General features: G+C 62.6%; 408 protein-coding genes, 6 tRNA genes, 1 other RNA gene and 3 pseudogenes (1 of these 418 running past the window's edge). 223 read left to right on the top strand and 195 right to left on the bottom strand.

Features of this window, described 5'->3' with window-relative positions:
• Positions 1-6: 6 nt before the first annotated feature.
• The 6 genes from glnA (at position 7) to H2LOC_RS12655 (ending at position 9,355) form a co-directional block, all read left to right on the top strand.
• Complete coding sequence (gene glnA / locus H2LOC_RS12680; protein WP_136496714.1) at positions 7-1,416, top strand: type I glutamate--ammonia ligase; 1,410 nt, start codon at positions 7-9, stop codon at positions 1,414-1,416.
• A 125-nt stretch (positions 1,417-1,541) separates the two neighbouring features.
• Entirely contained in the window at positions 1,542-3,101 is a 1,560-nt protein-coding gene (locus tag H2LOC_RS12675) for a site-specific integrase (protein WP_136496713.1), read from the top strand.
• Between the two features lie 982 nt (positions 3,102-4,083).
• On the top strand, positions 4,084-4,320 hold the full coding sequence (locus tag H2LOC_RS12670; protein WP_136496712.1) for a hypothetical protein: 237 nt from the start codon (positions 4,084-4,086) through the stop codon (positions 4,318-4,320).
• A 294-nt stretch (positions 4,321-4,614) separates the two neighbouring features.
• Positions 4,615-6,333, top strand: a complete 1,719-nt coding sequence (locus H2LOC_RS12665; RefSeq protein ID WP_136496711.1) for a tape measure protein — start codon at positions 4,615-4,617, stop codon at positions 6,331-6,333.
• A gap of 58 nt (positions 6,334-6,391) precedes the next feature.
• Positions 6,392-7,545, top strand: a protein-coding gene (locus H2LOC_RS12660; RefSeq protein WP_136495120.1) for an IS3 family transposase whose coding sequence is annotated in 2 segments (ribosomal slippage) — positions 6,392-6,641 and positions 6,641-7,545 — 1,155 coding nt in all. Because the reading frame shifts where the segments join, the coding sequence is not laid out codon by codon here.
• Between the two features lie 163 nt (positions 7,546-7,708).
• Entirely contained in the window at positions 7,709-9,355 is a 1,647-nt protein-coding gene (locus H2LOC_RS12655; RefSeq protein ID WP_136496710.1) for a primase-helicase family protein, read from the top strand.
• A 114-nt stretch (positions 9,356-9,469) separates the two neighbouring features.
• Here the strand turns inward: H2LOC_RS12655 and tnpC are convergent, their stop codons facing one another.
• The 3 genes from tnpC to H2LOC_RS12640 form a co-directional block, all read right to left on the bottom strand.
• Complete coding sequence (gene tnpC, locus H2LOC_RS12650) at positions 9,470-11,056, bottom strand: IS66 family transposase (RefSeq protein WP_246206786.1); 1,587 nt, start codon at positions 11,054-11,056, stop codon at positions 9,470-9,472.
• Positions 11,057-11,134: 78 nt separating this feature from the next.
• Positions 11,135-11,479, bottom strand: a complete 345-nt coding sequence (gene tnpB / locus H2LOC_RS12645) for an IS66 family insertion sequence element accessory protein TnpB (protein ID WP_136495377.1) — start codon at positions 11,477-11,479, stop codon at positions 11,135-11,137.
• On the bottom strand, positions 11,476-11,865 hold the full coding sequence (locus tag H2LOC_RS12640; protein WP_136495378.1) for a transposase: 390 nt from the start codon (positions 11,863-11,865) through the stop codon (positions 11,476-11,478). Before H2LOC_RS12640 ends, tnpB begins: the two co-directional genes overlap by 4 nt.
• A 548-nt stretch (positions 11,866-12,413) precedes the next feature.
• Here H2LOC_RS12640 and H2LOC_RS12635 point away from each other — a divergent pair.
• The 6 genes from H2LOC_RS12635 (at position 12,414) to H2LOC_RS12610 (ending at position 20,301) form a co-directional block, all read left to right on the top strand.
• Positions 12,414-13,301 carry a hypothetical protein gene (locus tag H2LOC_RS12635; protein WP_136496709.1) on the top strand — a complete coding sequence of 296 codons (888 nt, stop codon included), beginning with the start codon at positions 12,414-12,416 and terminating at the stop codon, positions 13,299-13,301.
• A gap of 884 nt (positions 13,302-14,185) precedes the next feature.
• The gene (locus H2LOC_RS12630) at positions 14,186-14,815 is read left to right on the top strand and encodes a recombinase family protein (protein WP_136496708.1); all 630 of its coding nucleotides are present in this window, start codon (positions 14,186-14,188) and stop codon (positions 14,813-14,815) included.
• A 758-nt stretch (positions 14,816-15,573) separates the two neighbouring features.
• Positions 15,574-17,664 (top strand): family 8 glycosyl hydrolase, encoded by a 2,091-nt coding sequence (locus H2LOC_RS12625; protein ID WP_136496707.1) that lies wholly within the window; start codon positions 15,574-15,576, stop codon positions 17,662-17,664.
• A 216-nt stretch (positions 17,665-17,880) separates the two neighbouring features.
• Entirely contained in the window at positions 17,881-18,867 is a 987-nt protein-coding gene (locus tag H2LOC_RS12620; RefSeq protein WP_136496706.1) for an ABC transporter substrate-binding protein, read from the top strand.
• Positions 18,864-19,607: an ABC transporter permease gene (locus H2LOC_RS12615; RefSeq protein WP_136496705.1), complete on the top strand. Its 744-nt coding sequence runs from the start codon at positions 18,864-18,866 to the stop codon at positions 19,605-19,607. Before H2LOC_RS12620 ends, H2LOC_RS12615 begins: the two co-directional genes overlap by 4 nt.
• The gene (locus H2LOC_RS12610) at positions 19,570-20,301 is read left to right on the top strand and encodes an ABC transporter ATP-binding protein (protein ID WP_136496704.1); all 732 of its coding nucleotides are present in this window, start codon (positions 19,570-19,572) and stop codon (positions 20,299-20,301) included. Before H2LOC_RS12615 ends, H2LOC_RS12610 begins: the two co-directional genes overlap by 38 nt.
• Here H2LOC_RS12610 and H2LOC_RS12605 read toward each other — a convergent pair whose 3' ends face one another.
• The 3 genes from H2LOC_RS12605 to H2LOC_RS12595 all read right to left on the bottom strand — a co-directional run bounded on the left by H2LOC_RS12605 (position 20,302) and on the right by H2LOC_RS12595 (position 21,743).
• Positions 20,302-20,994, bottom strand: a complete 693-nt coding sequence (locus H2LOC_RS12605) for an SDR family oxidoreductase (protein WP_136496703.1) — start codon at positions 20,992-20,994, stop codon at positions 20,302-20,304.
• A 90-nt stretch (positions 20,995-21,084) separates the two neighbouring features.
• Positions 21,085-21,456, bottom strand: coding sequence for a HepT-like ribonuclease domain-containing protein (locus tag H2LOC_RS12600; RefSeq protein WP_136496702.1), 372 nt, complete (start codon positions 21,454-21,456; stop codon positions 21,085-21,087).
• Complete coding sequence (locus H2LOC_RS12595) at positions 21,453-21,743, bottom strand: nucleotidyltransferase family protein (protein ID WP_136496701.1); 291 nt, start codon at positions 21,741-21,743, stop codon at positions 21,453-21,455. The genes H2LOC_RS12600 and H2LOC_RS12595 overlap by 4 nt, the downstream gene beginning before the upstream one ends.
• 112 nt (positions 21,744-21,855) lie before the next feature.
• On the opposite strand from H2LOC_RS12595, the gene H2LOC_RS12590 reads away from it, so the two are divergent.
• A complete protein-coding gene (locus tag H2LOC_RS12590; protein ID WP_136496700.1) occupies positions 21,856-23,259 on the top strand; it encodes an amino acid permease in 1,404 nt (467 codons plus the stop codon).
• Between the two features lie 21 nt (positions 23,260-23,280).
• Here the strand turns inward: H2LOC_RS12590 and H2LOC_RS12585 are convergent, their stop codons facing one another.
• Positions 23,281-24,129 (bottom strand): NADPH-dependent oxidoreductase, encoded by an 849-nt coding sequence (locus H2LOC_RS12585; protein ID WP_136496699.1) that lies wholly within the window; start codon positions 24,127-24,129, stop codon positions 23,281-23,283.
• Positions 24,130-24,353: 224 nt separating this feature from the next.
• Between H2LOC_RS12585 and H2LOC_RS12580 the strand changes: the two genes are divergently transcribed.
• A complete protein-coding gene (locus tag H2LOC_RS12580; protein ID WP_136496698.1) occupies positions 24,354-24,770 on the top strand; it encodes a DUF2267 domain-containing protein in 417 nt (138 codons plus the stop codon).
• A gap of 61 nt (positions 24,771-24,831) precedes the next feature.
• Here the strand turns inward: H2LOC_RS12580 and H2LOC_RS12575 are convergent, their stop codons facing one another.
• Positions 24,832-25,215: a YraN family protein gene (locus tag H2LOC_RS12575; protein ID WP_136496697.1), complete on the bottom strand. Its 384-nt coding sequence runs from the start codon at positions 25,213-25,215 to the stop codon at positions 24,832-24,834.
• Positions 25,212-26,126 carry a 16S rRNA (cytidine(1402)-2'-O)-methyltransferase gene (gene rsmI, locus H2LOC_RS12570; protein ID WP_136496696.1) on the bottom strand — a complete coding sequence of 305 codons (915 nt, stop codon included), beginning with the start codon at positions 26,124-26,126 and terminating at the stop codon, positions 25,212-25,214. The genes H2LOC_RS12575 and rsmI overlap by 4 nt, the downstream gene beginning before the upstream one ends.
• A gap of 211 nt (positions 26,127-26,337) precedes the next feature.
• Between rsmI and H2LOC_RS12565 the strand changes: the two genes are divergently transcribed.
• Complete coding sequence (locus tag H2LOC_RS12565) at positions 26,338-27,576, top strand: penicillin-binding protein activator (RefSeq protein ID WP_136496695.1); 1,239 nt, start codon at positions 26,338-26,340, stop codon at positions 27,574-27,576.
• A 120-nt stretch (positions 27,577-27,696) separates the two neighbouring features.
• On the opposite strand, the gene H2LOC_RS12560 is transcribed toward H2LOC_RS12565, so the two are convergent.
• From H2LOC_RS12560 to carB, 7 genes are all read right to left on the bottom strand, one after another.
• Positions 27,697-28,686: an amidohydrolase family protein gene (locus H2LOC_RS12560; RefSeq protein ID WP_136497105.1), complete on the bottom strand. Its 990-nt coding sequence runs from the start codon at positions 28,684-28,686 to the stop codon at positions 27,697-27,699.
• 107 nt (positions 28,687-28,793) lie between these two features.
• Positions 28,794-30,956: a glycine--tRNA ligase subunit beta gene (gene glyS, locus H2LOC_RS12555; protein WP_136496694.1), complete on the bottom strand. Its 2,163-nt coding sequence runs from the start codon at positions 30,954-30,956 to the stop codon at positions 28,794-28,796.
• A gap of 250 nt (positions 30,957-31,206) precedes the next feature.
• Entirely contained in the window at positions 31,207-31,446 is a 240-nt protein-coding gene (locus H2LOC_RS12550; RefSeq protein ID WP_136496693.1) for a CDGSH iron-sulfur domain-containing protein, read from the bottom strand.
• A gap of 23 nt (positions 31,447-31,469) precedes the next feature.
• Complete coding sequence (gene trxB / locus H2LOC_RS12545) at positions 31,470-32,426, bottom strand: thioredoxin-disulfide reductase (RefSeq protein ID WP_136496692.1); 957 nt, start codon at positions 32,424-32,426, stop codon at positions 31,470-31,472.
• Positions 32,427-32,492: 66 nt separating this feature from the next.
• Positions 32,493-33,590 (bottom strand): mitochondrial fission ELM1 family protein, encoded by a 1,098-nt coding sequence (locus H2LOC_RS12540; protein ID WP_154331658.1) that lies wholly within the window; start codon positions 33,588-33,590, stop codon positions 32,493-32,495.
• Entirely contained in the window at positions 33,587-34,063 is a 477-nt protein-coding gene (gene greA / locus H2LOC_RS12535; RefSeq protein WP_136496691.1) for a transcription elongation factor GreA, read from the bottom strand. The genes H2LOC_RS12540 and greA overlap by 4 nt, the downstream gene beginning before the upstream one ends.
• A 234-nt stretch (positions 34,064-34,297) precedes the next feature.
• Entirely contained in the window at positions 34,298-37,621 is a 3,324-nt protein-coding gene (carB, locus tag H2LOC_RS12530; RefSeq protein WP_154331657.1) for a carbamoyl-phosphate synthase large subunit, read from the bottom strand.
• A gap of 350 nt (positions 37,622-37,971) precedes the next feature.
• On the opposite strand from carB, the gene H2LOC_RS12525 reads away from it, so the two are divergent.
• The 3 genes from H2LOC_RS12525 to H2LOC_RS12515 all read left to right on the top strand — a co-directional run bounded on the left by H2LOC_RS12525 (position 37,972) and on the right by H2LOC_RS12515 (position 39,300).
• Positions 37,972-38,274, top strand: a complete 303-nt coding sequence (locus H2LOC_RS12525; protein WP_246206823.1) for a c-type cytochrome — start codon at positions 37,972-37,974, stop codon at positions 38,272-38,274.
• A gap of 77 nt (positions 38,275-38,351) precedes the next feature.
• Positions 38,352-38,540 (top strand): hypothetical protein, encoded by a 189-nt coding sequence (locus H2LOC_RS12520; protein WP_136496690.1) that lies wholly within the window; start codon positions 38,352-38,354, stop codon positions 38,538-38,540.
• 385 nt (positions 38,541-38,925) lie between these two features.
• Positions 38,926-39,300, top strand: coding sequence for a GtrA family protein (locus H2LOC_RS12515; protein ID WP_136496689.1), 375 nt, complete (start codon positions 38,926-38,928; stop codon positions 39,298-39,300).
• A 28-nt stretch (positions 39,301-39,328) separates the two neighbouring features.
• Here the strand turns inward: H2LOC_RS12515 and hemF are convergent, their stop codons facing one another.
• Together hemF and H2LOC_RS12505 are read right to left on the bottom strand one after the other, a co-directional pair.
• Positions 39,329-40,228 carry an oxygen-dependent coproporphyrinogen oxidase gene (hemF, locus tag H2LOC_RS12510; protein ID WP_136496688.1) on the bottom strand — a complete coding sequence of 300 codons (900 nt, stop codon included), beginning with the start codon at positions 40,226-40,228 and terminating at the stop codon, positions 39,329-39,331.
• Between the two features lie 56 nt (positions 40,229-40,284).
• Positions 40,285-40,746 (bottom strand): tRNA (cytidine(34)-2'-O)-methyltransferase, encoded by a 462-nt coding sequence (locus H2LOC_RS12505; RefSeq protein ID WP_154331750.1) that lies wholly within the window; start codon positions 40,744-40,746, stop codon positions 40,285-40,287.
• Between the two features lie 363 nt (positions 40,747-41,109).
• On the opposite strand from H2LOC_RS12505, the gene petA reads away from it, so the two are divergent.
• The 3 genes from petA to H2LOC_RS12490 are packed head-to-tail and all read left to right on the top strand — an operon-like array spanning position 41,110 to position 43,846.
• The gene (gene petA / locus H2LOC_RS12500) at positions 41,110-41,628 is read left to right on the top strand and encodes a ubiquinol-cytochrome c reductase iron-sulfur subunit (RefSeq protein ID WP_136496687.1); all 519 of its coding nucleotides are present in this window, start codon (positions 41,110-41,112) and stop codon (positions 41,626-41,628) included.
• 57 nt (positions 41,629-41,685) lie between these two features.
• Complete coding sequence (locus H2LOC_RS12495) at positions 41,686-42,939, top strand: cytochrome b (protein ID WP_136496686.1); 1,254 nt, start codon at positions 41,686-41,688, stop codon at positions 42,937-42,939.
• A 55-nt stretch (positions 42,940-42,994) separates the two neighbouring features.
• Positions 42,995-43,846 carry a cytochrome c1 gene (locus tag H2LOC_RS12490; protein ID WP_136497103.1) on the top strand — a complete coding sequence of 284 codons (852 nt, stop codon included), beginning with the start codon at positions 42,995-42,997 and terminating at the stop codon, positions 43,844-43,846.
• Positions 43,847-43,937: 91 nt separating this feature from the next.
• Here the strand turns inward: H2LOC_RS12490 and H2LOC_RS12485 are convergent, their stop codons facing one another.
• Positions 43,938-44,567, bottom strand: coding sequence for a MarC family protein (locus H2LOC_RS12485; protein WP_136496685.1), 630 nt, complete (start codon positions 44,565-44,567; stop codon positions 43,938-43,940).
• Positions 44,568-44,738: 171 nt separating this feature from the next.
• Positions 44,739-45,230 carry a hypothetical protein gene (locus tag H2LOC_RS12480; RefSeq protein WP_246206822.1) on the bottom strand — a complete coding sequence of 164 codons (492 nt, stop codon included), beginning with the start codon at positions 45,228-45,230 and terminating at the stop codon, positions 44,739-44,741.
• A gap of 161 nt (positions 45,231-45,391) precedes the next feature.
• On the opposite strand from H2LOC_RS12480, the gene H2LOC_RS12475 reads away from it, so the two are divergent.
• From H2LOC_RS12475 to H2LOC_RS12465, 3 genes are read left to right on the top strand one after another with little or no spacing between them, the layout of a single operon-like run.
• Entirely contained in the window at positions 45,392-45,694 is a 303-nt protein-coding gene (locus H2LOC_RS12475; RefSeq protein WP_136496684.1) for a (2Fe-2S) ferredoxin domain-containing protein, read from the top strand.
• Between the two features lie 36 nt (positions 45,695-45,730).
• A complete protein-coding gene (locus H2LOC_RS12470) occupies positions 45,731-46,909 on the top strand; it encodes a lytic murein transglycosylase (RefSeq protein ID WP_136496683.1) in 1,179 nt (392 codons plus the stop codon).
• Between the two features lie 60 nt (positions 46,910-46,969).
• Entirely contained in the window at positions 46,970-48,499 is a 1,530-nt protein-coding gene (locus tag H2LOC_RS12465; RefSeq protein ID WP_136496682.1) for a TldD/PmbA family protein, read from the top strand.
• Positions 48,500-48,532: 33 nt separating this feature from the next.
• Here H2LOC_RS12465 and cckA read toward each other — a convergent pair whose 3' ends face one another.
• On the bottom strand, positions 48,533-51,061 hold the full coding sequence (gene cckA, locus H2LOC_RS12460; protein WP_136496681.1) for a cell cycle histidine kinase CckA: 2,529 nt from the start codon (positions 51,059-51,061) through the stop codon (positions 48,533-48,535).
• 229 nt (positions 51,062-51,290) lie between these two features.
• On the opposite strand from cckA, the gene H2LOC_RS12455 reads away from it, so the two are divergent.
• A complete protein-coding gene (locus H2LOC_RS12455; RefSeq protein WP_136496680.1) occupies positions 51,291-52,385 on the top strand; it encodes a hypothetical protein in 1,095 nt (364 codons plus the stop codon).
• A 205-nt stretch (positions 52,386-52,590) separates the two neighbouring features.
• Here the strand turns inward: H2LOC_RS12455 and dksA are convergent, their stop codons facing one another.
• Both dksA and H2LOC_RS12445 read right to left on the bottom strand, forming a co-directional pair.
• Positions 52,591-53,007: an RNA polymerase-binding protein DksA gene (dksA, locus tag H2LOC_RS12450; protein ID WP_136496679.1), complete on the bottom strand. Its 417-nt coding sequence runs from the start codon at positions 53,005-53,007 to the stop codon at positions 52,591-52,593.
• Between the two features lie 172 nt (positions 53,008-53,179).
• Complete coding sequence (locus H2LOC_RS12445; protein ID WP_136496678.1) at positions 53,180-54,514, bottom strand: TldD/PmbA family protein; 1,335 nt, start codon at positions 54,512-54,514, stop codon at positions 53,180-53,182.
• Between the two features lie 265 nt (positions 54,515-54,779).
• Here H2LOC_RS12445 and H2LOC_RS12440 point away from each other — a divergent pair, with 265 nt between their 5' ends.
• Positions 54,780-55,172 carry a DUF4383 domain-containing protein gene (locus H2LOC_RS12440; protein WP_136496677.1) on the top strand — a complete coding sequence of 131 codons (393 nt, stop codon included), beginning with the start codon at positions 54,780-54,782 and terminating at the stop codon, positions 55,170-55,172.
• A 74-nt stretch (positions 55,173-55,246) separates the two neighbouring features.
• Here the strand turns inward: H2LOC_RS12440 and bfr are convergent, their stop codons facing one another.
• Entirely contained in the window at positions 55,247-55,726 is a 480-nt protein-coding gene (gene bfr / locus H2LOC_RS12435; protein ID WP_136496676.1) for a bacterioferritin, read from the bottom strand.
• A gap of 107 nt (positions 55,727-55,833) precedes the next feature.
• Positions 55,834-56,115: a (2Fe-2S)-binding protein gene (locus H2LOC_RS12430; protein WP_246206821.1), complete on the bottom strand. Its 282-nt coding sequence runs from the start codon at positions 56,113-56,115 to the stop codon at positions 55,834-55,836.
• Between the two features lie 159 nt (positions 56,116-56,274).
• On the opposite strand from H2LOC_RS12430, the gene H2LOC_RS12425 reads away from it, so the two are divergent.
• The gene (locus tag H2LOC_RS12425; RefSeq protein ID WP_136496675.1) at positions 56,275-56,814 is read left to right on the top strand and encodes a methylated-DNA--[protein]-cysteine S-methyltransferase; all 540 of its coding nucleotides are present in this window, start codon (positions 56,275-56,277) and stop codon (positions 56,812-56,814) included.
• A 78-nt stretch (positions 56,815-56,892) separates the two neighbouring features.
• Here H2LOC_RS12425 and H2LOC_RS12420 read toward each other — a convergent pair whose 3' ends face one another.
• The 3 genes from H2LOC_RS12420 to H2LOC_RS12410 form a co-directional block, all read right to left on the bottom strand.
• Positions 56,893-57,399, bottom strand: a complete 507-nt coding sequence (locus tag H2LOC_RS12420; protein ID WP_136496674.1) for a GNAT family N-acetyltransferase — start codon at positions 57,397-57,399, stop codon at positions 56,893-56,895.
• Positions 57,400-57,402: 3 nt separating this feature from the next.
• Positions 57,403-57,681, bottom strand: coding sequence for a type II toxin-antitoxin system TacA family antitoxin (locus H2LOC_RS12415; RefSeq protein ID WP_136496673.1), 279 nt, complete (start codon positions 57,679-57,681; stop codon positions 57,403-57,405).
• Positions 57,682-57,880: 199 nt separating this feature from the next.
• Positions 57,881-58,483: a DUF721 domain-containing protein gene (locus tag H2LOC_RS12410; RefSeq protein WP_136496672.1), complete on the bottom strand. Its 603-nt coding sequence runs from the start codon at positions 58,481-58,483 to the stop codon at positions 57,881-57,883.
• 223 nt (positions 58,484-58,706) lie between these two features.
• On the opposite strand from H2LOC_RS12410, the gene mutY reads away from it, so the two are divergent.
• From mutY to H2LOC_RS12375, 7 genes are all read left to right on the top strand, one after another.
• Positions 58,707-59,795 (top strand): A/G-specific adenine glycosylase, encoded by a 1,089-nt coding sequence (gene mutY, locus H2LOC_RS12405; protein ID WP_136496671.1) that lies wholly within the window; start codon positions 58,707-58,709, stop codon positions 59,793-59,795.
• A 26-nt stretch (positions 59,796-59,821) separates the two neighbouring features.
• Positions 59,822-60,088: an Imm74 family immunity protein gene (locus tag H2LOC_RS12400; protein WP_136496670.1), complete on the top strand. Its 267-nt coding sequence runs from the start codon at positions 59,822-59,824 to the stop codon at positions 60,086-60,088.
• Positions 60,089-60,167: 79 nt separating this feature from the next.
• Entirely contained in the window at positions 60,168-61,418 is a 1,251-nt protein-coding gene (locus tag H2LOC_RS12395) for a glycosyltransferase family 4 protein (protein WP_136496669.1), read from the top strand.
• A 54-nt stretch (positions 61,419-61,472) separates the two neighbouring features.
• A tRNA-Glu gene (locus H2LOC_RS12390) sits at positions 61,473-61,548 on the top strand.
• Positions 61,549-62,559: 1,011 nt separating this feature from the next.
• Positions 62,560-64,815: a tellurite resistance TerB family protein gene (locus H2LOC_RS12385; RefSeq protein WP_162009760.1), complete on the top strand. Its 2,256-nt coding sequence runs from the start codon at positions 62,560-62,562 to the stop codon at positions 64,813-64,815.
• Positions 64,812-66,137, top strand: a complete 1,326-nt coding sequence (locus H2LOC_RS12380) for an ATP-binding protein (protein ID WP_136496667.1) — start codon at positions 64,812-64,814, stop codon at positions 66,135-66,137. The genes H2LOC_RS12385 and H2LOC_RS12380 overlap by 4 nt, the downstream gene beginning before the upstream one ends.
• On the top strand, positions 66,094-68,391 hold the full coding sequence (locus H2LOC_RS12375) for a DEAD/DEAH box helicase (protein ID WP_246206820.1): 2,298 nt from the start codon (positions 66,094-66,096) through the stop codon (positions 68,389-68,391). Before H2LOC_RS12380 ends, H2LOC_RS12375 begins: the two co-directional genes overlap by 44 nt.
• Positions 68,392-68,620: 229 nt before the next feature.
• Here the strand turns inward: H2LOC_RS12375 and H2LOC_RS12370 are convergent, their stop codons facing one another.
• Entirely contained in the window at positions 68,621-68,836 is a 216-nt protein-coding gene (locus H2LOC_RS12370) for a hypothetical protein (protein WP_136496666.1), read from the bottom strand.
• A gap of 54 nt (positions 68,837-68,890) precedes the next feature.
• Positions 68,891-71,452, bottom strand: a complete 2,562-nt coding sequence (locus H2LOC_RS12365; RefSeq protein WP_136496665.1) for a TonB-dependent receptor — start codon at positions 71,450-71,452, stop codon at positions 68,891-68,893.
• 386 nt (positions 71,453-71,838) lie between these two features.
• On the opposite strand from H2LOC_RS12365, the gene H2LOC_RS12360 reads away from it, so the two are divergent.
• The 3 genes from H2LOC_RS12360 (at position 71,839) to H2LOC_RS12350 (ending at position 77,610) form a co-directional block, all read left to right on the top strand.
• On the top strand, positions 71,839-74,151 hold the full coding sequence (locus H2LOC_RS12360) for a DUF1549 and DUF1553 domain-containing protein (RefSeq protein WP_136496664.1): 2,313 nt from the start codon (positions 71,839-71,841) through the stop codon (positions 74,149-74,151).
• Positions 74,152-74,181: 30 nt separating this feature from the next.
• Positions 74,182-75,636, top strand: a complete 1,455-nt coding sequence (locus H2LOC_RS12355) for a DUF1501 domain-containing protein (RefSeq protein WP_136496663.1) — start codon at positions 74,182-74,184, stop codon at positions 75,634-75,636.
• 573 nt (positions 75,637-76,209) lie between these two features.
• Positions 76,210-77,610 (top strand): MBL fold metallo-hydrolase, encoded by a 1,401-nt coding sequence (locus tag H2LOC_RS12350; RefSeq protein ID WP_246206819.1) that lies wholly within the window; start codon positions 76,210-76,212, stop codon positions 77,608-77,610.
• A gap of 190 nt (positions 77,611-77,800) precedes the next feature.
• Here H2LOC_RS12350 and H2LOC_RS12345 read toward each other — a convergent pair whose 3' ends face one another.
• The 3 genes from H2LOC_RS12345 to H2LOC_RS12335 form a co-directional block, all read right to left on the bottom strand.
• The gene (locus tag H2LOC_RS12345; protein ID WP_136496661.1) at positions 77,801-79,216 is read right to left on the bottom strand and encodes an ABC transporter substrate-binding protein; all 1,416 of its coding nucleotides are present in this window, start codon (positions 79,214-79,216) and stop codon (positions 77,801-77,803) included.
• Complete coding sequence (locus tag H2LOC_RS12340) at positions 79,213-79,914, bottom strand: ABC transporter permease (RefSeq protein ID WP_343040020.1); 702 nt, start codon at positions 79,912-79,914, stop codon at positions 79,213-79,215. The genes H2LOC_RS12345 and H2LOC_RS12340 overlap by 4 nt, the downstream gene beginning before the upstream one ends.
• 155 nt (positions 79,915-80,069) lie before the next feature.
• Positions 80,070-81,008, bottom strand: coding sequence for an ABC transporter ATP-binding protein (locus tag H2LOC_RS12335; RefSeq protein ID WP_246206817.1), 939 nt, complete (start codon positions 81,006-81,008; stop codon positions 80,070-80,072).
• Here H2LOC_RS12335 and H2LOC_RS12330 point away from each other — a divergent pair, their 5' ends adjacent.
• From H2LOC_RS12330 to H2LOC_RS12320, 3 genes are read left to right on the top strand one after another with little or no spacing between them, the layout of a single operon-like run.
• Positions 81,009-82,745 carry a fumarate reductase/succinate dehydrogenase flavoprotein subunit gene (locus tag H2LOC_RS12330; RefSeq protein WP_136496660.1) on the top strand — a complete coding sequence of 579 codons (1,737 nt, stop codon included), beginning with the start codon at positions 81,009-81,011 and terminating at the stop codon, positions 82,743-82,745. It begins immediately after the preceding gene.
• A 7-nt stretch (positions 82,746-82,752) separates the two neighbouring features.
• The gene (locus H2LOC_RS12325; protein ID WP_136496659.1) at positions 82,753-82,986 is read left to right on the top strand and encodes a 4Fe-4S dicluster domain-containing protein; all 234 of its coding nucleotides are present in this window, start codon (positions 82,753-82,755) and stop codon (positions 82,984-82,986) included.
• A gap of 5 nt (positions 82,987-82,991) precedes the next feature.
• Positions 82,992-83,960 carry a HEAT repeat domain-containing protein gene (locus H2LOC_RS12320; protein WP_136496658.1) on the top strand — a complete coding sequence of 323 codons (969 nt, stop codon included), beginning with the start codon at positions 82,992-82,994 and terminating at the stop codon, positions 83,958-83,960.
• A gap of 63 nt (positions 83,961-84,023) precedes the next feature.
• On the opposite strand, the gene H2LOC_RS12315 is transcribed toward H2LOC_RS12320, so the two are convergent.
• Positions 84,024-85,394: an amidase gene (locus H2LOC_RS12315; protein ID WP_136496657.1), complete on the bottom strand. Its 1,371-nt coding sequence runs from the start codon at positions 85,392-85,394 to the stop codon at positions 84,024-84,026.
• Between the two features lie 53 nt (positions 85,395-85,447).
• Positions 85,448-87,766, bottom strand: coding sequence for an arylsulfatase (locus tag H2LOC_RS12310; RefSeq protein ID WP_136496656.1), 2,319 nt, complete (start codon positions 87,764-87,766; stop codon positions 85,448-85,450).
• A 203-nt stretch (positions 87,767-87,969) separates the two neighbouring features.
• Between H2LOC_RS12310 and H2LOC_RS12305 the strand changes: the two genes are divergently transcribed.
• Complete coding sequence (locus H2LOC_RS12305) at positions 87,970-88,641, top strand: hypothetical protein (protein WP_154331656.1); 672 nt, start codon at positions 87,970-87,972, stop codon at positions 88,639-88,641.
• Here H2LOC_RS12305 and H2LOC_RS12300 read toward each other — a convergent pair.
• From H2LOC_RS12300 to mdoH, 4 genes are all read right to left on the bottom strand, one after another.
• Positions 88,590-89,816 carry a DUF3047 domain-containing protein gene (locus tag H2LOC_RS12300; protein WP_136496655.1) on the bottom strand — a complete coding sequence of 409 codons (1,227 nt, stop codon included), beginning with the start codon at positions 89,814-89,816 and terminating at the stop codon, positions 88,590-88,592. The genes H2LOC_RS12305 and H2LOC_RS12300 overlap by 52 nt on opposite strands.
• Before the next feature lie 430 nt (positions 89,817-90,246).
• Entirely contained in the window at positions 90,247-90,984 is a 738-nt protein-coding gene (locus tag H2LOC_RS12290; RefSeq protein WP_136496654.1) for a hypothetical protein, read from the bottom strand.
• Between the two features lie 88 nt (positions 90,985-91,072).
• Positions 91,073-91,426: a hypothetical protein gene (locus tag H2LOC_RS12285; RefSeq protein WP_136496653.1), complete on the bottom strand. Its 354-nt coding sequence runs from the start codon at positions 91,424-91,426 to the stop codon at positions 91,073-91,075.
• 409 nt (positions 91,427-91,835) lie between these two features.
• Positions 91,836-93,578, bottom strand: a complete 1,743-nt coding sequence (mdoH, locus tag H2LOC_RS12280; protein WP_136496652.1) for a glucans biosynthesis glucosyltransferase MdoH — start codon at positions 93,576-93,578, stop codon at positions 91,836-91,838.
• Between the two features lie 78 nt (positions 93,579-93,656).
• Between mdoH and H2LOC_RS12275 the strand changes: the two genes are divergently transcribed.
• Genes H2LOC_RS12275 through H2LOC_RS12260 form a run of 4 tightly spaced genes read left to right on the top strand, consistent with a single transcriptional unit; the run spans position 93,657 to position 97,000 of the window.
• A complete protein-coding gene (locus H2LOC_RS12275) occupies positions 93,657-94,676 on the top strand; it encodes a zinc-dependent alcohol dehydrogenase (RefSeq protein ID WP_425487299.1) in 1,020 nt (339 codons plus the stop codon).
• Positions 94,677-94,698: 22 nt separating this feature from the next.
• On the top strand, positions 94,699-95,103 hold the full coding sequence (locus tag H2LOC_RS12270; RefSeq protein WP_154331654.1) for a 6-pyruvoyl trahydropterin synthase family protein: 405 nt from the start codon (positions 94,699-94,701) through the stop codon (positions 95,101-95,103).
• Positions 95,100-96,158, top strand: a complete 1,059-nt coding sequence (locus H2LOC_RS12265; RefSeq protein ID WP_136496651.1) for a glycosyltransferase family 4 protein — start codon at positions 95,100-95,102, stop codon at positions 96,156-96,158. The genes H2LOC_RS12270 and H2LOC_RS12265 overlap by 4 nt, the downstream gene beginning before the upstream one ends.
• Positions 96,155-97,000 (top strand): class I SAM-dependent methyltransferase, encoded by an 846-nt coding sequence (locus H2LOC_RS12260; protein WP_136496650.1) that lies wholly within the window; start codon positions 96,155-96,157, stop codon positions 96,998-97,000. The genes H2LOC_RS12265 and H2LOC_RS12260 overlap by 4 nt, the downstream gene beginning before the upstream one ends.
• A gap of 27 nt (positions 97,001-97,027) precedes the next feature.
• Here H2LOC_RS12260 and H2LOC_RS12255 read toward each other — a convergent pair whose 3' ends face one another.
• A complete protein-coding gene (locus tag H2LOC_RS12255; protein WP_246206816.1) occupies positions 97,028-97,663 on the bottom strand; it encodes a RibD family protein in 636 nt (211 codons plus the stop codon).
• Positions 97,664-97,883: 220 nt separating this feature from the next.
• Between H2LOC_RS12255 and ribA the strand changes: the two genes are divergently transcribed.
• From ribA to H2LOC_RS12210, 9 genes are all read left to right on the top strand, one after another.
• A complete protein-coding gene (gene ribA, locus H2LOC_RS12250) occupies positions 97,884-98,969 on the top strand; it encodes a GTP cyclohydrolase II RibA (RefSeq protein WP_246206815.1) in 1,086 nt (361 codons plus the stop codon).
• 494 nt (positions 98,970-99,463) lie between these two features.
• On the top strand, positions 99,464-100,552 hold the full coding sequence (locus tag H2LOC_RS12245; protein WP_136496647.1) for an ATP-binding protein: 1,089 nt from the start codon (positions 99,464-99,466) through the stop codon (positions 100,550-100,552).
• A 16-nt stretch (positions 100,553-100,568) separates the two neighbouring features.
• Complete coding sequence (locus tag H2LOC_RS12240) at positions 100,569-102,842, top strand: DUF5682 family protein (protein ID WP_136496646.1); 2,274 nt, start codon at positions 100,569-100,571, stop codon at positions 102,840-102,842.
• Between the two features lie 20 nt (positions 102,843-102,862).
• A complete protein-coding gene (locus tag H2LOC_RS12235) occupies positions 102,863-106,771 on the top strand; it encodes a WGR and DUF4132 domain-containing protein (RefSeq protein WP_136496645.1) in 3,909 nt (1,302 codons plus the stop codon).
• On the top strand, positions 106,768-107,886 hold the full coding sequence (locus H2LOC_RS12230; RefSeq protein ID WP_136496644.1) for a VWA domain-containing protein: 1,119 nt from the start codon (positions 106,768-106,770) through the stop codon (positions 107,884-107,886). The genes H2LOC_RS12235 and H2LOC_RS12230 overlap by 4 nt, the downstream gene beginning before the upstream one ends.
• Positions 107,883-109,757: an SWIM zinc finger family protein gene (locus H2LOC_RS12225; RefSeq protein WP_136496643.1), complete on the top strand. Its 1,875-nt coding sequence runs from the start codon at positions 107,883-107,885 to the stop codon at positions 109,755-109,757. Before H2LOC_RS12230 ends, H2LOC_RS12225 begins: the two co-directional genes overlap by 4 nt.
• A 305-nt stretch (positions 109,758-110,062) precedes the next feature.
• Entirely contained in the window at positions 110,063-112,210 is a 2,148-nt protein-coding gene (locus tag H2LOC_RS12220; RefSeq protein WP_136496642.1) for a carbohydrate porin, read from the top strand.
• A gap of 122 nt (positions 112,211-112,332) precedes the next feature.
• A complete protein-coding gene (locus H2LOC_RS12215; RefSeq protein WP_136496641.1) occupies positions 112,333-113,115 on the top strand; it encodes a 3-hydroxybutyrate dehydrogenase in 783 nt (260 codons plus the stop codon).
• Positions 113,116-113,189: 74 nt separating this feature from the next.
• A complete protein-coding gene (locus H2LOC_RS12210; RefSeq protein ID WP_154331653.1) occupies positions 113,190-114,374 on the top strand; it encodes an acetate/propionate family kinase in 1,185 nt (394 codons plus the stop codon).
• A 33-nt stretch (positions 114,375-114,407) separates the two neighbouring features.
• On the opposite strand, the gene H2LOC_RS12205 is transcribed toward H2LOC_RS12210, so the two are convergent.
• From H2LOC_RS12205 to H2LOC_RS12195, 3 genes are all read right to left on the bottom strand, one after another.
• On the bottom strand, positions 114,408-114,647 hold the full coding sequence (locus H2LOC_RS12205) for a hypothetical protein (RefSeq protein WP_154331652.1): 240 nt from the start codon (positions 114,645-114,647) through the stop codon (positions 114,408-114,410).
• A 96-nt stretch (positions 114,648-114,743) separates the two neighbouring features.
• Positions 114,744-115,319 (bottom strand): DUF3618 domain-containing protein, encoded by a 576-nt coding sequence (locus H2LOC_RS12200; RefSeq protein ID WP_154331651.1) that lies wholly within the window; start codon positions 115,317-115,319, stop codon positions 114,744-114,746.
• Complete coding sequence (locus tag H2LOC_RS12195) at positions 115,294-115,713, bottom strand: phage holin family protein (RefSeq protein ID WP_162009759.1); 420 nt, start codon at positions 115,711-115,713, stop codon at positions 115,294-115,296. The genes H2LOC_RS12200 and H2LOC_RS12195 overlap by 26 nt, the downstream gene beginning before the upstream one ends.
• Before the next feature lie 108 nt (positions 115,714-115,821).
• Between H2LOC_RS12195 and H2LOC_RS21945 the strand changes: the two genes are divergently transcribed.
• From H2LOC_RS21945 to H2LOC_RS12160, 8 genes are all read left to right on the top strand, one after another.
• Entirely contained in the window at positions 115,822-115,950 is a 129-nt protein-coding gene (locus H2LOC_RS21945) for a hypothetical protein (RefSeq protein WP_281350503.1), read from the top strand.
• Positions 115,951-115,999: 49 nt separating this feature from the next.
• The gene (locus H2LOC_RS12190; protein WP_136496638.1) at positions 116,000-116,485 is read left to right on the top strand and encodes a hypothetical protein; all 486 of its coding nucleotides are present in this window, start codon (positions 116,000-116,002) and stop codon (positions 116,483-116,485) included.
• A gap of 232 nt (positions 116,486-116,717) precedes the next feature.
• On the top strand, positions 116,718-117,104 hold the full coding sequence (locus tag H2LOC_RS12185) for a PRC-barrel domain-containing protein (RefSeq protein ID WP_136496637.1): 387 nt from the start codon (positions 116,718-116,720) through the stop codon (positions 117,102-117,104).
• Between the two features lie 826 nt (positions 117,105-117,930).
• Positions 117,931-119,241, top strand: coding sequence for a hypothetical protein (locus H2LOC_RS12180; protein WP_136496636.1), 1,311 nt, complete (start codon positions 117,931-117,933; stop codon positions 119,239-119,241).
• 208 nt (positions 119,242-119,449) lie between these two features.
• Entirely contained in the window at positions 119,450-120,868 is a 1,419-nt protein-coding gene (locus H2LOC_RS12175; RefSeq protein WP_136496635.1) for a hypothetical protein, read from the top strand.
• Between the two features lie 182 nt (positions 120,869-121,050).
• Positions 121,051-121,575 carry a Spy/CpxP family protein refolding chaperone gene (locus H2LOC_RS12170; RefSeq protein ID WP_246206814.1) on the top strand — a complete coding sequence of 175 codons (525 nt, stop codon included), beginning with the start codon at positions 121,051-121,053 and terminating at the stop codon, positions 121,573-121,575.
• Positions 121,576-121,899: 324 nt separating this feature from the next.
• Entirely contained in the window at positions 121,900-122,622 is a 723-nt protein-coding gene (locus H2LOC_RS12165; RefSeq protein WP_136496634.1) for a response regulator, read from the top strand.
• Positions 122,619-124,004: an ATP-binding protein gene (locus tag H2LOC_RS12160; RefSeq protein WP_136496633.1), complete on the top strand. Its 1,386-nt coding sequence runs from the start codon at positions 122,619-122,621 to the stop codon at positions 124,002-124,004. The genes H2LOC_RS12165 and H2LOC_RS12160 overlap by 4 nt, the downstream gene beginning before the upstream one ends.
• Positions 124,005-124,038: 34 nt before the next feature.
• Here the strand turns inward: H2LOC_RS12160 and H2LOC_RS12155 are convergent, their stop codons facing one another.
• From H2LOC_RS12155 to H2LOC_RS12145, 3 genes are all read right to left on the bottom strand, one after another.
• A complete protein-coding gene (locus H2LOC_RS12155) occupies positions 124,039-124,641 on the bottom strand; it encodes a DUF1254 domain-containing protein (RefSeq protein ID WP_246206813.1) in 603 nt (200 codons plus the stop codon).
• Positions 124,638-125,159 carry a DUF1214 domain-containing protein gene (locus H2LOC_RS12150; RefSeq protein WP_246206812.1) on the bottom strand — a complete coding sequence of 174 codons (522 nt, stop codon included), beginning with the start codon at positions 125,157-125,159 and terminating at the stop codon, positions 124,638-124,640. Before H2LOC_RS12150 ends, H2LOC_RS12155 begins: the two co-directional genes overlap by 4 nt.
• 182 nt (positions 125,160-125,341) lie before the next feature.
• The gene (locus tag H2LOC_RS12145) at positions 125,342-127,480 is read right to left on the bottom strand and encodes a transglycosylase domain-containing protein (RefSeq protein ID WP_136497093.1); all 2,139 of its coding nucleotides are present in this window, start codon (positions 127,478-127,480) and stop codon (positions 125,342-125,344) included.
• A gap of 292 nt (positions 127,481-127,772) precedes the next feature.
• On the opposite strand from H2LOC_RS12145, the gene H2LOC_RS12140 reads away from it, so the two are divergent.
• Complete coding sequence (locus H2LOC_RS12140; RefSeq protein ID WP_154331649.1) at positions 127,773-128,294, top strand: YcgN family cysteine cluster protein; 522 nt, start codon at positions 127,773-127,775, stop codon at positions 128,292-128,294.
• Positions 128,295-128,326: 32 nt separating this feature from the next.
• On the opposite strand, the gene H2LOC_RS12135 is transcribed toward H2LOC_RS12140, so the two are convergent.
• Positions 128,327-128,749: a hypothetical protein gene (locus tag H2LOC_RS12135; protein ID WP_154331648.1), complete on the bottom strand. Its 423-nt coding sequence runs from the start codon at positions 128,747-128,749 to the stop codon at positions 128,327-128,329.
• Between the two features lie 179 nt (positions 128,750-128,928).
• Here H2LOC_RS12135 and H2LOC_RS12130 point away from each other — a divergent pair, with 179 nt between their 5' ends.
• From H2LOC_RS12130 to H2LOC_RS12110, 5 genes are all read left to right on the top strand, one after another.
• A complete protein-coding gene (locus H2LOC_RS12130) occupies positions 128,929-129,321 on the top strand; it encodes a PepSY domain-containing protein (protein WP_154331647.1) in 393 nt (130 codons plus the stop codon).
• Between the two features lie 73 nt (positions 129,322-129,394).
• On the top strand, positions 129,395-130,117 hold the full coding sequence (locus tag H2LOC_RS12125) for a response regulator transcription factor (RefSeq protein WP_246206811.1): 723 nt from the start codon (positions 129,395-129,397) through the stop codon (positions 130,115-130,117).
• An 8-nt stretch (positions 130,118-130,125) separates the two neighbouring features.
• Complete coding sequence (locus H2LOC_RS12120; protein WP_136496630.1) at positions 130,126-131,514, top strand: sensor histidine kinase; 1,389 nt, start codon at positions 130,126-130,128, stop codon at positions 131,512-131,514.
• A 59-nt stretch (positions 131,515-131,573) separates the two neighbouring features.
• The gene (locus H2LOC_RS12115) at positions 131,574-132,005 is read left to right on the top strand and encodes a hypothetical protein (protein WP_246206810.1); all 432 of its coding nucleotides are present in this window, start codon (positions 131,574-131,576) and stop codon (positions 132,003-132,005) included.
• Between the two features lie 13 nt (positions 132,006-132,018).
• Complete coding sequence (locus H2LOC_RS12110) at positions 132,019-132,672, top strand: hypothetical protein (RefSeq protein ID WP_136496628.1); 654 nt, start codon at positions 132,019-132,021, stop codon at positions 132,670-132,672.
• On the opposite strand, the gene H2LOC_RS12105 is transcribed toward H2LOC_RS12110, so the two are convergent.
• A complete protein-coding gene (locus H2LOC_RS12105; RefSeq protein WP_136496627.1) occupies positions 132,666-133,061 on the bottom strand; it encodes a DUF3126 family protein in 396 nt (131 codons plus the stop codon). The genes H2LOC_RS12110 and H2LOC_RS12105 overlap by 7 nt on opposite strands.
• A 190-nt stretch (positions 133,062-133,251) precedes the next feature.
• Positions 133,252-133,791, bottom strand: coding sequence for a hypothetical protein (locus tag H2LOC_RS12100; protein WP_154331646.1), 540 nt, complete (start codon positions 133,789-133,791; stop codon positions 133,252-133,254).
• A gap of 222 nt (positions 133,792-134,013) precedes the next feature.
• Here H2LOC_RS12100 and H2LOC_RS12095 point away from each other — a divergent pair, with 222 nt between their 5' ends.
• On the top strand, positions 134,014-134,643 hold the full coding sequence (locus H2LOC_RS12095; protein ID WP_154331645.1) for a DNA-3-methyladenine glycosylase I: 630 nt from the start codon (positions 134,014-134,016) through the stop codon (positions 134,641-134,643).
• Between the two features lie 58 nt (positions 134,644-134,701).
• Positions 134,702-135,367, top strand: a complete 666-nt coding sequence (locus H2LOC_RS12090) for an O-methyltransferase (protein WP_136496624.1) — start codon at positions 134,702-134,704, stop codon at positions 135,365-135,367.
• A gap of 123 nt (positions 135,368-135,490) precedes the next feature.
• Here the strand turns inward: H2LOC_RS12090 and H2LOC_RS12085 are convergent, their stop codons facing one another.
• The 6 genes from H2LOC_RS12085 to rplU all read right to left on the bottom strand — a co-directional run bounded on the left by H2LOC_RS12085 (position 135,491) and on the right by rplU (position 139,170).
• Positions 135,491-135,808 (bottom strand): hypothetical protein, encoded by a 318-nt coding sequence (locus H2LOC_RS12085; RefSeq protein WP_246206809.1) that lies wholly within the window; start codon positions 135,806-135,808, stop codon positions 135,491-135,493.
• Between the two features lie 217 nt (positions 135,809-136,025).
• Positions 136,026-136,415, bottom strand: coding sequence for a DUF2946 family protein (locus H2LOC_RS12080; RefSeq protein ID WP_136496623.1), 390 nt, complete (start codon positions 136,413-136,415; stop codon positions 136,026-136,028).
• 56 nt (positions 136,416-136,471) lie between these two features.
• Positions 136,472-137,542, bottom strand: a complete 1,071-nt coding sequence (gene obgE / locus H2LOC_RS12075) for a GTPase ObgE (RefSeq protein WP_136496622.1) — start codon at positions 137,540-137,542, stop codon at positions 136,472-136,474.
• Positions 137,543-137,639: 97 nt separating this feature from the next.
• The gene (locus H2LOC_RS12070; RefSeq protein WP_136496621.1) at positions 137,640-138,281 is read right to left on the bottom strand and encodes a GNAT family N-acetyltransferase; all 642 of its coding nucleotides are present in this window, start codon (positions 138,279-138,281) and stop codon (positions 137,640-137,642) included.
• A gap of 191 nt (positions 138,282-138,472) precedes the next feature.
• Positions 138,473-138,736, bottom strand: coding sequence for a 50S ribosomal protein L27 (rpmA, locus tag H2LOC_RS12065; protein ID WP_136496620.1), 264 nt, complete (start codon positions 138,734-138,736; stop codon positions 138,473-138,475).
• Positions 138,737-138,858: 122 nt separating this feature from the next.
• Positions 138,859-139,170 carry a 50S ribosomal protein L21 gene (gene rplU, locus H2LOC_RS12060; protein ID WP_136496619.1) on the bottom strand — a complete coding sequence of 104 codons (312 nt, stop codon included), beginning with the start codon at positions 139,168-139,170 and terminating at the stop codon, positions 138,859-138,861.
• Positions 139,171-139,466: 296 nt separating this feature from the next.
• Between rplU and H2LOC_RS12055 the strand changes: the two genes are divergently transcribed.
• Positions 139,467-139,841 carry a Rieske (2Fe-2S) protein gene (locus tag H2LOC_RS12055; RefSeq protein ID WP_136496618.1) on the top strand — a complete coding sequence of 125 codons (375 nt, stop codon included), beginning with the start codon at positions 139,467-139,469 and terminating at the stop codon, positions 139,839-139,841.
• Here the strand turns inward: H2LOC_RS12055 and H2LOC_RS12050 are convergent, their stop codons facing one another.
• Positions 139,842-140,435, bottom strand: coding sequence for a gamma-glutamylcyclotransferase (locus H2LOC_RS12050; RefSeq protein WP_136497091.1), 594 nt, complete (start codon positions 140,433-140,435; stop codon positions 139,842-139,844).
• Positions 140,436-140,677: 242 nt separating this feature from the next.
• Between H2LOC_RS12050 and smc the strand changes: the two genes are divergently transcribed.
• Entirely contained in the window at positions 140,678-144,133 is a 3,456-nt protein-coding gene (gene smc, locus H2LOC_RS12045; protein WP_136496617.1) for a chromosome segregation protein SMC, read from the top strand.
• A gap of 10 nt (positions 144,134-144,143) precedes the next feature.
• Here smc and H2LOC_RS12040 read toward each other — a convergent pair whose 3' ends face one another.
• The gene (locus tag H2LOC_RS12040; protein ID WP_136496616.1) at positions 144,144-146,138 is read right to left on the bottom strand and encodes a tetratricopeptide repeat-containing sulfotransferase family protein; all 1,995 of its coding nucleotides are present in this window, start codon (positions 146,136-146,138) and stop codon (positions 144,144-144,146) included.
• A gap of 145 nt (positions 146,139-146,283) precedes the next feature.
• On the opposite strand from H2LOC_RS12040, the gene H2LOC_RS12035 reads away from it, so the two are divergent.
• Positions 146,284-148,599: a phosphocholine-specific phospholipase C gene (locus tag H2LOC_RS12035; protein WP_154331644.1), complete on the top strand. Its 2,316-nt coding sequence runs from the start codon at positions 146,284-146,286 to the stop codon at positions 148,597-148,599.
• A 134-nt stretch (positions 148,600-148,733) separates the two neighbouring features.
• Here H2LOC_RS12035 and H2LOC_RS12030 read toward each other — a convergent pair whose 3' ends face one another.
• On the bottom strand, positions 148,734-149,894 hold the full coding sequence (locus tag H2LOC_RS12030; RefSeq protein WP_162009758.1) for a metallophosphoesterase family protein: 1,161 nt from the start codon (positions 149,892-149,894) through the stop codon (positions 148,734-148,736).
• 374 nt (positions 149,895-150,268) lie between these two features.
• On the opposite strand from H2LOC_RS12030, the gene H2LOC_RS12025 reads away from it, so the two are divergent.
• Positions 150,269-151,102, top strand: coding sequence for a carbohydrate kinase family protein (locus H2LOC_RS12025; protein ID WP_136496614.1), 834 nt, complete (start codon positions 150,269-150,271; stop codon positions 151,100-151,102).
• Between the two features lie 206 nt (positions 151,103-151,308).
• Here H2LOC_RS12025 and H2LOC_RS12020 read toward each other — a convergent pair whose 3' ends face one another.
• Complete coding sequence (locus tag H2LOC_RS12020) at positions 151,309-151,836, bottom strand: hypothetical protein (protein WP_136496613.1); 528 nt, start codon at positions 151,834-151,836, stop codon at positions 151,309-151,311.
• 302 nt (positions 151,837-152,138) lie between these two features.
• Here H2LOC_RS12020 and H2LOC_RS12015 point away from each other — a divergent pair, with 302 nt between their 5' ends.
• The 3 genes from H2LOC_RS12015 (at position 152,139) to parE (ending at position 155,094) form a co-directional block, all read left to right on the top strand.
• On the top strand, positions 152,139-152,489 hold the full coding sequence (locus H2LOC_RS12015; RefSeq protein WP_154331643.1) for a hypothetical protein: 351 nt from the start codon (positions 152,139-152,141) through the stop codon (positions 152,487-152,489).
• Positions 152,490-152,740: 251 nt separating this feature from the next.
• Positions 152,741-152,914: a hypothetical protein gene (locus tag H2LOC_RS12010; RefSeq protein ID WP_154331642.1), complete on the top strand. Its 174-nt coding sequence runs from the start codon at positions 152,741-152,743 to the stop codon at positions 152,912-152,914.
• Between the two features lie 116 nt (positions 152,915-153,030).
• Positions 153,031-155,094, top strand: coding sequence for a DNA topoisomerase IV subunit B (gene parE / locus H2LOC_RS12005; protein ID WP_154331641.1), 2,064 nt, complete (start codon positions 153,031-153,033; stop codon positions 155,092-155,094).
• 122 nt (positions 155,095-155,216) lie between these two features.
• Here the strand turns inward: parE and H2LOC_RS12000 are convergent, their stop codons facing one another.
• The 3 genes from H2LOC_RS12000 to mdh all read right to left on the bottom strand — a co-directional run bounded on the left by H2LOC_RS12000 (position 155,217) and on the right by mdh (position 159,553).
• Positions 155,217-156,983, bottom strand: a complete 1,767-nt coding sequence (locus tag H2LOC_RS12000) for a tetratricopeptide repeat protein (protein WP_136496610.1) — start codon at positions 156,981-156,983, stop codon at positions 155,217-155,219.
• A 331-nt stretch (positions 156,984-157,314) separates the two neighbouring features.
• Positions 157,315-158,508, bottom strand: a complete 1,194-nt coding sequence (sucC, locus tag H2LOC_RS11995) for an ADP-forming succinate--CoA ligase subunit beta (RefSeq protein ID WP_136496609.1) — start codon at positions 158,506-158,508, stop codon at positions 157,315-157,317.
• A gap of 82 nt (positions 158,509-158,590) precedes the next feature.
• Complete coding sequence (mdh, locus tag H2LOC_RS11990) at positions 158,591-159,553, bottom strand: malate dehydrogenase (protein ID WP_136496608.1); 963 nt, start codon at positions 159,551-159,553, stop codon at positions 158,591-158,593.
• A gap of 307 nt (positions 159,554-159,860) precedes the next feature.
• Between mdh and H2LOC_RS11985 the strand changes: the two genes are divergently transcribed.
• Positions 159,861-159,936 (top strand) — tRNA-Lys (locus tag H2LOC_RS11985).
• 49 nt (positions 159,937-159,985) lie between these two features.
• Positions 159,986-160,062: transfer RNA gene (locus H2LOC_RS11980), tRNA-His, on the top strand.
• A 65-nt stretch (positions 160,063-160,127) separates the two neighbouring features.
• Here the strand turns inward: H2LOC_RS11980 and H2LOC_RS11975 are convergent.
• Positions 160,128-160,754 (bottom strand): FMN-binding negative transcriptional regulator, encoded by a 627-nt coding sequence (locus H2LOC_RS11975; protein ID WP_136496607.1) that lies wholly within the window; start codon positions 160,752-160,754, stop codon positions 160,128-160,130.
• Between the two features lie 126 nt (positions 160,755-160,880).
• Here H2LOC_RS11975 and H2LOC_RS11970 point away from each other — a divergent pair, with 126 nt between their 5' ends.
• Together H2LOC_RS11970 and H2LOC_RS11965 are read left to right on the top strand one after the other, a co-directional pair.
• On the top strand, positions 160,881-161,669 hold the full coding sequence (locus H2LOC_RS11970; RefSeq protein ID WP_246206808.1) for an SAM-dependent methyltransferase: 789 nt from the start codon (positions 160,881-160,883) through the stop codon (positions 161,667-161,669).
• Between the two features lie 104 nt (positions 161,670-161,773).
• On the top strand, positions 161,774-162,415 hold the full coding sequence (locus tag H2LOC_RS11965; protein ID WP_136496606.1) for a hypothetical protein: 642 nt from the start codon (positions 161,774-161,776) through the stop codon (positions 162,413-162,415).
• Positions 162,416-162,556: 141 nt separating this feature from the next.
• On the opposite strand, the gene H2LOC_RS11960 is transcribed toward H2LOC_RS11965, so the two are convergent.
• Together H2LOC_RS11960 and H2LOC_RS11955 are read right to left on the bottom strand one after the other, a co-directional pair.
• The gene (locus H2LOC_RS11960) at positions 162,557-164,053 is read right to left on the bottom strand and encodes an arylsulfatase (protein ID WP_136496605.1); all 1,497 of its coding nucleotides are present in this window, start codon (positions 164,051-164,053) and stop codon (positions 162,557-162,559) included.
• 343 nt (positions 164,054-164,396) lie between these two features.
• Positions 164,397-165,143, bottom strand: coding sequence for an SDR family oxidoreductase (locus H2LOC_RS11955; RefSeq protein WP_136496604.1), 747 nt, complete (start codon positions 165,141-165,143; stop codon positions 164,397-164,399).
• A gap of 220 nt (positions 165,144-165,363) precedes the next feature.
• On the opposite strand from H2LOC_RS11955, the gene H2LOC_RS11950 reads away from it, so the two are divergent.
• Positions 165,364-165,909 carry a hypothetical protein gene (locus H2LOC_RS11950; RefSeq protein WP_136496603.1) on the top strand — a complete coding sequence of 182 codons (546 nt, stop codon included), beginning with the start codon at positions 165,364-165,366 and terminating at the stop codon, positions 165,907-165,909.
• A 10-nt stretch (positions 165,910-165,919) separates the two neighbouring features.
• Here H2LOC_RS11950 and H2LOC_RS11945 read toward each other — a convergent pair whose 3' ends face one another.
• A complete protein-coding gene (locus H2LOC_RS11945) occupies positions 165,920-166,351 on the bottom strand; it encodes a hypothetical protein (RefSeq protein ID WP_136496602.1) in 432 nt (143 codons plus the stop codon).
• 410 nt (positions 166,352-166,761) lie between these two features.
• Here H2LOC_RS11945 and H2LOC_RS11940 point away from each other — a divergent pair, with 410 nt between their 5' ends.
• The 7 genes from H2LOC_RS11940 (at position 166,762) to H2LOC_RS11910 (ending at position 176,668) form a co-directional block, all read left to right on the top strand.
• Positions 166,762-168,189, top strand: a complete 1,428-nt coding sequence (locus H2LOC_RS11940; RefSeq protein WP_136496601.1) for a carbohydrate porin — start codon at positions 166,762-166,764, stop codon at positions 168,187-168,189.
• A gap of 246 nt (positions 168,190-168,435) precedes the next feature.
• Positions 168,436-168,963 (top strand): phage tail protein, encoded by a 528-nt coding sequence (locus H2LOC_RS11935; protein ID WP_136496600.1) that lies wholly within the window; start codon positions 168,436-168,438, stop codon positions 168,961-168,963.
• Between the two features lie 3 nt (positions 168,964-168,966).
• On the top strand, positions 168,967-169,710 hold the full coding sequence (locus tag H2LOC_RS11930; protein WP_136496599.1) for a GNAT family N-acetyltransferase: 744 nt from the start codon (positions 168,967-168,969) through the stop codon (positions 169,708-169,710).
• A complete protein-coding gene (locus H2LOC_RS11925) occupies positions 169,707-170,663 on the top strand; it encodes a sulfotransferase (RefSeq protein ID WP_136496598.1) in 957 nt (318 codons plus the stop codon). The genes H2LOC_RS11930 and H2LOC_RS11925 overlap by 4 nt, the downstream gene beginning before the upstream one ends.
• A 501-nt stretch (positions 170,664-171,164) precedes the next feature.
• Positions 171,165-172,286, top strand: a complete 1,122-nt coding sequence (locus H2LOC_RS11920; protein WP_136496597.1) for an efflux RND transporter periplasmic adaptor subunit — start codon at positions 171,165-171,167, stop codon at positions 172,284-172,286.
• Between the two features lie 9 nt (positions 172,287-172,295).
• Complete coding sequence (locus H2LOC_RS11915; RefSeq protein ID WP_136496596.1) at positions 172,296-175,403, top strand: efflux RND transporter permease subunit; 3,108 nt, start codon at positions 172,296-172,298, stop codon at positions 175,401-175,403.
• Positions 175,400-176,668 (top strand): TolC family protein, encoded by a 1,269-nt coding sequence (locus H2LOC_RS11910; protein WP_136496595.1) that lies wholly within the window; start codon positions 175,400-175,402, stop codon positions 176,666-176,668. The genes H2LOC_RS11915 and H2LOC_RS11910 overlap by 4 nt, the downstream gene beginning before the upstream one ends.
• 32 nt (positions 176,669-176,700) lie before the next feature.
• Here H2LOC_RS11910 and H2LOC_RS11905 read toward each other — a convergent pair whose 3' ends face one another.
• Entirely contained in the window at positions 176,701-177,090 is a 390-nt protein-coding gene (locus tag H2LOC_RS11905; RefSeq protein WP_136496594.1) for a hypothetical protein, read from the bottom strand.
• Positions 177,091-177,272: 182 nt separating this feature from the next.
• Here H2LOC_RS11905 and H2LOC_RS11900 point away from each other — a divergent pair, with 182 nt between their 5' ends.
• From H2LOC_RS11900 to H2LOC_RS11890, 4 genes are all read left to right on the top strand, one after another.
• Entirely contained in the window at positions 177,273-177,566 is a 294-nt protein-coding gene (locus tag H2LOC_RS11900; protein WP_136496593.1) for a hypothetical protein, read from the top strand.
• Between the two features lie 60 nt (positions 177,567-177,626).
• A complete protein-coding gene (locus tag H2LOC_RS11895; RefSeq protein WP_136496592.1) occupies positions 177,627-178,076 on the top strand; it encodes a hypothetical protein in 450 nt (149 codons plus the stop codon).
• A 722-nt stretch (positions 178,077-178,798) separates the two neighbouring features.
• Entirely contained in the window at positions 178,799-178,927 is a 129-nt protein-coding gene (locus H2LOC_RS21940) for a hypothetical protein (RefSeq protein WP_281350500.1), read from the top strand.
• A gap of 315 nt (positions 178,928-179,242) precedes the next feature.
• Positions 179,243-180,964, top strand: coding sequence for an OFA family MFS transporter (locus tag H2LOC_RS11890; RefSeq protein WP_136496591.1), 1,722 nt, complete (start codon positions 179,243-179,245; stop codon positions 180,962-180,964).
• 112 nt (positions 180,965-181,076) lie between these two features.
• Here H2LOC_RS11890 and H2LOC_RS11885 read toward each other — a convergent pair whose 3' ends face one another.
• Complete coding sequence (locus H2LOC_RS11885; RefSeq protein WP_136496590.1) at positions 181,077-182,618, bottom strand: CYTH and CHAD domain-containing protein; 1,542 nt, start codon at positions 182,616-182,618, stop codon at positions 181,077-181,079.
• 98 nt (positions 182,619-182,716) lie between these two features.
• Positions 182,717-182,956, bottom strand: coding sequence for a hypothetical protein (locus H2LOC_RS21390; RefSeq protein ID WP_162009757.1), 240 nt, complete (start codon positions 182,954-182,956; stop codon positions 182,717-182,719).
• Between the two features lie 336 nt (positions 182,957-183,292).
• Here H2LOC_RS21390 and H2LOC_RS11880 point away from each other — a divergent pair, with 336 nt between their 5' ends.
• The gene (locus H2LOC_RS11880; RefSeq protein WP_136496589.1) at positions 183,293-183,526 is read left to right on the top strand and encodes an HP1242/YdcH family protein; all 234 of its coding nucleotides are present in this window, start codon (positions 183,293-183,295) and stop codon (positions 183,524-183,526) included.
• Between the two features lie 138 nt (positions 183,527-183,664).
• Here H2LOC_RS11880 and H2LOC_RS11875 read toward each other — a convergent pair whose 3' ends face one another.
• Positions 183,665-184,420 carry a HugZ family pyridoxamine 5'-phosphate oxidase gene (locus H2LOC_RS11875; RefSeq protein WP_136496588.1) on the bottom strand — a complete coding sequence of 252 codons (756 nt, stop codon included), beginning with the start codon at positions 184,418-184,420 and terminating at the stop codon, positions 183,665-183,667.
• Positions 184,421-184,875: 455 nt separating this feature from the next.
• On the opposite strand from H2LOC_RS11875, the gene H2LOC_RS11870 reads away from it, so the two are divergent.
• From H2LOC_RS11870 to glcF, 20 genes are all read left to right on the top strand, one after another.
• On the top strand, positions 184,876-185,574 hold the full coding sequence (locus tag H2LOC_RS11870; RefSeq protein ID WP_136496587.1) for a response regulator transcription factor: 699 nt from the start codon (positions 184,876-184,878) through the stop codon (positions 185,572-185,574).
• A 33-nt stretch (positions 185,575-185,607) separates the two neighbouring features.
• Positions 185,608-187,485, top strand: a complete 1,878-nt coding sequence (locus H2LOC_RS11865) for a stimulus-sensing domain-containing protein (RefSeq protein WP_136496586.1) — start codon at positions 185,608-185,610, stop codon at positions 187,483-187,485.
• Entirely contained in the window at positions 187,482-187,946 is a 465-nt protein-coding gene (locus H2LOC_RS11860) for an HPr kinase/phosphorylase (RefSeq protein ID WP_136497089.1), read from the top strand. Before H2LOC_RS11865 ends, H2LOC_RS11860 begins: the two co-directional genes overlap by 4 nt.
• Positions 187,947-188,181: 235 nt before the next feature.
• Positions 188,182-188,622 carry a PTS sugar transporter subunit IIA gene (locus tag H2LOC_RS11855; RefSeq protein ID WP_154331640.1) on the top strand — a complete coding sequence of 147 codons (441 nt, stop codon included), beginning with the start codon at positions 188,182-188,184 and terminating at the stop codon, positions 188,620-188,622.
• Positions 188,622-188,927: an HPr family phosphocarrier protein gene (locus H2LOC_RS11850; protein ID WP_136496585.1), complete on the top strand. Its 306-nt coding sequence runs from the start codon at positions 188,622-188,624 to the stop codon at positions 188,925-188,927. The genes H2LOC_RS11855 and H2LOC_RS11850 overlap by 1 nt, the downstream gene beginning before the upstream one ends.
• A 685-nt stretch (positions 188,928-189,612) precedes the next feature.
• Complete coding sequence (locus H2LOC_RS11845) at positions 189,613-191,349, top strand: formate--tetrahydrofolate ligase (RefSeq protein WP_136496584.1); 1,737 nt, start codon at positions 189,613-189,615, stop codon at positions 191,347-191,349.
• A 114-nt stretch (positions 191,350-191,463) separates the two neighbouring features.
• On the top strand, positions 191,464-192,657 hold the full coding sequence (locus tag H2LOC_RS11840) for an aminotransferase class V-fold PLP-dependent enzyme (RefSeq protein ID WP_136496583.1): 1,194 nt from the start codon (positions 191,464-191,466) through the stop codon (positions 192,655-192,657).
• Between the two features lie 91 nt (positions 192,658-192,748).
• Entirely contained in the window at positions 192,749-193,690 is a 942-nt protein-coding gene (locus H2LOC_RS11835) for a D-2-hydroxyacid dehydrogenase (RefSeq protein ID WP_136496582.1), read from the top strand.
• 257 nt (positions 193,691-193,947) lie between these two features.
• Complete coding sequence (locus tag H2LOC_RS11830; protein WP_136496581.1) at positions 193,948-194,808, top strand: NAD(P)-dependent methylenetetrahydromethanopterin dehydrogenase; 861 nt, start codon at positions 193,948-193,950, stop codon at positions 194,806-194,808.
• 15 nt (positions 194,809-194,823) lie between these two features.
• Positions 194,824-195,453, top strand: a complete 630-nt coding sequence (gene fchA, locus H2LOC_RS11825) for a methenyltetrahydrofolate cyclohydrolase (protein ID WP_136496580.1) — start codon at positions 194,824-194,826, stop codon at positions 195,451-195,453.
• Between the two features lie 132 nt (positions 195,454-195,585).
• Positions 195,586-196,755: a malate--CoA ligase subunit beta gene (locus H2LOC_RS11820; RefSeq protein ID WP_136496579.1), complete on the top strand. Its 1,170-nt coding sequence runs from the start codon at positions 195,586-195,588 to the stop codon at positions 196,753-196,755.
• A gap of 84 nt (positions 196,756-196,839) precedes the next feature.
• Entirely contained in the window at positions 196,840-197,727 is an 888-nt protein-coding gene (sucD, locus tag H2LOC_RS11815) for a succinate--CoA ligase subunit alpha (RefSeq protein WP_136496578.1), read from the top strand.
• Between the two features lie 296 nt (positions 197,728-198,023).
• The gene (locus H2LOC_RS11810; RefSeq protein ID WP_136496577.1) at positions 198,024-200,765 is read left to right on the top strand and encodes a phosphoenolpyruvate carboxylase; all 2,742 of its coding nucleotides are present in this window, start codon (positions 198,024-198,026) and stop codon (positions 200,763-200,765) included.
• Between the two features lie 83 nt (positions 200,766-200,848).
• Entirely contained in the window at positions 200,849-201,823 is a 975-nt protein-coding gene (locus tag H2LOC_RS11805) for an HpcH/HpaI aldolase/citrate lyase family protein (protein WP_136496576.1), read from the top strand.
• Positions 201,824-201,919: 96 nt separating this feature from the next.
• Positions 201,920-204,052: a PA5441 family protein gene (locus tag H2LOC_RS11800; protein WP_136496575.1), complete on the top strand. Its 2,133-nt coding sequence runs from the start codon at positions 201,920-201,922 to the stop codon at positions 204,050-204,052.
• A gap of 1 nt (position 204,053) precedes the next feature.
• Complete coding sequence (locus H2LOC_RS11795) at positions 204,054-204,767, top strand: DUF3142 domain-containing protein (protein ID WP_136496574.1); 714 nt, start codon at positions 204,054-204,056, stop codon at positions 204,765-204,767.
• 278 nt (positions 204,768-205,045) lie between these two features.
• The gene (locus tag H2LOC_RS11790) at positions 205,046-206,320 is read left to right on the top strand and encodes a glycerate kinase type-2 family protein (protein ID WP_136496573.1); all 1,275 of its coding nucleotides are present in this window, start codon (positions 205,046-205,048) and stop codon (positions 206,318-206,320) included.
• A 260-nt stretch (positions 206,321-206,580) separates the two neighbouring features.
• On the top strand, positions 206,581-208,074 hold the full coding sequence (locus H2LOC_RS11785; protein WP_136496572.1) for an FAD-linked oxidase C-terminal domain-containing protein: 1,494 nt from the start codon (positions 206,581-206,583) through the stop codon (positions 208,072-208,074).
• Positions 208,074-209,273, top strand: a complete 1,200-nt coding sequence (glcE, locus tag H2LOC_RS11780; RefSeq protein ID WP_136496571.1) for a glycolate oxidase subunit GlcE — start codon at positions 208,074-208,076, stop codon at positions 209,271-209,273. Before H2LOC_RS11785 ends, glcE begins: the two co-directional genes overlap by 1 nt.
• Before the next feature lie 3 nt (positions 209,274-209,276).
• Positions 209,277-210,578 (top strand): glycolate oxidase subunit GlcF, encoded by a 1,302-nt coding sequence (gene glcF / locus H2LOC_RS11775; RefSeq protein WP_136496570.1) that lies wholly within the window; start codon positions 209,277-209,279, stop codon positions 210,576-210,578.
• A 126-nt stretch (positions 210,579-210,704) separates the two neighbouring features.
• Here the strand turns inward: glcF and trpS are convergent, their stop codons facing one another.
• The 3 genes from trpS to hslV form a co-directional block, all read right to left on the bottom strand.
• Complete coding sequence (gene trpS / locus H2LOC_RS11770) at positions 210,705-211,775, bottom strand: tryptophan--tRNA ligase (RefSeq protein WP_136496569.1); 1,071 nt, start codon at positions 211,773-211,775, stop codon at positions 210,705-210,707.
• 160 nt (positions 211,776-211,935) lie between these two features.
• Positions 211,936-213,240 carry an ATP-dependent protease ATPase subunit HslU gene (gene hslU, locus H2LOC_RS11765; protein WP_136496568.1) on the bottom strand — a complete coding sequence of 435 codons (1,305 nt, stop codon included), beginning with the start codon at positions 213,238-213,240 and terminating at the stop codon, positions 211,936-211,938.
• A gap of 51 nt (positions 213,241-213,291) precedes the next feature.
• Positions 213,292-213,858: an ATP-dependent protease subunit HslV gene (gene hslV / locus H2LOC_RS11760; RefSeq protein ID WP_136496567.1), complete on the bottom strand. Its 567-nt coding sequence runs from the start codon at positions 213,856-213,858 to the stop codon at positions 213,292-213,294.
• A gap of 243 nt (positions 213,859-214,101) precedes the next feature.
• Between hslV and H2LOC_RS11755 the strand changes: the two genes are divergently transcribed.
• Positions 214,102-214,776: a DUF6629 family protein gene (locus tag H2LOC_RS11755; protein ID WP_136496566.1), complete on the top strand. Its 675-nt coding sequence runs from the start codon at positions 214,102-214,104 to the stop codon at positions 214,774-214,776.
• Between the two features lie 68 nt (positions 214,777-214,844).
• On the opposite strand, the gene H2LOC_RS11750 is transcribed toward H2LOC_RS11755, so the two are convergent.
• On the bottom strand, positions 214,845-215,921 hold the full coding sequence (locus H2LOC_RS11750) for a choice-of-anchor tandem repeat GloVer-containing protein (protein ID WP_136496565.1): 1,077 nt from the start codon (positions 215,919-215,921) through the stop codon (positions 214,845-214,847).
• Positions 215,849-216,187 (bottom strand): hypothetical protein, encoded by a 339-nt coding sequence (locus H2LOC_RS11745; RefSeq protein WP_136496564.1) that lies wholly within the window; start codon positions 216,185-216,187, stop codon positions 215,849-215,851. Before H2LOC_RS11745 ends, H2LOC_RS11750 begins: the two co-directional genes overlap by 73 nt.
• Before the next feature lie 346 nt (positions 216,188-216,533).
• Between H2LOC_RS11745 and H2LOC_RS11740 the strand changes: the two genes are divergently transcribed.
• The 5 genes from H2LOC_RS11740 to H2LOC_RS11720 all read left to right on the top strand — a co-directional run bounded on the left by H2LOC_RS11740 (position 216,534) and on the right by H2LOC_RS11720 (position 220,828).
• Entirely contained in the window at positions 216,534-218,528 is a 1,995-nt protein-coding gene (locus tag H2LOC_RS11740) for a hypothetical protein (protein ID WP_136496563.1), read from the top strand.
• Positions 218,525-219,142, top strand: coding sequence for a hypothetical protein (locus H2LOC_RS11735; protein ID WP_246206807.1), 618 nt, complete (start codon positions 218,525-218,527; stop codon positions 219,140-219,142). The genes H2LOC_RS11740 and H2LOC_RS11735 overlap by 4 nt, the downstream gene beginning before the upstream one ends.
• A 60-nt stretch (positions 219,143-219,202) precedes the next feature.
• Positions 219,203-219,356, top strand: a non-coding RNA gene (ssrS, locus tag H2LOC_RS11730) — 6S RNA.
• A gap of 31 nt (positions 219,357-219,387) precedes the next feature.
• Positions 219,388-219,966, top strand: coding sequence for a 5-formyltetrahydrofolate cyclo-ligase (locus tag H2LOC_RS11725; protein WP_136496562.1), 579 nt, complete (start codon positions 219,388-219,390; stop codon positions 219,964-219,966).
• Between the two features lie 103 nt (positions 219,967-220,069).
• Positions 220,070-220,828, top strand: coding sequence for a hypothetical protein (locus H2LOC_RS11720; RefSeq protein ID WP_136496561.1), 759 nt, complete (start codon positions 220,070-220,072; stop codon positions 220,826-220,828).
• Between the two features lie 468 nt (positions 220,829-221,296).
• On the opposite strand, the gene cobT is transcribed toward H2LOC_RS11720, so the two are convergent.
• The 3 genes from cobT to H2LOC_RS11705 form a co-directional block, all read right to left on the bottom strand.
• Positions 221,297-222,316, bottom strand: coding sequence for a nicotinate-nucleotide--dimethylbenzimidazole phosphoribosyltransferase (cobT, locus tag H2LOC_RS11715; RefSeq protein ID WP_136496560.1), 1,020 nt, complete (start codon positions 222,314-222,316; stop codon positions 221,297-221,299).
• Between the two features lie 211 nt (positions 222,317-222,527).
• A complete protein-coding gene (locus tag H2LOC_RS11710) occupies positions 222,528-224,018 on the bottom strand; it encodes a YcjX family GTP-binding protein (protein ID WP_136496559.1) in 1,491 nt (496 codons plus the stop codon).
• Positions 224,019-224,148: 130 nt separating this feature from the next.
• Positions 224,149-225,615, bottom strand: a complete 1,467-nt coding sequence (locus H2LOC_RS11705; RefSeq protein WP_136496558.1) for an amino acid permease — start codon at positions 225,613-225,615, stop codon at positions 224,149-224,151.
• Between the two features lie 176 nt (positions 225,616-225,791).
• Between H2LOC_RS11705 and H2LOC_RS11700 the strand changes: the two genes are divergently transcribed.
• A complete protein-coding gene (locus H2LOC_RS11700; RefSeq protein ID WP_136496557.1) occupies positions 225,792-226,838 on the top strand; it encodes a glycoside hydrolase domain-containing protein in 1,047 nt (348 codons plus the stop codon).
• Here the strand turns inward: H2LOC_RS11700 and mnmA are convergent.
• A complete protein-coding gene (gene mnmA / locus H2LOC_RS11695) occupies positions 226,737-227,975 on the bottom strand; it encodes a tRNA 2-thiouridine(34) synthase MnmA (protein WP_136496556.1) in 1,239 nt (412 codons plus the stop codon). The genes H2LOC_RS11700 and mnmA overlap by 102 nt on opposite strands.
• 245 nt (positions 227,976-228,220) lie before the next feature.
• Between mnmA and H2LOC_RS11690 the strand changes: the two genes are divergently transcribed.
• Positions 228,221-229,153 carry a ribose-phosphate pyrophosphokinase gene (locus H2LOC_RS11690; protein WP_425487298.1) on the top strand — a complete coding sequence of 311 codons (933 nt, stop codon included), beginning with the start codon at positions 228,221-228,223 and terminating at the stop codon, positions 229,151-229,153.
• Positions 229,154-229,524: 371 nt separating this feature from the next.
• Entirely contained in the window at positions 229,525-231,036 is a 1,512-nt protein-coding gene (locus H2LOC_RS11685; protein WP_136496554.1) for an acetate--CoA ligase, read from the top strand.
• Positions 231,037-231,102: 66 nt separating this feature from the next.
• Here H2LOC_RS11685 and H2LOC_RS11680 read toward each other — a convergent pair whose 3' ends face one another.
• Positions 231,103-231,570: an HU family DNA-binding protein gene (locus tag H2LOC_RS11680; RefSeq protein ID WP_136496553.1), complete on the bottom strand. Its 468-nt coding sequence runs from the start codon at positions 231,568-231,570 to the stop codon at positions 231,103-231,105.
• Between the two features lie 613 nt (positions 231,571-232,183).
• Between H2LOC_RS11680 and H2LOC_RS11675 the strand changes: the two genes are divergently transcribed.
• The 4 genes from H2LOC_RS11675 (at position 232,184) to H2LOC_RS11660 (ending at position 236,153) form a co-directional block, all read left to right on the top strand.
• Positions 232,184-232,513, top strand: coding sequence for a hypothetical protein (locus H2LOC_RS11675; RefSeq protein ID WP_136496552.1), 330 nt, complete (start codon positions 232,184-232,186; stop codon positions 232,511-232,513).
• Position 232,514: 1 nt separating this feature from the next.
• On the top strand, positions 232,515-234,131 hold the full coding sequence (locus tag H2LOC_RS11670; protein ID WP_136496551.1) for an OmpA family protein: 1,617 nt from the start codon (positions 232,515-232,517) through the stop codon (positions 234,129-234,131).
• Between the two features lie 14 nt (positions 234,132-234,145).
• Complete coding sequence (locus H2LOC_RS11665; RefSeq protein ID WP_246206806.1) at positions 234,146-234,631, top strand: Rab family GTPase; 486 nt, start codon at positions 234,146-234,148, stop codon at positions 234,629-234,631.
• A gap of 334 nt (positions 234,632-234,965) precedes the next feature.
• Entirely contained in the window at positions 234,966-236,153 is a 1,188-nt protein-coding gene (locus tag H2LOC_RS11660) for a choice-of-anchor tandem repeat GloVer-containing protein (protein ID WP_154331639.1), read from the top strand.
• A gap of 61 nt (positions 236,154-236,214) precedes the next feature.
• Here the strand turns inward: H2LOC_RS11660 and H2LOC_RS11655 are convergent, their stop codons facing one another.
• Together H2LOC_RS11655 and H2LOC_RS11650 are read right to left on the bottom strand one after the other, a co-directional pair.
• Positions 236,215-236,871, bottom strand: a complete 657-nt coding sequence (locus H2LOC_RS11655; RefSeq protein ID WP_246206805.1) for a response regulator — start codon at positions 236,869-236,871, stop codon at positions 236,215-236,217.
• 293 nt (positions 236,872-237,164) lie between these two features.
• Complete coding sequence (locus H2LOC_RS11650; protein WP_154331638.1) at positions 237,165-237,467, bottom strand: AprI/Inh family metalloprotease inhibitor; 303 nt, start codon at positions 237,465-237,467, stop codon at positions 237,165-237,167.
• Between the two features lie 266 nt (positions 237,468-237,733).
• On the opposite strand from H2LOC_RS11650, the gene hemN reads away from it, so the two are divergent.
• The 7 genes from hemN (at position 237,734) to H2LOC_RS11615 (ending at position 249,148) form a co-directional block, all read left to right on the top strand.
• Positions 237,734-239,080 (top strand): oxygen-independent coproporphyrinogen III oxidase, encoded by a 1,347-nt coding sequence (gene hemN, locus H2LOC_RS11645; protein ID WP_154331637.1) that lies wholly within the window; start codon positions 237,734-237,736, stop codon positions 239,078-239,080.
• A 9-nt stretch (positions 239,081-239,089) separates the two neighbouring features.
• On the top strand, positions 239,090-239,482 hold the full coding sequence (locus H2LOC_RS11640; RefSeq protein ID WP_136496546.1) for a hypothetical protein: 393 nt from the start codon (positions 239,090-239,092) through the stop codon (positions 239,480-239,482).
• Between the two features lie 471 nt (positions 239,483-239,953).
• Positions 239,954-241,909 carry an outer membrane protein gene (locus H2LOC_RS11635; protein WP_154331636.1) on the top strand — a complete coding sequence of 652 codons (1,956 nt, stop codon included), beginning with the start codon at positions 239,954-239,956 and terminating at the stop codon, positions 241,907-241,909.
• A 1,344-nt stretch (positions 241,910-243,253) separates the two neighbouring features.
• Positions 243,254-244,027, top strand: coding sequence for a bacterial ammonia monooxygenase, subunit AmoC (amoC, locus tag H2LOC_RS11630; protein ID WP_136496544.1), 774 nt, complete (start codon positions 243,254-243,256; stop codon positions 244,025-244,027).
• Positions 244,028-244,394: 367 nt separating this feature from the next.
• Positions 244,395-245,165: a bacterial ammonia monooxygenase, subunit AmoA gene (gene amoA / locus H2LOC_RS11625; RefSeq protein WP_136496543.1), complete on the top strand. Its 771-nt coding sequence runs from the start codon at positions 244,395-244,397 to the stop codon at positions 245,163-245,165.
• 91 nt (positions 245,166-245,256) lie between these two features.
• A complete protein-coding gene (gene amoB / locus H2LOC_RS11620) occupies positions 245,257-246,543 on the top strand; it encodes a bacterial ammonia monooxygenase, subunit AmoB (RefSeq protein WP_425487297.1) in 1,287 nt (428 codons plus the stop codon).
• Between the two features lie 361 nt (positions 246,544-246,904).
• The gene (locus H2LOC_RS11615; protein ID WP_246206803.1) at positions 246,905-249,148 is read left to right on the top strand and encodes a DUF3141 domain-containing protein; all 2,244 of its coding nucleotides are present in this window, start codon (positions 246,905-246,907) and stop codon (positions 249,146-249,148) included.
• 201 nt (positions 249,149-249,349) lie between these two features.
• Here the strand turns inward: H2LOC_RS11615 and H2LOC_RS11610 are convergent.
• Positions 249,350-249,434, bottom strand: a tRNA-Leu gene (locus tag H2LOC_RS11610).
• Positions 249,435-249,701: 267 nt separating this feature from the next.
• Between H2LOC_RS11610 and H2LOC_RS11605 the strand changes: the two genes are divergently transcribed.
• Complete coding sequence (locus H2LOC_RS11605; protein WP_136496542.1) at positions 249,702-250,703, top strand: complex I NDUFA9 subunit family protein; 1,002 nt, start codon at positions 249,702-249,704, stop codon at positions 250,701-250,703.
• Between the two features lie 137 nt (positions 250,704-250,840).
• On the opposite strand, the gene H2LOC_RS11600 is transcribed toward H2LOC_RS11605, so the two are convergent.
• The gene (locus H2LOC_RS11600) at positions 250,841-251,512 is read right to left on the bottom strand and encodes a sulfate transporter family protein (protein ID WP_136496541.1); all 672 of its coding nucleotides are present in this window, start codon (positions 251,510-251,512) and stop codon (positions 250,841-250,843) included.
• Between the two features lie 128 nt (positions 251,513-251,640).
• Here H2LOC_RS11600 and H2LOC_RS11595 point away from each other — a divergent pair, with 128 nt between their 5' ends.
• Positions 251,641-252,135: a YqhG/Tai3 family protein gene (locus H2LOC_RS11595; RefSeq protein WP_136496540.1), complete on the top strand. Its 495-nt coding sequence runs from the start codon at positions 251,641-251,643 to the stop codon at positions 252,133-252,135.
• Between the two features lie 223 nt (positions 252,136-252,358).
• Here H2LOC_RS11595 and H2LOC_RS11590 read toward each other — a convergent pair whose 3' ends face one another.
• The 3 genes from H2LOC_RS11590 to H2LOC_RS11580 all read right to left on the bottom strand — a co-directional run bounded on the left by H2LOC_RS11590 (position 252,359) and on the right by H2LOC_RS11580 (position 255,613).
• Positions 252,359-252,853: a hypothetical protein gene (locus H2LOC_RS11590; protein ID WP_136496539.1), complete on the bottom strand. Its 495-nt coding sequence runs from the start codon at positions 252,851-252,853 to the stop codon at positions 252,359-252,361.
• Between the two features lie 265 nt (positions 252,854-253,118).
• Positions 253,119-254,771 (bottom strand): energy-dependent translational throttle protein EttA, encoded by a 1,653-nt coding sequence (gene ettA / locus H2LOC_RS11585; protein ID WP_136496538.1) that lies wholly within the window; start codon positions 254,769-254,771, stop codon positions 253,119-253,121.
• 104 nt (positions 254,772-254,875) lie between these two features.
• Positions 254,876-255,613 carry a carbonic anhydrase gene (locus H2LOC_RS11580; protein ID WP_136496537.1) on the bottom strand — a complete coding sequence of 246 codons (738 nt, stop codon included), beginning with the start codon at positions 255,611-255,613 and terminating at the stop codon, positions 254,876-254,878.
• A gap of 141 nt (positions 255,614-255,754) precedes the next feature.
• Here H2LOC_RS11580 and H2LOC_RS11575 point away from each other — a divergent pair, with 141 nt between their 5' ends.
• Positions 255,755-256,138: a YidH family protein gene (locus H2LOC_RS11575; RefSeq protein WP_136496536.1), complete on the top strand. Its 384-nt coding sequence runs from the start codon at positions 255,755-255,757 to the stop codon at positions 256,136-256,138.
• Positions 256,139-256,454: 316 nt separating this feature from the next.
• Positions 256,455-257,141, top strand: coding sequence for a type 1 glutamine amidotransferase domain-containing protein (locus tag H2LOC_RS11570; RefSeq protein WP_136496535.1), 687 nt, complete (start codon positions 256,455-256,457; stop codon positions 257,139-257,141).
• Between the two features lie 116 nt (positions 257,142-257,257).
• Here the strand turns inward: H2LOC_RS11570 and H2LOC_RS11565 are convergent, their stop codons facing one another.
• Positions 257,258-258,502, bottom strand: coding sequence for a S41 family peptidase (locus H2LOC_RS11565; protein ID WP_154331635.1), 1,245 nt, complete (start codon positions 258,500-258,502; stop codon positions 257,258-257,260).
• Positions 258,503-258,683: 181 nt separating this feature from the next.
• Between H2LOC_RS11565 and purD the strand changes: the two genes are divergently transcribed.
• Positions 258,684-259,961 carry a phosphoribosylamine--glycine ligase gene (gene purD / locus H2LOC_RS11560; protein ID WP_136496533.1) on the top strand — a complete coding sequence of 426 codons (1,278 nt, stop codon included), beginning with the start codon at positions 258,684-258,686 and terminating at the stop codon, positions 259,959-259,961.
• 361 nt (positions 259,962-260,322) lie between these two features.
• On the opposite strand, the gene H2LOC_RS11555 is transcribed toward purD, so the two are convergent.
• The 4 genes from H2LOC_RS11555 to H2LOC_RS11540 form a co-directional block, all read right to left on the bottom strand.
• On the bottom strand, positions 260,323-260,928 hold the full coding sequence (locus tag H2LOC_RS11555; protein ID WP_136496532.1) for a TPM domain-containing protein: 606 nt from the start codon (positions 260,926-260,928) through the stop codon (positions 260,323-260,325).
• Positions 260,929-261,756 carry a TPM domain-containing protein gene (locus H2LOC_RS11550; RefSeq protein ID WP_136497085.1) on the bottom strand — a complete coding sequence of 276 codons (828 nt, stop codon included), beginning with the start codon at positions 261,754-261,756 and terminating at the stop codon, positions 260,929-260,931. It lies immediately after the preceding gene.
• A 198-nt stretch (positions 261,757-261,954) separates the two neighbouring features.
• The gene (locus H2LOC_RS11545) at positions 261,955-262,404 is read right to left on the bottom strand and encodes a Fur family transcriptional regulator (RefSeq protein WP_136496531.1); all 450 of its coding nucleotides are present in this window, start codon (positions 262,402-262,404) and stop codon (positions 261,955-261,957) included.
• A gap of 84 nt (positions 262,405-262,488) precedes the next feature.
• Positions 262,489-262,947 carry a hypothetical protein gene (locus H2LOC_RS11540; protein ID WP_136496530.1) on the bottom strand — a complete coding sequence of 153 codons (459 nt, stop codon included), beginning with the start codon at positions 262,945-262,947 and terminating at the stop codon, positions 262,489-262,491.
• Positions 262,948-263,012: 65 nt separating this feature from the next.
• On the opposite strand from H2LOC_RS11540, the gene H2LOC_RS11535 reads away from it, so the two are divergent.
• Complete coding sequence (locus tag H2LOC_RS11535; protein ID WP_136496529.1) at positions 263,013-263,414, top strand: P-loop nucleotide/nucleoside kinase family protein; 402 nt, start codon at positions 263,013-263,015, stop codon at positions 263,412-263,414.
• A gap of 105 nt (positions 263,415-263,519) precedes the next feature.
• A complete protein-coding gene (locus tag H2LOC_RS11530; protein ID WP_136496528.1) occupies positions 263,520-263,753 on the top strand; it encodes a hypothetical protein in 234 nt (77 codons plus the stop codon).
• 442 nt (positions 263,754-264,195) lie between these two features.
• On the opposite strand, the gene H2LOC_RS11525 is transcribed toward H2LOC_RS11530, so the two are convergent.
• Positions 264,196-265,308, bottom strand: coding sequence for an ISAs1 family transposase (locus H2LOC_RS11525; protein ID WP_136494500.1), 1,113 nt, complete (start codon positions 265,306-265,308; stop codon positions 264,196-264,198).
• Between the two features lie 88 nt (positions 265,309-265,396).
• Between H2LOC_RS11525 and H2LOC_RS11520 the strand changes: the two genes are divergently transcribed.
• Together H2LOC_RS11520 and H2LOC_RS11515 are read left to right on the top strand one after the other, a co-directional pair.
• Positions 265,397-266,254 (top strand): D-amino-acid transaminase, encoded by an 858-nt coding sequence (locus H2LOC_RS11520; protein ID WP_136497084.1) that lies wholly within the window; start codon positions 265,397-265,399, stop codon positions 266,252-266,254.
• Between the two features lie 202 nt (positions 266,255-266,456).
• Positions 266,457-267,293 carry a hypothetical protein gene (locus H2LOC_RS11515; protein WP_136496527.1) on the top strand — a complete coding sequence of 279 codons (837 nt, stop codon included), beginning with the start codon at positions 266,457-266,459 and terminating at the stop codon, positions 267,291-267,293.
• 13 nt (positions 267,294-267,306) lie between these two features.
• On the opposite strand, the pseudogene H2LOC_RS11510 reads toward H2LOC_RS11515, so the two are convergent.
• Positions 267,307-267,453, bottom strand: a pseudogene (locus H2LOC_RS11510) (IS5/IS1182 family transposase); the annotation flags it as partial.
• Positions 267,454-267,537: 84 nt separating this feature from the next.
• On the opposite strand from H2LOC_RS11510, the gene H2LOC_RS11505 reads away from it, so the two are divergent.
• Together H2LOC_RS11505 and H2LOC_RS11500 are read left to right on the top strand one after the other, a co-directional pair.
• Entirely contained in the window at positions 267,538-268,206 is a 669-nt protein-coding gene (locus H2LOC_RS11505) for a hypothetical protein (protein WP_136496526.1), read from the top strand.
• 129 nt (positions 268,207-268,335) lie between these two features.
• On the top strand, positions 268,336-268,641 hold the full coding sequence (locus H2LOC_RS11500) for a hypothetical protein (protein ID WP_136496525.1): 306 nt from the start codon (positions 268,336-268,338) through the stop codon (positions 268,639-268,641).
• Positions 268,642-269,883: 1,242 nt separating this feature from the next.
• On the opposite strand, the gene H2LOC_RS11495 is transcribed toward H2LOC_RS11500, so the two are convergent.
• The 3 genes from H2LOC_RS11495 to H2LOC_RS11485 form a co-directional block, all read right to left on the bottom strand.
• Positions 269,884-270,150, bottom strand: coding sequence for a hypothetical protein (locus H2LOC_RS11495; protein ID WP_136496524.1), 267 nt, complete (start codon positions 270,148-270,150; stop codon positions 269,884-269,886).
• A 245-nt stretch (positions 270,151-270,395) separates the two neighbouring features.
• Positions 270,396-271,907 carry a glycerol kinase GlpK gene (gene glpK / locus H2LOC_RS11490; RefSeq protein ID WP_136496523.1) on the bottom strand — a complete coding sequence of 504 codons (1,512 nt, stop codon included), beginning with the start codon at positions 271,905-271,907 and terminating at the stop codon, positions 270,396-270,398.
• Between the two features lie 75 nt (positions 271,908-271,982).
• Positions 271,983-273,140, bottom strand: a complete 1,158-nt coding sequence (locus H2LOC_RS11485; RefSeq protein ID WP_136496522.1) for a sensor histidine kinase — start codon at positions 273,138-273,140, stop codon at positions 271,983-271,985.
• 111 nt (positions 273,141-273,251) lie between these two features.
• Between H2LOC_RS11485 and H2LOC_RS11480 the strand changes: the two genes are divergently transcribed.
• Positions 273,252-273,719 (top strand): response regulator, encoded by a 468-nt coding sequence (locus tag H2LOC_RS11480; RefSeq protein WP_136496521.1) that lies wholly within the window; start codon positions 273,252-273,254, stop codon positions 273,717-273,719.
• Positions 273,716-275,179, top strand: a complete 1,464-nt coding sequence (locus tag H2LOC_RS11475) for an MFS transporter (RefSeq protein WP_136496520.1) — start codon at positions 273,716-273,718, stop codon at positions 275,177-275,179. Before H2LOC_RS11480 ends, H2LOC_RS11475 begins: the two co-directional genes overlap by 4 nt.
• A gap of 32 nt (positions 275,180-275,211) precedes the next feature.
• Here the strand turns inward: H2LOC_RS11475 and H2LOC_RS11470 are convergent, their stop codons facing one another.
• From H2LOC_RS11470 to H2LOC_RS21780, 7 genes and pseudogenes are all read right to left on the bottom strand, one after another.
• The gene (locus H2LOC_RS11470; RefSeq protein ID WP_136496519.1) at positions 275,212-276,597 is read right to left on the bottom strand and encodes an alpha,alpha-trehalose-phosphate synthase (UDP-forming); all 1,386 of its coding nucleotides are present in this window, start codon (positions 276,595-276,597) and stop codon (positions 275,212-275,214) included.
• The gene (locus H2LOC_RS11465) at positions 276,594-278,378 is read right to left on the bottom strand and encodes a glycoside hydrolase family 15 protein (protein ID WP_136496518.1); all 1,785 of its coding nucleotides are present in this window, start codon (positions 278,376-278,378) and stop codon (positions 276,594-276,596) included. The genes H2LOC_RS11470 and H2LOC_RS11465 overlap by 4 nt, the downstream gene beginning before the upstream one ends.
• A complete protein-coding gene (otsB, locus tag H2LOC_RS11460; RefSeq protein ID WP_162009755.1) occupies positions 278,365-279,114 on the bottom strand; it encodes a trehalose-phosphatase in 750 nt (249 codons plus the stop codon). Before otsB ends, H2LOC_RS11465 begins: the two co-directional genes overlap by 14 nt.
• 509 nt (positions 279,115-279,623) lie before the next feature.
• Positions 279,624-280,292, bottom strand: a complete 669-nt coding sequence (fixJ, locus tag H2LOC_RS11455) for a response regulator FixJ (RefSeq protein ID WP_136496516.1) — start codon at positions 280,290-280,292, stop codon at positions 279,624-279,626.
• 306 nt (positions 280,293-280,598) lie between these two features.
• Complete coding sequence (locus H2LOC_RS11450) at positions 280,599-281,009, bottom strand: phasin family protein (protein WP_136496515.1); 411 nt, start codon at positions 281,007-281,009, stop codon at positions 280,599-280,601.
• A gap of 224 nt (positions 281,010-281,233) precedes the next feature.
• On the bottom strand, positions 281,234-281,584 hold the full coding sequence (locus H2LOC_RS11445; RefSeq protein WP_136496514.1) for an integration host factor subunit alpha: 351 nt from the start codon (positions 281,582-281,584) through the stop codon (positions 281,234-281,236).
• 319 nt (positions 281,585-281,903) lie between these two features.
• Positions 281,904-282,140: pseudogene (locus H2LOC_RS21780) on the bottom strand (transposase); the annotation flags it as partial.
• Between the two features lie 171 nt (positions 282,141-282,311).
• Between H2LOC_RS21780 and H2LOC_RS11435 the strand changes: the two are divergent.
• Positions 282,312-282,542, top strand: coding sequence for a hypothetical protein (locus H2LOC_RS11435; protein ID WP_154331634.1), 231 nt, complete (start codon positions 282,312-282,314; stop codon positions 282,540-282,542).
• A gap of 563 nt (positions 282,543-283,105) precedes the next feature.
• Positions 283,106-283,510 carry a hypothetical protein gene (locus H2LOC_RS11430; protein WP_136496511.1) on the top strand — a complete coding sequence of 135 codons (405 nt, stop codon included), beginning with the start codon at positions 283,106-283,108 and terminating at the stop codon, positions 283,508-283,510.
• Here H2LOC_RS11430 and H2LOC_RS11425 read toward each other — a convergent pair.
• A protein-coding gene (locus H2LOC_RS11425; RefSeq protein ID WP_425487296.1) for an IS5 family transposase occupies positions 283,494-284,251 on the bottom strand; the annotation gives its coding sequence in 2 pieces (ribosomal slippage) (positions 283,494-283,906 and positions 283,906-284,251; 759 coding nt in all). The genes H2LOC_RS11430 and H2LOC_RS11425 overlap by 17 nt on opposite strands.
• Before the next feature lie 791 nt (positions 284,252-285,042).
• On the opposite strand from H2LOC_RS11425, the gene H2LOC_RS11420 reads away from it, so the two are divergent.
• The 4 genes from H2LOC_RS11420 (at position 285,043) to H2LOC_RS11405 (ending at position 289,010) form a co-directional block, all read left to right on the top strand.
• Positions 285,043-285,615, top strand: a complete 573-nt coding sequence (locus tag H2LOC_RS11420) for an outer membrane protein (protein ID WP_136496509.1) — start codon at positions 285,043-285,045, stop codon at positions 285,613-285,615.
• Between the two features lie 64 nt (positions 285,616-285,679).
• Positions 285,680-286,939, top strand: a complete 1,260-nt coding sequence (locus H2LOC_RS11415) for a serine hydroxymethyltransferase (protein WP_136496508.1) — start codon at positions 285,680-285,682, stop codon at positions 286,937-286,939.
• A gap of 98 nt (positions 286,940-287,037) precedes the next feature.
• Positions 287,038-287,586, top strand: coding sequence for a thioredoxin family protein (locus H2LOC_RS11410; protein ID WP_136496507.1), 549 nt, complete (start codon positions 287,038-287,040; stop codon positions 287,584-287,586).
• 26 nt (positions 287,587-287,612) lie between these two features.
• Positions 287,613-289,010, top strand: a complete 1,398-nt coding sequence (locus H2LOC_RS11405; RefSeq protein WP_136496506.1) for a peptide MFS transporter — start codon at positions 287,613-287,615, stop codon at positions 289,008-289,010.
• A 34-nt stretch (positions 289,011-289,044) separates the two neighbouring features.
• Here the strand turns inward: H2LOC_RS11405 and H2LOC_RS11400 are convergent, their stop codons facing one another.
• Positions 289,045-289,671: a PilZ domain-containing protein gene (locus tag H2LOC_RS11400; RefSeq protein WP_136496505.1), complete on the bottom strand. Its 627-nt coding sequence runs from the start codon at positions 289,669-289,671 to the stop codon at positions 289,045-289,047.
• A gap of 339 nt (positions 289,672-290,010) precedes the next feature.
• Between H2LOC_RS11400 and H2LOC_RS11395 the strand changes: the two genes are divergently transcribed.
• Complete coding sequence (locus tag H2LOC_RS11395) at positions 290,011-290,511, top strand: YciE/YciF ferroxidase family protein (protein WP_136496504.1); 501 nt, start codon at positions 290,011-290,013, stop codon at positions 290,509-290,511.
• A 342-nt stretch (positions 290,512-290,853) separates the two neighbouring features.
• Positions 290,854-291,822 carry a glycosyltransferase family 2 protein gene (locus tag H2LOC_RS11390; RefSeq protein ID WP_162009753.1) on the top strand — a complete coding sequence of 323 codons (969 nt, stop codon included), beginning with the start codon at positions 290,854-290,856 and terminating at the stop codon, positions 291,820-291,822.
• A gap of 240 nt (positions 291,823-292,062) precedes the next feature.
• On the opposite strand, the gene H2LOC_RS11385 is transcribed toward H2LOC_RS11390, so the two are convergent.
• On the bottom strand, positions 292,063-292,557 hold the full coding sequence (locus H2LOC_RS11385) for an RrF2 family transcriptional regulator (RefSeq protein ID WP_136496502.1): 495 nt from the start codon (positions 292,555-292,557) through the stop codon (positions 292,063-292,065).
• Positions 292,558-292,667: 110 nt separating this feature from the next.
• Here H2LOC_RS11385 and H2LOC_RS11380 point away from each other — a divergent pair, with 110 nt between their 5' ends.
• Positions 292,668-293,120: a carboxymuconolactone decarboxylase family protein gene (locus tag H2LOC_RS11380; protein WP_136496501.1), complete on the top strand. Its 453-nt coding sequence runs from the start codon at positions 292,668-292,670 to the stop codon at positions 293,118-293,120.
• A 24-nt stretch (positions 293,121-293,144) separates the two neighbouring features.
• On the top strand, positions 293,145-293,588 hold the full coding sequence (locus tag H2LOC_RS11375; RefSeq protein WP_136496500.1) for a cupin domain-containing protein: 444 nt from the start codon (positions 293,145-293,147) through the stop codon (positions 293,586-293,588).
• A gap of 22 nt (positions 293,589-293,610) precedes the next feature.
• On the opposite strand, the gene H2LOC_RS11370 is transcribed toward H2LOC_RS11375, so the two are convergent.
• The 3 genes from H2LOC_RS11370 to H2LOC_RS11360 all read right to left on the bottom strand — a co-directional run bounded on the left by H2LOC_RS11370 (position 293,611) and on the right by H2LOC_RS11360 (position 295,506).
• Positions 293,611-294,009: a hypothetical protein gene (locus H2LOC_RS11370; RefSeq protein WP_136496499.1), complete on the bottom strand. Its 399-nt coding sequence runs from the start codon at positions 294,007-294,009 to the stop codon at positions 293,611-293,613.
• 204 nt (positions 294,010-294,213) lie between these two features.
• Positions 294,214-294,534 (bottom strand): hypothetical protein, encoded by a 321-nt coding sequence (locus H2LOC_RS21580; RefSeq protein WP_136496498.1) that lies wholly within the window; start codon positions 294,532-294,534, stop codon positions 294,214-294,216.
• A gap of 270 nt (positions 294,535-294,804) precedes the next feature.
• The gene (locus H2LOC_RS11360; protein WP_136496497.1) at positions 294,805-295,506 is read right to left on the bottom strand and encodes a DJ-1/PfpI family protein; all 702 of its coding nucleotides are present in this window, start codon (positions 295,504-295,506) and stop codon (positions 294,805-294,807) included.
• Positions 295,507-295,588: 82 nt separating this feature from the next.
• On the opposite strand from H2LOC_RS11360, the gene H2LOC_RS11355 reads away from it, so the two are divergent.
• Together H2LOC_RS11355 and H2LOC_RS11350 are read left to right on the top strand one after the other, a co-directional pair.
• Positions 295,589-295,903, top strand: coding sequence for a GNAT family N-acetyltransferase (locus H2LOC_RS11355; RefSeq protein ID WP_136496496.1), 315 nt, complete (start codon positions 295,589-295,591; stop codon positions 295,901-295,903).
• A gap of 79 nt (positions 295,904-295,982) precedes the next feature.
• Positions 295,983-296,291: a DUF4231 domain-containing protein gene (locus H2LOC_RS11350; protein WP_136496495.1), complete on the top strand. Its 309-nt coding sequence runs from the start codon at positions 295,983-295,985 to the stop codon at positions 296,289-296,291.
• A gap of 39 nt (positions 296,292-296,330) precedes the next feature.
• On the opposite strand, the gene H2LOC_RS11345 is transcribed toward H2LOC_RS11350, so the two are convergent.
• Positions 296,331-296,783, bottom strand: a complete 453-nt coding sequence (locus H2LOC_RS11345; RefSeq protein WP_136496494.1) for a MarR family winged helix-turn-helix transcriptional regulator — start codon at positions 296,781-296,783, stop codon at positions 296,331-296,333.
• A 129-nt stretch (positions 296,784-296,912) separates the two neighbouring features.
• Here H2LOC_RS11345 and H2LOC_RS11340 point away from each other — a divergent pair, with 129 nt between their 5' ends.
• The 7 genes from H2LOC_RS11340 (at position 296,913) to H2LOC_RS11310 (ending at position 304,275) form a co-directional block, all read left to right on the top strand.
• Entirely contained in the window at positions 296,913-297,359 is a 447-nt protein-coding gene (locus H2LOC_RS11340) for a cupin domain-containing protein (RefSeq protein WP_136496493.1), read from the top strand.
• Between the two features lie 414 nt (positions 297,360-297,773).
• Entirely contained in the window at positions 297,774-298,175 is a 402-nt protein-coding gene (locus H2LOC_RS11335) for a DUF1398 domain-containing protein (RefSeq protein WP_136496492.1), read from the top strand.
• 254 nt (positions 298,176-298,429) lie between these two features.
• On the top strand, positions 298,430-299,479 hold the full coding sequence (locus tag H2LOC_RS11330) for an NAD(P)H-dependent flavin oxidoreductase (protein ID WP_136496491.1): 1,050 nt from the start codon (positions 298,430-298,432) through the stop codon (positions 299,477-299,479).
• Between the two features lie 175 nt (positions 299,480-299,654).
• A complete protein-coding gene (locus tag H2LOC_RS11325) occupies positions 299,655-300,422 on the top strand; it encodes a right-handed parallel beta-helix repeat-containing protein (RefSeq protein ID WP_136496490.1) in 768 nt (255 codons plus the stop codon).
• A gap of 143 nt (positions 300,423-300,565) precedes the next feature.
• Entirely contained in the window at positions 300,566-302,110 is a 1,545-nt protein-coding gene (locus H2LOC_RS11320) for a helicase HerA domain-containing protein (protein ID WP_136496489.1), read from the top strand.
• Positions 302,111-302,434: 324 nt separating this feature from the next.
• A complete protein-coding gene (locus tag H2LOC_RS11315) occupies positions 302,435-303,307 on the top strand; it encodes a sterol desaturase family protein (RefSeq protein ID WP_246206800.1) in 873 nt (290 codons plus the stop codon).
• A gap of 89 nt (positions 303,308-303,396) precedes the next feature.
• Complete coding sequence (locus H2LOC_RS11310) at positions 303,397-304,275, top strand: DMT family transporter (protein WP_246207174.1); 879 nt, start codon at positions 303,397-303,399, stop codon at positions 304,273-304,275.
• A 212-nt stretch (positions 304,276-304,487) separates the two neighbouring features.
• Here the strand turns inward: H2LOC_RS11310 and H2LOC_RS11305 are convergent, their stop codons facing one another.
• The 4 genes from H2LOC_RS11305 to hemP all read right to left on the bottom strand — a co-directional run bounded on the left by H2LOC_RS11305 (position 304,488) and on the right by hemP (position 307,128).
• The gene (locus tag H2LOC_RS11305; RefSeq protein WP_281350499.1) at positions 304,488-304,769 is read right to left on the bottom strand and encodes a contact-dependent growth inhibition system immunity protein; all 282 of its coding nucleotides are present in this window, start codon (positions 304,767-304,769) and stop codon (positions 304,488-304,490) included.
• A 218-nt stretch (positions 304,770-304,987) separates the two neighbouring features.
• Positions 304,988-305,485, bottom strand: a complete 498-nt coding sequence (locus H2LOC_RS11300) for a contact-dependent growth inhibition system immunity protein (RefSeq protein ID WP_162009751.1) — start codon at positions 305,483-305,485, stop codon at positions 304,988-304,990.
• The gene (locus H2LOC_RS11295; protein ID WP_154331633.1) at positions 305,482-306,789 is read right to left on the bottom strand and encodes an endonuclease toxin domain-containing protein; all 1,308 of its coding nucleotides are present in this window, start codon (positions 306,787-306,789) and stop codon (positions 305,482-305,484) included. The genes H2LOC_RS11300 and H2LOC_RS11295 overlap by 4 nt, the downstream gene beginning before the upstream one ends.
• Positions 306,790-307,017: 228 nt before the next feature.
• Positions 307,018-307,128, bottom strand: a complete 111-nt coding sequence (gene hemP, locus H2LOC_RS21775) for a hemin uptake protein HemP (protein WP_281350566.1) — start codon at positions 307,126-307,128, stop codon at positions 307,018-307,020.
• Positions 307,129-307,548: 420 nt separating this feature from the next.
• Between hemP and H2LOC_RS11285 the strand changes: the two genes are divergently transcribed.
• The 8 genes from H2LOC_RS11285 to H2LOC_RS11250 all read left to right on the top strand — a co-directional run bounded on the left by H2LOC_RS11285 (position 307,549) and on the right by H2LOC_RS11250 (position 315,770).
• Positions 307,549-310,074 (top strand): TonB-dependent receptor, encoded by a 2,526-nt coding sequence (locus H2LOC_RS11285; protein WP_136496482.1) that lies wholly within the window; start codon positions 307,549-307,551, stop codon positions 310,072-310,074.
• Between the two features lie 10 nt (positions 310,075-310,084).
• Positions 310,085-310,765, top strand: coding sequence for a Fe2+-dependent dioxygenase (locus tag H2LOC_RS11280; RefSeq protein ID WP_136496481.1), 681 nt, complete (start codon positions 310,085-310,087; stop codon positions 310,763-310,765).
• Between the two features lie 3 nt (positions 310,766-310,768).
• Positions 310,769-311,452 carry a Fe2+-dependent dioxygenase gene (locus H2LOC_RS11275; RefSeq protein WP_136496480.1) on the top strand — a complete coding sequence of 228 codons (684 nt, stop codon included), beginning with the start codon at positions 310,769-310,771 and terminating at the stop codon, positions 311,450-311,452.
• A 29-nt stretch (positions 311,453-311,481) separates the two neighbouring features.
• Positions 311,482-312,261, top strand: coding sequence for a tonB-system energizer ExbB (gene exbB, locus H2LOC_RS11270; protein ID WP_425487342.1), 780 nt, complete (start codon positions 311,482-311,484; stop codon positions 312,259-312,261).
• A 5-nt stretch (positions 312,262-312,266) separates the two neighbouring features.
• Positions 312,267-312,698 (top strand): TonB system transport protein ExbD, encoded by a 432-nt coding sequence (exbD, locus tag H2LOC_RS11265; RefSeq protein ID WP_136496478.1) that lies wholly within the window; start codon positions 312,267-312,269, stop codon positions 312,696-312,698.
• Positions 312,695-313,486, top strand: coding sequence for a TonB family protein (locus H2LOC_RS11260; RefSeq protein ID WP_136496477.1), 792 nt, complete (start codon positions 312,695-312,697; stop codon positions 313,484-313,486). The genes exbD and H2LOC_RS11260 overlap by 4 nt, the downstream gene beginning before the upstream one ends.
• 62 nt (positions 313,487-313,548) lie before the next feature.
• Entirely contained in the window at positions 313,549-314,601 is a 1,053-nt protein-coding gene (gene dusA / locus H2LOC_RS11255) for a tRNA dihydrouridine(20/20a) synthase DusA (RefSeq protein WP_136496476.1), read from the top strand.
• A 242-nt stretch (positions 314,602-314,843) separates the two neighbouring features.
• Entirely contained in the window at positions 314,844-315,770 is a 927-nt protein-coding gene (locus H2LOC_RS11250; protein WP_136496475.1) for a hypothetical protein, read from the top strand.
• A 9-nt stretch (positions 315,771-315,779) separates the two neighbouring features.
• Here the strand turns inward: H2LOC_RS11250 and H2LOC_RS11245 are convergent, their stop codons facing one another.
• From H2LOC_RS11245 to H2LOC_RS11225, 5 genes and pseudogenes are all read right to left on the bottom strand, one after another.
• A complete protein-coding gene (locus H2LOC_RS11245) occupies positions 315,780-316,412 on the bottom strand; it encodes a hypothetical protein (RefSeq protein WP_136496474.1) in 633 nt (210 codons plus the stop codon).
• Between the two features lie 41 nt (positions 316,413-316,453).
• A pseudogene (locus tag H2LOC_RS11240) lies at positions 316,454-317,205 on the bottom strand (IS5 family transposase).
• Between the two features lie 287 nt (positions 317,206-317,492).
• Positions 317,493-318,269 carry an adenosylcobinamide-GDP ribazoletransferase gene (cobS, locus tag H2LOC_RS11235; protein ID WP_136496473.1) on the bottom strand — a complete coding sequence of 259 codons (777 nt, stop codon included), beginning with the start codon at positions 318,267-318,269 and terminating at the stop codon, positions 317,493-317,495.
• A 52-nt stretch (positions 318,270-318,321) separates the two neighbouring features.
• Positions 318,322-319,215 carry an anti-sigma factor family protein gene (locus tag H2LOC_RS11230; protein WP_154331632.1) on the bottom strand — a complete coding sequence of 298 codons (894 nt, stop codon included), beginning with the start codon at positions 319,213-319,215 and terminating at the stop codon, positions 318,322-318,324.
• Between the two features lie 7 nt (positions 319,216-319,222).
• A complete protein-coding gene (locus tag H2LOC_RS11225; RefSeq protein WP_154331631.1) occupies positions 319,223-319,726 on the bottom strand; it encodes an RNA polymerase subunit sigma-70 in 504 nt (167 codons plus the stop codon).
• A gap of 306 nt (positions 319,727-320,032) precedes the next feature.
• Between H2LOC_RS11225 and H2LOC_RS11220 the strand changes: the two genes are divergently transcribed.
• The 3 genes from H2LOC_RS11220 to H2LOC_RS11210 all read left to right on the top strand — a co-directional run bounded on the left by H2LOC_RS11220 (position 320,033) and on the right by H2LOC_RS11210 (position 322,468).
• Positions 320,033-320,108 (top strand) — tRNA-Lys (locus H2LOC_RS11220).
• Between the two features lie 686 nt (positions 320,109-320,794).
• Complete coding sequence (gene smbP / locus H2LOC_RS11215) at positions 320,795-321,133, top strand: small metal-binding protein SmbP (protein ID WP_136496472.1); 339 nt, start codon at positions 320,795-320,797, stop codon at positions 321,131-321,133.
• A 249-nt stretch (positions 321,134-321,382) separates the two neighbouring features.
• A complete protein-coding gene (locus H2LOC_RS11210; RefSeq protein ID WP_136496471.1) occupies positions 321,383-322,468 on the top strand; it encodes an LLM class flavin-dependent oxidoreductase in 1,086 nt (361 codons plus the stop codon).
• Here the strand turns inward: H2LOC_RS11210 and H2LOC_RS11205 are convergent.
• From H2LOC_RS11205 to H2LOC_RS11160, 10 genes are all read right to left on the bottom strand, one after another.
• Positions 322,440-323,222, bottom strand: a complete 783-nt coding sequence (locus H2LOC_RS11205) for an ABC transporter ATP-binding protein (protein ID WP_136496470.1) — start codon at positions 323,220-323,222, stop codon at positions 322,440-322,442. The two genes, H2LOC_RS11210 and H2LOC_RS11205, sit on opposite strands and share 29 nt — an antisense overlap.
• Positions 323,219-324,274 (bottom strand): FecCD family ABC transporter permease, encoded by a 1,056-nt coding sequence (locus H2LOC_RS11200; RefSeq protein WP_246206798.1) that lies wholly within the window; start codon positions 324,272-324,274, stop codon positions 323,219-323,221. The genes H2LOC_RS11205 and H2LOC_RS11200 overlap by 4 nt, the downstream gene beginning before the upstream one ends.
• Positions 324,231-325,229, bottom strand: coding sequence for an ABC transporter substrate-binding protein (locus H2LOC_RS11195; RefSeq protein WP_136496469.1), 999 nt, complete (start codon positions 325,227-325,229; stop codon positions 324,231-324,233). Before H2LOC_RS11195 ends, H2LOC_RS11200 begins: the two co-directional genes overlap by 44 nt.
• A 10-nt stretch (positions 325,230-325,239) precedes the next feature.
• On the bottom strand, positions 325,240-327,543 hold the full coding sequence (locus tag H2LOC_RS11190) for a TonB-dependent receptor (protein WP_136496468.1): 2,304 nt from the start codon (positions 327,541-327,543) through the stop codon (positions 325,240-325,242).
• A gap of 253 nt (positions 327,544-327,796) precedes the next feature.
• Positions 327,797-328,432, bottom strand: coding sequence for a prepilin-type N-terminal cleavage/methylation domain-containing protein (locus H2LOC_RS11185; protein WP_136496467.1), 636 nt, complete (start codon positions 328,430-328,432; stop codon positions 327,797-327,799).
• Positions 328,429-328,908 carry a type IV pilus modification PilV family protein gene (locus H2LOC_RS11180; RefSeq protein WP_162009750.1) on the bottom strand — a complete coding sequence of 160 codons (480 nt, stop codon included), beginning with the start codon at positions 328,906-328,908 and terminating at the stop codon, positions 328,429-328,431. The genes H2LOC_RS11185 and H2LOC_RS11180 overlap by 4 nt, the downstream gene beginning before the upstream one ends.
• Entirely contained in the window at positions 328,893-329,351 is a 459-nt protein-coding gene (locus H2LOC_RS11175; protein WP_136496465.1) for a GspH/FimT family pseudopilin, read from the bottom strand. The genes H2LOC_RS11180 and H2LOC_RS11175 overlap by 16 nt, the downstream gene beginning before the upstream one ends.
• Positions 329,348-330,571, bottom strand: coding sequence for a type II secretion system F family protein (locus H2LOC_RS11170; protein ID WP_136496464.1), 1,224 nt, complete (start codon positions 330,569-330,571; stop codon positions 329,348-329,350). The genes H2LOC_RS11175 and H2LOC_RS11170 overlap by 4 nt, the downstream gene beginning before the upstream one ends.
• 151 nt (positions 330,572-330,722) lie before the next feature.
• Entirely contained in the window at positions 330,723-332,471 is a 1,749-nt protein-coding gene (locus H2LOC_RS11165; RefSeq protein ID WP_246206797.1) for a GspE/PulE family protein, read from the bottom strand.
• 295 nt (positions 332,472-332,766) lie between these two features.
• Positions 332,767-333,663 (bottom strand): tetratricopeptide repeat protein, encoded by an 897-nt coding sequence (locus tag H2LOC_RS11160; protein WP_246206796.1) that lies wholly within the window; start codon positions 333,661-333,663, stop codon positions 332,767-332,769.
• 178 nt (positions 333,664-333,841) lie between these two features.
• On the opposite strand from H2LOC_RS11160, the gene H2LOC_RS11155 reads away from it, so the two are divergent.
• From H2LOC_RS11155 to H2LOC_RS11145, 3 genes are read left to right on the top strand one after another with little or no spacing between them, the layout of a single operon-like run.
• On the top strand, positions 333,842-335,263 hold the full coding sequence (locus H2LOC_RS11155; protein ID WP_136496463.1) for a leucyl aminopeptidase family protein: 1,422 nt from the start codon (positions 333,842-333,844) through the stop codon (positions 335,261-335,263).
• Positions 335,260-336,126, top strand: coding sequence for a C40 family peptidase (locus H2LOC_RS11150; RefSeq protein ID WP_202620454.1), 867 nt, complete (start codon positions 335,260-335,262; stop codon positions 336,124-336,126). The genes H2LOC_RS11155 and H2LOC_RS11150 overlap by 4 nt, the downstream gene beginning before the upstream one ends.
• A complete protein-coding gene (locus H2LOC_RS11145) occupies positions 336,123-336,593 on the top strand; it encodes a MaoC family dehydratase (RefSeq protein ID WP_136496461.1) in 471 nt (156 codons plus the stop codon). Before H2LOC_RS11150 ends, H2LOC_RS11145 begins: the two co-directional genes overlap by 4 nt.
• A 1-nt stretch (position 336,594) precedes the next feature.
• Here H2LOC_RS11145 and H2LOC_RS11140 read toward each other — a convergent pair whose 3' ends face one another.
• The 5 genes from H2LOC_RS11140 to H2LOC_RS11120 all read right to left on the bottom strand — a co-directional run bounded on the left by H2LOC_RS11140 (position 336,595) and on the right by H2LOC_RS11120 (position 343,403).
• The gene (locus H2LOC_RS11140) at positions 336,595-337,383 is read right to left on the bottom strand and encodes a phosphorylase family protein (RefSeq protein WP_136496460.1); all 789 of its coding nucleotides are present in this window, start codon (positions 337,381-337,383) and stop codon (positions 336,595-336,597) included.
• Positions 337,384-337,471: 88 nt separating this feature from the next.
• Complete coding sequence (locus H2LOC_RS11135) at positions 337,472-339,097, bottom strand: ABC transporter ATP-binding protein (protein WP_136496459.1); 1,626 nt, start codon at positions 339,095-339,097, stop codon at positions 337,472-337,474.
• Between the two features lie 136 nt (positions 339,098-339,233).
• Complete coding sequence (locus H2LOC_RS11130; RefSeq protein ID WP_136496458.1) at positions 339,234-340,397, bottom strand: ABC transporter permease; 1,164 nt, start codon at positions 340,395-340,397, stop codon at positions 339,234-339,236.
• Positions 340,398-340,399: 2 nt separating this feature from the next.
• Positions 340,400-341,509 (bottom strand): microcin C ABC transporter permease YejB, encoded by a 1,110-nt coding sequence (locus H2LOC_RS11125; RefSeq protein WP_136496457.1) that lies wholly within the window; start codon positions 341,507-341,509, stop codon positions 340,400-340,402.
• 13 nt (positions 341,510-341,522) lie between these two features.
• Positions 341,523-343,403 (bottom strand): extracellular solute-binding protein, encoded by a 1,881-nt coding sequence (locus tag H2LOC_RS11120; RefSeq protein WP_136496456.1) that lies wholly within the window; start codon positions 343,401-343,403, stop codon positions 341,523-341,525.
• Positions 343,404-343,688: 285 nt separating this feature from the next.
• On the opposite strand from H2LOC_RS11120, the gene H2LOC_RS11115 reads away from it, so the two are divergent.
• The gene (locus H2LOC_RS11115) at positions 343,689-345,143 is read left to right on the top strand and encodes an NAD-dependent succinate-semialdehyde dehydrogenase (RefSeq protein ID WP_136496455.1); all 1,455 of its coding nucleotides are present in this window, start codon (positions 343,689-343,691) and stop codon (positions 345,141-345,143) included.
• Between the two features lie 181 nt (positions 345,144-345,324).
• Here the strand turns inward: H2LOC_RS11115 and H2LOC_RS11110 are convergent, their stop codons facing one another.
• The 10 genes from H2LOC_RS11110 to lnt form a co-directional block, all read right to left on the bottom strand.
• Entirely contained in the window at positions 345,325-346,830 is a 1,506-nt protein-coding gene (locus tag H2LOC_RS11110; RefSeq protein WP_136496454.1) for an ammonium transporter, read from the bottom strand.
• 32 nt (positions 346,831-346,862) lie between these two features.
• Complete coding sequence (locus H2LOC_RS11105; RefSeq protein ID WP_136497080.1) at positions 346,863-347,201, bottom strand: P-II family nitrogen regulator; 339 nt, start codon at positions 347,199-347,201, stop codon at positions 346,863-346,865.
• A gap of 556 nt (positions 347,202-347,757) precedes the next feature.
• On the bottom strand, positions 347,758-348,618 hold the full coding sequence (locus H2LOC_RS11100) for an acyl-CoA thioesterase (RefSeq protein WP_136496453.1): 861 nt from the start codon (positions 348,616-348,618) through the stop codon (positions 347,758-347,760).
• 6 nt (positions 348,619-348,624) lie between these two features.
• Entirely contained in the window at positions 348,625-348,840 is a 216-nt protein-coding gene (locus tag H2LOC_RS11095; protein ID WP_136496452.1) for a Trm112 family protein, read from the bottom strand.
• A 78-nt stretch (positions 348,841-348,918) separates the two neighbouring features.
• Entirely contained in the window at positions 348,919-349,590 is a 672-nt protein-coding gene (locus H2LOC_RS11090; protein WP_136496451.1) for an LON peptidase substrate-binding domain-containing protein, read from the bottom strand.
• A 38-nt stretch (positions 349,591-349,628) separates the two neighbouring features.
• Entirely contained in the window at positions 349,629-350,537 is a 909-nt protein-coding gene (gene trxA, locus H2LOC_RS11085) for a thioredoxin (RefSeq protein ID WP_136496450.1), read from the bottom strand.
• A gap of 176 nt (positions 350,538-350,713) precedes the next feature.
• Positions 350,714-351,370, bottom strand: a complete 657-nt coding sequence (gene trmB, locus H2LOC_RS11080; protein WP_246206795.1) for a tRNA (guanosine(46)-N7)-methyltransferase TrmB — start codon at positions 351,368-351,370, stop codon at positions 350,714-350,716.
• Between the two features lie 62 nt (positions 351,371-351,432).
• Positions 351,433-352,623: a methionine adenosyltransferase gene (gene metK, locus H2LOC_RS11075; RefSeq protein WP_136496448.1), complete on the bottom strand. Its 1,191-nt coding sequence runs from the start codon at positions 352,621-352,623 to the stop codon at positions 351,433-351,435.
• A 263-nt stretch (positions 352,624-352,886) separates the two neighbouring features.
• Positions 352,887-353,321, bottom strand: a complete 435-nt coding sequence (locus tag H2LOC_RS11070) for a helix-turn-helix domain-containing protein (RefSeq protein ID WP_136496447.1) — start codon at positions 353,319-353,321, stop codon at positions 352,887-352,889.
• Positions 353,322-353,597: 276 nt separating this feature from the next.
• The gene (gene lnt / locus H2LOC_RS11065) at positions 353,598-355,226 is read right to left on the bottom strand and encodes an apolipoprotein N-acyltransferase (protein ID WP_154331630.1); all 1,629 of its coding nucleotides are present in this window, start codon (positions 355,224-355,226) and stop codon (positions 353,598-353,600) included.
• A 401-nt stretch (positions 355,227-355,627) separates the two neighbouring features.
• Here lnt and H2LOC_RS11060 point away from each other — a divergent pair, with 401 nt between their 5' ends.
• Both H2LOC_RS11060 and der read left to right on the top strand, forming a co-directional pair.
• The gene (locus H2LOC_RS11060) at positions 355,628-356,374 is read left to right on the top strand and encodes a tetratricopeptide repeat protein (protein WP_136496446.1); all 747 of its coding nucleotides are present in this window, start codon (positions 355,628-355,630) and stop codon (positions 356,372-356,374) included.
• Between the two features lie 210 nt (positions 356,375-356,584).
• Entirely contained in the window at positions 356,585-357,985 is a 1,401-nt protein-coding gene (gene der, locus H2LOC_RS11055; protein ID WP_136496445.1) for a ribosome biogenesis GTPase Der, read from the top strand.
• Positions 357,986-358,182: 197 nt separating this feature from the next.
• Here der and H2LOC_RS11050 read toward each other — a convergent pair whose 3' ends face one another.
• Positions 358,183-359,145, bottom strand: a complete 963-nt coding sequence (locus H2LOC_RS11050; RefSeq protein WP_136496444.1) for a cation diffusion facilitator family transporter — start codon at positions 359,143-359,145, stop codon at positions 358,183-358,185.
• Positions 359,146-359,167: 22 nt separating this feature from the next.
• Positions 359,168-360,055 (bottom strand): phytanoyl-CoA dioxygenase family protein, encoded by an 888-nt coding sequence (locus tag H2LOC_RS11045; RefSeq protein ID WP_136496443.1) that lies wholly within the window; start codon positions 360,053-360,055, stop codon positions 359,168-359,170.
• Positions 360,056-360,219: 164 nt separating this feature from the next.
• Between H2LOC_RS11045 and H2LOC_RS11040 the strand changes: the two genes are divergently transcribed.
• Both H2LOC_RS11040 and H2LOC_RS11035 read left to right on the top strand, forming a co-directional pair.
• Positions 360,220-361,434: an NADP-dependent isocitrate dehydrogenase gene (locus H2LOC_RS11040; RefSeq protein ID WP_136496442.1), complete on the top strand. Its 1,215-nt coding sequence runs from the start codon at positions 360,220-360,222 to the stop codon at positions 361,432-361,434.
• Positions 361,435-361,465: 31 nt separating this feature from the next.
• Positions 361,466-362,278 carry a bestrophin-like domain gene (locus H2LOC_RS11035; protein ID WP_136496441.1) on the top strand — a complete coding sequence of 271 codons (813 nt, stop codon included), beginning with the start codon at positions 361,466-361,468 and terminating at the stop codon, positions 362,276-362,278.
• Here the strand turns inward: H2LOC_RS11035 and H2LOC_RS11030 are convergent.
• From H2LOC_RS11030 to H2LOC_RS11015, 4 genes are all read right to left on the bottom strand, one after another.
• The gene (locus H2LOC_RS11030; protein ID WP_136496440.1) at positions 362,263-363,330 is read right to left on the bottom strand and encodes a linear amide C-N hydrolase; all 1,068 of its coding nucleotides are present in this window, start codon (positions 363,328-363,330) and stop codon (positions 362,263-362,265) included. The two genes, H2LOC_RS11035 and H2LOC_RS11030, sit on opposite strands and share 16 nt — an antisense overlap.
• Positions 363,331-363,466: 136 nt before the next feature.
• Positions 363,467-365,569, bottom strand: coding sequence for an ATP-dependent DNA helicase RecG (gene recG / locus H2LOC_RS11025; protein WP_136496439.1), 2,103 nt, complete (start codon positions 365,567-365,569; stop codon positions 363,467-363,469).
• A gap of 226 nt (positions 365,570-365,795) precedes the next feature.
• On the bottom strand, positions 365,796-367,526 hold the full coding sequence (locus H2LOC_RS11020) for a hypothetical protein (RefSeq protein ID WP_136496438.1): 1,731 nt from the start codon (positions 367,524-367,526) through the stop codon (positions 365,796-365,798).
• Between the two features lie 216 nt (positions 367,527-367,742).
• Positions 367,743-368,387, bottom strand: coding sequence for a prepilin peptidase (locus H2LOC_RS11015; protein ID WP_162009749.1), 645 nt, complete (start codon positions 368,385-368,387; stop codon positions 367,743-367,745).
• A gap of 247 nt (positions 368,388-368,634) precedes the next feature.
• On the opposite strand from H2LOC_RS11015, the gene gspG reads away from it, so the two are divergent.
• Positions 368,635-369,114 carry a type II secretion system major pseudopilin GspG gene (gene gspG, locus H2LOC_RS11010; protein ID WP_246206794.1) on the top strand — a complete coding sequence of 160 codons (480 nt, stop codon included), beginning with the start codon at positions 368,635-368,637 and terminating at the stop codon, positions 369,112-369,114.
• Positions 369,115-369,447: 333 nt separating this feature from the next.
• Here gspG and gspD read toward each other — a convergent pair whose 3' ends face one another.
• The 14 genes from gspD to H2LOC_RS10940 form a co-directional block, all read right to left on the bottom strand.
• Positions 369,448-371,727: a type II secretion system secretin GspD gene (gene gspD, locus H2LOC_RS11005; RefSeq protein WP_246206793.1), complete on the bottom strand. Its 2,280-nt coding sequence runs from the start codon at positions 371,725-371,727 to the stop codon at positions 369,448-369,450.
• 282 nt (positions 371,728-372,009) lie between these two features.
• Positions 372,010-372,552, bottom strand: coding sequence for a hypothetical protein (locus H2LOC_RS11000; protein ID WP_136496435.1), 543 nt, complete (start codon positions 372,550-372,552; stop codon positions 372,010-372,012).
• Positions 372,549-373,226: a type II secretion system protein GspM gene (gene gspM / locus H2LOC_RS10995; protein ID WP_246206792.1), complete on the bottom strand. Its 678-nt coding sequence runs from the start codon at positions 373,224-373,226 to the stop codon at positions 372,549-372,551. Before gspM ends, H2LOC_RS11000 begins: the two co-directional genes overlap by 4 nt.
• A complete protein-coding gene (locus H2LOC_RS10990) occupies positions 373,223-374,347 on the bottom strand; it encodes a PilN domain-containing protein (protein ID WP_136496434.1) in 1,125 nt (374 codons plus the stop codon). Before H2LOC_RS10990 ends, gspM begins: the two co-directional genes overlap by 4 nt.
• Positions 374,348-374,452: 105 nt before the next feature.
• A complete protein-coding gene (locus tag H2LOC_RS10985; protein ID WP_162009748.1) occupies positions 374,453-375,100 on the bottom strand; it encodes a DUF1190 domain-containing protein in 648 nt (215 codons plus the stop codon).
• A gap of 210 nt (positions 375,101-375,310) precedes the next feature.
• The gene (locus H2LOC_RS10980; protein ID WP_136496432.1) at positions 375,311-376,282 is read right to left on the bottom strand and encodes a type II secretion system F family protein; all 972 of its coding nucleotides are present in this window, start codon (positions 376,280-376,282) and stop codon (positions 375,311-375,313) included.
• 161 nt (positions 376,283-376,443) lie between these two features.
• Positions 376,444-377,427: a type II secretion system F family protein gene (locus tag H2LOC_RS10975; RefSeq protein WP_136496431.1), complete on the bottom strand. Its 984-nt coding sequence runs from the start codon at positions 377,425-377,427 to the stop codon at positions 376,444-376,446.
• 96 nt (positions 377,428-377,523) lie between these two features.
• Positions 377,524-378,969 (bottom strand): TadA family conjugal transfer-associated ATPase, encoded by a 1,446-nt coding sequence (locus H2LOC_RS10970; RefSeq protein ID WP_154331629.1) that lies wholly within the window; start codon positions 378,967-378,969, stop codon positions 377,524-377,526.
• A 39-nt stretch (positions 378,970-379,008) separates the two neighbouring features.
• The gene (locus H2LOC_RS10965; protein WP_136496429.1) at positions 379,009-380,271 is read right to left on the bottom strand and encodes a CpaE/TadZ family protein; all 1,263 of its coding nucleotides are present in this window, start codon (positions 380,269-380,271) and stop codon (positions 379,009-379,011) included.
• A complete protein-coding gene (locus H2LOC_RS10960) occupies positions 380,271-381,038 on the bottom strand; it encodes a CpaD family pilus assembly protein (RefSeq protein WP_136496428.1) in 768 nt (255 codons plus the stop codon). Before H2LOC_RS10960 ends, H2LOC_RS10965 begins: the two co-directional genes overlap by 1 nt.
• Positions 381,039-381,064: 26 nt before the next feature.
• Entirely contained in the window at positions 381,065-382,534 is a 1,470-nt protein-coding gene (locus H2LOC_RS10955; protein ID WP_136496427.1) for a type II and III secretion system protein family protein, read from the bottom strand.
• 69 nt (positions 382,535-382,603) lie between these two features.
• Positions 382,604-383,407: a Flp pilus assembly protein CpaB gene (gene cpaB, locus H2LOC_RS10950; RefSeq protein WP_136496426.1), complete on the bottom strand. Its 804-nt coding sequence runs from the start codon at positions 383,405-383,407 to the stop codon at positions 382,604-382,606.
• A gap of 351 nt (positions 383,408-383,758) precedes the next feature.
• Positions 383,759-384,265, bottom strand: a complete 507-nt coding sequence (locus H2LOC_RS10945) for an A24 family peptidase (protein WP_136496425.1) — start codon at positions 384,263-384,265, stop codon at positions 383,759-383,761.
• 190 nt (positions 384,266-384,455) lie between these two features.
• Positions 384,456-384,620, bottom strand: a complete 165-nt coding sequence (locus tag H2LOC_RS10940; RefSeq protein ID WP_136496424.1) for a Flp family type IVb pilin — start codon at positions 384,618-384,620, stop codon at positions 384,456-384,458.
• A 550-nt stretch (positions 384,621-385,170) separates the two neighbouring features.
• Between H2LOC_RS10940 and H2LOC_RS10935 the strand changes: the two genes are divergently transcribed.
• The 3 genes from H2LOC_RS10935 (at position 385,171) to H2LOC_RS10925 (ending at position 387,241) form a co-directional block, all read left to right on the top strand.
• Entirely contained in the window at positions 385,171-385,620 is a 450-nt protein-coding gene (locus H2LOC_RS10935; RefSeq protein WP_136497077.1) for a pilus assembly protein N-terminal domain-containing protein, read from the top strand.
• Between the two features lie 224 nt (positions 385,621-385,844).
• Positions 385,845-386,456 carry a TadE/TadG family type IV pilus assembly protein gene (locus tag H2LOC_RS10930; protein ID WP_136496423.1) on the top strand — a complete coding sequence of 204 codons (612 nt, stop codon included), beginning with the start codon at positions 385,845-385,847 and terminating at the stop codon, positions 386,454-386,456.
• 2 nt (positions 386,457-386,458) lie between these two features.
• Positions 386,459-387,241 carry a TadE/TadG family type IV pilus assembly protein gene (locus tag H2LOC_RS10925; RefSeq protein ID WP_136496422.1) on the top strand — a complete coding sequence of 261 codons (783 nt, stop codon included), beginning with the start codon at positions 386,459-386,461 and terminating at the stop codon, positions 387,239-387,241.
• A gap of 295 nt (positions 387,242-387,536) precedes the next feature.
• Here the strand turns inward: H2LOC_RS10925 and H2LOC_RS10920 are convergent, their stop codons facing one another.
• The 3 genes from H2LOC_RS10920 to H2LOC_RS10910 all read right to left on the bottom strand — a co-directional run bounded on the left by H2LOC_RS10920 (position 387,537) and on the right by H2LOC_RS10910 (position 391,296).
• Positions 387,537-388,103 (bottom strand): TIGR02281 family clan AA aspartic protease, encoded by a 567-nt coding sequence (locus H2LOC_RS10920; protein WP_136496421.1) that lies wholly within the window; start codon positions 388,101-388,103, stop codon positions 387,537-387,539.
• A gap of 175 nt (positions 388,104-388,278) precedes the next feature.
• Entirely contained in the window at positions 388,279-390,762 is a 2,484-nt protein-coding gene (gene hrpB / locus H2LOC_RS10915) for an ATP-dependent helicase HrpB (RefSeq protein WP_136496420.1), read from the bottom strand.
• A gap of 84 nt (positions 390,763-390,846) precedes the next feature.
• A complete protein-coding gene (locus H2LOC_RS10910; protein WP_136496419.1) occupies positions 390,847-391,296 on the bottom strand; it encodes a hypothetical protein in 450 nt (149 codons plus the stop codon).
• 368 nt (positions 391,297-391,664) lie between these two features.
• Here H2LOC_RS10910 and H2LOC_RS10905 point away from each other — a divergent pair, with 368 nt between their 5' ends.
• The 6 genes from H2LOC_RS10905 (at position 391,665) to H2LOC_RS10880 (ending at position 397,321) form a co-directional block, all read left to right on the top strand.
• On the top strand, positions 391,665-392,840 hold the full coding sequence (locus H2LOC_RS10905) for a polysaccharide biosynthesis/export family protein (protein ID WP_246206791.1): 1,176 nt from the start codon (positions 391,665-391,667) through the stop codon (positions 392,838-392,840).
• Between the two features lie 248 nt (positions 392,841-393,088).
• Positions 393,089-393,868, top strand: coding sequence for a CDP-alcohol phosphatidyltransferase family protein (locus tag H2LOC_RS10900; RefSeq protein WP_136496418.1), 780 nt, complete (start codon positions 393,089-393,091; stop codon positions 393,866-393,868).
• Positions 393,869-394,063: 195 nt separating this feature from the next.
• The gene (gene hpnA / locus H2LOC_RS10895; protein ID WP_246206790.1) at positions 394,064-395,122 is read left to right on the top strand and encodes a hopanoid-associated sugar epimerase; all 1,059 of its coding nucleotides are present in this window, start codon (positions 394,064-394,066) and stop codon (positions 395,120-395,122) included.
• Between the two features lie 57 nt (positions 395,123-395,179).
• Complete coding sequence (locus tag H2LOC_RS10890; RefSeq protein ID WP_136496416.1) at positions 395,180-396,049, top strand: 4-(cytidine 5'-diphospho)-2-C-methyl-D-erythritol kinase; 870 nt, start codon at positions 395,180-395,182, stop codon at positions 396,047-396,049.
• A gap of 249 nt (positions 396,050-396,298) precedes the next feature.
• Positions 396,299-397,162: a 23S rRNA (guanosine(2251)-2'-O)-methyltransferase RlmB gene (gene rlmB, locus H2LOC_RS10885; protein WP_136496415.1), complete on the top strand. Its 864-nt coding sequence runs from the start codon at positions 396,299-396,301 to the stop codon at positions 397,160-397,162.
• An 83-nt stretch (positions 397,163-397,245) separates the two neighbouring features.
• Positions 397,246-397,321: transfer RNA gene (locus H2LOC_RS10880), tRNA-Thr, on the top strand.
• 423 nt (positions 397,322-397,744) lie between these two features.
• On the opposite strand, the gene H2LOC_RS10875 is transcribed toward H2LOC_RS10880, so the two are convergent.
• The gene (locus H2LOC_RS10875) at positions 397,745-398,923 is read right to left on the bottom strand and encodes a hypothetical protein (protein ID WP_136496414.1); all 1,179 of its coding nucleotides are present in this window, start codon (positions 398,921-398,923) and stop codon (positions 397,745-397,747) included.
• A 2,055-nt stretch (positions 398,924-400,978) separates the two neighbouring features.
• Here H2LOC_RS10875 and H2LOC_RS21935 point away from each other — a divergent pair.
• From H2LOC_RS21935 to H2LOC_RS22095, 26 genes are all read left to right on the top strand, one after another.
• On the top strand, positions 400,979-402,163 hold the full coding sequence (locus tag H2LOC_RS21935) for a hypothetical protein (RefSeq protein ID WP_154331628.1): 1,185 nt from the start codon (positions 400,979-400,981) through the stop codon (positions 402,161-402,163).
• Between the two features lie 674 nt (positions 402,164-402,837).
• The gene (locus tag H2LOC_RS10865) at positions 402,838-403,374 is read left to right on the top strand and encodes a hypothetical protein (RefSeq protein WP_136496412.1); all 537 of its coding nucleotides are present in this window, start codon (positions 402,838-402,840) and stop codon (positions 403,372-403,374) included.
• Positions 403,325-403,687: a hypothetical protein gene (locus H2LOC_RS10860; RefSeq protein WP_136496411.1), complete on the top strand. Its 363-nt coding sequence runs from the start codon at positions 403,325-403,327 to the stop codon at positions 403,685-403,687. Before H2LOC_RS10865 ends, H2LOC_RS10860 begins: the two co-directional genes overlap by 50 nt.
• Positions 403,684-404,007: a hypothetical protein gene (locus H2LOC_RS10855; protein ID WP_136496410.1), complete on the top strand. Its 324-nt coding sequence runs from the start codon at positions 403,684-403,686 to the stop codon at positions 404,005-404,007. The genes H2LOC_RS10860 and H2LOC_RS10855 overlap by 4 nt, the downstream gene beginning before the upstream one ends.
• Positions 404,008-404,735: 728 nt before the next feature.
• Positions 404,736-405,200 (top strand): dATP/dGTP diphosphohydrolase domain-containing protein, encoded by a 465-nt coding sequence (locus H2LOC_RS10850; RefSeq protein ID WP_136496409.1) that lies wholly within the window; start codon positions 404,736-404,738, stop codon positions 405,198-405,200.
• A gap of 244 nt (positions 405,201-405,444) precedes the next feature.
• Positions 405,445-405,738 (top strand): hypothetical protein, encoded by a 294-nt coding sequence (locus tag H2LOC_RS10845; protein WP_136496408.1) that lies wholly within the window; start codon positions 405,445-405,447, stop codon positions 405,736-405,738.
• 419 nt (positions 405,739-406,157) lie between these two features.
• Positions 406,158-407,255, top strand: coding sequence for a P-loop NTPase family protein (locus H2LOC_RS10840; protein ID WP_136496407.1), 1,098 nt, complete (start codon positions 406,158-406,160; stop codon positions 407,253-407,255).
• Positions 407,256-407,400: 145 nt separating this feature from the next.
• The gene (locus tag H2LOC_RS10835; RefSeq protein WP_136496406.1) at positions 407,401-407,613 is read left to right on the top strand and encodes a hypothetical protein; all 213 of its coding nucleotides are present in this window, start codon (positions 407,401-407,403) and stop codon (positions 407,611-407,613) included.
• A gap of 61 nt (positions 407,614-407,674) precedes the next feature.
• A complete protein-coding gene (locus H2LOC_RS10830) occupies positions 407,675-409,045 on the top strand; it encodes a vWA domain-containing protein (RefSeq protein ID WP_136496405.1) in 1,371 nt (456 codons plus the stop codon).
• Between the two features lie 204 nt (positions 409,046-409,249).
• Complete coding sequence (locus H2LOC_RS10825; protein ID WP_136496404.1) at positions 409,250-409,465, top strand: hypothetical protein; 216 nt, start codon at positions 409,250-409,252, stop codon at positions 409,463-409,465.
• Between the two features lie 19 nt (positions 409,466-409,484).
• The gene (locus tag H2LOC_RS10820) at positions 409,485-409,700 is read left to right on the top strand and encodes a hypothetical protein (RefSeq protein WP_136496403.1); all 216 of its coding nucleotides are present in this window, start codon (positions 409,485-409,487) and stop codon (positions 409,698-409,700) included.
• Positions 409,701-409,930: 230 nt separating this feature from the next.
• Positions 409,931-410,710, top strand: a complete 780-nt coding sequence (locus tag H2LOC_RS10815; protein ID WP_136496402.1) for a hypothetical protein — start codon at positions 409,931-409,933, stop codon at positions 410,708-410,710.
• Between the two features lie 272 nt (positions 410,711-410,982).
• Positions 410,983-412,923, top strand: a complete 1,941-nt coding sequence (locus H2LOC_RS10810; RefSeq protein WP_162009747.1) for a DNA polymerase — start codon at positions 410,983-410,985, stop codon at positions 412,921-412,923.
• Between the two features lie 57 nt (positions 412,924-412,980).
• The gene (locus H2LOC_RS10805) at positions 412,981-413,286 is read left to right on the top strand and encodes a hypothetical protein (protein ID WP_136496400.1); all 306 of its coding nucleotides are present in this window, start codon (positions 412,981-412,983) and stop codon (positions 413,284-413,286) included.
• Positions 413,287-413,509: 223 nt separating this feature from the next.
• On the top strand, positions 413,510-413,734 hold the full coding sequence (locus H2LOC_RS10800) for a hypothetical protein (RefSeq protein ID WP_136496399.1): 225 nt from the start codon (positions 413,510-413,512) through the stop codon (positions 413,732-413,734).
• The gene (locus tag H2LOC_RS10795; RefSeq protein WP_136496398.1) at positions 413,731-414,435 is read left to right on the top strand and encodes a PD-(D/E)XK nuclease family protein; all 705 of its coding nucleotides are present in this window, start codon (positions 413,731-413,733) and stop codon (positions 414,433-414,435) included. Before H2LOC_RS10800 ends, H2LOC_RS10795 begins: the two co-directional genes overlap by 4 nt.
• Before the next feature lies 1 nt (position 414,436).
• Complete coding sequence (locus H2LOC_RS10790) at positions 414,437-414,844, top strand: hypothetical protein (RefSeq protein ID WP_136496397.1); 408 nt, start codon at positions 414,437-414,439, stop codon at positions 414,842-414,844.
• Between the two features lie 147 nt (positions 414,845-414,991).
• Positions 414,992-415,309, top strand: a complete 318-nt coding sequence (locus H2LOC_RS10785; protein ID WP_136496396.1) for a hypothetical protein — start codon at positions 414,992-414,994, stop codon at positions 415,307-415,309.
• Positions 415,310-415,469: 160 nt separating this feature from the next.
• Complete coding sequence (locus tag H2LOC_RS10780) at positions 415,470-417,029, top strand: SNF2-related protein (RefSeq protein WP_136496395.1); 1,560 nt, start codon at positions 415,470-415,472, stop codon at positions 417,027-417,029.
• A 76-nt stretch (positions 417,030-417,105) separates the two neighbouring features.
• Complete coding sequence (locus tag H2LOC_RS10775) at positions 417,106-417,243, top strand: hypothetical protein (RefSeq protein ID WP_154331627.1); 138 nt, start codon at positions 417,106-417,108, stop codon at positions 417,241-417,243.
• An 18-nt stretch (positions 417,244-417,261) separates the two neighbouring features.
• Positions 417,262-417,648 (top strand): hypothetical protein, encoded by a 387-nt coding sequence (locus H2LOC_RS10770; protein ID WP_136496394.1) that lies wholly within the window; start codon positions 417,262-417,264, stop codon positions 417,646-417,648.
• Between the two features lie 36 nt (positions 417,649-417,684).
• The gene (locus H2LOC_RS21575) at positions 417,685-418,866 is read left to right on the top strand and encodes a hypothetical protein (protein WP_202620453.1); all 1,182 of its coding nucleotides are present in this window, start codon (positions 417,685-417,687) and stop codon (positions 418,864-418,866) included.
• 66 nt (positions 418,867-418,932) lie between these two features.
• On the top strand, positions 418,933-421,923 hold the full coding sequence (locus H2LOC_RS10760) for a DUF927 domain-containing protein (RefSeq protein ID WP_136496393.1): 2,991 nt from the start codon (positions 418,933-418,935) through the stop codon (positions 421,921-421,923).
• Positions 421,924-421,931: 8 nt separating this feature from the next.
• Positions 421,932-422,792: an ATP-dependent DNA ligase gene (locus tag H2LOC_RS10755; protein ID WP_136496392.1), complete on the top strand. Its 861-nt coding sequence runs from the start codon at positions 421,932-421,934 to the stop codon at positions 422,790-422,792.
• Entirely contained in the window at positions 422,768-423,022 is a 255-nt protein-coding gene (locus H2LOC_RS22100) for a helix-turn-helix domain-containing protein (RefSeq protein ID WP_425487295.1), read from the top strand. Before H2LOC_RS10755 ends, H2LOC_RS22100 begins: the two co-directional genes overlap by 25 nt.
• Positions 423,022-423,282: a helix-turn-helix domain-containing protein gene (locus H2LOC_RS22095; RefSeq protein ID WP_425487294.1), complete on the top strand. Its 261-nt coding sequence runs from the start codon at positions 423,022-423,024 to the stop codon at positions 423,280-423,282. The genes H2LOC_RS22100 and H2LOC_RS22095 overlap by 1 nt, the downstream gene beginning before the upstream one ends.
• Before the next feature lie 104 nt (positions 423,283-423,386).
• Here H2LOC_RS22095 and H2LOC_RS10745 read toward each other — a convergent pair whose 3' ends face one another.
• The 26 genes from H2LOC_RS10745 to H2LOC_RS10620 all read right to left on the bottom strand — a co-directional run bounded on the left by H2LOC_RS10745 (position 423,387) and on the right by H2LOC_RS10620 (position 452,540).
• The gene (locus H2LOC_RS10745) at positions 423,387-423,647 is read right to left on the bottom strand and encodes an HNH endonuclease (protein ID WP_136496390.1); all 261 of its coding nucleotides are present in this window, start codon (positions 423,645-423,647) and stop codon (positions 423,387-423,389) included.
• Positions 423,648-423,788: 141 nt separating this feature from the next.
• The gene (locus tag H2LOC_RS10740) at positions 423,789-430,565 is read right to left on the bottom strand and encodes a PLxRFG domain-containing protein (protein WP_136496389.1); all 6,777 of its coding nucleotides are present in this window, start codon (positions 430,563-430,565) and stop codon (positions 423,789-423,791) included.
• A 9-nt stretch (positions 430,566-430,574) separates the two neighbouring features.
• Entirely contained in the window at positions 430,575-433,514 is a 2,940-nt protein-coding gene (locus tag H2LOC_RS10735) for a transglycosylase SLT domain-containing protein (RefSeq protein ID WP_136496388.1), read from the bottom strand.
• Between the two features lie 30 nt (positions 433,515-433,544).
• Complete coding sequence (locus H2LOC_RS10730; RefSeq protein WP_136496387.1) at positions 433,545-434,648, bottom strand: hypothetical protein; 1,104 nt, start codon at positions 434,646-434,648, stop codon at positions 433,545-433,547.
• 15 nt (positions 434,649-434,663) lie between these two features.
• A complete protein-coding gene (locus H2LOC_RS10725; RefSeq protein WP_136496386.1) occupies positions 434,664-435,074 on the bottom strand; it encodes a hypothetical protein in 411 nt (136 codons plus the stop codon).
• Entirely contained in the window at positions 435,071-435,832 is a 762-nt protein-coding gene (locus H2LOC_RS10720) for a hypothetical protein (RefSeq protein WP_136496385.1), read from the bottom strand. The genes H2LOC_RS10725 and H2LOC_RS10720 overlap by 4 nt, the downstream gene beginning before the upstream one ends.
• Positions 435,829-438,360, bottom strand: a complete 2,532-nt coding sequence (locus H2LOC_RS10715; protein ID WP_136496384.1) for an Ig domain-containing protein — start codon at positions 438,358-438,360, stop codon at positions 435,829-435,831. Before H2LOC_RS10715 ends, H2LOC_RS10720 begins: the two co-directional genes overlap by 4 nt.
• Before the next feature lie 18 nt (positions 438,361-438,378).
• Positions 438,379-438,951: a hypothetical protein gene (locus tag H2LOC_RS10710; protein WP_136496383.1), complete on the bottom strand. Its 573-nt coding sequence runs from the start codon at positions 438,949-438,951 to the stop codon at positions 438,379-438,381.
• The gene (locus tag H2LOC_RS10705) at positions 438,948-439,373 is read right to left on the bottom strand and encodes a hypothetical protein (protein ID WP_136496382.1); all 426 of its coding nucleotides are present in this window, start codon (positions 439,371-439,373) and stop codon (positions 438,948-438,950) included. Before H2LOC_RS10705 ends, H2LOC_RS10710 begins: the two co-directional genes overlap by 4 nt.
• Positions 439,370-440,185, bottom strand: a complete 816-nt coding sequence (locus tag H2LOC_RS10700) for a lysozyme (protein WP_136496381.1) — start codon at positions 440,183-440,185, stop codon at positions 439,370-439,372. The genes H2LOC_RS10705 and H2LOC_RS10700 overlap by 4 nt, the downstream gene beginning before the upstream one ends.
• A 1-nt stretch (position 440,186) precedes the next feature.
• Positions 440,187-440,498: a hypothetical protein gene (locus tag H2LOC_RS10695; RefSeq protein ID WP_136496380.1), complete on the bottom strand. Its 312-nt coding sequence runs from the start codon at positions 440,496-440,498 to the stop codon at positions 440,187-440,189.
• An 11-nt stretch (positions 440,499-440,509) separates the two neighbouring features.
• Positions 440,510-441,964 carry a phage fiber-tail adaptor protein gene (locus H2LOC_RS10690; RefSeq protein WP_136496379.1) on the bottom strand — a complete coding sequence of 485 codons (1,455 nt, stop codon included), beginning with the start codon at positions 441,962-441,964 and terminating at the stop codon, positions 440,510-440,512.
• 2 nt (positions 441,965-441,966) lie between these two features.
• On the bottom strand, positions 441,967-442,635 hold the full coding sequence (locus tag H2LOC_RS10685) for a hypothetical protein (protein WP_136496378.1): 669 nt from the start codon (positions 442,633-442,635) through the stop codon (positions 441,967-441,969).
• A complete protein-coding gene (locus tag H2LOC_RS10680) occupies positions 442,632-442,823 on the bottom strand; it encodes a hypothetical protein (RefSeq protein ID WP_136496377.1) in 192 nt (63 codons plus the stop codon). Before H2LOC_RS10680 ends, H2LOC_RS10685 begins: the two co-directional genes overlap by 4 nt.
• Positions 442,824-443,220: 397 nt before the next feature.
• The gene (locus tag H2LOC_RS10675) at positions 443,221-444,240 is read right to left on the bottom strand and encodes a phage major capsid protein (RefSeq protein WP_136496376.1); all 1,020 of its coding nucleotides are present in this window, start codon (positions 444,238-444,240) and stop codon (positions 443,221-443,223) included.
• A 34-nt stretch (positions 444,241-444,274) separates the two neighbouring features.
• Positions 444,275-445,324 carry a hypothetical protein gene (locus tag H2LOC_RS10670; RefSeq protein WP_154331624.1) on the bottom strand — a complete coding sequence of 350 codons (1,050 nt, stop codon included), beginning with the start codon at positions 445,322-445,324 and terminating at the stop codon, positions 444,275-444,277.
• Positions 445,325-445,354: 30 nt separating this feature from the next.
• Positions 445,355-445,585 (bottom strand): hypothetical protein, encoded by a 231-nt coding sequence (locus tag H2LOC_RS10665; protein ID WP_136496374.1) that lies wholly within the window; start codon positions 445,583-445,585, stop codon positions 445,355-445,357.
• A 35-nt stretch (positions 445,586-445,620) separates the two neighbouring features.
• The gene (locus H2LOC_RS10660; protein ID WP_136496373.1) at positions 445,621-445,923 is read right to left on the bottom strand and encodes a hypothetical protein; all 303 of its coding nucleotides are present in this window, start codon (positions 445,921-445,923) and stop codon (positions 445,621-445,623) included.
• 94 nt (positions 445,924-446,017) lie between these two features.
• Positions 446,018-446,530, bottom strand: a complete 513-nt coding sequence (locus H2LOC_RS10655; RefSeq protein WP_136496372.1) for an Ig domain-containing protein — start codon at positions 446,528-446,530, stop codon at positions 446,018-446,020.
• Positions 446,531-446,684: 154 nt separating this feature from the next.
• On the bottom strand, positions 446,685-447,950 hold the full coding sequence (locus tag H2LOC_RS10650) for a hypothetical protein (RefSeq protein ID WP_136496371.1): 1,266 nt from the start codon (positions 447,948-447,950) through the stop codon (positions 446,685-446,687).
• Between the two features lie 62 nt (positions 447,951-448,012).
• Positions 448,013-448,750, bottom strand: a complete 738-nt coding sequence (locus tag H2LOC_RS10645) for a hypothetical protein (RefSeq protein ID WP_136496370.1) — start codon at positions 448,748-448,750, stop codon at positions 448,013-448,015.
• 36 nt (positions 448,751-448,786) lie between these two features.
• A complete protein-coding gene (locus tag H2LOC_RS10640) occupies positions 448,787-449,245 on the bottom strand; it encodes a hypothetical protein (protein ID WP_136496369.1) in 459 nt (152 codons plus the stop codon).
• Between the two features lie 28 nt (positions 449,246-449,273).
• Positions 449,274-449,516 (bottom strand): hypothetical protein, encoded by a 243-nt coding sequence (locus H2LOC_RS10635; protein ID WP_136496368.1) that lies wholly within the window; start codon positions 449,514-449,516, stop codon positions 449,274-449,276.
• A gap of 24 nt (positions 449,517-449,540) precedes the next feature.
• Positions 449,541-449,771 carry a hypothetical protein gene (locus tag H2LOC_RS10630; protein ID WP_136496367.1) on the bottom strand — a complete coding sequence of 77 codons (231 nt, stop codon included), beginning with the start codon at positions 449,769-449,771 and terminating at the stop codon, positions 449,541-449,543.
• A 301-nt stretch (positions 449,772-450,072) separates the two neighbouring features.
• Positions 450,073-450,333, bottom strand: coding sequence for a hypothetical protein (locus H2LOC_RS10625; protein WP_136496366.1), 261 nt, complete (start codon positions 450,331-450,333; stop codon positions 450,073-450,075).
• Between the two features lie 83 nt (positions 450,334-450,416).
• Positions 450,417-452,540, bottom strand: coding sequence for a portal protein (locus H2LOC_RS10620; protein WP_136496365.1), 2,124 nt, complete (start codon positions 452,538-452,540; stop codon positions 450,417-450,419).
• Between the two features lie 152 nt (positions 452,541-452,692).
• Between H2LOC_RS10620 and H2LOC_RS10615 the strand changes: the two genes are divergently transcribed.
• Complete coding sequence (locus H2LOC_RS10615) at positions 452,693-453,115, top strand: hypothetical protein (RefSeq protein WP_136496364.1); 423 nt, start codon at positions 452,693-452,695, stop codon at positions 453,113-453,115.
• A gap of 41 nt (positions 453,116-453,156) precedes the next feature.
• On the top strand, positions 453,157-453,736 hold the 5' portion of the coding sequence (locus H2LOC_RS10610; protein WP_136496363.1) for a terminase. 806 nt of this gene lie beyond the right edge of the window; the window shows 580 of its 1,386 coding nt (coding positions 1-580); the start codon lies at positions 453,157-453,159; the stop codon falls past the right edge of the window.

Genomic DNA, 453,736 nt, shown 5'->3' with positions numbered 1-453,736 from the left:
AAGAACATGACGACGGCCAATGACGTAATTAAGAAGATCAAGGACAACGACATCAAGTATGTCGACTTCCGGTTCACCGATCCGCGCGGCAAGTGGCAGCATGTCACGTTCGACGTGTCGATCGTCGACGCCGACGCCCTCGTGGAAGGCATCGCCTTCGACGGATCGTCGATCGCCGGCTGGAAGGCGATCAACGAATCCGACATGCTCCTGATCCCCGATCTCGAGACCGTCACGATCGACCCGTTCTTCGCCGCTTCCACGCTGGTCATCGTCTGCGACGTGGTGGAGCCGACCACCGGCGCCCGCTATAACCGCGATCCGCGCGGCATCGCCAAGAAGGCCGAGGAGTATCTGAAGTCCACCGGCCTCGGCGACACCGCCTTCTTCGGCCCGGAAGCGGAATTCTTCGTCTTCGACGACGTTCGTTTCTCCGCCGAACCCTACAACACCAGCTTCTCGGTCGACAGCTCCGAACTGCCGAGCAACTCCGGCACCGCCTATGAGGGCGGCAACCTCGGCCACCGCGTCCGCACCAAGGGCGGCTATTTCCCGGTGCCGCCGGTCGACTCCGCGCAGGACATGCGCGGCGAGATGCTCGCCGCCATGGCGGCCATGGGCGTTGCGGTCGAAAAGCACCACCACGAAGTGGCTTCCGCTCAGCATGAGCTGGGTCTGAAGTTCCAGACTCTCGTGACCGTGGCCGATCACCTCCAGATCTACAAATACGCCATCCACCAGGTCGCCAATTCCTACGGCAAGTCCGCGACCTTCATGCCGAAGCCGGTCTATGGCGACAACGGCTCGGGCATGCATGTGCACCAGTCGATCTGGAAGGCCGGCCAGCCGGTTTTCGCGGGCGACAAATACGCCGGCCTGTCCCAGGAGTGCCTGTGGTACATCGGCGGCATCATCAAGCACGCCAAGGCCCTCAACGCTTTCACCAACCCGTCGACCAACTCCTACAAGCGTCTGGTCCCGGGCTTTGAGGCGCCGGTGCTGCTGGCCTATTCGTCGCGCAACCGTTCGGCTTCCTGCCGCATTCCTTACGTGACCAGCCCGAAGGCGAAGCGCATCGAGGTTCGCTTCCCCGATCCGACCGCCAATCCCTATCTCGCCTTCGCCGCCATGCTGATGGCCGGTCTCGACGGCATCGCCAACAAGATGGATCCGGGCGAGGCCGCCGATAAGGATCTCTACGATCTGCCCCCGGCCGAGCTGAAGGCCATCCCGACGGTTTGCGGCAGCCTCCGCGAAGCGCTCGACAGCCTCAAGGCCGACCACGCCTTCCTCACGGCCGGCAATGTGTTCAGCCCGGACTTCATCGAATCCTACATCGATCTGAAGTATCAGGACGTCTATCGCTTCGAGATGACGCCCCATCCGGTCGAATACGACATGTATTATAGCTACTAACTGCATAGGGTTCTGATTTCATTGAAAATCAAGTGAAATCAGACCCTTCCTGAGTGGCTTACTGGGTGGTCTACTGGGTGGTCCCGCCCTTTTCGGCCGGCCAAATTTGCGATAATTGAGGGGGCATGAAAGCCCCCTCTTACGTCGTCAAAGTTCCTGGGTCCGGTAACTGGCACTACAAGCGCGACGTGCCGCCTGACATCCGCGCGGCGTTAGGCGGGAAACCGGCGAGATGGCGTCATTCGCTGGGAACATCGGTTCTGAGAGAGGCCTCAATTGAGGCGGCGCGTCTCACTCATAAATACAATGAGTTAATCCGTGTCATCCGCGCCAAGGCTCAGCTTAGCCCAGAGGAACAGGCGCAGATTGAAGAGGCGGGAGGCGAGGGCGCATTCGTCGAGCAAGTCTCCGAACGCCTCAGGGCCGCTGAGGGAGCCGAAAGCGGTGCGCGCTACATCCACAGCATCGCCGAGCTAGACGGCCCAGTCACAGGCTCCGACCCGTTTGCAGTAGCCGCCCGTGAGCTTCTGGCCTCCACCCGTTCAGCCGCTCCCTCCCCCTCCGAAGCCCGCGCCAAAATCGCAGGCCTCCAAGCCGAAGCCGAAAGCTTGCGCGAGGAAATCGCCCAAGACGCGCCCTTGGTCGCCAAGCTGCAACCTGCTTCAGGGCTCACGACCAAGCTGGGCGATCTACCATCAACCACGCAGACGGCAACGCTGGGCTCCGTCCTGGCAGCATGGGAAAAGGTCAAGAAGCCTCGCAACTTCAACCAATACTCGGTGCCGATCCGTGAGTTTGAATCACTTCACGGGCGAAAGTTACTGACGCAGCTCAAGAAAGAACACGTCCGCCAGTTCCGCGACCATCTGGCAGCCAAGGGCCTCAAAGAATCGACGGCCTCGAAACATTTCAGGTGCCTGAAATCCATCTTCAGCTTTGCAGTAGAGGACGGCTATATTGACGCCTCTCCAGCCGCAGCCGTTCGCTGGATTTGGAAAAAGCGGAAGTTCAGTGAACTCAAAGAGGAGTCCCGCCGGACCCTCACTGTTGACGAACTAAACCGATTGCTCGGAGTCTGCGATACGCTCCCCAAAAACAATCACGCAAAGCAAGACGCCGCTTGGTTTATCAGGCTGGCGCTGTGGACTGGAGGACGTCCAGAGGAATTGTGCCAATTGACTCACGCCGATATCGCTAAAGTGAGCGGGGTTATGTGTGTCAGAATCCGTGACCTGCTTAAGTATCAAAAGATCAAGAATCAGTCGTCAATGCGCGACGTTCCGATTCACAAAGCTTTGATTGACATGGGTTTTATCCAGTTTGTCGAGGCCAGAAAGAATCAGCGATTGATTTTCTCCACCCTGAAGGCTGACGGGCGGGAGCGCCTATACAGTCGAATGCAGCGTCGATGCTCCCGATTGATGCGTAATCAAGCCAAGATCACGGACCCTAGAGTCGTGGTCTACTCGTTTCGACACATGTTCAAAGATTGCCTGCGTCGGATTGACGCACCACAATATATCGCTGATCGGCTGATGGGCCATACCTCGCCGGGCAGGCGAGTCGCTGACGGCTATGGTGGCGCTCAAGTTGAGAATCTCAATAAGTGGCTACAGCAAATCGACCTGTTCGATAAGGGGCGGACTGTCTCAGGCTTTAAGGACGAAGAAGCGCCGGCAGAATGAGTCTGGCCCCGACCCTCCCACTCCGGCGACCTCGCACGTCTGACAGCTAGTGAAGCGCGAGGTTTCGCTCCCCGAGGCTCTGGTGGCGGCGAGTGAAGCTGACCCAGAGAAAGATAAACTTGCCCAAGTTGGGCAGGTTTCTAAGCGCGGTATTGTGGAAGGGAGAGGCAATAAAGGTGGCGAAAGTGAAATAGCACGTCGCCTTGGTCGCCGTGCCGGCTCCCAGAGGCGGTCGCCCACGCTCGACTGTGCGTCGTGAACTGAAGGTTGGAGCGCTGTCCGACGACGCCAAAGAGAAAGCCACGGAATTGGGGCGGGAGAAATAGACGAGAGATTGTCGAGAACAGGTTGAGAGCAGACGAATATAGTTGAAATGGGCCGAAAAAGTAAATATTCTTGACTTTTATGCAGAAACATTTAAAATATGAGGATAGAAATTTTGGTTTGCAGACCGCTTCTACCGCCACGCTGTTTGCCAAGCGGCGGTTGGTATTAAGTAGAAAGCAACGACGACTCCATCGGTGGTGGATAGTTTCTCCCAAAAATCGTTCGGGCCTAGGCATTCCCAGACGATCAAGGCAGGCTTTTCTTACGGCGGATCACCCGCGTTTCTTTTGCAAAGTGATTCTCCTTTCGGGAGCGGGTTAACCGCGACCGAAAACAGGGCGCGACGTCATCCATTTTCATGATCGGATGACACCTCACGAGCGGATGACGCCGCGCCTCCCCCCGACGCAGAAATTTGAGTTTCGCACCTGCCTCGCCGGGCTCTTTTTCGGGAAGATCCCCGGTCCAGGTCAAACAAGGGCGAAAACCGGCGGCTGTAAGGCCGCTACGCGCCTCCAACGCGGGTTTGGTTCCTTCTCCCGCAACGCCGTCTTGACTTCTCCAAGGCACGAGTCGGCGGAGGCGCTACGCGCGGCGATTTGGTCCCTGGCACGCTGGATCGCCGCGCCTCCTATCACTTTTCGCAGAGTAGAAAATGAAGAACGTCAAAAACGACCTTGGTTGCAGAATGCTCAACATCGGCGATGTTTCAACAATTTTGGGAGTGAGCATCTATTCGATCAAGGCGGCTCTGGCCCGTGGTTCATTTCCGGAACCCGTTCAAGTCAACCTGTCGAAACGCTGGGCCGTGTCCACGATTCGTGATTTCGCAACGGGACAGTGGAGGCCGTCGAACCCGCTTGAGAATCTCGACGAAGGCGAGGCGGCTTGATCAATGATGGAATTCACGACAACGCAAATGGCTTATTGCATCGGACGAAGTTCCCACGCGTTCAGCCATTTACGCAACCGTTCAGTCGGATTTCCGAGGCCGCGAACTGAAGGCCACGCGCTCTTTTGGAATCCAATTTTGGTCAGGGAGTGGATTGTCCGCACCCCCGACGCGATGGTTTCGACCTCTTACAAACTCCCGCCGTTTTCGCTGGAGCGTTACGACGCGCGCGTCTCTGAAACCCTCGCAAAGCAGGAGGCAGCGACGGAATGAAACTTTTAGCGAGTAGTAATTATGACTGATGCACATACGATTTCTATCGCCGTCGACTCCAGCAAAGGCATTGCGGGACTCAACGCTTTACGCCAAGCCATCTCTGCAACGTCGCGTGAACTGTCCGCGTTTGGCGGCAACACGGCGGGCTTCTCCCAGCTTGCCGCACAGCTAAACGCCACTTCGTCAGCCTTTCAAAATTTGGCGAAGAGCATCGCCGCGCTGTCTGCTGCCTCTAGCCGACTCGGCTCTCTAAACGTCAACAGTTTTAGCAACCTGCAACGTGGTGCAACTCGCGCTGGCGTCGCGATCCATGCGCTTGGCGGTTCGTTCGGCTTAACGACTCAGGCCGCAGGACTCCTCGCCGCTGCCGTGGGCGGAATGTCACTCGCCAAATTTTCAGCCGACGTGCAATCCACGGGCAATAGCCTGTTGAGCTTCAAAATTGCAATCGACTCGGTAGCGACCTCTTCAAGAGAGTCAACCGACGCGCTGAAGTTCATACGCGAGACCGCTTCGACGATTGGAACGCCGCTAGACGCCGCTACCGAGTCTTTCAAGACTCTCTATTCATCGATGCGCGCCCTCGGGCGCAACCCTGATGAAATCATGAAAGTGTTTCGAGGGTTCAGCGTTGCGTTAGGCGCGTTGCACGTGAGCGCACAGGACCAGCGCATGGCATGGCGCGAAATCTCGGAAACATATTCTCAAAATATCATCCACACAAGGCAAGCCATCCTTTCGCTGGGCTCACACATTCCCGCCATGGCCGCTAACCTCCAGCAAGCGCTAGGCGTCACGGGTTCGAAACTACACGAGATGTTTAAGGCCGGTGGGCTGCCACTCGACACCTGGACGAAGGTCTCTAAAATCCTCGAAAAGCGTTACAGCAACGGGCTTGCCGAAGCGACGAATCATTCGACGCTTAATATCATCGCTCTTCAGAACGCGCTGACTCGCCTTCAGCAGACCGTATATGAAAACGGATTCGATTCTGGTTTCACTACCTTCCTGAAAACTCTTCAGGGTGGACTGAACGCCGTCGGAATCGACGACCTGGGAAAGAAAATCGGCGAGGCTTTCCGCATTGGGTTCACTGCCGCCAGTCTGTTCGCTCAGAAGGTCATCGAACTTCGTGAACCGATCGCAGCCGTCGCCAAGGGACTAGCTGGCTATGCGGTAGCCTCGCTTGGAATCCGCCTTGCCGCTGGCGCTCTAGCGCTGTTGACCTCACCACTAGGTGCAGCGGCTGCTTTCGCCGCCCTGCTCGCTTCGCAATGGGATATGCTTTCTTCCGTCTTCAGCGGCAGCGACTCAAGCTTCAACGCCGCTGCCGAAAATATCAAAAAACTAACAAACGGCTGGATTGACTTACATAAATCAATCAAGGGGGCTGTAGAAATTTGGGAGCTTGCCAAAGGCCTGTTCTCCGGCAAGAGCCTAGATGATTCCAAATCGCTCGCCGCACAGGCGGGCGCGGATTTTGACGCGGGTAAATACGGACAGCACAAAGGCCAGGACTTCGCCCAAGGATTCCTTGACAAGGCGTCCGAACTGTTCAGCAAGTTAGGCACTTCTTTCAAAATACCTTCGTTCGATATCGGCAGCTTGGGTAAGGACTGGGACAGACTCTATAAAGAATCAGCCCCGCGTGATTTTGCGTCCGGAGGCGACTACAAGGGCAACGCCGCGCGCTACGCTTCTCTCGCCGATAACGAGCTTTCTGAGTCGCTCAAGTGAGCTGCTGCCGGTTTGGTGGACACCGAGATAAGGTGTTTTACGGAACCGGAGGTGGAGCATGGAACGGCGTCAGTTCAGCCGGGAGTTCAAGGTCGAAGCGGTCCGTTTGGTGCGCGAGCGCGGCGTAAGCGTTGCGCAGGCGGCGCGGGATCTGGAACTGCACGAGAACATGCTGCGGCGTTGGGTGAAGGAATTGGCGGCTGATCCGGCCGCCGCCTTTCCTGGTCAGGGGCAGATGAAGCCCGAGCAGCTTGAAATCGAGCGCCTGCGGCGCGAAGTCACCAAGCTGCGGGCGGAGCGCGACATCCTAAAAAAGGCCGCGGCCTTCTTTGCGAGGGAAGCGAAATGAGGTTCGCTTTTATCGCAAAGCACCGTTCGATCTGGCCGGTGGCGTGGCTCTGCAAAGCGCTGGATGTCTCCCGGTCGGGTTTTCACGCCTGGCTCAAGCGCGGACCGAGCGCTCGCGACAAGCTTGATGAGGAGATGACGGCCTCCATCCGGGCGAGCTTTGTCGCCAGCGCCAGAACCTATGGCGCACGCCGGGTCTGGCGGGATGTTCTGGCTGACGGCTTTTGCTGCGGACTGCATAAGATCGAGCGCTTGATGCAGGAAAACGCCTTGCGGGCGCGGCCTCGCCGGCGTGGCTTGCCCAAAGACGGCGGTCAGCGGCTCGCCGACGCCGTGGCGCCGAATGTTCTGGACCGCCAGTTCGTCGCCGAGCGGCCGAACCAGAGGTGGATCGCCGACTTCACCTACATCTGGACGGCAGAGGGCTGGCTGTATGTCGCCGCTGTCATCGACTTGTTCTCGCGGCGTGTTGTCGGCTGGTCCATGAAGGCCGAGATGACCGCGCAATTGGTGGCGGACGCCCTGATCATGGCGATCTGGCGACGCGGCAGGCCAGACGCCTTGCTGCACCACTCCGACCAGGGCAGCCAATACACCAGCGACCACTTCCAGCGCCTGATGGCCGACAACGGCGTCACCTGTTCGATGAGCCGATCCGGCAACGTCTGGGACAATGCGGCGATGGAGTCGTTCTTCTCGTCGATGAAAACCGAGCGCGTCGCCAGGAAAATCTACCGGACGCGCGACGAGGCCAGGGCAGATGTGTTTGATTATATCGAGCGCTTCTACAACACCGTCCGCCGTCACTCGACCATCGGCTATCTCAGCCCGGTTGAGTTCGAGCGGAAGGTCGCATTAGCTTAACCAGCTGTCCACCAAACCGGCAGCAGCTCACTGTTCCTACTTTGCGCAGGAGGGCGTTGACGCGCCAAGCGAGTCCATTTTCGAAAAGCTTCGTAAGCGCATCTCGGAGGCGGAGCGCGATCCGAACAAGGCGCGCGAGCGCTATGACGACGATACTTGGCTTTTGAATCGCATCGAACAGGCGCGCGGCTATATCGAGTCGAGTCCGCCGACGCGCTCTAACAAGAGACATACCGTATTTGGCGACAAGGCCGAAGGCTTCCGCGTCCTTAATCAAAAGACTGCCATCGTGCATGTCGGCGGTAAGACTCGCTATCTGAAAGAAGGCAAGGACGGCAAGGTTGATTTCCAGAACCAAGCCGATGCGAGCCTAACTTATGCGCCTTACCAGTTGGCAGTTAAAAAGGGTGAGCACACCGAATACATGCCGCTCTTGCCGCTGTGGAAGAACGAGCGTTCGCGTCGCGAATATGCGGATGTGACCTTCGACCCTAGCGAAATGACGCCGCAGGACGGAAGCTCGCCGGATCACGTCTATAACCTTTGGAAGGGCTTTGCGATTGAGCCCGCCAAGCCCGGCGAAGGATCGTGGCGTTTGATGCAGCGCCATTGGTTCAACGTCATGTGCAACGGCGATGAAGAGCATTTCTTTTGGTGGTGCGGGTGGTGGGCGGACCTTCTGCAAACTCCGGCCCATAAGCCCGGTAGCTCCATCGTCGCAACCGGTAAGCACGGGACCGGCAAGTCGCTTGTCGCTTCCATGTTCGCGCGCGTCCTCGGCAAGCACTACACCTACATCGACGACGAAAATGGCCTAACCGGGCAGTTCAACGCGCACTTTGAAACGGCGCTATTGGTCGATGTGGCTGAGGCGTATTTCTCCGGGAATATGAAAATCATAGGCAAGGTAAAGAGCCTGATCACGGCTGAGGTAGCGCAATTCGAGCGCAAGGGAATCGACAAGGTTCAACTCCCCTCCTACTCGCGCTTTTATCAGACCGCCAACCCGAACAAGGAAAATAAGATCATCTTCGCGGAAGAAGGCGAACGCCGCTATTTCGTGACTGAGGTCGGCGACCAACACGCCAAGGAACCGAGCTATTTCGTCCCGTTGGTCGCGGAGACTAAGGGGGACGGCCCCGCTGCGATGATGCGTGATCTTCTGGCACTGGACATTAGCGACGTTGATCTGACCAATCCGCCGCTGACGGCTGCGTTCGGCGAACAGGTTGCTGTGAACATGTCGCAGAAAGAAAAATGGTGGCTGGCTGTCCTGGAAACCGGGGGCTTCCCCCAGCACGAATTTGTGAACCAGACAGGTCCGACGCTAGCCGAACTGGAAAAGTGGGAGACTGAAGGGCTGATCGTCGAAAAAAAGATTGTCTATGACTCCTTCAACTCCCGTGTCCGTCCGTATGGCGGCGGCGAGACCGACGAACGCACGATTGCGAAGGACTTGTATAAGATGGTTCCTGGTCTGACCGAATGCCGTCCAACGCGTCCGAATGGCGCGCGTCCGCGCTGCTTTTCCTTCCCGCCGCTTAAGCAGCTTCGTGACGACTTCACGGCAAGGACGCAAATCCGCCTCGGTGCCGATATGGACAAGGACGATGCGGCGCGGGTGGCGAAGGCCGATCTTCAGGACCCGTTCTTTGCGGCTGGATATGAGATGGTCGCGGACGCCGTGATTGAAGGAATTTTTGGAAGCCATCCTTTCCAGCACGATGGCGAGGACTCGGACGGCGACTACATCTATGCGCTGTTTTCGAAGGATGGCTATTGGACCGAAGTGGGCCAGCGCGGCGGGTAGTAGCTGGCGAAGGTCATAAGCAAGTCAAGGCAGGGACGGGAGCAGTCAGGACTGGTCTCGTCCTTTTCTCGTTTTTCAACGCCTTCTCAGTCGTAAGCGCAAAGCCGAGGCCGTTTAGGCGACGTAATTCCAGGGCATGAGAGCCTCGATGTCGCGGTTTGGCCAGCCGTTGGCGATGCGCTCGAGGGTTTGCTTGAGCCAGGCGAATGGATCGGCGCCGTTCATTTTCGCGGTGGTCAGCAGGGTCGCCAAAGTTGCCCACGTCCGGCCACCACCGTCGGAACCGGCGAAGAGCGCATTCTTTCTTGTAATGGTCTGGGGCCGGATCGCCCGCTCGACTACATTGGAGTCGATCTCGACGTGGCCGTCGGCGAGGAACAGTTCCAAGCTGGCTCGGCGCCCCAAAGCGTAGCGGATGTGTTCGGCGAGCTTGGATTTGCCCGAGATGAGCGCCAGCTCCCGTTCCCAGCGCGCAAACAATTCGGCGACGATCGGAGCCGAGGATTGGCGGCGCGCCGCCAACCTATCGTCCGGCATCAGATCGCGAACCTGGTCTTCCACCGACCAGAGATCCTTCATCCGCTCGACCGTAGCGGTGGCCAAGCTGGAGCTGCCGGCGACATGCAGTTCGTAAAATCTTCGGCGCAGATGCGCCCAGCAGCAGGCCAGGAGCAAAGCCTTCTCGCCGCGATCTGCCCCGGCCAGCCGCTGATAGGCGGCGTAGCCATCGACTTGCAGAATGCCGTAATACCCCTTCAGATGCCGCAAGGCGCAATCGCCGGAACGGCTGTCCTCGAAGCGGTAGGCGACCATCGGCGGATCGCCGCCGCCAAAGGGCCGATCGTCTCTCGCGTAGGCCCATAAATAGGCTTTCTTCGCCTTGCCGGCGCCGGGCTCCAGCGTCGGCAACGTCGTCTCGTCGGCAAAGACGCGCGGGCTCTGCTTGATCCGCCACAGCACATGGTCCGAAAGCGGCTCCAGTTCGAAGCCAAGCCGCCCCATCCATTGCGCCATCAGCGAACGATCAAGCTCGACCCCGTCGCGGGCGTAAATGCCTTCCTGCCTATAAAGCGGCAGGCCGTCGGCGTATTTGGAGACGGCGATCATCGCCAACAGGGCCTCGGTGGGAATGCCGCCCTCGATAATGCGCGCGGGAGCAGGCGCCTGGATGACGCCATCGACGTCGACGTCTTTGAAGGCGTATTTCGGGCGGCGGGTGACGATCACCCGGAAGCGCGGCGGCTCGACGTCCAAGCGTTCACAAACGTCCTCGCCGATCTTGATCTTCTCCTTGCCCAGATGTTCGGCGGGTACCTCGGGCTCGATCACCACCTCGACCCGTTCAAGATGAGAGGCGAACGCCTTACGCGGACGCGGCGCCCGCTTTTGTTTGGCCGAGCCGCCCGCTTTGTCCAGCCCCGCCTTGATTTCGGCGATGCCGGTCTGGATCTCCTCAAACACGAAGGCCTGCTGTTCGGCCGCGGCAGCCCCCAGCTTTTCCGAGCGCTTGCCGAAGCGGTTTCGCTCCAGCGCCTTGAGGATCGAAGTCAGCCGGGCGATGCGTTCGTCAGCTGCCGCATTGAGGACTTTGAGGTCGCGGATTTCGCTTTCGAGCGCCTCTGTGCGCGCCGCCTTTTCGGCCATGACGCGGACCAGCGCTTTCAGCGCGTCAACATCGTCAGGAAGCGGAAAATCGAGCATTTTCATTAGGATGATTAAAGCACAGATCCAGTGGAAACGCTCGTGTTTTCAACGTAATCATGCCGATTTTCCGACCGTTCAGCCGGCGCTGACCGGGCGTTTGAGGTCGACCGGACGCACCCGTTTCCAATCCAATCCGTCAACCAGCGCCATCAACTGGGCATGATTGAGTTGAACCTGGTTTGGCCCGATCCGCGGCCAGCAAAATTGCGATTCCTCCAATCGCTTCGAGAACAGGCACACGCCGGTCCCATCAAACCAAACGATCTTGATTCTATCGGCTCTCTTGGCCCGGAACACATAAAGCGCGCCGTTGAACGGGTCGGCGCCGACATCGCGCACCAGCGACAGCAAACCGTCCGGGCCTTTGCGAAAATCGACCGGTTGGCTGGCCAGATAGATTTTCACGCCCGACGCGATCATGCCGAGCGCACCGCGCGGATCACGCGACGCAGATCGGCTTCGCCAATGTCGGCGCTGACGCGGATCACTGTGGCGCCGACGGAGATTTCCACCGTTGGCGCAGACCTGCCCTCGACATCCGGCGGATTCGCGCAAGCGGTAGGCGAGGCCGTCACCGCACCTTCGCGCATCGCTTGCCGGCGCCAGCCAAAAAGCTGAGACGGCGAAATGCCCATCTCCCGCGCGGCCGCGGAAATATTCACGTCGGGATCCAGTGTCGCCGCAACAGCTCGTGCCTTGAACTCGTCAGACCACCGGCGACGGCGAGAAACCGGAGCGCCATCAAGACGATCAACCACGGCTTCGATCAGTTGGAAACTTCTATCACCAGGCATAGGCGCAGACATAGATGCTCACAGCAGTACAAATTGTGCTGCTATTGATAGCTGGGCCACCTATGCGCCGCCATCACGGGGCTGCCTTGGCGCTTACTCTCAGTCGCGGAGCGTGTGCAGTCCAATGCCGGTCCAATGCCTCCAGAACACTGGACGCCATAAGTCATTGTTTTTAAAGGGCGCGTCCAATGTGTCCACAATAACCGATGAATCGAGGGTCAATTGTTAGAATACGGTGGCAGGCGTGCACGGTGCTGCGGACTGTCGGCAGATGACTGTCTGTAAGGTGAATATTATTTTTTATATAGGACTCATTGGTCACATTGGACTCCTTCAATAAAAACAGTTAGTTATGAAAATTGATTATTGGACCGGCATTGGACCGGACAACCGGATGCGCGCAACGCAGGTAAAACAGACGCCCGCCGGACCAGCCGTCGAGACCAGGACGAGCGCAGAACCTGTGCCCTAGCGCCACGTGCTCTAAATGGGCGGTCTGGGCATGGAAGCCGCGCGTTGGTATCGTTCCGAAGGGTAATTACCGGACCACGGTGTTCAACATGATCGGCGCGATCTTATGCTCTGGGCGTCGCGCCGATATTATTCCAAAATGGCGGATCAAAATGACTGAAGAGAACCCTTTGGTAAAAATACTGTCTGATTTAAATAACAAAGCGTATAGCAGGTCAATGTATTTTTTCTCTAAAGACCTAACAGAAGCGCTGAATCTATTTTTGTTTACTGTCGATCTTGCTACTAGAGTAGATAAGAGTGTTGTTATTGGCTCAAAGGCTCTGATAAGTGGTTCCACTGGTGAAGATAGGGAGCGTCATTTAAGAAATATTGAAGCTATTGAGAAGGGTGGCGGTGCGTTTGGTAAACTGAAAGAATTCAACATAATAAACTCTAGGCATCTACTGACTACTTCGGTGGAGGCATTTGACTGTTATCTATCTCACATAATAAGGTGTGTTCTTCTAAAAAATCCACAGATGCTTCGTTCATCAGAGAAAATATCTATAGATGAATTATATGATTTCAAAAGTAAGAGGGAATTATCACACTATATCGCCGATCGTAAGGTGAGTGAACTGTCATATTCAGGCATAAGAGGTATTGAGAAATATTTAAAGGACGTATTTGGCGTTGATATGTTTGGAAACACCGACAGTAAAGACCTTCTGATTGTATTTATGGAGCTAAGAAATATCCATGTTCATAATAGGGGGTTTGTAAATCGTTTGTTTCTCAGTAAAGTAAAAAACCACTGTGGGTTTAAGTTCGAGTTTGACCGTCGTTACGTCGTGTATTCCGACGATCTAATGCGTCTAATGCGTAATCTTATCGATGTTGGACTCAGGATTGATCGAATCATTTCCGTGAAGTTCCATCTAGACAGAAAAAAGGGTGTGAATTGGAAAAAGTCTAAACCCAAATACGAATCTTAGAGAAGCGCGCTCGCCATCAAAGGGATTTGCCTGTTACCTCCCTGTTACCCACAACCTATTGAAAATACAATAGGTAACAGGCAAAACAGGGAAACAGGCAATTTTTGAAAAACCTCTGAGGGATTGCGTGCACTACCGCCTGCGTAGTGCATGATCACCACTCTGGTTTTTCTTCCCATATAACTTTTTCATTATTACCTGTTTTGCCTGTTACCCTGTTATCATCAAATAAAATCAAGTGGTTATGGGTAACAGGGAGGGTAACAGGGTAAACAGGCAAATTCATCGGGGCAGGTGCGCACGGTCACGCGGGAGACCAGATAGCCTACCATCAGGGGTCCAGACCAAACGCCTATACGAGTCCCATCTGGTGGAGCCCAGATCAACCCTCTGAAAAAGCCAGCTAGTGCATCTATATATGTCGTGCCGCCACCATCGCCGCTCCTTCCCGCCGGCAGGCTGCTCCCGCCAGTATGCAGAGTTGTGGCGATCTTCTTACGAAGGTTAAAAAAGTTAATGTTCGACCGTTAAGGTTAACAAAACATTAAGGTTAACCTTCCATTAAGATTAACAGATTCCGACCGACCCCTTATTCACAAATCTAGACCGTGGAATAGCCGCGCGCGTCTCTGGACCCGTCCTTCTCTCCGCCCGCCAAGCGCCGGTCCACCTCCCTCGCCAGCCGCCAAGCGTCCGCCCAGCACCAAGCGCAGCGCTTAGCGCGAGTTCACCCGCTTCCTCCAGCCGAATCGCCTCGTTTTCCTGGTTCAAATAGGGTGTGCTTCGAGCGACCACTATCTGAACTGGTCTGAAAATACCCATTTGACAACTCAAACCAGACTCCTTATAACTGAACCATCCTAAATGAACCAAGGCGCTTTCAAATGCTCATTCACGCTTACCTCCGCGCTTCAACCCAGGAGCAGGATGCAAACCGCGCCCGTGCGGCGCTCAAGGCCTTCGCCGATCAACGCGGACTACGCATCGCCGGCTACTACGCTGAGAACGAGTCTGGGGCTTCTCTGAAGCGTCCCGAGCTTTTCAAGCTCATTGACAATGCGGAACGCGGTGACGTGCTGCTCCTGGAGCAGGTCGACCGCTTGAGCCGACTCAATGCGGAAGATTGGGAAGCACTCAAAGCGACGATCAAGGCCAAAGGCGTTCGCATCGTCGCGCTGGACCTCCCCACGTCCTGGACGATGGCGACAACCACCGTGGACGCCTTCACGGCCCGCATGTTCGAGGCCATCAACGACATGATGCTGGACATGCTCGCCGCCATCGCCCGCAAGGATTACGAGGATCGCCGTCGCCGCCAAGCTGAGGGCATTGAGAAGGCCAAGGATGCTGGCCTCTACAAGGGCCGCCCAGAAGACGCCAAGCGCAACGCTGCCATCGCCACGCTGCTTCGCGAGGGCAAATCCTGGAGCCAGATTCAGGACCTGACGAAGTGTGCCAGAGCGACCGTCGCCGCCGTGTCGAAGAAGCTGAAGGAGGAAGCGAGCGCCGCCTAGCCGGCTGGCGAGGCTGGGAGGCGAGGGGGAATGCCAAGCAAGAGTGTGGAGTTCAGACGCGCAATGTTCATGCCAGACTAAGGTTTACGCGACGTTTATCCACAGAAAATAATTTTTAACGTTAACGGAGGGCCCCTTGGCCGTCCCACACCCCATGGCATGAAAATTGCGCATCGGGCGACCTCCGCATGTAAATTTACTGGTTAAGCGTTGTCGCCACCATCTTAAGCTGAGCTTTACTAGAGGGGGTCTGCTGGGTGGTCTACTGGGTGGCGGAATAATTTTTAGGCATCATAACTAATTGATTTTATAGGTATGTTAGCCCTGAGGCGCGATACGACATGTATTATTCCTACTGATCGGCTTCTCCCCTGCGGCGGCTTGCGCCTTCGCAGGGGGCTTTCCTCGCGGCCCGAAAGCGCTTCGCGGCGTTTCGGGCCGTTTTCTTTTCATCGCCGTTGCGCTTGAACGCGACGCGTGGGGTGAGGAAGCGTTCGGCTCTCGCGACAGGCGTTCCCCGGTCAAGTCCGGACCGCGAGATTTCCCCCGAGGCGGAACCAATCGGGCTTTCATTCATTTTTAGCAACGAAATAGTAGGGTCCTGAACCACGCGCGCCAAGATAGTTGTTTTCAATCAACGCCTACCTTTACCGCGCCTTAACGTGGATAGCGTTAACTATTAGGTATCCAGAAGCCGCATTCCAGCGGCCGCCCAAAGCCGTTCAATTGCTCTTTAGATCCTCTCACCGGGAACAAAAATGCCTTCCGGATCAAGCCGCTTGCTGGTGTTCGTGGCCCTTTGGCAGTGCCTGGCTATTCAGGCTTCACTGGGGCAGATCGGGGCGTCGCATCAGTTGACGCAGCTTCAGGCGCCGGCGCGTATCGGGGGCATTCTCCAAAACGGTCCCGATTGGTCCGCCTACAAGGCTCGATTCCTCGATCAGAGCGGGAGGATCGTGGACACCGGCAACGATCGCTGCAGCCATAGCGAGGGGCAGGGATATGGCATGATCCTCGCGGTGGCGGCGGGGGACCGCGAGGCGTTCAACGCAATCTGGTCCTGGACCAAATCCCATCTCCTGATCCGCAAGGACAATCTCGCCGCCTGGAAGTGGACCGGAAGTCCGGCGCAGGGGGTGGAAGTCAATAATGCGAGCGACGGCGACATTCTGATCGCCTGGGGGCTCGCCGAGGCGTCCGATTACTGGAGCGAGCCCGCCTTTCTCGAGGCGGCGCGCCGCATCACGGCCGACATCCTCATAAAGTCGGTTACTCCGAACAACAGCTTCGGGCCGGTCCTGAGCCCCGGGGCTCATGGTTTTTCGGAGGAGGAACGCGCCGACGGCCCGGTGATCAACCTGTCCTACTGGGTTTATCCGGCCTTTCGACGTCTTGCGCAGATCCAGCCGAAGTTTGACTGGAACAAGCTGGCTCAATCGGGACTGGCGCTGACCGAGAAGGCCCGCTTCGGGACCTCGCGTCTGCCGCTGGATTGGCTTGCGATCCTGGGCGACAAGCTCGCCCCCGCCGAAGGATTCAACGCCCGCTTCGGCTATGACGCCATCCGCATACCGCTTTATCTGTTCTGGGCCTCCGAGGCGACGCCGCAGCGGTTGAGCAGCTTCGTAAAGGCATGGCCCGTCGACGCGCCTCATATTCATCTGCTCGCCCTCGGCGGGGAAGGCGGCCAAAAGCCCGAGATCGCGCTCAGGGAACCCGGCTACCGGGCTCTGGCGGCCATCACCCATTGCGCCGCGATGCACATCCCTTATCCCGACGAATTCTACCATTTCAACGCCAACCAGAATTACTATCCGGCCACGCTGCATCTGCTGTCGGTGATCGCGGCGCAGATGCAGGGAGGGCCCTGCCTGAATGCGGTAAAAGCCCGGAACCTGATCTCCGACTCCTGGCGCCCGGAGCCGGCCTCTCTCGCCGCGGTCTTTCCGCAGGCCGACGAACTGCGCCCCGGCGACCAGAAGCTGGTCGAGGACGCCACGCTACTCGTGAACAGAAAGATTCCCCCGGACGACGGCGGCGAGGAGTTGCTGACGGTTCAGGACGAAATAGGCCCGGTGTATTATTTCCGGGTTGCGGCCGAAGTTATGATCGCCGTCGCCGCCTTCATCTGGATCATTCAGCGCAAGACCGCCCCCCCGCGGGAAACCCCCGTCGACGAAAAAGAAAAACGCGTCTCCGAGGCCGTGTCGGCGATCGGTCCCGCCCTCGAAGGCAAGCAATTGCCCCTGGTGCCGCGGACCCTCCCGCATAGTCCCTTCACCGCGACCAAGCATATTCCGACGCTCGCCCAGGAAATCGAGGTCGCGGCGGCCGCCTGCGTGCGTCTCAGCCGGACGATCGGCTTGATCTATATCGAGGTCCCCTCCTTCGAGGCGCTGGAAAAAGAAGTTGGGCCTGTCGAGGCCGACGCCAAGGTCGAGGCGCTGGCGGCCAGCCTTCGCAGCGCTCTGAGAGCGACCGATAACGTCGCGGTGCTCAACCGCAAGGAAATACTGGTTTGCATTTGCCTTTTGGCCAACGCCTCGGATTTGAAAAACATCGCCCCGCGCTTGTATGCGCGCGTGGAGCGCTCGGAACTCGCAGCCATGGGCGCGGTTTTCTCTCCGCCCGGCTTCGCCGTCTACCCTCTCAACGGTTATGAGGGAATGGCGCTCATCGATGCGGCGCGGGCGGATTTCCGCCGCAACAGGCCGAGCGAAGACGAACCCGCGGCAGAGACGAGCGGCCACCACACGTCGGAGGAAAAAACCCACTCCCACCCGTCGAGGTCGACCTATGCGTTTCGAAAGCGCAAGACCTACCACAAGCACATGCCCCCGCCGGAATAAGGCGAAAGCCCTTCGCTTTTTCGGGTTGCCCGAATTCTGATCGCACGAACGGTTTCGTTCGAGCGGAAAGCGCGCCGAGCGCATTCCGTAAAAGTTGACGACTTTTGCGACGAGAATGCGCTCCGCCGAGCAGGTTGCGCGAATTCTGATCGCACGAACGGTTTCGTTCGAGCGGAAAGCGCGCTAAGAGCGGGGCAGGACCTACCGGGATTTCCCATGCGCCGCAGCGTCTACGCTCTCGTTTGCCTTCCCTTTTTCGGCCTCTCGCTCGCCTTTTCGCCGCCCTGCCGCGCCGCGGACAAACTGCGGCTCGCGGTGCAGGCGACCGGGACCACGCTTTGGGATCTCGCGGTCGTTTCCGCCTTCAAGCTCGACAAGGATGCGGACCTCGAACTCGAGGTGGCCGAGCTTGCCTCGACCGACGCCGGCAAGATCGCCCTCCAGGGAGATTCCGCCGATCTCATCGTGTCGGACTGGCTGTGGGCTGCGCGCGAGCGCGCGGGCGGGGCGAAGCTTCTTTTCTATCCGACGTCGACGGGCATCGGCGCCGTCATGACCAAAGACCCTCATATTCGCAGTCCGAAGGATCTCGTCGGCAGAAAGCTCGGCGTGGCCGGCGGACCGCTGGATAAGAGCTGGCTTCTGCTAAAAGCCTTCGCCTTGAAGCAGGGCGTCGATCTGGAGAAGGGCGCGACCATTCTTTACGGAGCGCCGCCGCTTCTCGCCGAAAAAGCTCGCCAGGGCGAGATCGACGCCGTGCTGGAGTTCTGGAATTTCGCCGTCGATCTCGAAGCCCAGGGGTTTGCGCGGGCGATCGATATGACCGAGGTGGAGAAATCCCTCGGCGCGCAGGACGATCCGATCGTGACGGGATTCGTCTTCAAGGAGAGCTTCGCCGCCTCTCGCGGGGGCGCGCTGGCGCGCTTTTTCGCGATGATGAAAAAGGCGAGGGCGCTCATTGCTTCGGATGACGCAGCCTGGCAGGCGGCGGCCGCGCGCATCCGCACCAAGGATAAGTCGACGCTGGCGCTTTATCGCACGCGCTATGTCGAGGCGACGCCGAAGGGCGATCCCGCCCAGCAACGTCGTGATCTTACCGCGCTGTTCTCGGTGCTCGCCTCGATCGGGGGCGAGAAGCTTGTGGGACCGGCGAAATCGCTCGACTCCGCTGTTTTCTATGAGGAAACGAAGGGCAAGCCTTGATCCGCCTGGCGTCCTTCGCGGCGATGATTCTTCTGTGGCAGGCGGCGTCCCATTTCGCCGATCCCCGCAGCCTGCCGGGACCGGTTCCGGTCCTGGAGGCCATCATCGACGAAGCCAGATCGGGCGCCCTTTTCGTCAATCTCGGAGCTACGTTGGCGCGGGTTTTCGCGGCCTTTGCGCTCGCCATGAGTCTCGGCTCGGCGCTCGGCTACGCCATGGGCCGCAGCAGGCTGGCGGACAAATTGCTCGATCCATGGCTCGTGGCGCTGCTCAACCTGCCCGCGCTGGTGGTCATCATCCTCGCCTATATCTGGGTCGGGTTGAACGAGGCGGCCGCGATCGGCGCCGTGGCCGTCAACAAGCTGCCGGGCGCCGTCGTGACCATTCGCGAAGGCGCGCGGGCTCTCGACCCCATGCTCGACGAGATGGCGCAGGCCTTCCGCCTGCCGGCCGGCGTGCGGCTGCGTCATATCGTGCTGCCCCAGCTCGCGCCCTATCTCGCGGCGGCGACCCGGTCCGGACTCTCGCTGGTGTGGAAGTTGGCGCTCGTGGTAGAACTGCTCGGGCGCTCGAACGGCGTCGGCTTCGAGATCAACGTCGCCTTCCAGCTTTTCGACGTTCGCCTGCTGCTCGCCTATGCTTTGCCCTTCGTCGCGATCATGCTCGGAGTCGAGTCATTTCTGGTTCAGCCGCTTGAACGACATGTCTCCCGCTGGCGCAGCAACGCTGCTCGATATTGAAATCGCCTCGAAGGACTATGTTTCCGCGAGCGGGCGTCCCCAGCGCGCGCTCGAAGGTCTGCGCCTGACTCTCCGGCGCGGCGAGGCCGGCGCCGTGGTGGGGCCTTCCGGCTGCGGCAAGACCACTCTGTTGCGTATCGTCGCCGGGCTCGAGAAGGATTTTTCGGGGAGGGTGGGCCTGCCGGACCACGGGCGTCTCGGCGTGGTGTTTCAGGAGCCGCGGCTGCTGCCGTGGCGGACCGTCGCCGACAATCTGAAAATCGCCGCGCCCGAGGCCACGGACGCCGAAATCGACGCCTTGCTCGCTGCGCTGGGGCTCTCGAGCCATGCCGCGCATTTTCCGGGCGAGCTGTCGCTCGGCCTCGCGCGCCGCGTGTCGCTGGCGCGGGCGCTCGCGATCAAGCCCGATCTTCTGCTGCTGGACGAGCCGCTGGTCTCGTTGGACGCAGCCCTCGCGGTCGAACTGCGCGAGCGAATCTCGGCGCTGATCGACCAGACTCATGTGACGACGCTGATCGTCACCCATGATCTTGGCGAAGCCATCGCCCTCGCCGACAAGATTTTCATATTGTCGTCCCGCCCCGCGCAGGTTGCGGCCGAGCTCGTGGTCGAGACCCCGCGGCGGCGCATGACGCCGGAGGCGGCGCAGGCGCTGGAGCGGCGCGCCCGGTCGATCATAGCTTCGCTGAGGTGATCACCAGGGCACGGTCTCGCCGCGATAATTGAGGAACCCGCCGCTGTCATTCAGGCTGAGCCCGTCGATCGTCGCGAGCAGACCCGCCGCGCTCTCGGTAACGCCGAGCGGCGCATTGGGGCCACCCATATCGGTCTTGACCCAGCCGGGGTGCAGGGCGACCACCGTCACCCCCTGGGGGCTCAGCTCCTCGGCGAGACATTGCGCCAATTTGTTCAGCGCCGCCTTGGTGGCGGAATAGATCGCCGCCCCCGGATTCTTGTTGGCCATGGAGCCGAGCTCGCTGGACATCAGCGCGATCCGCGGATTGGCAGCGCCTTTCAGCCGGGGAAGAAATGCCTCCGCCACGCGCAAGGGGCCCAGAGTGTTGATGGAGAAGAGATCGAGCGCCGCGCCGAAGTCCATGTTCAGCACAGTTTGGGGCGACGGTCCAAAGGCGCCGGCGTTGGCGAAGACGACATCGAACCCTGCGCCGGCGGAGCGTGCGGCCTTCGAGACGGCTTCAAAATCCCTCGAATCGAAGACCAGGGTCTCCACCTCGGCGTGCTGGGGCGCGAGCTTTGCGGCGAGAGCCGCGCGCGCTTCGTCGTTGCGCACGCTCGCCGTCACGCGGTCCCCGCGGGCGATCAATTGCCGGACCAGCTCCAGCCCGATTCCCCTGTTCGCCCCCGCGATCAGCCAATGTTCGCTCATGTTTCTCTCCGCGCAGCAATCTCGATCCATATAACCCGACCCGCGAGATATTCGAGAGAGACCGTCTTGATCCGCCGCGGTGGAGGTTATTCACTCGTCGTATTTTAGGGCGCGCAGTATCTCCGCCATTTGCTGTTTCATGGTCGGCAAGTCGTTATGAATTGTGTTCCATACGGTCAACAGATTGACGGAATCATAGCCATGCGTCAGCGCGTTTCGCATGGCATAGGCGAGTTCGAGGCGAAGGTGCGCTTGCTGCTGCGCGAATTCGGGGGCGACGGTCCTGATTTTGTTCGCCGCCTCGCCTATGATCTCGAAATTGCGAATGACCGCATCTTGGACCAGGGAACTTTTGATAAAAGCCGCGCGATCAATTCCCTCGACATAGGATTCAATGCGCCCGATGGCGGCGACGATATGTTCTATGTAGTCGCGGACCCGTCGCGCCTTCATTGCCGTCATAGGGGTCTTGCTTCCGCGACGATCTTGCTGCGGAACTTCATCGGCAAATCTTCGGGAGTCCTGACATCGACCTTTGTATGTGTGAGGTTTTCGATCGCAACGGCGATCGCCGCCATGTCGAACAGGCTGAAGCCGTCCGCAGCGTCGATAAGCAAATCGAGGTCGCTGCTCTCCGTGTCCTGGCGATGGAGAACAGAACCGAAGACTCGCGGATTCAATCCCCGGTTCGCAGCGACGATCCGACGGATTTCTTCTCGATGAGCTTCAAGGGCGATTGATGGTCTCATGGGCAAAATCTAGGTCAAACCGGCCGATTCCCGCAAGGGGGAGGGAAGCGCGCTCCCCGCTGATCGCCGTCCCGTCTTGCGGGCGCGAGCCTCGCGGTTCATCTTGCGCGCCATGATCGGACGACAGCTCTTCCGCACCAAAAAACTCGAGACCCTGCAGACGGAAGCTCGCGGCGACGGCCAGTTGCGCCGGGTGCTGGGCCTGTGGCAACTGACCGCCATCGGCCTCGGCGGTCTCATCGGCGTCGGCATATTCGTGCTCACCGGCGTCGTCGCGGCGACCCAGGCCGGGCCGGCGGTGTCGCTTTCCTTTCTGATCGCGGGGGTAGCGAGCGCCGCCGCCGCCCTGTGCTACGCAGAATTCGCCTCGATGATCCCGGTGGCGGGAAGCGCCTATACCTATGCCTACGCCGTGCTCGGAGAGCTGGTCGCCTGGATCATCGGCTGGGACCTTCTGCTCGAATACGCCCTCGTCGTCGCGGTGGTCTCGATCGGATGGTCGGGCTATGTCGCCGCGCTGCTGGGGCAGTTCGGCGTCGAGCTGCCGCTTTGGGCGCGCGGGGCGCCGGGGGCGGGCGAGGGCTATGTCGTGGACCTCGTGGCCGTCGTCGGCAGTCTCGGGGTCGCGGGCCTGCTGACCTTGCGCACCGAATGGGGCGCGCGCTTCAACACCGGGATGGTGCTTCTCAAGCTCGGCGCCGTGCTGCTGGTCATCTTCGCCGCCGCGCCGCATATCGATCCGCAGAACTGGCGGCCTTTCATGCCTTTCGGCTTCGGCGGGGTGGTCGAAGGCGCGGCGGTCGTTTTCTTTGCGGTGTTCGGCTACGACACGCTGACCACCGCGGCGGAGGAATCCGAGCATCCCCAGCGCGATCTGCCCCGCGCCGTGCTGCTGTCGCTCGGGGTCTCGCTGGCGCTCTATGTGGCGATGTCCCTGGCCCTGACCGGGATCGTCCGCTACGACACGCTGAACAACGCCGCGCCGGCGGCCAGCGCCTTCGCCCGGCTCGGCATGGGCTGGGTCGCCGCGGTGGTCTCGGTGGCCGCCGTGGCCGGGCTTCTCAGCGTCATGCTGGCTTTTCTTCTCGCCTGCGCGCGCATCTGGTTTGCGATGAGCCGCGACGGCCTGCTGCCGGACTGGTTCGCCAAGCCCCATCCGGCCTTTGCGACCCCCTACCGCCCGACCCTCGTCGCGGGCGCCGTTTGCGCGGCTGTAGCGGGCTTCTTTCCCATTCGCGAGGTGGCGGAGCTGGTCAATATCGGCACGCTCTCCGCCTTCGTCGTCATCTGCTTCGCGGTGATCGCCCTGCGGCGCAGCCGGCCGGACGCGGAGCGCCGGTTCCGCACACCCTTCGTGCCCTTCACGCCATTGGTGGGGGTCGGCTTTTCGCTGTGGCTGCTCAGCAAGCTCCCGGGCGTCGCCTGGGAGCGCTTCGTGATCTGGCTGGCGCTGGGCCTGGCGGTCTACGCCTTCTACGGCCGTTTCCGCAGCCGTCTCGCAAATCCGGATCGGTGAGCGAGACGGCGCGCTGCGGCCCTACTTCAGTCCGATGCCCATCGACTCCAATATTTCCTTCAGCCGATGGCGGCCGCTCATGGCGTCGGGGCCGCGCACGCGCGAGAGCACCTGACGAATCCATCCCTGCTCGGGCAGGTTCTGCTCTTTTTGGAAATCGCGGAATTTTGCGTCGAGCGTATTGACGGCGTCGAGCTGGGCCTCGCCGAAGGAATATTGCTCATGGTGCAGGACGGCCGCCTGTCCGAGGCGCGGCTTGACCCCGGTTTCGACGGCGGGATCTGGATAGCCGACCGCCATGCCGAAAACCGCGAAGACGTTATGCGGCAGGGCGAGTTCCTTCGCCACTTCCTCCGGCTTGTTGCGCATGGCGCCGATATAGACCGAGCCGAGCCCGAGGGATTCGAGCGCCACCACGGCGTTCTGGGCCGCGAGCGCGGCGTCGACGACGCCGGTCATGAAGAGCTCGAGATAGGGGAGGGCCGCCGCCTCGCGGCCCCCGGCCTTGGCGAGCTGCTCGAGGCGGTGGAGATCGGAAAGCCACACCAGAAACACCGCGCAGTCGCGCACATGCTGCTGTCCGCCCGCGAGTTCGGCGAGGCGGTTCTTGCGTTCTTGATCGGTGACCGCCACGACGCTCCAGACCTGGAGATTGGACGAGGTCGAGGCCGACTGGGCCGCGGCGACGATCGTCTCCAGCGCGCCTTCGGGCAGTTTCTGCGGCAGGAAGGCGCGATGCGAACGATGCGCGAGCAAGAGCTCCAGCGTATCGTTCCATTGGGTCGGCTTCGGCGAGTCGTCGCGGCGATAGCGCGCGAACGTGGCGGCCGCGCCCTCGAGGGTTTTGGCGTCCTTAATCGGTTGGTTCATCTGGGCCTCGGCGATTGTGCAGCGCGAACGCCCCTCGACGACCGGCGGAGCCTCGGCTGGAAAATTTTTTAAACGCCTGCGGGCTTTCCCGCGGTCGAGGCTTTGTGCCCCGATAAGCCGCTCCTGTCCAGCCGGGCGCGGGCCCAGGCTGCTGCAAGGCTTTAGATTTCCTGCTGCGTCGCAATATGTGATAGGAGAGACCGAGCGCCGTCGGGAGTCGATAAATGGAAGAATGGCTGGGGCAAGTCGCCCAGAATCTGGGGGTTGACAAGGAACTCGTGAGACTGGCCGTGGGCCATGTGTTTGGATTTTTGCAGCAGCGCCATCCGCAGGGGCCGGCCGACGAGCTGATCTCCAATTTCCCGGGCGCGGAGGAAGCCGTCGCCGCGGCGGCTGCGGCTCCTCAAAAGGGCGTGAGCGGGATCATCGGCAAGATCGGCGGCACCGTCGGCGGAGCCAAGGGCGATCTCGTCGTTCTCACCACCCGCCTCGCCGGCATGGGGCTTTCGGCGGAACAACTGCAGAAGCTGGCACAGGCCATTTTCGGTCAGGCCGAGCTCGTCATCGGCCGGGGCAAGCTGCAGATCATGACCGACGAGATTCCTGGGCTTTCTTCGTTTTTATGGCCGCAGAAATCTTAAATCGCGAGCGGGGCGGACTCCCTTTCCCCGCCTGCGGGGAGAGGGGATACGCCGCGGCCCATCATCCGAGGCGCAGCTCGAAGGCGCAGATCACATGCTGCGGCGGGCGGCCCGGCGCGATGCATATGGCGTCGCCACGCAGGGCGTAATTCGCCGCCCAGGGGTTGGCCCCGAGCCAGCGGGCGGCGGCGATCGAAAGACGTCGCCGCTTCTGGGGCGTGATCGCGGTGAGCGCCTCCTCCATCTTCGGCCGCGTCTTGACCTCCACAAAGGCGATGGAGTCGCCGCGCTTTGCAATGATGTCCACTTCGCCGCCGTCGACCCGGTACCGGAGCGCCAGAATCTTATAAAGCTTGAGCCGCAGCCAAAAGGCGGCGACCCGCTCGGCGCGCAGGCCGGCGTCATGGGTGGCCCGGCGCCTGTCCTCGGCCGAGCCTTTCCTCATTTTTCTCGCCCGGCCGAAAGCTGCAGCGCGCGAGCGTAAACCTGCCTGCGGGGCTGGCCGGTCGCCGCCGAGACCACGCTGGCCGCATCCTTGACCGAGTGGAGCGCCAGCGCCTCCTCGATCCTGGCGTCGAGTTCCGCTTCTTCGAGCGCCGCGGCGTCGGCCTCGGGCGGTGCGATCAACAGCACGATCTCGCCCTTGGGCGGCTCCTCCTGCGCGAGTTCCGGCGCCAGTTGCGACAGGCGCCCTCTCCGCACGGTCTCGAAAAGCTTGGTCAGCTCGCGCGCTATGGCGGCGTCGCGGTCGCCGAGCGCAGCGAGGCAGTCCGCCAGCGTCTCGGCGACGCGTCTCGGGCTTTCAAAGAACACCAGCGTGCCGGGAATGCGGGAAAGTTCGGCGAGGCGCGCGCGTCTCGGCCCGCTTTTATGGGGCAGAAAACCCTCGAAGAAGAACCGGTCGGTCGGCAGGCCGGCGACGACCAGAGCGGCGAGGACGGCGGAGGGGCCGGGCACCGAGGTGACCTTGACGCCCGATTCCAGCGCCTCCTGAACCAGCTTGAAGCCGGGATCGGAGACCAGCGGCGTGCCGGCGTCGGACACCAGCGCCAGAGCCGCTCCCGCCTCGAGCCTCGCGATCAGATGCGGACGCATCACCTTGGCGTTGTGCTCGTGATAGGCGACGAGGGGAGTCGAAATGCCGTAATGGGCCAGAAGATTGCGCGTGACCCTGGTGTCCTCGGCGATCACGGCGTCGGCCGCCGCGAGCGTCGCCAGGGCGCGGAAGGAAATATCCTTCAGATTGCCGATCGGCGTCGCCACCACATGGAGACCGGGGGCGATCGGCTCAGCCTCCGCCCGAAGGCCGAAAGCGGCATAGCCCCCGCCCGGTCCGACGGTCGTTTCCTCTGCCATATGGCTTCCCCGCGGCGCGTTCGGTCTAATGTTCAATCGTTCTTTTTATAGAACGGAGAATATGCCGGCCGCAAGCCGCGACATCGCGACAAATTGCCGATTTTCACAGGTCTATTGACATTGACGCGCCTAAACGGGCCTATTCTGGGCCTTGAATCTATGTGGCGGGACAGGATCGGAGCATTCGCCGCCGTCCGGGGATCTTGAATTCATGCTCGAGACAAAGCGGGTGTCGTCCTGGGGCGCGGTTGGACCGCGCCTGCGTTCCGGCTTGAGCCTTTTCGCCGCCCTCCTTCTCTCCGCCTGCAACCCCGCCGCGGGGCCCGGCATTCCTGGGGGGCGCGACCTCAAGCTGAGCGCGCCCAATGTGGGTGCGCCGCCTGGGCCGGCTTCGGCCGAGGTGACGGAGCAGATCGGCAACGGCCCCATCAAGATCGCCCTGATCGCGCCTCTGACCCAGGCGTCGGGGCCTTCCGTGGTCGGCGCTTCGCTGCGCAACGCCGCCCAGCTCGCCTATATGGACGCCGGCGCCAATGACGCCAGCATATTGGTGAAGGACGACCACTCCTCCCCGGCGGGCGCTGCCGCCGCGGCGCAGGCCGCCGTCGACGGCGGCGCCGAGATCATTCTCGGCCCGGTCTCCGCCGCCAATGTGAAAGAAGCAAGCCGCGTCGCCCGCGCCGCAGGCAAGCCGCTGATCGCTTTCACGACCGACAGCTCCGCAGCGGCGCGGGGTTCCTATCTCGTGTCTTTCCTGGTGGAAAGCTATGTCGAGCGCATCATCGCCTTCGCCGCCGACCGCGGCAAGAAGTCGGTCGCGGCGCTGATCCCCGATACCGATTACGGCACCATTGCGCTGGCCCAGTTCCAGCAGAGCGCCGCCAATCACGGGCTTCGGGTGCTCACGATCGAGCGGTTCAAACCCGGCGCCGCCGGCGAGGCCATCCGGCGCATCGCTTCGGTCGCCGATCAGATCGACACGCTGTTCATCTTCGAACAGGCCGACGCCATGGGCCCGATCGCCCGCGATCTCACCGCGGCCAATCTCGATTCGAACCGGGTGCAGATTCTCGGCACCGGTCTTTGGAACGACCCGAGCGTGTTCAAGCTTCCCGCCATGCAGGGCGCCTGGTTCTCGGCGCCGGAAAACGGCGGCTTCAACGCCTTCGCCTCGCGCTACCGCGCGAAATTCAACACCGAGCCCGTGCGCATCGCCTCCCAGGCCTATGACGCGGTCTCGCTCGCCCTTGCGCTCTCCCGGGTCCAGGGCTCGCAGCGCTTCGCCGAAAGCGTGCTCACCAATCCGGAAGGCTTCAAGGGCGCCGACGGCTTGTTCCGCTTCCGCGCCGACGGAACCAATGAGCGCGGCCTTTCGGTGCTGGAGATCAGCGGCGGACAGGCGAAGGTGCTCGCCCCCGCGCCCAAGACGCTGGCCGGGAACGGGTCGTAGCTCTGGCGGCTCGGCCGGCCCAAGGCATGGCAGGGGGCGCCGGGCGATGGCCGCCGCCGCCGACAAGGGCGGCGCCCGATGTCAGAACCGTTCGGCGCGAGGGATGTTTTGGATCGGCGCTCACCGCGCGTCGCCGCCGAGCTTGAACAGTTTTTGCGCGTTGGTGCGGCCGATCTTGCGGCGGTCGGCTTCGCTCATGTCGACCGAATCGAACCAGAGCGCGGCCTGATCGATGTTTTCGAAAGGCCAATCGGTCGAGAACAGGATGTGGTCCGACCCCAGTTCAGCCATCGCGCACATCAACGACGGCGTGTGGAAATTGCCCGAAGTCGTGAGGTAGAAATTCTCCTGAAAATAGTCGCGCAGGCCGCGCTTCGCCTTATGCTTGGGCGGCGCCTTGGCCCAGGCGTTGTGATTGTCGACGCGCCAGATGCTGTAAGGCAGACCTTCGCCGAGATGCCCCATCAGGATGGCGAGGTTCGGGTGCTCGTCGAACAGGCCCGATCCCATCAGGCGCAGGGCGTGCGTCGCGGTTTCGCTGCCGAAAGCCCAGGTAGGCCCCATCAGCCATTCCTGGCCTTCGTAAACGCCGGCGTTGCGGGGCGAGGGATTGCGCGGATGGAGGTAGAACGGGACGCCGAGCCGCTCCATCAGCGCCCAGAACGGCCGATATCTGGGCAGATCGTAGTAGAGAGCCTCCCGGTTCTCGCCGAGCTCGGTAAAGCCGTTCACGAGGGCGCCGCGAAAGCCCAAGGTCCCGATGCAGCGTTCCAGCTCCAGACAGGCGGCGTCGGGGTCCTGCATCGGCAGCGCCGCGAAGCCCTGAAACCTGTCCGGTCGTTTGGCGATCTCTTCGGCCAGATAATCGTTCAATCGCCGCGCCGTTTCTATCGCCGTCGGGGCGTCGGGAATTTCCTGAATTCCGGGCGAGGTCAGCGACAGGATCATCATTTCCATGCCGAACGCGTCCATCAGGCGCAGACGGCGGTCATGGATGTCGAGGATCCTGCTTTTCAGCTCCGGCCAACGATCCGCGGGCACGACGCCTTCGGAGTCGTGAAGAAAATCCGCGACGCCGAAATGCTCCTCGAGCCCGATCTTGCCGTCCATCAAAAGCCCCTCGGGTTGCGGCGCGTCCACGCTGTAGACGCCGCCGCTTCTTGCCCCAATCTGGCTTTATTTCCGTAATCGGTCACCGCGGCATTTCGCGCCCTGTATTACGCCGCGCCTTCCCCCGCCACCTTGCCGAAATCGGCGACGCCGAGCATCGCCTTGCGCAATTCATTGAGCAGGCGCAGCCGGTTGAGACGCAGATCCTTGTTCTCGGCGTTGACGGTCACATCGTCGAAGAAGGCGTCGACCGGAGCGCGCAGCTTTGCCAGCATGCGCATGGCGCCCTCGAAATCTTCCCGATTCAGCCTTTCGGCGGTTTCCTCGCGCGCCCGCGCAACCGCCGCGGCGAGCGTATGCTCTTGAGGCTCGATGCGCAGATTGGGGGCGTGGGGCGCGTCATAGGCGCCGGCGCCGTCCTTCTTCTCCTCGATCTTCAAAATATTCACCGCGCGGCGGAAGCCCGCGAGCAGGTTTCTGCCGTCGTCGGTGTCGAGGAATTTGGAGAGAGCGTCGACCTTGCTTGTGATCATGACGAGATCGTCCTGTTCGCGCTGCTCGCCTTCGCCGGCGAGCTGCGCGCCGAGAGCCGCGTCTATCAGATCGTATCTCGCCCCCCGATCGCGCAAGTAGACCTTTAGGCGGTCGATGAAGAAAGAGAGGAGGTCGGGCGAGCGGTTATCCAGCGTTGGCCCGGTTTGCTTCCCTGCCTTTGCTATCGCGCTGTCTGCGAGCAGGAAAGCCCCGTCGAATTGCGGCAGAAGCCGCAATTGCAGCCTGTTCTCCAAAATCAACCGGATCACGCCCAGCGCCGCGCGGCGCAGCGCATAGGGGTCCTTGCTGCCGGTCGGCTTCTCGTCAATGGCCCAGAAGCCGACCAGTGTGTCGATCTTGTCGGCCAGCGCCACGGCGACCGAGACCGGATCGCTGGGAACCCGGTCGCTCGGCCCCACCGGCTTCCAATGTTCCTCGCAGGCGGCGGCGACGGAAGCGTCCTCGCCCTGGGCGCTGGCGTAATAGCGGCCCATCAGGCCTTGCAGCTCAGGGAATTCTCCGACCATTTCGGTCACGAGATCGGCCTTGGCGAGCTTCGCCGCGCGCGCCGCCTTTTCCGGGTCGGCTCCGACCAGAGGCGCGAGCTCCCGCGCCAGCGCTTCGACGCGATTTACCCTTTCGCTCTGAGTGCCGAGCTTCTCGTGGAACACGATTTTCTCGAGCTTGGGCAGCAGGTTTTCGAGCCGCGTCTTGAGGTCGGTCTCATAGAAGAATTTCGCGTCCGAGAGCCGCGCCGCGATCACGCGCTGATTGCCGGCGACGATGGTCTCGCCATGGTCGCTGGCCTCGATATTGGAGACCAGGATGAAGCGGTTGGCCAGCGTCCCGTCATGGCGCTTCAGCACGAAACACTTCTGGTTGACGCGGATGGTGGCGCGGATCACCTCGGGCGGAATCGACAGAAAGGCCTCGTCGAACGAGCCCATCAGCGCGACCGGCCATTCCACCAGCCCCGCCACTTCTTCCAGCAGAGCGGCGTCCTCGATCAGCTCCAGCCCCTGGGCGGTGGCGAGATTCCGCGCGTCATGCAGGATGATGTCGCGGCGGCGGGCGGCGTCGAGCACGACCTTCGCGCGCTCCAGCGCCGGCACATAATCGTCGAAGCGCCGGACCTCGATGGCTTGCGGGGCCATGAACCGATGGCCGAAGGTCTTGTTGCCGGATTCGATCCCGTCGACCGAAAAGCGCACGATCTCCGGGGTCTCGGTCTCCGGCCCGAAGGTCGCGAGGATGGAATGCAGCGGCCGCACCCAGCGCAGCGCGTCGGGGCGGGTCGAGCTTTCGCCCCAGCGCATGGATTTTGGCCAGGGGAAGCTGCGGATGGTTTCGGGGATGATCTCGCCGAGCAGATCTATGGTGTCGGCGCCGGGGCGTTCGATCACCGCGACATAGAATTCGCCCTTCTTGGGGTCTTTCTGGATCGTCGCTTCTTCCAGCGTCGCAAGACCGGCGCTTTTCAAAAAGCCCTGGATCGCGGCGTCGGGCGCGCCGACGCGCGGGCCTTTGCGCTCCTCGCGCAGGTCGGGCTGGCGCGGCGGCAGGCCGGCGATATGAAGCGCGAGACGGCGCGGCGTGGCGAAGCTCGCGGCGCCTTCATAGACCAGCCCTCGCTCCACCAGGGCGTTGGTGACGAGCCTGCGCAGGTCTTCCGCAGCCTGGCCTTGCATCCTGGCGGGAATCTCTTCGGAAAAAAGTTCAAGCAGAAGGTCGGGCATGGGCTCGCTTATTTCTTCGAAGGCGCTTCACCCTCCCCCCTCAAAGAGGAGTGTGGGGGCGCAGCATCCCCCGGGCGCCGGGCCAAACCCTCCCCCTCGAGGGGAGGGTCGGACTGCGAAGCAGTCCGGGGTGGGGTGAAACGATCTCCGCTCTGGAGACGCGCTTTCCTTAAGTAAACATCACGCCACCCCGCACCCTGCGGGTGCGACCCTCCCCCTTAAAGGGGAGGGTGGGGCGGCGTCTCGCGACTTACAAATTCTTGTGCGAACCGTCGCATAGCGGTTCCTTTTGCGTGGCCTTGCAGCCGCAAAAAAACGCCTTGCCGGTGGCCTCGGCTTTATAGGCGACGGGTTCGATGCCGGTTCCCTGATGCGCGCCGTCGCAGAAAGGCTGGGCGGCGCTGCGGCCGCAGGCGCACCAATAATAGGTCTTGCCCGCTTCGACTTCGACCGGCATGGCTTTCTTCATATAGACGACGCGTTCGGTCATAGGATTTTTAGTTCCCTTTAGGGTTAGACGCTCGCCGGGCCCAAAAGATAGCGTTCGACGTCGAGCGCGGCCATGCAGCCGAGGCCGGCCGCGGTCACTGCCTGGCGATAGGTCTCGTCGGCGACGTCTCCCGCCGCAAAAACCCCGGGGATATTGGTGCGGGTCGTTCCCGGCTCCACCGCGATATAACCCGAGGGCTTGAGGGTGAGCTGGCCCTTGAAGAGTTCCGACGCCGGACTGTGGCCGATGGCGACGAACACCCCGTCGACCGGAAGAGTCCTGGTCTCTCCGTTCTTTGCGTTCTTGGCCCGCACATGGGTGACCGAAAGCGGGTTTTCCTCGCCCAGAATCTCGTCGATCACATGGTCGAACAGGAAGTCCACATTGGGGCGCTGGCGCAGCCGCTCCTGCAGCACGCGCTCGCTGCGCAGCTCTTCGCGCCGGTGGACCAGGGTGACATGGGAGGCGATATTGGAGAGATAAATCGCCTCCTCGACGGCGGTGTTGCCGCCGCCGACGACGATCACCTTTTTGCCGCGAAAGAAAAAGCCGTCGCAGGTGGCGCAGGCGGAAACGCCGAAGCCCTTGAATTTCTCTTCGCTCGGGAGGCCGAGCCATCTCGCCTTTGCGCCGGTGGCGACGATGAGCGCGTCGCAGCTGTAGAGCTGTCCCGAGTCGCCGAGGAGCTCGAAGGGGCGTTTGCCGAGCCGCGCCTCGACGATATGGTCGGAGACGAGCGTCGCCCCCACATGCCCCGCCTGCATCCGCATCTGATCCATCAGCCAGGGGCCCTGGATCGGCTCGGCGAAGCCGGGGTAGTTTTCGACCTCGGTGGTGATCATGAGCTGGCCGCCCTGCTCGAAGCCGGCGATCAGCGCCGGCTCCAGCATGGCGCGGGCGGCGTAGATCGCCGCCGTATAGCCGGCGGGGCCCGAGCCCAGCACGATGACGCGGGAGTGCTTTGCGGCGGCAGACGGCATGGGACGGGAACTTCCGGTTGGAGAACGGGCCGGGCCTATCGGATGTCCGGTCGGGATAGCCGCAATCTAATCATTATGTCCGGCGTCGCAATCGTCATCTTCGCCATCTTCAACGTCTTCTTCGTCTTCGTCGTCCCGCATCGGCGGCAATGGCGGGGTCAGGCCGCGGAAGATCTCATAGGCCTTCAGTATCGAGGCGGCGATCGAATCGGTGGAATTGACGGGCTCATGGCGCCAGCTTTCGACCACGCCCCGCCATGGCCGCACCGCGCCGAGCCGCTCCAGTCTCGCGAGGTAATCGGCGATCTTCCGATGGCCGCCGATGGGGGCGAAGATATAAACCGGCGCGCCGGTCGCCGCCGCTTCGCCCACCATATTGACGCTGTCCGCGGTGACGACGACGACGTCGGCGCTGGCCAGCATGGAGAGATAGGGGTTTTCGCCCTCGCCGTCCCACAGCCAGCCGCCGCCCTCGCGCAAGGCGGCCTCCGCCGCCTCCGCCACGAAACGGGGCGTGCGCCGCGAGGCTGTCGCCATCACGCTGTAGCCTTGGGCGAAGAGGGCGCGCACGATGTCGGCGAGCGCCATGGCGTCGGGCGGCCTGAAGCGGAAATGCCGGTTGTCTCCCCCGATCAACAGGGCCGCCCGCGGCTTTTGCAGGGAGGCGACGCGGGGGTCGGGAGTGCGGCGGGCGCTCGCGAGCCGCTCCGCGGAGATGCGGTTCGGCGGCGTGAGCGGCGTCGCGACATTGCGGCCGAACAGCCCGTCGTGCATCGGCGCAATGATGAGATCCGCGGCGGTCCGGCCGTTGGCCGGCGCGTTGAAATAGACCGTAAAGACGCGGCGGCCGGATTCGCGCTTGAGCCTGCGCAGATAGGGCAGGGTTCTCCGCCCGGAGGCGAAGGCCATGTCGGGCCAGGGCGGCCCCACCGGGCTGCCGGGAAAGCGAGGCGATTCGCGGGGGTCGATCGGTCCGAAAGGCGCGAGCGCCGCGAATGGAAGCCGCGGGTTTACGCGCCGAATCTCGGGGACCAGCCCCAGCGCCTCGGCGACGCCCAGGGTCTGGGCCTCATGTCCGGCGAGGCCGTCGGAGAGGATGCGCAGCTTGATCGAAAGGGGCTGGACGGCAACAAGGGCGCCGCCGCCCGATCCCGGGCCGCTCAAACGAAGGCGACCGTCAGGACTTCATAGCTCTTGCCGCCGCCCGGCGTCTTGACCTCGACCGTGTCGCCGGCCTTCTTGCCGATCAGCGCCCGGGCGATCGGCGAGGTGATGGAGACGCGTCCGGTCTTCACGTCGGCTTCGGCCTCGCCGACGATCTGATAGCGCTTTTCCTCTTCGGTATCCTCGTCGAGCACGGTCACGGTCGCCCCGAATTTAATCGTGGAGCCGGAGAGCTTGGTCACGTCGATGACTTCGGCGCGGGACAGCTTGTCCTCGAGCTCGGCGATGCGCCCCTCGTTGAGGGATTGGGATTCCTTGGCCGCGTGATATTCGGCGTTTTCGGAAAGATCTCCATGCGCGCGGGCTTCCGCGATCTGCTGGATGATGCGCGGGCGCTCGATCTGCTGGCGGCGGCGCAATTCCTCCTCCAGGGCGGCGTGGCCGCCGACGGTCATGGGCACCTTTTCCACCATAGTTCCTGCTCTCTCATTCTGTCGTTCCCGGCCTTCGCTCCGGGAAAAAGGCTTTTACGGCTCCGCCCGGCGACGCTCCGGGGGAGGGCGAATCACTCATTGCTGGAACTCGAGCCTCAAGGCTCATACGCGGTTTTACCGCGCCGCCTCGGAAAGCCGGCCCCGACTCTGCGGGGAAGTCCGGCTTTCCCGCTGCTGCGGTCAAAAAGCGCCGTCAGGCTTTCCGCCTTCGAATCAGGCGAAATAGTCCTGAAGGGCGCGCACCTCGAGATCTCCCGACATATAGGCCCTGATTCCCTGAGTCGCGGCGATCGCCCCGGCCAGGGTCGTGTAGTAGGGAACCTTATGCAAGAGGGCCGCCTGACGCAAGGAGCGCGAGTCCGCCAGCGCCTGGGCCCCCTCGGTGGTATTGAAAACCAGCTGAATCGAGCCGTTCTTGATCGCGTCGACGATATGGGGGCGCCCCTCCGACACCTTGTTGATTTTTTGGGCGGGAATGCCGCGCTCGTTCAGGAAGCGCGCCGTGCCTCCGGTCGCCTGGACCTGAAACCCTAGCGTCCTGAGGATCTCGATCGGCGCCACCACCCGCTCCTTGTCGGCGTCGCGGACCGAAACGAAGACCGTTCCCCCCTTGGGCGCGCGGGCGCCCGAGCCGAGCTGGCTCTTGGCGAAAGCCGCGTCGAAAGAACGATCGAGGCCGATGACCTCGCCGGTCGAGCGCATTTCCGGACCGAGGACGGTGTCGACGCCCGGGAAGCGCGCGAAGGGAAAAACCGACTCCTTGACGCCGATATGGCCGAAATTGCGGGCCGGACGGGGGAATTTCGACAAGGGCTCCCCAGCCATGACCCGCGCGGCGATTTTCGCGATGGGATCGCCGACCACCTTGGCGACGAAAGGCACGGTGCGCGAGGCGCGGGGATTCACCTCCAGCACGTAGATTTCCCCGTCCTTGAGCGCAAACTGCACATTCATGAGGCCCACGACGCCGAGCGCTCGCGCGAGGCTCCTGGTCTGCTGCTCCAGCGCCTCGATGGTGGCGGGAGACAGCGAGCGCGGCGGCAGCGAGCAGGCCGAATCGCCCGAGTGAATGCCCGCCTCCTCGATATGCTCCATCACCCCCGCAATGACGGCCTCTTCTCCGTCGGACAGGCAGTCGACGTCGACCTCGATGGCGTCGGTCAGGTAACGGTCGAAGAGGAGCGGGTTCTTGCCGAGGACCGTGTTGATCTGACCGGTCTTGTCGTTGGGGTAGCGCGCCTTGACCTCGGCCGGGACGAGGCTCGGCAGCACGCCGAGCAGGTAGTCGTCGAGCGCATTGGCGTCGCGGATGATCGCCATGGCCCTGCCGCCGAGCACATAGGAGGGCCGCACCACCAGCGGCAGGCCCAGCTCCGCCGCGACGATGCGGGACTGCTCGACCGAATAGGCGATCCCGTTCTTGGGCTGCTTCAGCCTGAGCTTGTCGAGCAGGCGCTTGAAGCGGTCGCGATCCTCGGCGAGGTCGATCGAATCGACCGGCGTGCCGAGAATGGGCACGCCCGCTTGCGCCAGCCCGTGGGCGAGCTTCAGCGGGGTCTGGCCGCCATATTGGACGATGACGCCGACGAGCTTGCCCCGCGACCTTTCGACGTCCAGAATCTCGGCGACGTCCTCCGCCGTCAGGGGCTCGAAATAAAGCCGGTCGGAGGTGTCGTAGTCGGTCGAGACCGTCTCCGGGTTGCAGTTGATCATGATCGTCTCGTAGCCGGCGTCGGCCAGAGCGAAACAGGCGTGGCAGCAGCAGTAGTCGAATTCGATGCCCTGGCCGATGCGGTTGGGCCCGCCGCCGAGAATGACGATTTTCTCGCGTTCCGAAGGCTGAGCTTCGCTCGCCGGGGCTCCCGCGAAAGGCGCTTCGTAGGTCGAATACATATAGGCCGTGGGCGAAGCGAATTCGGCCGCGCAGGTGTCGATGCGCTTGAACACCGGGCGCACCGCGAGCCGGCGCCGGGCGTCGCGCACTTCTTCTTCGTCGCATTTCGCCAGAGTGGCGAGGCGGGCGTCGGAGAAGCCGGCGAATTTCAGCGAGCGCAGGTTTTCGGCGTCTTGCGGCAGGCCATAGACGCGGATCTTGTTCTCGAGCGCGACGATCTCGGCGATCCGCGCGATGAACCAGGGGTCGATCTTGCAGGCTTCGTGGATTTCCTCCTGGCTCATGCCGAGCCGCAGGGCCTGGCCGACGACGAGAAGGCGGTCGGGGGTGGGGGTGCCGAGGGCGGCCCGCAGGACGTTCATGTCGTCGCCCTGGCCGCAGCCCTCGATCTCGATTTCGTCGAGGCCGGAAAGTCCGGTCTCCAGCGAGCGCAGCGCCTTTTGCAGCGACTCGGCGAAATTGCGCCCGATCGCCATGGCTTCGCCCACGGATTTCATCGCAGTGGTCAGGATGGGCTCGGCGCCGGGGAATTTTTCAAAGGCGAAGCGCGGAACCTTGGTGACGACATAATCGATCGTCGGCTCGAAGGAGGCGGGCGTCGCCCCGCCGGTGATGTCGTTGGCGATCTCGTCGAGCGTGTAGCCCACCGCGAGCTTGGCAGCCACTTTGGCGATCGGGAAGCCGGTCGCTTTGGACGCGAGTGCCGAGGAGCGCGAAACGCGCGGGTTCATCTCGATGACGATCATGCGGCCGGTGGCCGGATCGACCGCGAACTGGACGTTGGAGCCGCCGGTCTCGACCCCGATCTCGCGCAGCACCGCCAGCGAGGCGTCGCGCATGATCTGATATTCCTTGTCGGTCAGGGTCAGCGCGGGCGCCACGGTGATGCTGTCGCCGGTGTGGACGCCCATCGGGTCGATATTCTCGATCGAGCAGACGATGATGCAGTTGTCCGCTTTGTCGCGGACCACCTCCATCTCATATTCCTTCCAGCCGAGCACGCTCTCTTCGATAAGCACTTCATTGGTCGGCGAAGCGTCGATGCCGCCCTTCACGATGTCGATGAACTCGGCCTCGTTATAGGCGATGCCGCCGCCGGTGCCACCGAGCGTAAACGAGGGCCGGATGATGGCGGGAAGGCCGATGTCCTCCAGCGCGGCGAGCGCGGCCGTGAGCGTCTTCACATGATGGGAACGGGGCGTATCGAGGCCGATCTTGGTCATCGCCTCGCGGAACAGTTCGCGGTCCTCGGCCTTGTCGATGGCGTGGGCCGAGGCGCCGATCATTTCGACCTCGAACTGCTTCAGCACGCCCATTTTTTCGAGCGAGAGCGCGCAGTTGAGCGCGGTCTGGCCGCCCATGGTGGGCAGAAGGGCAAAGCCGCCCGGCGCCCGGTAACGCTCTTTTTCGATGATCTTGGCGACGATCTCGGGCGTGATCGGCTCGACATAGGTGCGGTCGGCCATCTCCGGGTCGGTCATGATCGTCGCCGGATTCGAATTCACGAGGACGATCCGATAGCCCTCTTCGCGCAGCGCCTTGCAGGCCTGGGTGCCGGAATAGTCGAATTCGCAGGCCTGTCCGATGACGATGGGCCCAGCTCCGATGATCATGATGGTGGAGATGTCGGTTCTTTTGGGCATTGGCGTCCTTTGGGACGCCCGTCCGATAAGGGACGGGCAGGATTTCCGTTTCGCGGCCTCGCCGGAGGCGGCGCGCATAAAAAAAGGCCGCGTCGCCGGGCCTTTTGGACCGGAACGCGTCCCAATATGCCCGTGCGCGGGCGCGAGCGGGCGCGCCCGGCTCGAAAGTTGCGCTTTACCTAGACGAGATTGACGCTTGTGTGAAGGGGCGCGCCCGACGCCGCGTCAATATGATTGGGTTTTAGACAGGCCGGGGAGACGTTATGCTGGGTCGGCAGGGCCTGCGCCGTGCGCGCGCCTGCGAATTTGTGCGAATGCGATCGAGCGGCTCGTTTCGAGGGGTAGGCCAGTTGAAGACCTCAGCCTTGCTGATAATCGTCCTTGCGATGACCCCGGGAGCCGCAAGCGCTCTCGATAGTCTCGAGCTCCAGAATGTCATCGCCCAATGCGCCGCCTGCCACGGGGCGGAGGGGATAGCCAAAGACGTCGAGATCCCCAATCTCGCCGGCCAGCACGACCGCTATCTCGCCGAGCAGCTGCGGAATTTCCGCTCGGGCAAGCGGCCCCACAAGGAAATGCGCTATATGAGCCGCCATATCACCGACGAGGAAATCGAAGCCCTCGCGCAATATTACGCGAACATTCCGCATTAGGGGGTGGCTTGGACGACCAGCAAATTCATTGCTTTCCGAACGCATATACGGCGCTATTCATATCTCGCGGGGTCGAAATGAGCTTCAATATCTTCTTGATAAATTTTCATAACGGAGAGCCGTTCCCGTTTCCATTCTCTCTGTTCCAGAAAAGCTTCGGTTCTTACTGCAGCGATCAGACTGGAGATTGCTGGAGGCTCGATTATCCGGACGGCGGCTGGTGCGACATCGACGGCGAGCCTATGGACGGCTTCGGGGTCTCGTGACCGCCGCTCCATCCGGAATTTTGGCAGGGCCTTTTCGATCTGATGAAGGCGACGTCCAGTTACCTCTATTGGCCGGGCGACGGCGCCGTCATCGCCAACCCATCGGCTCGGGAGCATGTGCCGGAGAGATAATCGAATGCCTCGGCGAAGCGATTCTTGTCGAAAGGCCCGAGCAAATCCTCCAAGAGATCAGGAAAAGTTGACCTCTTGGGCGTTTGAGAACGCTCAGATGTTCATGGGCTGAGGGAGACACAGAAGCCCGCACGCGGGAAGGGGTCGCCAATTCCCTCTCCCCGCGCGCGGAAGCCCACAAGCTGGGAGTTGAATTTAAACCCTTAGCGATGCGAAATCGCGAGAGAAAAACGAGCCGAGAGCGCGATCCCTCATGACCCTTCCCCGTCAGCTTTCGACCTATGCGCTTGTCGGCGTCGCCGCCTCCCTCGCGCATTATTCCGTTCTCATCGCTCTGGTGGAGGGGGCCGTCCTGACCCCGGTGCCGGCGACCCTCGCGGGTTATATCGTCGGCGGGGTGACCTCCTATATGCTCAATCGCCGCCACACCTTCGACAGCGACCGCCCCCATGAGGAAGCGGGCTGGCGCTTCGCGCTGGTCGCTTCGCTGGGGTTCGGCCTGACCTTTTTGCTGATGAGCCTCTTCGTCGATCGCTTCGGTGCGCCCTATCTGCCCGCGCAACTCGTCACGACGGTCATGGTCATGTTCGTGACCTTCGGCATCAACCGGGCCTGGACCTTCGGCTGAAGGCGCAGGCGGGCGCTTGAACCCGAAGTTACGGCCATCTCACCAGCGGCGGCATGGAGGAGAGAATCGAATCCACATTGCCGCCGGTGCGCAGCCCGAAGATCGTGCCGCGGTCATAGAGCAGATTGAACTCCACATAGCGCCCGCGCCGAATGAGCTGTTCCTCCCGGTCGGTCCCGGTCCAGGGAGTGGCGTAATTTTTCCTCACCAGCGCTGGGTAGATGTCGAGAAAGGCTTCGCCCACATCCCGGGTGAAGGCGAAATCCTTGTCCCAGGCCGAGTTCTCCGGGTCGCCCGCGCTGTTGAGATAATCATAGAAAACGCCGCCGATTCCGCGTGGCTCGTTGCGGTGCTTGAGGAAGAAATAATCGTCGCACCATTTCTTCAGGCGGTCGTAATCGGCGATGTCCTCATGCGCCTCGCAGGGGCGTCGCATGGCGGCGTGAAAGGCGACGGCGTCGGGGTCTTCCTGATTGCGACGCCTGTCCAGCACGGGGGTGAGATCGGCCCCGCCGCCGAACCAGGCTTTCGTCGTCACGACGAAGCGGGTGTTCATATGGACGGCGGGAACATTCGGGTTCCAGGGATGGGCGATCAGCGAAATGCCGGTGGCGTAAAAGCGTGGGTCCTCGCTCGCCCCGGGGATCTGTGCGGCGAATTCCGGTGCGAAGCGTCCGAACACGGTCGAGACATGCACGCCGGCTTTTTCGAACACTCGGCCTTTGAGTATCCCCATGCGTCCACCGCCGCCGGGCTCGCCGCTGTGATCCGTCCGGCTCCAGGGCGAAGCCGCAAACCGCCCCGGCTCTTTCGCTTCAGGGAAAAACGGCCCCGGGGCTTCCTGCTCCAGGGCCTCGAAGGCGGCGAAGATGCGCTGCTGTAAGGATTCGAACCAGGTTCTGGCCAGGTCCTTGCGTTGCTCGAGCATTTTTCGCTTTCTCCATAAGCTGCCGGGCGTGTTTAGCGCCGCTCCGGGCGCCGCAGTCAAGCCTCGCTGCGCAACTGCCTGAGCGCCTCGCCGACGACCATGGCGGCGGCGACCGCGACGTTCAGCGAACGCATGGCGGGCTGCATGGGGACGGCGACCTGGAGATCGGCGCGGGCCACGACCTCTTGCGGAACGCCGGCCGACTCGCGCCCGACCATGAGAATGTCGCCGACTTGAAAGCGGCAATCCCAATAGGACGCCCTGGCCCTGGTGGTCAGGAGGACGAGGCGGCGAGGCGGCGATTGTGCAGCGCGCCACGCCTCGAAATCCGTAAATGAATTATGCCGCGCCAGCGAGACGTGATCGAGATAGTCCATGCCAGACCGGCGGAAGTGACGGTCCCCCGTCGGAAATCCGGCGGGCCCTATGATCGCGGCGTCGATCCCGAGACAGGCGCAAAGGCGCAGCATGGTTCCCGCGTTCTGGGGAATGTCGGGTTGATAGAGAGCGAGCGCCAGTTTTCTGTGCACTGCAGGAACGGATGTTTCCTCGGCCACCTTTTGTCTTACCTCCCTGCGGCGATTGGTCCCGCCCACCCGGCCGCGGAGCGCTTCGATCGCGCCCGCGAGGCGGTTTTGCTGCGATGCAGCGAGCCTGCTCCCTCGTCTTCGCCGCCGCGGGCGGGCCTGCGGGAGGAGGATGCGTCCAATTTTCCCTTGCGCGCCTTGTGGACAAGGTGGAATTTTGGCGCCACAACCCATGCCGCTGCCGGAAGAGCAATTGATCCGGCGGTCGCCTCGGCGCTGTTGTCGGCGCCGCGTCTAGGACGATACTATGGCGCAACGCGCGCAAATATCGCAAGAATCCGGAAAGGGTCCCGAGTGAGCGACGACACAATTGCCCAGCCGAACCGCCGCGACATTCTCTATATCGCTACGGGCGCTATGGCGACGGTCGCAGCAGCCGGCGCGGCTTGGCCTCTGTTGGACCAGATGAATCCCGACGCGTCGACCCTGGCGCTGGCCTCGACCGAAGTGGACCTGACCGCCATCGTTCCGGGGCAGATCATAACGGTCAAATGGCGCGGCAAGCCGGTCTTCGTCCGGCATCGCACCCCGGCGGAAATTTCCGAGGCGGAAAACACGCCGCTCGCGAGCCTCCCCGATCCGGAGGCGGACTCCAAGCGCGTCAAGAAACCCGAGTGGCTGGTCGTCATCGGGGTCTGCACCCATCTCGGCTGCATTCCTCTCGGCCATGAGGGCGAGTACGACGGGTGGTTCTGTCCCTGCCACGGCTCCACCTACGATACTTCGGGGCGCATCCGCAGCGGCCCCGCTCCCACCAATCTCGAGGTGCCGAACTACGTCTTCGTCAACGACACGAAGATCAAGATCGGCTAGCCGTCCCACCCGGTCCTCGCCCGCCTGCAACCCCCACCTGCGCCCGAGACGAGTTTGATGAGCGGACCTTCAAAGTTCACCCCCAAGAGCCCATTCGCGCGCTGGCTCGAGCGCCGGCTGCCCCTCCTCAGCTTCGTTTATGATTCTTTCGTCGCCTATCCGACGCCGAAAAATCTGAACTATCTTTGGACCTTCGGGGCGATCCTGTCGTTCATGCTGGTGGCGCAGATCCTCACCGGCGTGGTGCTGGCGATGCACTACACGCCGGAAACGACATTGGCCTTCGCCTCCATCGAGCACATCATGCGCGATGTGAACTGGGGCATGTTCCTGCGCTATGCGCACGCCAACGGCGCCTCGATGTTCTTCCTCGCGGTCTACATCCACATATTCCGCGGCATGTATTACGGCTCCTACAAGGAACCGCGGGAAGTGCTGTGGATCGCCGGCGTCGTGATCTTCCTGGTGATGATGGCGACGGGCTTCCTCGGCTATGTCTTGCCCTGGGGCCAGATGTCTTTCTGGGCGGCCACGGTCATCACCAATCTCTTCTCCGCGATCCCGGTGGTCGGCAATTCCATCACCGCCTGGCTCCTCGGCGGTTATTCGGTGGACAACGCCACGCTCAACCGTTTCTTCGCGCTCCATTACCTGCTGCCCTTCATTCTGGTCGCGGTGGTCGCGATTCACGTCTGGGCGCTGCATGTGACCGGGCAGAACAATCCAACGGGCGTCGAGGTCAAGGACATCGAAAAAGACACCGTTCCCTTCACGCCTTATGCGACCTTCAAGGACGCTTTCGGCATCGGCGCTTTTCTCGTCGTCTACGCATGGCTGACCTTCTTCGTCCCCAACTACACCGGCCATCCCGACAATTACATCGAGGCCAATCCGCTGGTGACGCCGGCCCATATTGTTCCGGAGTGGTATTTCCTGCCCTTCTATGCGGTGCTGCGCGCCATCCCCAACAAGCTGCTGGGCGTGATCGCGCTGTTCGCCGCGGTGCTGATCCCGGCGGCCTTGCCCTGGCTCGACACCTCCAAGGTGAGGTCGGCCCGCTACCGCCCGACCTTCCGCAAAGTGTATTGGGTGTTCGTCGCCGTCTGCCTCGGCCTCGGATATCTCGGCGCGCAGCCGGCCGAAGGCGTCTATCTCTGGTCGGCGCGAATCCTCTCGGCCTATTATTTCTTCCACTTCCTGGCGTTGCTGCCCTGGCTGGGGAAGCACGAGAAAACCAGGCCCGAGCCCGACTCCATCTCGGCTTCCGTCGCGGCGGCCAAGGCAGCGGTGGAGGACGCCGCCCATGTCTGAGCCGAACCGCATTTCACCGCAAAGCCCACGCAAGATCGAAAAGCGGAACCTGCCGATGAGAAGCTTTGGTTTTGGGGCGGCCATGCTGGCGGCTCTCGCTTTCGCGGCGCCGGGCTCCGCCGGCGCAAACGAAAACGAAGCCCGGCACGAGGAAAAGCCTCGCCATTTCAACTGGAGCTTCGCCGGAGCCTTCGGACGCTACGATCAGGCCCAGCTGCGCCGCGGCTTCAAGGTCTACAAGGAAGTCTGCTCGAGCTGCCACTCGATCAAATATCTCGCCTTCCGCAATCTCGGCGAACCAGGGGGTCCCGTTTTTTCGCAAGAAGAAGTCGCGGCGATCGCCGCCGGCTACAAGATCAAGGACGGCCCCAACGCCAACGGCGATTATTTCGAGCGCCCCGGCCGCGCCAGCGATCGTTTCCCGCCGCCTTTCGCCAATGAGCAGGCGGCGCGCGCCGCCCTCGGCGGCGCCTATCCGCCGGACATGTCGGTGCTGGCGAAAGCGCGCGGCCATTCGAGCGGCTTTCCGGGCTTCCTGCTCGACCCCCTTCCGGGTTTCACCTACCAGGAGGGCGGCGTCGATTACATCGCTTCGCTGCTGCAAGGTTATCGCGATGCGCCGGCCGACGTTAAGCTCCCCGACGGACAATATTACAATATCTACATGTCCGGGCGCCGCATCGGCATGATCCCTCCGCTGGTCGACGGCTCCGTCACCTATGACGACAAGGCTCCGCAGACCGTCGAGCAATATGCCCAGGACGTCGCGGCCTTCCTGATGTGGTCGGCCGAACCTCATCTCGACAAGCGCAAGAGCGTCGGGCTCGGGGTGCTGTCGTTCCTGATCGTCTTCGCCGCGATGCTCTATTTCGTGAAGCGCCGGATCTGGTCGCAGGTCGAGCACTGATATTTGGACAATGGCGGGCCCTCTGCGAGAGTGAGGGTCCGGCCGCGCATTTGATTGGCACCCGCTCCGCCGGGGCTCGGCCAACTCTTTCTCACTTCAAAAAAACCGCGCGCGCGCCGTCGATGACGAATTGCACGGCGAGGGCGGCCAGCAGCACCCCCAAAAGCTTCGCCAGCACCAGCGCGCCCGATTCTCCGAGCGCCGCTTCGATCCTCCCCGCCAGCAGGCAGGCGGCCCAGCACAGCAGAACCGCAGCCGCTATCGCGCCGATCAAGAGGCCCAGCAGCAGCGGCGCGCCATGGGCGCGCCCGCCGAGCAGAATGGCTGCGGCGATGGCTCCGGGGCCGGCGATGAGCGGGATGGCCAGTGGAAAAGCGGCCGGGTCGTCGACATTTTCCTGAAGCGCCTGGGCGGCGTCTCTCACCTCATGGGCGATGCGGAGCCCGAACACCATCTCGGAGGCGATGGAGAAAAGCAGCAGTCCGCCGGCGATGCGGAACGCCGCCATCGATATGCCGAGAGCGGAGAGAAGCGGGTCCCCGACCAGGGCTGCGCCGGCCAGGATCGAGAATGCATAGGCCGAAGCGCGCAGGGCGGTCCGCTGACGGTCCGGCGCCGTCATGGTTCTGGTCGCCGCCAGAAAGATCGGCGCGAGGCCGAAGGGCTCGACCACCACGACCAGAGTGATGAAAGCGGAGGCGGCAAAGTCGAGAGCGTTCACAGGTCCTCGATGGGCTCGCAGCGCTCAGCGCCGCGAGCGGGAGATCGCCTGTGTGCAATTTAGAGCGCTCCGCAAAAGTTGATATGCTTTTGCGATGAGAATGCGCTCCAAACCTGAAGCCAAGCGCGATTTCTCATCGCGCGAGCGGGCGCCGCAAAAATCCTGGGGCTCTTACTGCGGGTCGTAGACGACGCCGTCGGGCCCCTTCCAGGATTTTCCGGCTTCGTAGAACCGGAATTCCTCGTCGAACACGACCTTTTGGCCCGGCGCGACATATTGCTTGCCCTTGGGATCGACGTCGCGCGGCGCGGTCACGTAATTCTTGCTGGCGGAGCAGCCTTCGGGATATTTATTGGCGTCGTCGGGCTTGCACTCGAGATTGGCGCCCTCGGGAAAGACCACAGTGGCGTTGAAGAAATATTCAAATCCCTTTTCGCCGGTCGCGTGCATCTCGAGCCGCTCGGTCATTCTCGTTCTGAACTCCTCGACCTTGCCGGGCTTGTCGAAACGCTTCTTCAGCAGATTGTCGAACACGGCCTTGGCCTGGGCCTCGGTGACGTCGCAGCCGCCGAACAGGCAGAAAGCCGCCGCGCGTTGGGCGCCGACAGGGGAGGCCGCGAGCAGCGCAGCCAGCGCGAGCATCTTGATTTTCAAACTTGGCATGTCTTTTCCTTGTGACACGATCTGCGCGGGCGGACTTTGCGCGGTGTAGGTTTCATTGCGCAACGCCGCATCGGAACCGGCGCTGTGGCGGGCGCATCATAATAAAACCATTCGCGGCTGCTAGCTCCCGGACCCAAAATAAACTGCAGGCGGCTCCTTCCTTGACCCTCGATCCCAGCGCTCTCCCGACCCAGGATTATTGCAAGATCCTCATTTGCGTGGGGCCGCGCTGCGACGCCGAAGGAAAAGGCCGGGCGCTGTTCGAAGAAGTGAGAGCCGCTTTGGCGAAGGACTTCCCCGACGCCGCCCGCGCAGGGCGCTTGAGTTGCGATTCCCGCGACTGCCTGCGCCATTGCACCCGCGAGCCGATCGTGCGCCTCGAGCCCTCGGGCGAGGTCCTGTCCAATCCCGAGGCCGGGGCGTTGCTGCGTCTTTCCGCCCAAATGCTCTCCGATGAGAGCTGAGCGCCGCATTAACCATAACAGGCTAGCATCCGCCCCATGAAGACGAATCATCTGCTTGCGGCCTGCGCCGCGCTCAGCCTTCTCCTCTCCACGCCCGCGAGAGCCGATTGGGGCTCCTGCCTCTCGGGCCTGCGCCATGCCGCGGCCGGGGCCGGCGTGTCGCAGGAGACCATCGCCCGCGCGCTCGGCTCGCTGGAGCCGAACGACGCTGTGAGCTTCATGGACAAGCAGCCCGAATTCACGACGCCGGTCTGGGACTATATCTCGGGTCTGGTGGACGAAGAGCGGGTCGAGGAGGGCAGGGGGCTGATGCATCAGCACGCCCGCTCGCTGCAGGCCGCGGAGGCCCGCTACGGGGTCGATCCCGCCGCCATCGTCGCGGTTTGGGGCGTCGAATCGGACTTCGGCAAGAGCTTCGGCAAGCGTCCCGTGATTCAATCGCTCGCGACTCTGGCCTGCGAAGCGCCGCGCCGGAGCCAGTATTTCGAAAAAGAGCTGATGGCGGCGCTGAAAATCCTGGACCACGGCGACATCGCTTCGGAAGAATTCGTCGGCTCCTGGGCCGGCGCCTTCGGCCATACCCAGTTCATGCCCTCGACCTTCCTTTCCACCGCGGTCGACCTCGACGGAGACGGCCGCAGGAATATTGCGAGCTCAGCCGCCGACGCGCTCGGCAGCACGGCCAATTATCTGCACAAGAGCGGATGGAGCCATGGCCAGCCCTGGGGCTTCGAAGTGCGCCTGCCCGATGGCTATTCGGGTCCTTCGGGCCGCACCAACCGGCAGCCGATGTCGAGCTGGGGCGCGCGGGGCGTGAGACGGATCGACGGCGGTTCGCTGGGCGAGGGCAGGGCGGCGCTGCTGCTGCCCGCCGGTCGGGATGGGCCGGCTTTCCTTGTGACCCACAACTTCGACGCCATCTATGCGTATAATGCGGCTGAATCCTACGCTCTCGCCATCTGCATCCTCTCCGACAGGCTGCGCGGACGGCCTGGAATCCAAACGCCCTGGCCCACCGACGATCCCGGTTTGTCGCGCGCCGAGCGCCGGGAGTTGCAGGCCCTTCTGAACCAGCGCGGCTATGAGGTCGGCGAGCCGGACGGGGTGATCGGAACCAAGACGAAAGAGGCTATCGCCGATTTCGAGGGGCGGTCGGGCTTGAAACGCGACGGACGGGCCGGACTGAAGGTGCTGAACGCATTGCGCGGGCGTTGAGAGTCTCTTCCGCTCCGAAAGCGCAGAGACGCTCCGGCGCAATCGGCAGGGGGATGGACGATGGATGCGGCTTCGCGAAACAAATTTGACGACCGCGGCGCCCGGTCGTTTTCCCTCGATCGGCGGTTTCTCCACGACCTTGCCGACGCAGCGCTCGGCGCCGCGCGCCGGGCGGGGGCGGATTACGCCGACATCCGGCTTGGCGAAACCCGCTGGGAGCGCTTGTCTGCGCGAGACGATCGGCTCGAGAACCTGACCGAGAGCGCCCTGAGGGGCTTCGGGGTCCGCGTCCTGAAGGCGGGCTGCTGGGGGTTCTTCGGCTCGACGGGCCTCTCCCGCGAGGCCGTGATCGACGGCGTCGAAACCGCGCTGGCCAACGCAGGAGCGGTCGCGCCGATCCAGCCGCGGCCTATCGTGATCGAAGCTCTGCCGGGGATCGAGGCCGAATGGGCGATGCCGCTCGGCCTGGACCCTTTTGCGGTCGAGACCGGGACGAAGGCGGATTTCCTGTTTGCCGTAAACGCCGCTGCGCGTGACGCCGGAGCTGATTTCTGTTTCTCGGCCTACGCCGGGGCGAGAGAGGAGCGGCTTTTCGCCAGCTCCAACGGCAGCCGCATATTGCAGACGCGGACCCGGGTTCATCCCTGGTTCCAGGTCACCGCCGTCGACAAGAGCGCCGGGCGCTTTGCGACTCGTGACAGTCTCGTCCCCGCCCGAGGCGCGGGATGGGAATATGTGGAGGCTTGCGGCCTGGCCGAGGAGGCGAGGCGGGGATCGGCCGACGCGCGGCGCAAGCTCGGCGCGAAGCCGGCGCAGGCGCGGGTCTGCGATATCGTGCTCGATCCCAGCAATCTCTTCCTCACCATCCATGAAACCGTGGGCCATTCAACGGAACTCGACCGCGTCCTGGGCTGGGAGGCCAATTTCGCCGGCACCAGTTTCGTCAAGCCCCATATGCTGGGGGGACTGCGCTTCGGTTCCGAGCTGATGACCATCGTCGCCGACCGCACCCAGGAAGGCGGGCTTTCGACCGTCGCCTTCGACGACGACGGCGCGCCGGCGGCGGCCGCGGATTTTCCCATTGTGGAGAAGGGCCTGCTCAAGAACTTCCAGATGGCGCTGGGGCAAGCCCATCTCGTCGGCCTCGAGAGCTCCAACGGCTGCGCCTACGCCGATCTGCCTTGTTCCTTCCCGATCCAGCGCATGCCCAACATATCTCTTGCTCCCAACCCCGAGACCTGCACGCGCGAGGATCTCTTCGCCGATGTCGAGGACGGGATCTATGTCGTCGGCGCCGGCAGCTGGAGCATCGACCAGCAGCGCGACAATTTTCAGTTCGGCGGCCAGCTTTTCTACGAAATCAAGAACGGCGCGCTGGGAGAGATGGTTCAGGGCGCCGCCTATCAGGGCAGGACGCTGCAGTTCTGGAACGCTCTGGACGGTCTCGGCGACGCCTCGACCTATCAGCTCAACGGCACTTTCTTCTGCGGCAAGGCCGAGCCGATGCAGCTCGCGCCGGTCTCCCACGGCGCTCCGGCGGCGCGTTTCCGCAAGGTTCAGACGCTCAATACGGACGCGGGGGCGGCCTGATATCCCTTTTCTTTCGCCCCCCGCGCGCAGGCGTCAGGCCAGATGGGTTTTGACCGTTTCGATCAATTGCTTCAGCGTGAAGGGCTTGGGCAGGAAGCCGAAATCGCCGGCGGGAAGGTTCTTGGCGAAGGCTTCCTCGGCGTAGCCTGAGACGAAGATCACTTTCGCCTTCACGCCGCGTTTGCGCAGTTCCGCGAACATGGTGGGACCGTCCATTTCCGGCATCACGACGTCGGAGACGATGAGGTCGATCTTGCCCTGTTCCTTTTCCACGACTTCGAGCGCCTCCAGTCCGGAAGCGGCTTCGAGGACGGTGTAGCCGCGCGAGGTCAGCGCGCGGGCGCCGAAGGCGCGCACGGCGTCCTCGTCCTCGACGAGAAGGATGGTTCCCTGGCCGGTGTAGTCCGCCGCCGGCTTTGCGGCTTCGGCCTTGACGGCGACCTCGCCCTCTTCCGGAAGGTGGCGGGGGAGAAAGATCCGGAAGGTCGTCCCCTTGCCGAGCTCGCTGTCGACGAAGACGAAGCCGCCCGATTGCTTGAGGATTCCATAAACCATGGAAAGGCCGAGGCCGGTGCCCTTGCCGACTTCCTTGGTGGTGAAGAAGGGCTCGAAGATCTTCTCCTTGGCCTCGGGCGGAATGCCGCTGCCGTTGTCCTCCACCTCGATCAGGACGTAATCGGCCGGCGTCAGCACCGCCTCTTTGAAGTCGGCGCATTCGGCCGCCGGGACGTTGCGGGTGCGCAGCTGCACCTTGCCGCCGCTCTCGGGCATGGCGTCGCGCGCATTGACCACCAGATTGATGATGACCTGCTCGAACTGGTTGATATCGGCCTTGACCAGCCACAGATCCCGGCCGTGGCGCAGGTCCAGCTCCACTTTCTCGCCGACCAGCCTGCGCAGCAGAATTTGCAGCTCCGACAGAGCGTCGCCGAGCTGCAACACCTGCGGGCGCAGGGTCTGGCGCCGCGAGAAAGCCAGCAGTTGCCGCGTCAGGCCCGCCGCCCGATTCGCAGTCTGCTTGATCTGCATGATGTCCTGGAAGGAAGGATCGGTCGGGCGATGGCTCGCGAGCAGCAGGTCGGAATAGCCGATGATCGCCGTCAGCATGTTGTTGAAGTCGTGCGCGACGCCGCCGGCGAGCTGTCCGACCGCCTGCATCTTCTGCGACTGGGCGAATTCCTCCTGCAGTTTGCGCTGCTCGGTGGTGTCCAGCGCGTAGATCATCGCGGCTTTCCTGCCCGCGTCTTCATCCGGCGACACGAAGAAACGTGCGGAACGGACATTCGCGCCCGAGCCTTCCTCGAAGACGACGTCGACCGGCTTGAGATCGCTCCGGCTGTCGAGGGCGGCTTCTATCGCCTCCTTGAGGGAAGCGCGGTCTCTTTCGCTCATCCCCGTGAAAAGGGGCCAGGCGGCGGTTCCGTCTTCCGCGCCGGCGCCGGTTTTCTGCAGCGCCTGCGGCAGCAGGCGGGCGAAGGCGCCGTTGGAGCGCTGCACCCGTCCGTGTTCGTCCAGGATGGCGATCGCCATCGGGGTGGAGTTGAAGAACCGCGCGAATTTCACTTCCGCGGCGCGCAGATCGTCCTGCGGCTGCTCGCCCGTGGCACGGTTGAGCACGAGAGTGCGCGAGGCGCCCGGAGCTCCGTCCTGGCCGAATGCGACGCGGTGTTGCAGGCGCACGGGCAGCGAGCGGCCGTTGCGGCATTTGAAATCGAGGTCGATCTGCTGGGTGCGGACTTCTCCCGGTCCGCCCGTTCCCATGGCGAGCAGGGCGGCGCCGTTGTTGGCTACGATGTCGAACAGCGTGAGCCCTCCGGATCCGACCTGGGTGAGGTCGTAGCCGAGCCAGCCGGCGAGGGTCTTGTTCATATAGGGGATGTCGCCCCCCGGCGCCGACGAAAAGAAACCGGCGGGAGCGTGGTCCAGGAAGTCGATGGCGTGCTGGAGCTCGAGAAAAATATTTTCCTGGCGCTGCCGCTCGGCCGTGACGTCCGCGACGGTCCAGAGCATCGTCCTCGGACCGAGATGCGGCAGCGGGCGAACCTTGATTCGGTACCAGGCCGCGGCGCCGCGCCCGGTGAGCGGCGGCGCAAGCCGCAGATCTTCCACCTGTCTGTGGCCGGCCTTCGACGCTTGAACCAGCCGATAGATCGCGTCCGAGACTTCCGGCGGTCCGGAAAAAAGCCGTTCGACGGTCAGGATTCCGGAATGGTCCCGGGCGCCGCACAGTGCGAGATAGGCTTCGTTGGCGTAGATCGTCTGGACGTCGCCGACAGTCACCAGCAGCCCTTCGGTCGAAGTGTCGGCGAGCGATTTGGTGACGTCGTTGCGCGCCGCCCTCCCGGAGAACTGGAGCAGGCCGACCGCATAGGCGAAGAGAGAAAACACCCCGACCACGGCGCAGACCGCGAGCGCCAATATGGTGAAACGCGGCGCGATCGCGGGGGCGAAAAAAAACACCGCCATGACCCCGACCAGAGCGATGGCCAGGGCGAGCACGAGGCCCACATTGCCAGGGCTTTCTGTTCGGTCGTATGCTGACGGCGCGGGCTTGTCAGTCATGCTGAGCGTCTCGCGGGGGGCTCGCGGCGCGGCTCTCGGCCGCAGATAGAATCAATTTGAACAATGACGTCATGCGACGCGCAAAGCAATGTCGCGGCGACGATTCCGGGGCGGGGCCGGGGGCGTGAAAGAACCGTTAACCATTGATTAACCTTTTTGGAGGCGCTTGCTAAGAATGCTGGTAATTTGTCAATATCCGCTTGCCGTTCGAACGAGAGATTAGAGTTTCATGTTACAAAGCGTCACGCAGTCGCAGCTGCTCCCGATCATGCTGGCGGTCGCCGCCTTTTTGGTGGCCACGCTGTTGATTCTGTACATCATCCGGCTGCTGTTCGGACGCCGCATAAGGGCTCCCGGGGCCCGCAATCGGCCGCGCAGGCTCGATATCGTCGACGCCTTCGATCTCGACCGCGAGCGCCAGCTCATCATCGTTCGGCGCGACAATATCGAACATCTGCTGCTGATCGGCGGTCCCAACGATCTGCTCGTAGAGGGCGCGATCAATCGCGGGGAGGCCTCTTCCCGCGCCGAACCGAGAGAGCCGAGACCGGCGGTCGCTGCGCCGGGCTGGCCTCCGGCCCCCGCGCCGGCGCCTGTACCGGCGGAAGCCGCCGCGATGGTTCCGCCTCCGGTTCGCGAGTCCGCCCCGGCGGCGGCCGCTCCCTTCTCTCTCGAAAGCCTGAGACGCCGCGCTCCCGAGCCGCCGCGTCCGAAGGAAGCCGCGGTTCGCGCTCCGGAGCCTGGGCGCGCCCCGGAACCAGTGCGCGCTCCCGAGCCGCCGCGTGCGCCGGAGCCGGCGCGCCATCTGGAACCGGCGCGTGCGCCGGAGCCGCCGAAAGCGCCGCCGATGCCCGCGGATATGTTCTCTCCGCCTGCGCCGCCGCCTTCCGGCCGGCAGCAGCCTCCTGCGCCCCCCGCCGAGCCTTCTCCGGCCGCTCCCCCGTCCGCGCCTGCGGTAGGGGCCGCTCCCCGGATGGGCGGGCCCGTCTTCACGCCGCGCCCGACGGCGCCGCGGCCTCCTGCGCCGCCGTTCCTGTCCCGCGCGCAGCGCGTGGCTCCGCCGCAGCTCAAGAAGGATCTGGCTCCGCCGCCCGCCGCGCCCCAGGAGCCGGCCGCTCCGCCGGTCGAGGCCCAGACCAAGCATGGAGCCGAGCCGGCCCGCGAGCCCAGGCCCGAGGAAGCGCGGCGCGAACCCGCGCCGCCGAGGGAGCCTTCGCCGGCGGAGAAACCCAAAGACGCCGTTGCGCCGTCGTCGGAGCCTGCCGACGCGCTCGAGTCGCTGGAAGCCGAAATGGCCCGTTTGCTCGGCAGGCCGGAGGCCTGACAAAGAAAAAAGCCGCCGCGTTTCAGGAACGCGGCGGCTTTTTTGAACGGGTTCTCCAGGCGCTCATGCGCCCGGGACCCGCGATCGGATCTATGCGGTTACGCGAGTTCAATTCGCGATTCGCTGTAAGGATCGCCGCACCGTCCAACCCTATGAGCTGAAGCGATTCTATCGGCCGGACGGCGCCGTCCGGCCGAAAAACGCATCAATCGTCCCGGTACACTTTTTCCCTGCGCTCATGCCGCTCCTGCGCTTCTATCGACAGCGTGGCTATGGGTCGGGCGTCGAGGCGCTTCAGCGAAATAGGCTCCCCGGTTTCCTCGCAATAGCCGTACACCCCCTCCTCGATTCGGGTCAGAGCCGCCTCGATCTTGGAGATCAGCTTGCGCTGGCGGTCGCGCGAACGCAGTTCAATGGAGCGATCCGTCTCCGAAGAGGCGCGATCCGCGAGATCGGGGTGGTTTTCGTTATCGCTTTGCAGAGCGGCCAGAGTCTCCCGGCTTTCCTGCAAAATTTCTTCCTTCCAGGCCAGCAGCTTGCGCTTGAAATACTCGCGTTGCCGCTCGTTCATAAAGGGCTCGTCTTCAGTAGGCTTGTAACTACTATCCAGTTCGACCGCCATTGCCGCGCATCCCCTGTTGGGCCATAGGCGCCGCCTATATACCCGCCGCGCGTAGACCTTACAATTCCCTTGAGACAGCGCGACTTGCACTACAGCAGGGCGCAGCGGCGGTTCGGGCGCGGGCCCATGATTTCATGGGGGTTTTTTCTTTCGGGAAAGCATGGGCGGCGGGTCAAACGCCGCTGGATCTGGAGGAAAAACAGAATTTTTCGACCAGCATCGGCGGCGCTGCGGCCGCGCCTTCGTCGCGGATGGCGCTCCAGGTCCGCTCGGACGGCCCCAGAGCTTCGATTCTGGCGAACAAATGCGCCAGGCTCTGGTTGAAGCGCATGTTGCGCGCGGGTCCGGCCAGTTTTCCGTTTTCGATGAGAAAATTGCCGTCGCGGGTCAGTCCGGTGAGCAGCAGGCCGCGCGGATCGAGCATGTTGGAATACCACAGCCGCGTGACGAGAACGCCCCGGCGGACCGACCCGATCATATCCGCGAGAGAAGCCTGGCCGCCTTCCATGCGGAAGCTGCGGGGATGCGGGACGGCTTCGTCTCCGACGCGCTGCGCATAGGCTCTGGCGCGATAAAGCGAGGTCAGAGCGCCGCGGTCGATCCACAGCCGCGGCCTGTGCGGGACGCCTTCCTGGCCGATCGGGCTTTCGGGCGCGAGCGCGTCGCCCGGGTCCGAGCGGATGGTCAGTTTTTCGTCGAAGAGCCGCTCGAACAGCCGGGTTCCTCCTCCTTTGCCGGAAAAGAAGCTGCGGCCTTCGTCCGCGGCGCGGGCGTTGAGCGACGAGACCAGCCAGTGCGCCAGTTCGGCGACAGCAGCAGGCTCGAAAACCACCGTATATTCGCCGGGCTCCAGATCGCGCGGCGGCGCGGCCTGAGCCGCCTTTTCGCAGGCGCGTCGCGCCACTTCCGCGGCATCGAAGCGTGAAACGAAGAACTGGTTGTCTCCGGCCCAGCCCGACCAGCCGTCGGCCTTGTCGCGAGCGGTCGCCGACATTTCCGCTTCGCTGACGCGGTCATAGGCGAACAATCCTTCGCTCGTGGCGAGAGCGTGGAATCTCCTTCCGGCGGCGGCGCAGCCGAATGTCTCCACCGATCTTCTTTCTCCCTCCTCGATGACGAGGCGAGCCCAATCGGCGAGATCGTTCAGCCGCAGCGCCGCCGTGCCCTCGTCATAGCGGGAGGCGGCCGAATAATTTTGCGGACCTAGAGGCGCGACGTAATCGGGGTCCTGGGGCAGGGATCGGGCTATCGCTTCCGATCGCGACAAGGCGGCGAGGAGTTCGCTCTCCTCCAGCGAAGAGACGCTGACCGAGCCGATCCTGCGGTCGACATGCGATGAAATACGGAACGAGACGCGCGCCAGGGCAGCGTTGGTGGTGGCCTCTCCCCGGGCAAAGCGCAAATTCTGCTCGGCGCCGCCCGAGATTTCGATTTCGCAGCCGTCGGCGCGGGAGTTGGACAACAGCCGCTCGCAAATCGCTCTGGCGTCTTCTCTCGAGAGAAACATCTTTCGCCTTCCGCTCCAGCTTGCCGGGCTGCGCGCCTTATTCCACGCCGCCTTTCGCGCCATGCGGCGCCGATAAAAATTCGCAATCTTTCGAGGCCGCTCCAGATATCCGCCCGTGATCCGCGCGCTCGGCGCTCGGCCGTCGAGTGATCGGAGGAATCCGGAACTTGCGATCCCTTCAGCGACGCAGCCGTCACGATTCCAGGCAGACGGGCGAGGGCGAAGCGTTCAGCGGACCACGACGCTCGAGTGATGGAGACTTAACATGATCGAGAGGCACTGGAACGCCGATCTTCTGGCGAAAGTGTTCGGCGGCATCTTCATCGTCGTAGGCATTCTCGGCTTCTTCGACAACCCTGTGGTGTCGTCGACAGGGCTGTTCCATGTGAACGACGCGCACAACTGGCTGCATATAGTGACGGGCCTGCTGTTTCTGGCGGGCGCCTATATGAGAACTCCGGTCATGACGATCAGAGCCATCGCGGTGCTTTATGTCGTCATCACGATCATCGGCTTCGCCTGGCGCGGCCCGATGCTTTTCGACGCCATTGCGATGAACATGGCCGACAACTGGTTGCATGCGGCCGTCGCCGCGATCCTGCTTCTGGTCGGATTCCTTGCTCCGGCGGAGGAGCGGCTCGGCCACGCGCGAATGTGATCGGGAAAACCAGGCGGAGCCGGTGGCTCCGCCTTTCCCCGGGGGCTTCGTCCCAGAAATTTCCAGGCGGACGTCTATGATTTCATTTCTCCCATGCGTCCCTGCGAATAGAGCTGCACGCCGAGCTGTTTGATCAGTTCCTTCTGGGTCTCGAGGAAATCTATGTGCCGCTCTTCGCTGGCCGCGATCTCCTCGAAAAGCTGCTCCGAGACCCGATCGTTGATCGAGAGGCAATAGGCGGCGGCCTCGAGGTAGAGCGCCCGCGCCTCCATCTCGGTCGCGAGGTCGGCGTCGATGATCTCCTCGACGGTCTGGCCGATGCGCAAGGCGTCCAGCTTCTGCATATTGGGGAAGCCTTCGAGAAACAGGATGCGCTTCACGAATTTGTCGGCGTGGACCATTTCCTCGATCGATTCCTCGCGCCATTTCTTCGCGAGTTCTTCGAAGCCCCAATTGTCGAAAATCCTGTAATGCAGCCAGTACTGGTTGACCGCGGTGAGCTCGCTTCTCAAGCCGCGATTGAGATATTCAATGACCTTTTCATCCCCGCGCATAATATCGTCCTTTCTGTCTATGACGTAAGCATTCGAGCCGCGAAAGCCGCGCTACCCTATCGTCTTGAGCCGGTTTCTGCTCGACCGATTCCATCCGGTCGAAAACGCTAAGCCGCCAATTCGTCGGCGCGGCAGCTGTCGCAGGCGCCCTCGCCGGCGCATTCCCCCGCCGTCGCGCGATGTTGGTCTATCGTCGCCAGAATGTTGCGGATGCAGCGGCCGCATTTCGGCTCGCAGCCGAGCTGGCGGAACAGGGCGCCCGGGCTGCGCCGGGAGGGACTGTCGCCGAGCCGCTCGCGAATGTCTCGATCCGAGAGCACGTTGCAGGAACACAGGATCATGACGCTCCCTACTTTGGAAAGATTGTAAACAAGCTTGATTTTCAACATCTTACAGCATAATCTCGGACGGCGCTACTCCCTCGCTCCGATGTCGTCCGCAAAGCCCTGCGGAACGCCGCCCGGCGCCCTTTTAAAGAGTGGTCCAGAGTGCAAAATTAGAACACGATGGTTGGATCGCCAGATGTTTGAAGCGAGAGGGCCGGCGCCATGCTGAAAGTTCCCGACGGATCGAGGCAGCCGAGGCTGTCGATCGCCAGCGCGCTCTTCGAAACCTCGCTCGGCCTCGCATTGGCGGCCGGCGGGGACCAGGGCATATCGGCGATCTATCTCGCCGACGAGCCGGAACCGATGCTCCAGGCTTTGCAAATGCGTTTCTCTCCGCGCGAAATCACGCAAGGCGACGATCGCTTCCGCGGCTATGTCTGCGCTGTGGCGCGATTGATCGAGCAGCCGCAGTCGCCGCGAGAATTCCCCTTGGATATTGCAACGGGCACGCCGTTCCAGCGCCTTGTTTGGGATGCGCTCTGCGACATTCCCACGGGCGCGACCGCGAGCTACGCGGATGTCGCCCGCCGCATCGGCATGCCCAGAGCGGTGCGGGCCGTGGCTGCAGCCTGCGCGGCCAATAATATCGCGGTCGCCATTCCCTGCCATCGCGTGCTGCGCAGCGACGGCGCGATCTCGGGCTATTACTGGGGCGTGGAGCGCAAGCGCGAATTATTGAGGCGCGAGGGCGTCGCCGCGTAGAGCGTGTCGTTGCGCGGGGCAACCGACGAACGGAGCCTATGCGGCGATCATTCTTTGAGATTGGAAGGCGACGAAGGATCAGGCGTCAAAGGCGCGCTCCAAATCGACCATGCGCACCATCATTGCGCGCCGGGGATCGAAGGGCAGGTCTTGAAAGCCCCGGAGGGCATAAAAGGCGCGCACGCCTTCGTCGAGGGGATGCGTAATGACGCCAACGCTTCCGATGACTTGCGACGCGCTCATCGCTGTTTTGAGCGCGAACAGAAGCAGCGAGGCGGCATGGCCTTGCTCTTGGAAATCTTTGTCGACGGAAAGTTGACCGAGCAGCGTCGCGGGCAAGGGATCGGGACGGTTGCGCTGCTGCGGCTTGGGAAGGAAGGCGCGCTCGATTTGCGCGGCGCTAAGGGTGACAAAGCCGACGATCCTTCCCGAGTTCGCCTCCGTCATTACGTTGACCCGCGACGCGCCGCCGATCTGATTGGCCCAGGCGTGGCGACGGAACCAAGTGTTGAGCGAGTCTCGCCCGCAGTCGAATAATTCGCGGTTGTCGCTCGCGGCGAGCGGACGCGGCGGGCTGACCGCCACGCCCTATTGCTCCCATGTGGGGCGGCGGCGCGCCAGTGCGGCGAGCGCCGGGATCGTCTCGGCCGGGCGATTGATCCAGGCCTCGAAGGCTTCCCAATCCTTCGCCGGAATGGTGACGATCGGGCGGTTGAGCACTTCGGCCTCGGCCGACTCCAAAGCCTTGCGGCGCACGAATTCGCTCAGCGTCGTGTGGGCCTGTTCGGCGGCGGCCTCCAGGATCGCGCGCTCGTCGGGATTGACCCGGACGCTCAGGATCGAGGTGGATTGTGGAGTGTTCGCCATGCGTATGACATTAGCATACGCAAGGATGCTGTCAAAACGGTTTGTACAGCCTTTCACCCATCACGCGGCCGGCGTCATGCGCAATCGCCGCAGGGCGTCTGGAGCGCGTTCGGTTTAAACACAGTCGAACGCGCTCCAAATCTCATTGACGGAGCATGTTCCTTTCCAAAAACCGCTTCGCACTTTTTGGGAACATGCTCTACCGCCGCGTCTGCTTTGAAAGAACACGCTCCCCGAGCCGGACCAGCGCCTCTTTCAACGCCCCGTCGCCGAACCCTTCGGCTATTTCCGACGCCCGCTCTCGCGCCAGCGGATCCGGCGGCGGCGGTTCGCGACGCTTTTGGATCGCGCGCTGCAAGGGCTCCTGCTTGAAGGCGATGCGCCCGACGCAGCGCCAGCCCAGAAAGGTGTTCACGCGTTCCATGATCGCGGCGCCGGAATGCTGAATGTCGAGCCCGAAGCCCGGTTCGACCCGCAGCACCAGCGTCGCCGCGCCGGCTTCGCCTCGGCTGCGCTCGGCGCCGTCTCCAGGAGTCTTTGCGCCGCGAGCCTCCACGCCGCGGGCATCTCCCGCGCGCGACTTGCCGCGCGGGCGCGGCGGCCAGTTGAGCCGGATCGGCTGGCACAGGGCGCCGACGCGCGTTCCGACGATGGCGTCCCATCTCGTCAGCAGCGCGGTCTCGCTGAAGCCCTGCTTGGCGATCAGCGGATCGAGCGTGCGGTTGACGAGTTCGCCCAGCGGCTTCGAGGCCAGGCGCCGGGCGCGGGGCGGGGCGGTCGGGGGAAGGCTGGCGTTCCGCACTTTCGATTCTCTCTCGCGCGCTGGCGGAAAATAGCCGTTTCCATGATAAGAAACGCAAGCCCGCTATGCTTGGCGCGCTTTCCGATCCGACGGAAACGTCCGATCGACAAGAAATCGCGCCCATTCAAAAATTTGGAGCGAATTCTCATCGAAAAAGTCCGTCAGCTTTTTCGGAATTCGCTCCAGGATCAGGGAGCCCGCCATCCAGACTTCCGCCTCTCCTTTGGCTCCCGCCGATCGGCTTTCCGGAGCAGTCGCAGAAATAGAGCTGGGCGGCAAGCTCCTCGCATGGTGGGACGTCAGCCGGCGGGAATTGCCCTGGCGCGCGCTCGCCGGCCGCGCGCCCGACCCTTACGCGGTCTGGCTGTCGGAAATCATGCTCCAGCAGACCACGGTTGCGAGCGTCACGGGCTATTTCGGCAAATTCATGTCGCGCTGGCCCAATGTCGAGGCCCTGGCCCGCGCCCCGCTCGAAGACGTGCTCGCCGCTTGGGCCGGGCTCGGTTATTACGCCCGCGCACGCAACCTCCACGCCTGCGCCGGGGAGGTGGTTCGCCGCCATGGCGGGCGCTTTCCGCAAGAGCCGGAGGCGCTGCTGGGCTTGCCCGGCGTCGGGCCCTATACGGCCGCCGCCATAGCCGCCATTGCCTTCAACCGTCCTTGCGTGGCTCAGGACGGCAATGTCGAGCGGGTGGTTTCGCGGCTGTTCGCCGTCGAGGAGCCGCTCCCGGCGGCCAAGGGGCGCATCAAGGCCCATACCGAGAGCTTCCTTTCGCGCCAGCGGCCCGGCGATTTCGCCCAGGCGCTGATGGATCTCGGCGCCACCGTCTGCACTCCTCGCAGCCCGGATTGTTCGCGCTGCCCGCTGGCGGGGAATTGCCGGGCGCGGGCCGACGGCGCGCAAACGCGCTTTCCGGTCAAGGGCGAAAAGCCGGCGCGGCCTCACCGGCGCGGGGCGGCTTTCGTGCTGCTGCGGGGCGGAGAGGCATTGCTGCGGCGGCGGCCGGCCAAGGGACTGCTCGGCGGTATGAGCGAATTTCCGTCGACGCCCCTTTCCGCGGATTTTGGCCTCGCCGAGGCGATGGGTTACGCTCCCGCGGAAATCCGGTGGCGGCGACTCGAAGGACATGTGCGCCATGTGTTCACGCATTTTTCGCTGGAGCTGGCCGTGTTCCTGTCGCGCGAGGCGCCCGACCGGAATTTCGACGCTTGCGACGGCTATCGCTGGGCCGACGTGGCGCGCTTGCGCGAGGAAGGCTTGTCGAGCCTGATGCGAAAAGTCGCCGTTCACGCTGAACTGGCGGGCAAATAGTTTCCTTTTGGCGATTGGGGAGAAAAATGGCGCGTCGTGGCGTTGGAGTCGAAGTCGAAATCACCGAAGGGGCCATACGCGTTCGCAGCGCAGGCCGCGTGCTGACCATAGCCAACGCCCCGCCGCCGCCCGATGTCGAGGAGGACATCGACTTCTACGTCCTGCTCGATGAAATCGCGCATTGGGACGCCCCGGACGACGACCAGGAGATCGAGGTCGCCGAACTGCAGAAAATCCTGGAGGCGATCGAGCGTCAGGTGGAGAAACACGGCCTCAACATCGTGTTCGAATAAGCGGCGCAATCCAAAAGCGCTTTGTTAACGCGTGCGCGCTTCATTGCCCCCACGGCGTCGGGCCGGCGGGGGGGTGCGCATGGCGAACGAGTCTTTAACGGCAGTCATCTGCGCCGATCACGGCTCCGTCACCGGCGGGCAGGCCAAGGTCGCGATCGACAGCGCGCTCGGCCTGAAACAGGCCGGGGTCAGGGTAATTTTCTTCACCGCCGCGGCCCCCGTCGACGCGCGCCTGACGGAAGCCGGGATAGAAGTCGTCTGCCTCGGCCAGACCGATCTGCTGGGCGCTTCCTCGCGTCTCGCGGGCATGGCGCAGGGCACATGGAATCGTCTCGCCGCCAGCAGGCTCGCGGAAACTCTGGCCGCAGCGCCGAGGGGCCGGACCGTCGTCCATGTGCATGGCTGGGCGCGGGCGCTCTCGCCCTCGATCGCGCGGCCCATCGCGGCCAGCGGCCTTCCCGCCGTCTATACGGTTCACGAATATTTTCTGTTCTGCCCCAACGGCGGCTTCTACAATTACCAGAACAACCACATCTGCGGCCTTGCTCCATTGTCGCCGGCCTGCGTCGCGACCCATTGCGACCAGATTTCCTATGCCCGCAAGCTCTGGCGCAGCGCGCGGCTGGAATTGGCGCGGCGCTACGCCGGCCTGCCGCAGGTCTTCTCCGATTACATCTGCCTTTCCGCCTTCCAGCACGCCCTGGTCGCGCCCTATCTCCCGCGTGGCGCGCAGGTGAGCCTTATTTCCAACCCGATCGACGTTCCCGACCTCGGGCCGAGAACCGCCCCCGACGACGGCGCGTTTCTGTTCGTCGGGCGCCTGTCGCCCGAAAAAGGCGTGTTTCTGTTCGCCGAGGCCGCGGCCCGGCTGGGCGTTGCGGCCAATTTCATCGGCGACGGCCCGCTCGCCGGCGAATTGCGGTCGCGTTTTCCCGGCGCCTGCCTGCTCGGCTGGAAAAACAGCGAGGAGGTGAGGGCTGCGATGCGCCGGGCGCGGGCGCTGGCGTTCCCCTCGCTCTGGTACGAGGGCCAGCCTCTCACTGTGCTGGAGGCCAAGGCGCTCGGCCTGCCGGCCATAGTGGCGGACCGATGCGCCGGTCGAGAGGAAATCGAAAACGGAGTCGAGGGGCTGTGGTTCTCCTCCGGCGACGCCGCCTCCCTCGCCGAGGCGATGGGGCGCTTGCAGGATCGCGACCTCGCCGGGCGGATGTCGCGCGCCGCCTATGAAAACTATTGGCGGTCGCCTTCGACCCCGCAGCGCCATGTCGAGGCGCTGATCGGGCTGTATCGGGAGATGCTTTCCGTTCCGAGGCGCGAGAAAAACATCTAAAGAGAACACCGCTTGCGCCCGAAGCCTTCGCGGTCTATAGAACGATTCATTCCCGCTCCCTTCGTCTAGCGGTCTAGGACGTCGCCCTCTCACGGCGAAAACAGGGGTTCGAGTCCCCTAGGGAGCGCCAGGAATTTTAGAGTCAGCGTCAGCCACGCCCTCGATGGTCGCGACTAGGCATTTTCCAACGAAAAAGGCCTTTGATCAACCGGGTTTGTTTCCCGGGGTAGCCCCGTCGACGTTTCTCCAATACCGAGGGGCCCTCTCAGTGAACAACGTGCCGCAATACGGCCGTTTAATCCTCTCGCGCAAAAGTCGACGGGATTTCGGTCCGCGACGCTTGTCGGCTTCCTAAACTTGTGAAAAGTCAGATTTCGGCTGACAAGCGGGACTCTCCTAATCAAGATACGGAGTTTCGACTGCCTGGAATAGACGAGATTTGCTCATGCGCTTAACGCGAATTTGTTTCAGCATTGGGTTTGCCTTGGCCACTCCAGGATGGTCGAGCGCTCAAAGCGTCGGTGGCGTAGGAGCGCCACGCGCCCTGAAAGAACGTCCTTTTTACGCTGGCGCAGTTGATGCCGAGCAACGGCCAGAGTGGAACACGGCGTCGTGGGATTTGCAGCGTTGGGAGGGATTGCTCGAAAGGCGCAAACTCGACCATAAGATCCTGAGCCCAATCCTCCAGGCCTCGACGCTCCCTCCTGCGCCGCGGCTAAAGGTTTTGGCGCCGCTCCCAAACGTTTCGACGCTCCCCGCACCGCTACCGAAGGCTTCGGCGCCGCCCACGCCGCCGCCCGCTAAAACCACGCGGTCGCCTTCTACGCATCCCGCAATAATTCCGCCGATTCTCAAAACCACACCGCAATTCTCGCTCCCTGAAGTTCAAGTCCCCGTTCAAAAAGCGCTACAGCCAAGCGAAACGAGCAGATTGTGGATTGCGGCGTTTATTGTTTCCGCGCTCGCGATAGGGATTTGGCGTCGCTTTCGCGCGGCGCGGCAGCGGGTGTTGCGAGGCTCGTTGCCAGATGCGAGCAGCGCGCCATTGCAGAGTGCTGGAGCGCATAATCCTATTCGATCCTCGACGCGGGTTCCTCCTCAGGCAATAGGCAGGCCGCCAGAGAGGGAAAATGACGAGCTGTTGGAGCGGCGCCTGGACACCTATGAGGTGGCTCTTAAGGCGCTCACTGGCGGAGCCCTTTTCCATTCCTCTGAAGCAAATTCAGAAAAAATAGCGATCGAGAAAATTGAAGAGGATACAAAATCTAAAATATCTGTTGGCGGTGAAGATTGCTCCAGCAAAATCAATTCTGCTGAGAAACGAGGGGAATGGATTCCGTCAGGACAGTCCGTAAGTATCCAAAATCGGATCATCGAAGGTGGTTTATTTTACTATGGCGGAGTTTTACCTCGTCTAGGTGGAGGCGGTAATGAAAACTGCCTCATCAACCCAGACCTAAAAATTGAAGAACAGGGAGACGGCGCTACGCATTTAGACTATTGGCCGGACTATGCGCGGCTCTCACCAGCATCAAGAAAGGCATATCTGGACTGGCTCAGTGGGTCTCGTGATTATCAAAAAACAGACATTTGTTGCATATTTTTATATTTCTATGGGCTAGAGCGGAGATTGTTTTTAGATAATACGACATCTGGAGAAGTTGTTATCATTTTGAATGAAGTAAATAGACTTATCAATGTTTATAGACAGAACCAGTCTTTCCATAGATACGCTGCCGCATTATTGGAAGCAATGGATATCCGCTCGGGAGAAGCAAGCCTGGACCTGTCGATTGGCACCCTTTCCGATCTCGATAAGTTATCGAACTTCGGAGAAATACCGCTGGCGTTGCGCGTTGCTCTCGGTAGGAGGGCGCGCGACGGTCAAACCGTCGAACCTGACCTTCTGCTCGCATTTGTCCTGGCGCATCCGGAAACGCGCGTAAGGGCGCCAGCAAGGAAAGCGCTCCCGGAACTGCGTTTGTTGTTCGATGCCGCCGCTCGGCGGGCTTTCCCGAACGGAGCGCGATTCTCCCGCGCTGGGAGAGCGCGCCGCCTCGAACTGAATTACAGGGCGGCCAGCGGCTCGTTTGAAGCGCCGATTCTGTCAAAGGAACAGGGGCTTCCCGATGTCTGCGGCCTTGCCGAGCCCCTCACGACGGCCCGACGGTTGCTCGACGCATGCACTGATCAGCTCGATGCTTTCTCGCGTGAAATCGGGCGTTCGAAAGGACTGAAGCCGACGTTGGCTGCCGTGGCCAGGCTTCCTGCCGAAATAAGGTTTGAAGCCGCGCAAGCGCTTTCCTCCTCGCCGCTGGCGCGTCTCGCAGAGCTTGTCGAGAAAAGGGCTCCCGTCGATCCGAGGACCTTCGCAGAATGCCTCGATCTGCCCGAACCCGCTCGCGCGGATAGCGGACAGATTCGGGAATGGGCGCGGATTCTTGCGGCTTTCGGCTATGGAATAACTGCCGATCCGCAGTTTGCATTACGCCGCCGCAGGGAATGCGCAGCATTCGTCGTGTTCTTGCTCGATAAGCCCTTTGATGTTCTGGAACCGCCAACGGAAGCATTCCGGTCTACCCAGGCGGCCGTCGCGTTGGGGGTCGCCACTGCGCTTGCTGACGGTGATCTCGATGCGCGGGAGCGTGACATGCTATACAATTTCATTGACGCTGCCTCCGGACTCCGTGATGACGAAGGGTGTAGATTGCGAGCAGAAATAATAATGCAAACCGCTGATCCGTTTACTCTCAGTGAATTACGCTCTCGATTGAAGCAAACTACTTCTCGAACACGCTCCAAAATGGCGGATTACGTCATCAAGGTCGCCGCTGCCGATGGTAAGCTTGAACCGAGTGAAGTGACGTTTATCGAGAAGATGTTTCGGCTGCTTGATTTAGATGTGTCTGATCTTTACAGCCGCCTCAATACGACGATCACTGTATCGGATCGTTCCAAGACGACGAGTAGCCAGGAAAAACGGGAACTGCCGAGCAGCACCCCACTTGCCGCTTCGCCGGGAAGCCTTGACTCCGCGCGCCTTGCATCCATTCGCGCCGAAACCGCCGGCGCCGCTTCTTTGTTGGCTGCAATTTTTGCAGATGAAGACCCTGAGGCTTTGGTCGTCTCCCCAGACGCGGTTAGCCCCATCGTGAGCGACAGCGGACTCGACCCGCGCCATCATTCGCTTCTGCTCCAGTTGAAGGATCGAGAAGAATGGCCTCGTCGAGATTTCGAGAAAATGGCTCGCTCTGTCGATCTCATGCCGGGGGCCGTGCTTGAAACGCTCAACGAATGGGCGCTAGACCGCCATGACGAGATCCTATTGGAAGGTGACGACCCCATCGCCGTCAATCTGCACATTCTCTCAACTGAGGCGCAACAGGTTTCCGCATGAATACCGCTCCAACCATAAAACCGCGAGATCGTGACACTATTCTCAGCGCTCTCCGCGCCGGCGTCGTTCCTCGTATCGGCCTGCAGCATATTCAGGTCGGCCGACAGCGTGAACTCGAAGCATTAATCCAGGATGTTGACCGGATTGCCCAAGGAGGAGCAAGCCTTCGCTTCGTGATCGGCGACTATGGGGCGGGCAAGACTTTTTTTCTATTTCTGATCCGGCAGATCGCCCTTCAGCGCAAGCTCGTCGTGGTCCAAGCCGATTTGAGCCCAGACCGGCGTATCCACGCCACCGGAGGTCAAGCGCGAAACCTTTATGCGGAACTCGCCAAGAGCCTGTCGACCCGCACGTCTCCCGACGGCGGCGCGTTGAAGAACATCTTGGAGAGCTTCGTCCAGAAGACTAGCGAACGCGCCAAGGCAGACGGGACCGCGATCGAGACGGCGATTCACGCCGCGCTCGAAGATATCCGGGAAATGGTATGCGGCTATGATTTCGCAACGGTTGTGGCGGCCTATGCGCGTGGTTACGAAAACGGCGATGATGCGATTCAGAACGCGGCTCTGCGTTGGCTCAGAGGAGAATATTCAACGAAGACCGAGGCCCGGGGCGATCTCGGCGTTCGCACCATCATCGGCGATGACGGGTTATACGACGGGCTCAAACTGCTGGCCCGGTTCGCCCGTATTGCTGGCTTCGGAGGTCTGCTCGTATGTCTCGACGAACTCGTAAACATCTACAAATTGCAAAGTTCCAGGGCTCGCCAGCAAAATTACGAACAAATACTCCGAATTCTAAATGACGTCCTGCAGGGAATGACGGAGGGGATCGGATTTGCGCTCAGCGGCACTCCCGAATTTCTGTTCGACACACGTCGAGGCGTCTTCTCTTACGATGCGCTCCAATCCCGGCTTGCGGGCAATAGTTTTGCCGTCAACGGCCTTGCTGATTTCTCCGGGCCTGTGATCCGGCTGAATAATCTAACCCCAGAAGAGCTGTATCACCTGGTCGAACGTCTGCGCCATGTCCAGGCCGGAGGCGTCAAAGAACGCTATCTCATTCCCGACGAGGCGCTGGTGGCCTTCATGGAACATTGCGGCAAGCGCATTGGAGACGCCTATTTCCGGACGCCACGAAATACCGTGAAAGCATTTCTCGATCTTTTAGCTGTGCTGCAACAGAATCCAGGTTCCGATTGGCAGCCGCTCCTCGGTGCCGTCGAGGTTGCCGCCGACGCGGGCGCAACAGGCGATCTCATGACCGATGTTGGGGAGGATGATCCCGACGACGAGCTTGTGGGACTCGATCTCGGGGGGTGATGAAACCATGCAGGCCGTCGAACTTCTCGCTGAGCCGATTCGTCGATGGATGTTCGATCAGAACTGGTCGCATTTGCGAGAGGTGCAGGAAAAGGCGATCCCAAAAATTCTGGCAGGTGGAGATGTCGTCATTTCCGCGCGCACAGCAGCCGGAAAGACAGAAGCCGCGATGCTGCCGCTCCTGACACGACTGCTTGCCCGTCGTGCAGAGGCTGTCGATGGATTCGGAGTCGTATATGTGAGCCCGCTCAAAGCTCTGATCAACGACCAATACCGCCGGCTCGAAAGCCTTTGTAGGACATGCGAAGTAGCAGTTCATCGCTGGCACGGAGACGTATCGGCCGGCGACAAGAAGCGTGCACGCGATCGACCGTCAGGGATTCTGCTGATCACTCCTGAATCACTCGAAGCGACTCTCGTGCGGCGCGGACACGAAGTCGTTCCGTTGTTCGGTCTGGTCGAGGCGTTTATCATTGACGAATTGCACGCCTTCATCGGAACAGAACGCGGCATCCAGCTTCAATCGATACTTTCCCGTTTGGAAATCGCGACGGGAAAGCAAAGGATCGATCGCGTGGGTCTTTCGGCGACGCTCGGCGACATGCGCTTGGCGGCTGCGGCTTTGCGCCCCGGCGAAGCTTCGTCGGTCGAGATCGTGGAAGGCCGGGACGCAGGCTCCGCGCTCAAAGTGCAAATCCGAGGGTACGAGATTCCCCAGCAGGAAGCGCAAACAGCTTTATTCGTTGGCTCGAATGCCGCTGATGATGTCGAGGAAACGCCGTCCTTGGCGCCGAAACCCGTCGTCGACGATTTGCTTCGCCTGTTACGCGGACGCGTGAACCTGCTGTTCGCGGGTTCTCGAGCGAATGTGGAAATCTACGCGGACGCATTGCGCGCCGAAAGTGAGCGACTGGGCTTCCCGAACGAGTTCTTTCCTCATCACGGCAGCCTGTCGAAGCCGGAGCGGGAAGCAGTCGAGACACGGTTGCGCGATGATCCGCGCCCGACGACTGCCGTTGCAACCACGACGCTTGAACTCGGCATCGACATCGGCGACGTTGAGACTGTCGCCCAAATCGGTCCCGGAACTTCCGTTGCTTCACTACGCCAAAGGCTTGGAAGATCGGGCCGGCGCCCCGGAAAGCCAGCGATACTCAGAATTTTTGTCCTGGAGGATGAGGCGCCGCGAGGCGGCCATCCCCTAGACCGTTTGCGGCTCGGCTTGATTCAGTCGATAGCCATGATCGAGGCGTTACGCACAGGCTGGTGCGAACCGCCCGCGCCGCAGGGGCTGCACCTTTCTACGCTGATTCATCAAATTCTCGCGCTTATCCTGCAAACAGGCGGTATCTCAGCATCTGCGACGTATCGGCTACTGTGTGAGCGCGGTGCATTCCGCACGGTCGACAAGGCCCTGTTTGCAGATCTCTTACGAGCCTTGGCGGCGCCGGAACGTCGCCTAATCGAGCAGTCGCCCGATAAATTACTAATGATTGGCGCGGGCGGCGAGCGCCTCACCGAGTCACATGAATTTTATACGGTCTTTGTCACAGAGCAGGATTTCCGTGTAGTGCACGATGGTCGAAGCCTTGGGGTCTATCCAGCGAGTTCTCCGCTCACTCCTGGTCAGTCGCTCATCTTTGGCGGGCGCCGATGGCGGATTCTCGAAATCGACGTCCCCGCAAAAGTGATCTTGGTTAAACCCAATCCCTCTGGGCGGCCTCCGAAATTCGGTAGCGAATGGACGGGACTTCACGATCACATCGTTTCACTCATGTACGAGCTTCTGCTTTCCGACAAGGTGCCGCATTATCTCGACGCGGAAGCGAAACGCCTGCTTTCAGAAGCTCGCGATGCGGCGCGCGAGTTCTCGCTTGATACTCGATCGATAGTCCAGGTCGGCGAAGGTTCGTTACTCTTGCCTTGGGTCGGCACGAAGAAATTGTGTTCTCTCGCGCTCGCACTGAACGCGCGTGAGGTGGATGCCTCTACACTTGGTCACGCGATCGAATTGCCAAAAATCAATGTCGACGCTGCGCGGGTTCTGCTCGAGCGAGCCGCACAAGAAGACGCGCCTGCCGCACGCGTCCTTGCCGCACGCGTCGCAAAGCCCGCCCGCGCGAAGTTCGATGCCTATCTTCCTCCTGACCTGATGCAGCTCGTAACGGTAGTCGAGCGGCTCGATATCCCTTCGATCCCGATTACTGCTTCGGCGTTAGTCTCAAAGCGGCCATCTTCTCGGTTGATTACGTAGCACTTGCTTTCAAGCGGCTCTCAAGGTTTTCGATCAGGCCTATTTGAAGATGCTCGAAGAGACGCTTTGGAGATCAAAGTCCCTTTACCCCTTAGAGTCGCATGATCTCGTCCTCTCGACGCGATCAGCGGCGCCTCCCCGATGCGCTTCCAATACGATCCGCATGGGCGGCTCTTATCGTCGCGAAAGAGTGATCGCCGCTCTGAATGGGCCATCTGCGGCAAGCTATCTAATGGTGGTGTCCCCCACCGCCCCCGCCGCCGCCCGCGGCGTCGCCATAGCTCGGCGCTGCTTGCGGATCATTGGAATAGCCGACAATTTTTCTGCTTCCGGCGTTTGGGGCCGTCTGCGCGGCCGCGTTTGGATCGATCGCCGCCTTGGGCGAGTTGCATCCAACCAGCGCTGCTGCTCCGAAGAGTGCGACAATGAGGGAGATTGGTTTCATTGAATGTCCTTGGTCGATTGCGGCCGAGATCGGTTTGCCGTGAGGCGTGGCCGTTCAGAAAGTGACAGAAGACGTGAGGCCAAACAGGCGCGGGCCTTGCGTAGAGATGCCGACCGTCGTGGGCGCGGAGCTCGAGCCGGGAGACCATGAGGTCCAGGGTCTGTTGTTGAACAGATTCTTTGCCCACAGCGTGATCTGGAAACGTCGATCGTCGGTATGAAGCCCAAAGCCCGCGTCGAACATGACATAGGCCGGCTGCCAATATTGAATGAGCGAATAGGGGTTCGTGTATTGCTGCTTATTGAACCAGCTCGCATTGGTATAATGAAAGAAGGTGTAACTCTGCCCGCCGAGCCAGCCGCCCAAGGCTGCGAGCGCGCGCCCGACCGGCACATGGTAGGCGTAGCCGCCGTTGATCTGCCACCAGGGCAGGCCGGTGATGCGGGTGTTGCTGAGGGAGATTGTCGCGGCCGTGGCGGGAACGCCGGTGAAGGTCCAATCCGTTGGAGCGGGCGCGTCGGGATAGTTCACGTAGCGGGCTTCGGTGTAGGCGCCGTTCAGATTGAAGGTGAGATGCTCGATCGGCGACCACTGCTGCACGAATTCGATGCCGCGCAATCTCACATGCGGCGCATTGCCGAGATAAGACTGGGTGATGAGCAGCGGCGAGGTTTGAAGGGTCTTGGTCTGGCTGATCTGGAAATTATAGAGGTCGTTCCAATAAAGGTTGACGTTGGAAATCAGCTTGCCGTCGAACCAGTTGGTCTTGACGCCGAGCTCGTAATCCCATGATTTCTCGGACCCATCGAAGGGCTGGGAGAATGGCGCCACGCTGAACTGGCTGGTTGTTTTGTTGTAGCTGTAAACGCCGAGGGATTGCGTGTTCACGGACGGCGGCTTGTCGCCATGGCCGAGCAGAGCATAGAGCAGGATGTTTTCGTTGAGCTGGTATTTGGGATTCAAGATGCCCACCAGGCCGTTGTGGTAGCTGGTGAAGCCGCCCGAATCCGAGGGGAAATACCCGCCCGATCTCGCGAGCGCGTAATTCTGCGCGTTGGGCGTGATCGGCAGTCCATAGAGCCAGCCCGCGGCGAATTTGCTCGCGCTGTAGCGCACTTCGTAGCTGTCGCGTAGACCGAAGGTGATTTCCGCCTGTTCGGTCGCGTGCCAGGTGGCTTGTCCATAGGCGGCGGCCTGGAAGTCTCCGGCCTTGTTGAGCCACCAGGGGGTCAGGCCGGGAAGCGCGCCCTGATAACCGAGCCATGCAGCCGAATTATAGCCGAAATCCCAATGGTGCATCCGATCTTCGAGCGCCTCGTAAAAAGTGAAGAGGCCGGTCGTCCATTCGATCGGCTGATCTTTCGGGGAGGACAGCCTGAATTCCTGGGAGGTCTGCAACGCATAGGTGTCCATGCCGCCTGAGCCGAAGCCGAGCTGCAGCAGCTGGTTGTCGGAAAAGCCGTTGTTGCGCCAGGCGCCATAGCCGACGGCTGAGATCGACTTAAACGTATTTTCTCCGGCCTGCTTGTTGAAGGTGTTGGTCAGCATGAACACATTGGCGGGATCGCGCCCGTTGCGCGCGATGAAAGGCGTATTGGGGTCGGTCGTGAGCACAGGCCAGTTGAGCTTGTTCCGCATATTTTGGAAGAATGAGGTGGGGAAAGTGAAATTGGCGTATTCGAGGCTGGTGTCGCCGATGGTTCCGGTAAGATAGTCGTTGTGTTCGTTCGAGCCGTTGTAGTTGAAGCTCAGCCGGTCGCTCCAGTCGTCGCCGACGCCGAGAAGCTGGGCGTGAATCCCCGCGCGTGCGGTGTCCTGATAGGTGGAGCCGCTGTAACCGTCGCGAATCCAGCCATCGGCGTAGTCGAGATAGGCGGCGACGCGATAGGCGAGAGCGTCGTTGATCACCGTGCCGGTGGAATTGACCGTGTCTCGCGTGCGGTTGTAGTTGCCATAGCTCACGCTGATGGTCGTTTTGTCCTCGAACGACGGCAGCTGCGTGTGAAAAATGAGCGAACCCACATTGGTGTTCTTGTTTCCCGCCGTGCCGGTCGGCCCATAGAGCACTTCGACCGAACTCATGTCGACGAGATCGCCCCATTGCCAGCCGGCGAAGCTCCAATAGACGTCGTCCACGATGTAGCCCGTGTCCGAGGCCGATCCCGAGCCCCCGGACCCTGACGCCACGCCGACGCCGCGAATCGCCATGCGCGACTGACGCGGGGTGGAGATCAGCGGGCGGTAGCCCGCGACATAGTGGGAAACGTCCGTCAGATTGTCGATCTGTTGATCATTGATCGTGGTGTTTGTGATCACATTACCGGAGCGCGACGTCTTGGTGAGGACTTCGTCCTTCAGTTTCTCGCCCGGTCCGCCGCCATGCGAATGCCCCATGGTGACGTCGACATCGGCGACATTCGCAGAGGCTGGGCCTCCCTGATCCTGAGCGGCGTCGTGTTTTCCTTCCGCTTGGGCCGCCCCGTCATGCGAATGGCCTTCATGCGTGGATTGCGCGCCGGCGGGCGTGCACGGGAACCCTAAGGCGATGCCGCAGGCGAGCGCGGCGAAAGAGACTTTGGAGAGCTTTCGGCTTTTTATTGATTGCCGCCGGTTCATCGCTGGTTCCTTGATGGGGCTAGGGAAGATATTTAATCATATAATAGTACTAGAGTTATAACGTCAATCCGCAAGTGACGTCTTCTCGCGCGAAGGCGCAAAATCGCTAAAAAAACGATATATTTTAGATAGTTGACCGCCATTTTGGGGTGAGTCTCGGGGTTGATTCTGGTAGCTTGACTCTAGTACCATACTAGATATATAGATAAATAGCTCATTGGGCGCGCTCGGCGCCCCTTCGGGCATGTTCCGAAGTCCTCTCGATCAAAGCGGCGAAGCGCGCGTCGCGACGCGATCCAAAAAGGCGCCAGGTCAAGGAGCGCTGTTTAGACGCCCTGCCAGGCCTGCCGCGGCGCGCGCGATTATGACAATTGGAGCCTGAACCTATGAAACGATTCTCAAAAACAAAGCTCCTGGCTTTGTTCCTGAGCGCATCGACTTCGGCGATTGCAGTGGCGGCGGACACGAAAACTCTCGACGCGCCCCCATCCCAGGCCTCCGCAGCGCGTGCGCCTCATTGGGCCTATCAGCCCATTCGCAGCGACGCGGTTCCGCAGATCGCCGACCAGCGCTGGGTGCGCACTCCGATCGACGCTTTCGTTCTCTCGAAGATCGAAGCGGCAAAATTGAACGCTTCCCCCGACGCCGATCGCGCGACCTTCATCCGAAGGGCTACGCTCGATGTCCTCGGGCTAATTCCCCAGCCGGAAGAAGTCGCGGCGTTTGTGAACGACACGTCGCCGGATGCATATGAAAAGCTTGTCGACCGCTTGCTTGCTTCGCCGCAATATGGCGAGCGCCAAGCGCGTCGTTGGCTCGATCTCGCGCGCTATGCGGACAGCGTCGGATTCCAAAACGACGTCACCCGCCCCAATTTTTTTCGCTATCGCGATTATGTCGTTCAGGCCTTCAACGAAGACAAACCCTATTCGCGCTTCATTCAGGAGCAGATCGCGGGCGACGAGATCGCGCCGGGCGACCAGAAGGTCCTCGTCGCCACGGGTTTTCTGGCGGGATATCCGGACAATCCCAACGCCCGCGATCTCATCGGCCGCAAATATCAGATCACCACGGACATAGTGGACACCATCGGGACTGCGATTCTCGGCACGACCATCGGCTGCGCCCGATGCCACAATCACAAGTCCGACAAGATCACCCAGAAAGACTATTTCTCTCTCCAGGCCTTCTTCGCCAACACCGCCGTGAACGAGAAGCTTTCGGCGGAAAAAGGTCCTCAGGAGCTCGACTACGAAAAAGCCCAGGCAAATTACGAGGCCGCCGCCAGGGACATTCTGCCGAGGCAAAAGGCGATTATCGATTCGGTTCGCGAGAAGGCCACGCAATTTTACAACGAACGCTATAATCCCGACGCGCGGACCTCGATCTTCAAGCCGAAGAGCGAATGGAACGCTCTCGACCGCTGGGTGAACTATCGCGCCGAAACGGTTACCGATCAGCAGGCCTTGTCGAACTATATTCGCGACGTCGTCAATGACGAGAAAAACCCGGACCGCACGCCGGAGCTCATCGCTCAATGGCGTGAATATCAGAAGCTCGCCGAAGAGCTGAAGAAGTTCGAAAAGCTCAAGCCCACGCGGGGCGCCGACACATACACCGCCGCGACCGAGCTCGGCCATTCCGACGCGCCGCCGACCTATGTGTTTTTCGGCGGCAATCACGAACGCCCGCTCGATGAAGTTCAACCCGCATTCCCCGAGGCGATCAGCTCGGAGAAGCCCAATATCTCTCCGCTGCCGACATCTTCGGGACGTCGAACGGCGCTCGCCTCCTGGCTTACGAGCCCGAGCAATCCGTTGACCGCTCGGGTTTTCGTGAACCGGGTGTGGAACGAATATTTCGGCAAGGGCGTCGTGGGAACGGTCAGCGATTTCGGCAAAGCGGGCGACAAGCCGACCAATCCGGAGCTGCTCGATTATCTTGCCGACAGTTTCGTAAAAGACGGCTGGAGCGTCAAGAAGCTGCACCGGCAGATACTGCTGTCCAGCGTCTATCGTCAATCGTCGGCCTATCGGGAAGACGTCGCCGCCGCGGACCCCGAAAACAAGCTTCTTGCCGTTTTCCCGCGCAAGCGGCTCGACGCCGAGCAGATCCGCGACTCCTATCTCGTCGCCTCAGGCAAACTGGAACAGCAGCTCGGCGGCCCCGCGGTGTTCCCGCCGCTTCCCGCCAATCTGAACGTCGGCCCGGCTTGGGAAGCATCCGACGATCCTCGCCAGACCAACCGGCGGAGCCTCTATGTGTTCACGCGCCGCAGCGTGCCTTATCCGTTGCTGGAGACTTTCGACCTCGCCAACCCGCAACAGGCCCACAGCAAGCGCGACGTGACCACGACGCCCTTGCAGGCGTTGACGCTCATCAACAGCGATATCGTCTTCCAGTGGTCCCAGGCGCTCGCCGGACGCGTAATCCGCGAAAGCGGGGAGGACGAATCTGCGCGGATCGATCGCCTCTATCAGATCCTCTTTTCACGCAACCCGGACGCTTACGAAAAGAGCGTGTTGAAGGCCTTTCTCGACGAGCATGTGAGGATCGTCGCCGGCAAGGCGGCAAACGGAAAATTCTCCGTGGCGGAGCCGACGGGCGACGTGAAGGTGACCGATCCCGTCCGCGCATCGGCTTTCGTCGACCTCGTCCATACGGTCGCGAATTCAAACGAGTTCATCTACCGCTTCTAGAAGTGCAACCATTGTCGAAGGAATAGGCACATGAACAACAAGACGCGTCGTGATTGGCTGTTTTCCGCCGGATTCGGCGTAAGCGGCCTGGCTTTGAGCGGCTTTATGCCGGGGAGCGGAGTCTTTTCAGTTCCGCTCGCGCAGGCGGCGGCGGGCGGTTATGTCGATCCGCTCGCAAAAAGGGAGCCGCATTTTGCGTCAAAAGTGAAATCGGTGATCTGGCTCCATATGGATGGCGCCCCGAGCACGCTCGATCTCTTCGACTATAAGCCGGAACTTGTTCGGCTGGCGGGACAGGAGGTTCCGCAATCCTTTCTGAAGGGATTGCAGGTCACGACTTCGGGCGGCGCGGGAAAGCTCTTTGCTTCGAACAGGAGCTGGAAGCAATATGGCGAAAGCGGCGCGTGGTTTTCCGATCTGACGCCCAATCTGGCGCAGCACGCCGACAAGATCACCTTCATCAAGTCGAGCGTGACCGTCGGCGCAACGCATGACATTTCCATCCTCAAGCTCAATACCGGAGATGTGACCCCGGGCCGTCCTTCGCTCGGCGCCTGGGTCACTTATGCGCTCGGCTCGGCCAATCCCGACCTGCCGCCCTATGTCGTGCTCTATAGCGGCAAGCGCGAACCGCGCGGCGGTTCGGTGAATTGGAATTCCGGCTTCCTGCCCGCAGTCTATCAGGGAACGGCATTCCGCCCCGGCGCATCGCCGATTCTCAACCTCGACCGGCCTGAACTGATCACGACGGAGCAGCAGCGCGATAATCTCGATCTTCTTGCAACGCTCAACGCGCACAAGTCCGGCGCGTTTCCGACCGATACCGAACTTCAGGCGCGCAGCCGGTCTTATGAACTCGCGTATCGCATGGAATCCTCTGCGCCGGAGGCGGTCGACCTCAGCAAGGAGACGGCGGCGACCAAAGCGCTCTATGGGTTGAACGACGATGCGACCAAGGATTACGGCACCGTGCTCTTGCGCGCGCGTCGCTTGGTTGAACGCGGCGTGCGCTTCATTCAGGTAGTGTCAGGCCCGGTAGACAGCATCTCGGACGATAACAAGAACTGGGATGCTCATCGTAAACTCGAAGAAAACCACGGCGCACAGACGCGCGCCGTAGACAAGCCCATCGCCGGATTGCTCGCCGACCTCGCCGCCCGCGGGCTGCTCGACGAGACGCTCATCGTGTGGACCTCCGAATTCGGTCGCACCTCTTATGGCCAGAGCGGCGACGGCCGAGATCATAATCCCTGGGGATACACGCAATGGCTCGCCGGAGGCGGCCTCAAGCACGGATTCACCTACGGCGCGACCGACGAGATCGGCCTGAAGACGGTGGAAAATCCGGTCGACACTTACGATCTGCATGCGACCGTGCTGCAACTGCTCGGTCTCGATCATTTGAAGACGATCTATAAGCGGGCCGGGCGCGCCGAACGCCCGACGGTCGTTTACGGAAAGGTCGTAGCCGACATACTTGCTTAGCGGTATTGCGGCGAAGCCCTCGTTCTTTCCCTCATCGCAAAGGAGGATTCACATCGTTCGTCGTTCAATTTGAGCCTTACTCCTGAACTTGGCGCTCTTTGCTTCTGCAAAGGCGCCTTTTTTTCGTCGGCGGGCTCGACATCCCGCGCCGGTCTTTTAGCGCCTACGAACATTCGTCTCCCATTCCTGACCGTGGGAGTTCTGAGCTTCCCCTGCTCGCAGCTAAAACCCGACGACGCGAGGCGATTGGCGACCGCCTGGGATCCCGAAATCCGTTCACGACATGCTGCAAAAAATGGCCGCGGAAGAGCATAGTCTATTTACACCATCGAAAAAGTAGGATTAGCTCTATCCCAGAGCTTCGCTGGCGCGGACACAAAGCTGATGCTCATTCCGAAGCGTCTCTCACAAAGCGAAAGGATTTTGATCTCCCCCACACCGTCGCCGGCGCGGCCAAAATGCTCCTGGATAGTCGCTCAAAAGAACTTAGGAGGTACAATGTTAAAGAGAATAAGACCCTCTCTTCCTGTTCTCGCGCTGTGTGTGCCTTTAAGCGGCGCGCAGGCCGCATCTTTGCAGTCGGCCGCTGCGGCGCTTCACGCAGCCGACGCCAAGACGCTGGAGTTTGCCGGCTCGGGCCATTGGTATCAGTTCGGTCAGGCGCCGGTTCCCGGAGGAGCCTGGCCGCAATTCGACGTCAGCAGCTACGCCGCCGCGATCGACTTCCAGGCGCCGGCGGAGCGCGTCCAGCTCACGCGTATTCAAACGATCGAGCCCGGCCGCTCGCGTCCGGCTCCGACGGAACAAAAGCTCGATTGGTATGTCAGCGGCGACAAGGCCTGGAACGTCGCGCTTGCGCCCAATGCGCAGCCCGGCGCAGCTCCGTCGCCCACGCCGGCGCAGGCGACGCTCGAAGAGCGCACCGCTGAAATCTGGGGGACCCCGCAGGGCTTTCTTAAAGCCGCGCTCGCCAACGGCGCACAATCGCGGCCTGATGGCGACGGCGTAGAGGTGTCCTTCACGCTCGGCGGCAAATACCGCTATGTCGGCTGCATCGACGCCAATGATCGTGTGGACTGGATCAAGACCTGGATCGACTCTCCGGTGCTGGGCGACACGCTGGTCGAGACGCGGTTCAAGGACTACAAGGACTTCGCTGGCGTCGCATTCCCGGGCGAGATCACCCGTCTAGCGGGAGGCTATCCGGTCCTTCACTTGCATGTTTCGTCGGCCAAGCTCGACCAGCCGGTCGCGGTGGCGGTTCCGGCGAATATCGCGGAGGCGAAACCGCCGGCGGTCGTCGTCAAAGCCGATAAAATCGCGGATGGGGTGTACTACCTTACGGGCGGCACGCATCACAGCGTCGCCGTGGAGCAGCAGGATCATTGGGTGCTGGTCGAGGCGCCGCTCAATGAAGAGCGTTCGCTCGCATTGATCCAGAAACTCGGAGAACTCGCGCCCGCAAAGCCGATCAAATATGTGGTCGCGACCCATGTGCATTTCGATCATGCGGGCGGCCTGCGCACGCTGGTCGACGCCGGCGCCACGGTGGTCGCGCAAGACGCCGACAAGGCCTATTTCGAGAAGGCCTGGGCCGAACCGCGCACCATTCGGCCCGATAAGCTCTCCCAGTCCAAAAAGACACCGAAATTCGAAACTTGGCAGGATAAACATGTGCTTTCGGACGGGCGGCGCAGCATCGAATTCCACCGCCTGGCCGGCAATGGACACAGCGACGATCTCGGAGTGATCTATCTGCCGGCGGAGAAGGTTCTGATCGAGGCCGACGCTTTCACCCCCCTTGCCGCCGACGCGCCTCTGCCCAAGTCGCCTAATCCCTATTCGGTCAATCTCCTTGAAAACATCGGTAAACTGAAGCTCGACGTGAAGCAGATCGCGGCATTGCACGGTCCCCGTGTCACGACCCTGGACGATCTGCGTAGCGCGATCGGACAGCCGAGCTTGTCCCAGTAATCAGAAGTCTGGCCGGCGAAATAGCCACGCCGGCCCGACGCGACGAACCAAAAGGCGCCTGACGTCCGGCGGAATGCCGGGACGTCAGGCGCCTCCTTGTTGATGGCGAATTGACCGGGCGGAGCGACGGGTCTGCGCATAACTTCCCGGCATTGGAAACAGAGCGCGTCTATATTCGCGAATAACCGAGTCATCTTGGGTTCTGAGCGGGGCCGGCCTTGCTTAGAAGAACCCCGCCGAGACCCTCCACCTGTCCCCCGTAATTCGCCGCGAAAGCCTCTGCGTCGGATTTCGAAAGAAAAGCGTCGATTTGCCCTGACGGTTGGGCCACATACCATCCGCGATCTGCGAAAAGCTTGATGCCGTTGCGGTAGTCCTGCACATAGGCGGCGCGGATCTTCTTTCCCTGGGCTTCGAATTCGGCGAGGGTCGCCAAAGCCGCATCTGTCGATGCGAAATGGCGGACCCTGGACTCTCCTTCCAGCCACAGCTCTGCGGAACGGCTTGCATTGACCGCCGTGTCTTCCTTTGCGGAAAGTGTTGAGGGCGCGTGATCTGCAAGCTGCGTTTCGTAGTCGAGTCCGGACGCCTTGAAGGCGGCGCGCACAAATCGGTCGTCGATGAAGGTTTCGGCATCGAACCCGGGATCGGCGCGCTTCAGGAACCTGAGCGTTTCCACCGACGTCGCAATGTCTTGCCTGTATTCCTTCTTCCAGGTGAGGTCTCGCGTTTGAAGTCCCAGCGGACCAAGAAAGAGATAAACGACGGGGGCGTCGACTCCAGTGATTTTGGCGATCAGCTCGCTGTATTTTTCCGGCTCGTCGGCAAGCAACCTGTTGGCGTCGATGACGGCGCGGATATAGGCAACGACAATTTCAGGATATTTCTCGGCGTAACTCAAGTCGACGAGAGCGCCGTGGAAAGTCGGAACCCCAACTTGCGCCCCGTCGAGGATTTTGCGCGCGAAGCCTCGCGCGGGAAAAAGCTCGGCAAAAGGGGCAAAGTCGGCGTGCGCATCGATTTGTCCGCTCAGCAACGCTGAACCAGCGACCTCGGGCGCCTGAGCGATGATTTTCACGTCGCGCTCGGGGTCCCAACCAAGATTGGCGATCGCGCGCAGCAACATGCCGTGCGCGGTCGAAGCAAAGGGCACTGAGATCGTCTTGCCCTTCAATTCCCGAAGCGATTGCACTGGCGAAGCGATCGGCACGACGACGCCATTGCCGCTTCCGTTAACGCTGCCGGAAAGGACGGTGATAAACCGGCTGCTCTTGCCGGCCTTTTTGAAGGCCATGCCGTTTAGCGCGCCGGGGAAATCGGCCATAACGCCGATATCCAGCTTGCCCGCCACCATTTCATTGGTGATTGGAGCGCCGGTGGTGAAGTTTTTCCACTGGATATCGTAAGTCGCGTCCTTATACTTCCCATCATGCGGCAGATAACGCCGCAGGAGATCGAGTTCGCGAATCATCAATCCGCCGGCTGCGCAATTTATGGTCGTATCCTGCGCGCCAATGGCGATGCGGATCATCTCCGCACGCGGGGAGGTCATGCCCGCGAGCCAACACAGAGAACCGACGAGGGTGGCCCGCGCAGTAAATCTCATTGTGGATCGCGGCTTTTGTGTAGCATTGATTTTTTGGTCCGCCATGGCGTCAGGGCTGCTCCGATCCGCGCAATGGCGGCGCTGCTCAGAAAGCCGAGGGATCCTATGATGACCATCCCGGCGACGATGTCTGGATAGTTCTGAAGCGAGTACGATTCCCAGGTGAAATAGCCAATGCCGAACTGGCCCGAGATCATTTCAGCGGTAACCAGGCAAAACCAGCTGGTTCCCATGCCGATGGAAAGTCCTGTGAAAATGCTGGGAAGGGCGCCGGGGCCAATTATTTCGATTACGATAACCCTGCCGCTCGCGCCAAGCGTTCGCGCCGAGGCGATCAAACGTTCGTCGATATCGCGAACGCCCTGAATTGTGTTCAATAGAATGGGAAATAGGGCGCCGGCGCAGGTGATGAAAATCATGGACGCCTCAGATGACGGGAACATCAAGATCGCGAGCGGTATCCAGGCGACCGCCGGGATCGGCCGTAGCAGTTCGAGCGGAGTCAGCAGAAGATCCTCGAAGAAGCGGTTGCGGGCGATGACGCAACCGAGCGCAATCCCGATAATGACCGCGATCGCATAGCCCGCCAGCACGCGCATGAGGCTCGCCTCGACATGGGCAAGCAGCTTTCCTGAGCGGCCCAGTTCCATGAGCGAGTCGAATGCCTGTGACGGGGAGGGCGCCAGCGCGAATGTCATGAACGACAGGCGGGCCTTCGCATCCGATGCATATTGCCAGGCTACGAGGAGAACCGCGATAGAAAGAGCGCGGATGAGCCAGCGGAGCGGCCTATTGTTGAAGGCGACCGCCGCCGTTCTTATGCGCTCCCGGGCGGCAGGGCGCACGAGGGCGCCTATCGCGGAAAGCATTGCACGACTTCCGGCGCGTCGAAGGCCAACCGACTTTCCTGCCGGATCAATTTCAGGCAGGTCATTTTGGCGCAATTGAAGGCTTGATAAGCAAAAACGTCGGACGGCCGCGGTCGTGGCAGGCGTACCGGCAGATCGAGGAGGATGCGCCCCGGGGAAGCGCTCAGGACGATCACGCGATCGGCAAGAATTAGCGCTTCCTCGACGTCGTGCGTGACGAAAAAGACTGTGCAGCGAGAATTGCTCCAAAGGTCGAGCAGCAATTCCTGCATCAGCGCCCGGGTCTGCGCATCGAGCGCGCCGAAGGGCTCGTCCATCAACAATACGGCGGGCCGATTGATCAGCGCGCGCGCGATGGCCACTCGTTGCTGCATGCCTCCCGAAAGCGTTGCGGGAAAGCGGGAAGCGTAGGCGGACAGCCCCACCTTTTCGAGCCATACAAATGCGGCGCGGCGTGCTTCGGCGCGAGAGTTTCCCTGCATTCGCGGACCGAATGCAACATTGTCGAGCGCCGTTTTCCATGGAAAAAGAGAGTAGTTCTGGAAAACGACCCCGCGCTCTGCTCCAGGTTCGCGAACCGGCTCTCCACTGACCAGAACCTCGCCGGAAGCCGGGGTTAGCAAGCCCGCAATAAGGTTTAGAGCCGTCGATTTCCCGCTGCCTGAAGGCCCGATGACACAAACGAACTCACCCGCCTCGACGGTGAGGTCGACATTGCTCAGAACGGCCTCTGCGCCAAAGGCGACTGAGACCTTTCTTAGCTCGACACGCCCCGTGGCGGCGCCGGACCTGGGGCTGGAAAGCGTCGGTGTCGGAGACTTTACCATATAAAATATATAGACTAAGAGGTATGGTGAACGCAACAAGGTCGGGGGTCGCCCCGCCGCCACAGAACAACGCCGCCGCAGCGGCTGGAGCGCCATGTGACTGCGATCGAGGAGCAAGCAACCCTGTTCGAAGCCGACGTGCTGGTCATTGGCGGCGGAACGGCAGGACCTCTCGCCGCCTACAAGGCGAAACTCGCGAACCCTAATCTCAAAGTCGTTCTTCTCGAAAAGGCCAATGTCAAGCGCTCGGGCGCCATCGCTGTCGGGATGGACGGGCTGAACAATGCGGTCGTGCCGGGCTTTGCGACCCCCGAACAATATGTCCGCGAAATCACGATCGCCAATGATGGGATCGTGAATCAGAAGGCGCTCCTAGCTTATGCCGAGCGCTCTTTCGACATGATCCGTGAACTCGATGAGTGGGGCGTAAAATTCCTCAAGGACGAAAACGGCGACTATGATGTCAAAAAGGTGCATCACCTCGGGACTTATGTGCTGCCGATGCCGGAAGGGGCGTCGATAAAGAAGGCGCTCTATCGGCAATTGCGCAAGGCGCAGGTGCTTATTTCCAACCGCTTTATGGCGACGCGGCTTCTAACCGGCGTCGATAATCGTATCGCCGGGGCCATCGCGATCAACAGTCGGAACGCCCAAATTCTGGTCATTCGAGCCAAAGCGGTCGTTCTGGCGACCGGCGCGGCGGGACGCCTCGGCTTGCCGGCCTCGGGCTATTTATGGGGAACCTACGAGAATCCAGCTAATTCGGGCGACGGCTACTCCATGGCGTATCATGCCGGCGCGGAACTCGCCAATCTGGAATGCTTTCAGATCAATCCGTTGATAAAGGACTACAACGGCCCCGCCTGCGCCTATGTGGGCGGCCCATTCGGAGCCTATACGGCGAACAGCGGCGGCGCACGGTTTATCGAATGCGACTATTGGTCCGGTCAGATGATGCTGGAGTTTTATCGTGAGCTTCAGGGAGGAGGCGGACCGGTTTTTCTCAAATTCGACCACCTTGCTCCCGAGACCGTTTCTGAAGTCGAAAACATTCTCCACAAAGTCGAACGCCCGTCGCGAGGCCTGTTTCACGCGGGAAGAGGAACGGATTACCGCCGCGACATGGTGGAAATGCATATTTCGGAAATTGGGTTTTGTTCCGGTCATAGCGCGTCGGGGGTCTGGGTGGACGAATACGCGCGCACGACAGTTTCTGGCCTCTATGCGGCAGGAGACATGGCGAGCGTACCGCACAACTATATGCTCGGCGCATTCGTCAACGGCGCCATCGCGGGCGAGCATTCGGCCAGCTTCGCCGAGGAAGTCGATCTCGCCGAATTCGACGCCGATCAGGTCGAGTCCGAGCGCGCCCGCACGCGAGCCCCGCTGGCCAATGAAACCGGTCTGCCTCCCAACCAGGTCGAATACAAGATTCGCCGCTTCGTAAATGATTATCTCCAGCCGCCGAAAGTGACGCGAAAATACGAGATCGCGCAAAAGCGCTTTGCCGAGATTCGCGAAGATCTGCCCCGTCTTGTAGCTCGCGATCCGCACGAGTTGATGCGGGCGTTGGAGATCCATTCCATTCTCGACTGCGCCGACATGGCGGCTGCGGCCTCGCTCTATCGCACCGAGAGCCGATGGGGCCTCTATCACCTTCGTTCAGACTATCCCGAATCGAATGACGCGGAGTGGTTCTGCCATACGCAGCTCTACAAGGATGCGCGCGGAGCCATGGCCTGCCGCAAGCGGCCGGTGGATCCTTACATCGTTCCAGTGCAGGCGACCGAGCGGGACGCCTATCACCGCCTTCGCATTCCCGCACAAAACTGAGGCGCGCATGACCTTTGCGGAGAACCCTACCGAGTTTCCGGTCACGATCGACGCTGACAAGTGCATCGCCGACAAGGGCTGCACCGTCTGCATAGACGTCTGTCCGCTCGATGTTCTGCGGGTAGATCCGCAAACCGGCAAAGCGCATATGCGTTACGACGAATGCTGGTATTGCCTGCCCTGTGAACTCGATTGCCCGACCCAGGCGGTTCGAGTTTCAATTCCCTATCTCCTGCGGTGATTCCAATGACGAGAGAAGGTGTTTTCGAGGCGCAGGACGTGGATCTGAATAGTATCTCTGCCCGTTACGGAAGCGTGGACCCACACGAGCGCCGGATGGCGATCATCGCGCTGGCCGAAAGCGCTGACGCGAGCGGAGTGGAGCTTCTTATCCGAGCGCTCAGTGATCCCGACGCCGGCGTGCGCCGCGCTGCGGCGATGGGACTGGAGCAGTTCGACGGGCTTCGAGTCGCGCAGGCCCTCGCCAGCGCTCTTCTGGACGAAGACGAGTCTGTCGCCGTCGCCGCCGGAGCGAGCCTTTGCGAATTGCGTGCGCCTGAGGCGGCAAGCCCGCTTCTTGCGCTGGTTGGTCACGAACGCTCCGAAGTGCGCGCTGCGGCTTGGCGCGGCCTTCGCAATCTGCGTGTCGACTCGGTTCTCGAGAAAGCGACCGAAGCGCTCGCCGACCCGAATCCCCACGTTCGGCGAGAGTCGGTTGGCGTCCTGGCCTATTTCAAACGTGAAGAACTGCTTCCGGCGCTGATCGTCGCCACTCGCGACGATCACTTTGAGGTGAGGCGCGCGGCCATTTCGGCGCTCGCCTTCGCCACTCCAGAAGCCGTGATCGACGCCATTCTTTCAAGATTGGGGGACACGCACTGGCAAGTGCGGGAGGCTGCGGCGAACCTCGCCGCAAAAATCCGTGCCGACGCCGCCGAGCACGCACTGATACGGTCTCTTTCGGACGAGGCCTGGCAGGTCGCGCTCAAGGCGGCCCACGCGCTAGGCCGGCTTCCATCGGTGGAGGCGATTCCCGCGCTCGGAATGCTGCTCTCCCATCCCGTCAGCAATCTGCGCAAGGAGATCGCGGCCGCGCTCGGAGAAATTGGGCGACCCGAAGCATTGCCCTATCTTACCGGCGCGGTAGACGACCCTGATCCGGACGTGCGCAAGATCGCGCGCTGGTCGATTCATCTCATCAACAGCGCGCCCTGAGGACGAACTCGAGCGGCTTTCATTCATTCGTGCAGACGGACGCATGTTTCGTAGGGGACGACATTACAGCCGACCCAACGACTCGAGATGCGGCGTCGCAAACGGCTGTAGCTGCTCGAGCGCCCGTGCAAGACGAAGCACGGCAAGGTCGCCGTATTGCGGCCCAACCACATGCAGACCGACCGGCAGGCCGTTCACGTCGAATCCGGCGGGAATGGAAGCGGCTGGCTGCTGCGTGAGGTTGAAAGGGAATGCGAAGGGCGTCTGCGGCGGCGTTCCGAGACGCGGGACAGGCTGCGACTGCACGGGAGTTACGAGCAGATCGTATTTTTGGTGGAAGCGGCGCATCCGTATCGCGAGTTCGGTGCGGCGTTCATTGGCCTCCACGACTTCGGCCAGCGTATAACGCTCGAGCCGCTCGACGCGCCGCCGAATGTCCGGATCGATCAGTTCCAACCCCGCCGCGCCGATCTCGCTGCGCAGTCTTATGGCGCGTTCGGAATTGACGGCGTCGATGATCGGCGAGGGATCGTCGAACCCCGGGTCGGCGTCTTCCACGATAGCGCCCAATTCCGAGAGACGCGCAACCGCGCGATCGACGATCGCCACGACGCCGGGATCGACTTTCAAATATCCGAGCGTCCGGCTGTAGGCGATGCGGACTCCTTTGACGCCGCTGTCGAGATTTTCCTTCCAATCGCGAATATCGTTCGGCGGACTTTGCCAATCGCGCACGTCCGGTTGAGCGATGACGTCGAGGAGCAGAGCGGCGTCTGTAACCGTACGCGTGATGGGCCCGATATGAAACAGCGAGCCATTATGCGGGTATCCCGCCACACGTCCGAATGTCGGCTTGAACCCGAAGACGCCATTCACAGCGGCCGGGGCGCGGATCGAGCCGCCGCCGTCCGTGCCGATCTGCAATGGTCCGAGGCCGAGGGCGGCGGCTACCGCCGCGCCGCCGCTGCTGCCGCCGCTGACATATTGGCGGTCCCAGGCGTTGGGCGTCACGCCGGCGAGCCGGGTTTCGGTGAGGCCTTTCAGCCCAAATTCCGCGGTTTGCGTCTTGCCGAGAATGACGGCCCCCGCTTCACGCAAGCGCGCGGCGGGCGGCGAGTCGGCCTGTTGGACCGTATCCGGAGTCGCGAGGCTGCCTTTGCGCGTCGGGAAGCCCTGAACATGGAGCAGGTCCTTGAAGCCCGCGGGAACGCCATCGAGCAGTCCAAGCGGAGCGCCGCGCAACCAGCGCGCTTCGGACGCCTTCGCTTGAGCCAGCGCAGATTCGACGTCAACAGCGCGATAGACGTTGTAATGCGGCTGAAGCTCCCTGATGCGCTGCAACGTCGCCGTGGTCACTTCGACAGGGGAGAGAGCTGTCGTGCGATAGGCGGCGATGAGGTCGACCGCGGAGAGTTGTGTGAGATCCTGAGGCAAAATGTTCTCCACAGTGAGTCGTCATGCTGGGCGTTCGGCCGGGATCGCTTTTGTCACCGCAACTCCACGCGCACTTTATCGATCTGCCCGTTGAACGGGAAAGGCGAGGCGTAGTCCGGACTTACCGGCGCGCCGGAATCGAGGCCGACGTCGAGCGTCTCGTTATAAGAAAACTGCAGATTTTCGATCCGTCCCTGCGCTGCCTCGGCGCCATCGACGCTGAGGACGACTTTGCCGGCATAGACGACGCGCGGCTCGAAAGATGTGAGGACCGGCGGCGGATTCGTCGCATCGGGGATGAATTCGACGCCGATCCGCGCCGCGCCGCGCGAAAGCTTTTCGCGCGAGACGATTTTTCCCGTCACATTGCCCCAGGCCGTCGCGAGATAGACCAGCTTGCCGTCTTTCACATAGAGCGAGAAGCCGCCGTAATCGCCGCCGTCGGCGAAAATAACGCCCTCTGGAGCCTCCGGCAGCGTCACGTCGGCAACAATGCTGTGGGCGCGGCGGTTGAACTTCGGGCCGATGCGCTGGGGAATGTGATCGGCGCCCGGGCGATAGTCGAAGACGGTTCGTCCGTCGGCGGGCGAGGGCGGCTCCTTGCGCGCCGGGAGCAAAGGATAGATTTGCGTGCGCCTCGCCTCGCTGTCGAACAACGCGGTCAGTTCCCGCAATTTGTCGGGGCGATCTTTGGCGAGATCGCGCGCCTGCGAAAAATCCTGGTCGAGATTATAGAGTTCCCAAGGATTCTGGCCGATCGCAAGCTCGCCGCGACGCGCCGACCAGGGCGCCGCGTGACGCGCCCCGGCCCACCAGCCGCCCTGGTAGATGGCGCGATTGCCGGAAGTCTCGAAGACCTGCTGCTTGTGGCTGCTCGGCGCCGCGGCGTCAAAAAAGCTCGCGGCGAAACTTTTCCCTTCCAGCGGCGTCTGCGCGAAGCCGTCGACCTTATCGGGCGGGGTGATCCCCGCCAGTTCGTAGATCGTCGGCGCAATGTCCGTGACGTGCTGGAATTGCGTGCGCAATTCCCCGTGCGTTTTGATCTTCGCAGGCCAGGATACGATGAGAGGGTCTCGCGTCCCGCCGAGATGCGAAGCGACCTGTTTGGTCCATTGGAACGGCGTCGAACTCGCCCACGCCCAGGCCGCGGCGTAGTGATTATCGAAAATCTCCTCGCCGAATTCGTCGGCCCGCTGCAGTCGCGCTGCGGCCGGGGGGACTGTACCGTCGGCATTGATGACGTCGCGGCCATCGACGCCGCCTTCGCCTGATCCGCCGTTGTCGCCGGCGATGTAGAGCACCAGAGTGTTGTCGGCGAAGCCGTCCTTCTCGATGCTCTTCAGCAGACGTCCGATTTCGAAATCGGTCTGCTCCATGAAAGCGGCATAGACCTCCATCTGCCGGGCGAAGAGTTTCTTCTGGTCGTCGTTCAGAGAATCCCATGCGGGCAGCTCTGCGGGGCGCGGGGTCAGCGCCGCATTGGCGGGAATGACGCCCAAAGCCTTCTGCCGCGCGAAGGTTTCTTCGCGCAGTTTATCCCAGCCCTGATCGAATTTGCCGCGGTATTTCCTGATCCAGTCCTTCTGGACCTGATGTGGCCAATGAGTGGCGCCCGGCGCGAAATAGAGGAAGAACGGTTTTTGCGGGGCCACCGCCTCATGGGCGTGGAGCCACTTCACCGCGTCTTCAACAAGATCCGTGGTGAGATGATATCCGTCCTTTTCTGTGCGCGTTTGATCTACGGGCGTCGTGTTGCGATAAAGCCGCGGGGCGAACTGGCTGTCGTAGCCGGCGAGGAAGCCGTAAAAATATTCGAAGCCGAGTCCCGTCGGCCAGCGGTCGAAGGGACCGACCGGGGAGATTTCATCATAGGGCGTGTTGTGCCATTTGCCGAAGGCGGCGGTGCTGTAGCCGTTGTCGCGCAGCACGCGGGCAAGGCTGGCGGCGCTTTTCGGCCAATGGGCGTTGTAGCCTGGATAGCCCGTTGCGCCGTCGGCGACGGAGCCGAATCCGATCTGATGATCGGTGCGGCCCGACAAGAGCGCGGCTCGGGTCGGCGAGCACAGGGCGCTGACATGGAACGCGTTGTATTTCAATCCTCGTGCCGCGAGCCTATCCAGTTCCGGGGTTTTTGCCGGTCCGCCGAAGGTGGAGGCGGCGCCGAAGCCTGCGTCATCCAACAGCACCAGCACCACATTGGGGGCGCCCTCATTCGCTTTGACCGCTGTTGGCCAGGCGGCCGGCGTGGCGTCGCGCGAAGGATCGAGGATCGCGGCGGTTGCAGGTTCGGGTTTGGGCAAGGTTTCCTCGGCCTGAACGCGTGACGACAGGACAAGAGCTGCAGAGACGAAAAGAAGCGGAACGACGCGCATGGGGAGACCCTGACGATGCAAACGCCCGGACGGGGGGAGACACCATCCGGGCGCTTGTTTCCCGCCTCGCGTACATCCGGCGTGACAGGATATTACTTACATACTAAATGGGTAGTATTAAAGCGGCTCTTTTGTCAAGCGCTCGCGTCGGCGTTTGTTTTGCCGCCGCCCGCCGGAGCTGTGTTCATCGCACGGAGTCGTTCTTGATCGGCGCGAAGAGCGCGCCACGCGGCCCGGACGATCAGTATGGACGCCGCCAGGAAGCCGAGCGTGACGGCCGTAAAACTCAACGCTGCGGGGAGTGGGAAACTCGGCTCGGGCGTCGGGGCCGCGACATCCACGGGCGGCTTCGCGATGAACCCAGCCCTCATAAAGCCGAACGCGTTCAAGAAAGCGCCGTAACAGCACAACGCCAGCAGCCATCGCGGCGGCTCGATTGCATAGAGCCGGAACAGACCGGCGAAAATGAACAGGAACTGCGCCATCAGCAAAAGATCGATATGCCCTTGGATCAGACGGTGACGGTCTTTCACGAGTTGCGCCAGGTCGCCGTGGGGAAAAAACATCGCTATGCCGAGAATCCAGGCCGCGACCAGCGCAAGAATGAGCAAGAAGCCGGCAAATCCGAGAAGAAAGGGGATGCGCATGCTCCCGGAATTTTTCCCGACGGGAAAAACCAGGAAGACGCAGACTACGGCGAGGCCGATCAGAGAATAGGGCAACATGCACTCATGTCCTTTGCGGTGCAAACATCTGCCGAACAGATCAGGAAACGGGAACCGCGCTCTTCTCCGGTCGATGGACCTCAGCTTGATGGGCGCAGCTATAATTTGCGCGCCGCGCCATCCGCGGTGACGATATTGATGTCCGCGTAACGGCACGCGCCACGGCGGCGCTGGAACGGCGTGACCGCGAGCAGCCAGACGTGGCTGATCTCCTTCGCCGGCCCGCCGATATGGGCCGCATAATCCGCGGCCACGTCGCGCTCGAACGCGCGCCAGGAGCCGAGACCGCCGGCCCCGGAATCGACGATCATATGCGTTTCGATCTTGCTCCAGCCCGCGAGCGGACAACGAAACACTTTTCCGGTTGGCAGCGCCGCGCTCCAAATATAGGTGAGGTCCTGTCCGTCCTCGAACTTCACGCCGATCGAGAGATAGTCGTGGAACGGCGCCTGATCCTCCGCCACGGCCGAAGGAAGCTCATCGATCTTCCAGCGCCAGCCGAGCTTGGGGCGCGACGAAAAGGGAAGCGGGAGCGGGCGCTCGATGATCGAGGCCGAGCCGGCGCTCTCGCAGACGATGTCGCCATTCTCGGCGCGGGTGAAAACCTCTGCGCCGCCGCCGAGGCCGAAGTAGTTCGACCAGCCTTCCGGCAGCTTGCGTCCGCGTTTCAGCCGGGCGATCTCGGCGGCGACGAGACCGTCGACATCGCCATGCGCCGCGAGACTGGCGAGGCCGGCGGCGGCGTCGCCGTTCCACAAAAGCGCGACGCCCGCAATCCTCGCCTCCTGCTTGCGATATTCGTCCACTGGGGTCCAGAGCGTTCCGTCCTCGTCCGCGAATTGCGCAGCGGCGCGGGCGATCTCGAGGGGGCCGTCATGGGCCGCGGTCATCGTGCCGGTGTCGGTTCCCGGGCTGTAGATCGGCCGTTTCCCACGCGCGCGTACATGGAATACGAGGCCGGGCGGGAACCAGAGGTCGAGTTGGCGCGCGATCCACATGCGCCCGGTGAGGAGAAAGGAGACCTGCTGTCCCTTCGAGGCCGCGAGGCCGAGATCGATCCATGGCAGATCCGAGCCGCTTATTTCGAAAAGCCGATAGTCTGCGAGTTCCGGCGATCTCGCTCGCGCGACGAGGCCCTCGACGCCGTTTCGGAAGTCTTCCGAGGACGTAAGACTGCGCTCCGTAGCGGACACGCCGTTCGGTAGGCTGGCCGAAAATGGCGCCGCAGCGCCAAGAATTACGGCGCAGCGCAAAATATCGCGCCTGGAAATGCCGCCGAGCGTCCCCGTGTTGGGGGCAAAAGGCTCCAGACAAGAGAGGCACATGTTTCTCTTCCTCGGTCCCGCGGCGCAAACGATCTCGACCGCCTGTTTTCCGATAGATATTCTCCCGACAATAACCGCCGTCCTCTATGGCGTATCGGGCGAGCAGCCTGACATGAGCCGGGCAATTTACCCGGTGTCGTCGGCGGCGCGATAAGCTGGTCCGAATGGCGAAAGACTCTCAGTCGACAGGGCGTAGCGTGAGCGCCATAACGCGATAAAGCGCGCGCCAATGTGCAGGGGCTCCCGGCATATCGGCATGCGCTCAGTCTGAACGGCGACAGTCCGAATGGCGTCGCTGCGGATGTCTGGTCCGCGGTCGCCATGGGCTATCTAATGGCGTCACACATCTCGCAGGGTCGCCCTGGCCGGGACGATTCCGGCCAGGGCGGGACTGACGACTTTGGAAATGTGTGCATCCTGCAGCCGTGTTCTACTGCGGATATCCCGTCAGGGCGGAAGCAAACTGAAGCCATAAGGATGCGCCGTCCAGGCTGAAGAAAAGAAGGAGGAGCGTCAAAAACTGAATGCCCAGGGCGACCACGGCCGCACGTGATATTCTTCCTGAGCGAACATCCTTGAGACGGGTCGCGCCGACATAGAGCAGGATGGAAATCAGCAATGAACCATAGGTCACTATGGGTCCTGCGGGAACGACGAAGCGCAATGCGCGCGCCGTCGCGGGCGCGATGAAGGAAAAGAAACCGGCGAATTGGAAGTGGCGATGCCACTCCGGGCGACGAACCGAAGCGAGAGCCCCGATGCCGAAGAGCGTGACCTCGAAGAGCACCCAGAACGGATAGGCCAGCCCAATCAAGGGCGCGGGTCCCGACACTTGGGGGGATGCAGAAGCGACCCGAGCGACTGCGGTGACAAGCGACAATGCGACAACCAGTCCGAACAGGACTGCGCCGATGACGCCGACTGTTTTATGCCTCTCCCGCGACCCCGCGTTCACTGCGAAATATTGAAATGCAAAAACGACGATCCAGGCCGTAGTTGTCACGCCGTGAGCAATCACGAGCAGCGTCAGCGGCTTTCCCGCCTCGAATACGGGTTTCAGATAAAAGGTCGGCGCAAACCCAACCACCAGGAGAAGAAGAGCGAGGCCGACGAACCAATCCTCGATTCGTCGATTGGTTGCGGGAATAGCTGAAGCGGCGCTTGTCACGATTGCTCTCCTTGATCATGGGCTTTTGGAAGGGCGGGGGGCTCGTATCGAACCCGTGCCGGCGGTAGAAGTTTCGAAGCGTGAAGCGTCAGTCCGGGCGCATCGGGTAAAGGAACTCGGTAAAGCCTCGACGCAGAAACTGCGTGCGCGTGGCTGCGAGATGCTCCTGCGCTTCGCTTTCTGTGTCGAAGCTCGGGCAGGACAGAGCCGTAAAGCGAAAGCGCCGCGCGTTTTCGAGGTCGCTGCGGTAGGCCTTGACCACTGCGCCGTCCCAGAACTCGTCTTCACGAACCGCTTCGTGAATGAAGACCTTCGTTCCGCCCATCAAACCCGGCGTGAAGCAGTAACCGTAATTGGCGGCCGCCGGGGTGACGCAAAGCGCGCAGACGGCGAGGAGGACCGCGTATTTAAGGTCGAAGTCGACAGTCTTTCGCACTTGCATGGCGGGAAGGGGCTCGCTTCGAAGGCAACGTCGCCTCGTCGCTCAGTCGAGCTGGGCGCGCGCTGGATGCTTGTTAAATCATATAGACAAGGTAGATTAAAAGGCGCGCGGCGTCAACTTCGAACGGCTGCTTTGGAAGCGTTGCGCGCGTTGGCGCGCGGCCTCGCCGGCGCCGTGTTCTCTGCGGCCCAGGTTGCATTTTTCAATAAGACTTTGTAATAATGCTATAATTTAAGTGCGTCATAAATCTTGAACGCCTGTCGCCGCCCCGAACAACGGCTCGGCGTCCCGGTCGGCGTCTGTCTCGATAAAAATTCCAGAACGGCGATGTAATCCTATTAATAGATCCGGTAACACGACTGTAGGCCAACTCATCGTGGCTCGGGCGGAGAGTCGCGATCAGGCAGGTTCACAGGAAAGGCGCGAGTATTTTTGGAGGCAGGATTTCCTCTGGCGTTGCACAAAGGGCTCGGCGTCGAAACCACTTCCCGATTCTCGGCGCGGCGGTTGCGAGAGCGAAAGGAACCGCGAATATGTATCCGGCGGTCACGGGCAGGGACCATATCGCGAGCCGCGGCGCGAAGCAGGCGCTCAGCGCAAGGGTTATGCAGCCGAATAGAAAATGGGGAGAAAGACTGATCGCCGTCTCGCGGAACTTAAGTCCCTTTGCGTCGCGCGTCTGCGCCGGCCAGCCCATCGTGTGGCCGAGCGCGAGACCGAGGAGAAAAATCGTCTCGCTCAGCGAGGTGACGGCTCCGATGATGAGCGAGCTCACGATTTCGACCGTCGCTCCGAAGAAGAATTTTCCCGCGCCGCCATAGCGCGCGAGGCCTCCTGGCGTGAGCAGGACATCTCCGAAGCCGAAAATTTTGGGTGCGAGGCTGAAGCCGAGAAAGGTGAGATAAATCGCTTTTAGCGAAGCCGCGGGAATAGACGAGACGTCTTCGAAGGCGACCGTCGACGCGCCGAGCGCAATGACCGCTGTCCAGGCGGGAGCGCCCATGAACATGCTGATCGCCCAGACGAGTTGAAAACGGCTCGTGGGCAAGAGTCCGGGAAGGCCAAGCAATTTGAAATATTGCATATTGCCTTGGCACCAGCGCAGATCGCGCATGACGAATCCAAGCAATTCGGGCGGATTCTCCTCGTAGCTGCCGCATTCGAGAGGCAGCGCGCGCACCTCGAAACCGGCGCGGCGCATGAGCGCCGCCTCTATTTGATCGTGGGAAAGGATGTGCCGGTCGCCCTCCAGCCTGGGCAGGACGCAGTGTCTTGCGAAAGGCGCGACGCGGACGAGAGCATTGTGCCCCCAGAAGGGCCCGCAATCCCCCGCCCACCATGTCGCGCCCATCGTGTATGTTCTCATTCCGTGGCGCATCCCAAACTGAAAGATTCGCGCAAAGGCCGACCGCGACGGCGCCCCGACGACGAGGCTTTGCAGGATGCCGATCCTTGGATGCGCCTCGCCCATGCGCACCAGTCGCAAGATCGTTTCTCCATCCATCAGACTGTCCGCGTCGAGCGGGATCATGAACTCGAATTCGGCGCCCCGATTCTCGCAAAAATCGCGGATATTGCCCGCCTTGTACCCCGCGTTGTCGATCCGGCGCCGGTAATGCAGCCGGACCCCATCCTGGCGAGCTTGCGATTTCCAACACGCGAACTCGGTCTCTTCCTGCGCGGCGATCCGCGGATCGCTCGTATCGCTCAACACGAACCAGTCGAAACGATCGGCGGCGCCGGTCGCCGCCACGCTCTCCATCATTGCGCCCAACCTTGCGAAGGCTCGCGCGGGATCCTCATTGCGCAATGTCAGCAGCATCGCCGTTCGGCTGCGCGGCCATCCGCGGCCTTCGGCGGAACGTGCGAAGGGCGCCGTGACGGCGAGGCCGTCGCCATGGAAATGCAGCAGCCAAAAACCGATCGCCGCATTGCATAATCCGAGCACGCTCCATGGCGCCGCGATCGCGAAGGCCGCTAGGATGCCGGCGCGCGGGAAGCTCCAGCCGCCGGCGCCGAGGCTTGCCGCAAGCCAGAACAGCAGCGCGAAATAAACCAGTCCGTTCAGGCATAGGACAAAGAGGCGTCGCCTTCGGAGCTCCGTGAGACTTTGCAGGCCGGTGGGCGTCATGGACGGAATGCGGCCATGCATCTTATGTTCCTACTATGATCATGGGAAAACTCTGGCGTATGATCACGCTATGGACTAGTAATAGCTTGGGAACATGGGGTGCGTAAATTGTCTCTGGGAATAAAATCCTACCAGGAACAGGAGAATGAGTCGCGCGCCTTGTGGTTTGAAGCGTCGTGGCGGCCGAGTTTGCGCGCGCAGGCTCTTCGGGCTCCCGGCGCTGAAGAGGCGCAGGTCGGCACGATTTGGAGCGCGATCAGCCGAGGCACGGAGCGCTTGGTGTTCGAAGGGCGCATTCCCGGCGCCGAGCATGAGCGGATGCGCGCGCCTTTTCAGCAGGGCGACTTTTGCTTTCCTGTAAAATACGGCTACTGCGCCGCCGGCGTCGTGGAAGCGGGCCCGGCGGATTGGGTCGGTCGCGCGGTGTTCTGTCTTCACCCGCATCAGGATCGTTTCGTCGCGCCGCTTTCGGCGCTGCGCCCAATCCCTTCGTCCACGCCGCTGCGACGGGCGACGCTCGGCGCCAATATGGAGACGGCGCTCAACGCGGTTTGGGACGCGGGCGCGGGCCCCGGAGACCGGATCGTGATCATCGGCGCCGGCGTGGTCGGGTTGCTGATCGCTTATCTCGTAGCCGGGCTTCCGGGCGCCGAGGTCACCGTCGTCGACAAGGACGAATCCCGCCGATCTGTGGTTCTCGAGTTTGGAGCGAAGTTCCAGTCGTCGGGAAAATTCGCGCCTGAAGATATCGAGGCCGACGTCGTTTTTCATGCCAGCGCCTCGGCCGCGGGACTGGCGCTCGCTCTGGCTTGCGCAGGCCTGGAAGCCAAGATCGTCGAGACGAGCTGGCACGGCGCAGGCGATACGCCGGTTCCGCTCGGCGGCGCCTTCCACGCCAAGCGCTTGCAATTGATCTCGTCGCAGGTCGGTCGAGTGGCGCCCTCCCGCCATCCACGCTGGACCTACGCCCGTCGGTTGGACAAGGCGCTGGAGCTTCTTTCCGACCCGCGCCTCGACCTGCTCATCACCGAGGAAGTCGCGTTCGCCGATGTCGCGCGGGAACTGCCGCGACTTCTCGCCGCGGACGCGCCGGGCCTTGCGACCCTCATTCGCTATTGATCCACTCGATAAGGAGACGCTCGTGTACGCCGTCGAAGTTCGCGACCACATCATGATCGCCCATAGTTTCCGCGGGGAATTATTCGGGCCGGCTCAGAGGCTGCACGGCGCAACTTTCGTCGTCGACGTGGCTTTCTTCCGTGAGCGGCTCACCGAGGACAACATCGTCGTCGACATCGGCCGCGCCCATGAGGCGTTGAAAGCGACGCTGGCGCCCCTTAATTATCGCAATCTCGACGAGGTAGAAGCGTTCAAGGGTCAGCAGACCACAACCGAATTCCTCACACGCCATGTTTTCGAAGCTATAGCTCTGGCTGCGCGTTCCGGCGCGCTCGGGCCAGGGGGGGACGGCGTTTCCCGCATTCGCGTGACGCTGCACGAGTCGCATGTAGCGCGCGCCTGGTTCGAGGGACCAGTCTCGGGATGACGAGGGTCGTCTTTGCGATCCCCGGCGATATCCGAGTGCGGACTGGCGGCTACGAATATGATCGGCGCCTGATCGAAGCGTTGGGAGAGCAGGGCATAGAGGTTGACTACTGTCCCCTGCCAGAGAGCTTTCCCGCTCCATCCGCCGAGGATGTCGCGTCGAGCGTCGACGCGATTGCGCGGCGCCGGCGCGACGGGGATGTCATTCTTATCGACGGACTCGCCTATGGCGTTCTGCCGGAAGCGGCTGTTCTTGCGATCGGCCCGCGGATCGTCACGCTCTGTCATCATCCGCTTGCGCTCGAGACGGGCCTTTCGCCGGAGCGCGCGGAATCGCTGTTCGAGAGCGAGAGGCGCGCGCTCGCGCTCGCGTCGCATGTGATCGTCACCAGCGCACACACCCGTGCGCTGCTCGCCCGCGAGTTTGGAGTTGATCACGCAAAGATCGCCGTTGCGCCGCCCGGCGTCGATTCGGCTCCACGGGCGCAAGGGTCCGGCGGCGCGACAACGCTCCTAGCGGTGGGTGCGATCGTTCCGCGCAAAGCTTTCGACGTGCTGGTGGAGGCGCTTTCAGGCCTTGTCGATCTCGACTGGCGCCTGCGCATTGTCGGAAACGATTCCCGTGATCCCCTCACAACCGGGGCGCTCAAAGGGCTGATCGCGGCAAAATCTCTGGAAAGCCGCATTGAAATCTTGGGGGAGGTCGCAAGCGAAGACCTCGCGAGCATTTTCGACAGAGCCGATCTCTTTGTTTCGGCCTCCTACTATGAAGGCTATGGAATGTCTCTCACCGAAGCGATGACGCGCGGATTGGCCATCGTCTCTTCAACCGGGGGCGCAGCCGCGGAGACGGTTCCAGACGGCGCCGGTTTGAAAGTCGCGCCGGGCGGTGTCGTCGATCTGCAACGGGCGCTACGCAATGCGATCGCCGATCCGGATCTGCGGTTTGAATTGTCCGAGGCGGCTTGGCGCGCGGGTCGAGAGCTGCCGCGCTGGGAGCAAACCGCCCGCATCGTTGCCGGCGTTGTCGCCGAGATGGGAGCCAAGGGCGAATGAGCGGTTTTTCGGCCGAATGGCTCGCGCTTCGCGAAGCGGCTGATCATGCGGCGCGCAATCGGCGGCTGGAGGCTCTGGTGGAGGCCGCATTCGCCACGCGGCCCGCTGTGTCGATCCTCGACCTCGCCTGCGGCGCGGGATCGAATCTGCGCGCCCTAGCGTTGCGCTTGCCGTATCGGCAGCATTGGCGACTGATCGATCATGACGAGGCCCTGCTCGCAGTGGCTCGAACAGCGCTCAGCGATTGGGCGGATCGGGTGGAATCTTTTGATCCGCTCATAGTACACAAGGCCGATCGCCGGCTTGAGATTTCGTTCGACCTCGCGGATCTCGCCGTCCTCGGCAGCGGCGTCTTTGACGCGTCGCTCGATCTCGTCACGACGGCGGCATTCATAGATCTCGTCTCTGCCGACTGGATCGAGAAATTCTGCGATGAGTTGGCGCGGCTGGGGCTTCCCTTCTACGCAGCGCTTTCCTATGAGGGCGTGGAACAGTGGCGGCCGGAGCATCACGCAGATGCGGCGATGCTCGACGCCTTTTTGAAACATCAGATGGGCGACAAGGGCTTTGGACCCGCCGCGGGCCCAAGGGCGGCGACTTTGCTCCAGCAAGCCCTCGCGCGACACGGGTATGTTGTCGCCTGTGGCGCCAGCCCCTGGCGCCTGGGGAGATCCGAGGCCGGATTGATCGAGGCTCTGGTCGAGGGTTCGGCGCAGGCCGTCATCGAAACGGCGCTGGTCTCAGGCGAGACGGTCGATGACTGGCGCAGGGTCCGCCGCGCATCGACGGCTTGCGAAATCCACCACGTCGATATTTTTGCAAAGGCGCCACAGGCCGTTTAGGCGCCTCAGCATCCTTGCCGGGCGAGCTTAAATCTCCCAGCGATGACATGCGGAAAAATCGCAATCGAAAAGCACGTCGCCTCCCTCCAGGAAATGGGCTTGAACGCGGGGTCGCAGCGCGCTGTGCAGCCTTACGATCGGCTGCAGCTCCAATCCTGTTCGGCCCGATCCGATTATCATCGGCGCAACGAGCATATGCAGCCGGTCGAGACGTCCAGCGTCGAGGAAGGTCGAGAGCGTTCGGGCGCCGCCCTCGATGAGGATTCGTTTCAGGCCTCTCGCGAAAAGAGCCTCGACGATCGCGGCCGGCGGGATAACGCCCGCGCGCGCCTGGAGGCGAATCGTCTCCGCGGAGCCGGAGCCGGTCGCGCTTTCGTCCATGACGAGAATGCGCCGCGCGCCGTCTTCGGCTAGCCATTTTCCCGTGGAGTCGAGGCGACCCGAAGGGTCAATCACCACACGCGCCGGACTTTTGCCCTCGACTCGGCGGACCGAGAGCCGCGGATCGTCTGTGACGATGGTGTGGGCGCCTACCACTACTGCATCGACATGAGCTCTGATGCGATGCAGATGGTCCAGCGCCGCCTCGCCGCTGATGTCGCGCGATTCGCCGCTGATTGTGGCGATCCGTCCGTCAAGGGACTGACCGAGCTGACCGACCACGAAGGGGCGATCCGGCGACGCCTCTCGAAAAGGGGCGAAAACGTCTCCAAGGATAGGATGAGATCTCCGGCCTTCGCCGTTCCCCCCTGCGCCCTCGAACCTCACGCTGTTTCCTTTCCTCGAAGCCTGTGCCCTGTCCGCGCGCTTAAATCATGCTTGTTCTATCGGATAAAGTCATTATACCTTTCTGAGCTGTCCAACAAGCTCGATGGGAGCTTTCGTGTCCAATAGACGTGTCCCGACCCCAGTCGGCCAGATCGAGGTCGAGCGCGCCATCGCCGAGATCCGCGCTGGACGCCCGGTCGTCCTCCTTCACGGCTCGGAGCGATTCGTCGTTTCTGCGGTAGATACGCTGGAGAGAGCGGGCGCCGAGGAGCTCGAGCTGGCGGCGAAGGGCTCCGCCTGCCTCGTCCTTTCGGCGCCGCGGTTGCGCCGGCTTGGGTTGGATCGATCGGAATCCGGCTGTGTCGCGCTGCCCCGAATCGACGTCGATCGCGTGCAGCATCTTTCTTATGAAGCCGATGCGCGTATCGACGCTCCGGTCGCCGGCCTGACGCCTCTTCACGTCGGCGCTCTCGAACTCATGCGTCTGGCGATGGTCTTGCCTGCGGCCATCATTCTCACGAGCGCGGAGGCGGAGGCGCTGCTCCCCCATCTGCTCTCCGTGTCACTCATGAATTTGAACGCCTATCGCGTCGGGCGCCGCGCGGCGCTGCGCATCGTCAGCCGCGCGCAGGTTCCGCTGGAAGGCGCCACGAATACCGAATTCGTTGTGTTCCGAGGCGGCGAGGGACTGCGCGATCAAGTCGCGGTCATTATCGGCCGACCCGATTTATCTCAGCCGGTCCGCGTGCGGCTCCATTCCGCCTGCCTGACCGGAGATCTTTTCGGCAGTCTCAAATGCGATTGCGGCGATCAGTTGCGTCACACGGTCGGCGAGATGGCGGCCACCGGGGGCGGCATCTTGCTTTATATCGACCAGGAAGGACGCGGCAATGGTCTCTCGACCAAAATCCGAGCCTATGAATTGCAAGCGCGAGGCTATGACACCTTCGAGGCGGATGAGATCCTGGGCCATGGCCAGGACCAACGAGGCTTTGACTTCGCAGCTGACATGCTGGCGCAGCTCGGCGTTCGGAGCGTGCGCGTCATGACCAACAATCCGTCCAAGATTGCGGCGCTGAAGGACGCAGGCCTGGACGTGGTTTCGGACCATCGCATCGTCGGCCGCCGCACCGACCACAATGTGCGCTACATCGCGGCCAAGCGGGACCGCGCGGGTCACTATTTCGAGCATGATTTCTGAGGGTTGGCCTGTGATCAGCGTTTCAGCGGTTACCCGTTGTCGGGATGCATCTTGCCGTTGGAGATTCCCGGTTCACAGTGGGCTTGGGGATCTTATGAGAAATCCGCTCGATTGGAGCGGCATTTCGTATTCGTTCGCCGCAAGAATCGATGCCCACCAGTGATTTTTTGCGGCTGTCGCTTCGGATCGCGAAGCGATCTCGCGCAAAGCCGTATTATTTGTGAACTTTCGTGGAGTTTTTCGCGCCTAAACATTCAAATTGAAAAATTCTCACTGTCGCCGAGGGCCGCTGCGGCGAGCCCGCCGAAGCGCCTCAGATAGAAGGCTCGGCAGGCCGGTGAAGATAGCGCAACGCGCCGATCATGTCGTTCGCGGCGGCTGCGAACCCGTCGAAGCGCGACGCGTCCGCCCGAGCCTTTAGCAAAGTTTTTCGACTTCGAAGCTAATAAAGCTCCAAGCTTTTTCACTGATGCTTTCTCCCCGGAGGGAAATCGATGGTGGCCCGCAAAACCGATGACAGGCAGCGTCCGCCCGCCGAAACTCTCTATTTCGAGGAGCTGGAGGCGCTTCGGCGAACCGATAAGGCTCCGAAACCGCCGGGCTGGCGCCTGTCGCTGCGCGCGGTCGAGACCTTCATCCTCGGCGGCGATGGACGCCCCGCCAAGATCGTCTGCGCCCGCTCTCTCATAGAGCGCGCGATGGTGACGCTGGCGACCTCGCGCGCGCTGCTGCTGATCGGCGAGCCCGGCACGGCGAAGAGCCTGCTCTCGGAGCTGCTCGCGGCGGCGATCTGCGGCGAGTCGACGCTCACCATCCAGGGCGGCGCCGCGCTCACCGAGGACCAGATCAAATATGGCTGGAATTACGCTCTGCTGGTCTCGGAGGGGCCGACCCCGCGCGCGCTCGTGCCGGCGCCGCTGCACAGGGCGATGAGCGGGGGCAAAATCGCCCGTTTCGAGGAGATCACCCGCTGTCCCGCCGAGGTGCAGGACGGCCTCTTGTCGATCCTTTCCGACCGCGTGATGGCGATACCGGAGCTCGGCGACGAGGCCATGGTCTTTGCGGCGGAGGGCTTCAATCTCATCGCCACCGCCAACACGCGCGACCGCGGCGTCAACGACATGTCGGCGGCGTTGAAGCGCCGATTCAATTTCGAGACCGTCTTCCCCATTCGCGACGCCGACGAGGAGATGGCGCTGGTCAAGCGCGAGGCGGAAAAACTGCTGCTGCGCTCCGGCGTTCCGGCGCCGCCGGAGGACGACGTGCTCGAGGTGCTGGTCTCCTGCTTCCGCGAATTGCGCTCGGGCGTCGACGGGAGCGGCGTCGCGATCGAGCGACTGACCTCCGCCATGAGCACGGCGGAGGCGGTGAGCGTCGCCCATGCCATCGGGGTGCGCGGGCATTTTCTGCGCGGCGATCGCGGCCGTCCGGAGGACATCGTGGAATGTCTCGCCGGCGCGGCTGCCAAGGACAATCCCGAGGACCTCGCCAAATTGCGGCGCTATCTCGAGCAGCGCGCCGGAGCCCGCAAAGGGGACGCCTGGCGCGCGCTGCATGCAGCGCGTCACCTTCTGACTGTCTGAAGCCTTCGCCGCGCCGATGGCTCCTCTGCTCCTCCTCGGCGTTCGTCATCACTCCCCGGCTTGCGCGCGGCATGTGGAGGCGACGATCCGCGCGCATCGGCCGGCTTACGTGCTGATCGAAGGGCCGGCGGATTTCAATCCGCATATCGAAGATCTCCGGCTCGATCATACGCCGCCGATCGCGATCTTCTCCTATTGCGCCGACGAGACGACATCTCGCTCCTCCTATTCGCCCTTTTGCGCCTATTCGCCGGAATGGCGCGCCTTGCGGACCGCCTTCGAGATCGGCGCGACGCCGCTGTTTTGCGATCTCCCCGCCTGGCATCCCGATTTCGGCGAGCGCGCCAATCGTTACGCCGATCCGCATCCTCTGCTCGCGCGCCGCCATGCGGCCGATGCGGCGTTGCAGGTTAATCTACGAGCGGAAGGTTCGGACGCCGCCTGGGACGCTCTGATCGAGCAGGCGGAAGAAGCGCGCCTGCCCAAACTGCTGGAGACCTATTTCGAGCTGCTGCGCCCGGACGGCGCGGAAGACGCGCGCGAGGCGGGACGCGAAAAATTCATGGCCGCCCATGTCGCTTGGGCGCTGAAGGAAGCCGCGGGTCGTCCGGTCGCGCTGGTCTGCGGCGGCTGGCATGTCGGGGGCGTGCGCCGCTTTCTCGGCGAGGCGGATGGCGCGCGGCCGATCTGTCCGCAGCCGCCGGAGGGGGCGCGTGCGGAGAGCTATCTGACGCCCTACAGCTTCGCGCGGCTAGACGCATTTTCGGGCTATGCGGCGGGCATGCCCTCGCCCGGCTATTGGAACGTCGCTTACCAATCGGGACTCGAGGCGGCTGCCGACTGGGCGATGACGCGCATCGGCGCGGCGCTGCGCGACAAAGGTCTGCCGGTCTCTACCGCCGACCGCATCGCCTGGCGCGCCCACGCCTGCGCCCTCGCCAATCTGCGCGGCCATCGCGCGATTTTGCGCGCCGACCTCCTCGACGCGGCGCTCTCGGCCCTGGTGAAGGACGGACTCTCCGGCCCCGCCGCCTGGACGCGATCGGGCGCGGTGACCGGGGCGGCCGACGATATTGTCGTCGAAATGCTGTTCGCGCTCTGCGACGATAAAGAGGGGCGGCTGGCGAGCGGCGTTCGCCTGCCGCCGCTCATCCAAGATCTCGAACGCCGCCTCGCCCAATATCAGCTGACTCCCGACCGCGTGAAAAAGCTCGTCGCCATTGACTGGCGCGACAAGACGCGCAGGGGCAAAGCTCATACGCTGCATCAGATGCGGCTGCTGGAGCTTCCCGGCGTCCTCCGCATCGCGGGGCCGCCCCATGCCGACGCGCGCGACCTGACCGAGACATTCGAGATCGCCAAGCATTCTGATTGGATGGCGGCGGTGATCGAAGCTTCACGCTGGGGCGGCGATCTGCCGATGGCCGCGACGGCGCGGCTTCGTGCGCGGCTCGACGATGCGCCGGGCAATGTCGATACGCTGGCCGCGGCGCTGTCGGACGGGCTGTTCGCCGGCCTCTATGAGGCGGCCAGTTCCACCGTGGAACTCGAAAAACATGCCGCCGCCTGCCGCGAGATCGGGCCGCTCGGCCGCGCCGCCCGCCGGGTGACGCGGCTCTATCGTTTCGGCGATGTCTTCGGTGCGACGCGCGCGCTGGCGCCGCTGGCGCAAACCATGTTCGAGCGTATTTTGTTTCTGCTGGAAGGACCGGTCGGAGACGGGCGCCCGTCGATCGACGCCGTGATCGCGGCGCGCGATTTTGCGCGCGGCTGCGACGGGCTCGCGCTTTCCCTCTCCGCCGCGCGCGAGGTTTTCGAGCGCATAGTCGCCAATGCCGAAACCCCGCCGGCGCTCGCGGGCGCGGCGCTGGGCTGGCTTGTCGCCATGGGTTTCGGCGACGCCGGAGACGGGGCCGCCGCACGGATCAAATCATGTGCGCGGCCGGAAAATCTCGGCGATTTTCTCGGCGGGCTTTTCGCGCTCGCGCGCGAGGAGATTGGCACGGCGGCGCCGGCGCTCGTCGCCGTCGACGGCCTGGTTGCCGGCTGGACGCAACAGGAGTTTCTCGCCGCGCTTCCGGCGATGCGCGGCGCCTTCGCCTGGTTTCCGCCGCGCGAGCGCGAGGCTCTCGCGCGCGTCATCTTGCAGCTCAGCGGCCGCGAGGCCGCCGATGCGGAAGCGATCGCGCTCGATTGGATGCGTCAGCGCAAATCCGTCGAGAGCCAGGCGCAGGCGATGGATGCGGAGGCGCGGGCGCTGGAGCGGCTCGCGCGCTGGGGTTTCAATTAGACATTCGAGGAGTCTGTTCGATGATTCGTTACGAATATCGCGACGATAAATCCGCCAAATTCTGGGAAGGGCGGGTCGACGGCGAGACCTTGACCGTACGTTTCGGCCGCATCGGGACCAATGGCCAGACGAAGGATAAAACTTTTGCCAGCGCCGCGGCGGCGCAGAAGGAATTCGACAAGCTGACCAAGGAAAAGACCAGCAAAGGCTATGTGACGGCAGGCGAGAGCGATGCGCCCATCTGCGATGATCGCGAAGAAACAGTAAAGCCGGAAAGCTCGCCCCTCCCCGAAGCGCCTGCGAGCGCCGCCGCGGCCGAACAGCCGATCCTTCTTGAAACCGCGCGCATCGTGACGGCGGCGCCGCTTCCTTCCCGCTCGCGGCCGGCGCCGGCGCCTGAGCCCGTCGATTGGAAGGCTCATTGGGCGGATTTGGCCACACGCTTGCTCAAGGCCGAGACAGTGGCGCGCGAAGTGCTTGACAGGCTGTCGTCGCTCCCAGCGTTCCAAAACAATATTCATATTGGAGCGCTCCACGGCCAAGTGCATACGGCGCAGAAGCACTGCGACGCGCTGAGCGCGTTGCGCGAAAGCGCGTCGGCTCGAACGGCGCCGCCGCCCTTCTCGATCGAAGCGATGGTCGAGTGGATGGAGTGCGTCGAGAATGCTTTCCGCGATTGTTTTTTCTATGCTATGTCCGAAGACAAGCGATGGACGGACTATGTCGCCGCCCACCGGGCATTGGCGGCCTGGACGGTGCAGTCCCAGGGCGCTACTGCGGCTCTGACCGTCGCCGCACTCGCGCAGAAACGGGGCCTTAACCGTCACTTCAGGACGGTGAGCGCTTGCGCCTTTCGGGAAGCGCTGTCGCGCGCGCCGGAGACGGACTATGACGCAGCGCTCGCCTTCGCGCTCGAATCTCGCGACGGAAACATCTATCGCGACGGTCTCTTTGCCTTCGTCCTCGCAGACGACCGCCCAGGCGAACATGCCTTGAAGCCGCTGGCCGTTCTGCACGAAGCAGCGAGCCTGTCATTCGACACCCGGCTCCATCCTGAATTTGCGCATTTGGTTCTCGATGCGCCACCCTCGCAAACCGAGCCCTGTCGTATCCAACGCGGGCTTTTTCAGTCCTTCCATGGCTCCGATGTCACCGCCGCCTGCATGGCCGCAACCGCGCAGGCTGTGGCGCGGGCGCATGGAGAATCGCCGACGTCGGTGCTCGAATGGCTCTCGCGCGTGCTCGAAGAAAACCAGCGCTGCGACATAGCTTGCGCGATTCTCGACGACGAGGCGTTCGAGTCGGCGGATGGTCTCTATTCACGGCTCATGGAGAAGCCGATCCGCGCCGCTTTCGATCTCGCGCAAAAAACCTATCCGCGTCGCATGTTCGCACGCCTTCTGATCGCCTATTCTACGGGCCGGGTCGATCCGGCGATAAGGGGACGGCTTTTCTTGCTTCTGAACGAGATCGGCCAGGACGTCGCGCAGGCGATCGCACAAAGCCTCGACGCCAAAGCGCAAAAAAGCCTCGGCGCGCTGCTCGATCTCGCGGGGGAGTCGGCGCCGCGCGAGGCGTGGCCCACCGTGCTTTCGGCTCCGCCCTGGCGCGCGAAGCGGGCAAAGAGCGAGGACATCCGGCTGACGCTGGAGCCGATATCCACCCCGACTGTGATCGGCGCGATGGCAGCGCCCGCTCCCGACCCCTATCGTCGATACGGCGCATTGAGCGATCTTAAGGAATTGCCCAAGCAGATCGCCTTTGCCGAGACACAGGCTCCCATCCGCGAGCCATGGCCCGCCGCCGAACCCATGCCTGCCGAGGGCGCCGACGCTGTGCAATGGGTAAGCTGGCTCGGGGCGCGGTGCGACGCTCTCGCGGGGAGCGAGAGCTGGTTGTGGGGGACCTATGCAAATATGTGCCGCGCTGTCGCGCGTCAGCCAGAAGAACTCGCCATGCTGTTGTGGTCGCGCCCACGATTCATGGCGATCTGCAGTGTCGAGTGGAGACTCGTCGTTCCCGAAATGATGAGCCGTTTCGGCGACAAAGCGCTCGAAGGCTTGCTCGGGCATTTGCGGTCCAACCCCGTCGAGATCCTTCCCATCGTCGCTGCTATCGGCGCTCCGGAGATTGCGCCGATAGCGGCGCGCGCCATGTTGCGGCTCAAAAAGGCGCGCGACGCCGGGCGCGACTGGCTGCGCGCTCATCCGCGCACGGCGATCTACAATCTGCTTCCCCAGGCCATCGGCGCGCCGGGCCAGGCGCGTGAAGAGGCCGAATATGCGCTACGCTGGATGGCCGCGGCGAAAGAGGCGAACGCTGCATTATTGCAAGAAGCGACTCGCGATTATGCGCAGATCGAGCCGCGCGTAGAAGAAGCCGTAAAACAAGTGCTGACGCGAGATCCGCTGAGGCAGACGCCTGCAAAGGTCGCAAAGCTCCCCGCATGGCTCGCGCCCGCAGCGCTTGTCTCGCCGAAGCTGCGTTCCGGCGGCGCTCTGCCGCAAGAGGCGGTCGTTGCGCTGCTGGAGATGCTGTCTTTCGTCAAGTCCGACGATGTCTATCCAGGCGTCGCGCAAGTGCGGGAGGCCTGCGACCCGAAAAGTCTTTCCGCTTTCGCCTTCGATCTCTTCTCCGCCTGGCTCGGCGCCGGCGCGCCGGGCAAGGACGGCTGGGCGATGCGCGCCATGGGCTGGATCGGCGACGACGAATGCGCGCGCAAGCTGACCCCGCTGCTCCGCAAATGGCCGGGCGAATCCGCGCATGCCCGCGCCGTGAGCGCGCTCGACGTGCTTGCGGACATCGGCAGCGACGTCGCGCTGATGCATCTCAACGGCGTCGCCGAGAAGGTGAAGTTCAAGGGGCTGCAAGACAAGGCCCGCGAGAAGATCGCCGCAATCGCCGAGGCGCGCGATCTGACGCCCGAGGAACTCGCCGATCGTCTCGCGCCCGATCTCGATCTCGACTCGCGCGGCGGTCTCGATCTCGATTTCGGCGAGCGCAAATTCCGTGTCGGCTTCGATGAATTTCTGAAACCCTGGGTGAAAGATTCGAGCGGCGCGCGGATCAAGGACCTGCCCAAGCCGAACAAATCCGACGATGCGGAAAAAGCCGCCGCGGCCCAGGCCCGTTGGTCGACGCTGAAGAAGGACGCGCGCGCCGCCGCCGCTTTGCAAATCACTCGACTCGAAACCATGCTCGGTTCCGCGCGGCGGGTCTCGCCCGAAGTCTTCTGGACCTTCTTCGCCGCGCATCCGTTCATTCGCCATCTCGCCCAGCGGCTCGTCTGGGCCGCCTATGACGAAGACGGAGCGGCGACCTTCTTTCGCGTCGCCGACGATCTCTCCTTCACCGACGCCAATGACGATCCGATCGAGATCGATGTGACCGCGCAGGCAAAGGGGAAGATCGGCCTCGCCCATCCGATCTATATGAGCGATGACGAGCGCATCGGCTGGGGGGCCCTGTTTGGCGATTACGAGATCGTACAGCCTTTCCCGCAGCTCGGCCGCGAGATTTTCGCTTTGACCGAAAGCGAGAAAAGCGCAAGCGAGATCGGGCGGTTCGACGGCGTCGAAATCGAATCGCCGCGCCTGTGGGGCATGCGCGGGCGCGGATGGCGTCTCGGACAGCCGCAGGACGCCGGCGGCATTCACTGGATCGAGCGTCACATGAGTCTCCCCGGCGGCGAAAAACTCGTCGCTTATCTTCCCTTTGAGGACGGGATCTACGCCGGCGCGCCAGACGCTGGGAACGCGACCCAGAAGCTCGGCAAGATCATGCTCGGAGAACCAAACTGGTATGGCGTGCGCCGCGGCGCACAGGCGCCGGGCGCCAGGACTTTCGGCGCGCTCGATCCGCTGGTCGCGAGCGAAATCTTGCGCGACGTGGCGACAATCGCGCAATCCGCCGGGAAGGCGCCGGCATGAGCGTCGCCCACCTCGAACGTTGGCGGCTGATTCTCGGCGAGGCCGCGGAGGGCGCATGCGGTGGGCTCGGCGAGACCGCGAGCGCGATGGATGCAGCCATAGAATGGCTCTATGGCCGCGACCCCGACCTCGCGGAGCGCGGCCTGAGGAACAAGCAGGGAGCTCGCGGCGGCTCCGTGCTCTCTTCGCCCCAATGGATCAACGAGATCCATCGCCTTTTTCCCAAGGAGACCATCGAACGGCTGGAACGGGACGCGATCGAGCGCTTCGCGATAGACGATATCGTCACGAGCCCGGACGTTCTCTCGCGCGTGACGCCGAACGAGACGCTGCTGCGAGCCGTGCTGAGAACCAAGCACCTGATGAATCCGCAGGTGCTCGATATGGCCCGCAAGCTCGTGCAGGATGTCGTCCGGCAGCTGATGGAGAAGCTGGCGCGCGATGTGGCGATTGCCTTCTCCGGCGCCGTCGACCGCAGGCGCCACACCCCGCTGAAAGCCGGCGCCAATCTCGATTTCAAGCGCGTGCTGCGCGACAATCTGCGGCATTACGATCCGAAGACGCGGCGCATAACGGTCGAGCGTCTCCATTTCTTCGCGCGCAACCAGCGCACGCTCCAGCCCTGGCAAATCATACTGCTGGTCGATCAATCCGGCTCCATGGTCGGCTCGGTCATTCATTCGGCTGTCACCGCGGCTTGCCTCATGGGCCTGCCCGGCGTGAAGACTCATCTCGTCGCCTTCGACACCGCAATCGTCGATATGACGCGCGATGCGCAGGACCCGGTCGAGCTTCTGATGAAAGTTCAACTCGGCGGCGGAACCGATATTCAGGGAGCGCTGGCCTATGCGCAGGAGCTGATCGAGCAGCCGGCCCGCGCCATCGTCGTGCTGATCTCGGATTTCTATGAAGGCGCGAGCGAGGCGATGATGATCCGGCGTGTGAAGTCGCTCACGGAGCAGCGCACGCTGGTGCTCGGCCTCGCGGCGCTCGACGAGGCCGCCGACCCTGCCTATGACCGTCTCGCGGCGGAAAAACTCGTCGCCGCCGGCGCGGAAGTCGGCGCGATGACGCCGGGGGAACTCGCGTCCTGGCTCGCGAGCAAGATCAAATGATGATCTCGCGCCCCGATCTCGTCGCTCTCGCCGACGACGCTCTCATCCAGCTCGCCAACGCCGGCCTGCTCAAACGCGCGCTACGCGACCAGACGGAAGGAAGAAGCCCCACGCTCGCCGAAACTTCCGACGGCGCGATAGAGGCGCGGTTTGCGGATGGCGCGCTCACCCGCCTTTCTCCGGGAAAGACGCCGCTGGAGGCCGATTGCTCGTGCCCGGCGAGTGGCATGTGCCGACATCGCATCGGACTGGTGGTCGCCTATCGGGAAGCGCATCGCGGCGCGGCCGACGCCCCGCGGGAATGGGATCCCGGGACGCTAGATCTCGCCGCTCTCGAAAACGCCCTCGACGCCGGCGAACACGCGAGCCTCGCAAAATTGCGTCGCGGCGGCGTTCATATCCGCCTGACGCGGGGGGCGACCCCGGCCGCGGCTCTGGCGATGGCCAATGTGCGTTTTCTTGCTCCCAACGACCCCAACTACGCCCGATGCGATTGCGCGCGCGGCGGTGGCTGCGCCCATGTCGTTCTGGCGGTCGAGGCTTTTCATCGCGCCAATGGCGCAGCGGAGGCGACGATCGGAGAGCCCCCGCGGATCGAAGCGAGCGAGGCGCTGGTCGCCACTTGCGACGCGCTGATCGAGAGCCTGCTCACGGAAGGCGCGACGGCCGGCGTCATAGCGCATGGCCGGGCGCTCGATCATGCGCTCGAGGAAGCACGCTCTGCCGGCGCCGCCTGGCTCGCGCTCGCGCTCGAAGCGCTTCAGGGGCAGATCGTCTCCTATGAAGCGCGTAGCGCGCGCTATGATTCGGCGGAGCTGCTTGCGCTCGTCGTCGAACTTTTTGCGCGCCCCCGAGCGGGGTCGGCTTCGGCGCTCGGTTTTGGCGAGCCGATGGAGACCGCCATGGCGAAGACCAGGCTGGTCTCGCTCGGAGCCCGCGTCGTCCGACAGGGGCGCGAATTCGACGCCGCCGTCATGCTGGTCGACAGCGATACGGGCGCGCCGATGTTGATGCGCAAGACGTTTGCTTCAGCGCCGAAGGACGGGTCGGGCGAGGCGTTGGTTTCCAGGCGTTCGATGCTGCGCGGCGTCAGGCTCGACGCTCTGGCCCATGGTCAGGCGTTGAGCTCTACCGCCAGGCGGCGCGCCGACGGCGTCGTCACATTCTCAAGCGCGGCGCGAGACAAGACGTCGGTTATGGCGCGTGGACCACTCATGAGCGCGCCGGGACCGGTTTTCGCCCCATTGCTCGCTCCACTGCGGGAAGCCATCGCGCATCGGCCGCCCGGATTCATTCGTCCTCGCAGCCTTGTCCATGATTTCCACGTCTTTCAGGTCGCGGAAATTCTCGGCCATATTTGGCAGCCGAGCGAACAAATCTGGCGAGGCGCGGTCACGCTCGTCGACGGCGAGCGATTGATGCTGGAAAGGCGCTGGGATGCGGGCGCGCCGCAGGCGATCGACGTTTTGTCGCGCATATTCGATTACGGCGGCCTGCGGCAGATCGCGGGCGTCGTCCGCTTCGTCGATGGCGAGGCTGTCTGCGATCCGTGGTCGCTATCGACATCGGAACGCTTCATCGTTCCCGACCTCGATGATGCGCACGCGCCGTCGGCGCCGCCCGTCGCCCAAAGAGAGAAGCAGGGCGACGCGCTAGGAACGGCGCGGCTTCTACTCGCCGGAGCGTTGCATGCCGGCGTCAAGCGAATCGGCCATGATTTCAAGCGTGACGGGGCGGGCGTCCTTCGGGGACTCGTCGACTCGGGCTGGACGCGGACGGCGGAGCGCTTTGAGGGCTGGCTTCACAATCCGCGAGACGCCGGCGCCTTTTTGCGTGCGGCGATATTGGTCGAGGCGCTGCGCGACATGTGAGACGGCGCCGTCCGCCTCCTAACCTACGTCGTCGGGTTGCACGCGCCGACGCCGCCAAAGCTCTTGAGCAAAGACTGCTTGCGGGCGCTGATGTCGTGGAGTTGGATGCATCCACAGTCGATAGATCATTCTTTTCAACCAGATCCGGCTCGAGGCCATCTCGGGCGCCTTCCCGATGCGCTTCTCTTATGATCCGCAAAGGCGGATGGCGGCGCGCGCCTTCGATTACGATCCCTCGCTCGGCGCTCGCGCGGTTCTGTCGTGTAATCGTCATTCGCCCTTGGCACACAGGATAAATCAACGGGATGCGCGGGACCCGAAAGCGAGGCGGCGTGATTGCGGGTAAGGCGACGGGAAGGATCACGGCGGCGATCGGGCTCGCCGGCGCCCTGTTTTCCCTCGTCGTTCCGACGATTGTCGGTGTCGGCGGCGCGAGGGCGGCGGAAAGCGGCGGTTCTTCCCCGCAAGTCAGTTGGGCCGGCTTCTACACCGGCGTCAATTTCGGCGGCGGCTTTCCGTTGAACGTCGGGGAGCGCCTCCAGGCCGGCAGCGGTTTTGTCTCGCCCGCTTATGACCTCTATCCGGCGAGCCGAGAGCGTTCCGCCGTCAGCTTCGGCGCCCAGGCCGGCTATGGCTGGCAATTCGGCTCCTGGGTGGTCGGCGTGGGGACGGATTTCAATTTCTTCAACGGACGCGGCGGCATGAGCGGCATTTTTCCCGCTTCGCCCGCCTTCTGGCCGCTCGGCGTCCGCTCCTATGCCCTCAGCTATGCGACCCCGGCCAATTATTTCGCCAGCCTCAAGGCGCGTTTCGGCTATGCCTTCGATCGCATGTTGATCTATGCCACCGGCGGCGTCGCGGCCGGGGGCGCGCGCGGACCCGCAAAGCTCCTCTTCAGCGGCAGTCCGGAGGACTATTACGTCGCCGGGACCTCGCAATCATCGAGGATGAAATATATCCTCGGGGCGGGAGTCGAATATGCGATGACCGACAACTGGTCGGCGCGGCTCGAATATTTGTTTTTGAGCCAGTCGCTCAATACGCAATTGTTCGACAATGGTGCAGATACCCAGTATTTCTCGAGGGTCCGCAACGAGAACAACATCGTGCGCCTCGGGCTCAATTACAATCTCGGCCCCCAATATGAAGCGAAGGAGCACGGCGAGTCCGACAAAGGCGTCGAGGAGGAGAGATTCAGCGCGCATGGCCAGACCACCGCGGTCGGGCAGGGCTATCCCAAATTCCCCGCGCTCTACTCCGGCAAGAACAGCTTCACGCCCTATGGGCAGGCGCGCGGCGGCTCGACCTCCGGCCTCTATCTGGGCGCGCGCCTGTGGGAGGGATCAGGCGTCTTCGTCAATCCGGAAATCGACCAGGGCTACGGCCTGTCGGATTCGACCGGCGCCGCGGCCTATGTCAACGGCGCCGTCGCCAAGGTCGGGGCCTCGGCCCCCTATATGCGTTTCCAGCGCTATTTCCTGCGCCAGATCATCGGCCTCGGCGGGCCCGGCGGGGATCGTGACGAAGGCTCGCACAGCGAAGTGCTGGAGGCGACGCAAAACCAGCTCGCCGGCAGGGTGGACAAGGACCGGCTGATCTTCACGATCGGCAAATTCGCCGTCGGCGATGTCTTCGACGACAATGTTTACGCCCATGACCCGACCACGGGTTTTCTGAACTTCGCGTTCAACTCGATGGGCGCCTTCGATTACGCCGCCGATTCCTGGGGCTATACCTACGGCGCCGCCGCGGAGTGGAAACAATCCTGGTGGACCTTGCGCGGCGGCCTGTTCCAGCTCTCGCAGGTTCCCAACGGACCCGAGATCGAACCGGTGATCGGGCGGCAATATATGGGCGTCACGGAGCTCGAAGGGCGCTATGAGCTTTTCGGGCAGGACGGCGCGCTCAAGTTCCTTTTTTATGCCGACAACGGCTATCTCAGCAAACTCGATCAGGTTACGGCGCTCGCCTACGCTGCCGGGGATTTTCCGCCCAGCATCGACAATCTGAGACGCCGCAGCGTCAAGATCGGCGGCGGAATCAATCTCAAGCAGCAGCTCATGCCGGGGCTCGGGTTCTTCATGCGGGCCAGTATGCTGGACGGCCGCTATGAGACCGTGGATTACACCGACGTCCAGCGTCAGCTCTCATTGGGCCTCGTCGCCGCCGGAACGCTATGGGACCACGAGAAGGACGAGATCGGCGGAGCCGTCGCTTTCGGCGGCCTTTCCGGCCCGCAGATCCGCTATTTCGGCAGCGGCGGGACCAGCGTCTATATCGGCGACGGCGCGTTGAGCTATGCCGGCGAAAAAGCGTCCGAACTTTATTACAAGCTGTGGATCAACGACTGGATGGACGTGACCTTCGACCACCAGCTGCTGATCAACCCCGGGCACAACAGCGCTCGCGGTCCGGTAAATGTCTTCGGCGTGAGGTATCGCGCGGGCTTTTGAGGCAAAAGAGCCGTCGGGCCGGATAGATTCTCTCGATGTTTTCTTCTGCCGGTCTTGTAAACTCCCTATCGTCGTATGGGCCGGGGAAGGGCGCCGGGCGCCGCTTTTACGGAGGACATCAGATGCTCAAAGGCAAGATCGCGCTCGTCACGGGCTCCACCAGCGGAATCGGCTTGGCGATGGCGCGCGCCTTTGCGGAAAAAGGCGCCAATGTCGTCCTCAACGGCTCCCGCAGCCCCGACGAGATCGAGCTCGCCCGCGTTGGGATCGAGCGCGACTTTTCGGTGAAAGCGCTTTATCTGGCCGCGGATATGAGCGTTCCCGCCCAGATTGCGCAGATGATGGCCGAGGCGGAGCGGGTTTTCGGCTCGGTCGACGTGCTGGTCAACAATGCGGGAATCCAGCATGTCGAACCGATCGAGAGTTTTCCGGTCGAAAAATGGGACGCCATCATCGCCGTCAATCTCTCGTCGGCGTTCCACACCATTCGCGCCGCCGCTCCCGGCATGAAGGCGCGCGGATGGGGGCGCATCATCAACACGGCCTCCGCTCACGCCCTGGTGGCGTCTCCGTTCAAGTCCGCCTATGTCGCGGCCAAGCACGGCCTCGCCGGCCTGACCAAAACCGCGGCTCTGGAATTCGCGCGCGATGGAATCACCGTCAACGCCATCGCCCCCGGCTATGTCTGGACGCCGCTGGTCGAGCGGCAGATCCCGGACACCATGGCCGCGCGCAATCTCACGCGCGATCAGGTGGTCAACGACGTCTTGCTGGAAGCCCAGCCGACCAAGGAATTCGTCACCCCGGAACAGGTCGCCGCGCTCGCGGTCTTCCTCGCCTCGGACGAAGCCAAATCCATCACCGGCGCCGTTCTCAGCATCGACGGCGGCTGGACCGCGCATTAAAGCGCATTCGTTTTCACGGTTGATGTCCGGCTCCAGTGCGCCGTCCCGGCGAAGCCCCTGCAGGAAGCGTCGCAATGAATTCACACATCGTCACGCTCAACGCCGGCTCCTCCTCCATCAAATTCGCTTTGTTCCAGCGGAAAGAGAACGAAGTCTCGATGCTGGCTTCGGGCCTCGCCGAGATGACGGGGAGAGACCGGCATATCGAGGCGCATGACGCCGCCGGCGCGACCTTGCAGGAGGACCGCTGGTCGCAGAGCGACGGGAGCTCTTTTCACGACGAGGCTCTGAGGCGCATTCTCTCCTGGCGGGGCCGAGCCCTGCCGGGCGCCGAAATAAGCGCAGTCGGGCATCGTGTCGTGCATGGCGGGGTTCATTACGACGCGCCCGTGCTCGTCGCCGGCGAGGTCCTCGACCGCCTCCGGGCGCTTGTTCCGCTCGCCCCGCTGCATCAGCCGCACAATATCGACGGCATCGTCGCGGCGCGCAACGCCTGGCCGCAGGCGCGCCAGGTCGCCTGTTTCGATACCGCGTTCCACCGCAATCATCCTTTCGTCAACGACGTCTTCGCGCTGCCGCGGCGATTTTACGCCGAGGGCGTGCGCCGCTACGGCTTTCATGGCCTGTCCTACGAATATATCGCGAGAAGGCTGGCGCAGATTTCGCCGGCTCACGCCGCCGGCCGCGTCGTCGTCGCCCACCTCGGCAACGGCGCCTCGATGTGCGCCATGAAAAACGGGCGTTCGGTGGCGAGTTCGATGGGATTGACCGCGCTCGACGGCCTGCCGATGGGCACGCGCTGCGGCCAGCTCGATCCCGGCGTCGTGCTTTACCTGATGCAGGAGAAAAAGCTCGGCGCGGGAGAAATATCCGATCTTCTCTACAAGGAATCGGGCCTCAAGGGCCTCTCGGGCCTCTCGCACGACATGCGCGAACTCGAGGCCTCCGATCTTCCCGAGGCCGCCCAGGCGATCGATTATTTCATATTCCGCATCCGGCGCGAGCTCGGCGGACTGGCGGCTGTTCTGCAGGGCCTCGACGCCGTGGTTTTCTGCGGCGGCATCGGCGAGAACTCCAGGCTGGTGCGCGAACGCGCGCTCGAAGGCATGGAATGGCTCGGCGTCGAACTCGATCATGACGCGAACCGGGCTAATGCGGAAATCATCTCTTCGGCGAATTCGCGGGTGCGGGCTTTCGTCATCCCGACCGACGAGGAACAGATGATCGCGCGCCATACTTTCGATCTCGCGGGCGGATGAGGTCTGCGAAATCAATCCTGTCCCGGCGTTCCGTCACCAATGCAGGTTGAGAATATTTCCGCGTTCCTGATGATGGCCCCCGCGACGGTGATGTCCCCAATCGGCGCCGTGGCGCCCCCAATTGCCGTCGTGATAACCGCGATGTCCGTGGTGATGCTCTCCGCGGCCCTGGCCGCCGGCATATGTATGACGCTGGTGACGCCAATCGCCCGCCTGCGCCAGTGACGGAGCGAGGAAGGCGACCAGAGCCGCGGTCGCCAAGGTTTTTTTCACGATCGACTCCTATCGCTGGATCGGGATGCGCGCTTTCGCTTGCAGGGACTCATACGAGGCGAAAGCGCAAGGAGTCAAAGCCCGCGCGTCTTTCCATTATCCGACGGGGCTCCTGATCTCGGGGGCCGACCAGTCTGCTTGCGTCGTCGCCGCGGCAGCGGCTTCGTCCGCGTTCTTCATCGGGTGCTCCCCGGCCTTGCCGGATTGGGCGCGCCCGGTCCCGTTCACGGGCAGGAGCGCCGCCACCGCGGCTGTGGCGACGAGCGCAGCGCCCGTCGCGATGGCGAATCGAAGAAGTCCATGGCCCTCCGAGCCGGCGACGACGGCCATGTGAGGCCGTGTTTCCAGAGGCTGCGGTTCCGCGGCGCGGTCGGGAACATGGGCGCTGTCGCCGTCGCCGTCCTTGCGCGCCGGCGCGGCGGACAACCTGCCGCCGGCGAAGAGCCCGATCAGCGCGGCGCCGGCGACCGCTGCGACCGGCAAAGGATTCTCCCGCACGCGTTGCGCAGCGCCACGAGCGAATTCGCCGACGGCGGCCTGACGCTTCTCGCTCATCACCCGGTCGAGCAGATTGGATGGGGAAATCCTGCTGCGGAGTTCCTCGATCGAACTCGCCAGCCGCTCCCGCGCCAGATCCGCTTCGCTCTTAAGCAGCTCGCTGCGTCTTTGCATGCATCGTCCCCATCATCTGTTGCTTCGCCAACGCCACGTCGCGATCCAGTTCGTCGATGGTCTTCCTCGGCTTCAGGTTGGAGAGTTTCATACGACGGCGGCCGACGCTCATGAAGATGAGCCCGAGGACGAAGACGCCGCCGCCGAAGATGGCGAGCGACCAGTAATCGGGGAGGCCGGCGGCTGTCACCGCGGCGGCGCAGGCCTGCAAAAGCACGACGAGACCGGGAATCAGCAGCGCAGCGCCCACGACGAGCATGGCGAGGCCGGCGGCGATGGATTCCAGATTCTCCGAGAGTTCGGCGCGTGCGAGGCTGGCCTCGGTCTGCAGCAGCGTCGAAGCCTGTTCCAGCAGATCGGCGATGATCGCGGGGATCGAGCGGGAGTTTTCCATTACGGTCCGCCTGACTTGATGGCCGGCGCCGGCCATAGCGCCGCTGTCCGAGCCTGGAGCCGGCCGCCCCGGCGAGAGCGGCTGTGGTTTTCGCTGTTATGAACGAACATGAAGAAGCTGGCGTTCCCCGGCCGGCGCCGCGGGGTCGAAGCCTGTCGGCCCAGCGAGAGCGGCGCGATCGAGGCCATTAAAATTTATGGCTTTTCGGCGATGCCTGTTATCTTATTGGAACAATGAGAAAGTAAAGGGTGCATCTCCCTTCTCGAAATAGAAGATGCGCATTTCCATGCCCAACTCAGTCCCAAATCCGCAGGACGGCGCGAGTCGGCCAGCCGCGGCGTCATCCGTATCCATTCGTCATGGCGCGCTTTGCGTCTTCTGGGGAGGCGTTCTTCTGGCGAGCGTCGCTGCGGTCTTCGTAGCGGCGGCGCCGAAGGAAGCGCGCTTGATCGGCCTTCTGGCTGCGATCTATTCCGGTCAGGGGCTGATCGTCGAAATCATGGGGCTTCAGGTCGGCGGGGACAACATCGTCGTGCCTCGTCGCTGGGGGCTGTTTTCGCCCTTGTTCATCGTATGGAGGAGACGCTTCGCAACCCTCGGCGTAAAATCGATTTTGGCCAAGCCGAAGTCGATCTGGGGCGAGCGAGTCCTGCTTGAACCTCTCAGCGGGGGCAGGCAACTGCTGCTTTTCTCGACACGGGAACAAAAGCTGGCGTTCTTCAAGGCCGTCACGGACAGCAACCACTTCGTCTCCATCTACAGGACGGATTAGCTGCCGGGCGGATCGGCGGTTTGCGCCTCCGGTGAGCGAGCAGATCGGCGCGGGCGCGTTCGCGAAAGGGAACGTCGCCGGCGGCCCAGGCGTTCAGGATCGAAGACGCCGTTCGCCCGACCCTCGAAGCAAAATCCCATTCGCACCCAGGAGAGCGTGAGCGCGGCACGCTGCCCGAAGCGGCGGCGAGCGGCTGTGTCCAAACAGCTGTGGCGAAGCAAAGGAGCTTGAGATGGCGACCGCCTCCTACGGGAAGCTCAACCTCATATCGAGCCAGCATATCGACGGCGCGGCCGTATATGACAGCGGCGGCAAGGAAATCGGTCAGATCGATCATCTGATGATCGACCGGATTACGGGCCGGGTCCTATATGCGGTCGTCAATTTCTCGGGCTTCATGGCCCTTCATCCGGGAAGTCATCCGATCCCCTGGGCCTCCCTGAGATTTGACGCCGCGCGAGCGGGCTATGTGACCGACGTAACCCAGGAGATGGTCGAAAGCGCGCCCGAATATTTCGACGAGAGCTGGACCGATCGCGTGTGGGAAACCCGCGTGCACCAGCACTACGGCGCCCGGCCATACTGGGAGGAAGGCGCCGCAATCGCCGCCGCGCGATAAAGCTGCGCAAAGCAGGCCGTCTGCGCCCCGCGCAGACGGCCAGAAATTGGCTTCCATTATCGACGTCCGCTTTCAAATCCGCTCGATTTGAGCGGCGTTTCGAATTCGTTCGCCGCAAAAAGTCGATGATGCCGATCGGTGATTTTTGCGGCGGTCGCTTGTGCGGATCGCGACGCGATCTCGCGGAAGCCGTATCAGTCCCTACAGGCGAAAATTTAAGCTAACAAATATTTATTGACACATTTTCTCAAACAGCTAGCCTGAGTGCGGCAAAATGAGAGATTTTCAATATTATGTAGGGGGTGGTCATGATTGTCGGTTCGTATTGACTTCGATTCTAGCTGATTCATGTGATCGGGTTCGAAGGAGTCTGTTTTTTCGGATTGTTTATCATGCTGTTTTACTTACGATATTTGCAGCCGAGATGGTTTTGCGTTCACTGCGGGCATGAACTCTTGATTTCGGTGTTCTGTGCCCGCGCTTCGCTCCTCCACGATTCACATCACTCTACAGCCCGATGCGCAGGGCGTGAAAACCGATGCGCTGCTCTCAACTACCTGCGGTTCAACGAGAGACTCTAGCAACAAGCCTTTCAAATCAAAGTCCTGACCAGGTTTTCATCTCAAACCCATCAAGTTTTCAACACCATGCGCCTCTGGAGCGCACAGCGCCTCGAAACCCGAACGCAAGCGACATCAACGACTCAGGATGCGCTTTGATCGCCTGGAGCCCGCTGGCTCCGGCCAAAGCGCGTCCGGAAGGCTGAACGAGCGCCGGCCCGAGCGAAATGCGCTCTTTTCTCAAGCAGGAAATATAGGAGGTCTTTATGGCGGACGAAAAAGACTACAACGCGGTCCTCTATGAAAAGCTCTATTCCAAGCTCGCCGTCGCGCTCGGCGTCGGCTCGCCGGAACGCGACAGCACGATCGGGGAGTCGCTGCTTTCGATCTATAATCCAGGGCAATATCTTCCGGTCGGGCTCGACCCGATCGCCAATCCAGAGGACGACCAGGAGATTTCACAGATCTTCGATACGGCGCCCATGTTCAACTTCACTTACTCGCCGGTCAATCTGCGGGTGTCCCAAGCTTACAGCAGCATTCTGCAATACAAGCTATATCCCATCGCCGATCTCAGCCCGCAAGAAAAACAGAAGCTCGCCGACGCCCAGAAGAGTTATGAGGAACTCGCCCCCGCCTGCGATGCGGCGGAAGACAATTACTGGGACGCCCGGATCCCTTATGACGAGGCCGAAGCGAATTATGCGAACGGCACCGGGCCTGCGCCGACCCCGGCGATGAAACGGGCGGTCGAGCGCGCCCTGGAAAAATGGATCGCCGCCGGCAAGATCAAGCAGGAAACCAATCTGGCGATCATAAAGCAGCTTCAGGGCCGCGACGGTTCGGCGTTCTGGGACCGGCTCGACACGCTGTTCGCCGAAAACCAGCGCAAGCTCAAGAGCGGTGCGACTTTCCCGCCGGTCACGCTGGCTCCGAAATACAACAGCTGGTTCAAGGACGCGGGCTGGACCAAGTTCTCCTTCGACCAGAAGGACATGAACAATCAGTCGACCTCGAACAGCATCGGTGTCGCCGGTTCGCTCGACGGAAAATTCGGCATCGTCACGCTTTCGGGCTCGGGCGACTACAAGCAGGACCAGGAGTATATCAAGGTCCAGCAGACCGAACTCACTTTCAGATGCGAGCTGATGCGGGTCACGATCAGCCGCAACTGGATGAACTCCTTGGTCTTCAACAGCCGCGCCTGGAAATTCGATCCTACCGCGCCGTCGGCGAAATATTCCTCCGGGGGCAGCATTCAGGACCGGATCGTTCCGGTCGGCCCCTTCGTGAGCATACCGACGACAGTGATCCTCGCCCGCAATGTGGAGATCATCGGCAAATTCCAGGATACGGTCGAGGAGCGGATGAAGCGGGAGCTGGCCGCCAACGCCAGCCTCGGGATCGGCCCCTTTTCCATCTCGGGAAACGTCAGCTACAGGGATCGCAAAGAAACCATCAAGGGCACGATCGCCAATAATCTGATCACCATCAAGGACACGCAGATCATCGCGGCCATCAGCCAGGTGCTTCCCGAACTGCCCAATCCCGATCCCAATCTGCCCTGGCCGACCTGATTTCGCTGAGTCGGCCCGGTATGAAAATGGTTCCGGCGGTCGATCAGGCCAGGACCTGGCGCCGCCGGGGTCCCGACTTTGCGCTGTCGGGAATGTAAGCCGTCTTTTTTTATCGGACGCCTTGAAGCGCCGCTTCGGCATGCGCCGTCGCGCGAGAGACGAGAATCTGCGCCGTCGACTTCAACGCCTTTCAGCGGGGAGCATCTTCATGTTCGACGCCTTCCAGAACAGGGCCGACGACAAGGAGGCCGAGTTCATACAGCTTTACGCCAAATTGGCTCAGACGCTCGCCGTTTCCGGCGTCGTCGGCCAAAATCCATCCGCTCTGCTGAGCATCCAGATTCCCGGGATCGTGGTTCCGGTCGGCCTCGATCCCCAAGATCCGGAAACCGAATATTACATCAGCAATCTGCTCAATATCGCTGTCGAGTGCAATTATGTGGCGACGCCGAAGGCCGGGCTGACGTCGGACGTCTACAAGCTCATCCTCGACGGCAAGGAACTGCCGTTGATCGAGCTTTCGCCGCAGGAAAAGGAAAAGCTGCGCGAGGCGGAGCGCTATTTGTTCGAGGGAGATCGGATAACGCCGGCCTATCAAGCCTATATCGACTACGCCGAGAAATTCTACGCAGCCCAGGACACGTTCTTCGCCTGCGAAGCGACCCATGAGAACGGCGGGCCCGAGGTTCCTGCGGAGGTCCGCGAGCGCTACAGGCAGGCCGAAGGAGAATGGCGTTCGCAAGGGAACAAGGAGCAGGTCGAAACGGCGCTGGCGACGATTCGTCAACTTCAGGGCCGCGAGCCCTACGCCTATTGGCAGGCCTTGGCCGACCGTTTCGCCGCCAGCACGATGCGCCTCCCCAACGGCAGCCAGTTCCAGCGCGTCGACAGCATTCCGCGTTACAAGGAATGGTTCAGGGACGAGCTCTGGAGTCCTTTCAGTTTCGACGAAAAAGACTACGAGCGTCAGCGACGCTCCGGCGGCCCCGGAATGCGAGGTCGCTGCCGATGCTGCGCGGACTGCGGCGGCTCGATAGGATGGACGCCGGACAGGGGGCTCGGCGGCCTGGAAGCAGCCTCCGACGGCGCGTGGCGCGACGAAAGCAACATTCTGGCCGTCGGCCCCTGCGCCGGCTTGTCCGCCGAACGCGGTCCTCTCGCCAGCGTCGCCGCCGGCCAGATGAAACTGAAATGCTCGATCAAGCGGATCACCATCCTGCGGCCATGGATGGATGTTTCGGTGTTCCACAGCCGGCTGTGGAAATGGTCGCCGCAAAGCATCGGCCGCGGCATCGTGATTTCGACCGGCGGATCGGTCGCGGGAAACCGGATCGCGACGGGCGTGCTGCCGGTGCTGCCGACGACGGCGCTGCTTGCGAAGGATGTCGAGCTGATCACGACGTCAAGCGACGTCGCCGAGTGGTTTCGCGCCGGGCTGTCAGCGGGGCGCCGGCTCCGATACGGGCCGTTCCTCGTCGACGATATCCGTCCCCCGTCGAGCGACGAAAAAAAGAACGCGCCCGCGGCGGCGGGAGTCATTACGGGATCTCCGCAGCTGTTCGGCTATATTTCCACGATCTTCGACCAATGTCCCAACCCCGACATGACCTTGCCCTGGCCGAGCTGAGGCGATGGGCGGAGCCTGCGCGCCGGCGGCGGCGGTCGCCTCGCCTTCGCCTTGTTCCGGCCTCGTGCGGCGGGATTCGGACACTTTCCGGAAAAATTTGCCGGTTCAGGGGACAAAGCCGCGAAACATCGACTTCCTAGGTTTCCTTCCGCCACGGATACTTCATCCGAAGGAGGAACCTCGTGAAGAAGCGTTTCATCATTGCTGCGGCGGTACTGTTGACGCCCGCCCTCTCGCCGTCCCTCGCCATCGCAGCTCCTCCTCCGCCGCCCCCCGCCGGGCTGGAGCAGCCGGGCGAGCATCACAAGTTCTCGGACGAGGATCGCGCCGCTTTCACCGAAGCCCGCATCGCCGCGTTGAAGGCGGGGCTGAAACTCACGCCCGCCCAGGACAAAAACTGGCCGGCGGTCGAGACGGCGATTCGCGACCTTGCAAAAGCCCGAGCCGCGCGCTTCGCCGAATGGCGGGATAAGGCCCAGGACCATGAGGGGCATCACAATCTGATCGAGGGGCTTCAGCGCCACGCCAAGGCGCTCGAGGCTCATGCAGGCGAACTGACGAAGCTCGCCGACGCGGCCAAGCCGCTCTACGACAGTCTCGACGACTCCCAGAAGCGCCGCTTCGCCGTGCTGCTCCATGCGATCGGCAAGCCTCACGGCGAGCACTGGGGCCACCACGAGCATGAGGGGCCAGAAGGCCACGAGTGACGGCCGGGCGACCGGCCGCCCGCTTCCCGCCAAGGGAAAACGGCGCAGACGCGCCCTTGAAAATCAAATGCGGGAGCGAAGCGCTCCCGCCCGCTCGAAGGAGACAGCGATGAGCGATTATCTCGCGATGTTTGCAGCGCTACTTGCCTACGGCTCATTCTTCTATTTTATTTGGACCATGCAATGAGCGCAGCGTGCGCCTCGAGTCTTTCCGGTTTAGAGTGAATCGGAAATCCTCCAGGATTCCTTGTCTGATCGTGTTTTCTTCACGCGAACCGGCATCCGCTTCGCCCGAAAACACTCCAGCTGGCCCGGGTTACATAAGTGACTGAAGCGGCTTCAATCCTTCTGGTCGAAGACGACGCCGAGATCGGCGAGCTCATCTCGCGCTATCTCAGCGCCAATCAGTTCGAGGTTTCCGCGGTCAGGGACGGCGCCGCCATGGATGCGGCGCTCGCCAAGCGGCGCTTCGAACTGGTGCTGCTCGATCTCAACCTGCCGGGCGAGGACGGGCTTTCCATTTGCCGCAGGCTGCGCGCAAGCAAGAACCTGCCCATCATCATCGTGACCGCGCAGGGCGAGGACGTCGACAAGATCATCGGTCTCGAGATGGGCGCCGACGATTATGTCGCCAAGCCGTTCAATCCGCGGGAGCTGCTGGCGCGGATAAAATCGGTTCTGCGCCGCGCGAACGCCTCGTCCGAGGACGCCGACGCCGGCGAAAAAATGCAGGTCTACCGTTTTTCGGGCTGGAGGATAAATATTTCTTCGCGGGAAGTGACCGCGCCGGCGGGCACCAAGGTCGCGATGACCGGCGCGGAATTCGATCTGCTGCACGCTCTCTGCGAACACCCCAATCGCGTTCTCACCCGCGATCAGCTGATCAATCTGACGCATGGACCGACGGCGGGGCCGTTCGAGCGCAGCATCGACACCTTGATCAGCCGATTGCGCCAGAAGATCGAGATCGACGCCAAGAGTCCCCGCCTGATCCAGACCGTACGCTCGGAAGGATATATGCTGTCGGCGCAGGTGACGCGCTCATGAAGGCTTTTTTTCGAGCCCTTTGCCCGGATCGTCTCGCCAGTCAGATCGCGCTTCTGGTTCTCGCCGCAATAATCCTGTTTCATCTTGCTTTGACCGCGTCCATCTATCTCACTGGCGGCGAGCCGCGCAGGCCCCTGGTGGAGCCCCGGGAGTTGCTCGCCGGCGCCTTATGGTCGATCGACGCGGCCGAGGTTTCGGAGCGGGCCGCGGTCGTTTCCGCCCTGGGCAAGGCGGCGCCCTGGCTGAAGTTCTCCCTGGCCGATCGCCCGCCGGAAGGAATCGTGGAAGGCGAAGACGGCGATCTCGGCGGTTTCGACGCGAAGCTGTGGCCGGGAGCAAAGCCTTTCGCTTTCGGCTCCGCAGGCGATAAGAAACCGATCGACCTCGGCGTCGCTTTGCGCAAGGGCGGTTACGTTCTTACGACGACGTCGGAGTCGGTGTGGTCGCGGCACGGCGCCATATGGGCCGCCCGCCGCGAGCCGGGCTCGTTCTTTCTGCATTTGGTGGAGCGCTCGGCTTTGTTCTTCCTGCTTTGCGCCACCATTCTCTCCATATGGATTTCCAATACGGTGGTCGCGCCTTTGGTGAGGCTGGTCCATGAAGCGGAGCGTTTTCCCGACGAGAGCTGCAAGCGGCAGCTTCTGCCGGAGGCCGGATCGACCGAAGTCCGCGAACTCGCGCGCGCGCTCAACCGGATGCAGGGGCGGATCAAGGTCATGATCGAGGCGAGAAGCCACGCCCTCGCCGCGATCAGCCACGACCTTCGCACCATCATCACGCGCATCAGATTGAGGTCGGAGTTCATTTCCGACGAGGCGCTCAAGTCGAAAATGCTGCACGACGCCGATCTCATGGATTCGATGCTCTATAAGAACCTGCAGCATCTGCGCGACGCGAACCGCCAGCCCGAGCGCGGTCTGATCGACCTCGACAGCGTGCTGCAGACGGTCTGCGATCAATATGCGGACCTCGGCCATGACGTCGTCTACCGCGGCGGAGAACATCAGATCATCTCGGGCTCGCTCACCGAGATTCAGCGCATTTTCAGCAATCTGGTCGAAAACGCGGTCGCTCACGCCGGCAAGGTCGTCGTCTGCCTCGATCAGCCTTGTTCGAATATAATCCACGTCGACGTCGAGGATGACGGGCCGGGGATTCCCGCGCATGTGAAGAGCCGGGTTCTCGAGCCTTTCGTTCGCGGCGAGCCCGCCCGCAATATGAACCAGAAGGTTGGATTCGGGCTCGGTCTGTCCATCGTGCGCAATCTGGTAGAGGACCTCGGCGGCAATCTGGAGTTGCGCGACCGCGAGCCCAACGGCCTGATCGCGCGGGTTTCGCTTCCGCGCGCCTACGCCGGGAGCGAGACAGCTCCGACTCTCTGATCCGCCGCGCGATTTCTCTTGCGCTTTTGCCGCTCTATGGCGGCGGCGCGATCGCTTCGCAGTTCACGGAAGCGACGGCTGCGCGGGCGCGCGCCAGATCGGACGGGCGCTTGGCCAGCGACCGGATCAGGACGAAGCCGCGCAGCGAAGGGGCGGTGATGCGGATTTCCTCCGGCGGGGCTTCGTCCCCGTCGTCGGCCTCGAGCTCCTCGATCTGGCGCGCATTGCCGAGGATCACGTCGATCTTCCCCTTGATCGACGCGCGGTCCGTCATCGCATGGAAGATCGCGCCGCCGGCGCTGTGAAACGAGAGGCCGAGGAAATTGTCTTCCTCGCCGTCGACATTGGCGCGCACATGCAGCAGCCCGTTCGAGAGATTGAACAGACAGACGCCTTCGGCCATAGCGGGGTCTTCGAACGGCAAGGGAGCGACGCCGCCGGCCTCTGCGGCCGAGAGCAGCAGCACTCCGCCCGGCGCATCCTGCGCGCTTTTTGCGGCTTCGATCAGGCGCGCATAAGCGTCCCGAGGAGCCACGGCGGGAATCAGCAGGACCGTGACCAGATGGACGATGGCTGCGATGAGGCACATCGCAATCGCCCAGGGCAGGAGATCAACGGCGCGGTCCTTGAGGTTCATGCGCAGCCTGTTTTGATAATGCGCGGGAAGCCCGCCGGATCGGCTCGCGCCGCCGGATCGAGCGGCGTTTCGTAAAGCCGCAGCACCACGACGAAGCTGCGGGCGTCGCCGGGGGAAAGCCAGTTTCCGGGCCTTGCTTCGCGGGCAAGGGCGACGTCGAAGGCTCCGCCCTCTCTTCGCAGGAGATATGTGGAGGCGTAATAATGGCGCCCGGCGGGATTGGCGAGGGGCTCTCCGGCGGGGCTGGCGAGGCCGATGGTCCAGAAGCGCGCGCGCGGCAAAGCCCCCTCGAGGCGATATTCGCAGCGCCCCTCCAGCGGGGCGCCGGAAGAATCCGCTTCGGCGACGAAGGTCATCCCCTGATCCTTGCCCAGAGGCGCCTCGCCGCGCTTCGCGAGAGCGGCGCGCGCAAAAGGATCGATCTCGAGTCCGCCGATTTGAGGCCATGCGGTCCAGGGGCCGACGCGGAGCGCGCCGAAGCCATATCCCGAACTGACCGCGACGGCGGTCAGTCCCAAACCGAGCGCCCATCCGCATAAGGCGACCGCAAAAGCCCGAAAATATGCGCCGAGGGGTGCTCGCAAGGCCCTGCTCTGAAACTGGCTGGCGCGGCTTCCTCTCGCCCGTTTCGGGCGCGAGATGAAATCGCGTCTATTGACGTATGAAGCGCAGGATGCGCCCGGCGCCGGCGGGCGCGGGGCTATTCTAGGACGCCGCCGCCGGCTCGAAAACCTCTCGCAGCGCTTTTCGTCATGGGAAGCTCCTCGATGGCCCCGTGCTTGTCCAGAGGCAGGGACCGGATCTTGTTCTGGATCGAACCCAGCGCGTCGAGAGCGCCTTTCGACAGAGTGGCCGGCCGTTGCGGAGCTCCGAACTCGATCGGCGTGACCGCCGCCGAAGCGCCGCCAGGGCGTCCCGGCTGGGGCGCCTCGGGCGCCATGCCGACGATGGGCTTGAGCTGTACGCCCTGATGGCCATAGGCCATCACGTCGTGCCACGTTCGGGCCGGCAGCGTGCCGCCGGTCATATTGTTCATCGGTTCGCCGTCGTCGTTGCCATACCACACGCACCCGCCCATCGTGCCGGAATAGCCGCAGAACCAGGCGTCCTTGAAGCCGTTTGTGGTTCCCGTCTTGCCGATCACGGTGACGCCTTCGCCGAGCTGCGCCCGCTTGCCGGTGCCTTCCTCGACCACCTTGCGCATCATCGACCCGAGTTCGACCACCTTGTCGAAAGGAACGGCCTGCTGCTGGGGCGGCGCGTCGCGGTCATGGCGATAGAGCAGATCGCCGCGCCGGTTTCTGATCTCGACAGCGGCGTAGGGCGTCACGCGCTTGCCGCCGTTGACGAAAGCGGCATAGGCGGCCGAATGCTCCAGCAGATTGACCTCGTCGGCGCCGATCGGCAGCGAAGGCGTATCCTCCAGCGGCGCCGTTATGCCGAGCGCGCGGGCGGTTTCGACGATCTTGGCCCGTCCGGCCTTCGGCGATCCGTTGCCGATGGCGATGGAGAGCTTCACCGCCACGGTGTTGAGCGAATGGGCGAGGGCGTCGGCGAGGGGCAGGGAGCCCTTATAGGAACCGCCGTAATTATGCGGGCACCAATTGCCGATGCAGACGGGAGAGTCGACCACGATGGTGCTGGGCTTGAACTTCCCGGTCATCAGGGCGGTCAGATAGACATAGGGCTTGAAGGAAGATCCGGGCTGGCGCAAGGCCTCGGTGGCGCGGTTGAACTGGCTCGCGCCATAGTCCCGGCCGCCCACGATCGTGCGCAAGGCTCCGTCGGGCTCCATGACGACGAGGGCGCCCTGTTTGACATGGAAGGAACGGCCGTTCTCGCGCAGCATGTCCTCCAGCACGGAGTCGGCGTGTTTCTGCAGGTTCAGATCGAGCGCGAGCCTCACCGTCAGGACGCGGTCTTCGCCGAGCTTGCCGGCGTCGGCGAGCCGCTGAACCTCGCCATAGGCCCAGTCGAGATACCAATCGGGGCTGGAATCCTCTTTTCTCGCCACCGGAGTCGCGGGATTGCGCTGGGCCGGGATGATCTGGCTGCTGGTCATGAAACCGGCGTCGACCAGATTGTTCAGCACGTCGCTCGCGCGCGCCCGGGCGGCGGGGAGATTGACATGCGGCGCATATTTGGTCGGCGCCTTGAACAGTCCCGCCAGCATGGCCGCTTCGGACAATGTGAGGTCTTTGACCGATTTGCCGAAATAGAACTCGGCGGCCGCCTGTATGCCAAAAGTGCCGCCGCCCATATAGACCCGATCGAGATAGAGCTTCAAAATCTCGCGCTTGGTCAGGTGATGCTCCAGCCAGAGCGCGAGAAAGGCCTCGTTTATCTTGCGGGTGATGGTGCGCTCGTTGGACAGAAAAAGATTCTTCGCGAGCTGCTGGGTTATGGAGGAGCCGCCCTGCACCACGCCGGAGGAGCGGGCGTTGACCGACAAGGCGCGCAAGGTTCCGATGACGTCTATGCCGAAATGCTCGTAAAAGCGCCGATCCTCGGTGGCGAGGACGGCCTTGATCAGATAATCGGGATATTGCTCCAGCGGGACCGCGTCGTCGTGCTTGATGCCGCGCTGCCCGGCCTCGATTCCGTAATGATCGAAAAAGGTCACGGCGAGATCGGCCCGCTTCAGCCAATCCTTGTCGCTCGTCATTCGGAAAGCCGAGGAGGCGAGCGCCAGCGCGACTATGCCGGCGCCGAGCGACAGGGTCAGCGTCTCGCAGGCCAATTCCACCGCGATCCTGGGCGCGCCGGAAACGTGGAAGCGCGACATGAAAGCGGAAAAGCGATCATAGGCCTCGCGCGACCTGCGGCCGCTGTCGAACATGCTTGAATCGATGAAGGAGTCGAGCGCGAGCAGGACGCGGGATATGCGCTTGACGATCGGCAGGGAAAGGAAACGCTTCCACAAAGCTGAAGAACTCCCCGCGCGGTTATTCCTGCGCCGCGCCGCCTAGCGCTCCAACCCTTTGACCGGGCCCGATTTCTTATCGCTCGAACGATTCCTTTCGAGCGGAACGAGCTCAGATGTTAGCACTTTTTAAACCCTCTTGACGACGGCGCTTGCACGGCTCGTCGTCATTATGGTTTCTAGGCCTGCAAACAGGAATTTAACCATCATGACAGGTCACGAGGCGGGCGAAGGCGCGAGGCGCCGCTGCGAAGAAGGCGCGCAGGACGAGGCGCCTTTTTGGACGAAGCCGCTCGATCAGCTCACCCGCGCCCAATGGGAAAGCCTGTGCGACGGTTGCGGCAGATGTTGTCTCGTCAAGCTCGAGGACGAGGACACCGGGATCATCCACCACACCAGCGTGGCCTGCAAGCTGCTCGACCAGTCGACCTGTCGCTGCGGCGATTACGCCAACCGCAAGAAGATCGTGCCCGATTGCGTGCGCCTGACGCTCGCCCGGCTGGAGAAGATTCGCTGGCTGCCGCCGACCTGCGCCTATCTCCTGCGGCTGGAGGGCAAGGACCTGCCCGAATGGCATCCGCTCGTCAGCGGAGATCCCGAGAGCGTTCACCGGGCCAGAGCCTCGGTGCGCGGCCGGGTCGAGGCGTCCGAAGACGAGGTCGATGTAGACGAGTTGCCGGAATATATTCGTCCATGGCCGAAAAGATGGCCCCGAAGGGCGCGGTCGTGACGCGCGTCGCCGCAAAACCGGGCGGGTTTCCGTCATCTGACGCGCAGCGTCCAGTTGTATCTGGCCGGGGGATCGTTCTCGTCGCGGGACATCATCGAAGCGCCATAGGAGAGCCTCAGCGTGTAGGTTCCGGTTTCCGGCAGAGCACAGGAACCCAATTCAAGTTCGTCGGTCCCGTCTCCGCTGGGAAAGACCAGCGTCATACGCCCGATGCGATCGCCGCGCAGCGTCGCAACCTGAGACGCGCGGGCCTCGAACTTCGCCGTGCAGCCCGGCTTGGCGTGCGAGAGCAGGCATGAAAACCGAATTGTGTCGGAACCACGCTTCATCTTCAAAATCAGGGGACGCTTCTCGTTTCCGGCGGGCCGGCGGCTTGAGTCTTGTCCTGCGCCGAAAGCGGCGCCCGAGAAGAAAACCCATGCGCTCAGGGCCAACGTCAGATTGAAGCTTTTCATTTGATTCGTTTCTGCGAGAAAGAGAAAATATTCTATCGGATGCGATCCGGCCGCCGCCATCAGGATCTTTCTATTGATAGGCCCAGGCGACGTTGCCGTTCGATATTGCGCCGCAGCAGAAAAATCATTCATTTTTCATTCAGACGAGGGGCTGGATAGTCTTGGAGGGAGGCGCGTTCATGGCCTTGCGCAGGGCGAAAACGGCGGCGATCATGGGCCTTGTCGCGCTGTCGGCGCTCGCCGATTGGCGTTCGGCCCAGGCCAGGGACGGGGCGCCGACGCCGGCGCCGCCTCAGCCGCCGCCGCTCGAATGTTTCTCGATCGCCGAGACCAGACGCGAGATCGCCCAGCACAAGCTGGCCGATCCCTTCCCCTCGATGCAGGCGGCTGGCGTTCTGGTCCAGGCCGAGCCGCTGTCTGCGAGACTATGCCGGAGCGGCGAGGTTTTTCTTTACGAAATCAGCTTGTTGAGGCGGGATGGCCGTATCGTGAAAACGCTGGTCGACGCCCTGACCGGCAAGCCGCGTCCGCCCCGGCCCGAGCCGAAACCGGAGCCCCGCGCGGAACATTAGGCGCTTATCGGCCGGAAAATCGCCAGGTCGCTGAGAAGTCGCTCTGGGTCACAAAGTTCCACGGGAGGAAAAGTTGCGGCTGCTCGTCGTCGAGGATGACAAGGATTTGAACCGCCAGCTCGTGTCCGCCCTGGAGCAGTCGGGCTATGCGGTCGACCGCGCCTTCGACGGCGAGGAGGGGCATTTTCTGGGGGACACCGAGCCCTACGACGCCGTCGTGCTCGACATCGGGCTCCCCAGAAAAGACGGCGTGACCGTTCTGGAGGAGTGGCGCCGGGCGGGCCGGACCATGCCGGTGCTGATCCTGACGGCGAGAGACCGCTGGAGCGACAAGGTGCAGGGCTTCGACGCCGGGGCCGACGATTACGTCTCCAAACCCTTTCACATGGAGGAGGTGCTGGCCCGTATCCGCGCCTTGCTGCGACGCGCCAGCGGCCACGCCACCAATGAGATCGTGTGCGGCCCGGTCCGGCTCGACGCCAAGGCGGGGAGGGTGGTCGTCGACGGCGCGCCGATCAAGCTGACCTCGCACGAATACCGGCTGCTCTCCTATCTCATGCACCACGCCGGGCGGGTGATCTCGCGCAGCGAAATCATCGAGCACATGTACGACCAGGATTTCGACCGCGATTCCAACACCATCGAGGTCTTCGTCGGCCGCCTGCGCAAAAAGCTCGGGGTCGATCTGATCCAGACGGTGCGCGGCCTCGGCTATCTGGTCGAAGCGAAATCGCCCGGCGATGAAAAAACCGGACTTGCGACGGAGGGCGGAAAGCGCGGCGGGGGCGGGGGATAGGCTCGCCGATGCGCTTTCCCGATTTTCTGACGCGGTCGATCGCGCGCCGGCTGTTTTTCACCGCGGCTTCGCTCAGCCTTGCGGTGCTGCTGGTCGCCTCCCTGCTTCTCACCCAATATTACCGGCGCAGCGCCGAGGACGTTTTCGAACGCAGGCTCGAAGTCTATCTGCGCGCCATCGTCGCGGATGTCTCGCTCTCTGGCGAGGAAGGCCGCAGCGGGCCCGGCCAGCTCGGAGATCCGCAGTTCGAGCTGGCGCGTTCCGGCTGGTATTGGCAGATCACGCGTCTCGACGACGACGTGCATGAGATCAAGGCGTCGCGCTCGCTTTTTGCGGCCCAGCTGCCCAAGCTGGCCGATCTCGGCGTCGCCGCCGAGGCGGGCGGGGTCCGGCGCGGCGTCGCCCGCGGCCCCGACGGGCGCATGCTCCGCATCGTCGAGCGGGTGATCGACGTCGGGGACATCGGCATCTATCTCGTTCAGGTCGCCGCCAGCGCCGAGGAGACCGAGCACGACATCGACCGCTTCCGCTTTGCGCTGATTGTCGCTTTCGGCCTGCTGGGAGGAGCCCTCGCCGTCGCCGCGGCCATTCAGGTGAGCTACGGGCTGCGGCCGCTGCGCCAGTTGCAGGGCGAGCTCGCCGCCATCCGGCGCGGCGCCGGGGACCGCATCGCCGGCCGCTATCCGAGCGAGGTCGCGCCTCTCGTGGACGAGCTCAACCTGCTGATCGGCGCCAATCGCGATATCGTCGAACGCGCCCGGACCCAGGTCGGCAATCTCGCCCATGCGCTCAAGACGCCGCTCAGCGTGATCGTCAACGAAGCGGACGCCGCGCCCGGACCGCTCGCCGAAAAAGTGGGCGAGCAGGCCGCGATCATGCGCGACCAGATTTCCTTTTATCTCGATCGCGCCAGGGCAGCCGCGCGAGCCGGCGCGATCGGCTCCACGACGCAGGCGCAGCCGATCATCGCCGCCCTGCTGCGGACCTTCGAGAAAATCTACGCCGAGCGGGGGGTGAGCTTTTCCGGCGCGGCCGCGCCCGAGCTGTGGTTTCTGGGCGAACGCCAGGATCTCGAGGAAATGGTGGGCAATTTGCTCGACAACGCCGGCAAATGGGCCGCCCATGAGGTTTCGATCGAAGTCGCCCGGGAGCCCGACCCCGCCGGTCACGGGCGCTTCGTTCTGCTTTTCACCATAGACGACGACGGCCCCGGGCTCGCCCCGGAGCTGCGGGCGGCGGCGACCGAACGCGGGCGCAGGCTCGACGAAACCAGGCCCGGCTCCGGCCTCGGCCTTTCCATCGTCACCGATCTCGCAGCCGCCTATGGCGGATCGCTGCAGCTTGGAGCCAATCCGCGCGGCGGGTTGAGGGCGCAGTTGCGGCTGCCGGGCTTTTGACGACGCCTCCCGCTTCCGGCATAAAGGGTCAAGCTTCGAATATTTTTAGAGGAATGACCATGCGGAGCGCCCGTTTGCCCGCTCGCGGACAGAGCCTGGGAGGCGGCGGCGGGATTTTCCCGTCCGTCATGGCGTCGCTTTTGCTGGCCCTGCCTCTCGCCGCCTGCAATTCGTCTGCGCCGCCACCGGTCGCGGCGGTCGCCGCGGCGCCGGAGCCGCCCGCTCCGGGCGTAGTGGGCGGCGGCGTGGGCCGCGAACTCGACGAAAAAGACAAAGCGGTCGCCATCGCCGCCCAGCAGGAGGCGGTAAGCTCGGGCTCCGTAAAGAGCTGGAAGGGCGGACACGGCGCCTATGGCTTCATAACGCCCGGACCGGAAACCGCCGGGGCCGGATGCCGTGATTACACCCATAAGATTTTCATCAACGGAAGGCCGCAGGAGGGGAAGGGCCAGGCCTGCAAGAGTGGCGACGGCTGGCGCGTGACGAGCTGACAGCGGAACGCCGATGCGCCTGATCCTTGGGCTTGCCCTCCTCTTCGCCGCGCTCGCGGGCGGCTCTTATCTCCTGTTCCAGGGCGCCCTCGATCCCTCCGCCGACATCGTGCAGGCGGAGATCGCAGGAGCGCATTTTTCCTTTCTCGCGGGATATGCGCGCGACGAATCGACCGCCGTCGGCGGATTCACCGATCGTCTCGCCTTCGTGGCCGTATTTCCGGAGTTTTCGCCGCCCTCGCGCGCTGATGCGAAATCGGCTTCGAATCGCGCCCGCGACACGGTTTTCGTCACGCTTTCCGCCAAGGACGACACGCTGGATCCGGCCGATCGGCCGGCCCGTCTTTATGCGCGCTTTCTTCAGGCGGAAGCCGAGGCGGGGCCCGCCGGCCTCGTGCTGCGGCGGTTTGAAAAAGGCTCTCCCTATGAGGTCGAGGAACTCTACCTCGCGCCTCCGGACGGCAGGGAGTTTTTTGCGCGCTGCCCCAAAACCCCGCTCGAAGAGGGCGGACCGGCAGAGGCGTGCCTGTTCGTGTTTCGTATCGGCGGGCTGGACGTAGAGCTGCGTTTCTCTCCGTCCCTGCTGGATCATTGGGAAGCCCTGAACGAAGGCGCCAGAGGCTTCGTTTCCAGGTTACGCGCCCGCAAAAAGCAGGCGGCTCAGTAATCGTCGAGATCGAAGTCCAATATGGCGATCTGCAGCGTGTAGCTCGAGCCCTTGGCGTCGTCTGCGGAAATTATCCCCAGGAAGTCTTCGCCGCTGTTCAGCTCCACCGAATCGGTCTTGCGGCCGCGCGGCGCTATCGTGAGCCGGTCGTTTTCGAACAATTTGCGCAGGTAGGATTGCAGCACCTCGCGTCCCACCGGAATCTTCATCGCGAAAGCGAAAGACCGGTCGCCGTCTTCGTCGTCGACCTCGATCGCGGCGATCTGGCGCTCGCCGAGCTGCACGGCGGCGTTGTCGGGATTCTTGCGGTCCGGCGTCACTCTGATCGCGTCATTGCCGAGAGAGCGGCGCAGAAACGCCTGCAGCTTATGCAATTCCGTCTTGTCCAACTTCCCCCTCCGGGTTTGCGATCCGTCGGCAGGCTGTGCCACGAATCCCGGTCTCACCGCAAGCAAATCCGGACCTTGGCCTCACCATCCTGAAAGGCGCAAAAAAACGCCCGGAGCTTCGGCTCCGGGCGTGTGCGAAGATTTCGGCGCGGCCCCCTTCGCGAGGAAGGGGCGCAGCGATGCTCATGGCTTATTGCCCTTCGCCCTTCAGGCGTTTGTTGCATTCGCTCCAGAATTTCGGCCAGCTCGCCTTGGGGTCGGTCTTGCGGATTTCAGCCTTCTTGGCTTTCCACTCGACGCCGCATTGTTTCTGACGGTCGCGGGCGGCGGCCTGTCCGGAAGTCGCGGGCTTGGCGGGCGCGGCGGCGGTCGACGGCGCGGAGGGAGCCGCAGGCGCCGCGGAAGGAGCGGGAGCCTGAGCCGGCATCGTCATGGGGGCCGGAGCGGGAGCCGAGGCTGCGGGCGGGGGAGCCGCCGGAGCAGCGGGAGCCGCAGGGGCGGCCGCGGCCGGCGCCGCGGGCTCGGCGATGCGGGTGCGGCAGGCCTTCAGATATTCCTGCCAGCTCTGGCCGTTGAGCTGATTCGCCGCCTTGGCCGCCTGATATTGCGAGCCGCATTCCTTCAGGACGTTCGCCTGAGCCTGCGCCTCGCCCGTGGCGGCGGCGGCGAAGGCGAGAGCGAGAGCGAACAGGCCGGCGGCGGCCGTGGACATAGCTGGACGGATCGACATTAAATTCTCCCCCCTGATGGACGAGCCGTCTTGGTCCGGCGGCCTGCCCAGGATAGAAACGATCGGCGAAACAAAAACCTCGTTGCAGGGCGCGAAACAGGCTAACCCCACGCGATGGCCGCGCACGACGGGACGATAATCCCAAGGCCGCCATGAACGCAATCTGAACCTGAATCGACACAATCAGAAGTCAGCATTTTGTCGCGTCGAGGGAGTGTCGTGATGATTGAGGTTCGACCGCGGGAAAACCCGCGCGCCTGGCGCGACGCCGGCGTGGTCGCGCATTCCGACGGCAAGGCGCGCTGTCCGTGGTGCGGCTCGGACCCGCTTTATGTCGCTTACCACGACCAGGAATGGGGCCGCCCGGAATTCTGCTCCCGCGCGCTGTTCGAGAAGCTCATTCTGGATGGTTTTCAGGCGGGGCTGTCCTGGATCGCGATACTGCGTAAAAGGGAGGCTTTTCGCGCCGCTTTCGCCGGCTTCGACCCCGAACGCATGGCGTCGTTCGACGCCGCGAAGCTCGAGGCGCTGATGGGCGACCCCGGAATTGTCCGCAACCGCGCCAAGATAGAAGCCGCGATCTCCTCGGCGAGGGCCTGGTCGGCGATAGAGGAAAAACAAGGCTTCTCAGCCTATCTGTGGGACTTCGTGGACGGGCGCCCGATCCTCAATCACCCCCGCAGCACCAGCGAGGTCCCGGCGCAGACGGCTCTCTCGGAGCGCCTCGCCAAAGACCTCAAGGCGCGCGGCTTCAAATTCTGCGGGCCCACCATCGTTTACGCGTTCATGCAGGCCGTGGGCATGGTCAACGACCATCTGGTGGATTGCTGCTCTCGCGAGCCCGGCCCTTGAAAGGCGGCCTGGCCGCGGTCGAATATGGGCTTTGATCTCGATAATATGGGAGGCCAGCATGCAGGAACGCGATTTCGCCCATTGTGATCAATATATCGATAGCCGGCTGATAAGCGCCGACGAGGCGCAGGGCGGGACAATCGAGGCCAATAAGGCGGCGGGCCTGCCCCAGATCGACGTTTCGCCGGCGCAGGGGAAATTTCTCTATCTGCTGGCGCGGTCGATGGGAGCGCGAAATATCCTCGAGATCGGAACGCTCGGCGGCTATTCCACGATCTGGCTGGCGCGGGCGCTCCCGCCGGGCGGAAGGGCCATCACGCTGGAATACGACCAAAAACACGCCGAGACCGCCAGGGCGAACATCGCGCGGGAGGGCCTCGGCGACCGCGTCGACATTCGAGTCGGCGCTGCGCTCGACCTCCTGCCGAAGCTCCAGGAGGAGGGCTTCGGTCCGGTCGATTTCTTCTTCATCGACGCGGATAAGGAAAACAACGCCGATTATTTCGACTGGGCGCTGAAATTCGCGCGGCCGGGCAGTCTTATCGTGGTGGATAATGTGATCCGCGCCGGCGCCGTGGCTGACCTCGCCAACAGCGATTCGACCGCCGTCGCCGCCCGGGCGCTGTTCGAGCGCGTGAGCGCCGAGCCTCGGGTCTCCGCCACCGCTCTGCAGACGGTAGGCTCGAAGGGTTGGGACGGTTTTCTTCTGGCGAGCGTAAATTAGGGCCCGTCCCTCGAAGGGACCCCTGATTTTTGCGGCTCGGGGATCAGGGATCGGCGGGTAAGTCGTCCGATCGCATCGCACGAAGAGTCGCGCCCGGCGGAGTAACCGCCGGGCTCTCGCAGGTCAGGCCTCGAACGGGGCGGGTTGCCGGGCTTCCTCGTTCTGCCGCGCGAGCAGCGCGCCGTCCGGCCCGAAGAATTCGGCCTCGATCTTCTTGCCGTTTTCGTCGTAGCGCCAATGGATGCGCGCGGCGCCGAGACCCTTGCGCGGGGTCGGCTTGCCATCGGCGCTGAAATAAGCCTCCTCGACCTGATTGCCGTGCTGGTCGTAGCTGCGCGCCACCCGGGCGGCGCCGAGGCTCTTGCGTTTGATGGGCTTGCCGCCGGCGTCGAAATAGGTTTCCAGCACTTCGACGGTATGGGCGGCGGGGATGGCGGGCATGGCCGCGGCCGACGCTTTTGCCGCGCGGCCCCGACGCGGCGAACCGCCCCGGCCCATTGGAGTGGGTTGTATATAAGACATCTTCTAGCTGACCTGACGCGGAGTCCGCCTCGGCGAGCATGTTTGCTCTCGCCGCAGGTTACCGGCTCGCATTGGAGGAAGCGGCGCCCATGAGGGCTATGACGCAGTTCCCTGAGGCCTCGCGGCCTCAGTCGGGTCAGGTAGAGGGCGGCGCACGCGATCCAACCGGCAGCGTTGGACGATGAGCGGGGTCCGATTCGGTTTCGGCGGCCCAGGCGGTTTCCGCATAGGCCGAAGGCGGAGCCCCCGTCGCCCACGGATTCGCCGGGGGAACGCCTGCGCCCGAGAAATGGAACACGCAGCATTTGTCCGCATGTCCGCGGGACTGGGCGGGGAGCCCGGGGGCGTTCTCGTTTTTCGCTTTTTCGCCGGAAAGACAGATGGCGCTTGCGAAAAGGCCGATCTGCCCGGTTCTGGAGCTGATCGAGTAACCGACTGCAAATCCCTGCAAGACAAGCAGATAGGCGACGAGCAGCGAAGCTGTCGTCGATCCGAACTGCCATGTCTTTTCGGTTCTGTTGATCATCCGCCTGCGAAAATATGCCGACCCCCGGCCGGGGTCAATGACAGGTGAGGCGCGGCTTAAGGTCGCCATTCCTCATTTTGCGCGCCGGCCTGCTCCTGGTTGCGGTTGTAGTCGATCACGCCGAGCAGGGTGCGCAGGGCTTCGACGACCCCCGTGTTCGTCGCCGCGGACAGAGCGAGGGGAGCGGCCCGCCGGTCTCCGTCCTGCAGCGGCGGTCCGGCCGAAGCCATGGCGCGCTTGAGGCGTTCGCGCTGCTTCTTGAAATGTTCGGGGTCCACTGCGTCGACCTTGGACAAAGCGACGATTTCCAATTTGGCGTCCAGCCCCGCGCCATAGGCCTCCAGCTCATGGCGGACCGTCTTGTAGTCGCGTCCCGCATGTTCCCCGGTCGCGTCGACGAGATGCAACAGCACCCGGCAGCGTTCGACATGGGCGAGGAATCGGTCGCCGAGCCCATGGCCTTCGTGAGCGCCCTCGATCAGGCCGGGAATGTCGGCCAGCACGAATTCGCGGCCGTCCTGGCGCACCACGCCGAGGCCGGGATGGAGGGTGGTGAAGGGATAGTCGGCGATCTTGGGCTTGGCCGCGGTGACGCTCGCGAGAAAGGTCGACTTGCCCGCATTGGGCAGGCCGATCAGGCCGGCGTCGGCGATCAGCTTGAGGCGAAGGACGATGGTCAGCTCGACGCCCGCCTGGCCGGGATTGGCCCGGCGCGGCGCGCGGTTGGTCGAGGTCGTGAAATAGGCGTTGCCGAAGCCGCCGTTGCCGCCTTTGCAGATGACCACGCGCTGCCCGACTTCGGTCAGGTCGGCGATCAGCGTTTCCTCGTCTTCCTCGAATATCTGGGTGCCGACCGGAACCTTGAGAACGGCGTCGGCCCCGCGCCCGCCGGCGCGGTTCTTGCCCATGCCGTGCATGCCGGTCTTGGCCTTGAAATGCTGCTGATAGCGATAGTCGATCAGCGTGTTGAGCCCGTCGACGCATTCGGCCACGACGTCGCCGCCGCGCCCGCCGTCGCCGCCGTCGGGACCGCCGAATTCGATGAATTTTTCACGCCGGAACGAGACGCAGCCGGCCCCGCCGTCGCCCGAGCGCACATAGACCTTGGCCTGATCGAGGAACTTCATTGTTTACGCGCCACTCTGTTTGCGACGTCGGCGTCTGCGATGACGATGCGTTCGGTTTTCCGACCTCGCGCGAATTTTTGCTGCGGAAAATAGCGGCTCAGCTCGATGTGAGCTTGGGCCGCCGCGAGCCGAACATCGTGCGCGCGCCTCCGCGGGTCAGACGGCGCCATTCGACCTCGACCTGGCCGCCGCGCGCCGGGGCGTCGAGCCCGCCGCGACCGGCGGGAACGAAGCCGAGCTTCTCCAGCAACTGCAGAGAGGCCGGATTCTCGGGCAAAGCCGCAGCCGCGATCTCGTCGATGGTCGTGATGCCGAAGACGAGGTCGAGGAAGACCCCCGCGGCTTCCCCCATGAAACCCTGGCTCCAATAGGGGCGCCCGAGCCAGTAGCCCAGCGTCGCGACCAGACGTTTGTCCGGAGAGTATCCTCTCGCCAGAGACGAGCGGCCTTCGCCGACCTTTTGCGCGGCGATGACGCCGATGGCTTCGTTGGGGCGCTTCTTGGGCGCGATCGTCAGCGTCAGGCCCGAACCGTCGGCGTTACTGGAGCGCGCCGCCAGAATGAAACGCTCGGCATGGTTGGCTTCATAGGGATAGGGGATCGTCGCGGTCTGGCGCGCGACCTCAGGGTCGCCGGCGAGCCTGACGAAAATCTCCGTATCGGCAGCCCGTGGCCAGCGCAGCCACAGGCGCTCGGTCTCGAGCCTGAAAATGTCGTCGCGGGTGACTTCGGGAAACATTCAAAGGCTCCAAGCGCAAGACCGAAAGCACGTACGGAAAAAGGGAAGCGGCCCCGCTCCCCCTTTCGCCTTGAAGGCCTTTCGGACTTTCGCTTGAAGCTTTCGCTCTGGCTCGGTTTTCACGACTGCGAAGACCAAAAGTCCGCCGGGGGTTCTGGGGCCGGCGGAGAGTCTTCTTGAAGAGCCTCCGCCTATTCGGCTGCTACGGCCGGGACGACCGATACGCTGGAGCGTCCCCTCGTGGATTTGAACAGCACCTTGCCCTCGACGAGTGCAAAGAGCGTATGGTCCTTGCCCATGCCGACATTGTCGCCGGGGTGCCATTTGGTGCCGCGCTGGCGAACGATGATATTGCCGCCGATCACCGATTCGCCGCCGAATTTCTTGACGCCGAGGCGCCGGCCGTCAGAATCGCGGCCGTTGCGGGACGAGCCGCCTGCCTTTTTGTGAGCCATTGTTCCGCTCCGAGAATTCTAAAGCAGCGCTGCGCGCGCCGCTGGAAAGGGATTGCGCGCCATCGGCGCGCCTGTTTCGTCTATAAACCAAGCGGCGCGGATTTTCCACGCCCTATCTTGGTTCAGCCCTCGATCGAGGTGATCTTGACGCGGGTCAGATCCTGGCGATGGCCGCGCTTGCGCTTGGAGTTCTGGCGGCGGCGCTTCTTGAAGGCGATGCTCTTGGGGCTGCGGGTCTGCTCGGCGATCTCGCCCAGAACCTTCGCGCCCGCGACATGCGGCGCTCCGATGGTGGCGGCGCCTTCCTTGGAGAGGAGCAGCACTTCCTCGAAGGTCACGGCGGTTCCGGCCTCGCCCTCGAGGGCCATTACGGTGATGATGTCTCCGGCGGCGACGCTGTATTGCTTACCGCCGGTCCTGATGACTGCGAACATCGTTTTTTCCTGTGTTCGTTCCGGCTCTGGCTTGGCGCCGGCCGGCTTCTTTGCAGTGGACCGAATTCGCTTCGTTCTTCGCGCGCTCTTGCGTCGCGACAAAAGAAAAACGCGGCGAAAACGCCGCGCCGAAGCACAGTCCAGCTAACCCAGTGAGAAGGGAATGTCAATCACGGCGCAGAGGCTTTTTCACGGCTCCGGACGCCCGCCGCGCCAAATGGCGCGAAGGTTGCTTTCCTCCTCGCCGACGGCCGTCGCCCTTCGAGGCGCCCGCCAAAGGCGACAAGGATACAAAGATGAACGAGCTTTACGTGATCTGCCGCGCGATCCAAATCGAGGACGGGCAGGTGTCGGGTTTCACCCTGATGCGCGCCGAACCGACCGGGGAGCCCAAGCCCTGGCGCATCATGATCACGCGCAAGGGCGCCAATGTCTATGGCTATGAAAACGTCTGCCCGCATCAGGGCGAGCGTCTCGACGGCAATAATCCGGGGAATTTCCTCGACGAGGACGGCAATTTCATCGCCTGCAGCGTGCATGGCGCGATGTTCGACCTCGACAGCGGCGAATGCTTTATTGGCCCCTGCAAGGGCAAGAACCTCTCTCAGATCCAGCTCGTCGTCGACGACGGCGATGTCTGCGTCACCGGGGTGGAACTGGCGGAGGACTGATCACTCCGCCGCAATACGGCAGGATGAGGCGTCGAGCTTCCGGGTCACGGCGGCGAGTTCTTCGTCGTGGATGTCGAGCCGCAGCAGGTGCTCATAAGTGTTGCGCACATAGGCGGGATTGTCGCCGAAGACGCCGCGGGCCCCGGATACGAGCCGGATCACTTCATCAAGCGGCAGCCGCCCGGCATATTGCTCATGGTCGCGGTCGGCGACATAGGCCAGGGCGGGAACGGTCGCGCCATCGGAAAAGCGGGCCGGAAGGGTCTTTTCCAGATAGACCGAGGTCACGAGCTCGCGCTCGCGCAAGTAGCAGAGAGTTTCCTCACGCCTCTCGGCCGCGACGCGAAAAGCCACGCCCTGGCAGGAGCCGCCATGGTCGAGGCCCAGCACGAGGCCGGGGCGCTCCGGCGTGCCGCGGTGGACATGGGAGAAAATGCAGAGCGAGCGATGATAGCCCTGCACGTCGGCGAGGGCGCTCTCGACATATTCGAAGCCCGGCTTCCAGATCAGGGAGCCATAGCCGAACACCCAGAAATCGCCGTCCGGGCGGGATGAAGGGGCGTTGCAGAAATGGGCTTTGCTCTGATGATGGATCGATGAAGCCACGCCGTCCCTCTTTTTTGGGCGAAAAGGCAGCCAGTTTCTGGCGCAAAACGCTGTTTCGGCGCCAAACGCTCCGGCGCCTCGGGCTTTGGGAATAATTCCGCCGGGGTAGTTTCTGGCAAGTTAAAAATTCGGCGCTCCGCTGCGGCGGATGGTCCCGTCTGGAGCCGCTACCCACAACATATTGACTCGGAATTCTTGCAATCGCCATCCTTTTGTGTCGCTGATTGGTCATGAAGTTCCAACGGCTCCGCCTTCTCGGGTTCAAGAGTTTTTGCGAACCCGCGGATTTTCTGATCGAGCCGGGGCTCACCGGCGTCGTCGGGCCCAACGGCTGCGGCAAGTCCAATCTGGTCGAAGCCCTGCGCTGGGTGATGGGCGAAAGCTCTTATAAAAACATGCGCGGCTCGGGGATGGACGACGTCATCTTCTCGGGTGGCGGGTCGCGTCCTGCGCGCAATCTCGCCGAGGTCTCGCTGCTGCTGGACAACAGCGAACGCCTGGCGCCGGCGGCCTTCAACGACTCTGAATCGATCGAGGTCACGCGGCGCATCGAGCGCGAGCAGGGCTCGGTATATCGCATCAACGGCCGCGAGGTGCGCGCCCGCGACGTGCAGCTGCTGTTCGCCGACGCCTCCACCGGCGCGAGATCGCCCGCGCTGGTGCGCCAAGGCCAGATCGGCGAGATCATCTCGGCCAAGCCCCAGGCGCGTCGCCGCATTCTCGAGGAAGCGGCCGGCGTCGCGGGTCTGCATTCCCGCCGCCATGAGGCCGAGCTGCGCCTGCAGGCGGCCTCGGAAAATCTCACCCGGCTCGAGGACGTGCTGAAACAGGTCGACAGCCAGGCCGACAGCCTGCGCCGTCAGGCCCGCCAGGCCGGCCGCTACCGCGTCATCGCCGCGCAGATTCGCCAGAACGAAGCCCTCGCCGCGCTCATCAACTATCGCGTCGCCAGCGAACAGCTCGCCCAGGTCGAGCGCAAGTTGGAGCAGGATACAGCTGCGGTGGCCGAGCGAACGCTGGAACAGGCGGCCGCAGCGCGCGAACAGGCGCTCGCCGCCCATGAGCTGCCGCCCCTGCGCGAGAAGGAAGCCGAAGCCGGAGCCGCGCTGCATCGGCTCGTCGCCGCCCGCGACGCGCTCGACGGCGAGGAGCGCCGGGCCAAGGAGCGCATCGCCGAGCTGACCCGCCATATCGACCAGTTCTCCCGCGACCTTGCCCGCGAGCGCGCGCTGATCGAGGACGCCGACGAAGTGGCGCAGCGGCTGGAGGAAGAGCGCGGCGAGCTGATGGGCGCCGATTCCTTCGACGCCGACCGCGAGCGCGAGGCGCAAGGGGAAGTCGCCCGGATCGAGGCCCTGCTGGCTGCGACCGAGGCCGAGCTCGCCACGGCCCAGGAGAGCCTCGCCGGCGTCAACGCGAGGCGGGCGTCGCTGGAATCCTCGATTTCGGAAGAGAATCGCCGCGTTGCGCGTTTCGAGGCCGAACTGACGAGGCTCGAAACCGAATTCGCCCTGATCGCCACTCAGGGCGGCGGGGCCGAGGAGCTGGCGCGGCTGGAGCAGTTCTATGAGCTGGCCCTGGAGGAATCCCAGGCCGCGGACGCCGCCGTAGAGGAGCGCGAGGAGGCCCACAGGCAGGCCCGCGAGGGCGAGACCGCGGCGCGGGCGCCGCTGGAGGCGGCCGAACGCCGCGCCCAGCGCCTGGAGACCGAAGTGCGCACGCTGGAGAAGCTGCTGCAATCGGGCTCGGGCGGGCTTTGGGCGCCGGTGCTGGAGCAGATCGCCGTCGCCAAGGGCTATGAGACCGCGCTCGGCGCAGCGCTCGGCGACGATCTCGACGCTTCGGCGGAAACTTCCGCTCCGGCCCATTGGGCGCTGACCAGCGCGGGGGGCGATCCCGCTCTGCCGCCCAATGTGCGGCCCCTGAGCGAAGTGGTGCAGGCGCCCCCCGCCCTGGCGCGGCGGCTCGCCCAGATCGGCGTTGTGCTGCGGCAGGAGGGCGCGAGCCTGCGCGGCCAGCTCAAGTCCGGCCAGCGCCTCGTCTCCAAAGAAGGCGACCTCTGGCGCTGGGACGGATTCACCCAGGCGGCCGAGGCTCCGACCGCCGCCGCCCGTCGCCTTGCGGAAAAGAACCGGCTGGAGGACTTGCGGGCCGAGGCGGCCGTCGCCAGGGCCCAGGCCGACGAGGCCGCGCAGGAGGCCCAGTTCGCGGCCGAAGCGGCGCGCGAAGCCGCCCTGTTCGAGACCGAGGCGCGCTCCGCCCAGCGCTCCGCCCGCGCCCGGCTCGATGAAGCCCGCGAGCGTCATGGGGCCGCCGAGCGGCGCTTCGCCCAGATCGCCCAGCGGCTCTCCGCGCTGGAGGAGGCCAAGGCGCACACCCTCGCCAATCGCGACGAGGCGGCGCAAAAGCGCGACCAGCTTCTCTCCGCTTTGGAGAATCTCGACGAGCCCGCTTTTCTCGCCGGGGCTCTGGACAGCCTGCGCTCGAAAGCGATGGCGGAGCGGGCTCAGGCCAGCGAAGCTCGCGCCGGTCTCGCCTCGCTGCGCCATGAGGCCAGCGCCAGGGCTTCGCGCCGCGCCGCCATATTGCGTGAGAGCGCTTCCTGGACCGAGCGTCGCGACAAGGCGCAGGACCGTATTTCCGAGCTCGAGGAGCGGCTGGAGGCGGCCAAGGAAGAGCAGGTGGAGCTGGCCGAGGCGCCGGAGACCTTTATCCTGCAGCGGCGGCAGATTCTCTCGGCCATCGAGGCCGCCGAGGCCGGGCGCCGCGAGGCTTCCGACGCCCGCGCGATGGGCGAGAAGAGACTCGCCGAAAGCGACCGGGCCGCGCGCGCCGCGCTGGAAAAAATGAGCGCCGCGCGCGAGGAGAAAGCCCGCAGCGAAGCCCAGCTCGAGGCCGCGCGCCAGCGCGCCGCCGATGTCGAGCGGGTCATCGTGAACGAACTCGACGCCACGCCCCAGGCGCTCTACGGCATGGCGGGGATCGCCGTCGGCGACCCGCTGCCCGCGGCCGCGGAAGTCGAGCGCCGGCTGGAAGGTTTTCGCGCCGACCGGGAAAGGCTCGGCGCGGTCAATCTGCGCGCCGAAGACGAACTCGCCGAGATCGAGGAACGTCAGGGCAAGATGTTCGCCGAGCGCGACGATCTCGCCGAGGCGATCAAGAAGCTTCGCGCCGCCATCGCCAATCTCAACAAGGAAGGCCGCGAACGTCTGCTCGCCGCCTTCGACAAAGTGAATGCGCATTTCAAAGAGCTGTTCACGCTGCTGTTCGACGGCGGCACGGCCGAATTGCAGCTCGTCGAAAGCGACGATCCGCTGGAGGCGGGGCTCGACATTCTCGCCCGCCCGCCCGGCAAGAAGCCCCAGACAATGACGCTGCTTTCGGGCGGCGAGCAGGCGCTGACGGCGATGTCGCTGATCTTCGCGGTGTTCCTCACCAACCCGTCGCCGATCTGCGTGCTCGACGAGGTCGACGCCCCGCTCGACGATTACAATGTCGAACGCTTCTGCGACCTACTGGAGGCGATGCGCAAGAAGACCGACACGCGCTTCGTCACCATCACCCACAATCCCATCACCATGGCGCGCATGGACCGGCTGTTCGGCGTGACGCAGGCCGAACGCGGCATCTCCCAGCTGGTTTCGGTCGATCTGGAGCAGGCCGAGAAGTTTTTGCTCGCGAGTTGAGGCGAGCGAGCTAATCCCGATAGCGCTCGGCGGCGTCGCCGAGCGCCTGCTTCAAGGAGCCGAGCCAGGGTTCGAAGCGCCGCCACTGGGAGATTCCATCCCGGAAGATCGGCTGCCGCACCTGTTCCGAGCTCGGCGTGTTGATCGCGCGCCGGCTGCGATGGAATTCCAGACAGGCCGGGTCGAATTCGAGGTCGCAGAAGGTCAGGATGCGGCGCACGCTCGTTTCGAGGTCGTCTACGACATCCTCATAGCCGACGCGCAGCACGCGTCCCGGCAGCGCCCGGTCCCAGTGGCGCATCAGCTCCAGATACATCCCGTAGTAACGCGCGATATCTTCGGCGCCGTAGCAGAAGTCCTGGCCTCTCGCGTAGAACTGCCTCAGATTGCTCACGCAGCAGGCCATCGGCTCGCGCCTCACGTCGATGATCCTGGCGTTCGGCAGCATCAGCTTGATAAGGCCGATATGGCGGAAGTTGTTCGGCATCTTGTCGACGAAACGCGGCCGTCCCTGCCGATGGATTCGCGTCTCTTCGAGATAGCGGCGCCCGAGCCGCTCAAAGAGGAGCGGGTCCAGCTCCGGCAGCAGCTCGGGATAGCGCTTGCCTTCGCGGTCCGGCTCCTGCCGTTGCAGCTCCGAGACGATGCGGGGAATGTCGCCGAGCTCCTGGGTTCCGTCGACGTCGGGGTGGGAGGCCAAGATCTGCTCGATCAGCGTCGAGCCGGAGCGGGGCAGGCCGACGATGAAAATCGGGTCGCGGTCCGGCGCGCCGGCGCCGGCGCGAGAGGCGAAGAAATCCTCGTCGCATACCTCGATCAGGCGGCGGGTCTGATCCTCCAGAGCTTCGGGACGCCAGCCGTTCTTTGCGCGCATCAGCGCATTGCCGCGCTCGTAACAGGCCCATGACTCGCCATAGTCGCCGTGGTCCTCCAAAGCCTTTCCGAGCGCAAAGCAGAGATGCGCGCGATCGGGCAGGGGCAGGGCTTCGAGGCGCCGCATGCGTTGGATTTCCGCGTCGGCGAAACGATAGGTCTTCAGATTGGCGAGGCTCCAATAGGCGTCGCCGATATTGGCGCGGCCGGCGGCGGCGTCGCGATAGGCCTGCACCGCTTCTTCGGCCCGGCCGAGCGCTTTCAGCGAATGGCCCAGCACGATGCGCAGATGGTTGCGTTGCGGCGTCTCGTCGAGCAATTGCGCAAAAATCGGGACCGCTTCCTCATGGCGCCCGAGGCCGGCGAGGATGGTCGCGAGAAGAAATCGGGCCTCGGGATCGGAAGGCGCGGCGCGCAGCCGCAGCTGCGCCTGTTCCAGCGCCGCGGCGTAAGTCTGTCGCTCTATCAGCACGCGCACATAATCCAGCCGCGCGTCGGCATAGTCCGGCGCTCGCTCCACCACCTCGCGCAGCAGGTTTTCGGCGCGATCCGTGAGCCCACGCGCCTGCGCGATTCTCGCCAGCAGGCGAAGCGCCTCGACATGCCTTCCCTGCGCGGCGACATAGTCCGTCAGCAGGCGTTCGGCGGCGGCGCGCTCGCCATCGCAGAACAGGCCGCCCGCCTCGACGATCTGAGGCGGAAGCTCGTTCAGCTTTTGAAGGCGTTGCGTCGCGATCGCCGCTTTTTGCGATTCTCCGGCCGCGCTCAGCAGGACTTCGAGCATCGCCCAGCTTTCCGCCAGGGCGGGATTGAGTCCTACCGCGCGCTCGAAACATTCGACGGCGCGCGCGGAATCGGCGAGCGCGAGACGGCAATGCCCGCGCTCCTGATACAGACGGCCATAATTCGGGCGCGTCCGCTCCAGCGCGTCCAGAGCTTCGAGGGCGCTTTTCTCCCGGCCGAGCAGCCGCTGGTTATGCGCCGACCAATACAGCGCCTCGGGATGGGAGGGCTTGCGCCGCAGCATCGCGCCCGCCGCGGCGAGCGCATCGTCATGAAGCCGCGCTCGCGTGAGCTCATGAATGCGGCGCAATTCGTCGGCGTCCGGGCCGCCGTCGCGAGCTTCTGTCATCCAAGCTTCACCTTAGCTTCACGCCCTCGCATTGCTCGGCTCCTACAGCATCGCGCGCCGGGCGGACTCCCAGAGTGGGCGCCGGCCAGCCGGCGTCGACCCAGGTCGCGCGCCGCATCGTTACTTGGGCGGGGAAGGATTTCTGGTGAACAATACTGATAGACGCCAGTTCATGCAAATACTGGGCATGGGCGCAATGGCGAACACGCTCGGCTCGAATGTCGCGAAGGCGCTTTCGATTCCGGCCAACAACCGCACCGGCACGATCAAGGATGTCGAGCATATCGTCATCCTGATGCAGGAGAACCGGCCGTTCGACCATCACTTCGGCACGCTGCGCGGCGTCCGCGGCTTCGCCGATCCGCGCGCGGTCAAGATCAACCTGCCGCTGCAGGCCGGCGGATCGGCGAAGGCTTCGGTGTTCCTGCAGCCGGCCGGCGCCGCCAATGTTTCCGCGGGCTTCAGCGTTCCCGCGGGTTCCTACGGCGGTCCGGCCAATGGCGTGCCGGTGATCCCGCCCTTCCGCATCGATCCTTCGAAGATCAGCTCCGGCCTCACCAGCCTCGGCCTCAGCTACATCGGCGGAACCGGCCATGGCTGGAGCGACACCCATTATGCCTGGAACTGGGGCCAGTACGACGGCTGGGCGGTCGTGAAGGGCCCGATGGCCATGAGCTATTTCACGCGCGACGACATTCCCTATCATTTCGCGCTGGCCGACGCCTTCACCGTGCTCGACAACTACTATTGCTCGATCATGGGGCCGACCAATCCCAACCGGTGCTATCTCTGGACCGGCTGCGTCGGCAACGTCGATTACCTCGGCGCCGGCGGCACCGACGGCCATGGCCTCGGCCCGGTCACCGGCAACGGTCTGCCGCAGGGCTATTATCTTTCCTGGGAGACGCTTCCGGAAGTGCTCGACAAGGCGGGCGTGACCTGGAGGATCTATCAGGATCTCGCCGGAGCCACTTTCGCGCCGGACTTCGGCGACGGAGGCGCCTCCGATAATTTCGACGGCAACTACACCGACAACTCGCTGCTGTATTTCGGACAATATGCGGCGTCGAGCCCGGGCAGCTCGCTGTTCGACAACGCCTGCACCGGCACGCAGCTCGTGAACAACCAGCCGCCGGCCAATTCTCCCGACTCGGCCTGGAAGAACTGGACCCTCGGCCTGTTCGACAAGTTCAAGGCCGATGTGCAGAAGGGCAAGCTGCCTCAGGTTACCTGGCTGCTCGCGCCGATGGGATATTCGGAGCATTCCGACGCCCCGGTCAACTACGGCGCCTGGTATATCTCCAAGGTTCTCGACATTCTGGTGTCGAACCCGGAAGTGTTCAGCAAGACGGCGTTCATCGTCAATTACGACGAAGCCGACGGCAGCTTCGATCACGTCGTTCCGCCCACGCCGCCGGCGGTCTCGCCCGCGACGCCCGACATCGGCGCCTCGACGGTCGACTATCACAATGAAATCGTCACGACCTCCAAGCCCAACGCTCCGATCGGGCTCGGAACCCGCGTGCCCTGCCTCGTGATCTCGCCGTGGAGCAAGGGCGGCTACGTCAACTCCCAGGTGTTCGATCATACCTCGACGATTCAGTTCATCGAGAAGCGCTTCGGCGTCTATGAGCGCAACATCTCGCCCTGGCGTCGCGCCGTCTGCGGCGACCTGACCTCGGTGTTCAATTTCAAGAACCCCAATCACGACAAGGTCTCGCTGCCTTCGACCGACGCCTATCTGCCGCCGGCCGGAGAACTGTCCGGCGCCGTCAGCCCGCCCGACGTCAAGGTCACGATGAACAATGTGATCATCGGCGTTCCCGCGCAGGAAAACGGCATCCGCCCGGCCCGTGCGCTGCCCTACGAGCTGAGCGTCAGCGATGTGGTCAACGCTTCCGCTGGAACGATCGAGCTGACCTTCGTGAACACCGGCAAGGCGGGCGCGGTGTTCCAGGTTCGCTCGGGCGCCGCGGCCGATTCGGTGCGCAATTATACGGTCGAAGCCGGCAAGACTCTTTCGGGAAGCTGGCAGGTTTCCGGCTCCTATGATCTCACCGTCTACGGCCCCAACGGGTTCATCCGCCACTTCAAGGGCAGCGTCGGCCTCGGCGCCTCCGAGATCGCGGTGGTCGCCCAATATCAGTCCCCCAGTTTCCATGCCGAACATGAGATGGGGGAAAACAGCGTCATCGGGCTGACGCTTCACAATGTCGGTCTGCGCAACGCCAACGTCACCCTGCTCGACGCCTATTCCGGCGAGAAGGTCACCCGCCTTCTTCGCCCGGGCTCGCAAGCCGAGGGCAAGCTTCCGCTGGAGCGCTTCCATGGCTGGTACGACTTCGTCGTCACGGTCGCGGAGGATGCGAGCTTCGAGCGCCGGCTGTCCGGGCATGTCGAGAATGGACGCGACAGCTTCTCCGATCCCGCTATGGGCGGACTCGTGACGCTGAAGGCGTAAGCCTGTAAAACGATCGACGGCCGCGGCTTGAAAACAAGGCGCGGCCGTTTTTGTTTTTTACTTGTTGGTATCGCGCAGGATGGCGCCGCGGCGCTGCGTTGATTACATCCGCAGCGTTCTCTGGTTGCGCCAAATCAGCGCGCTGTCTTCACGCGTCCGGCGCTTCGCACGACGACGAAATCCCCCGCATTTCCAGAGACCGCGGGCGGGTCGTCGAAGGACACCGGGAAATAATCTATCCTGAGCGTCTCCGGGCGCGCCGTCACCGTCAGGAAGCCGGCGTTCAGCACGTCGAAGCTTTCGAGCCGCACCTCCGGCAAGGTGGTCCGGAACGGCAGTCGCTCTATCGCCAGCCCTCTTTGCAGCTTGTGCAGCGAGCGGGACGAATTGGCGAAGCCGCCCGCGCCCGCGATGACATAGGGCGTCGATCTTTCCTGAAAATCGCGCGAAAATCTCTGGTAGCTGTGCACATGTCCCGAGAGGACGGCGTCGGGGATGCGGCCCGCGCTCGCGAAGGCCGCGTCCATCGCCGCGAGGATTTCGACATAGCCGCCATGGGTCTCGTCGAGCGAAAAACAGGGATGATGCGCCGCGACGACAAGCCATTTGTCCTGCGGCGTCGCTCTCAACTGCTCCGTGAGCCAATCCTGCTGGCGCCTGTCGCCGCGCCGGTCCAACTGCCCGTCGATGTTGGAATAGAGCCCGATGATATGAACGAAGGGCGCTTCGAGCTTCCAGTAGCAATAGGGCTGCGTCATGGTGGAGCGATATTTGAAAAAGCGCTTCGGCGCGGGGCTGCAGAAATTCTGCATGAAGCCGGAAAGCGAGGGCTCCGGCTCGCGCTCTCCATGAGACTCCACCGCGGTCTCGCCGTCATGGTTGCCGGGAATGGCGAAGATCGGGGCGTCGTAATATTGATAGGGCTCGTAAAACTGCGCGACATATTGGCTGCTGGCGCCGCTCAGATAAACGATGTCGCCGAGGTGAAACAGAAACCTCGGGCGCTCGCTTTTCTCCGCCCTCGCGATCTGGTCCTGCATCGCGGCGGCGACCGCATTTTGCGTCTCGGCGCCGTGGATGCCGCCGGTGTCGCCCAGCGCATGAAAAACCATGGCGCCTGCTTTTTCGGCTTCCTCGGTCACGCCGCGCAATATGCGCTCCAGCGGCAGCGAGAAATCCGGCCGAGCCACATGGGGCAGCGGCTGGAACCGCGGCTGCTCGGGGAGATTGGTCACCGGATTGCCGGGTTCGGGCGCCGGCTTTGCAAAGAGCGAGCCCAGAATCTTCCTTTCCACGGCCTGACCCCCGAAGGTTTGAATCGACCCTGCGAGATATGTGCGGCGATGACGACGACAAGGCGACATCGGCTCGCCTTTGTTTGCGAGCTTCTTTAGGAAAGGGCAGGGCGATCGGCGCAGGGCGCTTACCCTCCCCTTGAGGGCACTCAAGGGGAGGGTCGCCGCCAGGGCGCATTCCGCAAAAGTTGACAGACTTTTGCGATAGGAATGCGCCCTGGCTAGGCGGCGGGGTGGGGTGAAGTGCAGCCTCATTTTGCGCCTTCTCCCCGCAAGGGGGAGGCGCCCTGAGGGCGGAGAACGTACATTTTTCTTCGCGGGCAGTATCGAAAGCAGCCCTTTTTCAACGCGGGTCTCGACAACAGGAATGTGGGATGGGCGGGTCGATATGCTGCCTCGGCAGCATCAATGCGGACATAACTTTGCTGTTGGATCGCCTTCCCGAGCGGCACGAGAAGCTGGCGGCGCAGCGGGCTGCGATCGGCGGCGGCGGCTCGGCCGCCAACACCGCCGTCTGGCTGGCCCGGCAGGGGGCGAGGACCCGGATGCTCGGCTGGGTGGGAAACGACCCGCTCGGCGCCATGGCGCTGCGCGATCTTGCAGCCAATGGCGTCGATACCCGCGGCGTCAAGCTCTTGCCGGTCGCTTCGCCTTTCGCGGTCTGCCTTTCTCCGCCGGACGACAAGCGCATTATCTTCAGCCCCGTGGTGGAGGCGGCCTGGACGCCCTACGACGCGATGAGCTTCGACGAAGACGTCGCCTGGCTGCACACGACAGTCTGCGACGCCGAACTCCTGGCGAGGGCCAGAAGCCTCGCCTCTGCGCGCGCTTTCGCCATCTCGCTGGAATTGGACGGCCGATATGATCCGGCTTTCGCGAGGGCGGCCAATGTCCTCTTCACCAATCAGGACGAATTGGCGCGGGTGCTGGGCACGGAGGACCCGGTCGGGTTCATCGCCCAAAGGCACAAGGACGACGCCGCGGTCTGGTTCGTCACCCAGGGCGAGCACGGGGTTTGCGTGATTGCGGCGGGAGAGGTGAGCAGAGTGGCTTTTCCCCCGGTCGAGCCGATCGATCGCACCGGCGGCGGCGACGCCTTCAACGCCGGGGTCATCGCGGCGCTGATGTCGGGCTCCAACGCAAAAGCTGCCGCGGCGGCCGGCCTAAAGCTCGCCGCCCAGGCCATCGGCCGGCTGGGGGCGAGGTAGGGGGCCCTTGCGCCGAAACGCTTCTTGCGAGAAAGCGCGAGGCAGTTCGCAAGAAGCGCTCGAAGTCTTCAGGGCCGATCACTCTGGCTGATAAGTTCGCGTCATTGCGACCGCGAGCGCAGCGAAGCGGGAAGCAATCCAGAGCCGCTCCAATCCTCCTGGATTGCCGCGTCGCTGCGCTCCTCGCAATGACGGCGGAAACTCTATCAGTGCGGCGTGAAGCGGGTCTCGATGAAATAGACATTGCGAACCTGCAGCGGATCGTAACGAACCACCAGCGTGTCGATGCCCAGGAGTCGAGGGTCGGTAAGCGTGACATTTTGCACGACGCGCGAATTGACCGTCACCTGCACCATGTCGGCGATCGGATTGCCGAAGTGGTATGCGTAAAGCGTGAAGGTCACAGGCGTCGACGTGCTCGATTGTCCCGTTACAAAGAGCTTTAGACCGGTGAGGTCGAATTGTTTTCCGGGGAAAGTCGCCGCCGGCAAAGTGAACACGCCGCCGTCATTGTTGGCGATGTAGAGCCCGTTCTTGCTGGTCTGAATATCCCAGCCGTTCGGCAGCTGATGACCGAGAGCGGAAAAGGTCAGCCCCGTGGCGTCCACCGCCGTGCAATTGGGGCAGCCGGTGGTCGTTGCGGTGGTGAAGGTCGCGGTGTCGGCGTGAGCCGTCGCCGCGGCAAGAGCGAAGAAGGCCGCGAGTGCGGCAAAGCCCGAGTGCTTAAGGTTCATGTTGGCCTCTTGATGGTCTCGTGGTTTGGCGCAATTAATGCAACGCCTCAGGCGCGCCTGCTGCGGGTAACAGCTTTTTCTTGCCCTGGCAGCGTGGCCATTAGCCGCCCGCGAAGCCAATCAAGGAACTGAGCTAAGACGTTCTGGCGCCATAATTATTTGAGTGGCGCTGTGGGGGCGGCCCTTTCGTTTCTAGCCTTGCCACTTTCGAACTCAGGTCCTTGAAATCTGGTTGAGAGTGAAACTGTGGCGTAACCGGCGCGCGTGGATTAGTCTCAATTCTCTCAAGAGGCTTTAAAACCATGACGCCGGAAATTTCAGAATTTTCGTACGGATTTGCTTTAACGAACGAAATTGTGGGGTGGCTCGACGTGAAAGCGGCCCCGCTATTCCCGAGCCTAATTGAAGAGGGCAAAGCTGGAGGGGGGTACGATGTAAAACTGGACGCTCCGGGCGTCCCTCTTTATCTGCAATTCAAACGTGCGGATTGCATGGTCAGGCGCAGCGCTTCCGAGCAGGGCAAGTTTAAGAAAATGCCCTTCTATCGCTTCAAAATAACCGAGACGAAAAAATCGAACCAACACGAGCTTTTGCTGAAATTAGACAAAAAGAACAACCTTGTCTCTATGCTGCGCCGCGCTTTCACAAGTTAGCGGAAATCAATGCCGCATGGGGCTCCAATCAGGTCGCAAGCCGTTCGATTTTCGTCGCTCCCCGCAAGATTGGCCCGCTGGACGATAACTCTCATCATGTCGCCTATAACGAGGCCGAGGCTTATCTTTGCTCGGATGATCCAAAAGTAATTGCGTTCCTCACCAGCTCGTCCCTTGTAAAGCTCGTTCGCGACCGCCTTAAAAGGGACGAGAGGCCGCTTCGGGCTAAGCTACCGGAGATGAGGAAGGAAATGGAAATTCTGCGGGGACCGAAAATTACCGACCAACAAGTTTTTTTGCCGACACGGGAGCCCACTCCTCTTGACCAAGAAAAGCTGGCGTTGCGCGAAATATCAGACATCGCGGCGCAACTGTTCAATGCACAACTCGTCATTATGCAGAATGCGGGCGAAATTGTTCTATAATGAGCATTCCGAGCTTTTCAAACGGTAGATAGAGAGGGGCTCGACCAGCCCGCGCGGCGCCCCCTCGCCCATCCGCCGCGTCGCATTCCCACCCCGAATCGCGCTAAAATCCGCCCATGGCAAAATCCGACGATCTCTTCGCCGCCGCCGCGCCTTCCCCCAAGAGCGGCAAGGCTCAAGCACCCGCCCCTGCGGCCAAGCCGGCGGCTACGTCTGAGAAGCCCTCCAAGGCTTCCGTTCCGGTGGAATATGGCGCCCACAGCATCGAGGTGCTGGAGGGGCTGGAGCCGGTGCGCCGGCGCCCCGGCATGTATATCGGCGGCACCGACGAGGCCGCGATGCATCACCTCTTCGCCGAGGTGCTCGACAACTCCATGGACGAGGCGGTCGCGGGCCACGCCACCTTCATCTCGGTCGCGGTGGAGCCGGACGGCTGGCTGACCGTGACCGACAACGGCCGCGGCATGCCGGTGGGCACGCATCCCAAATTCCCCGGCAAGAGCGCGCTCGAGATCATCATGACCGTGCTGCACGCGGGCGGCAAATTCGATTCGGGGGCCTATCAGACCTCGGGCGGCCTGCACGGCGTCGGCGCCTCGGTCGTCAACGCGCTGTCGGAGAAGGTCGAGGTCGAGGTCGCCATCGACCAGCAGCTCTACCGCCAGGAGTTTTCCCGCGGGCTGCCGCTGGGGCCACTGCAGAAGCTGGGCAAGATCGCCAACCGGCGCGGCACCAAAGTGCGCTTCAAGCCGGACGTACAGATTTTCGGGCCGCAGGCGCATTGGAAGCCCTCGCGGCTGTTCCGAATGGCGCGCTCCAAGGCCTATCTCTTCGGCGGCGTCGAAATCCGCTGGCGCTGCGCCCCCGAGCTGATCGAGCCCGGCTCCAACATCCCGGCCGAGGCGGTGCTGCGTTTTCCGGGCGGCCTCAAGGACTATCTTTCGCGCGAGATCGAGGGGAAAGAGACCGTCACCGAACAGCCTTTCGCCGGCAAGGTCGAGCGCGAGGGCGGACACGGTTCGCTGGAATGGGCGGTGGCCTGGGTCCCCTCGGAGGACGGCTTCGTTCATTCCTATTGCAACACCGTGCCGACCCCGGACGGCGGCACCCATGAGGCGGGCTTTCGTCTTGCGCTGCTGCGCGGCCTCAAGGACCATGCCGAGCGTCTCGGACAGGCGAAGCGCGCCAAGGACGTCACCGGCGACGACCTCATGGGCCAGTCGGCGGCGATGATCTCCGTCTTCATCCGCGAGCCGGAGTTCCAGGGCCAGAACAAGAGCCGGCTGATGAGCGTCGAGGCTTCTCGCGTCGTCGAAGCCACGGTGCGCGACGCCTTCGATCACTGGCTCGCCGCCGCCCCCTCGCAGGCCGGCAAGCTGCTCGACTTCGCGGTGGAGCGGGCGGAGGAGCGGCTGCGCCGCCGCGCCGAGAAGGATGTCGCGCGCAAGGCCGCGACGCGCAAATTGCGCCTGCCGGGCAAGCTGGTCGATTGCACCAATAATTCGGCGCAAGGGTCGGAGCTGTTCATCGTCGAGGGCGATTCCGCGGGAGGCTCGGCCAAGGAAGGCCGCAACCGCGTCAATCAGGCGATTCTGCCCCTGCGCGGCAAAATCCTCAATGTCGCCTCGGCGACCCGCGACAAGCTGGCGGCCAATCAGCAGCTCGCCGACCTCATCCAGGCGCTGGGCTGCGGAACGGGCGCCCATTATCGCGAGGAAGACCTGCGCTACGAAAAAGTGATCGTGATGACGGATGCCGACGTCGACGGCGCTCATATCGCGTCGCTGCTCATCACCTTCTTTTATCGCCAGATGCCGAAGATGATCGAGAAAGGGCACCTCTATCTGGCGGTGCCGCCGCTCTACAAGCTGACCCAGGGCTCGAAAATCGTCTACGCCCGCGACGACGAGCATATGGAAGAACTGAAGCGCAAGGAGCTGACCGGCAAGGGCAAGATCGAGGTCAGCCGCTTCAAGGGGCTGGGCGAGATGATGGCGGCGCAGTTGAAGGAGACCACCATGGACCCCAAAAAGCGCACGCTGCTCAAGGTCGTCATCGAGAGCGAGGAGCGCGAGGAAACCGCCGATTGCGTCGAGCGGCTGATGGGCAACAAGCCGGAGGCCCGTTTCGCCTTCATTCAGGAGAACGCCGCCTTCGCCACCGAACTGGTGGATGTGTGAGCGGGTTTTCGCCTGATTGAAGCGGCCTCCGACGTCATTGCGCGGAGCGCAGCGACGGGGCGACCCAGAGGGCTGGCGCGGCCTGGATCGCCTTCGGCTTGCGATGACGCGAAGGCCCGCCCTCAGCCGCCGGAGCTTTTGGCTTTCTCGCCCGCGACCGCGGGCTTGTCGGCGAGGCCGTTCTTGATCTTGTCGAGGATGCGCGGCAGGTCTTCGGGTTCAGGGCCGAGATCGCGGGCGTGGTTCCATTGGAACTGGGCCTCGAGCTTGCGCCCGACCCGCCAATAGGCGTCGCCGAGATGGTCGTTGATCACCGGATCCGAAGGCTTGAGGTCGATCGCTTTCTCGAGTTCGACGACGGCCTCGTCATAACGGCCCAGGCGGTAATAGGCCCAGCCCAGGCTGTCGACGATATAGCCGTCGCGGTTCTTGAGATCGACCGCGCGGCGAAGCATGCGGAAGGCTTCGTCGAGATTGACGCCCTGGTCGACCCAGGAATAGCCGAGATAATTCAAAACCAGCGGCTGGTCCGGGTTGAGCTCCAGCGCCTTCTTCAGATCTTTCTCGGCGTCGGGCCAGTCCTTGCGGCGCTCATTGGCGATGCCGCGGTAGTAATAGAGCAGCCACTGGCTTTTCTCGGGATTTTGCTGCAGGGCGAGCGCGCGCGAATAGGTCGCCGCCGATTCCGCGAAAAGCTTGCGCGAGCGCTGGAGATTGGCGAGAGCCGTCAGAGCGTCGGCGTCTTTGGGATGGGCCTCGACCACGGTCTGCAGATGCTCGCTCGCCTCCTTGCTCTTGCCGAGAGTCTCCAGCAGGAGCGCGGCCTGCACGTCGGCGTTGATGCGGAGCGGGCTTGATTCCGGCACGCTGTCGTAGAGGTCTATGGCGGTCTCCACCTGCTTCAGCCGCTCGTAGATGTCGGCCAAAGTGAAGATCGCGAGCGTATTGCCGGGCGCGAGAGCCAGCGACAGCCGCAGATAGATCAGCGCCGCAAGCTCGTCGGCCTGACGCCCGCCCAGCGACACCAGCCCGTAGAGCACTTCTCCGGCGCCTTCCTCGGCGTTGCGCACGAAGGGCTCCAGCGTCTTGCCGGCGTTCAGCTCCGCCAGCGCCGCCACGACGATGGGGTGATTCGGAGCCGCGGCGTCATAGGCTTCGTAGAGGCGGCGCGCGGATTCGTTTTCGCCGTGGCTGGAGAGGAAGCGGGCATAGGCGTCCACCAGCCGAAGGACGGTGCGGTCGGCCCCGAGCATTCTCTTGAAGCGCTTGTCCGCCTCGGCCCTGTCGCCGGCGATGTCGGCGATGAGGGCGGCGTGATAGTCGCGCAGGACGGAGAAGCCTTCGCCGTTCAGCTTGTCCAGGGTCGAAAGCGCGCGCTTGGTCTGCTTCTGGCCGGCATAGGTCCAGGCGGTGAGCAGGATGTTTTTCACGTCGGGCTGCTGGGGCGCAGCGTCCTTTGCGAATTCTGCGCGGGCGGCGGGATATTTTTTGGCCACCATCGCCTCGACGCCGCGCGTCAGATGGGCGACGCCGTTGCTGCGGTCATGGGCGAGCACGGCGGAGGCGTAGGCATAGGCGTCGGGCATATTGCCGTTGGCGAGCGCCGCGATCAGCGCCCGTTCGGTCAATTCGCGATTGTTGGGATCGCCGCGCTGCGCCTCGCGGAAAAAGGTGGACGCGGCCAGCGTGTCGCGTTCCGAATGGGCCACGATCGCGGCGAGATAATTGCCGGAGAGGCTCGGGCCGACCTCGAAAGGCCGCGCCACCGAGAGGCTTTCGCCGCCCTGAGCGGCGGCGGTCGCGGTGATGGAGGCGCTGGAGGCGATCAACGTCCAGACGAGGCCCAGCGCGGTCTTGCTCAGGGCGGACCGGTTCGCCCTACGGCGCATTGTCGAATTCTTGCGAGGAAATTGCACGGCGATCTCAACCTCCGCCAGGTTAAGGGGGTGCGGCGCCGCAAGCGGCGCCTCAAGCTCGGCGGAACTTGCTTGTCAACCGAAATGATGGCGGTTTTATGCGGTTACCGCAAGGGCGAAATGGGCGCTCCGGCGTTCGGGGCGGGGGCCCGGGAATTTGGCCGGGCGGACAATGCAGATGGGATCGGGCTCGATCGCTGGACGCGCGGGGCCTTCGGCGAGGCCGGACCGTCGCCAAGCGAAAATAAAGGATTCAGCTCGATCGGAATGCGGCCCGGCTCGCAGAGGAGCCGGGCCGGGCAGTTTATTTCTTCACTGCGGCGACGATCTTCTGCGCGGCGTCGTCGAGGTCGTCGGCCGCGATCACATTGAGGCCGGACGAAGCGACGATGCTCTTGCCGAGATCGACATTGGTGCCTTCGAGACGCACCACCAGCGGCACTTTGAGGCCCACTTCCTTGACGGCTGCAATCACGCCTTCCGCGATCACGTCGCAGCGCATGATGCCGCCGAAGATGTTGACCAGAATGCCCTTCACCTTGGGGTCGGCGGTGATGATCTTGAACGCGGCCGTCACCTTCTCCTTGGTGGCGCCGCCGCCGACGTCGAGGAAGTTCGCGGGGCTTTCGCCATAGAGCTTGATGATGTCCATGGTGGCCATCGCGAGGCCGGCGCCGTTGACCATGCAGCCGATGGTTCCGTCGAGCGCGATATAGGCGAGGTCGTATTTGGAGGCCTCGATCTCCTTCTCGTCCTCTTCGGAGAGGTCGCGCAGCTCGGCGACGTCGGGATGGCGGTAGAGCGCGTTGTTCTCGAAGCTCACCTTGGCGTCGAGGCAGCGCAGCTTGCCGTCCTTGGTGACGATCAGCGGATTGATTTCGAGCAGCTCCATGTCCTTGGCGACGAAGGCCGCGAACAGCTTCTCGGTGAGATCGCCCGCCTGCTTGGCGAGATCGCCCTTGAGGCCGAGAGCGTCGGCGACATGGCGGCCGTGATGCGGCATGATTCCCGTCGCCGGATCGACCGGGAAGGTCACGATCTTCTCGGGCGTGTCATGGGCGACCTTTTCGATGTCCATGCCGCCTTCGGTCGAAACCACGAAGGAAATCCGCGAGGTGGCGCGGTCGATCAGGATCGAGAGATAGAATTCCTTGTCGATCGCGGCGCCGTCTTCGATATAGAGGCGGTTGACCTGCTTGCCGGCTTCGCCGGTCTGCACCGTGACCAGAGTGGAGCCGAGCATCTGCCTGGAGAAAAGCTCGGCCTCCTCGGGCGATTTGGCGATGCGCACGCCGCCCTTGTCGCCTGCGGCGGCTTCCTTGAACGAGCCCTTGCCGCGGCCGCCGGCGTGGATCTGCGCCTTCACCACATAAACCGGGCCGGGCAGAGTCTTGGCGGCGGCGAGGGCGTCTTCAGCCTTGAGAACCGGAACGCCGACGGCGACGGGGGCGCCGAACTCGCGCAGAATGGCCTTGGCTTGGTATTCGTGGATATTCATTTGGCTCTAAACCCTCGCGGGCCCTCTCGCAGAAAGCCCGGCCTCGCCGCCGGGCCTGTTGTCATTCCTGATGGCTTGGATTTTAAGCGAAATCCGGATTGAGCTTGCCCGCGGCGGCGATGAGCGCGCGGACCGAAGCCACCGATTTGTCGAACATCTGTTTTTCGCTCGGGTCGAGCTTGATTTCCAGAACCCGCTGCACCCCGCCGGCGCCGATCACCACCGGCACCCCCACATAAAGGCCGTTCACGCCATATTGCCCGGAAAGATGGGCCGCGCAGGGCAGAACCCGGCGCTTGTCCTTGAGATAGCTTTCGGCCATGGCGATGGCCGAAGCGGCGGGCGCATAGAAGGCGGAGCCGGTCTTGAGAAGGCCGACGATCTCGCCGCCGCCCTTGCGGGTGCGGTCGACGATGGCGTCGATTCTCTGCTGGGTGGTCCATCCCATTTCGATGAGATCGGGCAGGGGCACGCCGGCGACCGCGGAATAGCGGATCAGGGGAACCATGTCGTCGCCATGGCCGCCGAGGACGAAGGCCGAGACGCTCTCCACCGAGACGTCGAGCTCTTCGGCGAGGAAATAGCGAAACCGCGCCGAATCGAGCACGCCGGCCATGCCCACCACCATATGCGGCGGAAGGCCGGTGCATTTCTGCAGCGCCCAGACGATGACGTCGAGCGGATTGGTGATGCAGATCACGAAGGCGTTCGGCGCATATTTCTTGATGCCCGCGCCGACCTTGGAGATGACGCCGAGATTGATCGAGAGCAGATCGTCGCGGCTCATGCCGGGCTGCCGGGGCACGCCCGCGGTAACGATCACGACGTCGGCGCCCTCGATGACGGCGTAGTCGTCGCCGCCGCCGAATTTGCTGTCCGAGCCGTGCACCGGGCCTGCCTGGGCGAGGTCGAGCGCCTTGCCGGCGGGAACTCCCTGGACGATATCAAACAGGACGACGTCGCCTAGCTCCTTGATGCTCGCCAGATGGGCCAGCGTGCCGCCTATTTGACCTGCGCCTATGAGAGCTATTTTCTTGCGCGACATCTCTCTTCCCAATGCTCTGTACTCGGACCGAACAGCTACCCCGCTTTTTGTCTCGTGGGAAGACGTTTTTCCCTCCTTTCGAGCAAGTTTGGACGCCTTCCGGCCCGTGGGCGCCCGCATTTGTCGTTTTTGCGGACAAATCCCGGCGGCGCCTGCGGCGCAGGCATTTTCCCGGGTGTGGAAAAGTCTCCTTTCCAACGCTTTGTATTCATTTCGTCGCAAAGGGACTGGACAGGGCGTCCGCCATTTGTTATCCCCCCGCTCGTTCCGAACGCGGAGCGCCGCACTGGCGCTTCTTCGTATGGACGGGCGCATAGCTCAGTTGGTAGAGCAGCTGACTCTTAATCAGCGGGTCCAAGGTTCGAGCCCTTGTGCGCCCACCATTTTATCGGCAAAGTTCGCCGAACAAGCGCGCACCAAACGCTGCTTCGGGCCGCCATAGCTCAGTTGGTTAGAGCACCAGATTGTGGATCTGGGGGTCCCCCGTTCGAGCCGGGGTGGCGGTACCATTGAAAACCAAAAGCCTCTGAAAAACTACCGCCGGCGAAATAACGCTGGAGCCGGGGCCCCGAGTCTAGACTTCCCTCTCTCTCATCCGACGCGCCATATCCCGCGCGGCGTCGTTATCTTCTTCTTCGAGACCCGCGATCACGCCTTCGCGATCCTCCGCGCTTCGGTTCTGGCTCAGCTTGCGCTTGGCTTCGATGCGCGTGATGTCGATCTCGATCGCCACGATCGCCTTCAGCAGTTTTGAAACATAATCTTCCGGCGCGTCGCCGACGGCCCAGGGGGCGGGCCGGCGCTCTTCGTGCTCGCGCGTCAATTTTTCGATCGTTTCGCGGGCCGCAAGCTCGTCGTCATGCGCGACGAGACGCCCATAGACATGAACGACCTCGTAATTCCATGTCGGCGCCACCCTCCCGGTTCGACGCTTGGACGGATACCAGGATGGCGTGACATAGCGATCGCCTCCCTGAAAGATCGCCAGCGCATCCTGGCTGCGATCCGCAAGCCTCCAAAGCGGATTGGCGCGCGCGACATGGGCGAGAAGCCGGTTGCGCCCGCTGTCGAGAAGAAACGGAATATGATCCGCGACCAGCGCGCCGTTCTGGACCGTGACCAGCGCTCCCAAAGGATTGTTCCCTATGATCGCGGCGATCGTCGCCGCGTCTTGCTCGCGGAAGTTTTCGGGGAGATACATCGGCGAATCCTCGCGCGGGCTCGGTCAACCCCCGCAGGGGTGGTTGCTCAACTAATCACTTGCAAATCAAGGAGACAACCCGCCGGCTGCCCGGCAGACGATCTCAGCCGAGACAATGAAACGAATTTGCGCCAACATGGCGAGGCAAGCCGTTCAGCGCGCTCGGCGCTGAAGACGGCTGGCCAGCTCCACTGGGCATCGAAGGCCATGGCATCCGAACAGTTTGACGTCGCAGTGCATTTCGGCGAAAACCTCGCCGCGAAATACCACCGCAGGATTCGCCGCTTTTGCCCGAGCTACGACGCATTGCACCAGATGATTGCGCCGTGGCTGCAAGGACAGCCCGAGAATGCCCGCTTTCTTTCCGCAGGCGCTGGCGTAGGCGCTGAAATTATCACGCTGGCCGAGCGCTTTCCGTTTTGGCGCTTTGCCGCAGTGGATGTTTCTCCCGATATGATCAACGCTTGCCGGCATAGGCTGGCTGAAGCCGGGATGACGGATCGCGTTGATTTTTTTAACGGTCGTTTGCAGGACTACCGATCGCCAGCCCCGTTTCATGCGGCGTCGTCGATCTTCGTGGCCCATTTCATAAAAGGCCGGACAGAGAAGCTCGACTATTTCCATGCGATGGCGAAAAATCTGGAGCCTGGCGGCCTGCTCGTCGTCGCCGACCTTTTCGGGGACAGGAATTCCCCCGAATTTGTGCGGCTGTCGAACGCCTGGCTGCTGTCTTACGCTTCGCATGGGGTCTCCGCCGAGGAACTGGCGCAAGACCGCGCCCATGTCGAAAGAGACGTCGACTTCATTCCGGAGAGCGAGCTGCTATCGATTTTGAAAGACGCAGGTTTCGAAACCCCGCTGAGATTCTATCAGACATATTTGTTCGGGGGCTGGGTGGCCGCAAAATCCAAATGACGCGCTCGACAAGGCGAAGCGCTCGCAACGCTTCGATGCGCCGGTCCACCCATTTGCGGACCAATTCCTCTCGACCGGGCGACGCCGAACGGGCATTCTCATAAATGTTCATCCGGACCTGTGAAAAAAGGCGAAGCTTCGCATCTCCATTTTCCTCAGCCCGGATGGAGAAGTTTATTGCAAGCCCACCTCCAGCCTACCCACGGAGCCGAAAAATGGCCAATGGACGCATGAGCCGCCTCAAATCCGGCGCCGTCGAAGAAGCAAAAAAGGTTTTTCGAGTATTCGTCTACCTATGGGTTTTCCTGACGGTTCTTTCGCTGCATAAAGCGTTCATCTTCAACGAGGACATACTCACCTACCAGCAGGGATTCGCGTTTATCAACGCCCTTGCCCTGTCGAAGATCGTCGTCGTCGGCCAGGACCTGCGTCTCGGCGACCGCATCACGCGGAAGCTGCCTTTGATTTATACGATCCTGTTCAAGTCCGCCGTGTTCGCCGCGCTGACCATCTTCTTTCACATAATCGAAGAAACGCTCATCGGCATGTGGCATGGGAAGCCGGCTACCGGGGCGATACCCACTTTAGGGGATGGCTCGCTGCAAGCGCTCTCCATGCTCGCGATCATTGTCTTCGTGGCGCTGATTCCTTTCTTCGGCTTCCTTGAAATCAGCGAGGCCCTCGGCCCCGAGAAACTGCGCGCCATCCTGTTGAGACGCAAATCCCTGCCCGACGAGCGGGCATAGAACAAACCGTCTATCCGCGCTCCTTTCGTCTTGGGCGTCATTAGAGCGCGTTCGGTTCAAACGCAGTCGAACGCGCTCCAAATCTCATCGAAGGAGCATGTTCTTTTCCAAAAACCGCTGCGCACTTTTTGGGAACATGCTCTAGTGATTGGCGCTGCTGTTCGCCTCCTGCAGTTTTCGCAACACCGAATCGAGATTGAACGAAGCAGGTTTCTGACGCGGCGGGAATTCCACGAAGGATTCGATCTGCTTGGCGACGACGCCCTGCATCGCATACATGATGTAGACATGCGACAGCAGCCAATCCCAATAGGTATTTGAATTTTCGTCCGCCCGTTCGAAAGGATCGCGCCGGAGATTGAATATTTTCGGCGCCCTCAGATGGACGAAGGGTTCGAACCAGCACGCCAAAGCCTTCGCCCGCTGCTCCATCAGGACGACTTTCCAATCGTCCATGCGCAGGGCGAGGATGTCGCCGTCGTCGCTGATGTAAAAGAAGAATCGCCGCGGACTGTGGTCGGTCTCGCCGGCGAAATAGGGAAGCATGTCGAAGCCGTCGAGGCAGACTTTGAAGGTCTTGTCGCCCGCCGTGTAGCCCGCACGCGCTTTATCCACGATGTTCGGCTCTCCGGCGGCAGCGAGCAACGTCGGCATCCAGTCCTGATGGCTGACGATGTCGTTGAGCACGCCGCCCGCCTTGAACCGGTGCGGCCAACGCACGAAGGCGGGCACGCGCCAGCCGCCCTCCCAATTGGTGTTTTTCTCCGAGCGGAAGGGCGTTATGCCGGCGTCCGGCCAGGAATTGTAATGCGGACCGTTGTCGGTCGAGTAGAAGACGATCGTGTCGTCGGCGAGGCCGAGCTCGTCGAGCTTGTTCAGCATCTGACCGATGTGCTCGTCATGCGCGACCATGACGTCGTTGTATTCGCCCTGGCCGTTGCTTTTACCTCTGTGCTTTGCGGCGCTGTGGGTGCGGAAATGCATCCCTGTGGTGTTGTACCAGAGAAAGAACGGCTCGCCGGACTTATGCGCCTCGTCGATGAAACGAAGCGCCTGCTCCGTCACTTCGTCGTCGATGGTTTCCATGCGCTTCTTCGTGAGCGGCCCGGTGTCCTCGACCCTTTGTCCGCCCTGGCCGTCCGCCCAGCTGTGCAGGACCCCGCGCGGTCCGTAAAGTTTCTTGAATTCGTCGCCCTTCGGATAGTCCGGGTCCTCCGGCTCCTCTTCCGCGTTGAGGTGATAAAGATTGCCGAAAAATTCGTCGAAGCCATGCAGCGTGGGAAGGAACTTGTCCTTGTCGCCGAGATGGTTCTTGCCGAATTGTCCCGTCCGGTAGCCCAGAGGTTTCAAGAGCTCGGCAATGGTCGGGTCCTCCGCCTGCAGTCCGACGTCCGCGCCCGGCATGCCGACTTTCGTCAGCCCGGTGCGGATGGGATTCTGGCCGGTGATGAAGGCCGCCCGTCCGGCCGTGCAGCTCTGCTGGCCGTAATAATCCGTGAACGCCAGCCCCTCGTTGGCGATCCGATCGATGTTGGGCGTGCGGTAGCCCATTTGCCCGCGGTTGTTGTAGCTGATGTTCCACCAGCCGATGTCGTCTCCCCATAGAATGAGGATGTTCGGCTTTTTCGCCTGCGACATTTCTCTCCCTCCCGGATCAATCCAAATTTCCTCGGCAAACGCTGGCCGAGCAGACGGCGAGAGAGAAAGTAGCGTTGATCGCGGCGCCTGCTAGAGCATGCGCCCAGAAAGCGCCAAGCGGCTTCTAAAGCGCGTTCGGTCGAACGCGCTTCGAATCTCATTGACGGGGCATGTTCTCTTCCAAAAAAAACCGCTGCGCACTTTTTGGGAACATGCCTGGAGCGTTTCCAGCCCAAGTGGACACCGGTTCGGCGTGGGAAACGCGTTAAAACAAAAACTTAGAGTCTTTCCATGAAACATGGAAAGACTCTAGCGGCGGCGTCTTCGAGCCCGCTCGATACGCTCAATTGCGCCCGCCGTTGACCCTGATCACCTGGCCGTTGATCCATCCGCTTTCGACGCCGGCGAGGAAAGAGACCACGCGGGCGATATCGTCGGGCTCACCGACGCGTCCCAGCGGAATATCGTCGACCACGCGCTGAATCAGTTCGGGGGGCCGGCCGGTCAGAAGCATCTCCGTGGCCACCGGTCCGGGCGCGACCGCATTGACGGTAATGCCGCGCCCGCCGAGCTCCTTGGCGAGCGTATGCGTCAGCGCTTCGACGGCCGCCTTGGTCGCCGCATAGACGCCATGCGCAGGCAGATAATAGCCGATGATGCTGGTTGAAAAATTTACGATCCGCCCGCCGTCGCGCAAGCGCCGCGCCGCTTCGCGCATGCCGTTGAACGCGCCTGTGAGGTTTACCGCGATCAGGCGTTGGAAGTCCGCGTCCGTAACTTCGGCCAATGGAGCGTTCTTCATGATCCCGGCGTTGTTCACCAGCACATCCACGGGTCCGAAGGCGGACTCGGCCTCGTCGAACAACATGCTGACGGCCGCGGGATCGGCGACATCCGCGCGGACGGCCCTGGCGCGCCCGCCCGCGGCAATTATCGTGGAGACGACTGCCTCGGCCTCTGCCGGACTGGAGGCGTAATTGACGATGGTCTGAAAGCCATCCGCGGCGAGGCGCCGCGCGATCGCCGCCCCGATGCCCTTCGAAGCCCCCGTCACAATTGCCGTTTTGTTCGAATATCCGGGTTCGGGCATAAAAAACGCCTCCATATTGAGGTCTATCCGGTCGGTTTCCGGCGGGTTCTCGAGGACGGCGGGCAGTCCTAAAACGCGCTGGCCGAAGCCCCCGCCCATAGCGACTTTGACAACATCCCCCGTTTATATTTCTCTTTGATGGTCCGCGGGCGTTCCGACGGATCGATCATCGACGCGGCGCCGCGCCGTAAAGACGCTTCCGAGAGGCAAAGAGCACAGCATGACCCTCAGTCGCCGCGCCGTTTCCGTCGGATTGGCCGCCAGCGCCGCCAGCGCCTTCGCGCCGCCCTGCAAGGCGGCAGGTCGGGTCTCCATGGCGACCGACCTCGACGTCGACCATCCCTGGCTGGTTCAATTGCAGGGCGCCGCCGCCGTGCTGGTTCTGCACGAGCCGACCGGCGCGATGTTTCGCCCCGGCGCTTCCGGAAAGCAGGCCTTCGCCGGGGTGTGGCCCGATTATTCTCCGCCCTATGCGCTGGTGGCGCGCGTCGCCGGCGCGGGGCTGCTCCAAATCGCCCCGCCGGCGGCGGGCGGAGCGACGGCAGGCAGCGAACCGGACCCGGACGCGCTTTTGCGCGCCGCAAGTCGCGTCGCCAAGATGGCCCTCGCCCATGCGGCCGGCGGCGAGGCCTGGCTCCTGGCGCGTCCCTGTCTTTCCGGCGGCTCCCGGATGGTCGCGGCGCCCCAATCGGGCTTCGCCGGTCCGCAGGGGCTGAGTTTTCCCGCCGGGCTGAGCGCGCGAAGCGCAGGCGGCCTAAAGGCCTGAGCGCAAAGGCTCAGGGCGCTTCGAGAACGAGGCTGATGGGAAAGGCGCCGACAATGTCGAACTGCACCGTGATCTCACGATCGGCGGCATTGACGGTCTCGGCGTAATTCGCGAAGGACAGTCCGGCGGAGCCCGCGACGGAATTGGGGAAGCGCTTGAAACGAATATTGCCGGAGGTCGCATTGTTGAAAATCAGGACAGCCTGTCCGCTGAGATCGGCGCCCTGGCAATAGGCGCCGGGCAGGGTGATCACAGCCTTGGTTCCGGCCGAGACCGACGACGCAAAATTGCGCTGGAAGGTCGAATAGCCCCGGTTGACGAAGCAGTCGTTTTTCCCCGCCTGCGCCATCTCGCCCCCGAGCATCGCATTGGGAGCGCTTTGAGCGAAAGCCGGCGCGGAGCCCACGAAAAATCCGAGCGCAATCAGCCAGTGTAAGCGCATCTTGAAATTCCCTCCCGGGCGCCAGCAGCCGTGAATGTTTACGCAGCCCCGGGCTTTGTCAAGTTAGGCGCGTTCGGACGCGGCGAGGTCATCCCGCGGCGCCGCTGGTATTTTGAGAATTCTTCAGGCTTCTCGCGATGGCTTTTCAAAAGCCGGCGCTTTGGGACGCGCCGCTTTTCTACAGGAGTTTAAGAAGACCCACGTCGAGCGCCGCGGCCAATTGGCAGGACGCCGACATGGGCCTGCGAAACAACTCTCGGATGGGGCGCAAGTTTCGGCGGTCGTCTTGACCGCTGGGCCGTCACACATAATGATTGCCCGGCGCCGCCTTTGCGTGACGGACCCCATGACCTTCCATGCGCTCATACGAGGCCGGCGCGCCATGGCCGAACGCGAAGACAGTGCGCCGAATGGACAGGTTGGATTCAACGAAGCCTTTCGACCGGAAAGACCCGCCGCGCACCGCGCGCCTCGGCAAGGTGTTCGGGCTGCTGGCCGTTGTCTCGGTTTGCACCGGGGCGACGCGCGTAGCCTGCGCCGAGAGCGTCCCCTCGTTTGAAAGCGGTCAGCCCTCTGGCGAGGATCAGCCGCCCGAGAAGGGCGAGCCGTCCGAAAAGGATAATTCGTCTCTGTCGACGCGGCGCTCTCTCGCCGACACGCCCGGCGGGCTGAAGGAGCAGTTGCAGAGCATCGGCATGACGCCGAACGTATGGGTGACGCAGATCGAGCAGGGCCAGATCGCCGGCGATCGTCTGAGGGACTCGGCCTATGGCGGCAAGATGGACGCCTTTTTGAAAGTCGACGCGGATAAGCTCGGCCTTTGGCGGGGCTTCCGCGTCAATGTGCAATACGAGCATTTCTTCGGGCGCGACATCAATTACACCGACTATGCGTTGCTTCCGGTCAACGCCGCCCAGGCTTTCGTCTCGAGCGAAACTTACCATTCCGCGCTTTCCGTGGTCTTCACGCAGGATATCGGCGAGCGACTTTCCGTCAGCGCCGGAAAGATCAACACGATGACGCTTGCCGCGCAAACGCCGCTCATCGGCGGGGGCGGCGTCGAAACCTTCATGAATCGCGCCTTCGCGGCGCCGGCGACAGGCATCGGCGTCACCACGGCGGGCAGGGTTAGAGATCGGCTTATCGTGTCGCCGACATACACTTTAGGGGCTGCAGCGACGTTCAGGGCGGACCCGATCAAATTGACGCTCGCCATAGCCGATCCGCGCAACGCGCAAGACCCGCGCGTGCTGGAGCGGCCTTTCGAGAAAGGCGTCGTCGTCGGCGGCATCGCGACCTTCTCGACCGAGATCGCCGGCCTCCAGAGTTTCCACACCATCCGCAGCTATTACAGCAACGCGCGAGGCTTCGATCTCGAGGACATCGACGGCGTGCGCCAGCGCGTCTCGGGAGGCGCGCCCCTGACGAAAAAGGGCTATTGGTTCGCTTCATACGGGGCCGAGCAGTATCTTTTTCGCACCGAAGACAATCCCAACGTCGGATGGGGCCTCTTCTCTTTGGTCACGCTCTCCGACGGCAATCCCAACCCCGTCAAATGGACTGCGCTGGGCGGACTTGGAGGCAATAACCTCCTTGAAGGGCGCGAACTCGACCGTTGGGGCGTCGGCTTTTTCCATTATGGCTTGAGCGCCCCGTTGCTCGCCGGTCTGGCCGCGCTGCAAATTTATCGGCGCAGCGAAGGCGGCGTGGAGGCCTTTTACAATTATGCGATTACGCCGTGGTTGCGCCTGTCCGCGGATATGCAGGTGGTCGAACCCTGGACCGCAACCAAAACCCGCGCGACCTATGCGGGCCTGCGTCTGCAAACCAAATTTTAGCGGACCAGCCCTGTTGCATAAGGGCGAACTTGTCGATCCTACGAACGACCGACTCGGGTTCCATGCAAGGACATGCCGTCGTCGGCTTTGTTGACGCTGGCCAAGGCGTGAGGCACTGTGTTTCCGAGCCTTGGAGCGTTTTCAGGCCGAGGCGCCGACGACGACTTGGAAAGTACGATAAATCAAAGACCTGGAGCGCAGGTTTTGATTCTGTCAAAACCGGACGCGCTCTGGAGAGAGGCGAGCATGTCGAATCCGTTTGTCGGAGAAATCCGCGCCTTTGCGTTCAACTTCCCGCCTCGCGGATGGGCGCTGTGCAACGGCCAGCTCCTGTCGATCTCAGAAAACCAGGCCTTGTTCGCCCTGATCGGCACCTTCTATGGCGGAGACGGGAGCAAGACTTTCGGTCTGCCCAATTTGCAGGGGCGCGTGGCGGTCCATCAAACCAATGGCTTCGTCCTCGGCCAGGCCGGCGGATCGAGCAGCGTGACCCTCACCCAGACCCAACTGCCGCCCCATAATCACAGCGTAACCGCGGATGCGGCAGGGGGGTCGGCGAAGAGTCCGGCCGGCGCTTTCCTCGCCGAGTTCAACAATGGCAGCGTGCCTTTGTGGCGGGGCGGCATGTTCGCGCCCAAGGCGACCGAGCCGGTTGCGATGGCGAACAACATGATCGGCGTCGCCGGCGGCGGCCAGCCGTTTTCGGTTCAAAACCCTTATCTCGTCTTGAATTTCTGCATAGCTCTCCTCGGCATTTTTCCAACCAGAAGCTGACGGATGCCGGGCGCCCAGGAACCAGCGCGGCCTGCCGGCGGGCCACCTTTGCGCAAGAGAGACGAGACTCCGGCCGACGCCGATTTTCGGTTCGAGCTGTTCCGCCGCTCGCGCCTGTTGATAGAGGACCTGTCCTTTCTCGATCCCCCGATGCGGGAAACGGCCCTGCGCCAGCAGTTTATGGGGCAGACGCAGGGTTATCGCGCGCAATTTCCTGACGCGGATTTTGAAATCGTGGAAATTGGCGACCGGCCGGTCGGCCGTATTGTGACGCATCGCGGCCCGCAAGCGTATTTTATCGTCGATATAGCGCTGCTTCCCGAATGGCGGGGCAAGGGAATCGGTTCGACTCTCCTGCAGGAGACTTGCGAAGAGGCGGGGGTGAACAATGTTCCGGTTCGCCTCGGAGTCTCGCCATTCAATGTTGCCGCGATGCGGCTCTACGTTCGTTCGGGATTTACCGCGACAGGGCAGGACGACGCCCATATCTTCATGGAATGGCGCGCGCCGGCCACAGGCGGCGCTCGACTTTCCGGTCCCGACGCCCTTCAGCAGTTTCGTCTCTTCGTCGCCGGGCGGGCCGAACTCGCAGAGCGCCTGCTGCCTTTCGAGGAGATTGACGCTTTTGTTTCCGAGGCGGTGGCCGTAGGCGCGGAATATGGGTTTGTCTTCGACGTCGAGGATGTGATGGCGGCCTTACGCCTCGGCCAGCAGCTTTGGCTCATGCCCTGGGCGCCGGTGGTATGACCCAGCGCAGCCTGATCGGCTGGACGCCCTACCGGGCGGCCTGGGCCGGCGAGGATATGATCGTCGACTGGTGCCATCACGGCCCGCGCCGTTTCGTCGAGCCCTTCTATTACGAAACCGTGGTGGCGGCCTTCACGCGCCCGTTCAACCAGCTGTTTCAGCGGCGCACGCTGATCGAGGCCGCGGCGAGCCTGCCTTCCGGATTGAAGCCGTCCGGCTTCATCTTCCATATGTCGCGCTGCGGCTCGACGCTGCTCTCACAGGCGCTGGCGGCCGATCCTGTGCATATCGTGGTCTCGGAAGCCTCGCCGATCCGCAATGTCCTGCACGCGCCGCTCTTTGGTCCTGCGACCACAGAGCAGGTGGAAACATGGCTGCTTTATATGGCGAACGCCTTCGGGCAACGGCGATTGGCCGGCGAAGCGCGCTTCTTCATCAAATTCTGCGCCGCCGATATTTTCCATCTGCCTTTGATCCGGCGCGTCTTTCCCGATGTTCCCTGGGTTTTTCTCTACCGCCATCCGCTCGAGGTCTTCGCCTCCCAACATGCGCAGACCGGCGCCGACACGATGATGGGCGCCCTTCCTCATCAGCTCTCGGGAATTGCGCCGGAGGAACTCTACGACATGTCCAGGGAGGCCTATCTGTGCCGCATCCTCGCGGCCTTCGGCCAAGCCGCTCTCGCCGCGCACAGGCCCGGCGCCAGCCTCATGCTGGATTACAAAGACCTTATCCCCGCCATGCGCGATCGCTTGCCGGAGCACTTCGGCTATGCGCTCGACGCGAAAGCTTCGGCCGCGTTGGATGAGGTTCTGGCGCGCCATTCCAAGCAGCGTTCCGCTGCCTTTGAAGACGACGGCGCGGTCAAGCGCGCGGCGGCCGCCCCTTTTGCGGAACTCGTGGACCTCGTCGTCGGCCCGACCTATGCAGCGCTGCAGGCGGCGTCGGAGTAGGGGCGCCGCGCGGCTGTCGCGATGACGGTTTTACAGATCGACATTTAATCGCAACGCGTGCGCCTGTCAGGGCGATCGGGTGAAGGACTATTACCCTACCCTTGAGGGGGAGGGTCGCCGCGAAACGGCGGGGTGGGGTGGTTTTCAGCCCTATTTTGCGCCTTTTACCTCCACCCGGTCGGCTTCGCCGACCGACCTCCCCGCCAAGGGGAGGTATTCGCCCCACATCGAAAGGTTCCATCCTTCACCCGATTGCCCTGGAGCGCCTGTGGCGCGGCCTTGCGCAGAGCGCCTCATACGGCTAGGCTTACTCATGTCTCTGCGCAGATGATCCAAGAGCTTGAGATGCATCTCTACAGCATATCGTAGTTTTTCGTCTGCGATCTCATCCCGGCATAACCTTAGCTGGTCGACATCTTGCGTGTTCAGTTGTGACGTCAGCTTGACGTCATCTGAATCCTGCCAAATACAGGCTGCGCTAAAGCTTACAAGAGGGCTACGATGTCGCTCAGGAGAACCGTTCTACTGCTCGCGGTCGGCTTCGGGCTCGGCTTTGCGAGAGCCGAGAGCCCGTCCTATGCGAACGCTGTCGAAATCCCGATTGCATTGAGCGACGAACAGATCAGAGCCTCGGGGATCGAAACCGGGCCGATCGAGAGCGAAGGCGAGACGGGGGAACTGGTCGTCCCCGGCGTCGTCGCCGTCCCCCCGACACAGCTTCATGTCGTTGCGGCGCCGGCCGCCGGCCTCGTCGAGACGCTGCTGGTCGCGCCGGACGAGGAGGTGACCGCCGGCGCGCCGGTCGCCAAATTGAAATCGTCCGAACTCCTCGAAGCGCAACGCGCTTTTTTGCATGCCGACTCGGACGCGACGCTGGCCGGCGAAAAGCTTCGGCGCGACGAGCAGCTGGTCAAGGCGCGCATAATCGCCGAGAGGCGCGTGATCGTGACGCGGGCGGAGGCGACGCAAGCGAGAGCTGCGCTGGAGGAGCGCCGGCAGTTGCTGGCTCTCGCGGGCATGACCGACGAGGAGATCGAAACGCTCCGCCGCGACCGCAAGCTCGCCAGCGGACTTCTGGTCCGCGCGCCTGTTTCCGGCGTGGTCCTTCAGCGCCACGGCACTGCAGGCGAACGCGTGCCGGCCTCGGCGCCGCTCCTCACGATCGCTCGCCTCGATCCTATTTGGGTCAATCTGCAAATCCCGGTGGGTCGTGAAGCGCCTTTGGCGCTGGGGCAGAGCGTGACCTTGCCGTCTGTCGGCGCCCAAGGCCGATTGATCCGGATCGGCCGCACGGTCGACGCCGCCACCCAGTCTCTGTCCGCGGTCGCCGAATTCCGGGCGACGAAGAGCCTGTTGCGGCCGGGACAAGCCTTGCAGGCGATCCTCCGCCTCGGCGGTTCCGGCGGCGGGCAATGGCGCGCCAAAGCCGACGCGGTGGTCGCTCACGGCGATCATCAGTGGGTATTCGTGCGCAGCCGCTCCGGCTTTCGCGCCATTCAGGTCCAGCTCGTCTCGGAGACGCCGCAATATGCGTCGATCCGCGGGCCTTTGAAGGAAGGCGACCGGGTCGCGATCCGCGGGATGCCGACATTGCTGGCCGAACTCGCCGCAAAAGACAAGTGACGCCTCGCGATGCTCGATCATCTCATCCGTATCTCCCTCGCCAAAAGATTGCTCGTGTTTCTGGGCGCCCTGGCTCTCGCCGCCTGGGGCGCGCACGCCTACTTCAAGCTGCCGATCGACGCCTTCCCCGACGTCGCGCCGGTGCAGGTTCTCGTCGCGATGCGCGCGCCGGGATTGACGCCGGAGGAACTCGAAAGCCGGGTGACGGCGCCGATCGAAGTCGCCGTGCGCGGCGTTCCCAAGCTCGTGCGCATGCGCTCGACGACGCGCTATTCCGTGGCTCTGCTCACATTCGAGTTCGCGGAGGGCGTCGACATCTATTGGGCGCGCGCGCAGATCAACGAACGTCTCGCCCAGGCCGCCGATCAATTGCCGCAGGACGCGAGCGGCGGCCTCGCGCCGATCGTCACGCCGCTCGGCGAGATGCTGATGTTCACCCTCGTCGGCGGCAATCTGACGCCGACCGAGCAAAGGAGCCTCATCGACTGGACGATAAGGCCGGCTCTGCGCGGTCTTCCCGGCGTCGCCGACCTCAACGTGCTCGGCGGATTCGTGCGCACCTTCGAGGTGGCGCCCTCGCCTTCCGCCATGGCCGCGCGCGGCGTCACGGTCGCCATGCTGGAGCAGGCGCTTTCGGGGAACAACAAGAACGACGGCGCTGGCCGCGTGCGTGACGGCGAAGAGGCTTTGCTCGTGCGAGCGGAAGGGCGGCTGCGCAATCTCGAGGACATCAGGAGCGTCGTGATCGTCAGCCGCAGCGCCGGCGTGGTGCGCGTCGGCGACGTCGCGCAGGTCCGCTTCGGCTCCCTGCCGCGCAACGGCGTCGTCACCCACAACGGAACGGGCGAAGCCGTTTGGGGGCTGGTTCTCGGCCTGCGCGGCGCCGATGCGCGCAGTGTCGTAGCGGCGGTCAAAGAGAAGCTCGCCGAGCTGGAGCCGACCTTCCCGAAAGGCGTCCGCGTCGAGGTTTTCTACGATCGCAGCGAACTGATCGGCAAAGCCGTCTGGACCGTCCAGAAGGTGCTGATCGAAGCCGTAGCGCTGGTGGTCTGCCTGTTGTTCCTGTTCCTCGGCAATCTGCGCGCGGCGCTGGTCGTGTCGCTCATGCTGCCGCTGGCCGCGCTTTCGACCTTCGGCGTAATGGGGCTATGGGGACTCTCGGCCAATATCATGTCTCTGGGCGGCCTCGCGATCGCAATCGGGCTGCTCGTCGACTGCGCCGTCGTGGTGGTCGAGAACGTCGAGCACAAGATGGCCTCGGTCTGCGCGCCCAACATCGACCAGCGCTTGCGGATGACCCTGGAGGCGACGCAGGAAGTCGCCGCACCGCTGACGTCCGGCGCGATCATCATCATCACCGTCTTTCTTCCGCTGCTGTCGCTCGAAGGGCTGGAGGGGCGCCTCTTCGCTCCCGTAGCTCTCACCATCGCCTTCGCTCTCGCTTCGGCTTTGCTGCTGTCGCTCACGGTCGTGCCCGTATTGGCCGCGACGCTGCTGCGTCCCGGCTCGGACGACCAACCCTGGCTCGTGCGCAGGATCGCCGCGGTTTATGAGCCCTTGCTGCTCCGCGCCCTCGCGCGTCCGCTCGCCGTCGCGGCGATCGTGGTTGCGGGACTTGTCGCCTCCGGGGTCGCGGCGTCGCGGATCGGCCAGACTTTCATGCCGGTGATGAACGAGGGGACGCCCGTCGTCACCGTCCGAAAGCACCCGACGATCAGCGTCGACGTGGCCGCGGAAACCGACCTGCGCATTCAGCGCGAAATCATGGCGGCGATTCCCGAGGTCAGGGGCGTGATCTCGCGCGCGGGCGCGGATGAGCTCGGCATCGATCCGGTAGGCCTCAACGAGACCGACAACTTCCTGACCCTGGCTCCGGAAAAGGAGTGGAGAGGCCACGGCGCCGACTGGCTGCTGGGAGAGCTGCGCTCCGTGCTCGACAGGATTCCCGGCATTTCCTACTCATTCTCCCAACCGATCGACATGCGCGTGCAGGAAATGATCATCGGCGCGCGCGGCGACGTCGTCGTGAAGATTTTCGGCGACGATATCGACGAGCTCAATCGGATTTCCCGCGACGTGGCCGCAGTCTTGCGCAAGCTTCCCGGCGCGCAGGACGTCTTCGCGCTCCAGAACGACGGCATGCGATATCTGACCGCGAGAATCGACCGTCTTGCGGCCGGTCGTTTTGGAATCAACGCCGGAGAGATCCAGGACGCATTGCGCGTCCTGATCGACGGACGCCAGGTCGGGATCGTTCTCGAAGGCCCGATCCGCACGCCCCTCGTGGTGCGAGGCTCGGAAACTTCGCGCCGGTCGCCAGTCGATTTCGCGCGCGTGCCGATCGTCTCCGGAGAAGGCAAAGTCGTCGAGCTGTCGCAGCTCGCCGAGGTCGCCGCCGAGAATGGTCCGATCCAGGTCATTCGCGAGGAGGGCCAGAGATTCGCCACCGTGCTCGCCAATGTCACGGGCCGGGATCTGGTCGGCTTCGTCGAGGAAGCGAAGGCGGCGGTGGCGCGAGAGGTGCAGAAGCCGCCGCAGTACCGTTACATATGGGGCGGCCAATTCGAGAACCAGCAGAGGGCGTCGGCTCGCCTCGCCGTCGTCGTGCCGCTGGCGCTGGCGCTGATTTTCCTGTTGCTTTACCTGACCTTCAATTCCGCGGCCCAGGCGACGCTCGTCTTTTGCAACGTGCCCTTCGCGGCGATCGGCGGGGTCGTCGGCCTCTGGCTCTCGGGGGAGTTTCTCTCGGTGCCGGCCTCGGTGGGCTTCATTGCGCTGGTCGGCATCGCCGTGTTGAACGGCGTCGTGCTGATCTCCTATTTCAACAAGCTCGCAGTCGAGGGCGGACGCACGGCGCGCGAAGTCGTCGTGGAGGGCGCGCAGCGACGGATGCGGCCGGTCATGCTGACGGCGACCATCGCCGCGCTCGGCCTTGCGCCATTCCTTTTCGCGACTGGTCCCGGATCCGAGATTCAACGCCCGCTCGCGGTGGTCGTCATCGGCGGCCTCGTCACCGCGACGTCGCTCACTCTCATTCTCCTCCCGATCCTTTACGAGCGCTTCGGCTTTCCGAAACGCGTCGAACCCGGCGCCGAGGAGAAGGGGAGCGAGTCATGAGCAATGGGCTTATGATCCGTCTCCTCGTCGCCTGTCTTCTCCTGCTCGGCTCCGGTCCCACGGACGCCAAGCCCAAACCCAAACCAAAGGCCGCCGCGGGCTTCGTCATTGCGCGGCATCTGACCTCCGCCGTCGATATCGACGCCCAGAGCGCGGCTCTCGAGGCGCAGCGCCGCGCCATCGGCGCGCGTTATCACACGGCTGACTCGATTTCGCCGGGGTCGCCCTATATTTCGAGCGCGCGGCGGTCCAACGCCGGCGGCAATCTGCACGGCGAGAGAGAGACCGAAATCGAGGCGAGCATGCCGGTCTGGCTGCCCGGGCAAAGCCAGGCGCTTCGAGAAACGGTCGACGCCGGCGTCGTCGAAATCGACGAGCGGCTGGCCCTGCGCCGGCTCGAGGTCGCCGCTTTGGTGCGGGACGCCTGGTGGCGCGCGCAAAGAGCCGCGCGCGAAGCGGCGATCGCCCGGAGTCGTCTCTCCACCGCGCGCGACATCGAAGCCGACATGTCGCGGCGCGAGACCCTCGGCGAGTCCGCGCATCAGGATACGCTGCTCGCTCAAAACGAGACGCTGGCGGCTGCGAGCGAGGTGGCGCAGGCCGAAGCCGCCAGCAAGGCCGCTCGGGCCGCTTACGCCGTGCTGACGAACGGCGTGGCGCCGGACGGGGAGCTGGAGCCTGTCGGGCGCGGCGTCGCCATCGACGATCATCCGGCCTTGCGCGCCCCGCTCGCCGCTGTGTCCCGCGCCGAGTCGCAACTTCGGCTGGTCGACGCCAGCTTCATCGAGAATCCTGAAATCGGCGTGTTCGGCCGTCACGAGCAGAATCGGGAATATGAATTCGGCAAGAATCCCGCGGATCTGAGCCGCACCGATTCGACGACTCTGGGCTTTCGCATCAAGATTCCCCTGCCGACGCCCGGCCGCAACGAGCCGCGCCGCGCCGAGGCGGAAGCCGACCTCGTCAAATCGCGCGCCGAATATGAACGCGCGCGGCGCATCGTCGCCGCCGAGATCGCCGCAGCGCGCACGGCGGTCGCCGCAGCGCAACGCAACGCCGCCATCTCGGCCAGGCGCCTCGCGGTCGCGAGCGAGCAATTCGAACTCGAGCGAAAGTCGTTCCAATTGGGGGAAGCGAACGCCGTCGACCTCTATCGCGTGCGCCAATCCTATCTCGACGCCCAGCGGGCGCAGGCCACGGGGCTGGTCGATCTCCGCGTCGCGCAATCCAGACTCAACCAGGCGCAAGGCTACGCCCCGGATTGATGTCGGCAAAAACAGGAATCCTGGTTGCGGCGTCACCCCCCGTCGGCCGCCGCCGAGGCGAGATGCGCTCGCCGCGCCGCCAGCGCCTCGCGCACCGTTGCGCGCCAGTGGCGGGGCCGCTCGCCCGTGGGGTCGACGGGACGGCCGGCGGCCTCGCGCTCGTGCTGCAGTCCTTGATCGTAGCGGGGCAGCCCCTCCGCCGCGAAATAGGCGGGTTTCTTGCCGTGCAGCGCCAGCCCGCCGGCGTTGATGGTGCAGGTGGGCCGGGCCGGATCGAGCGCGTGAGGGATGAGCGGCTGATCCAGGCAGGCGATTTCCGCAACCTCCTGCTCGAACCAATATTCCGGCTCGGGCGCGGGCGAGCCGTCGCTGACTGTCGGCTTTTGCGGCGAGATCGGGGAAGCGCCGCGTCGCCGCCTCATGCGGGAGCGTGCGGCAGGGGCCGGACAGAGTGACGGCGGCGAGCGTCTCCGAGTCGTCGTAGGCCATCAGCGCGCCATGGCCGTTGGACCAGAGTTTTGCGGCGTGGCCGTGAATGGCGTTGCCGGAGCGATAGGGGACGAGAACATAGGACTTCGTTACCTCGCGCGCGACGAATGCCGCCTTGCCGCGCAGGCCGTTGCGGGGCGAGACGCCGGGCAGGCCCGCCGCCGAAACGGTGATCTGGAACAATTCGAACTGGGTTTCGATCAGACGCTCCAGCGGTTCTCCGGCGCTCCATGAGCTCTGCGCCGCCTGGCCCGCCGGCGATGCCGGCGACAGCGGCCGCTTGACGAAAAGGTTTTGCGAGCACTGGGTGAAGACTTCCTCCGCGCCGCCGACGCAAAAGAGCAGCATGCGCCCGCGCGCCAGCGCCGCCTCGCGCCAGGGCGCGAGCGAGGAAAGGTCGAGGCCGTAGTCCTCCTCCACGAAGCGCGGCGGGATCGTCTCGACGCCGAACAGCGTGATATGCAGGCCCATGGCGTCGGGATCGCCGGGGTTCAAAGCCAGTAGCGCCAGCTTGCGGCTTTGCGCCGCCGCCTGGATCAGCTCCAGCGCCGCAGCGTCGGCCGAGCGCTCGCGGGCGGACGCGCCCGCCTCGGCGCAGACGATCTTGCGCCCCTGCGCCAGCTCAAGCCAGAAGAGCGGCATCGGTCCGCGCCGCGCCAGCCATTTCGCGATCGCCGCGCTCTCGGCGGCGGTCCGCGGCTTCGGCGCCAGCAGCGGGATCGCCACGGTCCGGTCGTCCAGGACCATGATCGGCGGCGCGCCGATCGCCGCCTCGTCGAGCATGACGGCGCAGGCCGGACGCCGGCGCGCCCAAAAAGGCCCTTGCGCCGCGCCGCCGCTCGCGGCCAGGGCGCGCGTCGCCGTCATGGCGAAAGCGCCCATGACGGGGTTGAGAGACTGCCGATACTGCCGCTCGTAGAAATTATCCGCGCCCTTGGAGATCGAGGCCTCCCGCCCGCGCGCAGGTTCGCGCCGCCGGTCTTGTTCGCTGAGCATGTATTGGATCGCGTGTTCGGCGGCGGGGCCGGGAGCCGCGCGGCGGCGCAGCAGCGCCTCGGCGCCGCGCTCGCGCCAATGTCGCGGCAGCAGCGCTACGGCGCGGTGGGCGAGGGTGCGCGAGGCCCTGATCGCATAGCGTCGGTCGGCGCGCGCCGGGGTCGGGGCGGTTTCGCCTCCGCCGGCCGCGCCCAGGAAAAACGCTGGAAGCAAACCCCATAGCCGGCTGCGGGGCCGGCCCTCGTCCGGCGGCAATTTTTTTGTCATGAAACGGCTCCTTGAAATCGACTCCATCAAAAACGCGATGGGGCGCCTGCGCGCGCGTTCGCTTCAAACACAATCGAACGCGCATCGTGCGCCACTGATCGAACTGGCTCTTTGCCGGATGCTGCTTCGCGCTTTCCGGGAACAGGCTCCGAGGCGCTGCATTTTAACTCGCGACAACTTGGCGGGTTCCCTGGGAGGCGGCGGCCCCTCCGGCGTGAAGCATTCCTATTATAGCCGTTGTTTGAGCTTGACCCATGTCGACAATATAAGTATTTACACCTAAGTGATGTCTGCAATGCTCTCATCATCTGTGTATATCTATAAAAAACAACAAAAAATATTAATATATCATCATGTTGTTACATGTAGTGAGATTCTATGCGTATCCTCATTGCACTTTCAATCTGCATCGTGGGCGCTTTATATGACGCCTACGCCTGTGGCGGTCGTCACAACGACGCCCTGTGGCGGGAAGCTCAGGCCGTCTTCTACGACGTCGCGCCCTGATCGAACGCGTGGCTCGCCGGCCGAGGGCCCGCCAGTCGTAATCCCTTTGTCACGCCGCGGGGGCAGACTGCCGGGCAGCCCAGCTTGCGCCCGGGCCGATATTGGCGCCCGCGCCCTGCTCATGTTATCGGCTGCAAAGCCGCCGCCCGCCCCAGGCGCCGAGGTTGCATCGGATGCCGGCGCCCTATCGCCGGCTGGGATTTCTGCAAGCGCAGGAACCACGCAAACCAGGCGGCTTCGAACGCTTTCGCGGCGAGGGCCGGGAGCGCTCTCTCCGCATCGCGAACGCCCGTTTCAGGAAGACGAGAAGAAAAAATGTCTGTCACTCTTGCAGGGTCGCCTCATTTTCTGAGCCGGGAGGGCTCCGTCGCGAGACCCGACTATAATCGCTGGCTCGCCCCACCTGCGGCGCTCGCCGTGCATCTGTGCATAGGCATGGCCTATGGCTTCAGCGTGTTCTGGCTGCCCCTGTCGCGCGTCGTCGGCGGCGCCCAGCCGAAGGAATGTCCGCAGACCATCAGCTTCCTGCAGTCCGTCTTCGCGACCGACTGCGACTGGAAGATCAGCATGCTGGGCTGGACCTTCACGCTGTTCTTCGTTTTTCTGGGCTCTTCCGCCGCGGTGTTCGGCCATTGGCTGGAGACCGCGGGGCCGCGCAAGGCCGGTCTTGCGGCGGCGCTGTGCTGGTGCGGCGGCCTCCTGATTTCCGCTCTGGGCGTCAATCTGCACCAGATCTGGATGATCTGGCTCGGATCGGGCGTGATCGGCGGCATAGGCCTCGGGCTCGGCTACATCTCGCCGGTGTCCACGCTCATCAAATGGTTTCCGGACCGCCGCGGCCTCGCCACCGGCCTCGCCATCATGGGCTTCGGCGGCGGCGCCATGATCGGCGCGCCGCTCGCCGACCGCCTGATGGCCTATTACGCCACGCCGGCCTCGCCCGGCGTGTGGCAGACCTTCGTGACCCTCGCCGGCATCTACTTCGTGTTCATGGTGGCGGGGTCGCTCAGCTATCGCGTGCCCCGGGAGGGATGGAAGCCGGAGGGCTGGACCGCACCGTCGGCCGCCGCGAGCGGGCTGGTGACGCATCGCCACGTCCATCTCGACGTCTCCTGGAAGACGCCGCAGTTCTGGCTGCTCTGGGCCGTGCTGTGCCTCAACATCTCGGCGGGCATCGGCGTGCTGGGCATGGCTTCGCCGATGCTTCAGGAAGTGTTCGGCGGGCGGTTGCTCGGCCTCGACGTCAGCTTCGACAGCCTCACCCTGCAACAGAAACAGCAGATCGCGACCATCGCCGCCGGCTTCACCGGCCTGTTGAGCCTGTGCAACATCGGCGGACGCATCGGCTGGGCCTCCGCCTCGGACCGGCTGGGTCGCAAGATGACCTACGCCGTGTTTTTCTCGGTGGGTTTCGTCCTTTACGCTCTTGCTCCTCACGCGGCGACGGCGGGGGCGCTTCCCATATTCGTTCTGCTCTTCTGCGTCATTCTCACCATGTACGGCGGCGGCTTCGCCACCATCCCGGCCTATCTCGCGGATCTCTTCGGCACCCATATGGTCGGCGCCATTCACGGCCGCCTGCTCACCGCCTGGTCGACCGCGGGCGTGGTCGGTCCGGGGCTGGTCAATTATCTGCGCGAATATCAGCTTTCCGCGGGCGTCCCGCGAGAGGCGGCCTATAACCAGACCATGTATGTGCTCGCCGGGCTGCTGGTGGTCGGTTTCGTCTGCAATCTTCTGGTGAGGCCGGTGGCCGAGCGCTTCTACATGACCGACGAAGAGGTCGCCGCGAAAAAGCACATATCGGTCGCCGAGGTGGAGAAAGAAGAAGAGGGCGTGCACGCCGACTTCGAGGATTTCGTCGAGGAAGCGCTGGAGCCGGCTCATCCCGAGCGGGGAGCCGGCGCGTCGGCGGGGGCCTCAAGCGCCCGGATCAACGGCGCGGCCGTCCTCGTCTTCTCCTGGGCGGCGGTGGGGATTCCGCTCGCCTGGGGCGTCGGCGTCACCTTCCAGAAGGCGCTGGGACTGTTCCATTGAGGGCCGATACGAGATCCGCCGGATTGGAGCGGCGTTTCGTATTCGTTCCTGGTTAGAGCGCGTTCGGTTTAAACGCGTGCGAGCTTTGCGCGCCGGTCGGAGGCGGCGTGCGTCAGCGCCAGAACTGCCCCGCATGGCGGAACGCCTTCCAGGCCTTGGCGAGGCGTCGCTCCTCGAAGGCCTCGTCGCGGGCGTACCAGCCGATCATCAGGCCCGCCGCCCGCGCGTTTCGCCGGGCGGCCTCGGGATCGAGGGCGTCCAGAAACGAGCTGGCTTCGGCCACGTCGTTGTGCGCGCCCAGCACTTCCTGAAGCTCGGCGGCCGCCCGCTCGAATTCCTTCATGCTGCGTTCGTCGCGAAAATAGGGGCCGAAGAACTCTGCGGCGTAGCGCAGTTTTTTCAGCGCGACCCTGACCTGGTGCCGCTCCGCATCCGGCAGCTCGGCGAGGTTTGCGCCTTTCTTGCGCACCCGGCGATGCAGGCGGTCGAGCGTCGATGCGGCGAAGGCCTTGCCCGGGCGATCGAGGGCGGCGAGCGCGTCCTCGGCCGCGCCTTCGCGCCAGGCTCGCCGGGCGACGCAGGATTGCGCCTCGATGCCGAAGATGGTGGTCGCGGGCGCGTCGATCAGGACGATCGCCTGGGCGTAGGCCTGGCTCGAGCGCTTCTTGAGAATGGCCTCCAGCCCCGAAAAATCGCCGTCGGCGCCCGCCCGCGTCTTGGGTCCGTTTTCGATCAGCTCCTGAAGCACGTCGCATTGTCGCGCCGGTCCCAGAGCCGTAGCTATCTCACGGGCGCGGGCGCGCAGGATCTCGACTTCCGGATTTGGGGCGAGGATCTTCACGATCCCGAGAGCCGAGCGCATCCGCCGCAACGCCACCCGCATCTGGTGGATCGCCTCGGGGTGCCGCCCGTCGCGCAAGGCCGACCAGTTGCCGAGGAAATGTTCGAGCGCGTTGAACAGGATCGCGGCGAAGCCGTCATCGAGCGCGGCGTCGCCGGCAAAGCGGATCGGCGCGGCCTTGACCGGCGTCGGAGTCCCGCTGCGGGCGAAGGCGAAGGCAGCCTGGGCCTTGCTCGCCACTTCGAGGCGCAGCGGCAGGGCGGCGGCGAGATTGGCTCCGAGGCTGTAGAGGTCGAGCGGCGAACCCGATTTCAGCTCCAGTTCGAGCTCGTTGATCTTCAGGCGCCGTTCCTGGACCAGGGCGAAGCCGTGATCGAAGGCGGCCTCGATCACGGAGCTGTTGACCCGCACCATGCGCGTCTTTCGGCGCACCCGAGTTTCGAACTGCGGCTCGAGCGGCCGGCTGTCGAGAATCCGCGTGAGATATTGCGCGATTTCGGGGTCGAACAAATCGATCCGAGGCGTGGCGGCGGTGACCGCGATCTCGATCTCTTCGCGCGAGAACGGGCCATGCGGCTTGCCGGGCCTGCGCTTCAGCGTCATGACCAGGGGACTGCGCCCGCAGCGGCGGATGCGCAGCGAAATCCTGCGTTTTGAAAGCGCGAGGTCCTGCGTGTCGAAATAGATCGAGGAAAGGGTCTTTGATCTGCCTTGCGGTTCAGCCGAGGCGATCAGCGGGGAGTCCGACGCCGCACGCAGGCCTGCCGGCGTGGTGCGAAATTTTAATTCGATCTCCTGATCGTCCGCTTTCATGTGCAATCGGGGGCTGCTGGAGATCAAGCCTCAGGACCAGCTTGCAAGTCTTACCCCGCGGTTGCGCTACGGTCAAAATGAAAGGCCGTCATGCGGGATTATTGATTTCCCGGCGCGCTTTGATCGCCTCCTTGAACGGCGGGCGTTTCGTTCCAATCGGGCGCCGCAGGCGACTCGCGGCCGTGACGCTCGAGGAATCCGAGTGCGAAGACGAGCGCCAGCGCGATCACCGCCAAAGCGCATGCGTGTCGCACGTAAAGATCCGCGGATCTGTTTTTTTCGCTGATCGCCACCATGAACAACTCCAGCGGCTCGACGACCAAAAAAACTTGCGGCATGTCCTGGGGCGACGCAATCGGCCGGCCGTGCGGCACGTCAGCGCGCTTGCTTCTCCCGCCATCGCATCCGGCAAGCAGGGATCGCGCCGGATGGATAACGTCTCATCGAAAAAGTCTTTCAAATTTTTATCGCAACGGCGCCCGGGCGGGCCTCGGCGGGCCATATTCGCCATAAGCTGCGCAGCTTTGCCTTCGATCGGCTTCCTTTGCGCGACCGATCGCCGCACAAAGTCCTTCCTCGTTGCGCTTATGCTGAGACTGGCTAGATTTCTTCGCCTGGGGGCGAAAGGCTCTCGGACGGTATCGCAACAGACAAAAGCAAAAGGCGTCGAAGCAATGAGCCACGTCGCGCATGAGCTGCATGATGAATTTCCTCAAAAGGCCGAGGCGATCAAGCAGTTGAAGATCGAAAACGCGCATTTCGCCAAGATCGCCGAGGCCTATCACGAGCTCAATCGCGCCATTCACCGCATGGAGAGCGAGGTCGAGCCGGTCGCGGACGAGACGCTCGAAGGACTGAAGAGGCAGAGGCTCACGCTGAAGGACGAAATCGCGAAGTTCCTCGCCTGAAGGCGAGCCGACGTGCGGTCCCCCCGCTGCGGCCTCCGGCTACGGCGAGGGCCTGGCCCGCAGAGGGTTGGAGCGCATTCTCATCGCAAGAGCATGTCTGCTTTTGCCCAAATGCGCTCCGGGCGTGCGCTCTCCTGGCTAGGCTTCCCCGGCGGCGTTTTTCGTCATCGCCGCGAGCGTCGCGCGCAGGCTCTCGGGCGTCGTGACGCGCTCGGGAAAAACCACGCGGGCGCAGGCGTCGCCGGCGCAGAGGTCCAGACCTTCCGGATCGAGTCCGCTGGCGCGCCAGCGCGTTTTTCCCGCGCCGCCCGCTTTCTTCGCCAGCAGGGCGAGCGCTTCGGCGCATTCGGCGTCGAGCCGGGCGAGCGTCTCTTCTTCGGCCGCGATCAGGCCTTGCGCGTCGTCGAGCGGCGTGAGCAAGGCCTGAGGCCCGAAATCGGCGGCGCGTGCGAACCCCCCGTTGAGATGAACCTTCAGGACCCTGGTCCGCCAGAACGAAAAATCGGGGAAATCGGCATAGAGGGCGGCCTTGGGGTTGCGCCTCAAATAGCGCGCCTTCAGCGACGGCTCCGCGCTGCGCTCCGCCGTTGCGATCAAGGTGAGGCGCGGATGCGCGAGAGGATCGCCTCCTCCGATTTCAGGCAGGAGAAGCGAGAGGCGGGGATCTCTTTCGAGGTTCCGGGTATGCGCCGCAAGGCGCGACATCAGCAGGATCGGACTGCCGTCGTGGTCGGTGGCGACCGCGGTCAGGGTCACGAAAGGCGCGCCGTCCTCGTTCAACGTGCCCAGCGCCGCCGTTCTGATGGCCCGCAGCAGGCGCTTCGCCTCGCCGGCGGGATCGAAAGACGGGTCTTGCCCCGGCCCGGGCCGGGGCGCATCTTCTGCATTCGACATGTTTTTCGATCCTTTGTCGGAGCGCCGGGCGCGGTTCTTGCGGGAAAGCGTGCTTTTTGTGACGAAAGCCGGTATATATGACGGACAAGGCGGCGGCGCAGCCGCCCTGGAGCGCGTTTTGCCGGACTGGGACGCACAGGGTCGAAACGCGCCTTCGACCGGGCGAACCGGCGCATTTTCCTGTTCTCGCATGAGTCAGGGCGAGCGGAAAGCGCGCCGCGACGATCGCGGGCCAAAATGGCGCCAAGGTCGCAATTTGGACGCGATGCCGGAGCAAATCGGCGGGTTCGCCCAGGCCGTTCGCGGGCGAATGCGACGTTTCTCGCATGGCCGGTTGCAGGAGCCCCGCGTCGAAACAGCGTCCAGCATGACATGAGGCCTTCGGCGCCGGCCTCATGTCGCCAGGGTCCTGGCCTGTCGGGGACAGCCGGGCCCGTTAACAGCAAAGGTTGATAATGCCGACCATCGCTCTCGTCGACGACGATCGCAACATTCTGACCTCCGTGTCGATCGCCCTTGAAGGAGAAGGCTATCGCGTCCAGACCTATACGGACGGCGCCGCCGCGCTCGACGGCCTGCGCGCCAATCCGCCGGATCTCGCGATTTTCGACATCAAGATGCCGCGCATGGACGGCATGGAGCTCTTGCGGCGCCTGCGGCAGAAATCCGATCTTCCGGTGATCTTCCTCACCTCCAAGGACGAGGAAATCGACGAATTGTTCGGGTTGAAGATGGGCGCGGACGATTTCATCCACAAGCCGTTTTCACAGCGGCTTCTGGTCGAGCGCGTGAAGGCGATCCTGCGTCGCGCCAACCCCAAAGAGGCCGCGGCGCAGAAAGAGTCCGAAGCCAAGATCCTGGAGCGGGGAGCCCTGACGATGGACCCCGAACGCCACGCCTGCACCTGGCGCGGAGACCCCGTGACCCTCACGGTAACCGAGTTTCTGATTCTCCAGGCGCTCGCCCAGCGCCCGGGGGTCGTCAAAAGCCGCAACGCCCTGATGGACGCCGCCTATGACGATCAGGTCTATGTCGACGACCGCACCATCGACAGCCACATCAAGCGGCTGCGCAAGAAGTTCAAGGTCGTGGACGACGAATTCGAGATGATCGAGACGCTTTACGGCGTCGGCTATCGTTTCAAGGAGGGCTGAGTTGAACCGGTGCAGGGAGGGCGCGGGCGGTCGATGAGCGTCGAGGCGCAGCAACGGGCGCAGTCGGTCTCGCCGGTTCGGCAGAGCCGGGCAGGGCGCGTCGCGTCGGTGCGCGTGATGCGGCTGTTGCGCACGGCCCAGGCGCGGCTGTCGTCTTCGCTCACGCGCCGCATCGTCGTGCTCAACCTCGGCGGCCTCGTCGCGCTTCTCGGCGGTTTTCTCTATCTCAACCAGTTTCGCGAAGGCCTCATCGACGCCCGCGTCCAAAGCCTGCAGACCCAGGGCGAGATCATCGCCGCGGCGGTGGCGGCCTCGGCCACCATAGACACCGACGCCATCACGATAGACCCGGAAAAGCTGCTCAAGCTCGCGCCCGGCGAAAGCTTCAGCGCCGCCGACGGAAGCCAGCCTCCGCTCGAATTTTCTCTCAACCCCGAAAGGGTCGGGCCTTTGCTGCGCCGGCTGGCGTCGCCGACGCGCACGCGCGCCCGCATCTACGACCGGGACGGTTCGCTTCTGCTGGATTCTCGCTCGGTTTCGGGACGCTCGAACATCCTCCGCTTCGATCTGCCGCCCGCCGGAGCCGGGCATGGCGGGTGGGACGAAGCCACGCTTTTCGAGCAGGCGGCCAACGCCTTGAGGCGCTGGTCGCGCAGGCCCGACCTGCCGCTCTACGAAGACATCGGGATGGCCAACGGCAAGGCCTATCCCGAGGTGGCGACGGCGCTCGGCGGTACGGCGCAATCCATCGTGCGCGTCAACGCCAAGGGAGAGACCATAATCTCCGTCGGGGTGCCGGTGCAGCGCTTCCGCTCCGTGCGGGGCGCCCTTCTGCTCTCCACATTAGGGGGAGACATCGACGCGATAATCGCGACCGAGCGCTGGGCCATCATCCGCATTTTTCTGGTGTCGGCGGGCGTGATGCTCCTGCTCTCGCTGCTGTTCGCGGGGACCATCGCCGAGCCGATGCGCAGGCTGGCCGAAGCCGCCGAGCGCGTGCGCCGCGGCGTGAGATCGCGCCAGGAAATTCCCGATTTTTCCGATCGCCAGGATGAGATCGGCCATCTCTCCGGCGCGCTGAGGGACATGACCAGGGCGCTGTACAGCCGGATCGAGGCGATCGAGCATTTCGCCGCCGATGTCGCGCATGAGCTGAAAAACCCGCTGACCTCGCTGCGTAGCGCGGTGGAGACGCTGCCGATCGCGAAGACGGACAGCGCGCGGGAGCGGCTGCTGGAAATCATCAAGCACGACGTCGGCCGGCTGGATCGCCTCATCACCGATATTTCTGACGCCTCGCGCCTGGACGCCGAACTCGCGCGCGCGGACATGGGAAGCGTGGATATTTCTTCCGTGCTCGACACCGTCGTCGACATGGCGCAGGGCGTCGCCCGCGACGACCGCGTAACCGTGACCCTCGTGAAACAGACCGTCGCCGGCGAGGCTCTGCGGCGGCGCTGGCGCGTGTTCGGGCATGATTCTCGTCTGGCTCAGGTGTTCGACAATCTCATCGCCAATGCGCGGTCGTTTTCTTCTCCCGGCGATGTGGTGCGGGTGACTCTGCGGCCCGAAACCGGGATCGATATTTCGGGCCAGCTGCGGGAAGGATATGAGATTCTGGTCGACGACGACGGTCCGGGAATTCCCCAGGGGGCCTTCGAGCGGGTGTTCGAGCGCTTCTACACCGATCGCCCCCAGCAGGGATTCGGCCAGAATTCGGGTCTCGGCCTGTCGATCTCCCGCCAGATCGTCGAGGCCCATGGCGGACGCGTCCGCGCTCTCAACCGCACTCTTTCGGCCCCCGAGGGCACGGACGAGCCGCCGCATTGCGACGCCGGCTCGGGGGAGGCGGCGCAGGGCGACGCCGTGCTCGGAGCCCGTTTCGTCGTGTGGCTGCCCGCGGAGCGATGATCGAGCGGCCGCCGACCTTCATCCACGCCAATGCGCTCCTCATCGGCGAGACCGGCCTCCTCCTGCGCGGCGTCCCGGGCTCAGGCAAAAGCGCCTTGACCCTGCGCCTCGTCGAGTGGGCCGCCTCGCGAGGCTTTTTCGCCAGATTGATCGGAGACGACCGGGTGGCGGTCGAAAATCGCAGCGGGCGGTTGATCGCACGTCCCCATCCCGCCGTCGCCGGCCTGATCGAAATGCGCGGGCGCGGTCTGGTTTCAGTCGCCTTCGAACCCGCAGGGGCGATTCTCGGCGTCGTCGACCTCGAGCCGCCCTCGGGCGAGAGCCATCCTCGATATCCGTCGCCGGAAGCGGATCTGACACAAATTTGCGGCGTGAGCCTTCCACGCTGCGCCGCCGCGATCCGCGACGCCGCCGTACTGGAAAAAATGCTTCATTTTATTCGGAACTTAAGCCTAAAATAGCCAAAGGCGCGGATTTTGGCTTGCCAATTTCGCCGCATTGCACAAAATGATAAGCTGAAAAAAGCGCCCGCGACAGGATGGCGACGCTCGTGTATAACGCCTCGCGGGACACTATGGTATTTGTCCGTTCCTCGCTCCTCGCATGCGGGGAGCCCGGACATGGACCGGCGGCCATCGGGCTGGGATCCTTTCCCCGAGTCGCCTCGTGAGACGTCGTCATGAGTGGTAGCGTCGAATGATAGGAATGGTCCTGGTGACCCACGGCCACCTCGCCACGGAGTTTCGCGCCGCGCTCGAACACGTGGTCGGTCCGCAAAAGCAGATCGCCTCGATTTCGATCGGGCCCGAGGACGATATGGAGCGTCGACGTCTCGACATCATCGAGGCCGTCAAGCAATCCGACACAGGCGACGGGGTCGTGCTTTTGACCGACATGTTCGGCGGAACCCCGTCGAATCTGGCGATCTCGGTCATGAACGGCGCCAATGTCGAGGTTCTGGCGGGCGTGAACTTGCCGATGCTGATAAAACTCGCTTCGGTTCGCGAGGGGCAAACCCTCGAGCAGGCGGTTCTGCAAGCGCAGGACGCCGGGCGCAAATATGTCCATGTGGCGAGCAGAATTCTTTCTCCCCGTTGCGCCGAGGACAAAAAACAAAAGATCGAATCGCAAAAATAATGAGTTCCCAACAGGACCAAACGGTCGCCGGCGCGCGCCTCTCCCGTGACCTCACGATCGTCAACCGCAAGGGGTTGCACGCCCGGGCGACCGCCAAATTCGTTCAGTGCTGCGATCGCTACGACGCCAGCGTCACCGTCACCAAGGACGGGGAGACGGTCGGGGGCAGTTCGATCATGGGCATTCTGACATTGGGCGCAGCGAAGGGCTCCGTCATCAGCGTCGCGGCCGAGGGCGCGCAGGCGGGCGAGGTTCTGGATGCGCTCGCGCAGCTGGTCGCCAATCGTTTCGGCGAGGACGAATAGCTCCTGCGAGACCTGCGGGAAACGGCTGCGACAATTTTTCTCTCTCCCCGGTTCGCGCCGCGCGCAACCCTGTCTGCGCAGACGGGCGGACGAGCTTTCCCCCTATACGATTCGCCGTGTCGGGACGCCCGGGCGACCCGCCAAAGGGGGGAAGCGCCGAGAGGGCCGCGCGAGGTTTTCCCGGCGATTCAGCCAGCCCGCGCCGTTCGAGGGGATGGCGTCATGACCTGATCGTTTGGATAGGTAGAAGGTAGGCCGGAGAGCCTATTCCATCTTCTCGCGCATAAGGGTTCGACTCATGTCGTCAGGATGGGGCGGGTCTTTCGACGGCGCGGCGAAGCGCCCGCAATCGCCCGGTTTGAATGAAATTCCACTTGACGAACAGTTGCTCCGCCCGCATAGGGGCGATGTCGCCGCGCGCTTGACGCAGCCCGTGCGGCGGGTAGGTCCTCCGGCTTCGGGGCTGGCTGCTGAACGCGGCCCTGTGCTTGATGATCGGTAAAGAAGATTCTAGGGTCGTCAGAAATCGGCCGAACGACGCTCACCGTCGTATCGGCCCGGCTGTCATTGGGGGGAGCCGGCGCGTTTTGCGCCACGTCGCCCCTTGAGCTCAACCGCGTTGAGCGCAGTTCAGAAAATTTTTGCAGGGGCCGCCATTCGGGCGCTCGAAGGGAGTGGAAGTGGAATGACGACGCCATCGTCGGCCGCCGCGCCAGGCGCAAGCGGAATCAATAATCAGCATCTTGCGCCCAAATCCGACATCGAGATTTCGCAAGCGGCGAAGATGCGCAAGATTGTCGACGTCGCGCGCGACAAGCTGGGCATCGCGGAAGAGCACGTCCAGCCCTATGGCCACTACAAGGGCAAAATCTCGCTCGACTACATCGCTTCGCTGGAGGGCAAGCCGGACGGCAAGCTCATTCTGGTGACCGCCATCACCCCGACGCCGGCCGGCGAGGGCAAGACCACCACCACGGTCGGCCTCACCGACGGGCTGAACCACATCGGCAAGAAGGCGCTGTGCTGCCTGCGCGAGCCGAGCCTCGGCCCGTGCTTCGGCGTCAAGGGCGGCGCGGCCGGCGGCGGCTACGCCCAGGTGGTGCCGATGGAGGACATCAACCTCCACTTCACCGGCGACTTCCACGCCATCGGCGCGGCCAACAATCTGCTCGCCGCCCTCATCGACAATCATGTCTATTGGGGCAATTCCCTCGCGCTTGACACCCGCCGCATCAGCTGGCGCCGCGTCGTCGACATGAACGACCGCGCGCTGCGCTCGATCGTCTCCTCCCTCGGCGGCGTCTCCAACGGCTTCTCGCGCGAGGACGGCTTCGACATCACCGTCGCGTCGGAAGTCATGGCGATCTTCTGCCTCGCGTCCGACTTCGCAGACCTGCAGAAGCGGCTCGGCAACATCGTCGTCGGTCAGACCCGCGAGAAAAAGAACATCCGCGCCTCCGAGCTGAAGGCCGCGGGTTCGATGGCCGCGCTGCTCAAGGACGCCATCGCGCCCAACCTCGTGCAGACGCTCGAGAACAACCCCGCCATCATCCACGGCGGGCCTTTCGCCAATATCGCGCATGGATGCAACTCCGTGATCGCGACGAAATCCGCGCTCAAGCTCGCCGATTACGTCGTGACCGAAGCCGGCTTCGGCGCGGATCTCGGCGCCGAGAAGTTCTTCGACATCAAGTGCCGCAAGGCGGGGCTCAAGCCCGACCTCACTGTGATCGTCGCGACCATTCGCGCGCTCAAGATGCATGGCGGCGTGGCGAAAGAAGACCTCAAGGCCGAGAATCTCGAAGCGCTGGAGAAGGGTTTCTCCAACCTCAAGCGCCATATCGGCAACGTCAAGAAGTTCGGCGTGCCCCTGCTGGTGACCGTGAACAAATTCTCGTCCGACACCGAGGCGGAGATGGCGCTGCTCCAGAAACTCTGCGGCGCGGAAGGCGTGGAATGCGTCGTCGCCGACAACTGGGGCTCGGGCGGAGCCGGAGCCGCGGATCTGGCGCGGGCGGCGGTCAAGACCATCGAGGCGCAGCCTTCGCAGTTCAAGCCGCTGTACGCCGACGAGCTTCCGCTCGCCGAAAAGGTGCGCACGGTCGCCAAGGAGCTTTACGGCGCCTCCGACATCTCCTTCGACTCGAGCATCAAGGCGCGCTTCGCCGAACTCGAGAAGGAAGGCTTCGGCAATCTGCCGGTCTGCATCGCCAAGACGCAGTACAGCTTCTCCACCGATCCGAACGCCAAGGGCGCTCCGTCGGGTTTCGTCATTCCGATACGCGAATTGCGTCTTTCGGCCGGGGCCGAGTTCGTCGTCGTCGTCTGCGGCGACATCATGACGATGCCCGGCCTGCCGAAAACGCCAGCCGCCAACAGCATCGAGGTCGGGACCGACGGGCGTATCGCCGGCCTGTTCTGATCCGCGCGGACATTCAGGTCCGCCCGATTTTTTGCAATCGCCGCGATGCGCTTGGGCGCCGCCCATGGCGCATCCGGCATGGTTACCAACCAAAGCGCTCGAAGGGAGCCGAATATGTCGAATTCCAGAATTCCCGGCCGCAATTTTCTTTTCGTGCCGGGTCCGACCAACCTGCCGGATCGCGTGCAGCGCGCGATGATGGTCGCGTCGGAGGATCACCGTTCGCCGACCTTCCCCGATCTCGTGAAGCCGCTCTTCCCGCAGCTCAAGAAGGTCTTCGAGACCGACGCCGGCCACGCCTTCATTTTCCCGGCGTCCGGCACCGGCGGCTGGGAAGCGGCGATCACCAACACGCTCTCGCCCGGCGACAAGGTTCTCGCCCAGCGTTTCGGCCAGTTTTCTCATCTGTGGATCGACCTCTGCGGCCGTCTCGGCCTCGAAGTGATCAAGCAGGAATGCCCGTGGGGCACCGGCAACGATCCGGAGAAGATCGAAGAGGCGCTCCGCGCCGACAAGAACCACGAGATCAAGGCCGTTCTCGCCACCCATAACGAGACCGCCACCGGCGTGACCTCGGACATCGGCGCGGTGCGCAAGGCCATCGACAACGCCAAGCATCCGGCCCTGCTGTTCGTCGACGGCGTGTCCTCGGTCGCTTCGCTGCCCTTCCACATGGACAAGTGGGGCGTCGACGTCATCGTTTCGGGTTCGCAGAAGGGCTTCATGCTGCCGGCCGGCCTCGCGCTGATGGCGGCGAGCCCCAAGGCGATCGAGGCGGGCAAGAAGAACAGCTCGCGTCGCGCCTATTTCGAATTCCAGGACATGATCAAGAACAACGAGACCGGCTATTTCCCCTATACGCCGTCGATCCCGCTGCTCCATGGCCTCAAGGAAGCTCTCGCGATCCTGTTCGAAGAAGGCCTCGATCAGGTCTACAAGCGCCACCATCACCTCGCCGAGGGCGTGCGCGCCGCGGTCGGAGCCTGGGGCCTGAAGCCCTGCGCCAAGGAAGCCAAGTGGAATTCGGACACCGTGACCGCCATCGTCGTGCCGGAAGGCTATGACGCGGCCAAGGTCATCTCGACCGCCTACAAGCGCTATAACCTCGCGCTCGGCGCCGGCCTCTCCGAGGTCGCGGGCAAGGTGTTCCGCATCGGCCATCTCGGCGACCTCAACGAGCTGATGCTGCTCGGCGCCATCGCCGGCGCGGAAATGGCCATGCTCGACAACGGCATCAAGATCCAGCCCGGCTCCGGCGTCGCCGCCGCCCAGGCCGTGTATCGCGCCGATCCGCTGCTGAAGGCCTAAGAAAATCGAAAGCGTCCGGCGCAACCGCGCCGGACGCCTCCCAAACGAGCGCGACGAACGCGCCGCCGATTACCATTGAGGGGATGAGGGAATGTCGCACAAAATCGTTTTTCTCGATCGCGAGACGCTCGACGCCAATTTGCGCAAGCCCAATTTCCCGCATGAATATGTCGAATACGCCCAGACTGCTCAGTCCGAAGTCGTGGAGCGCCTGAAGGGCGCGGACATCTGCATCACCAACAAGGTGCCGCTGCGCGAAGACGCGCTGAAGCAGCTTCCCGGCCTCAAGCTGATCGCCGTCGCCGCGACCGGCACCGACGTGATCGACAAAGCCTACACGACGGCTCACGGAATCACGGTCTCGAACATCCGCAACTACGCGTTCAACACGCTGCCCGAGCATGTCTTCGCGCTGCTCTTCGCATTGCGCCGCAATCTCGTGAACTACCATAATTCGGTGTTCCACGGCCGCTGGGGCTACAACAACCAGTTCTGCTACTTCGACTATCCGATCTACGATATCGCCGGCTCGACGCTCGGCATCATCGGCTATGGCGCCCTCGGCAAGGAAATCGAGAGGCGCGCCGTGGCGCTCGGCATGAAAGTGCTGATCAACGACGTCGCCGACGTCCCCAACAAGGTCGACGTCGCCACAATTCTGCGCGAATCGGACGTCGTGACGCTCAATCTGCCCCTGACGCCGCAGACCCGGAACATGATCGGCGCGAAGGAATTCGCTTCGATGAAGAAGACCGCCAGCATCATCAACACGGCGCGCGGCGGCATCATCGACGAGCAGGCCCTCGTCGACGCGCTGCGCAACGGCGTGATCGCCGGCGCGGGCATGGACGTGCTGACGGTGGAGCCGCCGAAGAACGGCAATGTGCTGCTCGATCCGACCATTCCCAATCTGATCGTGACGCCGCATGTCGCCTGGGCCTCCAAGGAGGCCATGCAGGTGCTCGCCGACCAGCTCGTCGACAACATCGAGGCTTTCGCCGCCGGCGAGCCGCGCAATGTGGTGACTGCGTAACGCGTTCTCAGCCCGCATGAAAACATGCGGGCCGACGCCGCGGAGAGGGAGCGCATTCGAAACGCGAAGGGCCGTCCTTTGCGCAAATGCGGGCCACGAGAGCCGAACGACTACCGCGACGCCGCGATCGCCGGCGGAGCGGCGCAAACTCAGGGGCGCCCCCGGCGCCCTCTTAGTCAGGGTCTTCCGCAATCCCCCCGGATTGCGTCGCTACGCTCGCCAATCACGAGCCGCAACCATTTCGGAACCACACGCTCATGACCAAGAAGCTTCTTTTCCTCCTCGACACCGATCCCGCGCCGAGCGTCTTCGATACGGTGGTCGGCTACGACGGCGGCGCCGATCATGTGATCGGCTATGGCGGCGTCAATCCGGCCAATGTCGGGGCTCTGGTCGACGGAACGATTTACACCCGCGGGCCGAAGGAAAAGCAATTCACCGCCATCTTCGTCGGCGGCGGAAGCATGACCGCGGGCGAAGAGCTCTTCAAGCTGGTCAAGAAGCGCTTCTTCTCCAATTTCCGCGTCTCGGTCATGCTGGACAGCAACGGCTCCAACACCACCGCGGCCGCGGGCGTCGCCCTGCTCGCCAAAGCGAAGCCGCTCGCAGGCAAGAAGGCGGTGGTGCTCGCGGGCACCGGCCCGGTCGGCATGCGCGCCGCCGCCATGCTCCACATCGAGGGCGCCGAAGTCGCCATCACCTCCCGCACTCTCGCTCGCGCGAAGGCTTCCGCCGCCGCGATCCAGGAGCGCTTCGGCTTCACGCCCACCGCCATCGAGGCGGCCGACCAGGACGCCCGCGCCCAGGCGATCAAGGGCGCGCAGGTCGTGTTCGCGGCCGGCGCGATCGGCGTCCCGCTGCTGGACGAGAAAGACTGGCGCGACGATCCCACCGTCGAACTCATCGCCGACTGCAACGCCCAGCCCCCGCTCGGCGTCGGCGGCGTCGAAGCGATCGACAAGGCGAAGGAACGCCACGGCAAGATCGTCATCGGGGCTCTCGGCCTCGGCGGGCTCAAGCTCAAGCTTCACCGCGAATGCGTGGCCAAGATGTTCGAGAGCGCCGACCAGGTGTTCGACTGCGAAAATATCTATGCGCAGGCCAAGGCGCTCGCCTGACCGGATGGGTTTGTCATGACCAAGAATGAAACGATCGCGAAATTTCTCGACGGGCTCGCCAGCGAAGCGCCGACCCCGGGGGGCGGCGGCGCCGCCGCCATTATGGGCGCCGTCGGCGCGGCTCTCGTCTCGATGGTGGCCAATCTCACCATCGGCAAGAAGAACTACGAGGCTTTCGAGGCCGATCTGAAGGAAGCCAACGCCAGGGCGGAGGCGGTTCGCGCCGAGCTCACGGCGGCAATCGACGAAGACGTGGTGGCTTTCAACGCGGTCATGGGCGCCTATGGCCTGCCGCGCGCCACCGACGAGGACAAGGCGGCGCGGGCCGCCGCGATTCAGGCGGCGCTCAAGCAGGCCACCGATGCGCCGCTGCGCGCGGTCAAGGCCTGCTATGAGGTCATCCAGCTTTCGGCGATCGTCGCCGAAAAGGGCAACCTCAATGTGATCAGCGACGCCGGCGTCGCGGTGCTGGCGGCCAACGCCGGCCTGCGAAGCGCCGCTCTCAACGTCTTCATCAACGCAAAGTCGATCAAGGATCGCGAATTCGCCGAGATCCGCCTCGGCGAGACCAATGCGCTGCTCGATCTCGCCGCCACGAAGACGGAAGAGGTCTATGATGTGGTGCGGGGGAAGATCGGCTCCTGAGGGCTGAAAGCATGTTCCCGAAAAGCGCTCGGCGTTTTTCGGGACGACATGCCCGGCCGAATGACGTTTGAAGCGCGTTCGACGCCGATACCAAACGCGCGCCAAGAAAAATACTTGTTCGGGGAGGACAAGATGGACGTCCATGAGTATCAAGCCAAGGAACTCCTTGCCGCCCACGGCGTAGCTATTCCGCCCGGCACGATCGCCTTCAGTCCCGATCAGGCCGTCTACGCCGCGACCGAGCTCGGCGGCTCCAACTGGGTGGTGAAGGCGCAGATCCACGCCGGCGCGCGTGGCAAGGCGGGCGGCGTCCGTTTCTGTCGCACCTATCACGAAGTCCAGCAGGCGGCTCGAGAGATGCTGGGCAAGCGCCTGGTCACCGCCCAGACCGGCCCCGAGGGCAAGCCGGTTCAGCGGGTCTACATCGAACTCGCCGACCCTTACGAGCGCGAGATCTATCTCGGCTATGTGCTCGACCGCAAACTGGAGCGCGTTCGCGTCATCGCCTCCAAGCATGGCGGCATGGAGATCGAGGAGATCGCCAAGAACACGCCCGACGAGCTGCTTCAGGTCATCGTGGAGCCGGCGGTCGGACTTCAGCCGTTCCAGGCGCGCGAACTCGCCTTCCAGCTGGGACTCAACCTCAAGCAGGTTTCGCGCGCGGTGCAGACCATTCTCGGGGCCTATCGCGCCTTCCGCGACTGCGACGCGACCATGCTGGAGATCAATCCGCTGGTCGTGACCAAGGACGACAAGGTGCTGGCGCTCGACGCCAAAATGTCCTTCGACGACAATGCGCTGTTCCGCCGCCGCAACATCGTCGACATGAACGATCCGTCCCAGTCCGATCCGCGCGAGGCGCAGGCGGCCGAGCACAGCCTGAACTACATCGGGCTCGACGGCGAGATCGGCTGCATCGTCAACGGCGCCGGCCTCGCCATGGCGACGATGGACATGATCAAGCACGCCGGCGGCAGCCCGGCCAACTTCCTCGACGTCGGCGGCGGCGCCTCTCCCGAGCGCGTGGCGACGGCTTTCCGGCTCGTGCTTTCGGACCAGAACGTCAAGGCCGTTCTCGTCAACATCTTCGCAGGCATCAACCGCTGCGACTGGGTAGCCCAGGGCGTCGTCGACGCCGTGCGCGAAACCAATATCTCCGTCCCCCTGATCGTGCGTCTGGCCGGCACCAATGTCGAGGCCGGCAACAAGATCATCGCGGAAAGCGGCATTCCGATCATCACCGCCGCAACGCTGAAGGAAGCGGCCGACAAGGCCGTGGCCGCCATCAAGAACGCGGGCTGAGCGATCCCCCGGACCGTCTCGGTCCGGGCGCAACGGTTATGATGGCGGCGAGCTGAAAGACTCGCGCGCCGCCGGGAGGAAACAATGAGCATTCTTATCGACGAGAAGACGCCGATTCTGGTGCAGGGCATCACCGGCGACAAGGGCAGCTTCCATACCAAGGAAATGCTCGACTACGGCAGCAAGATCGTCGCCGGCGTGACGCCCGGCAAGGGCGGCAAGAGCGTCCATGGCGTTCCGGTGTTCAATACGGTCAAGGACGCCGTGAAGGAGACCGGCGCCCAGGCCAGCATCGTTTTCGTCGCTCCGCCTTTCGCCGCGGACGCGATCATGGAGGCGGCGGACGGCGGCATCCGCCTGATCTGCGCGATAACGGACGGCATTCCGGCCCAGGACATGATGCGCGTGAAGCGCTATTTCATGCGCTATCCCAAGGATCGCCGGCCCATGATGGTCGGCCCCAATTGCGCGGGCATCATCAGCCCCGGCAAGGCCATGCTCGGCATCATGCCCGGCCACATCTACAAGCAGGGCAATGTGGGCCTGATCACCCGCTCGGGAACGCTCGGCTACGAGGCGGCGGCCCAGCTCAAGGAACTGGGCATCGGCGTCTCCACCTCGGTCGGCATCGGCGGCGACCCCATCAACGGCTCGTCCTTCCTCGATCATCTGGTTCTCTTCGACAAGGACCCTGAGACCGAGGCCGTGCTGATCATCGGCGAGATCGGCGGCCCGCAGGAAGCCGAGGCTTCCGCCTGGATCAAGGAAAACTTCTCCAAGCCGGTGATCGGCTTCGTCGCCGGCCTCACGGCGCCGAAGGGACGCCGCATGGGGCACGCCGGCGCGATCATCTCCTCGACCGGCGACAGCGCCGCCGAGAAGACGGAAATCATGCGTTCCTACGGTCTTGCGGTCGCGCCGAGTCCTTCGGAGTTCGGCGAGACGGTGGCGAAGGTGCTGAAGCGGGCCTGAAGCGCGTTCGGCTCACGTAATCGGGCGCGCCGCGCTATGCTCGCATGAGCGCAAAGCGCGTCAGGGGCGGGAAGGGGCCTTCCTCCTTTTCTTCGGAGAAGGAGGAAGGCGCGCCCGGGCTTGGCGGAAAACCTCGAGGATGCGAGGCTCGTGTCATTCAACCCTGTCGATCCAGGGATACAGTCGCCGGCGCCGCTTGCTGAAGCCTCGGAAAGCAGATCATCCCCGGATGGGGAGCGAGGGAAGCCGGACCGGTCCTATTCAATGGCGCAACGCCGAAGAGTTCGAGAGTTTTCATGACTGAAGCTTCTCAGGAAATCCCGCCCGTCGTCGCGCCGTCCGCCTTCGCGACGCGCTCGGCCAAGGAGGCTTCGGCCTATCTCATCGATCAGCTGGTGTCGGTGGTGAAGCGCCACATGCCCCAGATCGATCCGGTGCTGCGCGGTTTTGCGGCGGGCTCGAACCTGACCGATTACGAGATGGGTCGCGCCCTGCAGGCGCAGGGGATCTTGTTCCAGCTCGTCTCCATCGCCGAGCAGGCCTATGCCATGCGCCGCCGGCGCTTCATAGAGCGCGAGCGCGGCCACGACCAGCTGCTCGGCACCTTCGACCAGGTTCTGTCGGCCGCGGCCAAGGCGGGCGTCTCCGCCGACGAAATTCGCGCCCAGCTGCACGCCCTGCGGATACGCCCGGTGATCACGGCGCATCCCACCGAGGCCAAGCGCGTATCGATCCTCGAGAAGAACCGCCGCATCTATCTGCTGATGCGCGATCTCGAATCGACCCGCTGGACCGACCGGGAGCGCAATGCGCTCGCGGCCCAGGTGCGCGACCAGATCGAGCTGCTGTTCCTCACCGGAGACCTTCATCTCGAAAAGCCCACCGTCGAGCACGAGGTCGCCTGGGGCCAGCATTTCTTCTCGGAAACGATCTTCGATCTCGCGCCCGATCTCCTCGCGGCTTTCGAGCGGGCGCTGGAAAAGCATTATCCCAACGAGACATTCGAGGTCTCGCCCTTCTTCCAGTTCGGCTCATGGATCGGCGGCGACCGGGACGGCAATCCTTTCGTCACCAATGCGGTGACGCGCAAGACGATGAGCGACAACGCGCTCGCGAGCCTCGGCTATTATCGCCAGCGCATCGTCGAACTGGGACGGATGCTGTCGCTCAGCCCCCGCGCCGCCCATATTCCGCAGAAGCTCCGCGACGATCTGGAGCGCCGCCTGAATGCGCTGAAGGATGCGAGCTCCATCCGCAGCCGCAACCAGATGGAGCCCTATCGGCAGTTCTGCAATCTCATCCTCTACAAGCTCGATCAGACGCTCCGGGCCACGAGGGGCGAAGCGCCGGCCGATCTGCGCTACAGCAACGCCGACGAACTCATCGCGGAGCTTCGGTTCATCGAAGAATGCCTGATCGAAGGCAGGTCGGCGACTCTCGCCAGCGATCTGGTGCGGCCGCTGCGGCGCGCGGTCGAGATATTCCGCTTTTCCACCGTGCGCCTCGATCTGCGTGAGAACACCACCCGCACTACAGCAGCGCTGTGCGATTTGTGGCGCGCCACCCAGGAGGGCGAGCCGCCGGGAGTGGAGACGCCGGAATGGCGCGCCTGGCTCGACGCCCAGCTCCAGACGCCGCCGCTCAGCGCCGACGAACGCGAGAAATTCTCGAGCGACACGCGCGAGACCATCGAGACGTTCGAACTCGTGGCCGAGCTGCAGAGCCGGCTCGACCGCGAAGCTTTCGGCAGCTTCGTCCTTTCGATGACGCACAGCGCGGCCGACGTGCTCGGCGCCTATGTGCTGGCGAAGGAAGCCGGGTTGGTGCGCCAGGGTTCGAAGGGCGTCTACTGCACCCTGCCCATCGTTCCGCTGTTCGAGACCATCTCCGATCTGCAGGACGCTCCAGCAATCATGCGCGAGCTTCTCCAAATTCCGCTCGTGCGCTCCAGCGCCAAATCGCAGGGCGATTTGCAGGAGGTGATGATCGGCTATTCGGACAGCAACAAGGACGGAGGTTTCCTGCCGTCGAACTGGGAGCTCTACAAGGCTCAGGCGCGTCTGACCGCCGTGGGAATTGAAGAAGGCGTCGCCATCGCCTTCTTCCACGGGCGCGGCGGCTCGGTGAGCCGCGGCGGGGCGCCCACCGGCCAGGCGATTGCGGCGCAACCGGCGGGTTCGATCAGGGGGCGTTTCCGCGTCACCGAACAGGGCGAGGTGGTCTCGTTCAAATACGCCAATCGGGGCACCGCCGCCTATCAGATGGAGCTTCTCGCTTCTTCCGTCTTCATGCATGCGCTGAAGTCGGAGCGCGAGGACGCGCTGATCCCGCGGGCCGAGTTCGAGGAAGCCTTCGAGGAAATGTCGGTCGCCGCGTTGGACGCCTACACCAAATTCATCGGCGATCCTGGTCTCGTCGCCTATTTCCAGGCCGCGAGCCCGCTGGAGGAAATCTCCATGCTCAACATAGGGTCGCGCCCGGCGCGGCGCTTCGGCGCCCGCAGCCTCGCGGACCTGCGCGCCATTCCCTGGGTCTTCGCCTGGGCTCAGAACCGCCATGCGATCACCAGCTGGTACGGCGTCGGCTCTGGCCTCAAGGTCTTTCTGGATGCGCGCGGCGACAAGGGTTTGGAGCTGCTGCGGCGCATGTACGACCAGTCGCGGCTGTTCAAGCTGGTTCTCGACGAGGTCGAAAAGGCCTTGATGATGGTCGATATTTCGATCGCCCGGGCCTATGCCTCGCTGGTCGCCGACGAAGAATTGCGGGCGAGAATCTTCTCGACCATCGAGGCGGAGTATGAGCTGACCCGGTCTGTGGTTCTGCGCGTCACCGGCGCCGAGCAGATCGGGGATCGTTTTCCCGCCCTTCGCGCAAGGCTCGCCGACCGTCTGCCGACCATCAACGAAGTCAATCGCGAGCAGGTCGAGCTGTTGCGACGCTTCCGCAATACGGAAGACGAGGCCGCGAGAGAAGCGATCAAGGTTCCACTGCTGCTCTCGATCAGCTGCATCGCAGCCGGTCTCGGCGCCACCGGCTAGTTTTTAGTTTTCAACGCATGTTCCGGGGAGGAAGCCTTTAGGTTTTCTGGGAATGTGCCAAACACCCAAGGAAGGGAATTGAAATGAGCTTTACACTGATCGAACAGGCGACCCCGCGTCTGCACCGCTCCGAGCTGGCCGTGCCGGGTTCGGCGCCGGGCATGTTCGAAAAGGCCGCGCAGTCCAAGGCCGACCAGATCTTCCTCGACCTCGAAGACGCCGTCGCTCCGGACGACAAGGAGCAGGCGCGCAAGAACATCATCCAGGGCCTCAACGACATCGACTGGGGCAAGAAGGTGATGACGCTGCGCATCAACGGCCTCGACACGCAGTATTGCTACCGCGACGTCGTGGACGTGCTTGAGAACTGCCCGCGTCTCGACGTGGTGCTGATTCCCAAGGTCGGCGTGCCGGCGGACGTCTACGCGATCGACATGATGATCACGCAGATCGAGCAGTACAAGAAGCGCACCAAGAAGATCGGCATCGAAATCCTGATCGAGACCGCTCTCGGCATGGCCAATGTCGAAGCCATCGCCCAGTCCTCCAAGCGCCTTGAGGCCATGTCCTTCGGCGTCGCCGACTATGCCGCCTCGACCCGCGCCCGCACCACCGTCATCGGCGGCGTGAACCCGGACTACGGCGTTCTGACCGACAAGGACAAGGACGGCAACCGCGACTACTACTGGATGGACCAGTGGCACGCCGCCCAGACCCGCATGATGGTGGCCTGCCGCGCCTATGGCCTGCGCCCGATCGACGGCCCGTTCGGCGACTTCAACGATCCGGAAGGCTATAAGGCCGCCGCCAAGCGCGCCGCGGTGCTCGGCTATGAGGGCAAGTGGGCGATTCATCCCTCGCAGATCGAGCTGGCCAACGAGGTGTTCACCCCGTCGGAAGCCGAAGTGACCAAGGCCCGCCGCATCCTCGAGGCGATGGCTCAGGCCGCGAAGGAAGGCAAGGGCGCGGTTTCGCTCGACGGCCGCCTCATCGACATCGCCTCGATCCGCATGGCCGAGGCCCTGATCGAAAAGGCCGACGCGATGGCCTCCGCCTGAGGCGTTACGAGAATCCCGTCGGCCGCTCCCCCGAGCGGCCGACGCTTTCATTGAATTTTTTCCTTTCTGCCTACGCATCCCGCATCTGAGGTCACCATGCGGCAGATTCTCCTCGGCGCGATTTCCTGCCTCCTGTTCCTGCCCGGCGCGGCGCATGCCTGCGGGGGCGCCGGCGGACCGCCCGCCCAGCATTGGTCGCTCGACCATAAATCCTATGCCGGCGGCGCCGGGTTGCCTTTTCTCAGCCCCGGCAACGACAGCCGCATCAATCTCCAACTGCTGACGCTCGACGCGCGTTCGCTGACGCTGCCGGCCGGCGCGACGCCCGAGGCCTCGAAGGACGTCGACGCAGCCTCGATGTTCACCATCGCCGATCTCAGCAGCGCCTGCGGCCGCATCCCGGCGCCGGGCGTCGCGCCTCCGGACGCCAGCGCTGCCTCGCCCGCATTGGCGGACGGCGAAGGCAGCCGCTGCCTTTCGCTGGAGGCGGGCAGGAAGGCCTTCGTCGAGGCCGTGCAAGCGGACAAGTCGCTGTCCGAAGCCGAGCGCGACGCGCTGACGGCGGCGCGCGCGCGCGTGACCGCGACCTGCGACGACAAGACGAGTCCGGCGACGAGCGAGGACCCGCTCGCGGGCGCGCCGAAACCTTCCGCCGCCGCCCGGGATTTCGCGGCCTATCTGGTCGCGGCGCAGCAATTCTACGACGGCGCCTTCGACGAGGCGCGGGCCGGTTTCGAGGGGCTGGCGAAAGCCCAAAACGCCTGGCTGCGCGAGAGCGCCCGCTACATGGTGGCGCGTACGCTGCTCAACAAGGCGCAGAAGGGCGCCTTCGCCGATTTCGACGGCGTTCCCGAGCCCAAGGTGACCGACCGGGCCTCGCTCGACGCCGCAGAAGCCGCGTTCAAATCCTATCTCGCCGATTATCCGGCGGGACGCTACGCCGCCTCGGCGCGCGGCCTGCAGCGGCGCATCTACTGGCTCGCCGGCGACAAGGCGCGGCTCGCCGCCGATTATGGCGCGCGCATCAAGCGCGCCGCCGGCTCGGCTACAGATCCCGACATCCCCGCACTGGCGCAGGAGATCGACCTCAAATATCTCGGCGACGGCAAGGCTGCAGCCGCCGAAGGCGTCGACCCCAACCTTCTCGCCGTCGCCGATCTGATGCGCATGCGGCGGGAGGCCGGCGACAAGGCGCCGCAATTCCCCGCGGCCGATCTCGACGCAGAGGCGCCGCGCTTCTCCGGCAACGAGCGGCTGCTCGCTTTTCTCAAAGCCGCCCGCGCCTATTATATCGACGGCGACTCCGCGACGACGCTGCGGCTGCTCGGCGAGGCGCCCGCCGCCTTCCCGCCGCTGTCATGGGTGGCTTTCAGCGCCGAGATGCTGCGGGGTCAGGCGCTGCTGGCCTCGGCGCGCTTTTCCGAGGCCGCCGAGCAGTTTTCGCGCCTGCTGCCGCTCGCCGCGCAGCCCTGGCGGAAGGAGGCGGTCGAGGTCGGTCTGGCCATGGCCTGGGAACGGGCCGGGACCGCCAACAAAATCTTCCTGCCCGAGACGCGCCTCTCCACGCCGAGCGTGCGCGCCATTATCCTGCGCCATGTCGCGGGGCCGATCCTGCTGCGCATGGCCGTCGAGGACCCGTCGTCGATTCCAGCGGAGCGGCGGCTCGCGCGCTTCGTGCTGCTCTACAAGGAGGCGACGCGCGGCCAATACGCCGGCTTTCTGAAGGACTATTCGCCGGAAGCCGTCGAGAAGGACGACGCCGGCGCCGATCCGCAGGAGATGACGCCGAAGTCGACGCTGTTCAAATGGGACGGCTCGGCGGAATCCTACCCTTGTCCGACATTGAAGTCGGTCGTCGCCGAGCTTGCCGCCGATCCGCGCTCGCCCCACGGGCTGCTGTGCCTCGGCGACTTCACGCGCAGCTCCGATCTCGACGACTTCGAATATGACAGGCCGGCGCCGAACGAGCTGGGCGGCTCCAAATCGATCTTCCCCGGCGAGAAATTCTCCCGCGGCGAAATCTACAAGAAGCTCATCGCCGACCCGAAGACGCCCGATCGCAAAAAGGCCTATGCGCTCTTCCGGGCGGTCAACTGCTACGCTCCGGTCGGCGCCAACGGCTGCGGCGGCAAGGATGTGGATCTTCGGCAGCGCAAGGCCTGGCATGACCAGCTCAAGGCCCGCTACGGCGCGACGCCCTGGGCGAAGAGCCTGAAATATTACTGGTGACATGAAGCGGCTGATCCTCGTCGTGCTCGCTCTGCTCGGCCCGGCCGCCTCCGCGGGCGCCGAAAGCGAGGTGCGCGCCGCGGATTACGACGCCTATTGGCTCTGGGCGGGCGTCAGATCCCGCCCCGGATTAGAGGCGGCCAAGACGCTCTATCTGTTGCAGGGCGAGATCGCCGAGGACGCTTCCGGCGCCGTGCGGCTGCGGGCGCAGGGGGCGACCGAGCCCGGCCCGCATCGTCCGCGCCTCTGGCTGGTCTACCGCGTCCGCAGCCTCGCCTGGAGGCCGGAAGTCGTCGCCGGCGTGCGCCGCCGCTTCGCGCTCTGGCGCGCCCAGCCCGGCGATGTGGCGGGAGTGCAGGTGGATTTCGACGCCTCGACCCGCGGGCTGCAGCAATACACGGCCTTCCTGCGGGAGTTGCGGTCGGCCCTGCCGCCCGATTGCGCGCTCAGCGTCACCGGCCTGATGGACTGGGCCTCGCAGGCGCGGCCGGAGGATATCGACGCGCTCGCCGGCAGCGTCGACGAGCTGGTCTTTCAGACCTATCGCGGCCGCGAGACCGTGCCCGATATCGACGCCTATGTCGCGCGGCTCAAGCGTCTGCATACGCCGTTTCGCCTCGGCCTCGCCGAAGGGGCGCAATGGCGCTCGGCCGACGCGCTCGCAGCGCATCCCTACTTCCGCGGCTATGTCGTCTTTCTCCGCAACCAGCATTGAGGACACGCAATGACGATCGTTTTCGAAATAGTGGTGATTGTAGCGTTTTTCCTGGGCTTTTATCTCGGCTGGCGTTTGCGCCGGACCGCGCATAAAATGCACATCTTTCGAATAAACGAAGAGAAATGAATATCTGGCGGCAGGCTTCGTTCCCGCCGGCGTCGGCCCTTGGCGTCCCGGGCTGCCGCCGATAGTGCAAAAAAACTTTTTACCTCCCGTCGGACAATGGATAACACAGAGGCAGACGCGCTCGCGTCCATGAAGGGTTTCTTATCTCCATGACCATCGACCACCGCCAGCTTCTCCGCGAAATGTTCGACGCCGCCGTGGGCGCGGCCCATCCCTCGGTCTGCGTGCCGCCTTTTCTGGCCGGGATCGAGCCGCCCAAGGGCCGCACCATCGTCGTAGGCGCGGGCAAGGCCGCCGCCGCCATGGCCGCCGCCGTCGAAGCGCATTATCCCGGCCCGGTCGAAGGGCTGGTCGTCACCCGCTATGATCACGGCGCGCCGACCAGACATATCGAGGTCATCGAGGCCTCCCATCCGGTGCCGGACGCCGCCGGGCGCGAAGCCGCCGCGCGGGTGTTCCAGCGGGTGCAGGGGCTGACCAGCGACGATCTGGTTCTGGCGCTAATCTCCGGCGGCGGTTCGGCGCTGATGGCGCTGCCGGCCGAGGGCGTGACGCTGGAAGAAAAACAGGCCGTCAACAAGGCGCTCCTCAGAAGCGGCGCCAATATTTCCGAGATGAATTGCGTGCGCAAACATCTCTCGGCGATCAAGGGCGGCCGTCTCGCCCGCGCCGCCGCGCCGGCGCGCGTCGTGGCGCTGATGATCTCGGATGTGCCCAACGACGATCTTTCGGTGATCGCCTCGGGCCCGACGGTTCCCGACGCCACCACCCGGCACGATGCGCTCGCGGTCCTCGCCAAATATAAGATCGAGGCGCCCGCGGCCGTCCTCGCGCATCTGAACAGCCCCGCCTGCGAAACCCCCAAGCCGGGCGATCCCATCTTCGAGCGGGTCCAGAACATCCTCATCGCCACGCCTCAAGGGTCGCTCGACGCTGCGGCGGCGGTGGCCAAAAGGGGCGGCTTTACGCCTTGTATCCTCGGCGATCTCGAAGGGGAATCGCGCGACGTCGCGCTGGTTCACGCCGGCATTGCGCGCCAGATCGCGCTGCATGGCCAGCCCTTCGAGCCGCCGGTCGCGATCATTTCCGGCGGCGAGACCACTGTGACGGTGCGCGGCGACGGCAAGGGCGGCCGCGACGCCGAATTCCTGCTCGGCCTCACTCTGGCGCTGGAAGGTTTCGGCGGAATTTCGGCCATCGCCTGCGACACCGACGGCATCGACGGGGTCGAGACCAACGCCGGCGCCATCATGACGGCCGACAGCTACGCCCGGGCGCAAAAGGCCGGCGTCGATCTCAAGGCGCTGTTCGCCAATAACGACGCCTTCACCGCTTTTGAAAAACTGGGCGATCTCGTCGTCACTGGGCCGACGCGGACCAATGTGAACGACTTCCGCGTGATCCTCGTGCCGAAGCGGGTGTGAGAAGCTGATCTCCTCTCCCCGGCGGGCGGGGAGTTCGCCACGGTGGCGGCGTGAAGGGCGCTCACCCTCCCCTGGAGGGGGAGGGTCGCCGTGAAGCGGCGGGGTGGGGTGACACGCTCATTTAACGCTTTTTCCCCCGCCCGACCGCCTCCGGCGGTCGACCTCCCCACGCAGGGGGAGGTAGGGCCGCCCTATATCGAATGGTATGGCCCTTCACCGGTCGCCATCAGGAAAACGCGCCCCTTTAGAAGGCCTCGCCAATGCCTCTGTTGATGCCGGCGCCGGAGCCGGAGATTCTCTCCCGCCGCTCCGAACTGCTGACGCGTCTCGCGCAGATCCTCCCGGCGCAGAACGTTATCGCCGACGAGACTGCGCGCCGCGCCTATGAATGCGACGCCTTCACCATGTATCGCGCGCTGCCGCTGGTGGTGGTCCTGCCGGAGACCGTGCCGCAGGTTCAGTCGATATTGGCGCTGGCGCAGGAGATGAACGTCAAGGTGGTGCCGCGAGGCGGCGGCACTTCGCTCTCGGGCGGCTCCATGCCTCTCGAAGACGGTATTCTTCTGGGAATGTCGAAGTTCAATCGCATTCTCGAAATCGATTACGAGAACCGCTGCGCGCGGGTGCAGCCGGGAGTTCAGAACCTCGCCATTTCCAAAGCGGTGGAGCATGCCGGCTTCTATTACGCGCCCGATCCATCTTCGCAGATCGCCTGTTCGATCGGCGGCAATGTCGCCGAGAACGCAGGCGGCGTCCATTGCCTCAAATATGGGTTGACCACTAATAACATCCTCGGCCTCGAAGTCGTGCTGATGGGCGGCGAAATCCTGCGCCTCGGCGGCAAGCATCTCGACAGCGAGATGTACGATCTTCTCGGCCTCATGACCGGCTCGGAAGGCCTGCTCGGCGTCGTGACCGAAGTGACGGTGCGCATTCTGCAAAAGCCTCCCGTTGCGCGGGGGCTTCTGCTGGGATTTGCCAGCGTCGAGGCCGGCGCGCGCTGCGTCGGCGCCATCATCGCGCAAGGGATCATTCCCGGCGGCATGGAAATGATGGACAAGGCCACAATAAGGGCGGTGGAGCGCTTTCAGCCCTGCGGCTATCCGCAGGACGCGGCGGCTATCGTCATCGTCGAGCTCGATGGAACGCCGGCGGAGGTCGATCATCTGGTCGGCGTGGTCGAGAAAATCGCGCGCGCGGAAGGGGCGACAACGACAAAAGTTTCGAACAGCGAGGCCGAGCGCCTGCAATTCTGGGCGGGACGCAAGAACGCCTTTCCGGCGGTGAGCTGCATCGGCCCGGATTATCTCTGCATGGACGGGACCATTCCGCGCAAGCGCTTGCCCGAGGTGCTGACCGGCATGGACGAGCTGGCCAAAAAACACGGGCTTCGCGTCGCCAATGTGTTTCACGCCGGCGACGGCAATCTCCATCCGCTCATCCTTTATGACGCCTCGATCGAGGGCGACATCGAGCGCGCGGAAAATCTCGGCGCTGACATATTGCGGCTCTGCGTCGCCGTCGGCGGCGTGCTGACCGGCGAGCATGGCGTCGGGGTGGAAAAGCGCGACCTCATGGGCGAGATGTTCAACGAGATCGACCTCGCCCAGCAGATGCGGGTCAAATGCGCTTTCGACCCTTCCGGGCGGCTCAACCCCGGCAAAGTGTTTCCCGAGCTGCATCGCTGCGCGGAGCTGGGCGCAATGCATGTCGTCGGGGGCGCGCTGCCCTTTCCCGATCTGCCGAGGTTCTGATGGCATTCGCGCCCGCCGACGAGCAAGAACTCTCGCAGGTCGTCGCCGCCGCGGCGGCGGAAGCCCGGCCCTTGCGGATAACCGGCTCCGGCTCGAAAGCCGGTATCGGCCGGCCGTCGATCGGCGAAGAGCTTTCGTTGCGGGCGTTGAGCGGCGTGGTTCTCTATGAGCCGGAAGAGCTGGTGCTGATCGCCGGCGCGGCGACGCCCATAGCCGGGATCGAGGCTCTGCTCGCCTCCCACAATCAGCATCTTGCCTTCGAGCCGATGGATTGCGGGCCGTTGCTCGGAGCCGGAGCAGGGCAGGGCACGGTGGGAGGCCTAGTCGCGGTCAACGCCTCGGGGCCGAGGCGCATCAAGGCCGGCGCCGCCCGCGATCATGTGCTCGGCTTTCGCTGCGTCACCGGGCGGGGCGAGATTGTGAAATCCGGCGGCCGGGTGATGAAGAACGTCACCGGCTACGACCTTTCAAAGCTCGTCGCAGGCTCTTTCGGCACCCTTGCCGCGTTGACGCAGATCACTCTGAAAACGCTGCCGGCCCCTGAGACCTCACAGACGCTTGTGCTGCTCGGAACCGAGGAGCAGGCGGGTCTCCTTGCGCTGCGCAAGGTCTCTGGCGCGCCGCTGGAGGCGAGCGCTCTGGCGCTGCTTCCCAAGGGCGCCGCGCCCCTTGACCTCGGCGAGAACGCCGCGGCAATCCGTCTCGAGGGGCCTGAGATTTCCGTGGCGCAAAGGCTCGAAGATTTGCGCGGCCTGTTGAAGCCTTTCGGCGGCGGGGTAGAAATTCTCGGCGGCGAAAGTTCGGCGTCGCTGTGGCGGGCGCTGCGCGACGCAGAGCCGGTCGCAAGCCTCGATGGCCATATCTGGCGCGTTTCGGTTGCGCCAAGCGACGGCTTCGCTCTCGTCAGCGCGCTGAAAGAAAGCGCCCTGCCGCTGCTGGGTTATTTCTATGATTGGGCGGGCGGCCTGGTGTGGCTGTGCATGGCGGATGCAGAGGACGCTCACGCAAAGCCTTTGCGCGCGGCCGTCGACCGGCTTGGCGGACATGCGACGCTCATTCGCGCCAGCGCGACAACGCGCGCGGCGGTCGATGTGTTCCATCCCCAGCCGCCGGCCTTGGCCGCGCTCTCGAGGCGCGTGAAGGAAAGCTTCGATCCGGCGCATATTCTGGAGCGTGGGCGCTTGCGGGCGGAGTTTTAAGGCATGGAGACCCATTTTTCCCTCGCCGCCCTTGCCGATCCCGATGTGGCGCAAAGCGAAAAGATATTGCGCGCCTGCGTGCATTGCGGCTTTTGCACCGCGACCTGCCCGACATTTCTTTTGACCGGCGACGAGCTCGATTCGCCGCGGGGGCGGATCTATCTCATCAAGGACATGCTGGAGAACGAGCGGCCCGCCGACGCGCGCATCGCGCGTCATCTCGACCGCTGCCTCTCCTGCCTCTCCTGCATGACGACTTGTCCTTCGAGCGTGCATTACATGCATCTCGTCGATCATGCCCGCGCCCATGTCGAAAAGAGCTTTGCACGACCCCTCGGGGATCGTCTGATGCGCGGCCTTCTCGCCTTGGTGCTGGCGCGCCCGGCGCTGTTTCGGCTCAGTCTGCGCGGGGCGGGTCTTGCCCGCGGCCTCTCTGGGTTACTGCCGGGTCGTCTGCGCGGGCTCGTCGCCATGGCGCCGCGGACCTTGCCAGAGCCCTCGACGGTCGACCGGCCGCAGGTTTTTCCCGCGCAAGGGGCGCGGAAGATGCGCGTCGCTTTGCTGAACGGCTGCGCCCAGACCGTGCTCGACACGCGCATCAATGAGGCGACGGTGCGTCTGCTGACGCGGCTGGGGGCGGAGGTCGTCGTCGCGCAAGGGGCCGGCTGTTGCGGCGCGCTCGCCCATCACCTCGGCAAGGCCAGCCAGTCCCACGCATTCGCGCGCAAGAATATCGAGGCCTGGACGCGCGAGATCGAAGCCGGCGGGCTCGATCATATCGTCATCAACACCTCGGGCTGCGGAACCAGCGTGAAGGATTACGGCTTCATGTTCCGGGGCGATGCGCAGCTTGCCGAAAAAGCCGCGCGCATATCGGCCATGGCGCGCGACGTCAGCGAAATCGTGGCGGCGCTGGATTTCAGGTCCACGGGAAACGCCGCGCCGCTGCGCATCGCCTATCATTCGGCGTGCTCGCTCCAGCACGGACAGAAAATCACTCAGGAGCCGCTCAGCTTGCTGAAGGCGGCGGGGTTCGAGACCCTGAGCGTTCCCGAGGGCCATATCTGCTGCGGCTCGGCGGGAAGCTATAATCTGCTCCAGCCCGAGATTGCGACGCAGTTACGCGATCGCAAACTCGCCAATATCGAGTCTCTCGCGCCGCAGGTCATCGCGGCCGGCAATCTCGGCTGTATGGTCCAGATCGGCTCGGGAACCGGCATTCCCGTGGTTCATACGGTCGAGCTGCTCGATTGGGCGAGCGGCGGGCCGAAACCTGAGGCGCTCACCGCGGCGGCGGGCGCCTGATTGGTTTCACGCCGTCATCGCGAGGAGCGTAAGCTCCGCGGCGATCCAGGGGGGCTGGGCGCTGCTCTGGATCGCTTCGCCTTCGGCTCGCGATGACGCGAACCGATCAGAGGGGGCCACACTTCGTCAGCGCAAAAACCCCACAATATCTTTCACCGCGTTCATATTCTCGCGGGCGATGGCGCGGGCGCGTTCGGAGCCGTCGCGCAGCACCTGATCGATATAGCCTTCGTCCTCGCGGATGCGGCGCATCTGCGCCGTGATCGGCGACAGCTTCGCCACCGAAAGATCGACCAGCGCATTTTTGAAGCTGGAGAAATTGGCGCCGCCGAATTCGCTCAGCACATCGGTCTTGGCGCGACTGGAGAGCGCGGCAAAAATGCCGACGAGATTATTGGCCTCGGGGCGCCCTTCCAGTCCTTTTTCCTCGCTCGGCAGGGGCTCGGGATCGGTCTTGGCCTTGCGGATCTTTTGCGCGATCTGGTCGGCGTCGTCCGAAAGATTGATGCGCGAATATTCCGAGGCGTCGGATTTCGACATTTTCTTGGAGCCGTCGCGCAGGCTCATCACGCGCGTCGCGGGACCGGAGATGAGAGGCTCCGGCAGCGGAAAGAAAACGCCGCTTTCATAACCGTTGCGAAGGATCGACTCGGAGAAGTCGTTGTTGAACTTCTGCGCAATGTCGCGCGCGAGTTCGAGGTGCTGCTTCTGATCCTCGCCGACCGGCACATGGGTGGCGCGATAGAGCAGAATGTCGGCGGCCATCAGCACCGGATAATCGAGCAGGCCCATCGAGGCGTTTTCGCGATCCTTGCCGGCCTTGTCCTTGAACTGCGTCATGCGGTTCAGCCAGCCGATTCTCGCCACGCAATTGAGCACCCAGGCGAGCTCGGCGTGTTCGGGCACCTGGCTCTGGTTGAAGACGATGTTCTTCCTGGGGTCGATGCCGCAGGCGATGAAGGCCGCCGCGATCTCCCTTGTGTTGTTGCGCAGCGCGATGGGGTCCTGCGGCACGGTGATGGCGTGCAGGTCGACGACGCAGTAAAGGCATTCGTGGCTCTTCTGCAGCTCGACGAATTTGACGATGGCGCCGAGATAGTTGCCGAGATGCAGATTGCCGGTGGACTGCACGCCGGAAAAGACGCGCTCGGGGAAAGAAGGAGCGGGGAGTTGGGTCTTCTCGTCGTGCTCAGCCATGGGATCGCCGGATAGAGTGTTTTCACGCGAAAACACGATCAAACAGGAACCGTGCAGAATTTCCGGTCCAGAAATTCTCCAAGGGGGTCAGTTGGCGATCCTTATCGCAATGCTTCGCGCCGGGCGCAAGTGCGGGCGACGAGCCCCGCCGCGGCCAGCGTTACAATATAAACCGGCTCAAATCGCGGTTCTTGGCGAGGTCGCCGATGTGTTTCTCGACATAGGGGCCGTCGATGACGATTTTCTCGCCGTTGCGATCGGAGGCGGTGAAGCTCACATCGTCCAAAACCCGCTCCATCACCGTCTGCAGCCGGCGGGCGCCGATGTTTTCGACCGACGTATTGACCTCGACCGCCACCTTGGCGATGGCCTCCACCGCGCTCGGGGCAAATTCCAGCTCCACGCCCTCGGTGCCGAGAAGCGCGACATATTGCTTGGTGAGGCAGGCTTCGGTTTCGGTCAAAATCCTGCGGAAGTCGTCTTCGTTGAGCGAGGCGAGCTCGACGCGGATCGGCAGGCGTCCCTGCAGCTCCGGCAGCAGATCGGACGGCTTCGCCACATGGAACGCGCCCGAGGCGATGAAGAGCACATGGTCGGTCTTGACCGAGCCGTGTTTGGTGGTGACCGTGGTGCCTTCGATCAGGGGCAGAAGGTCGCGCTGCACCCCCTCGCGCGAGACGTCGGCGCCGCCGCGTCCCTCGCGCGCGCAGATCTTGTCCATTTCGTCGATGAAGACGATGCCGTTGTTCTCGACGTCCTGGATCGCTTCGCGCACGCTCTCTTCCTGGTCGATGAGCTTTTCGCTCTCTTCCGAGACCAGCGGACCGATCGCGTCCTTGACATGCAGGCGGCGCGACTTCGGCCTTCCCTGGAAGGCCTTGCCGAATATGTCGCCGATCGAGAAGGCGGTCACGCTGCCGGGCATGTTCGGCATTTCGAACACCGGGCCGCTGGGGCCGGCGGAGGCGATCTCGATCTCGATTTCCTTGTCGTCGAGCTCGCCGGCGCGGAATCTCTTGCGGAAGCTTTCTCGCGTTTGCGGCGAGGCGGCGGGACCGACCAGCGCGTCGAGCACGCGCTCCTCGGCCGCGAGCTGCGCGCGCGCCTCGACGCCCTTGCGGCGACGCTCCTTGACGAGGCTTATCGCCACTTCCACGAGGTCGCGGACGATCTGCTCGACGTCGCGCCCGACATAGCCGACCTCGGTGAATTTGGTGGCTTCCACCTTGAGGAAGGGAGCGTCTGCGAGTCGCGCCAGCCTGCGCGCGATTTCGGTCTTGCCGCAGCCGGTGGGCCCGATCATGAGGATGTTCTTGGGCAGGACTTCCTCGCGCATCTGCCCTTCGAGCCGCAGTCGGCGCCAGCGGTTGCGCAGGGCGATGGCGACGGCGCGCTTGGCTTCCTTTTGGCCGACGATAAAGCGATCGAGTTCCGAGACGATCTCGCGCGGCGAGAAATCGGCCATTGTCTTCATCCTTCAAAAACGCGCGGGCGGCCCGACAAGAGCGGACCAGCGCTAGATCGTCTCCACGACCACATTGTGATTGGTGTAAACGCAGATGTCGGCGGCGATGTTCATGGCGCGGCGGGCGATGGCCTCGGCGTCATGGCTGCTGTCGATCATGGCTTTGGCGGCCGCGAGCGCATAATTGCCGCCCGAGCCGATCGCCGCGACCGACCCGCCTTCATGGGGCTCCGGCTCCAGCACGTCTCCCGAGCCGGTGAGCACCAGGCCGACTTCCTTGTCGGCCACCAGCATCATGGCTTCGAGGCGCCGCAGATAGCGATCCATGCGCCAATCCTTGGCGAGTTCGACGCAGGCCCTCGTGAGCTGGCCGGGATATTGTTCGAGCTTGCTTTCCAGCCGCTCGAAAAGAGTGAAGGCGTCCGCCGTGGCGCCCGCGAATCCCGCGATGACGTCGCCCTTGCCGAGGCGCCGCACTTTCTTGGCGTTGCCCTTCATGATCGTCTGGCCGAGGCTGACCTGCCCGTCGCCGGCGATGACCGTCTTTCCCGCCTTCTTCACCATGACGATGGTGGTGGCGTGCCAGCCGGAGGATATTTGGGGTCGATTATTTTCCATTCGCGCCTCGCGAGGGGCCGGTCCGAACTGCGGATGTAGGGGTTGTCCGCCTGTCGAGCAAGAGCAATGTCGGGCGCCCGACCGGCGAAACCATTCCGCCTGCGCGGACGCCGCAGAGGACCCTCATATGGTTGAAATGCTCAAAAATGAGGCTAATTTCCGAGAATATCCGACGAGCTTGCGTTTTTTGCGCTCCCTTTCTGTTCGGCCGAGCGCGAATATTCAGAAAGGCGAAGTCGATCAATGTGCTATTCTCTCGCAGCAAGCGTAAATGCAGGAATCGCCCTTTCGGTCATCGGCGCGGCGACCGTGCGCAAGGCCCGCCTGAACGATCCACGAATGCTGGGTTTTGCGGTCTTCCCGCTGGTTTTCTCGGCGCATCAGTTCGTCGAGGGCGTCGTCTGGTGGTCTTTGGAGCGGCCTTTCGCGGGCGAGGAGTTCTATCGCTATTTTTATACGATCATCGCTTTTCTGGTCTGGCCGGTCTTGACGCCTTTCGCAGCGACGATGGCCGAGGCCGACCCGCGGCGCCGGAAGATCTGGGCGGCGATGACCGGCTGCGGCGTCCTTCTCGCCCTCTATCTTGCGGTCAGGCTGGCGGACGCCGATGGAATCGACGTCAGCGTCGTGAAGCATTCGCTGGCTTACGACCCCCAGTTCGAGCGGCCGCCGCTGATCGTGGATATCCTCTATCTGGGCCTGACCGTGGTCCCGCTGATCGGCGCCGACAATCGCGCGTTGAAACTGTTCGGCGCGACGGTGCTGGGCGCCTTCATTTATGCGCTGATACAGAACAGGGCGGCGTGGTATTCGCTGTGGTGCATGTCGGCGGCGATCTTCAGCCTCATCGTTTCTTTCGCGATCAAGGACGTCGCCAAATCCGACTATGAAAAGGTCGGTGCGCAGGCAGACTCCTGAGGGTCGCGCGCCGCCCCATTCTCTGCCTCGCGCCCGGGGCAGTCCGTCCCGCCTGAAAACGCCGAAGGTTATTTATTCTGTAATTTGAACGCGACCCCATTGCCCCCGGTTCCGCCGAACAAGGTTACGCCATACAGCGCGCCGCTGGTGTCAAAAACCAATCTGGCGTTGGGCATTTCGCCGTCGCCGCCATGGAAACTGTACAGGATCGTCTTGTCCCACTGAAGCTGCGGGGGATGCGGATAGGTTGGCGGAGCAAGCTTGAACACGGTCCCGCACCCTACCGCCCCGCAGGATTGAGACGATGTCGCGCCTCCTTCAACTGTCAGGCCGTAAAGGGACCCGCTCGTATCTAAGATCAAAGGGCTTGAAGGGGTGAGGCCATCCTTCCAGCTGTTGAAGTTGTACAGTACGGTTTCGGTCCACTGGCGCTCGCCGGGAGGGGGCGGCGTCAGCTTGAAGACCGTCCCGCCGCTGGCGAAACCGCCGGCGACCATCTCGGGTTGGGTGACTCCATAAAGCGCGCCGTCCCTGCCAAAAATGAGGCTTTGGTTAGGGTAAACGCCGTCGCGTCCGCCTTGAAAGCAGTGAATTACCGTTTCCGTCCATTGGCTTTGACCGGGAGACGGCGGCGTCAGCTTGAAAACGGTTCCGCAGCCCCTTTGGCAATGGGTCCCCGTCCCGCCGTACCAGGTTGTGCCGTAGAGGGCGCCGTCGGTGCCGAGGATCAGACCGGAGGCCGGCTGGCCTCCGTCCGCCCCGCCGGTGAAGGTGTAAAGCGTCGTCAAAGTCCATTTGGTCTCTCCGGCCGTCGGCGGCGCCAGCCTGAACACCGTGCCATTGAGATACGGGGCTACTCCTGTAACCGCGGTTGTGCCGTAGAGGGCGCCGTCGGCGCCGAAGATCGGGCCAGCGCCCGGGTAGGCTCCATCGGCTCCGTAGGTGAAGCTGTAAAGCGTCGTCTCGGTCCATCGGGTCTGGCCGGGAGGGGGCGGTGCGACGCGGAAGACTGTGCCGTTGCCTTTGCCTCCGACCACCGACATGCCGTAAAGGGCGCCGTCGCTGCCCAGGATCAAATCGCCGTTGGGTTGTTCGGGCTCTCCCCAGAACGAGCCACGAAAGGCGTATAGCGTGTCTCGGTCCAATGGGTTTGACCCTGAGCCGGCGGCGTGAGCTGGAACACCGTGCCGGCGCCGCCGTCGAAGGTCGCGCCATAGAGAACGCCGCCGGGGCCGAAGACCAGGCCGCTCTTTGGATTGCTAAGATAATAGCCGTCGAAATCCCATAGGACGGTCTCGGTTTCCGTCGCGGCGGCGGGCGTGGAGACCGCAGGTCCGATCCCGCAGATCAGGGAGAAAGACTTCCCAACGGCGCGAGCGGCTTTCCTTAGGGAAAATGCAAAAAACGCCATGAAAAAGCCCCCTATCAGCCAACAAAGGCTCAGGCTAGCATTGATCGGGAGCCCGGACAAAGCAGTCCGGTTGTTGTCCACCCACCACGCGCATTACCTGATCTTCTACCGGATCGGGGACGAGACCGTCGACGTAATCCATATGCTTCATGGGGGCTGCGAATTAAGAGCCTTTGCTATTCCTTCAGGGCTGAAACGGAACGGTCGCGCGCTTTCCGTTCAGGCGGCCGGAAATCGCGCGGGGTCGAGAAGCCTAAAGCGCATTTTTAATCGCAAAAGCATATCAACTTGCGACAATGCGTTTCGTCGACGGACTGCCTCCTGTCCCCAACCCTCAGGTATCGCCATGAGCCTTTTCTTCGGCGAGTTCGCCTCGTCGCTAGCCGCTGCGGGCGTCTTTATGCTTCTGCTGCTTTCGGCGGGCGGGCTGTTCGCGCGGTTTTTCCGCTTTCCCGGCTATGACGACGCCAGCGTCCCGGAGCGCCATGGGATTGCGCTGCTCTGCGCCCTGGCGGTTCTGCCCATCCTGTTCGACTTCGCCGGCCGCGTCTCTCCGAAAGCCATTCCAATTCTCGCGGCGCTGGCTATCGCAGCGGGTCTTCCTCAGCTGGCGCGCAGCGGCTGTCCGTTGCCGAAAACGCGCCGGGCGCTTTGGCTGGCGGGCGGCGCCGCCTGGGTCGTCGTCGCCCTCTCGTTCGTCGTCGACTGCCCGGACGGGGCCAGCGGTGTCGCGCACAGCATCACGGCGCTGGATTACGTCAAGCACAGCGAGACGACCTGGGCGATTGCGCAAACCGGCGCGCCGCCGGTCAACCCCACCTATTATTCGGAGGAAGGCCGCGCCGCCTATTATTACTTCTTCTACACGCTCACGGCCGCCGTCGCCGCGCTCTCGGGCTGGTTTTTCGGCGCCGAGCCGCGCCACGCCGCCTACGCCGCCGCCGCGGTTGCGGGCTTTGCGCTGCTCGCGCTGATGAATCTGCTGTGGTCGCGTGCGCGTCTCGACGAAGCCGCGGGCGCTTCGAGCGAGGCGCCGCGCCCCGGACTGCTGATCGCCGCACTGCTGCTGACCTCGGGGCCCGACATATTGTTCGTGCTGGCGAAAGGCGTGTTCACGGGCCAATGGCCGTATATCCCCGAATCCTGGTCCCAGCGCGTCACCTCCTGGTTCGACAGCGCGCTCTGGGTGCCGCATCACGTCTGCGCCCTGGGCGTGGCTTTCATCGGCCTGCTGGCGCTCGCGGGCTCGGCGCCCGCCGACCGGCGCCGGGTGTTTTTCGCCGGCCTTGCTTTCGCCTCCATGGCGGGAATGTCGGTCTATGTCGCCATGGCCGCGGCGCTGACGGCGTTTTTCTGGCTGTGCGCGCTGGCGCTGTCGCGCCGCTACCTCGATGCCCTGCGGCTGGTCGCGGCGGGCGGGATATCGGCGATTCTCGCCACACCCTGGCTGCTCACGATCGTCGGGCGCGTTTCGCCGGATCACAAGACGGCGATCGCCTTCGGCATCCGCAACGCCGACATGGTGGATATTTCGACCGGCGCGCCCGCCCTCGACGTCGTGGTGCGGCTTTGGGCGATGATGGCGATTTATTGCGCCAATTTCGGCATCTTCATCGTCGGCGCCTATCTGTTCTGGAAAAAGGCCGGCCGCAAGGGACTGCAGGGAGACGCCGCCCTGCTGCTGGTCTGCGGCGCCGCGGCGTCCTTTTTGCTCGGGTCCTTCTTGCAATCGGTCATTCTGGACAACGATCTCGGCTGGCGGGTCGTGCTGTTCGCGCAGGCCGCGACGCTGCTCTGGACCGTTTCCGCCGTGCGCGCGGGCGCGCTAGATCTGCGCTCTCCCCTCATGGCCGGCCTGCTGTGGCTCGGTTACGCCAGCGTCGCCTATGGCGCGCTGCAGATGCGCGTCGGGGCCTGGCGGCTGTGGCCGGCCGAGGAACGCGCCGTGGCGCTCGACGAAAAAAGCGCCTGGGATTGGGTCAACGCCAACACGCCGGAAGACGCCGTGGTTCAGGCGCGGCCGGATCATATTCGCGCCTATGAGTTCGGGCTCTATTCAAGACGCCGCGCCGCCGTCGCCGACATTCATGTCGGCCAGCTTTTCGGCGTCCAGGAGCAGGCCGTGAAAACGCGCGTCGCCGAGCTGCTGCCCATCTTCGACAATAAGGCGCTCGGCCCCGAGGAGGTCGACGCGCTCGCCGCGCGCTACGGCGTCAAGGCCATTGTGGTGAACGCAGCCGACCCCACATTCGGCGCGTCCGAAGCCTGGACGCAAAAACGCGAGCCGGCTTTCTCCTCGCCGCGCGCGCGGGTTTACCTGACCAAAGCGGTGCGGCCATGAGCGCCGGCGCCGCGACTCCTCTCAGCGCCGCCATGAACGGCGGCGGCTGGCGCTCCTTCGGCGCCCGGCTGTTCGCGCTCGCGCTGTTCTATGCGGCGGCGCTCGTAATCGGGGCGGCGCTGTTCGTTGCGCTTATGCGCTCCGGCCTCGTCTCCTTCAGCCATATTCTGTTCTACGACGGCATTTACGCCCTGGCGGCGGGCTTCCTGCCCCTGGTCTTCTGCCTCAATCGCTTGAAGAGAATCCGCGCCTTCGGGGCGCTGTCGCAGATGGAGGAGGTCAGCGCGGCGCTGGTCTCCTCGTCGCTGCTGTGCGCCTTTTTCGTGCTCGGCCCGGTGACGGTGGACCGCTCGATCTCGATCTTCATGCTGTCGCGCTTCGCGGCCGCCGAGCAGGGCCTGACCGAGCGGGAGGCGCGCGACCTCTTCGTTTCGCGCTATGTCGACGGGTGGAGCCAGATTTCCCGCCGCCTCAGCGAGCAGGAGCGCTCCGGCAACCTCGCCCACAAGGGCGAGCGCTGGGAGATCACGCCGCAGGGCCGGGGGGTCATGAAGACCTCGCAGGGGCTGGCGGCCATTTTCGCAACCGATCCGAGATTCGTCGGCAAGGAATAGCGGCAGCCGATCGGCTTTCAGCCTCTGGCGTTTTGCCGGGGGCGACGCTACATTGATCATGCGGCGCTGCGGGGTGCGTGTTGGACTTTATTCCCCGGGGCCTTATCGATCTCCAAGGGAGCTGTTCCTGACCTCGCCCGTGGGCTTGGACACACGGCGCCCACCTACGTTGTAGGTTCCCGGGATCGATGTCCCACGGCCCAGGTGGCCCGCACCTTTCTCTCATCTGGCGCATGTTTGCTTAAATGACCGATATAAAAACGAATCTGCGCCGGCACGCTCTCGAAAAACGCGATCTCGTCACGCCTCACGAGGCCCATGAGGCGGCCGCCGCGATTCGCGCCGCCGGGCTCGCGCTGGTGGAGGCGCTTTCGAAGGGCGAAAAACCCGTCGTTTCGGTCTATTGGCCGATCCGTAGCGAGATCAACACGCGGCTTCTGATCGATGCGCTCTGCGACCGCGGCGTCGCGGTGGCGCTGCCGGTCATGAGCGCCGTGCGCGAGCCCCTCGTGTTCCGCAGTTTTTCGCCCGGAGACGATCTGGCCAAAGGGCCTTTCGGCCTTTCGGAGCCCTCGGCGGACAAGCCTGGCGTCGATCCCGCGATCGTCTTCGCGCCTTTGGCCGCTTTCGACCGCAAAGGCTTCAGGATGGGCTATGGCGGCGGCATCTACGACGCCACTTTCGCGTCCCTGCGCAAAAGGCGCAGCGTAACGGCGGTCGGCCTCGCCTATGCGGTGCAGGAGGCGGACGCCATCCCCATCGAGCCGCACGACCAGAAACTCGACTACATCATCACCGAGCGCGAAACCATTCGCTGCTGCTGAGCCGGGAGCCTTCGTCTTGCAGTTTGGCGCGCCGATTGCTTCCGCCCTGTCAGGTTCGCCTCCGCACAGCCGGAGCGCACACTCTGGCGGAAGGAAGCAGTCGATGGACGAACGTGTCGTCGCCGAATACAAAAAGCGCAAACAGCCGATCAATCTCGCGATCGTTTACGTCGATCCGGAGGCTTTCGTCTCCAGTTTCCTGGGCTGGCTCGAAATCACCCATTATGTGACCGCGCTGAAGGCGGGCGAGGCTGCGGTCTCCGACGACGGGGCGCCGCCGAAACTGTCGCCGCAGGAACTCAAGGGCGGCGTGGCGACCAAATACGCCAGGGACGCCGTATTCGCCTTCTGCATGACCGCCGCGCTCAGCGGCGACAAGCCGGCGGTCGAAAAAATCGAGACCGGCCTGAAGGAAAGCCTGGGCGAGGACTTTCCGGGCTCGGTGGCGCTGTGGCCGTTTCGCTCCACCAGCGACGAGCCGGCGACGCTCGAAGACGCGGTGGGTCAGGCGGGCAGGAAGATGCTGGCCGGCGATCCGCTGCCCCCGCCCATGCGCGCCAAGGAAAACTGGATGACGGGGCTGCGCTTCTTCGAGAAGGCGCGAGACTCGAATTTTTCCAGCGAGATCATGTTTCCTCTGGCGAAATGGCATCGCGAGCGCTGGAACGAGACCGCGGAAAAGGGCGTCGCCTTTCTTCATCACATCGAGGACAATGTGCCGATCCTGCGCGAGGCGCTGGCCGAAACCCGCAACGATCCGCCTTTCATCGCCAATCTGCTGCTGAAATCGGCTCCAGGGGTGGATGTGGAGCTGACCGACGAAACCGCGGGATTTTTGCGGTCGCTGGCGCGGCGGAATTAGGTGAGCGGAAAAGCCCCCAAGCCGGCACAGCATTGCATGAGTCCCGCAGGCCAAAAGGTTGAAATTGGCCTGCGATAATAATGCAGCCTCAACCCTCCCCGTTGCGGCTATCGAATTCACACATCTCGAAAATTCGCCAGTATGGTCATGACCGGGCTTGTCCCGGTCATCCACGCCGAGCAGCAGCGAAATCTTCGGAGTGGGCCTTCAATCCGCGGGGTTCCCGGGTTTTTGCGTAATCAACGCCTGATGAGGAACCAGACGATCGCTTCATCTGAGGAGCGACGCGCAATTCCGCGAGAAACCCCAATGTCCCGGCGTGGATGGCCGGGACAAGCCCGGCCAGGACGGCCTCCAGGAGAGGTGTGACTCCCTCAGCCGTCAAGGGAAGGGATTGGGCCCTTCGCCCGATCGCCCTGGGCCGGAGGCCCCACATCATGGCGTTTCGGACTCTCTGAGCCCCGACGCTCAACTCTTCCCGCTGACCCCTGCGCTCTCGAAGGTCGCCATGCCGCGGTGGCAGGCGAGGGCGCCCTTGACGACGCCGATCGCCATCGCAGCGCCGGAACCCTCGCCGAGCCTCATGTCGAGATCGAGCAAGGGCTTCTTGCCGAGGCGCCGCAAAACCTCGCGATGGCCGCCTTCCGGCGAGACATGGCCGGCGATGCAATGAGCGATGGCGTTTTCGTCCATCGCGTGCAGCAGCGCGGCGGCCGAGCAGGCCACGAATCCGTCGAGCACGACCGGAATGCGGTTGAGCCTTGCGGCGAGAATCGCGCCCATCATGCCGGCGATTTCGCGCCCGCCGAGGCGGCGCAGGATTTCCAGCGGGTCGGAAAGATGCGGGCCGTGCAGGGCGAGCGCCGAATCGATGACGGCGTTCTTGCGGGCGAGGCCTTCATCGTCGACGCCGGTTCCGCGCCCGGTCCATTTGGAGGCCGGGCCGCCGTAAAGCGCGGCGTATATGGCCGCGGCGGAAGTGGTGTTGCCGATGCCCATCTCGCCGGGGGCGAGAAGATCGATCCCGCCGTCGATCGCCTCCATGCCATAGGCCAGCGTCGCGGCCGCGGCGTTCTCCTCCATCGCGGGGCCTTCGCTGAAATCCCCGGTGGGATGTTCCAGCGCGAGCTCGAAAACCTTCAGCCCGACGCCGAAGCTCTTGCAGATCTGGTTGATCGCGGCGCCGCCGGCGGTGAAATTATCCAGCATCTGCTGGGTGACGCTGGGCGGAAAGGCCGACACGCCCTTGGCGACGACGCCGTGGTTGGCCGCAAAGACGGCGACCAGCGGCCCGTCTATGGTCGGCTCGGCCTTGCCCTGCCATGCCGCCAGCCATTCGACGATTTCCTCGAGCCGCCCCAGAGCGCCCGGCGGCTTGGTCAATTGCGCGTCCCGCGCACGCACGGCCGCGAGGCTTTTTGCGCAAGGCGCCGGCAGATTGGCGAACAGCAGGCGGATTTCTTCAAAAGGTCGGATGTCTTTGGGCATGGGCTCGCTGAGCGGATGGGTCGCGGGAATGAGGTTACACACGGGGCCGCGGCGATGAATCACAGGGATTCCGCATGATTGGTGCGCGTCATAGCGACCGCGAGCGGCAGCGAAGCGGGAAGCGATCCAGAGCCGCGCCAGCCCTCCTGGATCGCCGCGGAGCTTACGCTCCTCGCGATGACGGCGCGGCCTGATTCATCTTCAGTATCAGCTAATCGAGCCTGTCCCCCAGCAAAAACTCCATGGCGCGGTCGAGCCTGATATGGGGCAGGGGCAGCGCCTCGCTGTCCTTGGCCAATTGGGCGACGGGCGGGCGGAATTTGAGGAAGCGGAAGTCCGCCTCCTCTTCGGCGACCGCCAGCGCGTCGCCGCGGAAGACGAGGCGGGGATCGGCCGGCAGTTCGCCCGGAAAAATGGCGCCCTCGGCCACGCCGTCGAAGGCGTCGAGGCCGATCCGCTCGCCCGCTATGGGCGTGCCGACGATGGCGCTGAGCATTTCGTCCTCATGCCGCACCATGGCTTCGCGCGTCGCGCGCACGGCGGCGAGGGCGATGACGTCGATTTTGGCGCCGACGCCTTCGGCCCGCTTGATCGCGCGCGAAGTCAGGAGGCGCAGAATTCCCTCCAGCCGGTCGTGGCTGGTGTGGTGGAGATGGTCGGCTTTGGTCGCGGCGAACAGGATCTTGTCGATCTTGGGCCGGAAAATGGCGGAGAACAGGCTCGATCTTCCGGTGCGGAAGGCGGTGAGCACTTCGGTCAGCGCGGTTTCGAGGTCGCGCACCGCCGCAGGCCCCGAATTCAGCGCGGCCAGAGTGTCGACCAGCACGATCTGGCGGTCGAGACGGGCGAAGTGATCGCGGAAGAAGGGCTTTACGATCTGGGCCTTATAGGCCTCGTAGCGCCGCTCCATTTCCGCGGCGAGGCTGCGGCGGGGCAGTTCGGCCCCTTCTTCCACCGCAAGAGGCGCGAAAGTGAGCATGGGAGAGCCTTCGAGGTCTCCCGGCATCAGGAAGCGCCCGGGGGGAAGCGTGGAGAGTGCGTAGCGGTCGGTCTTGGCGTGACGCAGATATTGGGTGAAGAGCGAGGCGAGGCGCTGGGCGGTCGGCTCGTCGATGCGGGCCAGCGGGTCGACCAGCGCATTGGCGCCGCGCCAGTCGGCGGCGATCGAGGCGCGGGCGGCGGCGCTCGAAGCCTCGAGCGTCTCGCGGGACCACTCGGCGTAGGATTTGCCGAGCAGCGGCAGATCGAGCAGCCACTCGCCGGGATAATCCACGATGTCGATGTCGAGGCGCCCGGGGCCGGAGCGCGCGAACATAGAGGCCCCCTTGCGCTTGTATTCCAGGGTGACGCGCAGTTCCGAAATGCGCCTCGTCGAGTGGGGCCAATGCCGATCCAGTCCGGTGAGCGCGCCGAGATGTTCCTCATAGGCGAAGCGCGGGACGTTGTAGTCGGGCTGCGGATCGAGATAGGCGCTTTCCAGCCGCCCCTCGGAGAGCACGCGAAACACCGGCAGATTGGTCTGCCGGCCGGTTCCGGCCGCCAGCGCGCGCGTGAGCTGATGCACCAGCGCCGTGATGAACACGGTCTTGCCGGAGCGCGAGAGGCCCGTGACGCCGAGCCGCAATCTTCCGCCCGAGATGTAATCGGCGAAGCTTTCCGCGGCTACGCGGGTTTCGAACAGGAGATCAGAGAACTGCGACACGGCATTCCGTAAATTGGCTGGCGGCGCATAGCTCATACCCTCATGCGCGCCTTTTGGGTAGCGCCGCGCATGAGGCCCGCGCGGGCGGACGGAGCGTCTCCGCCGCCGCGACGCCCCTCGTTACCGCTCCTCACCGCCGCGCGTGGCGGGCGCCGTAAAGGAAATAGACCACGAGGCCGATGCCGGTCCAACCGATGAGGCTGATCCAGGTCAGCAGCGGCAGGAAGGCCATCAGGCCCAGGCAGGACAGAATGCCGAGGATCGGCAGCCACGGTATGCCGGGGGCCCGGAAAGGCCGGGGCAGTTCGGGGCTGGTGCGGCGCAGATGCAGGACCGCGCCGCAGACCAGGGCGAAAGCCGCGAGAGTCCCGATATTGACCAGCTTGCCCAGCACTTCGATCGGCAGCAGGCCGGCGATGAGCGCTGTGAGCACGCCGACCAGAACCTGACTGATCGCCGGGGTGCGCCAGCTGTCGTGGAGCCTTGCGAAAAGCGGCGGCAGCAGCCCGTCCTGGGCCATGGCGTAGAATACGCGGGTCTGGCCGAAGAGAAGCACCAGCATGGCGGTGGTGAGGCCGGCGAGGGCGCCGAATTTCACCATCCAGGAGAGCCAGGCCACGCCGGTCCGGTCCATGGCGACGGCGATGGGATCGGGAACCCCGAGCTCCTTGAAGGGCACGATTCCGGTCGCGACGGCCGCGACTGCAATATAAAGAATGGTGCAGATGATCAGAGAGCCGAGAATGCCGATCGGCACGTCGCGCTGGGGCGTATGGGCCTCCTGCGCCGCGGTCGAGACCGCGTCGAAGCCGATGTAGGCGAAGAACACCACCGAGGCGCCGGTGACGACGCCGCTCCAGCCGAAATGGCCGAATTCGCCGGTGTTCTCCGGAACCAGCGGAATCCAGTTGGCGGGGTTCACATGGGCGACGCCGAACACGATGACGGCGAGGACGACGCAAACCTTGATCGCCACGATGACATTGTTGAAGCGCGAGGATTCCCTGGTCCCGAAGGCGAGGATGCCGGTGAGCAGCAGAATGATCGTCGCAGCGGGGACGTTGAACAGTCCCGGCGTGGTTTGGCCATGGCCCGAAGGCTCGGCGAAATAGGCGGTCATCAGCGCGGCCGGAGGATGAATGCCGAAACCCGCGAGAGTATCGGCTAAATAGCCGGCCCAGCCCACGGCGATCGTCGCGGCGCCCGCGCCATATTCAAGCACCAGGTCCCAGCCGATGATCCAGGCGAAAATCTCGCCCAGCGTGGCGTAAGTGTAGGTATAGGTGCTGCCCGACACGGGGATCAGCGAGGCGAGCTCGGCGTAGCATAGGGCGACGAAGGCGCAGGCGAGGCCCGACAACATGAAGGAAATCATCACGCCCGGACCGGCGTAATGAGCCGCGGCGGTGCCCGTCAGCACGAAAATGCCCGCGCCGATGATGCCGCCGATGCCGAGCGCCATCAGCGAGGCCCAGCCAAGCGCCCGCTTGAGGCCGTGCCGCTCGCCTTCATTGGCGGCCAGGAGGGCTTCGACGGATTTTCGGGTGAGGTAAATATGCGTCGTCGATTGCTCCGCCAAGGCGCCGTCCTCTTCCATGATCGCGGATATCGCCGCGACGAGCTGCAACGGGCGGCGATTATGGTTGCGGCGCAAAAAGAAACAAGAAGATTCGGCGAAACCGAAGGCCGGCGATGCGACTCTGCTTTGGTCTCATTTACGGCGCCGCGGCGGGATAGATCCCGCCCGGCTCAATTCTTCTCCTTTACGGGTAAATGATGAAAAAAACTGGCTGCGCCGCATTGGCGGCGATGCTGTCGCTCGGCTGCGCAACCGGCGCCTTCGGGCAATGGGCCGGCTGCCCCAACAAGCCTTCGCCTCATGAGCGGGCGAGCGCGATCGACACCGCCTACGCCTTCGATCCGTCCGATCCGGGGGCCGGCAGGTTTTTGCGGAAGGCGCGGGAAAAGGGCGTAAGGACAGTCATTCGCTATTACGATTGGGCCCATCGGCCCGGCGAGGCTCCGGTCGATCTCGACGACGGCAAATGGGAGCAGGCCGAGTCGATCTGCCAGAAGATCTACACGCCCAAGCGCTGCGGCGGCGCTCTCTCCGCGGAGGAAAGACGCCGCATTCCTCCGGAGCGCTGCGTCAAGACGCTGAGTCCCGCCGAGCGCGATCTGATTTTCTCTCAGGGACTCGAAATTCTGGTCGTGTTCCAGCACTTCAACGAATGCGTGGAGACCTGGCTGGACGAGCGCCGCGCGGCCTATGACGCGAGGCGCGCTCTCGAACTCGCGCGCTCGCTTGCGCAACCGGCTGGAACGGCGATCTATTTTGGGGTCGACGGCGCCGACGAAAAATTCCGCGAGCGGGGCGAAGCCGACCATGGCATGGCTCACATCGCTCGATATTTCAGGACGATTGGCGATTACCTGAAGCCGGCGGGTTACAAGGTGGGCGTTTACGGCAGCGGATACGCCTGCCGGGCGATCAAGGACGAATCGGGTCTTGCCGATTACTGCTGGCTCTCGCAATCCAGCCGCCATTCCGAATCCGCGAGCTACGCCGGCGAGGGGCGATGGACCCTCAAACAATGCCTCTCCACCCCGGCGTATAGCAATCTCGGCGGCGAGAAGCACGAGGTCGACCCCAATGTCGTGAACCCGGGGGTCGAAGATTTCGGCCAGTGGAAACCGGTCGTCGAGGGCGAAGCCCGGTCAGCCGACGGCGCGCTCCGCCTCGCTGCGCCGGACGTCGCCGGGCGGGACGGGCAGGGGCGCGAAGGGCTGCTCGACCGCCGTGATGAAGCCGCCCCCTAGCACGCGGGCCTCGTCGGCCGGACCGTCGTAGAAGACGCATGCCTGACCCGGCGAAACCCCGAATTCCCCTTCGGCGAAGACGACGGCGGCCTGGTTCGCCCCGCGTGCGACCAGCCGCGCTTGCACCGGCGGCCGGGTCGAGCGGACCCTCGCGTAAATGTCGAGGCCTTTGGGCGGCAGGTCCTCGAAGCGCCCCGGCCCGATCCAGTTGACGTCGCGCAGGCCCACCGCCCGCGTCTCCAGGGCGTCCCGCGGGCCGACGACGACCTGGGCGCGGGGGGCGTCGATTCGCACCACGAAAAGGGGCTCGCCGGCGCTGCCGGCCTGAGCGGCGCCGAGGCCGAGCCCGCGGCGCTGGCCGACGGTGAAATTGATGACCCCGGCATGGCGTCCCAGCACCCGGCCGTCGATATGGACGATCTCGCCCGGGACGACAGCGCCCGGAGCCAGCTTTTCCACGACGTCGGTGTAATGGCCGGACGGCACGAAGCAGATGTCCTGGCTGTCCGGCTTGTCGGCGACCTCGAGGCCGAACTGGCGCGCGAGTTCGCGAACCTCGGTCTTGGGGTAGTCCCCCAAGGGAAAGCGCAGCATTTTCAATTGTTCTGCAGTGGTTGCAAAAAGGAAATAGCTCTGGTCCCGCGCCGCGTCGCGCGCCCGGAACAGCGCTCGCCCGCCTTCGCCGTCGTCGCGGGAAGAGATGTAATGCCCCGTCGCCAGCACGTCGGCGCCTAGATCGCGCGCGGTGTCGAAAAGATCGGTGAATTTGATGAACTGGTTGCAGGCGACGCAGGGGACCGGAGTCTCGCCGCTGGCGTAGCTCGCCGCAAATCCGTCGATCACCTTCTCCCGGAACTGCGCCTCGTAGTCCAGCACGTAGTGAGGAATGCCGAGGCGAGCCGCGGCTTGGCGCGCGTCTTGTATGTCCTGGCCGGCGCAGCAGGCCCCTTTGCGGTGCGTGGCCTCGCCGTGATCGTATAGCTGGAGGGTAACGCCGATGACGTCATAACCCTGGCTTTTGAGCAGCGCGGCGACGACGCTGGAGTCGACGCCGCCGGACATCGCCACGACGACGCGCGTATCGGCCGGGCGCTTGCCGGCGACCAGAGGCGCGTGGTCGGGTGAAAGGAGCGTCATTCGCGAACAACCGTGGGTGGACAGCGGCGGACGGCCCATGCCGGGCTCTTCCGCGCCGCTTCGATCCACTATCTAGCGCATTTTGCGATTTTGGCGCAATTGCTACAAGATTTACCATCGTCTGGCCAACTCGACCGAAATCGCCGGGTCATCGTTTCGTCGTATTGTTCGCGCGGCGCCCGGCTGCTATGAGGCCGCAGGTCGAGTTATCCAGGTTCAAGGGTCGAGAACGATTAATGGCGGCGATGAAGCTAATCGCAGGCAATTCCAACAAAGCGCTCGCGGAGGCGATCGCGGCGCATTTGCATGTCCCGCTCTGCCGGGCGGTGGTCCGCCGCTTCGCGGATGAGGAAATCTGGGTCGAGGTGCTGGAGAATGTGCGGGGACAGGATGTTTTCGTCATCCAGTCCACCTCCTTCCCCGCCAACGACCACCTGATGGAGCTGCTCATCATGATCGACGCTTTGCGCCGCGCTTCCGCGCGACGCATAACGGCGGTGATTCCCTATTTCGGCTACGCCCGGCAGGACCGCAAGCAAGGGCCGCGCACGCCGATCTCGGCCAAGCTCGTCTCCAACCTCATCACGAGGGCTGGGGCCGACCGCGTCCTCACGGTCGACCTTCACGCAGGCCAGCTGCAGGGCTTCTTCGACATACCGACGGACAATCTCTTCGCTGCGCCGGTGATGGTCGCGGACATCAAGGCCCATTCCAAGCTCAAGAACGTGATGGTGGTTTCGCCGGACACCGGAGGCGTCGTGCGCGCGCGGGCTCTCGCCAAGCGGATCGACGCGCCTCTGGCCATCGTCGACAAACGGCGCGAGAGAGCCGGCGAATCCGAAGTCATGAACATCATCGGCGACGTCCGGGACCATAATTGCATCCTGATCGACGACATCGTCGATTCGGGCGGAACGCTGTGCAACGCCGCCGAGGCGCTGCTGGCGGCCGGGGCGCATTCGGCCTCCGCCTACATCACCCATGGCGTGCTGTCCGGCAAAGCGGCCGAGCGAATCTCGAAATCGAAGCTGCTCGAGCTGGTCATCACCGACACCATCAAGCCGACGCCGGAGGTCGAGGCGGCGCACAACATCAGGGTCATCCCGATCGGTCATCTGATCGGCGAGGCGATCGCCCGCACAGCCAAGGAAGAAAGCGTCTCCAGCCTGTTCGATTAGGCTGCGGGACGTCGTGCGGCCGTTGCTTTCCCCGAACGCCCGCAATACGGTTTCCGGCGGAGCGGTTTTGGGGGCGGCCAGGTCGAGTAAGCCGATCCCCTGGCCCTGTGAGGCGCCCGCGCAGCGGGTGCATCGAAGGTGCGGTCCGCCGGGCGTCGCAAGCGCATTTCGCAAGAGTTGACAGGCTTTTGCGATAAGAACGCGCTCCAATTCTGGATTTGGAGCTATTTCTCATCGACCGGATGATTCCCTCCGGTCGGAAAACGCTCTCGATCATGGTTCGAGGCTTTTGCGTTCCGCTAAGAAGCGCCTCGCCGCGAGGCCGTCGGGCCGGCCTCGCGGCGCGAAAGATCAAACGGAACACGACTAAAATGCGCGAACCGGTCCCACACCGTTTCAATCTCGCCCGCTATTGCCTCGCGGAAAACGCGCGCAACAGCCCCGACAAGGCCGCGCTCGCCATCATAGGCGACGACAGCGTCCTGCGCTGGACCTACGGCGAACTCGACGAAAAGGTGCGCCGGCTCGCGGCCGGCTTCGTGTCGCTGGGCCTCCCGCCCAAGGCGCGGATCATGATTCGCATGGGCAACGAGGCCGACGCGGCGCTGGCCTATTTCGCCGCGATAGCCGCCGGCTATGTGGCGCTGCTGGCCTCGTCGCAGCTCACCTTCGAGGAGGCCGATTTTCTGCGCGGCGACTGCGAAGCCTCGGCGCTGGTCCTCGGAGCGGCCTTCGCTCATGAGGCCTATGAATCCGAGAGCCTGCAGGTCCTCTCGCCCCCGGATCTGGAGAGTTTGCAGAAGACCGCGCCTCTCGCCGATTACGCCGACACCGGCGCGGACGATCCCGCCTATATGGTCTACACCTCCGGCACCACCAGCCGGCCGAAGGGCGTCATGCACGCCCATCGCGCGGCGTGGGCGCGGCGGGTCATGTATCCGCACTGGATGGGGCTCGGGCCTGGCGATGTAATGCTCCACGCCGGCGCGATCAACTGGACCTATACGCTCGGCGTCGGGGTCGTCGACCCGCTGGCCTGCGGCGCCCAGGCGGTGCTCTACAACGGCCGCCCGGACCCGGCGGTCTGGCCTCGCCTGATCAAGGCTTGCGGCGCGACCATCTTCGCGGCGGTTCCCGGCGTTTATCGCCAGATCCTCAAATATGCGGCGGACGCGGCGCAGGACATTGCGAGCCTCAGGCACGGGCTTTCGGCGGGAGCCGCCCTCACGCCCGATCTGCTGTCGCAATGGCGCAGCCACACCGGCAAGGAGATTTTCGAAGCCTATGGGATGAGCGAAATCTCCACCTTCGTCTCCAGCGGCCCCACCACTCCGGTGCGGCCCGGTTCGCCGGGCCGGCCGCAGCCGGGGCGCCGCATCGCGGCGCTTCCTCGCGAGGGCGGGGATACGCCTTTGCCGGCGGGGGAGGTCGGCCTGATGGCGGTGCATCGGGACGAACCGGGACTGATGATCGGCTATTGGAAGCGCCCGGCCGAGGAGCAGGAGGCGATTCGCGGGGAATGGTTCATCTCCGGCGACCTCGTGGAAATCGACGCCGACGGCTATGTCTGGCTGCATGGGCGCGCCGATGAGGTGATGAACGCCGGCGGCTATCGCGTCTCGCCGGCCGAAGTCGAGCGCTGCCTGCTCGAGCACCCCTGCATTATCGAGGCGGCGGTCGCGGAGAGACCCGGCCGCGACGCCGGAACGACCATCATCAAGGCCTATGTGGTGGCGCGCGAAGGATATGAGCTGACGGAGGCCGAGATCCTCGGGCACTGCGCGCAGCATCTCGCGAGCTACAAGCGCCCGCGGGCGGCGGCCGTGCTGGAGGCCCTGCCGCGCAACGCCAACGGCAAGCTCGTGCGCGGCGCCTTGAACTGAGAACCTCATTTTCCGTGGGGCGTCCGCCCGGGGGGGCCGGGCGGCGCCGGATCGAACTCGAGCCCGTCAGTTGTTGCGGAAAGCGCCGCCGTCGCCGTCGCCCGGATTTTTCGCCGCGCCTTTCTTTCGGCCCGGACGCTGCCTCTCGCCGCCTTCGTCTCCGTTCACGGTCCCCTTCATATTGGGCGAAGGCTTGAAGACCACGACGATCCTGGGTTCGATCGGCACTTTGGCGCCGGTGCGCGGGTTGCGCCCCTCGCGTTCGCCTTTGCTGCGCACGACAAATGAGCCGAAATCATGCAGCTTGACGGTTTCGCCCCGGCATAGGGCGACGGTCATCTCCTCGATTACCGAGTCGACGAGTTTTTTGGCCTCGCGTTTCGACAGGCCCGGGCATCGCTCTGATATGGTCTCGGCGATGTCATGGCGGGTGAGCGTGCCCTGAATCTTCTCAGGCTCGTCGTATCCCGCAGCGGAGCCAGCCGCGTGAAGGGAGGTGTATTCGCTCAGGAACATTGATTTACGCTCTATCATTTTGCTGTTTCCCGCTCCCTTCCCCCCAAGACCGGCAGGTCCGCGGAGATGGTCGCTAAGCCGAAACTGCGCCATCGCTTTCCGGGGCGAAAGTGCTTTTAGTCACGAATATGAAATGACTTTCGCCAGGGCTGCGTTCTGGCGCCGCACAACATCGAGGACCATCCCCGGGCAAAAGCTTTCGATTATAGTAAAAATTTAATTACTACATCGACTTACGGTCAGCCCGGGCGCCGATATGCGCATCGGCTCCGCACGTTAACCAAAGATTCGTGTTTCCACCTTGGGGCGCCTTTGGTAGAGAAAGCCCGTTGCATCAATCGGTTGGCTGTCGCCGCAGCGGCGCCTTTGAGCGTGATTCAAAGCGCCCGATCAGCGCGCTCCTCGCTCGGACGGAATCGTTCGAGCGCCGAGAAATCGCGCCGATTCAATAAATTGGAGCGCATTTTCATCGCAAGAGACTCTCGACTTTTGCGGACGATGGGCTCCCGCGCGTAGGGCTCGAGATTGTTCGAGCGAAAAAATCGCGCCAGATCGACGAGTTGGAGCGCAGGCCCGGCCTTTATCGTTTGCGTTCTCGCGTAGTTTGCAACTGGTTTTCAGGAGTTGAAAAATGTCTGAGTTCGGAAACGGAACCGGAGCAGAAGCCTCGGGCGCAACGGGAAATGTTGCGCCTGCTCACGATCCGATGGAGCAGGTTCGGGAGCTGTTGTTCGGCGAGTCGAAGCGGTCGACCGAACAGAACCTTCAGGCGCTGGACGAAAAACTGGAGGCGATGCGGGCCGATCTGCTGGCGCGCCTGTCGGCGCTCGAAAATCAGTTGATTCAGCTCGCCCGCGACACCGAGGACAATCGCGCGGCTTCGATACACGCGGTCGGCTCCGCCATCGCGCAGCTCGGAGCCACGGTTCAAAATCTGAGCGCTCAGCGCAAGGGCGGCTGAAATGGCCGGCGACGAAGCAGAAAGCGAAAGCTTCGACCGGTTGAAATCCCTCATTATCGGGGACGACTTCCGCCGCCTGGGCGAAATCGAGCAGGAGCTGCGCCGGGTCGACGGCTATGTGGGCGACAGGTCGCGACTCGAGGCGGCCACGGCGGAGATTCTGGTCGACGCCCTGCGCAGGGCGGAAGTCTCGCGTCACAAGGAGCTCGCGGGCGTCATCGCTCCCTTGATCGTGGCGGCGATCCGCAGCGAGATCAGGAACTCCAAAGACATGATGGTCGAGGCGCTTTACCCGATCACGGGGCGCCTCGTCACCGCCGCGGTGGCCAACGCCTTCGCCGAGCTCATCGAATCGCTGAACCGCCGCATCGACGACATGGTGTCGACCAATGTCTGGCGGCTGCGTTTGCGCGCGCTGATGACGGGGCGCTCGATGGCCGAGGTGGCGCTGGCGGAGGCCGAGAAGGTGGCTCGTCTCAGGCGCGCCCTGCTGCTGGAGCGCGGCAGCGGGCGCGTGTTGACGGCATGGCCGACGGCCGCCGCCGAATCCGGCGAACAGAACGAGCTGACGAGCGGCCTCATCGCCGCCATCACGGAGTTCGCGGCCACGGTCTACGCAGACAGGGGCGGCGAGCTGCGAATGCTCGATCTCGGCGCCAACCATGTCTTTCTGCGCGCTTCGGCGCGGCTTATCGTGGCGGCCGAGTTTTCGGGCGAGTTGTCGAAAGCGTTCGAGCGCCAGCTCGATGCGGTTTTTTTGGCGATCGTCGAGCTTCAGGAAAAAAACGGCGAAGCGATCGATGGCCAGACGCTCGCCGACGGTCTCGGCGAGGCGCTGAAAACCCAGTCGGCCAAGCCTTCGAGCAAAACTCCGCTGAAGATCGTCGCCGCCGGCGTGGCGATCCTGGCCGCCTTTGCGGTCTACAAGCCCGCATTGCGGGCCTTGCGCGACCATCGCATCGAAACCGCCTACGCCGCCGCCCATGCCGCGGAGCCTTCTCTGGCCCAATATCCCCTGCGGCTCGAAGTGGACCATGAAAAACAGCGGGTGATGCTGCGCGGGCTCGCCGCCGACGAAGACGGCCCTCAGCGAATCATCAGCAAAATCGCGCCGGCGGCCGAACCCTATCGGGTCGAGCGCGACGTGGCGGCGCTGGCGACGGCCGCGGCTCTAGGTTCTTTGAGGCAGGAGCTGGAACAGTCGCAGGCCACGCTACGGCGCATGGAACAGCAGGCCGAGGCTCCGGGGACGCAGCTCAATCGCCTGATCGAGCATTTCGCCGTGTTCTTCAACCGACAGGACAATCTCGCCGATCCCGCCGCCGTCAATCCCCGTCTCGACGAGCTCGCCGATCTGATCAAGAAGGCGGGCGTCAACCTTCGCATCGTGGGTTACGCCGATCCGGTCACCGGCTCGCAGGCCAGAAACGCGACCGTCTCCCGCCAGCGCGCGGAAAAGGTCGCCGCCATGCTGGTCGAACGGGGGGTGCCGCGGTCGCGACTCGCGGTTCTTTCGCGCTCCACGCTCGAGCCTCTCGCCGATTGGAGCCTCAACCCCAACCGAAGCCGGCGCGTCGTATTCGAGCGGCCGTTCGAAGGCGAATTCGACATCCGATGATATCGGCGAAAGTCATGCTTCTGGGCGATATCGGGGTCGGGAAAACCTCCCTGGCGCGTCGTTGCGTGTTCAATAAATTCGAAAGCGACTACAAAACCACGATCGGCGTCGACGTTCTCACCCACGACATCGGCCTCGGGCCGGACTGCGGCGGGGAAACGCTGCGGCTGGTGCTGTGGGACACCGACGGCGATTTCGGCGACAGGATCTTCGACACAGTTTATGTGGCGGGAGCTTCGGGCGCGATCGTGGTCGCGGACGCTTCCCGTCCGAGCACGATCGTAAAGGCGGCTTCGCTGGCGCAGAGGTTCGAAGAGCGGTTTCCCGGCCGCCCCGCGATCGTCATCGTCAACAAGGTCGATATTGCGCCCCCGCCGGGCGATCTCGGGCCCGCCGCCGGCTTTGCAGGGGATGTGCTCTACTCCAGCGCCAAGACCGGCGAAGGCGTGGCGGAGCTGTTTCAAAGACTGGGCGCGGCCATCTGGCGGCGGGCGTCGTAGCATATCAGCTCTCTTGCTGAAGCTCTGCGACAAGAAACGTCGAGGTCGGACTTGGCGGTCGGGAAGCCGACGGACCAAGGAGGAGGGCGTCGGCGCGGCGTTGACGCTTGCGCCTTTTGCTTCCCTAATAACGCGATACTTACGTTTTTGGGGCCCAATCCATGATTCGATCTGGTTTTCGATTTTGCTGCTGTTTGTCGCTTGTTTCCATAGGCGCTGGAACAAGTCCCCGGCTGTGGCCCAAATCTGGGCGTCGCCACCGCTTACCGAAGCGACGCTTTACGCCTTTTCAGGCGGGCTCGATGCAAGCGAGCCGCAAAATGTAACGTTGACGATGAGCAGCTCGGGCGAGCTCTATGGCACGGCGCTCCAGGGCGGCGTCCAAGGCTTCGGGGCCGTGTTCAAAATATCGCCTCCCGGTTTGGGGCGATCCAGGTGGACCGAGACCCTGCTGTACAGTTTCGGCGACGGCCTGGATGGCGGATCCCCGATTTCGTCACTGACCTTCGACTCGCAGGGCGCGCTCTACGGCACGACCAACACCGGGGGCGCCAATGGCATGGGCACGGTTTTCAAGCTGAAGCCGCCCGTCACCGCCTCGGGCCAATGGACCCTGACCTCGCTCTACCAATTTGACGGGACCGTGGGCGCCAATGCCGCCGCGGGCGTTATCTTCGACAGCAGCGGCGCTCTTTACGGAACGGCGAGGGGCGGGGGCGCTTCCGGCGGCGGCGCCGTCTTTAAGCTGACGCCTCCCGCTACGCCTTCAGGGCAATGGACCGCGACGGCGATCTACAACTTCACCGGAGGCGCAGACGGGGCCAACCCCCTGTCTCAACTGATCATGGATACGGGCGGCGCGCTCTATGGCTCGACTCAGGCCGGCGGGAGCGGAAACGGCGTCGTGTTCCAGCTCAGGCCTTCCGGCGCGGCATGCGCGCCCAACGCCCCGAATTTTTGGTGCGAGACCGTGCTTTATAGTTTCGGCGGAAGCGACGGGGCGAAGCCGAACGCCGGGGTCGTAATGGATACGAACGGCGCGCTCTTTGGCGCGACGCTCAGAGGCGGAGCCGAGAACGCCGGCGTCGTGTTCCGGTTGAATCCTCCAGTTTCGCCTTCGATGCAGTGGACCGAGAGCGTGCTGCACAGTTTCAGTTACGCGAACGGCGACGACGGCATTTATCCCTACGCTCCCCTGACCCTCATGGGCGGAGCGATTTACGGAACGACTTACGGCGGCGGCAAGAATGGATTCGGCGCGGTCTTTCAGATCAGGCCGGCGGTCTCTCCTTCGGCGCAATGGGTTTACGCCAACCTTTACAGTTTCACCGGAGGGGCCGATGGCGGCTACCCGATGGGCGGCGTGATGTTCGGGGCGCCCGGCTTCGGCTTCGGTCTGGCGGCATTCGGGGTCACCTCATATTACGGCCCCACCAACAACGGCACGGTCTACACATTGGAGTGCGTGAACCAGGTGAAAGAAGTGTTTGGCGGGACGCAGCACAGTGTGTGCGCGCCATAAGCGGGACGCGCCGTCTTGCGGTCGCCGGAGGCTGGAGGCGGGCCGAGTAGAACGGAACTTCCTATTTCCCCGACAGCGCCTTGATCGCGAGCTCGGTGCGGCTGCGCAAATGCAGCTTGGCGAGAATCGCGCTCACGTGATTCTTCACCGTGCCTTCCGCAAGACGAAGCTCTTTTGCGATCTCGCGGTTGCCTTTGCCCGCAGCCACCCCCGCCAGCACTTCCCTTTCCCTTTCGGTGAGCGGCTCGCGTTCGAGCTGGGCTTCGGCTCTCTCGGGAAATTTGACCCGGCGGAACTCGCCGATGATCTTTTCGGCGATGCGCGGCGAAAGCCGCGGCTCGCCGCGCGCCGCGGCGCGGATAGCCTCCAGGATCTCTTTTTCCTCGGCGTCCTTCAGCAGATAGGCCTTGGCGCCCGCCAGAATGGCCTCGAAGACGAGGTCGTCGGTCTCGAAAGTCGTGAGCATGATGACCTGGGCGTCGGGATTGTCCTGCAGAATCGCGCGGGTGGCCGAGATGCCGTCGAGGCGCGGCATCTTGACGTCCATGAGGACGACATCGGGACGAAAAGCCCGGGCCGCCTGAATCGCCTCCACGCCGTCGGCCGCCTGGGCGACGACCGAAATATCCGGTTCGAGCTCGAGCAGGGCGACGACCGCCTTTCGGATCAAGGGCTGGTCTTCCGCGATCAGCAGGCGGATCTGTTGTCGCTCGATCAATCGACGAGTTTCCATCGGGCTCGCGCAAACGTTTTTCGGACGAGCTAAACCAATCCTGCCTGACTGCAAGATGAACGGCGCAGACAGGCTCTGTTCAGACAGCAGACTGTAGGCTTCTCATTATCGCCGGGACGAACAAAGGCTTCAAGCGCCCGGCCGATCGATCGGTTTCGAGTTTGCGAGCGCTCCTTCGGCTTGCCCCGAGATTGCTCGCAAGCCCCGTCGCCTTCCGCTCCCCGCCCTCACGGCGACGGGCGGCCTTCCGGATCTCCCTCCGGAAGGCCGTTTTTTTTTCACAGCGGCTTGAGGCTCAGCGCCTTGCCTTCCTTGACGTCGCGGCGCCAGATTCCGTCGTCCTGGCGCTCGAAATGGGTCTTGTGGCCTTTGCGCGCGGTCAGGGCCAGTCGCCCCCGCTCGAGGCTCCACGAGACGGGATCGAAAATCACCATCCCATTGTCCCGGCAGGCGGGCGCGAGCTGCGCCTTGAAGCCGCCGGCGCGGGGCTGCGTGTCCAGCGTGAGCATGCAGCCGGTGTCTTTGTCCTCGGCGCGGAGGATGGAGTAGCGCCCGGCTGCGCCGTTTGCGCGCGATTCCATCGCGCTCGCGTTCGTCGGCGCGAGGGCCGCGACAGCCGCCAGGAAACAGAGCTTTCGTGCAAGGGCAGGCGTGAAGACCCTCAAGGTCAAAGTCTTTCTCCCGGTATCGAATGGCGCGGACTGAATTCGCCCCAAGAATTAACATTGGAACAATATGAAATGAAAGAGGGTCCCATGCGCGACGATCCGCCCGAATTTGCCCCGGAGGCTTCAAATCGGCGAGGCTTCGAGGTAATGTGCGCAAGTACAACCCGGCGAGCCCTTTGATGAATTCTGCTTCCCTCGCGCTCGCGGAGCGCGCCGCGCCGCGCTACACGAGCTACCCCACCGCGCCGCATTTTTCGCCGCAGATCGGCGACGAGCAGACCCGTTGCTGGCTCGGCGAACTGCCTGAGAACGCTACGCTCTCGCTGTATTTCCACGTTCCGTTCTGCGCCGAGATCTGCGCCTACTGCGGGTGTCACACCAAGGCCCTGCGCCAGGACGCGCCGCTGACCGTCTATAAGGAGACCCTGCTGCGCGAGATCGAGCTCGTCGCCGGCGCGACCAGGGCGAGGCGGGTCGTCAGCATCCATTGGGGCGGAGGCACGCCGGGCATGCTCGGTCCGGCTCGCTTTGCCGAAATCGCCGAATGCGTCGGTCGTCATTTCGAGATCGGCCCCCATACCGAACACGCGATAGAACTCGATCCCCGCCTGTTGGACGCTCGGTTCGTCGAGGCGCTGGCGCGGGTGGGCGTCAATCGCGCCAGCCTCGGCGTTCAGGATTTCAACAGCCATGTCCAGGAGGCCGCCGGGCGGGTGCAGCCCTATGAGACGGTGGCGCAGGCGGTCGCTCTCTTGCGGGAGGGCGGCATAACCAGCCTGAATTTCGATCTGATGTACGGATTGCCGCGCCAGACGCAGGAGGACGTCGCGCACACCGCGAGTCTCGCCGCCGGATTGGGCCCCGCGCGCCTTGCGGTGTTCGGCTACGCCCATGTGCCCTGGTTCAAGACCCACCAGAAGCTGATAGACGAGGCGGCGCTCGCCGGAGCCGCCGAGCGTCTCGCCCAGGCCGAGACGGCGAGGGCCGCGCTGGAAGCCCAGGGCTTCGAGGCGATCGGCCTCGACCACTTCGCTCTTCCGGGCGATCCTCTCGCGCAGGCCGCGCGAGAGGGCAGGATGCGGCGCAATTTCCAGGGCTATACGACCGACGCCGCCGATGCGCTGCTGCCTTTCGGCGTCTCCTCGATAGGCCGGCTGCCCCAGGGTTTCATCGGCAACGCCGCCGACAACGCCGGTTGGCGCAGGGCGATCGAGGCGGGGCGCTTCGCGACTGCCCGCGGATTGGCTTTCACGCAGGAGGACATCGCGCGCGGAGAGGTCATCGAACGCCTGATGTGCGACTTCACGATCGACTACGGCGACCTCGCGCTCAGGCACGGTTTCGACCCCGACGCCTTCGACGCGGCGGCGTCCGAACTCGCCGAGCTGGAGCGGCAGGGGCTGTTGCAGCTGGACGGCCGGCGCGTGGCCATGAAGCCCGCCGGCAGGCCCTTCGTGCGGCTGGCCGCGGCCGCCTTCGACGCCTATCTGGCGAAGGGCGCCGCACGCCACTCCGCTGCGGTGTAAGGGGGGCTCGTGACTGCGCTCACGCTTTTCCTCGCCAAGCTGATCGGCGCCCTGCTGGCGACCCTGGCGGCGGCGATGGTCGCGCGCGCGAAGGAAATGGCGGAGATCGCGCAGCGCGCGGTCGCCGACCCTATGATCGTGATGTTCAGCGGGGTCCTGCGCACGGGCTTCGGCCTCGCGATCGTCATCGGGCACGACATATGGAGCGGCGGCGCGCTTCCCGTGGCGGTGACGCTGTTCGGCTGGGCGCTTTATCTCAGCGGACTGCTGCTTCTCTTCGCGTCGCAGGAGAGGCTTCAGCGCATTCTGGACGCCATGGGGCTGCAGCGGAACATGACCGCTTACGCCGCGGGGATAGGTTTGCTCGGCCTTTATTATCTCGCGGCTGGATTGGTCGGCTGATTATCTGGCGCTTTCCGATCGGACGGTATCGGCCGATCAAGGGCGCCGCCAGATCAAACCCCTGAACCGATTTCCCTTGAATAAATCCGCCGGGATTCCTTTGCAATTGCCCCGGCTAAAAAGCTTATGCCCTATGTTTATACTTTTTCTATCGACTTTCACGACTCACGCGGTTGCCCGATCCATAGAAGTTCAGACAAGTTTTTGATCGTTCTGCGCGATTTTTGCGCAAGCGTTGCAGTTATGCAACGGGTGAAAGAATTCCGTCATATTGAAATCATTTACGCTTGCGAGGCGGCGGTTCTGTATTAGTAATTGAGTTACATAACGAACCGCATTTTCTGCTTCGCCTTCCGCCGAATCACCCGGAGAAGCCAGCCGACAGGCCGAACGGTATTTCCCGCGAGGGAATATCGCCAGCCTTAGCAGACGTGCGTCCAGAAAGCGGTCTTTTGGGAACTGGGGGCGAGAATGAATAAAACACGGGCCGGACGGTATCGCCGCGTAGCATGGCGGACTTTATATATAGCGCTGGCGGGCGGAGCCGCCGGAACGGCCTTGGCGGCCGATCCGTCGGTGACTTCCCCCGCTCCAGCCCCGGCCCCCGAGGCGGCCCCGCAAAAGGCGCCGCCCGTGCCGTTGGCTGTGTTCGGAGACAATCTGCCCGCTCCCGGCAAGCTGGTGATCTCCGTCATTCCGACCTTCTTCGACAACGCCCATGTGCAGGTCGGGACCAACAATGTCACGCCCCAGCAGGTGGTCACGTTCAACCGCTGGTACTGGAATCCCTCGACGCTTCTGACCGTTGTTCCGCAGGAACAGTTCGGCAAGATGCAAACCGTCACTCTCGCCTATGGCCTGATGAAGGACTGGTCGGTGGTCCTCACCGCGGGCACGATCCAAAGGCTTTCATACCTCAATGTCTTCGGCACCGGTCCGGGCTTCGGAGCGGGCAACATCATCCAGCGCGGGACCAGCAATCCGGGCACGGACACGATCGCAGACGTCTCGGCGTCGCTGGTCTGGCGCGCCTACGAGGATCCGATCCATCGCGTCAAAGTCAATCTCGGCATGGCCTTCCCCACCGGCAGCAATCACAATATCGGCGGGGCGGTGATGCAGACCACCGGGACCTACGCCATAAACGAGGCCTTCTACGGCATGCAGCCGGGAACCGGCACTTTCGACGTCTTGCCCGGCATTCTCTATGGCGGCCATCTGGACGCCTGGTCCTGGGGCCTTTCCTATCGCGCGCGTCTGGGCCTCGGTATGAATCCCGAAGGCTACAGGTGGGGCAATTACCAGGAATTCAACGGCTGGTTCGGCTACACCTGGATACCCGGCGTAACGACGACCTTCCGTACCAATTTCAATATTCAGAGCCAGATATCCGGCGCCGACTGGTGGCTGTTCGGAAAGCTGCCGAGCGCCAATCCGCTCTGGTATGGCGGCAAGCGCATCGAGGTTTACGGCGGCATCGACATCGACGGCAAGCTGTTCGGCCTTCCCGGCCTCTCGGTCGGCTTCGAGGGCGGCGTTCCGGTCTATCAGAACCTGAACGGGCCGCAGCTCGCCAAGAACTGGATGGCCGGCATGGCGCTGCGCTGGAGAGTCGGCGAGGAGGAGGAAGAGCACAGGACCGAGGTCGCCGGCATCTTCAAGGGGCCGAAAACCGCCCCGGACGCGCCGCCGCGCTCGCCCTGGACCGGCGCCCATGTCGGCGTGAGCGCAGGCTTTACGACGTCCGCGGACAACAATTCCGACTTCATTTACGGCGGTTCCGGCGGCTATGCCGCGCTCTACGGATCCGGAGGACTGCCGTCCAATGTGTCGCTGAACAGCCGCGGCTTCATCGGCGGCGTGCAGTTCGGTTACGATCGGGTGTTCTGCGACAAATATCTCGCCGGCATCGAGGCGGATCTGTCGGGAATTACTTCCGGCGCCGCCAATTGGGCGGCCTGGTCCGGGAATCCCTTGACCTATACCCAGGCGGGCCGCAACGTGCCTTATCTCGGCACGGCGCGCGGCCGGGCGGGCTATCTCGTGACGCCTGCGATCCTCGCCTATGCGACGGGCGGTCTCGCCTGGGGCGAAACCGACCTCCGCGCGACCTATTTCAGCCCCAGCCTCAGGCCGGTGCTCTACCAGGGGGGCAGCTGGCTCGGCTATGACGACATGCGTCTCGGCTGGACGGCGGGCGCCGGCGTCGAATGGCTGGTGCTTCCGAGAGTGAGCGTCAAGGGCGAATATCTTTATTACGACCTCGGCACGGCCAATACGGCCAATGTCGGCGCTCTTTATTACGCCAACAAATCCGGACTCTCGGGCGTCATGCATACGGGCACGTTCGACGGGCATGTGTTCCGTCTCGGGGTGAATTACCACTTCAACGGCGCTTCCGCGGAGCCTGTCGTCGCCAAATATTGATCGACGCGCCGGCGCCGGCGCGAATGAGGAAGCCCGGCGCTGCGCCGGGCTTATCTGCTGACAAAGTCGCGACAACGCCCCTCGTGCTTCGAGACGCCTGCTTTGCGGCTCTCCGGCATGAGGGGCTTTTTTTCTTTTGTCGGCTGCTCATTGGAATTCTGGTTGATCTCTGTGTCTTGAGCCCCGCCCGACGCCTCATCGAGAGGCGCTTTTGCAGAACGCGAAAAGCCTCGAAGGATGTTCCAGGCGACGAGGCGGCCAGCCGCCCTTCGAGACGCCCGCCAGAGCGCATTCCACCAAAGTTGACAACTTTCCGGCGCGATTTCCGATCGCTCGAACGATCCTGGGGCGTCCTGTTGGGCGCCCGTCAATGACGGGCTACGCCGAGCGGTACGCGCGTTAGCGGGCTCAGGGCGAGGGGACCGTTTTCTCGATGTGGCTGCTCCCGAGCAGATCGGCCGGAAACCGCATCAGGCCTCATCTCGGCAGGTGGACTTGGCTCGCATCTCGAAAGACGAGGCCGTTCTCAGAGGTTTGCAAATAAACTGAGCCCGGCGCTGAGGCGGGGGCTTTTTTGTGCGCCGACGGGAAGGGCGACGGGGTGCGATTTCCCGCAAAAAAAACCCGGAGCCGAATTCGGCCCCGGGCGGATTTGAGAAGAAGTAGGCCTTTTGATGCGGGAAAGCCCGCAGGCCGTCAGAGGTTCAGCGACCGGTTCACGGTGGGGATGAAGATCGCGAAAAGGAAGATGATGAAGCCGACCCAAGCGGCGACCCATCCGAGCTCGTTCACCTTATGCAACGCCATTGTTTTTCCTCCCAATGTGATCTCGCGACTCAGAGCGCATGTTCTTGCGATGCGCGCCGGCGATCGCGACATCCATTCCAGAATGAGATTGCAAACAATAGTCTAAACACATGCGGCGAAGTGTCGCGAAGCAATGTATGTAATAATAAGATGCAATGGCGCCTAATAATTAGACGCTATAAATCCCAGATGCCGTCGGGGTGTCTCCTAATTACGCGCATCAATGTATAATAATATTCTGCACGTGAGACATATAATACATGCATTGCTACACATTGTCGCGCTAGCAACTGTATTATTTGTTGGATTAAACGAAAATCGCTTGATAGCTTCCGGCCACAACCTACGCCGATCAGGCTGTACTTCGATCTGGGCGTGCGGGCGTCATGTAATGGCGTCGGCGGGCAAATGATCGTGGGTTGCGTCGTTTTCGCCTGAAGCGGAGTCCGGGGAAGCGCTGGCTCAACCGGGGCCCTCGAAACGAGAACGAAACGGAGGCGTCCGACAAACGCCGGGAGCACTAGAGGAGGAAATCAAATGAGTTTGGCCACCGAAAAAGCGGCCGCCGGGCAGCGGGCCGAGGTTGACTCGATCGTCAACTTCAAACCCGCCTACATCGCCATGTTCTGCCTTGGCATGTTCTACGTCGGCATTCGCATCTATGAGCAGTATTTCGGCTGGAAAGCGGGTCTCGACTCCTTCGCGCCGGAATTTCAGACCTACTGGCTCAACATCATGTGGACCGAGCTGCCGCTCGAGTTCATCTCGTTCTGCGCCATCGGCGGCTATCTCTGGAAGACCCGCGATCGCAACATCGAGGCCGTCACGCCGCGCGAAGAAATGCGCCGCCTGATCACCCTCGTGGGCTGGCTCCTGGTTTACGCCTTCACGGTGTATTGGGGCGCGAGCTATTTCACCGAGCAGGACGGCACCTGGCATCAGACCGTCATTCGTGACACGGACTTCACGCCGAGCCACATCCTCGAGTTCTACCTCAGCTATCCGATCTACATCATCGCCGGCTGGGGCGCCTTCATGTATGCGCGCACCCGCATCCCGATGTTCGCCAAGAACATCTCGGTTGCGTTCCTGCTGTTCTTCGCCGGTCCGTTCATGATTTTCCCGAACGTCGGCCTGAACGAGTGGGGCCATACCTTCTGGTTCATGGAAGAACTGTTCACCGCTCCGCTGCACTGGGGCTTCGTGTTCTTCGGCTGGTTCGCTCTCGCCGTCTTCGGCGTGGTGCTCCAGGTGCTCGGCCGCGTGATCGAGCTCTCCAAGGAATACGAGAAGGACGTTCTCGCGCTCTGATCGTTTCGCGTGTCCTCCGATCGGACATAATCGTCAGATCGACAGGAAATCGCGCCAGATCACAAGGGTGGAGCGCATTCACATCGCGAAGGCATAACGACTTTTGCGACAGTGCGCTCCAGTCGAAGAGAACATCGGTTCCGGGGAGTGCTTCTCCCAGGGCGTTCCTCCGAACCGATAGGGGAAGCAGCTGCGGCTTCGGCTCCAGCCCTCACGAACGAGCGGCGGCTGCTTCCCGGCCAATCCAACGATACGCGACGCAGGTTTTTTGGGTTTTCGCGATTCCACGCGAGAGCACGGGAGGTCTGCGTCCTGAAAATCAAACATCCGGGCTCAGCTCGGGAGGCAAATAAGGGAGAGCTAAAAGATGTCACTATCTACCGAGGCAGGCGCGCCGGCAGGCAAAGCCTGGAAATCAAAAGAGGAATTTCTCGGTTGCGTCATTCTGACCGACTGGATCCTCCTCTTCATCCTGTTCCTGGTCCTGCTGGGCTCCTACCACATTCATTACATGCTGCTGGCGGGCGACTGGGATTTCTGGATCGACTTCAAGGACCGCCGTATGTGGCCGACCGTGGCGCCTATCGTCGCCATGTGCTTCGCCGCCGCCGCGCAGTCCTTCTTCTGGACCAAGTTCCGGCTGCCCTTCGGCGCCACTGTCGTCGTTCTGGCGCTGCTGGTCGGTGAATGGATCAACCGCTACGACAACTTCTGGGGCTGGACCTTCTTCCCGATCAGCCTGGTGTTCCCGTCCGCTCTGATCCCGATGGCCTTCTGGCTCGACATCGTGCTCCTGCTTTCGGGCAGCTGGCTGGTGACCGCGCTGGTCGGTTCGATGGGCTGGGGTCTGCTGTTCTATCCGAACAACTGGCCGGTTCTCGCCCAGTATCATCAGGCCGCCGAGGTCAACGGCGTTCTGCTGACGCTCGCCGATCTGATCGGCTTCGAATATGTCCGCACCGGCACGCCCGAATACATCCGCATGATCGAGCGCGGCACGCTGCGCACCTTCGGCAAGGACGTCGTGCCTGTCGCGGCCTTCTTCTCCGGCTTCGTGTCCATGCTGGTCTACTTCCTGTGGTGGAAGATCGGCAAATGGTTCGCCCGGACCGACTATCTCGCCAACGACGAGATCTAAGGCGCTCTGCTTCAGACCAAAACAAACAAAGCCGGAGCCGATTGCGGGCTCCGGCGGCGAAAACAGCAAAGCTCTAAGGGAGACAATTAAAATGGCACTATCTATCGGCGAAATCTTCGCCAAATTCATGGGGGCGCGTTCCGTGCGCGCCATTACCCTGGGTTTGGCGGCGGCGATTGCGGCGACGACCCTGCCGGTCACGCCCGCCAGCGCCCACGGCGAGCGCTCGCAGCAGGCGTTCCTCCGCATGCGCACGCTGAACTGGTATGACGTCAAGTGGTCGAAGACGACCCTCAACGTCAATGAAGAGATGGAGCTCACCGGCAAGGTTCACGTCTTCTCGGGCTGGCCGCAGGCCGTCGCGAAGCCGGAGGAAGCCTTCCTCAACGTCGGCGAGCCGGGTCCGGTTCTCGTCCGCAAGGCCTCCTGGGTCGGCGGCGTCCCCACCCCGCGCACCTTCTCGCTCGAAGTCGGCAAGGACTACGAGTACAGGATCCTGCTGAAGGCGCGTCGCCAGGGCCGCTTCCACGTCCATGTTCAGATCAACGTCAAGGACGGCGGCCCGATCGTCGGTCCTGGCCAGTGGGTCGAGATCAAGGGCGACATGAAGGACTTCACCAACCCGGTGACGCTCCTCGACGGTTCGACCGTGGACATCGAAACCTACGGCATCACCTGGACGATGACCTACCACTTCATTTGGATGGCCGCCGCGGCTGCCTGGATCATCTATTGGTTCATGCAGAAGGGCATCATCGCTCGCGGTTGGCAGGTCGCCGCCGGCAAGGGCAATGAGATCATCACCCCGGCTGACAAGCGCTTCGGCGGCATCTGGCTGGCGGTTTCGATGCTCGCCCTGCTGTTCTTCTACGCCAAGGCGAACTCGGAATTCCCGCGCACCCTGCCGATGCAGGCCGGTCTGCTGAAAGGCATCGGTCCGATCGACGAGCCGGCTTCCGTTGTTTCCGCTCGCTTCGGCGGCGGCAGCTACAAGGTCCCGGGACGTGAGCTGAGCATCAACCTCAAGATCACCAACCGTGGCAACGAGCCGCTGAAGATCGGCGAATTCACCACCGCCGGCCTGCGCTTCCTGAACCCGGAAGTGTTCACCACCCGTCCTGAGTTCCCGGAATATCTGATGGCTGACCGTGGTCTGTCGGTGAACGATCCCACCCCGATCGCCCCCGGCGAAACCCGTGATGTGGTCGTGGTCGTTCAGGATGCCCGCTTCGACATCGAGCGTCTGTCCGACCTCGCCTACGACACCGACAGCCAGTTCGGCGGTCTGCTGTTCCTGTTCTCGCCGTCGGGCAAGCGCGAAAAGGTCGAAATCGGCGGCCCGGTGATCCCGCGCTTCCAGGCCGGCGCTTCGCTCTAAGCGTCGCGAGACCCAAGACATGGGAGCAAGCTTACGAGCTTGCTCCATCTACCGACCAGCTTGCCTTCGTATCTACTCACGCATTTCTCTTCGCGTGGTGTCGCTAGACTTGCCCGTCCGCACTCCGGACGGGCCTTTTTTTTGGGAGCCGCGCTCCGCTCCCTTACCCTGCCGCGCTCCGCTCCGCTGGCCCGATGTGCGACCGGCGAGCGACCCGAATTTCCATCTTCCGGCCCGCAGTCGATGTCGCCGGTTTACGCGTTTTTTCCCGAGCGCCCGTCGACATTGCGGAAAAGAACCTTCACGAAAATGCCGCAACCCGGATACTAGACTTGCTCTCGCTTCCGGCGCAGTCGCCGCTGTGAGGCCGCCGTTCGGCGCTTCGCCCATCGCAGCTTCGATCATCGGCGCTCGGCGGCGAGGCGACAGGGAGGCCGCGATGTACTGGTGGAGCGCTGTCGGCGACTATTATTGGAGCTATTACAGAGACGCCTGCGAGCGCTCTCTCCTCTATCTCGATGTCCTGCGCAGGCGCGGCGAGGATTATCGCGAGCAGAGCGCCAAGGCGGCGCCGCATGTGCTGAGCTTCGATTTCGTGGTTCTGGTCGACGGTCGAATGCTGCCGAGACCGGTCAATTACGGCCTTCTCCGCATCATTCCGCCTCCAGAGGTAGAGACCGATCCCGGCAAGCGTCCCTTCATCGTGTTCGATCCCAGGGCGGGGCATGGCCCGGGGATCGGAGGGATGAAACACGACAGCGAAATCGGCGTCGCCCTCGGCGCCGGCCACCCCTGTTACTTTGTGGGTTTTCTGCCGCAGCCCGTCGCCGGACAGACGATCGAGGACGTCTGCCGCGCCGAGGCCTATTTCGTGCGTTTCGTCGCCGACCGCCACAGGGAGGCGGACGGCAAGCCGGCGCTGATCGGCAATTGCCAGGCTGGATGGCAGATACTGATGATGGCGGCGATGGAGCCCGAACTCGCAGGGCCCATCCTCGTCGCCGGAACGCCGCTGTCCTACTGGGCCGGCGTGCGGGGCATATATCCGATGCGCTATCTCGGCGGGCTGCTCGGCGGCGGCTGGCTCACCTGGTTGATGGGGGATATCGGAAACGGGATTTTCGACGGCGCCTGGCTGATTTCGAATTTCGAGTCCAACAACCCCGCCAACACTCTCTGGAAAAAGCCCTACAACGTCTACGCCAATGTCGACACGGAGGCGAAGCGCTTTCTGGACTTCGAAAAATGGTGGGGCAATCCCATTCTGCTCGACGCCGGAGAAATGCGGTTCATCGTCGATGAATTATTCATCGGCAATCGCCTCGCGGCCGCAAAGATCGCAACGCACGACGGCGAACGCATCGATCTGCGCAAGGTCAAATCGCCGATCATCGTCTTTTGCTCCTTCGGCGACGACATCACGCCGCCACAGCAGGCGCTCGACTGGATTCTCGACCTATATGAAGACGTGGACGCCATCGTCGCGAATGGCCAGACGATCATCTACTCGCTGCACCAAAACATCGGGCATCTCGGAATATTCGTCTCGGCCAGGGTAGCGACCAAGGAGCACGCCGAATTCGTCTTCAACATCGATCTCGTCGACGTCATGCCGAGCGGGCTTTACGAGATCATCCTGACGAGGGCCGATGGAGCCGAGGCGAATCCCCAACTGATCTCCGGAGACTATATCGCGAAGCTCGAACCGCGGACGCTCGACGACATCCGCGCCCTCGGCGGCAATGACGCTGCCGACGAGCGACGTTTTGAAACCGCGGCGCGGGTCTCGGAAATCAACCGCGAACTTTATCGCGCATTTCTTCAGCCCTGGGTGAAAGCGCTGGTCGATCCGGCCATGGCCGAATTTCTGCGGCAATTGCATCCCAATCGGGTGATGTTTCGCGTCTTTTCCGATAGCAACCCGCTCATGGCGCCGGTGGCGAAGGCGGCCGAGACGATCCGGGGCGACCGTCATCCCGTTGAAGCCGTCAATCCTTTTCTGGCGCTGGAAAAGATGGCGTCGACCTCGATCGTCGTGAATCTGGAGATATTCGCCAAGGCGCGCGAGGCCGTCACGGAGGCGATATTCCTCGACGTCTATGGTTCTCCGTTGCTGCAGGCCGTCGTCGGAGTCGGTTCCTCTCAACCGAGAGCGGCGCGAGCGTCGCGCGGCGACATAGATCTGGAAGCCGCCCACGCGCAGGCGCTGGCCGATATGACCCGCGGCGGCTTCATCGAAGCCGGAATGCGCGCCCTGCTTTATGTTCTGGCGAGCGGCGGCGCCGACGAACGCCAGTTCAACGCCCTGGAGGCGCTGCGCAACGCAGTCCCCGAAGCCGCGCGTCCTCCCTTATCGAAGATCAGGGAAATCATTCGCAGGCAGGCCGAGCTGCTGCGCGCGGACGAGACGAAAGCCGTCGCCGCCATCGCTGAAATCCTGCCCGAGGACTCCGGCCGTCGCGCCGAGATTTTATCGGCGATCTATCGGGTGGTTTCCGGGGATGGCGAGCCCGACGCAGGGGAGATGGAGAAGTTTCGGGAAATAAGCCGCTTGTTTTTGGGGAAGGCTTCGCCTGCGGAGCTTCACGATCGTCAAGAGGCTTGATGGGAAACGCCTGCTCCCCGCCCGCGAGCGCCCCCCAAACCGGAAGCGCGGTAGGCGCCCTTCGCCTTGTTGCGCCGAAGGCCGCAATGTCGGGGATAGGGAGAGCTTGCGGGGAAATCTGCCGGTTCTGCAGATCCCGTCGACGCCTGTTCAGCGGAGTGATCCGCCTGTTCCCGCGCCGACTCGCGCTATTGAGTTAGATGGTGCCCAAGAGAGGACTCGAACCTCCACGGCTTTCACCACTGGTACCTGAAACCAGCGCGTCTACCAATTCCGCCACCTGGGCCTTGAGGCGCTTTCTAAGGGGCGGGACTCCCCCTGTCAATCGCGAAATCGCTTTTATTGACGCATTCCCTTCCGGGGCAAAACGCGCTAAGCGCATACCGCAAAGGTCGAGGAGGCGTTTGCGGCCGCAAAGCCCCGGGCGAAAGAGCTCGGCGCGATGTCCTGCGGCCCGCGCGATTCCTGCGGCGGCGAGCGCGCCAGCGCCGCAAGTCATGCCGGCGACGTTCGATGCGCCGAGGGAACACTGGTCAAAGCGAAGAGGCGGACGATGAACACGGAGCGCGTGGGGACTGGGCGATTGGTGACGGTTTTCGGCGGCTCGGGATTTGTCGGCCGTCATGTCGTGCGCGCTCTGGCGCTGCAGGGCTGGCGCGTGCGCGTCGCCTGCCGTCGTCCCGACCTCGCGTTTCACCTGCAGCCGCTCGGCGGGCCGGGCCAGATCGCCATGGTCCAGGCCAATGTTCGCAATCCCGAATCGCTCGCCGCCGCGCTGCGCGGGGCCGAGGCCGCGGTCAATCTGGTCGGCATCCTGGCCGAAGGCGGCAAGCAGAGCTTTTCCGCCGTTCAGGCCCGGGGCGCCCGCGCCGTCGCCGAGGCCTGCAAGAACGCCGGCATAAGCAATCTGGTTCACATCTCCGCCATCGGGGCGGACCCGCATTCCGCTTCGGCCTATGCCCGCGCCAAGGCCGAGGGCGAGGCCGCCGTGCTCCAGACCGTGCCCGAGGCGGTGATTCTGCGCCCGTCGGTCATTTTCGGACCGGAAGACGATTTCTTCAACCGCTTCGGGACCATGGCGCGGTTCTTCCCCGCCGTGCCGGTGGTCGGCGCCGCGACCCGGTTCCAGCCGGTCTATGTCGGCGACGTCGCGCGCACGGTCGCTCTGGCTCTCTCGGGCCAGACCAAAAAGGGCGCGATCTACGAACTCGGCGGGCCGGAGGTGAAGAGCTTCGAATCGCTGGTGGAATATGTGCTCGCCGTCACCGAGCGCGACCGCAGGGTCGCGAAGCTCTCATTTTCGACCGGCAAGCTTGTCGCAGCGATCAGCAGCCTCCTCACCGGCCTGTCGCTGGGCCTGTATCCCAAGCTTTTGCGCATGACCGGGGATCAGGTCGAGCTGCTCAAGTATGACAATATCGTCTCCAACGAGGCGAAGGCCGAGGGCCGCACGCTGGAAGGCCTCGGCATCACGCCCGAGACCATCGAGGCCATCGCCCCGACCTATCTCTATCGCTATCGCAAGACCGGCCAGTATCAGGACCAGCGCTCGTAATTTCGGGCGCCGCCGGTGTCATCGCGAGCCGCAGGCGCAGCGATCCAGAGTCGCGTCAGCACCCTAGATCGCCACGTCGCTGCGCTCCGCGATGACGGCGCAATGCCGATTATCCGCCTGAAGCGCTCGGATTGCGCTCAAGGCTCCGAAAGCTCCGGCGAGAGCTTCTTGTGGATGCGCACCATGAAGGCGGTAGCGAACATCGGGGTCAGGAGATTGAGCCCCGGCGTCGCCACAAAGCCCGCGATCAGCAGACCGGCCAGAAAGATCCGCGGCATATAGTGCTGGCGCATGTCGTCGGCCTCGGCGGCGCTGCGGAAGCGCGTCGCGGCGAAGGCGAAATATTCCCGGCCGAACAGATAGGCGTTGGCCAGAAAAAACGCCACGGCGTTGATTCCCGGCACGAGAAGCAGCAGCAGCGCGACGAAATTGACCGCCGCCGACACCAGCGCGAATCGCAGCGTCATGCCGATCGCGGCGCTTGCGGGCACAGGCCTGCCGATCCGCCCCATGGGATAGATTTCCTGCTCCACATGGGCGGCGAGATCGTCGATGAAAAATCCCGTGACCAGGATCGAAACCGGCCCGATCAGGAAGGCGAGAAAGATCACCAGTCCCGCGCCCGTGGCGAAGGTCAGGATGCTGTGCAGCAGCGGGTGATCGACCGCCACCAGGGAGAGGGCGAGCTTGTCGAGCCCGGCCCAGGCGAGCGCAAGCAGCAGCAGCGTGAGGCCTAGGCTTTTATAGAGCACCGAGCGGAACGGCGGGGTCAGAATCTGATGCAGGGCGGCGAGCGCGGCTTCGAACATCGGTTGGTCCAGTTCAGTTGCGATGGCAAGGACATGGCGCCGCAGCGCAGCAAGCGCAAGCGGGCGGCGTTTGACCCGGAAATGGCTCGATCGTAGCCTTACGAATTCCAAGCGAAGCGAGGCTTCTCATGAACAAACCGATCATCGGCGCCTTTGTTTGCGCGCTTATGGCGCTGCTGTGCGTTTCTCCTGCGCTGGCGGAAAAATCGCCGCGCGAGATGGTGGTGGAGATCTACCGGCTGGCGGCGGGGCCGAAGGGCGATTACTCGGCCGCCTCGCCGCTTCAGCAGCGCGGCGTTCGCGCCGAGTTCACCCCGTCGCTGCGCAAGGCCATGGAGGCGATGGAGCGGCGCTCCAAAAAGCTCAACGAGCCCATTCTCGATTTCGATCCCATCACCAATTCGCAGGATCCGAGCGTCATCGACCTGAAGATCGAAACCGAGAAAGAAGAGGCGAAGGACGCGACCGTCGCGGCGAGCTTCAAGCAGGAACAGGCCGCCAAGACTCGGACGACGGTCCGTTACCTGTTCAAAAAAGAAGCCGCGGCGTGGAAGCTCGACGACATCGCCGGCGACGCCTCGGGCGAGAAATGGGATTTGAGGGAGATCATCAAGGGGGAGTGAGGGCCTTCGATTCTCGAAACGCAGCCTCGCACTCCTCCAATCTTTAGGGCGCGAATCCTTCCCCCTCGCGGGGAGGGCTGCCGCGCTTTTGGCCCTCGAACCCCCACCCGTCGCGCTTGCGCGCTCCGAGCAGGACGGCGAGGGGAAAGAGCCGGCGGCGCCGCGAGCCGCAGCGACCACAAAGGAGAATCGGCAAAACTCCCCTCAGACCAGACGAAGATGATCAGCCATGCCGCCAGAGCCATATCGGGAAAACCCGAACCTTTTGCCCCTCTGTGGGCTCCAAGCGCCGAGTGCATGCCGGGGACCGCAATCGCGCATTCACAAATTGCATGGCATCGGCCTCCGTCTGGAAGAGCCGGCGCTCGTTTAAAGATGGCGCTTCGGATCTGAGCAGGCCGTCATGATTCAATATGTCGTTGAGAATAAAAGAGAAATGTTCGTAGGTGCTTTCTAGCACGCCGACGTCGAACCCGCAGAAGTTGAAGTTCTCTTCGGAAAAGCATTGATTCTCGGATATTGCGATCAGCCTGCCGCCAAGGCATTTTTCCGCGAGCTTCTTTATGCTCTTGATTGCATCAAAAGGGGCCAAGCCCAGCTCAAGTAGAGGGTCGGTTTGCGGAACACCTGGCCAAAACTCTCCGTCGAATCCCGAATATTCTAGATCAGGTTCAGGATCGGTGGAAAATGGCCCTACGATCAGCAGGCCTTTTGGCATCTATGCGCTCCTGTCCGAAGCAGGTGTAATCGGAGCACAATAGACAGGCGGCGCCATCATCTGCAAAGCGGTTCAGCGAAGCCGTGCCTTGGGTTCTCGCCCCCCACCCGTCGCGCTTACGCGCTCCGCCCTCCCCGCGAGGGGGAGGGATGGGGCTGCATTCACGCGGCGCTAAGCTGGCGCGGCCGTAAGTCACGCGCGATCGCTGTTTCCCCGTCCTTCGAGACGCCCGCGTTGCGGGCTCCTCGGGACGAGGGGCGCACGCTTACCGCGCGAACTTCTTGTATTTCAGCCGGTGCGGGATGACCGAATCGACCCCGAGGCGGCGCTTCTTGTCTTCCTCGTAATCGGCGAAGTTTCCTTCAAACCATTCCACATGGGAGTCGCCTTCATAGGCGAGCATATGGGTGGCGACGCGGTCGAGGAAGAAGCGATCATGCGAGATCACCACGGCGCAGCCGGCGAAATCGGTCAGCGCTTCCTCCAGCGCGCGCAAGGTGTCGACGTCGAGATCGTTGGTCGGCTCGTCGAGCAGCAGAACATTGGCGCCGCTCTTGAGGATCTTGGCGAGATGCACGCGGTTGCGCTCGCCGCCCGAAAGGCTCCCCACCTTCTTTTGCTGGTCGGCTCCCTTGAAGTTGAAGTTCGAGCAATAGGCGCGGGAGTTGATCTCGCGCTTGCCGAGATAGATCACTTCATTGCCGCCGGAGATTTCCTCCCACACGGTTTTTTTGTCGTCGAGCGCGTCGCGCGACTGGTCGACATAGCCGAGCTGCACGCTGTCGCCGATGGTGATGCTGCCGCTATCGGGCTTGTCCTGTCCGGTGATCATGCGGAACAGCGTGGTCTTGCCGGCGCCGTTGGGTCCGATCACGCCGACAATGCCGCCAGGCGGCAGCTTGAAGGAGAGATCGTCGATCAGCAGCTTGTCGCCATAGCCTTTGGCGATGTGGTCGAACTCGATGACATTGTCGCCGAGGCGCTCCGCCACCGGAATGATGATCTGGGCGGTGGTCGGCGCCTTTTCGGCGCTCTTGGCCACCAATTCCTCGTAACGCTGGATGCGGGCCTTGGATTTGGCCTGACGCGCCTTCGGCGAGGCGGCGATCCATTCGCTTTCGGCGTCGAGCGCGCGCTGGCGGGCTTTTTCCTCGCTGCTCTCCTGCGAAAGGCGTTTTTGCTTCTGTTTCAGCCAGCTGGTGTAATTGCCCTCATAGGGAATGCCGCGGCCGCGATCGAGCTCCAGAATCCAGCCCGTTACATTGTCGAGGAAGTAGCGATCGTGGGTGACGATCAGAATGGCGCCCGGATAGTTGCGCAGATGGCCCTCTAACCAGTTGACGGTCTCGGCGTCGAGATGGTTCGTGGGCTCGTCGAGCAGCAGCAGCTCGGGCTGCTCCAGAAGCAGGCGGCACAGAGCGACGCGGCGGCGCTCTCCGCCCGAGAGCTTGCTCACGTCGGCGTCGTCGGGCGGGCAGCCCAGCGCATCCATGGCCTGGTCGACCTGGCTGTCGAGGTCCCACAGGTTTTGAGATTCGATCTCGTCCTGCAGCCGGGTCATTTCGTCCGCGGTCTCGTCCGAGTAATTCATGGCGAGATCGTTATAGCGGTCGAGAATGTCCTTCTTGGCTTTCACGCCCAGCATGACATTGCCGCGCACGTCCAGCGTCGGATCGAGCTGCGGCTCCTGCGGCAGATAGCCGACCCGAGCCCCTTCGGCGACGAAGCCTTCGCCGGTGAATTCCTTGTCGATGCCGGCCATGATGCGCAGCAGGGTGGATTTACCCGCGCCGTTGACGCCGAGCACGCCGATCTTGGCGTCGGGGTAGAAGGAGAGATTGACGTTCTCCAGCACCTTCTTGCCGCCGGGCCAGGTCTTGGTCAGGCCTTGCATATGGTAGACGAATTGACGCGCCATCGGATCGATCCCGCAAAAAGGAAACTCGCTGGCGCCGTGTTTAGTGCATTTCCGGGCGCCGTGGGAAGTTGTTTCCACAGCGGGAACTCACGGCGCCGGAAACTTTATTTTCCCCGCAGCACGAACCGCCGGTTCAGGCCCTGCAGCGGCCGGGCGTTGTGGGGGAATATTTTACGGAAGGCGTCGATGTCCGCCTGCGCGACCCGGACCGGAGCGGCGAATATGTTCCAGTCGACGATTTCGGAGCAGGGCGGCGTGGTCAGCGAGCCCTCATAGCGGAAGATCGGCCCTTGCGCCGGCGCCAGCGTGCGCGGGTTCAAGGGCTTGTCGAGCCGGGCCTCGCCCTGCGTCGTGGGGGCGGCTTTCATGATGCGCGAAAAGGCCGAGTTCTTGCCTCCGCCGTTCAGAAAGGCCCCGACCACGGCGAGTTTTCCATCCGCGCGGGCGTGGACGAAATGGACCTCCATCGCGGCGAGCTTCCCGTTCACGGCGTGCTCCGCGGGCGTATGAAAATGGAACTGCTTGAGTTCGTATTTTTCCTTGCCGATCCGCAGAGAACCGGCGCCCGGCCCGGCGTCGGCCTGAATGGTGTGGCCATTGTTGAGAATGGGGAAGGCCTGCGGCTTCCAGTCGATGGCGATGCGGCCGAAATCGGCGGAAATCGCGTCCTTGAGGTCGATCGGGGACTGTTCCTGGCCGACGGCGCAGACCTTGTACGCGGGATCGAGTTCGCCCCATGCGCCCGGCGTTTCATATTCCCAATGGGGCCCTTCCGCGACGGCGCCCCTGGCGCAGAGGGGACAGGCCATCAGGCCCAGGAGAAATTTGCGTCTGTGCAACATGCTGTTTCGTCCCCGTCGTCAGCCCGTTCCCGCCGCGCCGGCGGGCGAGGAACTGCTTAATAGATCGCGCCATAGACTATAGCTCAGGCGGTCTGCTTTGAAACCGGGGGCTTGGCTCTGGCCCCGACGACGGAGGCCCGGATGATCAAGAATTACACCGACCGCGCAGCCAATGAGCGCACCTTTCTGGCCTGGGTCAGGACCGGCGTCGCCGTCATTGCGCTGGGTTTCGTCATTGAGAAATTCAGCCTTTTTCTAGCGACCGTCGCGACGACCTTCGGGACCGAGCCCGGCGCGTTGCATCACCGGCTTTCCGGCGTCTTCGGGCGGCTCGGCGGGCTCGCGCTGGTCCTCGCCGGGGTGGCGCTGGTCGGCCTCTCGGTGTTGCGCTTTTTGCGCACCGAACGGCTTCTTGCGGCTCAGGAGGATATCGCGCGCGATGGAATCGAGCGCACGGAGTTCTATCTGTTGATCGTCACTCTTCTGGCCGTCGCGGCGTTCAGCGCCTATGCGGCTTTGGGATAGCGCTGAAGCTTGCGGCGCGCGCCGCGCCCGCAAAATTCTCCCCTTCCGCAACCGTCCCAAATCCTTGCCGGGGCGCAGAGCGCAGCCACATATCCTCGCGGGCTTTTAGCGCGCTTTCCGCTCGACATAGCCCGTCATGTAGGACGGGCGTCCAAAAGGACGCCCTATAGCCCGTCATGTAAGACGGGCGTCCAAAAGGACGCCCTATGATCGTTCGAGCGACAAGAAATCGCGCAAGATCAAAAGATTGGGCGCATTCTTCTCGCAAAAGTCTCTCAACTTTTGCCGAATGCGCCACTGGGGAAGGGAGCGCGTCATGAAGGTCCTGATGGTGCTTACGTCTCACGACCGGCTCGGCGACACGGGACGCAAGACCGGCTTCTGGCTGGAGGAGCTTGCGGCTCCTTACTATGTCTTCAAGGACGCCGGCGCCGAGATCACCCTCGCATCGCCAAAGGGCGGCTGTCCGCCGCTTGATCCCAAGAGCAGCGAGCCGGGCTTTCAGACCGATATCACCCGTCGGTTCGAGAAGGACGCCGACGCCAACGCCGAGCTCGCCGTCACCGCGCGGCTCGAAAGCGTCAGGCAGGAAGACTACGATACTGTCTTCTATCCCGGCGGTCATGGGCCGATGTGGGATCTCGCGGAAGACGAGTATTCGATCAAGCTGCTGGAATCCTTTCTGGCCGCCGGCAAGACCGTTGCGTTGGTCTGCCACGCTTCCGGCGCGTTGCGCCATGTCAAGACCCCCGACGGCAAGCCGCTTGTTGCGGGCAAGACCGTGACCGGCTTCACCAATGGCGAGGAAGAAGAAGTCGGCCTGACCAGGATTGTGCCTTTCTTGGTCGAGGACGAATTGATGGGCCTCGGCGCCGTTTTTTCCAAGGTCAGGAACTGGGGGGTGCATTCGGTCGCCGACGGCCGGCTGATCACGGGGCAGAATCCGGCTTCGTCGGGCCCCGCCGCGAGGCTTCTGATTGAAACGCTGAGCAAGAAGAAATAATCAAACTGGCGCATATCCCCCCGGCGACGGAGTCGTTGCGGGCTATGTCATTTCCATTAAAGGCTATTTGCTTCGCTTCGCTCGCAATGTGGATCTTCGTGCGCTGGTTTATTCAATCATTGCAGATCGAGCACCGGCGCTTCGACCGTTCGGGCTGCGCCATCCCGAAACAAAGTGAGCCGGCGCTTTTCGCCGGGTTTTCCATGCAGGGCCGCAAGCACAGCGCCTTTGGAGGCGTCCCTCAAGGAGAGATCGTCCACGGCCACAAGCTCGTCGCCGAGGGCGACGCCTTGGGGCGCAGCGGCGTCTTCGGTTTTGACCAGCCCGCCGATAAAGTAGCGCCCCTCGCGCCGCACCAGCGTGACGCCGGGGCTGTCGAGATCTTCGGCGTCGCCAGGCCCTGTGGCCCGCCAATAAGAGATTTTGTTGGGGTAGTCGATGGTGAGCTCATAGCGGGAGAAAGCGTTCTGCCCCAGCCAGCCGACCACGGGCGCGGCAGCGGATTTTTGCCAATTGTCCCAAAAAATATCGCCGAACACGCCGTCGACGAAGGCGCCCAGGGGGGTCGGCGCTGTGCCCAGCACGCCGACGTCCTTCAGTTCGATGTCGCCGATCATGATCACAGGCAGGCGGGCGAGGGTTCCGCGCTTTTCGAAATCGAAATCCAGCATGTTGTAATTCGCCGGGCCCATCGCGCCTTCGGCGCGGCGCCATTGGGGGTGAGCTTCGAGCCAGGAGGAGAGAACCGCCCCCCGCATCCAGCTGTAGCCGGAGCCCGCATCTATGACGAAGGCGTAGGCGTGCCCGTCGATCATCGCCTCGACGCTGGCGAGCCCGGTCTCGGGGTTGACGGCGATCGGCGCGGAAGGGCCCTTCGGCGGAGGGCCGTCGGGCGACGACAAGGACAAGACGCTCTTGTTGTAATCGAGGGTGAGCCGGTAATCGAGAAACAGCCGGGCAGGCAGCATCGCTTCGACCGGGTGGGGGCCGAAATTATTGGAAAAATCGGTCCCGCCGAAGCCGGCGTAGCCCTCAGTGGCCTCGCCGGGCCCCGCTTCGAGAATCTTGTCGCCGACGATAAGCCGCAGTGGCGCGCCCTCGGCCAAGCCCAGCTCGCGGTATAGGGCTTTGGTCAGGATGGGGGCCTTCATGCCCATGTTGAACCAGACCAGCGCCTTGCGGTCTTTTCCGTCCGGAGTTTTGAACGTCGCCTCCAGCAGAATGCGGCCGGCGTCGATCCGAAAGGGCAGGGCGCGCGCGGCCTTCGGGGCAGGACGACGGGGGGCTTTCGCCGCCGCGCCGGCGCCGTCGCAGGCGAGAAGCAGCGCGAGAAGGACCGCGAAGGATTTTCCAAAAGACATTTAAGACTCGCCTCGACCGAAACTCTCTTCGCGCCTCTGCCTGAGCTTTGCGACATTTCTAGCGGCGACGCGACCGGCGCCGCCCGTTGTGTTCCTGCGGCGCCAAATATATGCAATCGCCAGAGGCGCCGACGACGAGGGCGCGCATCCTTCTTTAAAAAACTTGCTCTGAGGGGAGCTGATGAACGTTCTGCTTATCGGATCGGGCGGGCGGGAGCACGCCATCGCCAACGCCCTGGTCAAGAGCCCGCGGCTGAAGCGGCTTTTCGTCTCTCCCGGCAATCCGGGCATGGCCCCGCTGGGCGAGCTTGTTGAAATAGAGGTCGCCAATCACCGCGCCGTCGCGGATTACTGCCGCCGCAACGGCGTCGGCCTCGTCGTTGTCGGACCCGAGCAGCCCCTGATCGCCGGGCTGGTCGACGATCTCGCCGCCGAAAACATTCTCGCCTTCGGGCCGACGAAATCCGCCGCCCGCCTCGAGGGCTCCAAGGGCTTCACCAAGGACATCTGCCGCGCCTATGGGATTCCCACCGCCGCTTACGGGCGCTTCGACAACGCCGCGGACGCGCTGAACTATGTGCGCGCGCAGGGCGCGCCGATCGTGGTCAAGGCGGATGGGCTTGCGGCCGGCAAGGGCGTCGTCGTGGCGCAGAGCCTGGAAGAGGCCGAAAAGGCCGTGGCGGCGATGTTCGCGGGCGCCTTCGGCCGCTCGGGCGCCGAGGTCGTGGTCGAAGAGTTCCTGCAAGGCGAGGAAGCGTCGTTCTTCGCCCTGTGCGACGGGGAGAACGCGGTCGCCTTCTCCAGCGCGCAGGATCACAAGCGGGTGGGCGACGGCGACGTCGGGCCCAACACCGGCGGCATGGGCGCCTATTCCCCGGCCTCGATCGTGACGCCGCAAATCGAGGCCCTGGTTCAGGAAAAAATCATTCTGCCGACCTTGCGCGCCATGCGTGAGCTCGGCGCGCCCTACAGGGGCGTGCTCTACGCCGGTCTGATGCTCACCGCCGAAGGGCCCAAGCTGATCGAATACAACAACCGTTTCGGCGATCCCGAGGCGCAGGTCATCCTGCCGAGGCTCGAAGACGATCTGCTCGAGCTCATGATTGCGGCGGCGACCGGTTCTCTCGCCGGGCGCGCGCCGCGTTTCTCCCCGCGCCGCGCCTTGACCGTCGTGCTCGCGGCCAAAAACTATCCCTCGACCCCGATCACCGGCACGGAGATTCGCGGCCTGGAGCGCGCCGAGGCGATGGAGGATGTCGTCGTCACCCATGCCGGCACCCGGGTCGTTGCGGGAAAATTGCAGGCCGCGGGCGGGCGCGTTCTCAACGTCACGGCGCTGGCGGGAACAGTGGCCGAGGCGCAGGCCAGGGCCTATCGCGCGGTCGACGCGATCGACTGGCCGGGAGGTTTTTGTCGCCGCGACATCGGCTGGCGCGAGGTCGCGCGGGAGGGGAAATAAGTGTTTTCACTGCGAGGCGGACGCCGGCTTGCGTGAAGGGCTTCCTCGGGCGTCATTGGAAAATTCGAGATGCTGGCGTAATTTTCCCTTCGGGAAATGGAGAAGGATTTCGCCTTTCCCACCCCCTCCGGGTTAGCAGGAGATGGAAAGGATCAATTTCCATCTCCGCCGCTGGAGTTCGATTTTGAGCGTTATGCTCATCTTTGGACACTACTTCGTCAGGCGAAATTGCCCGACAGGAAGACGATAGCTGAACCAGATCGCTGTCGTCGAAAAGCGCTTTCTAAGTCCGCGCAAAGCCCCTCGATGGGGACATCGCCGCGAAGCGGCTGGATGGAATAATGTGAGCTGCTTTATCAGCTCACATCAGATAAAGCCGGTTCGGCAATTCATCCTTTCCGCCGGGAGGAATATGGCGGGAGAGCAGCCGGGCCGATTCCTCTATCGCGGCGACGAAGCCGTCCGCGATGCGGCCTTCGCGGGTTTCCGCAAGCAGCAGATCGAGCGCGCCGCGCCATTCCTCCTGGCCGATTTTTTCGGCGACGCCGATGTCCGGGACGATGCGCGCATAACGCTCGGCGAGAGAAACGAAGATCAGCACGCCGCTGCGGTTGTCGACGCCGCTGACGCCGCGGGTGAAAAACTGCTCCACGGCGGCGCGATGGGCGCGCGCCCGCATGATGCGGCGCGGGGTGAGCGCAATGCGCAGCGCGGGCAGGGAGAACAGCGCCGCCGAGATTATGAAGACCGCGATTTGCGTCGCGAAGATGAGCCTTACCGGCAGGTGGCTGAAGGCGATGAGGGGCCAGGGCGCCGCGAGCGCGACGAAAGCCGCCCAGAGCGCCGGGACATAGGCGTAATCCGAGGAGCGCCGCGCCAGCACGCAGACGATTTCGGCCGCGGTTTTCCGTTCGGCTTCCCGGATGGCCTGGGCGACGCGCCTTGCGTCTTCCTCGCTGATCCGCATTCACCAGTCTCCTGAAGCGCCGCCGCCGCCGGAGGAGCCGCCCCCGCCCGAAAAGCCTCCGTCTCCGCCGAAGGAGGACGATCCTCCACCCCAGCCGCTTCCTCCGGATGGCGGCAGGATCACGAAGGGGCCTCCGCCTCCGCCCCGGCCGCGGGCGTTGCGTGACATGTATATGATGATGAAAACGAACAGCAGGAAAAACAGCAGCGGCAGGAGAGCGTCCTGCTCGTCGGACGCGCTATGCGAGGCTGCGCGCCGCGTCCATTCGCTGGTGTCGGTGGAAAGGACCTCGATGATGGCGTCGACGCCTCTCTCGACGCCGCCGTCGAAGTCGCCGGCCTTGAAGCGCGGGGCGACCGCGGCCCTGATGATCACGCTGGAGACCGCGTCGGTCAGCACGCCCTCGAGACCATAGCCGACCTCGATCCGCATCTTTCTGTCGTTCGGGGCGACGAGAAAAAGCACGCCGTTGTTCTTCTTGGCGAGGCCGAGCTTCCAGGCGCGAAACAGCCCGTTGGCGTATGCCTCGATATCCGATCCCTGCAGCGAGCGCACGGTCGCCACGACCAGCTGAATGCTGGATTTGTCTTCGAGATTCTTGAGTTTGTCTTCCAGCGCGGTCTTGACCGGCTGCGAAAGTATGCCCGCCTGATCGGTGACGCGCCCTTCCAGCGCCGGAAAATCGATAGCGGCCCAGGCGCCGCCGAGGAAAAATGTGAGGATGAGCGCGAGAGCGACGGCCGCTCGCCTTGCTGCAAGCGCCGCGACCCCCGGCAGCTTCGCGGCTTCGGCGTCCGGAGCGATCGGGCGAAAGGCGCGATTCGCCATCGCTCGAACGATTATGTTCGAGCGGAAAGCGGCAGCCCCGTCATGGCCCGGGCCGGTCCCGGCCCAGGGCGATTCCCCGTCTATGCCCCACCCGTCGCGCTGCGCGCTCCGCCCTCCCCGCAAGGGGGAGGGATGGGGAGCCCCACGTTCCATGGTACTTCTTCCCTTCATCCATTTCCCTGCTTCAGGCCCCTCGTTTCAGCTTTCGCGGGGGTTGCGCCCGGCCGCGCAACGCTCGCAGAGCCCGGCGATCTCGACGACGCGGGTGCGCGGGGAAAAGCCGGCCGATTTCGCCACCGCGGCGAGTTCGAGGGAGAGTTCCGAGGAGGTCGCCTCCTTGACCTCTCCGCATGCCTCGCAGATCAGGAACACGACCGCCTCCTCGGCGTCGTGGGAATGCCCGCAGACGACAAAAGCGTTCTGCGAAGCGAGTCGATGGGCGAGGCCGTTGTCGAGCAGATAGCCGAGCGCGCGGTAGACCGAGATCGGCGCCGGCCGCTTGCCCCTGGCGTCGACCATCAGCTCGATCATTTCATAGGCTCCGACCGGGCGGTTGGCCTTGATCAAAATGTCGAGAGCCTGCTGGCGGGCGGGAGTCAGCCTGCGCGGGGCGGGCGGATGGCCGTGGGATTTCGACTCTGGGTTCATGGGCTGAAGACTACCGCGCTTTGCGCGTCCGACCTACCCCTTCTCGGGCGGCGGCGCTTCCGCAGCCGCAGAATTCGCCGAGATTCAGAACGGAACCCCCACGCCTATGCCGCCGCCGAGCTCCCTGGCGTTGGAGCGCGGCGACGGATTGGCGTGAGGATCGACGCTGTAAAGCGGCTGCGGATCGGAGCCGCCGGCGCCCGCCTTGGGCGTTATCGACATGTCCTGCGCATGTTTGGGGTCGGATTTGACTGCCGCGCCCGATTGGGCGGAAGGCACGGGAAGGGCGTCGGGATCGTTCTCTCCGAAGCAGACGGGATCGTCCTTCCATCCGGCCCTGGCGCAGGGCAAGGCGGCGGGGGCCGCAGGCTTTTTCGCTTTGGCTCTGATCGCCGCGCGGTCGGCTTTCTCCAGGGCCTCGGCGCCGCAACAGGAGAAAGCGCAGGCGAGACCCACGACGAGAACGGCTCCGGCCAGCGCGCCGCTTCGCACTCGCGCAAAACTTGCGCCCGCAACCGCGGCGCGCTTTGAGAGTTTACACATAAGCGCCTTCTGTGCTTGAGCTAAGTTCTGAGGCATGTGGCGGGAAGGCTGGCTGGAAATAATAGATGGGAGGTCCCCTCAAAATCCTGGTGATGGGCCGCTCCGAGCGGCGCAGAAACGAAATCGCGGACACGCTCGCCGCGTCCCTGGGGGCGGTGCGCTTCGCCGAGACTGAAATAAAGGCGAATATTGTCCGGAATTTGGATGATTCGCGTCTGGACGCCATCGAACGCGCCCGCAGGATCGGCTGGCTGTGCGATCAGGTGACGAAGGCGGGTCATCCGGTGGTTGCGGACGGGCTTTTCGACACTCCCGAGGAACGGGACGCTTTTGGAGAGGCCTGCGCCGTCTGGACGGATGAAGACGGCGTTCCCGTCATTCGCGGATCTTGCGAAGGAAACGCGCGCGCCGGGGTGCTGCGGGAGCGCCTCGAAGAGATATTGCGGCGCATTCAGCCCGCCGGCTGAAGTCCCTCTCACGGCGGACCGCCGTCACCCTCGCAACATGCGCCGTCCGCAGGGTTTTGATATAGCCGGAGCAGAACGACAAATGGTCAAGAGGGAGCGATAATCATGCGCGGTCTGGTTGGTCTTGCGATGCTGGCGACATTATCCGCAGCGGCGCCGGCTTTCGCCACAGGAACCGAGGAACAGCGCGCCGCCTGCACCGACGACGCCTATCGCTGGTGCAACGATTATATCCCCGACGCCTATGCGGTCGAGCGCTGCCTGCGGGCGCATATCGGGGGGCTGAGCCCGGCCTGCCGCAAGGAACTCGGCGGCGGACGCAGGCCGAAGCGCGGGTGATAGAGCGGCGAAGTCATTCGCCCCGCGCGCGGCCCAGAGTTCCGCCCGTATAGATTCCGTCCCATGTGAACCCGGAACTCTCGGCTTGGCCCGGCGCCGCCTTGTCGTCGCGGGGCTTGATGTCCGGGACGGCGGGCTTCGTCCCGGCGCTCTCCCGCAAGGGATCGCGCGGCTTGCTCGCCGCCCTATTTGCTTGTTCCGCCAGACAGTTTCCGGCAAGGAAAAGGGCGAGCGCCGCCGCCGCCGGTCCGAGCCAATCGGTCCGACCCTTTCGGAAAAAACGGCGCCGGCGTTTTCCTGGCATAATTCTGGTTCTTTCGGCTTTGCGGGCGGCTCGCGCGCTGGAATGCGCTTCGGCGAATAATGCGCCCGGGGGCGAATGAATGGAAGTCGCGGCGGCGTCCCGCCGATCTTACAAGGGGGAGGCGGGTTTTTGACAGGGCTATCGCATTTGACCGAGGACGGATCTGGCGAAGGCGTCGGACCATCCGGAGCGCTTGCGCTTCCGTCGGATGGAGATTTCCGGCCTTGCTCGCTTGAGGACGTTGAGGGCGAGCTTTCGGATGGTCGCGAGATTTTCGGCGCCGTGATCCTTGCGGTTGCGGGCCCTGTCCTCGTCGAAGGTCACGTCCAGCACCCAGTGGACGCCGTTCTCGATGCTCCAGTGGGCGCGAACCGCCTTGGCGAAGGCTTCGGCGGACAGCTTTGCGGAAGAAAGATAGTAGCGGCAGGACCGCGTGATCCTGCCGTCGCGCTCGACCTCTGTCTCGATCCGCCCGATGGTCGAAAGCTGCGGCATCGCCGGGCGATCCTTGTCGCCCTTTGGAAACAGCCAGCCGACATCGTGAACGACCGCGTGGCGACGCGTCTCCACCCGGCCATGATCGGCGTCCGTCGTCTCGAATGTCCCGGCGATGCAAGCTTCGGGGTCGGCCAGAAACGTCTCCACATCTTTCAGTGTCGCCGGGCGGTTGGCCTTCAGGGCGAACAGCCAGTCGCCGCCGCGGTCGAGCACCTTCTGCGCCGTCGGAGCGTTGCAGTGGATGGCGTCGGCGGTCACCAGCGCGCCGGTCAGGTCGAGCAGATCGATGAGCGCCCGGGCCGCAGTGATCTCGTTGCCGCCGTCCTCCACCGCCTTCTGGCCGATGACCAGCTTCGCATCGGCGGCGAAGGCCGTCACCACATGCAGCGCCGAGGCGCCTTTGGCCTTGTCGAAGGAGCGGCGCAGCGTCTTGCCGTCGATGGCGACGACGCCCGCGCCATCCTCGCCCAGCGCCTCCAGAAAGCGCCCGAAACAGGCCGCCAGCGCCTCCGGGTCGATCTGCCGGAACAGACGCGAAAACGTGTCGTGGCTCGGCAAGCCGTTCTCGAGGCTCAGGACTTCACGAAACAGCTCTTCCCGGTCCTCGGCAAAGTCGGCAAATTCGACGCAGCCCTCGCAGCCGCAGATCGACGCCGTCAGCGCGATCATCAGAATATCCAGCAACTCGTGCCGCGTGGCGTTGCCGCTGCGCGGATCGGGAACATCCCGCAAGATCGTGATCAACAGGCTCATCGGCTCCTCGCGAATCGGAACCAATGACAGAATCCATTCAACAGCCCGGCGCTACCTCATTTCGTCAAATGCGATTCCCCTGGGGTTTTTGAGCGGCGTCGCTTATGTGAACGGGGATTTCGTTCCCCTGTCGGAAGCAAAGGTCTCGGTTCTCGACCGCGGATTTCTGTTCGGAGACGGGATCTACGAAGTCGCGGCCGTGCTCGGAGGCAGGCTGATAGACAATGAAGCCCATCTCGCGAGGCTGGAACGCTCGTTGAAGGAAGCGGCTCTCGCGACTCCCGTCCCCTTCGCCGAAATTCCGAAGCTCCAGCGGGAGCTGATCGCACGCAACGCGCTCGCGGAGGGGCTGGTCTATCTGCAGGTGACCCGCGGCGCGGCGCCCCGCGATTTCGCCTTCCCCAAAGACGCTGCGCCGACGCTGGTGATGTTCGTGCAGGAAAAGAACCTTCTCTGCTCCCCCGCCGCCGAGGCGGGCGTCGCCGTGAAAACCGTGCCCGATCTGCGATGGGCGCGCCGCGACATCAAGAGCGTCTCCCTGCTGGCGCAGGTTTTCGCCAAGCAGGAGGCCGCAGCCGGCGGCTGCCAGGAAGCCTGGATGACCGATCCCGCCGGCATGGTGACCGAAGGCGCTTCGTCCTCGGCTTTCATCGTGACCAAAGCGGATAAAATCGTGACCCGCCCCAACTCCCGCGAGATCCTGCCGGGCTGCACGCGCAAGGCCGTGGCGGCCCTCGCCGAACGCTGCAGTCTCGAGGTCGAGGAGCGGGCCTTTTCGGTGGCCGAGGCGTTGGCGGCCGAGGAAGCTTTCATCACCAGCGCAACGGCTTTCGTGCTTCCGGTCGTCTCGATCGACGGCGTGAAGATCGGGGCGGGCGTTCCGGGCGAAAGGACGAGGCGCCTGCGCGAGATCTATATCGAATTCGCGCTGGCGACGGCGGAGTGAGCGAGTTTGCGCGATTAGGCAATAGGCACTTTCCCGCAGGAGGGCCACCACAGAGCGGTGGGGCAGGGTGGCGCACACCTAATTTTTGCCGCCCAATCGCGTTTCAGGGGCCGGCCTCCTCGCGAATTCAAAATTCGGTTTGACAAAGCCGTTGCTAAAAATATCTTTTTGATTCCTCGGCACAGTTCAACGAGACATTTTAATGAGTGAACAAACCAGCGCGCAGAAGTCAGAGGCAAGCTCGAAATACGAAAGTCGAGAGGAAAATGGTAATGGCAAGGTGCTCAAAAGAGCAATAATTCTTATTTTGGCGATCATAAACGCAGCCATATCTGGTTATATCACTTGGCCAAAATCTCATGAGGGAGCGTTTATTCAATTTCTTGCGGTGTCACTTGGAGCTCTTGCTGCAGCCGACTTGTCAATAGTGATTTCCTTTATAATCGCGCTAATTTGCGTCTTCGTCGCCGTCGTAGTTTATTTCAAATTTCCTGTCAGTGCACCTCCTCCAATTACCGGATGGCTCCAGCCAGGTAATGAGCCCACTCCAGAGAACGCCTGTAGCATAGCTCAGTCACGCCTAGGCGAAGGCAGCTTGTTACTTATGGGAGGCGAGGCATTTTTGAATATCGCGTCGCCCTCCGCACAAAGGAGCCAAGTTGCCGTCCAGATGGGAGAATGCCGACTTCTGACTGTAAACGTCACTCCCAATGGAGTCGCAATCGACGCGGTCTTATATGATGAAAACGGCAAATATATTGGGGATATAAGAAAGAATAAAGTTACGCTAGATGGAAGTAGGGACCTAATAATAGAAAGAAGCGCGGACCTAACGACGCTGGTCGTGCACGACAGAAATGACCGTGAGATTTTAAGAGTGAAGTACATAAACGCGAGAGCGATAACGGCCCGCGGTATATTCTCATGTCCTAAATCTATGACGCGATCAATTACAATAACAGACAAATACATAGATGTAATAAAGGGAATGTCAGGAAATTGTTCGGTGAACGCCCTGGTCGGGATTTCCTTTCCCTAATTAGGGCCCAGACTCATAACCAATAGCTGACAGTGGCAGCGAGGCAAACGGCGGCGAGGAAATTGACGGCGTTTCTGTCGTAGGGCGTCGCCACGCGTCTAAAATCCTTCAAACGGCAGAACATGCGCTCGATGGCGTTGCGGTTTCGATAGAGGAGCGGCTGTCAGCCAGAATTGTTCGCGAATCATCGGCGCTTCCTTTCGGAAGCCCTGAATCACAACCCGCTCTTTACGCCAAGCACTTTATGGGTCTGGACCCTAATGGCGGCAATATTGTCTCGCTCGGTATCCACGGATACCAAACGGCGACGGGCATCGGTTGGTCGAATACGGCCATTGGTATCGGGATGGATGTCGACTCGACGACCCGTTCAGGGGCGAATATCTGGCTGAACGCCAACGGCTATGTCGGCATCGGGACGGCGTCGCCAACCTCGTTGCTGCATCTGTCGTCAGGAATCGGTATACCGATTATTCAGTTGGATGCTGGCTCTGGGGAGGTTGCTCAAATCGGTCGAGCCAGTGCGTTTTTATACCCTGGGGGTAACACTGATTTGGGTATCAACGCACCTGCTGGGCAGCGTTTAATGCTTGGCGTTGCAGGCACGCCAGATTTGACCATCTTAAATGGCGGCAATATCGGGATAGGCACTACGTCGCCCGGCTCGTCGCTGCAAGTGAATGGCGGCGCGGCTATCGGCTATTCGACCAACACCGCCGCGCCTTCCAACGGCATGCTGGTGAGCGGGCAAATCGGCGTCGGCAAAGCTTCCCCCGCCGCCGACGTGAAGGCCGACATCAACGGCGCGGCCAAGGTCGCGGGCACCGGCTCCGAAACCTGTGCGAGCGCCACCGCCATCGGCAAATTCCGATACAACGCCTCCAAAGGCTATTTCGAAATCTGCTCTCCTTAGCGCGGGGCGGCTTTTTTTAGCTCCCTTGAAATCTGCTCAAGTAGGCCCAATCTACTGTGATGGTATAGCTTGGCTGCATGTGATCCCCCGATTTCTGAGGAACCTATGAGACCCTACAAATATAGATTCATGCTTTGGCAGCTGATTGCCGCGTGCGACACCGGGAAATATGACACTTTGACTCTGGAAGAAGTGAAACAGCATGCGAACGCGGGAACCATTGGGTCTTTTATGGTGGCGACGTTCGGTCAAGATTGTGATTTCAGCATCTTTGAACCCAGCGATTGGACGAATATCGGCGAGACATGGGCCCGCATTGCAAATGCAATTGACCCAAGCCGAAAATTTGGCGTCGATAGAAAGGGCGTTTGCTTGTTGATGGCCTACGCTCTTGAGAGCTTGCAAATGCTCGAATCTGAAACCGCAAACAGCTAACCTAGGCCACCCTGCATGGGGTGGCTTTTGGCGCGTTTAACAGAAAGGGCCTTATGCGACTTTTTGATCTGGCATAAAGGGGGCTTAGGGAGGCTTCCTATCGCTCTTACTTCAAACTTGACAGCCGGGTGTGTGCGAGATTGAAATCGGCGCTTAATACGATGGGAGGGCTAACTGATGACCGATTTGCCGAAGGAATTAAAGGAGCAATTGAAGTCCGTTGCGCGCACCCCGGATGGTCTAAAGGTCGTTTTTAGGTATGGATTTCGTATCGTTGAACTCAAGAATGAAAAAGTGATAGAGCCGGCTGCAAGAGAAGATTTAGTAAGAGTCTTGCAAACAGATCACGGATTTTCCAAAGAAAAAGCGGAAAAGACAGCCGGAGACTGCGGGTATACCTCCGCGCATTGCGAGTCGTATGGTTGCACCGGGCATTGCGGTGGCCCATACAACAGTGGTGGAAGCTACTGGTATTGCACATGCATATACCGAGAATCGGCTCCGCCTGAGGCTGTGTAACAAAGTGGCATGCCCAGAAGCGGAGCCTTTTCGAAAAATGAGACGTGTCCCCGCTGTTTGCTCTGCAATGCCGCCTAGTTTGCGGCTTAAGCTGCGCTATCCACAATAGCTTACACGTTTCATATCATGGAAGACTGGGATCATGTATTTGATTGCGTCATAATTAGCGCCGGTGAGGAGAATTTTTCCAGAATCATATTTGTAAGGGCCAACGGGCCTGCAATGTATAGGCAGGTCTGGGAAACTTATCGAAAACAATTTGACCTGATAGTCATAAAAACCAACTTCCACTGGAGTGCTAGAGGGGACATCGTGTCCGTTTTCGACTCGTTGCACCCTGCACGCCATGTCAAACATAAGCTCGAAATAGACATCGACTCTATCTCCTGTCTTCTCTTCAGTTAACCTTCCCCAAATGTCTGAAGCAGTGGCTACTATTCTACCGTTTCCATCTGACCAAGTCGTGTCGTCTCCTACGGTCGACAACACTTGCGACCGTGAGCTGGAAACCAACTCGCAGCGAGTTGGTGATTCTGTTTTCACGCAGACAAAGGTCTGGCTTTCCATTTCTGCACCCTCAAACAGAGATTGAGGTCGCCTTTGCAAATTCGTAGCTGAATCCATTTCAGTGCCTTTGGCAAGAGGCGTCTATTACCTGCTTTACCCCCGACGAAAGGCCGAAGCCGCGCGAACGTGAGCAGGATGGGCGAGAGTGTTGATGAATTATGCTATAGTGAATTTCCAGATACCATTTTTACTTCCAAGACATGCTTGCGCAAATTCATAGTTCCTCATCTGGTTTCTATCTACATATTTATCTACAATTTTATCTCTACAAGCTTCCTCAGGTGATTGACGCCAATTTCCATAAAATCTATTTTGTCCGTCCTTCCGTAAAAGATCATAGTCGACGTAGAGGTAATGTGTTGCCTCAGTGGCACCTTCAACAATATGACCGGCTGTGATGGAGTCGAGGTCAAAAATTGACATGTCCGGGTCCCATTTCCATTGCAAAAGTAACATTTCTCAACCCCCATTTGATCAAAAAGTGGGGATGAGCGTCGTGGTTCACATTTCGCTAGCTCCATTGTGCGCATATTGACCCTAGGTCGAGGGCGAAGGGTACGATAGCCGCCATGTTTGCCAGTGCAAGTGTTAAGGCTTGCTCCGACCGCAAAGAGGAGGAATTGGGCGCTCCCGGCAGAGCGGCGCCAACCTTCGACCAGTTTCGCCTCCTAATCCCGCCAGCCGAGCGAGCGCTGCACGGCTTTCTCCCATGAGGCGATGAGGCGCGCGCTTTCCGCCCGCGCCATTTGCGGCGTCCATCGCCGCTCGGCTCCCCCGTGCAGGGCGATGTCCTCCAGAGAACGCCAGAAACCGACCGCGAGTCCCGCGGCGACGGCCGCGCCGAGAGCGGTGGTTTCGATCATGGCCGGCCGCGTCACCGGCCGCTCCAGAATGTCGGCCTGGAACTGCATGAGCAATTCATTGTCGGTCATGCCGCCGTCGACCCGCAGCTCGGCGACGGCGACCCCCGCATCGCCTTCCATCGCCGCGAGAACCTCGCGGGTCTGATAGGCCGTCGCCTCCAGCGCCGCGCGCGCAATATGGCCCTTGTTGCTGTGCCGGGTGAGCCCCGCGACGATGCCCCGGGCGTCTCCGCGCCACCTCGGCGCGTAAAGCCCCGAAAAGGCGGGGACGAAATAGACATCGCCATTGTCCTCGACCGAGCGCGCGAGCGCCTCGATTTCGTGGCTTTCCCGGATCAGCCCCAGATTGTCGCGCAGCCATTGCACCAGGGCGCCGGCGATGGCGACCGATCCTTCCAGAGCATAGACCGGCGCGGCGCCGCCGAGCTTGTAGCCCAGTGTCGTGATCAGCCCGTTGCTGGAGACGCGGGGTTCCGTTCCCGTGTTCATCAGCATGAAACAGCCGGTGCCGTAGGTGTTCTTGGCGTCGCCGGGCCGCAGGCGGGCCTGACCCAGCAAGGCGCCGTGCTGGTCGCCGAGCGCGCCGGCGATCGGAACGCCCGCGAGAATCGAAGCGCTGTGCGCCGCGCAATGGCCGTAGACTTCGCTCGAAGAACGGATCTCGGGCAGGCAGGCCCGCGGTATGCCGAAGAGGTCCAGAATCTCCTCGTCCCACTGGAGGGTGGCGAGATTCATCATCTGCGTGCGCGAGGCGTTGGTGGCGTCGGTGACGTGCAGGCCGCTTTTCGCCCCGCCGGTGAGATTCCAGATCAGCCAGGAGTCGATGGTCCCGAACAGAACCTCGCCGTCCTGCGCTCTTTCTCGCGCGCCCGGCGTTTGCTCCAGCAGCCAGGCGAGCTTGAGCGCGGAAAAATATGTCGCGAGCGGCAAGCCGGTCTTCGCGCGCAGGCAATCGGCTCCTCTCTCGCGCGCGAGTGCCGCGACCGCCTGTTCCGTGCGCGTATCCATCCAGACGAGGGCGTTGTGGAGAGGGAGGCCGGAAGCCTTGTCCCATATCAGGCAGGTTTCGCGCTGATTGGCGATCCCGACCGCGGCGAGATCGCCGGGGCGGAGACCGGATTTTTCAAGCGAGCCGGCGACGCAATCGAGCGCATTGCGCCAGATTTCCGCCGCGTCGTGCTCCACCCAGCCGGGTTTTGGGTAAATCTGGGCGTGCTCGCGCCGCTCGAGAGCGACAATGGCGCCGGTCTCGTCGAAGATGATGAATCTGGTGCTCGTCGTGCCCTGGTCGATCGCGCCGATATATCTGCTCGCCACTTGGTCTCGTCCCTGAAAGAAGCCGGCGCGCCTCACGCCGAAAGGCGCATTCTGGCCGAGAATATTGACAGGCGCTTATAGCGGCTGAGAGTTGCGCCGCGCCAAATGCCGCAGCCGGTCGGCTGTTTCCTGCGGTCCGCCGACGCCGATGAAAAAGGAAGCGCCCTCGCCGGGCGAGGATCTGATCGACATGGACCAGCCGTGGCGATCGACGATCGACTTGCAGATGGCGAGGCCGATCCCCGTGCCCGGATATTGGGTTTGCGAATGGAGGCGGCGGAAGGGCTCGAAGATGGTGCGCGCGTATTTTTCGTCGAAACCTATGCCGTTGTCCGAGATTTCGAGCACAAATCCGTCGCCGTCGACAGGCGTCGACCTGATGACGATGCGCGGGGGGACATCGGGCTTGCGATATTTGATCGCGTTGGAAAGGATGTTTTGCACCAGCCGCGCGAATTGCGAGCGGTCCGCCCTGAATGTGAGATGCGGGACGTCGAGGACCAGCTGGGCGCCGGCATCCTCGATCGACTGGGACAGATCGCCGAGCGCCGCCTCGATCTCCTCGCGCAGATCGAGCTGCTTCAGCACCTGGGTGTCGTTGATGGTGCGCGAATAGGTCAGGAGATCGTCCACCAGATTGCGCGCCCGCAACGCCGATTTCCTGATGATCTCGGTCGCCTGCTTCGCCTCGCCGAGTTCCGATGCGGCCATCGCCTGCTCCAGAAGATCGGAGAAGGCGGCGATCTTGCGCAGCGGCTCCTGGAGATCATGTGAGGCGACATAGGCGAATTGCGCGAGGCGCGTATTCGCGCGCTCCAGCTCCGAGGCGCGCAGCGCGAGCGCCGCTTCCGCCTGCCTGCGCGCTGAGATATCGAGCACGGTGGCGAGTATCAGAAGACCGTCCTCGGTCGGTATCGGAGCCAGTCCAATCTCCACCGAAAACTCGCTGCCGTCGCGCCGGACCGCCTTCAGGTCGCGGCCCGCGCCCATCAAGCGTTTCTCGGGCTGATCGAGATAGGATCTCCGCAAATCGGCGTGATCCGCGCGGAGCGTCGGGGGAACGAGCATATCGACGCATTGGCCGATCAGCTCCTGCACGGAAAAGCCGAACATGTGCTCGGTCTCGGAATTTACATATTCGATGATTCCGTCCCGGTTGGTCACGATCATCGCGGCCGGAGCCGCTTCCACGGCGAGGCGGAAGATATCGTAGCCTATGCTGTGCAGACCCATCGCGCCCCCTTGCCGCAAATGACGAGCGTCCTATTTCTGTTTGGCGCGTCGTTTTTCGGGCCTGTGCAATCAGGGACGCGCTCTTCTCCTCACCCTGATGATAGCGCTCCGATGTCTGTGGTCGACGCCCCCAAGAGAACCTTCCGCATTCTTATCATCGAAGATGATCCGGACGACATCTTCCTGTTCAAGCGCGCGCTCAACGACGTGCGGCGCATATTGAAGCAGGACATCAAGGCGGAGGTGGTGGAGAACGGCCTCGAAGGGCTGTTTCTGGTCTCGCTCGAAGACCTGACCGACCGGCTGCCCGACGCCATCGTGCTCGATCTGAACATGCCGCGGCTCGACGGCATCAAATTCCTGCGCTCCCTGCGGAGCTCGCTGCTGCTCAAGGACCTGCCCGTTTTCGTGCTCACGACGACCAGCGCAACCTCGATTCACGAGGAAGCGCTCCTCGCCGGCGCCGACAGGGTCTTCGTCAAGCCCAACGACAGCGAGGCGCTGGTGGTGGTCGCCCTGGAGATCGTGGGCGCGGCGATGGATCGCCGGCGCGGCGTCAACGGGAACGAAACGGCGTGACGCAGCAGGGCGGGCGTTCCGCGGACGACCTCGTCTCGACGGATATTCCCGCCCGCCTCGACGCCTTGCCCTGGCGAAGATTCCACACCCTGGTCGTCGTCGCTCTCGGCGTGACCTGGGTGCTCGACGGGCTCGAAGTGACCCTGACGGGCGCCGTCGCCGGAGTTCTTCAGGACTCTTCGACATTGGCCCTCAGCGCGGGGGAGATCGGCTTCGCCAGCAGCGCCTATCTCGCGGGCGCGGTCTGCGGCGCGCTCGCCTTCGGCTGGCTGACCGACCGGCTCGGGCGCAGGAAGCTCTTCTTCGTGACGCTCGCGATCTATCTTTCGGCCTCCGCGGCCACCGCAGCCTCCTGGAGTTCGGCGAGCTTTGCGGCCTTCCGTTTCCTTGTCGGAACCGGCGTCGGAGGGGAATACGCCGCGATCAATTCCGCAATCCAGGAACTCGTCCCGGCCCGGGCGCGGGGCCGCGTCGATCTTCTCGTCAACGGCAGCTTCTGGCTGGGCGCGGCGCTCGGCGCGGCGGGTTCTCTCGTGCTTCTCGATCCCGCCGTGATTGCTCCGTCGCTGGGCTGGCGCCTGTGTTTCCTGATCGGCGCCGCCCTCGGCCTCGCGGTGTTCTTCATGCGCATGTGGATTCCCGAAAGCCCGCGCTGGCTCATGACGCATGGACGGCTCGGCGAAGCGGAGGAGATCGTCGCTTCCGTCGAACAAGGCGTGGCGCCGCCTCGCACGAAGAGCAGGTTTCGGATCGCTAAAGGAGGCGCGCTGGCGCGCGTCGGCTTCAAGGACGTCGCGCGCGTGCTCTTCCGCTCCTATCCTCGCAGAACGATCCTCGGGCTGTGCCTCATGGCGTCGCAGGCGATGCTCTACAACGCCGTCTATTTCACCTATGCGCTGTCGCTCACCGATTTCTACGACGTTCAGCCCCAGCTGGTCGGCCGGCATCTCTTAGGCTTGGCGGCGGGAAATTTTCTCGGGCCGGCGACGCTCGGCGGCCTGTTCGACAGTTTGGGGCGCAAGTTCATGATCTGCGCCACCTATGCCGTCTCGGCGATCCTGCTTCTCTTGTTCGGCTTTTTGTTCGAGCGGCATGCGATATCGGCGAACGAGCTGACCGCCGGCTGGATGGCCATGTTCTTTTTCGCCTCCGCCGCCGCGAGTTCGGCCTATCTCACCGTGAGCGAGATATTTCCGCTCGAGATCCGCGCGCTCGCCATCGCTTTCTTTTATGCGGTCGGGACCGCCGTTGGAGGCGTTCTCAGCCCCTGGGTCTTTGGGACGCTGATCGGAACCGGATCGAGAACCAGTCTTTTCGTCGGCTACGCCATATGCGCCGCGCTCATGATGGGCGCCGCCGTGATCGAGCGTCTGTGGGGCGTCGCAGCGGAGCGCAAGCCGCTCGAAGAAGTCTGCCCGCCGCTTTCCTTCGCGAGGGAGGATCGAGGCTCCAGACTGTGATCTCGCTCGCCGCAACGGTTCCGCCGCGCCGCTTACGCCGCCATCGGAATGGGAGGGGCGTCGAGCGCGCGAAGGAAGCTCGCCATCCAGTTGCAGGCGTCGTGCTCCCTGATCTTCGCGAGCAGGGCGGCGTGCCGCTGCTTCCTTTCTTCGAGCGGCATGATGACCGCCTTGTGGATCGCCTGCGCCACCTCGTCCACGTCGTAAGGGTTGACGATCAGCGCCTCCTGGAGATCCTCGGCGGCCCCGGCGAAGCGCGACAATATCAGCACGCCGGGGTTCTCCGGATCCTGGGCCGCGATATATTCCTTGGCCACCAGATTCATCCCGTCGCGCAAGGGGGTGACGAGACCGATCTGGCTTCCGCGGTACAGCGCGGCCAGCGTATCGCGCGGCACGCTGCGATGGACATAGCGCACCGGCGTCCAGTCGAAATCGCCGAACTGTCCGTTGATTTCCCCGGAGAGCGCCTCCAGCTCATGACGTATGTCGCAATAGGCCTTCACTTCCTCGCGAGTCGGCGGCGCGATCTGCATGAGCGTCGCGGCCTTGCAGTTTTCGGGATGCAGCTCGAGAAACCGTTTGAAGGAGCGGAACCGGTCGGGCAGGCCTTTGGTGTAGTCCAACCGGTCGACGCCGATGATGTTGAGGCGAGGCTCGCCGCAGCGATGCAGCCAGCGAATGCGCTTCTGGGCCTCGGCGGAGCTCGCCATCTCGGCGAAGGCGTCGACATTGATGCCCACCGGGAAGGCCGAAACGGTGACGATGCGTCCGCCGGCGCGAAGCGTGTCGTCGGAGATCATTTCGCCGCCGGCGTGCTCGCAGACAAAGCGGCAGAAATTGCTCTGGTCCATTTTGGTCTGGAAGCCGATGACGTCATATTGCAGGAAGGAGTCGACCAGCCATTCGTGCTCCGGAACCGCCATCAGGACGTCCGGCGGCGGAAAGGGGATGTGGAGAAAAAAACCCAGGCGATTGCGGACGCCGCGCGACCTCAGCCCCGCGGCGAGCGCGATGAGATGATAGTCGTGAGCCCAAACGACGTCCGTTTTGGTGAGGATCGGCGCCAGCTCCTCGGCGAAGCGTTCGTTGACCCGGCGATAGGCTTCGGTGTTTTCCTGCGTGAAGCGGGCGAGATCAAGCCTGTAATGGTGGACCGGCCACAACGCCGCGTTGCAATAGCCGAGATAATATTCGGCGTAGTCCCGCTCGGTCAGCGGCATGGTGACGACGGTCACGTTGTCTCGGCGCGTGCAGGAAACCCCGATCCCGGATTCGTCGGCTACGATGTCCCCGCTCCAGCCGAACCAGACGCCCCCGCGTTCGAGCAGGCCGTCGAGTATGCATACCGCAAGTCCTCCCGCCGCCTGCCGCTCAGGCTCGGCGACGCGGTTGGACACAATCACCAGGCGTCTCATATCGCTTTCTCCCAGAAGCGCGACAGCCTCATCGCACAATTTATGATCCCCACCATGGAATAGGTCTGCGGATAATTGCCCCAGGCTTCTCCCGTCTCCACCATGATGTCTTCCGACATCATGCCCAGCCGATTGCGGCAAGAAAGCAGTTGCTCGAAGTAATCCCGCGCCTCCTCCTTGCGCCCCATTCTCGCCAGGGCGTCGACGCGCCAGAAGGAACAGGTGTTGAAGGCGGTCTGCGGAACGCCGAAATCGTCGGGGGCCTCGTAACGGAAGAGGTGCGGGCCGTGCGCGAGCGTGCGCTCGATCTGCGCGAAGGTCGAGACCATTCTCGGGTCGTCCGCATCGAGGAACCCGACCTCGCTCATCAACAGCAGGCCGGCGTCGAGGTGCTCGCCTTCGAAGGATTCCACAAACGAACCGCGCCGTTCCGACCACGCCCGCTCCACGACCGCCCTCTTCACGCGCTCCGCCTTCTCTCTCCAGTCGCGTGACCGCTCCGGCTCGCCGATGTGTTCGGCGATCAACGAAAGACGATCCAGCGCCGCCCAGCACATGACCGCCGACGTTGTATGAACGCATGCGCGCGAGCGTAGTTCCCACATGCCGGCATCCGGCTTGTCGTAAACGGCGAAAGCCTTGTGCCCCATGGTTTCCAACTGCAGGAAATCCATCCGCGTGGGCGGGGAAATGAGACGCCGATCGAGAAAGGCCTGCGCCACTCCCAGCACCACATTGCCGTAGCCGTCGTGCTGGATGTGCTCATAGGCCTGATTGCCGATCCGCACGGGGCCCATGCCCCGGTATCCCGGGAGCTGGGGGACGATCTCCTCGGGAAGCGCCGCCTCCAGCCCCACGCCATAGACCGGCTGCACATGATTTTCCTTGGCGGATGCGACCACGTTCATCAGCCAGCTGAAGTAGTTTTCCATCTTGCGCACCGCCGCGAGGCGATTCAGCGCGCGCACGACGAAATAGGCGTCCCTGACCCAGCAATAGCGGTAGTCCCAGTTTCTCTGGGAGCCGGGGGCTTCCGGGATGCTGGTGGTCAGGGCGGCGACGATGGCCCCGGTCGGTTCATAGGTGCAAAGCTTCAAGGTGATCGCCGCGCGTATGACCGCGTCCTGCCATTCGAAGGGAATCGCCAGACGGTGCGTCCAATGGCGCCAGTAGGACCGCGTGCGCTCCTCGAACATCTGGGCCATTTGCGAGACGCCTTCGCTGAGCGTTTCGTCGGCGCCGAGGATCAGGTCGATCGGGTGGTTCAGATTGAAGGTGGTCTCCTCGCGCACATAATCGACCGGCGCGTTGGTGGTCAGGCGCAAGGTCAAATTCGGTCCCACGTAGCGGATGTGATGGGAGCCGAAGGTGATCCCGGGAGTCGTGGCGCCGTAATCGAAGCGTGGCCGCAGCTTTATGCGTATGCGCGGCGTCCCCGATATCGGGACCAGCCTGCGCACCAGCGTCGGCGGAAAGAAGGACCGGTCCCGCCACCAGAAGCGGGGCGCGAAATCGGTTATGCGCAGCGCGCCGTGCCTGCCGTGCAGCGTGGTCTGGAGAATAGCAGTGTTGGCGTCGTAGCTCTGCTCGCTCTGCACATAATCTTCGAGCTCGACGCAGTAGATCCCCGCGCCTTCGGCGGCGGGCGGCGCCCCCAGCAGACTGTGGAACACCGGATCGCCGTCGAGGCGCGGCATGCAGGCCCAGACGACCTCCGCCTCGCGGTTGATCAGCGCGGCGAAGGAGCAGTTTCCGACTACGCCGAGTTCAAGATCGCTCATCTGCGCTCATCCCGTTGACATGCTTTACTTGGACCGAAAGCCAGTTGCGGAAATGGCTGACGTTCGCCGCTCGGTGATGCGCCAGAGTTTCTCCGCCGCCGATTTTTATGGAGACGCCTCCGCGGGCGTTGATGACGCGAAAGCCGGCTTCGTCCGTGGTGTCGTCGCCGGCGAACAGCGGCTTGCGTCCCCGGAAAGGGCGTTCCGACAGGAAAGCCTCGATAGCCTTGCCCTTGCCGCCGCCCTTGAGGAGGATCTCGAAGACCATCTTGCCGTGCATGACATGCAGGTCCATTCTTTCCCCGATCACGGCGCGCACGGCGCGGTAGCAGTCGCGTTCGAGATCGGGACGCTGGCGGAAATGCACCGCGGCCGCGCCCGGCTTCCGCTCGACCACGATGCCGTTTTCTTCTCCGATCGTTTGTTCGAGAGCGCTGACGATCCGCCCTAAATCCGGCGTCTCCCTCGCATGCAGGACGCCGGCCGCGTCTCTCCGCTGCAATCCGTGAACCCCGGCGGCCGGAAGCTTCAGCGGGCGCAGGATCCGGTCGATGCATTGAATCTCGCGCCCCGAAATCATCGCGAGCGCATTATCTGTCCTGTCCCGCAGGACGGCGAGCAGGTCCACCGTGGAGCGCGTCATGCGGACCCGATCGGGCCGATCGGCGATTTCGACCAGCGTGCCGTCCAGGTCCAGAAAGACTGCGAAATCGGAGATTTCTATGTTGGGCAGCAAAGCTCTGGCCTCTTCGCGTTTGGCGCTGTTCCTTTTGACGGAACATTCGAGCGACAGATCAGGGAGCTGAGCGGATCCTCTCGCCTTTCGACCAATGCGTTTTGGAGCGAGCAGGGCCCGCCAAGCGCTTGAAGCGCATTCGAACTCTCCGGCGCTCGCGCGCTGTTCGCGCAACCGCCCGACGAGCCCGAAGCGGGCGAGACTTCCCGGCGGGGCTTGGACTAAGTTTGGACGCGGCCGCCCCGGGACGAAAGCGCCTATTCCGCAAAACCAGACATGCTTTTGCGACGAGGATGCGCTCCAACCATATGATCTGGAGCGATTTCCCACCGACCGGACTCCATCCGGCCGGAAAACGCTCTAGTGGATGTAAAATCGAGCGCGGCAATTTCAACCCGCGACTTCGGCTCGACCCTATCGAGCGGTTCTGGAAAAGGGTTCTGTAAAAATCAGACTGAGACCTGGCGGCAAGGACTTTGCGCGACGCCTGTTTGGACGAGGTTCGGCTTTCAGTGCGAATTCTTGGCGGGCGACGTCGAACCGCTCTGCGGCGTGTCGCGTTCCAATTCCTCGCGCGGGATCAGCAGCGCCATCTGAACCAGTTCTGCAAGGCTCTGGGCTTGCATTTTCGCCATTACGGCGGCGCGATGCACCTCGACCGTCCGCTTGCTTATGCCCATTTCATCCGCGATGACCTTATTGGGCTGGCCCTTCAAGAGTCCCGACAGAACCTCGCTCTCGCGCTTCGTCAAGGTTGCTCGCTTCGCCAATATCTCCTGAGTCTTCGCGAGATGAGCAAGTTCGTCCTTGCCGCGCTTGAGCGCCTGATGGATCGACGCGAGCAGGGCCTCGTCGTTGAAAGGCTTCTCGAGAATGTCGACCGCCCCCATCTTCATCACCTGAACCGCCAGCGGGACGTCCGCGTGAGCGGTGAGGAGAATGACCGGAAGCGAGGCGCGCTGTTCTCTGAGCTCCTTCAAAAGATCGAGGCCGGTCATGCCCGGCATGCGGACGTCCGTTATGACGCAATCGCAGATGTCGTTCTGGATGGCGTCCAGAAAGTCTCTCGCGGATTCGTGCGAGCGGACGCTGTAGCCCTCGATCTTGAGCAGCAGCGAGAGAGAGTCGCAGACAGCGCGATCGTCGTCGACGATATGTATGGTTGCGGGTTCGGCCATGGCGCAGTTAAAATTCCATTCTCAAAGCGCCGCTCACGTTGTGGAGTTGCAACATAAGCCGCAGTCTATCCGAAAGTGTTTGTCTTGCCATCATAGTTTTTGCGAAAAAAGATCTTCGCATCGGGTCCGAGTCTCGAATGCTTTGAGGAAATCGCTGCGGCGGGGCCGTTCTCCCGCCCCGCCATCGTGATCGTTTGAAACGCTTTAGCCGCTGATCGCGCCGTCGCAAGATTTGAAATGCTTTCCGACGAGATCGCGTCTCGCTCGAACGCTTCCGTTCGAGCGATAAGCGCGCTGGAGCCGAGCCTATCCTTCCACGCGTTCTTTTTTCTGCGCAGGCGCAGACTTCGTCGCGACGAGGCCTGTCGCCAGCGGGGACGGCTGTTCGCGGCTCGGCTCGGCGAATTCGGTCTTGACCGGCTTGAACGCTTCCTTGGCGAACTCAGAGCAGAGGGCGCTCAGCTTGGTCGCCTCCGCGACGAAGTTTTCATAGGAGATCTTGGCGTAGTCGGACTGAAGCTCGATGACTTCGTTGAGACCCTTGGCGTTCAGCAATCTTCCGCCGTGCGCATAGGCGCTCTCGTAATGCTTCTTCGAGTAGGCTGTCGCTTCGTCCGATATCGCTTGAAGTCGCTTCGCGGTGGAGGCCGCCGCCTCCGAGACCGCGTCGAATTGGTTCATTCCCAGATTCCGGATATCGTGGAAGTCGATAAACATTAGACGTCCTTCTGCTGCTTCGCGCTCGCGCTTCCCCGGGGTCGGGGCGGCTCGTTCATGATTGCGCTGCCTTTTCCGCATCGTCGCCGGACTTTTTTTCTTGTTTCGCTTTATGCCTCGACGAGGTGGGAGAGGAGCCGATAAGACAATGGAAGTTGCCTTGGATTCAATTTGGTATTGTTACGTAGCACGTCGGATGGCCTGCGCGTCGCCCATCGCGACGGTCATTTGCGGCCGCTTTCCGCGAGTTTGGCTGCGCGATTGACGCGCGCATGGAGGACGCGCGAAGCCTTGAAGGTCACGACGCGGCGCGCGGTCACTTTGGCGGCTACGCCGGTCTTGGGGTTGCGGCCGGGCCGCTCCTTTTTGGCGCGCACATGAAAAGAGCCGAAGGCTCTCAACTTGACGTCCTCGCCGGCAGCGATCGTGTCGACGATCTCCCTGAGAACCTGCTCGACGAAGGCGATCGATTTCGTCGTCGAAAGGCCCAATCGCGTTTGCACCGCCTCGGCCAGTCCGGCCCGCGTCACGCAGTGGGATTCATTGTGGTTGGAGTGATCCGCGCGAACTAACATTTTCGCTCCTTTTGAAAGCTCATTTGCCTTCGCCCGTCTGCGCAGAAGTAGATCTTGCGACCTGCGCGCAGTTTAAGCGCCAGTTCAAAGCCATCAGTCCCGATTGTTACTTGGCCGACCATAGAAAAGCAAAAATCGAAATAATATCAACCTCGTATATCTACGTACATGGAAACGGGAGCCGGCAGGGAGAGGCCGGCCCGGGGGCGTTTCCGCAACGCTTTTGGCCGCAGGAGCACGGTTTCTCGCGCGATCCTGCCCAAAGCGTTGTGTAAGTGGCGGCAGTGTCATTGACGACTTCCGGTCTGGGCCGGAATGTTCAGGATGCCAGGGCGGGCGGCTTGACGACGGGATCATCGCTCGACGCAACGAGTGATTCCAACGTCATGGAGCGGCTGCGCTGAACCGCCTATTCATCGATTTGCTCCAGCAGGATAGCGCCGACCAGGCCCTTGACGACGTCTTCCTTGGAGAAGATGCCGACGACCTCGGTGCGGCGCTTGACTTCGCCATTGGGGCGTTCGAGCCCGGTGGTCGAGTAGATTTTCGACCAGTGGTCCAGTTGCCGGACAACGCAAGATTTCCTGATCAATGACCGACTGGCGATCTTCTGGAGGAGTTGCCAAATTGAAAGATTGCCCCACACTCAACTTGTTTGCACGTTTCGCCTCCGCGTGGGTGCGGACATTGCAACTACATCAGAAGGTGTAATAGAAGGTGTAATGCCATGATTAAGCTTAAGATCATCGCGATTATGCTTGGCTCGTTCTTGCTCGGCGGATACGCGCACATCGCACAAGCGGCTCCGATAGCTCCCTTGCCGAGCGCGGTTTCCAAGGGCGATCCTTTCGTCCTGCAAGTAAAAAAGGAGCAGCGTAAGCAGCGTCAGGAAGGTCGTCAGGGAAATCGTTCTGAGCGACAGGGCGGGCGAGAAGAGCGCCGCGAAGACCGGCGCTAACGAGCGGCGTCTCTGAAAATCATGGGATGACGCGCCAGTGGTCCTCGTCAGGGGACTGCGCAGGAACGTGTCCCAGTGACGAAACCGACAGACTTCGTGAATCGAAGCATTATCGAGGGAGGGGCCAAATGGATGGCAACCTGCAATCGGAAGCGACGTCTCGACGCAAAGTATTGTCTCTGTTTGGGCTAGCCGCAATAATAGAGCTCGGTGCGGCCATTACAGGATCAGATGCTGAAGCTCAGACGGCCGGCATGAAACGGCGGCATGAGCGGCGCATGGGCCGGCATGCGAGACGCGAGGAGCGGCGCACTGGGCGGCACAAGAGACGCGAGGAACGGCGCACCTAATTGCTAATCGCTTTCCCATAAGCAAACCTGCTGGCATGCCAAAAGCCAAGGCCTTCCACGCGCCGTGCCCGTTCTTTCTTTATTGGGAAAGGGCAACGGCGCCGAATGGGCGGAAAATCGGCGTGCCAGCTTCACGGGGTATCGGCTCGAGGGCGTGTTTGTGAATTGCACGCTTACTAAAGTGATGTTGCTTTCAACGTCGGGCGTGAGGCGATGAGACAAATCTTCAACTTCCTGAAGACTACAGTGCTCGGAGGCGCTGTTTTCTTATTACCCTTTGCTGCGATCCTGCTCGTTGTTTTGAAGGCGGGAAAGATGGCCGTCGATACCGCGACGCCGTTCGCCGAAAAACTGCCCATTTCGAAGGGCGAGGCAGTTCTCGCTGTTTATATCGGCGGGACCTTGTTGCTTGTGTTGATTGCATTCGCCGCGGGGCTCTACGCCCGTTCATTTCCGGTTGAACGGAACGCGGTTTCACTCCTTGAAGACAAGTTCTTGAACAAGCTGCCTCCCTACATCGCCATTCGTAAATACACTGATCGCTTGGCGGGCTTACAGGCTCAAGCAAAAGAAGACAAAAAGCCTGTCCTAGGGCCCAGACTCATAACCAATAGCTGACAGTGGCAGCGAGGCAAACGGCGGCGAGGAAATTGACGGCGTTTCTGTCGTAGCGCGTCGCCACGCGTCTAAAATCCTTTAAACGGCAGAACATGCGCTCGATGGCGTTGCGGTTTCGATAGAGGAGCGGCGAAAAGCAGTTCTTCCATTTGCGGTTGGCCTTGGGCGGAATATTCGGCAGTGCGCCGCCGTCCTCGATCCTACGGCGGATGGCGTTGCTGTCGTATCCCTTGTCGCCGTGGAGGACTTCGCAAGGCGGAAGATGGGCAAGAAGTTCCGCGCCCGCTGTGCAATCGGCGACGTTTCCGGCTGTGAGCATGAAAGCTATGGGTCGACATTGCGCGTCGGTCAGCGCGTGGATTTTCGTTGTGCGTCCACCGCGCGAGCGGCCGATGGCCTGATTTTTCTCCCCCCTTTGCCGCCGCTGGCCGAGCGATGCGCTTTCACCGCCGAGGAGTCGATGAGAACTTCCGTCGGCGGCCCGCCGGCTTGAGCGAGTGCATGGAACAAGTCGACCCAGACGCCCTTGGCGGCCCAACGGACATAGCGATTATAAAGTGTCTTTTTGGGCCCGTATTCCGGCGGTGCGTCGACCCAGCGCCCGCCGGATTTGAGCACTTGGACGATGCCGCTGATGACCCTGCGGTCGTCGACCCGCGCCTTGCCGCGCGTGTCAGTGGGAAGATGTGGCGCAATCTTCGAAAACTGCGCATCTGTCAGCCAGAATTGTTCGGGAATCATCGGCGCTTCCTTTCGGAAGCCCTGAATCACAACCCGCTCTTTACGCCAAGCACTTTATGGGTCTGGACCCTAGTGACCCGGCACAACAGTTGGCAATTGGGGTTCCTCGCCGACACGTTCAGTGATGGCCATGTCGCTGTTTTTGTGCCCGGAGCGCCAGACCCTTCATCTGGAACGGTCCATATTTTTGACGCGACTCGAGTCACGCCGCTCGACATCTCTTACGACGAAGCGCTTGCGTGCCTTGAGCAATCTGGAAAGGGCCTTCCCATTCTCTTGGGACGAACGCCGTTTGAGAACAAGCATCAAAGCGCAGAGGCCTAAATGGAGCGCTAACAGGAGCCGAGATGCCTGCGCGAACTCGATAGCGTCGGGCAGGCCGCGCCCGATCAAAGCCAGTCGGTCGGGCCAATCCTGCCCGTCTCTCCGTGAGATTTTTCAGTGGTGATAATGCCGGCGATAGACGCGCCGGTTCACCCGGCGCCAATGACCATAGTAAGCTCCTTCGATTTTCGCTTCGTCCATGTCCCTTTCGGTAGCGACGCCCGGAACCGGCGAGCACTCTGGGTCGGGCGGATTCGTCGTTGCTGCTCGGGGAGCGCTTGGGCCGGTCTTGCGGCGGGAGGCTGAAAAGGCGCCGGCCGGCGAAAAATGCGCGCGCGAACTCGGACGGGTCGCTTTACCGGGCGACGCCCGGGCTTTGACGCGAGCGCCGCGGTCCGTCTATGTTCGTCGAGGCCAACCCCGGACCATGGACAGGTGACGATTTGCGCAGGGCGTCGCGATACGGATTGCTGTCGGTTGCGTTTCTCGGGACTCCGCTTCCCGGTCCCGTCGGCGCCCATGCGGAGCAAGCCTCAGCGCCGCCGCCGTTCTTCGCCGCCCAGGCCGCCAAGCCCGAGGAGCCGTCGCTCTGGAGCGGGCTTTATGTCGGCAGCGAGACGTTCGTCGTCTCAGGCAAGGGCGTGAAGGGCGGCCTCGGCGGGGGGGCGCTCATCGGCTACGATCGCGCCTTTCCCGATAATGTCGTCGTGGGTCTCCAGGCCCGCGCGGGATACGCGCCGGCGCTGTTCCCACAAACCTCTTTCCGCGGCCTCGACTACCTCTCCGCGAATATGCGCATCGGTTACGAAATCGGCAGATGGACGCCTTTCGTGACGACCGGCGTCGTGTTGGCGAAGCCGGACATGGCCGGGCGCGGCTATACGTCGGCCGGCGACTCCTTCAACGGCCTCTTCGACCAGTCCGCCGGCGTGAGGGGGGCCGGAACCATCGGCGCCGGCGTCGACTACGCCGTCACCGATCGGCTGAAGGTAGGCGTGGAGGTTTCGGCCGGGGGCGGGCGCGGCTACTGGCTTCCGTGAGACTTGTCGTTCCTTATCGGCTGCGTCGCTCGCCCGCGGCGAGCATTGGCGTGGAGAACAGGGAATGGCTCACCCTTGGCGAGGATATTTTACTGCGGGCCTCGACGCCGATCCGGAACTCGCCGCAGCCATCGATGGGGAGTTGAGGCGCCAGCAGAGCTGTATCGAGCTCATCGCCTCCGAGAATATCGTTTCGCGACTGACCCTCGAAGCTCAAGGCTCGATCCTCGCCAACAAGACCGTCGAGGGCCTGCCCTTTAGCCGCTATTACGGCGGGGCCGAATTCGCCGACGCGGTCGAGCAGCTCGCCATTGATCGCGCCTGCAGGCTGTTCGGCTGTCGCTTCGCCAATGTCCAGCCCCATTCGGGCTCGAACGCCAATGCGGCTGTTTTTCTCGGGCTGGTGAAGCCCGGCGAGGGAATTCTGGCCATGGACGTGGCCGCGGGCGGCCATATCAGCCACGGCCATGCGGCGACGTTGACGGGGCGGGATTACAGGATCGAATTCTACGGCGTGGATCGCGCCGGCGAGCGCATCGATCTCGACGACCTGCGCGGCCGCGCCTTGCGCGCCCGCCCGAGGATCATCGTCGCCGGAGGCTCCGCCTATCCGCGGATGATCGATTTCGCCGGCTTTCGCGCGGTCGCCGACGAGGTCGGCGCCCGCCTGATGGTCGATATGGCGCATTTTGCGGGGCTCGTGGCGACGGGACTTTACCCCGACCCCTTTCCGCACGCCCACATCGTGACCACGACGACCTACAAGTCCCTACGCGGCGCGCGAGGGGGGCTCATATTGTGGAACGACGCTTCCCTCAGCGGCAAGATCAACGGCGGCGTTTTCCCGGGCGTTCAGGGCTCCGTTCTTCTGCACGGCGTCGCCGGCAAGGCCGCCTGCCTCGGCGAAGCGCTGCGGCCCGAGTTCAAGGACTATAACCGAGCGGTTCTCGACAATGCGCAGGCGCTGGCTTCGGCCCTTGCCGCAGCCGGCCTCAGGATCGTCTCGGGCGGAACGGACACCGGCCTGATGCTGGTCGATCTCGCATCCATGAAGATAACGGGAGACGTCGCCGCCAAGGCGCTGGAGCGCGCAGGCCTCGCCGTGAACAAGAATCTCATTCCCTTCGATCCACGGCCTGCCGAAGCTCCATCAGGCCTCAGGCTTTCCAGCAACGCGGGCTCCACCAGAGGTTTCGGCGTCGCGGAGTTCGGCGAAATCGGAAGATGGATCGACCGCGTTTTGCGCCGGCCCGAAGACGCGGCAAACCTCGCGGCTGTGCGCGACGAAGTGCGGATTCTGTGCGAACGACACCCTATCTACTGATTGCCCGAGCATCCGCTCGTCTGGTCGGCAGGCGTCGCCTCCCGGGCCGGCCGCTTCGGCTGCGGCGGACGCCGGCGGCGAAAATGAAAGGACGCGCAATGGCTGCGATCTCCAACGATATTGTTCTCGGCGCCTCGGCTCCGGATTTTCGGCTGCCCGCGACTGACGGAAAAAGCTACGGATTGGACGAAGTCGCCGGCGCCAACGGCACGGTGATCGTCTTCATCTGCAATCATTGTCCCTATGTGAAGGCCGTGATCGATCGCCTCGTCGCGGATGCGCGCCTTCTGCTCGGCGAGGGCGTCGGGTTCGCCGCGATATGCGCGAACGACGCCGACGCCTATCCCGAAGATTCATTCGAGAACATGAAGAAATTCGCGCAGACCCACAAATTTCCCTTTCCCTATCTGCACGACGAATCCCAGGCGGTCGCGAAAGCCTATGGCGCGGTATGCACCCCGGACTACTTCGGTCTCGACCGCCAGCGCGTGCTGAAATATCGCGGCCGGCTCGACGAAGGCCGCACGGCGCCCATTGCCGCCGGCGCGCGGCGCGAGCTTCTGGAAGCCATGCGCAATATCGCAAAAAATGGGGCGGCGCCGAAGGAGCAGATTGCGTCCATCGGATGCTCGATCAAATGGAAATAGGTTCGAGGCGAAGCCGCGTACGGACGATGGAACAAGGGGGCGACGAAAGCCGCCTCGAGGAAAAAAGCGGGCGGGCTTCGCATCCGCAGACGCAATGGCTCGGCCATCCCAAGGGCCTGAGCGTGCTGTTCGCCACCGAGCTGTGGGAGCGCTTTTCCTACTACGGCATGCGCGCCCTGCTGGTCCTTTACATGGTCGATCATCTGCTCGCGCCGGGCGGGGAGGCGGAAGTTCTCGGCCTCGCTTCTTTGAAGCGGGTTCTCGAGGCCGTGTTCGGGCCGCTCGGCCCGCAGCCGTTGGCTTCGCAGATCTACGGGCTTTACACCGGCTTCGTCTATCTGACCCCGATCCTCGGCGGCTATCTCGCGGATCGTTGGCTCGGGCGGCGGCGCATGGTCGCTTTGGGCGCGGCGCTCATGGTCGCGGGGCATTTCCTGATGGCGTCCGAGCCGTTCTTCCTGTTGGCGCTGCTGCTTCTCATCCTGGGCAATGGCGCATTCAAGCCCAACATAGTGACGCAGGTGGGAGGACTCTATGCGCCCGGCGACGCCCGCCGCGACCGCGCCTATTCCCTGTTCTACGTCGGCATAAACATCGGCGCCTTCTTTTCTCCCCTGGTCAGCGGGACGCTCGGCGAAACCCTGGGATGGCATTACGGCTTTGCGAGCGCCGGCGTCGGAATGGCGATAGGGCTGCTGACATATCTCATCGGCTCGCCGAGCCTGCCAGCGGATCGGCCGCGCCAGCGAAAGTCGGAGCCCACGTCGGCCGACAGGGCCGGATCCCGGCGCGCCTTGCTGGGCGTGCTGGCGCTTTTTATTCCCGCAACCTTGTTCTTTGCGACCTATGAACAGCAGGGCAACACTATTGCCCTGTGGGCGGAAAAATTCACCGATCGCGGAGTCGATCTGATCCTGTGGAAAGGGGATATCCCCGTCACCTGGTTTCAGGCGTTCAATCCGCTCATGGTGTTCCTCTTCACGCCGCTGCTGGTCGCTCTATGGGCCGCGCAGTCGCGCAGAGGTCGCGAGCCCGGCGCGATGGCCAAAATGGCCACCGGCTGCTTCGGCGTAGCGCTCAGCTATCTCATCATGGCTCTGGCCGCCTGGATCAATCCCGGCGGCAGATCGAGCTGGCTCTGGCTCGCCGGCTATTTCGTCGTGATCACCTTTGCGGAGCTGTATTTTTCGCCGATCGCGCTGTCTCTGGTGTCGCGCATCGCGCCCGACCACGCACGCTCGGCGACGATGGGGTTCTGGCTGACGACGACATTCGCCGGCAATCTGCTGGCGGGATGGATCGGAGGCTTATGGGCGAGCCTCTCCTCGGCGCAGTTCTTCCTTGCGCTCTGCGCCCTCTCCGCCGCGGCGGGCGCGTTGATCGCGCTCGCGCGGGGGCCGCTCGGGGCGCTCACGCAAGAGTGAACGCCCCGATGAGGGCGGCTTCGACCCGCGAGCTTCAGAGGATGGTGTTTTCGTTTATTTCTCCCGGAGCGAAAGGCGACAGAAACAGCCCTGCGAAGCCCTCCTCGAATACGCGAAGCACCGTGACCTCGGTCTCGCCGATGAGCACGTGCAGGCCGACGCGAACCGGCGCCGAGGTCTCCACCGCGACGCCAGAAGCGGAGAGATCGGAAATCCGGACCGTATGCTCGCAGCCGTCGGGCGTGCGCATCACCGCGTATTGATTGACCGGAACGAGGCGGCCGTGGGAACGGTCGTCGGGAATATCGAGGGCGCGCTGGTTGGCGTGCCAGGTGAGCTTGGCGGCGAGCGCCTCGCGCTCCGCGGCCGGAACCCTCAGCGTCATCGCGAAGCCGTCGTGCAATATGCGTATGACGCTCCCCTCGAAACGTCCCAGATCGTCGATGTCGGCTAAGACAGTCTCGCCGCGCCTCGGCGAGGCCAGGGCCGAAAGCCGCATGCCGCCGGGAGAAATATCGACGGTGCGGCAGGGATGCTCCGAGCCCGAGGAGAATATGCAGCGCCCGGGCAAAGAGATTTCCACACGCTGGAAGCGACGGCTGTCCGAAAGAACGAATAAGGGTTTGCAGCCTTCAAATTCGGATTTGGGTTGTTTTGTCATGATACTTTCCGGCCATAAGGCTCAAACACGCCGTAGCGCCAGAATGAAAAAGAAGCATTAAAACATGTTTACTGAATCTTGGCGTTTGATTTCACTTTCTTTTCTCGGTCCGTACGTCGGCCGCTCCCGGTCTCCTGCGTTTTCCGTCTGCACTTTCCCGGCAGCGCGAGCCTATCTGCATGATTTTACGTATAAATTGTCGCAAGGCAAAAGGAACGGCGTCTCGGCGCCGGAGTTTAACGAGCGACGATCGGGCGCCCGTGCGGGCCTGCGCCGCGCGTTCTCCGGCTCTATCGCCAGGGTAAAGCGGGAAAACCCGCAGCCAAAATGGAGACTCCGATGACCCTGTTCGGCAAAAGCATCGAGAGCCTGGACGAACTGTTCGTTTCAGGCCTCAAGGGCGCCTACTACATGGAAAACGAGATCGTCGAGGCCTTGCCGGATTTGATCGAGACGGCGCGCTCTTCGCAATTGAAACAGGCGTTGTCGTCGCATCTCGAAGAGACCAAGGGACAGGTGCAGCGGCTGCTCCAGGTATTCGAGATGCATGGCGTAAATCCCGAGTCCGAAAGCTGCCCGGCGATCGACGGCATCATCAGGGAAGGAAGCGAAATGGCGTCGGATTCGCAAGGCGGCGTGCTCGACGCGGCCATCGTGTCCGCGGCCCAGAAGGTCGAGCACTATGAAATCACCACGTACGGCTCCCTCATCTCCTGGGCCAAAGCGCTCGGTCGGGAAGACTGCGCTTCGGTTCTGAGGAAGAACCTCGACGAGGAAAAAGCCGCCGACGCCAAGCTGACCAAACTCGCCGAAGAGGGAATAAACCAGCTCGCGGCCTAAAGGGGATCTCAGCGCGAGACCATCTCCGAGGCGCAGACGCCGGCGCAGAGGAGGCCGGCGTCTCTCTCGTCGATCGCGGTGGTTCTCTGTTTTGCGGGCGACGTGTCGAGGGCAGCCCTTCCGAAAAACGTAATTTTTTCGATAATTCGCTTCAAGTTCGTTAACCGGGAGTCGGGGACGCCGCTCTTACTAATTTAGCAATATTTTCGATTCCGTCTTCCGTTGCTCAGGGCGTCTCAACTATCAAGACAATCTGACAGGGGCGGCGCGCCCCCGTCTCGCTTTGGATCGGGACGCGTAAAGCGCAACCCGCGCCGAAGCGCCCGCTTCAAGGAGAACCCCGTGCTGGTGTCGGTCATAATCACCAATTACAATTACGGCCGCTTCGTCGGCCAGGCGATAGACTCGGTGCTGGCGCAGACCCATCCGGAAGTGGAATGCATCGTCGTCGACGACGGATCGACCGACGATTCTCGCTCGGTGATCGAAGCGCGGCCCGGCGTCGTCGCGATTTTCAAGGAGAACGCCGGGCAGGCGCAAGCCCTCAAGAAAGGGCTGGAAGCGGCCAGGGGCGACCTCGTCATAAGCCTCGACGCCGACGATTACCTCTTCGAGAACGCCTGCGCCCGCGTGGCGGAGGTCTGGCGGCCGGGGGTTTCCTGCATTCATTATCGGCTGAGCCTCAACGGCGATCCCGCCCGGACCTGGCCGAGCGAGCCCTTCCTGAACGAAGGCCATGCGGAGTTTCTGGCCGCCAATGGCTATTATCCGTCTCCGCCCATGAGCGGAAACGCCTTCGACCGGAAATACATCCGCGAACTCCTCGCCCGCGCGGAGCATCTCGACGGCGACGGCGTCGACGCCTACCTGCTTTATTCGGCGCCCTTTTTCGGCCGCGTCGCGCATGTCGACGAAGCGCTCGGCGTCTACCGGACGCATGGCGGCAATGTGTCGATGACCTCGGGAAAGAAAACCGTCCGCAATTTCGGCGACCACGCCTATTACCAGTTCTGGGCGCAACAGAACGCCCAACGCTTCGCGCAGGAGAAGGGCGTCCCATATCCCCGCCGCAACCATCTCGTCGGCGCCTATCCGTCCTTGTGGATGCTGGTCGCCAAGGACGGCGGCTATGATCGTCTCCAACTGCCCGATCAAAGCCGGCTGGTGACGACGATGGCTGCGATCAAAGGCTTTGCGTTTCAGCCGGGTATCGAAAATCTCCGTAGGCTGAAGAACATCCTGCTGCTGCTGCTGCTGCTGCCGGCGCCCCTGATCCTGCGGCGGCGGCTGGAGAGCCGCCTGCTGGGCTGAGCGGCGAAAAATTCATCCTTGCAGGAACGCAGGAATCTCGGCCGCGAGTCAGTCGGCGGCATTCCCGACGCGAAGCGGAATCGGCGATCCAGAGCGCGCTCGGTCGAACGCGCTCCAAATCTCATTGACCGAGCATATTCTTTTTCAAAGACCGCTTCGCAATTTTTGTGGACATGCTTCAGAGTGTTTGTGTTGACGCGTTTCCCACGCCGGACCGGCGTCCACTCGGCTGGAAACGCTCTAGCGTTGCGCCTTCGCGATGAATTCCGCGACGGCCTTGCTGTTGTGCTCGCCGATCAGATGTTCGCCGTCCGCCACCAGATCGGCGAGGGTCTGGGCGCGCAGGGCCTCGCGCCAGGCCGTCTCGGCCGCCAGCATCCTGGTTTTGATGAAGCACTCCATTTTGTAGTCGCAGGGGTTCGTGGACTTTCCCGGCGCGCGCTGGCGGATTTCGCGGCAGGTGAAAGCGGGCTCCCGGCCGTCGATAGCCTCGACGATGTCGAGCAGCGTGATTTCGGCGGGCGGGCGGGCCAGCCGATAGCCGCCGCGGGGGCCAGGCGCGGCCTCGATCGCCTTGGCCTCCGCCAGGGCGCGCAAGTGCTTGAGCAGATAGCTTTCGGAAAGCCCGTGCAGTTCTGCGAGGGCCTTGCCGGGAAGCACCCGGCCCTCGCCCAGCCCGGCCAGCACGAGCGCGCAGTGCAACGCCGCCTCCACTCCATCGCTCAGTCGTCTCAATCCCTGTTCCCCCGACAACAAGACCCGGCTTGAATGGCGCGACAATCGTGGATATAAATTATCCACGAATCGGAAGCCTCTCCAATCCACGGCAAAAAGGATCGTCCCTCATGGAACGCAGGATGAATATCGCCGAAGCAGCGCCCGCGCTCTACGGCGTCGTGCGCGATCTCGACCTCGCAGTGCGAAAATCCGGACTCGATCCGCAGCTGCTTCATCTGCTCAAGCTGCGCGCCTCGCAGATCAATCACTGCGCCTATTGCGTGGATCTGCATGTCCGGGAATCGCTCGCCGACGGGGTTGCGCCGCAGAAGCTGCACCTGCTCGCGGTATGGCGGGAATCGCCGCTGTTCGACGAGCGCGAACGGGCGGTTCTGGAATGGACCGAAAGCGTGACGCTGGCCGCAGAGACTGGCATTCCGGACGAGGCCTGGAAAAAAGTGCGCGCCGTCCTCTCCGAAGCGGAGATCGGGCGCCTGACCGTGGCGATCGGCATGATCAATCTCTGGAACCGGATCGCAGTCGGTTCGCGCATGAGCCACCCCGTCGATGCGGCGCAGTAAGCCGACGTAAAAAGGCGAACCGGCATGAAACGGAGCATTATCGTCGCCGCCGCGGCCCTGTCGACGGCGGGCGCCTTCGCCGCAGAGCGCATTGGTCAAAAGGAAGGGATAGACAAGGAATGCGACTCGTCCCGACCCCGGGCGGTCGCGGAGGTTTTGCGCGAAGATGCGCTTCCTCGATGGCCGGGCGGAAGGGTCGTCATGGTTCGGGTGGTTTTCCCGCCTGGCTCATGCGCCATGGCTCACAGTCATGGCGGTTCTGTCTGGGGCTATGTGGTCTCCGGAACGATCCGCTCCCAAATTGGAGGCGAGCCGGTTCAGACCCTGGCGCCGGGACAATCATTCTTCGAACCGCCGGGCGTCGTGCACAGTCTCGCCGAGAACGCGAGCGATACGGCTCCGGCCGAGATCCTGGCCTTTCATGCGCTCGGCCAGGACGAAAAAGTCACTGTCTTCGGGCGCCATTAGAGGATGGCCGCGCGGCGGGGCTTCAGTGCCTGTAGCAGGGCCTCGTCGCAGGTCCGGCATGGCGCCGGTGATGCCGGCCATAGCATCCGTTGAAGTAATAGACAGGCGCGTCGTCGGGATAGGCCAAAGTGACCGGCACAGCGGGGAAAACGCCGCGCTCCAGAGGGCCGGCGAGCGCCGCCGCGACGGCCTCGCAAGGCACGCCGAGCTGCCGGTCGCCATTCGATACGGTGCAGGGCCGGTTATAGAGCGGCGAGCCGGTAGGAAGCTGCCGCACCAGCCAGTCCTGATAGGTCACGGTGGGCGCGGGCTCGATGAAAATCACTTCCTCCGCGAAATAGCCGCCCGCCCGGCAAGATGCGGGAAAAATGAAGGAACTCGCTGCAGCCAGCGCTGCGATCAACGCCTGCGTCTTCGTCATGTCTACCCCCAGGGCGCGAGCCCGGCCGCGCTCGGCGGCGTGATGCGCCGCTGATGGCGCGCCTGGACATGGAAAGGCGCAACGCCCTGCAATTCAAGGAAGTCCATGATTGTTGTTTAACGGGAGCTGAAGGAAGGCGTCGCGGCAAAAAAAAGCGCCCTGCCGCGGCGCAGGCGGCGGGGCGCTTTCGGCTCGAGTCGCCGATTATTGCGCGGGCTGGCTCTTCGCCTTGTGTTCCTTGGATTTCTTGGCCTTTTTGCCGTTCATCTTGTCATGGGCGTCGGCCGGCGCCGGAGCAGGGGCGGGTTCGGCGGCCTGCGGGGCGGCGGGCTCGCTTTGGGCATGGCTTGCAGCGGCCGGCGCGGCCTCCGGCGCAGGAGCTTCGGCCGAAGAAGCCGGCGCCTCTGCGGGCGCGGCGGCGGTTGCGGGCGCTTCCGGCGTCGCCTCGGACTTATGGAAAGCGAGGAGGCCGGCGGCGGCTCCAACGACGATTACGGCGGCGACAGCCAGTATGACTTTGCGCATTTGTTTTGCTCCTGTGGTCGCCCGGTGAAATCGAGTGGGGCGAATAGGCTTTTAGCGCCCTCGGCGCTCGGTCACGGATAAGGCGTATTCGTGACATCTGGAACGGACTTCCGCCGTCGGGGCAGTCGAGCGCGACCGCCCGGGACAGGCTGGCGGTCGTCGCGTCGAAACAGCTTTATAGCCGAGGGCGGCGCCTTCGCAAAAAAAGCGCGGCCGCCGCCGCGATCGCCGAGAGGCGGCCTGGATCGCCCGCCGCCTGGAGGTCCGCCGTCAAATGGATGATTTCGTTACCCAAAGCCGCGCAGCCTCCTCGGCCTCGGCGCGGCGCTTCTTCTTCAGCGATTCATTCGCGGCCAGGCAGCGCGCCAGGATCTCGGGCGGCGCAGATTCGGGCGAGCCTGATTCGAAAGGAGGCCGGGGATCGTACTCGAGGCCGAGCTGTATGGCCTGGGCGGTCTCGTCGCCGCTGATTTCGGCGAGCACTGTCAGGGCGAAATCGATTCCCGCGGTCACGCCGCCGCCGGTGATCACATCGCCGTCGCGAACCACGCGCGCGGCCACGGGGAAGGCGCCGAACAGCGGCAGGAGTTCGCGCCAGGCCCAATGGCAGGCGGCGCGCTTGCCGAGCAGAAGCCCGGCGGCGCCGAGAATGAACGAGCCCGTGCAGACCGAAGTCACATAACGGGCGCCGAGTCCGAGCCGGCGGATTTCGGCGGTAAAGACCGGATCGCATGCGATCGTCGTCGCCGAAAGGCCGCCGGGAACGCAAATGAGGTCGCAGGCCGGGACGCTCGCCAGCGGAACCGTGCCGTTGAATTCCAACCGCTCCGATTTCACCGCGCCGCCGTCTCGGCTGGCGAGGATCGTTTCGGCCCCGGGCGCGCGGCTCAAAAATTCGTGCGGGCCGGTGAAATCGAGCTGGGTCATGCCGTCATAGAGGGCAAAGACAATGGTGAAAGGAGGCGCGGACATGGGTTGAGCCCCTTATTTGCGTGACGCCTTATTCGAGCGCCGACCGTCAGTGGCGAAACGACCTTCTTCGCTCATCTTAAGCATGGTCGGCGATGAAGGCGAGGGCGCTGCCGATTGCGCGTCAAGACGGCAAAGCCGGACGGGTACGCGATCCATGGGAACAATGGTGCAGGCGCGCCTCGCGGTTCATAGCGATCGGCAGGGCCGACGCATTGGGGCAGGGCTGCTGCTCGATGCGCTGACGCGCACGCCTCAGGCGGCGGATATCGGCGGCATTCGCGCTCTCGCCGTCCACGCCAAAGACGAAGCCGCCGCATCCTTGTATCGGCATTTCGGCTTTGTCCCGTCGCTAAAAAAAATCCGTTGTAGCAAAATCACGATACATTGGCATGCGTAGCTTTTCCGTTGTAGCTGGGGGACTGGTGCCGGTCATTATAAATATACCTTACAATCCTATTATATAGGGTATTCCGATAATGAAAGTAACTGTTACAATTATAAGCCTGCTAGTTGTAATTTTTGTTTCCCTCGAGAGCGTTATTCATTATCGAGAGCAGTGGAAAAATTATCGCTCAACTGAGCAGTTGCTAGGGCACGAGACAATTTTCTTTAAATCCGGGATAGGCGTTTACCGAAATATGGCGCCAGATGATGCCTTCAAGTTGTTCGTCGAGCGGGTCGAGGATGCAATCCGTGCAGAAAACGCTGCGACGTTGAACGTGATGACGATGGCCAATGAACCTTCGGCCACGGGCGCAGCCCGCAGCACGGTGCAAAATTCTTGATTGACGCAGGTTGGGTCTGGGATGGCGGGATTCGATCTGTCAGGTGAATCCGGTCAGCTCTTGCAGCGCCGCCTTGAGGTCGGCGAACCGCCGTTTGCCAAGCTGGCGCTGCCAGTCAGCTTCGAGTTGGCGCATGGTGGCAATGTTCGATTCTAGAACCAGCCATCCGCGTTCGGTGAAGTGAATAGTGGCGCGTCCGTTCCCCGGTTCGCGGCGGCGTTGCAGATAGCCAAGCTTTTCGAGTTGACCGACGAGATGGTTCACCGCCTGCTTCGACGCGCCGAGGCGCTTTGCCAGGTCGGTCGGCCGCATGCCGTCCGCCGGAGGGTACTGGAACAGGCCTAAATGCGCCTCGGTGACATCCGCTAGGCCGCGTTCGGCCAAAGCCTGCAGCAGGCGAGAACGCGCCACTTGGTGGGCCAGGCGCAACAGCGCGCCGACATAAGGAGCCTTCTCGCTGCCGGGAATTTGCTTCAGTCGATCGCTTGACAATGCGGTAAAGCCACTTTACTCGTTTAGGTAAAGCCGCTTTACCACAGGGAACCGTCATCCGGCAAACTGCGGAAGAATCCATAAGATTGGCCAATATCGGAGCCGGATGCGATCGGAAAGCTGGAAGCCATGAAGCCGGTTGAGCAGGCGGTCATAACCATTGGGGGACTTGAAGTCCGTTATCTCCTGGATGGCGCCGTTAATGGAGCCGCCTCTGGAATGTTCGAGCTGACCATGCCGCCAGGGGCGCGGGCGCCCCCGCCCCACAGCCACAGCAAAAACGAGGAGATCATCTACTGCCTCGAAGGCGCGCTGCGCTGCTCGGTCGGCGGTGAAGTGCGCGATCTAAAGCCGGGCGAGCGCAGTTATACGCCGCGCGGCGTCGTGCATGGCTTCAGCAATCCGCATGATTGCGTGGCGCGAGTGCTTGTCATCCTCACTCCCGACATCGGCGCGCAATATTTCCGTGACGTCGCCGAGGTCGTTGGCGTCGCGGGTGGCCCCAACCCCGCGAAAATGGCTGAGGTGATGACCCGCTACGGTCTGGTTTTGTCCCCGCCCAGCCACGAAGCGTAAGTCTCTCGCGCCGCATTGCAATGCCCGCGCTAATGTGGTCAGGGGCCAGCCCAAAGGGGCGCTGGGGCTGCTTGTGGCGCATTCGCGCCGCCACAGGATGGCCCAAACCCATCCCTTCGCGTCCGCGATCAGGGGTATGTCGACCATTTTCGACCGCGCCGGTTTTCCCGTCATTCGCCAAGTCTGCCCACACGACGGACGCGGGCAAACCCTGAGGCTCACGGCCAAGGGAGCCAATTTCGTGGGCGGAATTGGCGGCGTTGGCTGACTGGAACGAAGCCGAGTGTTTCGGGAGCCTTGCAACCGACGACCGGCACGCCCTTCGGCGGAATCTGGAGGAGACCGTCAAGCGGTTCGGCCTAACCGCCATGCCCCTCGATTGACCGACACCAACCCCAAACCAAGGAGAACCACATGGATGCACAACTATCGAAGATCGCGGAAAGCTGCCTGCATGGCGCTGAACGCAACAGCATGACCTTTCCCCAAATTGTGGGGGCGTTGATGCAGGCGGGTTTCGAGAGCTACGCGATCGATTTCCGCCGCGCGACCGCGACATACTATCTACCGGACGGCGAGAGCATCGTTCTTCCCACGCATCGCCACCAAACGCCGATACGGAACGCGCTGGACGCCCTCGTTCTACAAGCGGCGATCAGGGAAGCGCAACAATCCGTTCCCGACTACACATATTTGGGGTTCTGCGCGAAGGTCATGGCAGGCGGTTGCGTGGGCTACGTGGTGTCCTTCTCCGGTCGTCGCGCCGTATATTTTGGCCGAACCGCCGAGACGCACGTTGAACACTTCCCTCAGTAGGAGCCCAATTTCCATTAGGCGCTCCACGCAGCTCACACGAAGGCGCGCAGCATGTCGGCGCATTGTTTTTTGATTTTCGCGGGCGCGGCTCAGGAGTAGCTTTTTCATCGCCGCTTTCGGCGTCCCGTCCCAGGGCCTGGCATCCGCCGGGCCCGCGCGCAAATGCAGCGGAACGAGCGGTCGTTTTTTCATAAGGGCTTGTCCCTGCGGCTGGCGGGAGCAAGTTCATATTCGAGCCGCTCGGGAGGAGCGCCATGTTCTCGACCATTCCCATCATCCAGGCCCCCATGGCCGGCGCGCAGGGGCCGGAGCTCTGCATTGCGGTCTGCGAGGCCGGCGGTCTCGGCTCGCTGCCCTGCGCGATGCTGACCCCGCAGACGGCGCGCGAGCAGATTGCGGCGGTGCGATCCCAAACCAGGGCTCCATTCAACGTCAATTTTTTCGTTCACAAGCCCCCGCGCGCGGACGCCGATATCGAGCGGCGGTGGCTGGAGCGGCTTTCGCCCTATTACGCCGAGGCCGGGCTCGAATGCGCTTCCGAGGCCGGCCCGGCCCGCGCCCCTTTCGACGACGCCATGTGCGCCGTGGTCGAGGAGACCCGCCCGCCTGTCGTCAGCTTCCATTTCGGCCTCCCCGAGGAGAGCCTACTTGCGCGCGTAAAGGCGACGGGCGCCAAAATCCTGTCGTCGGCGACCACAGTTGCAGAAGCGTGCTGGCTCGCTGAGCGGGGCGTCGACGCCATTATCGCGCAGGGCCGCGAGGCCGGCGGCCATCGCGGGATGTTTCTCGAAGAAGACATCGACGCCCAGCCCGGCCTTTTCGCGCTGCTGCCGCAGATCGCCGATGCGGTGAGCATCCCTGTGATTGCCGCCGGCGCCATTGCGGACGGACGCGGGATCGCCGCGGCCTTTATGCTCGGCGCCGCGACCGTGCAGATCGGCACCGCGTTTCTGCCGACGCCGCAGGCGAAGATTTCCGACCTTCACCGCGCCGCCCTGCGCGAGGCGCGGGATAATGCGACCCGCCTCACCAATCTCTACACCGGGCGTCCCGCGCGAGGGCTTTTGACGAGGTTCATGCGCGAGCAGGGCCCGCTGAACCGGGAGACGCCCGAATTTCCGCTCGCGGCGGCGGCGGCGGCGGCGCTGCGCGCGGCTTTCGAGGCGCGCGGACGGACGGATTTTTCGCCCCTATGGGCGGGAGAGGCCGCGGCGCTGGCGCGGGAAGAGGATGCGGGCGAGCTGACGCGCCGCCTTTGGCGCGAGGCGCAGGAGCTTTTGAACCCTGTCCCGATGCGGGCTTAACGATGTTTCGCCCGGGCTCACGCAAAAAGCGGCGTCGCCGCTTTGCAAGGTTCGCAATTCGTGAAACCTTGAGCCCGTCCGTGTCTGGATAATGCGCTCAACTTTTTGACCTTGCGCGATTTTCGATCGCTCCGACGAGCGGAAGGCGCGCCGGGAGGTTTGGGAGGAAAAAACAATGAAGCGTTCAATCGTCGGGTTTATCTTTGTTTGCGTCGCGCTTCTGCTGGGGGCGGCTCCCGCCGCCGCGCAGGCGACGAGAACCTGGGTGTCGGGCGTTGGCGACGACGCCAATCCGTGCTCGCGCACCGCGCCGTGCAAGACTTTCGCCGGCGCGATCTCCAAGACCGCGGTCGCGGGCGAGATCAATGTGCTCGATCCCGGCGGATTCGGGGCCGTGACCATCACCAAGTCGATCACCATACGTTCCGATCATACCGAAGCGGGCGTGCTCGTATCCGGCACCAACGGCGTCGTCGTTTCCGCCGGGGCGGGCGACACCGTGATCCTGGAAGGCCTCGATTTTGACGGGGCAAACGGGACCGGGCTCGATGGCGTCCATATCATCGGCGGCGGCGCCACCTATGTCATCAACTGCACGATTCGACATTTCAGCCAGAACGGCGTCAGCATCGCCACCAACACCGCAGGCAGCCGCGTCTTCATCCAGGATTCGAAAATCATCGCAAACGCAGGCGGGCTCAATGTGCAGGGAGCCGGCGGCGTCGCCAATGTCGGCATAGTCTCCCATAGCATTATCGACCACAATTCCAGCTTCGCGGTTCAGGCCAACGGCGCCGGCAATCTCATCTCGGTGGGGAACAGCGTGCTGAGCGGAAGCCCGATCGCGATAAATCTGCTCAACGGTGCGTCGGCGGTTTCGTTCGGGCCGAGCAACAGCGTGTCCGGTTCGGGCGCCTTCACCTCCACGGCCCCGTTCAAGTAAGCTCACGCCCCACGTCGGGGCCGGCGGTCGCGGAGCCTGTGATCTTCGGGCGCGACCGGCCCCGGCGCTGTTGAACGCGCGGCGCGAATCGATATGAGTCGCGCCATGAGTTTTTGTTCCTTCACCGCAGCGCGGGCGCCGCAATGACGGCCTCGCCCAAGGTTTCCATCGAAATGGGCGTCCGCGGGGGCGGGGGCGCGGCCGTCCTGGACCTCGAGGAGCTGCTGACCACCCGCCTGCTGGTGCAGGGGAATTCCGGCTCCGGCAAATCGCATCTGCTGCGCCGGTTGCTGGAGCAGAGCGCGCCCTGGGTACAGCAGGCCGTGATCGACCCCGAGGGCGATTTCGTCACCCTGGCCGAGCGTTACGGCCATGTGGTGGTGGATGCTGAGCGGGACGAGGCCGATCTGCAGCGCATTGCGGCGCGGGTGCGCCGGCACCGCGTCTCCGTGGTGCTCAATCTCGAGGGGCTCGACGCCGAGCGGCAGATGCGCGCCGCCGCCGCCTTCCTCGGCGGCCTGTTCGAGGCCGATCGCGAGATGTGGCACCCGGTCCTGGTGGTGGTGGACGAGGCCCAGCTCTTCGCCCCGGCTGCCGCAGGCGAAATATCCGACGAGGCCCGCAAGGCGTCGCTCGGGGCCATGACCAATCTGATGTGCCGCGGGCGCAAGCGCGGCCTCGCCGGGGTCATCGCCACCCAGCGCCTCGCCAAGCTCGCCAAGAATGTGGCCGCCGAAGCCTCCAATTTCCTGATGGGCCGCACCTTTCTCGATATCGACATGGCCCGCGCCGCCGACCTTCTCGGCATGGAGCGGCGCCAGGCCGAAATGTTCCGCGATCTCGAAAGCGGCAATTTCGTCGCCCTCGGCCCGGCCCTGGCGCGCCGCCCCCTCCCGGTGCGCATCGGCCCGGTCGAGACCGCGGCGCGCTCGGCCAATCCCAGATTGACGCCGCTGCCGGAGTCTCCGGCCGCCGAGGACGTCCATGAGCTGATATTCACCCCGGGGGAGAATGAGCCGAGCCTGCCGGTCCCGCGCCGCTCGCCCTCCGTGACCCCTACGGCGGAGGTGCTGGCTCAGCTCGCCCGCAGCGGGCCGGCGGCGTCGCCCGCCCCGGCAGAGCCGCCTCCAGGCCTCACGCCGGAACAGCGACAGGCCGCGATCGACGCCGCCCTCAATGAAATCCTGTCCGAGAAAACCGGAGATTTCCGCAGTATCGCCACGCTCTACCAGGATTTTCTGGTGCGCTGCAGGATTCGCCGCATCGGGGGCGAGTCCTTGAGCCTCGCGTCCTTCCGGCGTCGGCTCGCCGCGGCGCATGCCGGCGTCGATCTCGCCGAGGCGGAGGCGGAGGGCTCTCCCTGGGGCGAAGTGCTGGGAATGGCGGAAAGCCTGCCCGAGGACGCGCAGGGCGTGTTTCTCTCCCTCGCGCGCGCGGCGTTCGACCAGCGCCCCTGTCCCTCCGACGCCGAGGTCGCCCGCGCCTATGGCACCCGCTCGCCGCGACGGGCGCGCAGGCTCTTGGCCTATCTGGAAGAGCAACAGGCGATCGTCTGCCGCCTCGACGGCCGCGGGCGCCGTATCGTGGCGATCCCGGGGCCGGCGTGGGAAACCGAACCCGGCGATCCCAATGCCCCGGAAAGCGTGGAGACTCCCGAAGCGCCGCCGGCCGAACTTCCGTTCGGGTGAATTGCACGTAACCTCTGGAAAGCAAAAGGCGGCGGTAGTATCGTCGATCTCGAGCGCGGCGGACGGTGGAGAGAACAAGGCAGGCGCCGAAGCGGGTTTCCACCGGAGCTTGCGCTGCGCTCGAGCATCGATTTCGCGCGACGGCGCTTGGCGAGACATGAGCCGATGGAACTGCACGGCGTTACCCGCTACTTGCTGGATCCGATAACTTCCGAGTTGTTTTCGCCAGGCTCGATTCTTTCTATTTACTCGTTGATCTGCACATTTGTTTTTGCGGTTTGCGCATTGGCCTGGCGCCGAAAGAAGCGTCGCGGCCATGCCGGCTTGCCGGCGATATTTCGCGCGATTGCGAGGACCCCTGTCGCAGCGCACAAATCCTTCCATGCCGACGTGAAGATATTGGCGCTGTGCCTGTTTGTCCTGCCGCCGGTCATGCTGACTTTGATGATCTCCGCGCATGCCGTATCTGTGGCCGTGCGCTCGTCATTGCAGGCCATCTTCGGTTCAGTTCATTTTTTTGGAGGTCACGATGCGCTGATCGTGGCGGTGTCCACCATAATACTGTTCCTGGCCTATGAGATCGGATATTTCGTCGATCACTATCTCAAACACAGGGTCGAATTCTTGTGGGAGCTGCACAAGGTTCATCACACGGCGGAGGTCCTGACGCCTCTGACCAACTACAGGAACCATCCGCTCGACAATGTCATTTTCGGCTATATGCTCTCTACCTTTATCGGCGGCGCCTCCGGCGTGCTGGCATGGCTGTTCGACCGCGAGACGCAGATTATCGCCATAGACGGCAAGAACGTCATTTTTATCGTTTTTCTCTGGACCATCGGACATCTGCAACATTCGCAGTTCTGGATTCCCGTTCGCGGCGCCTGGGGGCGCGTGATCATGAGTCCGGCGCACCACCAGATCCATCACTCGGACGATCCAAGACATTTCAACCGCAACATGGGCAGCGTGCTCGCCCTGTGGGACTGGATGTTCGGCACGCTCGAAATCCCCTCGGCGGAGAACCCTCGGCTTTCCTATGGCGTGAAGGAAGAAGGCGAAGACGCTCATTCGTGGTTCGGCATTCTCGCGACGCCCGTCGTCGGCGCTGCTTCCGCGTTGTGGCGCGCGCTGGTCTCAGTGAAGAATTCGTTTTCCAGCGCGGGGAACTCTGTGACCGATATTGTTTCCGACTGAACCAAACGCTCGGCGCCGTCACCGCGAGAAGCGGAGGTCAGTCGAACCCCAATGACGCCAAAAAAGAAAAGGGGTCCAACGTGACCAGAATGCGTGCGGATCTGCTTCTTCTTCTGGTCGCATTCATCTGGGGAACCGCATTTGTCGCGCAGAAAAGCGCCAACGAACATATGGGCCCGGTCAGCTTCGTCGGTCTTCGGTTTCTTCTGTCCTTCATCGCGGTGGCGCCGCTGGCGCTCCGCGAGCACTGCCGAAAGTATCGCCCCAGTTTGAGCAAAGGGGATTTGGCGCTCGCCGGTCTGATCGGCTTCTTTCTCTTCACCGGCGCCGTTTTGCAGCAGATCGGCCTCGTTTCGACCTCGGCGACCAACGGCGGTTTTTTGACCGCGCTCTATGTGATTTTCGTTCCCTTCGTCGTCTGGGTCATAACCGGCGCGCCGCCCAAATTCGTGGTTCTCGTCGCGGGCGCCGTGTCCATCGCGGGGGCCTGGCTCCTGACGGAAAAAGGGCAATTCCAGCGCTGGTCCGGCGGCGATACTCTGGTGCTCGTCGCGGATCTCGCCTGGGCTGGAGCGATAAGCCTGATCCCGGTTTTTCTCCGCCGCGTCGAGCGGCCGTTCTTTCTGGTTTTCGCGCAGCACGGCGTCGTTGCATTTTGTGGCCTCATAGCCGGACTGAGCTTTGAATCTTTTTCCACGGAAGGTGTGACTTCGGCGCTTCCCGCACTTCTCTATGCCGGCCTGTGCTCGGGCGGGATCGCCTACACGCTGCAGATTCTCGCCCAAAAATATACGCCGCCGGCGGAAGCGGCTTTGATCCTGTCGCTCGAGAGCGTCTTTGCGGCCTTGTCGGGAGCGGCTCTGCTGTCCGAACGCCTGACGCCTTCGGCGATGCTCGGCTGCGCGCTGATTTTTCTCGGCGTGATTCTGGTGGAAGTCGGACCGATCAGGAAAGCCGTTCCAGATTAGGGATGGGCGAGGAAGCATGTTCCCAAAAACTGCGCGGGGCATGCTCTGCAACAAGCATGTCGGTGGGTTTGAGCCTGAATAAAACGGCTCCCGATGTCATCGCGAGGAGCGTAAGCTCCGTGGCGATCCAGGAGGGTTAGGCGCGGCGCTGGATAGTCCTCGCGCTGCTTCACTCGCGGCGCGATGACGCAAACGGATCAGTCCGAACCCTATTACTCGCATCGCTCCAGCGCCAACCTCAGCGCCGCGCCTACGACGGCTGCGTCATTGGTTTCGGCAATGACGACGTCTTTTTCGCTCGGCAGATCTTCCCAATATTCGGGCTTGGCGTCACGCTTGTGGGGCTGGATTGTAATTTTTCCTTCGGATCTTTTTGTTATGCACCAATCCATGTTTTTATGGAAGGCGCGCTTGGTCTTGTAGCCATAGCGCCGCATGGCTTCCGCCTGCCAATTACGATAGCATCGCACATATCTCTCGGCTTTCGAGAACACCGGATCGGGCGGCCAGATGAACGGCTTCGTTTCAGCGCGTCCAACAGCGCTCCTCCCAGCTCTTCGTGGGTTGCGCTGGGCGCCAGATTGATTACAAAGCCATCATCCTCGCGCTGGATAATGGCATATCCCGAGAGCGGCTCGATGGAGATGACTCGTTCCGTTCGATGCACTGTCGCCCATTGTGAGAAGGGCAAGATGTCCGTCGATTTCATTGGCTACTCGCAACGGTCCAGGGCCAACCTCAGCGCCGCGCCCACCGCGGCGGCGTTATTGGTTTCGGCAATGACGACGTCTCTCTCGCGCGGCAGATCGGACCAATATCCAGGCTTATCCCGCTTGTGCGGTCGTATCAGAATTTTTCCTTCCGACCTCTTCGCCCGGCACCAGTCCATATTTTTATGAAGGTCGCGCGTGGATTTGTAACCATAGCGCTGCATGATATCCTTCTCCCAGTTCTGATAGCATTGTTCGTATCGTTCGGCTTCAAAGAAGCCCCACTCGTCGGGGGGCCAGATGAACCGGCTCCACTTCAGCGCCTCCAACAGCGCTCGTCCCAGTTCTTCATCGGCGGCGCCTGGCGCCAGATTGACCACATAGCCATCGTCTTCGCGCTGGACCATGCTGTATCCAGACAATGTTTCGATGGAGATGAACCGCTCCGTGCGCGAGATTTCTGCCCACTGTGCGAAGGGCAGAACGTCTGTCGATTTCATTCTCTGATCCTCGTGATTACGAGCGGGATGCCCTTTTCCCTGGCGTAGCGCCTCGCCCTGCGTAGCTGCCTCCATTGCACCGGCGAGGTATACTCAGAAATTGCGAGATGAATTGCTTTTGAGCGGATCAGATCGGGATCGAGATCGCGTTTCCTACGCGGCGCGTAATCCGCGGCAGCGTCCGTGTAGCGTTTCAGCTTCCCGTAGATGCTCTCCGGCTTCCTGATGTAGCTCACGCTCAGCGTATTCAACGTCTTGGCGCTAACAGCTTCCTGTGTAAGCGGATTGAATAGGTCGAACGTCTTGGCGTTGGCTGGTAATTTTCTCGCGCCCGGAAGAGATCCCGCAAGATAGTCTTCCCAGGGCCCTCCTTGGAGCTTGATGCCCTTTACCCAATTCGTCTTGATTTCGCCGTTGTCGGCGACGGCGCCGACGCCTCCGATTTCGTCAAATTCTTTGAGTCTTGTGGTTCGGGGCTCCGGCGCAGACTCGCCCACAGGCTTCGTCGAGGGGCGGATATTTTGCGGAAAGCTATCGAACGCCCAGGCCGCGCCGCCGACGTCGACCATCGAGCGCGGCATTTCACCAGCCGTCGCGATGCCGCCATTAATTGCGCCTTGATAAAGAGTCAGCGCGGCGGAAAGCAGATTGGCATGCGCAGCCGGAGGCTTGTAGTCGTAATCGAGCCAGAAGGAGAGCCGGTCCTGAAGGAAGGCATATTCGGCGGCGGCGCGCTCCTTTGCTTCAGGGGAAAGATTGCGGCCCTCCCGCCCCAGCCGATCGCCGAACTCGATGACCTTTTTGGTGAAATCGACCGGCCCCAGTTCGTCATATTTGCTCTCGAACGCAGCGGTTGGGGACGGTGGCCCCTCTTTATCCGCTTCGTCTTCCGATTGCGCCGGAGGAACCGAGGGCGCCTCTCCACCTGCCGGATCGGGGCCTCCCGCGAGAGTAAAGCGCCCTCGCCAATCCCTCGGGTGCCGCTCCGGATCGAACTTGGCGAGCGCCTTCTCAAAATTCGCGAGGCGTGCGGCGGCCTCGGCGCTCAGCTCGGGAACCCGCGCAAGGACTGCGGCGATGCAGGCGCGCGCCAAATCGCCTTGGTTGAGCGCTTCGGCTATCAGCCCGATGCTCGAACGCAGTCTTGTCGGGTCCTCGCCATAGGCGGTTTCGAGCAAGGCGTCGATCTCGGCAGCAGGCCGCGGCGCGAAACCCGCGCTCGTCCTGCGAAGCAGAGGCGCGCCTGCAAGCGACAATCCCTCGGCAGTGCAGCTCAGGCCCAATCCGCCGGCCCCATTGGTCAATCTGAAATTTCTCAGCATCCAGAGACCCGCTATTGATGTTTTTAAACATCATAGTTGCCTGTATGTTCCCGTCAAGCTGGCGGAGAGCCTTTTTTGGAGAGCCTCTTGTCGACACCCGCCGGCCATCCGCGGCGAAGATGCAGATCCATCATGCCCGCAACGCGCCCTGACTCCCGCCACGCGAATTGGAACGCGACTTGCTTCTCGCCGGATGGCGCGCCGATAAGCCTATTTCGTCAATATCAACTTGTTGTTCGCCGTGACGCGCAGTCGGTAACGCTCGCCGGCGTGGATGATCGTCATTTCTTGTCGGGGTCCAAGCAATTCGCGCGCGTCCATTTCGAGCGGCGCAGGCGCGTCCTCGGCGCCACGGGCTCCTGCGATCGCCTCTCTCTGAGGCGCTTTCTTCGATCGTCTCTCCATAGAATAAAAAAATTCAGCAAAGATGTAGCTGCGTCAACAGCGAATATCCTTCCTTAGAATAGTTGCAGGTTTGGATGAAAGGGGCCTGTTCTCCCACTTCCGCGTCATCTTTGTCGAATATCTCACAGCTCTCTCGCTGCAAGCCGCTTCAACAGCGCCAGAAGACATTAAATCTGGAAATCTTCTAACTTTCGAGCTCCGGTTTTTTCTTGAATCCGGGCGTCGCCAGCTTCACCATGAGCGAAATCATATCCGAGCGACCAGCAAGCCAGCCAAGCGAAACGCCCAGCCAGCCAGCAACCGCTGCAATCTCTGCATGGCAGGAGGCTGTACGACATGGGGCATGTTCCAGGTTCAATCAAATCCCCACTCTCATTGAGATCTCTTCGGCAGGCGCCGAAGGAAGGGTCTGCCGCCGCAGCGCTCGGCTTTGCGGCTCTGATCGCCTCGAATGTCGGAATGGCCTTCGCGCAGGACGCCTCCACGACATTGCCGCCCGTCAAGGTAGACGCCCCGCGCGAAAAGCCCCGGCCTGCGGCTCCCGCAAAACCGAAGCCCGCGCCCGCGGCGATCGCCAGGACGCGGCCGGCGCAACATGCTGCGCAGACTCATGCTTCGGCCGGACAGCGCCAATCCGGGCCATCTTCCGCAAATGCGGCTTCAGCGGGCGGGCAGGGCGGCGGCGCTTCGAGCGTTCCGATCTTCGCCGCCGCCGCGGACGCCGATCGCTACGCCGACCCGGCCGCGCCCTATCGCGCAGTGCGTCTTTCCTCCGAAAAATTCACTCAGCCGATCCTCAATACGCCGCGCACCGTCACGGTCCTGACCAAAGAGGTTCTGGAGGACAAGAACGCGACGACGCTGCGCGAGATCGGACGCAGCACGGCGGGCGTGACGCTGGGAACCGGCGAAGGCGGCAATGCCTTCGGCGACCGTTTCTTCATCCGCGGCTTCGATGCGCGCAACGATATTTTCGTCGACGGCATTCGTGATCCGGGCGTCAGCATCCGCGAGAATTTCTACACCGAACAGGTTGAAATCCTGCGCGGTCCCGGCTCGACTTTCGCTGGACGCGGCACTGCCGGCGGCGCCGTCAACATCGTCACCAAACAGGCGACCGATCGCGACTTCACCGATTTCAACTTCATGGGCGGCTTCTCCGATGCGACCAAGCGCGTCACGCTGGACGCCAACAGGGTCATCAGCCCGATCCTCGCGGTTCGTCTCAACGCCATGTATCAGGACGCCGATGTCGCGGGGCGCAATTATGTTGTCGACGACCGCAACGGCGTCGCGGGGTCGGTGGTCTTCAAGCCGATAGACGGGCTGACGCTGACGGCGGAATACAACCATGTTTATCTCAACGGGTTGCCGGACTTCGGCGTCCCTTACAATCGCATCGCGAACCGGCCCTTCACCGAGAACCTCGTGCCGCGCAACACATGGTATGGCTTTCTCGATCGCGACTACCAGAAATCCGAACAGGATTTCGGCACATTTGCTGCGGAATATAAGGTTTCGGACAACCTCACTTTCAGCAACAAGTTCCGTCAGGGCCGGTCCGTTCTGGATTATATCGGCACGCTCGCCGAAGGCGCCAATCTCTTCAACGCGACGGTCAATCTCAATCCGCAAAGCCGCAATCAGACCACCTCGGTGCTGGATAACCAGACCGAAGCGGTGGTGAAGTTCAAGACCGGTCCTGTCGACAATGCGGTCGTGACCGGCGTCGAATTCTCGCGGGAGCAGCTCACGCGCGACACTTACGCCGGGCTGCAATCCGAGCTCAACTCGGCCGGGTCGAACCCGAGCATCGTCGGCAATCTCTACCTGCCGCCCACCTATATGCCCTTCGGCCAGGCTTACCTCACCGGCAATCCGACCCGCATCGCCGTCGACACCGCCTCCGGCTATGTCATCGAGACGGCGGATTATCAGAACACGGTCATCGCCAATGGCGGGGTGCGTTACGACGATTACACCATCACCAGCCGCAACGAGACCTATTCGACCTTCGCGGCCAATCACTCCGGCATGGTCAATTACAACGCCGGTCTGACCCTGAAACCCTTGCCCAATGTCAGCCTCTATGCGGCTTACGCCACATCGAGCAATCCGGTCGGCGCCGAGCTCGACGGCAGCGCGGCGAATTACGGAGGCTTGTCTGCGGCCGCGCAGATTTTCGCGCCGCAATACAATCGCGCCAAGGAGATCGGCGTTAAGTGGCTGCTGTTCGATCATCTGCTCGCCACCGCGGCCTTGTTCCGGACCGATGTCAGCAATGCGCGCGAGGTCAATGCCGGGGTGACCACCGGCAATGCGGCCTATTATGTCCAGGGCCTCGATGTCGAGCTCGCAGGCAATATCACCGACAAATGGAGCGCGACCGGCGGTCTGGTGCTGATGCAGTCCAAGGTCACGCAGTCCTATGCGCCGACCAATGTCGGCCTGCAGCTCGCGAATGTCGCCCATCAATCCTTCAGCCTGCTCTCCAAATATAAATTCGGAGACCTGTTCGGCCTCGCCCCTGATGTGCTGGAATTCGGCGGTCAGGCGATCTACCGCTCCAAGGTCTATGGCGGCAACAATCTCGTCGCCAATGGCGGAACCAGCTTCAACGCTTGGGGATTGCCGGCGCCGACCGCCGCCAATCCCTTCGTCAACGTTCCGACCGAGTTGCCGTCCTATTGGCGCTTCGACGTCTTCACCGAGGCGAAGATCGGCCCCTACACGACGTTGAAGCTTTCTGTGCAGAACCTGTTCAATCGCACCTATTACGACGCGTTTTACCAGAGCGCGGCGCCTTTCGCGCAGATGGCGCCGGGGCGCGCCGTCTATCTCGAAGCCCGCGTGAAATTCTAGGAGGCTCGCCATGTTGGCCCATATTCCTGCCGTGCTCGCAAAGGAGGAAGTATCGCGCTTGCGCGAAGCGCTCGTCGGCGCGTCGTGGGAGGACGGCGCCGCGTCGGGTGGAGCGAGCAAGAACGCCAAGCGCAACACACAGCTTTCGCCGGAGTCGGAATTGTCGCGCAAGCTCGGGTCGACGGTGGCGAAGGCCATGCTCGCCAGTCCATCCTTTTTGGCGGCGGCGATTCCGCTGCGAATCCTGCCGCCTTTGTTCGAAAGATATGAGGCGGGGGATCGCTACGATCCGCATGTCGACAACGCCGTGCGCGGAGACGCGACGACCGGCGCGCGCATCCGCGTCGATCTCGCAGCGACGCTGCTGTTGTCGGAGCCCGAGGACTATGACGGCGGCGAGCTGATCGTCGAAGACATATTCGGGTCCAGGACGTTCAAGCCGCGGGCCGGAGACGTCGTCCTGTTTTCCGCCGGCAGTCCGAACATGGTGACGCCGATCACGCGCGGCTCGCGTCTTGCGTCCTTGGTCTGGCTGCAAAGCATGATCAGGTCGGACGAAGAGCGCGACATTATTTGCGACCTCGACGCCGCCATACAGGAGCTTTCGCCGCGCATCGGCGGCGATGACGGCGACATGCGCAGGCTCTCGGCGGTCTATCACAATCTCATCCGCATCTGGGGAGAAGCCTAGGCCATGCTCATCTGCATCCCGGAAGTCCTGAACAAGCATGAGGTCGCTTACTTTCGTAAAACCATGGCGGCGGCTGCATGGGAGGACGGCCGCGTGACCGCCGGATCGCAATCGTCGCTGGTGAAGAACAATCTTCAACTGCCGCAAGACGGCGCCGCCGCGCGCGAATTGGGCGAGCATGTGCTGCAGGCGCTCGCCGATTGCCCGACCTTCGTTTCTGCGGCTCTTCCGCTCCGGATTTTTCCGCCGCTCTTCAACAGCTACGGCGCCGGACATGATTTCGGCCTGCATGTCGACAACGCCATTCGCGGCGTGCCCGGCTCTGCGATGCGGATCCGCACCGATCTCTCCTGCACCCTGTTTCTCTCGGAACCCGATGACTACGACGGCGGCGAACTCGTGATCGAAGACCGCGTCGGGCGGCAGGAGGTCAAGCTGGCGGCGGGCGATCTCGTCCTCTATCCGTCGACGAGCCTTCATCTGGTCCGCAAGGTGACGCGTGGCGAGCGGGTCGCTTCCTTCTTCTGGCTGCAGAGCATGATCCGGGACAATGTGGCCCGCGCTCTGCTGTTCGATCTCGACCAGGCGATTCAGTCCTTGAGCAACCGGCTCGGCGCAGGCGATCCGGCCTGCGTGCGACTGACGGGAATCTACCACAACCTCATTCGGAAATGGGCGGAAGCATGAAAAGCGCGATACGATCTATCTTTCCGGCGATGCTTTGCCTCGAAGCCTTCGTCTCGGCGGCTCGGGCGCAGAGTCCCACGACTGCGCGCGCAGTCGATGGGGCGCTCGCGGCGGGGAGGCCCCATGATCTTTCGGTCTGGACGATGTTCTCAAACGCCGACATCGTCGTCAAACTCGTGATCCTCGGCCTGCTCATGGCCTCGATCGGAACATGGACGGTTCTGATCGCCAAGACCATCGAACTCAAGCGCGCGCGAAGTCGCGCCGTCGAGGCCGCAGCCGGGCTCTCCGAGGCGCGGGGGCTTTCGGAAGCGCGCCTTGCGCTGGGCGTCGGCGACCGCCTGAGCGCCGCGCTGCTTTCGGAGGCGATGCGCGAATTGAAGCTCTCCTCCGACATTCCCTCCGGTCCCGGCGTCAAGGAGCGCGTCGCCTCCGCTTTTGCGGAAGTCGAACGCGCCGAGGCGTTGTCGATCAAGCGGGGAACCGGGTTTCTGGCGTCCGTCGGCTCCACCGGTCCTTTCATCGGCCTCTTCGGCACGGTCTGGGGCATCATGAACAGCTTCATCGGCATCTCCAAGGCGCAGACGACCAATCTTGCTGTGGTCGCCCCCGGCATCGCCGAGGCGCTGCTCGCGACTGCGATCGGCCTCTTCGCCGCCATTCCTGCCGTGTTGATCTATAATCATCTCGCGCGCCAGACCGGCGCCTATCTCGAATGCGTCTCCAATCTCTCTGGAGAGCTGCTGCGCATCGTCTCGCGCGATCTCGATCGCGGCCATCGCACAATCAAGATCCGGGCGGCGGAGTGACGATCATGGCTGCGCATCTCGGCAAAGGCGACCTTCAGGAAACCCATGAGATCAATGTCACGCCGTTCATCGACGTGATGCTGGTCCTGCTCATCATCTTCATGGTGGCTGCGCCGCTCGCGACGGTGGATCTGCCGGTCGATCTTCCGGCCTCCAACGCGGCGCCGCATGAGAAGCCGGAAAAGCCGGTCTATGTGACGATCCAATCCGATCTCGCGCTCGCGATCGGGGATATGCCGGTCAAGCGCAACGATCTCGTCGCGACGCTGGAAAGACAGCTCGGCGACAAAGGGAGGCGCATCTATCTGCGCGCCGACAGCGCCGTGCCCTATGGCGAGATGATGGCGGTGCTGGAGCGGCTGCGCGCGGGCGGCTTTCTGAAGGTTGCGCTGGTCGCGCTCGACGCCGGCGGCAAACAGCCGGGCGACGCGAAATGAGCGGCGCGCTTTCTCTCCGGGATCGGACGCCGAACAGCAAGCTCTGGAGCGTCGCGGCGCTATGCGCCATCCTGCTGCATGTCGCCGGCGCGGCGACGGCGCTCGTCGCTTTGCGCGGCGAAACCGAGGACGACGCCAGCGGCGCGCCGGCGATCGAGCTTTCGCTGGAGCCGGTCGCGGCGCGCGAGAGCGAGCCGACCGACCTACCGCCCGGGCCTCTCGCCGACGAATCCGCGGAGGCCGCGGCCTCCGCCGCTTCCTCCGAAACGAAAGAGAACAACCAGGAAAAAATCGCCCGGGCCGAGGCCGATGACGCTGAGCTCTCGCGCGACGCCAAACCGGAAAAACCTGTCGAGGACCAGAAGTCGCGACAGGCTGAGCAGCTCGTCGCAAATCAGTCCGCCGCCTCGGAAGCGACCGCGCCGCCAAAGTCGGAGGCGGCCAGGGTCGCCGATCGCCCCGCTGCGCCGGTCCAGGGAGCGGACGCCGCAGCCAATGCCGTCAAGCTGACCTGGCAGAAAGCGCTGATGGCGCATCTCAACCGCGCCAAGCGTTACCCGGTCGGCGGCGGCCGGCGCGCAGCCGAGGCCAGCGTGCATTTTACTCTCGATCGGCGCGGCCATGTCCTCGCCTACAGCATCAAGCGCTCCTCGGGCATGCCGGTCTTCGACGAGGCGGCGCTGGCGATGATGAAGCGGGCCGATCCCGTGCCATCGCCTCCGCCCGTCGTCGCCGACCAGAGCCTGTCCTTCGAGGTGCCGGTGCAGTTCAGGGCGGAGCGGAAATAGGGGAGGGCGTTCCTCTTCGCCCCAGGGTGTAAACCCGCAAAAAATGTCGTAGTGAGGCGTCCATGAAGCATGGGCGAGCGAGTGGTGAAACCGGGGTGAAGAAAGTCACGGGGCGGGACATCCGCTTTTCCGTCGCGCCGATGATGGACTGGACCGATCGCCATTGCCGGTATTTGCACCGGCTGATGTCGCGGCGGGCGCGGCTCTATACCGAGATGCTGACCACAGGCGCCGTCATTCATGGCGATCGCGAGCGGCTGCTGGGCTACGACGCTTTCGAGCACCCGGTCGCCTTTCAGCTCGGCGGCTCGGACCCGGCCGATCTCGCCAAGGCCGCAAAGATCGCCGAGAGCTTCGGCTATGACGAAATCAATCTCAATGTCGGCTGCCCTTCCGACCGGGTCCAGAACGGCGCTTTCGGGGCCTGCCTGATGCTGAACCCGGCGCTGGTCGCCGATTGCGTCCGCGCGATGAAGGACCGCGTGGATGTTCCGGTCACGGTCAAATGCCGGATCGGCGTCGACGATCAGGAGCCGGAGGCCGCGCTGTTCGAACTCGCGCAAAGCTGCATCGGCGCGGGCGTCGACGCGCTTGTCGTGCACGCCCGCAAGGCTTGGCTCAAGGGCCTCTCTCCAAAAGAAAACCGCGATGTTCCGCCGCTGGATTACGAACTCGTGCATCGGCTCAAGCGCGCCTATCCGGAAATCCCCATCGCGATCAATGGCGGCCTCGCGACCATCGAGGCGATGCGCGAGCAGCTCGATTTCGTCGATGGCGTCATGGTTGGCCGGGCGGCCTATCACGATCCGGCGCTGCTGCTGCGGGTCGATCCCGAGCTTTTCGGGGAGCCCGCTACGTTCGAGAACTGTTTCGATGTGATCGACGCCTACATCCCCTATATCGAGCGCCAGCTCGCGGCCGGGGAGAGACTGTCTTCGGTGACGCGCCATATGCTCGGCTTCTTCGCGGGAATGCCGGGGGCGAGGCACTACCGCCGGCGCCTCGCGCTCGAGGCCGTGCGCTCCGACGCCGGCGTCGAAACGCTGTTGCAGGCGGTTGGAGAAGTGCGCTGCGCCATGGAACGGCGTGAACTTGCTCTCGCCAGCGAAGGCTAACGGCTTTGAGGGAGCTGTTCCCATCCTGAAACCGCGTCGCATAATTTGGGAACACGCTCTGATCGCTGTCCGCTAAACAACAAAAGCGACGGCGCTTTCAAACAAAATAAACAATATCCTGCGCTCTTTGGAGGGCTTCCAAACTATAGATTGGAAGATGTCCAAGCTGACGCCCAAGTCCTTGCGCGCCTTTAGCGACAGAGATTTACTGGCTGCGAGGATGATCGAAGGGGAGAAGGAATATGTCGTTCGCGTCTGCCGGCCGAACTGTTGCACGTCTCACGCTGCCTGTGGGCGCGCTGCTTTGGACGGCCCCGATCCAGGCCCAGGACGCCGCGCATGCTCAATTTCCATTCTCCGTAGACGGCGTGTACCACGAGATCGAAACCAAATATATTTTCGGCTTCACCGACGGCTCCGACATCGGCGCGGAGGGCGAAACCGCGGTAGAGACCGACACCAACGCTGCCTTCCGCAGACGTCACGGGGTCTATAATGCGGTGGAGCAGGAGGTCGAGCTCGAGGGCACCCCAACCCAGTTCTTTTCTTATGAGCTCAGCCTTCACGGCTTCGGCCATTCGATAAAGAACGACGACGAGCTCACCGATCTCCACCGCGTCAGCTTCGGCGGCTTTTCCACCAATCTGCGTTACCTGCTGCTCGGCCGCGGCCCGGAGTCGCCCATCGGCTTGACCATAATGGCCGAACCGGAATGGGGCCGGGTCGACGGAGACAGCGGCCAGCACACCCGCTCCATGGGCGCGACCTTCGCGATCCTCGCCGACACCGAGTTCATCGAGAACAGGCTTTATGCCGCTGCGAACCTGATCTACGAACCCGGCATCGCCAAGGCGGTGGGCGATACGGCCTGGGCGAAAGCGGCCTCGATGGGCGTCACCGCCGCAATGACATGGCGCGTAACGCCCAAGATCGCGATGGGCGGGGAGATCGAATATTACCGCGCCTATGACAGCCTGGGTTTCAAGTCGTACCAGGGCGACGCCCTTTATATCGGCCCGACCTTCCATGTGCAGGTGACGAAAAAGGTGATTCTGGCGGGCGCCTTCTCCGCCGAGGTCGCGGGCCATTCGGCCGGCGACGACCGGCCGCTGAATCTGGTCGATTTCTCGCGCTACCGCGCCCGGCTGAGGATGGAATACGAGTTCTGAGGTCGCGGGCTACACCGGCAGCTTGTCGAGAAAATCCGCCGTCATGATCCGCAGGACCTTTGCGGGCTTGTCGTCCGGTTCGGGGAAGGAAACGCCGAGCCTTCTCCAGAAATCGGAAAAAACCCAGACATCGGCAAGCTCGTGCCGGTCTTCGGGAAAGGCCTTCGCCTCGGCGGATTCGAGCTTGGCCGCATCGACCAGATAGGGCCGCAGGGCATCGGCGGAGACGCCGGACGCCTCGGCGAGCTCCTCGGGGTCGCTGTCCCAGTCCGAAACGGCGCCCTCTTCGTCCCAGTAGCCGGGGCGCGAGCAATGGCTGTGGATTTCCGCGCCGTGAAGATGGGCGAGATGCTCCCAATAGGCGCCGTCATAGATCTTGACCGTGGAGATCAGCCAGTCTTTCTCACCCGCGATCGCGCAAGCCGCGGCGCCGACGTTCACCCCGAAATATTGCGGCCACAGCACGACCGCCCAGTCGCCCTGCGGCTCATAGACGACCACGTCGGACGCATAGTCGATCGGCGCTCCCGGAGGAACGGTCTCGATATCGACGCCATGCGATAGGAAATAATCGCGGCAGGCTTGCGCGATTTCCTGGGGATCGGCGCGCCTGAATGCGCTGGCGGCGAGAAACAGACCCATGTTCAGCCTCTTGTTGCGTGCGGCCTAGGGCTTGTTGAGATTCATCGCGAATTGATGAGCGCGGCGGCGAGGCGGATCATGGCTGTGAAGCTTTGATCGGTTTTGTCGGCGCGCAGGGCGATCCGCTTGAACTCCTTGAGTTTGCCGAAGAAGTTTTCGATGAGGTGACGGGCTTTGTAAAGCTCGATGTCGATGGCGAGAGGCGCGTTTCGTCTTGGATGTTGGGAGATGACGATTTGCGCGCCGCGCTCGTTCAGTTCGGCGACGATCCAGTCGCTGTCGAAGGCCTTGTCGGCGAGCAGCGCGCCAAATTCGACGCCCTCGATCAAAGGCGCGACGCCGACCGTGTCGAAGCGTTGCCCCGGCAGCAGAACGAAGCGGACCAAATTGCCGAGCGCGTCGGTGAGCGCGAGGATTTTGGTGGTCCAGCCGCCTTTGGATTTGCCTATGGCCTGGCCCTGAGTCCCCCTTTTGCGCCCTGTCCATGGCGGTGGACCTTGACGATGGTGGCGTCGATCATGGCGTATTCCATGTCTGGATCGTCCGACACGGCGTCAAACATCCGCTTGAACACATCGGCCTTCACCCAATCGCGAAAGCGTTTGAACACGGTGTTCCACTTGCCGAAGGCGGGAGGCAGATCGCGCCAGGGGCTGCCCGTGCGCGCAATCCACAAGATCGCCTCTAAAAACAATCGCCCATCGCTCCCGGTCCGGCCGGGATCGGAGGGCTTGCCAAGACAAAAGGGCTCCAGCTTCGACCATTGGCCGTCCGTCAGACAGAATCGGGGCATTGCAAACTCCTTTCGGAGCTTGAATCATCCTTCCACCAAAATGGGAATCCTGATTCTCAACAGGCCCTAGAGCAAAATCCGAAAAAGTTGATAGGCTTTTTCGATGAGATTTTGCTCCAGCTTTTTGAATCTGGAGCGATTTCTTAGCGACCAGACGACTGCGTCTGGTCGGCAAGCGCTCTGGAGAATTTCCGGTTTGAATCGAACCGAAATTCTCCAGGAATTTTTGTTCGACCGGTTTTCTTCACGCGAAGCGGCATCCGCTTCGCTCGAAAACCTTCCAAGGCTCACCCGGCGCAGAGCGCGAGCAGCACAGCGATCTCCGCGGCCTGCTGGGCGGCGCCGAGAACGTCGCCGGTATATCCGCCAATCTGGCGTTCAGCCAGTTTCGCGACCCCGACGCAAGCCAATATCGCCCCGAAAAGCGCCGCCGCAAGCTGCGACATATGGGCGCCGGCCGGCAGCAGAATCGCGGAGCAGGCGAGGGTGAGCGCCGCCGCCGTTTTCAGCGCCTCGGGGGCGGGGCGCGGCATTGCGGCGCCGAGTCCGCCGCTGCGCGCCGGCGCAAGCAGCAGGAGCGGCGCGAGACCGGCGACGCGCGAGGCCGCCGCGGCGAACATCACGGCGCAGCAAGCGAGCCAAAGGCTGCGATCGAGCAGCGCCGCGGTGGCGAAGACCCGAAGCATCAGCGCCAGGACGAGGGCCATTGCGCCATAGGAACCGAGCCGGCTGTCGCGCATGATCTCGAGCTTGCGTTCTCGGGTCGCGCCGCCGCCGAAACCGTCGGCGACATCGGCGAGGCCATCCTCATGCAGTCCGCCGGCGACGCCGACCAGCGCCGCGATCGCGCAAGCCGCTGCCGGGAGCGCGGGCAGGCGAAAGGCGTGCGCGAGAACGAGAACCGCTGCGCCGCAGCCGCCGATTACGGCTCCCGCCACAGGGAGCGCGCGCAAGGCGCGGCGGAAATCCGGCGCCCCGGCGGCGATGGGCAGGCCGAGGCGGGAATAGAACTGCAGGCAGCAGAGCGCATCTTGCGCAAATGATCGTAGCGGGCGAGAAATCATGAGGCGGGTTGTGCCGCCGATCGGCGATAATGTCGAGGAGGCCTTGCGGCCTTTATGGGCTCCTCGGCTCCGCGGGCGCCGAGATTTCCGCCGCCGCGCGCTCCGCCGCCCCCTGCATCGCCTCCGTCGCGAGCGGTCCGATCAGCACGAAGGCCATGCCCGCGCTCCGCCACTCGACCGCGGTCAGGCTGCTGTCGACGCGGGGCGCGACGCGCGGCGCCGGCCCGGATTCCGCCCGCTCGAAATACAGCCCGACGCGCGACCCGCTCTCTGCTTCATAGACCAGAAACCCGGCCGGGGCGGTGAGTCCGGGCGTGATGCGCCCGCCCAAAAAACGAAGCCCGGCCTGGGAAAGGTCGGGCGCCCGCGCAAAGCCTACCCGCAGCCTCAGGAGCGCGAGCAGATCGCCCATCTGGCCAGGCTCGAAATCGACCGGCTTCGGCTCGCGCGCATAGGTCAGAAAGTCCATGTCGGCGCGGTCGACGTAACCCTGAGCCAAAGTGATCGAAGACGCAGGCGGGGGCGGCCCCGGACGCGTCAGGGCGTAAACCGCGATTCCCGCCAGCATGGCGCCCGCCAGCATGGTGAGGGCCGAGGACAAAGCCGCCTTCTTGCGCCGGTTCTGGCGGGCCTCGTCGAGTCGCTGCACCGAGCGTGACGAACTCGGGCGCCCCCAATGAACTGCGCCGGTTTCTATCGGCGGAGGGCCCGCCGCGGCGTTGCGGGCGGCGGCGTTGCGCAAGGACAGGGGCGGCGTTTCCTGGGCCACCGGATCGAAGGCGGCCCTGAGCGCCGCGTTCTGCCGTCGCCAGTTTTCCACCAGCTCGGCGTCGTCCGGATGGGCGAGCAGATGATCTTCGACCTGACGCCTGCGCTCGGGGGAAATCTCGCCGTCTACGAGGGCGTGGAGATCGGCGTCATGGACGCCGTGAAAGGAGTCGCTCATCTAGGCGCTATTTGACGATGCGCAGATAGGCGCTGGCGCGACGGAGCCGATCCGAGGAAGCGAAGGGCCGAAGGTCCAGGGCGGAGAGGGCCGAACGCGCCCGCTGCAGCTGTCCGAGCAGGACCGCCCGCGGAACCTCGAGAATGCTGGAGGCGGCCTCATAGGAAAAGCCTTCGAGCGCCACCAGAAGAAGGGTGGCCCGCTCGTTGAAGGGTAGATTGGCGAGGCCCTGGACGACGAGAGGCTGCTGCGCGGCAGTCTTGGGCGCCGTTCCAGCGGTTTTCTCCCGGGCGAGCGCCGTCAGCGCGCGATAGGCGCAAAGACGCGCGGCGCCGCTTTCGCCGGCTTGAAGTTCTTTTGCCCGCACCTTGGCCGTGGCGCGTTCGAGGGCGGTTTGCACGAGATCGTCGGTCGCGCCAGAGCCGCCGCCGGCGCACAGGGCGCGCGCATAGCGGCGAAGCGACGGCAGCGTCGCCTCGAGCTCCTGCAGCAGATCCTCTTTCTGGCCCATCTCCCGCCCGCTCCGCCATGTTTTTGCTTGTTTTTGCGATGCGAATGCTATTTTTTGCAGATTATGATATGCCACTCCCCTGCGCTTGACTATCGGTTGGGGCAGGGTCGTCATGATTTTTTTGGGCCAGGGGCCTGATGAGACCGGCTCCTCCGGGATTCTTCCCCCGCCGCGGGGTTGACCGGGGGAACAGGGAAGGCTAGTGGAACGTCACTGTCCGGCTTTCCGAGGCCGGCGCGAAAAAGTGGCCGACACTTTTTCGAAAGATAAAGGTCCAGGCCGGATCGGCGCCCGGACCAAGCATGAGAGCGCGTAGCTCAGTCGGTAGAGCATCTGACTTTTAATCAGGGGGTCCTGGGTTCGAGTCCCAGCGCGCTCACCACTGCAAAATCAAAAACCTGGCCAAATTCGCGGCTCTATTCCTCCCAAATATTGGAAAATAGCGGAACCCGAGCGGGCCCATCTGCCGCGCTGGCGCATGAAACTATGATCAAGGTCAGTTTGGGCGTGGCGTGGAACCATGTCGAACCTGAGTGGGTTTACCTACGAAGGGCTACTTAGCCCTTGGCGCAATGCGCTTTTTTTGGCCGGGAGGGGGCGCCGTAGAGGTCTCGCGCCTCTCTCCCGCGTCGTCTCTCGTTCCTTTCGGTCACGCCGATGCCGGCGCCGGGGGGAAATTCTCGCGCCTCTTCCTCACCCCGCAAAAAAGAAGGGCGAGGCGCGAGCCTCGCCCAGATATACGCCGCAAAACCAGTCCGATGAATGAGACTGGCCGCTGCGCAATGCAATGCGCTCGCCTATTTAAATTCGACTTGGGCTGTCGTTTATCCGCCCCGCAGGGCGCGCTCCAGCTGGGGGAAATACTTATCTGGACGGTCCTGGCCGGATATTCTCCGTCGCGGGCGGGCGCCAGGGGGAATTTAGGAGCAAGGGCGACAGCGCCGGGTCGTTCCGCTGCGTCTTCAGACATGATCGAGAAAAAAATTGTTCTACTCGCGCCTTAGTCGCCCTGTATCATGCAATGGTAATGATCATTGATTGGGGGGCGCTCCGGCGAGCGTCGAGCAGATGAGCACAGGAATCGGGTTGGCGATAGGGATCGGTCTTTCGGCTCTCTTGGCGCCTGTTGCGGCGATAGGCGCTGCGGTGGAGAAATTGAGGGCGGCCATCGAGCATGGCAAGGCCGGACGCGGAAACGATTTCCTGGAGCACCTGGATGCGGCGCTCGCATTTGTTCAGGATGCAGGGAGCTTCAAGCGCGGTTTGAAGGCTTCTGAAGCTCTGGTCTTTATCGAAGCGGCGATCGCCCACGGCGCCCGAGAAGACTTCGTCGCGGCGGCCGAACATGCCGAGAGCGCGCTCGCTCTGCTCGAGAAGACGGTTCCGCATCCTTGTCTGCCTCAATGACGTGAAATGCGCGCGGCCGCAGTCGCGCCCGGCCTCATGCTTTGCGCCAAAAACTTCATCCGCGAACGGCCGCCGGATTATTCGGCGCGGGCGCCTGAAATTTGTATTTCCGGGATCGGGATAAATTATATAGATAAATTACATATCGCCGCGCTTCCTTGCCTGAAGCGCGGCTTACGCCATGCGCGGCGCTGATGCGTTTCGTTGAACGCGAATGTCAAAACGCGTCGCTATGATCAAGGAGCGCCGATGGACATCGCCCGCAACAGCTGCGCCGGCCGCGTGAAAACAGCGGATTTATCCTCCTGTGCGCGCGGTTTCCGTTTGGGCCTTTCCGGCTGCGGCGGAGGGCTCGAATCCATTTCCACTTCGCGCCTGCTCGATCTCGCCGAACGCGTCGAGGGGCTCGGTTTCGAAGCGATCTGGCTCAACGAAGAACATTTCCAGGGCAGCATCGTGGAAGTGGAGGGCCGGCGCTGCCTGTCGCCGCTGATACTCGCTTCCGCGATCCTCGCGCGCACGCGCAGGCTGCGCGTCGGATTTTCCGTGCTGCTGCTCGCCCTGCATCACCCCGTGCGGCTTGCGGAGGAGATCGCGACGCTTGACGTTCTCTCCGACGGCCGCGTCGACTTTGGGATCTCGCGCGGCGGCAACGGCCGCTATCTCGAAGTCTATGGCGTCGATCCAGAGAGCGTGAACGACCGCTTTCGCGAGACCTTCGACTTTCTGCCGCGGGCCTGGGCGGAGGGCAAGATCGCTTTTGACGGGAACGAATATTCCATCGAGCCCAAGCCCGTGCAGCGCCCCCATCCGCCGGTCTTCATGGGCACCTATACCGAAGAAACGGCGGCCTGGGCGGCGCGAGAAGGCCATGGGCTGATCTGCCACGGGATCACCAGCATGGCCAACCAGCGCCGTCTCATGCGCGCCTTTACCGACGCCGGCGGCGATCCCTCCGCCGTCCCCTTCGGCCGCTTCGTTTATGTGAGCGAGAGCGACGCCAACGCGCGAGCCGAGCTCTGGCCGACCGTGCTCAAGCTGACGACGAGGCTCAAAGGCTTCGGCCTGTTCAATCGCAAGGGCGTGGTCGCGGAGCGGGACCTCGATCCCGAGGTCTTCTATCACGAAATGGTCATCGCCGGCGGGCCCGAAACCTGCACGCGCAGGATCATGGAGCTGAACGAAGAATTGGGCGTCGCCTATCTCAATGCGCTCAGCGCCTTCTTCGGCTTTCTGCCGATCGAACTGCTGGAGCGCTCGCTCGATCTGCTCGGGAGCGAAGTGCGCCCGCGGGTCGAGGCCGCCTTCAATCGAGCCGCGGCGCAAAGGCGATGATTTCCTGCGCCGCTCCGCCTGTGAGGCTCTGGAGCGGCGCGCCATAGAGATCGCTCATGGCTTGCGCCGTGCAGACCTGCGCGACAGGTCCGATGGCGCAGAGGCGCCCCTGCTTCATCAGCGCGACGCGGCATTTCAGGTTGAAGGCCTGATCGGGCAGATGGGTCGTCATGATTATGCTCTTGCCCATGTGCGCGAGGTCTCGCACCAGCGCCAGCACGCGGCCCTGATTGCCGAGGTCGAGACTGGCCGTCGGTTCGTCCATGACGATGATCGGCGCGTCCTGCGCCAGGGCGCGCGCGATCAGCACCATCTGGCGCTCGCCGCCTGAGAGCTCCGTGAACGGACGATGGCGCAGGCGCCAGACTCCGGTCAGCTCCATCGCTTGCTGCGTCAGGCGGCGATCCTCCTCCATGGGCGCGCCAAAAGGTCCGATGTGCGGCGAACGCCCCATCAGCACCAGATGCTCCGCCTCGAAGGCGAAAACGCTCTGCGTCGATTGGGGCACATAGGCGATCAGCCGGGCCAGATCCGAGCGTGAAAGCTGGCTTATGGCTGCGCCATTGATGCGCACCACGCCGCGCTGGGGGGCGAGCAGGCCCAAAAGGCAAAGCGCCAGCGTGCTCTTGCCCGCGCCATTGGGGCCGAGGATCGCGAGCGCCTCTCCGCGGTCGAGATCAAAGCTGATGTCGTTCAAAACTTCTCCGCCGCCTTCGCGACGAAAGCAGAGCCCGGTGGCCTCCAGCGCCTTCATGCCCAGCGGCTCTGGCGCGCGCGCAGCAAAAACATCAGGAAGAAGGGCGCCCCGATGAGGGCGGTCAGCACGCCGAGGGGAATTTCGATCGCGGAGATCGAACGCGCGAGATCGTCCACCAGCAGCAAGAAAATGCCGCCGAACAGGGCCGTCGCAGCGGTGAGCCGCCCCGGCTCCATGCCGAAGCTCGCGCGCGCGAGATGCGGAATCAGCAGACCCACCCAACCGATCACGCCGGCCACGCAAACCGTCGCGGCGCTCATCAGCGTCGCGCAGCAGATGACGAGGATGCGCAAGCGCCGCACATCCACGCCCATGGTCGCAGCCTCGTGGTCGCCGAGCGCGAGCAAGCCGATGCGCCAGCGGTTGAGATAGAGCGCGAGGCCGCCGAGGATCACCGGGCAGGCGAGGACGATGGCGTCGGACGCGCTCATCCGGGCGAGGCTTCCCATGAGCCAGAAGGTGATCGTCGGCAGGGCTTCGACCGGATCGGCGACATATTTGACGATCGAGATGAGCGCCTGAAACAGCGCAGAGACCACCATTCCACAAAGCGTCAAGGTGATGATCGAGCGTGTGTTGATCGCCCTGTCGGCGCCGAGCGCAATCGCCACAGCGGCCAATCCGCCCACAAAGCCCGCACCCTGCACGCAAAGAACCGGCGCCCGCAGCAGCAGCGCGACCGAAGCGCCGAACCCTGCGCCGGCGGAGACGCCGAGCAGGGCGGGCGAGGCGATCGGATTGCGAAACACGGTCTGATAGGCGAGGCCGGAGAGGGAGAGCCCTGCGCCGATCAGCACGGCGCCGACGATGCGGGGGAGCCGCACCATGAGAACGATCGTCTCGGCCGTCCCGCTCGGTTGGGGACCGCCGATTCCCGCCGCCCCTGCGAGGACTTGCAGCAGCGTTTCCAGCGGAACGTAATAGCGGCCGAGTGCGAGCGAGAACAGCATCGTCAGGACCAGCAGCGCGGAAAGGGCCAGGAGGCCCGCCCCTTGGCGCTGCGCCTCACCGCTCGGATGCGCCAGCGAGAATTTCATCGATCTGCTCATTCGAAAGCGCCTTGTCGAAGAAGCGCGCGTAGAAAGCCGCGGCTTCCGCCTCGAGTTTTTCTCGCGAGATGCGTTCGGGATGGATGAGCGAGGCGGCCCAAAGCAAAGTGAGCGGCTGTTCGATCGTTCGATTGGCCCAAAGATGCGCCCCCATCGGCGCGACGAAGACGCGCTTGTCGCGCACCGCAGCGAGGTCCTTGAAGCGCGGATCGGCATAGGCCGTTTTGAGTTCGCCCTGATCGGCGACGATCATGATCTCGGGGTCCCAGGCCAGCATCTGCTCCAGCGAGAAAGTCACGCTTTCCTGCAGACGGCCATCGTCGGTGACGCTGCGGCCGCCCGCTTTTTCTATCCACCATTCGGCGATGCGGTGCGGCTGGGTGAGACGGCGCAGATTGACGTAAAGCACGCGCGGACGATTCAATGCGGCGCCCGACCAGGCCGAGACGCGGCTCACCACCGCGTCGAAATAGGCGGCGTAGTCGCGCGCGAGATCCGCCTTGTCGAAAGCCTCGGCCAGCAAGGCCATCAGGGCTTTCACGTCTTCGGGCGCGGTCCATCGCAGGAAGACGACCGGCAGGCCGAGATCGCCGAGCTTTTGCGCCGTCGCGATGTCCATCGTCAGAACGAGGTCCGGCTTCAACGCCAATATGTCCTCGACGGCGAGGCCTTTTTCGGCGCCTTGCACGACCGGCTTTCCCGCGAGGCCGGGCGCAAAGACATATTGATATTTGCGCGCGAGCTGCGGCGGCAGGCCGTTCGCGAGCGTGTCCTGTTCATGCAGAGCGAAAAGGAAGCCGTTGATGACGGGCACGGCCCCGAGCGTCACGACGCGCTCGATCCGGTCGCGGATTTCGACCTTGCGGCCGGCCATGTCGACGATCGCGCGCGCCTGCGCCGCAGGAGCGCTGCAGCACAGGAGAGCGATGATGAGAAGGAGGCGGATGGGAGTCATGGCCTTGCTTTTAGAAGTTCGCCGTGATCCCGGCGAAGATGGTTCTCGGCGGCGCCACGTAATAGGAGGTGCTGTTGAGATTGTCTTCGTTGACGGATATCGCGCCGATATAGCGGCGATCGGTGAGGTTGAGAATTCCGGCGTTGAGGCGCATGGCCTTCAGGCCCAATCTCGCGCCTAAATCATAGGAGGCGTTGAGATCCACGACGGCGTAGGGGCTGACCGCCTGGGTGTCGTCCGCCAATCCGTATCGCGTGCTGACGTAACGGATGCTCGGGGTGATTTCGAACCCGTAGTCGTGCCAGGTGACCGCGCCTTTCGCCTGGATCGTCGGCGTATAGGGAACCTGCTTGCCGGCGATATACATGAGCGTGTTGGTCCCGGTCGCGATGTTGGATTTGTAGGTTTCGGAGGCGTCGGTGAAAGTGCCGTTCAGCGTGACGTGGTCGCTCGCCTTGTAGATCGCCTCGATCTCGAATCCGTAGCCGTTCGTCGCGGCGTTGCTCTGGTAATAGCTTTGTCCGACGTTGGGGTCGTAGACCAGCACCTCCTTCTTGTGGGTCGTGAAGCCGAAGAAGGTTGGAATGATGGTCAGATCGCCGGATTGGTAACGCACGCCGAAGTCGATCTCGTCGACGAGCTCGGGCCGTATCTTGCTCATGAGCGTCTGCATGTTGATCCCTCTCTTGAGAAAGGCGGCTTCCGCGCCCGTGAAGGAGCTGGCCTGCGGCCCCCAGTCGGGCCGGCCGGTCTTGCGGCTGTAACTCGCGTTGAGGCTCCACTCGTTGGACAATTGCTGGCGAAAGCCGAGATTGGGAAGCCAATCGGTGAAAGTCCGCGCGGCCACTGCCGCATTGGGGTCGGGCCTCGGAGCGTAGGCGAAGACGTCGGTATAGGAGACTTGGGGTAGTCCCGTGGTCGTGTAATATTGCAGCGCCGGCGCGCCTTCCACGAGCAGCCGCACGCCGCCCGAGACCGTCGTGGCGTTATAGCTCTGCGTATATTGCATGAAGGGGCTGTAGAACTCGTGGTCGGTCGACTTCGCCAGCACCGACCAGTTGGCGTAGCTCAGCGTTCCGACGCTCGTTACGTTGAACTGCTGCTGACCGAGCGGCGGAGGCTCGGGCTTGGCGTCCTCGCCCCAATAGCCGAGCAGGAGATCGCCGCCCCAGGAGAAGCGCTTGCGATATTCGGCGACCCCGCCCAAAGTGTAATTGTTGATCGGCCACAATTTGACGCCCGTCCCGGAAGTCGTGAGCTGGGAGCCCTCGTTTCGCCAATAATACGGCTTCAGCACGAAAGACTGATCGCCCTCCATCTTGTAGGTGATTTCGGTCCAGATGGCGTTGTCGGCGTAACGGGTCTTGTTGAAGAGATAACTATTGTTGTCGACCTTGGGCTTGCCGGTGAACTGGGTGTTGTAATCAGCCCAGGCGTAGGCGGAGAGCATCGTCGTCTGGGCGTAGGTCAACGGCAGATAGGAATAGGCCTTCTGGTCGTTGTGAACGCCGTAGACCTTGACGTCGATATTGTCGCCGAGCTTCTGGCTCAGCCCGAACATGACGTTCTTGCGCGATGCGTCGCCGTCGCCTTTCCATTTATTGGCCTCGGTCCAGGACCCCGAAACGAAGAAAGCCGTTCCTGTCGGGAGCAGGCCCGAGTCGACGCGCGCCGCCGTGCGCCAAAAACCGTCGGAGCCGGCGCCCTGGCTGATCCAGCCGCCATATTCGGCTTTTGGAGGCAGCATGATCTGATCGAGCTGGCCAGCAGCGCTCGCAAATCCGAGGCCCTGGTTGGCCTGCAGGCTGCCGCGATAGAGATCGATGCGAGACAGGTTGCTCAAGTCGATGAGGTCGGCGCCGCCGACGATGCCGGCGATCGGCAGCCCGTCGATGGTGCGGGACAGAAAGAAATCGGAAACGCCGCGCACGGTGATGCTGCGCGTGAAGGAAAGGCCGTAAGGGTCGGCCGAGTCCTCGATCACGCTGGGCATGAGATCGAGCGGCTTGTAAGAGCTGGCCTGGGCCGGCCCGCCCAGTATTCTGATGCCCTCGGGCGTCACCGAGCTCACGGGATTGGGTTCCGGACTCTGCGCCGGATCGATCAGCGGCCCGCCGCTGTATGAGAAATCCGCCCCGGACTGGCCGGCCGGCGCATCCGCCTGTCCAGCCGGCGCCGCAGATTGCTGGGGGGAACCTATAAGAATATCCGGCAACGACTCCTGAGCCCAAACTGCGCCAAGGCATTTCAGCCAGACCATGGTCGACGCGCCGGCAAGCAGCGCAGCGCGCATCGACCTATTGAATTTCACCATTACAGCCCCCCGCCGGAACGCGCCGAGCGCGGATATCTGCTTGCAGGGAGCCGAAATTTCGCTTCCGGGCTGCAAGGGATATTCGCGCCTTGCAGGGCTTTTCGTCCTAATTCGCTATGTAGTGCAACTATATAAAGTGCGCATTGCGCTCAATTTTGCGGAAAACTGTCAATAATTTCAGCAGCGCTATATAGCTTTCTCCTATTTCGCTCCTGCGTCGTCGAGAGGCCGCGCAAAGCTCGGATGGCGGCCGCTATTGCGCCTCCTGGCGCAAGGCGACGGTGAAGTCGATCTCGACCGGCCTGCCGAAGCGGGCCGTGGTGAAACGCACGGCGATGAGTTTCGGCAGGTGAGCCGCATCGAGCCAGTTGTCGCTCCAGCGCGGCGGCTTGCCTTCTTCCATCACTCCGAAATAGCGCAGCTGGAGGAAAGAGACACCGCGCACGGCCTCGGTCTTCTGCATCGAGCTGCGCGCGATCTGCGAGGCTTCCGCGGGGCGGAAAGACTGGGTCCAGACGGCGAGATCGGCGCTGGAGCCATTGGGTTCGAGGCCGATCTCCCCGGCGAAAAATCCGCCCGCCTGGGTCTGGCCTTCGCTCAGTCCGACGAACATGCAGCCATCCGGGCGACCGAAAAAGAACAGGGTCTGTCCCTTCTTCTGGTCCGGAATCATCATCGGATAGGCGTGGGACAGCATGTCCGACAAAGCCGTCGCCGCGGCTTCGAGGTCGCCGACCGCCTGATTCGAGCGGCTGGTTTCGAAGGCTTTCTGCGCGAGCTGCATGCCGCTGAGCAGGGACCCCATGAGCAGGGCGAGAAGGGCCAGGGAAAGCAGCAGCTCCAGCAGGGTGAAGCCGGCGTCGCGGCGCCGTCGGATCCGGCGCTTCATCGCGCGTCCTCGCTGATGACCACGATCTTGAAGGTGTCGAATCCCATGCTGAGCGCCTTGCCGGTGGTTTCGGCGCCCCGGGTGACGTCGATATGCGCCCAGAAGGCGATCGTCTTGTAGGTCGGCGCGTTGGGCACCAGCGGAGCATTGTTGGTCTGAGGAGGGGTGGGCGCGAAATTCACCGTGATGGCGTAGATCAGGCCGTCCTCGCTGCGCCCTTGGCGCAGGCCCGGCGGCGGAGGCGACTCGACGCCCAGCGCCTCGAATTCCGAGCGGGCGAGGCGCGTGGCGCGGAGCATGAAATCGGCGCGATCGTCGTTGTGAACCGCGCCGGAGAGGCCGCTGATCAGGGCAGCGAGCGAGAGTGTCAGTATGGCGAAAGCCGCCAGCGCCTCGATCAGAATGAAACCGCCGCGCCGGCGCAGCGCCTTGCCGCGGCCCGGCCTCGCCCGCAGGGTTTTCACGAAACCTCGCATCTTGCCGCCCCCGTCAGCCAGTTGACGTCGACGATGGCTGCACGTCCGCCGAGGGAAAGCGTGACCTCCCCGCCGGTCGAGGAGCCGCCGGGAAAGAACAGAATGTCGCCTTCATTGGCGCCGCGGCGTCTCGCTTCTGCGATTTTCAAATCCATCTGCGCCTGCGGCGGAAGAAAGGTCTCGGCGACGACCGGGGTCCAATAGCTCTTGCGCGCGAGATTGAAACTGACGGCGAATTCGCTGTTTCCCGCGATGGCGCGGGCGCGGGCGTCGCGCATCGTGGCGCATAGCCTGCGCGCCGCCGCCTGAAGCTGGAGCCCGCCGGGGGCGGGCCGAAGCAGCGGGGTCGAGACGCCCATGATGAGCGCGAAAATCGCCAGCACGGCCAGGGTTTCCAGCAGGGTGAAACCCGCCCGCGCGGAATGGCGGCGAAAGCGCCTCATTGGGTCGCGAGTTCGTTGATGCCGAGCACGGCGTTCATCACCGTCAGCACCAGCGCGCCGACGAGCCCGGCGATCATGACGGTGAGAAGCGGCGTCAGCAGGCTCATCGCCCGCTCGATCGAACGCTCGGTGGCGCGCTCGAAGCTGCTCGCGACGCGCAGCAGCATCGGGGCCAGTTCGCCGGCTTCCTCGCCTACCGCGACGAGCTGGGGCACGACGGTCGGCAGATGCTTGATCTCGGCGAGCCCGCGCGAAAGGCTGCCGCCGTTGCGGACCGAGTCGACCACGCCGCCGAGCTGCTCGCGAAGGAACATATTGCCCACCGACTGCACCGCGCTCTCCAGTCCCTGAAGCAGGGGCACGCCCGCCTTCAGCATCGCGCCCAATGTGCGGGCGAATTGGGAGGTGTCGTATTGCGCCTTCATCGGGCCGATGACCGGAAGGTCGAGCATCCGGCGGTCGACGGCGAGCTGAACCGGCGGGCGCGCCGCGGCGTAGGACCGGAACCAGAAGAAGAAACCCACCAGGAAGACGATAAAGCCGAGAATATAGGGCCATTGGTCTTCGAGGCCCATGATGAACTGGAGCCCGCCCGGCATGGGCTTGCCGCTTTCCGAAAAGATCGGGGCCACCGCCGGCGCCAGCACGGCGATCACGATGCCGGTGGAGACGAGCGCAAGCACGATCAGCACCACGGGATAGACCAGCGCGGACTGGATGCGGGCGCGCAGCTCCTGCCGGCGTTCGAGCATGTCGGCCATCTGGGCGAGGGCGCCGCCGATGTCGCCCATGGTTTCGCCGGCCCTGACAACGCTGATGTAGCCGTCGCCGAAAGCCGAGGAGGTCGCGGCGAGCGAATCCGAAAGGGTGGCGCCGTCCAGCAGCCTGCGGAGCACTTCCTCGGTGAGTTCGCGCCGGACCGGGTTCGGGGCCTGCTCGCTCAAAATCCGCAGCGCGCGGTCGAGCGGGACGTCGGCTTCCTCCAGGGTGGCGAAATCGCGGGTGAAAGCGGCGACGTCGGCCGGCTTGAGGCGCTTCTTTCCCTGCCCGCCGCTCTTGGCCCCGGCTTTGGCGCCGCCGCCGCCCGCGGCTCGGGTCTCGAAGGGCGTGAGGCCGCGGGCCCACAGCATATCCTCCGCTTCCTCGCGGCTGCGCGCCTCGATCTCGCCTTCGTCCAGCTCGCCCTGCGCCGTGTAGGCGCGGTAAAAAAATGAGGCCATCAAACGCTTCCCAAAGTGCCGCGCCGACGAAACCCGCTCCGGAGCGCATTGTCGCAGGATCTGACAGGCCATTGCGACAAGAATGCGCTATAGTTGGTTGATCCGGCGCGATTTCCTGATCGCTCGAACAGCGCAAGGCGCGCCAAACGCGCTAGTCCGCGCGGGTGACGCGAAGGACTTCCTCGACGCTGGTTTCTCCCCGCCAGGCCTTGCGCATGCCGTTCTGATACATCGACATCATCCCGGCCTGCCGCGCCGCCTCGTCCAGAGCCGTGTCGTTGGCCTTTTCGCAGACGAGGCGATGCATGCGGTCGTTCACGACGAGCAGCTCGGCGATGGTCGAGCGCCCCGAGTAGCCGGTCTGCCTGCATTTGGGGCATCCCACCGGCCCGCGCAGCCGCGGCGGGGAGGTGGCGAAGCGCTCTCCGGCGAGGCGCTGACGCCATTGCTCCGTGGTGGCGTTCGGAGCGGCGCAGGCCTCGCACAGCCGGCGCACCAGGCGTTGCGCCAGCACGCCCTTGACCGTCGAAGCGATGAGATAGCTCTCGACCCCCATGTCGATGAGGCGGGTGATCGAAGCCGCGGCGCCGTTGGTGTGCAGCGTCGAAAACACGAGATGGCCGGTGAGGGCGGACTGGATCGCGATGCGCGCGGTCTCGGCGTCGCGAATTTCGCCGATCATGATGATGTCGGGGTCCTGGCGCAGGATCGAGCGAAGCGCCATCGGGAAGTCCATTCCGATCGCCGGCTGGACCTGCACCTGGTTGACGCCCGTGAGCTGGTACTCGATCGGGTCCTCCACCGTGAACAGCTTGAGCTCAGGCTTGTTGAGCTCTTTCAGCGCGGTGTACAGCGTCGTGGTCTTGCCGCTGCCGGTCGGGCCGGTGACGAGGAGGATGCCGTTGGGATTGCTCATCACCTCGCGGAAGGGCGCCAGCAGATCGGCGTCGAATCCCAGCGCCTCGAAATCGAGCGAGACATGGCTGCGGTCCAGAATACGCATGACGATGCTTTCGCCATGCGCGGTCGGGATGGTGGAGACGCGGAAGTCGATGTCGACGCCGCGCACGGCGAGCTTGATGCGGCCGTCCTGCGGCAGCCGCCGCTCGGCGATGTCGAGTTGGGCCATGATCTTGATGCGCGAGGAGATGGCGGCCTTGAGGCCCGGCGGCAGCTGTTCCACGTTGCGCATCACGCCGTCGATGCGATAGCGCACCAGCACCTGGTCCAGCGTCGGCTCGATATGGATGTCGGAGGCGCGCGCCTCGATCGCTTCCGCCACGATCTGGTTGACCCGCCGGATCACCGGGGCTTCGTTGGCGATGTCGCGCAGGCGCTGGAGGTCGAACTCGCTCGCCGCCTCGCCGCGCGCGTCGGCGTCGACGATGGCCACCCCGTTCTGGCTCTTGCCATAAAGGGTGAGCAGCGCCTTTTCCATATTGGCCGGCGTGATCAGCCGAAGCTCGATTCCGAAGCCGGTCGAATAGGCGAGGGCGTCGACCGGCTCGAGATTGAAGGGATCGACCAGCGCGACGGTCATGCGCTCGCCGTCCAGCGCCAGCGGAATCAGTCCGTTGCCGCGGATGAAGCGCTCGACGACGGTTTCGGGAAGGATCGGCTCGGGCGGGAAGTCCTTTTCCTCGACGACCCCGATGTGGAGGAATTGCGCGAGATGGCCGCAAAGATCAGCTTCGGGAATGAGCCCGAGCTTGGTCAGGACCTGATCGAAGCGTTCGCCGGCCTGGCGCGCGGCGCGCTGCGATCTCTGCAGCGAGAGGTCGTCGACCGCTCCGCGCGAAAGCAGAAAGGCCCCGAAATTATCGGAAAATTCCTTGTTTCGTGGATCCAGCCTGCAGTTCGGCGGGACGCCGTCGCCGACCATGGCCGTGCTGGTTTGCATCTAGCGGGCTCCCTGGCGCGAATTTCCCTTCGAAAAGCCTATCCGCCCTTGCGATGGAATTCGCTCCTAACCTGATGAATCGGCGCGCTTTCCGATCGGGCGATCCGGTCCGATCGGAAAGCGCGCCACCTCGCCGGCCCGCTGCGGCCAGAGCCGCAAACCGCGCCGGTCGGAGAAGTCATACCAGACCCATTGGCGCAAGCCCCAGGCTTTTTCGCGGCGGAGTTCGGCCTGATGGCGCTCAAGCCCTGTTGTCTGGGGCTAATTTCTATCGACCGGATGTCTTTCCATCCGCCTAATGCGCGGCCGGAGCGGGAGCGGCTTCCTCGCCGCGCGCGGCGACATTGCGGCGGGTGGCGGGCGCTTTTTGCTGGATGTCGCGCCATGTGTTGGATTGCGAGATCATCTGGCGGATCGAGGCCACATTGGCGGCGGCGTCGATCGGGGAAAGATCGCGCCTCGACCATTCCTCCGCCTGGGAGAATTTCCCTTCGAGCGCGAGCACGAGGGCGAGATTCTGTCTCACCCGCATGTCGGCCCCGGGCTGAGCGGCTGCGGTCAGCAGGGTTTCCTCCGCCCGCGGCAACTGCTGGGAAAGGGCGTAGGACAGTCCGAGGTTGGAAAGCACCGTCGGATCATTGGGGTGGAGTTTCAGCGCCTCTTCGTAAAAATTGCGCGCGGCGTCGTGGTTGCCGAGCTGGTCGGCTATCGTCCCCTGGGCCGACATCACCGACCAGTCGGGCCGCTCCGGGGTATGGGCTTTGGAGAGAATATCCGCGGCCTCGCTCAGTCTTCCGGCGTCGGCCAGCGCCTTGCCATAGGCGGAAAGGACCTTTTTGTCCTGGGGATATTGAATCGCTGCTCCCTGAAGCACCGCGACCGCCTGAGCATTCTGGTCGAGGGCGTGCAGGATGCGCGCATAGGTCATGGCGATGTCTTTGTTTTTGGTGTTTTTCTCGTAGCGTTCGCCCCATTCCTCGGCGAGACGTCGCAATTCGCCCTCATTCGACGGCAGCTCGGCGGGAGCCGCTGGCCGTCCGATCGATCCGGTGACGTCGTTCAGCGCTTTCGAGCAGCCGGAAAGCGCCACGAGCGCGGAAATTGCGGCGAACGCCGCCGGTCGCAGGATGCGCCTCGAGGCCGCATGTGCGATCTGGAGATTGGCTGGGAAGGGGAGGGCTGCCTTGCTCACGGGCGATCTTTTCGTTTGATTAGGACAAGTTAGCGGATCATTAAAGGGTTAACCCTAATGGATGCTTAACAAGGCGGCGGAGGTCGTTTCGAAACGGGACGATCGGCCCGAAAACCCGCCTTTTTTTGCGAATGTCTGAGACGCCGCGGAAAGCGCGGCGGCGAAGCGGGGATGCGGAATGGCGACGAGAATCGAATTAGAGGATTTCACCCCGGCCGCGACGCCGATCGACTTCGTCGAGGCGCAAAGCTGGGAGAATTACGCGTCGAATCTGCCCGCCGAGCAGCGCGCTTTCGCCGCCTCCTGCGGTTTCGAGCCCAAGCCCGAGCGCCTGCTGTTGCTGCCGGGGCCTTCCGGCGCGGTGGCGCGCGCGCTGTTCGGCGTGGAGCGCGAGGGCGCCCGTCTGCGCGATCCTTTCCTTCCCGGAAAGCTCGGCGCTTTGCTCCCGCCGGGCCTTTATCGCTTCGATCAGGGGCCTGCGGACCCCGCCGCCGGCGCGCTCGCCTTCCTGCTGTCCCAATATAAATACGCGCGATTCGTCGCCCCCAAGGCCTCCCAGCCCCGCCTTTGCGCCCCCGAGGGGGTGGACGCTGCGCGCATAAGCCGCATCGCCGCCGCCGTCGCCTTCGGGCGCGATCTCGTGAACGCGCCCGCCAATGAAATTGGGCCGGAAGCGCTCGCTTCCGCTGCTGTGGAACTCGCCGAGAGGCATGGCGCGCAGGTTCGGGTCATTGTCGGCGACGCGCTCGTCGCAGAGAATTTTCCGCTTATTCACGCGGTCGGCAAAGGCGCCGCGGAGGCCCCGAGGCTGGTCGATTTCGTCCATGGGCCGGAGGACGGCCTCAAGGTGACGCTGGTCGGCAAGGGCGTCTGCTTCGACACCGGCGGCCTCGACATAAAGCCCTCCAGCGCCATGCTCCTGATGAAAAAGGACATGGGCGGCGCCGCAATCGCCCTGTCGCTGGCGTCGATGCTGATGGAGGGGGCGGTTCCGATCCGTTTGCGGGTCATTCTGCCCATCGTCGAGAACTCCGTATCCGCGCCCGCGTTTCGGCCGAGCGACATCTATCGCAGCCGCAACGGGCTCGCCGTCGAGATCGGCAACACCGACGCCGAAGGCCGGCTGGTCCTCGCCGACGCCCTCGCTCTAGCGAGCGAGGACCAACCGGATCTGCTGTTCGACTTCGCCACGCTGACGGGCGCCGCCCGCGTGGCTCTCGGTCCCGATCTTCCGCCTTTCTACACCGGGAGCGACGAGCTTGCGCGCGACATCGAGCGTCATGCCAAAAGCGCGAACGACCCCTTGTGGCGGCTGCCCCTGTGGGAGCCTTACGACAGCGGCCTGGACGGCAAGATTTCCGACGTCGTGAACGTCACCAGCCACGGCTTCGCGGGATCGATCACGGCCGCGCTGTTCCTGCGCCGCTTCGTTTCCGACCCCGAGCGATGGGCGCATTTCGACGCCTATTGCTGGAACGGCGCGACCAAGCCCGGCCGCCCCGAGGGAGGCGAAATCCAAATCGCGCGCGGCCTTTGCGAACTCATCGAAGCGCGCGCCGCCGCGCTTGCGGAAAGCGCGCGCGGGAGGGATGCGAATTGAGCGAGAATTTCGACCGCCGTCTCACTCCCGCGCGGCCCGATCTCGCGGCGAGCTTTCTAAAGGGTCGCATCGAGGCGGCGCGTTACGCCGACGGCGTCGTCATGCAGGTCAAGGAGGGCGTCGTCGACGTCAAGCGCGAGCCACGGCCCGACGCGGCGCTCGACACCCAGGCGCTCTATGGCGAATGCGTGACCGTTTACGACGAGGAAGAAGGCTGGGCCTGGGGCCAGCTCTCTCGCGACGGATATGTCGGCTGGATCGCGGCCAACACGCTGTGGAGCCGGATCTACCAGCCGACCCATATGGTCTGCGTTCCGCGCACTTTCGCTTATCCGCGCCCGGGCATAAAGGACCCGCCGCTTCTCGGCCTGCCTTTGGGGGCCGAGGTGGAAATCGTCGACAGGCGCGACAATTTCCTCGTCACCGGCGAGGGCGGATTCATATTCGCGAGACATCTGCGCGAGATCGCCGCGCCGGTGGAGGATTTCGTCGCCGTCGCCGAGAAGCTGACCTCCGCGCCTTATCTCTGGGGCGGGCGCAGCTCGCTCGGCATAGACTGTTCCGGCCTCGTCCAATGCGCCCTGCTGCTCGCCGGCCTGCGACCGCCTCGCGACAGCGACCAGCAGCAGGACCAACTCGGCGAGGCGGTAGAGCCGGGCGCGCCACTGCGGCGCGGCGATCTGATCTTCTGGAAAGGCCATGTCGGCGTGATGCGCGACCCGCAAATCCTGCTGCACGCCAACGCCGCGCATATGATGGTCGCGAGCGAGCCGCTCGAGGAAGTGCGGGCGCGCAATATCCGCGCGGGGGCGGGCGACGTGACCGCGATCAAGAGATTGGGGGGGATTGCGGAGGCCTCATGACCGAAGAACTCTTCCTCGAAGATCTCGAAGCCGGGCAGCGTTTCCAGGCCGGGGAAATAAGGCTCGCGGCCGAGGACATCATTCGCTTTGCGCGCGACAACGATCCGCAATTTTTCCACCTCGACCCCGAGGCGGCGAAGTCGAGCATGTTCGGCGGTCTCGTCGCCAGCGGCTGGCAGACCGCCGCCCTGAGCATGCGTCTCTTGATCGAGCGCGGCGCGCCTTTCGCCGGGGGCGTGATCGGAGCCGGCTGCGAGATCGCCTGGCCGCGGCCGGTGCGGCCCGGCGACACCCTTCGCATTGAATGCGAAATCCTGAAGACGACGCCCTCGCGCTCGCGCCCGGAAAGGGGGATCGCGCTGATCAAGCTCGTAACCTACAATCAGAAGGACGAGCCGGTGCTCGCCATGACCGCGAATGTTGTCGTGCCGACGCGGAGCGGCCTGCAGAGCGGGCCGGCGGTGTGATTCATCTGGTCTTGACGAAAGCGCGTGCGAGGCGCTTGAGCGCCACCACGCCCGCGACGACGGGGCCGCGCGAATAGTCGCCTGAGGGAGCCCCATTCAGGAAGCTCGCGCCGAAATCGGTGACCACCGCTATTCCCGCGAAGGGAATCGAGAAGCGCCGGGCGAGGATAGCCTCGGGAACCAGCGAATGGCCCATGAGGTCGGCGCCGAGAATGCGCGCCATCCTGACTTCCGCCGGGGTTTCGAAACTCGGACCCGAGAACCACATGAGAACGCCTTCATGGGTGCTGACGCCTGCGGCGGCGGCCGAGATTTTAAGCCGGCGCAGCAGACGCTTGTCGTAGGCTTCGTTCATGTTGATCGGGTCTTTGATCCCCGCGCCGATGAGGGGGTTGAGCCCTTTGAGGTCGATATGGTCGGTGACGGCGACGAGGCTGCCGGGAACGAGGTCGGCGTTCACCGAGGTCGCAAAAGTTGTAGAAAGAATGCTGCGCACGCCGAGATGCGCCATGGTCTCGATCGGACCGGCCATCAGGCTGGGATCGCCGCAGTCCCAGAAATTGGAGCGGCCCTTCAACGCGATCATGGACACCGAATCGACTGTCGAGATCAGCAATTCGCCGCTGTCGTTCGGGAAGCCGGGCAGGTCTGCGTAAGGGACCGCGACAGGGTCTTCCGCGAAATCGGAAACGCTGAAAAAATTGCGACCGAGAATGATCGCCGCCTCCACCATGGAGAGGCCGCTGCGGGATTTTATGATTTCCGCGGCTTCGAGCGCTGAATCTGTCATTTTTTACCCGCTGCAGCCAAGGGCGCGACGCAATTTGTCTATTGGCTCGGAATGCCAGTCTGGTAACACAAATCCTTGTGGTTTTACGTCAGCCCGCGAAATTTTTTTGAGTTTCCGCTTCGACCCGGAAGGCGGCCGCGAAAAGCGCGCGCGTATAGTCGTTCCGCGGCGCTTCGAAAATCTCCGCGGCGGGGCCTTGCTCCACGACCTTGCCGTTGCGCATCACTATGAGATGGGCCGCCAAAGCCTTTACGACCTTGAGATCGTGGCTGATGAAGAGATAGGCCAGCGAGCGTCGCGCCTGCAGATCCCGCAGCAGATCGACGATCTGGGCCTGAACCGACATGTCCAGCGCCGAGGTGGGCTCGTCCAGCACGACGAGTTTCGGCTCCAGCACTATGGCGCGGGCGATGGAGATGCGCTGGCGTTGCCCGCCCGAGAACTCGTGCGGATAGCGGTCCATCGTCGCAGGGTCGAGTCCGGTTTCGGTCAGGGCCGCGGCGACGATCTCCCGTCGCTGATCCAGCGACAGGCCGGGACGATGAATGGCGAGGCCCTCGGCGACGATCTCCGCGACGGACATGCGCGGCGAGAGCGAGCCGAAGGGGTCCTGAAACACGATCTGCATGTCGCGCCGCAAGGGCCGCATCTCTCGCGCCGTCGCGCCGTCGATCCTCCTGCCCATGTAGACGATCGGCCCCTCCGAGCGGGTCAGCCGGAGCAGGGCGAGCCCGAGCGTGGTTTTGCCAGATCCCGATTCTCCGACGACGCCGACCGTCTCGCCTTCGCGTATGGTCAGCGTCACTCCGTCGACCGCCTTGATGTGGCCGGCGACCCTGCGCAAAAAACCTTGCCTGATGGGAAACCAGACCCGCAGATCTTCCGCCTGCAGCACGATCGGCGCGTCGGGCCTCGCGGCGTTGGCCGCGCCGGAGGGTTCGGCGGCGAGCAGCGCTCTGGTGTAGGGATGTTTCGGCGCAGCGAACACGTCGCCGGTCGGCCCGGCCTCGACGATCTCCCCGTGCTGCATCACGCATACATTGTCGGCGATGCGCCGCACCAACCCCAGATCATGGGTGATGAACAGCATGGCCATGTCATAGGCCTTGCGCAGGCGATCGAGCAGGGCGAGAATCTGGGCCTGGACCGTGACGTCGAGAGCGGTGGTGGGTTCGTCCGCGATGAGGAGATCCGGCTTGTTGGCGAGCGCCATGGCGATCATGACGCGTTGGCGCTGGCCGCCCGAAAGCTGATGCGGATAGGCGTCGAGACGCTGGGCGGGATCGGGAATGCCGACCTCCGCCAGAAGCTCGATCACGCGGGCGCGTCTCTCGTCGCGGTCCCGCATGCCGTGCAGTTCCAGTATTTCCCCGATCTGCCGCTCGATGCTGTGAAGCGGATTGAGCGAGGTCATCGGTTCCTGGAACACCATTGCGATGCGTGCGCCGCGAATGCTCCGCAACTCTGCGTCGTCCATCTTCAGAATATCGCGCTCCCCAAAGAAAACGCGTCCCGAAGGATGATGGGCGGAAGGAGGCAAAAGGCGCAGGATCGCGAGGGCGGTGATCGACTTGCCCGAGCCGGACTCGCCGACGAGGGCCAGGGTCTTGCCCTTTTCGACCGTGAAGGACACGCGGTCGACGGCGAGCGTTTCCCTTTTGCCCTGCAAAAAGGAGATCGAAAGGTCGCGAACTTCAAGAAGGGGGGCGGTCATGCGAGGGCTCTCATGTGTCGCGTCGGATCTCCCACGGAGAGATGAGGTCAAGGCCGGTCGTGCGGAAGTCGGCCAGTACTTCCCCTGGCGAACCAGGCGGTCGGACGGCCGCCCAACGGCAGAGAACACTTCCCCCTCACCTGAAACTCTTTCGCGGATCAAAGGCGTCGCGCACGGCCTCGCCGATGAAGACCAGCAGCGACAGCATGAGCGCGATGACGACGAAGCCGGTGAGGCCTAGCCAGGGGGCCTGCAGGTTGGATTTTCCCTGTAGCAGCAGCTCCCCGAGCGAGGGCGAGCCCGGCGGCAGGCCGAAGCCCAGAAAATCGAGTGAGGTGAGCGTCGTTATCGACGAGTTGAGAATGAAAGGCAGGAAGGTCAGCGTCGCGACGGTGGCGTTGGGCAGCAGATGCCGCATGATGATCCTGGCGTCGGAGAGGCCGAGCGCCCGCGCGGCGTTGACATATTCGAAGTTGCGGGCGCGCAGGAATTCGGCGCGCACCACATGCACCAGCGAGACCCAGGAGAACAGCAGCAGGATTCCGAGCAGGATGAAAAAGCCCGGGGTCAGGAATGACGAAATGATGATGAGGAGATAAAGCTGCGGCAGCGACGACCATATTTCGATCACGCGCTGGAATATGAGATCGACGCGTCCGCCGAAATAGCCCTGTATCGCTCCCGCCGCGACGCCCACAATGGATGAGACCGTCGCCAGGATGAGGCCGAAAAGCACGGAGATGCGAAAACCATAGAGCAGGCGGGCCACCACGTCGCGGCCCTGGTCGTCGGTGCCGAGCCAATTCCACTCTATATCCGCGCAGCCCCGGTTGGGTTCGCCGGGCGCGAGCTTCCTGGCCGCTGCGGCCTCGCACTGGGCCTTGGTCAGCAGCCAGGTCGGCGGCGAAGGCGCCGGCGTCGGCAGGTCGAGATTATGGGTGTCGTAGGAATAGCGGATCGGCGGCCACAGCATCCAGCCATGGGCCTCGATCTCCTTGGAAATGGTGGGATCGCGGTAATCGGTGCGGGCGAGGAAGCCGCCGAATTTTTCCTCCGGATAGGTGAAAAGCACCGGAGCGAGCAGCTCGCCCTTGTACCAGGCCAGAATGGGGCGGTCGTTGGCGATCAGATCCGAGGCGAGGGAAAGCACGAACAACAGCATGAACAGCCAGAACGACCAGAAACCGCGGCGATTGGCCTTGAAATTCTCCAGCCGGCGCGCGTCGAGCGGGCTCAAACGAAGGAAGCCGGAGCGCGCGATCTTCGGCGCAAGCTCTGCGTGGGCGGCGGTCGCGCTCATCTTTAGACCTCTCTGGTTTCGAAATCGATGCGCGGATCGATCCAGGTGTAGGTGAGATCCGAAATGAGATTAACCACGAGACCGAGCAGAGCGAAGATATAGAGGTCGGCGAAAACAATCGGGTAATCCCGGTTTACGATGGATTCGAACGACAGATAGCCGAGTCCGTCGAGCGAGAATATGGTTTCGATCAGAACCGAGCCGGTCAGGAAGGCGTGGACGAAAGCGCCGGGAAAGCCTGCGATGACGATCAGCATGGCGTTGCGGAAAACATGGCCGTAGAGGACCCTGTTCTCGGTCAGCCCCTTCATGCGCGCGGTCATGACATATTGCTTGCGGATTTCGTCGAGGAAAGAATTCTTGGTCAGGAAGGTCTGGGTGGCGAAAGCGCCGAGCGTCATGGACAGCACCGGCAAGGCGATATGCCACAGATAGTCGCCGATCCTGGCGGGCCAGGACAGCTGGTCGAAATTGTCCGAGGTGAGGCCGCGAAGCGGGAAAATCTGCCAGAAGGAGCCGCCGGCGAAGAGCACGATCAGCAGCATGGCGAAGAGAAAACTCGGAATCGCGTAACCGACGATGATGACGTTGGAGGTCCAGGCGTCGAAGCGCGTGCCGTCGCGAACCGCCTTGGCTATGCCGAGAGGAATGGAGATCGAATAGGAGATGAGCGTCATCCACAGGCCGAGGGACATGGAGACGGGCAGCTTCTCGCCGATGAGCTTCAGCACGCTTTCGTCGCGGAAATAGCTGCGCCCGAAATCGAACACGGCGTAGTTCTTCACCATCAGGAGAAAACGCTCCCAGGCGGGCTTGTCGAAGCCGAACTGCTTTTCCAGTTCCGCGATGAATTTGGGATCGAGGCCCTGGGCCCCGCGATATTTGGAGCCGATTTCGGCGCCCTGGCCGATCTGCGCCGCGCCGCCGTGGCCGGTCTCCGCGCCGCCGCCGGAAAAGCGCGACGTGGCGCCCATGTCGAAGCCCTGAAGCTGCGCAATGACCCGCTCGACCGGGCCGCCCGGGGCGAATTGCACGATAACGAAAGAGACCAGCATGATTCCGAGGATCGTCGGGATCATCAGCAGCAGGCGACGCGCGATATAAGCGCCCATCTCGACGTCCTCGTCAGCGGGTTGTGAAGTTGATCTTGCGGGCTCTGTCCTCGTCCCACCACCAGGTCGAGGCGATGCCGGGTTCGAAGCGCGGATAACGCTCCGGGCGGCCGAACACGTCCCAATGGGCGATCCAGTGCGTCGGCTTGTACCAGTGCGGAATCCAATAGCGCCCGGCGATCAGGACGCGGTCGAGCGCGCGGCAGATCGTGGCGAGCTCGCTGCGTGAGGCGGCGACCAGCGCCTTGGCGATCAGCGCATCGACGACGGGGTCGTCTATGCCGGAGAGATTTTGCGAACCGGGCGTCTTCGCGGCCTCGGAGCCGAACAGGATGCGCAGTTCCTCCCCGGGCGAATAGGCGATCCGCAACCGTTCGGTCCTCACGTCGTAATCGAAGTCGTCGGTGCGGCGCTTGTATTGCGCCGAGTCGACGATGCGCTGCGTCGCCTGGATTCCGAGCAGCTTCAAGTTTTTGATATAGGGCTGGGTGATGCGTTCATAGAAGCTCGAGAAATCGAGGAACTCGAATTTGAAGGGATTGCCGTCTGGCAGATACAGCACGCCGTCCTTGCGCTTGCAGCCGGCGGCGGCGAGGAGTTCCGAGGCCTTGCGCAGGAGATTGCGGTCCTGGCCCGAGCCGTCCGAGACCGGCGGGCGAAAGGGGGCGCCGAAAACTTCGGCAGGCAGCTTGTCGCGAAACGGCTCGAGCAGCGCTTTTTCCGCTTCGCTCGGCTGGCCTTCTGCCTTGAGATCGGAATGCTCGAAATAGGATGTCGTTCGTTCGTAGGAATCGTGAAACAGATTATGGTTGGTCCATTCGAAATCGAAGGCGTAGATCAGCGCCTCGCGCACGCGTCGATCTTTGAACACGGGTCGCCGCGTATTGAGATACCAGCCCTGGGTGCCGGAGATGTTCTCGTCGGGAATCACCTCCCGCTTCACCCGTCCGTCGCGGATGGCGGGAAAATCATAGCCTGTGGCCCAGACGGCGGAGGTGAATTCCTCATGCACCGTGGTGACGCCGGATTTGAACGCCTCGAAGGCGACGTTGCGGTCGCCGAAATATTCATAGCGGATGGTCTCGAAATTGGCCTGGCCGACATTCACCGGCAGGTCCTTCGCCCAATAGTCGGGAACGCGGTCGAAGGAGATATAGCGGCCGGGTTCGAACTTCCCGATCCTGTAGGCCGACGAGCCGAGCGGCGGCTCCATCGTGGTCTCTGAAAATTTGTGCTTCGAGTAATATTCTTTGGAAAAGATCGGCTGGGTCGCGACGATGATCGGCAGTTCGCGGGTGCGCTCCGGCGCGAGCTTCACGACCAGCACGTCGTCCGTCGTCGCCTCGGCGCTCACGACGTCGCGCAGCGACTGCGCGATCATCGGATGGCCCTCGGACTTCAGTATGTTCAGCGAAAAGGCGGCGTCATGGGCGGTGAGAGGAGAGCCGTCATGGAAACGCGCTTCCTTGCGCAGGAAGAAGGTGTAGGTCAGCTTGTCCGCGGAAATCTGGACCTTGTGCGCGACGAGGCCATAGAGAGCGTCGCGCTCGTCGAGGCTGCCGGTCATCAGCGTATCGAAGATGAGCCCGACGCCGGCGGCCGGATTGCCGCGCAAAATATAGGCGTTGAGGGAATCATAGGTCGAGGTTTCGGGCGGCGGCGGCTCCATGACGAGAGTTCCGCCCTTGGGCGCCTGCGGATTGACATAGCCGAACTGCTTGAAATCCGGTTTTTCGGCGAGGTCGCCGAAGATGGACAGGCCATGGCTCTCGGTTCCTCCCGCCTCGGGCGGGGCGGCAAGGCCTTTCCGTGAGGCGAGAAAAGCCAGAACGGCGGCGCTCGCGCCAAACAGCCGGCGGCGGGAAAGCGGGAGCTCGAGAAGGGGTTCGTTCACGGGAAACGGCCTCTGTCGGAGAGAAGCATGAGGGATGAGCGCGGCCTTCGTATGATTCGCTGGCGATTATGTCGCTTTTTGGCGTCCTCGCCAGCCTGTCGCCCGGGCGCCGGGAATGGAGCGGATCCGACCGCCAGCGCAGGCGAAACAAAAAAGCCTCGCCATGGTGGTTTTTCCACTACGCATTTCCCTTATATGAGCTTCCTTTATATGAAGCTTCCTTCACTTTTCCCGGAGAGGAAGGAAATCCTCAAGGACGCCGGCTCGAACGAGGAGACCAGATAAATGGACGTGCGGCAATCCAGCCTGTTTCGCCAGCGGGCTTTTATAGACGGTTTCTGGATTGACGCTGACGCCGGCGCTGTATTCGCCGTACATAATCCCGCCACCGGCGAATATCTGGGCTCCGTTCCCGATATGGGCGCGGCCGAAACCCGCCGCGCCATCGAGGCCGCCCGCCGCGCCCTGCCCGGCTGGCGGAGCAAGACCGCCAAGGAGCGGGCTCAGATCATGCGGCGCTGGTACGAGCTGATCCTGGCCGAACAGGAAACCCTGGCCCGGATCATCACCGCCGAGCAGGGCAAGCCCCTGGTGGAGGCCAGAGGCGAGATCTTCTATGGCGCGTCCTTCATCGACTGGTTCGCGGAGGAGGGCCGGCGGGTGCACGGCGACGTGCTGCCGCTCACCAATGGCGATCGTCGCCAGCTCGTCTTCAAGCAGCCGATCGGCGTCACAGCGGCGATCACGCCCTGGAACTTCCCCTCGGCCATGTTCGCGCGCAAGGTCGGGGCGGCGCTGGGGGCAGGCTGCGTCATGGTGCTGAAGCCCGCGGAACAGACGCCGTTTTCGGCCCTGGCGCTGGTCGACCTCGCCCAAAGGGCCGGAATCCCCGACGGCGTGATCAATGTCGTGACCGCGCTCGATCCCGCTCCGGTGGGGCTGGAGCTGACCCAGAACCCCGTCGTCCGCAAGCTCAGCTTCACGGGCTCGACCGAGGTCGGCAAGATATTGCTGCGGCAGGCCGCCGGAAATGTGCAGAAATGCTCGATGGAGCTGGGCGGCAACGCGCCTCTGATCGTGTTCGAGGACGCCGATCTCGACCTCGCGGTGAAGGGCGCTCTCGCCACCAAATATCGCAATTGCGGGCAGACCTGCGTTTCGGCAAATCGCATGATCGTCCAGGAGAGCATCGCAGAGCGCTTCGCCCAGAGGCTGGCGGAAGCGGCCTCTGGACTGAAGGTCGGCAACGGCCTCGAGGAAGGCGCCGTGGTCGGCCCCCTGATCGAAGAGGCGGCGGTGGAGAAATGCGAGCGCCATGTCGCGGATGCGGTCAATCGCGGCGCGAGGCTGCTGACCGGCGGCGGGCGGCACACTTTGGGGGGAACCTTCTTCCAGCCCACGGTGCTCGCCGGCGTGAAGGAAGACGCGCTCATTTTCCAGGAGGAAACCTTCGGCCCCGTCGCCCCCGTCATTTCCTTCAAGGACGAAGCCGATGCCGTCCGCCTCGCCAATTCGACGCCTTTTGGGCTTGCGGCCTATTTTTTCAGCCGCGACATTCCTCGGGTGTTCCGGGTCGCCGAGGCGCTGGAGTTCGGCATGGTGGGGGTCAATGAGACGCTCATCTCCTCGGAGGTGGCGCCTTTCGGGGGCGTCAAGCATTCGGGCCTCGGACGCGAAGGCTCGCGCTACGGCATAGATGATTATCTCGAGATCAAATATGTCTGCCTCGGCGGCATGTGATCATCTTCCTGAAGTCGTCAGCGCACAACCTGCGGCGCTCAGGAGAAATGGGCGTCGCCGGTCAGTGGGCGTCTCGCGGCGTGCCGAGCCCATCACAGATTGCGAGCGCAACGCGAAAGCGCAAAAAGAAAACGGCGCCCGGAGGCGCCGCTTCCCGTCCTGATCGCAATGAGGGCGACGATCAGGAGTTGTAGGCCCGCTCGCCGTGGTCGGAGATGTCGAGGCCTTCGCGTTCCTGATCCGGGGCCGGGCGCAGGCCGATGGCGACGTCCACGATCTTGTAGAGGATCGCCGAGCCGATGCCGGAGTAGAGCAGGGTGGCGACGACGGCGGTTCCCTGCGCGATCATCTGGGCGACGAGATCGTATTTGCCGGCGTAGTTCTCTCCGATGTTGCTGTAGTCGGTGATGCCGACGCCGCCCAGCGTCGGGGAGACCAGCAGGCCCGTCGCCAGGGCGCCGGTGATGCCGCCGATGCAGTGCACGCCGAAGACGTCCAGCGCGTCGTCGTAGCCGAGGGCGTTCTTCACCTTGGAGACGAAGAACAGGCAGATCGGGGAGACGAGAAGGCCGAGAACCAGCGAGCCGATCGGTCCGGCGTAGCCCGAGGCCGGGGTGACGGCGACCAGACCCGCGACCGCGCCGGAGATCAGGCCGAGCAGCGAGGGCTTGCCCTTGGCGGCCCATTCCGTCAGCAGCCAGGACAGCGCCGCCGCGGCGGTGGCGACCATGGTGTTGACGAAGGCGAGCGCCGTAGTGCCGTTGGCCTCCAGATTGGAGCCGGCGTTGAAGCCGAACCAGCCGACCCACAGCAGCGAGGCGCCGACCATGGAGAGCGTCAGCGAATGCGGGGGCAGGGCTTCCTTGCCGTAGCCGATGCGCTTGCCGACCATGATGGCGCCGACGAGGCCCGCGATGCCGGCGTTGATGTGGACGACGGTGCCGCCGGCGAAGTCGAGCGCGCCGGTGCCCTTCATCCAGGGGGCGAGGCCGCCGGCAAGCCAGCCGACCGAGGTCGTGGCGGCGTCGATCTTGGCCTGCGCCGCCTGCTTGGCCGCGTCGGTGGTGGCTGCGGCGAGCTCGGTCGCGGCGTCGACGATGACGTTGGGATCGGCGACGGCCCAGACCCAATGCGCGATCGGGAAATAGATCAGCGTGACCCAGCCGATGATGAAGGTGAACACCGCCGAGAACTTCATGCGCTCGGCGAAGGCGCCGATGATGAGGGCCGGGGTGATCATGGCGAAGGTCATCTGGAATACGAAGTAAGCGTATTCGGGAATGACGTGGCCGGGGGTGAAGGTCGGGGAGGTCGAGGAAGCGTCGACGCCCTTGAGGAACACCTTGCCGACGCCGCCGATGAAGGCGTTGAGCGAGCCGCCGTCGCCGAAAGCCAGCGAGTAGCCGTAAAGGGTCCACAACACGCCGACCAGCGCGACGATCATGAAGGTCTGCGTCAGGATGGAGGCCATGTTCTTGGTGCGCACGAGGCCGCCGTAGAACAAGGCGAGGCCCGGCACCGACATCATCAGCACGAGAAGGCTCGAGGTGAGCATCCAGGCGGTGTCGCCGGGATTGGGAACGGGCGCATTGCTGGCGGCCAAGGCCGGCGCGCCGCCGAGGGCGAAAGCGGCGGCGGCGGCAAGAATGCAAGCGCGGGAGAAGCCTCGTTGCAGGCGAAGACTCATTCGTAGGACTCCTGATAGGTCAAGGGAGAAAATCAAAGCGCGTCTTCGTCTTTTTCGCCGGTGCGGATACGAACTGCGCGTTCGATCGGCGCGACGAAGATCTTGCCGTCGCCGATCTGGCCCGTGCGGGCCGTGTTGGTGATCGCCTCGATGGTCTTGTCGGTGAGCTCCGCCGGAATGGCCACCTCGATCTTCAGCTTGGGGAGGAAGCTCACGGCATATTCTGCGCCGCGATAGATCTCCGTATGCCCCTTCTGCCTGCCGTAGCCTTTGACTTCCGTCACGGTGAGGCCGTGCACGCCGATCGCCGTCAGCGCGTCACGAACTTCATCGAGCTTGAAGGGCTTGATGATCGCGGTCACGATTTTCATCTGCCTGTCCTGTGTTTGAATATAATTGACGGGCGGCGCCCGTCGGGAGAACTGGACGCCGCGCACGGCGATGGTTTGAAGCGCGAGAGCCCCGCGCACGCCGCGCTTCAATCAATTTGTGTGCCAGGGGCGCTAAATCCATTGCAAACACGGAGATACGCTGAGAGGCCGACGGTCGGAAAAAAAGAGACTCGCCATTGCGCTCGAATTCGGCGCAAGAACCGAGAGGCGCGGAAGCGCGGTTCCGGCTGGCGGCGCGAAGCAATTCCTGCGTTTGCGCGCGGTCGGGATTGAGGCGCCTTTAAAAAAGGCGCTTACGCGTCATTTGAACAAAACGCCTAAAAAACAGATAGGCATGCTGCATAATTTTCAGCCTGCCTCGCTTGCGAGCGACTCGACGCGAGGCCCGCGCAATCCGCGCGGTTTCGAAGCGGGCTGAAGGCTTTGAATCGACTCGTCGATGTCCGGGCTCAGGCGTGGGTTTCAGCCCGGGCGCGGCGCTTTCTCGTCGGCCGGACTGATTCCATGCGGTCGGGAAACGCTGATCCGACCACTCTCAACGCCGCCGGATCAGGCCTTCCTGAGCGACGGACGCCACCAGCTTCCCCTCGCGCGTAAAAAGCTGGCCGCGCGTCAGCGCCCGGGCGCCCGAGCTGTTGGGACTGTCCTGCACATAAAGCAGCCATTCGTCGGCGCGGAACGGCCTATGGATCCAGAGCGCATGGTCCAGGCTCGCGACTTGGAGCGTGGGATCGAAGATGGTCAGGCCGTGCGCCGTGAGCGCGGTGTTGAGCAGCGTCATGTCGGAGAGATAGGCCAGCAATGCGCTGTGGATCAGATGGTCTTCCGGCAAAGGTCCGATGATCCGGAACCAGATCGACTGGCGGGTCGCGCCCGCCGCCGCTCCGCCGACGATCGCCAGCGGGTCGACGAAGCGGATGTCGAGCGCAGACTCCTGCTCCAATCGCTCCAGCGCGGCGCGCGGCAGAAAAGAGCGTAGCCGCTCCGCGAGCGCGCTGGTGGTGGGCAGCGTCTCGGGTTCCGGAACCGCGGGCGGCTCCGCGGCGTGATCCAGTCCCGGCTCGCGAAGCTGGAACGACGCTTCCATGGAGAAGATGACGCGGCCGTTCTGCTTTGCGGCGCAGCGCCGCGTGGTGAAGCTCTTGCCGTCGCGCACCCGCTCCACGAAGAAGTCGATCGGCGTCCTCGGATCGCCCGCGAGAACGAAATAGCCGTGAAGCGAATGGACCGGCCGGTCGTAGGGGACGGTCCGTTGCGCGGCGACGAGCGATTGCGCCACCGCCTGTCCTCCATAGACCTGCTTGCCGGCCGTCGGCGGGCTGCAGCCGCGGAAGCGATCGTCGCCGAGGTTTTCGAGATCGAGCAGATCGAGCAGTCGCTGCGTCGGGGCAGTCACGGGGCGTTACTCGATACGCCTCGCTTCCTCAGGCAGCATGATCGGAATGCCGTCGCGGATCGGATAGGCGAGATGGGCCGAGCGCGAGATCAGCTCCTGCCGAGCCGAGTCGTATTCGAGCGTGGATTTCGTGAGCGGGCAGACCAGGATTTCCAGCAGACGGGGGTCGATCTGGGTCGGCTCGCGCGTCGTTTCCGTCGGCTTTTCGCCAGTGTCGTCCATTTTCTCTCCTTAACCAGCGCGTGAGATGTTCGCCGGTCTGCGGCTGCGCCTGATCATAACCTTCGGCGCCTCGCGACATCAATGGAACTGTCCGCCCCCGCCGCCCGGCGCCGCGCGGCGCCCCTGTGCGAGATCGAACTGCGCGAGACAGATCAGCGTTTCGGCGCGCGTCTTGAGGTCCACAGCCTCCAGCAGAGACTGTTTTTCCTGGGGGCCGAACGGACACATCATGGCGAGCGCGTTCACGAGGGTTTCGGTCGGCGCGGCGTCGATGCTGGCCCAATCGACTTCGAGCTGGGAGGCGGCGGCGAATTTGCGCAGCATGTCCGTCATGCGCACGCGATCCACCGCCTGCTCGCCGGCGCCCGGCTCGAGGTCGTGAATGAAGGGATTGTAAACGACGTCGCAGCTTCGGAAGGGAGCGCCGTCGTTTCGCTCGCCGATAATCTTGAAGCGGCATACGCCCGTCAGCGTAATCAGATAGCGTCCGTCGCCGGTCTCGCTGAAATGGGTGAGCCGTCCGGCGCAACCGATCTGATGCAGGCCCTGCGGTCCGAGGGTGGCGAGCGGCTGAACCATGCCGATGAGGCGATCCGATGCGATGGCGCTGTCGACCATCGCGAGATATCGCGGCTCGAAAATATTCAGCGGCAGGTCGCCGCGGGGCAGAAGGAGGGCTCCCGCGAGTGGAAACACCCGTAGAGTCGCGGGCAGCTGGTCGATAGAGACATACTGTTTGTTCATGCACATGTCACGCCAGCGCTCCGCGACTCCCCGCGAGGGCTCGGTCAGGCGAACAACACGGCCGAGAGCTTCCTGCGCGCGCTCGCGGTGGTCTTGTCCAACGGTCCCCACGCTTCGAAAAACTGGACGAGCTGCTTGCGCGCGCCGTCGTCATTCCAATTACGGTCGCGCTGAATGATTTCAAGGAGCTGTGCAGCTGCTTCTTCACGTAGTCCTTTGGCGTTCAAGGCGAGCGCGAGATCGAAGCGCGCCTGCGGATCGCTTTGATTCTCCGCGACTCGCCTGTGCAGCGCGTCGACCTCGTCGAGGGCGCTGGCCTGAATGGCGTTCTCGAGCGCGGCCGCCGCGGCGAGAATCAGGGGGTCGCGGCGCAAGGCCTCGGGCGCGGCGGCCAGCAGGCCCTGAGCGTCTTCGAGTCGCTCGAGAGCGATATAGAGCCGCAGCAACTCGGCCCAGGCTTTCGGTTGAGGCGGCTCAGCCGCAATCAGTTCGGCGAGCGCGGCTTCGGCCTCGTCGAATTCCCCGGACGCCAGCATATTCTCTATAGCCGCGAAAGCGTCCGCATCGGCCTCGATCGGGCCGACCAGCCGCTCGAGGAAGCCCTTGAGCTGGCTTTCCGGCAGGGCGCCGACAAAGCCGTCGCTGGGCCGGCCGCGCTGGAACGCCACCACCGCGGGGATGGATTTGACGCCGAGCTGGCCCGCAATCTCGGGCTCCTCGTCTATGTTCATCTTGACGAGGCGCACCTTGCCCTTGGTCGCCTTGACCAGCCGTTCGAGGACCGGCGCGAGTTGCCGGCAGGGACCGCACCAAGGAGCCCAGAAATCCACCAGAACGACCCTGCGGATCGAAGCTTCCAGGACATCCTGGCGAAAGCGCGCCGTGGTGGTCTCGATCGGAGCCTCGTCGGCGCCCGGCTGCGCCGGAGTAAACGCGAAATCGTTTGAAGCCATAACCTGCCTCCGCATGGGCCGCGCGTCTTTATCGGCGCGCTCGCGGCTCGAACGGGGTCGTTCGAGCGAGGCGAGTTCTCGCCGGTTTGTAAATTGGAGCGAATTCCAATCGCAAGAGCCTGTCAACTTTCGCGACGTTTCTCGCGCAATCTTTCAAGCGACAAGAATCGCGCGCTCTAGCCGCGCATGAAGCTCAGATAGACGGGTTTGCGGCCGGCCGCTATCGCCTTGCCTTCATATTTGGTCCGGGTCCAGCCTTGCCACGGAACCAGCCAGTCGGCCGGCGCCTGCGCGGTCCATTGAAAATCCGGGGACTCGTTCACCCGCGCGAGCGTCCATGCGGCGTAATCGTCGATGTCGGTGGCGAAGCGAAGCTCGGCGCTCTTTTTCATGACGCGCGCGAGACGGCCGAGGGCGTCTTCGGAAACAAATCTTCTTTTGCGCTGGCGCCGCTTGGGCCAGGGATCGGGATAGAACAGATAGACCCGGGACAGGCTGGCGTCGGGAAGACGATCCACCGCTTCGATGGCGTCGCCGCGATGCAGCTTGATGTTTTTCAGGCCGCGCTTTTCGATTTGCGAAAGAAGCCGGGCGACGCCGTTTACGAAGGGCTCGCAGCCGATGAAGCCGACGTCGGGTTCTTTGTCGGCGGCTTCGATGAGGTGCTCGCCGCCGCCGAAGCCGATTTCCAGCCGCGTCTCGCGCATCGGTTCCGCAAACAGCGTCGCGGGATCGAGCGGTCCCGAGAGGTCGAGAGAAAGCTCCGGCAGCAGATCCGACACCAGCTCGGTCTGATGCTTGCGAAGCGCCTTGCCCTTCGAGCGCCCGAACAAACGACGCGGAGCGATGGGTCGCTCCGCGTCGTCAGGGATAAAATCGGCGGCGTCTGCTTCGGTCAGGAGAAATGCGCCTTCAACTTGTCGGCGATGTCGGTTTTCTCCCAGGAGAATCCGCCGTCCGCGTCCGGGGTGCGGCCGAAATGGCCGTAAGCGGAGGTGCGGGCGTAAATCGGCCGGTTGAGCTGGAGATGCTCGCGGATGCCGCGGGGCGACAGCCTCATGATCTGCGGCAGGACGGCTTCGAGCTTGTCTTCCGCGACATGGCCGGTGCCGTGCAGGTCGACATAGATCGACAGGGGCTCGGCCACGCCGATGGCGTAGGCGAGCTGGATCGTGGCGCGGTCGGCGAGGCCGGCGGCGACGACGTTCTTGGCCAGATAGCGGGCGGCGTAGGCCGCCGAGCGATCGACCTTGGTCGGGTCCTTGCCGGAGAAGGCGCCGCCGCCGTGGGGGGCGGCTCCGCCGTAGGTGTCGACGATGATCTTGCGGCCGGTGAGGCCGGCGTCGCCGTCCGGACCGCCGATGAAGAACTTGCCGGTGGGGTTGACGTGCCAGACGGTGCCGTCGGTGATCCAGCCCTGCGGCAGCGCCTCGCGGATATAGGGCTCGACGATGCGGCGGATGTCTTCCGGCGACAGGCTTTCGTCGACATGCTGATGCGACAAAACGATCTGCGTGGCTTCGACCGGCTTGCCGTCGGCATAGCGGACCGTGACCTGGCTCTTCGCGTCGGGGCCGAGTCCCTTTTCCTTGCCGGAGTGGCGGGCCTGGGCCAGCTTCTCGAGAATCTTGTGAGAATAATAAAGCGGCGCAGGCATCAGATCGGGGGTCTCGCGCACGGCGTAGCCGAACATGATGCCCTGGTCGCCCGCGCCTTCGTCCTTGTTGCCGGCGGCGTCGACGCCCTGGGCGATATCGGCCGACTGTTCATGCAGAAGGACTTCGACCTTGGCGTTTTGCCAGTGAAAGCCTTCCTGCTCGTAGCCGATGTCCTTGATCGCCTTGCGGGCGAGGCCCTCGATGTGCTCGAAAGCGAGATGCGGCCCGCGCACCTCGCCGGCGATCACGACGCGGTTGGTGGTGCAGAGCGTCTCGGCGGCGACGCGAATGACATAAGGGTCGACGCCGGCCTTGGCTCCTTCCCGGAAGAATTCATCGACTATTTCGTCCGAAATCCGGTCGCAAACCTTGTCCGGATGACCTTCGGAGACAGACTCGCTGGTGAAGAGATAGTTTTTACGAGCCACTTTAAAACCTCGCCTTTAGGCTGGCGCCGCGCGCACCTAGGCTCGCCGACTCCAAAATGGGGGTGTGTTCATTTCGCAGCATGCGTTCGTTTCGTCAAGCGCTTTGCCGCAATGTCGTTCTTTAAACAGAACGCGCCCATGCGGGCGCGTAATTGATTGTCGCTAGAGCGTTTCCAGCCGAAGTGGACGCCGGTTCGGCGTGGGAAACGCGTTAAAACAAAATCTTGGAGCGTATTCGTGTTTCCATGAAACATGAATGCGCTCTAGGCTTTTTCGGGCTGCGGACCGACGCTCGCGTCGCTCTCCTGATCCGCCAGGGCCGCCACCAGCTCCACGATTTTTTTCCGCACTTTGGGGTCGCGGATGCGCGCGAACGACCTGTTGAGGTGCAGGCCTTCCGAAGTGCCCAGAAAATCCACCACGAATTGGGAGGAGCTCTCCTCCTCGAAGCCTTGGGGGGCCGGGTCGGAGGTAGGCGCGCCCTCGAAAAAGAAAGAGGGCGGAACATTGAGGGTCTTGGAGATCTGCTGCAGCCGGCTCGCGCCGATGCGGTTGGTGCCTTTTTCGTATTTCTGCACCTGCTGGAATGTCAGTCCGAGCGCGTCGCCTAGTTTTTCTTGACTCATTTTCATGAGCACGCGTTGCATGCGCACTCTGCTGCCGACATGGCGATCGATCGGGTCAGGCGTCTTTTTCACGTCTCAAGCCTCCGCTCGCGTTCTAGCTCAAAGCGCGCCGTAGTGAAATATACAATACGTTGTATTTTAACAAAAAAGGTCCAAACGGTTCTAGGGGCTCCCAAGCCGGCGGCGGTCGCCCGAGCGCCGGCCGGGAGCCGAAGGCGCGCTAAACCCGCGCCCACAGATTTTTAGGCCGTTCCTCCTGAAACGCCGGCCCCGAAAGCGCCGGCCCGGAGCCGTCGCGTTCAGGCCGGGGCGGCATTCAACTCAATCGGACGGCATAATGCAAGTCGCTCAAGCTCTTACACGCCCGGCGAGGGCGCAGCAGAAAACCAGCGCCCAAAGCGCCGGAAATACAATTTCTGCGTGTCGGGAATAGAATGTTTGGGGGGCCGGTTTCGGCAGGGCGCCGTCCAGAACCCCCTCGACGCCGAGCGGCAGCTGCTCGAGCACCCGGCCGTATGGGTCGACTATGGCCGAGATGCCCGTGTTGGCGGCGCGGATTAACGGCAGTCCCTCTTCAATGGCGCGCAGCCGAGCTTGCGCGAAATGCTGATAGGGGCCGCTGGTGTGGCCGAACCAGCCGTCGCTGGTGACGTTGAGCAGCCACCCGGGCCTCTCCGAACCGGGTTCGACCGCCTGGCCGGGAAAGATCGCCTCATAGCAAACCAGCGGTGCCGCCGGCGGCAGGCCGGGCGCGGAAAGCCGTCTCGGGGTTTGTCCCACATCCCATGTGCCGGGAACGAGGTGATGCACGCCGAGGGGGCGCAGCCAGTTTTCGAGCGGCAGATATTCCCCGAAGGGCACCAGATGCTTCTTGTCGTAATAGGCGATGATTTTTTCGCCCTGCACCACCTGGACCGCGTTGAAGATTTTCCCGCGCGCTTTCCGTGAGGGGCCGTTCTCGACGCGCGCGGCGCCCGTGATCAGAATTTTGCCCTGCAATCCGTGAGCTATGGCGGAAAGGGCCTGAGGCTCCCGCGAAAGCACGAAGGGAAAAGCCGACTCCGGCCAGATGAAATGGGTGACGTCGCTCACCCCCATGCGGTCGGGCGCCGTGGCCTGATCGGAAAGCGCGAGATAGCGGCGCAATATTTCCTGTCCGTTCTCGGGGCGGAATTTGGCGTCCATGGGGAGGTTCGGCTGCATCAGCCGCAGCCTCACGCCCTCGACCGCGCCAGTCTGCTCCTGCGACAGCCGTACGGCGCCGAAAACGGCGAGCGCGACAAGCAACGTCATGGCGACCGCCGCCGCGGGCGAGCCGAAGCGCCGCTTTCGCTCGTGGTCGATCAGCGTGGCCGGCGCCGCGAAGATCAAAATGGCTATGAGGTCGAGGCCGTAGAGCCCGACCGCCGATCCGGTCTGGGCGAACAGCTGCACGCCGCCGAGCGCCATTCCGAAGTCGTTCCAGGGAAACCCCGTAAGCACATGGCCCCGGAGCCATTCCGCGCCGCCGAGCCCGGCGGCCAGGGCGAAGACGCGCAGCGAGCCCGGCGACCACAACAGGCGCGCGACCGCAAAACCGAGACTGGTGAAGAGCGCCAGCCCCGCCGGGACGCCCAGCACCGCGAGGGGCAGCGCCCAGGCGTATTGATCCGCCTCCACCAGCAGCGCGGAGCCGAGCCACCACAGGCCGGCGAGAAAATAGCCGAAGCCCAGCCACCACCCCGCCCCGGCCGCGGAGCGAAGCGACGCCGCGTTGAAGCTCCAGCGCGAAGGGGCGGGCGCTCCGGCTGCTCCGTCGATGAGCCACACCGCCGCGGTCAGCGGGATCGCCATGGCCGGAGCGAAGCCGACAGGCTCGAGCGCCAGCGCGCCGCAGGCGCCGGCCAGAAAGGCGACAGCGCGTCGGCGCCAGCCTTCGGCGAGAATGATGCGTTGCGGGAGGGTCAAGCCGCCGCCCGCGCCGTCTCGATGGAGCAATTCTTCATCTCCCCTGGAAATCCCGTCGAATCAGCGTGAGACGACTTTAGCGGGTTTGCTTGCCGCGTCGATGAGCTTCAGCCCAGGCGCGCTTTTGCGACAATCGGCGGGCTTTTCGGCGAAAATGCGCAGCAGTGCGTGGGTTTCGCGCGATTTCTCGCCCGAGCCGCCGCAAAGGCCGGCCGGGGCTTCGGGGAAATGCTTCTTCGAAGCTTCGTGCGTCTCGCCGCAAGCTTATATACGCGCTGGACGACGGCAGGAAGCCGCAAGACGTCGGGGCGCGGGGGCGGTTTCTGCGTCCTTGCTGGCCTCTTGCGGGAGAGCGTGCTAACAGCGCTGCATACAAAAGGCGCGGGGCTCGCCGGCGGGCGTTGCGGCCAAAAAGAGCAACAGGAGCGGAAATGTCCGATATTTTCCATGAGGTCGACGAAGAGGTCCAACGGGAAAAGGTCGAAACGCTCTGGGCGCGCTACCAGACGCCCGTCTTCGTTCTGGCGGGATTGATCGTCGCGGCCACCGCGGCCTGGAGCTACTATACCTCGGAGACGACCAAAGCCTCCGAGGCCGCCAACGTCCGTTTCATGGCCGCCGTGACGCTCGCCGACTCGGGCAAGAGCGAGGAGGCCGTCGTGGCCTTCAACGCCATCGCCAAGGACGGCCCCAAGGGTTACGCGGCGCTCGCGCGCCTGCGCGCCGCCGAGGAGCTGAGCAAGACCGACAAGGCCAAGGCGATGGAGCAGCTGGACGCCCTCGGCGAGGACAAGAGCGTCGATCGTCTCACCCAGGAAGTGGCGTTGCTGCGCAGCGCCGTCTATTCGCTGACGGACGGCGACCGCGAAAAAGTCATGCTGAAGCTGGCGCCGCTCATCACCCCCAACGGCGCTTTCCGGTTCAGCGCGCAGGAATGGAGCGGGCTGGACGCGCTGTTCGACAACGACAACGACGAGGCCGAGCGCGTCTTCACTTTGTTGCTGAACGACCGCGACGCTCCGCAGGGCATGCGGGCGCGGGCCCAGGCCTATCAGGGGCTGCTGCACGCGGCTCGGGGCGTGAAGAAGCAGACCGGCGCAATCACCTCCGTGACGCCGATCATCGAGCCCGCTGACGGCGCCGATTCTTCCGGCGCGCCGCCGCTGGAACAGAAGTAAACCAAGGCGGGCGATGATGTGACGAGGGTTCGGGAGCGCTCTGGCGGTCCCCGGATCGTCGGCCCCGAAGGCTTCGGGACCCGTCATATGGGAAGAATGCGATGACGGAGGTTCGCCGGGACCATGCGAGCGACGGGCGACCGCTTAAATCTCCGGATCGGAGCGAATTCCCGCCGATTTTTTCCATGCCGCTCTGAGGGCTTTTGAGCCATGTCCTTCTCGCTCGCAATCATCGGCCGGCCCAATGTCGGCAAATCGACCCTCTTCAACCGGCTCGTCGGCAAGAAGCTGGCGCTGGTGGACGACCGGCCGGGGGTCACGAGAGACCGCCGCGAAGGCGCGGCGCGTCTCGCGGACCTCTCCTTCACCGTCATCGACACCGCCGGGCTCGAGGAAGGGAGCGGGGCTTCGCTGCAGGGGCGCATGCGCGCCCAGACCGAAGCCGCCATCGAGACCGCCGACGCCATTCTCTTCATGGTCGACGCGCGCGCGGGCGTGACCCCGGACGACAAATATTTCGCGGATCTGGTGCGCCGGGCCGGAAAACCCGTGGTGCTCGCCGCCAACAAGGCGGAGGGACGCGCGGGAGAGGCCGGCTTTTTCGAGGCCTACACGCTGGGGCTCGGCGAGCCGGTGCCGATTTCGGCGGAGCACGGCGAAGGCATGATCGACCTCTTCGACGCCTTGCGTCTCGCTTTGCCCGAACAGACCAATGCGCCCGCCGCCGAGGACGAAGAGGCGGCGCCGAGGCAGTTCGCCGACGATGAAGACGGCAGCGACCTCGATCTCGCCAAGCCCCTGCGCATCACGGTGGTGGGCCGGCCCAACGCCGGCAAGTCGACGCTGATCAATCGCCTGCTGGGCGAAGAGCGCCTGCTCACCGGCCCGGAGGCGGGCGTCACCCGTGACAGCATCGGGGTCGATTTCACCTGGCGCGACCGCAAGATGAAGCTCTTCGACACCGCCGGGCTGCGGCGCCGCGCCCGGGTCGTGGACAAGCTCGAGAAGCTCGCCGGCGCCGACGCGCTGCGGGCTGTCCGCTTTTCCGAGGTTGTCGTGCTGCTGGTCGACTCGACGATTCCCTTCGAAAAACAGGATCTCACCATCGCCGACATTGCGGCGAGCGAGGGCCGGGCCGTGGCGATCGGCCTCGGCAAATGGGATTTGATCGAGGACCGCGCCAAAACGCTCGTCACCTTGCGCGAAGAGGCCGAGCGCCTGCTGCCGCAAGTGCGCGGCTGTCCCGTGATCCCGGTTTCGGGGACGACAGGCGAGGGGCTGGACCAGCTGATGCGCGGGGTCATCGCCGTGCACGAAACATGGAACCGGCGCATTTCCACCTCGCGGCTCAATCGCTGGCTGCTCTCGGCGGTCGAGGAAACCCCGCCGCCGGCGGTCTCGGGGCGGCGCATCAAGATCCGCTATATGACCCAGCCCAAGAGCCGGCCGCCGCATTTCGTGCTGTTCGGCAATCAGCTCGAAGAACTGCCGGCGAGCTATGAGCGCTTTTTGATCAATGGGCTGCGCAAGGCCTTCGATCTGCCCGGCGTGCCGATCCGCATCTCGAAGAAATCGGGCGAAAACCCCTATGAGGGCAAGAAGCGGGGATAGAGCGTTTCCAGCCGAAGTGGACGTCGGTTCGGCGTGGGAAACGCGTCAAAGCAAAAAACAGAGCGTCTCCAGCCGAAGTGGACGCCGGTTCGGCGTGGGAAACGCGTCAAAGCAAAAACCTGGAGTCTCTTCATGTTTCCATGGAACATGAAGAGACTCCAGGCGGGGTCCGGGACGATCGGATGGGCGCGAGCGCCCTATACGACATCGTCCGGCGCGAGCGCACATGCGAGCAGCGGATCGATCTCGATCTGAATGGTGGGATGATTGATCCTGAACCGCCGCGCGAGTTCCGCGGCCAGATCGTGGAGAAATGCGTCGCCGGGATGCCCGTCCTTCATGACGAGATGGCAGGTCAAAGCGGTTTCCGTCGTGCTCATCGGCCAAATATGAAGGTCATGGACATTCGCGACACCGGTCTGAGCGGCCAGGAACGAACGGACCGTCATGGCGTCGATATGAGGCGGCACGGCGGCCATGGACATGCCGACGGATTCGCGCAGCATTCCCCATGTTCCCCAGATGATGATCGCGCTGATCGCGAGACAGACCGCCGGATCGAGCCAGAGCCAGCCCGTGAGCAGGATCATGAGGCCGGCGACGACCACGCCCGCCGATATCAGGGCGTCGGAGGCCATATGCAGGAAGGCTCCGCGCAGGTTGATGTCGCTTTGGCGGCCGGATGCGAACAACCATGCGGTGACGCCGTTGATGACGATGCCCGCCGCCGCGACCGCCATCACGGTCTTTTCGGCTACCGGCTCCGGCGCGCCGAGGCGTTGAACCGCCTCCCATGAGATTCCCCCGACCGTGACGAGCAGGAAGACCGCGTTGAACAGGGCGGCGAGGATGGAAGATCCCCGCAGCCCGTAGGTGAAGCGCGTCGTCGGCGCGCGCTTGACCAGCAGGCTCGCGATCCAGGCGACGACAAGGCCCAGGACGTCGCCGAGATTGTGGCCCGCGTCCGCCAGCAGCGCGACCGAATTGGCGAGAAAGCCATAAACGACTTCTGCGATTACGAATGCGCTGTTGAGTCCTATGCCGACGGCGAAGGCCATTCCGAAAGCGGCGGGAGCGTGAACGTGCTTTCCAGAATGGTTGTGGTTGTCGTGGGAATCGCCGTGAACGTGGCGGTGGCCGTCATGGTGATCGTGGCTCATGCGGTCGTCGCCCCCCATGTGCTCACGGAAACCGCAATGCGAACCGCGGCCGCGGCGCGCCGCTGATGACATTGGGAACGACGCGGCCGTCGGTCGCGTCCACGATCCTGCGGTACTTGGTCTTGCCCTGGTGGGTGTCGTTGACCAGCGGCGTGGTGTAGCCGCAGCCCTTGAAGAAATAATGCGTGACCTGGCTCCAGCGCGAGCGCGTCCAGTCCGTATGCGGGCTGCCGCCATGGACGAGATTGGACGCCCATATCAGCGCCCGGCCTTTTCTGGCGAGGAAGGTTTCGCGCTGCAGCCCGAGCTTTTCCGGCAGCTCCTGATAAAGGCGGGTGAAGCGGTGGACCGCCGTTTCGAAGGAATCTCTCTTGGACGAAATGCCGAGATGTTCGCTTTGGAAGCTCGTCCATTTATGGGAGCCCGGATAGTAGAACAGGGGCCCGTTGCTTTCGTCTATGTCCTCGAAGGCGACCCACACGCCGCACATGAAGCGCTCGGGGATCGAGCAGAAATGGATGTGGTCGCTGTGCGCCGGCTGCTGGGTGCCGACGGGAAAGTTCAGGGTCTGAAAGGGAAAGGCTTGCCGGCCGTAAAGGGCCGAAAGCATTTCGACCACCGTCGCGTTGCAGGCGATGGCGCGCACGTCCGCGTCGAACTTCCAGGCGTCCTGCGTCCTTGCGCTCAAGGGACAGGCGGCGGGGTCGCGCCAATCGAATTTGCGGGCGAGGGCCTCTCTTATGCGCTCTATCCGGCCGTCAATCTCGGCGTCGGGGAAGTCGACGACCGCATAGCCTTTCTCGTTGAGGTCGGCGGCGACGGCGCGATATTGAGCGGGCAGTTTGTCGATTTCCGATGCAAACAGCGGGCTTTCGACCAGCGGCACGCCGGGAAGAAGATCGGAATCCATGCGTCTCGCATCCCCTTATCGCGGCTGCATTCCGAGCCATCTAAGACCTTCGCGCGTCCTAAGTAAATCGGCTTCACGGGGAGAAGAGAGCCTGCCCATCGCTTCGGCTTTGCGGCGCCGCACACGGATGTTATAGCCCTGATGATCTCAAGGGGTGACGGACAATGGCGAAAATCAAGGTGGCGAATCCGGTCGTCGAGCTCGACGGCGACGAGATGACCAGAATCATCTGGACTTTCATCAAGGAAAAGCTGATCCACCCCTATCTCGACATCGACCTCAAATATTACGACCTCTCGATAGAGAACCGCGACGCCACTGCCGACCAGGTCACGATCGACGCCGCCAACGCCATCAAGCAATATGGCGTCGGGGTGAAATGCGCGACCATCACGCCCGACGAAGCGCGGGTGAAGGAATTCAATCTCAAGGAAATGTGGAAGTCGCCCAACGGCACGATTCGCAACATTCTGGGCGGCGTCATCTTCCGCGAGCCGATCATCGCCAAGAACGTGCCGAGGCTGGTGCCGGGCTGGACCGCGCCGATCGTCATCGGCCGCCACGCCTATGGCGACCAATATCGCGCCACCGACTTCAAGGTCCCCGGCAAGGGCCGCCTCACCATCAAATTCACCGGCGACGACGGCCAGGTGATCGAGAAGGAGGTGTTCTCCTTCCCCGGCGCCGGCGTCGCTATGGCGATGTACAATCTGGACGAATCGATCCGCGACTTCGCCCATGCGACCTTCAACTACGCCCTCGCGCGCAAGTTCCCGGTCTATCTCTCCACCAAGAACACGATTCTGAAGGCCTATGACGGGCGCTTCAAGGATCTGTTCCAGGAGGTGTTCGACGCGGAATTCAAGGAGAGGTTCCAGGCCGAGGGGCTCACTTATGAGCATCGCCTGATCGACGACATGGTGGCGTCCGCGCTGAAATGGTCCGGCGGCTATGTCTGGGCCTGCAAGAACTACGACGGCGACGTGCAGTCCGATACGGTCGCGCAAGGCTTCGGCTCGCTCGGCCTCATGACCTCGGTGCTCATGACCCCCGACGGCAAGACCGTGGAGGCCGAGGCCGCCCATGGCACGGTGACGCGCCATTATCGCGAGCATCAGAAAGGCCATGCGACATCGACCAATTCGATCGCCTCGATCTTCGCCTGGACGCGAGGCCTCGCCCATCGCGCCAAGCTCGACGGCAACGACGAACTGGCCCGTTTTGCGGCCACGCTGGAAGAGGTTTGCGTCGCCACGGTCGAAAGCGGATTCATGACCAAGGATCTGGCGCTGCTGATCGGCCCGCGCCAGAAATGGTTGTCGACGACGGGCTTTCTCGACAAGATCGACGCCAATCTCAGGAAGGCGATGGCGGGCTGATTCAGGCGGGCGGCGCCGGGGGGGCGGTTCGATGATCGATTTTGCGGCCTATCCTTTGCCGGCCATTCTGCTTGCGAGCGTCGCGGCCCTGCTGACCGCCGCGGAAATCGGCCATCAGCTGGGTTCGCGCGCCGAGGCGGAGGCGAATGTTACGACGCTGGAGGCCGCCATCCTCGGCCTCATGGCGTTGATGCTCGGCTTCACCTTTTCGATGGCGCTGGCGCGCTTCGACGAGCGGCGCGACGCCGTCCTCGCCGAGGCGAATTCAATCGGAACCGCCGCGTTGCGCGCGCGCCTGCTGCCGGCCCCGCATGATCTCGAAAGCCTGAAGCTGTTCAAGGATTACGTCCAGATCAGGCTGGATTTCACCGCAACGGTTCCGACCTCGGCCGAGGCCGGCGCCTTCATCTCGCATTCGAACGATATTCAGGAAGCGCTGTGGAAGCGCGCCAGGACCGTCGCCGCCAAGGACAACGCCATGGTCCCGGTCGGAGTCTATATCCAGGCGCTGAACGAGATGTTCGACAATCAGCAGAAGCGCCTGACCGCTTTTCGCAATCGCGTTCCCAACATCGTCTTTCTCGCGCTTTACGCCATAGCCTTCGTCGCCGTCGGCTTCTCCGGCTTTTCGAGCGGGCTGGAGCGCCGGCAATGGCGGGCGCCCGTCTATGTGATGTGCGTTCTTTCCGCCGGCGTCATCCTGCTCATTCAGGATATCGACCGTCCCGGGGTCGGATATATCAATGTCGACCAGGGGCCGATGATCGAGACGGCCGGCGGCATCGCCAAATATCTCGCGGAGCTGCAGGGCGCTGCGGCCCATCCGGTTCAGGGCGTGAGATAATTGATGTTTTTGGCCGGCTTGAACGCCGTATTGACCGATCCCTGGATGTTGTAGTTCCCCTCCAGCGCGACCGTGCGAATGCCGGAAGTCGGCCCGAAATTGACCTTCTTGAGATCGAGCCAGACGCTGTTGGCGCTCAGCGTCGACTCGAAATAATAGATCATCCGGCTGTGGTCGAACGCGGTTCGCCAATAGGTCGGCGAGAGATTGGGATGCTCGGGATCGACCTTGCCCCAGGGAACGGAGACATTGCGAATGACGCTCATCACGCCTGCGACCGCCTTTCGCTCGTCCTTGGTCTGCGGCAACTGGCTCAAATAATAGGACGCGCGAACGAAGCGGTCTTCCGACCGATAAGAACCGGGAAGAAACTTGGAGCCGTCCAACCCTTTCCAGTAATTGTTGAGCGTCAGCTGCTCGTCGTAGGTCGGACTGTTGGTCATGACCTGAAATTCACGGCCATGGTGAATGACCGGCTTGCCGTTGAGGAATTCGATTACGGCGGAGTCGCCGGAGGAATCGGACAGGGCGAGATGCACCACCGTCGAATGCGTCTTTCCCGGCCCAAACTTCGCCGGAACGATATAGACCGACTGCTCTCCGATCGCCGCGACGGCTTCCCCGACGCTGGCGAAACTCGAAAGCACATATTGAACCCAGGCCCCGACCGAGATGCGTGGCCTGTCGTCGGTCGGCGCCGGTCCAAAATCGGCTTCATCGAGATATAGCAGATTGGCGCCGAGGCCCTTCTCGTTCATCCCGTCGAAGGTCGCGTCGACCGGGCCGCTGGGGTCGGTCGTTCCTGCGACGACGGCGGTTCCGTATTTGCTGGCCCAGCGCAGCGAATTGGTTCCGCCGGCGCCGTCGTTCTGGGTTCCTCTCGGGATAATGTAGAATCTGGCGTTGAACGGATAGGGCCAATCCATCGAGCGGCCCGTGACCACCTGCCCGTCGGGACCGAGCCAGGTGATGCGGGAACAGGCGAGCGATGCCGAAATATTGAGACATGTCGCCGCAACGACGCCTATCGCCGTGATACGCTTGCCCTTCATCGTCTTGCTCCCCGCCTCGAGTCTTTTGTTTTAACGCGTTTCCCTGGCCGAACCGGCGTCCACTTCGGCTGGAAAAGCTCTAGAACATTGGTCTGGTCAAGCTTAGCTCGCGCTCATCTACAATGGAATAATACTCTCAACCGGCGCGCAGTAATTTTACCGCTTCGTTGCGTTCAAAAAGATAAAGCAGCACGCGTAGCGCTTCGCCGCGCTCGCCGGTGAGATCCGGGTCCTTGCGCAGGATCAGCTCGGCGTCGTCGCGGGCGATCGCCAGAAGCCGGGCGTGGGCCAGAATGTCCGCCAGCCGGAAACCCGGCAGGCCGGCCTGCCTCACCCCGAGAATCTCGCCTTCCCCGCGCAGGCGCAAGTCTTCTTCGGCGATGCGGAACCCGTCTTCGGTCTGGCGCAGCATTTTCAGCCTCGCGCCGGCGGTCTCTCCCAGCGGGCCCTTGTAAAGCAGCAGGCAGGAGGATTCAGTCCCGCCGCGGCCGACGCGTCCGCGCAACTGATGAAGCTGCGCGAGGCCGAAACGCTCGGCGTGCTCGATCACCATGATGGTCGCTTCCGGCACGTCGACGCCCACTTCGATTACGGTCGTGGCGATCAGGATGCGCGTCTCGCCCCTTTGGAACGCCTCCATGGCGGCGTCCTTGTCAGCGCCTTTCATCCTGCCGTGGAGGAGGCCGACGCGGGGGCCGAAAATGCGCTGCATGTCCTCGAAACGGTCTTCGGCGGCGGCGAGATCGAGATCCTCGTTCTCCTCCACCAGAGGACAGACCCAATAGGCCCGCGCGCCTTGGTCGAGCGCGCGTTTCAGGCCGTCCACGACCTCGCCGATGCGCGATTGGGGCAGGGCCCGGGTTTTGACCGGCGTGCGGCCGGGAGGTTTCTCGTCGAGAATGGAGCTGTCCATGTCGCCGAACAAAGTGAGGGCGAGGGAGCGCGGGATCGGGGTAGCGGTCATCACCAGAATATCCGCATCCTCGCCCTTGGCGCCGAGGGCGAGGCGCTGCGCGACGCCGAAACGATGCTGTTCGTCGACCACGGCGAGGCCGAGGTCGTCGAAGGAAAGATCGCCGGTGATCAGCGCATGGGTTCCGATCACGACCTGGGCTTCGCCCTGCGCGATCGCGGCGCGCAGGCTTGCCCGCTCGGAGGGTTTGGCGCGGCCGGTCAGCAGGACGGCGCGCACGCCCGCGGCGGCGAACAGGGGCGCGAGCCGTTCGAAATGCTGGCGGGCGAGAATCTCCGTCGGCGCCATCAGAGCGGCCTGACGACCTGATTCCACCACATGCGCCATGGAAAGCGCGGCGACGATGGTCTTTCCGGAGCCGACGTCGCCCTGGACCAGCCGCAACATACGCTGGTCGGAGGACAGATCGGCGCGGATTTCTTCCAGCGTGCGTTTTTGCGCGCCGGTCAAGGCGAAGGGCAGGGCGGCCTCGATCTTCGCCGCGAGCCGCCCTTCGCTTTGGTGGCGGCGCCCCGGCGCCCGCCTCATCTTCGATCGCATCAGGCGCAAAGCGAGCTGCTCGGCGAGAAGCTCGTCCAGAGCCAGTCGCTGGCGGGCGAGACCGCCCGGAGCTATGTCGGCCGGCTCCTGCGGATGATGGAGGCGATGAAGCGCCTCTTCGAAGCTCTGCAGCTTGTTGGCGGCGAGAACGGAGGGGTTCTGCCATTCCGGCAGGCGCGGGAGGCGCGCAAGCGCGCCCTCCACCGCCTTTTGCACGAAGCGCTGCTGCAGTCCCTCGGTCAATCCGTGCACGGCTTCCACGGCTGGCAGCTTGGCGAGCCCGGCCTCGTCGAGGACGCGGTCGGGATGAACCATCTGGCGGCGGCCGTCATAGAGTTCGAGCTTGCCTGAAACCCAGCGGATCTCGCCGACCGGCAGGCTTCGTTCTATCCATTCGGGGTTGGCGAGGAAAAACACCAGCTCCGCGTCGCCGGTCTCGTCTTCCACATGCACCTTGAACGGTCCCTTGGCGTAGCGCCCCTGCGGGCGCCGATGCTCGACCACCCGCACCTTGACGAGGACCATGGCGTCGAGCGGGGCCTCCGCCAGCGTCGGACGCGTCCTGCGGTCGACGACATTGATCGGGGCGTGAAACAGAACATCTATCAGTCGCGCCTGCTCGCCGGGCCTGGCAAGGAGCCGGTCCAGCAGTTTGGCGGTTTTCTGTCCTATGCCGGGAAGCGTCTCGGCGCGGCCGAAGAGGGGATCGAGTAGGGTGGGGCGCATTTGCGGGCAATGTCGCGCAAAGCGGGCGGTTTGTCATGCGCCGGCGTTGGCGAGAAGCGGTTACCAGTTCGCATGAAGAAAACACGACGTAAATTCCCAAGACCAGGCCGGTGGACGCCGACGCGAAACGCAACGCCCGCGAATGCGAGATCGCCAGAAATTCCCTTTTCCCCAGCCGCCTTCGAAGGTTCAAAGCGCTCAGGCGTTGCATTTCCCGTCGGACCATTCATACAAACTGGAAATTTTTCGGCGTGCCCGGCGCGGTGCGTTGGGCGTCGGCGATCGCCTTGACGTAATCTTTATGAGTTTCTGTAACCGACTTTATCAGACCTCCAAACGACATGGCGGCTCCTTTTGAAAACTGGTGACTATCGTGCCGGGTCTCAAACAGCACGACCGGCTCTGTTCCCTCGTTCGCCACGCCGCCTGGACCAACGCCTTTCGAATATTGGTACATGACGGCTTGCGTAGGCTTAAAGGTGGGAGTGTCGGGTCTTAAATGGAGCTCATTCTCAGGCCATTTATTCTCGTCGTTTCCATCTTTCGGCGTCGCCGGATTATCGCTGAGCCCTTGGCCGTATGACGTGTCGGTCTCCGCAGCGTAGCGTGTGCGTCCGTCTTCAGACGGCGCGTGAGGAAGAAAAACTGCGTCATGCGTTGCATTGAGCCTATCCTCTTTTTTTCCTAGAGAGTATTTCTGGCCATCTTTATTATCAGATATAAATTGTTTCTTTGCGTCTTCCGCAGCCTTATTGGTCTCTTTCTGATAATAGTCGCTGCTTCTGTTTTTGAGTGATGCTTTTATATTACTTGATTTTATTTCCTTATCCTTGGCCTCTCGTGCCTTATCGGCGGACAATTGCGTCGCTTCCAAAAATTTTGCGGTTTGGTCAAGCGATCTGAAGAAGGTCTGAAGCGGTTCTTTTGTTTGGGAGTTTATAGATTTGAGAATGAACCTCACGTCATTAGTCATAGCTGTTTTGAACTTAAGGTAGTTTTCTCCGGTTACTATTGAAAGCAAAATCTGCTTGTCCCTGTCGTTCAAGACGGTCCTTATGATATCATTTATGGCAATCTTTGGAAGTGTTACATATGAGTCTTTTATATTTAGATCGTTTGCTGTTCCGGTGCTCTTTGAATACTCAACTGAGTGCACGAAGTAATACAGTGTAAATAAAGACCTAAGTTTTGCAAGTTTTATTCCGGAAATACTAACTAGTTCTTGTCCTTTATAGCGCTCTTTATAGAAATCTTCGGCTGCTTTGTGTAAAAATTTGTCAACAAGTTCATTGGCTTTTGTGCGTGACAATATGAAAATCTGCTTCTGTGTTTCGCTCTTGTCCCATGAATCGTTGAATATCAAGGCGATATCGCTTTTTGGGTCGTCGCCATTTGTTGGAATATAACCAATTTTTCTAAACGGGATCTCAAAATTCATCTGAGGTATTACCGATTTTACGTCATTAGAGCACACGTAATAGACGCATCCGGCAATCTTGTTGGCCGGTTCGAGCGCGTATTTTTGCACGTCTTGGTTTTTATGTGTTTCTATTTTAGCATTGTAGCGTTTGAGCAGACTGTCGAGGGTTTCCCCTCGAGTTGAGGTGTATTTATCTTCGGGTTTCAAGGTGCGTATCGTCTCAATCAATATCCTGCAGGATTCGCGCAAAGCCACTTCTTCCGAATCCGAGAGGGTCTCTCGAGGACCGCCGACATGCTCCAAGCGAGCTGTTTTACCTTTGACTTGATCAGGGTGCAGTTCCACTCGCGAGAATGAGCGGCCAGGAAGCTGGAAGGCGTTTTGGGCGTATGTCCTTGCTATCGGTTTGCCATATTCTATCCGATCTTCCGTCCATTTTTTGTTTTGCTCGTCCCACAGTTTTATAACTGTGCCCGCCAATTCGTTTTCCGCGCCAATATGGAGTTGTTTGTACAGTTGGTCATAAGTGGCTGGCATTTTCCGCCTCCCTCGAATGAATGAATTACAACGATCGCTAGCACCCCTGGTGTGACTATCGCTGTGTCTAATCTCACAGTGCGCTGAATATGCGCGATGGAAAGAGAATATCTGCTGCGCACGCATCGAGCGGCTTGAGCTCCGCCGCCGACGGTCTCAGCCACGTTCCAGATTCACATGCTGCGTCTCAATTGGAAATCAACCAGCGCCTCCCGATCAAATCCAGTCCAGCGGGCCGAAGGCGAGGGTGAGCCAAAGGCCGAGGGCGAGATGCGGCCCGAACGGCAGGACGTGCTCATGGGCCGCCGGCGCGCCGGCTTTTCGCTCGATCGCCGCCGAAACCAGAGCGGAGGCGACCGCCGCCAGCAGGCAGGAAGGCAGTCCCGCCGGTCCGAGCCACAGGCCGGCCGCTCCGAACAGCTTGGCGTCGCCGGCTCCCAGTCCGCTTCGTCCGGTCCGGCGCTCATAGGCGAAGGAAACCAGCGTCAGCAAACCCCACGCCGCGGCGGCGGCTGCGATATGCGCCAGGATTTCCGCGCCGTCGAAACGCGTCAGAAACAGGGCTGCGGAGGCCAGCATGACCCCGATCTGCCGATCCGGGACGATGAGATAGGCCGCGTCGAACAGGCTCGTCGCCATGAGCGAGGCGAACAGCGCGAGAAGCGCGGTCAGCTGCAAAGCGTCATGCGGGCCTTTCACGACGACAAAGGCTAAGCTCGCGAGGAACAGCCACAGCACGTGGACGAGACTCGCGCCTTCGCCGCGCGCGCGGAGGCCGTCCAGGAAAAGAGCGATGAGACGCCTGCGCCGCCTGCGTCGGGAAGGCGCCGCAACGAGCATGGCCGCAGCTATTTCTTTCATGCCGTTCACAATTCCAACGCCGCTCATGAAGTGCAGGCGCGCTTCTCGCGACTGTCATTGAACCGCGGTCAATTCCATAACATAATGCCGGCGGTCCAGCGCGCCTTTCGCTCGCAATGCTTGCGCGCGAGCGGAATGATGCAGCGCCGGCTCAACGGGCGGAGCCCGATATGCCCGTCGGCTTCTACGGGAACGGCTCTGCAAACGCGAACAAGCGCGGCACAACGCGATGGCGAGATCTCACAGCATGACACAGGCGGTATTCACAAATCTGTCGTATAAGCGGCGCGTGCGATTGGCGAGGCGCGGCGCCCGTTCGGGGGCAGGCTTCACCCTCATCGAAATGCTCGTCGTGTTGGGCATCATCGGTTTGATCGTGGGTCTGGTCGGGCCGCGCGTCCTCAACTATCTGTCCGACGCCAAAGTGAAGACCGCGCAAATCCAGATCGAGAATATCGCGAGTTCGCTCGATCTCTTTTATCTCGACACCGGGCGTTATCCGAACACGGAGGAAGGCCTGGGCGCGCTGGTGCAGCGGCCTCACGACGCCTCGGCCTGGAATGGTCCCTATCTGAAATCGAACAGTGTGCCGAAAGACCCCTGGGGCCATGCTTATATCTATCGCGCTCCCGGCCAGAACGGTCCTTACGACATCGGCTCCGTCGGCCCCGAAGGACGCGACGGCGGCAAGGTGACCGTGTCGCGCAACCGCGACGCCGCTCACTGATCGCAATGGCGCCTGTCGCTCGTATGAGTCATACGGGCGATGGCGCGCGTTATACAGGCGGAGGCGCTCGCCGCGCCTTCGCTGAACTTTTCAGGCTTTTCCTGCAGGAAGATGCGATCCGATTTTTGATCGCCAGCAATTTTCGCCGTAGGTCATTTTAGGTCTCGGCGCGGTTTTCCAGCCGAGCGCCACTTGGTTTTTGAAATGCCGCGAGCCCAACTCTTACGAATTCCGTTTGATCCTGCGCCCTGAGGTCCACCCGACGCCTCAGGATGAGGGCTTCGAGTTGGCGCGCCGCGCTGCTCGCGTCGGCGACGGTTCAGTCAGACGATCTTACTGATCGAGCAGGATGCGTTTCGCCGTCGATTCCATGCTGTGCGGGCGGGCGTTGGAGTCGCGGGCGATCTGGAACAGTTTCCTGCGATATTCGGCAGTGATTTCTCTCGCGTCATTCGAGGTGTGAACGACGTGAGGCGTAATCATGATGAGCAGTTCGCTCTTGGTGGCGGTGTCGGTTCGCTGCCTGAACAAGGTGCCGAGAACCGGCACGTCGCCCGCGACCGGAATCTGGTCATTGCCATTGCCGCGCTGCTCCTGAATCAGGCCGCCGAGCATCAGGGACTCGCCGTCGGCGACGATCACCTGGGTCTTGATGCGGCGCTGCTGGATGTTTGGGTTCTGGGCGCCGGGAGGGGTGTTGGGATCGACGTTGGATACCTCCTGATCCAGCTCGAGCATCAGGTTTCCGCTTTCGCTGATATGCGGCGTAATCGACAGGATGACGCCGGTGGAGATATATTGGCTGCCGTTGAAATAGGATCCGTTGGTGTTGATCGACGAGCCTGTGAAGGTCGTCACCGAAATCTGGTCGCCGACCTGCAACTGCGCTTGTCTGTTGTCGAGCACGGTCAGCGAAGGCGTCGAAAGCACATTCACCTTGGTGACTTCGCTCAAGGCGTTCAGCGTGACCATCGCGCTGGCGCCGCGCAGAGCATAGGAGAAGCCGGGGAAGGCGCTCGCTAAGCCCGCGCCGATCAGATTGCCGCCAAATCCGTTGTTGGGATAGGTCTGCGTCCCAGAGGTGTTGGAGAGGCCGAAATTGTTGGTCTTGTGCTGGAAATACCAGTTCACGCCGAAGTTGAGCGCGTCGTTCAGCCTCACTTCGGCGATGGTCGCCTCGATGAACACCTGGTTGGGCTGAACGTCGAGCACCTGCACGACCTTCAGCAGGCGGCGGTAATCCTCCGGCGTGGCCATGATGACCAGCGCGTTCTTGGCGTCGTCCACCGCAAGCTTGAAGCGGTCGTCTGCGACGGAGACCGTCTGCGGGCCCGAATTTGCGCCGGAGCCTTGCGTGCTGTTGGCGCCATAGGCCCCGCCCGAGCTCAGCGAGCCGCCGCCGGAACCGAGGCCGGCGCTCGATCCGCCGAGGCCGCCGCTCGAGCCCAATCCGCCCGAAGATCCGAGTCCTCCGCTCGATCCGCCGAGACCGCCGCTCGATCCGAGCCCGCCGCTGCCGCCGCCCAGCCCGCCCGAAGAACCGAGGCCTCCGGAAGAGCCTATGGAGGAGCCGCCGGTGTTGCCGCCGCCGGCGCCGCCGATCGGAAAGCCCCCGCTGCTGCTCGAGGAAGAAGAGCTGTCCGATGAGGACATCGAAGACTGGCCGAATCTCGGCGCGACATTGTTGCCGCGGCCCGAACCCGAGGTCCCGAACATCGAGGCGATGATCTGCAGCAGCTCCTTCGCGGGGCGGTTCTGCACGCGATAGCTGAAAAACTGTTTTTCGTTGCCCTGCGCGCGATTGTCGAGGCGGTGGATCCAGGCGCGGGCGCGGTCGAGATATTTCGGCTGCGAGGAAATCGCGAGAATGGCGGAGAGGCGCTTGTTGCCGATGAAGCGGATCATCCCGCCCATCGGGCCTTCCTTCTCGGCGCCGAAGACGTTTTTCAAATCCTCCGCCATCGCGTCGGGGTCGGAGCTGGTCACGGGCACCAGGGCGAAGGACATGCCGCGCATGGTGTCGATATCGAAGGCGGCGATGGCGTCCCGGATATTGGCGATATCCTGCGGCGAGCCGGACAGGGTGAGGGCATTGCGTCCCGGATCCGCGCTCACGATCGCGCCATGGGGAGAGATCGGCTCCAGCAGGCGTTTCATCTCCACGGCGGAAACGTAACGCAGCTGCACCACTTCCGACCCTCCACCGAGCCGCTCGGCGTTGGCTCCGCCCGGGCTGACGACGATGTCTCCGCCGGAATTGGCCGCCTGATCGGCCGGAACGATGCGGTACAAGCCGCCGGACTCCACCAGTGCGGAGCCGGAGGAGCGCAAGGCCGACTGAAACAGGGACATCGCTGCCTGTTTGGTCAGAGGCCGGACGGTGTGGACGGTCACGTTTCCTTCGAGCTTGGGGTCGATCACATAGTCGACGCCCATGATGTCGCCCAGCATGATCTTGGCGGCCTGCGCCAGAGGCAGGTTGACCATGTTGAGCGTTACGCCGTCTTCCGGGTTCTCCGGCCCACGGTTGCGTCCGTTCTTTCCGCCGCCGGACCCGACGAGGCGGCCGTCGCCGCGGATCATCTGCGTCGGACCGCCGCGTCCCGAGGCCATCGCCGCGAGGCCTTCCTCGCTCGGTCCGCCGCGGGACGGTTTAACTTTTGATTTTTCGGGGAGGGGAGCCGACTCCCATTCTCCAATCACCGGTTCGCGGACAACGGCAGTATCGCACCCGCTGAGCAACATAGCGCATGAAACGCCGAGGAGCAGATTGAAGATGCGCGAACTCAAGGGGCTCACTCTTACTGGGGCCAGATCCATGCGTTACCGGATTAATGGCCGAATGAACGAGCCGTGTCCAGTTTGCGTTAAGCTGTTAACCATACTTTAATTTAGTTATTTCTGTGGCTCCGGATAAAGAGTCAGCCGAATGATTCGCTCCCCGCTCGCCAATGTGATTTCCATATTTTGCACCTGAGTGACAGACCAGCCGTCGATCTGGTCTCCCACCGCCAGCCATTTACCTTTCGGCGTGGAGGCGGAGACCATAAAAGCCATGGGTTTATTTCGATATTTGGTGACGCCGGCCAAAGTCAGGCCCGGCGGCGGCGCCACCGGGGCGAGCGCCGCCGCATTGTCCGAAGGATTTTTTTTCTCCTTGGCGACATAAGGCTTCCGGGCTTTGGAGAAAATCGGGCGGTTCAGCGTCTCCACGTCGGCGCTGGCCGGTTTGGGCGGCAAGGCCTCGTATTTGGCGAGGGTCGGCGGCCGCCAGTCGGCGCGGACGTCCGGCGCGGCGTTTTGCGAGGGAAAAAACGCCAGGCCGAAGACCAGCAGGCCGGTGAGATCGAACAGAGCCGCGGCCGCGAGAACGCCCCCTATGAGGGGCGAAAGACGCAGCTGGTGAAGCAGCGCGATCAGCCGATGAGCGACATTCATTGCTGATCCTTTGCGAGCGCGCCGCCATAGACGTCTATCTGTGCGGAGATTTCGGGCGGCGGCGTTTCCTCGCCCTGCGGCCGCCACATCATGATGGGCTGATTGAGCATGGCGGCCGTCGCGATCAGCAACGGCGGACCCGTCTCGATCGCGCGCGTGAAACTGTGGATGGACTCCGGCGTTCCCGAGACCTCGACGCGCGCGCCGAACAGCTGAGGGGCTGAAGCGCGACCCGCGCCCCCGGCGGGTTGGGAGGGGGCGCCTCCGCCCGAGCCCGGGCCAGAGGCGGCTCCAGCGGCGCCGAGCGATTTGGGGGGCAGCGCCTGGATCGAACGCACGGTCACGCCGGCGGTTTCGGCCATGGCTTTGAGCTTCGATTGAAGCGCGGCGGCGATTACGCCGGCGGTCGAGCCTTCGAGAAGGTCGCCGTGAGCGTTGATCTCCTTCACCTGGCGGGCGTATTCCCGCACCGCCGCCTCCTGGCCGGCCACCGCCTCGTAGCGGGCGAGAGTCGCTCGCCGCTCGGCGAGGCTTTCCTCTCCTTCGACGAAGATATGATAGAGCGGCGCCGCCCCCAGCAGCAGCACGAGGAGAAGGAAAGCGCCGTTCGCAGCCATAAAAGGAAGACGCTTCCGCCAGACTTCGGCGTCCCGCCAATGCTTGAACTGGATCATTTCTTGCCTGCCGGGGTCTTCGGGCGCACCCGCATCTGGATCGAGAAGCGTTCGCGCTTTTCCTGCAGGTCGGGCATTATCGCCGCCGTCAGCGTCGTATTTACGAACATCGGCGACTTGTCGAACAGAGCCGGCAAATCTGCGGCCGAGTCCGCCAAGCCGACCAGATCGACGCTCCGTTCGCCCGGCTTGGGCTCCGACAGCCGCCACTCGGTCAAATGGGCCGAATTGGGAAGGATGCGGGCGGTTTCCTCGATGAGGTCGGCCAGCGAGGGGGCGTTTTCCCGTTCGCGCCTCAGGCTGGTGAGAAGCGCGCCTTCCGCAGTCGCCTGGTTGGCGATCGACCTCACGACGCCGGCGCGTTGCTCCGCCGTCGCGATTTCCTCGTCGAGACTCGCGCCGATCTGATCCACCCGCCATGCGCGAACGCCGAGGCCCGCCACGATGAGGCACAAGCCGCCCGCGGCCATGCCGATCAGGGCTTTTTGAAGCCAGGCGGTGGCGTTGGCGTCCCGCTTCAGCGATATTTCGGGCAGTTCGTTGGCTCCGTCGCTGCCGGGCTCGGGCCTCACCATGTCGAGATCGTCGAGCGAGAGATCAGCCTGCTCCACGGCGGCCTGGGCGATGTCCCGCCGCAGGATCCATTGGGTCACTTTCAACCTGTCGGGGCGCCCCGGACTCCTGGCGACGACATGGCCGAAAAATATATCGTCGAGCTTGAACAGGGTCTTACGCTCGATTTCCCTCGGCAGCGATTGAGCCAGCGAAGCGCGCGCCGCGACCGGGACCTCAAAGGAGCGCACGAAGAACTTGTCGCGGGGCAGTTCGAGGATGATCTTGACCGACTGACCGTCCTGCGAGAGCCGGCCGAGGAGTTCCTTGGCCGAAGGAGCCGCGCCGGGATATGCGCCGAACCCTTTCTCCTCGCCGCCGACGTCTATCGAAATTCCCGACCGGCCGGCCCGGACGATCAGTTTACGCTCGCCGCGATCCATCAGCCAGGCGAGCGCCGAGGGCGGCAGCGCCGCCCTGGCTTGCGCCATATACCAGGACCAAAACCCGCTCAGAGCCTGGTTGAGGGATTGGGTGGTGATCTCTTTTCGCCATATAGAATCGGCCAAAGACGTTACCCGGCTTTCGAGGAGAGGGCGCCGCAGCGCCGCTGTGAGAAGCGCGTCGCGCCAAAAATCATAGGGGAAGGCGTTTGTAGCAGCAATGTGACGGTTTTATTCCACGAAGGGGGCGTTGCGGATGCGCTCGCGCCGCGCCGCCTTGGCGCGTTCGGCGTCTTCCGCCGCGCGCGCCTTCGTCATGATGTCCTCCGCTTCAGCCCGCCTGCCGGTTTCGGGGGGCTCGTATCCCGAGGGCGCCGGCGCGGCGAGCGCTTCAGGCGGGGCGATGGAAATATGGGAGATCGGCAGAGGATGGATCTGCCCCGGCGGCAGCTCGACGGCGTAAACCGGCTCCACGGTCCAGCCCCGCCCGGAATTCGATATTTCGACGCCGAGGAGGGAAGGCTCATAGGTTCGGCTCCCGGTCGGATCTTTTCGCGATTCGCACAGGCGAAAGCGCTTCACGCAATCGAGCTGGCTCATGGCTGCGCCCATGTTGCGCTGGCGCTCCATTTCGGCGTTGACGAAAGCGGTGTCGCAGGCCTCCGGCTTGAATTTCAGCGAGGCGACGCAAGCCTCGCGCGAGGCGAAAAACACGGATTTGGCGGCGAAAGCCGTCCCGCTCCACACGGCGGACCCCAGTGTAGAGGTGAAAGCTAGGACGCGTAATCCCCGTCCCGAGCGGGGAAAACCGTGGCCGATGAACGGGCGAGTCAGCTTCGTTGACGCCATGACCATGCGGATGTGCCGCCGAAGCGCCATTTTCTCCGCTCCAGCGAAGAAAACCGCTCCGATCATTGAGGGTGCGAGTTTCGAAAAGCCGCGGACTTGCCGGTAAATGCATCAAATCCTAATTTTTTGTAAAGTGCCTAGGCATTGCGGCCAAAATAGGCCGGCGAGGAGCAGTTCCCCGCCGGCATGAAGAAGGAAGGCCCGAGCGAAGAAATGGCGCGTCCGGGCTGAGAAAACGCTTCAGAGCCCGGCGTCCATGACCTGCATGATGGCCGGAGCCATGACGACCACGATGAGCACCGGGAGGAAAAACAGGATCATCGGGACGGTCAGCTTGGGCGGGAGCGCGGCGGCAATCTTTTCCGCCTCCATCATGCGGGCGTCGCGGGCTTCCTGCGCCGTGGTCCTGAGGGCCTGCCCCAGCGGCGTGCCGTATTTTTCCGCCTGGGCGAGCACCATGCAGATCTGCTTGACCCCCTCCAGCCCTGTGCGGGCGGCGAGGTTCTGGTAAGCGACGCGGCGATCCGGCAGATAAGAGAGCTCGGCCGTTGCGACGGCGAATTCCTCAGCGAGCGGAACCGATTGCACGCCGATCTCCTGTCCCACCTTGCGGAAGGCGTGTTCGATCGACATGCCCGATTCGACGCAGATCAGCATCAGATCCAGAGCGTCCGGAAAGGCGCGCTTCATCGAGGCCTGCCGCTTCTGGATCGTGTTGGAGAGAATGATCTCCGGCAGCTTGATGCCGACATAGAGCGCCGCCACGGCGGCGCCGGCCATGGATACGCCGCTCAGGCCGAAGTCGTTGATGAAGTTCAGATAGAAGACCGTCGTCAGAAAGCAGCCGATAGGAGTGACGGCCCGGAAGAACAGCAAGGTCGTTTCGGCCTGGGGCCCGCGATAGCCGGCCGAGGCCAGCTTCATTCTGGCGTCGTCCGTGGCGAGCCATCGCGAGAGCGAGAATTTCTCAACGACGTTCTTCATGTAGACTTTGGGCTGCTGGCGCAGGCCGCCGCTGCTCTTCGCCAGAGCGCGTTCGCGCGCTCTCAGGGCTTCGCGCTCGCTGGCCACGGCTTTCATGCGCTTCGCCAACACGTCGGTGGCGAAAAAGGGCGTCATGACGGAGTACAGCGTCGCGCACACGAAGATTGCGACCAGCAGGCTAGAAACCAGCTGAGGGTCGCTGCCCATTTCGACGATCTCTTTGACCATTGCGCTTCTTTCCCGAAACGGCCCTCAAGGCGAAAGTTGTGTTCAGCCCCCGATTTTCAAAGCGGGGATCGTCGTCCGTCGCAAAGGGCTGGAGCGCATTTTCGCAAAATTAGACATGCTTTTGCTAAAGACGCGCGCCCAAACCTCGGTCGGAAAACGCTTCAGATATCGAAGTCGATCATCTTGCGCATGACCATGACGCCGATCGACATCCATACCAGACTGACCGCGACCGTTATCTTTCCGCCGTTCGTCGTGAACAGAAGCATGATATACGCAGGCTGAAGCATGTAGACGGCGCCGCCGACGACGAAAGGCAGGCTTCCGATAATGCCGGCGGAGGCCTTGGCTTCGGTCGACATCGCCTGGACTTTGCCTTTCATCTTCTTGCGGTCTCTGAGCACATTGGACAGATTGCCCAGCGCCTCCGAGAGATTGCCGCCCGATTTCTGCGAAATGTTCACGACGATGGAAAAAAACGAGGCCTCGGGGATCGGCATGCGATCGACCAGACGTTCGGTCGCCTCGCCGAGGCTGAGGCCCACCGCCTGCGCCTCGATGATCTGGCGGAACTCGCCGCGCACCGGTTCCTGCGCCTCTCCCGCGATCACCCGAAAACAATCGACGACCGGCAGTCCCGAGCGGATGCCGCGGATGATGATGTCGATCGCGCCGGGAAACTCCTGGACGAATTGGTTTATCCGTCGCTTGCGCAGGAAGGACAGCAGCCAGGACGGCGCCCCCAGCATGCCGATGAAGAAGCCGCCGATGGTGACCAGCATATTGCCGTTTACGATCAGCAACACCAGCGCGAGAAACAGGCCGAACCCGGCGGATCCGACGAGGTAGCTGGTTTTGGACCATTGCAGCCCGGCCTGCGCAATGCGCTGTTCCAGCGTCACCTTTTTCTTCTTGGAGGAAGACTCCATTTCCTTCAGCGACTCTGCGATCGCCTTGCGTCGTTTGGCGGGATCGGCCGCGGCGCGGCTGACGCCGGTCTTCTCCCTGGAGGCGGAGACGAAGGTCGCCGCGCGCTTTTTCGCTTTGGCGTCGTCCGACAGATACGGATAGACGACGACATAGGCCAGTCCGGCCGCCATGAGGGCGAACAAGACCGCCGCGATCAAACCTGTTTCGTCCTCCATGGGCCGCTCCCGAACTCCTGAACCTTCGAAAACCGAATTAAATCTTTCCGTCCTAAACGGATGCTGAATCTGTTTGCGATATCTCGGCGCGCTTCTTTACTCGTTGTCGACGAGCGAGGCGTCGAGGGCCGCTCCCAGGCGATCTTCCTCGCCATAGTAGCGCGCGCGCTCCCAGAAGCGCGGCCGACCGATGCCGGTCGAGCGATGCCTGCCGACGATCTTGCCGTTGGCGTCTTCGCCGAGGATCTCGTAGACGAAGAGATCCTGCATCGTCACCACATCGCCCTCCATGCCGAGCACTTCGGTGATATGGGTGATGCGACGCGAGCCGTCGCGCAGGCGGGCGGCCTGTATGATCACGTCTATCGAGGACACGATCATGTCGCGGATCGTCTTGGCGGGGAGCGAAAATCCACCCATCGTGATCATGGATTCGAGACGTCCCAGCGCTTCGCGCGGAGAGTTCGAGTGCAGGGTTCCCATGGATCCGTCGTGGCCGGTGTTCATCGCCTGGAGGAGGTCGAAGGCTTCGGGGCCGCGGACCTCGCCCACGATGATGCGCTCGGGACGCATACGCAGGCAGTTCTTGACCAGATCGCGCATCGTCACCGAGCCCTGCCCTTCGAGGTTGGGCGGGCGCGTTTCGAGTCTCACGACATGATCCTGCTGCAATTGCAGCTCCGCCGCGTCCTCGCAGGTGATGACGCGCTCGTCATGGTCGATGTAGTTGGTCAGGCAGTTCAGCAATGTGGTCTTGCCCGAGCCCGTGCCGCCCGAGATGAGGACGTTGCAGCGCACGCGGCCGATGACCTTGAGCACCTCGGCGCCTTCCGGCGAAATGGCGCCGAATTTCACCAGCTGGTCCAGCGTGAGCTTGTCCTTCTTGAACTTGCGGATGGTGAGCGCAGGTCCGTCGATGGCGAGGGGAGGCGCGATCACGTTCACGCGCGAGCCGTCCATGAGGCGGGCGTCGCAGATCGGAGAAGCGTCGTCGACGCGCCTGCCGACCTGACTGACGATTCGCTGGCAGATGTTCATGAGCTGGGAGTTGTCGCGAAAGCGGATGTTCGTCAGCTGGATCTTTCCGCTGACTTCGATGTAGGTCTTGAGCGCGCCGTTGACCATGATGTCCGCGATGTCGTCCCGCGCGAGCAAGGGCTCGAGCGGCCCGTAGCCGAGAACATCGTTACAGATGTCGTCGAGCAGTTCTTCCTGCTCGGAAATCGACATCACGACATTCTTGATCGAGATGATCTCGTTGACGATGTCGCGGATTTCTTCGCGGGCGTTCTCTGGATCGAGCTTGGACAGCTGCGCGAGGTCGATCGCTTCGATCAGGGCGCCGAAAATGACGCTCTTGGTGATGTAATATTCGTCTGACTTTTTGCTTTCGGTCTGCACGACCACCGGCGCGGGGGGCGCCGACTGAGGCGGCGCCTGGATCGTCGGCGCCCTGGGGGTGAAGGCGGGAGCGGGCTGAGCCTTCGGCTTCTGGCTCCGCGCAGCCCCCTTGTCGCCGATCTCTGTGCGCTTTCCGAACATTTGGCTCTATCCCTGATTCTCACAAAGGCTCGGATTGCGTCAGCTTGCTTTCTTGCCCGCAAAGCGCTCGAGCAACGGTCCAAGAAGGCTTTTCTTGGATTTTTGCAGATCGGTGCGCCCCATGACGAGTCGCGCCAGATTGTCGAACGACTCGACGATTTTGGAGCCGGGCTCGATCTCGGCCAGCATCTGGCCGTTGTTTGCGGCCGTGCCGAACAGTTTGGGCTCGAAGGGGATCACCGCCACCGGCGAAACCTCGATAGCCTTGGCGAATTCGGCGGCGGCGATTTCCGGCCGTTTCGGCACGCCGACCGAATTGAGCACCAGCTTGGGCGGCCGATCGTTGGGGCGGGCGACGCGCACCGCGTCGAACAGAGTCTTGGCGTTTCGCAAATTGGCCAGGTCGGGAGTTGCGACGATCACCACTTCATCCGCGCCGATGAGAATGTGGCGCGCCCATGAGGTCCATGCGTGGGGCAGATCGAGCACGGTGCAGGGAGTTGTCGCGCGAAGAACGTCGAGAACCGGGTCGAAGGCGTTTTCCGGGAGGTCGTAGGCCTTGTCGACCGTCGCCGGCGCGGCGAGCAGGCTCAAAGTGTCGCTGCATTTGGAGAGCAGACGATCGACCAGGGTCGAATCGACGCGCTCGGGCGAGTAGACCGCCTCCGCGATGCCCTGCGGCGGGTCCTGGTTGAAGTCGAGTCCGGCGGTGCCGAAGGCGAGATCGAGGTCGGCGATCACGGTCTGGTATTTCAGGACCCTCGAAAGCGACCAGGCGAGATTGTGCGACACATTCGAAGCCCCGACGCCGCCTTTGGCTCCGACCACCGCGATCACCCTGCCGAGAGTTTCGGCTTCGGGTCCGTTGTAGAGGTGCGAGACATGCTGGATGAAGGGCAGGACGTCCACCGGCGTCACGAGGTAATCGCTCACGCCTCGCGCCGTAAGCGCGCGATAGAGGGCGATGTCGTTCTCATGCCCGATGACGACGACCTTGGTGCCGGGGTCGCAATATTCCGCGAGCATGTCGAGGTTGGCGATGAGCTGCATGCGGTCGGCGGCGGACTCCACGACGATGAGGTTCGGGGTCGGGGCCGCGCGAAAAGCTTCGATCGCAGCGACGACGCCTCCCATGTGGACCTTCACGTGAGCCTTGATCATGCGCCGGTCGGTGGACGCGTTGAGTATGACCTCGGCCACTTCCTGAGTCTCGCAGAACGCCTGGATGGAAATCCTCGGGATCTGCGCGATCAGCAGGGATTCAGGCGGCGCGCCGGAATGTTCGATATTGGCGTCCGTCATCAATTGCCTCCCACATCACTGATGCTTGTAGACTTGGTAACCCATTTGGTGGAGGGATCCTGGCCCTTGCGGACGTCGGTGATCGCACGCATGCGGGTCTCGATATCGGCCGGCGTTTCGCCGCGCGGGGCCGCAAGGTCGCGCGGGTCCGCGATCTGCGCGGACAAGGTCGCCTGGGTCGCGCAACCGTAGTTCCAGTAGGTCTTGTTCTGCCAGCCTTCCAGGGAGCCGCCCGAGGCCAGATCGTCGGGCCACTCGCCGCACCCGCCCTTGACCTTGGGCTTGAGGCCTACGAAGGAAAGCCGGACCGGCGCCGCCATGGTGGGGTCGGTAACCGGATATTCGGCGACATAGAGAGAATGATCAGCGCCCGCCGCGACCAAGGCGCGGCGGATTTCTTCCAGCCCGTGCCGGCCGGAGCCATAAGCGCCGCCGACAGGGGCGAGGACCGTGATTTTGCCTTGGCCGAGCTTCTGGTAGCGCGCTACGAACTCCCGAATCCTGAGGTCGCTCGCATTGTCGAGGCGGACGCCGACGGGCGGCGGAAACACGTCCAGGGCGTTTTGCGTCTCGGCAAGGACGATCGGGTGACGGTCCCGGTAATCATAGGCGACTTCCGGCGGGGCGGAGACCTTGTTGAGGCCGCACGCGCTCAGTGGAAGTACGAGAAAAATTGAAGCGAGCTTCGCCGCTCTCCCCAGGGAGTGCAGCCGGCTCCCGGCGTCGAAGCCGGCGCTGTTTGAAGCGGCTGTGCGATGTTCCGACATGTGCGCCATCCTCTCGGCCTTGAGCGTCAATCGTGAATGAAGCCGATGCGGCCTTTGTAGTTCTGGTTGAGCTGGGGATTGTTTCTCGTCGCATAAATGCGATTGACGCGGCCGAGCAGCCATGCTTGCGGGTCGCTCGCATCGTTGAAGTGGTCGTCGGGACGAACCACTTCATGCGAAGAGACGCTCTTTATGATGTAGGGCGTGACGACGACCAGCAGTTCGCTTTCGTTGCGCTGATAGTCGCGCGAACGAAACAACGCGCCGAGAACGGGCAGGTTGATGAGGCCGGGGATGCCGTTGATCGCCTGGCCCGAAGCATGGGTCAAGAGCCCCGCGGTCGCCATCGAGCCGCCCGACGGCAGCTCCACGGTCGTCTCGTTCTTGCGGGTCTTGAAGCCCGGCACAGAAACGCCGAGATAGGTTTGAGTGCTGGAGTAGTCCACTTCCGTCACTTCGGTGTTGAGGTGAATCTGGATGCGGCCTTCCGCCTGAACGACCGGAGTGAAAGCCAGCGTCACGCCGTAGGGCTTGAAGGTGATGCCCGGCGTACAGACCGTCGTGGCGCCGGGCGTGTTGCCCGCGATACAGCTTCCCTGCGCCGGCACTGCGATTTCGCCGCCGACGACCACTTTGGCGTTTTCGCCCGAGACCGCCGAGACCGACGGTTCGGCGAGCACGCGCGCGACGTTATAGCGCTCGAAGGCCTGCAATGTGTGGGAAGTGCCGTTCGGGCCGGTGAAGGAGAACGCGCTCTGCGAGAGAACGGCGTTGATAGCGAAAGGATTGTGGTTGGTGAAGGTGCCCCAGGAGCCGCTCAGGAAGGCTTCCCCGTTGGCGCCGGCCGAAACGCCCAACTGCTTCAGCACCGTGCGCGAGACCTCCGCCACAGTGACCTTGAGCATCACCTGATCCTCGCCCCGGATCTGAAGCGCGTTTATGATCGGGGCGCCGCCTGCGCCGATGCTGGTGACCTGTCCGCTCGCGCCCGCCGCTGCGACTTGCGACGCGAAGCCTTTGGCGATATCGACCGCGCGCTGCGCGTCGCCCGGCGAACTCACCCAGCCGGTCAGGATGATGGTGTCGTTGACGGTGCGTGTGGTGATTTCGGATTTCGGCAGCGCCGCTTTCAGAAGCGGGCCGAGATCGCCGACGTCGCGACCGATGCTGATTTCGAAATTCGCGAATTGCCGTCCCTGGCTGTCCAGGGCGAACACCGTCGTCTGTCCCTGTCCGGCGCCCATTATGAAGAGTTTGCGAGGCGTGCGAACGACCGCGTTCGCCACGCCCGGATTCCCGACCACTATCTCCGCCGCGTCCCGGGGGAGGTCGACCACGAGGGATTTGCCGACGCCCATCGAAATGTTGCGCGAGACGGTTACGGAATCGTTGCGATGGGACTCCAGCGCCTGCGCCAGCACGGGCGTGATCACATAAGGCGCGCCGACAGAGGCGGCCATCACGGCGCCCATCAACCTGTGTCTCAAGCGGCTCATGCGCGGCGCTCCATGATCGTTGCGGGAGTGAACGGTGGACTGCATTTTCTTACTTCCGTGATCGGGCGATTATTTCGGGTGCAGACTCGTCGACACGCCGTAGCGGACGATCGTCATCGAGCCATCCGCGCGCTCGACCTGCGATTCAGGCGAGTCGTCCTTGGGCTGCGCGTCGACGAGCGGCCGCAGCGCCAGGGTGAGCGAGCCGGTGCGCTGCGCAAGCAGAACCTGCTCCGCCTGACGCGGATCGAGTTCGAGCGTCGCCGTGGCGCCAGTGACGACGGCCTCGCCGTTCTTGGTTTCGACGGTCTGGCCCATGGCGAGAACGCGAACATTGGAAACCACGAGTTCGGTCGACATCGCGTCGGCGCCGCGCTCCTTGGTGAGCTCGGGATCCCGATAGAGCTTGAAGATATCGACCCGGTCGTTGGGCAATATGAATCCGCCGGCCGTGGTGTTGGCGGAGACGTCGATCGCTATGGCCCGCTTGCCGGACGTCAACAGGGTCGACATCATTCCGGCCGTCGCGCCCTTGACGATGCGCTCGCGTCTGATCGGTTCGCCATTGGCGATTGGCGCCCTGACGAGACTGTCCTTTATTTCTTCCATCGCGTTCGGAGAGGCGCTCTTGACCACGCCGCCCTTGGGAAGAGAGCCTTTCGGCCACTCGGTCCACGCCATGTCGTTGGGCGTCAGGGTCGAGCCGTAGGGCAGATCGCGTTTTGCGGTGAGCAGTTCGTCGGTCATCGAAATGAGCGGCGCGACGACCGCAGGCAATTGAGGCGCCTGAACGGGTTTCTTGTGCATCATCAAGAATGCGCCGCCGCCGGCGACCAGGGCCACCGCCCCGACAACGATCTGTGCCTTGTTCATCTTTTTGACGTTCCAAAAGCCTCGCCAATCGAGGTCATGGCAAATTCAACAAGATAAACGTCAAATTAGGGTTAACCACCTCTTACAAATTGCAACCGTATGAATTGATTAAAGCTAAAACGCCGCTTGAGAGCGCCTGGTTAACAGGGGCGAATCGACGGCCCGGCGACTCAGGCGCAAAAATCGAGGCGAATCGGCGGCGACGCACATCGAGCGCGCTGGATCGGGGCATGGCGCGGCGCTTTTTTCGCGGTCGAGGGCCTGAAAATAAATTCGCGCGCAAACGCGGAGAGCGTTGCGCGCGACCAAATCCTCCAGACCGATTGCGGCCGTCGGAGCCTTAGGGGTTTGTCATATACCGGTCAGGCCGCTCCAGGCGGATGTCTGCGGATATACCGCCAGTCCGGCCAGCGCGAGAGCGATCCCGTAGGGAACCCCGCAATTTTTGCTCGCCAGCCGATCGATGAACTTGAAGTCCCGCAGCGTTTGCGGAAGCTCATGGTGCTGGAGGGCGATGACGATCAAGGTGAGCGCGCCGCCTGCTATGGAGGCGATCAGGCCGTAGTCGAAGAGGAGCCCCCATCCGAGCCAGAGAGCCGTGGCCGCGGCGAGTTTGGCGTCGCCGCCGCCGATCCAGCGGAATTGGAACATAGCGAAGGTCAGGACGAGCATGGCGACGGCGCAACTAACATGCAAAGCGATGGTTTCCAGCGGTGTGCGCAGGTACAGCGCAAGGAGGAAGTAAGCGCCAATCAAAAACAGGGAAAGCCGGTTGGGAATGGTCATGGTGAGGAGGTCGGTGAACGCCGCGAATAGCATCGCCAAGGGGAAAACGATGAGCGCTATAGAGTCGAGCATTGGGTTGTCCTGGGTGTTTTCGTGCGTGGTGATGCAGTCCTGACCATGTCAAACAGACTATGAGAAGATTCTTTATCTTTTCTCAACCAATCACCGCGGGCGGCCGGGCTGACTCATACCCAAGAAACAAAAAAAGCGGTTCCGCTCCCGGAACCGCTTAGGCCGATCTTTTACCGGCTGGAGATCGCCATCAGTTCAGGTTGGCGGCGATCTTAGTGAAGGTGTCCTGCAGCTTGGTGCCGACCGCGTTGAAGGCGGCGATGGCGACGATGGAGATCAGCGAGGCGATCAGGCCATATTCAATGGCGGTGGCGCCGGATTCGTCCTTGGCAAACTGCGAGAGAAGGGTCTTCATGATGATGCTCCGATGTGAACCGTCAATTTAGCCCTGCGCACATGCAACTTCATGTCTTTGCAGAACGAAGTCCAACTTAGCGGCAGATTCTTACAAAGGAGTTGACCGCCGTCCATAAACTCAGGGTTTCGACTTGATTGGTTCGCTTTTGCCGGGGCTCGAGCCTCCCAACGAGCCCGACCATGCCGCTCTATGTCTGCAAGACGCTGATTTTAAGGCATAAGTTTTGGATCTTGGCGGCGGTAAGCAAGCGTTTACAATAAATGGAGAGGCGCGCGAGCAATCCCCGCCCGCGTTCCGGACGCGAGAGCCGATTCCATCGTACGTATAATGTACTCGAAAAACAGCTTACCCGGATAATGCGGTTCGGGCCAGGAAGCGGAGAAGTTCCCGGTCTTCGGCTGATTATTAAGGTTTTTAGCAATAATTCACCATTGCCTGCGTAAAGTCTTTTCAAGGCTGCTGCGCAGCTATGATTCGAGATGCGTCCCCATCAGGACCAGACAGATTTTGGGTGAGCGGAATGAAGCTTTCCTCGTTGCTCGGTAATATGCGTCGGGCTCTTTTCTGCGCCCTTTGTCTGTTCGCGTCCGGGGTCTCTGCCGACGCGCGGGAGCGTCCGATCATCGTCGATATCGACTATGCGCGGGTGGTGAAGATTCCCGCCGGCGCGCAGACGCTCGTGATCGGAAACCCGCTGATCGCCGACGTCACCATGCTGAAGAGCAACCAGCTCATGGTGATCACGGGCAAAAGCTTCGGCACCACCAATCTGATCGTGCTCGACTCGGCGGGACAGCAGGTCGGCGAATCCATGATCACGGTGGTCCCGGCCAATGACAAGCTCGTAGTCATGCGGGGTCCGCACCGCGAGTCTTATTCGTGCAACCCGGATTGCATGCCCAGCATCGACCTCGGGGACGATCACGCCTATATGGGCGAGGTGATCGCGGCGGTGAAGCTGCATGACGGAAGTCTGGCGGTCGGCAAGCAGCATTAAGCGCGTCGAAGCAGACATTACAGGGGGCCTCGCGAGCGTTTTGCGCTTTCCCCGCGGCTCTCGCCGGGTTGAAAAACAGGGCCGGATTTTCGGCGCGGAATTAACCCATCGCGTCGAAAGGGCCACTTTCTGCAAATCAGGTAGCTCTGTCGAAAGAATTTCCGCGCAGTATCCGGTGCGCGTCATTGCATTGCGGCCAACTCGACTGGCGGGGGATATTTGGAATGGAGCGCCTAAAGCCGGCTGGTTTTGAACCTATCGCGCATTTCCGAGGAAGGCTCGCAGGCAGAAGACGTTTTCGTCGCCGGCGCGGAGCGACCACGGTCGAGTTCGCCATAGTCGCGGTGCCGTTCCTCGGGCTGCTGACCGCGATTTTCGAAACCGGATTCGTCTATTTTGAGAACGCGCAGCTTCAGGAAGTCACCGAAACCGCGAGCCGCTCGCTTCTCACCAACGCGTTGGCCAGCGGGATCACCTATCAAACGTTCCTGACCAACAACGTGTGCCCCAAACTGTCGAAGATGATCGTCTGCGCGAATTTGCAGATGGAGATAGACGTCGTTGGCAGCACCTGGAACAACGCCTCGAACTACACGCAAAACAACATCTACAGCGGGACCTACAACGCCTCCCAGGTGTTCACCATGCCCCAGCCGGGGCAGATCGCCATAGTGCGAATCGTCTATCCCATGAGCCCGATGGCGACGATCCTCACCGGCGGCGCGTTCGGCGGCGGCGGCCAGATCAGAAACGTCACCAGCGGGATGCAGCAGGACGTCAACAACAACATGGTGAATATGCTGATGGGGATCTATGCCTTCAAGGTGGAGCCGTGATCATGTCGAGACGGCGAGAAGACGCTGCGCATCGCAGCAGAGTATTTTTCAAAACCGACGAGCGGGGCATAGCGGCGATTGAATTTGCATTTCTCATGCCGGTCATGTTGCTGATGTATCTGGGGCTCGTGGAACTCGCCCGCGGCATGCGCGCCTCCCAGAAAATCGACCTCGCCGCGCATGTGATCGGCGATCTCGCCGGCCAGACCCTCACGGGCGGAGTTGCTGCAGGGCAGGCCGGGCTCGCGGATACCGATTTCACACAATTATTCATGGCCGCGACTGTGCTGCTCGCGCCGCTTCCGACCAGCTCGCTGCAGATAACGATCAGCGAGGTCAATATCTGGCAGCCCACCAACACGACCTATCAGGCGAATGTGAACTGGACCCACACCTACCAGAACGGCACGGCCCGCACTTCCAAGGGTTGCGGGCTGTCGCAGCTGACGTCGCCGCTGCTCGCCCAGGACGTCGCGCCGATCAGTCCGACCTCCATGCCGACGGCTTATACCGACAATACCAAAAGCCCCGCTGTCGGGCCGGTCATAGTCGTGGACATCAGCTATGGCTATGCGCTCACCGTCAACGTCATCTCTGGCGTGCTGACTTCGAACGGCGTCTTCACGATGAACCGGACCAGCTACTCGCCGGTCCGCAACCAGTATACCACGCCGTCGAACTACTCCAGCCAGTCGACCCTCTACTCTTTGTACAATCACATTCAGGATCGTACGACCTCCAGTACGGCGGGGACGAACTGTCTTGCGAGCTGGAACGTGTACTAAAGCCGATTTCAGGTCGAGTTTCGCATCCCGGGTTCAACTCGCCGCCCTCGTCCCGAGACGCTTTTGCAGAACGCAAAAGCCCTCCGGGAATGCTCCAGGGGCGCGACGCCCCACCCTTCAAAACGGGCGTCGCTCTTCCCGGCAGGGATCCGGGTGCTAGAGCATGTTCCCAAAGAGTGAGAAGCTGTTTTTGGAAAAGAACATGCCCCGCCAATGAGATTGGAGCGCGTTCGACCGCGTTTAAACCGAACGCGCTCTAAGGGCGAGGGGGCGCGCCGCCTTCCGGCAAGCGTCGCTATTTGCGCAGCAGCAGGGATCCCCCGACGATTTCGACGCGCGAAAGCCGCGACAGAAAGGTCATGCCCAGCAGATTGACGCCGAGCGCCCCGCGTTCGGTGACCAGAGCGTCGACGTCGAACAGCTGGATCGCGCCGATCTTGACTTCGCGCAATTTCACCGCTGCGGCATGGGCGACGCCATTGGCGGTCTGCACGGCGACGGTAAATTCCGAGGGCGCCGGATTGAGGCCGAGCGCCGCCGCGTCCTCCTCGCGCAGGGCCACGGATGTCGCTCCGGTGTCGACGACGACCTTGATCGGTTGTCCGTCGACGTAAACATCCGCGAAATAATGTCCCTGCTCATTGGCGGCGATGCGGAATTCATCCAGCGTCGACGGGGTCGGGACATACACGGGAGCCGCCGCCCGCTGGGGCGCAGGAGCGGGAGTCGGCGCGCTGCGTTGAGCGATGGCCGGCTGGGGGGGCCGCTCATTGAGCGAAAGAGACATTTTCTGGCTGAGCTCGGCGGCCCCGACGCCAAGGATCAGGGCCAGGCCTCCGTATTTAAGGGTGGTGCTCAACATGACCCGTATCCGGGCGCGGATTTTCTTTTGCCGCCGAACGCGCGCGCCATCGCAGGGCGGGTGGGCTTGATTCCTACCCCCTCAATGTTTTCGGCTGTCTTAAGACGATGGGCTAAAGGCGTTTGCCCCGGCGCGTCGCCTCGTCATCGCAAAAGTCGCGCGAGCGCAAAACGGGTCAACCTCTCGGCTTGGCGCGCGTGGTGGGCTGGGCGCGGGCGGGGTCGTCGGGCCACGAATGCCGAGGGTAGCGGCCTTTCATTTCCTTTTTCACCTCGCTCCAGGAGCCGGCCCAGAAACCGGGAAGGTCGCGCGTGGTCTGAATCGGCCTGTGCGCAGGCGAGAGCAGTTCGAGAGTGACGGGAACCCTTCCCCGGGCCAGCGACGGATGTCGGGCGAGTCCGAAGAGCTCCTGCACGCGCACGGAAAGCAGCGGGCCGTTGGAGGCGGCATAATCCAGGGCGATGCGCGAGCCGGCGGGAGTTTCGAAGAAAGGAGGAGCCTCGGCGTCGAGCCTGCGCGCGAGCTCGTAGGGAAGCAGAGCGGCCAGCGCCGCATCGAGATCGGCGGTCTCGATGCCGGCGAGGCTGGTTCTTCCGACGATGAAGGGCGCCAGCCATTCCTCAGGTTCGAGCGCCAGCGCGGAGTCCGAAAGATCGGGCCATTCCTCGCCTTCGGCTCGGCGCAGGAAGGCTGTCCGATCCCGCGTCTGGTTGAGCGCTCTGCTCCAGGGCAGGCGTTCCACGCCCGCGGTCGCCGCCCCGCGCGCCAGGGTCCTGGCGTTTTCGAGGCTTGCTTCGACCGCGAGATTTTGCTCTCCGAGCCTGATCGCGCCGAGGCGGCGAAAGCGTCGCCTGCGCAGCGCCCCGCTGCCCGGATCGAACACGGTTTCGTCTCTCGCCTCGATGCGCTCCGCGCCCAACGCCTCAACTTCATCGGGCGCAAGAGCGCAAGCGGCCAGAATGCGCGCTTGCGCCGCGCGACCCGCAATCTCCGCCACGGCCAGAAAACCCTCGCGCGCCAGCGGGTGTTCGGGAGGCAGGCTCGCGGCGCGGCCGTTGGCCATCAGGAATTCGCCGCCGCCGCTCCTCGCTTTAGCGATGCGGTCCGGGAAGGCGAGAGCGAGCAGGGCGCCGTCGGAGAGCGCCGCCTTCGCCTCTCCCCGCCCGCCGGATGCGGCCTGCCGCGCCCAGTTGGCGGCGAGGCGGCGCGCGTCTTTCGCGCGCTGTCCGTTGTCCGCGCAGAGGCGGTCCAACCGGTGGGACAGATCGGGGTCGGGCCCGCCGAGGCCTTTTTCGGAGAGCAGGATCGCGAGTTGCGCCGCGCGCCCGGCGCAGCCGCGCCCCGCCGCTTCGAAGACCATGCTCGCAAGGCGCGGGGGCAGGGGCAGGGCGCGAATCGCGCGGCCCTTTGCGGTCAGCCGCGATTCCTGGTCCAGCGCGCCGAGCTCTTTTGTGAGAGCGACCGCCTCCGCCCAGGCGGGACGGGGCGGGAGATCGAGAAAGGGAAGGGCGGCGGGGTCGCCGACGCCCCAATAGGCCAGATCCAGGACGAGGCCGGAGAGATCGGCCGAAAGCATTTCAGGCGTCGCGAAAGCGGGCAGGGCGCCGGTCGCAGCCTCCTCCCAAAGACGGTAGCAGACGCCGGGCTCGGTGCGGCCCGCGCGTCCCCGCCTCTGATCGACGTTCGCCCGCGAGGCCCGCACCGTTTCGAGCCGCGTCAGTCCGAGATCGGGCTCGAACACGGGAACGCGTGAGAGGCCGCAATCCACGACGATCCTCACCCCCTCTATGGTGAGGGAGGTTTCGGCGATGGAGGTGGCGAGCACGATTTTGCGCCTGCCCCGCGCCGTCGGGGCCACGGCGCGGTCCTGCTCGGCGCGCTCCAGCGAGCCGTAGAGGGGCGCAAGATCGACATCGGCCGGCAGGCGGCGTTCTTCCAGAAGGGAGGCGACGCGCCTGATCTCGGCCTGGCCCGGCAGAAACGCCAGTATCGAGCCCTGTTCCTCGGCGACGGCCCGCAAAATCGCGCGCGCCACCGCCTCCTCGATCCGCATGGCGGGATCGCGCCCCAGATAGACGGTTTCGACCGGAAAGGCCCGGCCGGCGCTTTCGATCACCGGCGCAGGCGCGTCGCCGCGGCCCATGAGCCTCGCGACGCGGACATCATCGAGCGTCGCCGACATGGCGACGAGGCGGAGGTCGTCGCGCAGGGCGCTCTGGCAGTCCAGCGCCAGCGCCAGCCCGAGATCGGCGTCGAGCGAGCGTTCGTGAAACTCGTCGAACAGCACGCAGGCGACGCCCCCGAGTTCCGGGTCGTCCAGAATCATGCGGGCGAAAACGCCTTCGGTCACGACCTCGATCCGGGTCTTGCCCGAGATTTTCGATTCGAGCCGCATGCGCAGGCCGACAGTTTCGCCCACCCCCTCTCCGAGCGAGGCCGCCATGCGCGCGGCGGCTGCGCGGGCGGCGAGGCGGCGCGGCTCGAGCAGGATGATCCTGCCGTCCTTCCGCCAGGGCGCATCGAGCAAAACCAGGGGCGTGCGCGTGGTCTTGCCCGCGCCCGGCGGCGCGGCGAGCACCAGATTGCCGCCGGCGTCCAGGGTTTGGCGAAACTGGGGCAGAACGTCGTCAATCGGAAGCCGGTCGGCGAAATTACGCAAGCGCGGCCCCGCAAAAACTCATCTCGACCAAAGGCGACCGATCCTCACCGATAAGGCCGGCCGCATCCGCCGACCCGCCCCTGCTTACTCGAATTTCATCTGGAAGCCCACGATGGTCCGGTCGAAGGGACCTCTCGGCAGGTAGCAAAAGGTGTTGGTGGCGAGTTTCGCCTCCTGGCAATGGGGGTGATCGAGGATCCACTCGTAGCCTATCCCCTCCATGCACTCCTTTATCTTTTCGGAAATCAGCGCCTTGTTGGTCGAGCGCTCGACCGGGTAGGTCCTCTCCACCTTGAACTCGCAGTCGGTGATGTCGATGCGCTGGCCGGCGAGATAGCGGCCGCCGGTGCTGCTGGTGAGGAACAGCGCTTCCGTCGCGAGCATGAAGACCAGTCCGGCGATGAGCGCCAGCCTCGCCTGCAGCTTGGTGCGGAAGAAGTTTATGTCCAGAAAGGAGAGGAGGCCGCCCGCAATGAGCGCCCCCCCGATCATGAGCGTGATCGGCGCGAAGAAAGTGCCAACGTCCTCGTTCATGGGCCCTCCGCATAAGCCGTCGCGCCCTGGCGTGGCGACGAGCGCGTCGGCGCCTGATCCTTGGGCGCCAAGCTCGGTTTTCGCATGTTAAATTGCGGCTGGGGCGGGGGCAAGACCGCCGCCGCAGCTTAATTTAGCGCCTGAAGCTGTCTTTTGCGGCGCCGCATTCGGCGTCTTTTCTGCTTTCTTAAACTTAACGGTCGATTAATTGTAACCGCAACATTTGGGACATAGAGTTCCGTTACGAGTTGCCACCCGAACGACCCTCCTGTATCCCCTAGGACAGGCGTAGGGTTAACCGTGTTGCGGTCGAGGGCGGGGTTTTGGTAAAGGCTCTCGTTCCTTCGGCATTAAAGAGGACCGTGATATTGGGATTCGTTCGACAGATCGCGCCGGGGATAGTGGCGCTCGGCTTGGCGAGCTGCTCCTTGGCGCCGGGCGCAGGTCCTTCCCGCGACGCCGTCATGGAAGCCGGCTCAGTCACCCAGGAAAATGTCGATCCGCCTTTCACGCTGGTCGAGGTAGGCCCTCAAGCGATTTCTGTTCTGGCCCATCGCGGCGCGACCAGTCTGCGCGGCCGTTTCGGCGACTACCGTCCCCCCGCCTCGCCGGTGATCGGCATCGGCGACAATGTCATAGTCACTGTCTGGGAGGCCGCTTCCGGCGGTCTCTTCTCCGCGTCGCTGCAGGGCGCGATCAGCTCCGGCTCCCGGGCCGCTACCCTTCCCGACCAGACCGTGGGACGCGACGGCTCCATCACCGTGCCCTATGGCGGCCGCATCCAGGCCGCCGGTCGCACGCCCCAGCAGGTCGAGGCCGCAATCATCGATCGCCTGCGCGGCAAGGCGATCGAGCCTCAGGTGATCGTCAACGTCAGCAAGAACGCCAGCAACATTGTGACCGTCACCGGAGAAGTCACGGCGGGCGCCCGCGTCCCGCTGTCTCTGAGGGGCGACCGTGTCATGGACGTGATAGCGACCGCCGGCGGCTTCCGCGCTTCGACTCACGAAACCTTCATCAGCCTCACGCGCGACGGCCGCACCATCCGCGTGCCGGTGCAGATGCTGCTCGCCGATCCGCGAGAGAACATTTTCGTGCGCCCCGGCGACGTCATCACCGTGGAGCGCACCCCGCAAACATTTACGGTCGCGGGCGCCACGGGCGCCAATGCGATGATTCCCTTCGACGCACGCGGGCTGACCCTCGAGGAAGCTCTGGGGAAAGCCGGCGGCCTTCAGGACATGCGGGCCGATCCCGACGGCGTGTTCGTGATGCGCTACGAACCGGTCGATCTCGTGAAGCAGTTCTCTCAGGCCTCGCCCGAATTGCCGCCCGGCGGCATGGCGCCGGTGGCCTATCACCTCAATATGCGCGATCCCTCGAGTCTTTTCCTCGCGCGAAAATTCGCCATGCGGGACAAGGACATAATTTTTGTGTCGAATGCCCCGCTGACCGAGCTCGGAAAATATTTCCAGCTCTTCCAGATGCTGACCGCGCCTGTGGTTCAGGGCGCCGGCGTCGCAACGGTGGCCAAGGCCTTGTGACGGTTTGAACGGCCGCGAGCCGGCTCCGTGCTGGCATATGGCTTGCTATCTAGGCGAATGGCCATTAGACTGCGCTCGGTAGAGTTATGTCTCTTGAGCCGGTTCTCCTTGCGAGAGGGAGCGACCCGCTCGCGGCGAGAGATTTTTTAGGCGGATTGGCCTTGGATCGTGTCGAGCGCCGATCCAGGCCGTGATGAATTCAGGTCGAGAGCGCCGCGGCGTTCGAGACAGGACGGTTGGGCGCCCATATGACCACATCCCGATTGAATACCAGCTTCGTCGCGGTGCATGAGCGCATCCTGCTCAACCACATCGTCGAGCGTTTGCCGCAATGGGCGACGCCCGACCATCTGACGACGATCGGGCTGTGGGGAGCCGCCATTACCGGGATCGGCTTCCTGCTCTGCAATATCTCGCCGAACTTCCTGACGCTGGTGGCCGCCGGCCTCGCCATCAACTGGTTCGGCGATTCCTGCGACGGTTCTCTGGCCCGGCACCGCAAGATCGAACGGCCGAAATACGGCTTCCTGATCGACCATTCGAGCGACCTCGTAGCTCAGAGCATGATCGTGATCGGCCTCGGCTGCTCGCCCTATTTCACGCTCTGCTCGGCGCTTCTGGTGCTGTCGCTCTATCTCCTGATGAGTTCCTACACCTATCTGCGCGCAGCGGTGGAGGGTGTGCACCGCCTTTCCTATGGCGGCCTCGGCGCCACCGAATTTCGCATAATGATCGCCTTGTGGCCTTTCGTTCCTCTGGCTCTGGGGCCGGGCGTCGTCTCGGGCCGCCTGTTCGGCTATGCGGGAATAGACGTGGTGATCTCGCTTCTCGCGCTTTGCACCTATGTGATCTTCGTCTTTCTCGTGAGGCAGGATCTCGAGCGGCTCGACGCCGAGGAACAGAATGAAGACAATGTGGTGAGACTGCATTCGGTCTCGCAGCCGGGCACTCGCCGCGCCGTCGAAAGCAGAGCCGCGACGGAGGCCGAGGGCGTGCTCAGCTATACGGAAGCGGCCGATCGGAAATAGCCATCGATTGGCCTAAATTTTTTATTCAATCGGTTTTACCGAGGCTTTATGCTGCTTCGGCGGAGGGGGCGACCGCTCTGCTATCGGACCGCGCGGCTGCACTTGCGTCGAGAGCTGGATTGGACAGGCGTTTTCGTGATCAATAGACTAAAGGCGAAATTTACGGCCGGGCCTTTAGCTCGAAACGAGGAGAGCGTGGCTCTCGTCACCGGCGCAAGCGGCTTCATCGGAGGCGCGGTGGCGCGAGCGTTGCGCGACGCAGGCTTCACCGTTCGCGCCTTCGTTCGCTCCACCAGTCCGCGCGCCAATCTTCGCGAGGATTATCAGGTCGCCATTGGCGATGTGAACGACAGGGACAGCCTTCGCCGGGCGATGTGCGGCGTGCGCTATGTCTTTCACGTCGCCGCCGATTACCGGCTGTGGACGCCCGATCCCGCGAAATTGCTCCGCACCAATGTCGAGGGCACGCGCCTCGTGATGGAAGAGGCGCTCCGCGCCGGCGTCGAGCGCGTCATCCACACCAGCAGCGTGGCGACTCTGGCGCCGGACCGCGCCGGATTATGCGACGAAACCCGCCGCATGGCGTGCGACTCGCGCCTCGGCGTTTACAAGCGCAGCAAGATCCTGGCCGAAAAGCTGGTCGAGGAGATGATCTGCCGCGATCGCCTGCCGGCCGTGATCGTCAACCCTACCGCGCCCCTCGGGCCCGGCGATCTGCGTCCGACGCCCACGGGCAGGATCATCGTCGAATCGCTTCGCGGCGCCATGCCCGCCTTCGTCGACACCGGCCTCGATCTCGTCCATGTCGACGACGTGGCGCGCGGACACCTCCTGGCGCTGCAGAAGGGGAGCGTCGGCGAGAGATATATTCTGGGCGGCGACAATGTCGACCTCGCCTCGATCCTGCGGGAGATCGCCCGTCTGACCGGCGGCAGGCCGCCGAGGGTGAAGCTGCCCCGCGCGCCGCTGGTGCCGGTCGCCTTCATGAACGAATTTCTCGCCCGGATCACCGGCAAGGAGCCTTTTCTGAACCGCGAGGGACTTCGCCTCGCCGCTACGCCGATGTTCTTCGACGACGCCAAGGCGAGGCGGGAGCTCGGCTATGAATCGAGGCCGCACAGCGAAACGCTCGCCGACGCCATCGCCTGGTTTCGCAGTCTGGAAGAGGGGCGACGGACGCCGCGTTCGGAGGGCGATGGGCGCTTCTCGATGTGCGGGCGGGAAGCTGCAGGCGAGGAATCGGGCGGCCGCTGATATGGGAAAACCGAAAACGGCGGCGAAAGCCGGGCGAATTGTAATGAAGGCCGGACGATGCTGACGACCCGCGCGCCGGCGAAAATCAATCTCACTCTGCATGTGCTCGGCCGGCGGGCGGAAGACGGCTACCATGAGCTCGAAAGCCTCGTGGCCTTCACCGGCGCGGGCGACGTCCTTTCCCTCGAGCCGGGTCCCGGATTCGGGCTCGAGATCGAGGGACCGACGGCCCAGGCGGCCGGCTCGGGGCCCGACAATCTCGTGCTGCGCGCCGGCGAAAACCTCGCCGCGCGGGTCCCGGGGCTGAAGACCGGGAGGTTTCGCCTGCGCAAAACCCTGCCGGTGGCGGCGGGCATAGGCGGAGGATCGTCGGATGCGGCCGCGGCGCTGAGGCTGCTAGCCACGGCCAACGGCCTGCCGCTCGAAGATCCGCGGCTTCTCGAAGCCGCGCGCGCCGCCGGCTCGGATGTCCCGGTGTGTCTAGATCCTCATGCGCGCTTCATGCGCGGCGCCGGGGAACATATCGGCGAGAGGCTGGCGCTGCCGCCGCTTCCGGCGGTCCTGGTCAATCCCGGCGTCGCCGTGGAGACCGGGCCGGTGTTCAGGCGGCTCGGCCTTGCGCCCGGAGCCCGATGCGATGGCGGCGCGCATCCGGTCATCGCCTCCGGGATGGAGGCGGAGGCCTTCCTGAGCGCGCTTGTCCGGGGGCGCAACAATCTCGAAGACGCCGCCTGCCTCGTCGCTCCCGTCATCGTCGACGTTCTCTCGGTGCTGCGCGCGGCCAAGGGAAGCCGCATCGCGCGCATGTCGGGGTCCGGGGCCACCTGTTTCGCCGTGTTTTCGACGCGTCGCGCCGCCTCCCGCGCCGCCGCTGCGATCAAAGCCTATCACCCGGGCTGGTGGGTGCGGCCGGCGATGCTGCGTTGACGCGCCGCGCCCCCGCATTTGCGCTCGCGCCGGGGAACGACAGATGATACCCGTTCCAGGGGATCGGCTTGGGAGGAGCTGCGTGTCGAAAAAGCAGTCTCCTCACCCTGACGCCGCGCGGCGGGCGTCTCGAAGGGTGGGCCGCTGCGTCTCCTGGAGCATCCCCCGAGGCTTTTTGCGTTCCGCAGGAAGCGCCGCAGGCGAGGACCCAGAGATGGCCTCGACGCGCGGAGATCAACCGGAAGACATATGACAGCCGAAGGCCGCAAACCGTCCGGCGGACGGGCGAGGAAGACCGGTGGGACCGAAGGGCGCTCCCATCCGCGGGGCGGCCAGGGCCGCCACGAATCGCAACGCCCCGGCGGTCGGCGCGAGGGCCAGAAGGGCGCCCCGGCGGATATCGCCCTCATTTACGGCGCCCATGCGGTGCGCGAGGCGCTGACGGCCGGCCGGCGCAAACCCGTGGCGCTCTATGTCACCGAGAACGCCGCGCCGCGGATTGCGGAACTCGCGGAGGCCGCCGGGGTGAAGCCTCGCCTCGTCGAGGCGCGCGAGCTGTCCCGCAGGCTGGGCGAGGACGCCGTGCATCAGGGCCTGTTGCTGGAGGCCCGGCCCCTGCCGGAGCTCGACGTCAGCGAGATCGTCGAGAGGAGCGGGATCATCCTCGCGCTCGACCAGGTCACCGACCCTCACAATGTCGGCGCCATATTGCGCACCGCCGCCGCTTTCGCGGTGGATGCGCTGATCGTCACCGAGCGCCATTCCCCGCAGTTCGACGGCGTTCTGGCGAAGGCCGCTTCCGGCGGGCTGGAGCATGTCGACGTCGTCCCGGTGGTCAATCTGGCCCGCGCCCTCGACGAGCTTTCCCAGCGCGGCTGCAGCGTCATCGGCCTCGATTCGGAAGGGAGCGACACGCTCGACGCCGCGCCACTACAAAAACCGGCGGTTCTGGTGCTGGGCGCGGAGGGCAAGGGTCTGCGGCGGCTGACGCGGGAGCGCTGCCAGACGGTCGCGCGGCTCGACATGCCGGGCGCGATCAAGAGCCTGAACGTCTCCAACGCCTGCGCCGTGGCCTTGAGCACGCTGCATCGACGCCTCAACCAGAGCAATTGAGGCGCTGGGCATGAGATTGCGGGATTGCAGGATTGACCTTCCCGCGCATTCGGGGAATAGAAGAACGTGCGTTCGACGCTTGGGCCGGTTTAGCTCAGTCGGTAGAGCAACTGATTTGTAATCAGTAGGTCGGGGGTTCGAATCCCTCAACCGGCACCAGTGGTTAAGCGCGATCTATGGTTTTTCGCAGAGAATTTTTCAGAGAATTATTGTTCGGGGGTTAGTTTGGATTGTCAGGCGGCTCGTCTATCGAGGCCCGAACTTGGCCGTCAACCCTTGATATGGCCCCCACGAGCGCGCCCCACGCCCCTGCGCTACCCCACCAGCAACCGCCATACCCCGGATTCCCGATTGGCCCCTCTACGGTCGCCAAGGCCACCGCCACAATCTCGCCTCGATCTAGCTGACCGGCGACAAACCTCAAGTCGTCAGCGCGCCGCTTCGCCAAGTAACTCACGGGCTCGTGCGCGGCTGGCTCTACGGCTGGCGGGATCGCGAACGCCACCACGTTCGTAGTGTTCTGGTTCGCAGCCGGCAGGACAGGGGCGGCTCCGAGCGTAACCCCGTGCGGGTCGCGCCTGCTCACGATGCCACCCCTTGATCCTGCGTCGGGTCGAAGTCCGCGAACTTTTTCTCGATGACGTGCGCCGTGTGGCAGTATCGCACGTCCTCAACCAGCTCTTGTACCGTTAGCGCCTTTCCCTCTTTGAGCTTTCCCGCCTCAAGCCGTTTCTCGATTGCTCGCCTGACCGAAGCAGCCTGTAGTCCCGTCATCCAGCATACTCTCGCCAGCGTAAGAGGATGCCCCTTGAACGTGATCGGCGGAAGCGTGTCGTATGTTAGCTTCTGCCCAATGGCCCCGTGGCTTGGCGTCGCGCGCGGCGGTGGCTCATCCGGCAGAGGCTTCCCCGAGTAAATTCGGTCTATGGCGCTAGCCGGACGTGCGCTTTTTATTTCGCGCGCCAACTCGCTAACGTCAATGTTCTCGACCTTGCCGCTGCTGCGCAGCTCTCTTATGCACAAATACACCGACGCCTTTGAGACCCTAAGCATTTCAGCCGCGACATGAACGCTAACGGACTTACCCTCGTAGGTAACTCGCGACCTACCATAAGCGCCGCTGTCTTGTTTCGCCGCGAACTTCAACTCTGCTTCCTTTTGCTCTCGCGACTCACGTTCTTCCTTTAGCCTCTGGTTTTTAGACTTCTCACCCGGCAGTGACGCGCTCGGGATATGTTCCAGCAAAGCGCAAAGCTCGATCTTAGCCTCAGACCATAGCTTGTCATTTCGAAGGGCGCTAACCCTCGATGTCAGATAGCCGAGGCTCAACCCCATGATCGCAGCCGCCTCGCCGTATGAAATCGGAACCCCATCATATGTGAGCATCGTTTGCTGATTCTTCCGCGGCACGTATGGCGTGTCATATTGTGTTAGGTTTCGGGGTCCGACGTTTATAAGCTTGGGGCCGAGCGCGGACTGGTAAATCGGATACGCCTTCTCCATTGCCTGTGAGAGAAGCTCTCTATCCTCTCCGGGCTGTAGCACCCGCATGACCTCGAACCGCCATCCGTCATTCGGCAGTTCCGGTTTGTACAGCACTGGCGATCCTGCGCCATACGATCTGTTCCGGCAGCGGAGAAACTCTGCGTTTAGGTTGTTGGTCTCTGCGAAATACACGAGTCCTGTTGTGTGAGTTATCCGGTAGATGCCTGGGGCGCTTGGAATTTCTGCCGTGCGTAAGTTGCATTCTATGTTCGCCAAGTTACCCTCCACGGTAAAAGTATAAAATCGTGTAACATCGCATATTAGCAATGTCAAGTTGAAAAGTTGAAAGTTGGCATGTGGTATTTGGGCACCCAAACGCCCACACACCCCCACCCCCCGGCCTGTCCAATACCCGGTGGCGCGGCCACAAGCTCGCACGCCCGCACGAGAAACGCGCACGCGCCCACGACGCGACGCGGTTTCCCCTAGGCGTGCGAAAGGGCCTCGGGTCGGCTTTCCCGGTCCGTAGGTTGCAGCCAGACAGCTTGTCGGGTTGCCGTGGCTTCGGTCCCGAGGGTGAAAGCGTCTCAAGGTTGCACGGTGGAAGTCTATGAACCCGAATTGTGAGGGTGACGACTATCCCGAGTTACCCGGAAATGTAGCATCATCCGAGTTTTGCCGGTGAAACGCTCACCGGCCCGACATAGGCGCGGTTTACGCCTTACGTGAATAGCTGGCCCCGCGTGACGGGCGCTCTGGACGCAAGAGGACTTATACGCAGCGTCCCTTAATCCGGCAAGACGAGACCCACGCACGAGGTCACTAGGTCTCGACGCAGCACCGGAGGGCGGCCCAAGGGCTAGAGCAATCTCATACAGTTTTTGCTAAAAAATCCCCCGACATGGTTGTATGCAACCATCTTGGGGGGTTTTTGCTACGGTCGCGCGGTTGTGCGGTTGTATTTTGAGGTAACTCTGGGTAACTTGAGGTAACTTGAGGTAACTTAAATCAGAGCGTTTTTGCGCTGATCGCGTCTATTTAATCAGCGTACAAACGTATGTCACGGAAAAAATATCGTGCGTTTACAACGTGTTAAAGACGGTAATAAATAAATCCAGTCTCGTATCGGATTTATTTGGGCCGGCAAGTGATTGATTTTGCTGTAGCTTCTATTCTATTCTCATTAAAACTAAATCAAAAAAAACACAAACCCCCCTATAGGGGAATTGCACTGCCGGTTTATAATATGAGGCTCGGCCACATAAACTTCAACGTGACAAGCTTCAATCGTATGACGTGCGAGACGCATCAACTCTCTGCCGGTCTCACTCAACCTTACACGTCACCATATGGGTTGTTTACATTTTCGCGCTCCGCCTTTTACAGAAAACTCAAAACGTGAAACGGTTTAAGTTCAAACACTTACGGTAAGCGCGCACACGATTGTCACATTGTTGCACGCCCCGAATTAACGGTTAAATCGCCCTTATACACACAGTTGTCCTGCCGATTTAATTCGGATTTATTCGTAACGCATTGATTTAAAACGTCTCGCAGAACATATCCGAAATCGACCTCTTTAATATCAGTATGAATTAGCCCCACTAGGCCCCGAATTAAGCTCCCTCTGCCGGTTTAAACGTCAATCACATGCTATCTTACATGCCGCGGTTTCAACCAAATCGACGCCGCTACGCTATAACCACTCGCGAGTTTATATGTTCACCTTTGCAGATGGCTGCGTCCAGCCATGCGCCGAGTTGAACGCAACTCACTAAGACTCACATACAACATGAGGCGAGATCATGAAGCTCTATCAGTTTGTCGAACACGAAACGCCCCCTGCCGGCGCGTCCGTCATCATGGATGCTTGAGCCTCGTATCTGTGAAGCTCAAGGCGGAAGAAACCACGGGCCGCGCGTCATTGATATGGAGCGCGATCCGTCGGGAGACGCCATTGAATATGCAGTGACCAGCGCGCCGGAAACGGCCCGTACAGGCGACATACGCCTATTCAGCGTGGAACTCATGCCGGAGGCCCGCAGCGTCACGGACGGCTTCCATAGATACCGTGACGAAACCTTGAGGGATTGTCGTCTCTGGACTAAGCGACCCGCGGCGCGCATCATGCGCCGCAAGTAGTTGATATAATCTATCAGCTTTGTAAGCTATTCTCCTTCGCTCACGAGCGAAGTTGACACACTATCTCCGCCGGCTTAATGTCCCGGCATTGGTTACTGCGCGAGGTAACTGGATACCGCACGCATCAGCTATCACGCAACGCAAACGACGCGCCATTAACAGCTTGGCGCAAAGGTAGGAGCTTCAAACATGACAACCAACACCGCGACCGCCACTCCCACTCCCACTCCCACTCCCACTCCCACTCCCACTCCCACTCCCTCAACCTCTGCCAATCCGCCGCAGGCTGGAACGACCACGCCCACGCCGTTCGCTCCGGCGAAACCCGCGAGCAACCCGCCGTTCGCTCCGGCGAAACCCGCGAGCAACCCGCCGGTCGCTGCGAAACCCGCCACGCCGACCCCGGTTCCCAACAAGCCCGCCACGCCGACCCCGGTTCCCAACAAGCCCGCCACGCCGACCCCGGTTCCCAACAAGCCCGCCGCGCCGACGAAACCCGCGAGCAACCCCGCGCCGACGAAACCCGCGCCCGCTGCCAAGCTTCCCGCCGCAGGAAGCGACAAAAATCCGTTCGGGTTGCCCGACGCGGAGAGTATCAAGGCCGGCAACAAGTTCATGGATGACGTGGATCGCTTCGCGAAAGAGGAAGTGACGGGGCTCAAGTCCCGCACGGCTTTCGCACGGCGCGTTTGCCTCGCCGCCGAGGACAAGCTCGTGGCGGAAGGCGACGTGAAGACGGTGTTTCACCGTTACAGCGTGTCGCTGGCCAAGGCGAACAATACCAGCTACGAACCCGGCGCGAGCGTCGCAGTTCAAGAAAGCAAGCTGCGCACGTTCGTCAAGCTGGGGCGCGCTGCCGGCGGCAGCGATACTCTCAACCCCACTTCGGGCGAACCCGAGCGCGTGAGCGACATGCTGGCGCGCGCCGAGGAGGTTCGTCGCGGTCTCGCCGTGCAAGAGGACACGCGCAAGCGTCTCAAGAGCAAGGCGTTCGACTTCCTCGTGGAAGTGGCGCGTCGCCAACTCGAAGCGTTCGAGAAAGTGAGACAGGGGGCGAACGCCTGCGATCTTCTATCGGATGACGACATCGCCGGGATTGCACTCGGCGAGGACAGGGAGGCGCCCGCGCCCAAGGGTGAAGCGGAACAGCTTACCGCGCTCATTGCGAGCATGAGCAAAATGTCCAAGGGCAAGGATGCGACGGACAATGCGCCGGCCAAGCCGGGGTATCCCTCGCCGGAACTGGATCAAGCCATCAAGCTCTTGGCCCTGCGACTCGCCAAGGTCGACCCCGAGGCCGCCAAGAAACTTGGCGACAACGCTTCCAACTCCAACGGCGCGACGCTCGCAGCGTTGCTCGTCAAAAAGAAGTGAGTTACCTCAACGGGTAATGAGCCCACCCTTTGAGGTTGAGGCCGGCACGACTCCCAGCGTGCCGGCCATTTTCATGCGCAGCTATCACGCGCAACGTAGGAACGTCAAATGACCTCACATCCTGCCCACGCAATGCGCATCCAGAGGCTTTTAGAGCGCGGCATACGGTTCAAGAGCGTCGCTGGCGAGGCGCGCTCTTTCCAGTGGCAAACGTCCAACGGTCGCATAGTCTCTGGAACTTTCCCGACACTCGAACATGCCGCACTCAACGCTGACATATGGGACAGGATAGCGCAGGATCGCAGATTACCTCTGGAGGTAGTTTATGGACCCGTCTCTGAAACTCCCAACACGATCGAGCGAGGCGCGTCCTGCCGGCAGTACGTTAACCATGAGCCAAACACCCTCGCCGGAAGGATTGAAAGGTTTGTGCATCGCGTCGGTTGAACTCGCCCTGTTCGCAGCGCCACAACCCACAACGCCACAACCCACAACGCCACAACTCACAACGCCGCGCATGACGCCGAGACAGTTCAGGGATTTGCTAATAGCCCTGCATTACCCTGTCGGGTAATGCTCCAATCATTGCAATATGTTACCATGCGAGGTAGCGTATTGCGTTAGTATATTTTCAGGATATCAATATTACCCTGCAAAGTCATGGAGCAAGAGATATGGCCAAGTCACCTAAGCGAGACTTCGCCGAGCTTGTTGATGAGTTCGGGGTTGAAGTCGGGAAAATAAAGCAGCCTATGTATATGGTTGCGCTCATGTGCGCGGAGGCCGCAGCGAATGGCTTCGCGCTATCGGAAGACGCGGGCGAGTTGCTGCATAGGTTCTGGAACGGTCGCCGCGCTGGGAACAATGAGCCGCGCGTAAAGGAACCGCCATCGTCCGTGCAAACGTCAAAGTTCAGGCGGTTCCTACTTCTCGGCGAACAGCAAGGGACGGACGGGGTTGAGAACTTGCGCAAGGTTCCCGAGCTGTGCCGGACTCTGGGGTTCAAGAGCGACGTTTACAACATAGCGCTAGACGTGGCGAGGGACGCCTTGGGCAACGGCAAGCCCTTGAACGACAGGGAGCTGCGCGCATCAGTCAAGCGCGCCATCGAGAGTGTATCCGAGGCCAAGCGAAAGAGCGAGAGAGCGAGAGGAAACGAGCATGAGCACGAACACGCCATTCAACAAGGGCGCTCGCGCCAGCGAGACTAGCTCACCTATCACGCCCACATACCGCGATCTTGCAGAGGCGCTGCGCAACGCAGACATGGCCTCCCTGCCGGTGGATGCGCGTGACGACGTGATTGCGATAATGTCGCATCTGCGGGCGCATCTTGTGCATAGGTTCGACGCGCTGGACGAATGGCAGCGGCAGCTTGCGACGCGCGAGGACAATCTTAACAAGATAACCTCGGAACGCGAGGCGCGGCTTGGCCGGAAGGAGAAAGAGCTTGCGCAGGGCTTGCGCACTCTCGGGATTTCTGATTTGGATGTGCGGGCAATACCCGGAGAGGTAATCCCATGACGCAAACGGACTGGTCGCTCGAAGCGCTGCCTTGGATCGAGCTAAATTACTTCTATTCTTCTACGTGGGACGCGCGCGTCTATATGGTGGAGGATGAGTTCTTCATCGTCTTGTGGCGGGGCCACAACGGAACGTATTTGTTCAACAAATACACACGTCAGCCGCGACCGCCTTTAAGGGCGGCTTCAAGGTCGGCTTCAAGGGCGGCTTCAAGGGCGGTTGAGTCAATACGAGACCCGCTCGAAATCCAAGCACGCCTGTTCGAAGCTGCGGAGCGCGGCGCGATCAAGCTAGACCCCGAGCATTACCCGGAGAGGTAATCCCATGACGCAAACGGACTGGTCGCTCGACGCGCTGCCGTGGGAACAATCAACCCGCCCGAACACAGACACTAGCAGGGTGTAGCTTATAATAGATGGCGAGGTCTGGGCATTGTTACGCAGGATACACGACCACGGACATATGGCGGGGCGATGATATTGAGAGGGCCAAGCAACGACAGAGACCTTCGCTACCATGATAACGCAGTCCTCGAAATCCAAGCGCGCCTGTTCGAAGCTGCGGAGCGCGGCGCGATCAAGCTTGAACCCTAGCGTTACCCAGAGGGGTAAACATGGACAAAACGAAAGAGCGAGAACGCTGGCACAATAGAGGGCTATCGCACCCAGACGATGCGCCGGCAGAGTTGAGCGCCCTGCCATGGAAGGACGTGTCAGCCGACAGCCGATGGAGACGCTACGTCCGGGCAGTGGTGCTCGGGAAGAACGTAACAATCTACGAGGGCACGCGTGCGTTTCGGCTTTCCTATGATGATTTAAGCTCGAACAACATAGATGACGTTCTGCAGATACAAGCGTTGCTGTTCGAAGCCAAGGAGAAGGGACAGCTACAAATAAGGCATTGGTAAAGGATGCGTTATAATACATACTGAATAGTTTACTAGCACGAAAATATATCGGTTGACATACGTTTGTTGCTGCGTTATCAAGTGTTTGTTCCATTAATACATTACCCTTGCCGGGTAACGATACTACAACGGACAGGCCAAATGTCTCAAGCAAGCAAAGAACGGGCAATAGAGGGCGGAAAAAAGTTTGATCTAGGCAAGTCCGCTATTGATTTGATCGACCCGGAGTTCATCAAGGGGCTCGGCGACGTTCTCGAATATGGTCGCCTTAAGTATGGCGATCGCAACTGGGAAGAGGGCATGACGTGGGGGCGCGTGTTCGCAGCGTCGCAGCGTCACATGCTTCAATTCTGGATGGGCGAGAGCTACGATATCGGCACGCCAGAGGAACCGGGCAGCGGGCTGCATCATCTTCACCATGCTGCGTTCGGCCTGATGGTGCTTGCTGCGCTGGAACGTGCGGACGCAGGGAACGACTCCCGCAGCAAACTAGGAAAGAAACAATGCGAGAAGAAAGTGCCAAAGGTCATACCCGAAGCGTCGGGAAATCCCCCGCGCTGGCAGCGCCATATGAGAAAGCTCCGGCGCGCATTCTTCGGTTTGTAGAGGCGCTGGGCACCTATCACGGACGCGAACTGGCCTGCCGGCACGACCCGGAGACGAACGTAACCGAGATTGTTCGGGCGGTGTATCTGGACGCGACGCCTCATCATAGGTCGCGTCTGGAGCGCGCCACGGACGATATTACCATGGACGATATGCGGCGCTATGTTGTGTCGCGCGATCTTCCGCCGCCAACGCGCGAACTCGTTCGCTATCTGAAATCATGATTACCCGAGGAGGTATCGCCATGAAGCAAACGGACAACGTATTTCTTTCGTCAGCCAAGAGACAAGCGGAAAACTCTCAGGACTGGAGAGTCGTTCAAGCTGTGAATGTGGCGGAACGCTTCCTGCACGGAATGGCGACGCGGGATGAAATGGTCGCGGCGTGGGGCACGCTATGCTCAGCCATATCGTGGAAGGAAATGGGCACGGTCTACTGGCCGGAAGTGACAACCCCTTACCTAGTCGGTCATGGCCTGTTCAACGAACGAACCATCGGCCAGCTATTGCTCTTCGGGGACTATTACACGAGGAGGTAAGCATGCGCGAACAAACGGACTGGGCACTCGACGCGCTGCCGTGGAAGCCCTACACCGGCCTTGATGGCAACACTAGCGAAGATACAGTGCACCTCGTAATAGCGGGTCGCCACTTTTACACCCTATGCGAAGTGAAGCGCCATATCGAGGATTAGGCTTCTGAACTCGCCATCAAGTCGCGCAAGCGCACCGAGACCGTCTCTCACGAAGACTAGTGCGATTACCTCTGCGGGTAGCTTACTCGCAGAGGTAGCACCACAACCCACAACCCACAACCCACAACCCACAACCCACAACCCACAACCCACAACCCACAACCCACAACCCACAACCCACAACCCACAACCCACAACCCACAACCCACAACCCACAACCCACAACCCACAACCCACAACCCTAAACCCACAAGGACAGACATCATGACGCTCACTCTCAAACAGATCGCTTCCCGCATTCCCGGTTACTACAAGGCCGGCTTGAGCATTCATCTGGAAGGACCGCCCGGCGGCGGCAAAACCTCGATCATGGAGACAGTCCCGCAGCTTCTCGCGCCGCACTATGCGCCCGAGTGCGAGTTCGGGATAATCACGCTCAACGGCGCGGGCACGTCCGAAACGGACGCCACGGGATACTTGATCCCCACGCCGGGTAAGGACGGCGCGAAACCAAGCTCGGAGTTCACCGAACCCTACTGGATGCGGACGAAGGACGGCCGCCACATGCGGGACTTCTCCGGCGGCATCCTGTTCATTGACGAGGCGGACAAGCTCCCGCTCGACGCCAAGAAAATTCTCGGCGAGGCTGCGCTGTCCCGTCGCTTCGCCTCCCACACTCTGTCGGACGGCTGGCTCGTCTGGTCTGCCGGCAACCGTGCGGAGGATCGGTCGGGCGCGACGAAGGAACTGGACCACCTTATCAACCGCCGTATGCGCATCAGGGTCGGCATGGACCTGGAGTCGTGGGTCGAGTGGGCACACCGTCACGATATGTCACCCGAGTCTATCCGCTTCGCAGAAGAGAACGCGGGTATGATGTTCGAGGGCAGCGTGCCGAAGGTTCAAGGCCCGTGGCTCACGCCGCGCTCGATGGAGCTGGGCGACAACTACCTTCGCACTATCGCCGGCGACGGCCCGCTTCCTATGGACCCCGTGGCGCAGACGGAAATCTCTGGCCTGATCGGCGAGGCTGCGGCAATGCAGTTCATTGCCATGGTCAAGATCGGCATCGAGCTTCCGAGCATTGACGAGATTGTGGCGGACCCCGGCAGCACGCGCATTCCCAAGAAGGCCGATGCGCAGATGCTTCTCGTCTACAAGCTGGCGAACTACTTCACGCCTGAGCGCGCCGGCTCGGTCATCACATACATGAAGCGCAAAGAGTTCGCGCAGGAATTTGCCGTGAGTTTCTTCAAGATGGCCTGCGCCCGTCATCCGCGGACGATCCTGTTACCCGAAGTGGTAAACTGGACGCGCTCCAATGCGCAGCTCGTCACCATCGCCTCGTCGTTCCGTGGCTAGTCTCTACTCTGCGGCGAAGAGTCTCCGGGGCTGCCCCGGAGGCCATCTACCTCATGGCCGTGCATACATAAAATGCACGCTGATGACGAGGATTATTAGGCTCAAGCGAGCTTTCAACCACTACAGCAACAGGATGGAAACGGACATGCGTTTCGAGTATCAGATTTCCTTGAAAGTGGACATGAACGAACTGGACGATGCAACCAAGTCGCTCATGAATGACGCGATCAAGCAGGCGGCGCAGCTCATATTCGCCCAAGCCAGCATGATTATGCAGGGCGATAAGCGCGCCCCACAGATGGCGGTGACGTGCGACGATGGCTACACCGACACGGTGACGCTCAACCCTTTCGACTAAGGGGACGACCGGGCTGGGTCACGGTGACGGCGACAATAACAGGCAAGCTAGGAATAAGATCATGGATAGCGAAGCTCTATACGATCGTGAAATGACTGGCCAAGAGCTGGCCCAAACCTTGAACAAAATCTCCCATGCCGGCGCGAGGAAGACGCCGACGCGGCTCGAACTCAACGCCGAGCAACATAAGCTCTGGACGCAGACTCGCACGGCGCTTATGTGGAGCGCCCCTGCGTTCGCCAGCATCTTCTATTCCATGATGGCGGATAACGACCCGGACTCTGCATACTTCACGGATGAAGTCGAGCGATGCGGGACGGACGGCAAGCATCTGTTCATCAACCCCGAAGGGTTCTTCTCCAAGGAATGGAACATACATAATCGAGTGGCTGCGGTGGCGCACGAGATTGCGCACGCCATGTTCGACCACTGCGGTATGCAGAACGCGCTCAAGACGCGCGGCGTCATTGTTACCCCGAGCGGTAATCGGATTGACTACGACGAACAGATATACGCCGAGAGCATTGACTATGTTGTCAATGCGCTGCTGGCCGAAAGCAACATCGGCAAGATACCCGATAACTGGTTCTATGATCCGAACATCGCCAAGGGAACCGACAGCGTGTTTGAGGTCTATGAGCGCCTCTATGAGAAGCGCGAGAAGCAGGAGAACGGCGGTGGCGGTGGCGGTGGGGATAATGGCAGCCAAGCAGGCCCCGGCACGGACAACCACTGCGACCCCGGCACGGGCGATGGCGGCGCGCCGTCACAGGCTCAGAGCGACCGCAGCGAGCAGGAGTGGAAGAACGCCGTTGCCGGAGCCATGGCCTCGGCTCAAGCGCAGGGGAAGTTGCCCGAGGCGCTCAAACGTCTCTTCGCCGAACAGCTCGAACCGAAAGTGTCATGGCAGGAACACTTGCGCGCCATGATTACCCGGCGCGTCGGCAACGATACGCGCTCGTGGAAGAAGCTGGACCGCCGTTTGATCGTGCGCGGGATTGGAGCGCCCGGCAAGATCGGGTTCGGCTGCGGGTTGATTGACATTGCCATTGATACGTCCGGGTCGGTCACTGGCCCCATGGTGGACCAGTTCCTTGCGGAAGTCCGCAGCATCCTCGAAGACGTTCGCCCGCAGCGCGTGAGGCTCATATGGTGTGACGCCAAGGTGCATCGCGTAGACGAGGTTGACGACGTGCAAGACTTGGAATGGGTGCGCGCGCTCGGCGCTGCCGGCGGCGGTGGGACTGCGTTCGAGCCCGTGTTCGAGCATATCTATGAGAGCGGCGAGGAGCCGGAGACTCTACTCTACCTCACCGACGGTCTCGGGTCATTCCCCGACGCGCCCCCGGACTATCCCGTGGTGTGGGGCAGCATCTACGCTGCATCTACATACCCGTTCGGCGAAGTCGTCAACATCGACATGCAGAGCTAGGACCGCAACCGGATCATCCACCCGCAGCCGGAGCCGGGCAGCGGGCGAGCGTGAGGCGTATAGGGCGCATCCCAAAGAGCCCTATACGCCGAGGCGCTACAAGGTAGGGTTCGGGCGGTTGCGGATCCTGCACCGTGATAGGTGCTAAGGTGAGCTACCCGTGAAACCTTACAAACCCGGCAGTAATTACCACTGGAGGTAAACATGGACAACCTTATCGCGTTCGTCGGGCCTGTGTCCATCCTGCTCATGATGGCGCAAGACTACGCAATAGCCAAAGCCAAAGAAAGAGCCGCCGAAGAGTATTTTCGCGGATACGACCTCGGAGTAATCAATGGCTACAAGCAAGCCGCTAGTAACGTCTACGAGGGAACAAGGGACTGGCACGAACGCAGCATGAAGCTCACCGGAAAGCTATAACATTACCACTGGAGGTAACATGAGTTTCGAGACATACACGAAGCTTAAAAAAGCCGTGTTCGAAAATCTCAACTCGGCAAAGGAGAACGGCTACACAGCCGCTACCGATACGCGGCAGGAGGCCGTCAATCTCATGGACTGCTCGGCAGACACGCCGGAGTGCGTTCTCGACCTTATCGAAGCGCTCATTAAGGAATGGAAGGCTGGGGAAGCGTCCGACCGTTTGCGCGGTTGAGGACAAGTTACCACTGGAGGTAAACATGAACATTATCTTGGCGTTCCTGGCGCAATCAAATGCCTCGTGCAAGCCAATGCGTAAGGCAAGCGATGGGGCGTCATCGTCATAGAGTTCGATGACGGAGATTATGAGCACCATAACATCGCGGAAGGATTTAGCAGCTTACACATTGCATGCTGCTAAATCCTTCCGCGAGCAGGTAGAGGCCACGGACGGAGCCAACAGCAATGCCTAGCTCAATACCGGACAGAGACGAAATCGAAACCTTGCGAGGAGAGATATACGAGCGGGCGCTTGTGATCTTTCACCGCCTCATGCCCGAGCTTTCTGGCGAGGAAATATACAACTACGTCATCCCGTCGTCCGATAGAGCAAATGTCGAACTTTCCAGACGGATGTTTCCCAACACGGAACTGCCGCATGCAGTATTTTTCACTACGCAGGCTGGGGCTATAGCAACTATACGACTCGACCCCAAGCTATACGCGGTCCCCATGGGATACGCTATGATTAACGCAGACGACTCTATCGAGCGGCAGCGTCTATGGGATTCTTTGCCGGCGGCGGCAGAGTGGTTGCGAGGCGTGAACGCCACTGCGGTCCTGTGCGAGTCGTGGGTCTACGCTATCGAGGCCGTAGCCCAGCGAGCGAACAACCCCATAGAAGTTCTCAGCGCCATGCCGTCTCTATCGCTTCTCCTACCCGAGTCCCCCAAACTTGCAACAATAAGGGCAGGAACCCGCGCCTACGTGGAGTTATCCCATATCGAGCGACTGTCTGTGCGGTTCAACCGTGCAAGGCGCGCACCCGCGAACAACAAACGCGGATGGGGAAAGACCATATCCGAAATCGACCGCGACGCGGCAACCATGATCGCACAAAGCGCGATCCTCAAAGACACTCCGATCAAAAAACCCAGCAATGGGGTGGCCGGCGTGTATATCGCCACCTTGGACATGCGCGTCTCAAACCCATTCATAACCGAGCAATCGCCTATAGGAGCATAAGCCATGGTGCGCAAAGTAATTCACTTCGACAGGACCGACGCCGGGAGGCTGCACTGTGACGAGTGCGGCCACGACTTGGAGCATTCGCTCGGCTAGGGTAGTTACCTCATTGGGTATCCATGCCCGAAGTGCGGAGCGGACATGCTTACTCGGCGAGACTTCGAAGCGACAGAGAAGACGTTTCGCATCCTCGATTGGGTCAACAAATGGTTCTCATGGTGGCTCGTTGCCGAGCCACCATGAGAGCACGCACAGAATTAAGATGCGTCACCATGCCGGCAGCACCGACATTCGCATTTCCGATAAACGCTGACATTACCGCCTGGGGAAACATGCGCAAACTGTTTGCAGACGCCGAGAGCTACTACGACACGAAGACTGGATATTCTCTAAGCAAGCTGACGCCCCCGGAATACATCCTCGACGCCAGATGGGAGACTATCGGATGGTCTATCGCCATTGACGACAGCTTCCCGGTGTGGATGGAGGGTGACGAGCTACGCGATTTTATCAACGAAGAGTTCGTATCGAAGAACGAACCATTCATGTTCATTTCGCACAACGCCCTGTTCGACGCACTGATATTGTCTATGCGCTATGGGATCGTGCCGGCAGCGTTGGCGGATACGCTGTCCATGAGCCGCGCGTTGATATCGCACAAACTCCCACGAGGCAGCGTCTCGCTCAAGAATGTCGGCGCTTACTTCGGACTGGAGAAGGGCGATGAAGTCGTAAACATGAACGGCCTGCGTCTCGCGCAGATCAAAGCGTCTGGCCGATATGAGGCATATCAGAGCTACGGCAAGCAGGACACGGCCATTTGTCGTGAGATATTCAGGAATCTTGCGCCAGCGTTTCCTGTGAATGAGTTCCTCATAAACGATATGGTGATACGCATGGCAGCGTATCCCCAATTCCAGATAAACGAAACGAAGCTGTTTACCCACAAGGGTAAGCTGGAGGCCGACAAACAAGCAATCCTTGACCGGGTAGGGCTCGACCAGAAGACGCTAGGGTCGAACGAGCTGTTTGCCACTGCGCTGCGTCGGCTAGGCGTTGAGCTCCCTATGAAGGAAAGCCCGTCAACCGGCAAGCAAACATATGCGTTCGCCAAGACGGACAAGGCCATGACCGACTTGGCCGAGCATCCCGACCACGACGTTCAAGCGCTGATCGCCGCGCGCCTCAAGGTCAAATCCACAATCGAGGAAAGCCGAACGCAGCGGTTCATAGACGTGGCAAGCGCCACTCGTGACGAGAACGGCATATGCTGGATGCCTGTCGCGCTCAAATATGGCGGGGCGCATACGCATCGCTTCTCTGGCGACTGGAAGCTCAACCAGCAAAACATTCCACCCGGATCGCTGCGAGAGTCGCTGGAGGCCCCGGAGGGCTGTAAGGTTGTGGCGTGCGACGCTTCGCAGATCGAAGCGCGCCTTACCGCTTACCTCTGCGGGCAATGGGATTTGCTCCGGCAGTTCGCGGACGGGCTCGACCCGTATTCGCTCTTTGCCTCTGACATTTATGGCGAGGTCGTAACGAAGAAGGACAAGGAGAAGCGCCTTCTCGGAAAAATCTCGCTTCTCGCGCTCGGGTTCGGAATGGGCGACGAGACGTTCATGAACACAGTTCGCGTCCAGTCTGCAAAGGTCGGAACGCCGATAATAATTAGTCTGGAAATGGCGGCGCGAGTCGTCGCGCTCTACCGCAGCAAGTATCCGAATATCCCGAAGACGTGGCGCTGGCTAGGGCGCGAGATACCGCGCCTCGCGTCTGGCGCGTCAAAGGGCGAAATGTTCGGCCCTATGATCTTCGATGATAGGTGCGTGTGGTCGCCGGACGGTATGCCGATCCACTACGAGAACTTGCGCCGAGAGAACGGGCGCTGGAAATACGACAACCGCGGCATACCGACGATCTTGTATGACGGTAAGTGGCTTGAGAACATAGTCCAGAACTTAGACCGTGTGGCGGTTATGGAAGCCGCGCTTCGCGTGAGGGCTATAGAGCGCGCCGCAGGTTGGAACCTATCGCTCGCGCATCAGGTGCACGACGAAATCATCTACATCGTGCCGGATGACCTCGTAAGCGTGTTCTCGCGCGTCGTCTACGACGAAATGGCAAAGTCCCCCGAGTGGGCTCCCGACTTGCCTCTAGGGGCGGAGGTAAAAATAGGGCAGAACTACGGAGACCTTCACGAAATAAAGTTATGACAAGCCCTTGACAAATGTTACCGGCACGGGTAATATTGGGCACAATAGGAGGCATTCATGGAAACTCTCGACCCAGAGAAGGTCTACAACGTGCGCATCGCGTTTCAGACCTCGCAGCTTATCGCTGTTTTGCTCTATCGTCTTATGTCGCAGAAGGTGCTCACGCACGAGGTCATCGAGGAAACTTGCAAGGGCTTCGACCTTAAGGCTCGGCCCCGGTCTAAGATACTTGAAGTCCGCAAGGCGCTCGCCGGCCACAATGTTTCGCCCGTTACCACGTCGGGCGTGGGGTACTCTCTGCTGCCGGAGGACAGAGACAAGCTCAAGAACTACGTCGCCGAGTTCCAGAAGGAGGCCGCGTGATGCCGCTAAGCTACCACCGAGCCGACGCTCTGAGATATGCGATGCTGCGCGCTGGCGACAACGTGGCGTCCGGTGGCCTGACGGTGGGCGGACGCGTGCCTAACAATCCGCGCGGACGCCTTACGTATCCAGATGTTCCTGACCTCTCATCCCACGTCGCTGCGAATATATGCCCGGAGTATCGTGACGTGTTCGCAGAGCCGGCCGGCGGTTCGAGGGCGAAATGCTCGATATTGTCGGGCGGCTGATAATGCGCCTGCGGTGGTCCGACGACATGCGCGGCGTGCGCCATCCCGTCATCAAGGGCGTGCATTCGTCGCGGAGCAAGGTCTACTTGTTCATGGCGACCTTCGAGGGCGAGGCGTTCGTGCTCGAAGACGATGCAACGATGTATCCGTCGGATACGCTCGTGGCGCAGATCAACCTACTTACCGCCGGAGGTAAATGATGGCGTTGCAAGTTCGCCAGCGTAAGCCCAAGGCGTGGTCGTGGTCCTATTCGAAGCTGAAAAATTACAGGACATGCCCCCGCCGTCACTACCACTGCGACATTGCCAAAGACGTTCCGCAGGAGACGAGCGACGCGCTCACATGGGGCAACGCAGTTCATGAGGCCATGGCGGCGCGCGTCGGCAAGAACGTCCCTCTGCCGGAGGACATGCAGCAATTCGAGGACTGGGCGGCAAAGGTCAAGACTGACATGCCCGGAGCGGTAACGTCTTGCGAGCACGAGCTGGCTATGACCGCCGAGTTTAAAGCGAGCGCTTGGTTCGGAAATGACACATGGACGCGCGTTAAGCTCGACGTGCTCCAGATCATTCCGGCAGGGAGCACTCAAGTCGCGTCGCTCATTGACTGGAAGACGGGTCGGATCGAGAGCGACTCGGAGCAACTCGGGATCGCCGCAGCCGTTGTGTTCGCGAATTTTCCGAACGTCCAGAAAATCAGAACCCGCTTCGTGTTCTTGAAAGAGGACGCCGATGGAGAAGAGGACTTCACTCGGCAGGACATGCCCCTGCTATGGGCGAAGCTCTTACCCGAGTTGGGTAAGATGAAGCACGCAGCGGAAACAAACGACTACCCCGCCAAACCGTCGCACCTTTGCAAGAAGTATTGCCCGGTGGCGTCGTGCGAACATCATGGGAAATAACATGCACCAACTGTTTCGCTCAATGTGCGCAGAGAGGTTCGCGTTTACGTTACACGACGGGCGCGAAATCATATTCGACATTAGCAAGCTCAATGACGACATAGCTCGTAACGCTGTGCCGGCAGAGCGCAGCATCGCTAACGTAGACAAATCTTTGGCCGACGAGTGGCCGGAAGGGCCCATAAACCCGAGCAGGCTCGAACTCATAACCCGCAAGATCGTGGCCGACCATCCGATCGCCTGCATGGCGCTCCCTAACGGAGCGTTCATACTCGACGGGTATCATAGATACAGCCGGGCGGTGTTGTCCGGCATGCCAGAAATCAAGATGCGCGTCATAACGCCCGAGGTCGCCAAGCAATATGTTCTCTCGGGCGTCGAGTATTTTGACGAGTTCGCGAAAGGGTAGCGTCATGGGCTATAGTGTTCCGGCGTGGATGATGGTCGCTCTGCTGATCGTGTATGTTATCGCAGGGCTCAAATCTCACGACGACTGCGTATCGCGTTACGGCTTTGAAGCTCCGGCGTGCCAGCCACAATCCGAATACGCAGGCGAATGATGACTCCCGAAGGCAAGATCAAGCGCGCAGTAAAACAGGCCCTCAAGCCCTACGAGGCCGAGGCCGACATATGGATGCCGGTTCCCGGCGGCTTTGGCGAGAGCCGTCTCGATTTCGCGGTTTGCTACAGAGGGCGTTATATCGCCATCGAGACCAAAGCTCCGGGCAAAGACCTCACAGCCCGGCAGAAACAATGTGTCGCTCGCTACACACGTGCAGGCGCACAGGTTTTCGTCATCGACGATACAGACGTTTGCATCCGCGCTCTGGAATTTTACATGGAGCAATTGCGAGCGGCTTACCCGAGCGGGTAATATCTATGAAGCACAAGGGTTATAGTCGCGTATTCGTCTGCCCTCTTGAGTATCAGCGAAAGTTCAAGCGCATGATGAAGCTCTGCGAGTTGGAAGTAATCATCAAGCGCGCCATCGTAACCCTGCCGGAGTGGCTGGCGAAGAACAAGGGACTTATATAATGTCCATCCACGTTACCCCGTCTGGTAAAGTTGTCATGCCCTTCCATGGGGCTATGGCGGCTGTGTTCCCAGAACATGAGCGCAAGCTCGTGGCCGGCACGGATTATATGGCTCTGCCGTATGACGTGTCTACTGCGATCATGGCGCGTAGGTTCGGCCTTGACATGCCGGCCCCCGTGTTGTCGCAATATGATTGGGGTAATGCGCCTAGGACGCCGTTCGAGGTCCAACGTCAAACCGTGTCGTTCCTCACCTTGAACACGCACGCCTACGTGCTCAATGGGATGGGGACCGGCAAGACCCTTTCTGCGTTATGGGCGTTCGACTTCCTGCGGGTCACCGGCTTCGCTCGCAGAGCCTTGATAGTTGCGCCCGTCTCGACGCTCTACGCGACGTGGGCCAGCGAGATTTTCAACAATCTCCCGCATCTGAAATACGTCGTGCTCGACGGAACGAAGGGCCGCCGGCTCAAGCGTCTAAACGAAGATTGGGACGTTGCCATAGTCAACCACGACGGCGTAAAGGTCGTCTTGGAGGCGCTCAACGCACGCGACGACATTGACGTTCTCGTGCTGGACGAACTGGCGGTGTATCGCAACGGGCGCGCGGCGCGCACGAAGGAAATGATAAAGTTCGCCGCCAACAAGTCGTGGGTCTGGGGCATGACCGGCAGCCCGGCGTCCATGGGGCCGATTTCGGTATGGGCGCAATGCCAGATCGTAACACCGCATACGGTCCCTAAATACTTTGGTCACTTCCAAAAGGCCGTGCAAACGAAGCTCTCGCAGTTCCGTTGGGAAGACAAGCCGGACGCACTCGAACGCGCGTTGGACGTTATGCAGCCCAGCGTGAGGTTCTCGCTGGACGACGTGATAGAGTTACCCGCGCAGGTAATGCAGCATTTAGACGTGCCGATGAGCGCGAAGCAGAAGACCGTCTACAAGGCCATGACGGAGGCTGCTGCGGCTATGGTTGACAGTGGCGACGTGACGGCTGCTAACGCAGGCGCGCTGCTCAACAAGCTGCTCCAAATCTCTGCCGGGTGGGTCTACAACTCACAAGGCCAAATCGTTGAGCTTGACGGTGGCGCAAGGCTTGACGCCTGCATAGACGCAATCACGTCAGCATCCGGCAAGGTGATTGTGTTTGCGAACTTCAAGCACGTTGTCGCAGGCATATCAGAGCGACTTACCGCCGAGGGTATCGAGTTCGCGACGATAACGGGCGAGACGCCAAGCGCTACGAGAACCCAGATATTCCACGATTTCCAGAACACTTCGAAATACAAGGTGCTCGATGCGGCTCCGGGGGCCATGGCGCATGGCGTCACGCTCACAGAGGCCGATACGGTCATCTGGTATGGGCCGACGCTTTCTCTGGAGACCTACAATCAAGCGAACGCGCGCATTCGTCGCATCGGGCAGAGGCGCAAGCAACTAATCCTGCATCTGTGTTCGAGCCCGGCAGAGCGACGGATGTATAAAAACCTTGAGAACAGGGACATGACGCAAACCAAGCTGCTCGATCTATTTCGGGATCGCACAGCGTTAGCAGTTTAAAGGGAGACGCCGCCATGCGTGTTAATGTGTATGCCGAAGAAATGACAGAGACGGAAATCTTACGGAGCCGGTGCAAATGCGAGGCCCGTTCATTCACCGCCCTGGAGACGACGACAGCTCGGCTGTAACATTCTGGGGCAAACAGGACATGCGCGGCGTGCTTCGCAAGATGCTTGCTGCGCTGGATGCGCATTACGAAGCCGTGAAGCTATAACCGTCTAAAGGTGCAACCATGGCAAGGACCGACGCGGAATACGCCGAGCTGTATATCCAGCTTCGCGACAAGAAGAAAGCGTTCGAGGATAAATGCAAAGAGAGCATCAAGCCGGTAAACGATGCAATGGACAAGCTCGAAAGCTATTTCCTCAACAAACTCAACCAATCAGGCGGGGAAAGTCTTTCATTTCCCGCCGCAACAGTGTATAAGAGCGTGAAGAGTTCTGCGTCTGTCGCCGATGCGGAAGTATTCCGGGACTATGTGATGCTGTCGAGCAATCTCGATCTACTCGACATCAAGGCGAATGTTACGGCGGTCGAAGACCATATAGGCAAATACCAAGAGCCGCCGCCGGGCGTCAACTTCAAGCAATACGATCGCGTCGGGTTTCGGCGCAAGTAATTACCCGAGCGGGTATGAGTTTACTAGGAGAACCAAATGGCAAACGAACTTATGGTACCGCAGAACCTCGGCGCGCTGCCGGCGGAATATGCGCATCTTGTGAACAACGCGGACGTGCTCGGCCATAACGTCGTCTCGGGGTATGCCGTGCTCGGCATCCGAGGAAAGAATTTCTGGTTCAAGCAGGGCGGCGAGGAAACGCTTATCGAGCGTGGCGACGGCTCCGGCGACCCGGCGAACAGCATCCCGGTTATCATCGTCAAGGCGGCGGAACACGGCTCCAAGACCTATTACCCCGGCGGGTATGACGACAGGAACAAAGAGGCCCCGTCGTGCTTCTCGCCGGACGGCATCCGCCCTGATCCGAGCGTCGAGCAGCCGCAGAACCCGGCGTGCGCCACATGCCCGCAGAACCGGCCCGGAAGCCGCGTGTCGGACAACGGCAAAAAGGTCAAAGCGTGCTCTGACAACTGGCGTCTCGCCATCGTCCCGGCGGACGATCCGGCCAATGAAGTGTATGGCGGCCCCATGCTCCTTCGCGTGCCGGCGGCCTCACTCGGCGACATGCAGACCTACGGTCGCAAGGTTCAAGCGACCGGCAACGCCTATTTCACGGTCCGCACGGTGCTTCGGTTCGACCCGTCGCAGGCGTATCCGAAGCTGCTCTACACCGCGGAGCGTTCGCTCACGGCTGAGGAGCTGGGCATCGTGATCGCCATGCGTGACGATCCGAAGGTTCAACATATCCTGTCCGAAGCGTCCGAGTTCTACGGCGCGGACGATGGCGGCGATGACCCGGCTGCTCCGGCCCCCGCTCCGGCGGCTCCCCCGAAGGCTCCCCCGAAAGCCCCGCCGAAGGCTCCCCCGGCGGCTGCTGCTCCGGCTGCGGCCCCCAAGCCTGCGCCTCGCCCGGCGGCCCCGGCTGCGGCCAAACCGGCTCCGGCCAAGCCGGCGGCGGCCCCGGCTGCGGCCCCCAAGCCTGCGCCTCGCCCGGCGGCCCCGGCTCCGGCCAAACCGGCTCCGGCCAAGCCGGCTCCCGAGCCCGAGCCTGCCGCCGAACTTATCATCGAGAACGGCCACTATTGGGACGCGACCCTCGGCGATTGGGTTCCGATTCCCGAGGATGGGTATATCGGACCGACCGAAGCCGAGGCCATGGGGGTCGATGCAGCCGTAGACGGCGCGCTTGACGCGGCTCTTGACGCCGCATTCGGCTGAGTAAAATCCGTTCCCTAAAGTTACCGGCGGGGGTAATTCCCCGCCGCATTCATCTTGGGCTTGGGAATGGCAGAGGGCGCGCAGCTATATTTGGAGAGAGTGCTCCCCTTAGACGGAGAGCACTTCGTCGGGGTGTTCAATAAAGAAAATGGGAAGGGGGCATTCGGATATCCGGGGCTTACTGCCGATGAAGCCTTAAAGGTTGTGCGTCGGTTCCGGCAGAGGCCGGGGAACAACGTGTATGTGTCGCTTGCATCGCAAAAGGGCTACGACGAAAGGCAATCGTCCAAAACAGGCCAAGCGTTCAAATCTGCAAAGCGCACGCTGGAGACCTTCGCAAAGTCGAAGTGCCTCTACATGGACATTGACGTAAAAGAGAAGGGGTATCCTTCACAAGAGGTCGCCATAGCGGCGCTATACGAAGCTGTGGACAACTACCAGCTCCCGCGCCCGACCGTGATAGTTGGCTCCGGTTCGGGAGGCATCCATGCATATTGGGTGCTTGACGCGCTGCTCGATTACATGGAGTGGCGCTCGCTATCCGAAGCACTCATTGATTGGGCGGATCGCGCGGGCATAAAGTTCGACCGTGGCGTTACCATAGACGGCGTGCGCATCCTTCGCGTGCCGGGGACGATGAACAACAAGCCGGGCGTCAACAAGCCCGTCACGATCATCTACCTAGAGGAACAGGACATTGCGCTCCAAGACATGCACAACGCACTCGCGCCCTACAAGCGAGCCGGTGTCGCTGACAGAGTGCGAGAGGCGCTCGGTATCGGGAACGCTGATGTTCTTGGTGGAAACTATTTCCAGGCTGCCGGGCTGCGAGACATCGACAAGGTTGCAGTTGAGTGCCCTTGGATTTCTAACCAGCTTGCTACTGGAGGCGTTGGGCGCGACAACCCCCAATGGTCGCAAGCCGTCCTAGTCGCCTCGTTCTGCGAGAACCCAGAAGCTACAGCGCACAGGCTGTCAAACGGCCATGCGCAATACACCGATACAGAGACTCAAGCCGAGATAACGCGCCGCCTCAAAGAGCGCGACGAAGGCACGCACCGCGTCGGTTTTCCGTCGTGCCATGCCATTCGCGACACGGGCGCGGACGAATGTCAGACTTGCCCCCATTTCGAGCTTGAGACCTCACCGCTAAAGCTCGGCGACACAATTGCCATGCCGCCCGAGGCCCCATTACCCGAAGCGGTAAGGCAAGCCGAAGAAGAAGTCAAGCGGGATTACTCGCTTGAAACCATCGCCCTCAAACTAAACCCATTCCTGCCGGCAGGAGGGCGGGTGAACCCTCAAACCGGGATCGTCACAGCCGAACGAACATCTGAGAATGACGACGGCGACGCTGAGACCAAGCGCATCAACGTGTTCAAGGGCGTCATCTTCGAGGCTTGGATTTCCAGGGGCACGGACGGCCTCATATTCAACTTCATGACGACTATCGGCGGCAAGCCCACGCAGGGTAGCGTATCCGTCAAGGAAGCTGGCGGATCATCCCCAAGAGGGCCGCTGGCGGGGCAGGGGCTCTTTCTGAGCGAGGGCAAAGATACCGAGGCATTCATGAGAGACTGGCTCCACAACCTCAAGACTGCCGCCGAGACCGTCATTACTGGCGTTCCGTTCGGGTGGCACACTATGGGCGACAAGGACAAGGCGGACGCTCCGCTAGGGTTCTCCTACGCCGGGCTACAATACTCGACCAAAAATCCGGGGCTTGCTCCGCGCCCGAGCGAGGAGCTGGTAAAGCAGTATTACCCGGCTGGGGTAATAGAGCCGTGGAAGGACGCCGCAGCGGCCATAATCGCAGACAACTGCCAAGACCGTGCAGTGATTATCGCGTCGGCGTTCGCAGCCCCGCTCATGAGGTTCACAGGCGAGGGCGGCGTCGCGCTGGGAACATTCTCACCGGAGTCTGGTCTAGGCAAGTCCACGGCGCTAAAGATCGCTCAAGCAGTATGGGGCCATCCCCGGCGCGGTCTGCAAGGGCTCGACGACACGATGAACGCCACCATCCAAAAGGCGGCAGAACTAAACTCCCTGCCGGTCTACTACGACGAGTTGAAGACGCATGATGAAGTTACGAACTTCACGAGCACCCTCTTTAGGTTGACATCCGGCAAGGGCAAGGCGCGTCTTTCTGCGGCTGCGAAGCAACAGGAAACGCCGACGTGGGACACGATGCTGGTCTATGCGTCAAACGATACAATCGTCGCAGCGCTAACGGAGACGACTAAGGGGACTGTGGCCGGCAATGTTCGCGTGTTTGAGTATCAAACGCGCCCGTTCGCGCCGAGCATAACACCGTCAGCAATGGCGCAGAAAATATCGCAGCTCGAAACCAACTACGGGCGCGCGGGCGAGGTCTACGCGAAGTTTTTAGGCGCTAATGCCGCATCCGTTCGCGCTCAAGTAGCGGAGCGGATGAACAGCTTTGCTGACAAGCTCGGAGCGACTGGCGAAGAACGGTTCTGGGTTAGCGCCATGGTCATAACGCTGGCCGGAGCCGCCTACGCTAACCAGCTCGGGCTCACAAAATTCAACCTACCATCTATGAGGGCGTTCCTGACAGACGAGTTCGATCGCATGCGCGCGGCGCGTAAGATCGCGGCGAACGACCTCATGAATATCCAGTCGATCATAACCATCATGTCCGAGTTCCTCGCGGATATGGCCAGCCGTAGGACGATCCATACCGACCAGATAAACCTTAAAGCGCGTGGTCGCCCCAAACCGTTGAAGCTATTCGAAGACCCGCAGCGCGTAGACCGGCTCGGCGTCCAGATTAAATACGAGACTGCCCCCGGCGACCGCGGCATAATCCTTATAGACGAGAGCGAGCTTGAGAAATGGCTGGGGCAGAAACGCATCCCCATAACCGTGTTTCTTACCTCCGCCGGTAATCTGCTCCGGGCGGATCGTTCGGTAGGCGCACTCGGGACCGGCACGCGCTTAGCCATTTCGAACGTGCGCGTATTCAAAATCGACACGGCGGAAATGTCCGCCGAGCCCTTCCGCAAATTCTGTCGCGACCCTGAAAAACCGATCTAGGAGCCCCCATGAAACCCATGCTCGCCGCAACGCTCGACAATTTCGACGACCTCACATATCCTCTTATCGCTTCGCCCAAGCTGGACGGAATAAGGTGCATCGCCGCAGCCGACGATGGGGCTCCTATGTCCAGAAAGTTTGAGGAAATTCCAAACCGCCACATATACAACATATTCAGAGAAGCTCATAGGGTGTTTCCTCTGACTTTGCTTGATGGCGAGCTGATGGTTCCGGGTAAGGACTTTAACGGCGTGCAATCAATCGTCATGTCGCGCGACGCTGTGTCGAACTTTGAGCATCATGTGTTCGACCTAGCCTACGCCAACATACCGTTTCGCGAGCGCCTCACAGAGCTACAATCTTACAAGCTACCGCCATGGGTAAAGATTGTTGACCAGTGGGAGATTGCAAACCTTATGGAGCTTATCGCCGCAGAGGAATACTGCGCGCAGGCAGGCTATGAGGGTATTATGCTGCGCAATCCAGAAGCAGGATACAAGCTAGGCAGGAGCACTCTCAAAGAGGGTGCGCTGATGAAATACAAACGCTGGTATGACGCAGAGGCTACCATCGTTGGGTCAGTAGAGCTTATGCTGAATGAGAACGAAGCGACCAAAGACGCCATCGGACACACCAAGCGATCCAAAAAGAAAGAGGGCCTCGTGCCGGGAGGAACCCTCGGCGCTCTCAAAGTGCAGTTCTTCGGCGTCACGTTCGAAGTAGGGTCGGGGTTTACTGATGACCAGCGCGCCGAATATTGGTCCTCTCGTGACCAGTTACCCGGCAGGGTAATCACGTTCAAATATCAGGAGCTTTCTAAAAAGGGCGTCCCACGCTTTCCGGTGTGGCTTGGGTTTCGGGAGGACTGATTGTGCCAGAGAAATCACCCCACCCCGCAGTGCACCCATTCATTCGCTTCGCGCTAGGAGAGGCGCGCAAGAAATCAAAAACTGTTGTTTCCGTAGCCAAGATGGCTGGGATCGACGCCAGTCTCATTAGCCATTGGAAGCGCGGATCGTGCAGCCCGACGTTGGCCAACATAGAGGCCGTTCTAAATGCGCTCGGTTACGAACTTATACTACGTAAGGTCGCGAAGTAATGTGTAGGTTGCGCACAAGCATACGAGTAGCTCCGGGCGTAAGCGTTCATAGGTTCGTAGCGCTCGCCGTAGACGCGGCCAGAACAAGCCCTATGAGCTTGGAAGTCATATGCGAGAAGGCCGGCGTGAACCGTGATATGCTGCGCCGGTGGGCAGTCGGAAAGCGCGGGCCGTCGATAATAACGCTGGAAGCAGTCCTAGACGTGCTCGGTTATGAAATCATCGTGAGAAGAAAGGTGTCGCCGCCATGCGATCAATAATAGCAGACATTCTGTTTACGGTAGCGGCAGCCATAGTGGGGGCGGCTGCCGGTCTAGGGTTCCTTGTAATGCACGTCATTTTTCGGCATTACCTCGAAGGGTAATCAGACGTTAGGGACAGAGTATCCCTTGCGACCGGCACGCCAGCCGCGGTTTGATTTGACGCTCTGGACTTTGGTATTGCTCGCAGAGTTCGAGCCGCCATTGTCCAGAGCTTTTTTGTGCCCAATGTCCTTGCCCTTGATGGCGGCCTTTCCGAGTTTCTTTTCAGCCTCAAGGCGGGCGTGGTTGCGCTCTGAGCGTTTCTTTATCTGGGCGGGAGTGCCCTGATAGTCCCGATATTCTTTTGCGTAGTCTCTGGCCATGTCACAAACTCCCAAATAGCTGCTTCATCGTATCTCTCACGATGACTTGCACCGTGGCTTTCTTGCGGCTGTATGCTGCATCGAACGGAAGGCTGATGAGTGCCCACATTATTTTGTCTGCGGTATCGAGTGCCGCTTCGTCTATGGAGTTATCCCGTAGGCGCGCTTGTAGGTCTCTATCTCGGACTTGTTGCGCTTGTTCACTTGCTGGCCGAGCGTCGTCTCCTTGGTCTTGCGCGCATTTGCAACATGCGCATCCGTGATTCGGTTGTCTGGGTGCAGCCTGTTCCATTCAACCCGCTCCTGAATTGTTCTAGCCAGATCGCCCTTGGGATGCGCAAGCCGTTCAATAAGCTCCTGCCGCCTCTTGCTGTCGCGGAGCTGCCGTTCGCGCATGTGAGCGGTTGCCGCCTGCGCATTTGCGATGCTTGATGGCTGGAGCCCGATGGCCTGTAGCGTTGCAGCCGGCAGGGATGCGGGCGGGGCCACTTGATTTCCGCGCTTCGTCTGCTTCCCTTCTGCGTAGAGCCCGATAGCCTTGAACGTGTCCTCGACCTGTTTGATTGGCGATATCTTCGCGAGCCCGTCATAGATCTTGCCCTCCATGACGTTCTTTGCGCCCTCGGCGGTTTCGAACATGGCTTGCGTCGGAGCGCCGAAGATGTTCCCGGCGAAATATTGCATGAGGTCGCCAGCGCCATATCCGCTCGGCTCGCCGAACAGTAGACCTCCCGCGCCGAGTCTGTGTCCGACGTTTAGTCCGACGGCCTCGCCCGCGCCGTGCATGATGACGTTCGCGCCTTCGCCGCCAACCATGCTCGCGATCTTTTGTTGTAGATCGTCCTCGAACGTGCCGTATGTGTAGTTGGTCACGCCTACAGCGTTCGCCATTATCAAGGCGACCTTCGCCATGTCCATTGCGAGCGGAAGCCCGACGACGCCGCCGAGCACGCCAGAGGTCGCCGTTACATAGGCGAGGCGCTTCCACGCTTCCTTGCGCGTGGCAGGGTCAACGTCGTGCAGCGCCGTGTTCATGCTCTCGGCGAGCAATGCCATGACGTTCTGTGCATAGCCCTTGAACTGGAACGCCATGCGACCGAGTTGGCTCTTGGCGAGCGGTATGCGGTTAGCCGCCGAATAAAGCCCCTGTGTAGACGCTACCGTATCCTGTGCATACTTCACAGCCTCGGCGTGCGAATGACCGGCAGAGCGCTCTAGGCGATACGCTGCAATCGCGTCAACCATGCGGTTGACCATTTCAGCCGCGCCAGAGATTTCACGGAATGCGTTGTCCACCCTGTATAGAGCGCGCTGCGCAGCGTTACCCTCTGGGGTAGATTTCGTGAAGTCAAACATGTTGTCGGGGTGGATGTGCCCCGACTCAACGAGCGCGTCGAGCATGCGGTTTAGATCGCGCCCGTCTTTCTGGTTGCTGAGCCTCTCTCTTACAGTCGTGAGGAAGTTCGTCGCCCGCGCGTTCGGGTCAGATATGAGGCGCTTGAACCCTGCGCCGCCTTCCTTGAGAATGTCCAGCGCTGATACGTCTTTGTAGACGCGGCCAATCTCGCCCGCAGCGCGCATGCCATGACGCGACGCAAGGACGGGCAGCGACATCTGGAACGGGTGCGCCATATGAATGAGGACGTGGCCAATGCTGGCCATGCGCTTGAGCCCCGTCAAGAGCATGGCGTCGCGCACGATCGGGTTGAGGTCGCCGCCGAGCGCGCCTGTGTCAATGTGGCCAAGGCGCTCTTTGATGCTCTTGAAGACTTCCTGCTTGTCGGTAACGCTGTCGTGGTAACGGCTGGCGTCTATATCCTTCCGCATGGTCTCTAGGTGCTGGTTTATCTCCGGCGCGAACTCTCCCTTAGCCCTATACGATGAAAGCGACCGCCCATAGTCAAGGAAGTCTCGCGCCATGTCCTCGTCACGCCCGAGAGTGTGGCCCTTACCCAACATGCGCTTGGCGAAGCGATTGCCGGGATACATGGTAACAGCCGCTTCTGAAATAGCTTTCGATATCTCGGCGCGATCATTATCGCCGAGGCTGCCATAGTTTCTCACATTGTCTATGAGGGCCTGCATCTGCGGCGTTGAGATTTCAAGCCCGGCGTCAACGGTATCGTTGCGTTTCTGGACCTCCTGCACGTCGGCGAACTTGCCGCTGTCCAGCATTTCCTGCCGGTGTGCGCCGGCAGCGCGTTGCGTCTCATGGGCCTCGAAAACGCGCGGATTTACCTTGACGTGATACTTCCCGATGGGCTCACCCTCGCGTGAGATTGCCCCCTCATAGGTGGATCGCTCGCCAGTGAGCGAGTCATAGTATGCCGTCTTGTGCGAGGTCGGAAGGTCCAAACTCGTAGCGTATTTGTGCGCCGCCTCACGAGTGTCAAACTCGTAGGTGTGCTTGTCTATGAGCTTGCCATCCGTCGGCTTGGCGTATTTCAGCTCGCCGTGCGTGATCCAGTCACCACGGCGATAGGACGGCGCATAGGGGCCTGTCTGCTTGAACGCTGTGTGGACGTTGTTCGTGGCTTTTAAGACGCCGTGGTATTTCTCGTTCGTGTCGTCGAGCATCACCTTACCGGCCTTGGCGCTCGCCTTTACCTCCGGCGGTAAGTCGGTCCCGTTGAGCATCTTGGACAGCGTTGCGTCCTTTGCGCCCTTGGCCTGCTCTGCGTAGAAGTCCTGCGTTCTATTCCAGAACTTCTGCAGCTCTTCCGGCAGGGCCTTGTATTGCGCCGCGAGTTCAGCGTGCTTGGACCGACCCTGCCAGTTTATGAATGCGCCAGCGGCTTCGTCGCCCTTCTTCGTGTTCTCGCGGCTCAAATCAAGGTGTCGGTTCTTTGCGTCGCCGAGCCCAACGTCTGGATGCACGTTGTAGCGCTGCGCTCGGTCGGTAAGGTCCAGATAATTCTGCCAGTCCTCGCCCATGTATTTCTTGCTCATGGCCGCAACGTCGCGCGCCATGTCATATGCGGGGGCGAACAGATGCTTCATGCGCGTGTCCATGCGCGCCGCAGCATCGTTGAGGGCCTCATGCGCCCTTGAGAACACTTCCCCCGTCTTGTGCCGGGTCATCTGGTAGAGCTGACGGCCGGTCATGAGCTGCGCGGCCTGCGTCTTCATGAAGTGCGAGAGGTCTTTGCCCCGCCCGGCAGCGTCGATCCGGTTGACAAGATCATCCACGACTTGTCGCGCCGTGCGCTGGGCGTGCGCGGTGTCTCGAACTTCTTCAACGTCCTTTAGGTGCGCCACAAATCTATCGCGCAAGCTCTCAACGTGCGGATGCTCGGCGTCGAAATCGCCTTGCTTCATACGTTCTGAAACGCGCATTATGGCGTCTAGCGCCGTATGCACATGCGGTTGTAGCCCGACGATCCTGCGGACAAAATCCGTTACGGCCTGCCACATTGTCCGTTTCGCGTCAGCCCCCAGCCCGAGCTTCGCAGCCAGTGCGTCGGATATTGGCGACGCAGCCAGCATATTCTGAAACTCTTCGTTTCCGAACGCCTCTGCGATAAACTCATGGGGGTTCGTCATGCCGTAGTGGTTTGGCGTCTCTTCGCGTATGTCGTCCATTATGCTGCGCAGCGTATCTTGCAGGCGCTTCGATTTGTATATTTTAAGCCATGTAGCGGCGTGGACAGCCTCGTGTAAAACACGATGCGTCAACTTGGCCGCGTCGCCAGTCGCCCTCACCACTATATGGCCGTGCATGGGATCGTAATGCCCCACGGTGTCATAACGCATGGCGCTGATTGCAGACTCGTCCACGATATGCACGGGAGTATCGCCGACGATATGCCGCAACTGCCTCGCTATATACGATTGTATGCTGCCATCTTTGCGGCGCTGTAGCGCAAGCTTCGGCAGCATTTCTCTAAGCGTCGTTGAGTGCGTCGGTACGAACGTATGTGTGCCTGCGGCAGACCATATGCTTCCGTGCGGCGCATACGGCTTGTTCATGTCGCCATGACGAAGCCAATGCTTTAGCTGGTCCGGCGTTACCTCGGCTATAGAGTGCCTGCGAGCCCGGCCAGTGCCATCGCCAAACGACTTGTCATAGAGCGCCTTTGCCTCCGCAACGGATCGCGTGCCGAACACAACCTTATGTTCGTCAAGTGCGCCCGTCGAGAGGTCGCGTTGGTTGATGACATACGCCTTGCCGGTCTCACCGTGCGGCCCGATAAACGCATCCACCGCGTCCTTGTCGTGACCCTTCGTCCCTTTGATATAGCCGTAGTCCGTCGGCATGGTGTGCGACCATGGCTCGCCGTTCGTGTCTACGCCGGAACGCTCGGAGCCCTTCGGGTTCTCAATCGCTACGGGGTGTTCTTCGAACTTGACGTGTCCCTTCGCGTAGTTTCCGGCCCGCTTCTGGGCCTCGGTAGGGTTTGTGTTAACGTCGAGGCGCGCTCTCGCTACGCCTTCCTTCCCTTCGAGCTTGGGTTCCGTCTTGGCTTTGATCGCGTCGAGCACCTTTGCCTTACCCGGAGGGGTAACGCTGCGACGTTTCACGGTCTCAACTTTGAACGTGCCAGCTTTGCTCTCGCCAGCAATACCTCCCTCGGTAGGAGGGAGTGCCGCCCGGTCTTGCGCCGTTTTTTCGCGCTGGGCTTTTGCCTCGGCTTCATGCTGGGCCTCCGCTGCCCGGCGCTCGGATACGGTCTCTGGCTCGGGCGTCTCGTGAAACTCGGACTCTGTGGTTTGTGGCCTGTCGGCGACCTCTTCCGAATGCCCCAGCGAAGCCTCGCGCTCGGCTTGCGTCTTCACGCCGTTCCGCGCAGCCATGACATCCTGTCCCTGCTGCCGGCGCATGTCTAAATACGACTTTATGTCCTCCGGCGTGCCGGCGCGGAGAAGGCGTTCCGACATATCGAAGTGCGTGTCAGAGGCGTTTTTGCTCTTGCTTATGAGCCGCTGCGCCTCTGTCAGCAACATGGACGCGGGGCTGTGCCCGTGATCGGCAAGGTTCGTATCCTTGACCGTGCCCGGCTTCTTCCAACCCTCTTCTAGTGCGGTCTTGACCATCTGCGCAGCGCGGTCTTTACGCTGGCCAGCGGTCTCGTTTTCCTTCGGCTTGAACTTCTCCACAACCTTATCAGCGACGGCGTTATTGTTCGCGCGCGCCTCTTTCTCGGCTTTGGTCCTGTGGCCGGCACCGGAACCCGCCTCGGGCTTGGGCTCCATACCCTGCAAGTTCTCGCGAACGGTGGCGTTGTTCTCTTCCTGAATGGACTGATCGCGTGCAACCGCCTCGTCCGAAACGTCACGCAGAACGCGGGACTCGCGCACGGGCTCTTGGGATGCCTCGGTGGTTGCCTCTTTGACTGGCTCCGGGGTGGGCTCCTTGCGGCTCTTGGATTTGGCGATGGCCTCTTCGCCCTTCGACCCGACGCCCGGCTTCGCGGCCTTCTGGATCGTGGCCATAACATCCGGGTTGACGCCCGCCGGAAGTGGAGTGTCGGACGACACGCCGGCAGGGGCCTCGTTACCCGGTTCGGGTAAGGGCTCCAGCGGCGGACGCTGGTTCTGTTTCAACGTGTCGAGAATGGCCGGATCGTTGTATTCCGGCGCGCGCTCCGTGCTTCCCGTGTAGTTGTCGGGAAACGGAACGGATCGCTTGGCCTCCGGGGCAGGTAGTGCCTGCAACGGCGGACGCTGCGTATTCTCGATGTTCGAACGCTGAAACCGTTGCGCCATATCCGGCGGAAGGGGCTGGTCCGAAGACGCAGGGTTTGGCGTGGGCGCTTGCTCGCCGTTCTGGCGCTGCGCCATGGCGTCGAGTATCGTCGGGTCGTTGTAGTCCGGCGGACGGTCCATGCGGCCAGCGAAGCCCTCCGGCAGAGGGATCGCCTGTTTTGGGGCTGGGCCGGGAAGTCCTAGAGGCTGCTGTCCTGCGCCTTGGTTGATTACGCTGGGCGCATCCCTGCCGGACGCAAGCGCAGCCTCTTGAGCTACGTCGGGGGATAGGGGGCTCGGCAGCATGAGCGGCTTTGCCTGCGCCGGAGTGGCTCCGGCCACCGCGTCCGGCGTCGCCCCTTTGTCGTATTTCGTTGCGGATCGCCCGGAGTTGCCCGTCACGCCTGCTGCCGCGCCGCCAAGCGCAGCACCCTCAAACCCCGCATTCACGCCGGCCTTGAGCGTGCGCTTCAAATTATAGGGTAGGGACGGGTCGATTGCCTGTTCGACGTTCTGCTGCGAAACGTCACCCTGCGCGCCAGCAACGCCCATGGCAGCGCCGCCTTCGAGCGCGCCAGTGCCGACACGTTTGGCGGTGTCCGCAACGCCATTAGCCCCGCCGGAGCCGTGGAACATGGGACCGAGCACGCCGCCAGCAAGCGCGCCAGCCGCAGCTCCCGCCGCAAGGCTCTTGGGGGTTAGCGCCTGATCGACAACTTGCTGGCTCTGGTCAGAGTTCTGTGTCGCTGCGTCTGCTGCGCGATATGTGCTGTCAATGTTCTGCCCGGTCTGCAACGCAGCGCCACCGATGGCCTGTGCAGCGCGCGCCTCCGGCAGAGCCATTGACGCTGCCACGGGGGCTGCGGCTCCAGCGGCCTTCATCGCCATGGTCGAGACAGGGGACTCGAACACGCTCGCGTGGTCCGCATCGGGGATAAGCTGGGCGTCCATGGCCCGCCTACCTCCGGGGGTAATGCTCCCGCGAAGCGCCTCCGTCCCGGCTCCGGCCAGCTCGCCAACGCCACGGGCGGCCTCGGCAGCATTGTTGAAGCCCGCCTTTGCGAGCCCATAACGCCCCGTGGATATGGCCTGTTGCGCCAGCTCGCCGGCTCCAACGCCAACGGCTTTCGGAATGTCTAGAAGGCTAGCCCCGGTCTCTGTCTTCTCCGGCGTGGTGAGAAGCGAAGGAGCCATCCATCTCGGGTCGAAATCTGTGTTCTTATCGTCAGCCATGGCTTCGCATCACATCGGTTCGAAAGAGAAGTTCGTCGGACCGAGCCCCTCTCGGTTGTGAACGGTCTCGTCAACGGCCTTTCCGACGGCCCCGCCGATCCTTTCCACGGCTGCGCCGGCCTTTGCCCCCGGACTATTCTGGCGGGCGAGTTCCTCTCCCTGTAGCACCTTCAGCCGCTCGGCTCGCAGGGCTTCCAAGCTGGCGTAGCCTTGTCTGGACAGGGCGTATTCAGTCCCGTCCTGCATGGTGAGAGCGACTGCGCCCTTGGCTCCGGGCTTGACTGAATATGGCTTTTGGTCAGGGGCGTGCGGATTGACGGACGAAATCCGATTGGCTGCGTCCATGGCCTCCGCTGGAGACATTTCGTTGTGCATAGCGAACTGCCCGGCGACGCTGCTCAAATGTGGCCGCAACTTGTCGAACTGCGGCTTTGTGAGCGCACCCGGAGACTCCGATGGCGCCGAGGTCGGAAGCTGCGTGCCCAGCTCGTCTGCGTGCGCATGTATCTGCTCGCCTAGCTTCCCACGGTCGCCAACGCTCATGGGCTTCGGCGGGGCGTTAAGCTTCGCCTGCCGGTCTTCATCGTGCTGCGCATCGAGCCGGCTCTGGCGTTCGTCTTGCCTCGCCTGCCTTGCGTCCGCATTCGCATTGCGCGTGTCAATCGCTTGGTCGCGCTGGACTTGTCGCTGATACTGCATCTGCGATTGGTTCATCTGATTGCGTTGCAGGATTGCTTTCTGTTCATGCGGCGTCATCTGGGACCACTGCTCGGCAGTTGGCATAGCCATTGGGCTCGCGCCGTTACCTCCTTGGGTATCAATCGCCTGTGAGGGTTGGGAGGGGGCTCCACCCGGCACGCCCCCAGCCGGGGAGCCCCCTCCTCCCCCCTGTCCGCCCATGTAGGCTTGATAAGCCTGCGACGGGCCGGAAGGAGCGCTGTATTTCTTGCCTGCTGCGGCCTCCATCTGCTTCCAGAACTCGGAGCCGTTGGCGAGGCCGTTGGCGGCAGCAAGGATCATATCCGGGGTGACGCGCCCCTGATAAGTCACATGCCCGTGTTCGTCTGTCTGGATGACGCCATACGTGCCATCCTGCATGGGCTGCGCCTTCGTCACGCGCCCGTTTGGAATGCTGTTGTCTGCGGCGAGAAGCTTGTCCACCGCGCCGCTCGTATCCCCGTGCTGCATGTCGGCGGCGGCCTGCGATCCGAGCTTTGCCGCGGAAAGACGCGCTCCATTGAGCATGGACGCCGCCGCCTGCTGCGCATGATTGAGGTCGCCGTTGGCGGCATAGTAGTTATACATCGCCTGCAACCCGCGCGTCATGCGGATGCTGTGCTCAAGCTCGTTGTGCGGATCGACCATCTGCGCAATGGTCGCCATATCCTGTGGGTGCATTGCGTCTTTGCCGGACAGCATCGCATGGGCTTCCGGCGACGGCTGGCCAATCGCACCCTTGCCGAAACCGCCGAGCTTCTCGGAAAGCCAGCTTCCAACGCTCTGCAATATGTCCGGCAGGGAGGCGGGTTTCCATTCACCGCCCTGCGTCGCGGCTCCCTGCGCAGCGCCAACGGGTAGCGTTGGCGTCGTGTCGATAGCTCGCATCGTCGAGCCCGGAGAACGTGCTTCCTGCGCCTCTACGCCTTCCGGCTCGTCAGGCTCTCCGGGCGTCTCGGTCTCCTCGTCATCGCTCTCGTCATCGTCGGCGAATACAGGGCCGCCGGACGCGAATGTGCGGATGGCCTGAACCTTCCCGCCGCGCGCGTATTCGCCGCCGTCTATGGCCGCCTCGTCGTCCGCGATCTGGTCTTCGCTGTCGTCGCTCGACGCGACTTGCTGGGGCTGGGGCTGCGCAGGGGCGGGGGCAGGCTGCGAGTTACCCGAAGAGGTATTCTGGGAGAGGTCGTTAGGGCGAGCCGGAGGGGTTGGCGTGTCGGGTGCGTTTGTCTGCGCAAGATCGTCCGGCTTCTCCGGCGGTGTCGGAGCTGCGTCCGCAGCCTGCGCGCGTCCGTGTGCAGCGTCGAACTCGCGCTGTTTTTGTTTCTGTGCAGGGTCGGCGCTAAAATCTGCCCCAGATTGCGCTGGCGCAGGAGCAGCGGGCGATGCGAGTTGGCTGCCATCGGGGGTCGCAATGGCCTGCTGCCTCTGTTGCTGCGCTGGCGAGGATGCGCCCCCGAGCGAGTTGTATTTGTTAAGCCAGAGGTTCGCGAACTGCCCTGCGGTCATGTTCGCATTGCCGCCGTTGTTGACTACAGCGTCATGACCGACAATGCTCACGGCAGAAGCGTTAGGGTTGTTCAGCAACCTCGCCGCCGAGCCCGCGCCCTGCTGGTGCGCTAGGTAAAGCTCCGCATTGGTCGGCGTTCTGCCGAGGTCGCGGCTTAAAACTAGCGAATTGTCGTGCGCGAGCCGAGCCGCCGCATCGGCGCTCGCGCGTGGGTCATTCTTATTTGCCAACCCATACTGTCGCGCAGTGTCGTTCGTGAATTGGAACATGCCTCCAGCGGACGAACTGCCTGCGTGCGCGGTCGGATTGAACTTGCTCTCGATCCACGCCGTTCGCTTGAGATAGTCAGGGTCAATGCCGTGCGAACGCGCCGTATCGTCAAGGAACGCCGGGGCATTCGCAGGGTTGTATCCACCGCCGGATGCGTGTGCTGCGGGGGCCGCACCGGAGCCGCCGCCAGCGGGGGCCGATGGTGCTGCGGGGGCCGCACCGGAGCCGCCGCCCGCGCTCGTGCCGCCGGATGAGCTGCCCTGCGGTATGGCTCCGTTGAAGCCTGCGTTGTAAGCGTCCTGCGCCGGCTTTATGCCCTTGGCATTGGCGTTGTTTATGAGCGCGGCGTAGTAACGCTCCATCATCTGCTGATGGCGGTCATCGCGCGCATTCTTCTGCATGGCAGTGAACGCTGCGATAAAGTCCTTAACGTCATTCCCGAGACGTGACATACTGCCCTCCTTGTTTACCCGAGAGGGTAATTACGCCGCCTGCGGTATCGCCATCGTTCCGGGGCGAATGTGCGTGGTGGACTCCTTGTGGGCGCGCTCTTTCTGGGCCTTCTCGATAAGCCCATACATGGCCTTCTCGCCTTCCCAGTGCACAACGTCCCTCGGGATGACGAACTCGTCTACATTGAGACGCGCCGGAACGTCGTCAATGGCGCGGCCACCAGTGGGAGAAGCCGCCGCCGGGACGTGGTGCCCTGCAAAGCTGCCGCGGTCGATAGCCTGCGCCGGGGCCTGCTCTTGTGGCTGGTCTGGGACCTCGCCACCTTCGGCGAAGGTGAGTTTCCCGGCGACGCTTCCGAGGACGGTTCCCAGAATGCCACCGATGCCGGACGAGCTGTTCTGGCCCGCCTGATACGCGGTGTTGTAGTTGCCCCACGCATTGTTGACGTTCGCCATGGCGCTGTTGCCGGCGTTGAACCACGTAGACGCCCCGTTCATGGCGTTCGCGCCAGTCGAGAACGACGAATTGAGCGTGTTCGCGCCAGCCGAGCCGGCAGCGGACCCGGTTCCTGTCGTCTGGTTGATGGCGGACGGGTAGCCGCGCCCGGTGTTGATCGCCTGCGACTGGAGCGCGAGCCCCTGCATCTTCGTATTCTGGATCGCAGTATTGCCCGCAGAGGCGCTCGCTGCGGCCTGCTGCGCACGCGATCCTACGTCAAGGGCCGCATATCGGGTGGAACTCGGATCGACGCCGAATGACTCCAATTGGCTCTGCGCCGCAGTGCGCGCCTGATCGAACTGGCTCGACGTGGTAGCCTCGGCGGCTCCGGCGTTCTGCTGCTCGCGCGCGTTCGTGTCCCAATTCTGCGCAGTCTGGGCGAACTGCTGCTCCATGGGCTGATACGTGTTCGTGTAGAACTGCTGCTGCTGCTGCGCGAAGTTGTTCGACTGCGTTTGCGCGTCGATTTGGTTTTGCGCTTCCTGCTGCATATATGGCTTCTGGTCGTTGTAAACGCCCTTCGCCCAATCGAGCTGCTGCATGCCGAGCGCATATTGCTCCTGCGCCGCCTGCATGCTCGCAAAGGCGGACATCATATCGCCGCCCGTGGCCGCTCCGCTTCCGCCCTTACCCATCAGGGTAACTCCGTCCTATTTCGGCAGGAACCGGCAGTTATGGCGATACATAGCCAGCACCACCATGTCGCCAGATGTAAAAACGTCGCCAATACGCGCCTCTTCAATAAACCCTAAATGCAAGTCAAAGTCAAGCGCAATAGTGTTTGCTGCTTCTACGAGCCCGAATATCTTTTTGACTTTTAAATGCTCGAACGGAAACTCGAACGCTTGTCGGAGAAGCTTCCTGTTGAGCCAATTCGGAGCGAGGCCGGCGACGTGCATTTGCACGGAATGACCGTTGTATTCTGTATATAGAGCGCCCCCGAGCGTGACACCGCGCACCGGGTCAACGCGAACCATGGACATATCTGTCTCGCGCGCGAAGTGCGCCTGACTCTCGTCGATCACGGCTTGATCGAATATGGGATTGTTGTAAACGATCATCGCGCCAGCTCGACCGCAAGAAGCTGCAACCCGACGAGCGCGTTTGCTCCGGTCTGCGTTATCTTCGCCGAAACGCCAGTCGTCGTCGGGCCGTCAACCACGGCGAATGCAATGGCCGGCAGGGACGAACCGGACACAACAGGCACGGGCTGTTGCTTGATCGTGGTACCGTCAACGATCAAGTCCAGTGTCACGACGTTGCCGGAGCTTACGGTCTGGCCGCCAGCATACGCCGCTGCGATCACAACCTTTGCTCCGGTGCGAGCCACTAACGACACGCTAACAGGTCCGACGCCGCTGGCCGCATCCGCCTGCGATAGAGACCTCGCTTGGACCAAAAGACCGTTTATCGACGCATTGGCGTTGATGATTAGCGGGAATATCGACGCCACGTTACCCGTGGTGGTAACGCCATTTAGCGTGTGACTGCCGGAGCCATCCACCGATACCGACAGCTCATAGAGCGCGCCCAACGCCGCAACGAGCGCGCTGAGCTGCGTCGTGGTAGAGGCTTGCTGCGTCGTGAGCGTAGATACTTGGCCTGATAGCGTTGTCTGCTTCGTGTTGAGCGCCTTGTTGCCCGACAACACAGAGTCCACCGTCGCTGCATTGGCGAACGCAGCGCCGCTCGACGTATCGTTGCCTCCTGCGTTGACGACTAGCAACTCTACAACGCGCTTCATCGCGAGAAGCGTCGCAGCGTTGCCGGATGGCGTCCCGTCCGGTTGCGGGATTGACGGATATGCGCTCGCGCTCATACTTGCCGAAGCTCCTTGACGCTCATAGCGAACTGCGCATTGAACACGGTAACTTGCCCTTCTAGCTGGAACCTATAAACGTCATACTTCGAGCCGGCAGGGAAGATGATAAGCTCGCCCGTCGCCTGTATTTCTCGCACAAGGATTTGTTTTCCGTCGCCCCATACCCGGAGAAGTAAGTATTGTTTGGTCGGGTCGAACGTCTGCGACTGGTCTGTATTGCGCGTTCCGAGCGTCAAAGCCTGCCACGTCGGAACCCGGAAGAAAACCTTACCGCCGTAGTATTCCTGCGCCCACGGCAGGAGTATGTCCTTCGACCTCCAAACCCACGGCATGTAGTTTTTATGCCTGCGATCATCCCAAACATAGACGCCACCGCCATACGCCATGAGAATGTCTGACGTGTAGGCGTCGGAGCGCATGAACGTAACAGCCGCGTCAGTCTGAATGCTCGACCATCCGACATTGGCTATGTTGGTCTCGTAGAACATGCCGTTGTCGGCGGCGGCTGCGTCGCGCTGCATAACAGTGAGCGCTGTATTTCGTCCCACCATCATGAAGCTTGGTGGGTTAAGCGCCGTCCACTGATGCGCGCCCATTGACCCGAGAGTGAGGTTCTGCGTCCCGCCGGCGGTCGCCATGACGATGCCAGTTTCGGACGCGAAGAACACCGCGCTCTCGCCGCTCGCAATCGCCAGTCTCGATGCGCCCGGTTCCAGCGACGTTATCATAGAGGGCGTCATAGTGTCCGGCGTAAGGCCAGTTACCGCATACGGGTAACCTCTCGTCACGACGACAATCGTGTTGCCGGTCACGCCGAGCCCGACAATCTCATACGGTATGTTGATCGAGTAGCTTGCGGGCCACGCATGCGGTCGATACGCTTCCGAAAACCAAATCTCGTATTTGTTGCGCCAGCCGGCGAGGATGCCATTCGGTAGCAGCACAGCACCTTGAAGGTCGCTGGGAGGTCCGCTCCAATAGAGCGACGGGAGAATTGTCCCGCCTGATATATCCGTGTCGAGTTTTGTATCCGTGTAGCTGGTCTGCGAATAGGGGATCGTCGTCACCAGATAGTAGGTTGACGTTCCATCCGAAGCTGTGATCGTGCGATAAATGTTTATGTTCTGGAGCGCGCGCCCGGCGAGCTGTGCCGATGTCGGCGGCGTCACCGTGATCGTCCACGACCCATCGCTAGTTCCCGTGACGGTCGTTGGGGACGAAGGCTGCCCCTCTTCACCATACTTCGAAACATAGGTGTAGAGATACGAGCGGACATAGGTCAGCGTCCCGACAGTGGCGCTGAGCGTTTGGCTGTAGATGACGCCAACTTGGCCGTTTGGTATGGCCAACGGCGTGAGCGCGACTGATACGGCGGCCTCCACATTCATTGTGTAAGCCTGCGACCCGGAATGACCCGCGGAGTCCGACGCGGTTACTGTGAACTGGAATGTTCCAGTCGCCGTCGGCGTGCCGGATAGATTGCCGGACGAAGCATCTAGCGTGAGACCTGCCGGTAGTGTGCCGGACATTACAGCATACGTGTAGGGCGTCGTGCCGCCAATGCCGCCGATGTATTGCGAATATGCAACGGTGAGCGCTCCGTCCGGGAGAGATGTTGGCGTGAGCGTCACGTTCATAAGGGGGACTATCTTCGGCGTGTAGGTCTGCGAGCCCGTGAGCCCTGTAGAGTCGGTCGCCGTTATCGTGAAGCTCGTGGCTCCTGCCGTGGTCGGGACGCCATATAGAATGCCGAGCGTGGCGTCCAGTGTTACCCCCGGAGGTAATGCGCCGGACGTTACTGCGTAGGTGTATGGCGATGTGCCATTCGCTACGCTCACGAACTGATTGTAGATCGTCCCTATCTGCCCGTCAGGTAGATACGTCGGAGACATTGTGAGCGTGCCAGACGCTCCCGCTATGAACTTCGGCGTATATGTGTGCGAGCCTACGAAGCCGTCGGCGCTCGTTGCCGTCACCGTGAAGCTGTAAGAGCCCGCGGAAGTCGGCGTTCCCGATATGACGCCGGTTGCCGTGTTGAGCGCCAGTCCGGGCGGAAGGGAGCCGCCAGTGACCGCAAATGTGTAAGGCCCGACTCCGCCCGTCGATACGCTTGGCGCGGCGCTGGGCTGCGGAATGCCAAGCGTAAGGGTCGCATTTCCGGCGACTATATCCGCGAGCGTCGAATATGCCGGGGCGCTGCCGGGCGTGAAGATGTAATACCGCTTATAACTGTCCTCAATGACCGGAGACGGGATAACGTCCACAACGTCATTTAGGAACTCCATCCATACCGATCCGGTGTAGTCGTCGCTGGGCGTAGACCCGTCAACGATAGAGGGCGGTATGCGGTAGAAGCTGCGGGTAGTTGACTTGAGCGTATGAACGAGCGTCGGGGCGCGAAACCCCTCAATGCCTTGCGAATATAGATACGCATTGCGGGCGAAGCCGGCAGCGGATTGCGGTAGGTCGGCTATATCCTCTAGCGGTATCATACCGCCGAAGGCTGCGAAGTTCGTTACAGTCATGCCGGCCTACCACGTATTTCAGAAATGCCTGTCGTTACCCTTGTCGGGTAACTGCTCGCGAATGTCGGTGTTTCGGCGCGTCATGCGACCGCCAAGGGCCACTTCGTTCTCATGACGCGTCTTGTGGAAGTCTCGCGCCTTTCGCCCGGCGTGGAACTCCGCGAGACGCTGCTCGTTGAGGTCCGAGGGGGCCTTGAACGCCATTTCAGGCAGTTCGTCGTCCGGGCGAATGTCGGGGGCTTCCTCGTGCCCATCGTCTTCGAAATACCCCGCGCCGAGCCGTCGCGTCCGTTCGTGGGGGCTCTCCGGCGCTTCGTCGTCCGATGCGTCCGGCGGCAGGCTCTCCAGCTCCGCAGCCTGCATCGCCGCCAGTTCTTCTGCGCTCGGCTGGTAGTCGAGCACTTCGGCGTCTTCGTGGACGATGCGCTCCGGGGCGAGGTATTCGATTTCGCCGACGAACTCGGTGGGCGCTTCTCCGGTTGTTTCCTCGGTCGCCTCCTCTTCGACCGGAACGCCATCGTTCGCATCTTCCGGCGGGGCCTCGGGCTGGCGAGGGCTGAAAATGTTGGCGGCTCTGGGGCGTTTGCTCAAGGTAGTCCTCCTTCGATGGCGGGCAAGTCCGCCGGTTGCGCTGCTGGCCTCTTCGGCTTGGGCTTCGCCCGATGCGCCGGCCTGAGCTTCTGCTTGTGTTCCGGGCGCATGGACGACTCGCTGCGTTCCTCGGGAATGAGGAACTTCATGGGGGCAAGCGGCTCCTGCGGCATTGGCGGAAGCAACAGGCCGTTGACGTTCTTTGCGGACAGCTCCGCAGTGCAGGTCGCCAAAGACTTCTCCAGCTTCGTTACCTCGGAGGTAACGAATGCCGCCTGTTCCTTTGAAGCATCCTCCGCGAGCTTCGCAGCCACCTTGGCGGGGCTGTCAGCCATGCCCTCGGACAGACCCTTGACCCATCCGACTGCAAATATGGTTGCCGCCATGGCGGCAACAAAGAGGACATACAGTCCCTTCTTCATATCAGACTCTCCTCCATATGCTCATAACGCCACCACCAGATGGCGATGCAGAGCAACGCAACTACGGTAAGACTGAGCGCCTTCGGGTCGGACAGCGTGGTCGCGACCAGACCGCCGGCACTGGCGAGGATTTCTCCGAGTGACGAATTCCCCAGCGTGGCGCTGGAAATCGTCGCCTCGAAATTCGTCAGCGTGTTACCCGCGTCGGTAATCCACTGGTTCGCAGCGTCGGTTCCCGTGAGCACCGCGCCGCCGATGGCGCTGTTGCCGATCTTGGATTTGAATATCCCCTTACCGGTTACGTCATCGACGATAGCGCCAGTACCCGCGTATTCCGGCTCTGGCGCGTCGTATCCGTCGTCGGGCATATTCCACAACCCGACTTCCCCCAGCCTGCGGCGCTTCAATCCAACGAGCGGCTTGCCGTTCACGTTGACATACTGGAGCATGACCGCCGGGACCATGCTATGCTTGCCCTTCTTGAGCAAACGCACAATGCTGCACTTTGGGGATAGCAACTTGCCGGTGTTGTAGTGAAACGACACGAGCGCATCGAACTGATGCTGGGCGAGGGCGACGCCCATGGCGACAACCTTGTTCACGTCGCGCTCGAACCGGGCTACGTCGAGATTGAATAGCGTGTCAGCCTGTTCCTGCGTTATGCGCTGTCCGACCCTGACCGCAGGGCCTCCCACCTTCGCCGTGTGTCCCCATCCGATCGTGGGGACGCCACCGGAGTCTGCGTAAGCAACCAGCCTGCACTGCTCGAACGACTTGATGAAGGCTTCGCCTTTGGGGCTTATCGACAACATTTTACCGCTCCGGGTAACTCGTGGCGTGCGCAACCGGCAGGTAGACCTTCGTGTAGACCCACGACGCCGCGCCGATGACCGGAAGACTTAGCGACCCGAGGACCGCAAGTGTCCACCAGATGCCTCGGCCCTGATTAAGTATAGCTTCAATCTGAGCCATCTTTACATTAGACTTTTCTTGCTCGGATGTCAATTCTTTGACGGCCTCTTGCAAGACCTTTACTTGCTCCACCAGAGAGCCTACGAGCATAAACAGTTGGGACTCTTTATTTCCGGGCATGGTGAAGTCTACAAGCTCCGTTCGTTCCGCCATGGCAGTTCTCCTTAGTTGCCGAATACGGCGAACGAGAAATTTGCATTCGTCTGTGCAGGGTTGCCTAGCGACAAGCTCCACGTCTCGACGACGAATTGTGTTGTTGTCTGGCCCGCCTTTATGGACGCATACGCTCCAGCGCCGCCAGACGACATGAACCCGTTGCTCACGTAAGCGCCCTCTATGATCGTAGTGAGCACTGCATAGTTCGCTGATCCCATGGCAGACGCTAGGGTAACTGTGTATGCGTCTCCGCTGAGGGAAACGCTCGTAACTCCTGAGCTGGCGACAAGGGTTCCATCGCTACCGACGACACCCCACGCCTTCGGAATGAACGACCCTGTAGCAGTCGGCTTGTAGACGGGCGTTGCAGGCCACGCGCCTGATGCCTTCGGTCCATACTGGTATCCGTTCGTAGTGTCCTCGAAATAGTCGCCGTTCCGCCCTATGGTTGCTGCCGGAGCCGCCCCAGCGGAATCTCCTACGATAAGGTTTCCGTCGCCATAGTTGGCGTTGGCGTATGTCGAGTCTAGCGAAATAACATTGCTCGAAGAAATGGCGATGCCAGTTCCCGCGGTGTATATGACCGCGCCAGAAATACCCAGCGCGGTAAGAACCGACGATACAAGGGCCGTCGGCGTCGTCTTCTCGATCTTGTTGTCTGCCGCTGAATATATCTCGATTTTGTCGTTTGCAGCGTCAACCGCCGTCGCAGAGGAAAGCGACCCATTCGACAAGCCCAACGCCAACGTCACAGCCTTGGATGTTGCGTCAACCGAAGCGATAAGCCCGGAGCCCGGCAGCACGAGCGTTTGCAAATCATTTATGATGGTTGTTATGAGGTTCTGATCGTCGATGGCGTCTTGCGCTTCGAACGCAGTTAGGTTTGCCTCCGTCGCGTTGGCAGTCGTTTTCGCTTGGTTGGCGACTAGGACTGCCGCCGCAGCTTGTGTGAGCGCCTGCGCGGAGTCAGTCTCGGCCTGCTGCACGATTATGAGTATCTGCGCGATGTCGTCGGCGAACAACTTAGCCGTCGTGGCTGAGTTACCTGCAGAGGTAGCCGCGGCAAGAAGCTGCGCCAGCACGCTTGAGTCTGTCGGGTTGATGCCAGAGGCCGTCGCACCTTCTACGAACGTGTCTATGTCCACGACGATTGTGCTCGTCTTGGTCTGGTTGTTCGAGGTCGTGACTGTGACTTGTAGTTTGTAAGTCGTCTCCGGCACGCCGCCAGACAGGACGAAGCTCAACGTGCTGCCGGACGGAACACTGCTCGTCACGCCGAGCGGCTCGGTGGTCGCTGGCGTCACTGTATAAGTCGCGCTGAATACGGTATCTCCGGTAGAGAGCCAGTCCGTGTAGTCCAGCGTGAACGCTATGGCGTCCTGAAACGATTGGCGGAAGCGCCCGAGCACTCGCGCGGCGTCGTCAACGAACATATAATTTCTGGTGGACGGGTTAGCGGTCATGCTCAAAATCCCCTACGGCGCGTGCGGAACGTCTGCGGGAACGCCCACGCTTGCCCGCCACGAATGTTGCCGTGTTGCTTTTCGTTCTTGGCATAGGCGCATCCGGCACGGAATTTAGTGCCGTGGAACTGCGCGCCTGCCAAATTTGAGTATGGCTTTTGGACTTGCGCCATCATCCGATACAGGAGTCCGTGCATGATCGTGTCGCCGTGGCGTTGCTCGACCCAATGCGGGCAATACGTAATCCCGTCATCTGCGGTCGGGTCGGTGACGCTAAGGATGACCTCGAACTCTATGTTCACGGGCGACCCGAGGGGCTGCGACCAACTTGCGATTGGAGCCCACTCGTGGACATATACCCGGTCGGGTAACTCCAGCGTCGCCGGTATGTGGACGAGGCGCGATTTATCTGCGCCGACGATGCGCGCGGATATGAGCGAAATGATCTGCGCCGGATACTGGTCCGGTATCAGCTCAATTGGCTTGTAATGAGGGCCGCAGTTCTGCTGATACACGGGCTTCGTGATCCGTGTGCGCCATACCCATGTGCGGTCGAAGAACTCTTTTAGCACCCAATACAGTTCAAGTTTGAGCACGCCATCCAGTGCGCCGTTGAGCTGCATACGCGCGCTGTCTAGCGTGCGCTCAAATGTCGGATAGTCGTCGCTCACTGGCCTACCTCCATTATTTGCTTGTAGGAGCCTATGAACGAAGCAGCGCGGCTGTCCTGCGTAACTTCGTCGTCGCGCAGTTGGACGTGTCCGGCGGCGTAGTAGACCAGCGCCATGCGATACTCTGGCGGGACCGGCACGAGTGTTGTTGGCCAGTTCGCGGGAGTGGTTGTGTCGAACGAAGGCACAACGAATACTCCGTGTCTGCGTGGTCGGCTCGTCTGCTGGGCGGTCATGGTGGGGATGGTTGCTACCCCGCTAGGGACAGTCTGCGTCGGATCGCCTCCGGTCGTGTCGCCTCCGGGGGAGAACCCGTGACGGTTCTCGTATCTAATACCCACGAAAATATCTGGACGAACCCGCTTCATGTCGAGGAGCGCGAAATTCATTGCCGAGACAACATCCGTGTCCGGGTAGCGATACGGGGCGATGAAATCCTGTAGGAGCGTCCTCGCCGTCGCCAAGCAATCGGACACTGTGTTTAGCGTGGCGGAGATTTGCATTGGCCTGTTCCTAAAGACAACCCCGCCATGCGAAGCACAGCGGGGTCATTATACTACACTTGCAAGTTACCCGCAAGGGTAATCAGGCGCCGGCCTGCGTGACGATGGCCTGCGCAAGCGCGATCCCGTCGAGCACATTGAAGCCGAACACCTGTAGCCCTCGGAAGAGGGTGCCGAAGGTGCGCTCCGACCGCAGCGTCTCGACCTTCGTGAACTGCGACGCAAAGGTGAGTGCGTGCGAATGCCCGGCGTAGATCGCGAACTCGCCGGCAGCGAGGGCGAGCGGCTGCCCCAAAATCTGGGAGCCCGCGGTTCCGCTCGGAAGCAGATTGGAAGCATAGATCGTGAAACGGTCGATGCTGCCGAGTCGCCCGTTGCGGAGCATGGTCACGTTGTCGCCGGACAGATAGACCTGACGCAGTTCCGAACGCTTGATCTGCGCTGCGGCCCACGTCGGCATGATGATCCAGCGGCCCTGCTCGGGGATGTTCTGTTCGTCGAGCGCCTGCCCTAGACGCAGGATCACGTCGAGAATTTCGACCTGACCAACGCCGGGGTTGCGACCGACGGTGCCGAGCGGGGTTCCAGTGACGCCGAGATTGATGTTGCCAGAAATGCGACCGGCGCTCGTGCCGCGGTTCGCCGCCTGCGCTTGACCGAGGATGCTCTGGAGCACCAGTCGGTCAATCGTGATTTTCATCTGCTCGGCAGCGTCGTCCGACCACATATTCAGTTGGTTGATGTCCGATTGTACCTCGATGATGTCGTCGAGGATGGTCTGGAAGTATTTGCCCTTGTCGATCTGGAGGGTGGTCATGCCACCGACCGGACGATCAACGGACAAATCGCCGTCGATGGCGTAGTCGAAAATCTGCACGGTCGGCTTCGTGCGTATGTTCACCTTGTCGCCGAACGACTTGATTTCGCCTTCGTAGTCGGTGTTCGAGATAGCCGCCAGCACGGTCGCCGCGTAGAACTTCTCGATAAGCTTGCCCGACCAGATTTCGGGGATAAACCCTGCGGCCTGATAGTCGGGGTTGGCGGAACCCGCCGGGTAAAGCGGCGGCGTGGAAGTGGCCGACGCAATCGGAAAGATTGCCATAACAGGCTCCTATTACCCGGCGAGGTAAGCCGGGTTAGCTTCGAATGCGGTTCTCCCGCTGCGCGGCGAAAATCGCGTTCTCGGTTGCGGTTCGCTCTTTGTCGCGACCGGCGTATTTGCCGGATGCAACGTCGGCGTAGAATTTTGAGATTTGGGCGCGAGAGATGATCGGCTTGTCGCCGCCACCCTGCGAAGGAGTGTGGGCTGGGGCTCGTCCGGGGGCTGCTAGAGTGCTGAGAGAGACCGGCGGAACTTCCCGTCTTGTCTCGGCGCTCGCAGGCGCGGCGGCTATGCCTGCCTCTGCAATGTAGCTCTGGAAGAAGGCAAGGGCGCGGTTTGCGTCGGCCTGTTGCACAGCATTCGAGAGTAACTGCATCCTTGTAGCACCAGAAAACGGGTCCGTCAACTGCAACCACTCAAGAAATTTCTTGTCTTCGTTGAGTTGCCTCCACTCCGGCAGGCGATTGTCCATGTTCGCGAACATATTCGCGCGCGCCTGATCTTGCGTTATTTGACCCAGGCCGCTGAACTTCTGGTTGACGCTGCCGAGTTGCTGGCGAATGTCTGCGATTTCCTGCCCCAGCGACTCCCGCGCGGCTCTCTTCACCGTGTCCAAGAAATCGGTTCCGTAGGCTTCTTCGTCTGCCTTCGTTATAAGGCCGGTCATATCTTGCGGCGGCGTCGCTGGAACCACCGGTGTCTGCATGCTCGTCGCAGCTAGAAGCTGTCGCAAGTTGTTGTTCGACTGTGCTTCGGCCTTGGCGCGGCCTTCCGCAGCCATCGCACGCTGCCGCATGGTTTCGAACTCTTCTGCCGAGAACTGCTGCGCGGCAGGGGTTGGCGCGGCGGGGGTTGGCGCGGCGGGAGCGGTAGCGGGAGTGGGAGTTGGAGTGGTGGCTGCTGGCGCAGTGACCTCGGGCTCGATCGGTATTGGAGCTACTTCGGTCGCAGGATTGGTCGGAGCCTCGGGGGCGCCCTGCGTGGCGACCAATTGTTCCGACCTTGCTGCGGCGGCACGAACAGCGCTCGGGATGTTTACAGCATCGTCAATGGGGGAGTGCATTTGCTTGGGGGCGTACGCCATGTTGTCCTCTCAATTACCCGAGCGGGTAAATTACTTCTTGGCGGCGATTGCGGCTTCGAGAGACGCGACGCGCGCAGCGAGGGCTGCAAGCTTCGTATCGGTGTATGTGTTAGCAGCGACAGTGGCCTTGCTGATTGCGTTCATCGCGAACGTCTCGGCGTTTTCCTGAGCAGCCATCGCTTCTGCTGTCGCGAAGTCTCTGGATGCTGGCATCTGAAAACCCGCTGACGGGGGCAGTGGTTTGCTTAGGGAGTCAGCCATTCTTTAACCTCTAAGTTACCGTGGTGGGTAACAGTCTATACCCGATTGCCGTTATTTGCAAGCCTACGCTGCCTGTCGGCCTCCTGCTTGCGCTTTTCGTTGTGAATGTCGGAAAACACTTCCGCCTGTTGCTTGAGGAAGAACAGGCCGCCTTGGGCGAACTCCAATTTGTCGGGCGCTGCCGACGCCATATCGAGCGCAGTTTTTATCGTGTATGAGTTATAAGCTTCGATGAATCTTCGCCATAGCGCGGGGTGCGCCATGGACAAATCGAACGCAGCATCGACCAGCATTTCTACTGGCGTTTGGACGTTGGGGGCTTGGGGCTGGCGTTTCAATGGATTATACCTTTACCCATAGAGGTAAGAAAGTAGGCGGCGGCTGATCCAGCCACCGCCCCGATAACTTGCATAACTGGTTTCTCGATGAAGCTTAGTTTCCGCGCTTCGCGAGATACCGCTCGACCAAGTTCTCGCCAGTCCAGAGAAGCGCCGGCAGAGGGTTTCCGCTGGACGCCACGTTCGCGACGGCGCTGGACGCCACGTTCGCGACGGCGCTGGCCACCATGGAAGCGATCTGTTCCGCCGGAACGATCTTCGCCTCGACGGCGCTGATGTCGGCGGCGACCGTATCCACGATGTCCGCGATGTGATTGAAGATCGTCACGGGCTGCGCCGGAGCCGGGGCGTTCGGATCGACGACGCTTCCCTGAATACGCAGGACCGACGTATCGCCGATGCTGTCGCGGGCAGTGACGGTGAAGTCAATCTGTCCAGCCGTGGCAGGAACGCCGGCGATGAGTCCCGAGGGACTGAGGGTGAGCCCGTCGGGGATGGTCCCGCCGCTCACGGAATACGCCACCGAGCCAGTCGCGCCGGACACGGACAGGATGTCCGAAACGGACGCCCCCACGCTCCAGTTGGGAGTATAATTCACGAATTGCATACGTTACCTCCTGTGGTAAGCCTGTTAGGCTGTCACCGTGCCGCCATTATTGACGATGGTGTTCGTTATCGCTAAGCCGTTCTTCGCGAGAGTCGCGCCGGCATTTGACCGTGATCGTTCCGGTTCCGAAAGCATTATAGACCTCGTTATTAGATCAAGCGACCGCGCGGACGATGACCTTGCCAGATGAGAAAGCTTGCCCGCTCGTAGTTGCGAGCTTGAACCCTGTTACAGCTAACGTGTTGCGCGTGGAAATGCCTACCGTCCTATGCTGAATTAAATCGCCAGAAGCGTTCGAAGATGCGAACTCACCAGTCCACTTCTTGTATGTGGTGGTGGAAGCCGGATTGTAAATCGTGATCTTCCCATGCACGCCAGAGCCCGCTACGTTGCTGAGATTATCAGGGAGAAAGAAATCGTTTGTGTTCACCCACCCATAGCTTCCAGAGGCGCTGTTCATGCCATCGCCCCAAAACAGATGGGTAACATATCCGTTCGTGGACCCTGCCCCCAAGCCATCGGTCGTGAACCACTGCATACGCATTGACGGGCCGCTATCCGATGGAACCACGTTAATGAGGTCAATCTCATATATCGTGTATCCAGTGAGGAAACTGGTCTGGTCAGTTACGGGCGAAATCCCGGTGCAGTCGATTGTGTTAAGAACACCGGGGCCGCTCGTCGGAGTTTTCCAGCTAACGTCGAAATCTGAGTTTGAGTTCTTGGCGAGAACTTGCCCAGATGTCCCTCCGGGCGGGACGACATTTCCTAGCACGTCCCACGAAGCGCCATCCCACCCCACCAGCATCGTATGGCCGGGGTAGATCACGACGCCTTGAACTGCAATAGCCGCCGTTCCCTTATGGGCAATCGGAAGCCAGAATACCAAGGCGGTATTCTGAGGGCTTGGCAGCGTTACGGCTATGTTTGCCGTGGTCTGTGTGAACACGAGACCTCGATACTGCTCTATAGCACCCGTTACAGTAATTGCGCCACTTGCCGCTATATCAGCGATGGTCGCCGCCGATCCGATCTGCGTCGGCGCTACAGCCAGCGTTTTCCAGCTCGCATCGAAATTGGCGTTAGAGTTCTTTGTGTAAACCTGTCCGGTAGTTCCGCCAGTGGGGACGACATTTCCGAGCACATCCCATGAAGCGCCATCCCACGCGAGCAGCATAGTCTGCCCCGGCGGAAGAACAACACCCTCTACGGTAATAGCTACACTGCCTTTGTTCGAAGCCGGCAGGGAGAAGATGATTGATGCGCTCTGCGGACTTGGCAGGGTGACGCTCACGCCCGGCGTTGCCTGCGTGAACACGAGAGCGCGATATTGCTCTACCGTTCCCATAACCGCCAGCGCGCCATTCGCCGTTATGTCCGCGAACGTGGCTGTGTTGCCTATCTGCTTTGGCGCTATCATATACATCCGTCCTACCCAAAATGTTGCAGTGTTACCCGCAGGGGTAACACTGCGTTATGCCGTCAGTAGGAATAGTGAGCGTAAACCACGTCCACGCCGGACTGAATGTTGTAGTTGAGCCCGGTCGCCGTGGCGTCAACCGTGACGGCATTGGCCGGCGGGGTGACGCTGAGACCGTTGCCGTTCTCGACGACGACGCCGTTGACCGTGAACCACAACGGGTAGCCGGCCCTCGGAGTATTGGTGAGGCTCGCAACGGTGTTCAGCGCAGTGACGGCGAGCGCCTCCGAGAACGGAGTTGCGGTTACGCCGCCGGCCGGGTTGACATGACGCTCGGTGATCGCCATGAGCGCGTCCGCCGGAATGTCGGCGAAGTAGAACCAATACGGGATTTCGAGGTCCACCGCCGTCGCTGCGGCCCACGTATACGCCGCCTCGACTCCCCCCGGCGCGCTGAAATAGGACAGCGTGTAGACCGCGCCAACCTTCGTCACCTTGCCGTAGATGTCGTTTCCTAAACGGTCCGTGGCGCGAACGCGAGACGGACCGTTGAGGAACACCGGAACGATGTTGTCTGCCCCGACCTCGACGCCTTCGGTGCCCTTCTGAGAAACCGCCGTGGGTGCCGCGCCTGCCTGCAACGGAACCGCCCCGCCAGCGAAACCAGCCGTGGCGAGGGCCGTGCCCAGAGCTGCCGAGATATTGTCGCTGTTCGCAGCCGAAGTGTTGAAACCGGCGATGCCGACCGCCGCCAGCAACGTCTTGTCGATCTGTTTGGACTGGATATTCGTGTTTGCCATCTTGTGCCTCGCCCAGTTTATCCGTCCGGGTAAGCTTTATATGAACCGGACGAATACGGAGTCTGTTGACGGGTTCAGAACGAAATCTCCCGTCCACGTCAACGTTGACCCGGCGAGCGTGAACGCGCCGGAGTAGTAATCGTATGCGATGCTGTTCACGACCATCACAACGCTAGTGGGCTGCGTCGGAGTGGCAGGGAGAGAGAACGTCGTCTGCCCGACTGTCGTGAACGACAACACCCTCGGAGCAACCGCCTGCGCGATGGCTTTGGCTAGCAGGAACCCGGACACCGTGCCGATGGTGTTATCCGCCGGGTTCGTTGCCTGTGCCTGCGTGAGAGCCGCCACTCCGGCAGGGGTAGCGAGCTGGTTTATGTAGTCGATGACGATGTTGAGCGCGAGCGTTACCGACTGCGTGTCAACATCCGAAAACGTGTCGAAGGGAGGCCCTACGTATGTAGCCTCGCGGTCGAGTTCTTTTGTGCTTGTCGCCATTGTAGCCCCTGATACCCAAACGGGTAAGTCAAATCATATCGTCGTGGATCGACATGACAATGTTGGGGATGCTCGGCTGCTGGTCGGCGCGGGCGTCCATCATGGCTTTCATACGGTCTTCGTGCTCTTTGTGAGCCTTCTTGCCGTAGTTGTTCATGCGGGACATGGCCGCCGACCCGCCGATAATGGTCGGGTGTGAGTCTTGGCTCGGGAGAATTTCCTCCCCGTAGCCCTTGCCATCACGCTTCGACGTATCAACGACGCGGACCATTATAGCCTCCGAATACGAGAGCTGTCAGCCGTTCTTTCCGGTCTGACCCGGCGTCATCGTGTTTGCGTGCTGCTTGCCAAACATATGCTTGGAGCCGCCCTTGGCGAAATATTTGCCCTCGCCACCGCCTCCAGCAGTTTCGTGGCTCGTGACGCCCTCTTCCTGAGTTCCGGCGTGCTGCTTCCCGAACATATGCCCGGAGCCGCCCTTGGCGAAAAACTTCTCGCCAGCGCTCGTGCTTTCGACTTTGGCCATAATAAATGCTCCAATCCTAGCGTGGATTGGAGCAAGATTACCCCAGCGGGTAACTAATTGCAAGCGATTTTTAGCACTTGCCTTTGGAAGCTTTTCCGACGCCTTTCACAGCGCCGCCACGCTTGAAAGCCGGCGTTGCTGCTGGCGCTCCGGCCCCAGACTGGCCGCCAGATGCCGCGCCGCCGGGCATTGGCGTATCGGATTTCGGCATGGGGAGTTTCCTGCCCGGACCCCCCATCGACGCTGCTCCGGGGCCAGAGCCAGCGATCTTGTTTCCACGTTTCACTCCCATTGGTCCCTCCTAAAAATCGAGGTCGTCTGGCGCATCGCCATGGATAGCGGCGTTGATAGGCGCGCTGTCCGACCACTTCGGTTCGCCGCGCTCCAGCCATTCGCAGTAGGCGATGTCGCTTTTCAGCTCGTCGTCGCTGCTGTGCGAAAAGATTACGCTCGTTCGCGAGAACGCCTTTCCGTTGGCGTCTAACACGGCGAGATTGACCATGTTCGTGCCCCAAACGTGCGTGATGATGGCGGCAAGTTTCTGGTTGCCGACGATGCCCATATCGCCACGATCGTAGCTGTTCGGGGTGTAAATAACGCTGGCGCTTACGTAAGGGTATCTAATGTATCCTCTCATGTATCCTCTCAATGTTGGGGCGTTTGCTGTTGAAGGTTTACCCGCGGCCCCTGTTCGCCAGAGGGGCCGGGTTTACCCCCTTGGACTCCCGGCTGGCCATTACCTCCTTGGGTATGTCCAACCGCACCCTGCTGCTGCGCTGCCTGCTGCGCTGCCGCCTGCTGCGCCATAAGGTCGTCGTCGCTGGGGACAATCTCGTCACCCGGCAGGCCGAGGCCCTTTGCGACTTGACGCAGTATCTCCGCTCGGCCCTTCGGCCCGATGATACCCATGTCCACCGGGTTCGCCGTCATCTGCAAGAACTCGGTCTGGCGCTGTCGGTTCGTCTCGCGCTGCGCAGCCACCTTCGTCCCGAGGACGGTAATCCGTTCCTCGCCGGAGAGAAGCTCCGACGTGTCTGTTAGCATGAGCAGATCGAACAGATTTTGAAGCATCGGCTCCAGAACGTCGCGGTCGATATTCGCCGCCACTGTCTGGAGAATTTTAGAGCTATTGCTCATGAGCATGGACAGTCCAGACGCCGTGCGCCCTAGGCCGCCGCCAAGATTTGGCGAGCCCGTCAAGTATCTCGGGATTGCCGACAGCTCGTCCGCAATGCCGCCGAGTGTTTGGAACACATTGAGCAACTCGCTCGCGTTCGACGTGGGCTGGAAGAAATCAATTGGCTTCACCGCATTCGACCCAAACGGATCACGCGTCACATGCCAACGCTTCCACGGGTACAGGTCTTCGCCGTCTTCGTCCCTCGCTAGAAGGTCATCGTTCACTACCACTTGCGGCCCGGATGCGATGCTCATGTTGTTCACAAGCGAACGCAGGGTCGCGTTGGTCACGTTCTGCAAATCGTCAAGAATGTCGGGCAGGGCGTTGCCAACTGGAGTTCCGGGTACTTTCTCGAACGAAGTCACATAATATTGGTGACGTTTTCGTGGGGACGGGGAGAGTTGGACCTTGAGCACGAACCGCCCGACGATCCATACTTGCACAAAGTAATCGCGCAACGGGTCTTCGATTAACGCCGGGTCCATTCCCTGTTCGAGCAGCAACGAACCCTGCACATATCCATTAAACTCCATCGCCGAAATCATGCCCGACCTATTAAGGTGCGGGTTCTCGCGGTTCTCGTTTACCGCGCGCTCGGCGTCCATCTGGTCCCAATCATCAACCAGACCGCCGCGCCCATATGCTTCGAGCGCAGCACGCACAGCGTCGTGGTCATACCCCGGCAAGTCGAGGAGGTCGTTTAGGTCTTTGCGTGTGACCCTCAAGCGCTCGATGACATTTCCGTCTTCGATGCGCGAGACCCCCGGCGTCCAATACACGTCGAACGGCGATACGCGTTCCCATGTGAGCTTGGGGGCCTCGACCACATACGCTTTGTTCCCTTCCCATTCGACGAGGGGCTTGATGCGTACAACCGGCCCCTTGATTACGGCGTAGGGGAACAACGTGAGGTCGGCGAGAAATTCAGCGAGCGCCTGATAGAACCCGCCCTCGGCGAGAATCTCGTCAATCTTGTCTTCGGCGATCTTCGCTTGATCGTTCGAACGCTTCACCGCTGCGCGCCGCGCAGCCTCCATAAGCGACCTGTAGCGATCCATTATCGCCTGTTCGTCCGGCGATTGCCCGCTCGCCTGCGAATGCGACTGCACTTCAAGCTGTATCAGCGAGGCAATCGCGGACAATACCTCTGCGGGTAACTGCGGATCGTTCGGGGCTTCGAGCCCCCATGGGCGATCATTTGAGAGATAAACGTCCGCCAACAGGGATGTCGCCCCACGACATTTTACTGCGGTCGTGCGCGCATAGACCTCGCTACCGCCAAATCTCCGTATCTGCGCAATAACCTCTGCACTGTAGCGACCATTGAAGACTCTGAGCGCATTCATGAGCCGCTCGGCCCATCCTGCCGCGGCGTCGTTACGATGCCTGCGCATGATGTCGTATTGCGACTTCACATAGCCTGCAAGCCCCGTGTATTGGCCCCAGCCGGACGCGCTCGTATCTTGCGCCTGCGCCTGCGCTTCATCAGCCTGCGATTGCGCAGCCGACAGATCGTTCGGCCCGGCAGCGCGAAGTAATCCGCCACCGGGGCCGCTCAAAGGTATTGCTTGCAAGGGCGTCTGGACCATTGTTACCGTGTAAGGTAATATGCGCTCAAAGTCAATAGAGGCCCAAAATGGCGTTAAACCCGTTCTCCCCAAAATATCCGCTCCCGACAAAGCTTCCGCTCGTCGCGACGCGTGGACTCCCTTTCTCGGAACCCGCTACGCTCGAAGAGAAAATGACGGCGCTTGCGAAAGAACTCTCGACTGGCGTTGGTGAGATTTCCGACGTTCTGAAGAGCCTTGAGATATCGGACGAAGAATATGTCCTGATAACCAAGCACCGCCGATTTGCGACTTTGATGGCGCAATTCAAGACGGAATGGGAGAGCGTTGACAACACGCCGAAGCGCATTCGCATGAAAGCGGCGCTGGCGCTCGAAACGTGCATCGCCGAAATGGTGACGCAAGTTCACAATCGCGAGACCCCGCTTGCCGCGCGGGCTGCGCTAGTTACCGCCATGGGTAAGATCGCGGGGCTAGAGAAGCAACCCGAGCAACAGAACACGGGCGGCGGGTTCAAGGTGACGATCAACCTCGGCGATACCACGAAGCCGCCCGTAACAATCGAAGCCCCCACCATTGAAGGCGAAGCGCTGTGACCCACCACGTTTATACCCCGCCCAGAACATGCGCAGAGTTCATGCGCAGCACGGCGCTTCTCCGTCTCATTGCTGGTCCAGTCGGCTCTGGCAAAACGACGGCTTGTATCTTTGAGCTGTTTCGGAAGGCGTGCGAGCAAGCGCCCGATCCGGTTGACGGCATGCGCCGCACGCGCTTTGCAATCGTGCGCCAGACCTTGAAGCAGCTCAAGGATACCGTTCTCAAGGACATTATGTTCTGGTTCCGCGAAGTGGCGGACTACCGCGTGAGTGAGAGCACGATCTACATTCGCATTGGCGACGTTGACACCGAATGGATTTTGCTCCCCATGGAGAACCCGGACGACGCGCGGCGGCTTCTGTCTTCGCAGCTTACGGGCGCATGGATGTCCGAGTGCATCGAAATGAGCGCCGACGTTATATCGGGCATTTTCGGACGTTGCGGCCGATACCCTGTGCCGGTTTGCACATGGCGCGGTATCGTCATGGATACAAACTTTCCGACAGAGCATTCGGACTGGTGGGACATTATGGAGCGCCCGCCAGCGAAAATGGAAGTGTTCAAACAGCCCGGCGGCATGCACCCGGAAGCCGAGAACCTCCAATGGCTGCGCCAGACCG

This window comes from Methylocystis heyeri (assembly GCF_004802635.2).
Lineage (GTDB): Bacteria > Pseudomonadota > Alphaproteobacteria > Rhizobiales > Beijerinckiaceae > Methylocystis > Methylocystis heyeri.
The sequence above is the reverse complement of the archived record's forward strand: the minus strand, read 5'-3'. Positions and strand labels throughout refer to the sequence as shown.

What these genes read in the sequence shown, in the direction of transcription:
- H2LOC_RS12665 (WP_136496711.1), top strand. Translation starts at nt 4,615, where the DNA reads ATGACTGATGCACATACGATTTCTATCGCCGTCGACTCCAGCAAAGGC.
- exbB (WP_425487342.1), top strand. Translation starts at nt 311,482, where the DNA reads ATGCTTTGCCTCGAAGCCTTCGTCTCGGCGGCTCGGGCGCAGAGTCCC.
- H2LOC_RS12355 (WP_136496663.1), top strand. Translation starts at nt 74,182, where the DNA reads ATGAACAACAAGACGCGTCGTGATTGGCTGTTTTCCGCCGGATTCGGC.
- H2LOC_RS11930 (WP_136496599.1), top strand. Translation starts at nt 168,967, where the DNA reads ATGCCGGGCGCCCAGGAACCAGCGCGGCCTGCCGGCGGGCCACCTTTG.
- H2LOC_RS11660 (WP_154331639.1), top strand. Translation starts at nt 234,966, where the DNA reads ATGAGCAGCTCGGGCGAGCTCTATGGCACGGCGCTCCAGGGCGGCGTC.
- recG (WP_136496439.1), bottom strand. Translation starts at nt 365,569, where the DNA reads ATGCGCCCCACCCTACTCGATCCCCTCTTCGGCCGCGCCGAGACGCTT.
- H2LOC_RS12080 (WP_136496623.1), bottom strand. Translation starts at nt 136,415, where the DNA reads ATGATCAACAGAACCGAAAAGACATGGCAGTTCGGATCGACGACAGCT.
- H2LOC_RS11340 (WP_136496493.1), top strand. Translation starts at nt 296,913, where the DNA reads ATGAAGCCGGTTGAGCAGGCGGTCATAACCATTGGGGGACTTGAAGTC.
- H2LOC_RS10825 (WP_136496404.1), top strand. Translation starts at nt 409,250, where the DNA reads ATGGACAACCTTATCGCGTTCGTCGGGCCTGTGTCCATCCTGCTCATG.
- H2LOC_RS12180 (WP_136496636.1), top strand. Translation starts at nt 117,931, where the DNA reads ATGGCGGACGAAAAAGACTACAACGCGGTCCTCTATGAAAAGCTCTAT.
- H2LOC_RS10845 (WP_136496408.1), top strand. Translation starts at nt 405,445, where the DNA reads ATGAAGCAAACGGACAACGTATTTCTTTCGTCAGCCAAGAGACAAGCG.
- amoB (WP_425487297.1), top strand. Translation starts at nt 245,257, where the DNA reads ATGGCACTATCTATCGGCGAAATCTTCGCCAAATTCATGGGGGCGCGT.
- H2LOC_RS12245 (WP_136496647.1), top strand. Translation starts at nt 99,464, where the DNA reads ATGGTGGCCCGCAAAACCGATGACAGGCAGCGTCCGCCCGCCGAAACT.
- H2LOC_RS12560 (WP_136497105.1), bottom strand. Translation starts at nt 28,686, where the DNA reads ATGGACGGCAAGATCGGGCTCGAGGAGCATTTCGGCGTCGCGGATTTT.
- H2LOC_RS12590 (WP_136496700.1), top strand. Translation starts at nt 21,856, where the DNA reads ATGATCGGACGACAGCTCTTCCGCACCAAAAAACTCGAGACCCTGCAG.
- H2LOC_RS12155 (WP_246206813.1), bottom strand. Translation starts at nt 124,641, where the DNA reads ATGAACCTCAAGGACCGCGCCGTTGATCTCCTGCCCTGGGCGATTGCG.
- trpS (WP_136496569.1), bottom strand. Translation starts at nt 211,775, where the DNA reads ATGGCTGAGCACGACGAGAAGACCCAACTCCCCGCTCCTTCTTTCCCC.
- H2LOC_RS11865 (WP_136496586.1), top strand. Translation starts at nt 185,608, where the DNA reads ATGAGCGTCGAGGCGCAGCAACGGGCGCAGTCGGTCTCGCCGGTTCGG.
- H2LOC_RS11795 (WP_136496574.1), top strand. Translation starts at nt 204,054, where the DNA reads ATGAAGCGGCTGATCCTCGTCGTGCTCGCTCTGCTCGGCCCGGCCGCC.
- hemP (WP_281350566.1), bottom strand. Translation starts at nt 307,128, where the DNA reads ATGGACGCGCGCGAATTGCTTGGACCCCGACAAGAAATGACGATCATC.
- H2LOC_RS12000 (WP_136496610.1), bottom strand. Translation starts at nt 156,983, where the DNA reads ATGCGCCGTAGGGCGAACCGGTCCGCCCTGAGCAAGACCGCGCTGGGC.
- H2LOC_RS11535 (WP_136496529.1), top strand. Translation starts at nt 263,013, where the DNA reads ATGGGAGGTCCCCTCAAAATCCTGGTGATGGGCCGCTCCGAGCGGCGC.
- H2LOC_RS21390 (WP_162009757.1), bottom strand. Translation starts at nt 182,956, where the DNA reads ATGCCGCAAGTTTTTTTGGTCGTCGAGCCGCTGGAGTTGTTCATGGTG.
- H2LOC_RS11300 (WP_162009751.1), bottom strand. Translation starts at nt 305,485, where the DNA reads ATGAAATCGACAGACGTTCTGCCCTTCGCACAGTGGGCAGAAATCTCG.
- H2LOC_RS11835 (WP_136496582.1), top strand. Translation starts at nt 192,749, where the DNA reads ATGTCGCACAAAATCGTTTTTCTCGATCGCGAGACGCTCGACGCCAAT.
- H2LOC_RS12140 (WP_154331649.1), top strand. Translation starts at nt 127,773, where the DNA reads ATGACAGGTCACGAGGCGGGCGAAGGCGCGAGGCGCCGCTGCGAAGAA.
- H2LOC_RS10860 (WP_136496411.1), top strand. Translation starts at nt 403,325, where the DNA reads ATGAGCACGAACACGCCATTCAACAAGGGCGCTCGCGCCAGCGAGACT.
- H2LOC_RS10650 (WP_136496371.1), bottom strand. Translation starts at nt 447,950, where the DNA reads ATGATAGCGCCAAAGCAGATAGGCAACACAGCCACGTTCGCGGACATA.
- H2LOC_RS10740 (WP_136496389.1), bottom strand. Translation starts at nt 430,565, where the DNA reads ATGGCTGACGATAAGAACACAGATTTCGACCCGAGATGGATGGCTCCT.
- ettA (WP_136496538.1), bottom strand. Translation starts at nt 254,771, where the DNA reads ATGGCGCGTCAATTCGTCTACCATATGCAAGGCCTGACCAAGACCTGG.
- H2LOC_RS10800 (WP_136496399.1), top strand. Translation starts at nt 413,510, where the DNA reads ATGCTCGATATTGTCGGGCGGCTGATAATGCGCCTGCGGTGGTCCGAC.
- hslV (WP_136496567.1), bottom strand. Translation starts at nt 213,858, where the DNA reads ATGGAAAATAATCGACCCCAAATATCCTCCGGCTGGCACGCCACCACC.
- H2LOC_RS10830 (WP_136496405.1), top strand. Translation starts at nt 407,675, where the DNA reads ATGGATAGCGAAGCTCTATACGATCGTGAAATGACTGGCCAAGAGCTG.
- H2LOC_RS10720 (WP_136496385.1), bottom strand. Translation starts at nt 435,832, where the DNA reads ATGAGCGCGAGCGCATATCCGTCAATCCCGCAACCGGACGGGACGCCA.
- H2LOC_RS11550 (WP_136497085.1), bottom strand. Translation starts at nt 261,756, where the DNA reads ATGGCGAATCGCGCCTTTCGCCCGATCGCTCCGGACGCCGAAGCCGCG.
- H2LOC_RS10725 (WP_136496386.1), bottom strand. Translation starts at nt 435,074, where the DNA reads ATGATCGTTTACAACAATCCCATATTCGATCAAGCCGTGATCGACGAG.
- H2LOC_RS11485 (WP_136496522.1), bottom strand. Translation starts at nt 273,140, where the DNA reads ATGGGTCTGCACAGCATAGGCTACGATATCTTCCGCCTCGCCGTGGAA.
- H2LOC_RS11950 (WP_136496603.1), top strand. Translation starts at nt 165,364, where the DNA reads ATGACCCTCAGTCGCCGCGCCGTTTCCGTCGGATTGGCCGCCAGCGCC.
- glnA (WP_136496714.1), top strand. Translation starts at nt 7, where the DNA reads ATGACGACGGCCAATGACGTAATTAAGAAGATCAAGGACAACGACATC.
- mnmA (WP_136496556.1), bottom strand. Translation starts at nt 227,975, where the DNA reads ATGACGCTCCTTTCACCCGACCACGCGCCTCTGGTCGCCGGCAAGCGC.
- H2LOC_RS12595 (WP_136496701.1), bottom strand. Translation starts at nt 21,743, where the DNA reads ATGAGACCATCAATCGCCCTTGAAGCTCATCGAGAAGAAATCCGTCGG.
- H2LOC_RS12235 (WP_136496645.1), top strand. Translation starts at nt 102,863, where the DNA reads ATGATTCGTTACGAATATCGCGACGATAAATCCGCCAAATTCTGGGAA.
- H2LOC_RS10890 (WP_136496416.1), top strand. Translation starts at nt 395,180, where the DNA reads ATGCTGACGACCCGCGCGCCGGCGAAAATCAATCTCACTCTGCATGTG.
- sucC (WP_136496609.1), bottom strand. Translation starts at nt 158,508, where the DNA reads ATGAATATCCACGAATACCAAGCCAAGGCCATTCTGCGCGAGTTCGGC.
- H2LOC_RS12055 (WP_136496618.1), top strand. Translation starts at nt 139,467, where the DNA reads ATGAACGAGCTTTACGTGATCTGCCGCGCGATCCAAATCGAGGACGGG.
- H2LOC_RS10785 (WP_136496396.1), top strand. Translation starts at nt 414,992, where the DNA reads ATGATGACTCCCGAAGGCAAGATCAAGCGCGCAGTAAAACAGGCCCTC.
- H2LOC_RS21940 (WP_281350500.1), top strand. Translation starts at nt 178,799, where the DNA reads ATGCGTATCCTCATTGCACTTTCAATCTGCATCGTGGGCGCTTTATAT.
- rlmB (WP_136496415.1), top strand. Translation starts at nt 396,299, where the DNA reads ATGACAGCCGAAGGCCGCAAACCGTCCGGCGGACGGGCGAGGAAGACC.
- carB (WP_154331657.1), bottom strand. Translation starts at nt 37,621, where the DNA reads ATGCCCAAAAGAACCGACATCTCCACCATCATGATCATCGGAGCTGGG.
- H2LOC_RS11200 (WP_246206798.1), bottom strand. Translation starts at nt 324,274, where the DNA reads ATGAGCAGATCGATGAAATTCTCGCTGGCGCATCCGAGCGGTGAGGCG.
- H2LOC_RS12360 (WP_136496664.1), top strand. Translation starts at nt 71,839, where the DNA reads ATGAAACGATTCTCAAAAACAAAGCTCCTGGCTTTGTTCCTGAGCGCA.
- H2LOC_RS12190 (WP_136496638.1), top strand. Translation starts at nt 116,000, where the DNA reads ATGCCCAACTCAGTCCCAAATCCGCAGGACGGCGCGAGTCGGCCAGCC.
- H2LOC_RS11260 (WP_136496477.1), top strand. Translation starts at nt 312,695, where the DNA reads ATGAGCGGCGCGCTTTCTCTCCGGGATCGGACGCCGAACAGCAAGCTC.
- H2LOC_RS11355 (WP_136496496.1), top strand. Translation starts at nt 295,589, where the DNA reads ATGGTCGGCGATGAAGGCGAGGGCGCTGCCGATTGCGCGTCAAGACGG.
- H2LOC_RS11030 (WP_136496440.1), bottom strand. Translation starts at nt 363,330, where the DNA reads ATGAAGGGCAAGCGTATCACGGCGATAGGCGTCGTTGCGGCGACATGT.
- H2LOC_RS12380 (WP_136496667.1), top strand. Translation starts at nt 64,812, where the DNA reads ATGAATACCGCTCCAACCATAAAACCGCGAGATCGTGACACTATTCTC.
- H2LOC_RS11565 (WP_154331635.1), bottom strand. Translation starts at nt 258,502, where the DNA reads ATGTCTTTTGGAAAATCCTTCGCGGTCCTTCTCGCGCTGCTTCTCGCC.
- smbP (WP_136496472.1), top strand. Translation starts at nt 320,795, where the DNA reads ATGAGCACAGGAATCGGGTTGGCGATAGGGATCGGTCTTTCGGCTCTC.
- H2LOC_RS11060 (WP_136496446.1), top strand. Translation starts at nt 355,628, where the DNA reads ATGTCCGATATTTTCCATGAGGTCGACGAAGAGGTCCAACGGGAAAAG.
- H2LOC_RS11400 (WP_136496505.1), bottom strand. Translation starts at nt 289,671, where the DNA reads ATGACAAAACAACCCAAATCCGAATTTGAAGGCTGCAAACCCTTATTC.
- H2LOC_RS11360 (WP_136496497.1), bottom strand. Translation starts at nt 295,506, where the DNA reads ATGTCCGCGCCTCCTTTCACCATTGTCTTTGCCCTCTATGACGGCATG.
- H2LOC_RS11975 (WP_136496607.1), bottom strand. Translation starts at nt 160,754, where the DNA reads ATGTATCTCCCCGAAAACTTCCGCGAGCAAGACGCGGCGACGATCGCC.
- H2LOC_RS11545 (WP_136496531.1), bottom strand. Translation starts at nt 262,404, where the DNA reads ATGAACCCAGAGTCGAAATCCCACGGCCATCCGCCCGCCCCGCGCAGG.
- H2LOC_RS11940 (WP_136496601.1), top strand. Translation starts at nt 166,762, where the DNA reads ATGGACAGGTTGGATTCAACGAAGCCTTTCGACCGGAAAGACCCGCCG.
- H2LOC_RS11580 (WP_136496537.1), bottom strand. Translation starts at nt 255,613, where the DNA reads ATGTTGCACAGACGCAAATTTCTCCTGGGCCTGATGGCCTGTCCCCTC.
- H2LOC_RS11380 (WP_136496501.1), top strand. Translation starts at nt 292,668, where the DNA reads ATGGAACGCAGGATGAATATCGCCGAAGCAGCGCCCGCGCTCTACGGC.
- H2LOC_RS11035 (WP_136496441.1), top strand. Translation starts at nt 361,466, where the DNA reads ATGATCGATTTTGCGGCCTATCCTTTGCCGGCCATTCTGCTTGCGAGC.
- hslU (WP_136496568.1), bottom strand. Translation starts at nt 213,240, where the DNA reads ATGGCCGATTTCTCGCCGCGCGAGATCGTCTCGGAACTCGATCGCTTT.
- H2LOC_RS11330 (WP_136496491.1), top strand. Translation starts at nt 298,430, where the DNA reads ATGTTCTCGACCATTCCCATCATCCAGGCCCCCATGGCCGGCGCGCAG.
- H2LOC_RS10965 (WP_136496429.1), bottom strand. Translation starts at nt 380,271, where the DNA reads ATGACGGACGCCAATATCGAACATTCCGGCGCGCCGCCTGAATCCCTG.
- H2LOC_RS11890 (WP_136496591.1), top strand. Translation starts at nt 179,243, where the DNA reads ATGTCTGTCACTCTTGCAGGGTCGCCTCATTTTCTGAGCCGGGAGGGC.
- H2LOC_RS11250 (WP_136496475.1), top strand. Translation starts at nt 314,844, where the DNA reads ATGTCGTTCGCGTCTGCCGGCCGAACTGTTGCACGTCTCACGCTGCCT.
- H2LOC_RS12575 (WP_136496697.1), bottom strand. Translation starts at nt 25,215, where the DNA reads ATGAGGAAAGGCTCGGCCGAGGACAGGCGCCGGGCCACCCATGACGCC.
- H2LOC_RS11575 (WP_136496536.1), top strand. Translation starts at nt 255,755, where the DNA reads ATGATCAAGAATTACACCGACCGCGCAGCCAATGAGCGCACCTTTCTG.
- H2LOC_RS12015 (WP_154331643.1), top strand. Translation starts at nt 152,139, where the DNA reads ATGACGCCGGAAATTTCAGAATTTTCGTACGGATTTGCTTTAACGAAC.
- H2LOC_RS12320 (WP_136496658.1), top strand. Translation starts at nt 82,992, where the DNA reads ATGACGAGAGAAGGTGTTTTCGAGGCGCAGGACGTGGATCTGAATAGT.
- H2LOC_RS11350 (WP_136496495.1), top strand. Translation starts at nt 295,983, where the DNA reads ATGAAAGTAACTGTTACAATTATAAGCCTGCTAGTTGTAATTTTTGTT.
- H2LOC_RS10925 (WP_136496422.1), top strand. Translation starts at nt 386,459, where the DNA reads ATGTCGAGACGGCGAGAAGACGCTGCGCATCGCAGCAGAGTATTTTTC.
- H2LOC_RS12440 (WP_136496677.1), top strand. Translation starts at nt 54,780, where the DNA reads ATGATCGAGAGGCACTGGAACGCCGATCTTCTGGCGAAAGTGTTCGGC.
- der (WP_136496445.1), top strand. Translation starts at nt 356,585, where the DNA reads ATGTCCTTCTCGCTCGCAATCATCGGCCGGCCCAATGTCGGCAAATCG.
- H2LOC_RS10810 (WP_162009747.1), top strand. Translation starts at nt 410,983, where the DNA reads ATGCCGGCAGCACCGACATTCGCATTTCCGATAAACGCTGACATTACC.
- H2LOC_RS11845 (WP_136496584.1), top strand. Translation starts at nt 189,613, where the DNA reads ATGACGACGCCATCGTCGGCCGCCGCGCCAGGCGCAAGCGGAATCAAT.
- H2LOC_RS12640 (WP_136495378.1), bottom strand. Translation starts at nt 11,865, where the DNA reads ATGTCTGCGCCTATGCCTGGTGATAGAAGTTTCCAACTGATCGAAGCC.
- H2LOC_RS10645 (WP_136496370.1), bottom strand. Translation starts at nt 448,750, where the DNA reads ATGGCAAACACGAATATCCAGTCCAAACAGATCGACAAGACGTTGCTG.
- H2LOC_RS10935 (WP_136497077.1), top strand. Translation starts at nt 385,171, where the DNA reads ATGCGTCGGGCTCTTTTCTGCGCCCTTTGTCTGTTCGCGTCCGGGGTC.
- H2LOC_RS11410 (WP_136496507.1), top strand. Translation starts at nt 287,038, where the DNA reads ATGGCTGCGATCTCCAACGATATTGTTCTCGGCGCCTCGGCTCCGGAT.
- H2LOC_RS12210 (WP_154331653.1), top strand. Translation starts at nt 113,190, where the DNA reads ATGAATTCACACATCGTCACGCTCAACGCCGGCTCCTCCTCCATCAAA.
- hemF (WP_136496688.1), bottom strand. Translation starts at nt 40,228, where the DNA reads ATGCTCGAGCAACGCAAGGACCTGGCCAGAACCTGGTTCGAATCCTTA.
- H2LOC_RS11210 (WP_136496471.1), top strand. Translation starts at nt 321,383, where the DNA reads ATGGACATCGCCCGCAACAGCTGCGCCGGCCGCGTGAAAACAGCGGAT.
- glyS (WP_136496694.1), bottom strand. Translation starts at nt 30,956, where the DNA reads ATGCCCGACCTTCTGCTTGAACTTTTTTCCGAAGAGATTCCCGCCAGG.
- H2LOC_RS12085 (WP_246206809.1), bottom strand. Translation starts at nt 135,808, where the DNA reads ATGCCCGCCATCCCCGCCGCCCATACCGTCGAAGTGCTGGAAACCTAT.
- H2LOC_RS10985 (WP_162009748.1), bottom strand. Translation starts at nt 375,100, where the DNA reads ATGGCGCTTCGGCGGCACATCCGCATGGTCATGGCGTCAACGAAGCTG.
- H2LOC_RS11600 (WP_136496541.1), bottom strand. Translation starts at nt 251,512, where the DNA reads ATGTTCGAAGCCGCGCTCGCCGCCCTGCATCAGATTCTGACCCCGCCG.
- H2LOC_RS12520 (WP_136496690.1), top strand. Translation starts at nt 38,352, where the DNA reads ATGAGCTTCAATATCTTCTTGATAAATTTTCATAACGGAGAGCCGTTC.
- H2LOC_RS11855 (WP_154331640.1), top strand. Translation starts at nt 188,182, where the DNA reads ATGATAGGAATGGTCCTGGTGACCCACGGCCACCTCGCCACGGAGTTT.
- H2LOC_RS11955 (WP_136496604.1), bottom strand. Translation starts at nt 165,143, where the DNA reads ATGCCCGAACCCGGATATTCGAACAAAACGGCAATTGTGACGGGGGCT.
- H2LOC_RS11790 (WP_136496573.1), top strand. Translation starts at nt 205,046, where the DNA reads ATGACCATCGACCACCGCCAGCTTCTCCGCGAAATGTTCGACGCCGCC.
- H2LOC_RS10655 (WP_136496372.1), bottom strand. Translation starts at nt 446,530, where the DNA reads ATGCAATTCGTGAATTATACTCCCAACTGGAGCGTGGGGGCGTCCGTT.
- H2LOC_RS10780 (WP_136496395.1), top strand. Translation starts at nt 415,470, where the DNA reads ATGTCCATCCACGTTACCCCGTCTGGTAAAGTTGTCATGCCCTTCCAT.
- H2LOC_RS12580 (WP_136496698.1), top strand. Translation starts at nt 24,354, where the DNA reads ATGGAAGAATGGCTGGGGCAAGTCGCCCAGAATCTGGGGGTTGACAAG.
- bfr (WP_136496676.1), bottom strand. Translation starts at nt 55,726, where the DNA reads ATGCGCGGGGATGAAAAGGTCATTGAATATCTCAATCGCGGCTTGAGA.
- H2LOC_RS11540 (WP_136496530.1), bottom strand. Translation starts at nt 262,947, where the DNA reads ATGTGTAAACTCTCAAAGCGCGCCGCGGTTGCGGGCGCAAGTTTTGCG.
- H2LOC_RS10745 (WP_136496390.1), bottom strand. Translation starts at nt 423,647, where the DNA reads ATGGCCAGAGACTACGCAAAAGAATATCGGGACTATCAGGGCACTCCC.
- amoA (WP_136496543.1), top strand. Translation starts at nt 244,395, where the DNA reads ATGTCACTATCTACCGAGGCAGGCGCGCCGGCAGGCAAAGCCTGGAAA.
- H2LOC_RS11805 (WP_136496576.1), top strand. Translation starts at nt 200,849, where the DNA reads ATGAGCTTTACACTGATCGAACAGGCGACCCCGCGTCTGCACCGCTCC.
- H2LOC_RS11505 (WP_136496526.1), top strand. Translation starts at nt 267,538, where the DNA reads ATGGGTCTGGACCCTAATGGCGGCAATATTGTCTCGCTCGGTATCCAC.
- fixJ (WP_136496516.1), bottom strand. Translation starts at nt 280,292, where the DNA reads ATGGCCGAACCCGCAACCATACATATCGTCGACGACGATCGCGCTGTC.
- tnpC (WP_246206786.1), bottom strand. Translation starts at nt 11,056, where the DNA reads ATGCTCGATTTTCCGCTTCCTGACGATGTTGACGCGCTGAAAGCGCTG.
- H2LOC_RS11870 (WP_136496587.1), top strand. Translation starts at nt 184,876, where the DNA reads ATGCCGACCATCGCTCTCGTCGACGACGATCGCAACATTCTGACCTCC.
- H2LOC_RS12630 (WP_136496708.1), top strand. Translation starts at nt 14,186, where the DNA reads ATGCTCATTCACGCTTACCTCCGCGCTTCAACCCAGGAGCAGGATGCA.
- H2LOC_RS11040 (WP_136496442.1), top strand. Translation starts at nt 360,220, where the DNA reads ATGGCGAAAATCAAGGTGGCGAATCCGGTCGTCGAGCTCGACGGCGAC.
- H2LOC_RS11135 (WP_136496459.1), bottom strand. Translation starts at nt 339,097, where the DNA reads ATGACCGCCCCCCTTCTTGAAGTTCGCGACCTTTCGATCTCCTTTTTG.
- H2LOC_RS10735 (WP_136496388.1), bottom strand. Translation starts at nt 433,514, where the DNA reads ATGTCACGTCTCGGGAATGACGTTAAGGACTTTATCGCAGCGTTCACT.
- H2LOC_RS11285 (WP_136496482.1), top strand. Translation starts at nt 307,549, where the DNA reads ATGGGGCATGTTCCAGGTTCAATCAAATCCCCACTCTCATTGAGATCT.
- H2LOC_RS11185 (WP_136496467.1), bottom strand. Translation starts at nt 328,432, where the DNA reads ATGAAGCGCCGGATCCGACGGCGCCGCGACGCCGGCTTCACCCTGCTG.
- H2LOC_RS11205 (WP_136496470.1), bottom strand. Translation starts at nt 323,222, where the DNA reads ATGAAGGCGCTGGAGGCCACCGGGCTCTGCTTTCGTCGCGAAGGCGGC.
- H2LOC_RS12185 (WP_136496637.1), top strand. Translation starts at nt 116,718, where the DNA reads ATGGCGACCGCCTCCTACGGGAAGCTCAACCTCATATCGAGCCAGCAT.
- H2LOC_RS12550 (WP_136496693.1), bottom strand. Translation starts at nt 31,446, where the DNA reads ATGACCGAACGCGTCGTCTATATGAAGAAAGCCATGCCGGTCGAAGTC.
- rsmI (WP_136496696.1), bottom strand. Translation starts at nt 26,126, where the DNA reads ATGGCAGAGGAAACGACCGTCGGACCGGGCGGGGGCTATGCCGCTTTC.
- H2LOC_RS11110 (WP_136496454.1), bottom strand. Translation starts at nt 346,830, where the DNA reads ATGAGTCTTCGCCTGCAACGAGGCTTCTCCCGCGCTTGCATTCTTGCC.
- H2LOC_RS11885 (WP_136496590.1), bottom strand. Translation starts at nt 182,618, where the DNA reads ATGAAAGCGGACGATCAGGAGATCGAATTAAAATTTCGCACCACGCCG.
- H2LOC_RS11895 (WP_136496592.1), top strand. Translation starts at nt 177,627, where the DNA reads ATGGCGTCGGGATCGCCGGGGTTCAAAGCCAGTAGCGCCAGCTTGCGG.
- H2LOC_RS11370 (WP_136496499.1), bottom strand. Translation starts at nt 294,009, where the DNA reads ATGACGAAGACGCAGGCGTTGATCGCAGCGCTGGCTGCAGCGAGTTCC.
- H2LOC_RS11910 (WP_136496595.1), top strand. Translation starts at nt 175,400, where the DNA reads ATGAGCAATGGGCTTATGATCCGTCTCCTCGTCGCCTGTCTTCTCCTG.
- rpmA (WP_136496620.1), bottom strand. Translation starts at nt 138,736, where the DNA reads ATGGCTCACAAAAAGGCAGGCGGCTCGTCCCGCAACGGCCGCGATTCT.
- H2LOC_RS10790 (WP_136496397.1), top strand. Translation starts at nt 414,437, where the DNA reads ATGCACCAACTGTTTCGCTCAATGTGCGCAGAGAGGTTCGCGTTTACG.
- H2LOC_RS11275 (WP_136496480.1), top strand. Translation starts at nt 310,769, where the DNA reads ATGCTCATCTGCATCCCGGAAGTCCTGAACAAGCATGAGGTCGCTTAC.
- H2LOC_RS11735 (WP_246206807.1), top strand. Translation starts at nt 218,525, where the DNA reads ATGAGCGCCGGCGCCGCGACTCCTCTCAGCGCCGCCATGAACGGCGGC.
- H2LOC_RS12240 (WP_136496646.1), top strand. Translation starts at nt 100,569, where the DNA reads ATGGCTCCTCTGCTCCTCCTCGGCGTTCGTCATCACTCCCCGGCTTGC.
- H2LOC_RS11755 (WP_136496566.1), top strand. Translation starts at nt 214,102, where the DNA reads ATGTGCTATTCTCTCGCAGCAAGCGTAAATGCAGGAATCGCCCTTTCG.
- H2LOC_RS12365 (WP_136496665.1), bottom strand. Translation starts at nt 71,452, where the DNA reads ATGAACCGGCGGCAATCAATAAAAAGCCGAAAGCTCTCCAAAGTCTCT.
- H2LOC_RS11590 (WP_136496539.1), bottom strand. Translation starts at nt 252,853, where the DNA reads ATGCCAAAAGGCCTGCTGATCGTAGGGCCATTTTCCACCGATCCTGAA.
- H2LOC_RS11395 (WP_136496504.1), top strand. Translation starts at nt 290,011, where the DNA reads ATGACCCTGTTCGGCAAAAGCATCGAGAGCCTGGACGAACTGTTCGTT.
- H2LOC_RS10865 (WP_136496412.1), top strand. Translation starts at nt 402,838, where the DNA reads ATGGCCAAGTCACCTAAGCGAGACTTCGCCGAGCTTGTTGATGAGTTC.
- H2LOC_RS11375 (WP_136496500.1), top strand. Translation starts at nt 293,145, where the DNA reads ATGAAACGGAGCATTATCGTCGCCGCCGCGGCCCTGTCGACGGCGGGC.
- H2LOC_RS12145 (WP_136497093.1), bottom strand. Translation starts at nt 127,480, where the DNA reads ATGTTCGACAGCGGCCGCAGGTCGCGCGAGGCCTATGATCGCTTTTCC.
- H2LOC_RS11450 (WP_136496515.1), bottom strand. Translation starts at nt 281,009, where the DNA reads ATGTTTATCGACTTCCACGATATCCGGAATCTGGGAATGAACCAATTC.
- H2LOC_RS11960 (WP_136496605.1), bottom strand. Translation starts at nt 164,053, where the DNA reads ATGTCGCAGGCGAAAAAGCCGAACATCCTCATTCTATGGGGAGACGAC.
- H2LOC_RS10975 (WP_136496431.1), bottom strand. Translation starts at nt 377,427, where the DNA reads ATGGAGGACGAAACAGGTTTGATCGCGGCGGTCTTGTTCGCCCTCATG.
- H2LOC_RS12375 (WP_246206820.1), top strand. Translation starts at nt 66,094, where the DNA reads ATGATCCCGACGACGAGCTTGTGGGACTCGATCTCGGGGGGTGATGAA.
- cobS (WP_136496473.1), bottom strand. Translation starts at nt 318,269, where the DNA reads ATGATTTCTCGCCCGCTACGATCATTTGCGCAAGATGCGCTCTGCTGC.
- H2LOC_RS10775 (WP_154331627.1), top strand. Translation starts at nt 417,106, where the DNA reads ATGCGAGGCCCGTTCATTCACCGCCCTGGAGACGACGACAGCTCGGCT.
- H2LOC_RS10820 (WP_136496403.1), top strand. Translation starts at nt 409,485, where the DNA reads ATGAGTTTCGAGACATACACGAAGCTTAAAAAAGCCGTGTTCGAAAAT.
- H2LOC_RS10620 (WP_136496365.1), bottom strand. Translation starts at nt 452,540, where the DNA reads ATGGTCCAGACGCCCTTGCAAGCAATACCTTTGAGCGGCCCCGGTGGC.
- H2LOC_RS12465 (WP_136496682.1), top strand. Translation starts at nt 46,970, where the DNA reads ATGGATGCGGCTTCGCGAAACAAATTTGACGACCGCGGCGCCCGGTCG.
- H2LOC_RS11725 (WP_136496562.1), top strand. Translation starts at nt 219,388, where the DNA reads ATGACCGATATAAAAACGAATCTGCGCCGGCACGCTCTCGAAAAACGC.
- H2LOC_RS12620 (WP_136496706.1), top strand. Translation starts at nt 17,881, where the DNA reads ATGCGCCGCAGCGTCTACGCTCTCGTTTGCCTTCCCTTTTTCGGCCTC.
- obgE (WP_136496622.1), bottom strand. Translation starts at nt 137,542, where the DNA reads ATGAAGTTCCTCGATCAGGCCAAGGTCTATGTGCGCTCGGGCGACGGC.
- H2LOC_RS10690 (WP_136496379.1), bottom strand. Translation starts at nt 441,964, where the DNA reads ATGACCGCTAACCCGTCCACCAGAAATTATATGTTCGTTGACGACGCC.
- H2LOC_RS11860 (WP_136497089.1), top strand. Translation starts at nt 187,482, where the DNA reads ATGATCGAGCGGCCGCCGACCTTCATCCACGCCAATGCGCTCCTCATC.
- H2LOC_RS11935 (WP_136496600.1), top strand. Translation starts at nt 168,436, where the DNA reads ATGTCGAATCCGTTTGTCGGAGAAATCCGCGCCTTTGCGTTCAACTTC.
- gspM (WP_246206792.1), bottom strand. Translation starts at nt 373,226, where the DNA reads ATGATCCAGTTCAAGCATTGGCGGGACGCCGAAGTCTGGCGGAAGCGT.
- H2LOC_RS11690 (WP_425487298.1), top strand. Translation starts at nt 228,221, where the DNA reads ATGAAGCTAATCGCAGGCAATTCCAACAAAGCGCTCGCGGAGGCGATC.
- cpaB (WP_136496426.1), bottom strand. Translation starts at nt 383,407, where the DNA reads ATGAACAAGGCACAGATCGTTGTCGGGGCGGTGGCCCTGGTCGCCGGC.
- H2LOC_RS11170 (WP_136496464.1), bottom strand. Translation starts at nt 330,571, where the DNA reads ATGGCCTCATTTTTTTACCGCGCCTACACGGCGCAGGGCGAGCTGGAC.
- H2LOC_RS11105 (WP_136497080.1), bottom strand. Translation starts at nt 347,201, where the DNA reads ATGAAAATCGTGACCGCGATCATCAAGCCCTTCAAGCTCGATGAAGTT.
- H2LOC_RS11325 (WP_136496490.1), top strand. Translation starts at nt 299,655, where the DNA reads ATGAAGCGTTCAATCGTCGGGTTTATCTTTGTTTGCGTCGCGCTTCTG.
- fchA (WP_136496580.1), top strand. Translation starts at nt 194,824, where the DNA reads ATGACCAAGAATGAAACGATCGCGAAATTTCTCGACGGGCTCGCCAGC.
- H2LOC_RS12025 (WP_136496614.1), top strand. Translation starts at nt 150,269, where the DNA reads ATGGGCGGGTCGATATGCTGCCTCGGCAGCATCAATGCGGACATAACT.
- H2LOC_RS12325 (WP_136496659.1), top strand. Translation starts at nt 82,753, where the DNA reads ATGACCTTTGCGGAGAACCCTACCGAGTTTCCGGTCACGATCGACGCT.
- H2LOC_RS12635 (WP_136496709.1), top strand. Translation starts at nt 12,414, where the DNA reads ATGATCGGCGCGATCTTATGCTCTGGGCGTCGCGCCGATATTATTCCA.
- H2LOC_RS11190 (WP_136496468.1), bottom strand. Translation starts at nt 327,543, where the DNA reads ATGGTGAAATTCAATAGGTCGATGCGCGCTGCGCTGCTTGCCGGCGCG.
- H2LOC_RS12095 (WP_154331645.1), top strand. Translation starts at nt 134,014, where the DNA reads ATGATTGAGGTTCGACCGCGGGAAAACCCGCGCGCCTGGCGCGACGCC.
- H2LOC_RS11530 (WP_136496528.1), top strand. Translation starts at nt 263,520, where the DNA reads ATGCGCGGTCTGGTTGGTCTTGCGATGCTGGCGACATTATCCGCAGCG.
- H2LOC_RS10670 (WP_154331624.1), bottom strand. Translation starts at nt 445,324, where the DNA reads ATGGCGTACGCCCCCAAGCAAATGCACTCCCCCATTGACGATGCTGTA.
- H2LOC_RS10630 (WP_136496367.1), bottom strand. Translation starts at nt 449,771, where the DNA reads ATGGCCAAAGTCGAAAGCACGAGCGCTGGCGAGAAGTTTTTCGCCAAG.
- amoC (WP_136496544.1), top strand. Translation starts at nt 243,254, where the DNA reads ATGAGTTTGGCCACCGAAAAAGCGGCCGCCGGGCAGCGGGCCGAGGTT.
- H2LOC_RS12430 (WP_246206821.1), bottom strand. Translation starts at nt 56,115, where the DNA reads ATGTTGAAAATCAAGCTTGTTTACAATCTTTCCAAAGTAGGGAGCGTC.
- H2LOC_RS12335 (WP_246206817.1), bottom strand. Translation starts at nt 81,008, where the DNA reads ATGGCGCTCCAGCCGCTGCGGCGGCGTTGTTCTGTGGCGGCGGGGCGA.
- H2LOC_RS11195 (WP_136496469.1), bottom strand. Translation starts at nt 325,229, where the DNA reads ATGACTCCCATCCGCCTCCTTCTCATCATCGCTCTCCTGTGCTGCAGC.
- H2LOC_RS12110 (WP_136496628.1), top strand. Translation starts at nt 132,019, where the DNA reads ATGCGCCTGATCCTTGGGCTTGCCCTCCTCTTCGCCGCGCTCGCGGGC.
- H2LOC_RS12425 (WP_136496675.1), top strand. Translation starts at nt 56,275, where the DNA reads ATGCTGAAAGTTCCCGACGGATCGAGGCAGCCGAGGCTGTCGATCGCC.
- parE (WP_154331641.1), top strand. Translation starts at nt 153,031, where the DNA reads ATGGCAAAATCCGACGATCTCTTCGCCGCCGCCGCGCCTTCCCCCAAG.
- H2LOC_RS11515 (WP_136496527.1), top strand. Translation starts at nt 266,457, where the DNA reads ATGAGTGAACAAACCAGCGCGCAGAAGTCAGAGGCAAGCTCGAAATAC.
- cckA (WP_136496681.1), bottom strand. Translation starts at nt 51,061, where the DNA reads ATGACTGACAAGCCCGCGCCGTCAGCATACGACCGAACAGAAAGCCCT.
- purD (WP_136496533.1), top strand. Translation starts at nt 258,684, where the DNA reads ATGAACGTTCTGCTTATCGGATCGGGCGGGCGGGAGCACGCCATCGCC.
- H2LOC_RS10760 (WP_136496393.1), top strand. Translation starts at nt 418,933, where the DNA reads ATGGCAGAGGGCGCGCAGCTATATTTGGAGAGAGTGCTCCCCTTAGAC.
- H2LOC_RS11840 (WP_136496583.1), top strand. Translation starts at nt 191,464, where the DNA reads ATGTCGAATTCCAGAATTCCCGGCCGCAATTTTCTTTTCGTGCCGGGT.
- H2LOC_RS11015 (WP_162009749.1), bottom strand. Translation starts at nt 368,387, where the DNA reads ATGAAAGAAATAGCTGCGGCCATGCTCGTTGCGGCGCCTTCCCGACGC.
- gspD (WP_246206793.1), bottom strand. Translation starts at nt 371,727, where the DNA reads ATGGCCTCGGGACGCGGCGGTCCGACGCAGATGATCCGCGGCGACGGC.
- H2LOC_RS11480 (WP_136496521.1), top strand. Translation starts at nt 273,252, where the DNA reads ATGTCTGTGGTCGACGCCCCCAAGAGAACCTTCCGCATTCTTATCATC.
- H2LOC_RS12265 (WP_136496651.1), top strand. Translation starts at nt 95,100, where the DNA reads ATGACGAGGGTCGTCTTTGCGATCCCCGGCGATATCCGAGTGCGGACT.
- trxA (WP_136496450.1), bottom strand. Translation starts at nt 350,537, where the DNA reads ATGGCTTCAAACGATTTCGCGTTTACTCCGGCGCAGCCGGGCGCCGAC.
- H2LOC_RS12260 (WP_136496650.1), top strand. Translation starts at nt 96,155, where the DNA reads ATGAGCGGTTTTTCGGCCGAATGGCTCGCGCTTCGCGAAGCGGCTGAT.
- H2LOC_RS10920 (WP_136496421.1), bottom strand. Translation starts at nt 388,103, where the DNA reads ATGTTGAGCACCACCCTTAAATACGGAGGCCTGGCCCTGATCCTTGGC.
- H2LOC_RS12115 (WP_246206810.1), top strand. Translation starts at nt 131,574, where the DNA reads ATGCGGAGCGCCCGTTTGCCCGCTCGCGGACAGAGCCTGGGAGGCGGC.
- H2LOC_RS10835 (WP_136496406.1), top strand. Translation starts at nt 407,401, where the DNA reads ATGCGTTTCGAGTATCAGATTTCCTTGAAAGTGGACATGAACGAACTG.
- H2LOC_RS11245 (WP_136496474.1), bottom strand. Translation starts at nt 316,412, where the DNA reads ATGGGTCTGTTTCTCGCCGCCAGCGCATTCAGGCGCGCCGATCCCCAG.
- H2LOC_RS10900 (WP_136496418.1), top strand. Translation starts at nt 393,089, where the DNA reads ATGACCACATCCCGATTGAATACCAGCTTCGTCGCGGTGCATGAGCGC.
- H2LOC_RS12455 (WP_136496680.1), top strand. Translation starts at nt 51,291, where the DNA reads ATGTTACAAAGCGTCACGCAGTCGCAGCTGCTCCCGATCATGCTGGCG.
- H2LOC_RS12100 (WP_154331646.1), bottom strand. Translation starts at nt 133,791, where the DNA reads ATGTCGATCCGTCCAGCTATGTCCACGGCCGCCGCCGGCCTGTTCGCT.
- H2LOC_RS12400 (WP_136496670.1), top strand. Translation starts at nt 59,822, where the DNA reads ATGGCGCGTCGTGGCGTTGGAGTCGAAGTCGAAATCACCGAAGGGGCC.
- H2LOC_RS11050 (WP_136496444.1), bottom strand. Translation starts at nt 359,145, where the DNA reads ATGAGCCACGATCACCATGACGGCCACCGCCACGTTCACGGCGATTCC.
- H2LOC_RS11680 (WP_136496553.1), bottom strand. Translation starts at nt 231,570, where the DNA reads ATGATAGAGCGTAAATCAATGTTCCTGAGCGAATACACCTCCCTTCAC.
- H2LOC_RS12175 (WP_136496635.1), top strand. Translation starts at nt 119,450, where the DNA reads ATGTTCGACGCCTTCCAGAACAGGGCCGACGACAAGGAGGCCGAGTTC.
- H2LOC_RS12010 (WP_154331642.1), top strand. Translation starts at nt 152,741, where the DNA reads ATGGAAATTCTGCGGGGACCGAAAATTACCGACCAACAAGTTTTTTTG.
- dksA (WP_136496679.1), bottom strand. Translation starts at nt 53,007, where the DNA reads ATGGCGGTCGAACTGGATAGTAGTTACAAGCCTACTGAAGACGAGCCC.
- H2LOC_RS11965 (WP_136496606.1), top strand. Translation starts at nt 161,774, where the DNA reads ATGTTCATCCGGACCTGTGAAAAAAGGCGAAGCTTCGCATCTCCATTT.
- H2LOC_RS11945 (WP_136496602.1), bottom strand. Translation starts at nt 166,351, where the DNA reads ATGCGCTTACACTGGCTGATTGCGCTCGGATTTTTCGTGGGCTCCGCG.
- H2LOC_RS11280 (WP_136496481.1), top strand. Translation starts at nt 310,085, where the DNA reads ATGTTGGCCCATATTCCTGCCGTGCTCGCAAAGGAGGAAGTATCGCGC.
- H2LOC_RS12415 (WP_136496673.1), bottom strand. Translation starts at nt 57,681, where the DNA reads ATGGCGAACACTCCACAATCCACCTCGATCCTGAGCGTCCGGGTCAAT.
- H2LOC_RS11665 (WP_246206806.1), top strand. Translation starts at nt 234,146, where the DNA reads ATGCTTCTGGGCGATATCGGGGTCGGGAAAACCTCCCTGGCGCGTCGT.
- H2LOC_RS11525 (WP_136494500.1), bottom strand. Translation starts at nt 265,308, where the DNA reads ATGAGCCTGTTGATCACGATCTTGCGGGATGTTCCCGATCCGCGCAGC.
- trxB (WP_136496692.1), bottom strand. Translation starts at nt 32,426, where the DNA reads ATGCCGTCTGCCGCCGCAAAGCACTCCCGCGTCATCGTGCTGGGCTCG.
- H2LOC_RS12020 (WP_136496613.1), bottom strand. Translation starts at nt 151,836, where the DNA reads ATGAACCTTAAGCACTCGGGCTTTGCCGCACTCGCGGCCTTCTTCGCT.
- H2LOC_RS11875 (WP_136496588.1), bottom strand. Translation starts at nt 184,420, where the DNA reads ATGTCGAATGCAGAAGATGCGCCCCGGCCCGGGCCGGGGCAAGACCCG.
- hemN (WP_154331637.1), top strand. Translation starts at nt 237,734, where the DNA reads ATGAATTCTGCTTCCCTCGCGCTCGCGGAGCGCGCCGCGCCGCGCTAC.
- H2LOC_RS12200 (WP_154331651.1), bottom strand. Translation starts at nt 115,319, where the DNA reads ATGCAAAGACGCAGCGAGCTGCTTAAGAGCGAAGCGGATCTGGCGCGG.
- H2LOC_RS12195 (WP_162009759.1), bottom strand. Translation starts at nt 115,713, where the DNA reads ATGGAAAACTCCCGCTCGATCCCCGCGATCATCGCCGATCTGCTGGAA.
- H2LOC_RS10635 (WP_136496368.1), bottom strand. Translation starts at nt 449,516, where the DNA reads ATGGTCCGCGTCGTTGATACGTCGAAGCGTGATGGCAAGGGCTACGGG.
- mdh (WP_136496608.1), bottom strand. Translation starts at nt 159,553, where the DNA reads ATGTCGCGCAAGAAAATAGCTCTCATAGGCGCAGGTCAAATAGGCGGC.
- H2LOC_RS11685 (WP_136496554.1), top strand. Translation starts at nt 229,525, where the DNA reads ATGCGCGAACCGGTCCCACACCGTTTCAATCTCGCCCGCTATTGCCTC.
- H2LOC_RS12585 (WP_136496699.1), bottom strand. Translation starts at nt 24,129, where the DNA reads ATGAACCAACCGATTAAGGACGCCAAAACCCTCGAGGGCGCGGCCGCC.
- H2LOC_RS11605 (WP_136496542.1), top strand. Translation starts at nt 249,702, where the DNA reads ATGAACACGGAGCGCGTGGGGACTGGGCGATTGGTGACGGTTTTCGGC.
- H2LOC_RS12565 (WP_136496695.1), top strand. Translation starts at nt 26,338, where the DNA reads ATGCTCGAGACAAAGCGGGTGTCGTCCTGGGGCGCGGTTGGACCGCGC.
- H2LOC_RS10755 (WP_136496392.1), top strand. Translation starts at nt 421,932, where the DNA reads ATGAAACCCATGCTCGCCGCAACGCTCGACAATTTCGACGACCTCACA.
- H2LOC_RS22095 (WP_425487294.1), top strand. Translation starts at nt 423,022, where the DNA reads ATGTGTAGGTTGCGCACAAGCATACGAGTAGCTCCGGGCGTAAGCGTT.
- H2LOC_RS11650 (WP_154331638.1), bottom strand. Translation starts at nt 237,467, where the DNA reads ATGGAATCGCGCGCAAACGGCGCAGCCGGGCGCTACTCCATCCTCCGC.
- H2LOC_RS12310 (WP_136496656.1), bottom strand. Translation starts at nt 87,766, where the DNA reads ATGCGCGTCGTTCCGCTTCTTTTCGTCTCTGCAGCTCTTGTCCTGTCG.
- H2LOC_RS12120 (WP_136496630.1), top strand. Translation starts at nt 130,126, where the DNA reads ATGCGCTTTCCCGATTTTCTGACGCGGTCGATCGCGCGCCGGCTGTTT.
- H2LOC_RS12040 (WP_136496616.1), bottom strand. Translation starts at nt 146,138, where the DNA reads ATGACAGAAGCTCGCGACGGCGGCCCGGACGCCGACGAATTGCGCCGC.
- H2LOC_RS11230 (WP_154331632.1), bottom strand. Translation starts at nt 319,215, where the DNA reads ATGAGCGACTCCTTTCACGGCGTCCATGACGCCGATCTCCACGCCCTC.
- H2LOC_RS11500 (WP_136496525.1), top strand. Translation starts at nt 268,336, where the DNA reads ATGCTTTGGCAGCTGATTGCCGCGTGCGACACCGGGAAATATGACACT.
- H2LOC_RS10970 (WP_154331629.1), bottom strand. Translation starts at nt 378,969, where the DNA reads ATGTTCGGAAAGCGCACAGAGATCGGCGACAAGGGGGCTGCGCGGAGC.
- H2LOC_RS11830 (WP_136496581.1), top strand. Translation starts at nt 193,948, where the DNA reads ATGACCAAGAAGCTTCTTTTCCTCCTCGACACCGATCCCGCGCCGAGC.
- greA (WP_136496691.1), bottom strand. Translation starts at nt 34,063, where the DNA reads ATGGTGGAAAAGGTGCCCATGACCGTCGGCGGCCACGCCGCCCTGGAG.
- H2LOC_RS10855 (WP_136496410.1), top strand. Translation starts at nt 403,684, where the DNA reads ATGACGCAAACGGACTGGTCGCTCGAAGCGCTGCCTTGGATCGAGCTA.
- H2LOC_RS11675 (WP_136496552.1), top strand. Translation starts at nt 232,184, where the DNA reads ATGTCTGAGTTCGGAAACGGAACCGGAGCAGAAGCCTCGGGCGCAACG.
- H2LOC_RS11405 (WP_136496506.1), top strand. Translation starts at nt 287,613, where the DNA reads ATGGAACAAGGGGGCGACGAAAGCCGCCTCGAGGAAAAAAGCGGGCGG.
- H2LOC_RS11145 (WP_136496461.1), top strand. Translation starts at nt 336,123, where the DNA reads ATGACCGAAGAACTCTTCCTCGAAGATCTCGAAGCCGGGCAGCGTTTC.
- H2LOC_RS11555 (WP_136496532.1), bottom strand. Translation starts at nt 260,928, where the DNA reads ATGCGGATCAGCGAGGAAGACGCAAGGCGCGTCGCCCAGGCCATCCGG.
- H2LOC_RS11435 (WP_154331634.1), top strand. Translation starts at nt 282,312, where the DNA reads ATGATTAAGCTTAAGATCATCGCGATTATGCTTGGCTCGTTCTTGCTC.
- H2LOC_RS10695 (WP_136496380.1), bottom strand. Translation starts at nt 440,498, where the DNA reads ATGGCGGAACGAACGGAGCTTGTAGACTTCACCATGCCCGGAAATAAA.
- H2LOC_RS11700 (WP_136496557.1), top strand. Translation starts at nt 225,792, where the DNA reads ATGATGAAAAAAACTGGCTGCGCCGCATTGGCGGCGATGCTGTCGCTC.
- H2LOC_RS11705 (WP_136496558.1), bottom strand. Translation starts at nt 225,615, where the DNA reads ATGGAAGAGGACGGCGCCTTGGCGGAGCAATCGACGACGCATATTTAC.
- H2LOC_RS11740 (WP_136496563.1), top strand. Translation starts at nt 216,534, where the DNA reads ATGAGCCTTTTCTTCGGCGAGTTCGCCTCGTCGCTAGCCGCTGCGGGC.
- H2LOC_RS12220 (WP_136496642.1), top strand. Translation starts at nt 110,063, where the DNA reads ATGCGCGGGACCCGAAAGCGAGGCGGCGTGATTGCGGGTAAGGCGACG.
- H2LOC_RS10940 (WP_136496424.1), bottom strand. Translation starts at nt 384,620, where the DNA reads ATGAAGACCCTTCTCTCGCAGTTTGCCAAGGACGAATCCGGCGCCACC.
- H2LOC_RS12670 (WP_136496712.1), top strand. Translation starts at nt 4,084, where the DNA reads ATGAAGAACGTCAAAAACGACCTTGGTTGCAGAATGCTCAACATCGGC.
- H2LOC_RS12160 (WP_136496633.1), top strand. Translation starts at nt 122,619, where the DNA reads ATGAAGGCTTTTTTTCGAGCCCTTTGCCCGGATCGTCTCGCCAGTCAG.
- rplU (WP_136496619.1), bottom strand. Translation starts at nt 139,170, where the DNA reads ATGTTCGCAGTCATCAGGACCGGCGGTAAGCAATACAGCGTCGCCGCC.
- mdoH (WP_136496652.1), bottom strand. Translation starts at nt 93,578, where the DNA reads ATGCATGGCCGCATTCCGTCCATGACGCCCACCGGCCTGCAAAGTCTC.
- H2LOC_RS11225 (WP_154331631.1), bottom strand. Translation starts at nt 319,726, where the DNA reads ATGGGCCAGAAAGAGGATCTGCTGCAGGAGCTCGAGGCGACGCTGCCG.
- H2LOC_RS11495 (WP_136496524.1), bottom strand. Translation starts at nt 270,150, where the DNA reads ATGTCAATTTTTGACCTCGACTCCATCACAGCCGGTCATATTGTTGAA.
- sucD (WP_136496578.1), top strand. Translation starts at nt 196,840, where the DNA reads ATGAGCATTCTTATCGACGAGAAGACGCCGATTCTGGTGCAGGGCATC.
- H2LOC_RS11310 (WP_246207174.1), top strand. Translation starts at nt 303,397, where the DNA reads ATGCGTGCGGATCTGCTTCTTCTTCTGGTCGCATTCATCTGGGGAACC.
- H2LOC_RS11445 (WP_136496514.1), bottom strand. Translation starts at nt 281,584, where the DNA reads ATGTTAGTTCGCGCGGATCACTCCAACCACAATGAATCCCACTGCGTG.
- H2LOC_RS10815 (WP_136496402.1), top strand. Translation starts at nt 409,931, where the DNA reads ATGCCTAGCTCAATACCGGACAGAGACGAAATCGAAACCTTGCGAGGA.
- H2LOC_RS10730 (WP_136496387.1), bottom strand. Translation starts at nt 434,648, where the DNA reads ATGGGTAAGGGCGGAAGCGGAGCGGCCACGGGCGGCGATATGATGTCC.
- H2LOC_RS11415 (WP_136496508.1), top strand. Translation starts at nt 285,680, where the DNA reads ATGGCTCACCCTTGGCGAGGATATTTTACTGCGGGCCTCGACGCCGAT.
- H2LOC_RS12070 (WP_136496621.1), bottom strand. Translation starts at nt 138,281, where the DNA reads ATGTTTCCCGAAGTCACCCGCGACGACATTTTCAGGCTCGAGACCGAG.
- H2LOC_RS11155 (WP_136496463.1), top strand. Translation starts at nt 333,842, where the DNA reads ATGGCGACGAGAATCGAATTAGAGGATTTCACCCCGGCCGCGACGCCG.
- H2LOC_RS12445 (WP_136496678.1), bottom strand. Translation starts at nt 54,514, where the DNA reads ATGTTTCTCTCGAGAGAAGACGCCAGAGCGATTTGCGAGCGGCTGTTG.
- H2LOC_RS21575 (WP_202620453.1), top strand. Translation starts at nt 417,685, where the DNA reads ATGGCAAACGAACTTATGGTACCGCAGAACCTCGGCGCGCTGCCGGCG.
- exbD (WP_136496478.1), top strand. Translation starts at nt 312,267, where the DNA reads ATGGCTGCGCATCTCGGCAAAGGCGACCTTCAGGAAACCCATGAGATC.
- H2LOC_RS11800 (WP_136496575.1), top strand. Translation starts at nt 201,920, where the DNA reads ATGCGGCAGATTCTCCTCGGCGCGATTTCCTGCCTCCTGTTCCTGCCC.
- H2LOC_RS10960 (WP_136496428.1), bottom strand. Translation starts at nt 381,038, where the DNA reads ATGTCGGAACATCGCACAGCCGCTTCAAACAGCGCCGGCTTCGACGCC.
- H2LOC_RS10850 (WP_136496409.1), top strand. Translation starts at nt 404,736, where the DNA reads ATGTCTCAAGCAAGCAAAGAACGGGCAATAGAGGGCGGAAAAAAGTTT.
- H2LOC_RS12090 (WP_136496624.1), top strand. Translation starts at nt 134,702, where the DNA reads ATGCAGGAACGCGATTTCGCCCATTGTGATCAATATATCGATAGCCGG.
- H2LOC_RS11905 (WP_136496594.1), bottom strand. Translation starts at nt 177,090, where the DNA reads ATGAGGCGGCGACGCGGCGCTTCCCCGATCTCGCCGCAAAAGCCGACA.
- H2LOC_RS10945 (WP_136496425.1), bottom strand. Translation starts at nt 384,265, where the DNA reads ATGCTCGACTCTATAGCGCTCATCGTTTTCCCCTTGGCGATGCTATTC.
- H2LOC_RS11335 (WP_136496492.1), top strand. Translation starts at nt 297,774, where the DNA reads ATGGATGCACAACTATCGAAGATCGCGGAAAGCTGCCTGCATGGCGCT.
- H2LOC_RS12480 (WP_246206822.1), bottom strand. Translation starts at nt 45,230, where the DNA reads ATGCCAAGTTTGAAAATCAAGATGCTCGCGCTGGCTGCGCTGCTCGCG.
- smc (WP_136496617.1), top strand. Translation starts at nt 140,678, where the DNA reads ATGAAGTTCCAACGGCTCCGCCTTCTCGGGTTCAAGAGTTTTTGCGAA.
- H2LOC_RS10615 (WP_136496364.1), top strand. Translation starts at nt 452,693, where the DNA reads ATGACGGCGCTTGCGAAAGAACTCTCGACTGGCGTTGGTGAGATTTCC.
- H2LOC_RS12605 (WP_136496703.1), bottom strand. Translation starts at nt 20,994, where the DNA reads ATGAGCGAACATTGGCTGATCGCGGGGGCGAACAGGGGAATCGGGCTG.
- H2LOC_RS11045 (WP_136496443.1), bottom strand. Translation starts at nt 360,055, where the DNA reads ATGGATTCCGATCTTCTTCCCGGCGTGCCGCTGGTCGAAAGCCCGCTG.
- H2LOC_RS12370 (WP_136496666.1), bottom strand. Translation starts at nt 68,836, where the DNA reads ATGAAACCAATCTCCCTCATTGTCGCACTCTTCGGAGCAGCAGCGCTG.
- H2LOC_RS11635 (WP_154331636.1), top strand. Translation starts at nt 239,954, where the DNA reads ATGAATAAAACACGGGCCGGACGGTATCGCCGCGTAGCATGGCGGACT.
- H2LOC_RS12470 (WP_136496683.1), top strand. Translation starts at nt 45,731, where the DNA reads ATGAAGACGAATCATCTGCTTGCGGCCTGCGCCGCGCTCAGCCTTCTC.
- H2LOC_RS10805 (WP_136496400.1), top strand. Translation starts at nt 412,981, where the DNA reads ATGGAAACTCTCGACCCAGAGAAGGTCTACAACGTGCGCATCGCGTTT.
- H2LOC_RS10625 (WP_136496366.1), bottom strand. Translation starts at nt 450,333, where the DNA reads ATGGGCATCGTCGGCAACCAGAAACTTGCCGCCATCATCACGCACGTT.
- H2LOC_RS11720 (WP_136496561.1), top strand. Translation starts at nt 220,070, where the DNA reads ATGGACGAACGTGTCGTCGCCGAATACAAAAAGCGCAAACAGCCGATC.
- H2LOC_RS12300 (WP_136496655.1), bottom strand. Translation starts at nt 89,816, where the DNA reads ATGTGCCTCTCTTGTCTGGAGCCTTTTGCCCCCAACACGGGGACGCTC.
- H2LOC_RS12495 (WP_136496686.1), top strand. Translation starts at nt 41,686, where the DNA reads ATGAGCGGACCTTCAAAGTTCACCCCCAAGAGCCCATTCGCGCGCTGG.
- H2LOC_RS10840 (WP_136496407.1), top strand. Translation starts at nt 406,158, where the DNA reads ATGACGCTCACTCTCAAACAGATCGCTTCCCGCATTCCCGGTTACTAC.
- H2LOC_RS12675 (WP_136496713.1), top strand. Translation starts at nt 1,542, where the DNA reads ATGAAAGCCCCCTCTTACGTCGTCAAAGTTCCTGGGTCCGGTAACTGG.
- H2LOC_RS21935 (WP_154331628.1), top strand. Translation starts at nt 400,979, where the DNA reads ATGACAACCAACACCGCGACCGCCACTCCCACTCCCACTCCCACTCCC.
- H2LOC_RS11125 (WP_136496457.1), bottom strand. Translation starts at nt 341,509, where the DNA reads ATGGGCGCTTATATCGCGCGTCGCCTGCTGCTGATGATCCCGACGATC.
- H2LOC_RS12490 (WP_136497103.1), top strand. Translation starts at nt 42,995, where the DNA reads ATGAGAAGCTTTGGTTTTGGGGCGGCCATGCTGGCGGCTCTCGCTTTC.
- H2LOC_RS10980 (WP_136496432.1), bottom strand. Translation starts at nt 376,282, where the DNA reads ATGGTCAAAGAGATCGTCGAAATGGGCAGCGACCCTCAGCTGGTTTCT.
- H2LOC_RS12230 (WP_136496644.1), top strand. Translation starts at nt 106,768, where the DNA reads ATGAGCGTCGCCCACCTCGAACGTTGGCGGCTGATTCTCGGCGAGGCC.
- H2LOC_RS11925 (WP_136496598.1), top strand. Translation starts at nt 169,707, where the DNA reads ATGACCCAGCGCAGCCTGATCGGCTGGACGCCCTACCGGGCGGCCTGG.
- H2LOC_RS11165 (WP_246206797.1), bottom strand. Translation starts at nt 332,471, where the DNA reads ATGCAAACCAGCACGGCCATGGTCGGCGACGGCGTCCCGCCGAACTGC.
- tnpB (WP_136495377.1), bottom strand. Translation starts at nt 11,479, where the DNA reads ATGATCGCGTCGGGCGTGAAAATCTATCTGGCCAGCCAACCGGTCGAT.
- H2LOC_RS11915 (WP_136496596.1), top strand. Translation starts at nt 172,296, where the DNA reads ATGCTCGATCATCTCATCCGTATCTCCCTCGCCAAAAGATTGCTCGTG.
- H2LOC_RS10795 (WP_136496398.1), top strand. Translation starts at nt 413,731, where the DNA reads ATGATGGCGTTGCAAGTTCGCCAGCGTAAGCCCAAGGCGTGGTCGTGG.
- H2LOC_RS11430 (WP_136496511.1), top strand. Translation starts at nt 283,106, where the DNA reads ATGAGACAAATCTTCAACTTCCTGAAGACTACAGTGCTCGGAGGCGCT.
- H2LOC_RS10700 (WP_136496381.1), bottom strand. Translation starts at nt 440,185, where the DNA reads ATGTTGTCGATAAGCCCCAAAGGCGAAGCCTTCATCAAGTCGTTCGAG.
- dusA (WP_136496476.1), top strand. Translation starts at nt 313,549, where the DNA reads ATGAAGCATGGGCGAGCGAGTGGTGAAACCGGGGTGAAGAAAGTCACG.
- H2LOC_RS10715 (WP_136496384.1), bottom strand. Translation starts at nt 438,360, where the DNA reads ATGACTGTAACGAACTTCGCAGCCTTCGGCGGTATGATACCGCTAGAG.
- H2LOC_RS11745 (WP_136496564.1), bottom strand. Translation starts at nt 216,187, where the DNA reads ATGGCGTTTTTTGCATTTTCCCTAAGGAAAGCCGCTCGCGCCGTTGGG.
- H2LOC_RS10640 (WP_136496369.1), bottom strand. Translation starts at nt 449,245, where the DNA reads ATGGCGACAAGCACAAAAGAACTCGACCGCGAGGCTACATACGTAGGG.
- H2LOC_RS11570 (WP_136496535.1), top strand. Translation starts at nt 256,455, where the DNA reads ATGAAGGTCCTGATGGTGCTTACGTCTCACGACCGGCTCGGCGACACG.
- H2LOC_RS11920 (WP_136496597.1), top strand. Translation starts at nt 171,165, where the DNA reads ATGTCGCTCAGGAGAACCGTTCTACTGCTCGCGGTCGGCTTCGGGCTC.
- H2LOC_RS11820 (WP_136496579.1), top strand. Translation starts at nt 195,586, where the DNA reads ATGGACGTCCATGAGTATCAAGCCAAGGAACTCCTTGCCGCCCACGGC.
- H2LOC_RS12340 (WP_343040020.1), bottom strand. Translation starts at nt 79,914, where the DNA reads ATGACATTCGCGCTGGCGCCCTCCCCGTCACAGGCATTCGACTCGCTC.
- gspG (WP_246206794.1), top strand. Translation starts at nt 368,635, where the DNA reads ATGACACAGGCGGTATTCACAAATCTGTCGTATAAGCGGCGCGTGCGA.
- H2LOC_RS12395 (WP_136496669.1), top strand. Translation starts at nt 60,168, where the DNA reads ATGGCGAACGAGTCTTTAACGGCAGTCATCTGCGCCGATCACGGCTCC.
- H2LOC_RS12215 (WP_136496641.1), top strand. Translation starts at nt 112,333, where the DNA reads ATGCTCAAAGGCAAGATCGCGCTCGTCACGGGCTCCACCAGCGGAATC.
- H2LOC_RS11880 (WP_136496589.1), top strand. Translation starts at nt 183,293, where the DNA reads ATGAGCCACGTCGCGCATGAGCTGCATGATGAATTTCCTCAAAAGGCC.
- H2LOC_RS12610 (WP_136496704.1), top strand. Translation starts at nt 19,570, where the DNA reads ATGTCTCCCGCTGGCGCAGCAACGCTGCTCGATATTGAAATCGCCTCG.
- H2LOC_RS11320 (WP_136496489.1), top strand. Translation starts at nt 300,566, where the DNA reads ATGACGGCCTCGCCCAAGGTTTCCATCGAAATGGGCGTCCGCGGGGGC.
- H2LOC_RS11670 (WP_136496551.1), top strand. Translation starts at nt 232,515, where the DNA reads ATGGCCGGCGACGAAGCAGAAAGCGAAAGCTTCGACCGGTTGAAATCC.
- H2LOC_RS11115 (WP_136496455.1), top strand. Translation starts at nt 343,689, where the DNA reads ATGGACGTGCGGCAATCCAGCCTGTTTCGCCAGCGGGCTTTTATAGAC.
- H2LOC_RS11180 (WP_162009750.1), bottom strand. Translation starts at nt 328,908, where the DNA reads ATGCGAGGTTTCGTGAAAACCCTGCGGGCGAGGCCGGGCCGCGGCAAG.
- H2LOC_RS11465 (WP_136496518.1), bottom strand. Translation starts at nt 278,378, where the DNA reads ATGAGCGATCTTGAACTCGGCGTAGTCGGAAACTGCTCCTTCGCCGCG.
- H2LOC_RS11175 (WP_136496465.1), bottom strand. Translation starts at nt 329,351, where the DNA reads ATGAGGCGCTTTCGCCGCCATTCCGCGCGGGCGGGTTTCACCCTGCTG.
- H2LOC_RS21580 (WP_136496498.1), bottom strand. Translation starts at nt 294,534, where the DNA reads ATGCGCAAAGTCATACTGGCTGTCGCCGCCGTAATCGTCGTTGGAGCC.
- H2LOC_RS12285 (WP_136496653.1), bottom strand. Translation starts at nt 91,426, where the DNA reads ATGCAAGTGCGAAAGACTGTCGACTTCGACCTTAAATACGCGGTCCTC.
- H2LOC_RS10705 (WP_136496382.1), bottom strand. Translation starts at nt 439,373, where the DNA reads ATGAAGAAGGGACTGTATGTCCTCTTTGTTGCCGCCATGGCGGCAACC.
- H2LOC_RS10675 (WP_136496376.1), bottom strand. Translation starts at nt 444,240, where the DNA reads ATGGCAATCTTTCCGATTGCGTCGGCCACTTCCACGCCGCCGCTTTAC.
- H2LOC_RS11020 (WP_136496438.1), bottom strand. Translation starts at nt 367,526, where the DNA reads ATGCCAGCCACTTATGACCAACTGTACAAACAACTCCATATTGGCGCG.
- cobT (WP_136496560.1), bottom strand. Translation starts at nt 222,316, where the DNA reads ATGCCCAAAGACATCCGACCTTTTGAAGAAATCCGCCTGCTGTTCGCC.
- H2LOC_RS10910 (WP_136496419.1), bottom strand. Translation starts at nt 391,296, where the DNA reads ATGAACGAGGACGTTGGCACTTTCTTCGCGCCGATCACGCTCATGATC.
- H2LOC_RS11095 (WP_136496452.1), bottom strand. Translation starts at nt 348,840, where the DNA reads ATGGACGACACTGGCGAAAAGCCGACGGAAACGACGCGCGAGCCGACC.
- H2LOC_RS12135 (WP_154331648.1), bottom strand. Translation starts at nt 128,749, where the DNA reads ATGAAAAGCTTCAATCTGACGTTGGCCCTGAGCGCATGGGTTTTCTTC.
- H2LOC_RS10770 (WP_136496394.1), top strand. Translation starts at nt 417,262, where the DNA reads ATGGCAAGGACCGACGCGGAATACGCCGAGCTGTATATCCAGCTTCGC.
- H2LOC_RS12225 (WP_136496643.1), top strand. Translation starts at nt 107,883, where the DNA reads ATGATGATCTCGCGCCCCGATCTCGTCGCTCTCGCCGACGACGCTCTC.
- H2LOC_RS11090 (WP_136496451.1), bottom strand. Translation starts at nt 349,590, where the DNA reads ATGTGCATGAACAAACAGTATGTCTCTATCGACCAGCTGCCCGCGACT.
- H2LOC_RS12345 (WP_136496661.1), bottom strand. Translation starts at nt 79,216, where the DNA reads ATGAGATTTACTGCGCGGGCCACCCTCGTCGGTTCTCTGTGTTGGCTC.
- H2LOC_RS12515 (WP_136496689.1), top strand. Translation starts at nt 38,926, where the DNA reads ATGACCCTTCCCCGTCAGCTTTCGACCTATGCGCTTGTCGGCGTCGCC.
- H2LOC_RS10665 (WP_136496374.1), bottom strand. Translation starts at nt 445,585, where the DNA reads ATGGCTGACTCCCTAAGCAAACCACTGCCCCCGTCAGCGGGTTTTCAG.
- H2LOC_RS11595 (WP_136496540.1), top strand. Translation starts at nt 251,641, where the DNA reads ATGAACAAACCGATCATCGGCGCCTTTGTTTGCGCGCTTATGGCGCTG.
- H2LOC_RS11140 (WP_136496460.1), bottom strand. Translation starts at nt 337,383, where the DNA reads ATGACAGATTCAGCGCTCGAAGCCGCGGAAATCATAAAATCCCGCAGC.
- H2LOC_RS11810 (WP_136496577.1), top strand. Translation starts at nt 198,024, where the DNA reads ATGACTGAAGCTTCTCAGGAAATCCCGCCCGTCGTCGCGCCGTCCGCC.
- H2LOC_RS11130 (WP_136496458.1), bottom strand. Translation starts at nt 340,397, where the DNA reads ATGAGCGCGACCGCCGCCCACGCAGAGCTTGCGCCGAAGATCGCGCGC.
- H2LOC_RS21945 (WP_281350503.1), top strand. Translation starts at nt 115,822, where the DNA reads ATGAAGAAGCTGGCGTTCCCCGGCCGGCGCCGCGGGGTCGAAGCCTGT.
- H2LOC_RS10955 (WP_136496427.1), bottom strand. Translation starts at nt 382,534, where the DNA reads ATGAGCCGCTTGAGACACAGGTTGATGGGCGCCGTGATGGCCGCCTCT.
- H2LOC_RS12625 (WP_136496707.1), top strand. Translation starts at nt 15,574, where the DNA reads ATGCCTTCCGGATCAAGCCGCTTGCTGGTGTTCGTGGCCCTTTGGCAG.
- H2LOC_RS10930 (WP_136496423.1), top strand. Translation starts at nt 385,845, where the DNA reads ATGGAGCGCCTAAAGCCGGCTGGTTTTGAACCTATCGCGCATTTCCGA.
- glcF (WP_136496570.1), top strand. Translation starts at nt 209,277, where the DNA reads ATGGAGACCCATTTTTCCCTCGCCGCCCTTGCCGATCCCGATGTGGCG.
- glcE (WP_136496571.1), top strand. Translation starts at nt 208,074, where the DNA reads ATGGCATTCGCGCCCGCCGACGAGCAAGAACTCTCGCAGGTCGTCGCC.
- H2LOC_RS12600 (WP_136496702.1), bottom strand. Translation starts at nt 21,456, where the DNA reads ATGACGGCAATGAAGGCGCGACGGGTCCGCGACTACATAGAACATATC.
- H2LOC_RS11000 (WP_136496435.1), bottom strand. Translation starts at nt 372,552, where the DNA reads ATGAATGTCGCTCATCGGCTGATCGCGCTGCTTCACCAGCTGCGTCTT.
- H2LOC_RS12130 (WP_154331647.1), top strand. Translation starts at nt 128,929, where the DNA reads ATGGCCTTGCGCAGGGCGAAAACGGCGGCGATCATGGGCCTTGTCGCG.
- H2LOC_RS11850 (WP_136496585.1), top strand. Translation starts at nt 188,622, where the DNA reads ATGAGTTCCCAACAGGACCAAACGGTCGCCGGCGCGCGCCTCTCCCGT.
- H2LOC_RS11470 (WP_136496519.1), bottom strand. Translation starts at nt 276,597, where the DNA reads ATGAGACGCCTGGTGATTGTGTCCAACCGCGTCGCCGAGCCTGAGCGG.
- H2LOC_RS11785 (WP_136496572.1), top strand. Translation starts at nt 206,581, where the DNA reads ATGCCTCTGTTGATGCCGGCGCCGGAGCCGGAGATTCTCTCCCGCCGC.